Raw genomic sequence first — 461373 nt, 5'->3', positions numbered from 1 at the left:
CCTGGCTAAAATTTCTCATATTGCCAGTTCACTAATTAATGCGGTTAAAAACGGAAAAAAAGTAATTGTGCAAATTGAATTACGGGCGCGTTTTGATGAAGTAGCTAATATTCGTTATGCTGAACAAATGCAGGCCGAAGGTGTGCAACTTATCTTTGGAGTCCCCGGACTTAAAGTTCATTGTAAAGCCTGTGTGATAGAGCGCGAAGAAGAAGGGAAAACAAAGCGCTATGGTTTTATTAGCACCGGGAACTTTAACGAGTCTACGTCTCGCATTTATACCGATTATACCTTATTTACCGCTCATCCTGAAATTTTAAAGGAAGTGAATAAAGTGTTCGATTTCTTCGAGATCAATTACAAGGTTAATAAATACAAGCATTTAATAGTTTCCCCGCACTACAGCCGAAATACCTTTGTAGGCTTGATTCAAAAAGAGATTGAAAATGCCAGGGAAGGAAAGCCTTCTGGCATCGCATTAAAGCTGAATAGCCTTTCAGATTATCCTATGATAGATAAGCTATACCAGGCGAGCCAGGCAGGAGTTAAAATTAAACTTATTGTACGTGGGGTTTGTTGTCTTATTCCCGGGGTAGAAGGTTTAAGTGAAAATATTGAAGTAATAAGTATTGTAGATAAATTCCTGGAGCATCCGCGGGTTTTTATATTTAAAAATGGCGGAAATTCGAAAGTCTATATTTCTTCAGCCGATTGGATGACAAGAAATCTTGACCTTCGTGTAGAAATTTCATGTCCAATTTATGATGAAGAAATTAAACAGGAAATTATTGAAACTTTTGACATTAGCTGGAACGATAATGTAAAAGCCAGGATGATTACCTCAAAGCAGGATAACGCCTACCGAAATAGCAGTTCTAAAAAACATCGTTCTCAATTTGAATTGTACGATTATTATTTAAATAAACTCCCTGAGAACGAACCGGAAAAGCATTCTAAAAAGAAAATAGATAATTAGCCTTAACCTCAAATTTTTATAAATCTCACTTAGTGAGTTTAACCGAAAATTTTAACTCGTGATTACACAAAAAAACTACGCAGCTATAGATATAGGGTCCAACGCCGTTAGGCTTCTTGTTTCTACTATTACAGAACAAAAAGGCAGGGAAGAAACAGATTTTAGGAAAACTTCCCTTGTAAGGGTTCCAATTCGGCTTGGAGAAGATGTATTTAAACAAAGTGTTATTTCAGAAAACAATATAGAGCGTATGGTAGATACCATGCAGGCTTTTAATCTTTTAATGAAATCTCACGGGATTGTAGAATACAAGGCTTGCGCAACCTCGGCTATGCGGGAAGCTAAAAATGGCGCTCAGGTAGTTGAAAAAATTAAGGCAAAAACAGGCGTAGAGATTGAAATTATAGATGGTAACCACGAAGCAGCTATTATTGCAGCCACAGATTTGCATGAACTTATTAAAAATGATTGCAATTACCTTTATGTAGATGTTGGTGGTGGTAGTACCGAATATACGCTTTACAGCAGCGGCAAGACTGTCGCTTCACGATCTTTTAAAGTGGGAACCGTACGCCTTTTAAATAATTTAGTTGAAGATGGCGCCTGGGAAGAAATGGAAAAATGGGTTAAGGAAACCACAAAACCTTATAAGGATATAGACCTGATTGGTTCTGGTGGAAACATCAATAATATTTTTAAAACCAGCGGTAAAAAAGAAGGCAAGCCTTTAAGCCTGGCTTACATAAAAAAATATAATGAATTGCTAAATTCTTTAAGTTATGAAGAGCGTGTTATGGATCTTCAGCTTAAAAGTGACCGTGCCGATGTAATTATTCCGGCTTCAAGGATTTATCTAAATTCTATGAAATGGGCAAGAGCCGATAATATTTTTGTGCCAAAAATAGGATTGGCTGACGGGATTATAAAATCACTTTATAACGGGAAAAAGAAGTAGTTTGTAGATAACAAAACCCGGGTCTCCAGTATAGGGTATCCGGGTTTTTTTAAGGTTATTTAGTTAAAAAGTCTATCCATGAATGGTTTTGTCTTTGCTGAGACTTTTCATAATTTCAGCTTCAAAATTGAGCAATTCTTCCCATTTTTTATCTACCTCTGCTCGTTCGCCATATTTTCTGGCAAACTTGAGAAACATCGTATAATGATTCGCTTCACTAATCATTAATTTGTGATAAAACTCAGCGAGTTCTTCATCTTTTAATTCTTCTGAAAGTAGCCTGAAACGTTCACAACTTCTAGCCTCAATTAATCCTGCGATTAGAAGCCTGTGAACCAACTGTGTGGTTCTACTGCCGCCTTTTGGGAAGAAACTAAGTAGTTGAATTACATATTCGTCTTTTCTATCTCTGCCTAAAACGAAACCACGTTTTAAAAGCTGCTCGTGCACCATTTTAAAATGGCCCATTTCTTCCCTGGATAAAGCGATCATTTCATCTACTAATTCAGTGTACTCCGGGAAAGAAACAATTAATGAAATTGCTGTTGAAGCCGCCTTTTGCTCACAATAGGCGTGATCTATAAGAATTTCTTCTATATTTTTTTCGGCAATATTGGCCCAGCGTGGGTCTGTGGGAAGTTTTAATCCTAGCATATCTATACGTCTAAATCAAATGTACTTCTTAGTTTATCTATTAAAGGATTTTTCTCCTTCAATTTGTTGTATTTTTCAATAGGAGTGAAGGCATATTTTTTCGCCGACTGCTCGTTTACATTAATCACCAGCCTAATTTCTGTATTCTGAAGTTTTTGCTTCAGGTAAGCCATTAATTTATTTTGCTCCCGCTCCAGGTTGATCTTCATTGTTTCGTTAGGTAATTCTATAACAATGCGATTTTCTTCCTGCAGTTTCGGTAAATCGGTTTCAAGAATGGAAGCGAGAATTTTTGAACCCTGCTTTTTTATGCGTTTTACATAATCATTCCAGGTGGCCTGCAATTGTGTTTCGCTAAACTCACCGTTGAGCACAACCTCTTTTGACGGCAAAGCTTCTTGATGCCGGGCTTCAATTTCCCGTTTTTTCTGAATACTTTTTAATGATAATCCCGAAACCTTTTCCTTTTTTATTTCAGGATCGGTTACTGGTTTTGGTTCTGGAGCAGGAGGAAGATCAGGAGCTGGTTCTTCTTTTGCTTCAGCTGCTTCGGGAACCATTGTTTCTTCTGAATGATAATTATCTTCCTTATCATCTGCACAATGGCTATTAGGCGTTTTATTTTCTCCTGAAGGCAACTGACTTTCCTTTGGAGCTTCTGCTGAAGTTTCGCCGTGTTCATTCTCGCGAACCATAACTTTTTCTTCCGAAGAAAGCATGGTAGCTTGTTTTTCAAAAATCGAAGCGGGAATTATTGATTGTTCAAACTTTTTTTTTTCTCCATCAAAAGTGATAGAGGCAAGCTGCATTAAAGAAAGTTCTACCAACAAGCGTTGGTTTTGGCTTGTTTTATACTTTAGGTCGCACTCATTCGCCAGGTCAATCGCTTTAATTAAAAACTGATGATTGGTTTTGGAAGCTTGTTCAAAATAGCGGGTCTTGGTCTGTTCTCCAACTTCTAAAAGCTGAATCGTTTTTTGGTCTTTACAAACCAATAGATCTCTAAAATGTGAAGCTAAACCGCTAATAAAATGGTGACCGTCAAATCCGCTGGAAAGGATTTCGTTATAGCTAAGCAGCAATTGCGGAATATTATTGCTTAAAATAAGATCGGTAACCTTAATATAAGTATCATAATCCAGCACATTTAGATTTTCGGTAACCGCTTGTCTTGTAAGCTCTTTTCCGCTAAAACTTACCACCCTGTCGTAAATGGAAAGTGCATCCCGCATAGCACCATCAGCTTTTTGCGCAATAATGTTCAATGCGTCTTCCTCGGCATTTACACCTTCTTGCTTGGCGATATATCCCAAATAGTTTTTAGCATCGCTTACCGTAATTCTTTTAAAATCGAAGATTTGGCAACGAGAAAGTATGGTTGGGATTATTTTATGTTTTTCAGTCGTAGCTAAAATAAAGATGGCGTGTTGGGGCGGTTCTTCTAAAGTCTTTAAGAAAGCATTAAATGCCGACTGCGAGAGCATATGCACCTCATCTATAATATATACTTTATACTTCCCAACTTGTGGAGGAATCCTAACCTGGTCTATTAAATTCCTGATATCGTCTACCGAGTTGTTAGAAGCGGCATCGAGTTCAAAAATATTAAAAGCAAAATCCTCATCGGGGCTTTGCGTACCATCGTGGTTAATCATCTTCGCAAGGATACGTGCGCAGGTAGTTTTTCCCACGCCACGAGGTCCTGTGAACAAAAGTGCCTGTGCCAGGTGGTCATGTTCAATGGCATTTCTTAAGGTATTGGTAATTGCTTGTTGCCCCACCACATCTTTAAAAGTTTGCGGGCGGTACTTACGAGCTGATACTATAAAATGTTCCATTGAAATTTATTGAACTACAAATATAAAAATAGCCTCCGTAAGTTCTAAGGCAATCGTCTATATTTTTGAACAATTAAGCCTAAGAAATCAACATTTTTTTAATCGCGATGCTTTCTAAAAAACTACCTTTGCGGGAAGCAGGCCGCCTTATCGCCAACGAATTTAATCGGTGGAGGAAATTCCGGACACCAAAGAGCGGCATAGTGGGTAACGCCCACCGGGTGCGTTTCGGTTTTCCGGAACGCAATCAGGACTAGTGCAACAGAAAGGATGTACAGGTAATGCTGTAGTGAAATCAGGTAAACTCTATGCGGTGCAATGCCATGTAAACCGGTGTTTGCAAGCTGCTCGCTTGCTACCGGAGGGTAGGCAGCTAAAGGTTTTTGGCAACAAAAACCGGAGATAAATGATAAGGGGAATCCCGGTTTACCGGGAGGAACAGAATCCGGATTACAGGCCTGCTTTTTTTATAATAATGTCTTAGCCCACGCCCGGGCCTCGTCCATATGGGAGAAAATATCAAAAGGAACAGGCGAAAATTGCTTTTCAAAATTAGCTATTTTCAAAGCTTCATAGCGTTGGCTTACAATAGCTATTCCCAGTAAGGATTTTACATCTTTTAGTTCAAAATAAATTGTAGGATTTACATTGTAATTATTCTTCCGGTCAGAGATATAAACATACTCAGCACCTTCATATACCTCGTTGCAAATTTTTAGAAGTTGTTCTACGTGTTCAATTTCAAACACTACATCGTCTTTTACTTCAGAAATAACCATCCCCTTATAAAAATTTAAAATAATATCACTAAGCTCAATTATTTTTATCCTCTCCGTCATACCATCGAATTTTTCAGCCTTAGCGGGCTGTATTTCCTTTTAGCAGAAATTAGAAATTAACCTGCATTCTCAAAAAAACTAAAAACCGAACCTCCATAACGTCGCCCTTCTATAAAGTTGGGAAGATCTGATAGATCGGTGTGTTTAGAGTGTTCAATAATTAATTGACCATTTGGATTAAGTAGGTTTTTTTCAAAAACGAATTGGGGGATTTTAGAGAATTTTTCTTTCTCAAAATCGTAAGGTGGGTCGGCAAAAATAATATCGGCCTTTACAAAAGCCTTTTCAAGAAATTTAAAGACATCACTTTTAATGGTGGTAATGTTTAAATCTAATTCCTGAGCGGTTTTTTTTATGAATTTTACACAATCAAAATTAGCATCTACTGCTGTTATTTCCTGGCTTCCACGCGATGCAAATTCATAGGCAATGTTGCCGGTTCCCGAAAAAAGATCGAGAACGCCTAATTGTGAAAATTGAAAATTATTATTCAGGATATTGAAAAGTGCTTCCTTAGACATATCGGTAGTAGGGCGTACCGGTAGCTTTTTTGGAGCCATTAATCTTTTTCCTTTATGTGTTCCTGAAATTATTCTCATTTAAACGATTTTAATGACGTTGTCTGAAAAGTTTTTAAAATCGTCATCCTGAATTTATTTCAGAGCCTGCTCCGAAAATTATTCGGAGATCTAAGATATTGACAATCAAAACATGTTAGAAGCTGAAACAAGTTCAGCTTGACGAAACTATACTTTTCAAACAACCTCTTTTAATTTTTCGAGGTTTTTTCTCGAAGGTATATTAATAGTTTTTAATGGCTAAGTTCTAATTAGCATATTGAATAGTTGTTGTTTGTACTCGTACCATGCGCTATTTGAAGCAAAGGCAATGGCTGTAACTGTTGCCATTTTACTGGTTGAGTTCTTGATTTTTTCAAGTACCAAGAACCAATTCAAGTAATTCTGTAAGTATTTTGTAGCTACCCCATTGAAAGAATCCATGAACTTTCTCAATCTCATATCCATATTGTTTACATTCTGGACATGGTACACCTTATCTACGGTTCGCTGTCCCTTTGAGGTGTTGAACTTTTTATGGGCAATTGTGTTGGCTTTTGCAAAAGCACCATAACTTCTATGGCTGTCGCTGCAGAGTACGTCAGCTTTATCAAGTTTCCCTTTAAGTATTCTATTCAGATCCTCTTTACTGATACGACCTCTTGTGGCCACTTTAAAGTCTTTGTTTCCAGATCTATCACAAGTTGCCACTACAGCTACTTTTTCATCACTTATGCCTGCTTTGCTTGCTTTTTCTCCTCGCATTTTCGGTTTTCTACCTAAATGACGTCCTCCTTTTTCTGAGTAGGCAAAGAACAGGTCATCGCTTTCGACTATGCCCTGAAACTCTTCTACCGAAACACTGGAAAATGACGTGAGCAATTTATGTCTCCAATCAAAGGACGTTTGAATTGATATCTCCGTCTCTTCTGCACTTTTCCTGATACTGTAGCCCGACAACAAACAGTATAAATACCGATTTAACTTCTCTTTCTTTTTTATATTATACCAAAACTTACCTGTGGTCTCACTGAAATTCTTCTTACAGCCATTGCAAACATAGCGTTGAACGCCTTTGAGCTTGCCATTGGCACGAACACGCTTTTCTGAGCAATGAGGACAGGTAACTGCTTTTGCCTCGTTGCTGTCCTTTACTTCACTTTCTTGCAAAGACAATGATAGCAACGAAGCCACTATCTCTTGTTGAACAGTCGCTGGACTATTAACGAAAAAATCCCTGAAATCTGAAGGTATCATATCTATATAGTTTTACACAAATATAAGACATATTCATCTTAGAACAAAGCTTTTTTAATTTGTATCTCCTGTGTTTAGCCCCAGGTTCTTGATTAAAACATAATCTTCCAATTTATTTAAACCGGTTAGCTCTTTTTCTTGATTTAAGCTGAAATTAGCTTCTAAAAGTTCCACCTGTTTAATATAATTGAAAGCAATTTTAAATAGGGGAGAAGCCTTGCTAATAGCTCCCAGCAAAATTAATCTAAACTTTTGCGGATCTAGATTAAGTTGCTCAGCCGTGAATAGAATATAATATAAAAAATCTTCTTTTTCGGTAAAACTGAAAGAATTACAAAGTAGGAGTTCACCATTTTCTATCACAACCAGTTCAAACTGCTTGTTCCTAATGTGCGCAAATATTTGTGGCCTGTCTGTTTTTGGTAATTTCAGTAAACTTTCTACTAAAACGGTATTGAGGTGCTGGTATTCAAATTCCCCGAATTTCTCAAAGAAGAAATTAATGATATTGGTATAAGGAATATAAACATTAATAATCCCGGTGTTACCAATTTCCTCGTGGGCAATGAAATCGGTTTTCAGGATTTTGGTGTTGAATTTTAAATAATCTGAAGCATTTTCTTCTTTGAATAAAGTTGCAGGAACCAAACTGAAAAGCGCATTATCAAAAATGAGTTTTACTTGTGTGGCTTCAGCAATGCTTTTTTCTTCAGCATATATTTTTTGAATTTCTTCAAGCAGTTTCACAGGGTCTACCTGTTGCGAAAAACGAATTTTCTTGAATTGTACCACTTTATTTTCCGAAGAATTTAGCGTACAAAAAGAAAGTCCATCCAGGGAAACCTGAATGGACAGTTCTAAATTTATTTGTTGTTTGCTGTTACTCGTCGCCATATTGCGTTGGCCAGTTTCCTTTTGTGTTAACCTCTTCCAGAGAGCCAACGTTAATGTAACGACCGTTAATATCGTCTACAGATTGTACCTGGTTTTGTTGCAAAATAAGGTCTTTATCTAAACCTTGCAATACAACACTTTTAGCTACTCTTGCTCTAAAAACCGCAATTTCTGAATTTCCTTTAGTAATTGTACCTGCATCAAGCTCAAATTTAGCATCTACATCATCTACCGGTACATTAATCATATTTGTATAACGCTCTTTATTTCCTTTAAATAATGAATCTTTAACAGGAACAAAGCCAAGTGTATCAATAATTACTTTTTCAATATATTCGTCTACACCATACTGTTTTTTGTATTCCTCATCTAATACAGTAGTATCACGACGTTGGGTAATTGCAAATTCTGCAGTATCTAAAAATCCTACTAATTTATCAAAATCATCCTGGAAAGATCCCACAATCTCTTTGTGAGCTAATTCTGCATTACGAATATCCTTTAAGTTTTCAACTACTTTGGCATACCGCTTTTCTTTAATTTTATTAAACTGAATTGGTTCGTAAACAGCATTAAAGGTAAGGTAGGCTAAACCAATAATAACCACCCAAAGAAGTAATTGAATTGCAAGTCTCATGCTTTCTAAATTTTGTTTTAAAATTACTAGTGTTTCACGACAAATCTACAATTTTTTTTTATTCGTAAAAGTTTCTTCCGTAAAAATCCATTCCTATCTTTGATTTTTGATAAATCTTCTATGGAAAATCTTGATGCTTCCAAATTTTATAAACTTCTTTTAAGCGATCTGGGTTTTACGGCGAAAGCAGGGCAGGATCTTGCTTTACAGCAGCTTTCCAGGTTTGTTTTAAACAATAATAAAGATGAACTTTTTGTGTTGAAAGGTTTTGCCGGAACCGGTAAAACCACTATAATCAGCACCTTGGTGAAAAATCTCTGGCAAATTAAGAAATCTGGGGTTTTATTGGCGCCTACGGGAAGGGCAGCAAAAGTAATCTCTAATTATTCGAAAAAAGAAGCTTTTACCATTCATAAAAAGATCTATTTCCCTAAAAAAAGTGGTGGGAGCGGAGTGCAATTTGTTTTGCAACCAAATAAACATAAAAACAGTATTTTTATTGTAGATGAAGCTTCAATGATCTCTGATACGCCCACAAATTCTAAATTAATGGAAAATGGAAGCTTGTTAGACGATCTTATTCAGTTTGTTTATTCGGGGCAAAATTGCCAGTTAATTTTAATTGGAGATACTGCGCAGCTACCACCGGTAAAAATGGAAATTAGCCCTGCCCTGGAAGCCGAGAAACTTCAATTTTCCTATAATAAAGAAGTACATCATATTGAGCTCGATGAAGTGGTTCGCCAGGCCGAAGAAAGCGATATATTGCTAAATGCCACAAAAATAAGACAAAGTCTACAAGACGGATTTTATGATAGTTTTCAATTTGAGCTTACCCCAAAGGCTGATGTGATTAGGTTGCAGGATGGTTATGAAATTATGAATGCCATTGAAGAATGCTACAATGAGTTAGGGAACGAGGAAACCAGTTTTATAGTAAGATCTAATAAAAGGGCCAATTTGTATAATCAGCAGATACGTTCCCGAATTTTATTCCAGGAAGAAGAAATTTCAGCCGGAGATTACCTTATGGTGGTAAAAAATAATTATTTCTGGATAAAACCCGCTTCTGAAGCTGGATTTATAGCTAACGGAGATATTGTAAAAGTTCTGGAGATTTTCGGTATAAAAGAGCTTTACGGGTTCCGGTTTGCCGAAGTACAGGTACAAATGGTAGATTATCCTAAAATGCGGCCATTTGAAACCGTAGTGATGTTAGACACGCTAACCAGCAATACGCCGTCACTTTCTTATGAAGAATCTAACCAGCTCTACCAGGAAGTGATGAAAGATTATGAAGACGAAACTTCTAAATACAAGAAATTTATGAAGGTGAAGAACAATAAGTTTTTTAATGCCTTACAAATCAAATTTTCTTACGCGATGACCTGCCATAAATCCCAGGGCGGGCAATGGAATACCGTTTTTATTGAGCAACCCTACCTGCCGGAAGGCGTTGGTAAAGAATATTTAAGATGGCTTTATACTGCCATAACCCGGGCAACCCATAAACTTTATCTTATAGGTTTTAAAGACGATTTTTTCGTAAATAAATAAATTAACACTGGCACAAAATCAAATATTAAAACCTAAATTTAACCACTAAAACTATCATTTTTGATGAATAAACCGCTTAAAATAATCGCAATGATTCCCGCCCGTTATGAGGCGTCTCGTTTTCCGGGGAAACTTTTAGAAGATCTTAACGGCAAAACGGTAATTACCAGAACTTACGAAGCTGCCAAAAATACCGGGCTTTTTGAGGAAGTTTATGTGGTAACCGATAGCGATGAAATCTTTGCTGAAATTAATAAAAATGGCGGTAGGGCTATAAAAAGCAATAAAGAACACGAATGTGGCAGCGACCGTATTGCTGAAGCCGTGCAGGATATGGATGTAGATATCGTTGTAAATGTGCAGGGAGATGAACCATTTATAGATAAAGACAGTTTGGCAAAATTATTAGTTGTTTTTCGGGAAGATGATGCTTCGGCTATAGATCTGGCTTCTTTAAAAACCGCGCTAAGCGAAGGCGACGATATTACGAATACTAATAATGTTAAGGTAATCACGAATAAGAATAATTTCGCGATGTATTTTTCAAGATTTCCAATTCCTTACCCAAGAAATACTGATGCAAATGTCACCTATTTTAAACATATAGGTATTTATGCATTTAGAAAACAGGCGATTATAGATTTTTATAATTTACCGATGCTTTCTTTAGAATCTGCTGAAAAGATTGAAGCGATTCGTTTCCTGGAATACGGGAAAAACATCAAAATGGTAGAAACCAAAATGCAAACCATAGGAATTGACACTCCAGAAGATCTTGAAAAAGCCAGAAAAATTTGGAACAATTAACTTACCGCATCTTTATAAACTTTTAGAGCCCGTTCGCGGGCTTCTTTATGATCTACCATTTTTTCAGGATAATCATCGGTTTCAAATTCTTCCACCCATTTTTTGATGTATTTTTTATCCTTATCAAATTTATCAATTTGAGTGGTAGGATTAAAAATTCTGAAATAAGGAGCAGCATCAACGCCGCTTCCGGCTACCCATTGCCAGTTTCCAACATTAGAAGACATCTCGTAATCCAGTAGCTTTTCGGCAAAATAGGCTTCACCCCAGCGCCAATCTATGAGCAAATGCTTACAGAGAAAGCTCCCTACCAGCATTCTTACGCGATTATGCATAAATCCAGTTTTGTTTAATTGGCGCATTCCTGCATCGACCAGTGGATAACCTGTGTTTCCTGTTTTCCACTTTTCAAATTCCTCTTCGTTATTGCGCCATTCAATGCGGTCATATTTCTTTTTAAAAGATTCAGTTACAGTATCGGGGTTGTGATACAGCACTTGCATAAAGAACTCCCTCCAGATCAATTCATTGAAAAAGGTTTTATTTGTTTCGGCATTTGCTTTTTTTACCATTTTTCGAATGCTAACAGTACCAAACCTAAGATGGGTTCCTAATCTTGAAGTACCATCTTTCCCGGGAATATTTCGGGTATTTTCGTATTGCTGAATTAAAGTAGGCGTAACATCATAATCCGGCACTTTGATTTCTGAAGGTTTAAAACCAATATCACTTAAACTTAAATTTGGTAAGCGGGTATTTTGAACAAGATTGTCCAAATATTGGCTGGTATAATGAATTTTAAGATCTAGGGATTTAAAATGCTCTTTCCAAACTTTCATATATGGTGTATAAACCATATAAGGATCGCCATCTTTCTTAAGCACCTCATCTTTTTCAAAGATAACCTGGTCTTTAAAAGTGTGAAATTCAATACTATTTTCAGAAAGTAACTCGGCTATTTCCTTATCTCTTTGGATTGCGTAAGGTTCATAATCGTGGTTAGTGAATACTTCAGCGATTTGATATTCTTTAATTAACTGATAAAAAATCTCTTTTGGTTTCCCGTGATACATCCCGATAGAACTGCTAAAATCATCCTGCAGTTCTTTTCGCATTTCCTGAAGCTGCTCGTGTATAAATGTTATCCGGGCGTCGTTTTCAGGTAATTTATCCAGGATTTCAGTATCAAAAATAAAAATTGGTAAAACCGGTTTATCAGTTTTTAAAGCTTCGAGAAAACCTACATTATCGTCTAATCTTAAATCGCGTCTAAACCAGAAAATATTCACTTCGTTACTCATTTATGAAATATTTAAAGTTGAAAGTCCGCCGTCTACCCCAATAATCTGGCCGGTAATCCAGCTGTTTTCATCGCTTAATAAAAAGGTAGCTGCGTTTGCAATATCCTTCGCATTTCCAACCCTTTTAAGCGGATGTCTTTCACTCATCTTCTCTTTCTTGGAATCATTAGACAATAACTTTTCAGCTAGCGGAGTATCGGTTAAAGATGGAGCGATCACGTTTACACGAAGGCTGGGAGCATACTCTGCTGCGAGAGATTTTGCAAATCCTTCAATCGCACCTTTTGCCGCAGCAACGCTGGTATGAAAGGGCATTCCAACTTTAACGGCCACGGTGCTAAAAAATACCAAACTTGCATTTTCGGCTTCTTTTAATTTCGGCATTACTCCCTGAACTACTTTTACCAAACTTAAAAAATTAAGATTCATTTCTTCCTCAAAATCTTTATGTTTTAGGATTTTAAAAGGTTTCAGGTTGATGCTGCCGGGGCAATAAACCAGGCCGTGGATTTCTTCAGGCAACTCAAGGTCTTCAATATTATCTTTTAAAACATCGAATTCTAGATGTTTAATATCATCATTTAATTCGCCTTTGTTTCTTGAGGCCACAATTACATTACTTTCTATAACTAGTTGATTGGCAATTTCAAGTCCGATACCAGTAGAGCCGCCAATAAGTAAAATATTCTTTTTCATAATTTATTTTTTTTGGATTACGCTAAAATGTCCTGTTTGAGAGTTGAATTTTTGGTTTTACTTTCATCAAATTCGCCAAAAAGTTCTACGAGTTTTTTCTGCCTGTAATCGAATATCTCATTCAGTTTAGGAGCTACAAGAATAGGATGAACCATTTGTCCTAAAATTCCGAAGGGTAATTTATAATCTACAATATCTTCCATTTCTACACCGCCGGGTATTTTCTTTAAGAAGTGCTTGTGGTGCCAAAGTGCATAAGGTCCAAAACGTTGTTCATCTACAAAGTATTCTTTGTCTTTAACGTGGGTTATTTCGGTTACCCACTTGGTTTTTATTCCCGCTATAGGTGTCACTATATATTGAATAATTTGCCCCGGGTACATTGGGCGATCGGCTCCCGAGAGAATATTAAATCCCATATAATCTGGTGTAATTGTCTTTAAATTTCCTGGGCTTGACAGAAATTCCCAGGCTTCTTCAAGACTTATGGGAAGTTTTTGTACCGATTTCTTAGTATAGATTTTCATTCTAAATGTATTTGAATGTAAAATTAAACGTAGTTTTGTTTAAAATAAAATTATTATAGTTAAACAAAATATAAATGAAGTTGGTTCCTTTCTAAATTTGTAATCAATTTCTCGGTATATTTGATCAAACTAAAGACAAACTAAATAATGAAAAAACTACTTTTATTTTTATGCACAGCCGGGCTTATGAGTGCTACTCAAGCACAGGTACAGGCGCCACAACCTAGCCCATTTACTAAAGTTGAACAAAAAGTTGGACTTACCGATGTTACCCTCGAATATTCCCGTCCCGGAATGAGAGATCGCGAGATATTTGGGGAACTGGTGCCATTCGGCGATGTATGGCGTACCGGTGCTAACGAGAACACAAAAATTACTTTTAGCGACGATATCACTATTCAAGGTAATGAATTAAAGGCAGGAACTTATGCCATTTATACTATTCCACAGGAAGACGAATGGGAAGTGATGTTTTATTCTGATGCCTCTAACTGGGGAAATCCTGCGGAATGGAATGAAGAAAAAGTAGCCCTAAAAGCAACTGCTGAAGTGATGGAGCTTCCTTTTAAAATGGAAACTTTTACCATTATGATAGATGAGCTGAAGAATGATTCTGCCGCTCTTAATATTATTTGGGAAAATACAGTGGCAAGTTTAAGATTTGAAGTGCCTACCGAAGAAAAAGCAATGGCAAGTATAGACAAGGTAATGAACGGCCCAGGGGCAGGTGATTATTTTGCTGCTGCAAGCTATTATCACGATGCCAATAAAGATTTGGAACAGGCTTATGAATGGATAAATAAGTCTCTTGAAATGGGGGATCTAAATGCGTTCTGGATTTTAAGGAAAAAATCGCTTATCGCTGCCGATCTTGGAAAAAAAGAAGAAGCAATTGAAGCTGCCAAAAAGTCTTTAGCTGGAGCTGAAAAAGCCGGAAACCAGGATTACGTAAAAATGAACAAAGACTCTCTAAAAGAATGGGGAGCTATGTAAGTTGAATTTTAAGAATAAGAAAAGGCTGTTTGAAATATCTCAGATCGTCATCCTGAATTTATTTCAGGATCTAACATGTTAATTATTTACAACATGTTAGAAGCTGAAAACAAGTTCAGCTTGACGAAAAGATGAGTTCTCAAACAGCCTTTATCTTTATTTAAATTTTATAACCTAAGCTTCACAACTAGCACAATTCACCATATTGGCTATAAATTCTTTGGAAACACTTTGGCTTCTTTGGTAGTAAAGTGTTTTTACACCGAGTTGCCAGGCTTCTATCATCAGCTTATTAACTTCTCTGACCGGAAGATCTGAAGGAATATTCAAATTTAAACTTTGCGCCTGGTCTATATATTTTTGCCTAACCGAAGCCTGCTGAATAATCTCTAACTGACTTATTTCTTTAAAGGTTTTGAAAATCATTCGCTCTTCATCACTCAATTCTTTTAAATGCTGTACGCTTCCGTGATTCAGCATAATGCTGCGCCAGGTTTCTTCGGTATCCAGTCCTTTTTCCTGAAGTAGTTGCTTTAAATATTTATTCTTGCGCATAAAATTTCCTTTAGCTAAACCTGCCTTGTAGTAATTGCTGCTAAAAGGTTCAATTCCCGGTGATGCCTGGCCTAAAATTGCAGAAGAAGATGTGGTAGGTGCCACGGCCATTAGGGTGGTATTTCTTAATCCGTAGCCTTTTAAAACCTCGGGTTCGCCATAAATATTAGCTAATTCTTTACTCGCTTTTGTAGCTTTCTCATTAATTTCTTTAAAAATGGAATTCGTTAAGCCTTTTGCTTTTAAGCCTTCAAAAGGAATTCTGTTCTTCTGAAGATAAGAATGCCAACCCATAACACCAAGACCGAGTGCCCTATGTCTTTTTGCAAATTTATTGGCAGGAGTGAGGTAATAATTATCTTCGGTTTTTGCGATAAATTCCTGCAAAACAGCGTCTAAAAAGTAGATAGCCAGTTTTACGGCTTCAGTATCTTTCCATTCATCATAAAGCTCCAAATTCATTGAAGAAAGACAGCAAATAAAAGACTCTTCTTCGGTAGAAGGCAGTGCGATTTCTGAACACAAATTGCTGGAATTTATAACATAGTTTTTATCCTTATAAACCTGCGGTTTAAATCGGTTAATATTGTCTTTAAAGAAAATGTAGGGCAAGCCTTTTTGCTGCCTGCTTTCTAAAACTTTAGCCCAGATTTCCCGTTTATCACGATCGCCATCTATCATTTCTTGCATCCAGTAATCGGGCACACAAACGCCGTAAAATAAATTCTGAATTGGATTTCCAATATTTTTTATCTCCAGAAATTCCTTAATATCGGGATGGTCTATATCCAGGTAAGCTGCAAAAGCTCCCCGGCGCACACCACCTTGAGAAATAGTATCCATAGCGGTATCAAAAAGCTTCATAAAACTGGTTGCTCCGCTACTTTTTCCGTTATCGGTTACCGCGCTACCACGGCCCCTTAGTTCTCCAAAATATCCGGAAGTACCACCACCAATCTTGGTTTGCATAATTACCTCGCCCAGTTTGTGGGTAATACCTTCAATATTATCGGGTACATATACATTAAAACAGGAGATTGGCAATCCGCGTTCGGTGCCCATATTGGCCCAAATAGGTGAACTTAAACTCATCCATCCACGCTCTATCATTTCTATAAAAGCTTCAGCCAGTTCGGGTTTGTAGAGCCTTTTTGCAGCTGCATTTGCAACGCGCTCAATAGCAGATTTTGTGGTTTCTCCTTTTAGTAAATAGCCGCGGTTAAGTATTTGCTGGCTTTCTTCATTGAGCCACCATAGGCGTTCTTGTTGGGTTTCTTTAATTATTGTTTCGGGCATTTTGCTGGATTTTAAGTTGAATTATTTCTTCGGAAATCTTATTAAAAAAGATCATCGGCTGTGATGCTCTTATCGTGTTTGGTATAATCTACCGGGCGCTTGGCAAAAAAGTCGTCTAAACTATTGGCGAAAACTTCTTCCTCAAACCATAACATGGCTTTATAATCATATTCTGAAACGAAATATATTTTTTCCAAACCAATTTTTTGAAGGCTGTCGTCTACGCGATATTTCATGAAATTCAGCAGGTCTTCTTTTTTGCACTGTTCTAGAGCACCATCAGCAAAGATCCAATCCAGGATTTCAGACTCCACTTCCATAGAGTGGGCAATGATTTCCCTAATTTGAGTTTTGGTTTCCTCGTTGAAAAATTCAGGAAATTCATTTTTAATCTGGTTAACGATATAAATCCCGGCATTGGCGTGAATTTGTTCATCTACCGAAGTCCAGGCAATTATATTGCTCACATTTTTCATTACGCCTTTAAATCGGCTAAAAGAAAGAATAATGGCAAACTGACTAAAAAGGGATACGTTTTCAATTAAGATCGAAAATAAAATAAGGGAAAACACGTATTTTTTTTCATCTGAAGATTTTGTATTTGCTAAAGCTTCAGAAAGATATGCTACCCTTTTTTTGATAACAGGAGTTTCAATTAATTTCTCGAACTCGTTGTTATAGCCTAAAACTTCAAGCAAGCGGGAATAAGCTTCCGAATGCCTGAACTCACATTCAGCAAAGGTACTCCCGAGTCCGTTAAATTCTGGTTTTGGAAGGTGTTGATACAAATCGCCCCAAAAGGATTTAACGGCTACTTCAATCTGTGCAATGGCAAGTAGGCTCTTTTTAATCACCTGTTTTTCATTTTCACTAAGATGGGAATGAAAATCCTGTACATCGGCGGTAAAGTCTACTTCAGAATGTACCCAGAAAGATCGGTTTATTGCTTCGGTAAACTGAAGGATTTCGGGATATTCGAAAGGTTTGTAGTTTACCCGTTTTTGAAAAATACTCATATCACTTTTGTTTTAGTTTTTAAATCAAAAGCATAAAAGCAAATAGGTGTCTATGGAGAAGAGAAGAGCGGGAAGGCCGCAAAAATATTATCCTGGACATTTACTTTTTATGCGAAAGCAAAAGTCAGCCCGGTTGGGAAGGTGATCTGGCTTGTAGATAACTCTACTTTACAGTTGCGCAACAGCTCATGATTCTCACATGATTCCCCTTGTTTATTACAAAATGTAATACCCGCCGGTATGATTTTACAAGAGTAAAGTTAAAGGGAATAATCGGCGGTTTTATGAAAACAGCTCTGAGTTATAAACATAGTTTTTCACAAGTTAAAGTTTCGGTAATAAAAAGACATCTTTGTGAATACTTTGGTTGCGGGCATAGTCTTTGCAAAATGAAGATTGCAGTATTTGCTAATCAATCGAAACAATTGTAAAAATGAGACTTATAAATTTACAGCGCACCGATGATGCATATGTTGCGAAAGCCGAAATTACATTAAAGGCTTTTGGAGTCGCTTTGGGGCAGAGATCAAAAATTTATATTAGGAGAGAATCTGAAAATGCATGGAGGGAGAAGAAAACCAATAAAAAAGTCTCCCAAAAAGAAAACGCTCATTTAAATAAATGGCTAAGCGACCATCAAAAATTTGTGGAGCATTAATCTTTTACTCGATAATTGAGATTTAATGCTCCTCCCGAGATATCGGGATGCCTGGAAATTAAAAATATTATTTTCTATGAATGCCTCGTGAGCTTGCTGCGAGGTAGTTTACTTCTTTTTAAAATGGGCTTATCTTAAAAAAGACCATTTTTTATACCTGTTTATTTTGAAATTAAAATTCAAAGAAGCTCTTTACTGAGTTTGTTTCGAATTTTTATCCCAAAATTTCTATTCTATTAAACTTCTCGCAAAACTTGAAAAAGCCCAATATTAACGAGATTTGGGTATTTGGTTTCCGAAGGTTTTTATAAATTGCAGGAAAGATATTTTATATTTTTCAATATTAACCCCCTTAACCATCAACATATTTATTTAAGTTATGAGTAATTATCATATTAAGAATTTAGAGGAATATTTTCAAGTTTATAGAAAATCGGTTAGAGAGCCGGAAAATTTTTGGGAAGAGGTAGCCGAAGAACATTTTTCGTGGCGAAAAAAATGGGATAATGTATTAAGCTGGGATTTTAAGAAACCTGAAGTAAAATGGTTTGAAAATGCTAAACTTAATATAACCGAAAATTGTATAGATCGGTATCTTTTTAATCGGTCAGACAAAACCGCAATTATCTGGGAGCCTAACGATCCTGAAGAAGAAGCGCAGCATATTTCCTATGGAGAACTTCATAAGAAGGTAAACAAGTTTGCGAATGTGTTAAAGAATCAGGGAATTAAAAAAGGCGACCGGGTTTGTATTTACTTACCCATGATTCCAGAACTTGCTGTTGCGATGCTGGCCTGTGCCAGGATTGGAGCAATACACTCTGTAGTTTTTGCAGGTTTTTCTTCAAAAGCACTCGCTACGAGAACTAATGATGCCGATTGTAAGATGCTTATTACCTCTGATGGTTCTTACCGTGGAAATAAAACCATAGACCTTAAAGGAATTGTAGATAAAGCCCTGGAAGAATGCCCTGGTGTAGAAAAGGTTTTGGTAGCCAAACGCCTTGACTCTGATATTGAAATGAAAGAAGGACGTGATGAATGGTTGCAACCGCTATTAGATGAAGCTTCAGATGAATGTGAAGCTGAAACTATGGATGCAGAAGATCCTCTTTTTATTCTGTATACTTCAGGTTCCACCGGGAAACCAAAAGGAATGTTGCACACCACGGCCGGATATATGGTTTACACAGCCTATACTTTTAAAAATGTTTTTCAGTATAAAGAAGGTGATGTGTATTGGTGTACAGCTGATATTGGCTGGATAACCGGCCACTCTTATATTTTATACGGCCCACTGGCAAACGGCGCAACTACAGTAATGTTTGAAGGCGTTCCTTCTTATCCTGATGCCGGAAGATTTTGGGATGTAGTGGAAAAACATAAGGTAAATCAGTTTTATACCGCGCCAACGGCAATTAGATCTTTGGCCAAAAGGAATATAGAATTTGTAGAAAGCCACGATCTTTCTTCTTTAAAGGTTCTGGGAACTGTTGGTGAACCTATTAATGAGGAAGCCTGGCACTGGTATAATGATAATGTAGGAAAAAATAAAAGCCCGATTGTAGATACCTGGTGGCAAACGGAAACCGGCGGAATTATGATTACCCCAATTCCTTATGTAACTCCGGTAAAACCAACCTATGCAACCTTGCCGTTTCCGGGAGTTCAACCTGCTTTAATGGATGAAAACGGGAATGAATTAAAAGGAAATCAGGTAGATGGCCGTTTATGTATTAAATACCCTTGGCCCGGTATGGCCCGAACGGTTTGGAGAGACCACGAACGTTATAAGACTACCTATTTTTCTACGTTTGAAAATATGTATTTTACCGGCGATGGTGCTTTAAGGGATGAAGTTGGTTATTACCGAATTACCGGTAGGGTAGACGATGTTATTATAGTTTCAGGCCATAATTTAGGTACGGCGCCAATTGAGGATGCTATAGATGAACACCCAGCAGTAGCTGAATCTGCAGTAGTTGGATTCCCGCACGATGTAAAAGGAAATGCACTTTATGCCTTTGTTACTTTAAAAGAAGTCGGGGAGTCAAGAAATCAGGATAATCTTAGAAAGGAAATTCATCAACAAATTGCAGACAAGGTTGGGCCAATTGCTAAACCTGAGAAAATTCAATTTGTTAGCGGACTTCCAAAAACGCGAAGCGGAAAAATTATGCGTAGAATTTTACGTAAAATAGCTTCAAACCAAACCGAAGATCTTGGAGATACGTCAACTTTACTAAACCCAGAAGTTGTAGATGAAATTATGAAAGATGTTTTATAAGTTTAAATACAGTTTTTAAAAATAATATACTTTCTAAACACCAAACCTCACAGGTTTTCAAAACCTGTGAGGTTTTTTAATCGATAATTAAATGCTCTGAGGCTTGCCTCGAAATTAAGAACATTTGCATTTAATGAATGATGGGCTTGTCCCGAAGTGGTTTACTAATACCTAAACATTTTTTTTAAATTCAGTTTTCTATCGGTATTCAGCTTGCCAAGTATGGTAAGGAAAGCAATGGCGGTAATAAAAGCATCGCCTGCGGCGGTATGCCTATCTTTGATATCAATATTGTATGTTTCGGCGATTTCGTCTAGGGAATAACTTTTCTCCCTATTAATAAGATTAGAAATTATCCTGGTTCCCCGGTATAAATTCACCGTATCCAAAACTTTATTTTTTAGTTTTGGCAATCCCATTCTGGATAAAGCTTCATTGATCATGCCAATATCAAAACCAGCGTGATGCGCTACTAATACAGAATTCCCTATATATTTTAAAAATGCTTTTACCGCTTCTTCTTCCAAGAGGGTTTCAATGCGTTCATTCTGAATTATTCCGTGAATTTTTACGGTTTTAGGATTAAATGTTTTTTGGGAAATATATTCTTCAAATCCGTCGGCAATATTTATAGATTTATTTTTGATAGCTACGGCACCAATAGAAAGCATTCTGTCTTTTTTGATATCAAAGCCTGTAGTTTCTGTATCTAAAACCACAAATCTGTTGCCCGCAATCTCTTTTGGGAATTTTTCCTGAAATTTTGCTTCATAATCATTCCAGAAGTCAGGAAGATTATCAGGTTTCTTTTTGAATAAATTCAGCATTAAATATATGGGGTTACTTCAAAACGATATTTTATTAATTCCTGCACCTGTCTTATACTTTTAAAACAGCGTTTCAGTTTTATTTTTTCTTCTTTGCTCAAATTCTCCAAATCTATAAACCGCCCGCTATTTCTGTTTTCCAAACCGTGTTGGGTTCTAAATTTCAGTAAAACCTTAGAAGCATAGGCGCAAGCCAGGAAAAGTTCTTTGTTATTTGGTTCAAGTTGCGCCAGTTTTTCAAAGCGCTCGGCAGTATTACTGATATTCTTTACCTGGTGGTATAAAATAAGTAAACGGCCCGCATCGGTAAGTGGCGTAATTCCTCGTTTTTTAATGTCGAAGAAATCTTTATTCTCACCATCTTCCTCTAATAAAAACTGCCTGAAGAAACCAAGCGGTGACGGATTCCTTAAGGTTGTTGCCCCCATTACCGCATAGAATTTGCGATTGTCTTTGGTAAGGCTAAAAATATGATCGGCCAGCGCATTAGATAAATTTACATTTCCGTAAGAAATATCAAAATCGAAGAAAATAGAACAAAGTAAAATCTCGTCGTTTCCCGGGTCTATAATCCAGTTGGTAAACTGGTCTTTCCATTCACTTAAACTCAGGCAGTATTTAGGGTTTTTCGCCATCATTTCAGCGGGGCAAAATTCGTAACCAATAATATTCAGGCGTTTATTTACTTTTCTGGCTAATTCCAGGAAATACGCCCGGGTTTCTTCCAACTTTTCTTCGGGAACATCTTCAAAAATTAACGCATTGTCCTGGTCGGTTTGTAAAAGCTGCTCTTTACGGCCCTGGCTTCCAAGAGAAATCCACGTAAAATCGCAGGGTGGGGGAGTAGCCAGCTTTTTAATACAACGTTCAATTATTCTTTTGATGGTGGCATCATTTAATTCAAATATTATTTTAGAGATATGGTTTAGCGGAATATTAGCAGCAAGAAATCCACGCAACAATAAAGTGATTTTATGTCGAATTTTCTTTAATTCGTTCGTGCTACTGCTTCGCTGAATCGCTTTCATTAAAACCGAAGGATTATGCCCTTCTGAAACCATAATATCGTGTTCTGAAAGTATTCCCACTACTTTTGTATTCGGCGTGCCATCTTCGGTAATGCAAATATGATTAATATGGTGTTTCATCATTGTGAGTTGGGCCTGGGCGATAGTGAGGCCCTGCGGATAACAAATTACGGGGGAGGCCATAATTTTAGAAACTTCGGTTTCAATTCCAAAAGCACCTGTAGCCACCATATCTCTAAAGTCCTCATCGGTTACAATGCCTTTCGGAATATTTTCTTTCACCACTAATACCGAACCTACTTTCTTCTTACTCATTAATTGTGCTGCCGCTTTAATGGTGGTTTCCGGCGATGTCATAACCACCTTCCTGGTAACCGGTGCGGGCTGAAGTTCAAAAAGATTATTGTTGGGTTTATATTGATTTTCTACAGGTTCTTTTTCTGAAATTAATTTTCCTTTATGAGCTTCAGCATAAGGATTACGAGTGTTTGATGCAAAACTTTGCATTAGGAAATTCCCTACTTCTTTATTTTCTTCTGAAAGAGGTTTGAATTTTTTTATGGGAATTGCGTAAAGAATTGTTTCTTCTTCGGCAATGGCATTGATGAGGTAGTTTTCTTTTGCAAATAAAGGCCTGAGGCCAAAAATATCGCCTTCGTCACACTTATCGATAGTTTGCCGCTTCCCATCATTATCGCGTTCTAAAGAAATCGCTCCTTTATTCACTACATAGAAGCGTTTATGGCCAACATCACCTTCAGCAAAAAGTAATTTCCCTTTTTCAAGGTATTTTACCTTCACCTGAGTTGATATCATTAATAAATCTTCCTTTTTTAAAAGATTAAAAGGCGGATAGTTTTTAAGGAAATCGGCTATTCGGGAAGCAATCGTGTTCTTCATACCGCTAATTTAAAGAAAAATGAATAGCTCTTTTTCTTTGAATTTTAAATATTCACTTCGTAATCTTTGATCATATTGAGAATTACTTTTTCGGTTTCAGACAGGGAAATATAGTCTTGCTTTTCTTCAGATTTAATTTTATCAAAATAAGGCACAATGTCTCCGGTTTCATAGGAATTTATAATCTTTGGGTGCACATAATAACTTCTACAAACGGCACGGGTATTTCCCAAACCTTCTGCCGAAGCATCAAAAGCCTGAATCAGGTTCTTTTTATTCTGCTTTTCTTCTTCGGTATAACCTAGCTCGCGCAGGGTTTCAAAAAATATTTTGGTTGCACTCCAGGTTCTAAAATCTTTAGCTGAAAACAGGTCGCCGCTAATTTCGTGAATGTAGTCATTAATCATCCCGCTGTCTATAGTTTGTTTATCGCCCTTCTCATCGTAGAATTTGAAAAGTTCCCAACCCGGAATTTCCTCACACTGGTTTACAAGTTTTATTAGTTTTTTATTTTTAACCGAAACCGCGTGTTCTTTGCCCTTTTTGCCTATAAACTCAAATTTTATGCTATTTTTATAAGTTTTTACGTGCCGGGTTCTAAAAGTGGAGAGTCCGTAGGTTTTATTTTTCCTGGCGTAATAATGATTTCCGATCCTAATATGGGTTTCTTCCATAAGGCGTAAGATTAGAGCCAACACTTTTCTTCGGCTCATTTCGGGTAAATCCAGGTCTTTATCTACTTGCTTCCTTATTTTTGGCAGGTTTTCTCCAAAAGCTGCCATTTTAAAGAATTTGGTTTCATTTCTTAGTTTGCTCCAGGTAGGGTGGTAGAGATATTGCTTCCGGTTCTTTTCATCCCGTCCCACTACCTGCAAATGGCCATTTTTTAAATGTGTGATCTTAACCTCCTGCCAGGCCGGTGGTATCACCAAACTTTTTATTCTTTCTATTGCTTTTTCATCTTTTAAGCGTTCTCCTTTATATATATAGGAAAATCCCCGACCTACTTTTTTTCGGCTAATAGAAAGGTGTTCTTCAGAAACATAAATTAGGTTGGCAAAATCTATCGCCTGGTATGGGTCTGAAATAAAATTATTTATTTCTTCAGGAGAAATCGTCATTTTTCTTTTTCACTAAATATAATCGGAAAAAAGGCCGTGCTATAATAAAGAATTGTGAAAGTATATATAATTAAATGACAAAGCCCTTTCCGGGATTTCTCCAGAAAAGGGCTTTATACCATATAAATAAGAGTAATTATTTAGTCAAAATAACTAAAACTATCTCCATCTTTTATGTTTAAAATGCTTTCATAAATTAATTTAATCACATTTTCTACATCGGTTTTATGAACCATTTCTACCGTGGTATGCATATAACGAAGCGGAAGCGAAATTAAAGCCGAAGGAACACCGCCGTTACTATAAGCAAAAGCATCGGTATCGGTACCGGTAAACCTGGAATTGGCCATACGCTGAAAAGGAATTTCTTTTTCCTGGGCCGTTTCAATTAATAACTCCCTTAATTTATTTTGAACAGCAGGAGCGTGGGCAATTACAGGGCCGTGACCAATTTTAGTGTCGCCGGTTTTCTTTTTATTGATCATTGGTGTGTTGGTATCGTGGGTTACATCGGTCACAATAGCAACATTCGGTTTAATTCGGTGTGTGATCATTTCAGCTCCTCTAAGTCCAATTTCCTCCTGAACCGAGTTGGTGATGTATAATCCAAACGGTAACTTTTTGCCGTTCTCTTTTAGTAATTTTGCAACCTGCGCGATCATAAATCCGCCCATGCGGTTATCGAGGGCACGGCAAACGAATTTATTTTCATTAAGAATAAAGAATTCATCTGGATAGGTAATTACACAACCTACGTGTACGCCCAATTCTTCAACTTCATCTTTGCTAGTGCAACCAACATCTATACATATATTATCGATTTTTGGAGATTGCTCGCTGTCCTTTTCCCGAGTGTGAATGGCCGGCCATCCAAAAACACCTTTAACGATTCCTTTTTTAGTATGTATATTAACTCGTTTTGATGCAGCAATTTGGTGGTCGCTTCCGCCATTTCTTACTACGTAAATAAAACCTTCATCGGTTATATAATTTACATACCAGGAAATTTCGTCAGCATGACCTTCTATTACTACTTTGTATTCGGCTTCAGGATTTATTACGCCAACCGCTGTTCCGTAGCTATCGGTAAAAAATTCGTCTACATAAGGTTTTAGATATTCCATCCATAATTTCTGCCCTTCAGATTCATAACCTGTTGGTGCAGCATTATTAAGATATTTTTCCAGGAAATCTATAGATTCTTTATCAAGTATACTGTCTTTGCTCATAGTTTTGAATTTTCACGAATTTAGTAAGAATTAAATGTATGGCAACTCATTATTGATTAATTTTGGAATGATTTTAGTACCATAGCAAGCTAAATATTTGGTGAATGCTTAGAACGCTTTTTATAATATTATTCTTTAGTTTTTCAGGACTTTTTGCCCAGGATAGTGTTCCTGTACAAGATACTATGCAAAAACAATATATGATTATTGCCGGTGATACAGTGCCGCGAGAGAGTATAGATCTTAATGAAGTAGTGATTTTAAAGAAACTTCATTTTAATAGTCTCGCTGAAAGAAAGCAATACCTTATATTAAGGAGGAAAACCAGAAAAGTATATCCATATGCTAAATTAGCTTCGGAAAGATTAATAGCGCTTAATGCCAGGTTGGAAGAAATAGATTCCAGGTCAGCTCAAAGAAAATATACAAAGATCGTTCAGGATTATATAGAAGATGAATTTTCTACCGAATTAAAAAAGCTTACCCATACTGAAGGACAGATTTTAGTGAAGTTAGTACACCGACAAACCGGAACCACTGCTTTTAATCTTATTAAAAACTTGAAAAGTGGTTGGAGGGCCTTTTGGTATAATACAACTGCCAGTTTATTTGAAATTTCTTTAAAGGAAGAATTTGATCCTAGAAATAATCACGAAGATTTTTTGATTGAAGATATTCTCCAGCGTTCTTTTGTGAATGATATATTAGAACCACAAGCCACAGCACTGGATTTTGAATATGTAGAGCTCACCGATAAATGGAGTAAAAGGCCAGGTCGTTTAAATTAACTTTTGTCATCTTGTTATTTCTTCAATTTTTTTTATCTTACAAGTTCCTTTTATTGAGAAGTTTATGAATTAGTTTTAAGGTTTCTTTAAAAAATTGTTTCCAGGGGCTTGCGGGGGAAGAAAACAGCAGTATATTTGCACCCGTTTTGAGACACAACGAGGGTTGCGGAGTAAAGTGGAAAGTTCATTACATATTGGGATACGGTATTTTTTTAAGGTTGAAAAAAGCTTAAAGAAATAAAAGTAAAAAAAGTTTGTTTTTTACTTGCCAGAAACAAAAGAGGGTGTATATTTGCAGCCGCAAAAACAGCGAAGGATTTGTAAGGAATCCGAGCTATTTTTAAGTTCTTTTGAAGGTGTTGCTTTTTAAAAATAAAGTCAAAAATTTTTCTAAAAAATATTTGGTGTATAACTAAAAAGTAGTGTATATTTGCAGCCGCTTACAGACTGAGCGAGTTCCCAGAAATATTGAAAAGAAATCCCGGGTGGGTGCGTAAAGCGATAGGGTTCGAGTCCTTAGGTTTCGGCAAGAATATCCCGAATAAAATCGGGGAAGTTCATTGATTTATTGAATTGACAGCGCGTACATTTTTCGAGAGAAGAATGATACAAATAATTTAGAATTAAGACTAGAGAAGTCATCTTTGAGTACAGACGTTTGATTGTTGTAATTATATTAAGAAACAACGATGAAGAGTTTGATCCTGGCTCAGGATGAACGCTAGCGGCAGGCCTAACACATGCAAGTCGAGGGGTAACATTGGTGCTTGCACCAGATGACGACCGGCGCACGGGTGCGTAACGCGTATACAACCTACCTTTTAGCAGGGAATAGCCCAGGGAAACTTGGATTAATGCCCTATAGTATGGTGATCTCTCCTGAGATTATCATTAAACATTTATGGCTATTAGATGGGTATGCGTCCTATTAGTTAGTTGGTAAGGTAACGGCTTACCAAGGCAGCGATAGGTAGGGGTCCTGAGAGGGAGATCCCCCACACTGGTACTGAGACACGGACCAGACTCCTACGGGAGGCAGCAGTGAGGAATATTGGACAATGGGCGAGAGCCTGATCCAGCCATGCCGCGTGCAGGAAGACTGCCCTATGGGTTGTAAACTGCTTTTACAGAGGAAGAACCACTCCCACGTGTGGGAGTTTGACGGTACTCTGCGAATAAGGATCGGCTAACTCCGTGCCAGCAGCCGCGGTAATACGGAGGATCCAAGCGTTATCCGGAATCATTGGGTTTAAAGGGTCCGTAGGCGGGCAGTTAAGTCAGTGGTGAAAGTCTTCCGCTCAACGGGAGAACTGCCATTGATACTGATTGCCTTGAGTTATTATGAAGTGGTTAGAATGAGTAGTGTAGCGGTGAAATGCATAGATATTACTCAGAATACCGATTGCGAAGGCAGATCACTAATAATATACTGACGCTGATGGACGAAAGCGTAGGTAGCGAACAGGATTAGATACCCTGGTAGTCTACGCCGTAAACGATGGTTACTAGCTGTTCGGATCGATTAAGATCTGAGTGGTTAAGCGAAAGTGATAAGTAACCCACCTGGGGAGTACGTTCGCAAGAATGAAACTCAAAGGAATTGACGGGGGCCCGCACAAGCGGTGGAGCATGTGGTTTAATTCGATGATACGCGAGGAACCTTACCAGGGCTTAAATGTAGTCTGACAGGAGTGGAAACACTTTTTTCTTCGGACAGATTACAAGGTGCTGCATGGTTGTCGTCAGCTCGTGCCGTGAGGTGTCAGGTTAAGTCCTATAACGAGCGCAACCCCTGTGGTTAGTTGCCAGCGAGTAATGTCGGGAACTCTAGCCAGACTGCCGGTGCAAACCGTGAGGAAGGTGGGGATGACGTCAAATCATCACGGCCCTTACGTCCTGGGCCACACACGTGCTACAATGGTAGGGACAGAGAGCAGCCACTTCGCGAGAAGGAGCGAATCTACAAACCCTATCACAGTTCGGATCGCAGTCTGCAACTCGACTGCGTGAAGCTGGAATCGCTAGTAATCGCATATCAGCCATGATGCGGTGAATACGTTCCCGGGCCTTGTACACACCGCCCGTCAAGCCATGGAAGCTGGGGGTACCTGAAGTCGGTCACCGCAAGGAGCCGCCTAGGGTAAAACTGGTAACTGGGGCTAAGTCGTAACAAGGTAGCCGTACCGGAAGGTGCGGCTGGAACACCTCCTTTCTAGAGCAATGTTTAGCTGATTTATCAGTGATAACAACGCGCAAGAATCAAAGGGAAGTTCTTAAAGACCTTTTTTGGTCTTGATTCTAAGCTGTCGATTTAATATTTAAGAAATTGTATGGTGTATACTGTGGGATGTAGGTTGGATTATTCAATATACATTTTATAGTATTCATTACACAAAGGACAGTCTCATAGCTCAGCTGGTTAGAGCGCTACACTGATAATGTAGAGGTCGGCAGTTCGAGTCTGCCTGAGACTACTACCGAAGTACGAAGTACACGGTTAGAAGTTAGAAGGTGCAGAGGAGATTGAAGTTCATTACAAATTGAAAGGAAATTTTAGAAGTTGGGTAACCCAGTTTGCAGTAAGCAGTAGCAGTTAGCAGTAATAAAGACTGCGTACTAAGTACTGACCACTGCCAACTAACAATGGGGGATTAGCTCAGCTGGCTAGAGCGCCTGCCTTGCACGCAGGAGGTCATCGGTTCGACTCCGATATTCTCCACAATTCCTTTAGATTTAAGGGGGATAGGTATTACAAACATCAGGAAACGCGTAAGCATATTCGTTTGTTTGCCATTGAAATTAGGTCGTTTGAGAGGAAAAAAGTTCATTGACATATTGAGAAACAAAGAATACGAGAAAACTACAGTTATAGAAGTTTACTTTTATAACGAGGTAAATTAATTAAATTAATAGAATAATATTGTGATTAAGGTCACGAGAAATTCGAGCATAAGCAAGAAGCATACAAGCTAGATAAGGGCGTATGGGGAATGCCTAGGCTCTCAGAGGCGAAGAAGGACGTGATAAGCTGCGAAAAGCTGCGGGGATTGGCACATACAAGTTGATCCGCAGATATCCGAATGGGGCAACCCACTTAACTGAAGGTTAAGTATCCGCAAGGAGGCAAACCCGGAGAACTGAAACATCTAAGTACCCGGAGGAAGAGAAAACAATAGTGATTGCGCTAGTAGCGGCGAGCGAACGCGCATTAGCCCAAACCATAAGGTTTACGGACCTTATGGGGTTGTAGGACCACAACATTTGTTGCAAACAGAATTAGAACAAGTTGGAAAGCTTGGCCATAGACGGTGACAGCCCGGTATAGGTAAAGAATGTAACGATAGTGGTATCCTGAGTAGTGCGGGGCACGAGAAACCCTGTATGAATCCGGCGGGACCATCCGCCAAGGCTAAATACTCCTGAGAGACCGATAGTGAACCAGTACCGTGAGGGAAAGGTGAAAAGAACCCTGAACAAGGGAGTGAAATAGATCCTGAAACCATACGCTTACAAGCGGTCGGAGCCCTTTAGGGGGTGACGGCGTGCCTTTTGCATAATGAGCCTACGAGTTACCGTTTCCAGCAAGGTTAAGCAGTTCAGCTGTGGAGCCGTAGCGAAAGCGAGTCTTAATAGGGCGATTTAAGTTGGTAATGGTAGACGCGAAACCGTGTGATCTACCCTTGGGCAGGTTGAAGCTGTGGTAACACATAGTGGAGGACCGAACCCGTTGACGTTGAAAAGTCTTGGGATGACCTGAGGGTAGGGGTGAAAGGCCAATCAAACTCGGAAATAGCTCGTACTCCCCGAAATGCATTTAGGTGCAGCGGTATAATAGTTTTATAGAGGTAGAGCTACTGATTGGATGCGGGGGCTTCACCGCCTACCAATTCCTGACAAACTCCGAATGCTATAAAATGTTTTATATCAGTGAGGGCATGGGTGCTAAGGTCCGTGTCCGAGAGGGAAAGAACCCAGACCATCAGCTAAGGTCCCAAAATATATGTTAAGTTGAAGAAACGCGGTTGGACTGCCCAGACAGCTAGGATGTTGGCTTGGAAGCAGCCATTCATTTAAAGAGTGCGTAACAGCTCACTAGTCGAGCGGTCCGGCATGGATAATAATCGGGCATAAACATATTACCGAAGCTATGGATTTCATATTTAGATATGGAGTGGTAGGGGAGCATTGTAACAGAGATGAAGGTGTACTGCGAGGTATGCTGGATTGGTTACAAAAGAAAATGTAGGCATAAGTAACGATAATGCAGGCGAGAAACCTGCACACCGAAAGACTAAGGTTTCCCCAGCTATGCTAATCAGCTGGGGGTTAGTCGGGACCTAAGGCGAACCCGAAAGGGGTAGTCGATGGACAACAGATTAATATTTCTGTACTTGCCCCACGTTAAAGCGGACGGAGGCGAAAAGTTAGTGCGCACTGACGGAATAGTGCGTTGAAGGATGTGGTAACACTCCGATAGTACACAAAGGCTTCGGCTGGCGTGATAATCTAGCAAATCGACTTCCAAGAAAAGCGAGTGGCGGCAACCCGTACCGTAAACCGACACAGGTAGTTGGGATGAGAATTCTAAGGTGCTCGAGAGATTCATGGCTAAGGAACTAGGCAAAATAGGCCCGTAACTTCGGGAGAAGGGTCGCCCCGCTTCGGCGGGGCCGCAGTGAAGAGGTCCAGGCGACTGTTTATCAAAAACACAGGGCTCTGCTAAATCGAAAGATGATGTATAGGGCCTGACACCTGCCCGGTGCTGGAAGGTTAAGAGGAGATGTTAGCTTCGGCGAAGCATTGAATTGAAGCCCCAGTAAACGGCGGCCGTAACTATAACGGTCCTAAGGTAGCGAAATTCCTTGTCGGGTAAGTTCCGACCTGCACGAATGGTGCAACGATCTGGACACTGTCTCAGCCATGAGCTCGGTGAAATTGTAGTATCGGTGAAGATGCCGATTACCCGCTACGGGACGAAAAGACCCCGTGCACCTTTACTATAGCTTAGTATTGACTTTGGACAAGTGATGTGTAGGATAGGTGGGAGACTTTGAAGCGCCGTCGCCAGGCGGTGTGGAGTCATTGTTGAAATACCACCCTTTACTTGTTCGGAGCCTAACCTCATTAGATGAGGGACAGTGCTTGGTGGGTAGTTTGACTGGGGTGGTCGCCTCCAAAAGAGTAACGGAGGCTTCTAAAGGTTCCCTCAGCACGCTTGGTAACCGTGCGTAGAGTGCAATGGCAAAAGGGAGCTTGACTGAGAGACATACAGGTCGATCAGGTACGAAAGTAGAGCATAGTGATCCGGTGACACCGCATGGAAGGGTCATCGCTCAAAGGATAAAAGGTACGCCGGGGATAACAGGCTGATCTCCCCCAAGAGCTCACATCGACGGGGGGGTTTGGCACCTCGATGTCGGCTCGTCACATCCTGGGGCTGGAGAAGGTCCCAAGGGTTGGGCTGTTCGCCCATTAAAGTGGCACGCGAGCTGGGTTCAGAACGTCGTGAGACAGTTCGGTCTCTATCTGTAGTGGGCGTTAGAAATTTGAGTGGACCTGATCCTAGTACGAGAGGACCGGATTGGACCAACCTCTGGTGCACCAGTTGTTCCGCCAGGAGCATTGCTGGGTAGCTACGTTGGGAAGGGATAAGCGCTGAAAGCATATAAGCGCGAAACCCACCACAAGATGAGATTTCTTTAAAGGACCGTGGGAGACGACCACGTTGATAGGCCATAGGTGTAAAGGCAGCAATGTCATAGCCGAGTGGTACTAATAATCCGTAAAGCTTGATGCGATTCCCACGCCTTGCAAAAGGTGTGGGGACTTGAATGCTATTACCAAAGTCTTTCTTTATTCTTTGTTTCTTAAATATGTCAACTTATTAGAGTAGGCAGTTGTAAGTAAAAGAGTGGGTAGTAACAATACTGCGAACTTATAGACTGTAAACTGTTTACTAAAGACTTAAGGTGGTTATGGCAACGGGGCTCACCTCTTCCCATTCCGAACAGAGAAGTTAAGCCCGTTAGCGCAGATGGTACTGCTATTTGTGGGAGAGTATGTCACCGCCTTTTTTTTGAAGACCCTTACATTAACTTGTAAGGGTCTTTTTTTACCCTAAAATGAAATATCTTAACTCCCAATGGTGTCTTTCTATAAATTTTACAGCACTTCTTTCAATTCGTTTTAATTTCTCTTCAATTACAGTCTTTTAATTATTTCTTAAGGATTGTTAAACCTTTTGTAAATCACATTTTTTGAATAATAGTTCTATTTCAGCTCCGTTAATAGGGCATAACATAAAATCATTTTTATAACAAATAATTACTTGCGCAAGATGCGCTAATCAAATCTATAAATTATTAACTGTTGCGGAGGCAACAAAAACTAAAAAAACTTATGAATTTGAAGTATTTATTTAAAACAGGAATTTTAATGTTATCAATTAGTCTGATGGTCGCGTGTTCCGATGACGATAATGATGATGTGAATACCGGTGAACCACAACCAGACACTTATAACACGGAGGTGCATCTCACCGATGCCCCAATTGATAATGCAGAGGTTGAGGGTGTTTTTATTACGGTTACTGGTGTTAAGGTAAATGGTACTACCATTGAAGGTTTCGAGAAAACTACTGTGGACCTTAGTAGTTTGCAAAATGGTGAAACCGAATTACTGGGAGATGTGAAACTGGAAAGCGGAACTACTTCTGAGATTAGTTTAATCTTAGATAATGAGACAGATGCTTCAGGAGAGGCACCGGCTAATTATGTGTTAACTACCGGTGGTGAGAAAAATGCACTGGCTACTTCTTCAGGAGAAATTAGTATCACAGATCAGGTTGAAATTCAGGAGAATGATGATAATGAAATCATTTTAGATTTCGACCTAAGAAAATCTATTGTTACTAACTCGGCAGGAGAATATCAATTTGTAAATGATAGTGAATTAGCACACAGTATAAGAGCTGTAAATAGCCTTGAAGCCGGAACGATTACTGGTACTGTTAACGATTTTGGTTCTACAGAGTCTGAAACTATTGTGGTTTTCGCATATGAAGATGGTGCTTATAGCGAAGATGAATCTTCGGCCAATGGGGAAGGTGTTTTATTTGCCAACGCTACCGCAAGTAGTAAGATAAATGAATCTTCGGGAGAGTTTGAAATTCACTTTGTAGAAGAAGGAGATTATGAACTTCGTTTCGTTTCTTTTTCAGATGAGGATGCCGATGGTGAGCTTGAACTAGATGGTGAAGTTGAAGCAACTACCACTTCAGAAATAGATCTTTTAGGTTTTTCAGTAGGTGCAAATTCAGAAGTGAATTTTGATATTCTTATTGTAGGTTTACTGGACTTATAATAGACCAATAAGTTAATTATTAAAACCACCTTCGGGTGGTTTTTTTGTTTCATTCAAATTCTTAAAATATCAATTAAAACGTGTTGTATATTTCCTTCTAAGTTGTATGATTAATCAAAAGCTGATAGATGTCAGGTTTACTTTCTTTTAGGGATAACTTAAAAGCTGAATTCTTTTATTAACTTTATTTTTGCCGAACAATTTACATACTATGAACAAAGGAATTTATATCGCTACGCTGGAATCACACAGCGGAAAATCTATGATCTCGTTAGGATTAATGAGAACGCTTTTAGGAAAAATGGTTAAAGTGGGTTATTTCAGGCCCATTATAAACGATGTCGTGGAAGGTGAACGTGATAATCATATAGATACTGTTTTAAGTTATTTTGATTTAAAAATCCCTTATGAAGATACTTTTGCTTTTACCCGAAGTGAGGTAATTCAAAAAACAAACGATGGGAAATCGGGGGAGATTATTGATACTATAATTACCAAGTATAAAAAGCTGGAAGATGAGTTTGATTTTATACTGGTAGAAGGTAGTGATTTCTCTGGAGAAGGTAGTGTTTTTGAGTTTGATGTAAATGTGGTGATCGCTAAAAATTTAGGAATACCTGTTATAATAGTAGTTAGCGGCCAGTTTAAAAGCTGGGAAGAATTATTAGGAAACCAGCAAATGGCCTATCGCGCTTTTAGAGATAAGGAAGTTCAGGTTATTGCTATGGTTAGCAATAAAATTCAGGAAGATAACCTGGAGTCTGCTGCAACGAATATGCGAGGATTTTTACCGCAGGAGGTTGATGTTTTTGCAATTCCGTTAATTGATACGCTTAATAACCCGACTTTAAAAGAAATAGTAAAGGCCCTGGACGGAACTGTTTTATTTGGTCACGATTTTCTTGATAATCAAACCGGGAATTTTGGAGTGGGTGCCATGCAGCTTAGAAATTACTTAACTACCCTTAAAAACGAAAGTTTAGTAATTACCCCGGGGGACCGTGCCGATATTATCTTAGGAGCTTTACAAGCCAATATTTCGAGCAATTATCCAAGAATTTCAGGAATTATTCTAACCGGTGGTTTAAGGCCAGAAGAATCAATTTTAAAGTTAATTGAAGGTTTATCTGATATTGTTCCTATAATTTCAGTTCAGGAAGGAACTTTTGTTGTAACGAATAAAGTGGGCGCCATAAAATCTAATATATATGCCGATAGTATTCAGAAAATACAAACCACCATTAGTATTTTTGAGCGCTATGTATCTTTTGATCCGTTGGTAGAAAAACTAACAAATTATAAACCTCAAGGTAGAACTCCCAGAATGTTTCAGTATGATTTGGTAAAACGCGCCAGGCAAAGTAAAAAACATATTGTTTTACCGGAAGGAACCGATGAACGCATCCTTGCCGCAGCAAAACGGCTTATAGATATGGATCTGGTTGAACTTACTTTGTTAGGTGGTTTTGATACGATTCAGAAAACCGTTGCTAAAATTGCATTAGATCTTGATTTTTCTAAAGTTAATATTATAGATCCCGTAAATTCCCCAAATTTCCAGGATTATGCTGAAACTTTCTATGAATTAAGAAAGCATAAGGGTGTGAATATGGATATGGCGAAAGACCGTATGAGCGATGTTTCCTACTACGGAACAATGATGATCTATAAAGGACATGCAGACGGGATGGTATCGGGCGCAGCACATACCACGCAGCACACTATTTTACCTGCACTGCAATTTATAAAAACAAAACCAAATGTTTCGGTGGTATCTTCTGTATTCTTTATGTGTTTAGAAGATAGAGTTTCCGTATTTGGAGACTGTGCGATTAATCCCAATCCTACTGCCGAAGAATTGGCAGAAATCACCATTTCATCGGCAGAGAGTGCCTCGGCTTTTGGCATTGATCCAAAAATCGCTATGCTTTCTTATTCCTCAGGAACTTCAGGAAAAGGAGAAGATGTAGATAGAGTGAGAGAAGCTACTGCTATAGTTAAAGAACGAAGACCAGATCTTAAAATTGAAGGTCCAATTCAATATGATGCTGCAGTAGATATTAGCGTTGGAAAAAGTAAACTACCAGGATCTGAAGTAGCTGGGCAGGCCAATGTTCTAATTTTCCCCGATTTAAATACCGGAAATAACACTTATAAAGCTGTGCAACGTGAAACTGGTGCTTTGGCCATAGGACCAATGCTTCAGGGCTTAAATAAGCCGGTAAACGACCTGAGTCGTGGTTGTACCGTAGCCGATGTTTACAATACTGTAATTTTAACTGCCATCCAGGCACAAGGAATTTAGTTGAGAATAAAACCAGATACTGAACTAAAAAAGAAGCAACCCACAGGCAAAAGATTATACGCCTGTGAAAATCCCCTGCGTAGGGAAAAATAATAAATAGATGAAGAATATTTTAATTATAAATTCAGGAAGTTCGTCTTTAAAATTTCAATTAATACAAATGCCTTCAGAGGAAGTTTTAGCTTCAGGAATGGTAGAGCGTATTGGACTGCAAGGCTCGAAACTTCATTATAAAACTAAAAAGGAGTCAATTTCTGAAGAACTTTCAGCAAAAGATCACGCTATAGCATTAAAAGCAATCACCGATCTTTTAATGGATTCTGAAAAAGGAGTTATTAAAAATGCTGAAGAAATACCGGCTATTGGGCATAGGGTTGTGCACGGTGGGGATAGTTTTTCTAAAACCATAGTGATAGATAAAAAAGTAAAGGAAAAGATTAAAGAATATTTTTCGCTGGCTCCCTTGCATAATCCTCCTAATTTAAAAGGTATTGAGGTTGCTGAAAAACTTTTTCCAAAAGCCACCCAGGTAGCGGTTTTTGATACGGCTTTTCACAGAAGTATCCCTAAAAAAGCTTCGCAATATGCGATTCCTACTGAATTTTCTGACAAACACCATATTCAGTTGTACGGATTTCACGGCACCAGCCATAAGTATGTGACCGAAAGAGCAATTGAATATTTACAAAAAGAAAATTCTAAAATTATAAGTATTCACCTGGGAAATGGGTGTAGTATTACGGCGGTAAAAGACGGGAAAAGCATTGACCATTCTCTTGGTTTTGGGCCGGTAAACGGACTAATTATGGGAACCAGGAGTGGAGATATAGACCAGTCGGTTATATTTTATCTGGTTGAGCAATTGGGATATTCCGCCCAGGAAGTAAGTGATATTTTGCATAATAAAAGTGGAATGTACGGCCTTACCGGTTATAGCGATCTTAGAGATATTGAAGAACAGGCCGAAAAAGGAAATAAGCAATGCCAATTAGCACTGGATATGAATGCCTACCGAATTAAAAAATATATTGGGGCTTACACAGCTGCGATGAATGGGGTAGATGCCCTGGTTTTTACAGCGGGAATTGGTGAAAATAGCGATGTTATTCGCAGTTTGGTTTGTAAGGATATGGAATTCTTCGGAATTAAACTTAATGAAGAGAAAAACAAGCAGCGATTAAAGGAATTAAGAACTATAAATGCTGAGAATTCGAAAGTCCAGGTTTTGGTGATTCCTACGAATGAAGAATTGGAAATTGCGCAACAGACCTATAAACTGGAAATTTAACAAGTAAAACTAACCTTTTTTATATCAGGTATTTGTTTACCAGGAGTAATTTTTCCTGCAAAGCTTTAGATTTATGTCTATGAGATAATAGGGTATTTCGCAGACTTCCGTCGGTTAATAACTGAAGTGTTTGATGCAGTTGTGCAAAAAAACGCCTTTCCATTTCGGTACAAATTTGTCCCGATTTGGGGTTGGTATTAATACTTAAATTTTGCTGCATTTTAAACACTTCTTTTTTACATTTTAATAAAAGCTGGTCCAGGTATTCCTGGTCTCTCGCTTCTGAAATATGCCGGTCTAAATCGTCTTTCAATGCTTTTTTATGATTGTATAAAGATTTAAACAGTTTCTTTAAAAAGATTTTTTTAGTAGTTAAAATACAGTGTTTATAGTATATCGCAGAAGTATAATTAGCAATATAATAATTTTCCAGATAGTCTATTTCAGAAGGTTTCTTCAACATCATTATTCCTCTTTCCTTTCCTTTTTCTTTTAAATACATTCCTTAATTAGAAGTAGTAAGTATTTATATTGAATGTACAGGAAAACGGGAAAATTAGCTGTTAAATAAGATTAAACAATTATTAAAAAACGCTTAATTAAAGAGAGATCATCTTAAATGGTTAATGGTAAGTAATAGCGATTAATATTTGTCAGGTGCTTATTCAATTACCGGGTATTTCGCATTCTTTTAATAGAAATTTAAGCTCCAGCTCTTTTATTCCGGTATCATAAAGCACCCATTTTCGCCGAAAAACGAGACCAAAACTCGTCCAGAACTGTTGCCTTAATTTTTTGCTTTCGGCTTTGCTAAACATATTAAATAAAATAAGCCAGTAAAATTCCGCCCACAATCACCGCCAGTTTTGAAATATTAAATTTATGATTTTTAGAAGCTTCGAATAGAATAGTGGTAGAAACGTGAAGAAAAATACCAATTACCAGGGCGTTGATATATATTGAAATATCCTGAAGCAAACTAAATTGCGATTTAAAGAAACTTCCCAGGGGCGTCATTAAAGCAAAAACCGTTAGAAACAATCCGACTTTAATTTTACTCAAATTAGAATGAATTAGAAACACCGAAAGTATGGTCGCAACCGGAATTTTATGAATCACGACCCCGTGTAAAATATGATCCCCTTCATCCATTGGGAAACCTTCCAGGAACGCGTGAATGCTTAAACTAATTAATAGTAAAATTGGGAATTTTGTCATTCCTTCCTGGTGGTGTAAATGCCCGTGTTCAACTCCTTTTGAAACAAATTCCAGAATAATTTGCAACAGCAATCCCAGCATAATAAAAATACCAACTTCCTCGGTGCCGTTTAAATAAACCTCGGGCAGCAATTCAAATATGGTGACTGCCAGTAAATATGCACCGCTGAAACTAAGTAGCAATTTAAAACCGGTAGAGGAGGCGGGCCTTAAGAAAATGGCAATAAGGTAACCGGCAATTACAGAAATTAAAGGTAAAATATAGATCATTAATTAAGGTCAAAATAATTAGTAAAATTCCTCGAGACACACTACAGGGACTCTCCCGAAGCTAATCGGTATTAAAAAATAAAAAAGAGACACTGGCCACAACGATTTCTAATCCTCATTGTAAGGAGTTAAAAAGATAAGTCGTAAAAGCATCGGTAATATTTCAGCATCCCCAGCCGGCAATACTATTATTCAGCAAAATTACCCTATTTTTGTGGATTGTAAAAAACCGATATGGAAAATAATTTTAAAATGATCGCCAAGACCATGTATGGTTTTGAGCCAGTTTTGGCTAAGGAATTAATGGCACTTGGCGCTATGGATGTAAAAGAAGGAACCAGGAACGTAAGTTTTGTAGGCGATAAAGGCTTTATGTATAAGGCCAACCTATGCTTGCGAACCGCAATTAAGATTCTTAAACCATACCAAAGTTTTAAAATATTTTCTGAAGAAGATCTTTATAAGCAAATCTACGCGTTACCCTGGGAAAATTTTATGGATGTTGATGATACCCTCGCAATAGACGCTACGGTACATTCAGAAACTTTTACACATTCCCAGTATATTTCTCTTAAAACCAAAGATGCCATTGTAGACCGTTTTCGGGATAAATTTGATAAGCGACCCAACGTAGATCTTGATTTTCCCACTTTGAGGGTTAATATTCATATTGAAAAGAATTTTTGTAATGTTTCTTTTGATTCTTCAGGCCAGTCTTTACACAAACGTGGATATAAGACCGCTACCAATATTGCGCCAATAAACGAGGTTTTGGCCGCGGGAATGTTAATGCTTTCGGGTTGGGACGGGCAATGCGATTTCCTTGATCCTATGTGTGGTAGCGGTACCATTTTAATTGAAGCCGCGATGATTGCCTGCAATATTCCGCCAAATTTAAACCGAAAAGAATTCGCTTTTGAGCGTTGGAAAGATTGGGACGAAGATCTCTTTGAAAAAATTGAAGCTTCAGTACTTAAAAAAGTACGTGAATTTCATTTTACGATTCAGGGATACGATACCGCTCCATCGGCAGTTCACAAAGCGATAGATAATATTGAAAATGCTAACCTTACTGAATTTGTAAAAGTAAAAAGGCAGGATTTCTTTGCATCTGAAAAAGAAGGAGAAAGGCATTTACATATGCTATTTAATCCGCCTTATGGAGAGCGTTTAGAAATTGATATGCCGAAATTCTACAAAGAAATTGGAGATACGCTGAAGCAAGCCTACCCGGGAACCGATGCCTGGTTTATTACTTCTAATCTTGAAGCTATAAAACACGTTGGTTTAAGACCTTCCAGGAAATTTAAACTTTACAACGGTGCGCTGGAATCTAAATTGCTGAAATACCAAATTTACCAGGGATCTAAAAAAGCGAAATTTCAGGAGTAGTTTAATCTAATAACTATTTCTTATAAAAAGGAATCAGGTAACTAATAGTGTATCCATAGCCTACACCAATATTGCTATCGTCGTAAGTTCGGTTAAAACCGGGAATTGCGAGGTTATCAAAATTATCAGGTGTGGTTTGGAATAACCTACGTTTCAACTGTACATTAAACGAGAGAAAAAGATTATTAATTACTTCCACTTTAATCCCGGCAATCAATTCTACCCAGTTCGCCGTTAAGCCGGAATATTCAATAGTTTCAGAACGTACATCAGGTTCGAAAAAAGGATTGGTGGTATAGATTTGATATTCTTCAACATCTTGTGAGAAGGTTGAAAATCCATAACGCGCACCAACAAAAATCAGGTTTTCCATCCCTGTCCAGTTTTCGTACGCATTATAGTCGATCCCGAGTTTCACATAACTTCCGCGGGAAGTAAGACTAATATTATCTTCAGTATAACCAATACTTTCATTCCCTAATTCTGCAGCAGCATAGTAATTTTTATACACTCTGTAATCGCCTAAAATCTCAAAACCAGAATAATCATCCTGAAAAGCAGTTCTTAAAAGTTTGCTGATATCAGCACCCACCCGAAGTCCGAATTTTTCACGGTCGGCCAGGCTATCCTGTATGCTCGTTTCCTTTACTGCCGTTGCCTGGCTTAACACCGGCCCGGCAAGAAATAGGAACAGTATGCTAAAAAAATATGTTGATATGTGATTCTGTATCATCTTCAATATTGGGTTCTTCTATAATATAAGAATCTATCCATTCGCCGTCTTCCCCGCCTTCAATAGTTAACTTTAGACTATTATAAATTACTTTATAGGCACAGGCCCGGTTTACATAAACTTCTTCGGTACCATAGGTAAAGGTTAAAGTATCGGTATCTGGTGTAAATTCAGGATCTTCGTCTTCTTCTTCGGCATCATAAAGTGTAAACGTATAAGTGGTAGTATTCTGATTAGTTCTTAGTGGAATTTGGATGGTATCAGGATTTATTCTTTGGTATAAAGTTTTAACGGAATCACTTACTATAGATCTTACGCTTAAATTGGTAGGTCTTTTATAGCTTTCACGATCATCAATATCATAAAAGCTCAGTATTAGCATAGGTGTGGTTTGAGTGCTTGCAGGACAAATATCGTCGCGCTGGCAACCTAAAAGGAGTAATAATAATCCAATTAGAGGAATAGACCTTTTTAAATAGTTTTTATTCATTTATTTTCTTTCTAAACAAACAACATTTTCTACGTGATGGGTTTGTGGAAACATATCTACCGGCTGTACCCTTGTAACCTTATAATATTCATCTAACATAGAGAGATCGCGAGCCTGTGTGGCCGAATTGCAACTCACGTAAACAATGCGTTGTGGCAATATACCAATTATTTGAGCAATTACATCTTTGTGCATGCCGTCCCTTGGAGGATCGGTAATTATAACGTCTGGCTGACCATGATTATTGATAAATTCTTCAGAAAAAACTTTTTTCATATCGCCTACAAAAAACTCGGCATTTTCAACCTGGTTGCGTTCTGCGTTTTCTTTGGCGTCAATAATCGCTTCTGGTACAACTTCAACCCCAATTACTTTTTTAGCTTTTTTTGCTACAAATTGAGCGATGGTTCCGGTACCAGTATATAAATCGTAAACTATTTCGTCTCCCTTTAAATCGGCAAAATCCCGGGTTATTTTATATAATTCATAAGCCTGGGCCGAATTGGTTTGGTAAAAAGATTTTGCGTTTATTTTAAACTGAAGCCCTTCCATTTGCTCAAAAATATGGTCACGACCTTTATAGCAAACAACTTCCTGATCGTAAATGGTATCGTTTCCTTTTTCATTTATTACATACTGAAGCGAAGTGATTTCAGGAAACATTTCTATTACCGCATCTAATAACAATTCCCGCTTTGCTTTGTCTTCGTGAAAAAACTGGATTAAAACCATAATTTCACCGGTAGAGGAGGTGCGAATCATTAAAGTTCGTAATAAACCTTCCTGTTTACGGGCATTAAAAAAACTTAAATTATTAGATGTAGCAAATTCCTTTACAAAGTTTCTAATCGCATTGCTGGGATCCTCCTGTAAGTGACATTTTTTAATATCCAGGATTTTATCCCACATGCCAGGAATATGAAATCCAAGAGCATTCTTATCGTCAAAGTCTTTACCGCTGTTAATTTCTTCAGGAGTGAGCCAACGGCTATCGCTAAAAGAAAATTCCATTTTATTGCGGTAAAAGTAAATTTCTTTACTTCCTAAAATTGGGGTAACCTCGGGTAGCTCAACCTTGCCAACACGAATAAGGTTATTTAAAACCTCGTCTTGTTTGTATTCCAGTTGATATTCGTATCCCATATTTTGCCATTTGCAGCCTCCACAAGTTCCAAAATGCTGGCAAACAGGTTCTACACGTTTATCTGAAAATTGATGAAAATTAACTGCCGTACCCTGGTAGTAAGATTTTCTTTGTTTGGTAGTTTTTATATCAGCCACATCGCCGGGAACCACGTTGTCAATAAATATTACGCGACCATCTGGCGATTTTCCAATTCCTTTTCCTTTTCCGCCGGCACCGGTAACTTCTACGGCTTCAAATACCTTGTTTTTATTCCTTCTTCCCATAGCGCAAAAATAGAATAATTGTGAAGATTTATTCCCTGTGTTCTTAAAAATTCCCACAAACATTTAGTAATTTGCGAAAACTTAAATAATGGATGATTTCTCTCCCCTGTGACCTGATTTTTAAAGAAAAAAGGTACAAAAGAAGGAATTATAGAATTATTGATTTAAAAAAATTGAACATGTCATTACCAAAAATTACATCTTCAAAAGAAGCTATTGAATTAGAAGACCAGTATGGTGCTCATAATTACCATCCATTGCCTGTGGTGCTTAGCCGCGGCGAGGGTGTTCACGTTTGGGATGTAGAAGGAAATAAATATTACGATTTTCTTTCGGCCTATTCTGCAGTAAACCAGGGCCATTGTCACCCAAAAATAGTTGATGCGCTTTGTAACCAGGCTGCTACTTTAACCCTTACTTCGAGGGCTTTTCATAACGATGTTTTAGGCCCGTATGAAAAGTTTGCAACAGATTATTTTAAATTCGATAAGTTGCTGCCTATGAATACCGGGGCAGAAGCTGTTGAAACCGCGATTAAAATTGCGAGAAAGTGGGCTTACGAAAGAAAAGGGGTAAAGGAAACTGAAGCGCAAATAATTGTTTGTGAAAATAATTTCCACGGAAGAACAACTACGATTATTTCTTTTTCTAATGACGAAGGTGCCAGGAAGAACTTTGGACCTTACACGCCCGGATTTATAAAAATCCCTTACGACGATATAGATGCGCTGGAAAAAGTACTAAAAGAAAATGATAATATTGCAGGTTTTCTTGTAGAACCAATTCAGGGAGAAGCAGGGGTTTATGTACCTTCTGAAGGCTACCTGAAAAAAGCTCGAGAACTTTGTAAAGAAAATAACGCTTTATTTATTGCTGATGAAGTTCAAACCGGAATTGCTCGTACCGGGCAATTACTGGCAGTAGACCACGAAGAGGTGAAACCAGATATGGTAATTCTTGGAAAAGCGATCTCCGGAGGTGTTTATCCCGTATCTGCTGTTTTGGCGAATAATGAGGTGATGGATGTAATTCAACCCGGGCAACACGGTTCTACTTTTGGGGGAAACCCATTAGCGGGCGCTGTTGCAACTGCGGCTCTTGAAGTAATTCGTGATGAAAATTTAGCTGAAAATGCTGAAAAACTAGGAAACCTCTTCAGAAGATTACTTAACGATTTTATTCGCGACTCGAATATCGTGGAATTGGTGAGAGGTAAAGGCTTGTTAAATGCCATTGTGATTAATGATTCAGAAGACAGCTCTACGGCCTGGGATATTTGCATGGCGCTAAAAGAAAACGGACTTTTAGCAAAACCAACCCACGGTAATATTATTCGTTTTGCACCGCCATTGGTGATTAACGAAGATCAGATTAGGGATTGTGTAGATATAATTACTACTACGCTAAAGCAGTTTGAGAAGTAATTACTATCAAATAGATAAAAAGGAAAAGCCAGCTGGTAATAGCTGGCTTTTTTGTTTAAACAAATAGGCTATTTAAAAAGTCCTAATTTCTTCAAGCTGAACTTGTTTCAGCTTCTATCATGATTTAACAATTAATATCTTAGATCCTGAAACAAGTTCTGGATGACGCTCAAAGGACTTTTTAAATAACCTTTTTCTTCAGAATAAAAAGATTATTGATTTTGCTCAATTTCCCTTAGAATTTCATTCTGCATTTCGTAGATTCCTTCTACTCCGCCATACATAATAAACATTACAATTGTGCTTATTAGACTAATGGCACTCAATACAAGACCAATTATAGCAAGAATTTTTCCGGTTTTTACGTTTTGGTAGCCGGTGTATAACTCAGGTTGTGCATTGTAGATCTCGGTGGCCCTTTTGGCCATTACAAGCGCAATAATTCCGAAGATAATTCCCAGAATACCGTAACAGCAGCATCCTATAATTGAGAGAATTCCAAAAATTAAAATTAATGTTGAATTTGGTAATTGTTGTCTTTCCATAAAGATTGGTTTATTGGGTTAGTTGTAAGTAATTGTTCATTTTTATTAAATAGCTAATTAGCATTACTGCCCCGCTAAAAATAATAAGTGCGATTTTTATCTGAAAATCATATTTAAATTTCAGGAAGAGGTTTAAGATAAGAAAGGCGAGTAAAAATAAAATAGGATATATAGCCGGAAACATTAAAAATGCCTGAGTGAATTCTGCTTTAAAAACAAGTAATAAGGCGCGCTGACCTCCGCAGCCAAAACAATCTACTCCAAAGAGGCTTTTGTTAAGACAAGGCAACATAAAATCTTCCATAACTAATTTTTAATACTAATCTTGCTGGTGAATTCCATATTATTAGAAGAAATTAGTTTCAGGATATAAATCGCATCCCGTAATCCCGAAGTGGGTAACGTATAATTTGCACTTCCTATTGGTATTGTTTTATTATATATCATTTGTCCGTTAAGGTCATATAACAATATTTGTTTTACATCGGTTCTAAGCATTTGGATCTCCAATTGCGCTTTAAGATTATTTTGAACAATCAGGGCTTCAGGAATTAAAACGTCTAATTCTTCTTCTGGCAGTTCAGATTGCAAATTATCTTCTTTTTCCTCAATAAAACTAATAAAAAATCGTGTACTATAGTTTCCTTTTGGTAAATCTATTGAAAAATTGGCTTTATCTACCCGATTATATGATTCTAGTACAGCATCAAAAAGATAAATAGCATCACTTTCAAATTGCCTGAATTCGTGAAGTTTGAAGCTCAATTCAGCATCTTCAGCTAAATTAATAATCAAGGGAATCTTATCATTTTTCCTAAATGGTCTTACCTGTATATTATAAAAAGCTTCTTCAATATTCCAGCCCACATCATTTTCTAAAACTCCATAAATCTTTGCGTCCATTGCCCAATCTTCATCTTTAGAAGAATTTTCTCTAAAAGCTAACAGTAGTGGACGGGTGTAAAGTTTGTTGAATATCACACTGAGTTTTAATAGCGGAATCTCGCTTTTTTGCTGATTTTTAAATTCGGAAGTTTGTGAATTTTCTTTCTGAAATCTTCTTTGGGAATTCTTAAAATGTATAAAACCGTCGTTTCTTCCCTTTAGCATAAAACCCTGCGCAATGGGAGAATATTCGCGAGCAATTTCATTACCGGTTTCCCCGGAATTTCCGGTTTCTTCGCCGGCTCCATTATAAGTTTTAAAAACTGCAGGAGCATAAGCATTCGCGCCGGGAGAATAAGAACCATAACCACCTTCATAATGTTTTAAATCGTGAGAATCACCATTATCTCTGGAATCCCAGAAATAAGCGATTCCCGTGCTGGCAGGATTTTCCATTAAAAAACTCTGCAAATGTAAAGCTGAAGGATATGGATTTCCTACCAAAACCGCCTGGTCCTTATTTATTGAAACTTTTATTTCACCATCATTAGGTAAACCTCTAAAATCATAGCGCTGCCGATTGCCGGGATTATTTTCTACTCCGTTAATAAGTCTGCTGTCAGTGCCATTTACCCCTTTCATGGTAAAACCCTCCCCAGGTGCGACATTAAAATTAATACCTACATGTTGCCAATCATTATATTCACTGCCGGAATATTTATATATCCAGCGGCGTGAAATTCTTAAAGGATGGGAAGTGCCTTCTAAGCTGCCTGTAACCTGAACCGGAGTGCTATTGGTTTTGTTCTTGGGTTGAAATATCACGGCACCAAATTGGTTTTGACTAATATTATCTTTTACCGGCAACGCCCAGTAATTATAATCGAAAGCATTGGAGGTACCTTCCTGGAAAACCGAGAGTAATCCATTACCGGAATTAAGATTTGTACTTTTTTCTCCCTGCAGTAATTGCGATTCTTTCCGCAGGTAAATACTCGCTTCAGTTTCAGAAGCGTTGTTCTTTTCTAAGTTGATGTCGTTTTTTACGTATAAAAAGCGATCACTTAGGTAAATATAGGAATCTCCAGATGTGGAGGGGGAAATGTGTAATTGCGCATTTCCGTGGTAAAAAGAGAAAATAAAAGCTAAGAAGTATATTTGCCTCATAATTCCTGTAACTTTGCAGAAAATACAAGAACCGTTATTTTAAAGATTTTACAAATAAGGGATAACAGGTAAAAAAATGAATAATTCTCAGATAATAAATACAATTTTAATAGTAGTAGGAGGTGCACTTTTAATCTATGCGATTGCTGCTGAAAATGCTCACGCTTATTTTAAAATTGGAGGACTCATAGTTATTATGCTCGGGCTCTACCGGGCTACAAATTTTTGGGTGGCTACCAAAGATGATCATAAAGAAGAAGAAGATAAGGAATAATGGAGCTAAAAAAAGGGGATAAAGTCGCGGTTTTAGATGATGTGCTGGAAGGTTTTGTAATAAAAACCGAAGCCGGCACCGTTTATATTGAAACTACCGATGGTTTTGAAATGGAATTTTCTGCAGCGGAATTAGTGAAAATTGAAACTCCTATTGAAGCTTTGTCTGATGATGTTGATTTTGAAAAAGTTTTAGCTGAAAAAAAGTTACCCCCAAAACCCAAATCACAACGCATAAAACCTAAAGAAAGGAATCTGCCTCCAATGGAAGTAGATTTGCATATTGAAAAACTTACCACTTCTTCCCGCGGAATGAGCAATTATGATATGCTTAATCTTCAAATGGAAACAGCCAAAAGGCAAATAGAATTCGCGATGAGAAAACGAATTCAAAAAATTGTGTTTATTCACGGGGTAGGCGAGGGCGTTCTTAAAGCCGAACTGGATTTTTTATTGGGGCGCTACGACAATCTTAAATTTTACGATGCCGATTACCAAAAATATGGTCTCGGTGCTACTGAAGTCTATTTCTTTCAGAATGTTTAATCTGTATTATTTTCTTCTTCACCATTTCCGTCATCACCTTCTTCCTCTTCATTTTCCAGTTGAAGGTTAGTAAATTGCTGAAAAGGAATTCTTGTAACATCTAACCTTCCCAGGATATAAGAATCAAACCGAATATCTTCTCCGCTTCCATCCTGTCTAATTAAATTAAAATTTTTAATTTCAATGGTAGATCTGTAACTCCTTGTAATATGATGATCTAACTGAAGATCGTGTTCAAAATTGGGATCAAAAACATTTTCATTTAAATAATTTGGGAATCCATCTACTTCAGCCGTGTTTATAGGACTTAGAAAGGCATCGTTATTTTCGTCAATAGCTCTTTGTACATCATCGGGGTCAATTTCGTGGCGGGTTAAAACTCCATCATTATCGTCGTCAGGCTCCAGGTAATCTGGTATTCCATCTGTATCTGTATCTAAATAACCGTCTTCTGTAGCATCATCATCGGGGCCGGCAACTCTTTCAATGGCTGTTGGCACATTATCATTATCATCATCAATGTCTAAATAATCGGGGATACCATCCCCATCAGTATCCAGATGATCGCCATCGGGATCGTAACCCTCTTTACCATTTGGTACGCCATCCCCATCGGCGTCCGCATCCAGGCTTATATCATTAAACCTGGTTCTGATTATTGCAACTCCGCCCGCAGAAACATATTCTTCTAAAACCCGTGGAGATCCTGGAGGCACTCCCTTGCAAAAATATTCCCCTCCTGTAATTTCCCCATCATAAATTCTATAAACCAGGCGATTATCTTCTCCCGAGAGATTAATTACTATTGAATCATTTACTTCCAGTGTTAAAATTTTCTGCGTAAGCGTATCATTTAAACTATTATCCTTTAATTCCAGAGACATAGATTCATAAACATCTTCATTGTTTACGGCCCAAAGCACTTTCTTACCATCAATTTCACATAAAGTTAGATCACTATTTTCTAAATCGAAACTGGTGACAGTTATATCCCCGTCGTCACAGGAATAAAGGGCAAAAGAGAAAAATAAAGCTGCAAGGATCTTTTTCATAGGTGTGGGAATATATTCAAACTGAAACAAAAATAGCGGAATTCAGGATTTTTAGGGCAGGTTCTTTTAAATAATTTTATTTCGCTTAATTTTGCAGCGATGAAAAATGTATACCTCGATTCTGCCGCAACCACGCAAATGCGTGATGAAGTTATAACCCGAATGACCTCTGTAATGAAAGAGGTTTATGGGAACCCTTCTTCTACCCATTCTTTTGGAAGATCTGCGAAGTCGCTTGTAGAGCAGGCCCGCAAAACCGTTGCCGGTTATTTAAATGTAAAAGCTTCAGAAATAATATTTACTTCTGGCGGGACCGAAGCCGATAACCTGGCTTTAAATTCGGCTGTACGCGATCTTGGAGTTAAGCGAATTATCACTTCAAAAATAGAGCATCACGCGGTTTTATATACCGTAGAGCAGCTCCAGGATTGTTTTGATGTTGAGGTGAATTATGTAGACCTGGATTCCTGCGGAAATATAAAAGAATCGCATTTAGAGGAATTGCTGAAAGCTTCAGATAAAAAAACACTGGTAAGCCTGATGCACGTAAATAATGAAATTGGCAATAAATTGGATATTAAAGATGTCGGAAAACTTTGCAAAGAACATGGCGCTTTATTTCATTCCGACTGTGTGCAATCGGTAGGGCATTATGATTTAGATTTTAGTGAAATTCCGGTAGATTTTACTGCGGTGAGTGCCCATAAATTCCACGGTCCAAAAGGCGTTGGATTCGCTTTTATAAGAAAAAACAGCGGATTAAAACCACTTATTTTTGGAGGAGAGCAGGAGCGTGGCCATCGCGCCGGTACCGAAGGTGTTCATAATATTGTTGGCCTGGAAGAAGCTTTAAAACTGTCTTTAGATAATTTAGCCGAAGAAAAAGCCTATATAAGTGACCTAAAAGCTCATTTCATCAAAAAATTAAAAGCTGAAATTCCCGGGGTGAAATTCAACGGTGATTGTGTCGATGCTACAAAAAGTACCTATACTTTGGTAAATGTATGTTTGCCGGTACCTGCCGATAAAGCATTAATGTTATTGTTTCAATTAGATTTAAAAGGAATTGCCTGTTCTAAGGGAAGCGCCTGCCAAAGTGGAAGCGATAAAGGTTCTCACGTTTTAAATGCATTTTTAGAAGAAGAAGACCTTAAAAAACCATCGGTGCGTTTTTCATTTTCCAGGTATAATACTCAAGAAGAACTGGATTATGTAGTCAATACCCTAAAAGAATTTATTGAATCTTAAATTCTTTTCCTGAAGCTGACCTGAATCATATTTTTTAGTTTTTAATCGCTGTTTCTTTGTAAAGAAAATACCTCATTTGGGTTTAAAAGATATAAAGTTATGGCAGAAAAACACGAATACCAGGTAGATCTTACCTGGTTAGAAGACCGAAAAGGAGAAGTTAGCTCCCCTGAATTAACCGATACTATTGAAACAGCAACCCCACCGGACTTTCCTAAAGGGATGCCTAACATCTGGTCTCCGGAACATTTTCTGGTTGCCGCGGTAGAAAGCTGTTTAATGACGACTTTTCTGGCGATTGCTGAAAATTCTAAACTGGATTTTATCTCTTTTAAATCTAAAGCAATTGGAAAACTGGATAAGGTTGAAGGAAAATTTCAAATGACAGAGATCGTTTTAAAACCAGTATTAGAAATCACGGACGAAAATAATGCCGAAAGGGCAAAACGCATCATAGAAAAGAGTGAAAAAGCCTGCTTGATCTCAAATTCTATAAAAACCAAAATTATTCTTGAGCCTGAGATTGTAATTGCTTCTGTAGGCGTATAGTGATTTTTTATTCATTGTAAGCGAGGAATGCGCGGAGCAATCTTTTGTTTTTGAAGTATTTTGTTGACCACGTCACCCTGAACTGGTTTCAGAGCCTGCTCCGAATTTATTCGGAGGTCTAAGCTGTTTGAAGCTGGAAGCATATTCAGAATAAAACATTTTCATTTCTAAACCCGTAGGATTTCTTTGGAAACATCAACAAAACAATGTTTTCCTAAAACAATTATTGTTGGTATCTTTGCAGCCCTAAAAATCGTTTAACTTCTACAGAAACAGGCAGGTGTATGAATAATAAGAAGGTCGCATTTTATACCTTGGGTTGTAAGCTCAATTTTTCAGAAACTTCTACAATTGCAAGATCTTTTAAAGAGGAAGGTTTTGAACGCGTAGAATTTACTGAATCTGCCGATATTTATGTAATCAATACCTGTTCGGTTACTGAAAACGCCGATAAACGTTTTAAAACCATCGTAAAACAAGCGCAAAAAGTAAACGAAGATGCGTTTGTAATTGCGGTGGGTTGCTATGCGCAATTGAAACCGGAAGAGCTTGCCGATGTTAATGGGGTGGATCTGGTACTAGGTGCAACTGAAAAATTTAAAATCACCGATTACCTTAACGATCTTACTAAAAACGATCTTGGGGAAGTACATTCGTGTGAAATTGACGAAGCCGATTTTTATGTAGGTGCATATTCTATTGGAGATAGAACCCGCGCATTTCTGAAAGTTCAGGATGGTTGTGATTATAAATGTACTTATTGTACCATTCCGTTGGCACGTGGAATTTCCCGTAGCGATAAACTGGATAATGTTTTAAATAATGCTGCTGAAATTTCAGCAAAAGGAATTAAGGAAATTGTGCTTACCGGCGTAAATATTGGGGATTACGGAAAAGGAGAATTCGGTAATAAAAAGCATGAACATACTTTTCTTGACCTGGTAAAGGCTTTAGATGAGGTAGATGGGATTGAGCGATTAAGAATTTCATCTATTGAACCGAATTTACTCAAAAATGAAACTATTGATTTTGTGGCACAAAGCAATACGTTTGTGCCTCATTTTCATATCCCATTACAAAGCGGAAGTGACGATTTACTAAAATTGATGAAGCGTCGATATATGAGTTCGCTTTATACCAATAGGGTTGAGCAAATCAAGGACGTGATGCCAAACGCCTGTATTGGTGTGGATGTTATTGTTGGTTTTCCCGGCGAAACTGAAGAACGTTTCCTGGAAACCTATAATTACTTAAACCAATTAGATATTTCTTACCTGCACGTTTTTACGTATTCCGAAAGAGACAATACTCCCGCCGCAGAAATGGAGGGTGTGGTTCCTACTAAAGTGAGGAAAAAACGAAGCAAAATGCTGCGTGGTCTTTCAGCTAAAAAGAGAAGGGCATTTTATGAAAGTCAGTTAGGAAATACCTGTACCGTACTTTTTGAAGGTGAAAACAAAGAAGGTTATATCCACGGCTTTACAGAAAACTATGTAAAGGTGAAAGCACCCTGGAATCCGGCATTGGTGAATACTCTGCATCAAATTGAATTAACTTCAATAGATGAAGATGGCATGGTTAGGTTTGAATTCGCTTTAGAAAAAGTAGCGGTTTAAATATTAATTCCTACCGGTAACAAGTCTTTGTACTTTCTTCTGTTCTTTCGTATAAATTTAGCAACATCGGGGCTGGTAGGCATTACACGTGTATTTCGCTCTTTAATTTCTTCTAAAACAGCTTCAATAAAAACATCCATATAGCCTTGTTCTTTAAGAGCTTCAGGCATAAAAACTTTGGTTAAGAAGATTTTTCGTTCCTGTTGAGCGTATTCTATGGTGGCAAGTTGTTGATTTATAGTTGTTTCAAACTGTCTTAAAAACTCATTATCGGTAATTATAATTTCTTCGGCATTCATCATTTCTCTATTTTCTGTTATAAACCATTAAGTCAGCAAAATTAGTCGCAATTTGCGAAAATCTTCAGCTGGAATATTTTTTGGATGGTTAGTGTAAAGGTAGGTAAATAAAGCCTTTAAAGCTGAATTATTAACAGCAAACAATAAAATTACAGGCTTTAAAAAATTCTCCATTATTTTTAATCTTTCAATTGTGAAAGCCAAATAAATAGCAGTAATTTTGAAGTGAAAACTACCCAGAGACAAGCTTTGGGAGTATTTAAATGAAACATTCGAATATAATAGTTAGAATATTTCAAAATTCACTTCTTACGTAAATTTACGGCATTAAGCCAATGTTAAGTGTTATATACTTGTTAAAATGACTGAAGAAAACCAGTTGATTCATGTTTATTTTATGCCTGGTATGGCTGCTAATTCTTCCATTTTTGAGTTTATAAAACTCCCCGAAGATCGTTTTAAAATCCATTTTTTAGAATGGATGATTCCTAAAAAAGATGAAAGTCTAAAAAATTACGCCGGCCGCATGAATAAATATGTAGAGCACGATAACGCGGTATTAATTGGAGTTTCTTTTGGCGGGATTATTGTTCAGGAAATGGCAAAGAGTCTTAAGCTTAAAAGGCTTATTATAATTTCTAGTGTAAAATGCAGGGAAGAGTTGCCAAGGCGCATGCGCTATGCCGCGAGTACCGGCTTGTTTAAACTAATTCCCACCAGTTTACTGGATTATGTAGATCATTTTGAAAAAATTGCGGTAGGAGATTTTATAAAAAAAAGAGCAAAACTTTACCGGCAATATCTTTCGGTTAGGAATCAGCGTTATTTAGATTGGGCTATAGAAAATATGGTTTTATGGAATTGCGCAAAAGCTCAAAAAGGTATTGTTCATATTCACGGCGATAAAGATGAGATTTTTCCTATAAAATATATTCCGGAATGTATTACGGTAAAAGGCGGGACTCATATAATGATTTTGAATCGTTACCGTTGGTTTAATAAGTACCTTCCTGAAATAATCCTTTCAGGAAAAATTGAAGAGAAAAATAAAAAATTGAATTAATATGAAAATTTTAAAAACTGCATTAGTTATAGTGGGACTTTTCACTATTGTGTTTGTAAGTATACAAGCTGCCCAACAGTCTCCGGAAACCGGAAGCGAAAATAGCAATGAATCTGCTGAAGCTAATCAAAAAGAGCGGCCGGTAAAAGATTATAATATCTACGCCCTCCCAATGCCCGAAAATATAAACTTTGCGGGAGAAGAAGTGCCTATAAACGATCCTGATATTTATGAAAGGATGGATAGGGAATTGCTGGTAAATACCTACTGGCAATCTAACGCTTTGCTTTTAATAAAGCGTGCCAATCAATATTTCCCAATCATAGAACCTATTCTGAAGGAAGAAGGCGTGCCAGACGATTTTAAATACCTGGCTGTAATTGAAAGCGGATTAACCCAGGCAGTTTCTCCCGCAGGAGCCAAAGGTTTTTGGCAAATTATGGAAGGCACAGGTAAAGATTATGGTTTGGAAATAAACGGAAACGTAGACGAGCGTTACCATATTGAAAAATCTACCAGAGTAGCAGCCGATTATCTGAAAAAATCTAAGGAGAAATTTGGAACCTGGACGATGGCCGCTGCAGCCTATAATGCCGGTAACAGGGGTGTTGAAAGACAATTGGATCGCCAAAAAGTAGATAATTATTACGAATTATTGCTGGGAGAAGAAACCGGAAGATATATGTTTAGAATTTTAGCGCTAAAAGAAATTTTAAGCAATCCTGAAGAATACGGATTCAATTTTGAAGAAAAACATCTTTATAAGCATATTCCAACCAGAACAGTAAAGGTTGATACTGTGGTTAAAGATTTCGCCGATTTTGCACATCAGTTCGATATCAATTATAAGATTCTAAAAATTCATAATCCCTGGCTTAGGGAAGCACATTTAAATAATGCTTCCAGAAAGGAATACGAGATTAAGATTCCTGAAGAAAATACTTATACCGCCGTAAAGTAAATGAATGTTTTTCTGGATAATTTTTGGTGGGTTCTTTTATCTGTCAATTTTTTAATCGTTTTTATAACGGCCGGTTACGAATTAATGCATTTCAGGGAGCCTGTAAAAAGTATCTCTCTAATATTTGCACTTTTTGTATTGCCGGTTATAGGCCTGCTGGTCTATTACTTTTTTGCCCAGGAATTTAGAAAAAGTAAGTTATTTAATAGAAAAAAGCTTTACGACCAAAAGATTATACAACATTGGGAAGATAAACTTATCCTGAAAGATCAGGATCTTATAGATTTAGACCAGGACTGCATAGCGCAAAAGATAAAACTAGTTCATTTACTTCAGAATAATCAAAAGAAGCCGGTTACTTTTAAAAATAAAGCCAGTGTCCTTATAAATGGCGAAAATAAGTTCTCAGCCTTATTTAATGACATTAAGAAAGCCCAGCACCATATTCACATTGAATATTATATTTTTAATAGCGGTAGAATAGGCAACCGACTTATCTTATTGCTATGTGAGAAAGCTGAAGAAGGGGTGAAAATAAGGGTAAGTTATGATTATGTAGCAAGCCGACTTTCTTCTAAAGCGGTAAAGAAAATGAAATCCTGTGGGATTGAAATTTTTCCTTTTATGCCGGTTTGGTTTCCCAATCTAACCCGTAAATTAAATTACCGAAACCATAGAAAAATGGCAATTATAGACGGTAATATAGGTTTTATTGGGGGAATTAATATTTGTGATGAATATGTGAATTTTGAAGAAAATCCAAAAGAAAAACTTTTTTGGCGAGACACGCATTTAAGAATTGAAGGCCACGCGGTAAAATCTTTACAGGCGCAATTTCTGCTCAATTTTAATTTTATTAGCGGAAAGGAATTAAAAGTTGAGGACGAGTTTTTTCCGAAGATTGATATACCTCAGAGAACAGCGGTTCAAATTGCTGCCAGCGGTCCCGATACCGATTGGCAGAATATTATGGAAGCCATTCTAACCGCCATAAACACAGCCGATAAATATATTTATATTACTACACCCTATTTTATCCCAAACAATCAAATTCTTACCGCATTATGTATGGCAAGTAGAATAGGAGTGGAGGTTAAAATTATTATTCCTGAAAAAGGAGATTCGGTAATTGCTCGTTATGCTACTAATTCATATATCGAAAAATTATTAGAATCTGGAGTGCAGGTTTTTCATTATCATAAAGGGATGGTTCATGCTAAAACTATGGTGGTAGACGGGGTGTTAACGAGTATTGGCTCCTGTAATCTTGATAATCGCAGTTTTGATATCAACTTTGAGATCAATGCTTTTTTATATGATAAAGAGGTTGCTGAAGAAATGACCGAGGTCTACAAAAATGACCTTAAAGAGACTACCAAATTAACTATCGAGGAATGGATGCAACGGCCGGCATTAGAAAAAATAAGGGAAGCTTTGGCAAGGCTATGGGCACCTTTACTCTAATTAATCAGGAGCAATGGCACTCCATTTTACCGGTTCCTTATTTTTAGAATTTCCGATAAGGTTATTGGTAATCGCCGAATTAATCGCCTCGTAATTAAGCTCAAAAGATTTTTCTTTAGATAAATTATAGGGATAAAAAATACTTCTTTTAATATCCATAATTTCGCGGTCCCCGGCAATTAAATAACAAGTTGGTAAACCTAAAGAATGTTTCAGGTTTTCTACTACATAAGAATGGTTGTTCCTGGTTTCATCTACATATAATACATTAATATGCGAATTGAATTGCTTAGAAAGTTTCCTGGCGGTTTCTTTTTTATCCCAAAACAGGATTACAAAATCAATTTTATCCCGGTATTTATCGGCAAGTTCGTTTAGCGCAGGTATTTCGCCTTTTCCCGGAATGCACCATGAAGCATAGGTTAGTAAATAAACAGGCTTTTTATAATCGTATAAGGCAACTTCTTTTTCTTTTAGATTTAGAAATTTAAAATTATCTATATAAGTTCCTTTAAGTTTAGTGGTAACGAAGTTTTCAAATAACCTGTCGGCTTCCTCAAACTGCCGGTGCCTGTAGGCGGCTTTTGCTTCTTGGTTATATTTGGGCAAATGCATAACAAGTGCGTCAGAGAAATAAAGCTTATCGCTTTTCTCTGTCTGGGCCTGAATATTTAAGCCGAAAATTATAAAAAAGAGGAGTAAAAGTCTCTTCATGCACTTTGTTCTGTTAAGTTAAAACAAAGATACTTCGGAAGAAACTAGCACTGAAATATTATCGCTGAAGGGTCAATATTTTGGCTAAAAGTTGCGGAAAAATTAAAGAAAGCTGAAATTAACTAAATTTATCTAAATATTAGATTTTTTTCATTTGTTGCTTCATCATCTTAATCTGGTCTTTAAGCATGCCGTGCTTATCCAGTTTTTTAGCTTCAGCAAGTAAATTGGTAGCTTCTCTTTTTCGACGTTTAGTCATCGAGATTCCGGCAAGGTTAAGTTTGGCCATTGCCAAATCCTGATCCATTGCGAGGCCTAATTTAATGGCGCGTTTAAAGAACTTTTCAGCCTGGGTAATATTGGTTTGTGAAACCATAAGGCCGTGCAAGTACCAATAGTAACCCTGTTGTTTTTGTGTAAGGGCAGTTTCCGGATTTTTAATTCGGTCTAGCCATTTTTTTGCTCCGGGGAAATCTTGTTTTCTAAGTCTTAGAAAAGCAAGCAATATCATTTCGTTTTTAAAATACAGGAACACAAAAATTAAAGAAAGTAGAACGAACATGATACCATTACCAATGTTTCCTTCTACAAACTGCCAAATGGCAAGGCCTAATACAGCTCCTGCTAAAACTAACTTGATATTCTTATTAAACATAAATGCATTTATTTAGGAAGCGGCAAAGGTAAGAAAAACAATTAAAAATAATTTAAATTACCTCTTGTAATAGTTAAAAAGCTTTGTATATTTGCACGCAGTTTTACAGAGAGCTATAAAAACGATTATTCAGAAGATTTAAAGATATTTAAAATGAAAAGAACGTTTCAACCATCCAAGAGAAAAAGAAAGAACAAGCACGGTTTTCGAGAAAGAATGGCTAGTGCAAACGGAAGAAAAGTCCTCGCCAGAAGAAGGGCTAAAGGAAGAAAGAAAATATCTGTCTCTTCTGAAAACAGACATAAGCACTAATGAGAATTAGGTTTTAAAATATTTAAAGGTGTTACTTTTTTAGTAACGCCTTTTTTTATATCCAATCGCTTCCTTACTTTTATGTTTAATATGCTACAATCCTGATAAAATGCCCAAAAACAACAACCTTAAAAGTATCCTTATTATTGGCTCAGGACCTATTATTATAGGCCAGGCCTGCGAATTTGATTATGCCGGAACTCAATCCTTACGTTCTTTACGTGAAGATGGGATAGAAACTATCCTGCTCAATTCCAATCCGGCAACGATAATGACAGATCCGTCTATGGCAGATCACGTCTACCTGAAACCTTTAACCACAAAATCTATTGTAGAAATTCTAAAAGCGCATCCCAATATAGATGCTGTTCTACCAACAATGGGTGGTCAAACTGCTTTAAATCTCTGTATAGAAGCCGATGAAAAGGGGATTTGGGAAGATTTCGGAATCAAATTAATAGGAGTAGATATAGACGCCATTAATATTACCGAAGATCGCGAGAAGTTTAAACAACTTATGGGGAGAATAGGTATTCCCGTAGCTCCCGCAAAAACAGTGACTTCTTACCTTCAGGGAAAAGAAGTTGCCCAGGAGTTTGGTTTTCCTTTAGTAATTAGAGCTTCTTTTACTTTAGGCGGAAGTGGAGCTTCGTTTGTACACGGCCCCGAAGAATTTGACGAGAAGCTTACTTATGGTTTAGAAGCTTCGCCAATTCACGAGGTATTAATCGATAAAGCCCTTTTAGGCTGGAAAGAGTATGAGTTAGAACTTCTAAGAGATAAGAACGATAATGTGGTAATTATTTGTTCTATAGAGAATATGGATCCTATGGGAATCCATACCGGGGATTCAATTACGGTAGCGCCTGCAATGACTTTAAGCGACACTACTTACCAGCGTATGCGTGATATGGCCATAAAAATGATGCGCAATATTGGCGATTTTGCCGGTGGATGTAATGTGCAGTTTGCCGTAAGTCCAGACGAAAAAGAAGATATTATAGCGATAGAAATTAACCCAAGGGTTTCCAGATCTTCAGCTTTGGCCTCTAAAGCAACAGGATATCCAATTGCGAAAATTGCAACAAAACTGGCAATTGGTTATAATTTAGATGAACTTGAAAACCAGATTACTAAATCTACTTCAGCGTTATTCGAACCAACTTTAGATTATGTGATCGTTAAAATTCCGCGTTGGAATTTCGATAAATTTGAAGGTGCAGATCGCACTTTAGGCCTGCAAATGAAATCTGTAGGAGAAGTGATGGGAATTGGACGTTCGTTCCAGGAAGCACTTCATAAAGCCACACAATCTCTTGAAATTAAAAGAAACGGACTTGGAGCTGACGGAAAAAGCCATACCAAGTACGACGAAATTATAGAAAAACTTACCTATGCCAGCTGGGACCGTGTATTTGTGATCTATGATGCGATACAGGCGGGAATTCCGCTAAGTCGCATCCACGAGATCACTAAAATAGATATGTGGTTCTTAAGGCAATACGAAGAACTTTACGCTTTAGATGTAGAGATTTCTAAATTTGATAAAGAGTCCCTGCCTAAAGATTTGTTGCTAGAAGCAAAACAAAAAGGTTTTGCCGATAGACAAATAGCGCATATGCTGGATTGTTTAGAAAGTGAAGTTTACAACAAACGTGTAGATTTAGGAATAAATAGGGTTTACAAACTTGTGGATACCTGTGCGGCTGAATTTAAAGCTGAAACTCCTTATTATTATTCCACTTTTGAAGCCGAAATTGAAACTCCAGATGGAAAACGTTACGTAGATAACGAAAGCAAAGTGAGCGAGAAGAAAAAGATTGTAGTTCTTGGTTCAGGTCCAAATAGAATAGGCCAGGGAATTGAGTTTGATTACAGTTGTGTTCACGGTGTTCTTGCCGCTTCAGAATGTGGTTATGAAACTATAATGATTAACTGTAATCCTGAAACGGTTTCAACCGATTTTGATATTGCCGATAAACTTTATTTCGAACCGGTTTTCTGGGAACATATTTATGATATAATTCGCCACGAAAAACCGGAAGGTGTGATCGTTCAGCTTGGTGGGCAAACCGCCCTGAAATTAGCTGAAAAATTAGACCGCTACGGAATTAAAATTATGGGAACCAGTTACGAAGCTTTAGATCTTGCAGAAGATCGCGGAAGTTTTTCAAAATTGCTTCAGGCCAACGACATTCCTTATCCTGAATTTGGAACCGCTGAAACAGCAGAGGAAGCACTGGCTCTTGCCGATGAGCTTGATTTTCCGATCCTGGTAAGACCTTCTTATGTATTGGGTGGCCAGGGAATGAAGATCGTGATCAATAAAGATGAGCTTGAAGAAACCGTGGTAGATTTACTTCGAAAAATTCCGAATAATAAATTATTGCTGGATCACTACTTAGATGGCGCCATAGAAGCTGAAGCTGATGCGATTTGTGATGGTGAAGATGTTCATATTATAGGAATTATGGAGCATATTGAACCTTGTGGAATCCACTCAGGTGATTCTAACGCGGTGCTTCCACCATTTAACCTTGGAGACCTTGTGATGCAGCAAATTAAAGATCATACCCATAAAATCGCTCTAGCGCTTAACACAGTTGGATTAATCAATATTCAGTTCGCGATAAAAGATGATATGGTTTATATCATTGAAGCCAATCCAAGGGCATCCAGAACGGTGCCGTTTATCGCTAAGGCTTATAAAGAACCTTATGTAAATTACGCGACCAAAGTAATGCTGGGACATAAAAAGGTGAAAGATTTTAACTTTAATCCGCAATTGGATGGTTACGCCATAAAACAACCTGTATTTTCTTTCAATAAGTTCCATAAAGTGAACAAGCAACTTGGGCCCGAAATGAAGAGTACAGGAGAAAGTATCCTTTTTATAGATAGTCTTAAAGATGATGCCTTCTACGATCTTTATAGTAGGAGGAAGATGTATTTGAGTAAATAAGAATTGAATTTAGAAAAGTGAGGCTGGTAAAGTACGTCAAGCTGAACTTGTTTCAGCTTCTAACATGTTTTAGTCTATCAATATCTTAGATTCTGAAATAAATTCAGAATGACGCTTATATTACTTTTTTAGAAACCTAATAAACTAAAAAGCCTGCAAGGTTTTAATCCTTGTAGGTTTTTTAATTTGGCAATTAATCTTACAGAATTTATATAAAAATATATGAAGGAACTTGTCCTTATAATCGGGGGAATTTACGGCACACTTGCTGTAGTTTTTGGTGCTTTTGGAGCACACGCTTTAAAGAAACGTTTTTCTGAAGAACAGCTAAAAAGCTTTGAAACGGGAGTGAAATACCAAATGTATCACGCGATTATGCTTATTATCTCCGGAATTGTTTTTCCGTTTATTGGGATCTCGCAGCAGCTAATTGCCTGGTTTTTTATAATTGGGATTTTTTTGTTTTCCTTTAGTATTTATGGTCTTACTCTTAGCGATTCCGCAGGAAAAAAGATTAAGATTTTGGGGCCAGTAACTCCTCTTGGCGGACTTTTACTTATTCTGGGTTGGATCTTTTTTACGATCAATATTACTGAAATCGCACTTTACTTATAAAATTGGCTTCACCCTGGACTTGTTTCAGAGCTTGCTCCGAAATTTGTTCGGAGGTTTAATTTAAGTAAATCTTTGCCTCATGTTAGATTCCCGAAAACAATTCGGGATAAAGTCTGAACCAAGTTACCATTGATGTATTTTTATTCGGAAATCGAGATTTAAATAATACTGAAATTGCAACTTATTATCTATAAGGCTTTTTCTGAAGTTTCAATTTGCAAAACCCGCTTTCTATATTTTTCCGCATAAAAAGCGATCAGTATTAATTGCAGCGAGTGATAGATCATAATGGGTAGAAGTAGAAGCCCGGTGTTTGCTGAATTTCCAAAGATTACTTTTACCATTACAGAGCCGTGAACCAGGGATTTTTTAGTTCCGCAAAACTGTGCAGTGATTTTGTCTTTTAGGTTGAATCCTAAAAAATTACAAAGCAATCCAAGTCCAAAGTAAACCACGACAAATAGTAAAATAACTATACCAGTAAGCTTAAGTAAATCGACTGTTTCTACATTTCCAAATATATTGGAGGTGAATGAGTTACTAAAGCTTGAGTAAACAATTAGTATAATAGTTGTTTTATCTAATAAGCCCAATTTTTTACTGTGTTTTCTTGCTAAATCCCCAAGAAATTTCTGCAGAAATAATCCAAGAATTAACGGGATAATTATTTGCCAGCAAAGCTTTATAAGCACGTCTAAAAATTCAAAATCGGCGCTTCCACTTAAGAAGAAACTCAACCAAATTGGCGTCGCAAAAATTCCGATTAAACCTGAAAGACTTGCATTGAAAATAGCGGTTGGCAAATTTCCTTTTGCCAGTGAAACCATTACAATAGAAGAAGAAACGGTAGAGGGCAGCGTCCCCAGAAAAAACAGCGCAATCCAAAGATCTGAATTTGTACCTGTTTCAAACAGCGGTAAACAAAGAAGCGTCAATAAAGGAAAAACCACAAAGGTGGTTAGCTGAATTACGATATGAGTTTTGTAATTCAGAAATCCCAATTTGAATTCAGCTGGAGATAATTTTAACCCGTAGAAAAAGAAAATAAAACCAATCCCAATATCGGTAATGGTTTTAAGCGGAAAAAGCACTATTCCTTCAGGAAATAGATAGGCGATAATTATCGCTACAAAAATTGCCGCTATAAATCCGTTGAACTTCAATTTTTACTGCTCTATTTTAACCTTATATTTTTCCAGTAAATGCACATATTCTTTTGAAGAAAAATCGGTCTCGTGGAATTCCTGTTTACGATTCAGCTTCATTTTATTACGTTTTATGCTCTTTGCAAACCTCCGAATATCGTGCTCGTTGGTGAGAATTAAGCCGGGAACCTGCAGTGATTTTCCATCTTCGGTTTTGGCTACCATCGTAAAATAAGAAGAATTACAGTGTTTTACCTCGCCGGTCCTAATATTTTCGGCTTCCACTCGAATCCCAATCACCATAGAACTATTGCCAACGTAATTAACCGAAGCCTTCATAGTAACCAATTCGCCAATTTCTATAGGTTTCAGGAAATCTACAGTATCTACACTGGCAGTAACGCAATAGGCACCAGAATGTTTAGAGGCGCAGGCAAATGCAATGCGGTCCATAAGGGAGAGCACGTAGCCCCCGTGAATTTTTCCGTTGAAATTTGAATGGGAAGGCAACATTAATTCTGAAATGTCTACCTGTGAATCTTTTACGTGTTTAAATTTGGTCATAAATTATCTATCTCTAAAATGAGGGGATTCGGCTTGCTCTACTTCGGTTATAAAATATTTGGTATCGCCCCAAAAGAAAAAAGTTGCGTAACGCTCAACATATTTAAGCCTAACGTAATTGCCTTCGTTCTCCTGCAGCGCTTCAATTTCTTCTTGATTGCTGTCTAAAACTGAAAATTGAAAGATCTGGGCGCCACTAATTCCCTGGCTTATTTCTCCTTCCCAGGTTTTCGAAATCACACCTTTTTTACTGAATTTTATGAGTTCGCCACTTCTTGTACCCTCACTATAAGGCACAAAATAGATAAAAGCAAACCAGGCCAGAAAAAGCAAAACTATTGCTCCCAAAATGCCAAAAAGTGTTTTTTTCATAATTTTAATTATAAATTTTCTGAACGAATTCTTCTATTTTAGAAGGTTCCAGCCAGCGGGTTACAATTACCAGGTTTTCTTTACGATCTACAATAATAAAATTTCCGCCGAAACCAGCCGCATAAAATATGTTTTTATCTACGTTTTTCCATTGTCTCGGTCCATCGGCATTTAACCACCACATATATCCATAATTAGGATTAGTGGCTGAAGGCTGTACCGCCTCTTCAATAAGATTTTCCGCAATTAATTGTTCTCCGTTCCAATTTCCGTTATTCATAAAGAGCAATCCAAAACGCGCCATATCTTCGGTATTGATGAACATTCCGCCCCCGGAATGCCCGCCACCACTAACCGACTGCATTTTGAAACCGTCTATGGTAGTCCAGGAATTATCATATCCAAACCAACGCCAGCTCGATGAAGCGTTAATTGGGCTCATAATTTCTTCTTTTAAAACCGTGGGAAGCGGTTTTCTAAAAACATTGAGTAAAGAATAGGCGAGCACATTTACCCGAACATCGTTGTATTTAAAGTGTGTTCCGGGTTCGTGGAGGTCACGATTCTTCCAATCGTCTATTCCTTCTTCGTGTGAGGGCCTGTCAGCCCAATCGTAAGAACCCCATAGTTCTCCGCTCCAATCAGAGTTTTGCTCCAATAAATGTTTCCAGGTGATTTTTGAGTTATGTTCACCTTCAAAAGTATCGTCCCAAATATAATTGATTACGGGATCTTCAACATCAACGATCAGATTTTTGTCTAAAGCGAGCAGGGCAGTGGTAGAAAGAAAACTTTTAGTGACGCTAAAGGTCATATCTACACGTTTGATGTCGCCCCATTGCGCAACAAGGTAGCCATCTTTTAAGATCATTCCTGCCGGGCCGCCACGTCGTTTTGTTGGCCCTAAGATTTCGTGATAAGGTTCGTGTTGAAAGCCTTTTAAAATTGCCTGTCGTAGATCTTTAGATTCTGAATATTCATTAGCTTCCGCAAACTCAATTGCTTTTGAAAAATCTAAATTGAAAGATTTTGGATCTTTTTCTTCCCAGGTTCCGGTTTCAGGAAAATAAATATCCTGCGCTGAAATATTTAGTATAGAAAAGCTGAAAACTAAAAAGCTTACGAATGACTTTGTAGTGATTTTCATATTATTTGATGGTTTTATTTTCTTCAATGTATTAGAAATAAACCTACAAGGTTTTCAAAATCTAGCAGGATAGTGATTATTATACATTATTATCTTCAATTTCTTCCTCATCCATAACCGATAGCATTTTAGGATCTATTTGTTTACTGGCCTTAGCACCAAGTTTTTTAAGTTTTTCTACACGCCGGAGTAAATTTCCTTTTCCGGTGAGTTTTTTCATCGCGCCTTCGTAAGAATTTTGAACAGTTCCCAGCTGCCTTCCAATTTTAGTCAATTCTTCGGTTAAAGCGGAAAACGAATCGTATAAAGCGCCGGCCTGGGTCGCGATGGCAATGGCGTTTTGCTTTTGTTTTTCGTTTTGCCACATACTGTCTATGGTCTTGAGTACTGCAAGCAGGGTAGTGGGTGTAACGATAATTATATTTTTATCAAAAGCTTCAGAATACAACCCCGGATATTCGTTTGATGCCACTGCAAACGCAGCTTCAATAGGGATAAAAAGCAAGACGAAATCGGGGCTTTCCATCTGGTATAACTGGTGGTAATTCTTACTGCCAAGTTCGTTCACACGATTTCGAATAGCGCTAAGATGATTTTTTAAATGTTGTTGTCTTTCATTCTCTTCGGTTTCATTGCTGAAGCGTTCGTAGGCGTTCAAAGAAACTTTAGAATCTACAATCATTTTTTTATCACCTGGAAGATTGATTACCACATCGGGTAAAACTCTTTTTCCTTCGGCATTGGTAAAACTTTGCTGCACGCTGTATTCGCTGCCTTTTTGGAGTCCGCTGCGTTCTAAGACCCGTTCCAGGATCATTTCGCCCCAATTGCCCTGCGTTTTTGTATCGCCTTTAAGCGCTTTGGTGAGATTGGTGGCTTCCTTGCTCATTTGTTGGTTAAGCTCTTTTAAACCAATAATTTGCTGTCGCAGCATCGCGTGACGATCTATACTTTCTTTATTCCCTTCTTCAATTCGTTTTTCAAAATGCAGAATTTTTTCCTGTAAAGGATTTAATATATTCTGAATGTTTTCTTTATTCTGAAGGGTGAATTTCTCAGATTTTTGTTCTAAAATTTTATTGGCCAGGTTTTCAAATTCTTTTTCAAATTTTCGCTGAAGTTGTTCCACTTCGGTTTTTTGCTCCTTATTTCTAAGCTCTAAATTTTCAAATTCGGCATTGCGGCGGGTGAGTTCTGTATTTAAAAAATCTTTCTCTCTTCGAATTTCTTCACGTTCTTTTTCGAGTTTTTCAGTTTGTAAGTGAAGTGTATTTTTATAATCTGATAATTCAGTTTTGTAATTTTCTAAATTACTATTTATATGACTCTTAAGATCTTCAATTTGAAGTGATAATTGATTGTTTTTTTCTTCGAGAATAGCTTCTTTATTTTTACTTTTTAATCCTGAAATTAGTTTTCCAAAGTAAAGTCCGAGCAAGAGTGCAAGAAAAATGAAAGCAAAGAGTAAATAATCGTTCATTGAGAAACAGGAGTTTTCCCAAAGATACTTATTTGCCCGAATTGTTTTAAAATTTGGAGCTTAGATTAGTGTAGAATTAAAAATTATTCCTGGGCTTCAAAATACTGATAACCGTCTATAATATCAAGGTAAACTCCGTCAAAACCGGCATCGATTATTTTAGTGAGGTAAGCGCTTTCGTTTCCGTAGATCATTTTCTTCCAATTCCCTTTCCAGTATTCTACCTTAAAATTTCCTTCCCACTCGGGATTTTCTTCAACAAGCCAATTTGGGTAATTAGAACTCCATTTGTCTTCCCAGTAGAAACGGTAATCTTCGGCTTCACCAATAGACATATAGGATATGACTAAGCGGTCGCCACCATTTTTTTTCTTCTTTAATTTTTTAATGTCTTCAGCAGTAAATGCTTCGTTATTATAGAAAAGATCCATAATAATAAGGTCATAATTGGTGAAAGCAAGTTCAGCAATTAGATCTTGTTTGTTAGAATATTCAGCGTAATTCAATAGGTATAAGAAGTTTTTAGCTTCAGCAAGAGCGTTTATATCTTCATTATTTTCATTAAAAACCGGGTATGCAGGAATTTTATCCAGGTCCCGCCGTGGCGCTGCGAAAGATGTATACTTGTTTTCCTCACTAAGCCGGTAAGAATTCTTCATGAGTTTGAAACTAGAACAATAATCTGTTACCAATACTTGCTTGCCATGGTTTTTTGCCAGATCAAGGTATTTCCTTAGGTAGGTATTATCTGCCTTAGGAGTGATTTTGTTTATTTTAGGGAGACCATAGAAAAGATCTTCCTGGCCTACAGCATCTATAGCGTTTAAATAATCTAAAGCAGGAATTTTTTGAGAATTACATTCTTTGGAAACAAGCTGAACGCCGTTTTGTGGAATAACTATGAAGTTAGGATTTTCAGCTTTTGCAGTTTCACTTATTTCAATAACAAACTCCCGCATTTCCTGGCGGTAATCAATATTCTTATTTGCCTCCTGAGCCGAGTGTTCGTCGCAGGAAAACAATAAGCAGCATAGTATATGGGTCCCTATTTTCAGGAAGTTCATAGCAATGTGATGATTTCGAGCAAAGATAAGTTAAATTAGATTCAATAAATTACGCTTTATAGTAGGATTGTTATTCTATTTAAACAATTTATAATTTTGGTTTATATTTAAAATTTGGGACACCATTTTTTTAAGTAATTGATTTTTAACATATTTTTGGCCCAAAACATTATTAATGGCGAAACCATCTGTATTGCTTATTTTAGAAGGCACCTATCCTTTTAATGGAGGTGGCGTTTCTACCTGGGCACATATTCTATGTAACAGGGTTAGCAATGTAGACTTTAAACTATATTCTATAAACGCTTCTTTTGAGAAGGAATATAAGTATAAACTAAGCGATAATATTAGCGAGGTGATACAGGTACCACTTTGGACACCAGATGAGCCTTATGATTATATAAGTTACGGCGAAGAATATTATAAAACCGTGGCAAAAAAGGAGTGGACCAATGATGAAGTGGTAGCTCAAAAGTTTATTCCTATTTTTAAAAGTTTACTGGAGTTTATTTATAGCGATGATCGTGATATAGAAGATCTGGATATAATTTTTCACCAACTCTGGTTTTATTTTGAAGATTATGATTACAAAGAAACCATTAGAAATGAACAGGTTTGGCAAACTTACCGCGATACCCTCGCCAAATTTATTATTGGAGAGCGTAACCCTGATGCATCTTTAATAGATATTACCATTGGATTACGATGGATTTACAGGTTTTTAATACCTCTAGCCATTGTAAATATTCCAAAGGTAGATGTATCTCATTTAACCCTTAGCGGTTTCCCGGTAATCCCTGCACTTATTGCGAATTACAAGTATGGCACCCCAATTATCTTAACAGAACATGGGGTTTTTATAAGGGAAAGGTTGTTGGCCATTAATAATTCAGAATATCCATATTTTTTAAAGAGTTTACTTATTAGGTTTTCTGAAGCCATTGCACGCTTAGTTTACCACAAGGCAGAGGTAATTATTTCGGTAAATAAATTCAATCAAAAATGGGAAAAATGGTATGGAGCAGATCCAAAGAAATTCAGAATAATTTATAATGGTATTGATCCCAAAGTCTTTAAACCAGGACCTAAACCTGCACATTTAAAAGATATTCCTACTGTAGTTGCTTTGGCGAGAATCTTTGAATTAAAAGATATTCTCACCATGATTAGATCTTGTGCAGTAGTTAAAAAAAACATTCCAGAAGTGCAATATCTGGTCTATGGTGATGATGATGCCGTCCCCGAATATACCAAAGGATGTCTTGAACTTATTACTGAATTAGGATTACAAAACAATTTGGCTAAGTTCTAATTAGCATATTGAATAGTTGTTGTTTGTACTCGTACCATGCGCTATTTGAAGCAAAGGCAATGGCTGTAACTGTTGCCATTTTACTGGTTGAGTTCTTGATTTTTTCAAGTACCAAGAACCAATTCAAGTAATTCTGTAAGTATTTTGTAGCTACCCCATTGAAAGAATCCATGAACTTTCTCAATCTCATATCCATATTGTTTACATTCTGGACATGGTACACCTTATCTACGGTTCGCTGTCCCTTTGAGGTGTTGAACTTTTTATGGGCAATTGTGTTGGCTTTTGCAAAAGCACCATAACTTCTATGGCTGTCGCTGCAGAGTACGTCAGCTTTATCAAGTTTCCCTTTAAGTATTCTATTCAGATCCTCTTTACTGATACGACCTCTTGTGGCCACTTTAAAGTCTTTGTTTCCAGATCTATCACAAGTTGCCACTACAGCTACTTTTTCATCACTTATGCCTGCTTTGCTTGCTTTTTCTCCTCGCATTTTCGGTTTTCTACCTAAATGACGTCCTCCTTTTTCTGAGTAGGCAAAGAACAGGTCATCGCTTTCGACTATGCCCTGAAACTCTTCTACCGAAACACTGGAAAATGACGTGAGCAATTTATGTCTCCAATCAAAGGACGTTTGAATTGATATCTCCGTCTCTTCTGCACTTTTCCTGATACTGTAGCCCGACAACAAACAGTATAAATACCGATTTAACTTCTCTTTCTTTTTTATATTATACCAAAACTTACCTGTGGTCTCACTGAAATTCTTCTTACAGCCATTGCAAACATAGCGTTGAACGCCTTTGAGCTTGCCATTGGCACGAACACGCTTTTCTGAGCAATGAGGACAGGTAACTGCTTTTGCCTCGTTGCTGTCCTTTACTTCACTTTCTTGCAAAGACAATGATAGCAACGAAGCCACTATCTCTTGTTGAACAGTCGCTGGACTATTAACGAAAAAATCCCTGAAATCTGAAGGTATCATATCTATATAGTTTTACACAAATATAAGACATATTCATCTTAGAACAAAGCTAACAATTTTAAACTGATGGGCCCAAGGAGTAACCCGCAAGAAGTTTTCTTAGAAGGAGATATTTCTATTCTAACTTCTATTTCTGAAGGATTTCCATATACCGTTATTGAGTCTATGGGTTGTGGTATTCCCGTAGTTTCTACCGATGTAGGCGGAGTTAAAGAAGCGCTTGACGATAGCTGCGGATTTACCTGTAAACCAAAAGATGCCGAAGAAATTGGCCACAATGTCTTAAAATTGCTTTTAAATGAAGATTTAAGGAAGAGTATGGGAAGAAATGCCCGGGAACGAGTGCTTAATAACTTTACCTTATCTAAGTTTATTGGTGAATATGAAGCAATTTATGATGATATTGTAAAAATACCGAAGACCCAAAAGAAACTTACCAAGATTGAAGATTTTTCCTAAAAATGAATAAAGATCAAATTAAAGCTATTGCAAAACTTGTTGTTGCGGTTAAAGAACGTAACGGCAAACCTGTGAATGTTTTTGTAGTGGCCGCCACAATAGAATCTTTTGGAATTAGGGAAATAGATGCAAAAGAAGACTATGGGTTTGAAAGTATAATGCATCTTTCAAACTATATTTATAAAGCTTACGATGCTATAACCCTGGCAAACCTTAAGAATAATAATCAGCGTGTTGCTGAGGCTAAGACTTATAAAAGACTCGCCTTAACCGAATATATTACCACAAAAAATACCAAACGCTTTCTTGTAGATTACAGTTCGGGACTTTTTCATCTATTTCCGGTGTTTCTGCAGGTGGTAGCTATAATTCTTTTTGGATTTTCGCTATGGACCTATTCACATTTTAATAACCTGCAATCTACTGCAGTTGTGCTGGGCGTAATAATTGGTTTTATTACCAGTGCGGGGTTTGTGCAGGTTATAGGAAAACAGGTCTCTTATTATTGGTATAATAAAGATTACCATATGGCCCGGTATTCTACCAAACAAATTATAAGAAATGGGACGATTACCATATTAGGTTTCTTTAGAGGGTGTAATCTCAAGTCTGTCTAGACTTTGAAAATTAAATTAAAATTTTTAGACTAGATTATGACACAAGAAGAGATTAAGGAATTAAAGGAAAAAGCATTAAAACAATTTTTATCAGGAGAATCCCTAACCGGCAAAAACGGCGCTTTTGCTCCAATGCTTAGGGAGTTTATGGAAGAGGCCCTGGAAGCAGAAATGTCTTCGCACCTTTCCGATGAAGAAAAAGGCTCAAAAGCAGGTAATAAGCGTAATGGCAAAGGCAAAAAGACCCTAAAGAGCAGCCAAGGGGACGTCACCATTAACACGCCCCAGGATCGTAACAGTACCTTTGAGCCGGAGATCGTAGCGAAACGCCAGCGTATCCTGGCCGATAATTTAGAAAAGCAGATTATAGGCATGTACGGGATGGGCAATAGCCTGCGGGATATCTCAGCTCATATAGAGGAAATGTATGATTCCAAGATATCCACACACGTTCTAAGTGATATTACGGACCGGGTGATTCCCAAGGTTAAGGAATGGCAGGATCGCCCCTTGGAGCCGGTATATTGCATCCTATGGCTCGACGCGATGCACTTCAAGGTACGCGAAGAAGGCAAAGTAAAGCACAAGGCCTTGTATAATATTTTAGGAATAAATAAAGCTGGAAGAAAGGAAGTGCTGGGTATGTATATCTCGGAAAGTGAAGGGGCCAATTTTTGGCTTCAGGTGCTGACCCAATTAAACAACCGTGGCTTAAAAGATATTCTGATTGCCTGTACGGATAATCTTACGGGCTTTAGTGAAGCCATTCATTCTGTTTATCCCAAGACTGATATTCAGCTATGTATTGTCCACCAGATCCGCAATAGTATGAAGTATGTGGCCAGTAAGGATCAAAAAGATTTTATGAAAGACCTTAAACTGGTGTACAAGGCTGACACCAAAGACCAGGCTGAATCGGCTTTACTGGATCTGGAAGAAAAATGGGGCAAAAGATATCCCATAGTGATCCGTTCCTGGAATGATAACTGGGACCGATTGAGTGCTTATTTTGAATATACCGCACCCATTAGAAAACTCATATACACCACAAATGCCGTAGAGGCTTTTCACCGGCAGGTAAGAAAAGTAACCAAGACCAAAGGCGCTTTTACCAATGATATGGCACTATTGAAGCTGGTTTACCTAGCTACCAGAAGAATTGAAAAGAAATGGAACGCCCCACTGCAGAACTGGGGTTTGGTAGTTCAACAATTAGCTATTAAATTTGAAGGTCGGCTAGAGTTGGACTTAGCCACCAATGAAACGAAAAACTAAAATTTTCTTCTCCCGGGGGTACCCCCGGGAGAAGAAGCAGACAGAGTTGAGCTAACACTCCCTTTCTTTATATTCTCTTTGCTCATAAATTTTGTTATCCCGCTGTATAGTTTTCTTTTTGTGGTTATAACTTTTATTTATGCGCTTTTCATAGGTTTTCTTCTGCTGGTTTTAGCGCCTCTATATGCATTAAAACAAAGATGGATGCTTTCTTTAAGCGTTTTTGTAGGAACGGCCCTGGCGCTTTTACTTCATTTTTATACCGATTTACATCCCTATTTTATTCATTGGACGGGGATTCTTGTTGCGTCTTTAATTTCAGTTGGTTATATCTATATTTTCTTTCATTTCAAACTAAAAAATCTTACAGCGGTAAAAAAGAAACCTAAAGTGATGCTTTCGTTATACCGTAATTTCAACTACTTTTTATACGGTACATTTATTTTCCTTTTTGTTTTCCTTGATAGGATTGTTGCCTGGTCCTCTACCTTAAATAGAGATATTCCTTATATAATTTATTACGAAAAGGATTATGAAATTGGAATGGATCTCGCCATCCTCATCTTCTTCCTGCTTGGTGGGGTGATGGAATATGCAATTCATTCTTATATACGGCATATGGATTTTCATCAACTTGAAACAAAATATTCTGATTTTCAAAGTTTCAACGACAAGATGAAACGAATGTACTTTAAGCATTTACGCTTATTTGCAATTAGTGCCGCTGGTATTGCTGTACTATTATACCTTATTGTTACCCAACCCTGGGGTTATTCCAGGGGTTTTGATGAAATTCTTAGTCCGCTGAGTATAAAAGTTTGTATTCTTGGAAGTATAGGCTATTTATTTCTTAGCCTGGGGATGCTTAATGTACTATATCTTTATACGCTGGGGCGACATAGGAAACCGCTTGTAGCAATTATAAGCGCTTTTTTGGTGAATTTTATAATTGGAGTCTTATTAAGTAGATGGGTTTCTTATGAATACAGCGTTATGGGAATGTTGGTAGGATCTCTGCTATTTGCGATGCTTACTACACGGGAAACATACAATTTCTTTAAAAATCAGGACTATTACTACTATGCATCTTATTAAAATACTTATGGTTACCACAGCACTCTGTTTAAATACTGCTCAGTCAGTCGCACAAAAACTTACTCAGGAGAAACAGATACTTTTTACTTATGGCGATTTTTACCCCGCAGAAGTTTCAGGATACGAATTAGTGGTAATAGAAAGTGCTCATTTTGATAGTGAAGATATTGCTGTTTTAAAACAAAATAATAATACGGTTTTGGGTTATATAAGTCTGGGAGAAGTTAATGAAGCTGCTGCTCATTTTCCTGAAATAAAAGATTTTACCTTCGGAAAAAATGAAATATGGAATAGCTATATTTTAGATATTGAAAATGAAGAAACTCGTCAAGTCTTAATGGCCATTTTTGATTATAAGAATCCTTTGCATAACCCCTTACAAACATAGCATAAAAAATTTGTGTGCATGGTTGGTTTTCACTAATTTCATGCTTTACAAAAACCATCTCCTATGAGCCAGTTAAGTTTTTCCGATATAGAATTGGGACGCAGTAGAAAGCCCAGCAGGGTATCCTCCAAGTTAAACAAGATCAATAATTTGGTGGAATGGGACAAAGTCTTCAATCTGGTGCAGGCAGTGGACAACACCAATAAAGTTATCGGTGGAGCGCCGCACCGCGATCTTTCCATTAAGGTCAAAATGCTTTTTCTTCAGCACCTGTATAACCTGAGCGACCCGGAACTGGAGGATCAGGTCAACGACCGCTTGAGTTTTCAAAAATTTGCAGGGATCAACTACACTACCACGGTGCCAGATTTCACGACCATATGGCGGTTCAAAGAAGCCTTGGTACGGGAAGGCTTGATGGATGGGTTGTTTGCTTTGATCTTGGCCAGTCTTGAATCAAAAGGTTTGTTGCTGAAAAAAGGAACGAGTGTAGATGCCACCATCCTTCAGTCCACCACCAAGCCGTTGAGCAAGGAGCGGCGGGAAGAACTGGAAAAACACCCGAGTGCGCAAATAGATACCGATGCCCAATCCACGGCAAAGCGGGGGAAGAAATATTTTGGTTATAAAGGTCATATTGGAACCGATGTGGGCAGTGAGCTGATAAGGAAAAGGACATTCACTTCGGCACGTCCTCATGATTCCCAGCTAAAAGATGAACTCCTTAGCGGCGATGAGCAGATGATTTTTGGCGATAGCGCCTATGGCACTATTGCCGACAAGCGAAAGGCCAGGAAAGAGGGTGTTTATTACGGGATGCTGGACAAAGGGACACGAAAGCGGAAACTCTCCGCGACGCAAAAGAAAAACAACAAGAAGAAATCAAAGATAAGATGCAAGGTTGAACACCCTTTCGCCTATTTGAAGGAAAAGTTGAACTACAAAAGAACGGTTGCTAAAACAATGGCAAGGAACGAATTAAGGTTTGACTTCAACTGCATCCTGTACAATATTTTTCGGGCCAGTTATCTGCTCTCGAAAGCCTAAAACGTGGGAACGTGCGCAGTGTTGGAACAAAAAGGGAATAAAATAACGAAAATGATGAAAAAAATTGGCCAAAAGTCAAGGATTTAGGCAAAATAGTCCAAAAAAATTCTCGGAAAAGAGAAATAAAAGAAAAACCATTACTTATTCAAAGCTTCCTATAATATGAAAAAAGGCCTGGACGGAATGTTCTTAGACAACATAGATAACTATACTAAATTTGGCCCTACTCCAGAAAAGAAAGAAGCATTATTAGATTTTTTACAGGTTTTAAATATAGTATATCCTAATATTCATTTAATGCAGAATGCAGGTGTTTCTATAATAAAAGATACACATCCATTTATAAATTCAGTCGCCAAAGAAAGTATTGCCTCAGATTATAATTTTCAGAAGGGTAAATATCAATTAAGAGATGAAAATGTTTTTACGCAACTTTTAAACGAACTTAAAGAGGTGTACGATAAATATGAAGTTTCTGTTGTTTTAATTGAATATGCCGAAACCCGAAAACTTAAAAAAGATATTAAACAAAGATTAGCACAAACCCCCTGGCCTTTTTTTATTGGGAAAATAGACTTACAGTCTATTCCCGAAAAAGGCTGAATTATTTTATATGTTTTTAGAACCCTACCTATTAACCGGTCCTTTGAGGATTATCCTGTTGTTTGTATTAATTTTATTAATACATAGAATAGTTTCTACCAGGATTTCTGCGCAATCAGCCTTAAATTTTCTGGTTCCAACCATAACTCTCGTTATGGCCGCGGTATTGCTTGGGAGCTTTGTTTTAATTCTCGCCGGTATATTTGACCTCTTTGTTATTATAAGTATAATAATTGGCCTGGCCATTTTAGCCTTTATGAACCTGAATTTTAATCAGCCATTAAAAGCGCAATTACGCAAAATATATACTCGTTCCCTTTTATATATTACCATAAAGCTGGAAAAAGGGCAACAATTTCTGGATAGAGATAATATTATTAAACCAAAACATAAGCACCCCGACCAGGGGCTTTCTCAATATCATAGAAACTGGCAATTAGCTATTGGGCTTCTGTTACCCGTAATTACCTATATCTCGAGAAGTTCACTTTTTCAAGAAGATGTTTTCACACTATCCCCGAGTTGGTTTAGTAAACTTAATTTTGTAAACGTGATTTCTGCTAATACCTGGTTTTTTCAAACCGGGGAAATGATGGGGGATTATTTACTCATTAATTTATATGCAAAATTAACCCATATAACCAACGCACAAGCTTTGCAGTCTTTTGGGTTGTTAGAATCTGCTTTACTTTCTTTAATAATATATTGGTTTGTGTTTAAAATTTCCCGAAAACAAGCTCCCGGAATACTCGCGGGTTTAAGCTTTGCAGTTTTTTATGCATTTTTGCCCATCAATATAGATTTAATTGCAGAACATAAATCGGTATTTACCGCCCTAATAATTGCTTTGCCCACTATGTTTTTCTGTATTTATCCACAAAGTTTTAGCTTTAACAAAAAGGCTAAATTTTATTGGTTACTTACACTCTTTAGTGCTATTCTTTTATTAGATCTTTTTGTGGGTATTTTACTTATATTTCCTTATTTGCTCATACTTTTCTTTTTTAAGCTTAGAAATAATTTAAGGCAAATTTCTCAAATCTTTCTGGCCTATTTATTTTCGCTCGCTTTTATAGGAATTATTTACGGTATTGCTGCATTTCTTACTAAAGAAGATTTTGGCGCTTTTATTTCCTCTAACTTTTATTCTTTTGATACTTATACATACAATCCACACCTGGTTGCGCCATTAAGAGACCTGGTGTTATATTACCAAATAGCTGGTTTGGTTTTTCTGCTTATTACGATTTATAATTATATTAAAAAACCCCATAAATGGTTGGCCAGCCTTGTCTTTCTTATTTTTATTAATCTTATGTTCGGGATTTACCATTTAGACAGGGGTATTATAGATTTGGATATCTTGAGCCAGGTACTTTGCATATTTATTCCCATATTTTTCGGAATAATTCTAAATGTGATGGTTAATCTTTTTTCAGTATTTAATTTTTCACCCAAGGTAGGTACACGCCTGGAGGTAATAATTGGTACTTTAGTTATCACTGTGCTTACAATTTCGACTTTTCCGCCTGTGGCGACTTTAAATTTTCAGGATAAAAAGGTAGAGAATATGGTTTTTGAAGCCTATTCTAAAATACAATCTGGGAATTTACCATATTCCTATGCTGTGGTGAATGCCTTGCCTTATTTCAGTTTTAGCAAAAACAGTCATTATTATTATAATTACGATTATTTTAATAACACCTACATAGAGCGAGACAGAAGATTCAACAGGTATAAAGATAACTTACCTTACCTTCAAAATAATCCAGATATAATTTTACCCGAAACTATGTTTGTTTTTGTTTATAAAGATTTAAAGGAAAAGAACCTGGCTAAAAAAGCAATAGTAGACAAACAAAGAGATTTAACCCTTGAAAGGATTGAATTATTAAAATTGAAAGGAAGAAATGTTGAACTGTATTACCAGAATGCAAATTTAGAAGTCTACCAGATAGAAAACAGGGAGCGTTCCAGTAATATTAATCAACTTTTATTTTGATGGAAAAATTATTACCAATTAAAATATTAAGGCCGGTTTTTCTATTGTTTTCGTTTTTCTTAATAGGATGCGAAAAGGATATTGAAAATGAAAGACTAGAAGGGGAAAGCCCAAGGGTACAGTACGATAGCCTGAGTACAAACCCCTGGGTAGCTTATCTTGTGGAGCCGGGAAATGATTTAAGTTTCAGGAACAGTAATCATATTAGAAAAGCTCTTAATTATGCTAAAATTCCTTACAACGAAATTAATAGGTTTGATTTTAATAAAAAGCCTGAAGTAAACACTTCGGTTAAAGTAATTGTGGTTTATGATCTCGAACCATTAAATGAATCTGCAATGAATTTTTTAATTGAATTTGTTGCTAAAGGCGGTCATATATTTATTCCCTCGGTAGGTACTAATAAAAATTTTGGTTTTTTAGCGGGAGTAAGGGGAGATGCAAACTTTGAAATAGACACAATAGCACAGGGATTTAAATTTCAGTCCAGTTTTCTACCCGCCTTAAAAGGCAAAAATTACAGAAATGAGAATAAACATTTTGGGTTGCGAGCAGGAAATTTCAGGGAAGATATAGAGATCCTGGTCACTTCAATTTCTGAAGAAAATTATCCGCTAATTATAAAAAACAAAATAGGAAATGGGTCGGTAATTACTTTTAACACCGATCAATATTCACAAAAACAGGAACGCGGACTTTTCTTTGCGGCAATTTTAGAAGGTTTAGAAGGAGTTCCATATCCCGTGGCCAATGCTTCAAGTATAATGTTAGATGATTTTCCTGCGCCGCTTTATAATGTAAAGATGGAACCAATTGCATCAGAAATAAATATTAGTCAGGCGCGTTTTTATACTGAAGTCTGGTGGAAAGATATGCTTAAACTTGCCAGGGAAGAAGGGCTGGAATATTCTGCTTATGTCTGTTTTGATTATTCTAACAGTACATCGCCTCCTTTCAATTTTCCAGAGTGGGAACAGTCTATCTTAACAGGTTCTAATGGTGCCAATGCTGCAGATAGACTTATGGTAGATTTCAAAAGTTCTAAGCATGAGGTAGCTTTGCACGGTTATAATCACGTTTCTCTTAATACTGAAGAATGGCCCAATAAAAGTTATATGGGTTTAAGTCTTCAGGCAGTAAAAAAACGCTGGGCTGCCCGCGATTATGGTACCTTACCGGTTTCTTATGTGCCACCTTCAAATATTATAGACAGTACCGGTTTTCTTGCTTTGGAAGAAAATATGCCCGAAATAATTTATAATGCAAGTATTTACCTGGGGAACTTTGAAGAAGGTGGAGATAGAGAATTTGACAGGGAACCTTATAACGATCACTTTTTTAATTTTCCACGAATCACGAGTGGGTTTGCACCTACTTCTACTCGGGAATTCAATCAGCAATCTTTATATCTCTATACCGGCGTCTGGACTCATTTTATTCATCCCGATGATATTTACCAGATTCCCGGTGAAGAAACGCGAGCAAGTGCTGGTAATTATACTCTAAGAAATATAAACTCTTATGGGTGGAGGGTTTCAGAAGACGGTTCGCCCGGTTTGTTCCCACGATTTCGTAATTATATTCAAAATGTAAAGAAAACCTTTCCCTTAATTCGCTTTTTAAAGGTTTCTGAAGCTGCAAAAATCACTCAAAATTGGAGGGAAGTTCCTTATAAATTTTCCGAAACCGATAGTAAAATTGAAGCTGCTGCGAATATTGAAAATTCAGTCAATAACCAAAATTTCTGGTTTGCGTATGTTTCAGAAATAAATACCGGAGAGACTGAAGGTTACCTGAAAAGTAATCAGTTAAAATTCACAAAAACTCCTTTTTTAGACGGTTATCTTTTCAATATTCAAACCCGGGAGAAAAAATTAAGTCTACCGAAATTTGAAAGTAAGGATTCTGAAGATTTCAGCGAAATCACGCAAAACTATGAGTCTTATCTATTGGTGAAACCAAAAGAAGATCTAGGAGATATTGATAAAGAAATAAATGAATTAAAATCTCAAATTGCTCAAAGCAACAAATTTGAACGTGAAGATTGGTTAAAATTATTTCAGTATTTAGGTTGGAAAAATCGCCAAAATCAAATATGGCCTATACTGGAAAGTAAATACAGTGAAAATAAATCTTCGGTTTACGTAAATCTTTCTTTAGAATTCACCTCGCAGAGTGATTATCCAGATTTGGAAACCAGAAAGCGCTGGATGCTAAGACAAATAGATTTGCATCCCGAAAACCTAAAGCTTAGGAAGAATTTTATAGGCTATTTTGGCAGCAATACCGAAATTCAGTTAAGTAAAGAAGAATTATTGAATCTAATAGAAAATACTAAGTTGGAGGAAGAACGCTTCAGCTATTTTTTATTGCTGAATGAAAAACATCCTGAAACAGCTTTAAATTTGGTAAAAGATATAGAACCCTGCCGTGAAGATTACAGGTTTGCTGCTTCTACTATTTCCTGGATTTTCGCCGAGGCTAAAGATTTTGAAAAAGCTATTCTATGGTCTAAATGCGCTGAAGAAATTACTGAAAATAATGTAGATGATTGGCGGGTACAAACCGGGGAATATGAATTTTTAAAAGACAAAAATTTCCCGCTTTATATAGAATATCTTATTGCCAATAATGATAAAAAAGCGGCACAAAAACTTTTGGAAATCGAAGTTTGTCGTAAAGATTTAAAGCATTTGGCCGCAACAATCGCCTATACCTTTGGCGGGCAGGGAAGTTATAGAAAAGCCCTGGAATGGTCTTCTTGTGTGCCAGATTTTCCTTTGGTAGAACGAATGCAGTGGTTCTATTTACTGGAAAATTTTAGTGAAGTAGAGCGTTTATATGCTAATTATTCTAAAAAAGATAACCTAAAAGAAAAAGAAGCAATTCAGGTTTTTATGGCTGAATATTATTTGGGCCGTAGCGAAATGATTAAAGCCTGGGAGCTCGCTTCAGAATTGCCAGATTCAAACAATAGAGACCGTTTAAGAAGACAATTGAATAACAGCGTTGTTTACCTTAATACTGAACAAAAAAGGCTGCTGTTAAAAGAATACCCTTCACTTTTTTATCCTGAAGTCGCTTCTAAAATAGAGCAAAACTTAAGAATAACTACAGGTGATTTTGTACAAATTGGAAGTAATATTATTAGCGATAGGTTAGATCCTACTTCTATTGGTTTAGAAGCAGTCTATGGCACTCGAGATAAGAAGTACAATCAACATCAATTTGGGCTAAGTCGCTATAATGCGTATGCTATTCCATTTCAAACCGATTTGGAAAATAATGAAGATACGCAGTTATACGGCCTGGTTTATAGATTTAAAACCAGGGAAAGAATAGAAAAATTCAATTTTGGTTTTGGAAGCCGCCTGGAGTTTAACGAAGCAGGGAAGGCGTATTTTCATTTAGAAGCGTCGGCGTCTATTGCTAAAGACAGTTTGTACAGTTCCTTTCAATTTTTTAGAAAACCTGCCATAACCGGCCCCGCATATATTCTTGATATATACCAAACGCAACTAAACGTCTATGAAGAACTTCAGTTTAAAGAGAAATTCCAGGCTGTTTTTTATGTAGAAGGGAATCATTATAACGACGAAGATGTGATGGATGTTCAGGCGCTTACCAGTTTGGCGATGGATATTAAGCTGAATAAAAGAGCTAAATTTATGCCTTATACCGAATTTTCTGGCCTTCTGGGTAATTCCAACAGGCCCAACGGATTTCCATACTGGACTTTAGATGAAAGATTTTACGGTGGTTTAGGAGTTGCTTATCACTATGAAAATGAAAAGAACTTTTGGAAGCTTAATCTTGATGCAGGGTATTTTCTAGATACTTTTTCAGATGAATTTCAACGGTATCGAGGGAATTTTATATGGCCAATTACTAAATACCTTCATCTTAAAACCCAGGCTGAATTCTATACGCTGAAAAACTTTTATTCCAATAATTTCACTTTTGGTTTAAAATACTTTTTGAAAGATAATTAAGGATTAATTTTAAATGAAGCTGAAGCTTTATCAAAAACGATTAATCCTTCAGGAAACACAGTAGAAAAAGCCCCTGATTCCAATAATTCTTTAGGAGAACCGGTGGTAACTTTATTATTTTGCATCAAAATAATCTTATCACAAAGCTGAATTGCCAGGTTGATCTCATGGGACGCAAAAATTATGGCTTTATTGGTTTTTCTAGTGAGTTTTTTAAGCAATTTTAGAACATAAGCCTTGTGATACAAATCCAGGTGTGTGGTGGGTTCATCTAAAATAACCAGGGGCGTATTCTGCGCAATTGCGCGAGCAATCAATACTTTTTGAAGCTGGCCGTCGCTTAATTCGTAGCACTTTTTGTTTTGCAAATCTTCAATTCCAACATTTTGCAAAGATTTTTTAATTTGCCGTAAATCATTTTTACTTAATCTACCAATCCAGTTGGTGTATGGTTGTCTTCCCAGTGCTACCAGTTCAAAAACACTTAAATTTTTGGAAATAGGTTGTTCGGTTAGCACAAGACTCACTAATGAAGCCAGTTCTAAAGAATCTATCTGCTGAATTTGTTCATTCTTAACCAACACTTTTCCATTCAGCGCAGCCTGAACTCCGCTTAGGGTTCTTAAAAACGTAGATTTTCCTACTCCGTTAACGCCAATAACAGCAACCAGTTCCCCTTCATTTACTTCAATATTAATCGCTTCAGTAATAAGAATTTTTTCTGTTTTATTACGGTAACCAATATCAAGATTAATGGTTTTAAGAATGCTATGTTTTTCAGTTTGATCCAACTTCAGAATAAAAATTTACGTTTACGCACTAATAGCCAAATTACCACCGGTGCGCCAATTAACGAAGTTATGGCATTTATGGGTAAAGTATATTCCTGGCCCGGCATTTGTGCAGCGATATCACAGATAAGCATTAAAGCAGCGCCGCCTAAAATTACGGCGGGCACCAAAATACTGTGATTATTTACGGGGATTACCTGTCTTATTAAATGCGGAACAGCCAGGCCAACAAAAGCAATTGGCCCGGCGAAGGCGGTTATACTTCCTGCTAATAAGCTGGTAGCTATAATGATTATAAGTCGGTTTCTTTGAATACTTACACCCAAGCTTTTAGCATATTGTTCGCCAAGCAACAAGGTGTTGAGGTTTTTTATACAGGAAATTGCTAAAATTATTCCTACAAACCAAAACATAGCCAGAATACCAACTTCGTTCCAGGAAAGATCGCCCAAACTTCCAAAAGACCAGAACACATATTGTTGAAGCTGTGCCGCCGGACTAAAATAGGAAAGTACGCTTACTACAGCTGCGGTTAAACTGGCAAACATTAACCCAATAATGAGTATTGCCATCGTATCCCGGAGGCGAAGGGACGCAAGCATAACAGCGATAAGAACCAGTAAACTCCCCAGGCTGGAAGCGATAACCAGGCTCCATTTTGATAGTAAAATTCCGGCAAATGTACCTCCAAAAACAGAAGCCCCCATAATTACAATCGCCACACCCAAACTCGCACCACTACTTAAACCTAAAACATACGGCCCAGCGAGGGGATTACGAAATAGGGTTTGCATTAAGAGTCCGCTAATGGCAAGTCCGGAGCCGGTTATTATTGCAGTGATTGCTTTTGGCAAACGATATTCCACAATAATATAACGCCAGGTTTCTTTAGAAACTTCTAAATTAAAAATTGAGGCAAAAACATCTTTAAAAGGAATGTTTACCGAACCCAAGCTAATATTTAAAAAACCTAGAAAAATTACCCCAAAAAAAAGGAGTAGAAGTGGAAGTACATATTTTTGGGACTGCAACAAGGCCGGTGATTTATTTCTGTGTAAATATCTGAAATAAAATGAGGAGATAAAATTAAAGAAGAACGATAATGGAATTTCACTCGATAATCGAGATTTAAATGCCCTGGGACTTACCTCGAAATCAAGTAAAATTGAACCTTTAATGATTTATTCTTCCAATGCCTTAAAAAACCTGTTTTCATATTCAGGAATTAAGTTGGGATGAAAAATAGAAACAAGATCCTTAAGTACTAAATCTGGACGCTGCGGGCCTAATTCAAAATAAAGCACTCCGCCGGTTTCCCCTTTTGTTAAGCTTACACTGTAGACCTTTTTGTTTTCTACAGCCTCAAATTGCTGGTAATGTTGCGATTCTTCCAAAAGCTGCGTGTAAGAAGTATACTGTCCCGCGCTTATCCAAAATTCAGCATCCTGAGCCTTTGCAAGTACGCTTTCAAAAGATAGTGCCATACTGCCGTTTCCCTGGGTTTGGGCATATACGTAATTTGCATTGGCGTCTTTTATAAACTGTGCATGCCACGAATTTCCATAAGGCAAGTACCACTGATCTTTATACATTGCTCCGCTTAAAACTTTTGGCGATTTTTCTGCCGATTTTGCTAATTCTTTTGCTTCATTATAATCGGTTTCTATTTCATTGAAAATCTTTTCAGCTTCCTCTAGTTTATCGTAAAACACGCCAAAGAATTTAATCCATTCGGCCTTTCCCAACGGGGTTTTCTCGGTCCAATCTCCGTTGTACATCACTGGAATTCCTATTTTTTGAATAGTTTCAAATGTTTTATTATTTCCGTCTATGGCAAAACCAATCACTACCTCAGGATCAAGATCAATAAGCACTTCGGTGTTTATATTTTCATTTTTCCCTAATTCTTTAATTTCTCCGGAATTTATCAATTTCCTGGTTTTTACCGAAGAAATATAATCGAGTCCGGGAAAACCAATCAAGCTTTTTTCTTCATTTAAAGTTTCTAAAGCCGGAATATGCGTGGTAGAAGTCACCACCATTTTTTCTATCGGAATTTGCACTTTTTGATCATATTCCAAATTAGAAGGAATTTCAGCGTTTTCTCTTGTTAGCAGATATTTAAAAGCTTTTTCGGCATCAGGCCAGGGGGTTTCTACTTTTAAAATATAATAGTCGCCAAAGTCACTGATGTTGAAATTAGTAGCGTGTCTTAATTCAACCAATTCTTGAGATTGTGCTGAAACTGTATTTTGATCTTTCTGCTCGTTTTTACAGGCGGAAAATACTAAAAAAAGGAGTAGAAGATTAAGTGCTTTTACAGTCTTTATTTTCATTTTATGGTAGTATAAATGAATTGAATTTATATGATTCTATCCTCATTTTAGACCCCCGAATAATTACGGGGCAAGCTCTGAAACAAGTTCAGGGTGACGAAAACTTTTATATAGAATATTTATAATAGGAATGTTCAAAAGTAAGATTATTTAGAATTTTATAGTCGCAACTCAGATAAATGTTTAATTTCGCATTGAAATTTTTGGTTCGGATGTGATTTTTTCACGCCGATTAAAAGGGAATCAGGAAAAAGTTGGAAGTACGAGATTAGAAGTTAGATTTTTTTACTTCATATTTCAAACTTCGTACCTCAAACTTTGAGAGCCTGAGCTGTTCCCGCAACTGTAAGCTTAGTCTGTAATAGGACGCTTGTTGTTATCACTTCAAAAACCACTGTTCTTATTTGGAATGGGAAGGTAAACAACAAGACGCGAGCCAGGAGACCTGCCAGAATATAACCAATAAATTCTTAGACTTTCGGGATAAAAGTCAGGGGCAGATGAAAAAAACGCACTTTTATACTCTATTTCTTGGCCTGCTAATTAGCTTGCCTGTTTTTGGTCAAAACGATACTGTTAACGTATTGGACGAGGTATTTTTGACCGATACCAAGCTGAAAGATTTTTCTACCGGCCAGCAGGTTACTGTTTTAAACGATTCAGTTTTAAAGAAAAACGGGGCGCTGCTTACTTCAGCATTAAATTTTAATACCAATATTTATTTCAAAGAAAATGGCCTTGGAATGGTTTCTTCTCCATCTTTTCGTGGTACCACTGCTTCGCAAACCGCCGTTTTGTGGAACGGAATTAATATAAACTCACAGTTTAACGGCCAAACCGATTTTAACACATTGAACGCTGCCGGTTTCGATAATATTAGCGTTCGTGGTGGTGGCGGAAGTGTAGTTTACGGTACCGGAGCCATTGGTGGCACGGTGCATTTAAATACCAACCTTGATTTTACCGGAAAAACAAAGCAGGATATTTTTTTTCAATATGGAAGTTTTAATACCCTGGATGCCCGCTATAAAATAAAAACTTCAGGAAAAAAATGGAGTTTGAGCGTGGCGGCGGCCAGGAATTCTTCAGATAATGATTATGATTGGCCAATTGAGGGAAGAAAGAACCAAAATGGTGAATTTTATAACAACAATCTAAACCTGGGTTTTGCTTATCGTTTAAATAAAAAAAACACCATAAAATTTTATAGTGAGATTTTTGATGGAGAACGTCATTTCTCAGTGATTCGTCCTTCAGAAACCAAAACAAAATACCAGAATTTTGATACCCGAAACTTACTGGAATGGATAGGGGAGTTTGGTGATTTTATTTCGGTTGCGCGGTTGGCACTTCTGGATGAAAACTACCGGTATTACGCCAATATTACTTCTGATAATTATTCATCTGGGGAAGCTCAAACCTTTATTGGTAAATATGATTTAAATTATTCGGTATCAAAAAACCTGGAATTAAATGCTGTATTGACAAATACTTATACCGATGGCAGGGGATCTGGAATTACAGCGAATACCCGAAATATCTTTTCTTCGGCATTTTTAATGAAACACCGCCCGTTCCAGAAATTTCAATATGAATTGGGAATAAGAAAAGAGATAACCGATAACTATGAGAGTCCGTTATTATTTTCTGCAGGAACGCATTATAAATTTACCGATTTCTATAGCTTAAAAATGAATATTTCCAGGAATTTTAGAATTCCTACCTATAATGATCTTTACTGGGCAGGAGCCGGAAACCTTGATTTGGGGGCTGAAACTTCCAACCAGATTGAATTGGGAAACCATTTTAAACATAAAAACTTCAAGTTTAGCCTTACCGGGTATTATATTAAAATTGATGATATGATACGTTGGTTGCCTTCAGAAAATGGTGTTTGGCGCCCAAAAAACGAAGAAAAAGTAGAAACCTACGGAATTGAAGTGCTTACCGGCTGGGAAAAAGAGATTTTTAAAGATCATCAAATTAGCGCCTCTGGTACTTATGCGTATACGGTTTCAGAAAATATGAATACCGGTTACCAGCTTATCTATGTACCGTTTCATAAAGCCACAGGTGCACTTACTTATGCTTTTAAAGATTTTAGTGTCGATTATCAGCTTTTATATAATGGTGAAGTTTTTACCAGATCTGATAATAATTCCCGCTATAATATGGATGCTTATTTGGTTTCAAACCTGGGTTTTTCCTTCGATTTTGGCAGGAAAAATACCTATAAAATTGGTGCAAGAGTGCTTAATATTTTTAGTGAAGAATACCAAAGTATAGAAGACCGGTGGATGCCCGGTAGAAATTTTAATATATATCTAAACCTTAATTTTTAACCAGCATGATGCTGGCGGCAAATAGTTAGTTAACCTGCTTATTTTAAACTGTCTATTTGCACCACTTAATGCTAAATTTTTAAACCAATGAAAAGAATAAGTAAACTATTAACTCTGGCCATTTTAAGTGGCTTATTTTTAAATTCGTGTAGTAGCGATGATGATATTGTTGATCCAGTAGATCCACAACCTGAAGAAGGAGCTTATGCCGATGGCTTTTTTGTGCTGAATGAAGGAAGCTCTGGCGGCGGTAGTGTTAGTTTTATAAATAATGATCTTCAAAATATTGAACCGGAAATTTTTCAAACAGTTAATGAAGGAGAAGATGTGGGACTTTATACGCAATCTATTTTCTTTAATGATGAACAGGCTTTTATAATCTCTAATGGCTCTAACCTTATAAGTGTAGTAGATCGCTATACTTTTGAGCTGATAGGAAAAATAGAAAATGACCTAAATATACCAATGTATGGGGCAGTTGAAAATGGAAAAGCCTATGTAACCAATTTAGCTTCTTTTGATACAGATACTGATGATTTTGTGGCGGTAATTAATTTAGAAACTCTAGAAGTGGAAGAAACTATCGTAATGAACGCAACCGCAGAATATATTTTGGAGGAAGATGGATTGCTATATGTGAAAAATGCTTCTTACGGAACAGGAAACCAAATAAGCGTTATAAATCCTACCACAAGTTCTATTGAAAATACTTATGAAACTAACACCGGATTATCTGATTTTGATGTTCAAGATGGTTTTATTTATGCTTTAAGTACTTCTAAATTGGAGAAAATAGATATAGCTTCTGGTGAAATTGTGAACTCTATAGAATTTGCTGAAGGTAATGCCGGTAAAATGGATATTGAAGACGAAATCATCTATTATACGATTGGATCTTCAGTTTATAGAATAGGAGTGAATGATTTAGAAGCAGCAGAAGATCCTATTTTAGATTATAATGTTGATTCAAGTTATGCAGTTTATGGTTTTGAAGTAGAGGAAGGAAATATTTATACGGCTGAAGCTCACCCTTCCTTTACAGCAAATGGAACTATTAGAGTTTATACTTTGAATGGTGATTTATCAGCAGAATTTGATTCGGGAGGTATAGGCCCAAATGGTTTCTATTTTAACGACTAATTATTATTGTTTTTCTTTTAATTTGAATTTGCAAAAAAAGCCCCGTTTCAGTTGAGAAACGGGGCTTTTATCATTAATATAGATTTAATACTATTGCTTGAATTCAGCAGCTTTTTTCCTGATTTCTTCAGGGATTTCCTCGATATACATTCTTTGGTAATCTACATCGGTATCGCCACGTTCTCCAATTTTTGTAAATCGGGAATCGTAAGAAACCGCTGGGATAGCCATTCTATTACCGGTAATATCGGCTAAAGCAGCTGCCAGCAAAGTTTCTTCTGGTTCACCCAGGGGAAGAAGATTTACAATATCTTCTTCAGCTTCAATATCTGGAACTAAACCTTCTTCATAATAGGCATCTTCATTCGCATTTTTAGATTCATAAATAAGTGGTTGAATTACATATTTATGATTCGGATTGCGGTTTTGACGTAAAAAATTGGGAGAATCATATAACGGGGCAGCAGCCTGGAATTTCCCAACTGTACCTTCTCCAACGTGAACTACATCAATATAGGGAGCTAGTCCATTCATAACTAATTCACTGGCAGAAGCTGTAGAACCTGTAGCTATTATATATACTTTGCTAAGGCCAAGACTGTTTATTGCTTCTTCTGTTCTAATTTTATCATTAAACCTATCTACCAACTCTTCTTCTGTAAATTGACTTTGTAACAGAGCGTTCCAGGTTTGTTTAGAGAAAATTTTGCCTTCAAACTGGCCGGTGATCATACTGGAAAGATCTACGGCACTTTCTACAGAACCGCCACCATTATATCTAAGATCTAGAACCAATTCGTCTACACCTTCAGCTTTTAATTCTCCAAAAGCAGCATTTAGTTCATCATCAAAATCGGCGGTAAAACTGTTGTACATGATATAGCCTACACTTATTCCATCTACTTCTACCACTTTAGATAATAGCACCGGATTTTCTGTAATTTCTACTCTATTTAGAGCTATAATTTCATCGGTATTGCTAATGGTATTCTCATTAATTTCGGCAACGGTTATTTCATAGCCATCTCTTCCTAAAAGAGATTGATAATTATTAAGAGTCATTGTTTCTCCATCAATATCTGTAAAAAGTACACCGCGGGTTACACCTGCTTCATCGGCGGGGCTTCCCGGTAATACATAACGTACATAGGCTAAAACACCATTTTCCTCAAACCTTACCAAACCATAATCCATACCAGTGGTAGTTTGAATTCCAGCTTGATTATTTTCTAAGATTGTATAGTCGGCAACAATAAAACTAAAACGATCTTTTGGCGCCGGAACTTTTAATCCGTTATTAAAAAGGTCTTCGGGAGAATCAAAACTCGCCAGCCATTCTTCTTTATCAGTATCAGAATCAAAATAATTCTCACCTAACTCAGGAACATCGGCTTCATATACATAGTAGATGCTCATAGCATCATATAAATAATTCTCGATTTCTAAATTAGGAGCTTCCCCAGGTTTTTCACTACCTGGTTCAACCGGGAAACGTTCGTCATTGTCGTCTTTAGAACAGGAACTAAAAGCACCGATGCTTAGAAATAAAAGTAAAATTAGTTTATTAATCTTCATAAATTTAAGTTTGTTTTAGATTGCTAAAAATACCCACATTAAATTAAATTCAAAATCCTATTGTAACAAATATTACCGCTAATCGTTTTAAAGGTAAGAAGGTTATTAAACCAACGATAAATGAAACAACAAGCCTTCCTGGACAAAATAAACCCGGTTAAAGATAAAATGTACCGGCTTGCATTGCGACTGCTTATTTCTAAAGAAGCTGCCGAAGATGCTACCCAGGAAGTAATCTTTAAACTTTGGGCTCGCAAAGATAAACTCAAGGATTATACCAATGTTGAAGCTTTTGCAATGACAACTACAAAAAATTACTGTTTAGATGAATTAAAAGCGAAAAAGAACAATAATTTAAGAATTGTTCATCAAAATTACGAGAATAATTCAATTTCGCTTCAAAGAGGATTGGAAGTTAAAGATGAAATGCACTGGGTAGATAAAATTGTAAACGAACTGCCAGAACAGCAAAAAATTGCTTTTCAGCTAAGAGATATTGAGCAACTGGAATTTGAAGAAATTATAGAGATTACTAAAATGAAACCTACTGCTGTTAGGGTAGCATTGTCTAGGGCAAGAAAAAAAATAAGGGAAAGCTTAACAAATAAGCACAACTATGGAATTACAAAAAATTAGGGGATTACTGGAGAAATATGATGCCGGGGAAACTTCCCTGGCTGAAGAAAAAGCACTTCGGAAATATTTTCAAAATAATGAAGTGCCAGATGATTTAAAAAGTTATCGGCTAATATTTTCTTTTTCTAAAAAAACAGGTACTCAGAAAATGGAGCGGGAAGCGGAACTTCCATCTTCAGCAAAGGGAAATAAATACCTGTGGACCGCAATTGCGGCGAGTATAATTTTAGTCGTGGGACTTTTCTTTTTTCAAAATAAACCTATAGAAATGAATCATAGTGATCTTGGCACTGTTCAGGATAAAGAAGAAGCCCTGCAAAAAAGTATAAAGGCCCTAAAAATGGTTTCTGAATTAATGAACGAGGGTAAAGAGGACCTTATTTACCTAAAAGAATTTAATAACACCAAAGATAAATTTATAAAAACTGAATAACCCATGAAAAAGATAGTACTAGTTATTATTATTATTGGTCTCTTACCAATAATAACGCAGTCCCAGTCGTTTGCCAAGTATGAAAATATGAAGGATGTTGATGCGATGGTAATGACCAGCAAGATGTTTAAAATGCTTGCTAAAGTAGATTTAAGTGAGGATAATCCTGAAGCGAGGGAATACCTTAAACTTATTGAAAACCTTGAGGAGATTAAAATGTTTACCAGTACCACGGCTTCGGTGAGAAGTGAAATGAAAAAGGATGTAGAAAGTTATTTAAACTCAAATTCCTTAGAGCAGTTAATGCGGGTAAATGAAGATGGTAAGAACATTCGGTTTTATTCAAAAGGAGGAAAAAACGATAATTATGTAAGCGAGCTTTTTATGTTTATGGAAGGTGAAAAGGAAGGAGAATTAATCTCTGTAATATTGAGTATTACTGGAGAAATAGACCTTTCGCAATTATCGCGCTTAACATCAGACCTTAAAATTCCCGGTGCTGAAGAGCTTAAAAAGGTAGAAAATAAATCTTAGATTAACTTTAAATCAATAAAAATGAAATCAATAAAAATTTTAGGCCTGGCTCTGGCTGCTGCTGCATTTGTTTCCTGCGCCAACGAACCGAGTTTGCAGGAATACTATGTAGAAAATCAGCAGGACAATAAGTTCATCGCTTTAGATGTGCCTACCAGTATGTTTACTAATTCTGAAGAACTTGACGAAAATCAAAGAGCTACGCTAGAAAGTGTGAAGAAAATAAATGTTTTGGCCTTACCGGTTAAAGAAAGTAAAGAGGAGTATGAAGCTGAAAAAACTAAATTAACCAACATTCTACAGGATGAAAAGTATCAGCTTTTAATGAAATACGGATCAAACGATCGTAAAGCGGAAATTTATTTTACCGGAGATGAAGATGCGATAGACGAAATTATAATCTACGGTTATGATGATACCAAAGGAGTGGGCGTAGCCCGTGTTTTAGGTGAAGATATGAATCCGCAGAAATTAATGGAATTAATGAAATCGCTGGATAAAGGGGATATAGATGTAAACGGACTTAAAGGAATTACAGGAATGTTTAAAACTGAACTTGAAGAATAGTTTTTTAGTTGTATTTATAAAGAGGTTGTTTGGAAATTTTCAAACAACCTCTTTTTAATTTAAATCCCCGTATAATTTTGCGGGGTTATTTTTTTGAGTTCATCCTTTACTGCTTGAGAAACATCTAAAGTTTCAATAAAATCGGCTATGCTTTTCTTATTGATTTTTTCGTTTGTTCGGGTAAGCCCTTTTAATGTTTCATAAGGATTTTTAAAGCCTTCACGTCGTAAAATTGTTTGAATAGCTTCGGCAACTACCGCCCAATTGGCTTCAAGATCTTCATTGAGTTTTTCTTCATTCAGCAGTAATTTATCCAAACCTTTTAAAGTGCTTTTAAAAGCAATACTGGTATGCCCCATAGGTACACCAATATTTCTTAAAACCGTACTATCGGTAAGATCTCGTTGCAATCTACTAAGCGGTAATTTTGCTGAAAGATGTTCAAAAATAGCATTGGCAATTCCCAAATTACCTTCGCTGTTTTCAAAATCTATAGGATTCACTTTATGCGGCATAGCCGAAGAACCTATTTCTCCTTTTTTAATTTTTTGCTTAAAATAATCCATAGAAACATAGGTCCAGATATCTCTATCTAAATCTATTAAAATGGTGTTTATTCTTTTTAACCCATCAAATAAGGCAGCCATATGGTCGTAATGTTCTATTTGGGTAGTAGGGAAAGAATGGTGCAAACCGAGTTTTTCCTGTACAAAATTACTTCCAAACTCTTTCCAGTCGGTATTGGGATAAGCTACTTTATGCGCGTTAAAATTTCCTGTGGCACCACCAAATTTCGCAGCGTGTGGTACTTTATTTAAAAGATTGAGCTGAGACTCTAAACGCGTAATAAAAACTTCTATTTCTTTTCCTAAGCGAGTAGGGGAAGCCGGTTGCCCGTGGGTTCTTGCCAGTAAAGGAATATTCGCCCAATCCTGGGAAAGTTGTGTGAGTTTTGAAATAATTTGTTCAATTTCCGGAATATACTCGGCTTCAATCGCGTCTTTTAAACTTAATGGAACCGCTGTATTATTAATATCCTGTGAAGTGAGCCCGAAATGAATAAACTCTTTATGAGCTTCCAGGCCTAATTCATCAAACTTATTTTTTATAAGATATTCTACCGCTTTTACATCGTGATTGGTAGTTTTTTCAATCTCTTTAACCGCTTGCGCATCAATGGTAGTAAAGTTTTTATAAATAGCTCGCAAATCGCTAAAAACCGAATGATCTACACTTTTAAGCTGGGGTAGCGGTAATTCGCAAAGCGCAATAAAATATTCCACTTCAACCTTTACACGATATTTTATAAGTGCTTCTTCGCTAAAATATTGCGAAAGTTGTTTGGTTTTGGAATGATATCTCCCGTCTATAGGGGAAATGGCGGTTAGCGGTGTCATGTATTTGATTTATAAATTAAAAGCCGTAAATATACTGCTTCCAAATAATCTTTAAAACCGCAACAGCATTTCTTTTTTTCTCAATGGCATCAATTTTTATACTGAATTCTTTAAATCAGCTACCAGTTTTGGGACACCAACTGAAGCCTTTTCAGCAATAATATGAAGATTCCCTTTTTCTGAAATATTAGGTTTAGGGTCAATAAAATACACCGGAATTCCATGCGGAGCAAAATCTACGAGGCCGGCTGCCGGATAAACCTGCATAGAAGTTCCTATAATAATAAGAAGTTCAGCTTCTGCAACAATTTCCATAGCTTTTTCAAACATGGGCACCGCCTCGCCAAACCAAACTACGTGTGGCCTAAGCTGATAATTAAATTCACAAAAATCTCCCGGTTTTATATCCTGCTTCCAGTCCAAAACGAGTTTTTCATTAAATGTGCTCCTTGCTTTTAATAGCTCGCCGTGCAAATGGGTAACCTTGGTACTGCCCGCTCTCTCGTGAAGATCATCTATATTTTGCGTAATAATTTCAACATCATAAATTTTTTCTAATTTGGCTAAGGCTGTATGTGCGGCATTTGGTTCTACCGTTAATAATTGCCGACGTCTTTTATTGTAGAAATCTAAAACTAATTCCTGATTGCTTTCCCATCCCATAGGGGATGCCACCTCCATTACATCGTGACCTTCCCATAAACCATCTACGTCCCTAAAGGTTTGGATACCACTTTCAGCACTAATTCCCGCGCCGGTAAGAATCACTATTTTTTTCATATTAACATAGTTTGTGCGTTATTTTCATAAACCTTAACATCCGTTAAAACCTGCTCCCTCGTATCTATATATAGATTTGATAAGGTAAGAAGCATTTTTTGCTTTTTCTTATCTCTAATTTACTAATAATTAAAATTTTTTAAACTTATGAAAAAATTCTTACTTGCTATTTTAATAGCACTTCCCTTTATGTTTATGAGCTGTAGCAGCGATGATGATGCTGTAGATCCCGATGGGGATGGCGATGATTTTGAAGGGGAAACAAAGTCTTTTGAACTTTATTCCGTTGCCGATCCTTCAATTTCGGGGACAGCAACATTTATGGAAAATGAAGATAACAGTACCACCGTTGAACTTGAATTAGACGGAACTCCAGATGGAGGAATGCACCCCGCACACATTCATTACAATACTGCTGCAGAAAGTGGGGAGATCGCAGTTTCCTTTGAACCTGTAGATGGATCTACCGGAATGAGTACTACTACTTTTTCAACCTTAGATGATGGGACAGGTATTACTTATGAAGAAGCTATTAATTTTGATGGTTACATTAATGTGCATTTAAGTGCAGACGATCTTGGTACTTTGGTGGCACAGGGAGATATTGGTGAAAATGTACTTACCGGTGAATCTAAAAATTATATGCTTCAAGAAAGAGCTGTAGAAGGAATCTCTGGAAATGTAATGTTTCAGGAGAGAGTAAATGGTGAAGCTTTAGCAACTATTATGCTTGAAGGTACTCCAGAAGATGGTGAGCATCCTGCACATATCCATATGGGATCGGTAGTTGAAGCACCGGGAGATATTGCTTTTAGCTTTAATCCGGTAAACGGAGCAACGGGAATGAGTAAAACCAATGTTGCCGCATTAGACGATGGTACCGCATTTATGTATAGCGATGTACTTAGTTATGATGGTTATGTAAATGTACACCTAAGTGCAGATGAGCTTGGAACTCTTGTAGCCCAGAATGATATAGGTGGTAACGAACTTACAGGCGAAACTAAATCTTACGAGCTTGATGAAAGAGCTGTAGAAGGAATTAGCGGAACAGTAATGTTTGAAGAACGTATGAGCGGCGCTGCACTTGCAACTATTATGATAGATAATACTCCGGAAGATGGAATGCACCCGGCTCATATTCATATGGGTTCTTTTACTGAAGGTCCCGGCGATATCGCTTTTACCTTTAATCCAGTAAATGGCGCAACCGGAATGAGTAAGACTCAGGTTGAAATGTTAGGCGATGATACTGAATTTGGTTACGAAGAAGTGCTAAATTACGATGGTTACGTTAATGTTCACCTTAGTGCAGATGAACTTGGTACGGTAGTAGCTCAGGGAGATATTGGAACTAACGAATTAACCGGTGAGAGCAAAACTTATGAATTAGGTGAAAAAGATGTTGAAGGTATTAGTGGTTCTGTGATCTTTGAAGAAAGAATGAGTGGGGAAGCTATAGCAACTATTATGCTAGACGGAACTCCTGATGGAGGAATGCACCCGGCTCATATTCATATGGGAACTGCCGCTGAAGGCCCTGGAGATATTGCCTTTACCTTTAATCCAGTAAATGGAACTACAGGAATGAGTATGACTCACGTTGGAATGCTTGATGATGATACCGAATTCGGATTCGAAGATGTACTGAATTATGACGGTTATGTAAACGTTCATTTAAGCGCAGATGATTTAGGAACTCTGGTAGCTCAGGGAGATATAGGCCAGAATGAATTAACCGGAGAATCTGCTTCTTATGATCTTGGAAGTGTAGCTGTTGACGGAATAATGGGGACTGCAATGTTTGAAGAACGTGTGAACGGTGAAACCCTGGTTACTATTATGTTAGATGGAACTCCTGAAGGTGGAATGCACCCAGCACATATTCACGTTGGCTCTATTGCAGATGCTCCAGGAGATATCGCGATCTCTTTAAATTCAGTTAATGGTGATACCGGAATGAGTATGACTAACGTGTCAGCTTTTGATGGAGAAGATGCTGATATGATAGATTATAACGGACTTTTGGAATATAATGGGTATCTTAATGTGCACTTGAGCGCAGACGATTTAGAAACTCTTGTTGCCCAGGGAAATGTTGGTTCGAATTCTTAGAACTTAAAATTTTATATTAAAGTGAGAAACCCGGTCTCGATGAGGCCGGGTTTTCTTATACCTTTTTTAAATATTAATAATATAAAGATCAGTCCATTAGATTTCTAAACTTTTTTAATATAAAAATTTTAAAATATTCCTTTTGAAAACGCCCGACTTCCTGTCGGGTTTTTTAATTTTAGCCTATGCAAAAAACTACTCTTTTAGACCATCTTGAAACTTTTCTCACACCAAGGCGAATCTCTCTATTTGATAAGGTGATTGCAGAGCGAACAAATCATTTTACCGTTGCTACGCAAGATGTTTACCAATTACATAATACCAGTGCTGTAATTAGGAGTTGTGAAGTTTTCGGAATTCAAAATATCCACGTGGTAGAAGAACGTAAACCTAAAAGAATAGATCGTGAAATCGCGATGGGCGCTCAAAAGTGGGTAGATGTAAATCGATATTCCACTTCAAAAGAATGTATTAAAGAATTACGAGCTAAAGGATATCAAATTGTAGCCACTACACCATATGGAGAAAGTACAGCCCTTAAAGATTTTGATATAGAAAAACCTTCAGCTATTTTTTTCGGAACGGAAAAGGACGGCCTAAGCGACGAAATCCTGAACGAAGCCGATTGCAGATTAAACATTCCTATGTTTGGTTTTACCGAAAGTCTTAATATTTCGGTTTCCGCAGCTATCATTTTACAGAGCATTACTTCCAGGTTAAAAAGTAGCGAAATTAACTGGCAACTTTCTGAAGAAGACAAAATTAGTCTTAAATATGAATGGCTAAAAAAATGTATAAAAAATTCAGATTCAATTATAGCCCAATTCAAGATAGAAAATCATTAAATTAGTTGAATAATTTTTTCCAATGACCCTTTTTTTTTACCTACTTATAGCGTTTATCACCTTTATAGCTTTTCTGCACGCCTGGGCAAAGAAAAGGTATGACATTAGCCGAACAATGGTGATTAATGCGCCGCGCGATGTGGTTTTTAGTTACGTACGGCAATTAAAGAAACATCCGCTGTGGGTTACCTGGTTTTCAAAACATCCTGAAGCTGTTTTAAAACACAAAGGCGAAGATGGTAAATTAGGTGCGGCTATTTACTGGAAAAGTAAAAATAACGAAATAGGGGAAGGACTTCAAAAGATTATAAAAGTAAAACATCCAAGAGTTTTTGAAACACGGGTGTTGTTTGTTAAACCGGTAAAAGTAAGTTTGCTAACTTATTTTGCTGCAAAAGAACTGGAACCCGGAAAATCCAAAATAGTTTGGGGAATTCGTGGTAATTTACCTTTTCCACTTTCAGTAATAAGTCTGTTTTATAGTCCAGATAAATTAATGGGGCAGGACCTTGAAAAAGGCCTGATTAATTTAAAAACAAAAATGGAAAAGGGAGTAAAAGTTTAGTTTCTCTGCAAAACCCTGTATTCTTCGTAGCAACCACTTAAGGCATCTAAAATTTGCAAATCGTTTGCTGATCTTAAAAAATCTTTAGAATAGCTACATCGCTGCAGGATTTCATCAATTTCAACTTTATTAATTGGGAGTAGAGCGATAAGAGTTTCCCTGTCAAACTTATTTCTTAGCAGGGTTCTAATTTCATCATCCTCTTTCATCTGCCTTAGCTTTCGCATTTGTTTTGGCTTTTTACCAAAGATATTATGCATTAAATCGGCAGGATTAAAAATTGCTCCTAAAGTTCGGGAAATCGCACTTGCAGAATTATCTCCACCTTCATACCCGGCATTTAAGCCCGAAATACTATAGCGGTTATTCTCATAAATAGGGATATTTCTGGCATCAATTTCAAGATAGCCGGTAAGGGTTACCGGTTTTAGAACTACCTCTTCTAAAGCAATTCCCAACTCGGTCATTTTTACTTTTACGCTTCCATATTTAAGCCAGTCGTTGGTAACTCTGACTTTTATAGATCTAAAACCAAGGTAAGAGAAATATAGTGTATCGTTAACGGTGGCCTGTAATTTAAAAGATCCGTCTTCTTCACTAACGGCACCTTTAACCTGGTTGAGGTTTACAATGTGAACTTTCTCAATAGGTTTATCATCGGCCGCATTCATAACGGTACCAGATACAACATCCTGTGAAAATGCTTGTAGAGTTAAAAAAAGTAGTAAAAAGGTAAAAAGGAATTTCTTCATAACAATTGGCGCCTAAATTATAAAATACTTATAAAAAACAATGCCATAATTAATAATTTAGGCGCCAGATGTGAATTTAATTTTTGCTGCGTCTTCTTTTTATAGAGCTTTCAATGTTTTTGTTTCGGTTACCAGATTTTTTTCCTTTTCCCGAATCACTACCTTCTGAACGCCTACGGCCACCACTTTTAAAGTCGGGTTTCCCGCCGCCACCTTTGTTGAATTTTCCGCCTTTTCGGCCGCCACCGCCGCCGCGTTTTCCACGTCCGCCGGTATCTGTGGTTTCTTCAACATTTATAAATCTACCTTGATGTTTAAAGTCTTTAAATGTGCTTAAAACAGTTTCGGTATTTTTAGCATCGGTATTAAAGAAGGAGAAGCTGTCTTTAACATCAACTTTATAAACATCGTCACGTCCAAGATCCAGAGTTGCTTTAAGGAAATCCTTTAAGCTCATCCAGTCAAAATCATCTTTTGCACCAACATTTATAAAGTAACGTGTAGAATCTCCAGAGCCACCACCATCGGAAGGAGCGGAAGGAGAACTTAATCCTTCAGAATTTTTATAATAATTGAAGAATCGGGTGAATTCTACAGAAAAGAACTTTTTAATAAGTTCTTCTTTGGTAAAATCTTCCAAAACTTCATTAATTCCGGGTAGATAAGCGTCTATATCGTGATTAATTTTTGTTTCCTTAATATCGTTTGCCAGGTGAAACAACTGTACACGGCAAATTTCCATTCCGTCAGGAATATCTTTTTGCTCGAATTTTTGCTGAATAATGCGCTCAATACTCTTGATTTTGCGCATTTCACTTTTGGTAACAATAACCATAGAAACTCCACTCTTACCTGCACGACCAGTACGGCCACTACGGTGAGTGTAAGTTTCAATCTCATCGGGTAACTGGTAGTTGATTACGTGAGTAATATCGTCTACATCAATTCCACGTGCAGCAACATCTGTAGCTACCAACATTTGGATTTGCTTGTTTCTAAAACTTTTCATCACCAAATCACGTTGATTCTGGCTAAGGTCACCGTGCAAAGCTGCAGCGCTGTAACCGTCTTCAATAAGTTTTTCAGCTACTTTTTGAGTATCTCTTTTTGTTCGACAAAAAATTACCGAAAAGATATCTGGATTGGCATCTGCCAGTCTTTTTAAAGCTTCGTAACGTTGTCTTGAATTTACCAGGTAAAACTCGTGGGAAACATTAGATGTTCCCTGGTTTTTAGATCCTACGGTAATTTCAATAGGAGTACGCATAAATTTCTTGGCAATAGTTGCAACTTCTTTTGGCATTGTTGCAGAAAATAACCAGGTATGCTTTTCTTTTGGAGTATGCGATAAAATGGCTTTAATATCTTCAAAGAAGCCCATATTAAGCATTTCATCGGCTTCATCTAAAACACAGTATTCAATTTTAGAAATATCTACAAGATTACGATTAATCATATCTTGCATACGCCCGGGAGTAGCTACAATAATTTGCGCTCCACGTTCTATTTGACGTGCCTGGTCTGTAATGCTGGCGCCACCATAGATAGCAACCGGAGTTAGACCTTTTTCAAATTTCGCGTAATTCTTTATTTCGTTGGTAATTTGCAGGCAAAGTTCACGTGTTGGTGAAAGAATTAATGCCTGGGTATGCTTTTTACTTACGTTTATTTTCTGGATAAGCGGGAATCCAAAAGCAGCTGTCTTTCCTGTACCGGTTTGGGCTAATGCCACCATATCGGTATCTTCGTTTAGTAAAACAGGAATCGCTTTTTCCTGTATCTCACTTGGGTCTGTAAAACCCATTTCTTCGACTGCTTTAAGAATAGAAGGGTTTAAACCTAATTGTTCAAATTTGTTCATATAAAAAATTAAATAAGCGGCAAAGGTACGGCTTACATAGCAATATATACCTATCTACTTCTTTTATTTTGAAAGATAGGCGATTAGCTCTCTAAAGGCTTTTCCACGATGACTTATTTCCGATTTTTCACTAAGGTTCATTTCGGCAAAAGTCTTTTCGAAATCATTTGGTTTAAATACAGGATCATAACCAAAACCCTTTTTACCGCGCACTTCTTTTATAATTTCTCCTTTGCAAATTCCGGTAAAAAGATTTTGCCTGTCGTTTAAATTTATAGCAATGGTAGTTTTAAACTGCGCGTTTCGGTTTTCTTTATTTTCCAATTCGCTAAGTAATTTTCTCACATTTGCCCTATCATCTTTATCATCGCCTGCATAACGGGCAGAGTAAACTCCGGGTTTTCCGTTTAGGGCCTCAACTTCAAGCCCGGTATCATCGGCAAAGCAATCAAACCCATATCGATTTTTAACGTATTCTGCTTTTAAAATAGCGTTACCTTCTATAGTATCGGCAGTTTCTGGGATATCCTCATCGCAACCAATATCGTCTAGTGATAAAAGTTCGATGTAATGTGGTAAAAGTGTCTTTATTTCAGTTAGTTTATTTTTATTGTGAGTGGCGAATACAAGTTTCATAGCTTATGTTTTATCGGTGGTGGTAGGGTTCGTTTTTTAAAATGGTAAAAGCACGGTAAAGCTGTTCGGTAAAGAAAAGTCTTACCATTTGGTGAGAAAAAGTCATTTGTGAAAGTGCTACTTTAGAATCGGCTCTTTGGTAAACTGCTTCAGAAAATCCATAAGGGCCACCAATTACGAAAATAAGTTGCTTAAGCCCGCTGTTCAATCGCTTTTGAATGTATGCTGAAAATTTTTCCGAAGAAAACTCTTTTCCGTTTTCATCTAAAAGAACCAGAAAATCTGAATTCTGAACTTTAGCCAGGATCAATTCACCTTCTTTTTCTTTTTGCTGATTTTCATCCAGGCTCTTCGTCTTTTTAAGGTCTGGAATAATATCAATTTCAAATTTATTGTAAAATTGAAGTCGTTTTTTATAGACCTCAATAAGTTGTTTGAGCTCCCGGTTATCGGTCTTTCCTATACAGAGTAATTTTATAGTCATTCGGTAGATTTTACGCAGACTTTGCTACATTTACAAAAATAAGTATTGCGAATGATCTCAAAAGCACAATTTGAAAAAGAAATAAATCTTATTATAGAAAACGCCATTAGAGAAGATGTTGGGGACGGTGATCATAGCTCTTTAGCCTGCATTCCTGCTGAAGCTAAAGGCAAAGCCAAACTATTGGTGAAAGATAAAGGGATTTTGGCAGGAGTGGATTTTGCCTTAAAAGTTTTCGAAAAAGTAGACCCTCAATTAAAAGTTGAAGTTTTAATTAAAGATGGGGAAACCATAGAGCGTGGTGATGTTGCTTTTTATGTTGAGGGAAGCTCGCAATCTATATTAAAAGCTGAAAGATTAGTATTGAACGCGATGCAAAGAATGAGCGCCATTGCAACTAAAACCAACACTTTTGTTCAAAAATTAGAAGGTACTAATACTAAAATCTTAGATACCAGGAAAACCACACCCGGGATTAGAGCTATAGAAAAATGGGCGGTAAAAATTGGAGGTGGAGAAAACCATAGATTCGCTTTATATGATATGGTTATGCTTAAGGATAATCATATAGATTTTGCCGGCGGAATTACCAAAGCTATTAATAAAACTAAAGATTACCTTAAAGAAAATAAACTTGATCTTAAAATTATTGTTGAGGCGAGAAATTTAAAGGAAATTGAAGAAATTCTGGAAAGTGAAGGTGTATATCGCATTTTAATAGATAATTTTAATTATGAAGATACACGGCAGGCGGTAAAACTTATTAATGGTAAATGCTTAACGGAATCTAGTGGAGGAATTACCCTTGATACCGCCCGAAAATATGCAGAATGTGGTGTAGATTATATTTCTAGTGGAGCATTAACGCACTCAGTTTATAATTTAGACCTCAGTCTAAAAGCAATATAATGTATGGCGCCCAAAAAAGCCCTTCTATCTAAAATAGAACAATTTTCAAATTGGTGGGAAAATAAAACCAAAGGTATAATTTTGCCTGGTTTTGATGGTTTATCGCTTTACGATCTTTGGGAAATTTATTCTGGCGGAATTATAAAAGGAACCTTCTCTACCAGGGCAAGTGCTATTGCGTTTAGTTTTTTTATGGCGCTGTTTCCGTTTTTGCTGTTTATGCTTAACCTAATTCCCTACATTAATTTTATAGACGATTTTCAGCTGCAATTCCTGGTCTTTATGGATTCTTTGCTACCGCCAAATACATCAGATTTTTTTAATGATATTTTCCTGGATATTGCTAATACCCCACGGGGAGGATTGCTTTCCATAGCATTTATTGTTTCTATTTTTCTAATGACTAATGGGATAAATGCAATTTTCACAGGTTTTGAATTCTCCTATCATACCAATGCAAATAGATCTATTGTAAGGCAATACCTGGTAGCGGTTGGAGTTTCACTCGTTATGGCTTTACTGTTATTACTAACTGTAATTCTAGCTGTTTATTTAACCTATGCTGTAAGTGATTTCAATGAATTAAACATAAAATTTATGGATATCAACACGGCTTTCGTGAAGTACCTGGTATTTATTCTACTTATATATGTAGCAGTAGCAACCCTGTATTATTTTGGTACCAAAGAAGCACGTCAGGCACGTTTTTTTTCTATAGGAGCTTTCTTTACTACCTTTCTAATTTTAATATTCACTTACCTTTTTGGTTTGTACATAGAAAATTTTTCTACTTATAATGAGCTTTATGGCTCGATTGGTGCATTATTAATATTAATGGTGTATATCTGGTTAAATTCTAATATATTGCTGTTAGGTTTTGAATTAAATGCATCTTTAATAAAAATGAAGCAAAAAATTAAATAAATTAACAACCTAAAACCACATTAAAAATGAAAAAACTATTAGTCCTATTTGTGGCCGTTTTCGGCTTAAATTCAATTTCAGCACAAACCGAAATAGGTGGTGCAACATTACCCAATACTTTAGAATATGGTTCTGAAGAGCTAATCCTTAACGGGGCAGGAGTAAGAGAAAAGTTCTGGATGGATATGTATGCCGGCGGACTTTACCTTAAAACCAAATCGGGGGATGCTTCGGAAATAATGAATAAGGATGAAGCAATGGCAATAAAATTGCACATAGTTTCAAAAATGATTACCAGTCAACGAATGATGGATGCGGTAAATGAAGGTTTTGAAAATGCAACCGGTGGGAATACAGCACCAATTTCAGCCGAGATCAAGAAGTTTATCAGCTTTTTTGAGGATGAGATCAATAAAGGGGATATTTTTGACCTCGTTTACCTACCAAATAAAGGTTCGGTAATCTATAAAAATGGAAAAGAAAGTGGTACTATTCAGGGAATGGAGTTTAAAAAGGCTTTATTTGGAATATGGCTTTCTAATGAACCAGCAGATGATGACCTTAAAGAGGGAATGCTGGGGGAACAATAAAAATTAGAAATAATGACAATGATAACGAAATTCAACTTACTTAATCTATTAATTTTTGGATCTGTCCTGATGTCTTCAGGTCTCCAGGCCCAGGAAGTGTTTGGTAAATGGAAAGTAGTTAATGATGCCGGTCGTGTAAATTCTATAGTAGAGATTTATAAAAAAGACAATGCCATTCACGGTAAAGTAATAAGAATTACCAAAGAAGAGCACCGTGATCGTAAATGTACTGAATGCCAGGGAAAACTTAAAAACAAACCCATAGAAGGTCTAAACGTTATTCGTGATTTTAAAAAGGAAGGTGACGTATATGTAGACGGTACTTTAATTGATCCAAAATCTGGAAAAGAATATAAAGGGAAAATTTGGGTTGATGATAAGAATCCCGATAAGCTTAATGTTCGTGGATATGTCACTTTTTTCTACAAAACCAAAGTTTGGGAACGGACCGAATAAATTTTCTAAGAAATTAAATAGTTTAAAAACCATTCTTTTTAAGGATGGTTTTTATTTTTGACTAAACTTACTTATTAAGTAAGATTTATTACGCGAGTCTTAAATCAAAATATTTAGAAATTTTCAACTTTATGCCTTGGTGGTTATCCCAGGGTAGTTTACTTCATCAATATGCCGTATTTTATAGATGTTATTTTACCATTACCGCTGCAAAAGCGTTTCACCTATACTATTTCTGAAGCAGAAGCTAATTTTTTAGAAAAAGGGATGCGCGTAGCTGTACCATTTGGGAAGTCTAAAGTTTATACCGCAATTACAGCTGCAATTCATCAAAACCCACCACAGGTTTATGAGGCAAAACCTATAAATCAGATTTTAGATAAAACCCCTTTAGTTACCAAACATCAATTAAAGTTTTGGGCCTGGATCGCTTCTTATTATATGTGCGCTGAAGGTGATGTGCTAAAGGCGGCATTACCCGGTGCTTTTCTATTGGAAAGCGAAAGTATTGTGCAACTAACCAAAGATGCAAATATTGAAGAAGCCGAATTGGAGGATGAAGAATACCTGGTAATAGAAGCTTTGCAGCGGCAATCTTCGGTAAAGATCCAGGAGGTTATGAAAATTCTGGATAAAAAAAACGTGCTCCCTATTATTAACGCACTTGTGCAAAAAGGATTGGTAGTGCTAAACCAGGAGATCTATGAGCAGTATAAGCCGAAAAAAATACGCTATGTAAGGTTAAATCCTGATTATGATAATGAAGTCAAGATGCATCAGCTTCTGGATGAATTAGAAAAGGCGCCTAAACAAAAAGAAGCTTTGCTAAGTTTTTTCAGCATAAAAGCGCAGCATAAGAAACCATTAAAAGTAAAAGACCTAAGCGATAAATCGGGAGTTTCAGCAGCAATTATTAAAAGTCTTATCAAAAAGGGAATTCTTGAAGAATATTATGAAAAAACCGATAGAGTTGCTTTTAGTGGAGAAGCTTCTCAAATGGGGATTCAGTTAAGTGAACTTCAGCAGAAAGCGTTTTCAGAAATAGAAGCAGGTTTACAGGAGCAGGATGTTTGTTTATTTCACGGCATTACTTCCTCCGGAAAAACTGAGATTTACATAAAACTGATAGAAAAGATTATTGAAAACGGCCAGCAGGCGCTATATGTTTTACCTGAAATTGCCCTAACCACCCAGTTAATTGAACGGTTGCGAGCTTATTTTGGTGATAAAGTTTTAGTTTATCACAGTAAATATTCGGTTAACGAAAGAGTAGAGGTGTACCGTCATATTTTAGAAGATTCAGAAAAAGCCAGAATTGTAATTGGCGCACGTTCCTCTATATTTCTTCCATTTGCCAATTTAGGTTTAGTGGTGATAGATGAAGAACATGAAACTTCCTTTAAGCAATTTGATCCGGCTCCGCGCTACCATGCACGGGATGCCGCGATAGTTCTGGCTAATTTTTTTAAGGCGAAAACAGTTTTAGGATCGGCAACGCCTTCTCTGGAATCTTATTTCAACGCTAAGCATCATAAATATGCTTTTGTAGAATTAAACCGAAGATATGGTGATGTCCTGGAGCCGGAGATTGAAATTGTAGATATAAAAACCAAGTATAAGAAGAAGGAGATGAAAGGGCATTTTTCTGATAAAATGCTCGCTGAAATAAAAGAAACCCTGGATGGCGGAGAGCAGGTGATTTTATTTCAAAATCGTAGAGGATTTTCGCCAGTATTGGAATGTAACACTTGCGGGCATTCGCCACAATGTCCTAATTGTGATGTGAGTTTGACTTATCATAGCCATAACAACCAGTTGCGTTGTCATTATTGTGGTTATCATATCGCAATGCAAAAAAAATGTATGGCTTGTGACAGTTCTGAAGTTACAACCAAGGGTTTTGGAACTGAGCAAATTGAGACCGAGTTAAAAACCATTTTTCCTGATTATAAAACGGCAAGAATGGATCAGGATACTACCCGTGGCAAATATGCTTATGAAAAACTAATTAATGCTTTTGAACAACAGGAGATCGATATTCTAATAGGAACCCAGATGCTTACCAAGGGACTTGATTTTAGAAAGGTGAACCTGGTAGGGATTATGAATGCCGATAATTTATTGAATTTTCCTGATTTTAGAGCTCATGAACGCAGTTTCCAGCTAATGCTTCAGGTGGCCGGTAGAGCAGGGAGAACAAAGAAACGGGGGAAGGTATTGATTCAAAGTTACAATCCACATCACCAGATTATTCAACAGGTTTCTATGGGAGATTATGCCGGGATGTATAAAGATCAGTTAGAAGAACGTTACAATTATAAGTATCCGCCATTTTACCGCCTGATTAGAATTACTTTAAAATGCCGGGATTATTCTAAAACAAATGATGGTGCCGACTGGTTAGCTACAGGAATGAAAAATGTTTTTAAAGAAAATGTGTTGGGGCCAGAATTTCCACCCGTTGCCAGAATTAGAAATGAGTATTATAAGAATATTCTGCTTAAAATTCCGCAGCAACAATCGTTAGGAAAAACAAAAGAATTGCTTCAACGTATTATGGAAAGTTTTAAAGCTATTGGAGCGTTTAGAAGCGTAAAAGTGGTAATTAATGTAGATCCTATATAAGTAGACTGACTTCTTTGGATATAATTCTTCACTGGTTTCAGGATCTATTTTGTTGATAAGTTAGAACCTGAAAATAGTAAGGTTGAGAGATTATAATTAATTGTGAAGTAATTAGTTTATTGAATAGCGCTTAAAGCTTCAACCAAGTTAGTTTTCTTATGGCGACTAAGTGGTAACTTTTGCTTATCAGGGAGTGTTAGCTCAACTCTGTCTGCTTCTTCTCCCGGGGGTACCCCCGGGAGAAGAAAATTTTAGTTTTTCGTTTCATTGGTGGCTAAGTCCAACTCTAGCCGACCTTCAAATTTAATAGCTAATTGTTGAACTACCAAACCCCAGTTCTGCAGTGGGGCGTTCCATTTCTTTTCAATTCTTCTGGTAGCTAGGTAAACCAGCTTCAATAGTGCCATATCATTGGTAAAAGCGCCTTTGGTCTTGGTTACTTTTCTTACCTGCCGGTGAAAAGCCTCTACGGCATTTGTGGTGTATATGAGTTTTCTAATGGGTGCGGTATATTCAAAATAAGCACTCAATCGGTCCCAGTTATCATTCCAGGAACGGATCACTATGGGATATCTTTTGCCCCATTTTTCTTCCAGATCCAGTAAAGCCGATTCAGCCTGGTCTTTGGTGTCAGCCTTGTACACCAGTTTAAGGTCTTTCATAAAATCTTTTTGATCCTTACTGGCCACATACTTCATACTATTGCGGATCTGGTGGACAATACATAGCTGAATATCAGTCTTGGGATAAACAGAATGAATGGCTTCACTAAAGCCCGTAAGATTATCCGTACAGGCAATCAGAATATCTTTTAAGCCACGGTTGTTTAATTGGGTCAGCACCTGAAGCCAAAAATTGGCCCCTTCACTTTCCGAGATATACATACCCAGCACTTCCTTTCTTCCAGCTTTATTTATTCCTAAAATATTATACAAGGCCTTGTGCTTTACTTTGCCTTCTTCGCGTACCTTGAAGTGCATCGCGTCGAGCCATAGGATGCAATATACCGGCTCCAAGGGGCGATCCTGCCATTCCTTAACCTTGGGAATCACCCGGTCCGTAATATCACTTAGAACGTGTGTGGATATCTTGGAATCATACATTTCCTCTATATGAGCTGAGATATCCCGCAGGCTATTGCCCATCCCGTACATGCCTATAATCTGCTTTTCTAAATTATCGGCCAGGATACGCTGGCGTTTCGCTACGATCTCCGGCTCAAAGGTACTGTTACGATCCTGGGGCGTGTTAATGGTGACGTCCCCTTGGCTGCTCTTTAGGGTCTTTTTGCCTTTGCCATTACGCTTATTACCTGCTTTTGAGCCTTTTTCTTCATCGGAAAGGTGCGAAGACATTTCTGCTTCCAGGGCCTCTTCCATAAACTCCCTAAGCATTGGAGCAAAAGCGCCGTTTTTGCCGGTTAGGGATTCTCCTGATAAAAATTGTTTTAATGCTTTTTCCTTTAATTCCTTAATCTCTTCTTGTGTCATAATCTAGTCTAAAAATTTTAATTTAATTTTCAAAGTCTAGACAGACTTGAGATTACACCCTCGCTTATCAATCTCAATGTTCTTAGAGTTGTAGCGCTCAATCTTATCTAGATTTACAATATAAGATTTATGCGTTCTAAGAAACTTATCATTAGGTAATTGCTCTTCAAAAGACTTCATTGTAGCGAGCACCACAAAGTTTTCCTTTTCAGTTACAAATTTCACATAATCTCCTAATGCCTGTATATACTTTAGTTTGTTTAGAAAAACCTTTCGATTTTTAAGATTACTTTTTACAAAAATATAGTCTTCATCTTCAGGCGCCGCGGCGATTTGATGTTTTAATTTATATAAGTTTATTGCTTTAGCAACCGCGTTATTGAAGCGTTCTTTAGTTACCGGTTTATGAATATAATCTACCGCATCATAATCAAAAGCTTTAAAGGCATACTGTGTTTTCCCGGTTACAAAGATAATTTGCGGTTTATTTGGAAGATCGTCTAAAAGTTCAAAACCTGTTAGAACAGGCATTTCAATATCTAGAAATATCAAATCGATTTCATTATCTAAAAGGCCATTTTTTGTCTCAATAGCATTATTATACTCCGAAACTAGCTTAAGGTTTGCATGGTCTCTAATCAACTTGACGATAGCTAATCGTTGCAAGCTAGAATCGTCAACAACAATACATTTGAGTAAAATTTCTTCCACGGCAGTTAGGTTAAGTAATAACAATATTAAACATAAAATATCATAATTACAAGATAAACTTTACATTCGTCGGATTAATTTGAACTTTATCTAAAACTAATTAATTGAGTTTTATATATTTTGTTACCGATATCGGAATTTTTGCTTTTTTAAGCAAAATACTTGTTTTTTAGTATTAAAGTTCCTTCACTTTTATGCTTTGAAAATAGAAATAAATGAGCTACTTTTGCACTCAATTTAATTTAAAGTAAATTTTTATGAACACTTATGAAACTGTTTTCATCTTGAATCCCGTTTTATCTGATGAGCAGATAAAGGAGACAGTTCAGAAATACGAAGAATTTCTTGTTTCTAAAGGGGCCGAGATGGTATCGAAAGAAGATTGGGGGCTTAGAAAGTTAGCCTACCCAGTTCAACACAAAAAGAGCGGGTTTTACCACCTGTTTGAATTCAAAGCTCCAGGAGAGGCTATAGAGCCGTTGGAACTTGCTTTTAGAAGAGACGAGCGTATGATGCGTTACCTAACTGTGAAGTTAGACAAACATGCTATCGACTGGGCTGAGAAAAGAAGAAATAGAAGACAACAAGAAAAAGCGTAAGTATGGCTACATCTATTGAACAACAAGCAAAAGGAAAAAAAGACGGAGAGATTAGATATCTTACTCCTCTTAATATAGAGACTAGTAAAACGAAGAAGTATTGTCGTTTTAAAAGGTCTGGAATTAAGTATGTCGATTATAAGGATCCAGATTGGTTGATGAGTTTCGTAAACGAGCAAGGTAAATTGTTACCTCGCCGTCTAACCGGTACTTCTTTAAAATACCAAAGAAAAGTGGCTGTTGCTGTAAAAAGAGCACGTCACCTTGCGTTAATGCCATATGTTGGTGATTTACTAAAATAAAAAGAGGCAATTATGGAATTGATACTTAGACAAGACGTAGATAATTTAGGTTTTAAAGATGATGTTGTAAACGTGAAGAACGGTTATGGCAGAAATTATCTTATTCCTCAGGGATATGCACATCTTGCAACTCCTTCGGCTAAAAAAGTTTTAGCTGAAACCCTGAAGCAAAGAGCCTATAAAGAGCAAAAACATATCGATGAAGCTAAGAAGCAAGCAGAAAAACTTAATAATGTAGAGGTTAAGTTAACTGCTAAAGCTGGTGCTGGAGACAAATTATTTGGATCTATCACTAATGGTGATTTAGCTGAAGCTTTCGCTAAAGAAGGAATCCAAATCGATAAGAAATTTATTAGCATAGCAGGTGGAAACATCAAGAGATTAGGACAGTACGAAGCAACTTTACGTTTTCATCGTGAAGTAGTGACTACTTACAATTTTGATGTAGTATCTGAAGCTTAATATATTTTATTACAAAGTTAAAAGCCCGCTCCAGTAGTGGGCTTTTCTTATTTTATTGAGACCCTAATTCACAATTAACATTTCGGAGTTATTATTTTCGTCAAGCTGAACTGGTTTCAGCTTCTAACAAGTTTAGAATTACTAACAAATTAGATCCTGAAATATATTCAGGATGACGATTTTTATCGATCTATTTAATTTTTATTAAGAATGAAATATTCCAGATTAACCAAAGAACAGTTTGAAGAAATGAAGCAGGAATTCATTAATTTCCTCGCTTCACAATCTATTACTGCCGATGAATGGGAGAAAATAAAAAAAGAGCAACCAAAAGCGGCAGAGCAGGAGCTTGATGTTTTTAGTGACCTTATTTGGGAAGGTGTTCTAAATAAAGTGGAATTCCTGGAACATTTTTCTGCCAATCAAATTTACCTTTTTCATATTACTGAAGTCACGATTCATCTTATTGCAATTAAAATTGAACACGAAGGAGTAGATCTAACCACAAGAAAAGGTTACAGCTGGCTACAAACTAATTTGCTGGATGAATCTGTAAATATTTATACTTCTTCTAAAGCTTTAAGTGAGGATAGAAATAAGGATATTTTTGCACTTATAAAACAAGGTGCGAATATTACTAAAGGAGATCTTTATCGCTATTTTGATAATATGGTAGAGAGTAAATAAGGCTAAAAATCGGCCTAAGAATCCGTTGAATTTATTTTCTAAATAATTTATTTTAGTTCTGTTTTTTCAACTTCTCTTCTATCTACATTCGGCCTCATCGTTAAAAAAAGCAATACATTCACTGTGAATTACGGTATTGTAATGCTTACTCCTGGAATATCTTTCAGAATAAAAAGGAATGAAAAATAGTAGCCTTTAGCTTCCATTTATGCTTTTACCGGGATTAATAAAATCTAATGAAGAATCTCTAATTTCACTATTCACTATTCACTATTCACTACTCACTACTCATACCTAAGTGATTCTATAGGATCTTGTTTTGCTGCTTTGGCTGCGGGATAACTTCCGGCGAGAATAGCTACTAAAATCGTAATTGCTGTAGCCCAGAGGATAGCAACCCAGGGTGTGGTAAAGTCAAAATCAGCTGCGGCAGAAACGGCTATACCAATCAATATTCCAAGGATAATTCCTAAAAGGCCACCTATTTGGCCAATAATAAGGGTTTCCATAAAGAATTGGGTAGCAATAGTTTTTCGTTTTGCTCCCAGGGCTTTTCTAACACCAATTTCGCGGGTTCTTTCGGTTACGCTTACTAACATAATATTCATTAAAGCTATAGAGGAGCCAAATATGGTAATGATAGAAATAATCCAGGCCGCGTAATTTAGATAACTGGTAATGGAGAAAATTCGATTAATAAGATCGTCACTGCGTTCCAGTCCAAAATTATTTTCTTCTATAGGATTAAGTTTCCTAATATTTCTAAAGGTTAAGATTGCCTCATCCTGGGCGCCTTCCAATAATTCTTTATCATCAACCTTCACACTTACGGCATAGTTTATTTGCGGCTGCGTAAACATAGAGCGAGCTACTTGTATTGGCATTAAAACCCGTAGATCTTGATTGTTTCCAAAGGTAGAGCCTTTTGATTCCAATATTCCAATAACTCTAAATTTGCCGCCTCTTATACTAATTATTTTATCTATAGGGTCGGCACCCTTAAAAAGTCCTTCGGGTTTGGCGAAATCAGAGCCCAGTATTACTACATTATTATTATTTTGAATATCAAAAATATTGAACTCCCGGCCTTTTTCTACGTTTAAACCAGAATTCTCAAGAAAATTTTCGTTAACACCAAGAACCCTTACTTCCGGATCGGTTTTTTCGTTGATATATTTAACTTCAGCACCTGCGGTTCCAGTAAATGATACTGCAGTTTGCGCTTTCGGATACTGGTAATTTTCTTCAAATTTACGTACTTCCCGGTAAGTGATTATAGGATTTACTTTTTCAACTTCACCGCCGCCCTGGCGTTGAGAATTGAACTCATAGCGTTGAATATTAAAGGTATTTGCTCCCATAGAGGCAAAATCACTACTAATAGTATTTTCCAACGCGGTTACCGCACTCAAAATTCCAACCAGCGCAGTGATTCCAATAGCGATAATCAACACGGTAAGTATGGTTCTAAGTAACTGACTTTTAATGGAATTAAAAGCGATGCTTATGTTTTCTTTAAATAACCCGAACATAGAAAGTTTTTTCAGTGCTATTTAGTTAGACTTCATAAATGGAAGAATGTTACTTAAAATCTGAAATTTGTTTGGGTTCATTTAAAATTTAAGATATTTGCAGCACTGTTTAAGTCGCATTGTGGCGCTAATTTTAAACTAAAAATGGTAGTTATACCCTAAAAATTTTATGGCACAAAAACCTTCTATCCCAAAAGGAACTCGAGATTTTAACCCGGCCGAAGTCGCTAAAAGAAATTTTATTTTCGACCAAATTAAAACCGAATTTAAAAAATTTGGTTTTCAACCTATCGAGACTCCAAGTTTTGAGAATTCTGATACCCTTATGGGGAAATATGGGGAAGAAGGAGATCGATTAATTTTTAAAATTTTGAATTCGGGCGATTTTCTTAAGAAAGCCGATGCTGAAGCTTACAAAAATAGAGATAGCTTAAAGATCACATCTTCAATTAGTGAAAAAGCCTTGCGATACGATCTTACCGTACCCTTTGCTCGTTATGTAGTGCAGCATCAAAATGAAATAGATTTCCCATTTAAGCGCTACCAGATTCAGCCAGTTTGGAGAGCTGACAGACCACAAAAAGGACGTTTTAGAGAATTTTTTCAGTGTGATGCAGATGTAGTTGGTAGTAAAAGCCTTTGGCAGGAAGTAGAATTCGTGCAATTATACGATGCAGTTTTTTCAGCTTTAAAATTAGAAGGTGTCACTATTAAAATTAATAACCGAAAGGTGCTATCTGGTTTTGCCGAAGTTATTGGTGAAAAAGATAAACTTATTGATTTCACAGTAGCACTAGATAAACTGGATAAGATAGGGGAAGAGGGTGTAAAGAAAGAAATGCTGCAAAAAGGAATTTCTGAAAACGCCATTGAAAAAATTCAGCCAATTTTTAGTTTAAAGGGTTCTTTTACTCAAAAAATTGCCGGAATTAAAGAAATATTGGCTTCTTCCGAAACCGGAAAAGAAGGTATTGAAGAGCTGGAATTTATTGAAAAGGCTATCGCTGAAATGCCTTTAAAAACTGCCAAACTTGATCTTGATGTAACCCTGGCTCGTGGACTTAATTATTACACAGGAGCTATTTTTGAAGTTTCAGCTCCAGAAAAGGTGCAAATGGGCTCAATAGGCGGCGGCGGAAGATACGACGACTTAACCGGAATTTTCGGTTTAAAAGATGTGAGTGGTGTGGGAATTTCTTTTGGCTTAGATCGTATTTATTTGGTTTTAGAAGAACTTGATCTTTTTCCTAAAGCCGTTACCCAAAATACTAAAGCGCTTTTCATCAATTTTGGTGATGAAGAAGCACTTTACGCGCTAAAAGCCGTAAATAAATTGAGAAGTGAAAGTATTACTGCGGAACTATTTCCTGATGCAGCGAAAATGAAAAAGCAAATGAATTATGCTAACAAACGCGAAGTTCCGTTTGTAATTCTGGCTGGAGAAGAAGAAATGGAAATGCAAAAATTTACCCTGAAAAATATGAAAACAGGCGAACAGGAAAAAGTAGATTTTGATGAATTAGTAAAGGTTTTAGGTTAATAAAAATTTTACTCTGAAGTAAACTATTAATGCTGGGAATAATTCGACATTATGGGAATTATAACCAGGCAATCTTTTCTTAATTCCTGATTTTTTTCCAAGTTAATTTCCCTGGATGAGATTACTTCAACCGCCGAAAAAAGCGGCTTCGCAATGACGTATAGCTTGTTTTTTCCGTCATTGCGAAGCTTTTTAGCTGAAGCAATCTCTTCGCCATAAGGGGTTTTTATTTTTTATTATTCTTGCTTACTCCCTTTATTCAAAACCTCCATATCTTCTCTTGAAAGTGAAACTTCAACTGCTTCTTTAAAAGATTTTAAATGCGAAGATTTGGTAGCACTTGCAATTGGTGCACTTACTCCTGGTCTATTTATTAACCAGGCAAGAGCAACACCTGCTTGAGAAATATTATGATTTTCTGAAATTTCATCAAGGCTTTTCAGGATTTTTTCACCCCGATCATTCAGGAATTTATCGGCGAACATTTTTCGCTCTTTGCCTTCAAAATCTTCTTTTTTTCTATATTTCCCGGTTAAGAATCCACTGGCGAGAGAAAAATAAGGAATGACTCCTAAATTATTTTTACTACAAATTTCTTCAATTTCCCCTTCAAATTTATCCCGTACCATTAAGTTGTATTCGGGTTGAAAAACTTCGTAGGCCGGTAAGTTATTTTCAGCGGCTATATTTAAAGATTTTTGTAATCTTTCTGCAGAAAAATTTGAAGCGCCAATATGTTTTATCTCACCACTTTCTATAAACTTTTGGTAAGCCTCCAGAGCTTGGTTTACCGGTGTTTCCCCGTCATCAAAATGAGTGAAATAAAGGTCTATATAATCGGTTTGTAGCCTTGAGAGTGAATCCTGCACTGCCCCGGTAAGATAATCTCGAGAATTATTTTTTGGTCCGCCGGGTTGCAAACTAGACCCGCCTTTGGTAATTAAATTAATTTTATCCCTAACTCTTCTGTCTTTTATCCATTTGCCAATAATTCGTTCTGAAGTACCGTGTGGAACCGCATCTGCCCAACGGGAATAAACATCGGCAGTGTCTATGGTAGTGAAGCCGAGTTCATATAGCTCGTCAAGCATTTTAAAAGATTCTTTTTCATCGAGAGTCCATCCAAAAACATTACCACCAAAAATAATCGGAGCCGATTTTAATCCAGATTTTCCTAATTCAATTTTTTCCATTTTCTAGCATTTTTACTAAAATTAGTGATCAGGAGTAAGAAAGGCGAATTATAACAAGGCTTTTAGACCGATTTAACTTTCTAAAGGAAACAGAAATATGAAGTAAAGAAATTTACAGGGAGAGTGAAGAATTAAAAATCGGCATTGTTTTCTTCTTCTGAAGTATTACTTTTTCTTTGCCAAATTACAAAAATAGCAGCAAGGGTTCCCAGGCCTAAAACTAAAGCAAATATTTTTGGAGGGGCATTTAAGGTACTTTCCTGTTCATAAGTAAAAGTGCCAATCAGCACAAAACTTCCTAGTAAAACCGCGAGGGTCATTATTATTTTTCCAAATACTTTCATTCGCTCTCAAGTTTCATAATTCGAGTACAGAAAAGCTTTGTAGGCCTTTTGATATAGGCTTACCTGTTTGCTATAAGTTTTTTTAAGATAGCCTAATAGAATGAGCTGAAGGTTAATTTAAGGTAAATTAATTGTTAAGCATGTGTCCATTTTATGTAGATGAGCGGAAGGCGAAAAAAATCACAAGAACAGTTTTAATCATTTTTGGTCTGGTAAAGTTTCTTGATTTAATGGATCAATCTAATGACAGGCCCTTTAGAAGCTTTTATAGTTTTTTAATCGAACAAGACTAAAATTTTATATATCAGGAAGCTTGTATTTTACTTATATTTATTTTGCAAAAAAATAATCAATGGATGTTTTCTCAATTTTAGCTTCGGGTTTTGTTGCGACTACTGTAATGACAGTTTTTAGTTATCTGTTTTCTAATTTTAAAGCAAAACAATTTAGGGAACCAGAGTTGTTAAACACTTTAATTTCAAGATCTAAAATGATTAGTCTAAAGCCTTCAAAAAATCATTTTTTTGGCTGGATTATTCATTTTATAATCGGTTGGATCTTTGTTTTTATTTTTTGTCTTATATGGGAATTTACCAACTTTTCAGTCGGAATAATTTCCGGTGCTCTTTTGGGTTTTATAGCTGGAATTGTTGGGATTGTAGGGTGGAAGGTGATGTTTAAATTAAATAGAAACCCTCCTGAAATTGATTTTAGTCAATTCTACCATCAACTTATTATTGCCCATATTTTATTCGGAATAAGCGCAGCCGTGGTTTTCCCATTTTTTAGCTAATTTGCTCTAAAATAGAAGTGATTTCTGAAACTGAAAAATTAGGTTTTTCGGCTAAATCATAAAACTTTTTCCCGGGTCTTTCTACAAAACAGGTTTGCAAACCGGCATGTTGCGCACCTATAATATCCCAGGAGTGAGCCGCTACCATTAAAGCTTTTTGAGCTTTAACCTGGTATTTGTTTAGAATATATTGATAGCTTTCTGGATGTGGTTTGTATTTTTTAATTTCTTCAACGCTATAAATTCCTTCAAATAATGAATCTATTTCAGCAAATTTAAGCTGTGCATTTAAAACATCGGGTTTGCCATTGCTAAAAGCAATAAGCTTATAGCCTGCATTTTTTAATTGTTTCAAACCTGGTTTTACATCTGGATAGGGAGGGAGTTTAGTGATTTCAGAAAGAATATTTTTAATTTCTGAATCAGAAAAATCCTTATCAAATTTCCCCGAGATCATTTTAAAGGTAGCCGCGGCAATTTCACTAAAATTATTGTAGGTACCGGTAGTGGTTTCCACCAGGGAATAATGCAGTAATTTTGGAAACCAAACCTCAAAACCCATTTCATGTTCCAGAGCGGCATTTATCTCTTCTTTTAAAGGGATTAGGTTTAAAAGGGTTTCATTCACATCAAAAATTATGATTTTAGGCTTCATTACTAGAAAGGTTTTATGAAGGAAAGGTAAGTTTTCTTTTGATATGGATGGTGTTATAATTGACACAGAAAAGATTTGGAAGCAGGCAGAAAAAGAAATTTTTTCTTATTTCGGAGTACAAGTAACTGAAGAGCATAGCAAAATCACCCAATCAATGACCACCTCTGAAGTAACTAAATTTTGGTATGAGAAATTTCCATGGACACATAAAAGCTAAAAAGAAGTAGAGCAAATGGTTGGGTCAAGAGTTACATAATTAATTGAATCAGAATTGGATGATTATTTAAAAAAGCTAAAAGATAAGAATCATACCCTGGTAACAGATGAAAAAAATAAAGTCAAAGGTTGGTACTCAGACTTCATCAGAGATAATGAAAGATGGTTTTTAGCAATTTTAGATTCTGCAATTCAAGGAAAAAAATACGGTACACAACTTCTGGACATGGCTAAGGAAGCTAATAAAGAAGTGAATAGGTGGGTTATAAAATCTGACAGTTATATTAAAGTTAATGGTAATACTTACAAATCCCCTATCGAATTTTATAGAAAGAACGGATTTAAAATTTTAGATAACACGCAATTAAAAAATAATCAAATAAGTGCAATAAAAGTTCAGTGGGTTAAAACTGGTTACAACAGCGATTCATTTCAAATAGCGAATATTATAGAAAATCTATAATTTTAGTAACCGGAAAATAAAATAGTAAACCAACAAGTTAGCATCTACCGGTGGAACTTGTTAACCAAATAACTGTTCAAAAATTTTAACCAAAAATGAAATTGACAAAAAATAAGATCAAATACAGTTTAATATTTTCTTTCACCCTCTATCTCTTAGCTAATTTATTTATTGTGATGCAGGAAAAGTATTATGAAAATAAATTAGAAAAATATGATCTAAATGAAAATGGATTTTTTGAAGAATACGAAAGAACAGAAAAACAGCAAATTACGCTTCAAAAAGTCTCCAATGATACCCCACGAAATCTTGCGCCTTTTACAACAATTCCTTTGGTCATAATTGTTGGGCTATTGATGTGGGCTACTTTAAAAGTAATAGAAAAGAAGAGATTGATTTAGAAACAGTGGGCATCATTAGTGTGAAAATAACTAAATTTATTTGCAAATAGACTAAGCTTCAATTATGGAGTACAACACTCCTTCAAAAATAATATTATGAAAAACTGGAATTTTAAAGTAAAGCGTAATCCTAACGAGATAAGTGAAAATTTAGAAGCTTCAATAGGAGCTGTGAACGGATTTGCATTCGATATAAAAAGTGACGGTAGTAATTTAATATCATTTAAAATTCGGAAACGTCTTCTGTATGCATGGTACATCCTTTATCATAATAACGTTGTTGTAAATGGAAGATTATCTAATGCAGATGCGAAAGGGGAGACCAATGTAGATATTTCGTTTAATCAACACTTTTTATGGAAATTTGTAATATTTACACATCTGTTTTTAGGTTTGGGGTTTGTAATTGCTATATTTTTAGGAAATAGTGATATTCCTATGTATGTATTAGCAGCTATTACTTTAGCTATAGGGATATTTTTATGGTTTAGGTTACAGAAAAAATATGAAAGAAATGTCCAGGAATACAAGAAGTTAATTTCTAAAACGCTTGAGTTTTAATGCAGATTACCCTGAAGTTGTTTGTTTTTAATTGGTTGATCACAAATAGCGGTTATTTCTAAAAAGGCGATGGTAAGAATTTTATTTTAGGCCTTCAATATATTTAGTTTTATTTGCAGGATAACAAAAACAACTAATCAATTGAAAAAGTTAATTTTCTTTGCATTCATTCTAATTTCAACTCATTCCTACTCTCAAATAGAATATGGTATTTTCGGAGGAATCAATAATTCAGCTCTTTCCAATGGAACTAAGTCGTTCAATATGCATCACGAAATTGGCTTGCATTTAGGAATAGTGGCAGAAAAAGAACTAGGAAACAAATTAGCCTTTAGACCAAAACTCGAATATTCTCAACAGGGTAATAGGGAGTTTAATATATCAGCTGTGAACTACAAATTAAATTACATTAATTTACCTCTAGATTTTAAATTTTTCAACTCACCATATATATTATTTGGCCCTCAAATAGGGGTGCTTATAAATAAAGAATTTACAAATTATGAAGGTGAACCGGATTCATTCGATTATGGTTTTAACTTAGGTTTTGGAATCGATATTAGAGAGTTTTTTATTGAATTAGGTGCCTACCAAGGATTAAACAAACTATTTACTACTGAGGTGAGTAATATGACATTTGAACCTACCAATACTGTATTACAATTAAGTGTAGGCTATAACTTATGAAATTTTTACTAAAAGTTGGTTTATTCAAAAGCTTCTAATAAACTAATTCTATCTTTATCTGAGTTAAATTCAAACATTTTCATATGATAATCTTTTCTTCCAGATTTATTTGTATAAATATTTCTTATCATTTCTGAAGTGTCTAGTTCTATTGTCATGGCTCTGACATCCAAACTGTAACACTCAGAATATGATTTATGATTTGAAGAGGGGAATACATTTTTAAAATCTTTATTATATTGGGGTTCAAAATACTTTATCAAGGCTGCTTCCGTAAAATTTATTTTCTGTTTCTCGGAAATAGATAAATTTCTATTATCAGAAAAGTGTTCTAGTTTTTCATCCTCTATTTTCAAATCTTCTTCCTTTACTTTTATTAAATCGTTGCCAGCCATCATTAACATACTTTGCTGTGAAAAGTTTGTAAGCATGATCCAAATATCGGAATCTGGATGTTGGCTTAACGAATGAGTGTAAATTCTCTGAACAGTTTCGTGGGATGATAATCTGTCTAATGCTGTTCGTTTTCCATCTTTTCCATAGGCCTGACCAATATATAACACTTCATAATCTAAATCTTCTGTTTTGATATTATCGATAACTAAGTTGCTGTCTAATAAGTTAGTTGGTCTGGCAACCATTAGTGCTTTTTTATTATCCTTAAAAGCGAGAAGATTATATGGGTATTTAGTAAAATATTCAATTTCTGATTCAGCATTTTTAAACTCAAAATCTAAATTGACAACTTTTGTCTTTTCTTTAATGTGTATAAGTAATTGAATTTTTGGATATCTCGGATCGATTTGTGCCAGTGATTTCGGTCGGTTAGTGCCAGGCATTTCGGTTCAAATTGTGCCACTTTTGGTTTTAAGTTAAGCCTATATCGGTTCGTTTTGTGCCACTTTGAAAGATCAAGTAAATAATACCTTGTCGCTTAAAAACAAGCGATATGGCCAATACACTTGATCCAATGGACTTAAAACAAATTATTTCCTTACATCTCGATGGATTTAGCAACCGTAAAATAGGTGCCACCCTTGGGATCTCTCGCAATACGGTAAATACTTATATGCGGCTGTTCAAGGCCAGCGGTTCTTCTCTTAAGGAATTATTGGCCCTTGATAATGCTGGCTTAGAAAAGCTTTTTCCTACGCACACTACTATTGATAACCCTCGCTATGAGGAACTAATGTTATATTTTGAGGGGGTCAACAAGGCCCGGAATCATCCAGGATTTACTTTTTTATACCATTATCAGGAATATGTAGCGCAGGCTAAAGATCCTTATGGTTATACCCAGTTTATGGAACACTACCGGCGCAAATATGCCAAGGTTAAAGGTTCGATGAAACTTGAACACGATCCTGGGAATGAAGTCTTTATTGATTATGCCGGCAAAAAGCTCCAAATTATTGATAGAGAAACCGGGGAACTGATCCCGGTAGAAGTATTTGTAGCCATCCTTCCCAACAGCCAGTATACTTACGTGGAAGCCTGTAAAAGCCAGAAACGTGAGGACCTGATTACCTGTTGCTGTAATGCCCTGCACTTTTATGGAGGCGTTCCTAAAGCCATCGTCTCCGACAACTTAAAATCAGCGGTTACCCGTGCCAGCAGGTATGAGGCTGACATCAACAGGAGTTTTAAAGACTTCGCACGGCATTACGACTGTGTGATCAATCCTGCCCGGGGCTATGCCCCACAGGATAAAGCTTTGGTGGAGAATGCCGTAAACCTTGCCTACCAGCGGATCTATTATCCCCTTCGGGAGATGAGCTTCTTCTCTTTGGAAGATCTTAACCGGGAGATAAAACGCTTGTTGGAGCGGTACAATGACCTGTTGTTCTCTCGCAAAGAAGCCAGTCGCAGGGAACTCTTCCAATCCGTGGAACGGGAATACCTAAAGCCCCTGCCAGAGACAGTCTATGAACTGAAAGGGTACCGAAGGGCAAAGGTTCAGAAAATAGGCTATGTATACTTCTCCCCGGATAAAAGCTATTACAGCGCACCCTATCGTTACATAGGAAAAGAAACCACCATCCATTATACCAGTTCCGTGGTTGAAGTATATTATTATCATCAGCGGATCGCCCTGCACCAGCGCAACCCATCAAAAGGCAGTTATAATACCAACAAAGATCATTTAAGCAGTACACATAAATACTATAGCGATTGGAGCCCTGAATTTTTTAAAAAGAAAGCGGCCATACATGGCAAGCACGTGCTGGGCTGTATCGAGCAAATAATCACCGCAGTGGACTATCCGGAAATAGGATACAAACGAGCTATGGGGGTCATCCAGCTTCATAAATCCTATGGCTCCCAGCGATTGGATGATGCCTGTAAAAGAGCTTTGCAAGCAGACGCGGCTACTTACCTGCGCATTAAAAATATCCTGAAAAATAACCTGGACAAAAGCTCCTTGTTTTACCAGGACCTCGAAGAAGATAAACCGCACATCCCAGAACACGATAACTTGCGGGGTGCTTCTGCATATCAATAATAAACCCTTTAAATCCAATGAATATGAACAACAATCAGACTATTGAAAAACTAAAACAAATGCGCCTGGGGGCTATGGCCCAGTTGCACCTGCAGCACATAAAGGACAATCGTATAGAGAACATCACTGCTGATGAATACCTGGCACTGCTGATCGATCACCAATGGGAAGACCGGCAGAACCGGAAGATAGAGCGGCTCTTAAAACAGGCCGGCTTTAAACAAGAGGCGAACCTGGCCGATGTGAATTACACCCAGCAACGCAACCTGGACAAGAACATGTTTACCCGTCTGGGGACACTGGATTTTATCACCAGAAAGGAGAATATTATCCTTACAGGGGCGTCCGGGGTTGGTAAAAGTTACTTGGCCCAAGCTTTAGGGCATCAGGGTTGTATGATGGAATACAAAACCATTTACACCAATACTGCCCGCCTTTTTAAGAAATTAAAACTGAGTAAAGTGGATGGCACTTATCTTAAGGAACTTGGGAAACTCATCAAAGCGGATGTACTGATCCTGGATGACTTTGGCCTGCAGAGTTTTGATAACCACGCCAGGGAAACCCTTATGGATATCATCGATGACCGGTATAACAAAGCTTCCACAATTATATCTTCACAAATACCCGTATCTGCCTGGTATGATATTATTGGGGAAGGAACTATAGCAGACGCTATTTTGGACAGGATCGTTAACTCCTCACATCGGATCGACCTTAAAGGAGAATCTCTAAGAAAAGGAGCTTTAAAGAACGAGTAAGATTAATTTTTTATATAATTGCAGTATCTTTTAAAGTGGCACTGTTTGACCGAAACAGGTGGCACCATCACTCCGAAATAGCCAATTTTAGCTCTATTACCTTTTACTTGAATAGAATTTGGATCAACAGTTACTTTTGGTCGCCTTAAAACAATATATATATTACAAGGGTTATTTTTACTAAATAATTTTTGGCTTTTATCATAGCTTTCTAAATCAGAACCGAGAACTAATTGATATTGATTCATATACATCAAAAGGAAAGATTCGACCCGAGAGTGTAAAATAAACTCTGTCTGAATAGGATTATTTATTAATTTCATTCAGATAGATTATGACCACAAAAGAAGAACAAGAATTCGAGAAAAAGGTACTGGACCAGTTCATGTCTGGCAAGAGCCTTTTTGGTGCAGACGGTGCTTTTGCACCGATGCTAAAGAACGTCATTGAGAAAGCCCTTGAGGCTGAAATGGATTCTCATTTAGATAATGATGAACGCTCCAAAGGGAACAAGCGTAATGGCAAGGGAAAGAAAAAGCTTAAAAGCGGTTTTGGATCTTTTGATATTGAAACCCCTGAAGACCGTCAAAGCAGCTTCCAACCGGAACTGGTTAAAAAGCGGCAGACGATTCTGGCAGATAATCTTTCAGAAAAAATTATCGGTCTTTATGGACTTGGGATGAGCTACCGTGACATCTCGAGCCATATCAAAGAAATGTACGATACCGATATTTCCCATACGGTTCTAAGCCAGATCACCGATCAGATCATACCTGATATCAAAGCCTGGCAAAGTCGTCCTTTAGAACCCCTCTACTGCATTGTTTGGCTTGATGCGATGCATTATAAGGTTAAAGTGGATGGAAAGATTACCCATAAAGCACTTTATAACATCCTGGGTATTACAAAAGAAGGAAAAAAGGAAATTCTGGGAATGTACATTTCTGAGAGTGAAGGTGCTAATTTTTGGCTACAGGTTTTAACCGATCTTCATAACCGTGGATTAGAGGACATCCTGATTGCCTGTACAGATAATCTGAAAGGCTTTACACAGGCTATCTTAAGTGTTTATCCAAAGGCTCAGGTTCAGCTTTGTATTGTACACCAAATCCGTAACTCACTCAAATATGTAGCCTCGAAGGATCAGAAGGAGTTTATGAAAGACCTGAAGAAAGTGTATAGAGCAGTCACCAAAGATGTAGCCGAAGATGAGCTGTTGAACCTAGAAGAGAGATGGGGTAGTAAATATCCTGTGGTCATTGAAAGCTGGCAGCGTAACTGGGAGCAGCTATCCCAGTATTTTGAGTATACAGAATCTATTAGAAAGATTATTTATACCACCAATGCCGTGGAGGCTTCCATCGCCAAATCAGAAAAGTCACCAAAACAAAAGGAGCTTTCACTAATGATATGTCGCTGCTCAAGCTAGTCTACCTGGCCACAAGAAACATTGAGAAGAAATGGACAGCTCCTTTGCATAACTGGAGCCTTACAATCCAGCAATTTTATATTAAATTTGGAGACAGGATACCACTGGACATTAACGCCAATTCCTCTGGGGCTAGCCCCAGAAGAATTAAAACATCAGACAGAGTTTAATTTACAGACCCATAAAATATTGTGGGGTTCATCGTGCACCCTGTTTTTCATCAAAATCCAATTTCAATGAGAGTTAAAATTCTACTTCTATTTATATTAATATTTACTTCAACATATTCACAATCTAGCAATTCTCAAATCAAAAATTATTTAGATAGCATCGATAGATCGGTATTTTCAGGAGCCATCTTAGTAGCTCAAAATGATACAATAATTGACAAGAGAGCCTACGGACTATCAAGTATAGAATATGATGTAAAAAACAACATTGACACTAAATTTAATATAGCTTCAATTACAAAAATGTTTACTGCTGTTGCCGCTTTACAACTGTATGAGCAGGGTAAAATAGCGCTAAAGAAACCAATAGGGGAGTATTTACCAGAATACCCAAATGAAACCGTTAGGAATTCCGTTACAGTCCATCAACTCTTAACACATACTTCTGGATTAAACAACTTCTATGTGAATGATTTAGATGAAATCAAGCATTTAGAATATGAAGAAATTTCTGACTTTGTTCCATTATTTGTAAATGATACGTTACTATCTAAGCCTGGAACTAAGTATGATTATAGCGGAACTGGATTCGTGGTTCTGGGACTAATAATCGAGAAAGTTTCCGGAGAAAATTATTACGATTATATAAGAAAGCATATTCTGGAACCTTCAGAGATGATGGCAACCTCAGAAATTGCAGTAGATTCAGTCGTAAAAAATAAAGCAAGCGGATATACTTCACAGTTTGGAGAGAACAAAACACTGAAGAAAAATGAGTATTACTTAACCAAAGCATCTCCCGCCGGGTTTTATTATTCCACAGTAGAAGATTTATTTAAGTTTTCTAAAGCTTTGAGAAATCATAATTTATTAAGCAAGGAAACAACAGCTTTGATGTTAGAGCCTAAAGTAAAAGGCTACAACACCCAATTAGGGTATGGAATTGATATAGATAATAGATATAACCAAACCATAATTGGGCACAGCGGCGGTTGGTATGGTATTCACGCTGAACTTATAGATTTTACAGAAGATAATTATACGGTAGTTATTTTATCAAATATTGATGACGGTGGAAAAACCGGAGCTTCGAGAGTAGCAGATTTTTTTAAAAAATTAATCGCTGATAAAGAATTGGAAAATTAATTGGTAATTTAAACAGTGTGATTTTTTAAGCGGAAAAATGTTTATTCCTGTGAGCCTTTAAGTCACCTATTTTAAGAGGTCATTGTACTATAAATCTTATTTAATGAAAAAAATAATTCTTTTATCCATACTATTTAGTTTCATAATAACAATTTCAAAAGCTCAGGATAAAACTCTATCCAAAGAGCAAGTCCAACAAGATTTAGAATTTTTAAAGAAACATTTAAACGAAAAATCGTCTTATGTATATTTAAATGGGTATGATTTCAATACTGATTTTAAGCATTATATAAATTCAATAGGAGATTCTACCAGTTTAGAAGATTTTGGGTTGTTCCTGAATGAAACAATAGGTAAAATTGGAGATAGGCACTCTTCGCTAACAGCTATCAAAGGCTTTAGATTAAATGAAAATCTATTTTTACCCTTTATTTACGCACCCCTAAATGGGAAAATAGTTGTGTTGGATCTGAATCAAAACGAGGAATATGAATTACTCAATACGCGATTTCCCTTTCTAAAAGAAATAGACGGAATGAGTATTAATAGTTTTCTGCAAAAAATTCGACCTGAACATATAGAAGCACCACAACAAACTTATTTTACAAGGGCAGTGAGAGATATTCGTGATATACAAAAGAATTATAGGATCCTTGGCAAAACGTTACCTGAAAATATAAAATTAACCCTTACAGATTCAGCACACGAAAACGACACTACGTTAGTTGTTAATCCTGTAGATAGGTCAAATAGATTACGCCCCTGGGATGAAGAATTTGGTAGGGAATATGTGCTGGTAGATGATGAGGACTACAATAAAAAAGAAATTATCGAGAAACTTTTTTATAAAGAAAAAGATATCGCCCATATCAAAATTCCTGCAATGGTTAGTAAGAATGAAGCTCCACTTCTTTTCGAAAAGCTTAATTCTTTTATGAAGTCCATTAACAAAAATAGTAAAGCCTTAATTATTGACGTAAGAAGCAATAATGGTGGAACGCGAGACCTTGTTTATGAGTGTGCAAAATATTTAGTTCACCCTGATTCCATCCATGTGGTTAATGCCACAAGACAGCGAGGACCTAATCCATTACCACAAGAATATATTGATAGACTACATGGGCGGTATTTGTATTCAATGGGAGAACTTAATAGTGAAGAAAAAGCTGGTGTCAATAACTTTCTAGAATCATTCGACCCCATATATAACCTAGATGATAAAAAATACAGTGAATATTACTTTGGAATATTGAATGGAAAAAAATTGCATGAAGATTCATTCTATTACGATAAGCCAGTTTATATTTTAGCCAACGAAAAGACTTTTAGTGCGGCATCAGTATTTGTTTCGATTTTTAAAGATATTCCCAACATCAAAATTGTGGGAGTAACCACAGATGGTTCTAGCGGTAATAGTGAATGGTTTGATTTACCAAATTCAAAATTAGCAGGAAAAATAAGTACAATGGTCTCCTTTCAAAAGAATGGTAAAATTTTGGATGGTTTCGGAACAGAACCAGATATAAAAATTGAAAGGGATATTAGTCAAGTCTTATGGGATAGGGATTCTCAACTTGAGATAGTTAGAGATTTCATTTTAACTACCGACTAAAAATTTATTCTTATAATTTTTAACAATTGTAGATAATCCAACGCAACCTTTTATATAATAATGCATCTATTATATAATACTAAACCCGATTTTATGAAAACAAGTAATTTAATTGCGTCTCTAATTTTGTTGCTAACTTTTGGAATGTTTTCCTGCAGTAATGATGACGATCTAGATGAGTCTGACTTTATTTCAGCAACTATAAACGAAGAAAGATGGAATGGTACCCCTGAAATAAGCCTTAACCAAGAAAACGATACCTTAATATTACTAGGATCGGGTAACGTATCCAAACGGCTAAGTACATCTTTTGTAAACTTCAGATAAATTCTAGCTTGCCACAAAAAATAAATGGATAAGCAAGCCAGTATGTTTGAAATAATCAAGGAATGGGAAATTAGTGGTTTAAGTAAGAAAACTTTCTGCCGTAACCATGGGATAGCCCCCAGTAAGTTTTTTTACTGGTTAAAAAAATGGAAAAACACAAAAGAGGAAGCTTTTGACGGTTTTGTAAAATTATCTCCTGATAAAGCAGATTTTTTCCAATCTCAGTACCGCCTTAGGTATCCTAATGGCGTGCAATTAGAGGTTTCCGGTATTGGTTTGGGTCAATTATCTGCACTGATCAACCTGTAGCTTATGTTCAGTTTAAGTTCTTCCCACCGGTATTATCTCTATAAGGGAGCTTGTGATATGCGCAAAGGATTCCACGGCCTATCGGGATTGGTAACCGGTAAGATGGGAAAAGATCCTATTAGTGGAGATGTGTTTATTTTTATCAACCGCCGGGCCACCCACATCAAACTCCTGCACTGGGAATCCGGGGGTTTTGTCATTTATTATAAGCGCCTGGAAAAGGGTACGTTCTCCCTGCCCAAAGGCCTGCGATCAGGAGGTGTGAGTTGGGGCCAACTGGTGATGATGATTGAAGGGATTAAAGCAGAAAAACTGCGTCACCTTTCCAGGTACAACCCTCCCAAACCCCTTGTTTTTGCTGATAAAAATGTAAAATAATTGTTGCTTTAAAGGCTAAAAAACCGTACTTTTATAGTATGGAAAAAGCCCTTGAATCCTTCTCAAAACAACAATTGTTGGCCCTTATAAAAGAGCAGTCCCAAGAGCATTCCAAAGCGATCGCTTCCCATAAAAAAGAGCTTCAAAAATTTCAGCAAGAATTAAAGCAACAGGAGAAAGATTTAAAACAAGCAGACAAGGAACTTGCCCGGGGCGATGAGCAACTTCGTAAATATTTAAGCAAATCTGGGGTTCTTGAAGAAAAAGTAGCTTATCTGGAAAGCCAGCTGGATATGTTTCGAAGGATGCAGTTTGGTCAGAAACGCGAGCGTTTTGAGGATAAGGATCAGTTGACCCTGCCTTTTGAGCCCAATACCCAAGAACTTCAAAACCGGGAAGAAGCCTTTACTGAGAAGATTACCTACCAGCGCAAGAAGAAAAATACCAATCATAAAGGCCGCCAGCCATTACCAGACCATCTCCCGGTAGAAGAAGTGAAGATCTATCCCCAGGAGGATATCTCCGGAAGGAAATGTATCGGTCAGGAAGTTACCGATGAACTGGACTGCGAACCTGCACGGTTTTTTATCCGCAGGTATATTCGGTATAAATATGCCCACAAGTCTGGCGAAGGTGTGGTCATTGGGGAACTACCGGAGCGGGTGATCGATAAAGGTATTGCCGGGGCCGGACTTGTAACTTCCATATTGGTCGATAAATTCTGTGACCATTTACCACTTTACCGGCAGCTTCAGCGTTTTAAAAGGGAAAAGATACCCATTGCTCCTTCTACTATCAATGGCTGGTGTGCCAAAGGGCTCGACCGGATTGTTCCTCTCTTTGAAGAATTAATAGCAGATGTAAAATCCCAAGGCTACTTGCAAGTAGACGAGACGACAATAAAAGTCCAGGATGAGGGAAAAAAAGGAAAAACCCATCTGGGTTACTATTGGGTATACCATAGCCCGATCGATGGAAATGTAGTCTTTGACTACCAGCCTACCCGTGGGCAAAAGGCACCTGTCCATATGCTGAAAGACTTTAAAGGCTATCTTCAGACAGATGGTTATGTAGTGTATGATGAATATGCTAAAAAGGAAGGGGTAACCCATCTAGGATGCTGGGCTCATGCCAGACGTTATTATGAAAAATCCTTGGATAATGATCCGCAAAGGGCAAAACATGCCTTAAGGCAGATACAATGTTTATATGCCATTGAAAGAGAAATCAAAGAAGCTAAGCTGGGCCCTGAAGACACCAAGGAGCTTAGGCTGAAAAAGGCACTACCGGTGATCAATGAATTGGGGAAATGGATGACCCAGCAGCTTGCCCGCACCCTGCCCAAAAGTCTGATAGGAAAAGCCCTTGCCTATAGCGTCTCCAGGTGGGATGCGTTGTGTGCATACCTCTATGACGGCAATTTACGTATTGACAATAATTTAATAGAGAATAAAATCCGAACCATTGCAATCGGTAGAAAAAACTACCTATTTGCCGGGTCCCATCAGGCTGCGCAAAGAGCCGCAGCAATCTATTCCTTTTTTGCCATCTGCAAAAAACATGAGGTAAATCCTTACCAGTGGTTAAAATATACCTTAGAGAATATCATGATCATCAAGTATAAGGATATTAAGAATCTCTATCCCCAGAATTACAAAAAATTACAGCTGAATAAATAGGCAAAAGAACTGCTTACAAAATTATTCAAGTTTTATAAGGGGTACTTAGCCGAATGGATACCGGGTAACGAACAGGTTATTGTTTTTAAAATTAAATTTAAAGGGGAAGGGGTTTATGATTTATTAGAAAATCAAACCAGTTATTATACTACTATTGGTGGGGATGTAATGACTAGTTTATACATTTTGGACCCAAGTTCTTCTTCGGAAATTACCATAACGGAATACGATTCTGAACAAAATATTATAAGAGGAAGCTTTGACGTAACACTTCATCAGGATTGGAGCAATCCTGAAAACGATATTGACCTGCTAAATTTTACAAATGGTCAGTTTAAAGGATCTATTCGTAATTGAACAAGGAAAAATTAAAACCTTGAAAGAATACATCCAATTTTCAGATTATTTCATTAAAATTTTTACTATTAAGGCCTATTTCTGTTGGTCTGAAACTCAATATACTCTCAATACATATGAAAAAATATGAAGTTATCAGAATAATTATCGGATTGTTTCTTTCAATAGGATATATATCTTGTAGCAATGATGATGAAATAATTAACATCCAACCATCAACTAGTTTGATAGAAATGGAAGCTGAAGGTGGTGAAGCAGAAATCTATTTTCCTAACGGGGATTGGCATATCGCTAAAGTAATAAACCAGAATGGTCACAGTAATATTCACGGAAGCATCTTTTCATTGAACGGGGAAATGATAAAAGAAAATTCAGTCCTATCATTGGATGAGGAAGGGGAGATCCGGGCTATATGGGGAAATAAAGGTTTTGTAATTACCAGGGTTACACAATCCTCACTTAAGATTCTGGTAAAAGAAAATAGTACCGGGGAGGAATTCGGTTTCCTTGTAGTACTACAATCTGGAGAAGAATTCAAAGAAATTAAAGTTAATCAAAAAAAATCCCTGGGATATCAGTTTCACAATGTAGAATTCAGTTTGAAAGAGGAAGATGGCGATTCACTTTTTGTGAAAAAGGGAACAACTTATAGGTTTAATGTTCAGACCTCCCAGGAATTTTCCTTTTCCCCTTATGGAGGAATTGATGTTGAAAACCAATCTAATTTTGTTAGCTCAGAAAAAGACGCATTTGTCTGGATAGAAAATGACTCAGTAATGCTTGAAGTACCTATAGATATTTATAACAATGAAATTTATTTTAACGGGGAGGAAAGGCTATACAGCAAATACACTTCGGTAAAACCCCACGGTTTCGAAGAAAAGGATACCGTTACTATTCCGCCAGGGAAATCTGTATTTTTCATTGAACAGGAATGGAGAAAGCGACAGGTTTCCTATAAACTTAGCTTGACCAATAACAGGACAGGGGATGAAAAAAATATAGAAGGTAAATGGATTGAAGTTGCACCTACAGGTAAATATAATGTACAATGGCAAGACTAAAAAGCTAAGGTGTATTGAGTTATTTTACAGGCTTTCCGTATAAAAAACAAAATTTGAAGAATTTAATCCGCATTTCTCTAGCCTTAATTTTGAGTTCAACTCTATTTAATTGTAATCAAGTTGTTGCAGATAAGCCTTCCAAAGAAAATCAGAGTTCCGGTTTTTCTAAGGAACAACAAGATTCCCTAATTGAAATTTATCTTGAAAACGGAGCCTGGAAGCAGGATCCGTATTCCCAAGATTGGCAAGATGAAATTGATAAAGGGCTTGGAATAGATTCTACCATAGCTTATTTCTGGCAACAAAAAGCGATGCCTCTTTTTAAGCAGAGTAAATACGAGCTGGGAATGCCCTTTATTGATAATGCAGTGAAATACAATCCACGGAGGTGGCAAGACTATAGAGCATTTATAAAATGTATATTTTCAAAACAATATAAAGATGCTATACAGGATTTCCAGGACTATGAGCAAAAATATGGATATGGCTTTGTAATGGACCACTCCTACAATTTTTACATTGCTTTAAGCTACCTGCAACTAAACGAATTTGAAAAGGCTGAGAAGATTTTTGAGAAGGACTACAAAAAGATTATGGCAGAAGATGGAGAAGACTGGTTACATTACTTAGATCTTTTTTACTATGGCATCAGTAAGTATGAACAAAAGGAATATACTGAGGCTTTAGAGTTATTTGACCAAGCCTTGGCCTTTTATCCTGAATTTTCAGATGTTCAGTATTATAAAGCCAAAATACTATATAAGATTGGTGAACCAGAGGAAGCAAATTTTGTTTATAAGCAAGCAAAAGAAAATGCAGATAGGGGTTTTTCTATTAATGAGGACAATGTGATTTATGAACGTTACCCTTACCAGGTGAGGTGGCCTTAAATTTTGAACAATAATTTACCTTTAAAAATTTAAGCTTTTCTTTCAGAAATAACATTTGAACTTTTATAAAATTCAAAAACGCAGGAATAAAACTATTGTTAATGAATGAAATTATTGATTTGAGTCAGGAGATTTATGAGGGAATGCCGGTATTTAAAGACCTTCCCCAGGTTAATATGAGTATTCATAATTCTCATGAAGAATGGAGTGGAATTAAAAACCCGAAAAAGAAAACACCAGCCGTACATAAGTTGGAATTGGGCGAGCATACCGGGAAACACGTTGATTTTGAAGTACTTCTTTAAAAAACTATACCATAAAGCATTCAAAATAAGCTTCAACAATTACATATATAGAATGAAATTTCAGATCAGAACCTTCTCCCTAGTATTTAAAAATTCTATTGCGCCGGCCCTCTTAGTTCTTCTTTTTAGCTCCTGTGGCAACACCAAATATCATTACAATTTTGAAAGAGGAAGAATGATAGATTTTACGGAAGGGGAATGGATACTTAATAGACCTTACACCAACTATAATGAAGAAAGGATTGGTAATATTGCATATAGGGAATTTAAAAAGATTTTGGACGATTCACTATTTCCTATAGATGAATTAAGGAGAGAAATGCTTATTCCGGCACAACTAACTTTTGTACCTTCCAGGGAATACCTCCTGGACTTAAAAACAGCGACAGGTAAAGATTATTTGATTAACGTACAATAAAATATGATTAGAGATGAAATGAATTCTTTTCCATCTAAACCAGCAATGGGGAGTACAACCAAAACTAATGAGGCAGCTATAATGATCAAGATTTATAACCTTAACACCCAGGAACTTCTTTCGGAAAGTACCGTAAGAGGAATTGCGAACGTAACCAGAAGTGCTGATCAAAAGGGTCTGAGCTACGTAAACAATGCCGAAACTATTTCCATGCAGGGATTAATTAAATTGATTAGAAAATATAAGAAATACGGTATCATTGACTAAAAATTTATAACTCACCAACTAATATACTATCAACAACCATGAAAAAAATAGCTTTTTGCCTTTGCATTTTAAGCCTTGCTTCTTGCGGGGTGCAAAGGATCCCATTAAATGAATTAGATACCCTGGAACCGGTGACACTTTACGAAACCACCTCTGATTATTTAAATAAAAAACCAATGCGGGTTGATGCCGGTATTTTGGTCAAAGACCAAAGCACCCAACATATTACCATTAAAGGTATTTTTAATAGAAAAACAGGAGAGAAGATAGACAAAGCAATATCGGCCTGGGCTATGGAGTACAGGGATAATAATTATTTTAACTTGGGCTATTCTACCGATTTAAACCATTGGAATTCTTACGTAAAGTTTGACATTGAAGGAAAATATTCGGCGGTTATCATAGATGATAATTCGCCCTATGTCCTGAAAACAACAAGCAATTCTTATGGCGGCGGAATAGCAGGTAGTTTAATAGCCGAGTCGCTAAAGTGGAATAAGAACTGGAAAGATAAGAATGGGGATAAGAAAAAAATCCTTTTTATCGACACTCAGGATATTTCCCCTAAAAAACTAAACAGAAACGCCAGCAGTCACGGAGATTATTTGACAAGAAAACAGTTTGAAAAATTGATGGAAGAAACAAATACGAGTCTTTCGGAGGAAAAAATTAAAGATATTGAATTTGAAAAGGTGATAGAGATTATTGAAGCTGCTAATAAAACAAAAAGTGAGGCTGAGATAAACGCACAACTTTGATATTTTGAATTATTTTGGTTATCGGTAGTTAAGCTTTCAAAAAAAATAATAGAGCTATTTAAAATTTAAAAGCCTGAAAACGCGCAGTTAAATTATAAAGAATAAAGAGATGAGCTTAAAATTCGCATTTAATTTAGCCCCAATAGATCATAAAAAATTAAAATATATTATTGTAGGTGATAATCCCGGCAAAAATGAATTTGAACAAAACCGGTTTTTTATTGGTCAGTCCGGAACTCAGTTACGGAATCATTTTAAGAATAAAGGTCTGGTAGAAAACTTTGATGAAGAATGCCTTATTTTCAACAAGACATTTCTAAGCACAGAAAAAACAAATGAATTACAGTTGGTAAAAGAGAAAATAGGGGAGGATACTTTCAATAAAACGCTTCTATTTTCTGCATTTGAAATTGCCAATTATTCCAATAATCTGAATCTACCAATCCTTATATTTGGAAAAAGTAAACTTGCAAAAGGGAAAATATTTCATCCGTTCTGGAGTAAACTTTTAGAGCTTTGTGAAACAGATAAAATTTTTGTTTTCAGCCATCCTTCCAACTCAAATTTCACAAAGGAGTGGAACAAATATCGGGTAATTGAGAGAGATAAAGACGATGTGGAATTGCTTAATTATATCGGTGAACTTAATAGTCGAGCAATATAAAGTAAGGAATGGAAAAGTTAATTAATTCCTTTGAGCAACATTTCAAGGTTAAACTGCAAAATCCTTTAAAAAGCCCTCGTAAAATTCAGGTTAAGGAATTATTGACAAAGTACATCTTGTATAAAGATACATCCAGAAACACCGTTCTGGATTTTCTCATTTTTGATACAACTAATGGTTTTCCCCCGCTTCATAAGAGAATAAATAGCGAAGGTGTAATACAGAGTTTAGAAAATTTTCAGTTTAGTATCATGTTTGCAACTGAAGTGGAAGGAAGAAGAGAAAAATTTAAAATGGAAATGTTTAATAAACAGATTGCCCATATCATTATAGAAAAAGGACTGGCAAATGTTTCTGAGGATTGGATACAAAAATATCTGTAATAGCTGCCTTGGAAAAGTTGGCACGAAAGGTCCATTGAACTCACGACTCCGAAAAGCATATAAATGAGAGAAACTTGAATGTAACCTTACCTATGCTTACCAATCTTCTTTCCATACCTTTTGTTCTTCCTTTGAAAGAAACGTCCAGGCTATAATTCGACTGCTTTTATTGCCGGTTCCCATAGCAATGGTTTTAAGCTGAGTGGGTTTTACTTTTTCTAGTAATTTATAAGTACCCTTAAGGTTAGATTGCTTTGAAATCAAAGTTGAAAACCAGAAACAGCTTTTAGCAAATTCTTCACTTTCGCGAATCATGTTTTTGATGAATTGATATTCTCCACCATCATAGATAAGTTCATTTTTAGCTCCTGAGAAATTTAGTTTAGCTTCAGTTACTTTTTTTCCTGAGAGGTTCCTTATTTTTCGTCGACTGCCTCTTTGGGCTTCTTCAATGGAGGCATGAAAGGGTGGGTTGCTAATGGTGAAATCAATTTTATCTTTTTTATCGATTATGCCTTGAAAAATTGCAGTCGAATCTTTTTGTAATCGACAATCAACTTTGTCTTTTAGAGATGGATTTGAATCAATAATTTGCTGAGCTGAGGCAATTGACTTGGGATCAATGTCAGAAGCTATAAAGTTCCAATCGTATTCTGTAACGCCTATAATAGGGTAGATGCAGGTTGCTCCAACTCCCACATCGAGACCACAAATTTGACTTCCTTTTTGTATTTCACCGGCATTGCTTTCGCTCAGTAAGTCAGCAATATAATGAAGGTAATCAGCTCTACCCGGTATTGGTGGGCATAAATTCTCATATGGGAACTGCCAATTGTTTATGTCGTAATAATGCTTTAGCAGCGCTTGATTTAGAAGTTTTACGGCAATTGGGCTTGAAAAATCTACTGAATCACCTCCATATTTATTGGGCTTAATATGGTTTTTTAATTTTGGAATAGCATCGACCAATGACTTCAAGTCATAAGGTTCCCGGTTTCTATTCCGATTATGAAGCCTTGTTTTGAGGGGTTGATTTTTTAATTGCATAGAATGCTGGGGTTTCTTAGATATGCATTAGATAATGCTCCATTTGCAAAAGTTTACTCGATAATCGAGATTTAAATGCTCCGAGGCTTGTCTCGAATTAAAATGTTTTTCTTATAAAATGCCTCGTGGGCTTGCCCCGAGGTAGTTTACTTCCGTGTAAAGTGCTCAATATAAGAATTGGATATCTACCACTGCTATTTTTATGAGGTGAATTTTCTTCGTGTCATAATACAGTAAAATTAAGGTTATTTTTGAACTTAACTTACTGTCCTAATTTTTGGGGGATGATCAATAAGCAAAACCGTAGGAAGTCATTTATGAAAAAAGTAGCTCTTTATATATTTAGCGTAGTAGTTCTAATATTTATAATTTTCCGAAATCTAAATTGGATTGGTTTTTTACAAAATTTCAGGGTTTATTCAACGGAGAATGAACCTGCTCTTAAAGAACAGGACTGGAAATTTGGAACCAACCTTATTAAGCCTAAAAGGCTGGATTTTATATCATATAGGGCCAGGGAAGAGGGTGCTAAGCCGTATCTCAAAACTCACCGGTTAATTGGCCTTCCAAATGATACCCTGGAAATAAAAGATGGGGTGGTTTTTATCAATGGCCAAAATTTAGACAAAAGCTTAAATCTTAAGCAATACTATATCGTTAGTTTTGAAGAACTATACAAGCTGCAAGATCAAATTAAAAATCTAAACGGGATAGAAATAAACGAATAGGCCCGGATTCAGTAATTGTAAGCTTATCAGATAAAGAAATCAGAAGAACATTTAAACCTAAAATGCCAATTTTTGATGAGCCGGAGAAAATCATTCGGGAGATCCATAATCATCCCTGGAGTCAGGATCAATTTGGCCCATTAATAATTCCGGAAAATAAATTTTTCGCGCTTGGCGATAATAGGGATGTGAGTTATGATTCCAGGTATTTGGGATTAATTGATAAATCTGATATCACAGCGGTATTATTCGTGGAATAACTTCTACCTATTCTGTACCCATTGAAATAAAAAAAGCTCCCGATTTCTCGAAAGCTTTGATTTTACTGTAGCGAGACCGAGATTTGAACTCGGGACCTCCGGGTTATGAACCTGAATATTATAAAAGCAAAATGCACTAAGTATACCTAAAATCAATGAAATACAGGGAGAATAATTAAATTTGATTATATCTACTATCATTTAATATCAATTTATTCTGTACCTATTCTGTACCCCTTTTTCAAATAATTAGCTATCTTTATAAGCTTGAATATCAATATTATGGCATCAATAAAAGTTGTTAGACGGAAGAATAAAGAACGGAATGATGGAACGGCTCCTTTAGCTCTTCGAATAAGTAAGAATTATGCAACTAATTATTGTTTTTTAGGTCAGTATGTTTTGGAAAAAGATTGGGACAATAAAAAAGGAATAGTAAAAAAAAGTTATCCCAACTCTCAACGTTTAAATAATTATTTAAGGGTCAAACTTACAGAAGCCAATAATGTATCTTTTCAGAATAATGATTCTATTTCTTCTAAAGAAATGAAAAAGAAAATAGTAGGGTTTAAGGTAAAAAAATCCTTCTTTTTTTTGGCGAGCGAAAGGATTGAGCAAAAATATGATCAAGAGGTTTTTTCAGTTGCTAAATCCGAATTATCAACACTTTATAACATCGAAGAATTTTTGAACTTAAACAAAAGTATTAATAAAGAAAAAGCTATTGAAGCAATAATGCAAAGGAGAAAAGATCGTATAAGTAGAGGTAGAAATTCAAAAAATCCCACTTTAGATGGTGTTTTTTATTTCAAGAAGAACAAAAGGTTATCTTTTCAAGATATCAATATGTCATTTATTAATAGATATAAAACTTTTTGTACAGCTTATTTAGGGCAAAAAACTCGAACGGTTACAAATCAGCTCATTTTTATTAGGACTATGTTCAACGCAGCAATTAAAGATGGGATTGTAGATCCAAAATATTATCCTTTCGCGGGAGATAAAGAAAAAATTAAGCTGACTTCAGGGAATAAAATTGGTTTGAACATAAATGAGATTGAGTGTATAGAATTACTTGAATTGGAGGAAGATTCGACTATCTGGCATACTAAAAACATATGGTTGCTTGCTTTTTATTTTGCTGGAATACGCATTTCTGATATTCTCAAATTAAAATGGTCGGATTTTAAAGATGATAGACTTTATTATATTATGAATAAAAATGAGAAACCATTAAGCCTTAAAATTCCAATTAAGGCTAAATCTATCTTGTACAAATATGAAAAGGAAAGAAGTTTTAACGAGAATTATATATTTCCTTTTTTACGAAACGCAGATCCAAAGCAAGCAGAAGATATCTATCGAAAAACAAAAAACTCTACTAAACAGCTGAATAAATATCTTAAGGTGATAGGTATAAAATGTGGAATTACTAAGAATTTATCAAACCATATAGCTAGACATAGTTTTGGAAATATGGGAGTGTTAGCTCAACTCTGTCTGCTTCTTCTCCCGGGGGTACCCCCGGGAGAAGAAGCAGACAGAGTTGAGCTAACACTCCCATAGTATAGTTAAATACAACGTTTTTAGTGGTGACATTTTCGATGAATACAGGAATTTTTGGAATAAAGTTAAAGACAAAAATGAATTTGTTGAACTCCTCGGCATTTTATCAAGGTTCCGATATTCTTATATTGACGTAAAACTTCTTTCTAATTTCTCTTTTTCCAGAAAAGAGGCAGAAGAAGCTAAAAAAATGTCAGAGCATTATTTTTTCAAAAAAAGTAATATATGGCAATTCTTCCACAATAGTTTTAAAGAATTTCTTGTAGAGGAAACATCAAAAGATTTTTTTTCAGATGAAATTGACGAACAATTGGATATTGATTTTCATTTGAAAATATATGAAGGTATTAAAAACTTAAATAATGATGAATACAGGTGGAATATTATCTATCACTTATTTCAAGCAAAAAAGTTTGATTTAATTACAGAGTTAACTTCCCAGGATTACTTCAGGCAACAATGGTATGAATATAGAAATACGACTTATATTCAAGAAGATATTAATCTAACAGCCTTAGCTAGTAGTTATGTAAAAAAACCAAAGTCCTTACTTATTTGTTCACTATCCGAATATGAGCTAAGACAGAGAACTAACAACTTCACTCCAAGTTTGTACTATGAGACCTTTCATCAATTATCTATGATAGATGTAGCAAATTCTTTTATCTATAATAATGTAGAATTATTGGTAGAAAAAGAAGTTGCTTTGGATTATTGCATAGCATTATTTAAACAGGGGTTAAAAAAATTATCGTTTGAAATATTTCTTAAAGCTGAACCGACATTTATTTTAAAGAATATTAAACAAGTTTCTCCAAGGAAAAGAACTAACAACTCCGTATATGAAATTGACCAAATTCAGTTAGTAAAAAAATGGGCTAAGGCTTCAAGTCTTTTTAATCCTATTGATGATATTTTAGCTAAATTAAAGGGTTTTGAAGTTCTAAAAGAATTTCCTGTTGATGAAAATAGGGATGTGCTTATTGAATCAATTAGTGAAATTTTACAATTCAGAATTGATGAAAACGATTGGGATGGAATCTCTGAACTGCACGAAAAAGTTAAACATATTATTCCTAATGAATATTTATTCACTTTTTATTTTGAAGTAGTATGGTACCTTGAAAATGAAAATAACTTTTATGAACATTGTAAATCTCAATTATCCAAATGGGTTTTAAAAAATGATTCTCCGGCTAATTTAAGATTGGGATTATTTGAGGTAATAATTAACGATAATGTGAAAGGAGGGAAATTAGCTTTTGAAAAGACTGCGCATCCTTTAGAAAAAAAAGTAAATTCCTCCTCTATGAATCTTGCAGGTTCTTTTAATTACATATTCAATTATTCCAGATTATATTATCTATTATATAAAGATTTTTCAAAAGATACCGCACAATTTCTACCAGAATTTAAAAACACCAATTTAAAAGCATTTTGCAATGAATATGCAGAATTAGGAAAGTCCTACGCCTACATCTTTCTTAAGAAAGAAAATGCATCGATACAGTTTTGTTTTCGAATGAAACAAATCTTTAATTATTTCCATAACCATATAACTGACAGGGGTCACGAATATGCTATTCATGAAAATAAAGCTGATATTATAATATTGATATTAAGGCTTTCCACAGAAGTTTCTGACGAATTATTAAATCGACTACTTTCAGAAATTTCTGTTGAATGGGAAAATAATCTTAGATATTGGGGAGAAAGCAAGCAACAAGAAGTAATAGAATGGGTTATTGAAAGTGGGAGGAATGATGAGTGGTGTATAGACAACTTAAGGAGGCTTAATAAATCCATTTTTCAAGATGGGTATAATACAGATAGAATTGAAAAAGGTGTTTCTCAGATTAAACTATGGTCGATATTAGGAAGGATAGATGAAGGTAAGAAAATATTAGAAACATTAATGGAAATCTCACTCGATGTAAGAGGAGAAAAGGATGATCAAATTGACTATTTGGTTGAGTGGTTGGGAAAATTCAAAGAAATTGACTCTGATGAACTAAAATTTTATTTGGAGAAATTGGACTCTATTTACCAAAAGGTAAATTCTGCGTCACATACACCGGCGATGGAAATCCTCCGTTATTCGCTTAATAAAGGCAACGGGTTTGAAATTTTCAAATATGTTTTAATGGAAGGGCTTGTAGGTTTAAATGATGGAATAGAGATACTGTTGGAACATATTTTAAAGAAGTTACCTGAAAAAAAGAACCTTTTAGTTTCCTTATATATAAGAACAGTTATTGCCTTTGATAATATATACTATGGCAGGGGTAGCTTTTTAAACAATTTATTACATTATGATTTGTCTACCTCTGAGATTAATAAAATAGTAAAGGATTTAAAGGTATATTCAATTTTAGAACACAGGAACGATTATCTAAATAAAATCAAAAAATATTCCATTAAGAAGAACATTGATTTACAGAAAATAGGAATAGATGATGTAATTGTTAAAGAAAAACGAGATACAAGTTCTTATTTATCTCTTAAAGGTGGAACAACCTATTCTAAAGATGAGGCAATTCAAACTATAAAGAACTATCACCAATTAGTTGAATCTATAAATGGGGAAGAAGAGCACGGTTACTTTAAATGGATCAGCATAATAGAAAAGCTTTCACCGAACTTAAGTTTAGTTCAATTAGAAGAACTATTGAAAATAAAAAAGTTCGATGGTATCGATTTGCTGAAGTTTGCAGAAATTTTTCATAGTAAAGGTGATCTGGATAAGACGAAACAATTAATAGAAGAAGCGCTTGCTCAATCTACTTTAAATAGCTGGAGTGAAGTTTATGATAATGGTCTAAAAATAAAGGCATACACTCTATACCATAAAATTGAGGATAAAGAGATTGTACAAGATAAAGCAGTTAAAGATTTTTTAGAAAATTTTAAAATTGACCATGAATCTGTTATTGCTAGATATGATTCTATCTTCAGCCTTATGTTTGACGAGATACAGATTGAAGATTTGTATACTGAAATTAATAATTATAAAAATCAGCTCTTAAAGTCTCATTTTACGACCGAAGGTACCCCGCCAATAAATGGTAACTTATCTACGGAGGAATTACTTTACCAAACTATAATTTTTTTAATGGAGATCCCGTGTAGGTTTGACGATATCATTAATGAAATTTTGTTAGAGAATATTGATCAAAACAAGGGCTTAATCACTGTATTATTAAATAGATTATTTGAAGAGCAATATTACGATTCTTTCATTAAGCTAATTGCTAGCATAAGCTTAAAAGAGACTAGATTTTTACAAAGTTTCACCACTGAGATAGCACATCTTTTAAATCATGAAAGGTTTGATATTCATAATATTGCTATTAGAGTTATGGATAGAATGGATTTAAATGTTGGCGAATTTTATAAAGTAAAAACTAAAAGAGAACCCTTGGCATATACTTTAAAGTTGAATAAAAGGGGAGGATTGATCATTCCAGAAAAAGATAGAATTGAACGAGTTGACCGGAAAGGGTTTTTGCCCGAAACAGATAATCCATTAGAGTATGTTTGGCTATATGAAAGTGAACTAAAATTATTAAGTGAACAGACTGATTACGATTTAATTAATTTAGCCACAAGAGTAAAACAACTCTCACAAAATAAGGTTACTCCAGGATGGTACAAATTTTTGTCTGAAGAAGAACTAAGAGATTTATTTGATAATAAATTCAGAGTAAAAACTACATACTTAAGGCCAAGAACTCAATCTGTTATAAATGGAATGATGATTGTCTTAAAAGAATTAGTAGAGTTAAGGAAAATTGATAGAGATTTAGCAGAGTACATTTCAAATATTTTTGATGAAGCAATGTACTATATAAAACCTCAAGAAAAACCAAAATTCATTAAATCGATTTTAAATAATGATAACTATGCACCTTCGGCGAATGAAAAATGGGCTCACGAATTAACAGATGATTATGTGAATGCTACCCTGAAATCGCTGGTTTACAAAGATTTAATAGTCCTTGCCGAATCTACCAAAATCAAAGGACAGGGAGATGGATATACTAGTGAGAATCGACAATCATTTATTGATCGCTTTGATACCCCTATAAAATCCAACTTAATCTTTTCAAGAATATTCAAATGCTATTATGAAAATTATGAATTTGGAGAGGTAACAAATAATATCTGCTATTTTAACTGGCTAATGACATTTAATAAAAAAAGAAATTGGTTGGCGTTTAACGCAGAATTAGCTGAATATATGGGCTTACACTTAAGCTCGCAGGGCAATTTTAGATGGTTAAATAATAAAGGCGATATAGTGGTTGAATCTGTTTATTGGCAATCAGGAGAAGAATATAATAATAATCGAAACTTGCATTCCGACAGTGGTAGTGGTTGGATAGTTGTAATTACTAAAGAAGGATTCGAATTGCTTAAACATGCTCTTGGAAATGTTAAATTATACCAGCATAAAAGAATTGAAAGGAAATTAAAATTTTATCAATCAAAATATGGTACATACATAAACGAGAAAGATGATAATTATAAAGTAACTCAAATTGATTTTTAAATTTTCACAATGAGCTTTTATAAAAGGATTCATATCACAAAGTTTTCACTGATTTTTTCACAATTAAATTAAAACATCTTTTGATTATAAGATAATTACGCCTTAATAGAATTAAATAAATAGTATATTTAAAATATTTCGTTATAAATTTTAAAATGTCACTAACAGGTTCGGGGATATTTTACATAATGATCATTTGCCCTATAATTTATATTATGTAAAATAGATTATTTAAGAATCAATAGCATCATTCTTTACTTCTGGTCTTAATCCTCTTCTTTAAGCTCACCTATCTTTCCCTGGTAAGATATAAAAGATCGTTGGCTGCTATTTACCCGTGTACTTACATCTCCTTCAGGATAAATATTTATCGTAAAATTTAGGTTTTCTGTACCCTGGTCGGTCGAAAATTTAATGACTTGGGAATTATTCCTGCCGCTGCTTATTTCAAAATCCTGTAACGGGCCGTTATAAATAATGCCGCCTTCGCTATTATAGCCACCGCCAGAAAAACGTTCTCCAAAAAATGGCAGAAACAAATTCACAGAATCTTTTTTAAAGCGTATAAAATTAGGATTTCCTATCAGGTTAATTCTACCGCCGGCCATTGGATTTAGCCAATCGTGTTCAATTTTAAATTCCCCGCTTTCTATTAATGCCTTAGTTTCAGCTATTTTTGTAGTATCGGCACTACTACCGCAACTTTGCAATAAAAATAATGCGATAATAATAGTTAAATATTTGATATATAGCTTCATAGGTGTCCTCATAAGATTCTTAGCTTAAGATACAATCTTTAAGCATGGATTAATCTTAAAAGACTTTTAAATTGCTAAATCGTTAATTATTTTGAATTCTTTTATTGGTTATTTTCTGCTATTCTACCTTTCAACTAAAAAATGAGTTTATACACTTAAAAATATTCTTAAAGCTTTGCTAAGAATCACTTAATTGATTTGGGTACTAAGAGAATTATGGGTTTATTGGCAGTACTAAAATAAACTTATTTATGGAAGCAATATATCAGTTCGTAAAAATCGATAAAGACGAAAACCTACAAGATTTCGCTCAAAAAAAATTAGATAAACTGGAGACAAAATATGATTGGATCGTGAAAGCCCAGGTATATTTTAAGAAAGAAGAAGCCCAGGATCCCAAGGGTTATATCTGCAATATTAAATTGAGCGCTCCCGGTCCTCAAATCTTCGCTGAATCTAATGAAAACTCGTTTGAAGCTGCAGCTTCTGAAACTGTTAGAGATCTTGAACGCCAGTTATCAAAAAGAAAAGGCCAAATGAAAACACATTCTAACTAAGAATAATTTTTCAGTTTAATGCATAGAAAACCCTGATGTTTCGCATCAGGGTTTTTTTTATCCTACACTTGTTTCAGAAACCAGGTAGATAATAATATGAATCCCGAAGTGAATTCGGGATAAAAATTGATATTCCCGAAGCTTCGGGAATATCAATTTTCATTTTGTTTTAGCTTCTTCAGCATCTTTGGCCTGGTCTTCACCGAGTTCGTTGGCTTCAATGCGTTCTTTAAACTCATTGATAATTCCACCTTTCATCAGAATGTTTATTTGCCTGTCACTCATACTGTGTTTGGTCTCGAAGTCCAGTTTATCGCCATTTGCTTTTTTGACAATTACCTTAATATTCTTTCGGTTTTTAATGTCTCCCCGAAGGTTTCTAAAAATTATTTGATCTTCCTGATCTATCTTTTCATAATCGGCGATATCGATAAACTCCAGCGGAAGGATACCAAAATTCACCAGGTTTTGCCAGGCAATTCTTGCATAACTATTCGCGATTACCGCAACCTGGCCTAAATATTTCGGCGCTATTGCTGCGTGTTCCCTACTGGAGCCCTGGGCATAGTTATCTTTTGCCACCACAATATGGCCACCGTGCTCACTTTTAGCTTTCATCGCCCTGTCATAGAAGCTCTCATCAATAACCGTGTAAGAGAATTTACTAATTTCTGGCAGGTTACTTCTAAAAGGTAGTACCTCTGCTCCTGCTTTTAAGATTTCATCGGTAGAAATATTATCTCCCATTTTTAGCATAACCGGCACACTATATTTGTCCTGCATAGGTTCAATATATGGAAGCGATTTAATGTTTGGTCCTTTCTGAAGTTGAACTTTAGAGCCATCTTCTGGCGGGGCAACCAGCATATCTTCCTTAATAATATGAAATTCAGGATATTCAAACTTAGGATATTTCATATTATACAACTTCTCCATATCTCTTGGATCGGTGATTTTTCCGGTTAAGGCTGAAGCCGCAGCAGTTTCAGGACTACATAAATGTACCTGGTCGTCTTTTGTACCAGAACGATCGGGGAAGTTTCTAGGCATAGTACGCAAACTAATAGTGCCTGATGCCGGTGCCTGTCCCATACCTATACAGCCCATACAACCCGATTGGTGAAAACGTGCTCCTGCTTTAATTAAATTGGCAAAAGTTCGGTTTTCAATCATATTCTGAATAATTTGTCTTGAGGTTGGGTTAACATCAAAAGACACATCACTACTAATAGCTCTATCTTCAACCATAGCTCCTGCTATCCAGAAATCACGTAAACCTGGGTTTGCTGAAGATCCAATAACCACCTGGCTAATTGGTTTTCCTGCCACTTCACTTACCGGCACAACATTACCCGGGCTGGTTGGCAGGGCAATTAGCGGAACAAGTTCATCTAAAATAATTTCTTCGTGAAGATCGTATTCACAACCTTCATCGGCTACTAACTCTCTCCAGTCGTCTTCACGTTGCTGAGATTTCAGGAACCTTTTTGTTTCGTTATCACTTGGGAATACGGTTGTGGTAGCACCAAGTTCAGCGCCCATATTGGCAATTACATGGCGATCCATCGCACTTAAATTCTTAAGTCCGTCGCCATAATATTCTATTACTTTTCCTACTCCACCTTTTACATCGTGGCGGCGTAACATTTCCAGAATCACATCTTTAGCACTTACCCAGTCTGGTAAATTCCCGGTAAGTTTTACGCCCCAAACTTCTGGCATTTTCACAAAATAAGGCTGACCCGCAATTGCGGCCGCCACATCAAGTCCGCCGGTACCAATGGCGAGCATTCCTAAAGATCCTGCTGCCGGGGTGTGACTATCTGAACCAACCATTGTTTTGCCCGGTTTCCCAAAGCGTTCCATATGTACAGGGTGGCTTACGCCATTTCCTGGTCTACTATACCAAAGTCCGAATTTTTGCGCTGCCGAAAGTAAAAACAAATGGTCATCGGCATTTTTAAAATCGGTTTGTAGCAGGTTATGATCTACATATTGCACTGCTACTTCGGTCTGGGCTTTTTCCAGTCCCATTGCTTCCAGCTCTAACTGTACAAGCGTTCCTGTAGCATCCTGCAACAATGCCTGATCTATTTTTATTCCTATTTCCTTGCCGGGAATCATTTCTCCCTTGAGCAAATGTTCTTTAATTAATTTTTGAGTTACGTTTAATTTAGACATAGTTGGTTATTTTTAAACTTTAAAATATTACAATTTATAGGAACAAGGGGTGCGTTTAACAATATCTTATATCTTACTAAGTAAACTTAACTCCTTATTAATTATAGGAGATGCAAAATTATAGCATAAAAAAAGCCACAAATACAGAAGGTTTTTCTTCTCTATTTATGGCTTCTTATAAAAAAGCTGTTTGAAAAATAGCCTCTTTAATATTCTGAACCAAAGTTGTGAATATTCAGCCGGCTACTTTCGAAACAGCTTAATTATATTCTCTAACTTCTGCTTAGTGCATTTAAAATATCGGATTGTTGTCCTTCTTCAATATTGAAACCGGGTTTTCCTTTTCGCGGAAATAAATAGGAAAATTCTTCTTCAAAAGCGCTCCAACTTCCTGCCAAACCAAAATCGTCGTTAGATTTATCCATTTTTGGTCTTTTAAAAGTATTCAAATCTGAATCATAAGGAGAGCCTTCGGCATCTTCACCAGGGAATAACATCCCGTCATTTACTTCAGAATAAATTACTACTGAAGCACCGCCGTTTCCGGGAAGATCAAATACTTTTAAACCGAAATCTTTTAAAACTCCTTTGCGTTCGGTTATATCTTTAGTTTTAAAACTGTCTTTAAAATTGTTGCGTGGATGTGCAAAAATTGGGGCGCCTCCGGCATCTTCAGAAATGGTTTTTAAATCGGCATAAGCATCTTTTAAGATAGCATCGCAGGTAATTAAAATTCCCTTTATTTTATAGCCATCGGTTACCAGTTTCTTTACGGCATCTTTTGTAGATTTTTCAACCACATCAATTAGTAGTATATCCTGCCTGTTTATATGTCTAATCGCGTAACCCTGGTTAAAAACACCATCTTTCTCTTCACCCTTAATAATAAATGTGTCGGGGATTAACTTTAAAAATTTACCGCTTTCACCTTTTTCAACAAATTCGGCACTTTGGCTGTGTAGCACTTCCATCTTATCAACAGTCTTCATAATCAAAATCGTTTTAAATTAGTTGTTTCAAGATACAAATAAGGCTAAGCTTTCACAATGCTGAAATCGGGTTTTAGGACATATTTAACGAGACGGCGTAAGCTGAAAAATTGCCGTGGTGTGATAGGCTAAACGGAATTTGCAGATTATCACCGCGGTAGCTTACAAATGGAATTCCCTGCCCGTCCTTACTTATGTTAAGGAATTCAAATGGAATATCTCTTTGCTCAGCAATTTTTTGAAGTAACCTAAGCCTGGAATTTTTATTTTCTGAAATCAGGGAAAACTCAGTATTCCCGGTAGAAGTATGAATCATCTTTGGAAAGAGAATTGAATTTATTATAAAAACATCTTCCTTAAAACATACTACTCCCCTCGCCTTGCCGGGGTTGATTTTAACCTGTTCGCAAACAAATTGCTTAGGATTATAAAAGCGCTCCAGCATATATTTACGCTGTACTGCTTTATAAACCGCCTCTTTCATACTCCATAACAACCAGACAACCAATTCAGGATCTTCTGAATTCAGAATAAAGGCCTGTTCTTCTCCAGTAAATAATTTCTGAAGAAATCCCCGCCTTTGCCAGTTACTTTGGTTCCGAATTAGGTTTAGGTCTATAATATCGTTCCCAATCACGCTGAAGCCAGTTTACGCTCAATTATACTTTTCGCATCGCCCACGGTAAGCATACCTTCCATAGAATCGTTGTCTATTTCAATATTAAACTCGTCTTCTACGTCTAAAATCACATCTACCAAATTGGCCGAATTTACTTCCAGGTCTTTAATAAAATCGGTTTCTTCATTAAAATTCTCCAGTCCTTCCTTGCGCTGGGTATAAGGCGTTACAATTTTTTTAATAGCATCCAGTATTTCTTTTTCTTTCATATTTTTTCTAATAATAGCAATTTAAACTTTTTGTATTTGCAAATAGATTTCATCAAGCCTTCCCTGCGAGATTTTTTATACCTCGTAGGTTTGAAAACCGACAAAACCTACACGGTTACTTAAACCTTGCAGGATCTAAAAACAGGTTTTTAGATCTTTTTAAAAATAACTACTGCATTTACATCTCCAAACCCAAAACTGGATTTTGCTAAAATATTAACCGGTTTTTCTAAAGTTTTACGCGGAATTTTCTCTTCGGAAACTAAATTTGAAATTTCCGGGTTCAAATCTTCGCAGTTCACATTTCCGAAGATAAAACTTTTATCTATCTGAAGCACACTAGCCACACATTCTATACTTCCCGAAGCCGCCAGGCAATGCCCTGTCATTCCTTTTAAAGAATTTATATATGGGAAATCTGCTCTATTCAATGCTTTTTTCCAGTTTTCAATCTCCAGCGCGTCTTTCGTGGTTGCAGTAAGATGCCCATTAATCGCATCAATTTCTTCTGCTGAAATTTCAGAAAATTCAATAGCTTCTTTAATGCAACGAACAACCGCTTCGCTATTCGCGGCTGTCATGCTCCCGCCACCTCGTTGCCCACCACTATTTACAGCACCTCCTAAAACTTCGGCATAAATTTTCGCACCCCTGGCTTTAGCCGATTCATAGTCTTCCAATACCAAAGCTCCTGCTCCACTTCCAGGCACAAAACCCGCAGCCGAGGTGCTCATTGGCCGGGATGCTTCTGTGGGATTTTCGTTATATTTTGAAGGCAAAATACGCATCGCATCAAAACCACCCCAAACATAAGGCCCGTGATCACTACAGCTACCAACCAACATTCGTTTTGCTTTCCCGGCAGCTATTCTTTCAAAACCCATTAATAAAGCTTCGGTTCCCGTTGTACAGGCCGAGGAATTGGTAGTCACCTGGTTTCCACAACCTAAAATTCCACCTAAATAAGCGCTAATTCCACTGGCCATGGTTTGCATTACGCTGGTGCTTCCCAATCTTCTGGTTTTCCCCGCGTCAATAAGATGAATGGCTTCGCGGAATTTATCTACACCTAAAATTCCAGTGCCAAAAACAATCCCGCTATCCCAATCAGGTTGATCGTTATCTTCAATTTTAAGTCCCGCATCTTTCCAGGCATCGGTTCCCGCGATGACTCCGTAAATAATCCCGCTGGAATTAAGTCCGCGTAATTGCAGCGGGCTAAAATATTCAGCTATTTTTTCTTCTAAAATTTGCGGTTTTCCGGCAATTTGGCAACTGAATTTTAATTTCTCTAATTCTTCCTGAAATCTAATCCCGCTTTTGCCTTTGCGAAGGGCATCTTCAAACTCCACTAGGTCTGCCCCATTTGGCGCAACGACACCCATTCCTGTAACAACAACACGTTTTTTCATAACAGAAATTTTTAAACTGATTCATTTTTAATCATTCCTGCAATTTTGCCGCGACAGATCAGTTTGTCTGTTTTATCATACATTCTAACTTCACATTTTAGTTTATTAAAACGATAAAACAGTTTTTCAGAAACTACTTTTACCGTTTCCCCGGGAAAAACCGGGAGGTAAAAATCTATTTCAGAAGAACTTAACGCGAGTTTAATATTTTGAGAATCGTTTTTCTCATTTTCCAGAAGAAAAATTCCCAGACAAACCACACCAATTTGCGCCATACATTCGGTTAAAATCACGCCTGGCGTAACCGGGTTGTTTTTAAAATGCCCTTTATAGAAAAATGAATCTACCGGAAAAGTATAAAGACCTTCGGCAGATTTTTCGTTTACTTTAAGCAATTCATCCACAAATAAAAATGGTGAGGAATATGGCAGTTTTTCGAGGATATTTTTATAATTCACGCGGCATTTTATTTTAAATGTTCGCCGCCATTAACGGGAATAATCGTTCCTGTAATCCAACTGGCTTCGTCTTTGCTTAATAAATAAACCACATTCGCCACATCGTTAGGAACCGTAAGCCTTTTAAAGGGATTATGCTTTAAAGCGTGTACTCGCAGGGTTTCATTGCCGGGAATCATTTGGAAAGAGCGGGTAACGGTAACCCCCGCCTGAATACAATTGGCCCGAATACCGTGCGGCGCAAATTCCAGTGCGATATTCCGGGTAATAGATTCTAGTGCAACTTTTGCTGCAGAAACGGCTGCATAATTGGCCCAGGCCTTCTTGTTGCCTTCGCTGGTAAACGATATAATACGAGCATCTTTTGCGAAAAATTTAGCTTTAAAAATAGCTTTGGTCCAATCGTAAAGACTAATGGCCATGGCATCTATGGTAATTTGAAAGTCTATATTATCTAAGGTAGGTTCTTCGCCTGTCATTGGTTTTAGATTACCCTTAGAAATACTATGTACTAAAGTTCTTATTTTGCCTTCTTTCCCAAGTATTTTAGAAATTTCTTGAATAAGATTCACTCGTTTTTCGGCATTAGTGGCGTCAATATTAAAGCTTTCAAATTTTACATCTTGCTCCCTAATATCTTCAAAAGCTTCTTCAATTTCAGCGATATCTGCACGTCTGTCTCTATGAATAATTATAATATTCATCCCGTGATGGGCGAGTTTCCGGGCTGTAGCAAAACCTAATCCTGTACTTCCGCCTAAAATAATTGCCCAGTAATTACGATCTTTAAACTCTGTTACCATTCCAATAAAATTCTTTGCGCCGAAAATCCGGGTCCAAAACTTAACATTAAGCCCTGCTCCCCTAGTTTTGGCTGTTTTTTCATAAATTCTTCCAACACATACAAGACTGTAGCGCTGCTCATGTTTCCATATTGCCGAAGTACCTCGCGGGTCTCGTCTATATTCTTTCCTAAGTTACCAAAAAGATCTTCAACTGTTTGCACAATTTTTTTCCCGCCTGGATGAAATATTAGATGGTCTACCTTTTCTATATTAGAGTTGAATTTTTTCAAAAACGGATGAACAATTTCTGGGAAATGAGTGGCTATGGTTTTGGGTACGCTTTCATCTAAAATCATTTTGAGCCCGTGGTTGGTGAGATCAAAACCCATTAAATGCGTGGCTTCATAAAAATGATACATTTCTTCCCCCAGGATTTTTGGACCTTTTGAGTTTTCTTCTGAAGAAAGCAAGACACAGGCTGCACCATCGCCAAAAATTGCTGCGCTCACCATATTAGCCATCGAAAAATCGTTTAGTTGAAATGTAGCCGTAGGACTTTCTACTGCAATTACGGCGGCACGCTTCCCGGGATTTGCCTTAAGAAAATTTGCTGCATAAATTATTCCTGAAATTCCAGCTGCACAACCCATTTCTGTCACTGGGAGACGGGTGATATCCTTACGCATTTCTAGCTCATTTATTAGGTAAGCGTCTAAAGAAGGAATCATAATCCCGGTGCAACTTACGGTGATTATAAAATCTACCGAATTTGCTTCCCAGTCGTTATTCTGTAAAGCTTTTTGAAGTACATTTTTGCCGAGTTTCTTAACTTCTCGCACATAAATATTGTTTTTATCTTTAAAAGAAGTGGCTGTAAAAACTTCTTCGGGATCCATAATAGAATAGCGCTTATCTACACCTGCGCCTTCAAATATTTTAAGGACTTTTCTACGGTACCTATCATCCTGTTCTTGAAGCCAGCTGTCTACTAGCGGGAGAATATCTTTAGTTTCCCTGGCATACTTGGGTAATTCTTTTTCTACACCTGTAATTTTCACACTCATATGTTATTTTTCTCTATAATCCATTGGTAGCGAAAAGCCCACTTCCAGGTAATTTGATGACTTGTTTCCGGAATTTCCCCGGCAAAATCATGTAATTCTTTTTTTTTAAATCCGCGTAAAATAGAGATCAAACCGTCTTTTCGCGCGATCTCATTATTTATAAAAACGGCACAAAATGCCTGGAACAATCTATAAGCAATTTTAGAACGATGTAGATCGTTAATCACCACTCCTAATCGGGATTGTTCATTGAATAAATTGAGCAATGCTAAGATCTCTTTGTTTTTGAAATGGTGTAGCGTTAATGTACACAAGATAATATCACATTGAAATTTTTTAAATGTTTCACCAAAAATATCTAAAGCCATAAATTCTATCTCGGGAAAATTCTTAGACATTTTTTCTCCAATTTCAATGGCATGAGTATTCGCATCAATTCCGGTAAGTTTAAGTGTGTAGCCGCTTTTTCTACCCCATCTGGCAATTTCCCTAAGTACGGCACCATTGCCACAACCAACATCGGCAATATGTACTTCGTTCGTTTTAGGTTGCTTTAAAACTATACTTTTAACTCCCTGAAGGGTGATTTTATTCCCACCCAACCATTTGTTGATATTATCCAGGTCCCGCAGGGTTTTATCCAGTTCTTTTCCTTGTAGGTTAAAATCGTCCATAATTTCAACCGCGTTGGTTCTTTTTGAAGTATCTATACTCATACTATGGGTTGCCCGTGGGTTTTAGTGATGATTTTCTCTAACAAGTACGGAAATTTTTTAACGAGATTCTGTGAAGTTGAAGCTAAAAATGGATTGATTAAAATCTTTTGCAGTATTCTTCCGGTTTTTAATCTGTTTTTAAAATGTGTGTTCCAGTTTTCTTGGTATTGATTTTCAAGGTTTTTTCTGTCTAAACTAATCCCGTGGAAATTATTTAAAACGGCTTCTGAAGCAATTTTACCAGAATGAATAGCCATTGCCATGCCATTACCGCAAAGCGGATGAATTAAGCCTGCAGCGTCTCCCAGCATCAAAATATGATTATTGATAAGCGATTTTTCCTGAAAGGAAATTTGAGCAATACTCAGGTCTTGTTTAAAAAGCGGTTTAGCATTTTTAAAAAAACCTTTTAAATAGGCGTTTTGAAATAGAACTTTTTCTTTAAAATCTTCTGTATTTTTATACTTTTTAAAACTTTTATAGGAAACCATATAACAGGCATTTACCGCCCCGGTTTCCGTTTTGGATAAACCACAATAACCTCCTTCAAAATTATGAAGGGCCACTAAATCTTTAGGAAATTCTGGATCTTCATAATGTGATTTTACGGCAAGCCACGACGATTTTTCCTGGATAAATTCTCGCTCAAGGCTTTTATCGAGATTAGATCGTTTTCCAAAAGCGCCTAATACTATTGGGGCTTTTAGTTGTTTTCCGGAGGAAAGTTTCAGGGTAAATTCATCATTTTCAAAATTTATATTTTCAACTGATTCAATTAGAATTTCGGCTCCATTTTCTTCAGCATTTTTAAAAAGGAACTCATCTAAAGCATAGCGGCTTAATCCCATCCCGCCCAGTTTTAAAGAAGTTTCTATCGATTTTGCATTTTGGGTGCTATAAAGGAGTTTGTGAATTTTAATTGGTTTCAAATCTTTTTGAAGATCAATATCTAGGGAATTTAAATAGGGAAGCACTTCATTAGACAGGTATTCCCCGCAGACTTTATGCCTGGGATATACTTTTTTTTCTATAAGCAATACCCTCCTCCCTTCCCGGGAAAGATGAATAGCAGCAGTTAATCCCGCCAGGCCTCCACCCACAATAATTACTTCAAAAGCTGCCATTGGTTGAAGATAAATAAAAGCACAAAAAAATCCCGGAAAATTCCGGGATTTAATAATTGTTTGATAGGCTCTACTCTAATTATTTTGTTCAGCCTGTTTTTTAGCTTCTTCTTTTAATTCATCATTTGCAACAATGGCTAACTCTACCCTACGGTTTTTTGCACGGCCTTCGGCGGTTTCATTATCATATTTTGGCTGGGCTTCCCCGTACCATTTCGTATCAAACCTACCACTACTAAGGCCCTGGCTTGTTAAATAATTAGTTACGGCTTGCGCCCTGTTTTTAGAAAGGGTAAGGTTATAAGTTTCACTACCGGTATTATCGGTGTGCCCTTCTACAAGAATATTAGAATCTGGATATTCTTTAAAGATATCGGCCAGTTTATTTAAAGTAGCTTGAGATTTAGAGTTAATATTATATTTTTCGGTATCAAAATATACACCGCTACTTTCATCAAAAGTAACATTTATACCTTCCCCAACTCTTTCAACTTCAGCTCCTGGAATTTCTTCTTCAATTTGTTTAGCTTGTTTATCCATACGGTTACCAATAATAGCACCGGCTGTACCACCTACAACTCCACCAATTATAGCGCCTAGCGCGGTATTACCATCACCGGTATTATTTCCGATAACTCCGCCAATAACGGCGCCACCAGTAGAACCAATTACAGCTCCTTTTTGTTTATTATTCGCATTCTTAGTGGCTTCACAGCTAAATAGAAGTGTGGCAGCAAAAAGAATGACAAACATTCTGTTTATAGTAGTCTTCATAGTAAATTAATTTAATTAAAGTTTAGAAAAATTCATTCTTATTACAAATGGAGAACCTTCAAGCATTACAGATTGTTCCCAAACCATTTGTGTTTCTGAAAGGGATCTTAAATTCATTCGGAAACCCTGGTTCCCTGTTGTTGAGTTATAATCTTCATCGGTTGGTTTCAATAAAAAATCGAAAATTCCTTCTGGAGTATTTTCTTCATCTATAGACCAGATGAAATAACGCTGTCCTCCACTGCAATTGGTTCCCTGCACATTATATGCTCCACGGTTGTTATTAGAAACAAAATTCCAGGTGCTGTTTTCAAAACAGGATGCATTGGCGTCGTTTAATAGAGTAACATCAAACTCCCCAGAACTGTTGGGGTAAGTCACACTGGTTAGTGTCCAGTTTCCATTAAAGGTTTTTCTGGCTTCTTTTGCTGTTTTGCTGGGCCCGCAAGCTGCCAATAGTACGGCTACAAAGCCAAGAATAAATATTTTTTTCATAGTTAGTTGTTTGGGTTATACATAAAAATCCAATGCTTGCCGATTATTACCTGGCGCAATACATTGGATTTTATTCTTTTAAATTATTTATTTTATCTTCTGAATAATCTACTCACTAAAGAAATTACTAATAGTACAAGGAAAATGTAGAAGATTATTTTAGCAATGTCTGCAAAACCCTCAGCGATTCCACCAAAACCAAAAATGGCTGCTACCAAAGCAATGATTAGGAAAATAACGATTAAACGTATCATAATTTTAGATTTTTTGATTAGTTGTAAACTAAATTACGGCAGGTGTAGAACGGAGACAAAAGATTATTAATATTTTAACAGCAGAACTGTTAAGGAATCTTAAAAAATGAAATTTTAAAGCTTCATATTATTAATAGTCTATTAATTCCTGTAATTTTTCCTTTAGTTTTTTCTTCGGAAGATAACCTTCTTCGAGAGCTGCTGCAAATGGAATTGGAGTTTCCCCACTACCAAGTCGCATTACCGGAGCGTCCAGAAATTCAAAACATTCTTCTGAAATAATTGCTGAAATCTCTGAGGCTAAACTTCCAAAAAGTGAATCTTCGGTGAGCACAAGTACTTTCCCCGTTTTTTTAACCGAATTAATTATGGTCTCTTTATCTAAAGGTTGCAAGCTGCGAAGATCTATCAACTCTATGTTTTCTAATTCTGCCTCCTCTAAAGCATCTAAAGCCCAGTGAACAGCAGCCCCATAGGTTATAATGCTAAGTCTTTCTCCTTCTTTTAAAACTGAAGCTTTTCCAAATGGCAAGGTGTAATAATCTACAGGAACTTCCTGCCGAATGCTTCGGTAAAGTGCTTTATGTTCAAAAAACAACACGGGATTTGGGTCATTAAAAGCGGTATTCAGCAAACCTTTAGCATCATATGGAAACGCAGGGTAAACAACTTTTAAACCCGGAACTTTAGTAAACCAGGCTTCGTTTGTTTGGCTATGAAAAGGTCCTGCACCCACCCCGGCCCCACAAGGCATTCTTATAACCACATCGGCATTTTGGTTCCAGCGGTAATTGCTTTTTGCCATGTAATTTACAATGGGATTAAAGCCTGAACTCACAAAATCCCCAAACTGCATTTCTACCATAGCCTGCAAGCCATTTATGGATAGTCCCATTGCGGTTTCCACAATGGCCGATTCACAAATGGGTGTATTTCTAACTCTTTCTTTGCCAAATTCTTCCAAAAGTCCTTCGGTAATTTTAAATACTCCCCCGTATTCTGCAATATCCTGTCCCATTAAAACCAGGGAATTATGCCTGTGCATAGATTGTTTCACAGCCTGGGCAATAGCGTCTATAAATCTTATATATTCTGTCTCTGCTTCAGGTTTAATCTCCTGGTACAAAAAATCCTGGTAAACATCATTTAATTCATTAGGTGCATTATATGCTGAAGCGGGTTCTTCATTAGCTTCTTTTAAATGCTTGTCTATCTCAGCTTTAATTTCATTTTTAAAGTGTGCATCCTGCTCTTCAGAAAGAATATTTTCTTTTACCAGGAAACTTCTAAAATTCTCCACGGGATCTTTTTGCTGCCAGAAATTCATTAAATCCTCTGGAACGTATTTTGTGCCACTGGCTTCCTCGTGGCCGCGCATTCTAAAAGTTTTAAACTCCAGTAAAACCGGTCGGGGATTTTGTCTAATACTTTCAGCAACTTCAGCAACTTTAGAATAAACGTCAATTATATTATTTCCGTCAATAATATGAGATTCCATTCCGTAACCTTTTGCACGATCGGCTAAATCTTTACAGCGATATTGTTCATTCGTTGGGGTTGAAAGTCCGTAGCCATTGTTTTCTATACAAAACAAAACCGGTAAATCCCAAACAGAAGCAATATTAAGGGCTTCGTGAAAATCGCCTTCACTGGTACCGCCTTCCCCGGTAAAAACTGCAGTCACCTTATTTTCTTTTTTCAATTTATGGGCTAAAGCAATCCCATCGGCCACGCCAAGCTGCGGACCCAAATGCGAGATCATTCCAACAATTTTATATTCCTGGGTGCCAAAGTGAAAACTGCGATCCCGCCCCTTAGTAAATCCGTTTTGTTTTCCCTGCCATTGGGAGAAAAGTCGGTTTAAAGGTACATTTCTAGAAGTAAATACTCCTAAATTACGGTGCATTGGTAAAATATACTCATCGGCGTTTAGGGATTTTGTAACGCCTATAGAAATTGCTTCCTGTCCAATTCCGCTAAACCATTTAGAAATTTTACCCTGTCTAAGCAAAATGAGCATTTTTTCTTCAATTAAACGGGGCTTTAACAGCGCTGCATACAAATCTAATAATTGCGCTGAAGCAAGGTTTTTTGTTTCAAATTTTATAGCAGGTTGCTGGGAAGAATTTGGTTGCATAGTATGTGTTTGTTTACCAAATGTAACCAAAAATATAAATGCTAAGAAATTTAAAAAGCCTCGTTAGCTCCCGTAATTTTATTTAACTTTGTGTGTTAAATTCTCAAAAAACTAAGCATATTATGGCGATGAATAATATACCCAGCGTAGATCTTGCCGATTTTCTTTCAGAAGATCCAAACAGAAAACAAAAATTTGTTGAAGAGATTGGCAAAGCTTACGAGGATATTGGTTTTGTAGCTTTAAAGAATCATTTTCTTGATAATGAACTGGAAGAAAATCTCTATAAAGAGGTAAAAAGTTTTTTTGCACTTCCTTTAGAAGTAAAGAAAAAATATGAAATAGAAGGTCTTGCCGGCCAGCGGGGCTATATTTCCTTCGGAAAAGAACACGCAAAAGGTAAAAAAGAAGGTGATCTTAAAGAGTTCTGGCATTTTGGGCAGGAACCAGCTGAAGATGCAAATCTTACTGAAAAATACCCCGAAAATGTACAGGTTTCTGAACTTAAGGATTTTAATAAGGTAGGAATGGAAGCTTACCGAATGCTGGAAAAAACCGGAATTTATGTGCTGCGTGCATTAGCTTTATATATAGGGCTCGAGGAACATTATTTTGACCATTGGGCCAGCAACGGAAATAGTATTTTAAGGCCTATCCACTACCCTCCTATTACCGAAGAACCTAAAGGTGCTGTAAGAGCCGGAGCTCACGGAGATATAAACCTTATTACTTTACTCATGGGTGCTTCTACCGGTGGTTTGCAGGTTTTGAGAAAAGATGGCGAATGGATTGATGCTGTACCTCAGGAAGACGAGTTGGTAATTAATGTTGGCGATATGTTAGAAAGACATACCAATAATAAATTGCGCTCTACAATTCACCGTGTGATAAATCCACCCAAAGAACAATGGAGCAAACCACGATATTCCATACCTTTCTTTATGCACCCAAGAAGTGAAATGCGACTTGATTGTCTTGAGGAATGTATAGATGAAGAAAACCCAAAACAATACGAAGATATTACCGCCGGTGATTTTCTACATCAGCGTCTGGTAGAAATCGGACTCCTAAAAAAGTAAGTTATGGCAAAGAAAAAACTCGGGCTAGAAGATTTGGGCGGTTTTGTTTTTTCTACAAATGATGATTTTGAAGGTAATGAAAACATTGAAACCGAGGAAACATTATCCCCCGAAGATCAACAACTGGAAGCACATTTTAGCAGTAAGGGTCGCGGTGGTAAAACCGTAACTATTATTAAAGGTTTCCAGGGAAATAATGATGATTTAGTTATTCTTGGAAAGAAACTCAAGAAAAAATGTGGTGTGGGCGGCTCGGCTAAAGATGGTGAAATTATTATCCAGGGAGACGATCGTGAGAAGATTATGGAACTGCTTAGAAAAGATGGTTATAATGTAAAACGGGTAGGTGGGTAGTTTTGCCTACTTTTAAATTTTTTCTATGAAAAGTAAAGCCCTGCATATTGTAAACGGTGATAGTTTAACCGAACAGGTTGAACAACTGGAGGTTTCCGGGCAAATTATTGTTTGGCGGGAACTGTTGTGTGAAGGACCATGCGTTAAAGAAGTGGGTTCATTAGAATTCATTAAAAAACGAGAAAAATTCCTGGAAGAAGCTTACGATATTTCTTCTGAAGAATATAAAGAGCGATTTGTTTCCCAACTTAAAAAATTAAAAAAAGCCAAAGATTACGATCACGTAGTACTCTGGTTTGAATTCGATCTTTTTTGCCATATAAATATGCTGGCAGCCATAAGTTTTTACAGGGAACACCAGCCCAAAGTTCCTTTTTACCTTGTATGCAGTAAACGACTTAAAGGGGAAGATGAATTTTTGCCGCTTTCCAGCCTGTCAGAAAAACATCTAATTAACCATTTTAAACATAAAATTGAATTAAAGGAAGAAGACCTTGAAATCGCTACACTAGTTTGGGAACTCTACTGCAGCAATGACCCCATGAAACTGAAAAAACAGATAAAGAAAACTTCCAATTTTGAATATCTTTCCAGTTGCATAAGGGCTCATATAGAACGTTTTCCCAATAGTAAAACCGGTATCAATTCGCTGGAACGAAATATACTTAAACTTGTAGAAAATCAGCAAATCACCTCTATTAACCAATTGTTGGGTTATGCGCTGCAGTACCAGGGATATTACGGTTATAGCGATTCTCAAATGGAAAGGGTACTCAATAAATTATCTATTTTCTACACGCTGGAGGATAATCGTGTGGTATTAACCTCAAAAGGTCAGGATGCTTTAAACCAAAAGAAAAATTTTTACCAGGAACTTAAGAACGAAGAATATTTGGGAGGTGCTCGAATTTTTGATTTTCTCTATGATTCCGAATCCCATAAAGTTTTAAAATTGTAATATGCCAATAGAAGCTTCAGAATTTATACAAAATAGTGATGGTAGTGTTTACCATTTAAATTTATTGCCAAAACATCTCGCAAACACGGTAATTTTAGTAGGTGATCCCGATAGGGTTGAGAGAATTACAAGACATTTTGATAAAGTTGAATTCAAGATAAAAAAGCGGGAATTTTACACTCAAACAGGCTATTATAAAGGAAAACGCATTAGTGTAATGTCTACGGGAATTGGTCCCGATAATATTGATATTGTACTTAACGAACTTGATGCTCTTGTAAATATAGATTTTGAAACCAGGGAAGTTAAAGAAGAAATTACCAGTTTAGATATTATTAGAATTGGAACTTCAGGTTCTATTCAAAAAGAAATTCCCGTAGATTCATTCTTAATTAGTGAAAGCGCCATTGGCTTTGACGGACTTTTACATTTTTACGAGAGCGAGCATATTCAAAATGCAGAATTTGCCGAAGCTTTTAGTGAACATTTAAATTGGTTTAAAAAGAAAGCTGCACCTTATGTGGTAAATGGTAGTGAAAACCTTATTTTCCGTATGGAGTCTCCCAAAGTGTATAAAGGGCTAACCGCTACTAATATTGGTTTTTACGGTCCCCAGGGAAGGATTTTGCGCATAGCGCTTCAGGATAATAAAATGAACGATAAACTGGCTTCATTTGCATTCAACAATAAAAAGATAACCAATCTTGAAATGGAAACTTCAGCAATTTATGGCTTATCCAAATTGTTGGGACATAACGCGATTTCTATGAATGCAATAATTGCCAATCGTGCCGCGGGAACGTTTTCTAAAAATCCCAAAAACACCGTAGATGAACTTATTCAATATAGTTTAGAACAATTGGCAAAGTAAACTACTTCGGCCCAATCTCATGAGGCATTTTACGAGAAAAATTTTTTGATTCGAAGCAAGCCTCGCAGTATTGGAATCTCGATTATCGAGTAAACTTTTGGCTACTTATTTGAGAGCTTCAAATCTTTCTTAGCGCGCATTTAACAGAAAATTAAAAGCAAACCTCTGCCCTTATTTGTATTTTTGGTTAAACCACTAATCAATAATGCAGGAACCACAAGAAATTCCATTAAGGCATCGAGACCTTAACTGGCTGAGTTTTAACGCAAGAGTCTTACAGGAGGCAGAAGATAAGATCAATCCGCTTTACGAGCGGATTCGTTTTTTAGCTATTTTCTCTTCTAATTTAGATGAATACTTTAGGGTAAGGGTTGCACAGCTTCGCCAAATGAAACGTGTGGAGAAAAGCATTCGTAAAAAACTCGCCTTAAAACCTACCAAAACTACAAAAGAAATCCTTGAAGAAGTAAAACGGCAGCAACACAAATTTGGCGAGATTTACCAGAAACAAATTTTACCTGAACTTGCTAAAAATGGTATTCTTCTTATAGATGCTCAACATTTTAATAAGGCACAAAAAGAATTTGCCGCTCACTATTTTCAGGAAAAAGTAAAACCTCATATTAAGCCGGAAACAATAGATCTTGAAGAAAAAAATGAGCTTTTCCTTAAAAATGCTGAATTGTATTTCGTAGTTAGCTTCACCAATAAAGAAAAACTCGGAATTGTAAATATCCCGGTAGCTGTTTGTGGCAGATTTGTTAACCTGAGAGGCGATGGTGAAGATAATTCTATAACTTATTTGGATGAAATTGTAAGAAGCCAGGTGAGTTCTATATTTAAAGATCAAAATATTGAAGGAGTTTATGAAATTAAGCTTTCACGCGATGCTGAGCTTTATATTGAAGATATTTATGAAGGGGTTTTAGCTGAAAAAATATACGATTCGCTCGCTCAAAGAACCGATGGACAGCCTACCCGACTATTATACGACGCAGAGATGCCCAATTTTCTTCATAAGAAAATTAGAAAACTCCTGAAGCTGGGTAAGATTGATATGATGCCCGGAGGAAAATACCACAATTTTAACGATTTCTTTTCCTTCCCCGATCCTACAAATAATCCAGAACTTCAGTATAAAAAGTTTCCAGAAATAGAACATAAAGAGTTATCAAAATCCAGTAATTATTTTGATACCATTTCAGAAAAAGACCAGGCCGTGCATTTTCCTTATATGTCTTTTGCATATGTGGAAAATTTCCTGGAACAAGCGGTAAACGACAAAAATGTAACCGCTATAAAAATCTCTTTATATCGCGTTGCAGATGAATCAAGGTTAACCAGCCTCCTTTTAAAAGCTTTGGAAAACGGAAAACAGGTTACCGTGTTTGTAGAAGCCAAGGCCAGGTTTGATGAAGAAAACAATATTATTTGGGGCCGAAAATTTGAGAAAAAAGGCGCCAATGTAATTTATTCTTATCCCAAGATTAAAGTACATTCCAAAATTATGCTCGTGCAGCGTATGGAGGGCGAAGACCTGGTGAATTATTCCTATATAGGCACCGGTAACTTTAATAGCGAAACCTCAAAGATTTATTGTGATCACGCTATTTTCACTTCAAATAAACAAATCGCCAAAGAATTATCACGATTATTCAAAGTACTGGAAGGAGAATTGATTATTCCGCGGGAAAAAAACCTATTAATCTCACCGTTTTCTACAAGGCAGGAATTTATAAAACTTATCTACAACGAAATTGATTACGCCCGGGAAGGTAAAAAAGCGAAGATAACAGCCAAAATGAATAGTCTTGAAGATCCCGAAATAATCGAGTTGCTTTACAAAGCCAACAATGCCGGCGTAGAAATAAGACTGCTGGTTCGTGGTTTTACCTGCCTAATTCCCGGAGTTAAAGGTTTAAGTGAAAATATTTATATTACCAGTATTGTAGATAGGTATTTAGAACATGGTCGCATCTATATTTTTGAAAACGGTGGTGATGAAAAGATCTATTACGGTAGTGCCGACTGGATGACGCGTAATCTTTCCCGACGCATAGAAGTGCTCTCCCCTATTCTGGATAAAGATGTAGCACAGGAATTCAAAGAAATCCTTGAAATTCAGCTAAACGATAATGTAAAAGCAAGAATCCAGGATGCCGACGAAAAGAACGTATATGTAGACCGAAAGGAAACCGAAAAACCAGTGCGTTCACAATATGAAATTTATAATTATTTAAAAGAAAAACATACCAAATGAAGACTATAAAAGTAGGCGGTGTACCAGAACATTTTAACCTTCCGTGGCACTTATGTATAGAAGAAAAACTTTTTGAAGCACGTGGCATTAATGTAATATGGAAAGATTTTCCAGGGGGCACCGGTGCTATGAATAAAGCTTTGCGAGCTGGAGAGATTGATGCCGCAGTAATTTTAACCGAAGGCATTTTAAAAGATATAATTTCTGGAAATGAAAGTAAAATTATTCAAACTTACATAGGTTCTCCTTTAGTTTGGGGAATTCATGTAGCGGCCGCATCTAAATATAAATCGGTTGAAGAACTTAAAAATACTAAGGCCGCAATTAGCCGAAAAGGCAGCGGCTCACATCTTATGGCGTATGTAAATGCCCAAAATCACACCTGGAATACCGAAGAGCTCGAGTTTGAAATAGTAAAAGATCTGGATGGCGCGGTAGAAGCTTTAAAAAATGATAAAGCCCAGTACTTTATGTGGGAACATTTTACCACCAAACCTTTGGTAGATAATCATACCTTTAGAAGACTTGCCGACTGCCCTACCCCGTGGCCTTGTTTTGTGATTGCTGCCAGAAATGAAAGTTTAAAAAATGAACCGGACCGACTTAAAACAATGCTGGAAATCTTAAACAGGGAAACCCAACGATTTAAAAATCTTCCTAAAATTGCCGAAAAGTTATCGGAGAACTACGATCAGCGCCTGGAAGATATTGAAAAATGGTTGAATATTACACACTGGAGTCAGGAGCAAATAACTGAAAACGAGGTAGAAAAGGTGCAGGATAAATTATTAGAGCTTAATTTAATTTCGAAAAAACAACGATCATCCGAATTTATTCATAATTTGTAGGCCAATTAATCATCAATCATTAGTCATCAATTTCTACTTTTATGAAAAAATTATCATTGCTATTTTTATTACTAATTTCTTCAGTTACTTTCGCGCAAGACTCGCAAAAGACCCAAACTACCGAACCCGATAAAAGAGATATCACTCAAAATGAATTAAGCATTGGAGCGCTTAATCTTGTAGCATTTGGTGCTTTAGATATCACATACGAGCGTATTATAGACCCGAATTCCAGTTGGGCAGTAGAAGCTTTTATTCAGGCCTTAGATAAAGACAGTGAGGACGTGGCAGACGCTTTTTATAAAGATTTATCACTAACTGGGAAATACAAATATTTCTTTGGAGACCGTTACGCCCGCGGATTTTATGTTCACGGCTTTGGAATGCTTTCCAGCGGTGAATATGACGATAATTATGTGGTTGGCCCAGATGGTTATGGTTATTACGAAGATGAAAATTACACCGATTTTGCCCTTGGTTTTGGAGTTGGTGGTAAATTTGTCTCTACCGGTGGATTTTTCCTAGACCTGGGTGCCGGAATTGGTAGAAATTTATTGAGTGAAAATTCTCCAACAATTGTGGGCCAGTTTAACGTAAATCTTGGATTCCGATTTTAGGCTTACCAATCTATCGGCTCTTTACCGTTTTCTTTTAAATAGGCATTTGCTTTGCTAAAATGCTTATTTCCGAACCAGTAACCTCGGTTTGCGCTTAATGGTGAAGGATGCCCGCTGGTTAAAATAAGATGTTTAGAGGAGTCAATTTTGGCTCCTTTCTTTTTGGCATAACCGCCCCAAAGTAAGAAAACTACATTTTCTTTTTCAGCAGAAATAATCTCTATCACCCTATCGGTAAACCGTTCCCATCCTTTCTTCTGGTGCGATCCTGCCTGGTGTGCTCTAACCGTTAAAGTAGCATTCAGCAACAAAACTCCCTGGTTTGCCCAGCGTTCTAAATTTCCGGAATCTGGCACCGGTCTCCCCAAATCTTCTTTAATTTCTCTAAAGATATTTTGAAGCGATGGCGGAGTTTTAATTCCATCATTTACCGAAAAACAGAGTCCGTTGGCCTGCCCCGGCCCGTGATATGGATCCTGACCCAAAATAACAATTTTGGTGTTGGGAAAAGTAGCGTGCTCAAATGCCGAAAAAATATCTTTGCCTTTTGGGTAGCAAGTGTTTTCGGTATATTCGTTTTTTACAAATTCTGCCAGGTTTTTAAAGTAATCCTTTTCAAATTCTTCGGCGAGTTCTTTTTTCCAGCTGGGGTGTATATCTACCTTCATTTTAATTGAGTAAATTTGCAGAACCTCAAAAGTAGGGAAATTTATTTATGATTAAAATTGCACCAAAGAGCCTTATAGACCTCGAATTTCCTGTAGTTTGCCAGCAAATTTCAGATTTATGCATTACAGGACCGGGAAAGGAGAAAGCTTTAAAACTTCAACCTTATAAAACGGGTAAAAAAACACTGTTCGGACTTCATCAAACCAATGAGTATGTAAGTTCAAAAACGCGCGAAAGCCGAATTCCAAATCACGGCTTCGATTCAATTAAAAATGAATTACGCACGTTGGAGATTGAAGATTCTATCCTTGAAATTGGAAGTTTCAGAAAGATTTATAGCCTTTCAGAAACCGTAAATACCCACATTAAGTTTTTTAGAAAATTCCAGGAACATTACCCTAGTTTGTTTGAAACCACTGCAGAGGTAGAATACACCACCGAAATTGTAGATAGTATTGGCGCGGTGATCAACAAATTTGGCGAATTAAAAGACGATGCCACACCGCATTTACAACAAATTAGGCGGTCTATAAATCAGGTAAAAGGTCAAATTAACTCCAGTTTTGCTAAAGCACTTACCACTTATCATTCTTATGGATATTTAGATGAAATTCGAGAAAGTGTGGTAGAAAATGTTAGGGTTTTAGCGGTAACCGCAATGCACCGCCGTAAAGTTAAAGGGGGCATTTTAGGAAATTCAAAAACCGGCAGCATTGTTTATATTCAGCCAGAAGCAACTTACCAGTATACTCGCGAACTCAATAATCTTGAATACGAAGAAAAAGAAGAAATAAAGCGCATTTTAAAGGAACTCACCAATAAAATAAGACCGTTTAAGCCACTTTTAATAGATTATCAGGATTTGCTTTGTGAGATAGATGTTATTGCAGCGAAAGCCAAATATGCTGAAATGACCAATGGTTTACTGCCAAAGATCACCAAAGAGCGGGAGCTTCAATTAAAAGATGCCTATCACCCACTACTCTATTTAAGCAATAAGAAAAAAGGTGATAAAACCTATCCGCAAAGTATTGAACTCGCAAAAGACAACAGGATTATTGTGATCTCAGGTCCTAATGCCGGCGGAAAAAGTATCACTTTAAAAACCGTGGGTTTATTGCAGGTAATGCTGCAAAGCGGAATTTTAGTGCCGGTTCACGAGTATAGCCGAATGTGTTTATTCGAAAAAATATTAACCGATATTGGGGATAATCAGTCTATAGAAAATCATTTGAGTACCTATAGTTACCGACTGAAGAATATGAATTATTTTCTTCGGAAATGTGACGATAGAACACTCTTCCTAATCGATGAATTTGGAACCGGAAGTGATCCCGAACTTGGCGGCGCCTTAGCTGAAACTTTCCTAGAAGTATTTTACGAAAAAGAATCTTTTGGGATTTTGACCACCCATTACGCAAATTTAAAAAAGCTGGCCAACGAGGTGCCCAATATGAGCAATGCAAATATGCTTTTTGACTCCAGTAGCCTGGAGCCAATCTATAAATTGCAGGTTGGGGAAGCCGGAAGTTCGTTTACTTTTGAAGTTGCTCAAAAAAATGGTATTCCTTATAGTTTAATAAATCGCTCCCGAAAGAAAGTTGAAAAAGGAAAAATAAGGTTTGACCGCAGTATCGCCAAGCTTCAGCAAGAACGTTCTAAACTTCAAAAAACCACCGATTCCCTGAAGACCAAAGAACAGAAAGCGGCCATAGAAAAAGATAAACTTGAAGAAACAAATAACAGGATTCAGCAGAAACTGGAAAGCTACCAGGAATTATACGATAGCAACCAGCGACTCATTTATATGGGGCAAAAAGTGAATGAGCTAAGTGAAAAGTATTTTGAAAATAAAAAGAAGAAAGAGCTTATTGGCGAATTTCTGAAGTTTGTTGAAATAGAAAATTCCAAGCGAAAAAAGGAATCGGCGAAGGAGCGAAAAATTCAGAAAGAAAAAGAGAAAAAAGTTCAGCAGGAAGTTAAAAAAGAGTTTTCTGTAATTAGGAAAAAGAAGAAGGAAGAAAAAGCAAAAGTTTCTGAAAAAGAACGCCAGGAAGCCAATAAACCTAAAATTCCGCCTAAAATTGGAGATAGAGTGCGGTTAGAAGATAGCCGATCTGTAGGAACTTTAGATAAAATTGAAAAAGGAAAAGCAATAATCAACTACGGAATGTTCACCACGCAAGTTGACGTGGAAAAACTGGAACTGGTGCAGGCAATGAAAAAGAAATAACTATGGAAATTCCAAAAGATAAGAAAATCGTCCTTTTTGATGGCGTTTGCAATCTTTGCAACGGTGCAGTCACTTTTATCATTAAACACGATAAAAATGATGTATTTCGATTTGCCTCATTACAAAGTGAAATAGGAAAAAAACTGGTAGCAGAACGTGGTATGGATCCTGAAGAATTAGATTCTATAATCCTTATTGATCCGGGAGTTGCTTATTATAGAAAATCTACCGCTGCCCTGGAAATTTCACGAGAACTTTCCAATGGTTATTCCTTCTTAAAAAATCTCCTGTTTATTCCCGAAAGTTTACGGGATGGTATATATAATTTTGTGGCCAATAACCGCTACAAATGGTATGGCAAAAAAGAAAGTTGTATGATTCCTACCCCTGAATTAAAATCAAAATTCCTGGATTAAGCTTTCTCTTTTTTCTCTATTTCAGTTTGATTTTCTTCTGCATCACTATCTGGGTGATAATCGTCATCCCATTCCTTAACATTGGGTGGTCCCATTTTATCTACAGATTTTGCTACCATTAAAGCCACGGCAGCATCACCGGTAACATTTACCATAGTTCTACACATATCAAGAGGCCTGTCTACTGCAAATATTAGTGCTAATCCCGCTTCAGGAATACCGGCCTGTGCAAGTACAATTACCAACATCACCATTCCTGCTCCGGGTACAGCAGCTGAGCCTATAGAGGCTAAAGTAGCCGTAGCTATAATCCCAAGTTGAGCCCCAAGACTAAGATCCATACCAAAAGCCTGTGCGATAAAAACTGCGGCAACGGCCTGGTAAAGGCTTGTTCCATCCATATTAATTGTAGCTCCAATAGGCAACACAAAGCTGGATACTTCCCTGCTTACGCCCATATGCTCTTCTACCCTTTCCATTGTTACCGGTAAAGTTGCGGCACTGGAACTTGTTGAAAAAGCCAGTAATTGTGCAGGGGCAATCCCGTTTACAAAGAAAGAAGGTTTGTTTTTTGTTACAATCCATACTAATAGAATATAGAACCCTATCATTAATGCCAAACCAATTAAAACAGTTACCCCATACATTGCAAGCGCGGCAAAGAGGTCTGTACTCGGTGATTCTACCACCAGTGCAGCTAGAAGGGCAAATACACCATAAGGTGCGGCGAGCATAATAAGATCTATCATTTTAAGAATGACTTCATTAAAGCCATCAAAAAAATCTTTAACCGGTTTTGCGGCTTTTTCAGGAATAAGAATAAGTCCGATTCCAAAGAAAATAGCGAAGAAAATCACCTGCAGCATATTGGCATTATCACCCGCCGCAGCAAAAATGTTTTCAGGAACAATATCTTCTAAAGCCTGTAAAGGGCCAGATTCTCTCTGTTTATCGGCATTGGCTTTAATCCCCGATGCATCGCCCTCATAACTTGTAATAAGATCTTGTTGAGTTTCTGCGGTAATAGCGTTCCCCGGTTTGATAAGGTTAACCATTCCAAGACCTATAGTTACGGCCACAATAGTGGTGAAAATATAGATCCCAATGGTACGCGCTCCCATTTTTGAAAGCTTTGAGATATCTTTTAGATCTGAAATTCCTTTTACTAAAGACGCCAAAATAAGCGGCACTGCAATAAGTTTTAGGGCGTTGATAAAAATATTCCCAAAGGGTTTTATCCAATCTCCAATAAACTCAGATCCCCAGCTAAAATTGGTAAGAATTAGGGCAAAAATCACCCCGGCAGCCATTCCGAGTAAAATCTGCCAGTGCAGTGCAAGTTTTTTCATGCTAAGTAAATTTCAGGATTTAAATCAATTAAATTTTTGAACTTTTATTCTGAAGAAAATAATCGGCGATTACCAATGCGGCCATTGCTTCAACAATAGGCACTGCTCTTGGAACAACACAAGGATCGTGTCTTCCTTTTCCTTGCATTTCTACATTTTCGCCTTGTTTATTTATGGTTTCTTGTTTTTGCATAATTGTAGCCACAGGTTTAAAAGCTACATTAAAATAAATATCCATTCCGTTAGAAATTCCGCCCTGTATTCCACCGCTTAAATTGGTTTTTGTGGATCCATCATTATTAAAAAGGTCGTTATGTTCACTTCCTTTCATTTTAGTACCTTCAAATCCGCTGCCGTATTCAAAACCTTTTACCGCGTTTATGGAAAGCATGGCTTTACCCAAATCGGCGTGAAGTTTATCAAAAACCGGTTCTCCCAGGCCTTTCGGCATATTTTTAATCACACATTGTACGGTTCCACCAACGGTATCTCCTTCTTTTCTAATTTGCTTAATGTAATCTTCCATTTTTTCTGCGGAAGCAGGATCTGGGCAACGTACTGCATTGGTTTCAATAAGACTGAAATCAAGTTCTTTGATATTCTTATCGAGTTCTATTTTTCCAACTGAAGCCGTATAAGCATTAAACTGAATATCTTTTAAAAATTGTTTCGCCACAGCGCCGGCCACTACCCTGCAGGCAGTTTCCCGGGCAGAAGATCTTCCGCCACCACGGTAATCACGTACGCCATATTTTTCATCGTAAGTATAATCGGCGTGACTGGGACGATACGAATCTTTTATATGCGAATAATCTTTAGATTTCTGATTTGCATTTTTAATCACAAAACCAATAGGAGTTCCGGTAGTTTTTTCTTCAAAAATTCCCGAATAAAATTCTACGGTATCGGGTTCTTTTCTTTGAGTAACAATAGCCGACTGACCGGGTTTTCTGCGATTGAGTTCAGCCTGAATCTTTTCCAGATCAAGCTGAATTCCGGCGGGACAGCCGTCTATAATTCCTCCAATGGCCTGCCCGTGGGATTCTCCAAAAGTGGTGAGTTTAAATAATTTTCCGAAGGAATTTCCTGCCATTTTAGTGATTTTGAACAAATGTAATTTTTTCAGTCAATATTTGAAAATGTAAGTTGATTTAATATTACGTTAACAAATTGCCGACAATTTAATGATTTGATAAATATTCAATAAAGCAGATTAAAGGTTTTAAATTCTTTAATTCCTGTTCTTTGTAAACAAAAGAAAATCAAGCATTTGTCAAGTAAGAGAAAGCCCGAAATAGTCGTGATTTCAGATGTGCACCTTGGAACCTTTGGCGCCCACGCTACAGAACTTATGGATTACCTGGAAAGTATTCAGCCTAAAAAACTGGTGCTTAACGGAGATTTTATAGATATCTGGCAGTTTAGGAAAAGTTATTTCCCAAAATCCCACCTTGAAGTTATTAAAAAGATCATTGATTTTAGCACCAACGGAACCGAGGTTATTTATATCACCGGGAATCACGACGAGTTTCTAAGAAAATTTAGCGACACACAAATTGGCGATTTGCAAATTACCGATAAGTTAGTTTTGGAGTTAGATGGTAAAAAAGCCTGGTTTTTTCACGGTGATGTTTTTGATGTTGGAATTCACAAAGCAAAATGGATCGCCAAACTTGGCGGTTGGGGTTACGATTTATTGATCCTGATTAACCGCTTGTTGAACTTTATTCTAGTGAAAATGGGCAAAAAGAAATATTCGCTATCCAAAAAAATTAAAGACAGCGTAAAAAATGCCGGGAAATTTATTGCAGGATTCGAAAAAACCGTTTCAGATCTTGCTATCGAAAATGGCTATAAATATGTGATTTGTGGCCATATTCACCAGCCTAAAATTATAAGAAAAACCAATAAAAAAGGAACCTGCCTGTATTTGAATTCTGGCGATTGGGTTGAAAATTTAAGTGCTCTTGAATACGAAAATAAGAAATGGAATCTCACTTATTACCATCAGCTCAAAAAACAACCTGAAAAACACATTCTCGCAGCTATTACAGTGATAAAATAAAAATTAGTCGGGCAATTCTTCAGCATAGAAACCTTTTTCAGCAATTAAATTTATAATAGAATCCTTGCAAATATCATTGCTAAAAGATTCAATTCGTAGAATATTATCGCAATCTTCAAGATCAAAATTCGCTATATAATTACTAAAGTTTAAGTGAATAGAATTGATAAATTCATTGGCCAACTCGGTCTCTGTAATATTGGTTTTAAATACTCTAACCATCTTTATTTTATTTTTTGGTTAAGCGTTTCTGTTCAAACTTCTTTAATGTTTTTTATTAGTAACAGTTCTATTGATAAGTTACAGGATCTAAGGTTAAATTATAGTTAAGAAGCTAAGAGTCAGGTTTATTCAGGAAATTCTTCCGAAGCTTTTATCTCCTCAATCTGAAGCGTATGTCTTGCGGTGTGCCCGGCAATAAACAGCATAGATTGATAAGCATCTACTGCGCCAAAAGGAGAATCGCTAATATGATTTCTGAAAGTTTCTAATTGGATATGCTCTATAAAATCCAGTACCAATTGCCGTTGTTTTTTAAAATCTACCATAGCTTCTTGAGGGCTGTTATATTTTCCCTCGCCCGTTAATTCATCAGTAGCCTGGGCCTTCTTACTTCTGTCTTTTATTCCTTCAATTAAATCTTCGTCTTTAAATTTCACCTCCCCTTTTCTTTCCGGATTTTTAGGTTTTTCCAGTTCGCTTTTGGCCATTTCAAACAGCATTTTTTCCGTTAAAATAATGTGTTCGATACATTGGCTAATAGACCATTGATCTTCGGAAGGTTTAAAATGCATTTGCTTTTCTGAAAGTCCGGAAATTTTATTTTTCAAATGCTCCGTTGTTTCTTCAAAATAATTGAACAAAAATTCCTTGTTGTTCGTATTTAGCTGAGCGGTAAGCGGCATACTTGCTATTAAAAACAAAGCAATACCTAAAATTGAATTTTTCATTATTGGATTTTATTTTTTGTTTCTATTGATTCTGTATTCTAAAATTTGCCAGATCTGGCAGATTTAAAATTTATTTCTCGATTGGATAATTCAGCATCCATTTTATCCCAAATTTATCTGAAAAACTCGCGAAAAGATCACCCCAGAACATTTCTTCCAGGGGCATTTCAATTTCACCACCGGCAGAAAGTTCTTTGAATATATGGCGGGTTTCTTCTTCGCTTTTTGGAGTTACAGAAACATAATTACTGCTACCAAAAATGGCTTTTTGCCCAAATTCTTCAATACAGTCAGATCCCATTAAATCGCTGTCTCCAATGGGCAGGGAAACGTGCAAAATATAATTTTCATATTCCTTCGGCAATTTATCTGGTCCTTCTTCGCTCGGTGGCATATCTTTAAAGCGCATCAAGTGTGAAAAATCACCTCCAAAAACCGATTTGTAAAAGTTAAAAGCTTCTTCGGTTTTGCCGTTAAAATTTAAATAAGGATTTAGTGTTGCCATTGTTTCTTAATTTAATTGATTGTATGTTTTGATTATAATACTTCAAGAGGCCCTGAAACAAGTTCAGAGTGATGAAAGCTTTTTGAAATTATTTCTTCTTCAAAAGGATTACATACGAAGTCATCTTCTTAATCTTCGCTTTTTTAAATCCGTTGAATTCATAGAGGTCGCAAAACCCATAAGCTTTTTCTTCGCCGTTATGCTTCATTCTGAAATGTCCATTTGCGGCGGCTGTTTTTCCATGAGTAATCACTTTATCCATCGTCATTTCCAGCATCTCAATATCCTTCATAGCTGCCATTTCCTTCTCAATTTCTTCTTTACCATTGCTGGTTTTTCCTCCAATCATTTCCCAAACAATATCATCGGCCATACAATCTAAAACAAATGGAACATCTCCTTTTGCAAACGCCTCATTAAGCTCCTGGATAAATTTTTCCTTTTCTGTCATACTTTTCATTTTTTATAAACCTCATAGGTTTGAAATTTGAATGCTTACTTAACTTTTCTCTTCTAAAATTGATATAATATTTCCCGCCCGGTCTTTAAACCATGCAAGATTTGGTTCTTTTCCATCGCTTCTGCATATCCCCTTTTTATCGGTTTCAATTTCCCCTTCATATCTTTCAAACTTCACCCCTATTTTTGTTAGGTGATTCACAGCTTCATCTATATTTTCTACCGGAATATTCAAGACAGTAAAATCTGCCGGTTGGTGCTCTGGTTTTGGATATATAAGTATGTTATTATTACCAGGAATTTCCAATTCAATAAGTCCCATAGGATTATTTATAACTGAAAATCCCAGTACATTTTTATAAAATTCCTCTGCCTTTTCTAAATCGTTTACCGAAAAGCCGCTAAAAACTGCTGAATACTTAAACATTTTACATTAATTTATTGGTTATCATAAAATTACGGAGTTTTTAGTAAAAACATCTGGGGGAAATACGCCAAAATTTAGGGGAGTATGCGACAAACAAGTTTTAGAGTTAATAAATTAGTTCCTTGATTTTCAGAATAAATCAATAATAAATTCGTTTTAGATATAATAGAAAGACAGATGAAAAAACATATTTCCATACTAATTCCAAGGGGCCATACCAGTTTGGTAAATATTGTTGGTGCGCATCAAATTTTCAATCAGGTGAACGGCTTTTTAGCTGAACGTGGTAAGAAACCACTCTTTGAAGTAGAACTGGTGGGAATTTCGAATCCTACCGAGCAAACCAACGGACTTTTTTCAGTTAAACCGGAAAAAATGATTGCTGATATTACTAAAACCGATCTCATTATTATCCCGGCCATTCATGATCAACCAGAAATTGCGCTTAAGCGGAATAGAGATTTTATACCCTGGCTGAAAAAGCATTATAAGGATGGAACTGAAATTGCTAGTTTATGTGTTGCAGCATTTTTTTTGGCAGAAACCGGACTTTTAGATGGAAAACAATGTTCAACTCATTGGATACACGCTGAAGATTTTAAAAACCGCTACCCCAAAGCCAACCTGGTGGCCGATAAAATTTTGACTGAAGATTCTGGGATTTACACCAGTGGAGGTGCCTATTCCTATTTAAATTTACTTCTGTATTTAGTTGAAAAATATGCCGGTCGCGAAATGGCTATTCTTACTTCCAAAGCTTTTATGATAGATATGGATAAAGCCGAGCAATCTGCTTTTAGGATTTTTGAAGGCCAGAAAAATCACGAAGACCCAACTGTAAAAAAAGTTCAGGAATATATTGAAAACCATTTTTCAGAAAAATTTAATGTAGACGATTTAGCCAAGCGTTTCGCCCTAAGCCGGCGAAGTCTGGAACGCCGATTTAAAAAAGCAACCGATAACACGATAAGCCAGTACACACAACGGGTAAAAGTGGAAGCCGCCAAACGCAGCCTGGAAACTTCCCGTGAAAATGTGGGAGAAGTAATGTTTGAAGTCGGTTATTCTGATGAAAAAGCATTTCGCAACACCTTTAAGAAAATAACCGGAATTTCCCCGGTGCAATACCGAAACAAATACAATCGCGCACGGGCAACCTCTTAATTTAAACCAAAGCTTCCCGTAAAATACTCACAGGATGTTTGGCTTCCCGTTGTGTACCATCAAAAATTTGGTGGCGGCAACTCGTTCCATTGGCTGAAATCACTGTCTCTTTAGACGCTTTTCTAACTGCGGGGAACAAAGTTTGTTCACCAATATTCATACTTACTTCATAATGTTCTTTTTCATAACCAAAAGAGCCGGCCATGCCACAGCAACCCGAAGGAATAATACTCACTTTAAAGTTCTTCGGAAGGTTTAAAACATCAAAAGTCACGGCCGTATTTGAAAGTGCTTTTTGATGACAATGCCCGTGAATTTTAATAGTTTTTTCTTCTGAAGTAAATTGTTCCGGATTTATATTACCGAGTGCGATTTCCTTTTTCAAAAACTCTTCAATGATAAAAGAATTTTTCGCCAGGTTTTCAGCATCGGTTTTATTTTCGGCTAAGCGCAAATATTCATCTCGGAAAGTTAAAATAGCAGATGGTTCCAGCCCGATTAAAGACCTTTCTTCAGAAATTAAATCTTTAAAAATAGTTATGTTTTTATTCGCAAAAATCTTTGCTTCTTCCAGGAAACCTTTAGAAATATGACTTCTACCGCTTTCTTCGTGCTTTATAAATTCTATTCGGTAATTAAGTTTATGCAATAATTCTAACGCATCAATTCCTATTTCTGAATCGAGGAAATTCGTGAACTCATCATTAAAGAAATATACCGTTTTGAGAGGATTTTCAAGTTGAAAACGCTTCTTATTCTGCTTATAATAATTAGCCAGGGTTCGCTTTGCCAAAATAGGTAAATTCCTTTCTGGTGCTACACCCATCACCTTTTTAACGATGCTGGAAGTAAACGAATTTTTAAAGAAAAAATTAGCAATCCCGTGAGTTTTTGAAGCCAGGCTATTCATTTTACCGTTATTGGCGAAAGCTTTACTGCGTAAACTTTTTCCGTTTTCTCTTTGATATTGATACTGAAATTCTGCTTTTAAAGCTGCAACGTCAACACTAGAGGGACATTCACTTTTACAACCTTTACAACTAATACAAAGATCGAAAGCTTCCTTTATTTCTTCATGGTTAAACCTATTGCTTTTATCTGAATTGGTTAAAAATTCGCGAAGAGTATTGGCTCGTGCACGTGTGGTATCTTTTTCATCTTTAGTAGCGCGATAACTTGGGCACATGGTACCACCGGCTTCAGCCGATTTTCTACAATCGCCGCTACCGTTACATTTTTCAGAAAGTTTTAAAATTCCTTCAGATTCTGAAAAATCCATTAAGGTAGAAATCTCGGGTTCTTTTCTATCTACTTCATACCGAAGGGAAGTATCCATTGGTGCGGTATCGGTGATTTTGCCGGGATTAAAAATATTGTCGGGATCAAAAGTGAATTTAATATCTTTAAGGATCTGGTAATTTTTGGGACCGATCATCATTTCAATAAACTCGGCCCTTACCCTACCATCTCCGTGCTCACCGCTTAAAGAACCGTTGTATTTTTTCACCAATTTAGCAACATCGGTGGTAATACTTCTAAAGAGCTTTACATCTTCAGATTTCTTTAAATTCAAAATAGGTCGTAAATGAATTTCCCCGGCACCGGCGTGGGCGTAATAGACAGCATCCTGGCCGTAGCTTTTCATAATTTCGGCAAATTCAGCAATATAATCGGCTAAATATGGAATTGCTACCGCAGTATCTTCAATACAGGCCACAGCTTTTTTATCACCAATAATATTACCCAAAAGTCCGAGACCGGCCTTTCTCAATTCCATTGCCAGTTCAATTTGTTCGCCCATTAAAACCGGAAAAGCATAACTTAAATTGGAAGCTTTTAGGGTTTCTAACACACGCTGACTTTGTTCCTGGACTTCCTGAGCGGTATTTGCCCTAATTTCCAGCATTAAAATTGCCTTGGGATCGCCTTCAATAAAAAACCGGTTTTCTTTATATTTTAGGTTTTGTTTGGTACAATCTAAGATGGTCTTATCCATCATTTCGCAGGTATACAGCGAATGCCTCATCACTGGCACTACAGCTTGCATACAGCTTTCTATACTATCAAAATGAGCTGCGATCATTGCTGCTTCTGGTGGTTGCAAATCGTCTAGCTTCAACGTGATTTCGGTGGTGAAGGCTAAGGTGCCTTCGCTACCGCAGAGCAATTTGCATAAATTTAAAGCTTCAGTAGATCCTTCAGAAAAAACTTCAGCATAAAGTAATTCATCTATCGCGTACCCGGTATTTCTTCTATGTAAACTTTTTGGCGGATATTTTTCAATGAGCTCTTTTTTGTTTTCTTCAGAAGATAGGTGTTTGTGAATATTCCGATAAATCTCACCTTCCAGACTTTTGAGCTTTAATTTTTCCTGAAATTCTTCCGTAGAAATATCTTTAAATTCAGCTTCGCTCGCATCGCTTAGTATTGTTTTTAAAGAAACTAATTTTTCGCGTGTTGTACCATATTTAATAGAAGTGGTTCCGCTGGAATTATTTCCTACCATTCCGCCAATCATACATCGATTGGAAGTTGAAGTATTTGGACCGAAAAACAAGCCGAATTCATTTAAAACCCTATTCAGGTCATCACGAATTACCCCGGGCTGCAAGGTCACGGTTTTCGCTTCCCGATCTATTTTTATGATTTTTGTAAAATGTTTTGAAACATCTACCACGATCCCATCGCCCACACACTGCCCCGCCAACGAGGTTCCCGCCGTTCTTGGGATTAATGAAGTTTTATTTGTTTTTGCAAATTTTATAAGCTTCTTTAAATCGTTTTCGCTTTTTGGATAACAAACTGCCAAAGGCATTTCGCGGTAAACGGAAGCATCGGTTGCAAAGATTGATCGCCATAACTTATCGTCATATAACTGGCCGTCAATTTGCTGGGATAGTAGGTTAAGTTTTTCTTTCATAATTATGGGTTAAAAATAGAAAATTTCCCCTAAAGCGCTTAACAGATCTTTAAACAATATTAACAATAGATTGGCTTGCCATTAGTTTTTGGATCGATTTTAACATTTAAATTTGCCAACAAATCTAAAAATGCTAAACTATGAAGAAATTAATTTTACTTGCCGTTTTTACAATCGGCGCTACGTTTTATAACCAGGCTGAAGCACAAACAATTTCTGATAACGCCATTGGACTAAGATTTGGTGGTGGTGATGGGGTTGGAGCTGAAGTTTCCTACCAAAGAGCTGTGGGTATGAATAATAACCGTTTAGAACTGGACTTAGGATGGCGTGATAACAGCGATTATGATGCATTTAAACTTACCGGACTTTACCAATGGGTTTGGAACATTGAAGGTGGTTTTAACTGGTACGCAGGTGCAGGTGCGGGAATCTTAGGTGTTGATGGCCAAAGAGGGAATGATTATGATGATGATGGAACTTATCTTTTCCTAGCCGGGGATATAGGTATTGAATATAATTTTGATATTCCTCTATTGCTATCATTAGACTTTAGACCAGAATTTGGATTCTTTAGTGATAATGATGTTTTAAATCCTTTTTCACCAGATATCGCATTAGGAGTAAGATACCAATTCTAGATAATAATAGATAAGGTTAAAGTGAAAGAGGCTGATTTTGAATCAGCCTCTTTTTTTATAAGGTAGTTTGTAAAGCTCTTTTATAAATATCTTCGTAAAGCGGCATTATATTTTGAATGTCAAATTTTTCAGCAACACTTCTGGCGTTATTCTTAAATTTCTCAAGAGTTTCATCATTTTCAAGGATCTTTATGGCATTCGCGGCCATTTCCTGCACATCGCCCACATTGCTTAAATAACCAGAAATTCCATTTTGATTAACTTCCGGAAGTCCGCCGGTATTTGTAGAAATAATAGCTACGCCATTAACCATAGCTTCCAGGGCGGAAAGACCGAAGCTTTCTTTTTCTGAAGGCAGTAGAAATAAATCAGAAAAACAAAGAATTTTGTCTATTTCGTGGCTCTGCCCCAGGAACATTACTTTATCTCCAATATTAAGTTCATCTACCAGGTCTTCTGCCATTTCTTTTTCAGGGCCTTCCCCAACCATCATCAATTTCGCATCAATTTTCTTCTGAATTTCATAAAAAATCTTAATTACATCATCTATGCGCTTCACTTTTCTGAAGTTACTAATATGCGTAATAATTTTCTCTTTATTTTCGGCCATCATTTCACGTTGGCAATCGGTAAAGGCTTTATTATCGTATTTGCTACAATCTATAAAATTGGGCACCACCTCAATTTTATTCCTGATTTTAAAGAATTTTAAAGTGTCTTCTTTTAAACTCTTAGAAACCGAAGTCACTACATCGCTATTGTTTATGCTAAAAGTTACTGCCGGTTTGTAAAAAGGATGATTGCCAACCAAAGTAATATCGGTACCGTGTAGTGTGGTTACCATGGGCAGGCTAATCCCTTCTTCAGCAAGCATTTTTTTCGCCATATACCCGGCATATGCGTGCGGAATTGCATAGTGAACGTGCAAAAGCTCAATATCAAATTGCTTTACCACATTTACCAGTTTACTACTTAATGCGAGCTCGTAAGGCTGATAGTGAAAAAGTGGATATTCAGGTACATGCACTTCGTGAAAACGCACATTGCTGGAAAGTTGATCTAAACGTACAGGTTGACTGTAAGTTACAAAATGTATCTCGTGGCCGCGTTTTGCAAGGGCCAGGCCTAGCTCTGTGGCTACCACTCCACTACCTCCAAAGGTAGGATAACATACAATGGCTATTTTCATTAAGCTCTATTTACTCGATAATCGAGATTTAAATGCTCCGAGGCTTGCCTCGAAATTAAAATATTGTTTCCTATTTATGCCTCGTGGGCTTGCCCCGAGGTAGTTTACTCACTTTAGTGAGAATTTAAATAATACGACCACAGGCCGAATTTTCTATTTTCAAATTAACTTTCGTTGCCCTTCCTAAAGAACAAGGAAGTCGCTCTCCTGTTTATCCTAAAAATCTATAGATTCGTAGATAACTTCCTGTATTCTAGACCTTACATCTTCCCTAATTAACTTCCTGTTGGTAGAATCGGGGAAAGTTCTATTAGACAAAAATACATAAACAATTTCTTCTTCGGGGTCTGCCCACGCAAAGGTGCCCGTAAAACCGCTATGGCCAAAACTTTGCATAGAGAGGCAATTACAGGTTGGTCCTGAGCTTCCCAGTTGGGGTTTGTCGAAACCAACGCCACGTCTTACATTTTTTTCACAATAATAACAGGTATTGAATTTCGAAATAGTCTCTTCTCTAAGATATCTTTTACTACCGTACACCCCATTATTAAGGTAAACGTGCATTATTTTAGCCACATCGTTAGCAGTGCTAAAAAGCCCTGCGTGACCACCAATTCCACCTTGTAGCGCCGCACCCTGATCGTGAACCACCCCGTGAATTAGTTGCCTGCGCCAAAGTTTATCAATTTCGGTAGGAACAATTTGTTCTAAAGGAAATCTTGAAGTTGGTAAATATCCCGTATGGGTAGCGCCTAAAGGTTTATAAATTTTATCCTGGGTAAGATTATGCAGCGTCTGGCCATAATAACCTTCCAGGTAATATTTAAGAATATAAAAAGGAAGGTCGCTGTACTTATAATCTAAACGCCGTTCTAAATCGCTATCTTTAATAATATTAATAATCGTATCCTTCATATCATTTCTAAGATACATTTCGTTGGCAACCCGGGTATTAAAATCGGCTGAAGGAGTTTTACGGAAATAATCTTCAGAAGGTAATCTTGTTTTTCTGTCTATAGTATTTATATGAAAAGGAATCCAGGATTTTAACCGGGCATAATGCATAAGCATATCCTGTAATCTAATATTCGCTTTATTTGAATTTTGAAAAACAGGCATCATTTCTCCCAACTTTGAATCAAAACTTACAACTCCTTCTTCTTCCTGTTCCATAATTAGCGGTAAAGTTGCAAGGATTTTGGTTAATGAAGCCAAATCGTAAACTGAAGTATCTGAAACCGGAATTTGCCTATCGTAAGTATGATAACCAAAGTTTTTGTTATAAACTATTTTTCCTTTCCTGGCTATTAAAATTTGGGCCCCGGGAGTCATTTTTTTATCGATAGCTTCAGTAATAATACTATCTATTCTACTTAATTTATACGAATTTAAACCCACACTTTCCGGTAAACCGTAAGCCAGTCTATCTATATTCCTGGTTTGATAACCCGTGCCTTCGGGAAAATTATTTCCTATGCTTACCGGAAGTTTACCCCTGGCTTCAATAGCACCAAAAATTAACTGCGCAGCTTTTTCCTGGGCTACCGGATGATTTTGATAATTCACCAGAATTCCATCTAATTCATTGAGGCCGCGTAGTTCTCTTAACGCATACGGACTCGAAAAAAGACTTAAAACAGTGTTATTTTCTTTTGAAATTTGATTGATCCAGTGTAATTCTCCAGCTGAAAACTTATAAGAATCCCAGGGGCTGTTATTAGATTTGTGATACCCCAGGATTACGAGATCGTATTCTTCTAATTTCTTTTGTAAATCGTTTAATTGCGTTGCAGAAACCCAATCAATATGAGCGTATCTTTTCAATTCATTTAAAAATGTACTACCATCGGCATCTCCAAAATTAACATAAGCAATCCTGGTATCGGCAATATCTTTAACTGGTAAAACAGCTTTGTTATTTTTAATTAGGGTAAGCGCATTTTCAAAGAGTTCTTCTAATAAAACCTTGTCCCGAACAGAATTAAGTTCTTCAAAAATAAAATTCTCCTGAACGCTTTGCTGTTGGTGTAGGCCTGCTTTATATTTCGCCTCAAGTATCTTTTTTACTGAATGTGCCAATCTCCCGGGGCTAATAATATTGTTTTTATAAGCATTAATTAAAACTTCAGAAGCAACTTCAACTTTTTCGGGCATTAATAACACATCATTTCCTGCTAAAAATGCTCTTAACTCGGCATCACCGGGTTCTGCATTATTAGTAAGGCCTTTCATATTAAGCGCATCGGTAAAAATAAGACCTTCAAAATTCATTTTTTCTTTTAGAAGATCTGTGATAACCGCTTTAGAAAGTGAAGAGGGAGTTCCCGGGTTTTCCTGAATAGCCGGAATATTTAAATGAGCAACCATCACGCTTGTAAGTCCGTGAGTGATTAAAGGGTAATATGGATAGAGTTCTAAACTATCCAGCCTTTCTTTTGAAAATGGAATAGTTGGTAAGGTTTTATGCGAATCAGTATCTGTATCTCCATGACCCGGAAAATGTTTTGCACTGGATAAAGTTCCTTCCCGATGCATACCACGCATAAATGCAAGCGATTTTTCAGCAACATTTAATTTATTCTCTCCAAAACTTCTATTTCCAATAATGGGATTATTAGGGTTGGTATTAATATCTACAACGGGTGCAAAATTAATGTGCACGCCCAATCTTTTAGTATGCCTGGAAATTGCGGCACCGGCTTCTTCAATTAAATTATTATCCTGGATAGCACCCAACGTCATATTCCACGGGAGTGCAAAAGTAGAATCAAGTCGCATTGCAAGGCCCCATTCGGCATCCATTCCTATAAGAAGTGGAGTTCTTGAAAGTTCCTGAAACTCGTTGGTTATTTTAGCCTGTCTAAGCGGCCCGCCTTTAGAAAAAATTACGCCTCCAATATATTCTTCTGAAATTTGTTTTTTCGCCTTTTCAATATAGGCTTCTCCACTTCGTGAGGAAACGCTAATTATAAGCAACTGCCCTATTTTTTCTTTAAGGCTCATTGCATTATAGGTACTATCTACCCATTCTTTTTGTGCTACAGGATCTTCTGCCAGCAAAGGATTATTTTGTGCAGAAAGATTCGAGAATACAAGAAGGAAACAGGTTAAGACAAGGATTTTCGGAGCGAAAGTGAATTTCATTAACTAACAAAACGCTTATGCCAACTTTCAGAAGCAGGAACTTCCCAGTCTGAAAGAAATTCAGCTTTATTATTTACTAAATTATTAAATACAATGGTTTTAGAAGAAACCGCCTTTTCTTTGGCCATTTTTCTAAAATCTGAAAGGGTTTTATAGGCGATGAACTCTCCCTGTTTGTAAGAGACATTCATTTTATCTAAAAGATCTACATTAAATTCTTTCTCTAATTGCTGAATAAAATGTACTGAAGCATCTATAGAGCAACCGGTAGCTGCATTTTTATCCTGGTCTAAAGCCAGGATAATGAATCTTTTATATTTAATAAGATATCCCGCTTGTAAATCGGCGCCATGGGCAGTCCATTGTGTAACGAACTGGTCTAAACGGGATTGTATTTCTTCAAGCTCTTCAGTAGTAAAAGAACGGTTTGCCTGGTATATCCAAACCCTTGAAGAATCGGGTAGGTTTTCAAATGGTACTAACATATTATTGCTAAAATTATATTTTTACAAAACTAATTGATTTAGCTCTTGTCTCAAATATAGTTTTGGCTTTTAACGTTTGGTATTTTCTTTTTAAATACGATTTAAAATAGGTGGACAAAGAGCTTCTAAAGTGCGTAAGAATCTTAATTTTATTAATCCAGGATTACTAAAATTAATTGGGAATAGACTATAAATCGTGGGCATTGGCAATAAGTTCTGCCACATCCATTACTTCTACGCTGTCCTCTTTATTTTTTCCTTTTACCCCATCTGTCATCATCGTATTACAAAATGGGCAACCGGCAGCAATTACTTCAGGTTTAACTTCCATAGCTTGCTCGGTTCTTTCAATATTTACATCTTTATTTCCCGGCTCGGGTTCTTTAAACATTTGCCCGCCACCTGCACCGCAGCAAAGTCCGTTAGATTTGCATTTACGCATTTCTACGAGCTCTACTTCCAGTTTTCTAAGTAAGTCACGTGGCGCTTCATATTCTCCGTTAGCACGGCCTAAATAACAAGGATCGTGAAAAGTGATTCGTTTTCCTTTAAATTTACCACCTTCAACCTTTAATTTTCCTTCGTTAAGAAGCGCTTTTAAAAATTGCGTGTGGTGCATTACTTCGTAGTTTCCGCCTAAAGCAGGATATTCGTTTTTTATAGTATTAAAGCAGTGCGGGCAGGCCGTGACCACTTTTTCTATTTCATATCCATTAAGAACTTCAATATTGGTGGCAGCCTGCATTTGAAAAAGAAACTCGTTCCCGGCGCGTTTTGCCGGATCTCCCGTACAGCTTTCTTCAGTTCCTAAAACAGCAAAATCAACTCCGGCTTCGTGTAATAATTTCACAAAAGCCTTGGTGATTTTCTTTGCCCTATCATCAAAACTACCGGCACAACCAACCCAAAACAAAACTTCGGGTTTTTTGCCTTCTGCCATATACTCGGCCATTGTTGGTACTTTTAACGCTTCTGCCATATCTAATTTTTTAATTTTATTCCAAAGACTTTTTTAAGTCTAGGTTTCAAAAATATTTTGTTCGCAATTAGAAAATTAATTTTCTTTAGCCCAGTTTAATCTGTCTTGTTGGTTGTAAGGCCAGGGTGCGCCATTGTTTTCAATATTGGTCATTGCAATGGCCAGCTCGTTTGGAGCAGCACTTTCTTCCATCACTAAATAACGCCGCATATCTAAAATTATAGAAAGTGGATCTATCCCCACCGGGCAAGCTTCTACACAAGCATTACAGGTGGTGCAGGCCCAAAGTTCTTCTCGTAAAATAAAATCGTCCAGCAATTGCTTGCCGTTATCTTCGTATTTTCCCTTGATGTTGATAATATCCCCAACTTCTTCCAGCCTGTCACGGGTATCCATCATAATTTTTCTTGGAGATAATTTTTTACCGGTTTGGTTTGCAGGACATTCTGCCGTACATCTTCCGCATTCGGTACAGGTATATGAATTTAGTAATTGAACCTGGTTGAGATCAAATACATCTGAAGCTCCAAACTTATCGGGTTCGGCGCCTTCCTCTGCTTCTGCAGGCGCAGCAAAAGGATCGGCATCGGGATCCATCATTAATTTAACTTCATCGGTAACCGATTGAAGGTTGTTCATTTCTCCCTGTGGCTGAAGTTTTGACAAATATACATTTGGGAAAGCCAGTAGAATATGTAAATGCTTGGAGTAATACAGGTAATTTAAGAAGAAAATAATTCCTAAAATATGTAACCACCAGGCTGCTCTTTCTATAATGATGAGCGTTGCATTGCTCATTCCTTCAAAAATAGGAAGTAAAAACTGGCTAATAGGGAAACTTCCGGTTATACCTGCTTCACTCGCATAATGAGGCGCTCCATTAAGCTGAAGCTGATAATCTGTAGCATTCATTACCAGGAAAAGTACCATGAGTACCATTTCAAAATAAAGAATATAATTAGCATCATTTTTAGGCCAGCCTTTTAATTCCCGACTTAAAAAACGATAAATGTTTAAAACGTTTCTTCTTATCCAGAATACAATCACTCCAATAAGAACTAATAAAGCTAAAACTTCAAAAGAAGCGATAAGAATATTGTAGAAGCCACCCATAAAAGATAGCACCCGGTGAGTACCCAATAGCCCATCTATTATAATTTCAAGAACTTCAATATTTATAATGATAAAACCTACATAAACAATAACGTGAAGAAATCCTGAAACCGGTTTTTTAACCATTTTGCTCTGCCCCAGGGCAATCCTGGCCATTTTTGCAAAACGCTCTCCCTTGTTATCGCTGCGGTCTACATCTTTTCCTAATTTTATGTTTCGTAATAACCTGCGGATATTACGAATAAAAAAACCGATACCTACCACTAAGGCAATTAAAAATAAGACCTGAGAAATAATTTGCATAGTTGGTTATTTAATTGAATCCTTTTCTTTGGGTTCCTGATAAGGTTTCGGGTTTTTTCCGAAAACAGAAAAATGTACGTATCGTTTAGGATTCAGTTTTACGTCTTGTAGTAATTGTTCCAACTGCCTGGTAGCATTGTCCAGGTTATTATAAACGGCATCATCATTAATTAACTTCCCAGCGGTACCTTCTTTATTATTCAATTTATCTGAAACACTTTCAAAATCTGCCACTACTTTTTCAAGGTCGGCGGTAATTTTTCCAATATCCATTTTGGTTAAAGTATCTGAAAATGAATTGAAATTGGTTGTCATTTCATCAAGATTGGTAAATGTATTATCTATTTTTCCTGAATTTCTCCCTACAATTCCTTCCAATGTGTTGGCGGTCACTTTAAATGAAGCCACGGTAGCATTAAGATCTTTAAATGTGTTTTGAATATTATACCTGGTACTGTCGTTTAGAATTTTATTAATAGCCGTTACCAGGGAGTCTGCACTAACTATTGTATTTTCAACCTTATCCTGTAGTGGTGTTAGCTTATCGTTCACCAATTCCATGATACCTTCTTCAATATCGCTATTTAAAGTATCCCCAGATTTTGCCATTTCGTCAATTTCATAATCTGGTATAATTGCCAAAGATTTCCCTCCAATTATATTACCTCCATAAATTTGAGCTGTACTATTGTTTGAAAATTTAAAATCATTTTCTACAGTAAAGCTAACCACAAGAGTGCCCTGGGCATCAAGAAAGTTAATCTCGGTTACCTGTCCTACTTTAAGACCGTTTATTGTAACAGCCGAGGAAGGTGAAAGCCCTTCTACATCGTTATAAACTGCATGAAAAGTTCTGCTGGAATCCAACAGGTTTTTACCCTTTAAGAAACTATAACCAAATATTAATAAGAGGATAGCAATTATTGCTAATAATGCAGTTTTTACTTCACGTGTAAATTTCAAAAGCTATTTTTTTAGGAATAAGAACAAATTTAGAAATAAAAATAGAAAAGAACCGTTAATTCACCTTAGATTTTAACGCCTCATTAACTGTAATCTTGCTGCCATCCTTAAAAGCGACAATATAACTTGCCGGATATCCATTTTGCTTAGCCTTGTTATGAAGCTCGTTTATTTTTAAATAATCTGAAGTTGCTCCATAATAATATTTATACAATCGCTCTTCTCTGGCCCGTTCCACATTTTCCAGACCTTTAAAATTATAAGGTTTGGTCTCTAAACGTTTAGAACCGGCTGCAAGCTGAATTTTAAAAGTAATCCCTTCGTAAATCTGACTTTGCGTGGAAGTAATAGAAGATGAAGTTGTTTCAATACTCTCCAAATTAGAAAGGTTTATGGTATTGGCATATTTATCTATGGCTTCGACAATTGCTGCAGCCATTTTGTTTTGTCCACCGGTACTGTTTAAATACGGACCTTCGTGGTTATTGGTTAAAAATCCGGTTTCAATAAGAACACTTGGCATTACCGCCATTTTTAATACCACAAAACCGGCTTGTTTAACCCCACGATTTTTTCTTTTTAATTCGTTAGTGAAATTTTTCTGAACAAAATCGGCTAAAAGAATACTTTGGTTTAAATATTCCTCCTGCATTAAAGCCATTCCTATATAAGATTCAGGAGAATTAGGATTAAAACCACCGTAGGTTACTTCGTAATCTTCCTCTAAAAAAATAACCGAGTTTTCCTTTTTAGCTACCTCAAAGTTTTCTGCGGTTTTATGAAGACCAAGTACAAAGGTTTCTGTACCATAAGCCTGGGAATTATGAGAATTACAATGTACCGAAACAAAAAGATCGGCATCTGCCTCATTGGCAATCTGCGCTCTTTTATCTAAAGGAATAAAAACATCTGTATCCCGGGTATAAATTACTTCTATCCCTTCCTGCTTTTCTAAAGCTTTTCCAATTTTTAAAATAATATTAAGCGCAATATCCTTCTCTTTAAAGCCATTTCCCATATTTCCGGGATCTTTCCCTCCATGGCCCGCATCTAAAACAACTACAAATCGATCTCGCGGCTTTTCGTTATCTGCAAATAAGTTTTGCAGGCTTGCAATAAAAATGAAGAAAAATACGAAAAGTTTAAGTAGGTTCGTTCTCATAAAAAGGTAACGCTAAGTTTAGGCTAATTATTTTAATTACTTTTTTCAGGAAATCTCAAATCTAAGCTGAAAAAATATATGTAATTTTGAAATTGCAAAAAGCAAGCCATTCTTTACAAAAATAGCACTTAGAGCATTGCAAACAAACATACCTAATATACTTTTTCGCTGTATTTTTATACTGCTTCCTATCGTTTGTCTAAACGCACAGGAAATAGGGAATAATCAGGAAATAGATATTGAAGCCCAGGAACGAGATTCGCTGGTAACTGTGGGCGACTCCTTACCACTTGCTGAAACCATAAGGCTAACCGATAGTATTGTGGGAGATTCTTTGCAAACGCCGCAGGGAAATCAATTAATTACCGATGCAGTGAAGTATGAGGCTAAAGATTATATGCGAATTAGCCAGAAAGAAAACCGTATGTACCTCTATAATGAAGCGCAAATTATCTACGGAGATATGCAGATTAATGCCGGGCTCATTATAATGGACAATGAAAAAAATGAAGTTTATGCCTACGGAATTCCCGATTCTACCGGGGCATATTCTCAAAAACCGGTTTTTGTACAGGGAAATCAAACCGTAGAGCCAGATTCTATTCGGTTTAATTTTGATACCGAAAGGGCGCTGGTTTATAATTCCAGAACACAACAAGCCAATTTTAATGTAAGAGGTGAGGTCACCAAACGTGAAAACGATTCGGTGTATTTTATGCAGAATGTGCGCTTTACCACCGATGAAGATTTAGATAACCCCGATTATTATTTCTATGCCCGAAAAATAAAATTTGTACCAGATAAAAAGATCGTTGCGGGCTTCGTAAATATGTACCTCGCAGATGTTCCTACCCCATTGGGGCTGCCCTTTGGATATTTCCCTTTAACCGAAGAAGAAACTTCAGGATTTATCATCCCCAGTTTTGGAGATAGCCGGCGTGGTTATTTTCTTCAAAATGGAGGTTATTATTTTGCGATTAGTGACTATGTAGATTTGCTTACTTTAGGAGACTATTATACCAACGGGAGTTATGCCGTAAGATTAGAAAGTAATTATAACAAACGTTACCGCTACCGTGGAAATGTAAGAATACGTTACGAAAATCTTTTCCAGAGTGAACGTGGCTTCCCCGATTTTGCTGAACAATCTGTTTACAATATTCAGTGGTCTCACAATCAGGATGCCAAGTCAAATCCTAATTCGAGGTTTAGTGCTTCGGTCAATTTAGGGAGTAGTACTTATTACCAGAATTCTGTAAATCAAATGAATACCGGTAATTTCTTAACCAATACTTTAAGTTCTTCGGTTTCCTATAGTAAAACCTTTCCGGGAGAACCACAAGTTAATTTAAGTCTCGCAGCCCGGCATCAACAAAATACAAGGACGCAAACTATAAATATGAGCTTGCCAACTTTACAGGCAAGTATGACGCGTATTTATCCATTCGCTCCCAAAACCGGGGCAAAAAAAGGAATAATTGAGAATATAAATTTTCAGTATAATGTAAGAGCCGAGAATCAAATTAGAACTACAGATTCCCTATTTTTTAAACCCGAAATGTTCCAGGACGCCAATTATGGAGCGCAACATTCAATTCCGGTTACTACCAATTTCAAGTTATTTAATTACTTAAGTGTTAGTGCAAACGCTAATTATGAAGAAAGCTGGGTTTTTAAAACTTTTGAACAGTCTTACGATGAATTTAATAATGAGGTGGTTATTGATACCATAAACGGTTTTGATTCCTACCGAACCTATAATTTTGGTGCCAGTATAGGGACTACTTTATATGGACTGAAGAATTTTGGAAAAGATAAAAAAATTCAGGCTATCAGGCACGTTATGCGACCTTCTATTAGCTATAATGTGAACCCCGCCTTCGACCAGTATTATGATACTTATGAACGTATTGATCCCGCAAATCCTATCGAGACCAATATGGTAGATTATTCCAGGTTTAATGGAACATTATATGGGGCTCCAGGAAACAGGTTTTCCAGTTCCCTGGGACTTAGTTTAAGCAATACCCTGGAGGCAAAAGTACGCTCTAAAGACAGTACCGCAACCGAACCGGAGAAAATCACCCTGCTGAATAACTTTAGTATGAGTACCGCTTATAATCTAGCTGGGGAAGACGGCCAGCCTAAGCTTTCTCCAATCGCTTTAAGGGGTAGTATTCCTATAGTTCGGGATAAACTGGATATTAACGTGGCGGGGAATATGGATATCTATGCTTTAGATAATAATAACCGTAGAACCGATAAACTTAATATTAATAATGGTGGTAGCTTATTTAGGTTCACCAATGCCAATGTAAGTTTTGGTTATGCTTTTTCCAGTAAAGATTTTGAAGACGAGGGCGAAGACGAAAGTGAGGATGAAGTAGACAACGATACCTATCGTGGCGGCGGAAGACGGGATGACCTTTTTGGAAAAGGATCTGATTTAGAAGGAAAGTTTTACGAGGAAGAAGAAGATCCGTTTGCAGATGAAGATCGCGAAGAAAGAAACGATAACTGGTATAATTATAAAATTCCGTGGGATTTACGGGTTTCTTATACGATGACCTATAATAATACCGCCCGGCAAAATGAAATCACCTCCCACTCTATTATGTTTTCGGGAGATATTGAGCTTTCACCCAAATGGGTGGTTGGAGCTTCATCGGGTTACGATTTAAAAGAATTAGGCTTTACGTATACCCAATTAAGATTTCAGCGGGATTTAAATACCTGGCGATTAAGTTTTAACTGGGTACCTTTTAGTGAGCGTAGATCGTGGTATTTCTTTATCGGGATAAAATCGTCTATCTTAAGTGATATTAAATATGATAAACGAAACGAACCAGACCGTAGATTATAAAATTTAAAAGTTTAAAAATGATGAAAAAAATAATTAAGACCAGCAAAGCTCCGGCTCCAATTGGGCCCTATAACCAGGCAGTTTTAACCGGAAATATGCTATATATTTCAGGACAAATTGCGCTTAATCCAGAAACCAACGAATTGGAAACCGGTGAACTTCAGGAAGAAACCACCAGGGTAATGCAAAACCTAAAAGCGATTCTTGCTGAAGCAGGAATGAATTTTGAAAATGTTATAAAAACTTCAATTTTTATAAGCGATATGAATAATTTCGCTAAAATAAACGAAGTTTATGCTTCATATTTTAATGCTGAAACTGCCCCTGCAAGGGAAACGGTAGAAGTTGCGAATCTTCCTAAATTTGTAAATGTTGAGATTAGCGCAATTGCGGTAAAAGATTAATAATTGCTAAAAAGGTAAGCTTCACGCTCAAAATAATTAGAATAATAGCCTTCAAAAGATTTTTGATCTTTGCCAAAATGTTCCATTTTATATAAACCGGCAAAAACGAAAATATTAAAATCGTAATGAAAGATTTTATCCATTTTCCGGAAGAAGCCAGAGCCTTTTTTGAATTCTTCTAAGGGTTTAATTGTATAGGCGTTTAGTACATTAAAATCGTGATACTGGAACACGTGAATTAATTCGTGCGTAACGGTGTTATAATTGAATCCGCCGGCTTCAGGATTTAGTAATATTGCTGTACTTATAGCTCTGCCAAGGTAATAATCGTTATTATCTTCATAGCCAAAAGTATTATTTCCAGAAAAGACAAATTCTCCAACCCTTAAACTTAATTCAGGTTCAAATTTGTTTTGAACTGCGGTGTAAGCAGTGAGAAGAAAAGAAACCGGTTGTATCCTGTATTTAAGCTGAAAACGATCTTTGGTGTGAAATTCAATTCGGTTAAAACCAATATTAAGGTTCCATTGTTCCCAGAAATTTCTATTTGAAGCGGCATTTTCTATTATTGAGGTTCCCGCCGAATTCATAAACTTTGCCGGCCAGCCATAAGTAAGGTTTTTCTGGTTAGAGATTCTTCCGGCAATAACTTTACTTTCATAAACCAGGTAGCCGCCAAGTGCACCCTGTGCCATTCCTTTAACCAGTACTTTGCCGAACTTTTCCTGTGGTTCTTTATTAATTACGGCACCAATTCCACTAAAAATCGTTCCTATTCCTATATTAAAAATAGCCGCTTCAGTTTGGTTGCTCTGTGACCGTACCGAGGAGGTTGAGATCAATAAAACAGTAATTAAAAATAGAAGAAAGCGGGATGAAAATTTCAATTAAATAAATTAGATTTTAGAAAGCCTGCATTAATAAACGGGCACTGGCAGGATTTGTAGCCAGGGGAATATCGTGTACATCGCATAAACGCATTAGCATAAAAATATCGGGTTCATGCGGGTGTTTGTCAAGAGGGTCTCTAAAGAAAATTACCATATCTACTTTACCTTCAGCAATACGGGAAGCAATTTGTGCATCCCCGCCTAAGGGTCCCGAAAGTAATTTTTCAACCTCAAAACCAGCAGATTCTGTTTTTGCCCCGGTGGTACCCGTGGCAATTAAGGTAATATTTTTAGCCTGAAGGGCTTCCTTATGGGTATTTAAAAACTGAACCATCTCAGCCTTTTTCCCGTTGTGGGCAATGATTGCAACTGTTTTCATAATTTAGACAGATAAAATATCAGAAATGCGAAGCAATTCTTTATTAATTGTAGGTTTTGATTTTAATGCATTTACGAGTTCTATAGCTTTAATTTCATTATTCATCATTCCAACCATAATATCCTGCTGACCGTCCAGGGCAAGTTCTACTGCTTTTACACATAATCTACTGGCCAAAACACGATCAAAACAAGTTGGGCTTCCGCCCCGCTGAATATGCCCTAAAACGGTAACTTTTGCATCGTAATAAGGTAAATTGTCTTTTACGTAAGCTGCCAGCTCAAATACGTTTTTACCAATTTTATCACCTTCAGAAACAATAACAATACTTGAAGTTTTACCTGATCGGCGACTGCGCTCCAATGAATTTAACAAACGATCTAAACCAAGGTCTTCTTCGGGGATTAGAATCTCTTCTGCTCCTGCACCAATTCCGCTGTTTAGAGCAATAAACCCGGCGTCTCTACCCATTACTTCCACAAAGAACAATCTATTATGAGAGCTGGCAGTATCGCGAATTTTATCTACAGCATCAATAACCGTATTTAAAGCGGTATCGTAACCTATGGTATAATGAGTTCCAAAAATGTCGTTATCTATAGTTCCGGGGACGCCAATTACAGGAATATTATGTTCTTCGCTTAATATTTTTCCGCCTCTAAAGGTTCCGTCACCACCAATAAGAATCATTGCATCTATATTTGCCTTTTTAAGGTGTGCAGCAGCTTTTTCCCGACCTTCTTCAGTAAGAAATTCTTTTGACCTGGCAGATTTCAGGACGGTTCCTCCCAAATTGATGATATTTCTAACGCTACGAGCATTAAGTTCTATATAATCACCTTCTATCATCCCCTGGAAACCTCTCATAAATCCAAAACATTCTACACGGTAATAAGCACAGGCCCTTGCAACAGCTCTAATTGCAGCGTTCATTCCGGGGGAATCTCCGCCAGAGGTCATTACTCCAATTCGTTTAATTCTTTTTGTCATACTTTAAAATTCTTGCCTAAAATTACAAACTCAGGAGCTACCTGAAAAGAAAAAAGAATAAGTTTTACTCGATAATAGAGATTTAATGCTCCGAGGCAAGCCTCGTCAATGAATGTTTCTTGAGCTTGATCCCAGATAGCTTACTTAATTCTTCCCAATTTTTTTAGTTTTCATCGGGAAAACGAATATAATCGGGAGACTGGGGACGGGATGAAGCCTCCTCATTTTCTGTTTCGCTATTTAAAGACTTGATCTCTGTATTTGCAATTTTTCTTATCAATTCTTTAAAGGTGTCAAAATCTACAGAATAAGATAAACCAACCCCTTGCGTAAAACCGATTTCTTCACCTATAAACTGAATATTATTTTCCCGGTTAAAAACCTTGGCTCTTAAAGTTCCGTCTTCATTTAATAAGAAGTCGATTTCTAAATCGCCTACAATAACAGATTCGGTTACTCCACCAATGGGAACTCCAACCTGGCCGTTTATAATTACCCGGTCACTTATTTGCGTTGAGAGGGTTAATCCAAAGCGGTCCACAGTTTGCTGATCGGGGGTGCGATCTCCCTGAACATAATTAACCCCAACCTGAAATTTACCATCGTCTCCGGCAAAAATATCGTTCACAATACTCGAAGCCCTTTCGGCAAGCGTTCCTGTGATCGCATTTTGCCTTAAACCAAATTCACTATAAAATGCTCCCTGGGTTACCAGGAATAATGCCTGAAGTTCTTTACTGGAGCGGTCGTCCATTCTATATTCTAACTCAGATCTTACCACAGAACTGGCATTGGGAAAAGCAATATCAAAAGTAATATCGGGTTGTTCTATTTCTCCCTGAAGATTAATAACTACTTCCACGGGAATTTTTCGGTTAATTGAAGGGTTTTCCAGTAAAACTGCAGGATTGGCATTTAAAGCATAAATAGCGCTTACGTCTAGTTGGGCATCAGTAGGATCTCCATTCCAGTTGATACTTCCGCCAGATTCTACATTAAAAACCTTTTGAACTAATCCCGCATATTTAAAATTATAAACTCCTTCATATACTACGAAATCACCCCACATATTAAATTTTCCGTTAGTATTTATCTCCAAAAGTAAGTTTCCTGAACCACGACCTTTTAATGTACTTCCACTGGTTTGATCTACCACTACTTCCACTTCAGCATCATTAGTGATATCCAGGTCGAAAATAAGTTCCAGGCCAGTGACTTCGGGCAGCTCAATAGATTCACCGGCTTCACGGGCTGCTTTTTCCTCCGGACTTAAAAAATGGATGTAAGAGTTATCTCCTACCGATTCTGTATCGCTTAAAGGAATTTTAAAAACCGTTCCCCGTTCGGTTGTGGCGGTAACATCTATAACCAATTGGTCTGTGGGGCCTTCTATGCTGGCATCTCCACTTATAAAAGCTGTTCCGTAATACAATGCGTCTTCATCACCTTCAGTATCTAGAATTAAAAGCCTATCGGTATCAATATTCAGGTCTAGATCCCATTCTTTGAAATTTTTATGCCCTATGCTCCCATTAAGGGTTCCTGTGGTTTTATATTTAGTGTCTTCAATTTCAACATCATCAAATACAAATTCCTGCTGGGTTAAATTAACCACAGCTTCATCTTTAAAATCGAGATCAATATTCAGATAAGGAACCCGTAAACCTGCATTTTCCAGACTTATCTCTCCAGAGAAATCGGGGTTTTTATAATTTCCGGAAACCTTTGCATTACCTGAGGCACCTCCCCTAATATTACTAAGCACTTCACCTCCCAAAGGACTAAAAGCGGCGAGATTTAACTCGTCTAAATCTACATCCATTTCTATGGTGGGTTCGCTCCCACTCACATTTATACTGCCTATAGCATTTAAAGATTCATTCCCATTTTTACGCAAATTGGCGTTTATATTATAATTTGTAAGGTTTTCATTTCCTTCTACTTCAAGGACTAAATTCCCCAGTAGATTATCGTTAATATTCAAAGAATCTACCCTAAGGTTTGTATTGGGGTAATACGCGCCGTTTTCCTGAAGCAAATCAAATTTACCATTAAGCGTTCCAGCGAGGTCAAGACTGTCTACATGCGGTGTGATTTTACCAATGTCTACATTTTCAAATTCCATTTTAAAATCTTTATAAGTAGAATCTCGCATTACTCCACTAAGTCTTATTTCCTCATTTTTATGATTCATAACCAAAGAATCTATAGCAAAATCTTTAAAATCGAGGTCAAAAACTATTTTGTTGCTTTTATTGCTTTCCTCATTTATAAACCAGGTATTATTTTTAAAGGTAAGATCTGACCGCTGTACCCCAACAACCGATTTATTTTCTTCATTAATGGTATGAAACAGGTTAAGGTTAAAGAAATCTTCATTGTTTTTTCCACCTTGAAATTCAGATCTTATAAAAAGCGTATCGCGCTGTGTTACGTTAATAAAGCTGAATTCTGAAAAATTATAAAAATCTGTAGAAACGCTATCGGCTTCAAAATAAGTATTGTAAATAGGGTTGGTATTATCTACGTTTAGATTCACGGTTTCCATCATATTCCCGAAGATATCTATTCGCGGAGAACGGAAATTCACTTTAAACTCAGATTCATCTGAAGCTAAATGCCCACGAATAAATGTATTTGGTGCAAGATTAATTTCAGGATAAAAAACTTCTATAATCTTATTATAAATATCAAAATCGAATTCAAGGTATTGATTATTGGTAATTGTTCTGGGCTGGTAATTGGTATAAATACTTCCCAGGGAATTCTCAATTAAAGGTCTTATTTCTGAAAGATTAAAATCTCCAATAATTTCGCCACTTATTACATCGGGTGAATTTATACTTAAAGTTCTTTCCCTTCCTTCAAAACTGGAAGTTACACTGAAATCATCAAAAAAGTAAAGATCATTTTGATTTTGATAAGAAGTATTCAGCAGTAAAATTTCACCAAAAGCATCGTCAATATTGGTGCCTTTCATATTCATAATGATGTCTCCTTTAAAAATGGAAAGGCTATCGCGGGAAACAAAATTAAGTGCATTAAGATCGGCATAACCAACAGAAGCTTCAAAATCGTAGTTATTTATATCTTCAGAAAGGTCAGCCAAACCATTGAATTCCATTTTAAGGTTAGGATCGCTTGCCATTAATAAACCATTGAAAACAGGGTTTCTAAGATTCCCGATAACCCTAATACTCTGGTAGGTGTACCCATTAAATTGTAATTTAGAAATCTGTCCTTTTAATTCTGCATCTAAAGATTCGGCATCAAAACCGCTACCGTCTATATCCAGGTTAAAGCTGGTTTTTCCCAAACTTTTATTATTGGCGAGTTTACCAATATTTACATCTTCAAAAATTAGTTTTCCCTGATAGGTTACTTCTCTTGGGTTATCAAATCCGCGTAAAATCAAATCGGCTTCAGCCGAACCTAACTGCGTGTTTATAACTACATCTGCATCTAAATTTGAACCGGTAACTACGGCATCGCCACGCATTCTTAAATTGCCGAAATCCCGAAGATTTTCAGGTAGTGTCCCTTGTAGATCACCTGGCAGTAAATTTACCAGATCGTAATAATTAGTAGTAAAATCGTTAAAATTTCCTGTAAGTTTAAAATCTTCACCTCCACGGGAAAATGCCCCTTCAACATTAATATTCCCCGCTATGCTACTACGATCCATCCCGGTTAATTGTAGATTGGGAAGTACAAAATTGTTTAAGGTTCCCTCTATATCGGTAGTTAATTGCATGATCTGGTTATCTCCAAAATTGGCGTAAAATGCCTGAAGATCGGTACTGGAAATAATACTTTCAGTAAAAGTTCCCGTTACTTCTACTTTATTTACAAAATCAGAAAAATACTCGGTTTCGTAATTGAACTCCAGGTTTGCTTTCACTAAAGACTGCGGCGTTTGGATAGTAAGATCATCAAAAATCATTCGCTGCGGGCTATAGAAAAAATTAGTGCTCAAATTATCTATTCTTAATCCGCGTTTTTCATAGCCCTTAAAGCTTTCAATATTCACATTTATCTCGGGACCCTTAATTTTTAAATCTGTAGCATAGATATTTAGATCGTCCAGTACTACAAATTCAGGATTTTCACTTTCTTCGTTTACAAAGCTATAATAGCCGTTGTTTATTTCCACCCTGTCTGCCAAAAGTTCAAATTGTGTAGAATCTCCCGTGGGTTCGGTGCTTAATTGTTGAATAAAATAGGCAAGATTATCCCTGTCTTCTCCTTTATATTTTCGCATTTTTAATTTTAAACCATCTAAATAGGTTTTACCCAAATGCGGATTATTGCCAAGGAGATTGGTAATTCCCAGCAGGGATGTACGTAATTCTTTAGAAAAAATTAAGGTATCTTTATGATGGTCTTCAATGTAAACTCCGTTAATTTTAACCCTACCAAAATAAGTTAGGCTTACCCGGTCTACAGAAATATTTACTTTCTTATTTTCATTGATCGAGGTAGTAATGCGGTTTGCAATACCGGTTTGAACGGCGGGAATGGAGAAAACGATCAAAATTATGATAAAAAGTAAAACCAGCGCAACCACTGTTCTAGTTAATATTTTCCAGAATTTTTTGATACGCTTTTATATTTTAACTTTGTACACAATATTAACAATTTCTATGCCCCTTATTTCTTAATGGCTTCACAAAATATTTACATATTAGGGATCGAATCTTCCTGCGACGATACTGCTGCAGCTATACTGCATAACGGTAAAATACTATCTAACATTGTCGCAACCCAGGAAGTTCATAAACAATACGGTGGTGTGGTACCAGAACTCGCTTCCAGGGCACACCAGCAAAACATAGTTCCGGTGATTCACCAGGCATTGGCCAGCGCAAATATCGGTAAAAAAGATGTATCTGCAATCGCTTTTACTCGCGGTCCCGGCCTTATGGGATCTTTGCTTGTGGGAACCTCTTTTGCAAAATCTTTATCCCTTGGTTTAGAGATTCCGCTAATTGAAGTGAATCACATGCAAGCGCATATTTTAGCTCATTTTATTGAGGAAGATGGTTTTAAAAAACCAGAGTTTCCGTTTCTGGCCTTAACCATAAGCGGTGGGCATACCCAAATCGTAAAAGTTTCTAATTATTTTGACATGGAAGTTATTGGTGAAACTACCGATGATGCCGTGGGTGAAGCCTTTGATAAAAGTGCAAAAATTTTGGGTCTGCCCTATCCCGGCGGACCTTTAATCGATAAATATGCGCAGGAAGGAAATCCTGAAGCTTTTCCTTTTCCAAATCCTAAAGTACCTGATTTGAATTTTAGCTTTAGCGGATTTAAAACTTCGGTGCTTTATTTTGTGCAGAAGCAAACCAAAGAAAATCCAGATTTTGTTACTGAAAATTTAAAAGACATCTGTGCTTCCATTCAGTTTTCAATCGTCAAAATTTTAATGGACAAACTGAAAAAAGCAGTGAAGAGAACCGGAATTAATCAAATAGCAATCGCCGGTGGCGTTTCAGCAAACAGTGGGATTAGAAATGCGCTTATGGAAGCTGAAAAAAAATATGGCTGGAACTGTTTTATTCCAAAATTTGAATATACTACAGATAATGCTGCGATGATTGCCATTGCAGGACACTACAAATATTTGGAAAAAGATTTTTCAGACTTTTCTATTACTGCCCAGGCACGCTATAAATTTTAATCGATGCAACTTTTCTATACCCCAAATATTGAAAAAACTGATAAACAAATTGTTTTTCCAAAAGATGAAAGTCGGCATATTGCAAAGGTTTTGCGAAAAAGCGCTGGGGATACTTTAAAAGTAACCAACGGAAAAGGGTTTTTGTTTACTGCAGAAATCATCACTGCAGATCCCAAACAATGTTTAGCAAATATTATTGAAGTTGAGGCGGAAAGACCAAAAAAATATCGTTTACATCTTGTGGTGGCACCCACAAAAATGAACGATCGTTATGAGTGGTTCCTGGAAAAAGCTACTGAAATTGGGATAGACGAGATCACCCCTATAATTTGCGATCATAGCGAAAGAAAAACCATAAAATTGAATCGCTACGAAAGAGTTTTACAAAGCGCGATGAAACAATCCCTTCATTTTAGTTTACCAGTTATAAATGAAGCCATTAATTTTTCTGAATTTGCAGCATCTGGAACCGATGGACAAAAATTTATTGCTCATTGCGAAGACGGGATGGAACGTTTTTCATTAAAAAATCAAGCTAAACCACAAGAAAATATAACCATTCTAATAGGGCCCGAAGGCGATTTTTCTGCTGAAGAAGTAAAATTAGCGATTAAAAATAACTGGAAACCTGTGAGTTTAGGCGATAGTCGATTAAGAACAGAAACCGCAGCCATAGTTGCCTGCCATACCGTAGCACTTATAAACCAGGATTAAGCCTATAAAATTAACCTAAACTCTTTCGAGATATTTTGAAATTTATTTCGGGTTAGTAAACTCCTTTTTTTATTGATATTTTTACCTTGATGTTAAGTTTAAAAAAATATTTACTCTTAGTTCTTTTTCTTGGTTGCTGCCAGTTCTTAGCAGCTCAGGAAATAGCGCTTTTAAAATATAATGGCGGCGGCGATTGGTATGCAAATCCTACTTCTTTGCCCAATCTTATAAATTTTGCCAACAATAATATCGGTACACATTTAAAAGCCAAACCGGTTACGGTTACCCCTGAGAATTCAGATATTTTTCAATATCCTTTTGTACATATGACGGGGCACGGAAATGTGATCTTTAACGATAAAGAAGCCGAAAATCTTAGAAATTACTTATTGAGCGGTGGTTTTCTTCATATAGACGATAACTACGGAATGCAGCAATATTTAGAAAAAGAATTGAAAAAAATATTTCCGGAGAAGACCCTGGAAGAACTCCCGGCAACGCATCCTATTTTCAGTTCAGCTTTTAATTTTCCCAATGGTTTGCCTAAAATTCACGAACACGATAATAAACCGCCACAGGCTTTAGGCATATTTGATGCCAACAGGCTGGTACTTTTATTTACCGTAGAAAGTGATCTTGGTGATGGCTGGGAAAGTCCCGAAGTTCACAACGATCCCGAAGAAGTAAGATTAAAAGCATTACAAATGGGAGCTAATATTTTAAAATACGTTTTTGAGAATTAATGGAACAACTCTCTCATTTTGACGAAAAATTTAATAAAGAAAAATCTCCGGTTATTCTTTTATTAGATAATATTACCGGGGAAGCAAATATTGGTAGCATCTTTAGACTCGCCGATGCTTTTAATGTTGAAAAGATTATATTTTCAGGTACTGAACCAAATCTTAATAGCAGGAGGCTTCAAAAAACGGCCAGAAATACCCATAAAACCGTAGTTCATGAATTCACCGAAGACGCTCATGGGTTTATTCAGAATGTAAAAGTAACTAAGAAAGTTTATTCGCTGGAAATCACTTCAGCGAGTATCCCTGTTGAAGATTTTAAGTATTCTGAAGAAAAAATGGGTATTATCTTAATTTTAGGAAATGAAGTTTCGGGAATAAATAAAGAATTATTAGAAATTTCAGATAAACATTTGCATATCAATATGTTTGGCCGAAATAGTAGTATGAATGTTGCCCAGGCCACAGGAATTGCATTATACGAAATGTCAAAAACAATATTTGCTTTCACTAAGAAATAATATATTTACCTCGTGAATTCAAAATCAATTACTTTAGGGATACTAAGAGCAGCAGGAATAATGATTGGCATTATTCTATTGCTGTATTTTTTATGGGAAATCCAATCGGTATTGGTTTATATCGCGATTGCGGCTGTAATTTCCCTAATTGGCCGGCCTGTAGTGATCTTTTTTAGGCAAAGGCTAAAAATTCCAAATCAGCTTTCGGTAATTCTCGTGCTCATTCTTGTACTTTCCATATTTGCCGGAATTATTTTCGTGTTTGTCCCCATTGTGGTAGAACAAAGTCAGTATCTAAGCAGGATAGACATGGAAGCTTTTAGAAGCGACCTTAACGAACTAAACGACCAAATAAATAATTACCTGGGAGTTAAAGAGATTAATTTAATTGAAGGCTTAAAACAAAGTGAATTTATAAGAAACTTTGATATTAGCGCGGTTCCAACGCTTTTAAACAATGTTTTTAGTATTTTAGGAGCCACAATAATTGCCATTTTTTCCATATTGTTTATTTCCTTTTTTCTACTAAAGGATAGTAAATTAATGTTAAACAGTATCCTGGTTTTTGCTAACCGTGGCGATGAGAAGAAATTTCAACGGGTGTTTAATAAGATTAAAATTTTACTTTCCCGTTATTTTGTTGGACTTACATTACAAATAACGGTTTTATTCGTGCTTTACGCCATTTTACTGAGTGTTTTTGAAATTAATAATCCAATAGCCATTGCCTTTATTTGCGCCTTTCTAAACCTGGTTCCCTACCTGGGACCTTTGTTTGCGGGAATTTTAATGGCGCTTTTTGTGATTTCCAGCAATCTTGGAGCCGATTTTCAACTTATTATTCTTCCAAAATTAGGCTACATTATGCTAGGCTACGGTGTTTGCCAGCTTATAGATAATATGATCTCACAACCTATGATTTTTGGTGCCAGTGTAAGATCGCACCCATTAGAAATCTTTCTTATCATTCTAATTGCAGGAATTCTGTTTGGAATTACGGGAATGGTGGTCGCTGTACCTTTCTATACGGCGCTAAAAGTGATTGCAAAAGAATCTTTAAGTGAATACAAGATCGTAAAACGACTTACGCGAGACCTTTAATTTCTTAGTTTTGAACAAAGCGATATTAAATCCAGAGGTTCAGGAATTTCTTAGAAATAACCTGAAAACCACTGCTGCCGAATTAGCGCTTAGCGGAAGCGCTTTTCCCGCTATTTCTGCTTCAGAATTAGCACAGCAACTAACAGGCCTGCAAAAGGCTGAAAAAAAGTTACCGACCTGGTTTAAAAAAACTCAAATTTATTATCCGGCAAAACTAAATTTAGAGCAAACTTCTTCTGAAATTACCGCAAAATTCAAAGCTTCTCTTGTCAAAGGAGAAACATTAATCGATTTAACCGGCGGATTGGGAATAGACGATTTCTATTTCGCCCAAATCTTTAAAGAAGTAATTCATTGCGAATTAAACGCTGAATTATCTGAAATCGCAGCACATAATTTAAAACAATTAGGGCGAGAAAATATTTCCTTTAGAAATGAGGATAGCATTGCTTTTTTAAAAAATACTGATCAAAAATTTGACTGTATTTATGTAGATCCGGCGCGGCGTGATAATGCAGGAGGAAAAGTTTTTCGATTGGCCGATTGTTTACCCAATATTCCTGAAAATCTTGATTTGCTATTTAGAAAAAGTGATACGATACTTATTAAAACTTCTCCGCTACTCGATTTACAGGCTGGAATTTCAGAGTTAAAATGTGTAGTCAAAATTTATATTATCGCTGTGCATAATGAAGTGAAGGAATTGCTTTGGTTGCTGAAGAAAGGTGATAATTCAGAAACTAAAATAAAAACCCTGAATTTTACCAAAAAAGGGATTGAGGAATTTGAAGGAATTTTTAAAAAACCCGCTGCCGAAGTAGAATATTCATTACCCAAAAAGTATCTTTACGAGCCAAATGCCGCAATTATGAAAAGCGGATTTTTTACGGAAATTGCCTCTCACACACAAACTTCAAAACTTCATCCTAATTCTCATTTATATACTTCAGAAAATAAAAATAGCTTTCCTGGTAGAAAATTTAAAATACTTGATATTGAAGAATATAAGCCTGGTTTAATAAAGAAGAAGTTTAAGAACCTGAAAGCCAATATTACAACCAGAAATTTTCCGGAAAGCGTTGATGTTTTAAGAAAAAAATTCAAAATTAAAGACGGCGGAAAAATCTATTTATTCTTTACCACCAATATCAATAATCAAAAAATCGTGTTGGTATGCGAAAAGTTTTAGGCGCGATCCTGTAACCGGTCTTTTACAAATTCCACCTTGGTTTTCCCGTGAGGCGTTGGTTTGCCATCTTGGTCTAAAGTAACCATAATCACTTTATCTATGGTAATTATAGTAGAGCGCGTCATTTTATTTCTAACTTCACATTTTAGCGTCAAAGAAGTTGTTCCAAATTTTAGAACTTCTATACCTATTTCTACAATATCTCCCTGTCTGGCAGAATGCTGAAAATTTATCTCACTCATATATTTGGTTACACATTTAGAATTTTCTAGCTGAATAATACTGTATAAAGCGCATTCTTCATCTATCCAGGCCAGCAAACTACCACCAAATAAAGTTCCGTTTGGGTTTAGGTCTTCTGGTTTAATCCATTTTCTGGTATGAAATCTCATATTTTTCTTTTAAAAATAACCATAAAATATGGGCTGGTGAAAGCTTTTAAAAGTTTTACCGGCTTCTTAGAATCAGTTAGATTATTTTAGATTTTAATAATTAAGAGTATTAGAATTTTAAAATTCTATAAATAATTTTTTGCAGCTTCAATGATTTCAGCGTGATCAAAAGCTAATTCCGGTAGATCGTCTATGCTCACCCAGGAAGCTTCTCCTGCATCGTCCCCGGCCTTAAGCTCTTCTTCACAAAAAATACGACTCACAAAGGCAATAGAAATGGTTCTTCCCCTGGGATCACGCCCCGGAGCACCAAAAGCTCTCACCTGTTCCATTGTTTTTACCGCAACTCCTGTTTCTTCTTCCAGTTCGCGTTTTGCCGCGGTCTGTAAATCTTCAGATTCATTTATATAGCCACCCGGCAATGCCCACTGGCCTCCATAAGGATCATTTTTTCTTTTTATGAGCAAAACTTTGAATTCATTATTTGCATTACAAAAAACTACACTATCTACGGTTACTGCTACTTCTTGCTGTTTCATTTTCATCTTAATTTAAAGTTTTAGGTATTTTTATATCTGTTTTAAATCTTTTATTGAAATTCTTTATAAAATAAGCCGAAAGCAATGGAGAGGCCTCTTCTACATTTTGATGTATAAAAAAGTATACATTCTCCAGGCCTTCTTTATGCCATTCTTCCAACCTGTCCAGCCAGTCATCTAATCTTGTATAATCTGAACTATGATTGGCCCCATTATATCTAATAAAAGCCGTGGTATTGCTTAATCGCATATGAATTAGATCGCGTCTCCCGGCCGTATCGGTTATTATGTGTGCTACATTTCTTTTTTTAAGAAGCGCGTAAAGCTGGTTTGCTGCTTCTTCATCTGCATACCAATCTACGTTTCTTAATTCTGCTGAAAGCGGAATCTCTTTTGGCCAATGCGTCAAGAAATCGTCCAGCCTATCAGCCGATTTCGGGGCAAAATCCTCACGCATTTGAAGGAAAACCATTCCTAATTTTTCTTTTAACTGAAGCAGGTTTTTTACAAAATCATCAGTCAGTTCCTCTGTGGCGTTAAGCCTTTTTATATGACTTATAAGTCTTGGAACTTTTGGGAAAAACTTAAAATTTTCATCGGCTTTTCCATACCATTTTTCAAATTGCTCTTCGGGATACATTCTATAGAAAGAACCATTGAATTCTATACTATTAAATTGGGAAGAGTAGTAAACCAGTTCATCTTTTGTTCCTCGCGGATAAAAATTCTTTAAGTCTTTTCTATTCCATTTTGCACAGCCAATACGCACATCTTTAAATCCATCTTTATTTCCATTTTGGTTAAGAACTTTAATGGTGTCAGGATGAGTTTCAGGCAGCGTAAAATCTATATTTTCGGGGTGATCTACTTTTCCAAAATTCATTTTATAAACTAATATTTGTTAAAGTAAACGGTTTTTCTATTGGTAAATTCCTGGATTCCATGATGGGATAGTTCCCTTCCGTATCCTGAAATTTTAGTTCCGCCAAAAGGTAATCTGGGATCACTTTTAACCAGCTCGTTGACAAACACAGCTCCATCTTCAAACCTGGGTACTATTTTTAGAGCGAAATCTTCATCTTCTGTAAAAATGGAGACTCCAAGCCCAAAACTTGAAGAATTAACTAAATCTACTGCCTCTTCCTCATTTTTAAACTCTGTAACAGAAATCGCCGGGCCAAAAGTTTCTTCATCAAAAACAGGCATTCCTTCTTTTGCACCGGTAATAATTGTGGGTTCAAAGTAAGTACCGTCCCTTTTTCCTCCTAAAATAATTTTAGCTCCTTTTTTTACCGAAGCTTTTACCTGGTCTTCTAAATCTTCAGCTAAACTTTCCTTTGCCATTACGCCAATAAAAGTTTCCTCGTCCATTGGGTCGCCACTTTTTAATTCCCGAACCTGACGAGTGAATTCGTCAAGGAAATCTTCAGCTATATCTTGATGAAGCAGTAAACGCTTTCCGGCAATACAACTTTGTCCCGTATTTTGAAAACGAGCCTGGACACAGGTTTTTATACTTTCAGCAATATTAGCGTCTTTAAAAACTACAAGGGCATTGCTCCCACCAAGTTCTAAAACAGATTTCTTGATTTCTTCCCCGGCAATAGAAGCTACACTACTTCCTGCCCTGCCGCTACCGGTTAAAGTCACGGCCTTTACCTTTTTATTTCTAATTATATTTTCTACTTTCTTGCTGCCAATGACTAGGTTTTGAAAACAATCTTGAGGGAAACCGGCCTTTTCAAATACCTTTTGAATATTATTAGCTGAAAGCATTACGTTACTGGCGTGTTTTAAAATCGCAATATTTCCGGCCATGAGCGCTGGCGCTGCAAACCTAAAAACCTGCCAGAATGGATAGTTCCATGGCATAACCGCAAGGACTACTCCTAAAGGCTCGTAAGTAACATAGGAGTTTTTAGCATCGGTTTTAATTTTTTCATTCTCTAGTTGAGATTCAGCATGCTCAGCATAATATTCGCAAACCCAGGCGCATTTTTCTACTTCTGCGACAGCCTGAGTAATGGGTTTTCCCATTTCCCGGGTAATTGCTTCGGCGTATTCACGGGAATTGTCTTTAAGCTCTTTTGCGGCTTTCATCATTAGGTTGCTTCGCTCTGCAAAAGAGGTTTCCCGCCAGGATCTAAACCTGGAATGCGCTTTTTTTATCGCTTTTTCAACTTCGGTATCACTTAATTCATGATGGCTAGAGATTTCTTCTCCGGTATATGGGTTTTTTGAAATTATCATTGGTTATTCAATATTTATAAAATTTAGGCTTCTATTTAAAGATAAAAAGAAGAATAGGCTTAGACAGGGCGATTAAGACGATTTTAACGTGTGTAATGTTTATAAGTAGTTTACAAGTCTTTAAAGAGGCCCGAAATTTGAGCTTTAAAGTTTATTAAATTTAAGAAAACATAGTTCTTATGATACCACGTGATCTTCAATTAGTAGCACTTAGGCCCGAGATCCCTTCGGCCAGAGTTTCAGAAAACATGAGTTTAGACGAGCAATTTCAAAACAAAACTTTACGGCCAATCGCCAAACTTCAGGATGAATTATTGCTGGAAGTTTTTAGAAATTACACTAAAAAACACAAGAATAAATTCTATGAACTTAAAATTGAGCAGCGCTTTAACTACATAGAAAATGCTATCCAAAAAGATATAAAATTCAGAAATAGTTTAAAGGGAATAATAATAGGACAATTCACTTTAGAAGAATATGCTGCTTATATCAAGAATTCTTCGGCTTTAAATAAGCGTATGATGAATATTGTAAAAGAGCGTTTGCAAAGCAATATTCAGCTTTTAGAAGAGGAAATAGCGTACTAAAAGTCCGATTAGGATCGTAATCGCAAAACTCATTAGCGTTCCTATGAGTACATATTCGGTTTGTTTTCTTGCGCTCGCATCGGTTTTATCACTAAAACGTAAAATAGATTTTGCTGCGATAAGAAATCCTATAGCAGAAAAATTTTGTGTTAAAATAAAGGTAAGCACCAGAATTCTTTCAAAAATACCTATATACCGGCCTGCAGCTTCCAGGCTATGACTTTGGCCATTGGGTTGAAGCTCGTTATGCCAGCGTTTAGTAGCCTTGCCAATTAAAAATCCAGTTGGGAAAATAACCAGTAAATACCCAATTATTATCGCTAGAAATTGAGTTGAAGAAAAGACATCAGCAATAAAGGGAATCAATTCTGAAAAGCCATCTATAAGATAAATCCAGACTAAAATTATTATGAAAATATGCCAAAACTGGTCTATTAAAAAAAGTTTTAAAGTATCGTTTTTATGCTGAAGTTTCCATAAATCGATAAAAAAATGGCTTAAACTAATTACTATGGGTATATACCATAAATGCCATTCCTGCAGAAAAATATAAGTTAGAAATCCTGCTAAAAACGAATGGAAATATAAAAACCAGGATCCCGCTTTTTTCTCCCTTTTATGTTTTACCAGTTTGGTGGGTTGCAGCACAAAATCGGTTAAGATGTGTGCCAGCAGAAGTTGAAGTAAGATTAGCGTAGTTTCTTCCATAATTAAAAACTCTGCGCGGTTGCATTTTTAAAACGTTTCAGTAAGACCGAAATTGCTTCCCAGCCGCAGGCTTTTTTACGCTGGTTTACAGCAGATTGACTAATATTCAGTATTTCGGCAATTTCGGTTTCTTTCATACCTTTTAAAAGAAAATAAACCACTTCGGCCGAGGCCTGGCTCCATTTATCCATCACGGTATCCAATAGAAATAAACTGGCGTCAAATTCAGAATTCAAGCTTTCCAGAGGTGTTTTTAAACGAATTTTCCTGGATTCGTTTTTCATTGCGTCTAAAGTTCTTCCAGAAAATTGAAAAGCCTGCCCATTAGATTCGGCCATAGAATCTCCTTTATAATCAAAACTACCAATGCCAATAGCTATTTTTACATTAGCTAAAGGGCCGGCGGATTTTTGATCTTTTAATTTTACTTTATTTATTAAACTTTTTAATTGTAAAGCAATTTGCAATGAATCCTGATATTTTGCAATAACTCCCTGAAAGCTATCGCCCCGGTAAATTTCGAAATCAATTTCATTTTCGGCATAATCCTGCTGCAATTTTTCAAATTCTGAATTTAGACTTTTTAAAATTTCATCTAAAAACGATTCTGAATAATTAGAAGAATCAACTAAATCGGCTGTAATTACGGCTATCATATTTCAAATATAACAAAAATATTAGTCTATAAGCTTATATTGTATGTTTATAAGTTTACAGGCTTATATTTGATATTTATAAGGTTTAAGACTTATAATATATTTCAGGAGTGATATTAAATTTTTGCTAAATATTCTTTTAGCCTGCTTAGGTTATTTAATTTTAAAAAAACAACGGAAAAATAATAAAAAATAATATGGTAAGTAATAAGAAAGAACTCTATTTTAATTGTTTAGATACTGTAAATGAGCAAATAGAAAGATATCAAAAGGAAATGGATCTTATAAAAGAATCTATGGAGGCAAACGATATAAAAACCGATTATGATGAAGATAATAAGGGACAATTATTAAGCGATTTTGAGAAATATGCCGGCCGTTTAAGTGACTCACAACAAATGAAAGAAAGCTTAAGCCGAATAGATCCCGATCATTATAGTGAAGCCATTAGTTTTGGCAGCGTGGTGGAAACCAGTGGAAATTATTATTTTATTTCAGTCCCCATTGGTGAAATTGCCATGGAAGATGGGAGCAGCGTCTATGCTATATCTACTGAAGCTCCTATTTACCAGGAAATGGAAGGTAAAAAAGAAGGCGATACCTTTAATTTTAATGGTGAGGAAGTTAAAATTACGGCTGTAGGTTAAATCTATTCCGGATACTCAACTCTAAGGTGAAAAATGTTCTTAAGCTTACGTTTAAGGATCTTTTTCACCACTTGTATTTCTTTAAAAGTAATATTAGCGTTTAAGAATTGCTCTTCTTTCATTTGTTTATTGATAATCTTCTCTACAAAATTATCTATTACTCCTGCGGTTGGTTCTTTTAAACTTTTACTGGCGGCCTCTACACTATCACACATCATTAAAATCGCGGTTTCTTTACTAAAAGGAATAGGCCCAGGATACCTAAAATCATCTGCCACGGCATTTTCATTTTGCTCTTTCTCTTTCATATAAAAGAAGTAAACTGTTGTTGTTCCGTGGTGTGTTCTAATAAAATCTATAACCCTATCTGGCAGATTGTGTTTTTTTGCAATTTCAATCCCGTTAATCACATGGTCGGTGATAATTTGGGCGCTTTCTTTTGGCGCTAACTCGTCGTGAGAATTGACCGCTGAAGTTTGATTTTCAGAAAAATAGGTTGGATTTTTCATTTTACCAATATCGTGATAAAGTGCTCCTACCCTAACCAACATCGCATTTGCATTAATTTCGTTGGCGGCAGCTTCAGCCAGGTTAGCTACGTTTAAAGAGTGGTGAAAAGTTCCCGGTGCTTTTTCTGAAAGCTCTTTTAGTAATTTTGCGTTGGTGTCTGAAAGTTCCAGCAAAGACATATCTGAAACCATTCCGAAGATTTTTTCATAAATGTAAATTAATGGTTGTACAAATAATGTTGCGAGGCCTCCAAGGAGAAAAGTAAGTAGAACTTCAGCTTCCACATCGGCGATATTTCCTTCCTGGATTACCGTAAAAGCGAAATAGGAAATAATATATACCAGGGTAATTTGACCCACTGAAATAAAGAGGTTAGCTCTTTTGTAGAGTTCAGACATTGTAAGAATAGTAACAATCCCGGCTATAATTTGCAGAAACATATATTCATAACTATTAGGGACAATAAACCCTAAAAGCAGTACCGTAATTACGTGCGTGAACATTCCCAAACGAGCATCAAAAAATGCTTTTAAAGTAAGAGGAAGAATACACAACGGTACTACATATACGTAATCTATATTAAAATTAACCACTAAGGTGGTTAACATGACCATAAAGAGAATGTTGAAAAAGATAAAAGTTACCTTAACATTATTCTCAAAAATTTCCTGCCGGTATTTTCTAATAAATAAGAGGAGCATTAAAAGTGCTAAAGCAACTAAAACACTATATCCTACAATAATCCATTTGTAATTACTTTCACTCCAAACCTGGGATTCATATTCATTTTTAAGCGATCGCAGGATATTGTATTTATTGCCTTCTACGACTTCTCCCCGGGCAATAACCCTACTGCCCTGCTCAATATTGCCGCGGGTATAAGAAATATTATCCAGTTTACTTTGGAGTTCTTTCTGGGTAAATTCGCTGTCAAAACTTACGTTAGGTTCTATTAGATTAAAGAAAACTTCTAACAATTCATTTTCAAATTCTGCAAGGTTAGATTCCTCAATCTCAGAATTCAAAAAATCCCGTACCTGATCTTGTTTTAAAATATTTTTATAAGAAATCTCAAAAGCTTCATTCCCTTTTCGTAAATAAACCAGCTGATTGTCTTCTAACCTGTTATTAGCTTGCAACAATCCGTATTCATAGACATCATCCAGGGTTTCGTTTACAAAACCAATAATTTGAATTTCCCTGTTATTAAAAATGCTATCGGGAAAAACTTCTGGTACCACCTCTGGCACTTCAGATTTTACCTCAATTGGAATTTCCTGGTTAAACTGAAAATAAGGAGTATGATTATTTATAATTTGTTGACGTTCGTCCTGGATTTCTTCTTCCGATTTTAGGATCGCGAAATCAAAAGGCGCATAGAGATTTTCATACTGCCAGGGCTTTCCCTTAGGAATTTCATATTTAAAATTTCCTCCTTTAGGAAGTAGGTAAACAATTAGCACCGCGGTAAGCGCAAATAAAAATACCTTGTAAAATAACGCCTGATTCTTATACAGGTTATTTACGAATTTCTTCATATAAATCGTGCTATTGCTCAAATGTACTAAAAAATAGCGGCCAAATGAGCGCTCTTGCTAAGTTCCTTATAAAATCACTAAATTCGCAAAAGAAGAAATAACTAAAACATAAATGATGAATAACGAAGTAGTAATTGTAAGCGCCGCAAGGACTCCAATAGGAAGTTTTTTGGGTAGCTTATCTACCGTAGAAGCTACCGATCTTGGTGCTGTTGCCATCAAAGGAGCTCTAAATAAAATTAATTTGAAACCTGAACTTGTACAGGAAGTATTAATGGGAAATGTAGTGCAGGCCGGTGTTGGCCAGGCACCTGCAAGACAGGCCGCTTTAAAAGCCGGAATTCCAGATACCGTTCCTTGTACAACCATAAATAAAGTTTGTGCCAGTGGTATGAAAGCCGTTATGCAAGGTGCACAATCTATTATGCTTGGCCAAACTTCTATAGTTGTTGCCGGTGGAATGGAAAATATGAGTTTAATTCCGCATTATTTATACCATAGAAAAGGACAGAAATTTGGTCCTGCAAAAATGGAAGATGGAATGCAAAAAGATGGTCTGGTAGATGCTTACGACCATAATGCGATGGGTGTCTGTGCCGATCTTTGTGCTACCGAGCATAATTTTTCAAGAGAAGATCAGGATGCTTTTGCCATTAAATCTTACGAACGTTCTGCTCAAGCCTGGGCCGATGGGAAATTTGATAATGAAGTGGTGCCGGTTGAAGTTCCGCAGCGAAAGGGAGATCCTTTAGTAGTGAAAGAAGACGAGGAGTTTAAAAATGTGAGAATGGATAAAATAACTTCACTTCGTCCCGCGTTTAGTAAAGACGGAACTGTAACAGCAGCAAATGCTTCTACTATTAACGATGGTGCCGGTGCTGTGGTTTTAATGAGTCGTGCAAAAGCTGAAGAATTAGGCGTAGAGATCCTGGCAAGCATCAAAGGTTTTGCCGATGCCGCGCAGGAACCAAAGTGGTTTACAACTGCTCCAGCCAAAGCTTTGCCTTTAGCGCTTAAAAATGCAGGTGTTGCTCAAAACGAGATAGATTTCTTTGAATTTAATGAAGCTTTCTCTGTAGTTGGCCTGGCTAATATGAAGATTTTAGGAATTAGTGACGAGATCACCAATGTTCATGGTGGTGCCGTTTCTCTTGGTCACCCACTTGGATGTAGCGGAGTAAGAATTCTTATTACTTTACTAAATGTACTGCAGCAAAATAATGCTAAATTAGGTGCGGCCGCAATTTGTAATGGCGGTGGCGGTGCATCTGCAATGGTAATAGAGCGAAACTCTTAATTTTATATTTTTTATTGAATGCAATACGGAATTTGCCCCTTAAGCATTGTACCACTTCGCGAAACCACATCTAATAATAGCGAAATGGTCTCTCAGGTTCTTTATGGAGAACATTTTAAAATACTTGAAGAACGTGCTCAATGGAGCAGGATTCGTGTTGCATTCGATAATTTTGAGGCCTGGATCTCAAATAAACAATTACTTAAAATTCCGGAAGAAACTTACTTCCAGTTAGACCAGGCTACTCCTAAATATTCTGCAGATCTTTTTGATTTTGTAACCGATCATAACGGGCATCTTATCACTATCCCCCTTGGTGCTTCGCTTAATGCTACCGATTTATTGAACCATCACTTTGAGGGACATTCGGTTTCGGGTGAAAAACTTAAGGTTGAAATTGTAAAAACTGCCTTATTATACTTGAACAGTCCATATTCATGGGGCGGGAAATCGCCATTGGGAATTGATTGCAGCGGACTTACACAAATGGTATACAAATTAAACGGCTACCAATTAAATAGAAATTCGGCCGATCAGGCTAAACAAGGCGAGCCACTTAGTTTTATTGAAGAAAGTGAAGCCGGAGATCTTGCCTTTTTTGATGATAAAGAAGGAATAATAGATCACGTGGGTATTATGATGAACGATAATTATATTATTCACGTAGATGGCAAAGTTAGAATTGATCGCATTGATCATTCAGGAATTTTTAATGCGGAATTAAAAAGACATACTCACCAACTGCGTGTAATAAAGAAGATTATTTAAGCTTTATCGATAATCGTGAAAAAGTTTCGGTTTCCTACTTTCCTTTGGAAACTTCAGCTTTTCAATTTTTTCTACGGAAGTTTTTTCTAAGCTAACTTTTACTTTCAATCCAGCTTGCAAATGCTCCTGAAGCTCACTAACTTCAGAAAAATCCTCTGGGATTCTAACGAGAATTTCATCGGTTTGTGTTTCATTTAGTCTTGCTTCAATAACAAAGATTTTTAAAGCCTGAAAAGCAGTAAGTAAATTGATAATTTGCTGCGGATAAAGTGTAGTTCCTTTCAGTTTTATCATTTGCTTTTTTCGCCCAACAGGCGTACTAATTAGCAATGATTTTCTATCACAGTCACAATTTTCATCATAGAATTTCACCATATCTCCGGTCGCAAATCTCACTAAAGGCATTGTTTGGGTTTGTAAAGGTGTAACTACTAATTCCCCAATTTCACCGGATTTCACCGGATTTTGATTTTCATCGAGAACTTCCGCAAAGATTAAATCAGGCAAACTATGATTTCCCGTATGGAATTCACATTCGGTAAAAGCGGTTCCCATTTCGGTACTAGCGTAGGTAGAAAATAATTCTATATCCCATAAATCTTTTACTTTCTGTCCCAAAGAATTCAGACTGAAATCGGGATTTCGCAAAGGTTCGCCAATACAAACGGCAGCTTTAATCGAAGAGTTTTTATAATCAATTCTGTTTTCAATAGCAAAATCGATCATTTTCAACAAAAATGAAGGAACTGCAACGAGAAAATCAGGTTGAAATCGTTCTATAGATTCCCATTGTAAGCCGGGCAATCCACTGCCGGTTCTTACAATTCCAGCGCCTAGTTTTCGCAAACCTAAAAAATAAGCCATCCCGGCCATAAACCTGCGGTCTAAAGTGGTGGTAAGTTGCACAACACTGGATTTTTGTACTCCGATCATTTCAAAAGATTGGCGTTCGTTTTCAGCCAGCCGATCCAAATCCGCATCGTTTAACGCGAAACTAACCGGATTCCCTAAGGTTCCTGAAGTAGTTACATAATCTATAATTGCATCTTTTCCAACCGCAATAAATTCTTCGTTATATTGTTGTAAGTCTTCTTTGGTAGTAATCGGAATCTTCCTGAATTGCTCGTAAGACTGAATTGCTTCAATATCTATTTTATTTTCTGAAAAGTGCTTTTTATAAAATGGAGAGTTTGCCGCAGCGTAACTTAGCTGTTTTTTTAACAATTTTTGATTTCCGTGTATATCGTAAAAATTAGCCATTTAGAGTCTGCGGTAAGATTTTTTAATCATTTTATCCAGGTATTCCTCATCCGGCAAAGTGGTCACTTCCCTCCTTTTCGCCTGCTTATAATTGATCACCGCTTTTTTAAATTCTTCTTGCTGAAAATAGTAATCGCCGGCAATTTTATAAACTTCCCAGAAATGAGGATTTAGGTATTTTAATCGCTTAATTTTATTTTCTGAAATTTCTTTTTCTTTAGAAATAGCTTCAGTGATTTCCCGACTTAATTTTCGGTATTTCTCGTAATCTTTATAAGCTTCAGTATTTACAAAAGGATCTTCTGCAATGGTTTCTTGAGCTAGCATAACACTGCCTGACACATTTCCGTCTTCAAACTTTTTAAATGCAGCATCGAGGTCGTAAGCTACAAAAGCACCCAGCTGATATGGATTTGCAGACACCCAAACTTTTCTTTCTTCAGGTTTAAAAATTATTCCGTGGTGGGCTAGCAATTGATTTATCGCCATTTCATTTCCCATCCCCAGGTTAGCACCTTCCAAACCTTCTTTATTCCTTAATATTTCAGCAGCTTTCTCTGAGTTTAATTTCTCTTTTTTAGAAAGTAACTCCTGCATTTTATCAAATCGGTATTGGGTATGGCTTTCTGCTATGGCTTTTAAGTTGCGATTATCTTCCGCGTAAGCTTCACTTTGAAAATGGTTGCTGCACACTAACTCATTAGAATTTTCAACCTCATAAACTCCAAAATTCCCCGGGGCAACTTCAATTAAAATCGCTTTGTGCTCTGAGGCGCTGCCAACCATAATAGATTCTGAAACAAAAACTTCACGCTTTTTAGCGATTTCTATAGCTTCTTTAGTTGAAGACGCATATTGCAAGATTTCACGAGTAACTAAACTAATAGGAGTTTTCGCCTGCCGCGGAATTTTACTTTTTCCTGCATTTATCGTGACGCTAATACCTTGCTCATTCATCCCGCTCACTGAACCAATCATCCCGGCCCAGGTGTACATCATAAACTTATGCCCTTTATCAGGATTCACAAAGGCTGCAATTTTTTCTTCCGCAAACTCATCTCCCGCGTAAAAATCGAAATTCCTGCCTAAAAGCAATTGCCCATCTTCTGTTTTATCACCCCAGGCAGCAAAAGAAGTACAACCAACCAGCATTAAATCCTGCAAGGCGTGACCAATATCGTGTGCACCGTGAAAATAGAGCATGCGCACATAGGCCGGGGCAAAATCATTATACTTTTCCAACCCAAAAAGTGAAGTACCGTAAATTTCCTGTTTATACTCTTCCGGGACGTGCAGATACATTTTACGATTAAACCAGGCAACGGTTTTTTTGAGAAAATTACGGTATCCTGGGCCCGGAACGAGTTCATAAATCTTGTCCATAAAGGCAGTTTCCTGCTTGTGCATTAATTCACGGGTCAAGCTCCCGCTTATTACTCCGCGTTCTAAGGCATCTCCCTCAATATATAATTCCCAAATGCCATATTTATTTTTGTACAATGAATTTTTTCCAATCTTATAGTGGGTTTCACTGAGCTTAGTTCGGGTAGTATCTATATTTTTAATTCCGGAAATATCGGGGCGATCTTGCAGAGAGCGTTTTATTCCGCAGGAATTTAGGAGGAGAAAAACCCCGAGAAAGATCGATATTCTAACTAATAGCAATTTCACCTAATCCAATTTTTTAAAAACCAGGATATTATTTTGACGATAAACGATCTCAAAATTCAAATCGATTAACCACCTATTTTCATACTCCGGGGTTAAAATAATTACCTTTTCAGCATATTTAGTAATATTCTCCTTTAAAGCCAAAGAGATATCTTCTACAGGTTTTTGACTTATAATAAATATGAAATATGGTTTGAAATCCTGAGGCCATGCTTTGCTGAAAGTAAGATTCTCAGCATTACTTTGCGAGGTGTTATTAGAAATTTTTCTATTTTCTTTAATCGTATCTAAAACAAAGAATTTACTTTCAGTATTTTTCAGACTTAAAAATACGGGAAGGATTCCAAAATTAGAATTCAGCATAAAGATTTTTTGACCAGGATTTATAAACCCGGAAACCTTTAAAAAGCGTTCCCGGTTCTGGGTAAATTCCTTTTTTGCAGCAGCATAAACCAATTTATACCTGTAATTTCCTAAAACCGTATTTTTTAAATAAAGCTGTTCTTTACTACCAGGTTTATTAAATATCGCAGAGAAACTAAAAGGAGCTTTCTGGGCCAGTTTTCTTTGGAAAAACAATAGATCGAATATTTTTGTCTGAATTACAAATGCAACTATAACCGCGGTTAAAACGCCAATCACAGAGACCACAGAAACCGACTGGAGTGCGGGATGTTTGGCAAAAACCAGCGCGCCAATTCCAAGTAAGGTAGTCAAAACCGAAAGTAAAATTGAAGCCTGATAAGTTTTTAAAGCTGGTTTTCCGGTTTCGTATTCTTTTAGGCAGGCGTTGGTAATAAAAATGCTGTAATCCAGCCCAAGACCAAAGATAAAGGTGGAAATAATAATATTTAAAATATTAAATTCTACTCCGAAAATAGCCATAATTCCCAGTGCGATAATCCACGTGATGGCAATGGGCAGTAATGTTAGTAAGCTAAGCAGTAAATTCCTGTAAAAAAGCAATAACACCATAAAGACTGCAATTAGGGAGAATAAAATAAGCTGGTTAAATTCACTCTTTAGATCTCCAAGAAAATCCTGGCTCATTTGTTTCCGGTCTATAGCTATAATTCCCTCTTTTTCTTCAAGTTCCTGTAAAAGTGCTGAATTGGTTTTTTTAAAACTAAGCGTGCTGGTAACCGTAGAAAAACCAGGATTTCTATTGATAAAATCGTCTAAATAAAGGGTGGAAACATCACGATAATCGTCCAGGAAAATTCCGTTGAAATTTTTGTCTAATTGCTCATAAAACTGGTTAAAGCTTTCTGCCTTAAAACCAAGTTCAGCAGATTCGTTCAAGAGATTATTCTTTAAGTTTTCCTTTTTAGAATAACTCCAAAACTCCTTCCAGGCTTCAATTCTTTCGGTTTGTTTATCGGTAGAAAGCACTACTCCGCCAATGCTGCTAAAACTCTTAATTTTACCGGTCTCTTCCAGGCTTTTTAAGTCCCGATAAAGTTCATTATTCCTGGATAGAGCTTCATCTATATCATTTCCGTAGGAAACCAAATAGGTGGTGTTCACAGCCTCGCCAGCAATTTGCTTAATTTTTTCTTCGGTTTGCTTTATATTTTCAGGTTCAAAATTAAGCTGTGAAATATCTTCGTTAAATTCAACTTTAGTGAAGAAAAATAATCCCGCAAAAAAGATTAACAGTACACCGCCAACTAAATTTTTTTTCTGATAAAAACGTTGAAAAGCGAGCTTATCTATCCAGTTAGTCTTTACTTTCTCCTTATTTCTAGGCGGCTGATAAAATTGTGGAATTAGGATTAATGCAAATATTGAAGCAGATATAACACTAACAGCTGCAAAGATTCCCAAATCCTTCAGGGCTTCACTTTCCAGGAAAAGTAAACATAAAAAAGCGATAGCCGTAGTAAAACTACTCATTAAAATAGGCTTGCTGACTTCCCGGTAAAGCACTTTTACATCGGCATTATTTCTAAAATGAGTTAGGATATGAAGTGCATAATCAAGGCTAATTCCCAATAAAATAGCACCTATACCTAAAGAAATAGCTGAGACACTGCCCTTGATGAAGTATAACAAGGTAATGGCAGCCAAAGCTCCCAATAAACTGGGAAGAAAAAGTAATAACGGGACGTAAAACCTCCGGTAAAATAGAACAAGTAGGATAAGTAAAATAGAGAAAGCTATACTAAGCGTAAGCTGAATATCACTTTTTATTTGCTTTGCATTTGCGATGGCATATAAAACACCACCGAAATATTCAGCTTTAACTTCAGAATTATTATTTAATGCTGAAATTATCTTATCCAAACGCTCTATAAAAACCTCATTATTCTTGGTTTCAGAAGCAGGGTATTCAGGATTGATAAACAGCAGTAAATGTCTTTCATCTTTAGTGACCAGGTAATTATTATAGATTTTAAAATTATCGTCTACCTGCAGTTCCTGTAATTTTTGTAAACCCAGGTTTGTGATAGAGAGCGGGTCTTTAAAAAGAAATTGCTTGGTTATAAATCCGGTTGGAGAAATTAAATCTTTGTAGGAGCTTTCCAATTTTTCCTGAATGCTGTCTTCCTGCAGTCTGGAATTTATTTCCTCATAATCCCGCGAATTAAGGAATAATGGGAGATTCTGGTAAACAAAGTTATATACTTCTAAAATACCTTCATCAGGAATTTCTCCCTGGATTTTCGTGATATATTCAGGTAGTTCTTGATTTAAAGAATCTGTAAGCTTACCGGCGTATTTAGTAAGTTTTTCAGGACTTTTTTCTTCCGAAGAAATAGCGAAAATGAGTTTGTCTGAAAACTCTGTATTATCCAGTACTTTTCTTAAAACGTTCTGTTTTTCTCCAGATGGAATAAGCTTGGTAATATCTTCTTCTAGCTGAATATTTGAAGCGAAATATCCGCCAACCAGCACAAAAAGTAGCAACAACAAAAAACCAATCGTTTTTTGTCTTCGAAAAAAATAGTAAAGCTTTAGGAAGAAATTATGCATTTAAGGTTTTACCACCTGTTTTTGGTTTGTTATCGAAAATAAGAAATAAAACACAATCCACAGTAGCACGGCGGCAATTCCTGCCAGCGCAAAACTGCCAATAATATACTGCCACAAACCAAGAAAGATATCGGCAGTAGAATCAAAATCTTCTGGTCTTAATTCCCAGGCCAATCCTCGACCGGTAAGTAAGGATCCCGCTTGATAACTGGCATAAATAATAAACGGAATAAGGGGCGGAATACTAATGTTACTGAATAAAAATGCTACAACTTTATTCAATTTAAACATTGCCGCTAAGCTGAAAACCAGTAAGGTATGTAAGCCCCAAAAGGGTAAGATCCCAACAAAAACACCCAGGGCAATTGCCGCGGCTTTTTTATGCGCAGGCTCCTGACTTTTAATAATATTTTCTTTCCAGAAACGTTTAAAGCCTTTCTTTCTAAAATCCTGGTAAGTATCTCGCGGATGGATATAGAAAAAACTCACCAAAACAAACCAAATGTAGAGCAGCGTTATCCTGGTTATATCCCAAAAAGGCCGAAAATGGGTTACCCGGTTTTCTTCATAAAAAACCTTAATTGGTACGTTTCGTACTTTAACTTTTCGCCAGGCGGCTTTTACAATAATCTCAATTTCCAACTCAAATTTGCTGGTATAAAGCTTAATTTGGTTTATTACCTTTAAAGGATAAAGTCGGTAGCCGCTTTGTGTATCGGTTAACTGGGTACCGGTAACTACTAAAAACCAAAAGTTAGAAAATTTATTGCCAGTGGTACTTTTTCCGGGAATCCCATCCTGTCCCATATTGCGATCTCCAACCAGTAAAATTTCAGAACCGGGAGTTTTTTCTTCTAAATGACTGAGGAAAACATCCAAATCATCAGGATAATGTTGCCCATCAGAATCTATGGTTATTGCATATTCGTAACCCAAATCTTCAGCAATCTTAAAACCGTGTTTTAAAGCTTCGCCCTTACCCCTGTTTTCTTCAAAATGATGAATATTTATTTCAGAAAAACTTTTGAGAATTTCTTCCGTAGCATCTGTAGAACCATCATTTACCACCAGAAGATTAGAGGTATATAATAGTAAATCCTGTAAAACGCTAGCCAGGCTTTTTTCGTTGTTGTATGTAGGAATTAGAATACAACAATTTAAAGCTTCAAATCTGGCCTGGTGTATGGGTTCTTGGTTCAAATTAAAATGGCTTTAATTGCAAAAGTAAAATTAAAAAGTAAAGCACAAACTTCTAAAAGCTTAAGATTCAACTTTTTTATAAAGAGAATTGATCTTTAATGAAATCCCGGCCGAATTCTTAGCTATACCTTTAAGTTTTATTTCCTGGTTTTCTTCTGTAATTTCGGTTTCGAGGTTTAAAACAGCATCGGTATTTGGATCTACCACCGCCATAAATTTCACGTTATTCCCTTTTTTAAACTGAAGTTTACATCCACACCTACGCTCGGCTTCTTCTTTAAATAAATTCATTAAAATCACACCCGGTGTTACGGGTCTTCCGGGAAAATGCCCATCGTAAATTTCATGATCCTTGTTAATTTCTATTTGGGTAAAATGTTTTCCGTTTTCTTCGGAAGAATTTACTACGGAATAAAAATTCTTTAATAACATGTATTGGTTGGTGTTGGTGTCTTACTAAAATACACAGAAAATTCAGGAATTTAAGTTTTTAGGGACATTTTATGGTTCAAAAACTGTAGGAGGTATTTCGTGGTTTATTTTAATTTTACTAAATTCAATAGTCGTCATATCCCCGGCCTCTTCTTTTAAATCAACCTGCTCCACAATATTTTCTTTATTAAAGGATAAATGAATTTCAGCAAACATCGCTTTTAAATTTTTATCCTTCGGAATTATTAAAGCAGAAATCAAATTATTATTGCGCGTATAAGAAATATCAAAATTCTCATTATCCTGAAGCAATTTACCGTTTACGCTTCCAGTTATAAGTTTGGCAATTTTGTCAAAAAGTTTGTTAGAACTAGTATTTCTTACGCTTTTATCGCCGGCATCATCTATATGAAGTTCTTCTTCTATAAATAGAATTACATAATCTTTAGGTTCGGCATATTCCCATTTTAATTTTTCGGGATTTTGGTAATAAATTTTCCCGCGACTCACAGATTCATCTGTGATCATTGCAATTTTCTTAGTTTGAATAAAATCGGCTTCCAAAGTTAAAAGATCCTTGGTTTTAGTCAGCATCTCTTTCTGAAATTGAGAAATTTCATCTTTAGAAAGTTCTTCCTGCGCCGCTAAATTCAGACTTAAAAACAAAAATAAAATATTAAGAATACGCATTGATTTCCAGTAATTTATCAGGTCTTACAACCTCATATTGATTATTTTTCAAAAATAGCAACAACTGTTCCAGTATGTTAACGGTTTTAGCATTATTATCGTGCAAAAGAATTACCGCTCCCGGTTTAAGCCTTTTTTTAATCCTATTTAATATAATTTCTTCAGAAGAAAGCACCGCATCAAAAGATCTAATACTCCAACCTATTGAAAGCATATCGATTTTTTGAAGGGCTTTTTTGGTTTTTGGGCTTACAATTCCGAAAGGCGGTCTAAAGAGTTTCATTTTTATGCCAGCGGTTTCCTCGGCAATTTTGTTACAATCTTCAATTTCCTTTACAATTGTTGAAACACTTAAAGCTCCCATTTTTCGGGTATGGCTATACGTATGGTTGCCCACCAGATGTCCTTTAGTAAGGATTTTTCTAAAAATTTCGGGATTTTTTTTAATATTTTTCCCGATGCAGAAAAATCCTGCTTTTGCATTATACTTTTCCAAAACCTTCAAAATTTCCAGCGTGTTTTCTACTGGGCCGTCATCAAAGCTAATGGCTATTTGTTTTTCTTTAATTCCAGGATTTTCACTAATAGAATTTACAAAGAAATTAAACCGAACATTTGTAGATACGGTAAGCAAAAAAAGGAGATAAAAAACAATAAAGCTTAATACATACCAAAATGAAGTAAAACCAAATATGGCCAATACCAAACCCGCGAAAAGCAGGAGAATAATAACCGTATTTATAATTTTAAACCGCACTGAGTAAGATTAAACTGTGATCCCTGCCAAGATACTGATTGTAAATAAGAATGGTTTTTGAAACTTTTCTTTCTATGTGGTTCAACTTAAAAATTTTGGGGATTTTACCCGATTTTAAAATAGTAGCAGCCAGATAAATCGCATAACCCGAAGCAGTATCAAAATCGCCCACCAAATATTTATAAGCTAATTGCGGTGTATTTCGAAATAAATTTTGCTGAAGATTTTTATAATAATGATCGTATCGGTTATCGCCATTATTTCCTAAAATCACTGCATCTATAGCTTCGGAATTCAGGTTGTTTTTTGCCAGAAAATTTTCAATTTCATCATTGATTTCTTCTGGCTTAATCACATTTTTTAAAGAGACGCTTTGAAATTCAGCATAAGTATTTTGTTTTTTTTCTTTTGAAAGGACGAAAAAATGTGCACCTTCCGAGGTTATTGTTCCGGGAGAATCTTCTTTAAGTAAATCGAGGTTTTTAATAGGATTTGATTTCAACTGGCCATCCAGTTTTTTAAACGAAGTGATTTTTGCTGAAATCTCATCTACTCCTCCAACCAAAACCGAATCAATTTTAGGATTTTCACTGAAATGCATTTGGGCGTCAAGCAAAGCTGTCTCCAGGGAACCAGAATTTTGAGTGTAAGTGACATTATAATTCTTACATCCCAAATTTAAAGCAATTTGCCCGCCAATAGTGTTGTGCGTAGATTGAATAAACGAAGTTGGCGTTAATAATTTTTCCTCCTGATTCAGCAAATTTTCAAGAAATTTCTCGGTGTCCTGTTTACAACCTTCACCTGTTCCCGTAATTATCGCATCTGGGATTTTAATTTCAGCTTCTTCTAAAGCAATTTTTGCTGAAGTAATCCCCATTTTAATGGCTTTAGACATTCGTCTTAATGCCATAGGTTTAATAAACTCCTTATAATTTGGCGAAATTGCTGTAAAAATATTTTCGGTGTAAATCCTTGCCGTTTCCTCCGAAAATAAATAACCAGGCTGCGCCGAAATACTCCCAATCCCGTTAATATATATCTTATCCTTCATTTTTACTGAAAATTAATGAAGTACAATTTCCTCCAAATCCAAAGGAGTTTGAAAGCACATGGGTTATTGATTTTTTCTTCAATTTAGTGACCGGAACTAATCCTGAGTTTGTCATTGGCTCAGTAAAATTAAGATTAGGAAAAACCTGTTGGTTTTGTATTGAAAGCAAACTATAAACCGCTTCTAAAGCTCCCGCAGCCGCCAAAGTATGGCCGGTAAAAGCTTTTGTAGAGCTAAAATCGGGTAAATTTTTTAGAAAAATTCGCTTTAAAGCCTCAGTTTCTGCGCCGTCATTATTTCTAGTAGCAGTACCGTGAGCATTTATGTAATCTATTTTTTCAGCAGGAATTCCGGCAATTTTTAAAGCTTTCTGCATTGCCAAAAATGCTCCTTCTCCCTTTTCTGAAGACGCGGTTTGATGAAAAGCGTCATTAGCATTTCCATATCCGGAAATTCTGCCTAAAACCGGTTTTCCATTTAAATCTTCTTCGCCTTCTAAAACCAGGTATGCAGCGCCTTCCCCAAGGTTCAAGCCATTCCGGTAATTATCAAAAGGTTTACAATGATCTTCAGATAAAATCATTAACGAATTGAATCCGTTGAGCGTAAATTTGGTAAGGCAATCTGTACCGCCAACAATTACACGTTTTAGTCTCCCTGCTTTAATCATCCTGGCGCCTAGCATTATCGCATTAGCTCCAGAAGAACAGGCAGTACTTATAGTACTTACAAAACCAGTAATTCCATAATGCTCAGCGATTTTTTCTGTGGTAAAACCGGGATGTTGTGCGCGTATAAATCGACTATTTTCTGTTTTTCCTTCTGTAAAATCTTTAAAATGAGTTTCGGTGGCATCCATTCCGCCAACGCTGGTTCCCGAGATAAACCCCGTTTCAGCATCAATTTTTAGGTTTGACTGAGATATCGCTTCTTTAACTGCCAATGCGCCCAGCAAAGTAGCGCGTGTGAAACTGTGATTTTCAGGTAAGTTTAAATCGTCAGTAAGAGTTTCGTTGGAAATCTTAATTTCCCCAACCGGTAAATTCTGATGGATTGTTTTGAGAATTTCAGCAGTAGAAATTCCATGTTTTTCTGAAATTAAAGAGCGATAATTTGCCGCAGTGTTGTTGCCAATTGCAGAGATAATACCCATTCCGGTAACGGCAACACCTTTATTCATAAACTATTTGGTTCGGTTTTCTTCAATAAATTGAGCCATTTGGTTTATAGAGACAAATATTTCTTTCCCCTGGGCAGGATCGGTAAGTTTTATGCCGTAATCTTTTTCTAATAACACAATAAGCTCCAGGGCGTCTATAGAATCCAGGCCAAGACCATCGCCAAAAAGCGGTTCGTCGTTGCTTATATCGGCAGGTTCCATATCTTCCAGGTTAAGTTGCTCGATAATACTTTTTTTAAGTTCTGTGTGTAGGTTTGTCATTTTCAGCGCAATATAATTTTTTGAGGCTTTCTTTGGAAAATGGAATATTTTTCTCCTTTGAAACCAGGCACAAAAATACATCATATTCGCCATTTTGCAAGTCTAACCAGCCAGAAAGCACCTGGGGACTTTTTTCTGAAATCAATAAAGATTCGGTATAATTTGTTAGTAATTCGGCATCAAAATTTTCAGAAATAAAAAAAGCATTCTCACTTTGCAGCTTATATTTAATACTTATTTCTCCTAATACGATATTTGGCAGGGTATACACAAATAGTGAAGGTGATGCAAAAGTCTTCGTACTTTCCAGAAATTGCCTGTCGGTTTCCAAACTGGAGGCATTGTTGGAAATTACCAGGGCGGTATTTTCTGTTGGCTTATTTTGGAAAATAATTTCAGAAGCCAGAATTCCCAATTTTGAAAGTTCGTCCATTTTATGAAATTTAGGATATTGTATCTCTAAAAAATCATAACAAGCTTTTAGAAAAAGGTTGATATCCTTTTCTGAAGATTCAAAAATCAATTTTTCCGAATTAAAAATTTTTCCATTTTTAATTCTAACCCAATCCTGTATGTAAAATTCCTTAGACATTTTATTCCTTTTGCTTTTTAAAAACTAAAGCCAGGTTACAGCCGCCAAATCCCGATGCGGTTTTCAATGCATAACTCATTTCCTTCTGCTCATTTTTCTGAATAATATTTAGCGGTTTCGAAACCCCCAATTCCCCAAAATTTTTGGAAGTAAATAATTCATTATTCAGCATTGAATGTTTGGTAACAATACTCTCTATCAAACCCGAAGCACCCAGCGTATGCCCATAATAAGCCTTTAAACTATGAAGTGGTGTGTTTTCTAAACCAGAACGGTAAAAGGCGATACTTTCCATCTCATCATTAAAAATAGTTGCAGTACCATGAGCCGATAGAAAATCAATTTTTTCTGCGGAAATTGAAGCTTCTTTCAGTGCTTTTTGAATGCTTTTATACAGGCCTTCTCCGGTCCTGGATGGTCCCGAAATATGGTTAGCATCATTTGCTGAAGCATCACCAATCAAACTAATATTCTCGGAAGTTTCGGGTTTATTTAAACTAACCAAAATTGCCCCGGCCGCCTCCCCCAGGTTAATCCCATCACGATCTTTTGCAAAAGGTTTACAGGTTTTGGTGCTTAATGCCTGGAAAGAGTTAAAACCGGAAATCACAAAATCGCTAGCCAAATCGGCACCAACTACAATGGCATTTTTTATTTTCCCTGAATTTCCCAATCTTCTTGCCACCGCGAGACCCAGGCCTCCAGATATACAGGCATTGGAAACAATTATTGGAGTTTGGGTGAACCCGAAGAAATTGGCTATAACTTTTCCCACTTCGCTTAACTCTAACCGGTTTTCGGGAAAATCACCTGGTTCTTTTAAAAGGTTAATATTTCCTTTGGTGGTAGCAATAATCAGGTTGGTTTCTTTTAAATCCAGATTTTTATTTTTATCCAAAACCTGTTTTACCGCAAGGATGACCATTTTTTCCAGTTTGGTAAACTTTTCAGTATTTCCAAATTCTAAAAAAGCCTGGTTTAATTTGACATCATCAATAATACCAGCAGGAAATGGGTTTTCGGTAATTCCAGGTTTTTGTTGAAGTTGCAAACCAGATTTTCCCTCCCGTATCGCCTGGATATTTTCTTTAGTAGAAAATCCTAATGGAGAAATAATCGCATCGTCTAACAGGTAGAGGTTCTTCATTAAAGCAGCTTCATTTTCTTTTTCCAATCTAAGAAAAACGGCGGATTATTTAATACCAATTCCCTGTTTTGATTAAGAAAAACCTGCAACGTTTCCCCGGTGCAAATCAAATCTTCGCCTTTAAAAACTTTATAAATGAAATTCATTTTGGCGGCTTCAGAATTTTTAAAAGTGGTTTCTACCCGAAAGGCGTCGCTATATTTTAATGGTAATTTATGCTCACAAACTGATTTTACAATGGGTGTGGAAAAACCTTCAGTTTGAGCATCGAGGTATGAAATGCCGTGTTCCCTGCCAAAATCTTCTCGACCTTCTTCGAAGTATTTTAAATAATTGCCATGCCACACGATTTGTAGCGGGTCACATTCGTGGAAACGCACCCTAAGATTCGTGATTGTGGTTAAGGATTTCTCCAGCATATTATAATAAATTATTAATAGTGTTCATTTTTTCCATCGATGAAAAAACGAACCAAAAAAATCTAGGCTTACGAAACTTTATCTAAATTTTTCGTTCTGCATCTAAATTTTAGGAACTCGCTAGAAAATTTAAATTTAATAGAATAAACCTTTAGCTCAAATAGGCTAAAATTTTACGGTGCTTTCACTTCAAATTTTACGACAAATTTTCGATAGGCCAAAGTATCAAAGTAAAATAATTGGCCCGCCATACAAAATCTATTATCTATTTTTGTTAGAAAAATCAGTCTACAGTAACGGTTTTCATTTCGGAAGTGGCTAAAAGCTTTCCTTCTTCATCAAAAGTACGAGCGCCAACAGAAGTTACGTTCATAAACTCCTGCAGGATTTCTACATACGTGACTAGTTTGCTTCCTGCTTTTGGAAGTTCCATAATTTCTACAGCTTTAATGGCACCAATAAAACCGGTTTTTGGCTTATCGAGTCCGCTTAAAAATCCTTCATAACCACGCCAAAGCGACATACTCTGCGCCATATGCTCAATAAGTCCCGGTTCAGAAAAAATAGTGTTTTCTACCAAAATATTATCTGAAGGAATAGTAAACCCGGTGGTTCCAGTCTTTTCGGTATATTCCAGTAAACTGTCTACCATCACAAACGGAGGTTTCTGGGGAATTAACTGCAGAATTCGGTCTAAATCTAAAATTGGTTCTTTGAGTAAATTTTCTGCCATAAGTTGTTTTTAACTGAAATCGTTCCAGTAATCATAATAATTATACCATTGATGCGGATACTTTTTTAGCATAGTTTCCAGATTTTCAAGATAAGCTTTTAAAAGATTTTTCGCATCATTTTTCTTAGGATTATAGGGCCTTGCATAGAAATGATAATGAAAATTCTTCTCCCGCATAATGTGCACAAACAACACGGGAATTTCATTACGAGCAGCCAATTTAAAAGGGCCCTGCGGAAATTGTGCCGGTTTTTCCATAAAATTATGGGTGTAAGTTTTAGCCTGTTCGGTATAACGATCGGCGGCAAATACCAATAATTCGTTATTTTGAAGCGCATTGTTCATTTCAAAAATATGTGAAAGATTTTCTTTTAAAACAATAAGTTTTATAGCCGATTTCCCGGTTACCGAATCCAGGTAGTTCTTAATTTCTTCGTGCTCTAAGTCGGTAACTACAAGGTTTACAATGTGATGATTATTCTTATCATCAAAAAAATGTTTTGCCAGGTTAAAATTTCCAATGTGCGCAGTAAGCAAAATGCCGCCTTTTTTCTGTTCCAGTAAGTTTTGAATATGCTGAATTCCATCAAACTCAAAGCTATACTTGTGTTTTAGGCCCGACGTGATAGCGACACGGTCAAGTTGGATCCTACCAAAAGTGAAATAACTTTTGTAAATATTCAAAGCTGAATTTAGCCGGGAATAGCCCAACCGATTTCTAAATAAATAATAAACGCTTTTCGTAGAATTAAAAGCGAAAAATACAAAGTAGAGCGCCACAAAAAGAAGGACAAAATAAGAAGCGTAAAGCCCGAAAGTTTTGATGATGAAAACATAAATTCTCAACCCAAGAACGGTACCACGTGATTGTCCCTTCCAATTAGACATAGTTTAAGAATAGAGTCCGCCGTTAATATTTATCACTTCCCCGGTAATGTAAGAAGCTTTATTTGAGGCCAGGAAACTCACTAAATCGGCAACTTCTTCGGCTTCACCAAAACGACTTAAGGGAATTAATTTTTTAAGCTCTTTTTCATCAAAATCGGCGGTCATATCTGAAGTTATAAAACCTGGTGCCACAGCATTAACGGTGACTTTTCTTTTGCCAATTTCTTGCGCCAGGGCTTTAGTGGCAGCGACCATCGCTCCTTTTGCCGCCGAATAATTCACCTGCCCGGCATTGCCTTTTAATCCGGAAAGTGAAACGATATTAATAATTCGCCCATAACGGCGTCTAAGCATATTTTTGAGCAAAGCCTGGGTTACATTATAAAACCCGTTTAAACTGGTATTGATTACGATTGCCAGTCTTCTGGCTTCATCCACATAAAAAGTCCGTCGCGGGTAATTCCTGCATTATTTACAATGACTTCAATTTCAGCATTTAGATTATTTTTACCGAAATCTTCAAATGCTTTTGCGGTTTTTTCAGCATCAGCTACATCAAACTGAAGCAATTCGCATTTTACACCTTCGGCTTCAATAAGTTTTTTAGTTGCTTCTGCAGCATCAGTATTGGAATGATAATTCAATAAAATATTATATTGCAATTCCTTTGCTATTTTTAAAGCAATGGCTTTTCCAATTCCGCGGGAAGCACCGGTGATGAGGGCGTATTTCATTTTTTAGTTAGAAATTTGATAGAATTATTAAAGCTATTATTTTGGAAATCTTTTATTGAATTATTGTTTGATTTGGCCTGCCCTTCATTTCTTTTGCTCGTCCAAAAGAAACGAAGCAAAGAAAAAGACGCCTTTTTCAAGGAATTTTTTGGCGAAAATACCAAAAACCGTGAACAAAACCCCGCGGAGAACCGATGGAAAATCGGTCCTCCTGAATCTCGCGGTTTTGTCCACATATTCTGCGAAAAAGCTTTAAAACACTCAAAATCATGTTCTAAATTAGAATATAGCATTATCAACACCTATTTACATTAACCCCAAAAATTTTATCCTGCAAGGTTAATAAACTTCGTTATTTTTTAGATAATCCTTTACTTCCGCATTAATTTTATACATCGGGAAATCTTCCTTTATTTCGGGTATTATTTTATTCATTTCTTCCAAAACTTTCCGGGTTTTTTGTGACAGTTTTTCATCAAACTTCAAATAACGCAATGCCTGAATAATAGTAATAATTTCTACCGAAAGCACTTCAAACGCATTATCAATAACGGTTTTTGTAATATTCGCAGCGTTAGCACCCATACTCACAATATCCTGGTTATCGTTATTGTTGGGAATACTGTGAACGTACATTGGGTTGGATAGTGTTTGGTTTTCGGCAGTAGTCGAAACCGCGGTAAACTGCGCGCCTTGCATCCCGAAATTTAAACCCAATTTTCCCAAATTCACAAATGGTGGTAAAATATCGTTAAGTTTATTGTTTAGCAAATAATTAAGCTGGCGCTCGGCAAGCATCGATAGTTTTGTGACCACCAGTTTTAATTTATCCATTTCTAAAGCCACATAATCTCCATGGAAATTTCCGCCGTGATAGACGTGCTCATTTTCAACATCTATAATGGGATTATCATTAGCTGAATTTACCTCTTCGATTAGGATTTTTGCAGTATACTCTATGGTATCGTAAACGGGACCTAAAATTTGTGGTACGCAGCGCAAGCTATAATATTCCTGAACTTTTTCCTTGAAATACGTATTTTTATCGGCTTCATCATTATATAAATGCTCGTTACGGTCTCGGGTAAGTTTGCTATCTTTTAAATGATTTCGCATTTTTTCAGCAATCTTTTGCTGGCCAGGATGTTTTTTTGCTGCATTGAGCTCTTCAGATAAATGATCGTCGTAAGCCTGCACGATTTCATTAATCGCCGAAGAACAAAAAACCGACCAGTTTAACAATCGCCTGGCATAAATAATATTGACAATGCCAATACCCGTCATTGCCGAAGTGCCATTCATTAAAGCCAGGCCTTCCCTAATTTCAATCTTTATTGGCTCAATATTTTCTTTCGCAAAAGCTTCTTTGGTTTCAAGACGTTTTCCCTGATAAAAAACTTCTCCTTCCCCAATTAAAACCAGTGCTAAATGTGCTAATTGCACTAAATCTCCCGAAGCTCCTACTCCACCGTGTTCAAAAATTAAAGGCGTTATATTTTTATTAATAAGTTCCTGCATCACTTCAGCTACCGATTTATGCACGCCAGATTTTCCTAAGGAAAGTGTATTTAAACGAGCCAGCATTAAAGCTTTAACGTAGAGCGGCTCCATTGGTTTTCCTGAACCTGAGGAATGACTGCGAATTAAATTATATTGAAGTTGAATGCGATCTTTATCCTTGATCTTGTATTGCGCCATCGGGCCAAAACCTGTATTAACGCCATAAATAACCTTATTTTGCGAAAACTCTTTAAGAAACTCAAAACTGTTCTCAATTTTGGAAAGGTTTTGTGAAGACAACTGAATTTCAGTATTTTCAAACAAAACCTTGTGAAAATCTTCAAGGCTAAGGGCATCATTAATTTGGAGCATAGGCCGCATTATTGTTAAAAATCTTAACAAATGTACTATATTTAGCCCGTATTAAAAATTGCCGGTTTTTGATTTAGATTAAAAATTTATTATAAATATAAATCGGCGTATTCTGCAAAAATGAAACAGCTTGAAACCCAAATCTTAATTATTGGTGCAGGTCCATCTGGTATGGTTGCAGCCGGCTATTTAAAAAAACATGGGGTTGATTGTTTAGTAGTCGAAAAAAGTACGTTCCCGCGTTTTAGTATCGGGGAAAGTTTGCTTCCCAGGAGTATGGATAATTTTGAAGAAGCAGGATTACTGGAAGCTATTAAGGCAGCCAGTTTTCAGAAAAAATATGGCGCGAGATTTATAAAAGGCGGCAAAGTTGGCGAATTTGATTTTAGTGAGAAATTTGGCAAAGGTTGGGATTGGACCTGGCAGGTTCCAAGGGCTGATTTTGATCTTGTGTTAGCAAATGAGATGGAGCGTAAAGGCGTAAAAATTTTCTTTAATGCCGAAGTTACTAATGTTATTTTCTGCGGAAAAAAATCTACTACTGAAATTGTTATAAATTCTGAAGATAATTTTAAGATAAACGCTGATTTTATAATTGATGCCAGTGGGAATGGCCGTGTTTTAGCAAATCAGTTGAAATTGAATGCATCTCCAAAAATATCTGGGAATTCATCAATATTTACTCATATTAAAGAGACAAACAGGCCAAAAGGAAAAGAAGGTGAATTGATTACTTTTGAAGTTTTGGACACTAAAACCTGGTTTTGGTATTTCCCTTTTTCAAACGGAAATTCAAGCCTGGGTTTTGTGAGTAATAATGATTGGTTTGGAAATTTCAGTAAAGATAATTCGTTAGCGTTTAGAGAAATGCTAAAAAAACTGGAATATTATCAGGATAGATTTGATGATGAATTGTTTCTTTTTGAGCCAATTAAAATGCCAAATATCTCAAGAAATGTAAAGAAAATTTATGGAGAAGGATTTGCACTAAGTGGTAACAGTGCTGAGTTTCTTGATCCTATTTTCTCCTCGGGAGTAGCTTTTGCAACCGAATCTGGTTTACAGGCAGCTAAACTTGCCAGGCTGGAAGTTGAAGGAGAACAAGTTAATTGGGAAAAAGATTATGCCGATTATATGCAAGCAGGAATTTCTGTATTTAGCAGTTATGTAAAAGAATGGTATACAGGGAATTTGCAAAAATTGTTTTTTCACGAAATGCCGCGGAAAGAAATAAAAGAACAAATTTGTGCAGTTCTCGCCGGTTATGTTTGGGATAAGAGCAATCCATTTGTCAAGAATCATCAGCGAATTATTAAAAATGTAGCTCGCTTAATAGACCAGGAAGAAATAAATGTTTAAAAACTTTTAAACTTAAAATTCTGACGGCAAAGCGTTTAAAAATTAGTGCTTATTTTATTGCATTCTTTAGCCTAAAAAGTTTGGAAGGTAAGTAAGTAAAAGTTACATTTGCAACCGCAAAAATGTTTGCGCGTTCTTAAATATTGGAGAGGTGGCAGAGTGGTAATGCAGCAGCCTGCTAAGCTGTCATCCTTCGGGATGCCCGGGTTCGAATCCCGGTCTCTCCGCAAGATTTTTTAGTCTGCGGATTTTTATTCTCCTTTTCTTCTGGAAAAGATAGGGATAATCTTCCTCCGTCTCCCGGACTGCTTTTTGAAAGAGTATTTTGGATCGGATAAGACTAAAATTTCCGTTAATAGTTTATGCTATTAATTTTGGGGTTTATTTCTGGCATTGCCAGTATAAGTCTTCCCAATTATCGCGCCGAGCGCGATTAAAAAATTACTCGGGGTGTAGCGTAGCCCGGTTATCGCGCCTGCTTTGGGAGCAGGAGGCCGCAGGTTCGAATCCTGCCACCCCGACTTTTACAAGTTATATTTTAACACAAAAAAAGGATAATTGTATGGTTTTCATATAGTTACCCTTTTTTTTGTGCTCAAAATTTAACAAATAGTGTTAAATTTTATGTGAGTTAATCGTGAGTTCACGGTGAATTTGTGAGTTAATCGTGAGTTATTTTTTTGTATTTTTAGCTTACCGGTACTCCATAATTATGTATTGGTAGTTTGACTTTCGCCTTAATTAATTGTTTCATTTAAACAACAAAGCTATGCGTACCAGTCAAACCTTTTCCATTTCTTTTATTATCCGAAAAAAGAAAAAACAACCTGAATCAGCTATCCTCTATGCCCGAATTACCGTAAACGGCAAATCCCTTGAAATCAGTTTAAAACGTACTATTCCGATTGACAAGTGGAATCCAGTAGCCAGTAAACTTACTGGTAACAGTTCTGAAAGCCGGCTCATCAATAAAAAAATTGATGAAACCAAGGCCCAGCTCTATAAAACCCATGACAGTCTTGTAAAAGAAGGACTGCTAGTAACCACGCAGACGGTCAAAGCTAGATTTTTGGGGAGTGATCAGCAGCATTATACGCTTATCTATTTGATCCATTATCACAAGGAGAAAATGGGTAAGGTTTTAAAGTATGGGACTATGAAAAACTATACAACTACGGAAAACTATCTCAAAGATTTTTTAAAAGCCCAGTATAATACCTCAGATATTTATTTAAAACAGATTGATTATCAGTTTACCCTGGGATTTGAAAGCTTTTTGAGGGGCTTGCCAAGGCTCCAAAATAATGGAGTCATGAAGCATATGGAGCGCTTTAAAAAACTGATGCGCCTGGCCGAAGATTTAGATTGGATTGAAAAGAACCCAACCAAAAGGTTTAAACTCCGTTTTGACCAGGTGGATATGGTCTACCTATCCAAAGCCGAATTACAAAAGATCAAGGAAAAGGAGTTCAAAAGGTCTACTCACAATATCAACCGAGATATTTTTGTGTTCTGTTGTTATACGGGGTTGCCCTATGGCGATGTCAAGGAGCTAAAGAAAAAGCATATTCAGATAGGTGTTGATGGGAATAAGTGGATATACACCCGAAGGATAAAAACTAATACGATGCTGAGAATCCCACTGTTAGAAGAAGCTGAACGAATTCTTGAAAAGTACCAGGACCATCCAAAGGTATGTTCCAGTGATATTTTACTTCCGGTCTATTCCAACCAGAAAACCAACCAGTACTTACGCGAAATTACCAAAGCGGTAAAGATAAATAAAGAACTTAGTTTCCACGCCGCAAGGCATACTTTTGCCACAACGGTAACCTTAGCCAATGGTGTTCCTATTGAAACAGTATCTAAGCTTTTAGGACATACAAAATTATCTACTACTCAAATTTATGCCCGGGTAATTGATTCTAAAATTTCAAGTGATATGGACTCTTTGAGAATTAAATTAAATAATAAAAATTAAACTTTCTTTTAAAGAAATGCAGTTGGTGCAAACCAAGATGTATGAAAATTTTGTCCCGCCCACGGGACGAAATCGAATAGCAAGAGGGTAACACGCAGAGCGATGTTATTCGATTTCTTTTTTAACAAACACCTGATTTTACAGTGCTTTTAAATTTGAAACTTTAAAAAAATATCCACCCTAGTGGATATACCCCACTTTAAAGATGAGTAAAATAAGGATGGCGGTAGCCAGTAAGTATTAAAATAGTATCCATGGTTACTTTTACTTCCATTTTGCAAAAGCTCCATTTAAATAAAAGAGGTTCCTTAAAAAATGTCTTGGACACGAGCCAAAAAGCTTTGAAAATGAACAGATAAAAGAAAAATTCATGTCAGCTTTTTGACTCAAGTCCGCTGGGGAGTAACTAAATTCACCGATCAGGATTTCAGAATTTTTTAAAGATCCTTTTTACATCACCTTACCTTTCGATGCAAAAAATCAAGCTTTAAAATTAACCGGAGCGCATAAACCGCTTTGCTATTTATAGCTCCTCTATAATTTTAAAACTTGAAGATGAAGGTGCATCAAAAGGTAATGCGATGGCCCTGGAAGAAGTAAATAAAAATTGAGAATAAACCATTTCATCCTGATCTATACTATTTTTCTTTTCGCCGGCAAAAGGAAAATGCTCCAGATGAAAAAAGTAAATTGGTTTTTGTTCTCAACTTTCCGGATTGACCAGGTTCGATCCAAGAATCTTTGATTTTTTTGAAGTCGGATCTTTTAATTTCCTTCAATAAATTTGAGCGAATTACTAATCCATTTATTTGTATATTTGGTTAGGTCAGAATATCAAACTGCACCAATACGTTCTATTTAAATTGTGAGTTAATCGTGAGTTCAAAAAATCGAATCAGCGTGAAACCATACAAATACTGGGGTTTTCAACGTTTTAAAAGCTTCCTGCCACCCCGACTAATCAAAAGCCTTACATTTTAAAATGTGAGGCTTTTTTATGAGTAACATATTCCTTTTTGGTTTTAACAGATTTATATAAGGATTAAGCCTGAAATCATTCAGTCTATCGGTAGCAGAAACAAAATCATCTTTCTTGACAGGTATACCTTTGGGACAGTGGTGACTCACTCTGCCCCCTATTTCTCTAAGATCAAGAAGCGGTAAAAAGTTCATTTTATTTTTTGCAAGCCTCCTTTAAGGTTGTACATTTTTTTTTCGGGAAGCAAACTATCTAGTTTAAAAATGGCTTTTAAGCTTCTTATTCCTGATGCACAATAAACAAGCAAATTATCTTCGGAAGCTAATTCACTGTACCTGTTTTCTAGCTCCGGAAGAGGAATGTGCAATCCTTCAATATTGGATATGTCACGTTCTTCTGAACTCCTAACATCTAATAAAGTAAAGGAGTCCGGATATTTTGAGTATTCCTCATAAGAAATTGAAACGAAAGGCATGGTTTCGCATGAAAAATTTATTTCTTCCAATTCGGTGACCACTTTCTCCCAGTTTTTAGAAAAAGGCAGGATTAGAGTTTGCATTTCAAGAGCGTCAAAAACTAGTAGTTTCCCTGATAATACGTTTCCTATTCCTAAAATCATCTTTAGCACTTCATTTGCCTGTAGGTTTCCGATAATTCCCGGTAAAATCCCCAGGACACCTGTTTCGCTACAAGAGGGCATTTCCCCGGGAGAGCCGGGTTGTGGGAAGAGACATCTATAAGTAGGACCATTTTGGTAATTGAACACCGAAACCTGCCCGTCAAATTTAAAGATAGAACCAAATACCAAAGGTTTTCCGGTAAGCACTGCAGCATCGTTTGCCAGGTATTTGGTGATAAAGTTATCACTTCCATCCACTATAATATCATATCTGGAAAACAAAGGGAGTACATTTTTTTCAGTTAGTCTCTCATTATAGGTCATAATTTCTATAGAAGAATTCATCTGGTGCAGCCGTTTTTTGGCTGCGAGTGTCTTTAGCTCCCCTACATCTTTTTCTGAAAAAAGAATCTGTCGTTGCAGATTGGAGAGGTCTACGAGATCATCATCTACAATTCCAATTTTTCCTACTCCGGCGGCAGCGAGGTATTGTAAAGCGGGACAACCAAGGCCACCGGCTCCTATAACCAGTACCTTTGCATTCTTCAATTTTAGTTGTCCTGCTTCGCCAATTTCTTCCAGAAGTATGTGCCGGAGATAGCGCTTCTTTTCTTTTTCTGTCAGCATACCTTACCAGCTTTTTTCCCAGTCCTTCCAAACAGGTTCTAATCCCGATTCGGAAAGCATTTTTGCAATAACCTCTGTACTTCTCTCATCTGAAATTTCAAATTGCTCCAGAGACTGCGGCTCTACTACATAACCGCCGGGGTTTGTTTTAGATTCGGCACTCATTGAAGTGATTCCAAGGTGCACAATATTATTTCTGAAAATTTCATTTTCCCGGGTAGAAATAGATAATTCCACCTCTTCATCCAGCAGCCTGTAAGCACAAATTACCTGAAGCAGATCAGGATCTGTCATTTCAACTTTAGGTTCGAGTCCGCCGCTAAAGGGACGCAATCGCGGAAAGGAAATGGAATACCTCGTTTTCCAGTAGGTCTTTTGCAGATATTTGAGATGCAAAGCAGTGAAAAAGCTATCTGCCCTCCAGTCCTCCAGTCCAAAAAGAGCACCGATGCCTATTTTGTGAATTCCCGCTCTTCCCAACCGATCTGCGGTTTCCAGGCGATAATCAAAATTTGACTTTTTCCCTTTTGGATGATGAATTTTATAGGTCTCCCGATGATAAGTCTCCTGGTAAACGAGCGTGGCATAAAGTCCGTTTTCAATTAACTTTTCATATTCATCCTGATCCAACGGCTGAATCTCAATGGAAATATTGGAAAAATAAGGTCTCAGCACTTTTACTGTATTGCACATATAATCAACTCCCACTGTTTTGTTTGCTTCTCCCGTTACCAGCAAAATATGGTCATATCCTTTTGATTTTAAAAATTCAGCTTCCTTAATTATCTCTGCATCGCTCAACGTCTTTCTGGGGATTTTGTTCGTCATACTAAACCCACAATAGGTGCAAATATTTTGGCATTCATTGCTAAGGTACATGGGGGCATACATCTGCATCGTATTCCCAAAGCGCTTTTTGGTGATGGTTCTGCTCTGCTGCGCCATTTGTTCGAGAAAAGGTTTTGCAGCAGGAGAAATAAGCGCTTTAAAATCTTCGAGATCCCTCTTGTTGCTTTGCAGTGCAGCACGCACATCGGCTTCTGTTTTGGCAAAAATGCTTTGCAGCACATCATCCCAGGAATATTGATTTAAAGTATGTTTAAAACTACTCATATAGAAATTGTGTTAAGGGGCTACTTGCTTCGGCTTGCTGTCTTTGTGGAGCTAGTTTCGCGGTATAAGCTATCCTTCCGGCTTCTACAGCTAGTTTAAAGGCTTTGGCTATTGCTACCGGATTTTGGGAAACTGCAATTGCAGTATTCACCAAAACGGCATCGGCTCCAATTTCCATCGCGTGCGCAGCGTGAGACGGGCTTCCGATTCCCGCATCTATAATCACAGGCACGTTGCTTTGTTCGATTATGATCTCCAGGAAATCCAGCGTTTTCAGTCCTTTGTTACTCCCGATTGGAGCTCCCAAAGGCATCACGCATTGTGCTCCCACTTCTTCAAGGCGCTTACATAAAACCGGATCTGCGTGTATGTATGGCATTACCACAAAACCTAATTTCACCAGTTCTTCGCATGCTTTTAAAGTTTCAACAGGATCGGGAAGTAAATATTTGGGATCGGGATGTATTTCTACTTTTACCCAGTTTGTTTCCAGAGCTTCCCGGGCCATTTGAGCGGCAAATACGGCTTCTTTAGCATTTCGTACCCCCGAAGTATTTGGGAGAAGGTTAATGTAAGAATCTTTTAAGGCAGAGATCATTTTATCATCGTCATTTCCCGGCTCCACTCTTTTTAACGCCACCGTTACCAGTTCACTTTCTGAAGCTAAAACAGCTTGCTGCATTACTTCTGAAGAACTGAATTTTCCTGTTCCGGTAAACAGGCGGGAAGAAAAAGTTTTATCTGCTATTTGTAATTGATCTGTTTTGCTCATAATTGTTTTTCTGAAAATTGTTGTTGGATTTCTTTAAAGATTATTTCTGGATGTGGATGACTTGTGAGCCAGCCGGAAATGGCCACGCCGTTTAACCCAATTTCTGCTAAAATCCGAAGGTCTGTCGGTTCAATTCCGCCAATGGCGATTACTGGAATTGATTTTCCGTTAGCACGAAGGCTTTGTATTAAATTTCGATAACCTTCTGCTCCCAATATGGGGCTAAGCTTCTTTTTTGTCGTGGTAAACCGGAATGGCCCCAAACCAATATAATCTACCTGCTTTTCACACAGGCCTTCGCAATCCTCCAGTGTATTAGCGGTTCCTCCAATGATCTTATCTGGCCCAAGGAGTTTTCTGGCTTCCAAAGGGCAGTTATCTTCTTTTCCCAGGTGAACGCCATGGGCATCTACTTTATTTGCTACTTCCGGAAAGTCATTTATGATTAATTTCACCTGAAATTCGTCACAAATGTTCTTTGCTGCTTTTGCTGTTTCCAAAATGGTCTCAAAAGATTCATCTTTGAGACGCAATTGAATCCAGTCTGCTCCGGCGGCACACATTTTACGTATATTTTTCAGGTGTTCTTCAGGAGTTTCTCCCTGCGATATGTAATGTAAGTTCGAAATCATAGGTTGTGATATGCTAGTAAGGTGTTATTTGATGCTAATATTTTTTCGATGTATATTTTTGCTTTTCGGGCAGCTTCCGGAAGAGATTCACCCAAAGCTAAATGTGCTGCCAATGCCGATGAAAAAATACATCCGCTGCCGTGTTTTTCTGAACAATCTTTTCTAACGGGTTCTAAACTGAGACACTCCCCTTTTGTGGTAAACAGTTCGTCCAGGCCGATATTTGCCATTCTGTGGCCTCCTTTGAGGTGTAAATTGGTTTTGCTGCTTATTTTCCTGATTGTTTCTTCCGGTGTTAACCCGGCGTAAAGCAATTTACCTTCGTCAAAATTCGGAGTGACAACGAATATATTTTCCAGAATTGAGTTAATATCCTTCTGAAATTCTTTTGGATCATGAAATGAGAATCCGCTAGTGGATTTTAATACCGGATCCCAAATGATTCTGATATCCTTATTTCTTAACAGTATGGTGGAAATTACTTTGTTCAAAATCTGAAGGTTTTCCACAATCCCGATTTTCACCACTTCTATAGGAAAACATTCCAGTAAAAGTTCCAGTTGCTGAAGAATAATAGCTTCAGAAGTCCAGTGACAGGCTTCAAATTTGACATCATTCTGGATAGTGTTTGCAGTGTTTACCGCTACGCCGTAACACCCCTGACCTTCAATAGTCTTAATATCAGCCAGCAATCCGGCTCCGCCTGTGGGGTCGAATCCGGCGATGCTTAAAACGAATGGTCTGCTATGCATAGACATTTCTGTACTTTTTAAAAATTTCAGTAAAAACTTTATACTTATTTTCTGCAAACCATACGGCTCCCAATACCGCCACTCCGGCATAGCCCATTTCTTTTGCTGTAAGTATTTTATCGGCTTCAATTCCGCCTAAAGCGACCACTCTGTGCGGAAGTTTTTCCACATTGAATTCTTTTCCCTTATATCTTTCTTTTGAAACAGAAGTAAACACCGGACTCAAAAAAACGTAATCAAATCCTGAAACTTCCTTCTTTACTTCTTCAGGAACGTGGAATGAGGAACTTACCGTAAGACCTTTCCGTTGAAATTGCTCGATATACTGAGCTAAATCTTCCTGTTTGCTTCTGAAGTTTTCTTTTAAATGAATTCCTTTTACAGGAAAAAATTCAGTTAATCGATGATGTTGATGAAGCACCATTTTTTGAAGGTGTTTTTCTTCAAATTGTGATAACCAGGTCTTCATTTCTTCTTCGGTTATTACCGGTTTACGCACGTGCAAAAGGGGCAGCCCATTCTCGAAAAAATGAATGAGCTGTTCCTTTTCAGCACTGCTGTTTTCTTCCGAAGTGAAAAGAATGAACATTGAAATTTCGATTTACAAGTAGACTTCACTTCCTTTTGCCTTAAATTCTTCCGACTTTTTCTTCATTCCTTCCTCGATTGCTTCCTGCGTGTCCATTCCGTTTTCTTCAGCAAATTTTCGAACGTCCTGTGTGATTTTCATAGAGCAGAAATTAGGTCCGCACATAGAACAGAAATGGGCTACTTTAGCATTTTCAGAAGGTAGAGTCTCATCATGGTAAGATCTCGCGGTATCAGGATCAAGAGCCAGGTTAAACTGATCTTCCCACCTGAATTCGAATCGGGCTTTACTCAGCGCATCATCCCTGTGTTGTGCCCCTGGATGGCCTTTCGCCAAATCTGCAGCGTGCGCAGCGATTTTGTAAGTGATCACTCCTTCTTTTACGTCATCCCTGTTAGGCAATCCCAAATGTTCTTTTGGAGTCACATAACAAAGCATTGCACAGCCGAACCAACCTATCATAGCGGCGCCAATCCCACTGGTGATGTGGTCGTAACCGGGAGCAATATCTGTGGTCAAAGGTCCTAAGGTGTAGAAAGGCGCTTCCCCACATACTTCCAGCTGCTTATCCATATTCTCCTTGATCATGTGCATTGGGATATGGCCGGGGCCTTCAATAATACACTGAACATCGTGTTTCCAGGCGATTTTTGTGAGCTCACCCAAGGTTTCAAGTTCGGCGAACTGGGCATAATCGTTGGCATCGGCAATACTTCCAGGACGCAGACCATCTCCAAGGGAGAAAGAAACATCATAGGCTTTCATAATATCACAAATCTCCTCAAAGTGGGTATACAGAAAGCTTTCTTTATGATGTGCCAAACACCATTTTGCCATAATAGAACCCCCACGGGACACAAGTCCTGTCACTCTTTTAGCGGTATGCGGAACATAAGCTAACCGCACTCCGGCATGAATGGTGAAATAATCCACTCCCTGCTCGGCCTGCTCGATAAGTGTATCCCTGAAGATTTCCCAGGTAAGATCTTCGGCTTTTCCGTTTACTTTTTCCAGAGCCTGGTAAATAGGTACGGTTCCTATGGGCACCGGAGAATTCCTGAGGATCCATTCCCGGGTTTCATGAATATTTTTTCCGGTGGAAAGATCCATTATTGTATCTGCTCCCCAACGGCAGGCCCAGACTGCTTTTTCAACTTCTTCTTCAATAGAAGAAGACACCGCCGAATTTCCGATATTGGCGTTGATCTTCACCAGGAAGTTCCGGCCAATGATCATAGGCTCATTTTCGGGGTGATTAATGTTGGAAGGAATAATTGCTCGTCCCCGGGCGACCTCATCCCGTACAAATTCCGGAGTAATTACTTTTGGAATACTGGCTCCAAAACTATTTCCCGGATGTTGCTCTGAGATCTGATTTATCTCTTCCAGCTTTTGGTTTTCACGAATCGCAATGAATTCCATTTCGGGAGTGATAATACCTTTTCTGGCATAGTGCATCTGGGTCACATTTTGTCCAGATTTTGCTTTAAGAGGCTTTCTATTCCTTTTAAAACGAAGCTCATCAAGTTTGGAATTTTCTTCCCTTTCCCGTCCATAAGCCGAAGAGAGTCCCTGTAGTTGCTCTACATCTTCCCGGCCGGCAATCCAGCTGTTGCGAATGGGCATAAGTCCTTTCCGCACATCTATTTCCACCGATGGTTCTGTGTAGGGACCGCTGGTGTCATAGACCAAAACAGGATCGTTTTTCTCTACTTTTCCGTTGAATTTATCTACCGTGTCATCCAGGGAAATTTTCCGCATTGGAACTTTGATTTCCGGATGGATTTTTCCGCTTACATAGATCTTTTCTGAGTTGGGAAAAGGTACACGGCTAATGGTTTGCTGCTTTGGAGTCTGGTCATTTTTCATAATTACTTCTGTTTAGTGCTGGTTAGTTTTGTTTCCGGAAACTCTTCCGGGTACATTTTATCCTCCCTGAGTGGCCCTGATAATGAGTATGTTTTCACCTTCGGCTAATTCGTGCCGATCCCAATCGCTCTTAGAAATAATCTGATTGTTAACAGCTACAGCAATCCCTTTTTCAGAAATAGCAAGCTGCATCAGGAGGTCCTGAAGACTGGATGGTGAATTAAAAGTGTGGGCGGTATTATTTACGTTTACAGTTATCATTTGTTTGATATTTTATAGCTGTAAACTGCAGGGGGATTCCCTAAAGAAAAAGTAAATACAAACCAGAATTCCTCCAAAACGGAATCATGGTAGAAAATATGTAGATAACACTTTTCCCTTCGCGGGTATTAACCGGATCAGGTTCAAAGGGTTTTATCTCAGCCAATTTATTATAAATCAGCACCCCTAAAGTTTACGTTTTCAAATGTAAGAAATTTATTTGGAAAATAAATTTATGTAGAGCTCAATTCACTTTTACCCTTACAACCTTCTTCCATAGACAAACATCTTCTGCTAAACTTAAACAATAGCACCAAATTAACGAAACACAATAAAGGTCTACGAGAGCTAATTTATATAAGCCTAAAAGATTTTGAAATTCATTTGGATCATGATTGTCTAATTATTGCGAATTCCCTCTCAAAAAAAATTATCATTCATCTCAATTCTTTGTTAACCTGCGTTTTCCTTTTTCTCAAACAAATTTATTTTTAGTTGGAATAATCATTCTAATATTATTATGTTTGCAAACAGAACGATCGTTCTGGTATTTTTTTAACTAATTAAAATAAAAAATAATGAATAAATTAAATGGTAAAATTGCCGTAGTTACAGGAGGCAATAGTGGTATTGGTCACGCATCAGCCAAAGAATTAAAAGAACAAGGAGCTAAGGTTGTTATTACAGGAAGAAATTCGGAAAAGGTGAAATCAGCAGCAGAAGAACTTGGAGTAATAGGTATTGTTGCAGATGTCAAGAGTATTTCTGCAATAGAAGACTTGGTTGAACAAGTAAAAAGTGATTTTGGAAAAGTTGACGTTTTGTTTGTAAATGCTGGCGTTTTTCAACCCGAGCGAGTTGGTCAAATTAGCGCAGATATGTTTGATAATCAAATTGCAATAAATTTTAAAGGTGCAGTTTTTACAACAGAAAAATTTCTTCCTATTTTAAATGATGGTGCATCAATTATTAACCTGTCGTCTATTAATGCATATACAGGAATGCCAAATACTGCAATTTATGCAGCAACAAAAGCTGCATTAAATTCTTATACACGTACTGCAGCCACAGAATTAGCTCCAAGAAAAATCCGAATTAATTCCGTAAATCCAGGTCCGATTGCTACTTCAATATTTGAAAAAACGGGTTTAGATGAAGAACAATTGAAAGGACTTGGTCAAGCTATGCAAAACCGTATTCCATTGAAACGTTACGGACAACCAGAGGAAATTGCTAAACTAGTTTCGTTCTTAGCATCTGATGATGCTTCTTTCATTACAGGGAGTGAGTACAATATTGATGGCGGTGTCAATATTAATCCACTTTTGGGGTAGTTTTTTTGTAAACATTAGGAATAAAAATTCCAATAAGTTAATTTTGTGGAAGCCTAAATTTACGCTTCCACATTTTTTATTATGCCTAGAGTAAAATTATTTGATGAAAATGAAGTCTTAACCAAAGCAATGAATTTATTTTGGAAGCAAGGCTATTCAGCAACTTCTGTACAAGATTTGGTTGTTCATTTAGGAATAAGCAGAGCGAGTTTGTATGACACTTTTGGTGATAAGCAACAACTTTTTAAAAAATCCTTTGAACTTTACCGCAAGCAAAGTTTTGAAAAAACTTGTCAGTTTTTTCAAAACCAACCAAATGTTAAAGAAGGTTTTTCTGAACTTTTTAAAAATGCTATTCATGAAGCTGTACTTGATAAAGATAGAAAAGGTTGCTTTGCTGTAAACAACACGACAGAACTTGTCCCTAATGACGAAAGTTGTCTAGAAATCCTCTCAAGCAATAGACGTGATTTTGAAAACCTTTTTTATGAATACCTTAAAAAGGGCCAAAAAAAAGGTCAATTAAAGGAATGTAAAGATTTACAGTCATTGGCATCTTTTTTATATATAACTTATAATGGTATTCTAGTCGTTTCTAAAATAAACCCTAACAAAAAGGAACTAACAAATTCTGCCAATTTAGCTTTGTCTTTGTTGGTTTGATTAAATGTGTGCTAACGTTTTTATGTATTGTTGCCCACTTTTGCGACACGTTCGAGTAAGCACGTTTTCAACCAGTTTTTTTATCAGCGGCTCAGTAAAAGTCCGCTGCGTATTTTCTGTATTTTATTAAGTCCGAGTGAAAAAATCCGCTTTTTTATCAGTTCTGCTTGTCAGTCCGCGCCACGTTTCTACCGTTTCTTTAAAGTCCGCTTCCCGCAACTTTTCCCATCCTGTTTTTATTTTTTTCTCCTCAATCAATTCGCAGGGTTTATTTTGGAGCAATTGTGGGCAACGAAACGAATTAATAAGTGAATTGATACATTTATATCTATTTATGATCTTACTAATCTAGATGTTTTTTACTTTAAAAAAAATTGAATTCAAGGAGACTGTAATTTCAGTTTATTTACTACCTACCTTCTGCAATAAAGTACATTTTTAATAGACCTATTCCGTTACCTCTGTCCTATTCCTCATTAATAATTCTACTATATAAAAGATTTTCCTTTTCTATTTCTGAAAAAAAGTTTTAGTCCCTTTATAAAAATAGTATATTTCATTAGGTTTGGTAAATTTGATATTCAATTTCCCCTTATCTACATCATTCTGAAAAGTCACGAATTCATTTAGGAAGAAATAAAGGTAATATCATCTTATAAAATCATGAAGTACCTACTAATTATTGCATTATTTTCAATTTTAATCTTTGTCTCTTGTGACGATAAGGAAACAATGCCAGAGCTTTTAGAGAAAACAGCTGAAAACCAATTTTTTGTTCCGGAAAATATTTATGCATCGTCTGTTAGAGCGGCATATTTTGATAGTATATCACAAGTAGCTCCCAAAAATCAAAAAGAACGATATAATCTTAAAAAAGCGCGTGCACTGCTATATGCGGGTAAAACCGAAGATGCTATTACTATTCTTGAAAATTTAAGGGAAGCAAGCAGCAACGGCCTGTTGCTCTATAAGCTCGATGCTCATGAAGAAGAAAGTATAGGGCCTTTGCTGGCTCTTGCTTATATGCGATTGGGAGAACAACAAAACTGCATTCATCACCATGATGCATCAGCCTCGTGTATTATTCCTATTAAACCAAATGGTTTTCACCAGGTTCCCAAAGGCTCCAGAAGTGCTATTAAACTTTATGAAGAATTTTTAAGGCAGAATTCGCATGACTATAATAGTCGCTGGCTTTTGAATATTGCTTATATGACTTTAGGAGAATATCCTGAAGGTGTACCCGAAAAATGGTTGATTCCGGAAAGTGTGTTTGAATCTGATTACCCCCTAAAGAAATTTGAAGATATTGCCCCGGAATTAGGTTTAAATGTTAATGAATTATCTGGCGGTGGAATTGTAGATGATTTCAATAACGATCATCTTTTAGATGTTTTAGTTTCCAGTTGGTCGCCCTCAGACAATCTTAGATATTTTATAAATAATGGAGATGGTACATTTACAGAAAAAACTAAATCTGCCGGCCTGGAATTAGTTACAGGAGGGCTAAATATGGTGCAGGCCGATTATAATAATGATGGTTTCCTGGATGTTTTTGTAATGCGGGGTGCCTGGATGGGAACTTTAGGTGAGCATCCAAATTCCCTGCTAAAAAATAATGGAGATGGTACTTTTACCGATGTAACTATAGAAGCAGGTTTACTCTCCCTCCATCCTACTCAAACCGCAACCTGGGCAGATTTTGATAATGATGGTTGGATTGATTTATTTATAGGAAATGAATCTGAAAAAGATAATATTCACCCGTGCGAATTTTACAGGAATAATGGGGATGGCACTTTTTCTAACCTCACTTCCAGGATAGGACTTACCGTAAGTACAAATGAAAAACCTTACTATGTAAAAGGAGTAACAAGTGGAGATTACAACAACGACGGATGGATGGATATTTATATTTCAACCCTTCAGGCTTCAAGTAAGAATTTATTGTTTCTAAACAACGGAACTGATAATAACGGAAATATAAGTTTTACAGAAGCGGGATCTACCGCAGGATTGGGAGAGGAAATTTCGAGTTTCCCCACCTGGTCATTTGATTATAATAATGACGGATGGATGGATATTTTTGTAGCCGGATATCGAAAGAGTGATTTTTACACCATTGTTCCCGATATTATTAAAGAATATTTAGGAGAACGAAATAATGCTGAAACTATGCGCCTTTATAAGAATAATAAAGGAACTTTTACCGATGTATCATCTAAAGTTGGGTTAAAAAAAATAGGCTATGCAATGGGAGCTAATTATGGCGATTTGGATAACGATGGTTATCCAGATATTTATTTAAGTACAGGTGAGGTAAGTTATGAGTCTATTATTCCAAACAGGGTTTTTAGGAATAACTCCGGCAATGAATTCCAGGATGTGACTACGGCGGGTGGATTTGGCCATATACAAAAAGGCCATGCAGTCTCCTTTTCTGATATTGATAATGACGGTGATCAGGATATTCACGTAGTTATGGGCGGTGCCTATGAGGGTGACAAATTTTTTAATTCCTTATATCTTAATCCATATCAGTCTGAAAATAATTGGATAAGCTTGAAACTGGAAGGAATTATAGCAAACAGGGCGGCCATTGGTAGTAAAATAGAGGTAAAAGTCATGGAAGACGGAAGAATTCGATCAATATTTCATACTATTAGTTCTGGAGGCAGTTTTGGCTGTTCTACTTTAAGGGCACAAATAGGTTTAGGAAAGGCCTCAGAAATACAACAAGTTAAAATTAAATGGGCAGGCAGTGGTAATTCCCAGGTTTTTCAAGATCTTAATCTAAATACCTTTTACAAAATTATTGAAAATAAAGCTGAAGCTGAAGAACTGGATTTAAATCCTATTTCCTTATAATAAAATTGATTTTTAAGATATTTTACTACATTAAATTTAGTGGGTTCCTCGTGAAAACTAACCCCTAAAAGTAATATTAAACGTTGTGCCCCGTTTTACCTCACTTTCTACGCTAATTTCACCACCCATCGCTTCTACCTGGTATTTAGTTATAAATAAACCTATACCCTGGGCATCTGCGTTACCATGAAAAGTTTTATACATTCCAAAAAGATCTTTTCCGTACTTTTTAAGATCAATTCCAAGGCCATTATCTTTAATACTCAAAACACTTTGTTGTTTCTTAAAGTCACTACTCAATTCAATTTCTAAGGGTTTTTCAGGATTACGATATTTCAAAGAATTGCTAAGAATATTCAATAAAATACTTTCCAAATATGCCGGGTTAGCTTTAATAGTTGTTCCCTCATCTACCCTATTTTTAATTGTAGCCTTACTTTCTTTAATTTCAACCCGTAAAATATTTTTTGCTCGTTCTATAAATTGATTTAAGCTTAAATCAGTAAAACTTATCTCTTTTTGATTTTTCAGTTTTACAATTGCATTTAAATCGGCTACGGTAGAAGAAAATTCGGATGATAGACTTTTGAGATAGGTCCAAATTTCAGCTTTTTCCTTATCTGAATCTGCATTTTCGTATAATTTCAACAAGGATTCAATATTACCTGAATAAGATTTGAGGTTGTGAGAAACTATATTGGCAAAATTTAATAAGCGATTATTTTGTTTTTTAACCTTCGCATTAGACTTTTGAAGCTTTTTTTCCAGCTTTTTAATTGGTGAAATATCGGCCATGTGTACATAAAACCCTTTTACTTCCCCATTTTCAATTTCTGGATAGTAATTAGCTAAAGCATACCTTTTACTTTTTCCTTGCGGTAACGGAATTTCCTTTTCAAAGACCTGTGCTCTACCATTTAATGCACCAGTGATATATGGCAGATTTTGGTCGTATAAAGGTCCTAAAAGCTCTGGTAAGGTCATTTTATTAATCATCTCATGCTGGCTCATCCCAAACCATTCCAAGTAAGCGGCATTTGCAAAACGACAAATTAGGTCTTTATCCCAATAGGCGAGCATCGCAGAAACATTATCTGCTATTTTAAATTCTAAAGTCTCAGTTGATGGCTGGGGTAAATCCATAAAAGTACGTAGGTTTAATGATTAAGCTCACAGATTAAAGTTGCAATTACTTAAGCAATAGATTAAATTTTTGCACAGAGATTGGGATTTTGCAGTTAATGATATGTTTAAACTTCAGCTTGTAAATTACAACAAATAAAGTGGCCGGATTGTTATAAAATATTTAAAAAAACCATAACTATATTTTAATGACTTTTTAAGATAAACTAGAAGCAAACTTCCCTAAATTAAGGGGTATGAAAAATAATGGTATCACATATTTAATATTTACTTCTATACTTTTGGTAGTAATCACGACCCTGGTGTTTTTTAATACCGGTTTTCCAGTAATTTTCTATTTAACCTGTATAGGGCAAATTCTTCTAATATTTACCGTTTACAAGGTCCTTACTGATAGTTATAAAACCAAAAAGACCTTTGACGATTGGTATGAAGATTATCATGATAAAGTAGATTAATCTGAAATTATTCTACTTTAAAGATCTTCCTCATCGAGATAGGGTTTCTATCTCTCCAGATTTTTTTCAAATTCCCATCTAAATCTGAAGTAGTTTCACTTTAAAAATTAAAAACCTGAGAATTATCATAAATTAAATCTGTTAGAAAGTTTTAGCTTTGTAACTCCTAAAAAAATCGAATGCAACTCAACCAATATATAGATCATACTTTATTAAAGCCCACGGCAACACCGGCCGATATAGAAAAATTATGTAAAGAAGCTATAGAACACCAGTTTTATGCGGTTTGTGTTTCACCTTCTTATATTAAAGTGGCGAGATCAATTTTAGAAAATTCCGGTGTAAAAATAGCGGCGGTAATTGGTTTTCCTTTAGGAGCAATGACAACTAAAGCTAAAGTCTTTGAGGCTAAAGATGCGATTGCGAATGGCGCCGATGAAATTGATATGGTAATTAATATTGGTATGCTTAAAGCAGAAAAAATAGATTATATCGAAAATGAAATCGCTGAAATTAAAAAGGCTATTGGTTCTAAGGTCCTTAAAGTAATTATTGAAACTTGCTTTTTAACTGATTCTGAAAAGAAAAATGCCTGTCGCGCTTCTTTAAATGCCAAAGCCGATTTTATAAAAACTTCTACTGGATTTGGAACGAGCGGAGCTACTTTTAATGATGTAAAATTAATGAAAGAAATCGCAGGAGATAAAATGCAAATAAAAGCTTCTGGCGGAATTAAAGATCGGGAAACCGCTATTAACTATATAGAATTAGGTATTTCGCGGCTGGGAACTTCCTCGGGCGTAAAATTGGTAACTTCAGATAAAAACTAGAATGAGCGTACATATACAGGCAGAAAAAGGAGAAATAGCAGAAAATGTTTTATTACCAGGTGATCCTTTAAGAGCAAAATGGATCGCCGAAAATTTCCTGGAAGATGCAGTTTGTCATAATGAAGTCCGGGGAATGCTGGGATATACCGGTACTTATCAAGGCGAAAAAGTCTCAGTTCAGGCTACCGGAATGGGTATCCCTTCTGCATTGATTTATTGCACTGAATTAATCACTGAATACGGCGCTAAAAAACTTATTCGAGTGGGATCTGCCGGTTCTTATCAGGAAGATCTAAAAGTAAACGAAGTTGTTTTAGCAATGGCCGCTTCTTCAAATTCAGGCTTTAATAAAGCTAAGTTCCAGCACGCCGACTACGCGCCTACCGTAGATTTTAATTTATTTATGAAAGCCGTGAAATTTGCTGAAAACAATAAAATTCAATTTAGAGCCGGAAATGTATTGTCTTCAGATGTTTTTTACGAAGAAAGCGATGAGAATTATAAAAAATGGGCAGATTATGGCGTTTTGTGTGTAGAAATGGAAACCGCCGGGCTTTATAGTGTTGCCGCGAAACATAAAGTTCAGGCGCTTTCGGTATTAACAATTTCTGACTCCCTGGTTACGGGAGAACACTTACCCGCAAAAGATCGGGAACAAAGTTTTAGCCGAATGGTAGAAATTGCTTTGGGCAGTATTTAAGTCGGTTTAGGGAAATTTCATTAAATTCGGAAAGAAATTCCGAAATCAATGAAGGTTTTCCCAACCATTTTTTTCATTCTAGCTTGCTTTATCGGCAATGCACAAACTTCTACTGAAAAACTTCAGGAGAAAATTGATTCCATTTTTAAAAGTATACAAGGTGACTTCGCTATTGCTTTTAAAGATTTTTCCGAAGAAAAAGATAGTATTCTTATAAATCATCACGAAGATTTTCACGCGGCCAGCACGATGAAAACCCCGGTAATGATAGAGGTTTTTAAACAATCTTCAGCGGGAAAATTTTCGCTCCAGGATTCCCTGGTAGTCAAAAATCAATTCAAAAGTATTTTAGATGAAAGTTATTATTCCCTCGAACTTGGTCGCGACAGCGGGGAACATCTTTACGAACAAATTGACCAAAAAAGAAGTATTGAAGACCTCGTAATCGATATGATTATTTACAGCAGTAACCTGGCCACTAATATTATAATTGAATTGGTTGATGCTGAAAATGTAAATAAAACAATGCGTGAAATTGGCGCCATGAATATTAATGTGCTTCGTGGTGTAGAAGATATGAAGGCCTATGAAGCTGGCTTAAGCAACTCGACTACGGCTTATGATCTAATGCTGATTTTTGACGCACTCGCCAACGGAGATGCAGTAAATCCTGAAGCCGACGAAGAAATGCTGAATATTTTACGCCAACAAAAACACACCGATCTTATTCCGCATTTGCTTCCAAAAGATTTAAAAATCGCTAATAAAACCGGTTGGATAACCGGCGTACATCACGATTCAGCCCTGGTTGAATTACCTGATGGAAGAAAATATGTATTGGTTTTACTATCAAAAAACATTGAAGATATGGATGCCGGTACCAAAATGCTTACCGAAGTTTCAAAAATGATCTACGATCACATTAAATAATTCCCAACTAAAAATTTAAAAATGAAAATTTCTTTAAAATTAAGTTTATTGGCAGGTACTTTTGTAATTGCCTCATTACCTGCTTTTGCCCAGGAAAAAAACACCGATTTACCACCTGAAGCCACCGAATTTTATGAACCGGTTCCACCAAAAATCAAAGCAGGTGAATCTACCACTACAGCTCCTTCTGATGCGAAAATATTGTTCAATGGCTCAGATCTTTCGGCTTTTGTGAATGATAAGGACGGTTCTAATCCAACCTGGAATATAAAAGGAGATGTGCTAACGGTAAATCCCGGTACCGGCGGTATAAAAACCAAAGAGAATTTTGGCGATATGCAATTACATCTTGAGTGGCGCTCCCCTTCAGAAGTTAAAGGTGACGGACAGGGACGCGGAAACAGCGGTGTTATTATAATGGAAAAGTATGAAGTGCAAATTCTGGATTCTTATGAAAATGAAACCTATACCAACGGTCAGGCAGCCAGTATTTACAAGCAATCTCCTCCCCTGGTAAATGTTACAAAAGCCCCCGGCGAATGGAATACTTACGATATTATTTTTACCGCCCCAAGATTTAATGAAAGTGGAATGTTACTGAGTCCTGCGAAACTTACGGTTTTACATAACGGCGTTTTGGTACAAAATAACTACGAATTAAGAGGTCCCACCGAGTACATTGGAATTCCTAATTATACCGCCCACGAAGAAAAACTTCCTATTCATATTCAGGACCACGGAAATCCTGTGAGTTTCAGAAATATCTGGGTTAGAGAATTGAATTAAAGCTTTCTAAAATTTATAAAATGAAGAATTCTAGAAGAAAATTTTTACAGCAAACTACCCTGGCTACCGCAGGTTTAAGTTTATCAGGATCTTTATTAGCCAATCCGCTTTCTAGATTTAAAAGCTTTGGAGCTAATGACAAAGTTAATTTTGGAGTAATTGGCTGTAAAGGAATGGGATGGTCTAATATGCAGGCTCATCTAAAGTTACCAAATGTTGCATGTATTGCCCTGGCTGATATTGACCAGCGAATTTTAGATGAGAGAACTAAAAATGTAAAAGATATAACCGGTAAAGCCCCAAAACAATACAAAGATTACCGGGATATGTTAGAAAATAAAGATATTGATGCGGTAATAATTGGAACCCCAGACCATTGGCATTGTTTAAATTTGGTACATGCTTTACAAGCCGGGAAACACGTTTATGTTGAAAAACCGCTTGCAAATAGTATTGAAGAATGCAATACCATGTTAACCGCTGCTAAAAAGTATAATAAAATTGTACAGGTAGGCCAATGGCAACGTAGCGGAACGCATTATGACGATGCTATTAACTATGTAAAATCAGGTAAACTCGGGAATATTCGTTTGGTGAAATGCTGGGCTTATATTGGCTGGAAAGATAGGCTTCCACATACACCTAACAGTACTCCCCCACCGGGTGTAGATTATAAAATGTGGTTGGGCCCTGCCCCAGAAAGACCCTTCAACGAAAATAGGTTTCATTTTACTTTTCGTTGGTTTTGGGATTATGCCGGCGGACTTATGACTGATTGGGGTGTGCACGAAATTGATATCGCTTTATATGCAATGAATGCCAAAGCACCAAAATCGGTTTTGGCCTCTGGAGGTAAGTTGGCCTATCCTGATGATGCTGCTGAAACTCCCGATACCCTGCAAACTGTATATGAATTTGAAAATTTTAATTTGCTATGGGAACATGCGGTTGGTATTGACGGCGGAAATTACGGTAGAAACGAAGGCATTGCTTTTATAGGAAACAACGGTACCTTAGTAGTTAATCGCGATGGCTGGGAAATAATTCCTGAAGGCGATAATGTAGAGGGAGAATTTGTTCCAGAAGTTGATAGAATAGCATTACAAAAACCGGCTGGAAATGCCCTTGAAAAGCATGCAGCTAATTTTGTGAACGCCATTAATAGCAATGATGCTTCAAAACTTAATTGCGGTATTGAAACAGGTAGCATCGCGGCTATCAATGCGCATATGGGAAATATTGCTTATAAAACAGGAAAAAAATTGTACTGGGATTCAGAAAAAGAGAGTTTTGATGACGAGGAAGCCAATAAATTATTAAAAGCAAATTATCATAATGGTTGGGAACTTCCTAAAATTTAAATTTAAAATAAATTTCAATGAATAGATATACAGCTAAAGAGAATCGATACGAAAATATGCAATACCGTCGCTGCGGAAGAAGTGGTATCAAACTTCCATTACTTTCCCTGGGTTTATGGCATAATTTCGGGGATAATGATGATTTTGAAAATGCTAGAAATATTTTAAGAACTGCTTTTGACAACGGCATTACACATTTTGATCTTGCCAACAATTATGGCCCACCTTATGGTTCTGCTGAAAAGAATTTCGGGAAAATTTTTGCTGAAGATTTTAAGCAATATCGCGATGAATTAATTATTTCTACCAAAGCTGGTTGGGATATGTGGCCGGGGCCTTATGGAAATTTTGGTTCCAGGAAATACCTTATTGCCAGTTTAGATCAATCTTTGCAAAGAATGGGGCTGGATTATGTAGATATCTTCTATCACCACCGTCCCGACCCTAAAACACCTTTAGAAGAAACTATGGCCGCTTTAGACCAGGTTGTAAGACAGGGAAAAGCTCTTTACGTAGGTATTTCCCAATATTCAGCGAAAGACACTACAAGAGCAGCTGAGATTCTTAGGGAACAGAAAACGCCTTTCTTAATTCATCAACCCCGATATAATATGATGGATCGCTGGGTTGAAAATGGTTTATTAAATACTTTGGAGCACGAAGGCATTGGCAGTATCGTTTTCTCACCACTGGAACAGGGAATCCTAACCGATAAATATTTAAACGGAATTCCCAAAGACAGCCGCGCAGCAACACAGGGAAGCTATTTAGATGAATCGCAGATTACGCCCGAAGTGGTGAAAAAAGTGCAGCAACTAAACGAAATAGCACAATCCAGAAACCAAAGCTTAGCACAAATGGCCGTGGCCTGGTTGCTAAAAGATAAACGTGTAACTTCAGTATTACTTGGGGTTAGCAAAGTTTCCCAATTAGAAGACAATATTAAAACCTTAGAGAACCTTGATTTCAGTAAAACTGAATTGGATAAAATAGAAAAAATCCTGCAAAATAAATAGCAGGATTTTTTATAAAATTGGCTGTTTGAAAAACGTCTAACTTTCGTCAAGCTGAACTTGGTTCAGCTTCTAATATAAATTAAGGATGACGATTTAAAATTTTTCCAACAGCCTCTTTTTATTTTATATAAACTTCCAGTAATTCAAAGTTTTCACCTGAAAGTTTAACATCTTTATTTACTGCAGGAATAAGTAAGGTTTCACCCTGAGCGATTTTCTCAGAATTTCCGTTTACGGAAACTTCTCCTTTTCCACTAACACACATATAAATCACAAACGAATCTAAATTGCCGTAATCTTTTTTAATTTCTCCTTCTACCGGTAGATAATTTGTAGTGAAATACTGGCAACTGGCAACTTCAGAAGAAGTATTTTTCGCTTTTTCGTAATTAAGTTTAAAATCGTCCTTCTTTTCAAAATCTATCGCATCTATAGCCAGGGCAGTATGCAGTTCACGAGAATTTCCCTCATCGTCGGTTCGATCCCAATCATAAATTCGGTAAGTAACGTCTGAGGTTTGCTGGATTTCTGCTAAAAGCACCCCTGCTCCTATTGCGTGTACTTTTCCAGTATTGATAAAGAAACTATCTCCTTTTTTTACTTCTTCAAAATTGAGTAATTCTACAATTTTTCCTTCTTCTAAACGAGTTATATAATCTTCTTTAGAAACACTTTCTTTAAACCCGATATTGATTTTTGCACCCTTATCGGCTTGCATTATATACCACATTTCAGTTTTTCCGAAAGAATTATGGCGCTGCTGTGCAAGATCGTCGTTAGGATGTAATTGTACAGAAAGTTCAGTATTCGCGTCTATAAATTTTATAAGCAAAGGAAAATCGGCATCAAATTCTTTGTAAATTTTCTTACCTAAAATTTCATCTTTATATTCTTCTAAAAGATCTTTTAGAGAGAAACCTTTAAGTTCTCCATTGGAAACTACAGAAATAGCTCCTTCTACACCCGAAATTTCCCAGCTTTCGCCCAGGTCTTCCCGGTTGGTTTCTTTGTTTAGAATTGTTTTCAGTTTTTCACCACCCCATATTTTTTCTTTTAAAATGGGATAAAATTTTATTGGATAGTCGAGCATTATTTGGTTAGTTTTAAAAGCGCTTCAATATAATCAAATATTAGCATGTTAAAAAATTGGTGAGCGTCTCATTTTATTAAGATTTGACATATTTTAGACTTATCTAAAAACACCTCTCTTTTTTAATTTTTAATCCTCTAATAATTACCTGTTTTTTGTTTTTTCTACGAGGAATAAATCCCTATATAATCTTTGTTTGTGCTTGGAGCTCACAGGATTCATATCTACACTATCAATTTTCCTTGTGTTGTAGTTCTTAAAAATCGTCTGTAAGCTATCACGATTATATTCTCCATCAGATAAAATTAAAAATTGCTCTTCTGAAGGAATTTCAATTTCACCTCTTTTATTTAAAACTGGAATTGGTTTCCCGTACTCCCAGATCATCTCGGGAGCAAAATCTTTAATCTCATAGACCGGCGCATTGTATTTTTTTAAATGCTTTTCAATATTAACAATGCTGTTATAATCTTTGTTAACGTTTATTTTATTGGCCATTGGTAAGCCGAACCATACAATACTTATCAGAAAGAAAATACTTAAATAAAAAAGTGGTTTTATTTTTTTCAGAATTAAAAATCTGAACATTAAAACCCCGATGATAAATAGGAAAATGGAGCTTAGAACATACCAAATAAGAATATCCTGCAGGAAAGATTGAAAATAGAAATATGCGGCGATAGGAAATATACACCCTACAAAAGCGAAAATTCCAAAATGAAAATAAGCTACCGCAGCTTCTTTGGTTTTTAAGCTTCGAAAATGATTAAAAAGAAACTCAATATAAAAGGCGGTGTTCATTGCCATAGGAATAAGAACCGGCAACAGATAACGCGATTTTTTCTCTGGAATTACAGAAAGTAAAAAAACTGAAGCAAGCGTCCATAAAAGTGTGAAATTATAGGCTTTTTTATTGCTAACACGATCTTTTAAATAGGGATAAAGCAGTGCCACGAACGATGGAATGGTCCATAAACCACTTTGAATAAAAAAGCTCCAATAGTAATAAAATGGCCTCACATTGTAATTTAACCATCTCCCGGTCTCCTGGCTGGTAATTTCGGTTACTGCGCGAGTATCAAATAAATAAACATAGAGATTCCACCATCCGCCAAAAGTTAAACCTACAACTGTTAAAACAACCAAAGCTTTCCATCGCTCTTTGGTGCCATCAAATTTATAAATAACTCCGTAGGCAATTAGAAAAGGAAGAAATAGCGCATATAGCGAAACCGGGCCTTTACTCAAAATAGAACACCCAATGAACAATCCGCTAATTGCAGCGTATAAATACCAGTTTTTAGTTGAACTATAGAGTTTGTAAAGCCAAAAGATAGCCAGCATCATAAAACTATGGGTATATATATCCCACTGCCCGTCCCTACTGGAAAAAACTATATAAAACGATGTCGTGGCTATTAATCCTGCTACAAACGATAATTCTATATTTTTTGTGATTTTAAGCAGAAATTTATATATAAAAACCACCAAAATTAATCCCATAATCGCTGAAGGAAGTCGTAAGCCAAAAAGCCCTTCCGTTCCAAAAATTGACATTGAAATTGCCGTAAGCCAGGTTGGCAACGGTGGTTTTTCATAACGAGGTTCGGCGTTCATCGTTGTGAAAATCCAGTTATTATCGTTTAGCATCTCCCTGGCGGTAATAAAATTACGCGCCTCCATAATGTTGATGTAAATCGCATCCAGGTTTATAAAAAATACGGCTATTGCTACAAGAATGAGCAGCAGAAGATATTTATTCTCTAATTTCATTATGATGAATTATAATATTTCTAATATACATTATAGCACCAAATAAATGCCCAATGAGCAAAACCGGATCTTTTCGGAAGATCGCGTAAACCAGTATCAAAGAAGAACCCACAAGACTTAACCACCAAAAACCAAGTGGTAAGGAGGATTTCTTCTGTTTTTCAGAATATAACCACTGGTATAAAAACCGTAAGGTAAAAACTACCTGGGCAACAATACCTAATGATAGTAACCAGAGCGGGATTGCTTCATTCAGAAATAATTTTTGAAGATTATATTCATTATTAAAAAAGCTATAAACCACTACTATGGCAGGAAAAATCAATATTAAAAATCGAAAGATATATGGGAGTTTCTTCCACTGGCCCTGCCATTGTAAATTTCTTATGTATATAAAGTAAGTTAAACTCTGGCCCAGCATAATGGCGAAATCGTCTCTTGCATAGCCGTAGATAAATAGTAAAAAGGAAGCCAATAAACTCAATTCCCAAAAAAGTATTGGCGTAAGGACTTTCTTTTGCTTTTCAGAAAGAATCCATTGCATTATCATCCTGGAAGAAAAAAGGATTTGGGCGGTAAATCCTATCACATAAATTAGCAGCGAATTATCCATGTTTCGCTTTTATGCTGTAATCTATATACGATTTTTTAATCCAAACGTAAGCAAAACAGTCAACTAACGGCCCCAGGAACCTATTTTTGAAATTGTATTTTGATTCGCCTTCAATTCTTGGATAATGATTTATCACCACTTCTTTTATTTCCTTTTGCTGCAATAATATCATTGCCGGTAAAAATCGCTGTAAACCTTTAAACATTGGTATTTTCCTAGCATATTCGGTATGCATTATTTTAAGTGGGCAGCCAGTATCATGAATATTATCGTGGGTGAAAAATATTCTTACCGCGTTTCCGGTTTTGGAAGAAATACGTTTTACAAGCGTATCCTTTCTATTTCTTCTCCAACCGGTAACCAAACCAAACTCTTTAATAAATGGAAGAAGTAATTCAAAATCTTCAGGATGAGTTTGTAAATCGGCGTCAAGATAACCCAGTAAGGGCGTTTTAGTATAATCAAAAGCGGCTTTTAAGGCTGCTCCTTTTCCGTAGTTTCTATCAAATAACAAACAATTAAAACTTTCGTGTTCACGGCAGAATTTCTCTATAGCCGAAGCGCTACCGTCACCAGAGCCATCGTCTACCAATAAAACACAGGATTTTAGCGAAGCCGATTTAAGATAAGCCCGCAAATATTCAAAAAGCCTGGGTAGGCTTTCTATTTCGTTATAAACCGGAACTATAATGGTGAATTGAAACTCCATACTCAATTAACAAGCTTTATTTAGAATTGATGCTAAAGAAACAAGCTTAAAATCCTGGTTTACAGGTGTTGGATTTTGGAGTAAAAAGTAAGTCAATTTTATCAAGGGGATCTTTTAAAAAATTTACCGAAGCAAAATTAAGGATATAATTGAGAAAAAAGTTCAAATTAAAAATTAAGTTAAAAAGAGATTAAAACTGGGCAAAAATTGGGTCGAATAAAAAAAATACATTTTTAATTAAAAAAATGTTGTTTAATTTGGAAAGAGGCTTATATTTGCAACCGCAAAAACGGGCTCGTAGCTCAGTTGGATAGAGCACCTCCCTTCTAAGGAGGCGGTCATAGGTTCGAATCCTATCGGGCTCACTTTGTAAAACCGTAAAGCACTATTAACTAAAGCTTTACGGTTTTTTTATTTCCTATTCTGTAAATTTGAATTAATAAAAATCGCACTAAATTAATTTCAATGAATTTTCAAGAATATAGCATCTACTTTAAAAATCTTCTCCTTAAATCGGTGACGGTACATCAACCCCCTTTTGATAATCCGGATTACCTGAATTATACAAAGTTAAACTGGTCACGTATGAACCGGTGGTTCAAAACAGGAAAATTGTCAAATGATATTGTGGAAATTGTCAAAAAAATAGATCAGCCACAACAATGGATCATTATTACAGAACCCTGGTGTGGCGATGCAGCCCACAACATTCCCTTTATAGAAATGATAGCAAGTGAGAATTCACAGATAACCGTATCTTATGAGTTAAGGGATGCAGCACCATATAGGATTGAGCAGTATCTTACCAATGGCACTCAATCAATTCCTAAATTAATTATTAAGGATCAAAAAGGCAGGGATTTAGCAACCTGGGGACCACGTCCTGAAAATTGTCAAAAGATGTATGCTGAACTACTCAAAGAAAAGGCTTCTTTTGAGATAATAAAAACTGAGATACAAAATTGGTATAATTTAGATAAAGGAAAAGAGCTTCAAAAGGAATTAGAACACGTATTATCCAGTACCCGTGATTATAAATTTAAGTTTGATTAATGAAAAAAAGTATTCTACTACGGAAGACTTTTTTGTTTTATAGGAATTTTTTGTTTGAGTTTATTCGGAAAAAATTACTCGGGAATAATTGAAAAATCATAAATTGTACGTGCAACATAATTTCTATCTACTGGTAATGCCCCTTGATAAATAAAGCAATATTCCCCAGGTTTTAAAGGTTTCATAGATCGTATGCGATATTTCCCATTACCTTCGTCAGATACAGCAACTTCTATTATATCTTCTGAGTCTATTCCTGTTTGGCTTCCACTAAAACTTCCGTGCTCTCCTGTTTTAATTCCTCTATGATTTTTACGATCATTAGAAAAAAGTTTAACCAATACAAAATCCCTGGGTGACCTCGCGTCCATAAATAAATAATTAGGATTTGAAGTTTCGCTTCTCTGGGTTTCATCGAAGTAAAATTCAAATATTTGATCTAGTTTTTTTATTTTATTTGATGAGCTGTTATTTCGTAGGTATGCATAAGAATTATTGGCAGCAATTCCGTAAGTCATAGCAGCTGTTAAATGATTTGTTCTCCTGCCCGAAAAAGCTAAGGGTTCAATTTTCTCCACTTCACCCGTAGGAGTTTTATAGAAAATCCCGGTCTTTACAGGTTCAATAGAATTATTAATCATAGCAGCAATCACCTTCGAGGGAATGCCCCCCTCTTTTAGTTTTTTTAAGGCCGGTATTGAGGTGTTATATTTCCCTGGAGAATTATTTATTTTAGCTATAATAATTTCCTCTCCAAAATCCATAGAATAAAGTTCGATAACTGCATCGTTATCTAATTTTTCTTGAGAAAAGATTGGTAAAGAAAAGATAAAAAGAAAAATTATAAAGGAAACTTTCATAGGTCAAGAGTTAAAAATGAAACTACAACATTTAATATTTAGGTAGGGCTTTTTATCACTTGTTGTAAACCAAATATAAAAAATACCATTTTATAACTGTTTAGTCTCGTGCTAATCCTTCTTTATCGGCACCATAAACACCGGTACTTCAGTTTTTTCTAAAACATTTGAAGCTACGGTTCCCATTAAAAGTTTTTCGAAGACAGAATGGCTATGAGTACCCATCACTACCAAATCGGCATTCCAGGTTTTGGAATATTCAAGAATAGCCGTGGCCGCATCGCCTTCGGCTAAATGTGTTTCTGCGCTTTCATCATTAAGGTGTTTTGCTGCAGTTTCGAGAAAATCTTCTACTACACTGCGCATTTCCTGGGCAATATCAAGGTTTACAGCCATTTCATCATAACCGGAATACCCCATGAACGTCGGATAATCAATTCCGTAGTAACTAACATTGGCCATTACGTGAAGTAAACAAACCCTGGCATCTAATTGTTTGGCAAGTTTGTAACCGGCTTCAGCGACTTTTTCTGAGACTGGATGATAATCTATGGCAATTAATATACGCTTCATAAGATTGGATTTCTTATAAAGTTATTAAATCAATTTTAAAAATTTGAATATTTGGTAAGGAATCGTTTAAAAAGGAATTCTATTCAGAATAATTTATTCTTTTACAACAATAAGGCTGGCTTTGGCGCCGGTTAAAAGGTTCCATTCTTTAGAAGCAACCAGATTCCCGTTTTCTTCCAAAACTTTTAACTGCGCGGTATTAGGACCGGAAGAACCCTGGTTTATCGCTTCAAATTCAATATTATTAAATCCGCTTTCCAATGTTACCAAAACTGGGTGATAACCACTGCCAAGTACAACACGTTTTATGAATTTTCCGTTTAAATAAATATTTACCTGGTCACCATCTACAAATTGATGGTCACGGCAGTAAAGTTCGACAAATTTACCGGTGGTTTTAAAATCGCCTAAATACTGATCTTCTTTATATTTATTTAAGGCTTCTTTATCTTCAGTCCATTTTTCCTTAACGGCATCGCCGGCAGTTTTTAAATTATTCGGTTTTTCCCTAAAGTCGATTTCTTTTGGTTTTTCCCGAAGATATTTGCTTTTCTCGTTAGATTCTTCAGCACGAAGAATAGGAAATCCAGAAGAATTTTTTTCAGGTTCAGCTTTTAGAATTCCACCTGTATTATTCGTAGCGGGAAGATCTATTTGCCCATAACTTAATACTGTGAAGCAAAAAAACAAGAATGTATAGATAAACTTCATAAGATGAATTCTTTAAGCTAGTTATATCAAAAATACAGCCAAATTACCATACATAAAAATCTTTTAAGAATAAACCTGAAATGTAGTCCTACTGCTCAGGCCATTCGCAAAACAATTACTTATCTTTACTCACCAAGTAAGTTTAAAAATTAAATACTACCATGCAGATAAATCATCTCTTAGAAGAAAATTCTATAGCCGGAAAATTTGTAGCACAACTCCGAGATACTGAAATTCAAAAAGATAGAATGCGTTTCCGCAGAAATATTGAGCGCTTAGGTGAGATTTTAGGTTATGAACTTAGTAAAACATTAAAATTTGAAGGGAAGAATATTAACACACCACTTGGTAATACTCAAATTCAAATACCTGAAAGCGAGATTGCCCTTTGTTCTATTCTACGGGCCGGCCTTCCTTTACACAACGGATTATTAAATTATTTTGACGATGCTGAGAATTCTTTTATTTCGGCATATCGCCATCATCCAAACAACGATGAAAAGTTTGAAATTGTAGTAGAATATCTTGCCTCTCCTTCCCTCGAAGGAAAAACCCTGATTCTTGCCGATCCTATGCTGGCTACCGGCCGTTCTTTTGTAAATGTATTACAAGCACTGAAACATATGGGAAAACCCAAAGAAATTCATTTAGTAGCCGTAATTGGTGCCGAAGAAGGCATTGCTCACGTTGCCGAAGAATTTCCGGAAAATACTAAGCTCTGGATTGCCACTATTGATAAAGAATTAAACGACAGCGGATATATTGTACCGGGCCTTGGCGACGCCGGAGACCTTTGTTATGGCGGAAAACTTCAGCACTAATTAATATCGTTTCTTATAGTTTTCTTAAGCGCTGGGCGCTGGTTTTTATATTTCTTAAATTCAAATCTTAATACGTTAATTCTAAAAAATTAAATTATGAAAGCCGTTGGAATAAAAAAATCGCTTCCTATAGATCATTCAGATAGTTTTGTTGAATTTAATACTGAAGACCCTACACCGGGAGATTCAGATCTATTGGTTCGCATTAAAGCCGTTTCGGTAAATCCTGTAGACTTTAAAGTAAGGCAAAATGCTGCAAAGGATAAGGAGCTGGATAAACCTAAAATTTTGGGCTGGGATGCCTCCGGAATTGTTGAGCGCGTAGGGAATAAAGTAACAAAATTTAAACAGGGAGATGAAGTTTTTTACGCCGGGGAAATTGACCGTCCCGGATGTAACGCCGAATTGCAGTTAGTAAACGAAAATATTGCCGGCCATAAACCACAAAATATTTCTTTTGAAGAAGCCGCTGCTCTACCGCTAACTGCACTCACTGCCTGGGAATGTATTTTTGAACGTTTAAAAATCGAAGAAAATTCTGGAGAAAATCAGGATATTCTTATAATTGGAGGTGCTGGAGGAGTTGGTTCTATTGGAATTCAACTTTTAAAGAAACTTACCAAATTTAACGTGATTGCCACCGCTTCCAGGAATGAAACCGAAGAATGGTGCAGAAATATGGGTGCCGATGTTATTGTAAATCATAAGAATTTAGAGGAAGAAATGAAATCTAAAGGTTATGAGAATGTAGATTATATTCTAAATTTTTCTGATACCGATCTGCACTGGGATGCCATGGCCGAACTTATAAAACCCCAGGGAAACATTTGCTCTATTGTTGAAACCAAAGATCCTGTAGACCTAAATAAGCTCAAAAATAAAAGTGTGGCTTTTCACTGGGAATTGATGTTCACACGGGCAAAATTTCAAACTCCAGATATGCACAAACAACACGAAATACTGGAAAGAATTTCAAAACTTTTGGAGGAACAAATTATTGAAACTACGCTTAATAAAACTTATAGCGGACTTAAGGCTGAAACATTTAAAGAAGTTCATAACCTTCAGGAATCGGGAAAATCTATTGGGAAGAATGTGATTTCATTTTAATGTAAAAAAAGAGGTTGTTTGGTTATTTTTTGGCCGTCACCCTGAACTGGTTTCAGGGTCTAGCATGTTTTAATTATAAACATATTAAATTCTGAAATAAATTCAGAATGACGAATTAACTTAATTCCAAACAACCTCTTCAATAATTGCAATTAAACTGATGTTTAAGCTTCTTGCTTTCTGGCTTTAGCTTCGTAATCTATATAACCTTTTTTTCCAGGAACATAAAAAGTATCTGAATCCCAGTCTGAAAGCGGAATATTTTCAGCAAAACGTTCTACTAAATCGGGGTTGGAAATATAAGGTTTACCAAAAGCAACCAAATCGGCATTTCCTTCTTCAATCACTTTATTTCCTGATTCCTGGTCAAATCCTGCATTAATCATTAAAGTACCATTATACATTGGGCGGTATCTTTTAGCGATTTCGGTTACCGCATATGGTACTTCAGAAACATCATTAAAAGGTTCTGATAAATGCAAATATGCAAGATTATAATCATTCAGTTTCTTAATAATATAATCGAAAGTTGGAATGGTTTCCTCATCCATCGTCATTCCAAAAATGCCGTTAAGTGAAGGGTTTAACCTTAAACTAATTTTTTGCTCTGGCATAACCTCTTTAATCGCATCTATAGTTTCAAATAAGATCTTTGCACGATTTTCTATGCTTCCACCGTATTCGTCATTTCTTTTATTAGAAGTTCCATTAAAAAACTGGTGAAATAGGTAACCATTGGAAGAATGAATTTCTATCCCGTCAAAATTAGCTTCCATTGAATTTTTCGCCGCATTTTTGAAATCCTGAATAGTTCTTTTAATATCTTCAATAGTCATTTCTTTTGGCGTCACGGTATCTTTGAAGCCTCCTGGAGTAAAAGATTGGGCTTCAGGATTTATGGCAGAAGATGACAAAGGTAAATCCCCATTGTGAAAATCTGGGTGAGACATTCTCCCCACGTGCCAAAGCTGAATGAACATGCGGCCATTAGCTTCGTGCACTTTTTTATTTACCATTTTCCAGCCTTCTACCTGTTCTTTACTATAAATTCCGGGTGTATTAACATACCCCACAGCTTCTTTAGAAACCTGGGAACCTTCAGTAATAATAAGTCCCGCAGAAGCTCTTTGGGTATAATAAACATCGTGCAAACCTTCAATTGGCGTATTTTCAGGATTATCAGCTCTACTTCTTGTCATTGGTGCCATCACCACTCTATTGGGAAGCTCTAATCCGTTTAAATTATATGACTTTAATAAGTTTTGTTCTTTACTCATAATTGTTTTTGGTTGATTTTATTAATCTTTTTCATAGCAATTTTTAATACAATCCCTGGATAAGACCAGCGTATAATTAAGAATGAAAATCCTAAAAAATATCGTGAAATTTCAAGACTCAATTAATGAGCTAAATTAGATGAAATGAGAAAGAAAATACTTGATGTATGTTAGCCGTGCCTGTTAAAAAATGTTAAGCTAGAAAAGCTCCTTTCTTAGGCGACTAAGGCTTTCGGGCTTTATACCCAGGTAATTTGCAATATGGTAATTGGGCACGCGTTTTTCAATTTCGGGATAGGTTTTACAAAATTCAAGGTAACGTTCTTTGTTATTTTTTTGAAGTGAAGAAAGAATTCTACTCCTTAAGGCTACAAAAGCATTCGTAGTTTTTATTCTGAAAAAACGTTCAAATTTAGGAATTCGCTTATATAAAGTTTCGAGAGTATCACGATGAATTCCAAGAAGAACCGAATCTTCTATGGCTTCAACATATAACTGGGCGGGATAATTTCCGAAGAATGCTTCAAAATCGCTTATCCACCAATCTTCTACTGCAAACTGAATAATATGTTTATTGCCTTCTTCATCTAAATAAAAGGCTTTTAAACATCCCTTAACTACATAATATTCACAATCTACCGGCTGCCCGGCTTCAATTAAAAATTCTTTCTTTGAAATACGCTTTTCTGATAGAACACCTACAAATTCCCGTTGTTCTTCGTCGGAGAGTTCGATTTTTGAAGTAACGTGTTTTAAAATTTCTTTATGCATTTTCAACACTTTTAGAAGGGATAACCAATGGCAAAATTAAGCACGGGATTTGCGTAATCAAATTCCCAACGCTCACCTTCCTGTAAAGAAGGATCGTGTAAAGGCGCGGCCAAATCTACCCGAATCACAAAACTTTGAATATCTACCCTTAAACCAAAGCCGGTACCAATCCCAAGTTCGTTCATAAAATCTTTACTAAATTCTCCTCCCACAAGAGTACTATTTTCACCTGTGTTCCAAACATTCCCGGCATCGGCAAAAACGGCTCCGTATAAATATGGAAAAAGCGGAAAACGATATTCTAGATTTGCTTCCAGCCTTATATTCCCGGCCTGGTCAAAAAATGCACCTTCTTCGTTTGGCGGAGTATAGGTACCGGGACCTAAAGATCGCGTATTAAAAGCTCTTACGCTATAAGGGCCACCGGCAAAATATTGTTTTGTAAAGGGTAAAACCTCAGAATTTCCATAAGGCAACCCATAACCGGCAAACAGTCTGGTCGCTATTTTAGAATCTGATCCTGTTTTTAAATGATATCGCAAATCTATATCGGCCTTGGCGTACTGGGCGTATTCCAGGTTTAAAAATGTTTGCGGATCTTCGTCTCCCCGCCCGCTTATGGCATCTACTAAATTCCCGGCAATATCCACGGTTGAATTTATAAAGAATTGATGTCTGCTATTCCCGTCTATAAGACCGTTATAGAGAAAAGAATAAGTTAGACCGGCAATAAATTCCTGGTTAAAACTTCGTTCTAAAAATGGGTTATCGTCTAATATATCCTGAAATTCCTGAGTGGTATTACCCAGGTTTACATAATTTAAAGATATAGGATAGAACTCGTGGGTTACAAAACGATTCGCATTCCAGAGATAACCAAACCTCGCAGAAACAGACCCCAGGCTAAAAAGCTTACTTCGGGTAAGATAATCAAAGCCCAAACTTGTCTTGGTTTTAGGAATCGAATACGAAAACCAGTTTTTATCAAAATTTATAGGAAATAATAACCTGGGGAAAATAAGATCTCCCTGTAAACCTAATTGTATACTGTTTAATCCTGCCTGCGTGCCTCCGCCGGTTTGAACTTCATAACCAAAATCCCCGGTAATATTTAGAATTTCTCCGCCCTTAAAAAGATTCCTGTTCGTATAGCCTAAAGCTAAACTTGGGCCTGTAAATCCGTTAGATTTTGTTACTGCCTGGATTTCTGCCCGCAAGGAGCGTTTATTTAATGGAGAAAGATAGATATTGGTTTCCAGCACACCCAAGCTATCGGTAGATAAACTATCTATTTCGGTATAATTTATATTTACAAATTTGTAAGCTCCAATCTCTCCCAACCTCCTGGCTGTATTTCGGGAATTTTCAGGATTATAGAACTGACCTTCTTCCAGCAAAATGTAAGGATCTAAATGTTTTGGTTTAAAAAATAATTCTTTCTGAAAAAAGTTCTTTTCGGCATAGCGGGTTTTTGCCGTAGTGCTATCGGTGCCCACTTCATAATTGGGATAAATATTAACGCTCTCTAATTTATAAGGTATTATACTTTCGGTAGGAACATCTTTCTTTAGCCTTAAAAACAGGTCAAAATTCTTATGTTCATATTGATTGGTATCTGCTTCAAAAATTAAAAATCCTGGATTGAAATTATAATAGCCTTTTGATTTTAAATCGGCATCAATTCTCTCTCTTTCCATTTTTAAGGTAGCAAGATCGAACCGCATTCCACTTTCTATAGGCGAAGCTTCTAAATTGTTACTAATCTCCTTATAAATTTGAAGTGAATCTGAATCTAACTGATATTTTTCCAGTAAATATGGACTGGGAACTTTAGCAGTATAATCCACTTTCATTTCTTTCTTTTCTTCTTTGCGGTTTACTGTTGAAACCACAGTACTATAGAAAAAACCTCTATTTTCTAACCGGTTTTTTAGCAAATCTTCAGTTCTAAGAGGATCTACATCACTTGCGTAAACCGGCTCTTCCCCTATTTGCTTGTTTAAAAATTTATTGATGAAACCAGGCTTCTCGCGCTGAGCTTTATAATGAAAATAAAGTCCCGGTTGCATTCCTAGAAAAGAACTATTGGGTTCTGGCCTTAAAACCGATTCCAGCTCTGCTTTTAAACGGGCACGCTTTTTAATACTTGTGTCGCTCTCCATGGTAATTTTGGCTCCCTTGTAAAGCAATTCGTCTTCAGGAACAAATTTCTTCACATTACAAGCTTGCAGGAGAAAAAGCACTGCGCATAGATATGCGATATATTTTAAGTAAATTTTCATTTATAATAATTTCAATCCTAAAGGGTTCATTTGGCACCAACTTACATTATCCCGATATTTTAATAATTCCTGGGAGTCTTGTAAAATTCTGATTACACCTATTAATTTTTTTCTTCCTTATTCTCGGCCTGCTCTTCTTCGTCTTCTTTCAAAAAGAAATTATCCCATAACTCCTGAAATTCATTGAATTCCCGAGTAAAAATAAAGGCTATCCCGCTAACAATAAGCTGGCCGTCTATAACATTTTCAAACTCATTTCTTCTAAAACCTTTTAACCTAAATCTCCCGGTTTCGGTAAGTAAATACTCTATGCTTACATTTCCAATCAACGGACTCGCTTCTTCCCCGGGACGATTACTTCCCTGCACATCTACTTCGCTCCCTACACTTACAATTAAACGATCGTCCAGTAAACGTTTTTGTGCTTCAATATCTACCTGTGTACGTTCGGTAGCCGTATTTCCCTGGTAATCGGTATAACTGTCTACTCCAAAATTTAGTTCAACGCCGGTATCTCCCAGTAATTTATCTGAGAACACATTTAATTGATCTGAAAGCGCCTGATTTAAATTATCGCGAGCAATAGAAAGATTTCCGCCACCGTCTCCAGCACTTCCTGAAGTTGGGTAAAAACGGTTAAGTACCAATAAGGAAAAAACCTGTTTATTTAACTCTGCTTCCTGACTGTTCAATTGTTGTAAACGACCATAAACCCGGCCTCCACCTGAGCCCCGTTCTTCTTCTGGCATTTGCAGTCCAAAAGATAATTTAGGCTGCATTAATTCTCCATCTACATTAAGATAAACCAAAAATGGTAATTCTCTTCTAAACGACGGATCATCTGCAGCGCCTTGGGTTGTAGCCATAAGAGACGAAGGTGATGCTTCTACCCTATAAATGGCACTCACATCTAACGTAGCATCAAAAGGATCTCCTGCCCAGGTAATTCGGCTACCTTCAGCGATATCAAATCTACGTTTCACCAAATTATATAAGCTCATTTCATAATGACCGTCACTCATTGTGTAGCGGCCCGCCAGCGTCATTCTTCCGTTAGGTGAAATATTAAAATTTAATTCTCCCTCTCCTTTTACTCTAAAATTATCACCGGTTTGTTCATCTATAATTATACTGAATGCAGCATCTTCATTAATATTAATCCTGGCGTTAATATTATAACCAGTAAGCGTAGCCGATTCTTCTTCCTCGTTACCGGTAAGGATATCATCAGGATCTTCACGGTTTGTAAAAATCACTACTCCGTCTCGTTCCTGCATCGCCAATTCTTCTTCCACCATTACGTACGTGAAATCGGTATTAGAACCTACAGTAATATCCATATCTAAATTAGGAATATTAAGATCGCCGGTTAAAGTGGCGTCGGCATCAAACGTGGCGGTACCATAAAACATTTCATTATCTTCTTTTGTAGAGTTAAGCACCTGGAAATTCCTGGCTCTAAAATCTAAATCAAAGCTTGGGTTCAATAGATTTTCGGTTAATATTTCGCCGTTTATTACAAACGAGTTTGCATCCTTATCTTCAACTTTAAATTCATTAAAATAGATTCCCGCATTATCAAATTTCAAGGTTTCTGACGGAAATTTAAATAGCGCATTAAGTAAAGCTACACGAAATTGCGCTTCATCAAACTGAAGCTGCCCGTTATATTCCGGTTCTGTAGTAGTTCCTCCAAGGCTTAAATTTCCAGAAAAGCTTCCTTCACCATTATTAATGGCCCCCATTGAAAAACCTTCCACTGTTTTCATGCTAATTTTATTAATCTGCATTTCCATATCTAACGCGGTAGTAGAATCCAGCGCCTGGAAATCGCCACTCATATCAAGATCTACATTCTCACCTTTTATCGCCAGGCCAACATCATATAAAAAATCGGCTTTAGGCGTAGAATTTAAAGTTAGTTTACCAAGTTCAACCTGCATTACATTTAATTGGTTGATCTCCATTCCTGCAAGAATTCCGATTTTTTGCAAAGGGTCTTCAAAAATTAAATGACCGTTTAATTGCCCGGTGGCTAATTCTTCTTCAGGATTTAAATAATTAAGTAATGCGCTTAAATTGAAGTTATTAAACTCTAAACCAATATGATTTTTGTCTGAATAGGATAGTTCACTGCTTAACAGCATTTCCTGGTTATTTCGGCTTAATCTGAAATTATTCGCAGTAATTTCCTGATCGAACACAATCATTTCATTGTTTGCAGCAATATTCCATTCCTTTTTATTCAATATTAAATCTTCCGGATTAATATGAAATTTAAGGCTGTCTCCCGGTTTTGTGATTTCTGAAGCCATATGAATTAAACTTTCTTCACCCTGCATAGAAGTGAAATCAAGTAAAAGTTTATCTTCTGTAAGGCTTCCGTAAAAATCGGTTTTCTGAATAGCGATCGGTCCCGAATTAATGGCATTGAACCCAAGGTTAAATTCAAAATTCTCAGGATCTGAATTTAAACTGAATTCCAGGCTGTCAATCTCACTGCTATAATAATTTATATAAGGCAAACTTACCAGGGCATCCAGTTTTCGCTCTTTTTCATTAAAATCGGCTTCAATATGAATAGTATCTAATTCTTCTAAATTAGATAAGAAAACTTCGCTTAAAACAGGATCATCCATGATAGTACCACGCAGTTTTAAATTCACTGGCGTGTGCACGGTATCTAAAGGATCTACTTCGGTAAAATAAGATTCGTAATGTCGATTTAGTGCGGTAGATAAATCTACGGGATCGGCATTAGATTTTAAATCCAGTTCTAAAATTTTATTGCTAATCTGTAACGAAGTAGAATCGGTGCGTACAAAAGCGTGAGCGCTTAAGTCGCCGGGGAGATAGGTATCATTATCATACACTACAACCGCATCTTTAATATCGGCGTAGGTTTCATATTCTTCTGCATTTCCCTCATACTGCGCGGCCAGTTTAAAGGCCAATCGAATATCCCGGGATGCCAGTCCCAGTTCCTGTAACCTGGCTCCTTTTAAATCTAAATTAAGATTCGCTCTAGGTTTCACCGAATCTAGCTCTACCTGTGAATTTAGCGCTAATTCTAAGTTATCGTCTTGATAACTTGAAGTGATATTCCCGTTTCCGTCCTCAATATCACCCGAGATATTTAGATCTTTTATCTCGTAATTGTTATAAGCAAATGAAATTATGGTCGCGTCCAGGGTGGCATCAAGCGTGTTTATTGTACTTCCCTTTCCAGAAGTTTCAATTTTAATATTTAAAGCACCCAGGCTTTGATTTTGCAGAATATTTCCCAGCTCAAGTTCTTCTGAAGTCATTATTCCTTCAAAAACTATTTCTTCCTGGTTTGAGAAGTTCCCTTTTAAGCGAATATCACCTTCGGAAGTTTGTAAAAGTGCTTTGGTAGAAAGATCTTCCAGGCCGCCTTCAAAATTCCCACTAAGCTGAATATTTTTAGGAATATTGATACCCAAATCTTTATCACTTACAAAACCTTTAAGATCAGATTTCCTGGATTTTGCATTGAAACGCGGAATATTGAAACGAATATTATCGGGATCTGTGGCGTTATAAATATTTCCGTTAGCAGAAAATGAAGTGTTTTTCCAATTAAAATTAGCCCTGGCAATAGCTATTGCTGAAAGTTTTCCTGAAGCCTGAAGATTTCCTGATACTTTATTTGTACTTAATTCCTTCATATAAGGATTAGACCTTAAATTTGGCTGAAATCTAAAAGCGTCTTTTATATCTACTAAAATGGTAGGTAAATTTAACGCAAGCTCTGCCGATTCAGAATTATCAATTAATTCCTGGATAGAATTATATTTTAAAGTAGCTTCACCTTCTAATTGGTTTTCATTTAAGGCCAATGCCAGGTCTGAAAGGTTTAATTGCGTTTCTTGAAGATTTAAGTTGAAATTAAGCTTTTTTAAATTAAGGCCTGAGGCTTCATTAAAGTTTAATGCAACAACTTCTACCCCAGATTTTTGGTCTCTTAAAAATAAATTATTCGCATTAAAATTAAGAGAATCAAGCACCAGAGCTTCAGGATTAAATTTCCCCTGTTTAGGCTTAGCGCTATCTACTAAATAACTTAGTTTATTTTCAGAAAAATTAATTTCATTTACATCTACCTTCCATTCGGGCCAGGTAAACGCTGAAGTATCAGTGCTAATAGTATCCTGGGGCTTTTCTAAAGTTTTCATTTCCAATTTAATATCAGAATTATTAAGTGCCAGCCTGTTCACTTTAATCTCCTGACTTTTAAGATCCATTACCGGAACTTCAGCTAGAAATTCTGTGATATCCAGATTCGCATTAATTCCATCAGGAACAGAATTATAATTAGCCTGCACATTTTCCAGGTTAAAATTATCTACCATCAAATATGGCATAGGTGCCGGTTCTTCATTTTCGGGTTCGGGAAATGGCTTATTTTGAGTATAATTTATTTGCGCATTGGTTATGCTGGCATTTTTGGCGCGGAAATCCATTTTTTCAAGATCGGTTTTTTCCAGTTCCAGTATAAGCTCTTCGAAGTTCACCTGGGTGTCAATTCCCATTACATCATCTCTAAAAGTGATGTCAAAATCTTTAAAGTTTAAATCTCCAATATTAATTTCCTGTGTAGCAGTAGTATCTTGCTGTGTAGTGGTTTGAGTAGTTTGTTGGGTAGAATCGGCTGCGAAAGCTTCCATTAAAAATTCGTAATTAAAGCCTTCAATAGAATCTTTTCTGGTAATATTAGCTTTTAAACCTTCCCAATCTAAATTGTCTATACTTACAGCATTTCCCTGAATAATGGGCCAAATAGGAATATCGGCTTCCAGGGATTTTGAATACACCAGGGTATCTCCTTTTTTATCCTCAAGGTAAAGACCATCGAGCTGGATATTTCCGGCAAAGGTTATAAAGAGTTTATCCAGAGAAATTTCGGTATTGGTTTTACCCGAAATATTCTTTACTACCTGTTCTTTTATAATGTCCTGGCCCCAGGGACTTCTAATAAAAAGGAGCAAAAGTATTATAAAAATAAAGAGCCCCGCAAAGAATTTTGCGAGGATCTTTAATATGCGGTATCTTTTTTTCTTCTTCTTTTTTTCTTTTTCCAAATCCTGTGATCGCTAGAATTCCAAATTTATTGTATTCTTACAATAATATGAAGTTTTTAGGCTTAAGGTTTAGTTAATTAAGCATTATTCCGCGGGACTTAATTCAATATCTGGAATCGTAGCGGGTGGCGTTATATCTTCAGGTTCTGAAGAGGATTCTGGTACCGGTGCGTTGTTAAACAGGTTTAATTGCAGGGCTTCAACTGCCGCATAATCTAAAATCCTGATATTTACAGATGGCAAATCAGAATCTGAACCATCTGCTCTTTCGGTAACGTTTAATACTTCAAAAGCAACTACACCAAGGTTTTCTCCCTGTAAATTTCCTTCTAAAGGATCGTAATTGATGCTAATATCGCTATCAAAAACTACTGCAATAATGGTTTGACCAGTCAACATGGCCAATCCGGTTGCCCTAAGTGGTGTGACGTCGGGAACTTCATCTAATAAATCTTCAGTTTCGTCCTGGCCTAAACCGGGACCGGCTTCAAGGAAGTTTCTCGCGCCACTTTCATTTGGCCCGGCCTCGTCCCAGGAGGTCGGAATTTCTTTTAATACAAACCAGGCTTCATCGCCGGTCTGGCCGGTATAAAGTGTAATTTCTTCACCGGGATTTTCGCTAAAATATGCGAGCACGTCTCGTTGTCCAATTGCAGAAATATCATCGTTCACATCGGTTTCAGAGAAATCGTTTGGTTCGTTTCCATTATCAATACTTTCTTCATCTATTAAAACAAAAACAGCTGCCGCATCAGGATCAGGATCTCCATTTCCATCACCACTTCCATTATTGGCGTCGTCAGATCCATTCACATCATCTGTAAGATCATCGGTTACGTCATCTACATTATCTACATCGTCGTCATTACTACAAGCCGATAAACTAAAAGCAAGTAGGATCGATAAAATCACCCGGTAAAAAGACTTTGAATTTTTCATAATTCCCATTTACATTTATAATATTAGTAAGTAAAAATAATTTTAAAATATTGTAGTAAGTTATTTAACCCTGATGCCGAATGGGACAATTCAACTTTTCAATATTAAAAAGTGTGTAATTTTACCACACATTTTGATCGAATTCCACAGATTTTGGAATTATACTTTTTTAACCGAAAACCTTTCTACAAAGTTAATTTCTCCTTAAAGGGTCCTTCTAAGTCTCATAAAATGAGAAGTTAAAAAACCAACCGGGGTTTATCTACTTTATACTATCAACTACTTTACCAACATGGTATGATTCTCGCCCAATACCTACAAGCCTTACAAAAACCAAATCTAAATTATACAAGGCCTAACTTAAAAAATCCGAAATATGAAAAGAACAATCGCTGTAACCGTTTTAGCCGCAACAATGCTAAGCTCGTGTGTTTCTAAGAAAAAATACGTGACTTTAGAGGAAGAATTAAACGATACCCGAAGCACGTTGCAAAAAACTCAGGTAGAAAAAGAAGAAATTGAAGAAAAATTTGCACGTATTGAAGAGCGTGTAGCAGATTACAATTCAAAAATTAATTCTTTACGCGAAGAGAATGATAGTAAGATGGAGATGAACGATCTTACTGTGATGTCTAATAATAACAAGACCCAGATGCGGGCAACAATCGCAAAAATGGATCCTAAGAAAGTATCGGGTGCCGAAACTTTAGAAGATTCTATTAACCTTGCAGTTTCGCACAATCTAAAAAGCAATATTTCTGAAGGAGCTGACGATGAAGATATTGATATTACTGTAGATGAAACTGTAGTAATGATTAATGTTTCAGATAAATTATTATTTGGAAGCGGAAGCTACCGTGTATCTAACAATGCTCAACCTTTACTAAAAAAGCTTGCTGAAGTAATAAACTCTGAACCTGCAATGGAAGTAATGATTGAAGGCCATACCGACGATCGTACTATGGTAGAAGGATCTTACATCCAGGATAACTGGGATTTAAGTGTAAGAAGAGCAACTTCAATTGTTAGAATACTTCAGGACAAGTATAATGTAGCACCAGAAAAACTTATCGCAGCAGGTAGAAGTAGCTACCAACCTTTGGTAGATAATACCAATAACGATAACAGATCAAAAAACAGAAGAACCAGGATTGTAATTATACCAAACCTGGATAAATTCTTTGCGATGTTGGAATCTGAATAATCAACCTATTTCCAATTATTACGGGCCTAAAAAGATTGAATTCTTTTTAGGCCTTTTTATTTTAACCAGTTCTTAACCCAAAGGTTCTATTCTATTTCTTAATTTAAAAGAAAAATAGAGATATGAGTAAGCAAGAAGAAAACAAAAAGTATAATGCTGATGTTACTGCTGAAGATAAACAAGCCTTAAATAAAAAAGGCCGAAGCATGAATAAAGGTCAGGATAAAGAATTAGACAGGGAGAAACCGGTAGATTTTACTGCCGATAATTTAGATATCCCGGGCAGTAACCAAACCGCCAAAAACGATAAAGATAAATTGGTAGACGAAGAAAATTACCGGTTTAATAAAAAAGGAACCCAAAAGGAAAAGCAAGATTTAGATGATATTCCCGATCCTGATACGACCAAGGATAATTAGTTGCTCAGGCACCAGTTACTTTGATTTCGAGGCGAGCCTCGGAGCATTAAATCTCGAATAAACAGATACTTTAATAACCTTCCTAATAATGAATTAATTTCAGGAAGGTTTTATTTAATTTCTTTTTCCATTTCTGCAAAACGATTTTTAGCCTGCTCTATTAAGTTGTTGGTATCTATGCTGGTGAGCTGCTCATCGTACTTTAAAATTTTTCCTTTTGCCATAACCAGTTTCATATTTTCGGGCAGTGCGGCTTCAATTGCAAGGTGATAAGGTTTATTACCGGTAGAAAAATTAATATCAGATTTTTTTAGTAAAACCAGGTCGGCACTTTTTCCCGGTGTGATTGAACCGGTTTCCTTATCTATACCCAAATTTTTAGCTCCATTTATTGTTGCCATTTTTAAAACTTCCTTTGGATGCAAGTAAAATTCATTTTTAGCATTAGCATTTGCGAGGTTTTGTAGTAATTTCAAAGAATCCAGTAAGTGAGCGTTTCCGGTTAAAGCGGTAGTATCTATGCCTACACAGCAATTAATTTTAGATTCATATAATTCATTAATTTTTGGTAGGCCATAGCCAATGCGCATTTCAGAATACGGCGTCATGGTAAGACTCGCCCCGGTATTTTCTACCATTTTAACTTCATCTGGAGTAATTGCGTTGCCGTGAATAATATTGACATCTTCAGCTAAAAGATTTTTTCTGAATAGCGATGCTATTTGATCTTTTTGACTCTCATTAGAACTGGCGTGAATGGTAATTTGTAAGCCCAACTCCCGGGCTCGTTCCCAGTCTTTTTCGATATTTTGGTAATTCGCAGAACGTGAACCCAGTCCTAAACTGATGTCTTTATATTTTGAATTTAAATTAATTAGTTGTTTTAATTCATTAATTCCTTTAAAATCGGTAGGAGTGCTACCAGGCATATCACGATAAGTTCCATAACTAACGTGACCCCGAATGCCCATATTCGTCATGGCATCAAAACTGGCTTTTACAAATTCTGGGCTTCTGGCATTATGATTATAATCGCTTATACAGGTAATTCCGGAATAAATAGCTTCGGCAATAGCATAGTTTGCCGCCAGCTCCATATCTTCTGGAGTATACAGCCTGGAAAATCGGGCTGTCATTTTAAAATAGCCTTCTTCAGCAGAATCCCCGGCCATACTACGTAATAAGGAGGTCCATAAATGCCAATGACAATCAATAAGCCCCGGAATTAAAATGCCACCTTCGGCATTAATTGTTTCAGTGCCTGGAGGAATTTCAATTTGATTCCCAAGTTTTGCTATTTTACCGTCTTTAATAAGAATATCGGCGGAAGCCAAATCGCCAATTTCATCGTCCATACTTAAAATGGTGGCGTTCTTAATTAAATAGGAATTTTGCTGAAATTTATTGAATTTTCGTTGATTTTCAGAAAAAACTGAAAATGGATTGATAAAGCTGCCGATACCTACCAAGCCGGTTTTCTTTAAAAAATCCCGACGATTCTCCTTATTCATTATTTTCTCTTTAAAAGATAATAATCCAGTGAGAATTTACCTGCACCGGTAAAGAAAAGCAAGAGAAATCCTCCCATATATAATAAAGGTAATTCCTGGCGTCCAAAACCATCGGTCCAGTGAACAATAATTGCAGCTACAGCCATTGTTATAATTAATGGGATTGCTGCAAAGCGTGTAGACCATCCTAATAATATAAGTATAGCACAAACAAATTCCGCAAAAACAGCAAATGTAAAGCTCACTGTTTCGCCCAAACCTATAGGATCTGCAAATGCTATTTCTTCGCTTCCAAAAAATGTAATGAGTTTGGGAACTCCGTGTGTGAGCATTAATCCTGAAATAAATATTCTAAATAATAGCAGCCCAAAATCGGTGTTTTGAAGGTTTAAACTGGTTGTGTAAGCGTTTTTCATAGATAAAGTGTTTTCAAATAGTAGATTAAATCCTCTAAATTAAACATATTCTTTTCATAATCTACCGAATTTCTGATTTCAAAATGAAGAAATTATTTCAGGTTATTAGAAGATCCTTAATAATGTCCTCCTAAGCTCCAACAGAAACAAAAATTAAGAGCAAATTATGCTTTTGGATTTAATATTTCGTAAAATAGTGTATTTCATCGATATTTTTTGTCTTTTGTCGATTGTAATGAAAGTTTTTCTATATCTTTATATTCCGAAAATCTTTTTAATGCAATATCTTAATGACGCGATTATATTTAATAACACTAATTCTTCTCTTTACAGGAATGTCTCCTGTTTTTTCGCAGGCTTCAGCAACGGCAAACTTTACGGCTTCTGCCACCATTATCCAACCCATAGGAATTACCACAACTTCTAATATGCAATTTGCAAATATTGATGCTAAAAATGGCGGTGCTGTTATTCTTTCTCCTGAAAATACCAGAATTACAACCGGTGAATTAGAATTAGCCAATGGCGGAAATGTTTCTGCAGCTACTTTTGAAGTTACCGGGCAAAGCGGCTATGCTTTTGGTATTAGTCTCCCGAAAGGTACTCACCGCTTAAATAGCGATGGTGAAAGTATGTTGCTTCAGGATTTTACTACTAATTATGATGGAAGCAGTATAAATGGTGATGGTAAAACAATAAGAGTTGGCGCCAGCCTAATTGTTAATCCAAATCAGGAACCGGGAGATTATAAAACCACTGGCGATCTGCAAGTTACTGTAAACTACAATTAATTTTTTTAAATCACCTCTCCTACAACGATGTAGTTTTATGGTTACTTTAACCAAAGTGTATTTCAACGAGTATTTTGTTTTGTTGAACGAATAAATTTCATTTGTATAGGGGTTTACCCCCATATTTGCAGTGTTAAACTTTTGAACCCAAATCAAAAACTAAAAAATACTCAAAATGAAAAAAATTACTTTTATCCTACTTGTAAGCCTTATTTCTGGAACTGCTTTTGCACAAAGCTCAGCAGAAGGAACAGCTACTGTAAATGCAGAAATTGTTAGTCCTATTGAAATTAATGATGGAACTGACTTAGATTTTGGACGTATAATTGGATCTTCAGCCGGGGGTAGTGTAACTGTTAGTACTGACGGTGATAGAACTGCCACTACTAATGATTTATTGGCACCGAGTACAACTGTACAAGCGGCCTCATTCACAGTTAAAGCAGCTGAAGCTTATAAATATAGTATAACCATTCCTGGTATAGGTTTAACTGGTGCTGGAGATGATATGCCTGTAACCTTTGAAAGCAGTTTAGGTAATGAAAATGTAGTTGGAACTGGTGCTGATCAAACCTTAACTGTGGGTGGTGCCTTAACTGTAAATGCTCTTCAAGCAGAAGGAGAATACAGCGGTACTGTAACAGTTACCGTAGCTTACGAATAGTAAACACTTACTTTAGAATATAAAAAACGCCGCCCCTTGTGGCGGCGTTTTTTAGTTTAAACCAATATGTCCCTAACTTTTTTATAAAATACATAATGAAGAATTATCTTTTCATTTTATTTTTTAGCTTAATCGGGTTTAGTGCTTCGGCACAAAATTCGGCTTCAGCGACTGTAAATAGCAGGGCAACAGTTATAGACCCAATCCAAATTGATAAAACGGTAGATCTTGATTTTGGTAACGTAATAAGTGCTTATAATCCAGGACAGGTGATTTTATCGCCAGACGGCTCCAGGGTGGCTTACGGAGTACAAATTTCCAATTCTATTCCCGGTACGGTAAATCCCGCAGAAGCTGTAGTTACCCATGGCAACAATAATTACTCAATTACCTTACCCGAGCAATTTACCTTATATAACCAGGAAAATCCTAACCAGGTTCTTACAATAGACCAGTTTACTGTTGCTCCACAGGAAGGTAGTGTAGCCGATATTATAAAAATTGGAGGCACTTTAAACCTGGAAGCCAACCAGACTTCTGGCCTTTATACTAATTCCTCCGGTTTTAATGTAACGGTATCCTATAATTAAATTTTTAGATTTTCTTAACAGGTAAATTCTTATTTAGTATCTTTGTACCCAATGATATAACCTAAAAATCCAGCCCCAGGATATGATAAAAAAATTACTTAGCCCCCTACTCCTTTTCTTTATTTTTATTTTTTCAGGACTTGCAGCTTACGCCCAGGGAGATCTTATGATTATGCCCAAGCGTTTGGTTTTTGAGGGTTCTGAACGTTCACAGGAAATAAACCTTGCAAATACCGGCAGCGATACCGCCGTGTATGCCATTTCTTTTGTGAATTACATCATGACCGAAAAAGGAAATTTTGAACAGGTGGAAGCGCCTGAAGATGGTCAGCGATTTGCTGAGAATTTTCTACGCTATTTTCCAAGACGCGTTAGTTTGGCTCCCAATGAAGCACAAACTATTCGTGTACAAAAAACCAGGACCGGAGACCTGGAACAGGGTGAATACCGATCGCATATGTATTTTCGCGCGGTAGAAGATCAAACCGCGCTTGGTGCAGAAGAAACTGAGGAAAGTGATGGAATTTCCATAAATATAAAAACCGTTTTTGGAATTAGTATCCCAATTATTTTAAGGGAAGGAACATCTACAACAAATATTACACTTACCGATCTTACATTAGAAACCGAATCCGAAAATCCAAGATTATCACTGGTAATTAATCGTTCCGGTAATATGTCGGTTTACGGAAATTTAACAGCAACTCATATCGCCCCTAATGGTACTCAAACCGAAGTGGGAATGGTAAAAGGAGTTTCGGTGTATACGCCTAATGAAAAAAGGATTTTTAGCTTTGAGCTTAGAAATGCTACGGAGGTAAATCTAAATTCCGGTACTTTAAAAATATCTTACTCAGAAGAAAAAGGGGATACTTTGGCTACTTCAGAATTGAAGTTATAAGCATAAAGGCCTATGAAAAAAAACTACCCGGGACTTTTTTCTTGCTTTAAACCAGGCTTGTTTCTGGTAGTTTTTTTATTTTTTAATTTTGATGGGTTTGGACAGACAATAGGAGACGCCACAGTAACGGGAACCCCAGTATGCGCAGGATCTAATGTCAATATTTCATTTGAAGTTACCAACGGTGTATATACCAATGAAGCTTTTACCACCGGTACAAATTATGACGTTTACCTATCTACTAGAATAAATGGTGAGTATTCCAGTATAAATACTGTGATATATTCTTTCACTTCTTCAACAGCACCTTCCTATAATCAATATGCAAGTGCCATTATTAATGAAACTGTTCCAATTCCATCCAATTATGCTACAAATTCTAATTATGTAATTTGGGTAGGTTCCTCTTCACCAAATACTGTTTCTCCATATGATTCTGCTCTTTTCAGAATAAATGCCACTCCCTCCAATCCAACTGTGTCTAATAATGGCCCTATTTGCGTTGGAGGAACTTTGCAACTAAGTGCTTCTTCAATTACAGGAGCTACCTACCAATGGACGGGACCCAACGGTTACACTTCTACTGCACAAAATCCTGCACGTACAAATGCTACGACTGCAATGGCTGGTGTTTATACCGTGGTTGCCACTGTGAATGGATGTTCCAGTAATCCGATGAGTACCACAGTAGGTGGAAGTGTTGCAAATAGCAGCCAGACAACTGCCGGGAACGACTCCTGGATTGGGCATGTGTATAATGGTACAAACCAGGGCGTAGCCTATAATGGCAATTTTACAAATTACGTAGGAAACTATACTGAACCCGTCCTATTTGATCAGGCTTTTGGCGGAAATACCAATTGTTTTTCTATTCGGGCTAACTCAAGTCCCATTTCTATTTATACTGAAACCTTCTCGGTACGTTACAGGATGAATAGTACACAAAAGGGATTGTATACTGTCTCCATAGGATCTGATGACGGAAGTAGATTAAGTATAGACAATAACCTGGTTTACAATTACTGGGGTGATCGCGGTTATGCAGTAGATGCGAATATTTTGGTTAATCTTACTGGGAATAGTAAGCTGGTACTGGATTATTATGAAAATGGTGGTGGGAACCGGATAGGTATTAGCGGTGGTACCACACCAATTATTGAAAATACTTTAACTCAAAATACTGGCCAAAGTATTCCAATAGGGAATACAGGCCAGTCAATAAGCGGGGATACTTATGAAACATATGCATCCACGCTCCCTACAGGAATTTCTAGAACAGGAACAGGTTATCAATGGGCTTACATTACCACGCAAGGTGGAGCACTAACTAATATTACCGGAGCAACAGGAGCAACCTACACACCTTCCACCACTTCAGGTCCTTTTACTACTGCCGGCACCTATTATATATATCGTATTGCTACCCTCTCCAGCACCAACAACAGGCTCTCCAGTACTTATCTGGCCAGGAATAAATCCAATGCAGCAACTCTTACAGTTGGTAGCGGATTTACCATAACACAACAGCCAACTGACCAAACTGTTTGCGCCGGTTCGCCTTCTACTTTTTCTGTAGATGTTGATGGGCAAAATTTAACCTACAAATGGCAGCGCAATGATGGAGGAACAAGTACTAATTTCTATGATATTGACGGCACTGATTTTACAGGTACAAATTCACCTGTTCTCACCGTAAATGGAGCTTCATGGTTACATGATAAAAGATTCAGGCTAAAAATTACCGATGGATCAGGTATGACGGCCTATTCCGATTCGGCACTACTTCAATATATCGATTCCCCCGGATATGTAAACCAGGCTCCTAATGCCAATGTATGCAGTGGACAAAATACCTATTTTGAAACCCAATCTTCAGAAACCAATTTCCAATGGGAGCTTAGTGAGGATGGAGGTAATACCTGGAGCACCTTAGTTAATGATGACAATCACCAAAATGTAAACCAGGCCAGACTTGATATTATAAATGCAACCTCTGCAATGAATACTAATTTCTATCGGGTCAAAGTAAGCAGAAATGGTTGTGCTCTTTATGCTGCTTCTTCTACGCTTACAGTTAATGATGTTCCGGTGATTACTAGTCAACCTTCTAATCAGGCGGTTAATTCAGGTTCTAATGTTTCATTTCAATCTTCTGCAACAGGTATGGGTTTGAGTTATCGCTGGCAGGCTAATAATGGTGGCGGCTGGTATGATATTTATGATGACGGAACTTACAGCGGAACAGGAACTACACAATTGACACTAAATAATGTGCAGCAGTGGCAGTCAAATTATAAATTCAGATTGAGAGTAACTAATAATTCCGGATGTAGTTCATTATCAGATGAAGCTGTTTTAACTGTGGGCGGGACTTGTGGTTTCCGTGAGCCTATTGACATAGATTATCAAAATAACTATGGAAACGATACCTGGATAGGGCATGTTTATGAGGGTACTAATTTCGATACCTATATTGGTCATTATAATGAGCCTGAAACCTTTGATCGTAATTTTGGAGGGGACGCAGTATGTTTTGAGATGGTAGCAGGTGGATCTGTTCAAACAGAAACCTTTTCTGTTCGGTACAAAATGAATTCCACCAGAAATGGTATATATGTCGTAGACATGGGGTCTGATGACGGTACACGATTACAGGTTGATGGTAACTTAGTGTTTAATAACTGGGTCGATCAAGCCCATAGCATACGTCCCCGGGTTTTATTCAGCTTGAACGGAAACAGTGATCTCGAATATGAATTTTATGAAAGCTATGGAGGCAATAGGGTTAGCTTTAATAACCTGCTTCAAATCATGGAAAATGAATTAGAAGGAAATATTACTCAAAACTATTGCACAGGAGATAATACAGCATCTATTACAGGAGATTCCTTTGGCACACTCCCCTCAGGAATAAACCCAGTTGGTACTGGCTACCAGTGGACCTATAGTACAAGTATGGATGGAACCCGCACAAATATAAGCGGTGCTACTTCTGCATCATTCACTCCTAACATTTCCTCGGCTCCTTTTAATACACCCGGCACCTATTATATATTTAGAAATGTTAATTTTTCAAGCAGTAATAATACAGGAGTAAGTCCTTATGAAGTTACCCACGAATCCAATCCGGCCACCCTGGAAGTAAATTCCCAGATTTCGAATAATGAAATTATTTTTAGAGAAACAGGAACTGTGTGTGCTACGGTAAATGAAAATGGTAATTTAAACATATCGGCTCCTGAAGGTACTGTTTTTACTTCGGTAGATTTTGCAAGTTATGGAACGCCCGACGGTACCTGTGAAAACTTCACTCTGGGTACCTGCCATGCCACAAATAGCCAAACAGTGGTAGAAGGATACCTTCTAGGCAATAATTCTGCAACAATTCCGGCTACCAATACGGTTTTTGGAGATCCCTGTAGCGGGGTCGGAAAAAGACTGTATGTACAGGCAACTTACGCAGAACCTATGGGTACCTTATGTAGCGGTGATGATCCCGGTACTATTTCAGGGAGCACTCCGGAAAGTATGGGTGGAGATTTTATTTATTCCTGGCAAATAAGTAACACAGGACCTGAATCAGGTTTTTCTGAAGCTCCAGGGAGAAATGAACTTCAAGATTATAATCCTGGCCCATTAGAACAAACAACCTGGTTTAGAAGAAATATTCTTACAGACAATTGTGAACCTTATAGTTCCAATACTATTGAAATTCCTGTTAATCCTTTACCTACTGGAACTTTGAGTGGGCCAACAACGGTTTGCCAGGGGGAGGCCGCTGTACTATCTGCAACTCTCACAGGAGCAGGACCCTGGACAGTAACTGGAAGCTATGGATCAGGTCCCACTTCTTTTCAGGTGCAGCAAAGTCCTTTTTCAGTAACTGATTATCCAACTGAAACTACTACTTATAGCATAACGAGTGTCACCGATTCAAACGGATGTACCAATAATGAGGTTAGCTCAGTAACAGTAAGTGTTCCTTCAGATGTTACAAATAATACAGTAACTGGAGATCAGAGCCTATGTGGGGCCGGTACCCCTGAAATATTATCAGGTTCAGAAGCTACCGGCAGTGCGGTTGAATATTTATGGGAATCCAGCACTCAGGGATCTACAGGTGGTTTTACACCTGCACAGGGAACAAATAATTCTAAAGACTACGCTCCGGCATCGGTATCCCAGACTACCTGGTTTAGAAGAACTGCAAGTAATAATTGTAGCGATGCGGTTTCGAATGTTATAGAGGTAACCGTTCTTTCTCCTCTTTCTGAAAATAACATTAGTCTTGCAAATGGTTCTAACACATTGCAGTCAATTTGTACCGACACTAATCCCGGAATAATTACCGGTACCGTCCCCTCGGGAGGAGATGGAAATTTTTCTTATCTATGGGAAAGTAGTACAACAGGTGCGGATAACGGTTTTAATCCTGCCGAAGGAACAAATAATACTCAGAATTATGACCCGGGAATTCTTTCGCAGTCTACATGGTTTAGAAGAACAGTAAGTTCTACCACTTGCACGGAGATTTCATCAAATGTTGTGGAAATATCAGTAAACCCACTTCCTACAATCACCGCTATTAATGGTGATAGTAGCATTTGTATAGGAGAAACAGCCTATTTAACAGGCAATCTTACAGGAACAGGTCCGTGGACGGTGCGTGGAACAATGGACGGTGCGGCTTTTTCAATATCATCTACATCACCCTCTCTTTCCTATGCCTTAAGTCCTACTGCAAACACAACTATAAATATTACTGGTGTGGAAGATGCGAATGGATGTGTTAATAATGAAACTTATACGTTTACGATTAATGTGATACAGGAAAATACCTGGACCGGCACTGAAAATACCAACTGGAATAATGCCAATAACTGGAGCTGTAACACTTTACCTACCCTGGAAACCGATGCTTTGATTCCTGAAAATTTAGCATCAAATAATTATCCATTAATTAATACTGGAGCAAATGCCCTCACTAAAAATCTAAGCATTGAAAACGGAGCAAGTGTAACAGTTAGCGATAATTGGTTACAGATTGCCGGTAATTTGTTAAACAACGGGATTTTAAATACCGAAGCCGGAAGTATTTCTTTCCAGGCTGCTTCAGCTCAAATAATTCCTGATGCGGCTTTTCAGAATAATCGCATTCGGAATTTAAGAATTGATAATACTTCAGGAGTAATTTCAGAAGCAATAATTGAAGTTACCGGTACGCTAAAGATTGAAAATGGAAATTTCGATACCGGAAATGAATTAACCTTAATTTCTGATGAAAATCAAACTGCGCTAATAAGTGGCGCAGGAAATGGAGAAGTTATTGGCCTGGTGAGCATGCAACGTTATCTGGATAAAGCTTTTGGCTATAAATATTTTAGTTCTCCATTTCAAAATTCAGTAGTAGGTGATTTTGCTCCATATATGGATTTTGAAAATCCGGAAACAGGATTTCCAAACTTTTATCGCTATAATGAAGATCGCAATATTAATATAAATGAGATTGTTCGCGATGCTACCGGCTGGGAAGTATATACCAATACTACTAATAGTTTAAATACAGCTGAAGGTTATGCCCTTAATTTTGGCAACACCACCGCTTCCCAAACTATAGAATTAACAGGTGAAGTAAACAACGGAGTAATTCCTGCTCGTCAGTTAGAAAATAATCATCGCGAATATACCAAAGGTTTTCACTTAGTAGGTAACCCATACCCCTCTCCTATAGATTGGAATGCAAACTCGGGTTGGACTAAAACTAATATTGACGATGGAATTTATTTTTTTACCGCAGGAGATGATAGTCAGTATACCGGTACCTATTCCGCTTATGTAAATCAAGTATCTACAAGTGATGGAAGATCTTCTAATATTATTCCTTCTATGCAGGGCTTTTTTATTAAGGTAAGTGATTCTGACACCCAGGATTTAGTAACTGGTAGCTTTGGAATGGACAACAATGTACGTATAAACGATTTTGACCAGGAGTTTTTAAGAACACAGGAGGTTCTGAAACCTTTAATTAGATTGGAGGCCGGGTTTAATACATCTCAGCGTCAGGATCCCATGGTGATCTATTTTTCATCTTATGCCACTCCAAATTTTGAAAAGGAAATGGATGCGCATAAATTGATGAATACCGATCCCGCCGTACCTAGCTTTTATAACCTAACCGAAACTAAAAAGGAACTGGCCATTAACGCAATTCCTTTCCCAGAATCACGAAGCTATAAAAAAATTCCACTTGGTATTAAAGCCGATCAAAATGGGGAAATGAAGATCAACCTTGCATCGGTAGAAAATTTGAATTCAAATTTCAATATTTATTTAATAGACCACGAAAAAGGTAAAGGTCAAAACCTAAGAAATAATCCTAAATATACATTCAATATTCAAGCGGGAACCCATAATTCCAGGTTTGAATTAATGTTTTCTGAAGAAAAAGTGACGAGTCCTGCTATCGCATTTAACGAACCTTTTGATGTTGAAGTTGAAGATGGAAATGTGGTTGTAAAAATGAATTTAGAAGAAAACCAGGAAGGAATTTTAAGGGCCAGTACCATGACAGGGCAAATCCTGCAAATAAAGGAAGCAGGCAGCAAAGACCAGGTTATTTTTGAAGGCATCACCAGTGAAGGGGTTTATATTATTAATCTCCAGGTAGGTAAAGCCCAATACGGTAAAAAAGTATTAATAAAAAAATAAACGAGAACTATGCAAAATAGACGCTTATACAAGAACACATTTTTGTTGTTATTGCTTATGTTTTCTGTATTTGAAATTAAGGCCCAGGAAGATCCGCCTATCCCAATAGAGGTTGAAGTAAGAACTTCCAGAAACCTTAATTTTGGTTCGTTTACCGCCGGGAGTGCTGGTGGGAATGTGACTGTAAGTTACGACGACCTACGCACTGTAAATGGCGATATTGTGGAACTAAATTTTGGGGAACCGGTGTCTGCTGCTTTATTTGATGTATATGCCAATCCGGGAACAATTATTCAAATAGAAACTTTAGGAGATTATATTTTGCTAAATCAGGATACCGGGGCTGAAATAACACTTACAATTAATAGTTTTAGTACAGGACAACGAACTTTTGTTACTCAGGCAGCAAGTGCCCAAACGCCAAACGAGGTATTTATAGGAGGTACTTTAACCATACCTCCAGATAATTCGGGTACTCTTCCAGGCACTTATTTTGGTAATTTCACCCTTAATTTTATCCATCAATAGTAAGAACGTTAAGCGAAATGCAAACCCTAACCTGCGCTTTTTCTGTGGAGTTTTATAAAAAGTTTTTTTCGGCAATTTGCCTGTTTCTATTAGCATTTACAGGTTTTGCCCAGGAAGATCTCCCAGAATACGACGAATTAAGCGTAGAAATGAATGTTCCCGATCTTGGAACTATAGAAATCCCTATCGCCATAAAGGGTCAGGATGCTTATATCCCGGTAAAAGAACTTTTTGATTATTTAAAGATTAAAAATGAAGAAACCTCTAAGGGTGTAGAAGGTTTTATTATAAACCCCGATTCTACATATCAAATAAATCCTTCAGAAAATAAGATTCTTTATAAAAATGAAGAGTTTTCACTTAGCGATGAAGAATATATCCAGACACCTTTAAACCTTTATTTAAAATCGAATTTATTCGGAGATATTTTCGGCTTAAATACCAATTTTTCTTTTAGAAGTCTTTCGGTAACTATGAAAACCGAAAAAGATCTCCCGGTAATCAAAGAAATGCGACTAAGAAAAGTACGGGAGAACCTGAATCGCGTAAGAGGTGTTGTAAACGCCGATACGACGATGGAAAGACGATATCCGCTTTTTAAAGGTGGCGCTTTAGACTGGGGAGTGGTTACCACACAGCAAAGTGAATTCGAAAATGATAACCGATTATCTTTAGGCCTGGGAACAATGTTTCTTGGCGGCGAGACCAACTTAATGCTTAATTATTCTACACGAGTTCCTTTCGATTCCAGGAACCAGTTTTACCAATGGCGCTACGTGAATAATGAAAACAAGATTTTTAAGCAGGTAACCGCAGGTAGAATCTTTACCCGTGCCACCTCTTCCCTATTCGCCCCGGTAAGTGGAGTGCAAATTAGTAATAGTCCATTTCAAAATCGCAGGTCTTTTGGAACTTACGTGCTTAACGATTATACCGAACCGCGATGGACGGTAGAACTTTATGTAAATAATATTTTAGTAGAATTTACCCAGGCAGATGCTTCAGGTTTTTACACGTTTGATGTCCCGTTAATGTATGGAAATACCGCCGTAAGCCTCAGGTTCTACGGGCCTTATGGAGAAGAGCGTGTTCAGGAAAGGGTGATCAATATTCCTTATAATTTTGTTCCCAAAAATGAGTTGGAATATACCATTAGCGCCGGGATTGTTGAAAATGAAGACCTTAACCGCTTTTCGAGGGCTAATTTTAATTACGGACTTAGTAATTCTATTACTATTGGTGGTGGAGCCGAGTATCTTACCGGCGTGACCAGTGGCGAAGTGATGCCCTTTGTAAATTCCTCAATTCGTTTTGCTTCAAATTTCCTTTTTACGGGAGAATATATGCATGGCGTTAAAGGAGAAGGAATTTTAAGTTACCGTACCCCAGGCAACATCCAGGTAGATCTTAATTATATTAAATACGACGAAAATCAAACCGCGATTAATTTTAATTATTTGGAAGAAAGAAAGATTAGTTTTTCGGCGCCAATTCGGTCTGAAAATTTTTCGATGTTTAGTAGGTTTAGCGTGAACCAGATTATTATGCCTACCACCGAGTTTACTACGGCACAATTATTACTTTCCGGGGCAATTATGGGCATTAGCACTAACCTTACCACCTACGGGATTTATAACGATCGTGTGAAAGAGCCCACTATTTATACTTCCCTATCCCAAAATTACAGGCTTCCGAATAAATTCTTGTTTTCTCCACAGGTACAATACGATTTTAGCCGAAATCAGTTCAATAATATTATCCTGGAAGTAGAACGCCCTGTTTTTGAAAACGGATTTCTAAATGTTGCCTACGAAAATAATATGCTTAGAAACGCCCATATTTTTGAAATTGGCTTAAGATATGCTTTCAATTTTGCCCAAACTTCAATGACCTCCAGGCTGGGTAACAGGAACAATTCTTTTGTACAATCGGCTCGGGGTAGTTTAATGTTAGACGATAATACCGGTTATGTAATGGCAAATAACCGTACTGCAATGTCCAGAGCTGCATTAAGTATTATCCCGTTTCTGGATTATAATACTAACGGAAAAAGAGATCCAATGGAACCTGCGGTGAGTAGAATGGAAATTAAAAATACATCTGGCCGACTTTCGTATAATGAAGATGAAACTGTTTTGAGAATCACCGAGCTTCAGCCTTATGTAGATATTATCCTGGAAGTAGATCCAAACAGCCTGGATAACATTGCCTGGAAAGTTAAAAATGAAAAGATTAAAGTTCACACCGTTCCTAACCAGTTCCAGGAAATTGAAGTACCGGTAGAAGTTTTAGGGGAAGTTGCCGGAATGGTTTATGTTAAAAAAGGAAATAGTCTTAGCGGCCAGGGAAGGATTACAGTAAACATTTTAGATGAAAACGGAAATCTTGTAAAAGAAATTTTAACCGAAGGAGATGGTTATTTCACCTACCTGGGATTAAAACCCGGAAATTACACTGCTGAAATTGATCCTGTACAAATGCAGAAATTAGGTTACACTTCCAGTGAAGCAATAGATTTTGAAATTAAGGTAGATGAATATGGGGATATTGTAGATACTTTAGAGTTTACTATTGAAGCAAATTAATTAAATTAAATACCACAAAATTAAAGAAACCAGCAAACCAACAATTGCGATAATAGTTGTCATCATTGACCAGGATTTAAAGGTTTCTTTTTCGGTTAATCCTAAATATTGTCCTACCAGCCAAAACCCGCTATCGTTAACGTGAGATAAAATTGAAGCTCCCGAAGCGATTGCAATTACAATAAGCGAAGTTTGAGCCATAGAATAGCCTCCTCCGGTTAAAATTGGAGCGGTAATCCCGGCCGCTGTGATCATCGCAACGGTAGAAGATCCCTGTAAAATTCTAACCAAAGCCGCTACAATAAACCCGAAAAGTAAAGGATTAAACCAGGCATTATTTAAAGCATCGGCAATCATCTCCCCCGCTCCTGTTTCAATAAGGATTTGTTTAAAAGCTCCACCTGCACCGGTTAGTAAAATAATTATCCCTGCCGCCTGGAAAGATTTGGTAGCAACTTTCAGTAAAAATTCTTTTTGCATTCCACGTCTCACTCCCAAAAAATACCAGGCGACAAGATTTGCAATTATTAAAGCCGAAAAAGGATGGCCTACTAATTCTATCGTGTATAAAAGCCCTTCCGGAATTGAAACCCCATTAAATAAAGGGCTTTGCACTAAGGTATTTGCTACAATTAGAAAAATAGGAATTAGAATTATAGAAATAATAAGTCCCGGTGAGGGCGCTTTTTCTTCATCATATTCAATTTCTTCAGTAAAGGTTTTAGGTTCTATCTGAATTCTTTTGGAAATATACCGTGCGAAAATTGGCCCGCTGATTATTGCAGCAGGAATTCCGGCTAAAAATCCAAAAACAATAACCCAACCTAAATCGGCACCCAAAATATCGGCCACTGCAATTGGTCCCGGCGTTGGCGGAATAAACGCGTGTGTTATCGCTAAACCTGCCAGTAGCGGCAAAGCATAAAGCAACAGTGATTTTCCCGTACGTTTGCTCAACGCATAAGTTACCGGTACTAAAATGATAAAAGCAACATCAAAAAATACAGGAATGGCTACGGCAAAACCGGTAACCATCATTGCCCACGGAGCTTTTTTATCGCCAGTTTTCTTCAATAGAAAAGAAGCCAGGCGTTGCGCCCCACCAGATTGTTCTAAAACTCCGCCGAATAAAGCTCCCAAACCAACTACTGTTGCTACAAAACCCAGGGTGCTGCCCATCCCGTCTTTCATCGTGTCCAGAATTTCAGTCGCAGGCATTCCCGCGAGAATTCCTACGGCGATACAAACTATTAATAAAGCTAAAAAAGCCTGGATTTTGAGTTTTAAAATAAGGAAAAGCAAGAGCGCAATTCCTGCGAAAACGGCAAAAAGTAACTGTATATCCATTAATTATTGTTTTTCCATTGGGTATGAAAAAAATCCCCTCGAGGCTTATCGGTACGTTCATAGGTATGCGCTCCAAAATAATCTCGTTGCGACTGGATCATATTCGCGGCATTTTGTGCCGAAGTAAAATTTAAAAAGTAATTGGTCGCAGCAGATAAAACCGGGACTGCATAGCCCGCTTGCAAAGAGATTCCTACTGTTTTACTTAATGCAGCCTGACTTCCCTTTATTTCTGAAATAATATCACTATTCATTAATAAGTGATTATTGGAATTCTCAAAAATATCCACCAATTCTTCCATTAAACCAGATCTAATGATACAGCCGTTGGTCCAAACCCGGGAAATTTCAGATAAATTAAGCTTCCAGTTATATTCTACCGAAGCAACCCGCAAAAGATCATAGCCTATCGCGTGGTTAATTATACTGGCCGTTTTATAAGCCAGGAACATTTCATCTTTAATCTCTTCTATATTTCCATCCTGATTATTTGTAATATTATATAAATTTGAAGCTTCTACCCGAAAATTTTTCATTCCTGAAATATTCCTCGCCAAAACCGCTGCGGTAATGGTATCTAAAGGTACTCCTAGCTCCAGGGCAGCATTAGTAGACCAACCACCAGTTCCCTTCTGTTTCGCTGCATCTAAAATTTTGTCAATGAGAAAACCGCTGTTTTCTTTTTTTCGAAGAATATCTATGGAAATTTCCAGTAAGTAACTTTTCATTTCTTTGTTCCAGGATTCAAAAAGATCTGCAATCGCTTCCGGACTCGATTTCGTATAAAACCTGAGAAAATGATAGATTTCAGCAATTAGCTGCATTTCACCATATTCAATACCGTTGTGAACCATCTTTACAAAATGACCCGCACCATCTTCTCCTATATGCGTACAGCAAGGATTTCCGTTTTTATCTTTGGCCGCAATTGTTTTCAAAAATGGCCCCATTTGTTTATAAGCTTCTGCAGAGCCACCCGGCATAATTGATGGGCCTTTTAAGGCGCCTTCTTCCCCACCCGATATTCCGCAGCCAATAAAATCAATTCCATTTTCTCTTAAAGCCAGTTCACGTTTAAAAGTATCTTTATAATGTGAATTTCCGCCATCGGTAATGATATCGCCTTTTTCCAAAAGAGGAAGTAAACTTTCAATCACGGCATCAACCGCGGCGCCGGCATTTACCATCAATAATATTTTCCTGGGACGTTTTAGGGAGGAAACGAATTCCTTTAAATCATCAAAACCCTGAAAGGTATATTTTTCGGCATTTTGCTGAACAAAATCTTTTGCCACATCTTCCTCTTTTCCCGTAATATGCCTATTAAAAACCGAAACTTCAATATTTTTTGAAAGCAGGTTTAGCGCAAGACTTTTTCCCATAACTCCAAGTCCTATAAGCCCAACTTCTGCTTCAGGAGCGTTTAATTTTGCCATAATTTCCTTTAAAATATTTTCTTCAGAAGTATTTACATTTATTCGTATGCCGCAATTTGGTTCTTCCAGGGTTTCAAATTGAGAAGTGAGCATTTCAGGCTTAAAATAATGCGATTTTCGGTTTTTTAATCGTTTTAAAATAACATCGAATTCTGCCCAAAGGAAAATCCATTTTAAATCTTTTTCAGGAATGGAAGTCAATTGTTTTCGGTACTTCTCTTTTAAAGCCGAACAAGCTAAAACAGCACCATCTTGTTTATTCCATTTTTGAATATTTTCAGCTAACACCGCTAACCAGCCTTTTCGGTCTTCATCCTGTAGCGGAATTCCGTTTTTCATCTTCTCCACATTTTCTGGAGGATGAAAATCATCGGCATCATAAAAAGATAAATTCAAGTCTTTAGCGAGAAGTTTTCCAATAGTGGTTTTACCGGAACCCGAAACCCCCATCACAATATATACGGCCATTAATAAGTTATTTTAAGAATTTCTAGTTTTCGCGTTTCTTCACCTAATTTAAAATCAATTTTGTCACTAACTTTCTTGCCCGTAACCGCTTTGGCAATAGGTGCTACAAAAGCGATTTTTTGCTTTTTCACATCGGCTTCATCAACCCCTACAATTTGGAATTTCTGGGTATTTCCGTTTTGTTTCAATTCTACCAAAGCACCAAAACGCACTTCATCTTCAGGCTGGTCTTTAGGATCTAAAATCCTGGCAGTACTAATTCGTTCTCTTAACAGCTTAAGATTTCCGTCTATAACCGCTTGAGCTCTTCTACGTTCAGTATCATTTTCTTTATCGAGATTGGCACGTTCTTCTATAAGTTCTTCTTCTTCATCTTTTAATTCCTGTAATCCATTTGGAGTTACATAATTAGTTTCCCCTGCAGGTAAAGCCGCTCTTGGCGGTATTATTGGAGCTTCTTCCTGGTCGTCTTCTTTTACAAATCCTCTGCTCATAATTTTGTTTTAATGTTCAAAATAGGAATTAATATGGTTCGGTAAAAAATTATAATGATTTATTAATTCATAAATATTTCAGAAGAAGCTAATAAGCAGTGCATATTCACTTATTTTTATTTCATAAATTTAAATAATGAGCATCGAGATAGCCATATTGTTTTTTATTATAATTGTGGTGATAGTTTTGTTTGCCCTGGAAGTCTTCCCTGTAGATAAAATTGCTTTCTTTATCCTTGCAGCTCTATTATTAACTAATATTGTTAGTCCCGAAGAAGCTATTTCTGGCTTTTCAAGTCCTGCTACCATTACAGTGCTGGCTCTAATGATTATTGCTATAGGCCTGGAAACAAATGGGGTTATAGATTGGCTTGCCAGCGGGCTTAAGAATTTACGCTTTCTTCCAATATTTATTATGGTACCTGTTTTTATGTTTATAGCAGGGAGTATTTCAGCATTTATCAATACCACGGCGGTAGTGATTGTTTTTATTAAAATTATCACAGAATTATCGGCTAAATACGATATTCCAAATTCAAAATTGCTTTTACCAATTTCTTTCGCTGGAATTATAGGCGGAAGTTGCACGCTTATGGGTACTTCTACCAACCTTATTGTTAATGCGGTAGCAATAGATCGTGGAATAGAACGTTTCGGGTTTTTTGAATTTACCTGGTATGGCGTGATTTTTTTGATCATCACCATAGTAATTGTGAGTGCGCTGGTAAAATTGCTTCCCAAAACCAAAAAGACGAAAATCACCGAGGATTATAACCTGGACGAATATATCACCAAAGTAATTATCACAAAAAATTCTGGAGTAATTGGTAAGAGTATTAGTGAGACCTTTTTGTATGATAATGACGATATTGAAGTACTAAGGCTTAAGCGAAATGGGATTATTAACGACCGTCCCGGGAAGTTTACCAGCCTTAAAGAAAACGATCAGCTTTTATTACGCTGTAATCTTGAAAACCTTATAAAACTAAAAGATGCTGACGGTTTTACAGTTATAAAAGACGAAGACAATAGAAAACTAGCCGATCCTATTACTGACTCTGAAGAACTGGAAGAAAATGTACAGGTGGTAGAAATTTTGATGCTCCCCAACTCCCCACTTATAGGAAAAAGTATAAAAACAGTGGGTTGGTATGACCTTCACGGCGCTGTTCCGCTGGCGATTAGAAAACGAAGAAATTTTAGAAACCCGAGAAGACGAATTTTTAATCGAGGAAAAGATGAAATTGAATTAAGGGTTGGAGACCGTTTGTTGGTTGAAGTTAGCGAAAGCGCCCTGGACGAACTTCAAAAGATTGAAAATGTAACTATTTTACAACAGCACAAGAATATTGAAATTACTACCAAAACCAAAAAATATCTTTCGCTGGCAATTTTATTAGTAGTGATCGGGCTTTCGGCATTTTCAATTTTTCCAATTCTAAAAAGCGCCCTTATAGGCTGTTTTTTAATGATCTTCACCAAGTGTATAGATCTCGGTAAAATTTATTCCCAGGTAAACTGGCAAATTATTTTCCTCCTGGCAGGTATGATTCCCCTTGGCGTGGCGATGAATAACACCGGCGCCGACCAATGGATATCAGACCAGTTACTACTGTTGTTTGAAAATAGAACCGATACTATTGTTATTGGAATCTTGTTCCTGGTTACGATGGTTTTAAGCGGATTTATCTCCAATAATGCCACGGCTATTATTATCACGCCTATCGCTATAAGTATCGCCGCGAGTATGCAAATGGACCCAAAACCCTTTATTTTGTCGGTGCTATTTGCTTCTAATTTTAGTTTTTTTACTCCCGTTGGTTACCAAACCAATACCATAATTTATGGAATGGGAATTTATCGCTTCAGGCACTTTTTTATCATTGGCGGTATCGTTTCCCTGGTACTTTGGGTTACTGCCTCCCTCCTGCTTTCCGCTAGTTTATAATTAGGAATCTGGTTTAAATTCCGGTATTTTTGAAAAAATTTATGCCGCGTTTACTCGATAATCGAGACTTAAATGTTCGCACTTTTGAATACAAATTAGAATATTAATTTTTCTGTGAATTTCTCATGAGCTTACCCAAAAGTCGCCTACTTGTAATTGGCTGTGTGTGGCCCGAACCTAATTCTTCTGCCGCCGGTAGCCGAATGCTGCAATTACTCCAATTTTTTCTCGCTGAAAATTATAAAATCACCTTTGTAACTACCTCAGCTCGTAGCGAATTTGCTGTAGATTTAGAAAAGATGAATATCACTTCGGAAGTGATAAAAATGAACCATCCTTCTTTTGATGAAATGCTGAAAAGAATCTCCCCAGATTTAGTGCTTTTTGATCGGTTTATGACTGAAGAGCAATTTGGCTGGAGAGTAGATGAAATTTGCCCTGAAGCGGTGAAAATATTAGATACTGAAGATCTTCATTTTCTACGAAAAACACGCATAGAAGCTTTTAAAAAAAATATTCCCGCAGAAGAAATTTATTTTGATGCCGATATCACCAAAAGGGAAATCGCGAGTATTTATCGCTGCGACCTGAGCTTAATAATTTCTGAAGTTGAAATGAAATTACTTCAGAAGGAATTTAATATACCTCAAAACCTTTTGCATTATCTGCCTTTTCTGCTCGAACCAATTTCCGAAGAAGAAAAGTTAAGTCTGCCAGCATTTAAAAACCGAAAAGACTTTATAAGCATTGGTAATTTCTTACACGAACCCAACTGGAATGCGGTTTTATATTTAAAAGAAAAAATCTGGCCTTTAATTAGACAGGAACTTCCAGATGCTAAGCTCAACATTTACGGGTCTTATCCTTCGCAAAAAATCTGGAACCTTCACAACGAAAAAGAAGGTTTTATCGTACAGGGCCGTGCCGAAAATGCTGAAATAGTAATGAAAAACGCTAAAGTCTGTCTCGCACCCATACAATTTGGCGCCGGTTTAAAAGGAAAGCTCATACAGGCAATGCAATGTGGAACGCCTTCGATAACTACAGCTATTGGAGCCGAAGGAATTGCCGGAGCGCTTGATTGGAATGGCTTTATAACAAACCAGCCGAAAGATTTTGCCCAAAAAGCCGTACAGTTATATTCTGAAGAAAATCTTTGGGAAAATTCGGCAGAAAATGGTTTTAGAATAATTAATTCAAGATTTAATAAAGAGGCATTTCAGCATAAACTTTCAGAAAGATTATTAAACCTCATTCAAAATATAGCTACCTACAGGCAAAAGAATTTTATAGGGAAAATGCTTCAGCATCATCAACATAGAAGTACTTATTTTATGGCTAAATTTATTGAAGAAAAGGAAAAAAGATAAAATTTTATAAAAGGCACAAGTCCCGGAAGATTTAATTCTCTATTATCGAGTAAACATAATTAGCTAAGTCTAAAACAAAAAAACCGCCGGTTAGCCTACCGGCGGTTCCACTACACAAAAGGAACAGTTTCCTGTTCACAAACAGAAATCAAACAAATTGAGGTACTTGTTGCTCCTCAAACAATTTATGGTTTAAACCCTGCAGGGTTTGTATCTTATTTTTGGTATCTACGAGTAAAGAAATATTGTTATCGCTTCCGCCATAAGAAATCATTCTCACAGGAATATCATTTAATAATTCGAATAAGCGGCTCGTGCTTTTATCTTCAATAAGTCCCTCGCCAACAATACAAATAATACTGTGATCTTTCTCTACTGTTATCTCGCCGTAAGCGTTTAATTCTTCCAGAATTACATCTAAATTCCTATCGTCGTCAATGGTTAGGGAAATGGCAATTTCTGAAGTGGTAATCATATCTATTGCGGTCTCGTATTTATCAAAAACTTCAAAAATCTTTTTAAGGAAACCGTGCGCCATTAACATTCGGTTCGATTTAATTTTAATGGCAGTTATTCCATCTTTTGCTGAAATTGCTTTAAGTCCGCGGGAATGAATTTCAGCTGAAATTTTAGTTCCGGGGAGATCGGGAGTAAACGTATTTTTTAGAAATAATGGAATCTGTCTTTTTATAACCGGAGAGATCGTTTGCGGGTGCAAAATTTTTGCGCCAAAATAAGCGAGCTCGGCAGCTTCCTCAAAACTCAATTCGGCAATTGCGTGGGTATTTTCAACGTAACGAGGATCGTTATTATGAAATCCATCAATATCAGTCCAAATTTGAACTTCATCAGCCTGAACTGCTGCGGCAAGTATTGTTGCGCTGTAATCGCTTCCACCTCGTTTTAAGGTGCTAATATTATTTTGCGCATTAATTCTTACAAAACCCTGGGTAATGTAAATATCAGTGGGTTCCAGGTTTTCTATATTCTGCTGAAATAATTTACCAACTAAATCTGTATCAGGGTTTTCCAGGTTTGAAACCTGCATAAAATCTTTGGCATCCAGGAAGTTATTTTGAATTCCTGAATTGGTAAGAAAAGTAGAGAAAATATAGGTAAGCATAGTCTCACCGGTGGTCACAACTTCAGCGTAAACCTTTTCAGAATATTTATTGCGGCTAATTTCCTGTAAACCTTCAAGCACATTGTTCACAAAAGCTTTGGCATAAGAATTCAACCCAGGTTTGTCTATAAGTTCATCTATAGTAGATTCGTGCTTTTGTTTTAATTCAGCAATAATAGAATTAATAGCTGAATGATCTCCAAGCTTAATATTTTCGGTAATTTCTACCAGTTTATTAGTCACCCCGGCCATTGCCGAAAGTACAAGAACTTTCTTTCCTTCTCTTGAAGCTAATATGTTCTTAACATTCCTAATGCTTTCTACAGATCCTACTGAAGTACCACCAAACTTTAATACTTTCATTGCTAAATATTTACTCACTATGTGAGATTTTTAATTTGAAATATTCTTTTTGTTATTCCGGTTTTACTAACTGAAATAATTTGATGCATAATTAGAATTAAAGCTTCCTGCAACAAAAAATATCTATCAATTTATATACATTTGCACAAAATGTACAATATTTAACAATGAAGACGATTACTACCTGTGTTCACGATATAATTAGACACCAACCTTTTTTGGATGATGCAATTGCCCGGGATATTGTAAATTTTAGCGGACTGGCAGAAGACATACAGCCACAGGTAGAAAAGGAAATGCGGAAACCGGTGAAACAAGGCTCAATAATTATGGCCTTAAGGCGTTATGCACCCCGTAGAACCAAAATTAATATGCAACATTTACGCGAGCTTGGTGATATTGTTGTGCGATCTGGAATTACAGAATATACCTTTTTAAATTCCAATACTATTATTGCGAATAAAGCGAGATTGCTGGATGCGGTAAAAGACCAAACCGGGGTTTACCTTAATTATTCGAGTAATTACCAGGAGAGTAATATTTTGGTTTCTTCCAGCCTTACTAATCTGGTTGAAGATTGCTTTAGAAACGAGAGAAGGGTTTCTATTAAAGAAGAACTTTCTTCAATAACCATTGCCCTGCCTAAAAATAGTTCGCAGTTTGTAGGTTTGTATTTTTATCTTTTTAAACTCCTTGCCTACGAAGGAATTCCAATTTTTGAAATGATTTCTACCTCAAACTATTTTGCGCTTTTCTTAGAAAAAGAGTACGTGAATCAGGCGTTTTTGTTGATTAATGAGATAAAAAAGTAGATAAAAGCTCCCCTCCTTTCAAAGGAGGGGAATGAATTCAGCTTTGCTGAAGAAACCGGTGGTTTACCCCGTTCCAAATTTTATAGATAAAAATCTTTAGTTATACGGTTGGTTATATCCCATTACCAAAATTCAAAATAGAATCCAGAAATTACTACCGCTGCAATGAGAATAAATAAAATGGCAATAATAAAACCGATTCCGAAATTAGTTTTCTTATTATCCTTTAAAATATAATCTTTTTCTTCGTCGTCTTTCTTAAGTTCCATTGGTTAGTTTTTCTTCAAAATTAGTATTTCTTGAATTTAACAATGATAAGGTATTCTTAAATTATTGAAGTTGGTACCACCAAACCGAGTTTTGAAAATTCATAGGTAAAACCAATTGATTTTTTTCAGCATCAAATAAAATATCCCCAGAGCTTTTTTCTGAAGTTAATACTTCTTTAAGTTCCCCGTCTTTCTCAATAAGATAAATTGTACCAGTAGCCCAATCTGAAATATAAAAGGCATCATCACCAACTGGTTGAACGCCGTCTAAATTGCCAATTCCTTTTTTAGATACTTTTTCGATCTCGCGGGTATCCATATCAATTTTTAGGAAATTTCCGTTCGTATTTTCTCCCCAGGCAGCAGCGTAAAGATAATCTTTGTGAGCATAAAGACCGTTTACATATTCCAACCTTGTAGTGTTCAAATATTCAATAATATCGCCATCTTCATTTTCAGGAACCATCAACATATTTGGAGTATCGTTGGGTATTAAATAAATAGCACTTTTGCCTGAATCTGAAATAAAAATATTTCCTGCAGCGTCTGCGGTAATATCATTTAAGGATTTGGCACCTTCAACTTCTATACGCTTTGTTATTTCTGAATTTTCAATACTAATTTCAATCACTTCAGTATTATTGGTAACATAAACTTTACCATCTTTTACCAGCAAACCTTTTGGATCTTTTAAACCATCTATCCATTTTAGCTCAATAATTTCTCCTTCAGCAGAAACCCGGGAAATAAATCCGTCTCCGGCTATTTCATCGGCCATATTCGAGATATAATATTCATTTTTATCGTCATTAAAAACCACTGATTCGGGATGGCTAAATCCATCTACTTTTTTTATTAAAGTAGCAGAAGTACTTTGGGCATAAACGCCACTGCAAATAAATAGGCATAAAAAAACGAGTTTTATTCTATGTAGCTTCATAATATTCTTTGTTAGTTTTTATAAAGATACAAAATAGAAAATTTCAATTTTTAAGGCTTTGTACTGATATGCTCCTAAATATTTGCTAATTCTAAACTTTGAAATTTGTTTTCAGCTAAATTAGTCCTGACTTAACCTATAAACTGTTAATTATGAAAAATATCATTAGGGCTATTCTCGCTGGTTGGGGCGCCAAAAAACTTGGTGGCGGTTGCGGATGTATAGGAATTATCGTGGTATTTATAATCCTTTGGATAATCCTTGGTTACCTTGGCCTCGGATAATTATTCATATTCGGCCATAATAGTGTTCCATTCCATTGTTTTCATAACTCCAATGAGAATAGGATCTATCTTATTTAATAATACCGAATTCTTTGGAAAGCTATACCCGTAATAATCTTTTTTTAGGGTTTTTGGGAGGACTTCAATATCATCTTCCAATCCGCTTCTTTTTAATTCATAGCGTAAAATGGGCTCATCGTAAACAAAAAGCTTCGTTTCTTTATTTTTTAAAAGCTCCATTCCCTCTTTTTCGCTCATAACTTCGGTATGCTGAATATTGTAGAGATTTAATAATTCCTGGGCACTGCTGCTTCTTACAGTTGTAACTTCAAAATTAGAGAGATCCTGTACACCTGTAATTTCATCGTTCATAGTTTGAACGGTTAGAGATGAAGCAATTCCGGCTGTTAAACTGGAAATAATAATTATAGCCATAAACATCCAGATTAAGCCAATTATACGCCCGCCGGTAGTTCTGGGCGATTTATCTCCATAACCCACCGTTGTCATAGTAACGGCGCTCCACCAAAAACCTTCGAGAATTCCGCGGGAACCGCCACCAAACTCTTCGGCATTCTTTTTACGCTCAAAGATCCAAACCAGAAAGCCAAAAATGAAAATTACCGCTAATAAAATAAGTATTGCTGAAATAAAATTCCAGCTAAATAAGTTGGCTAAATAACTAAAAACCTGAGATTCACTTCTTTTGGCTACACCGGTATGCGATATAAAATAAGGCTGGGAAAAATCCATTCGCTCCATTCGGTTATCGGTAACCGTAACCGGATTAATACTAAAATCTACTTCGTTGTTTTCTATAGCGTTTAATAAATCGCCCAGGGAAGCATATTCTTTAAACTTATAATTAAATTCTAGCTCTTCATTTACCAATTCCCAGGCCTCAATGCTAAGTCCGGCGTATTCCCCATTTTCCTTCATCACAAAAGGAGGTGTTGGGGTAACACCAATTACGAGTGTTTTTGAGAAATCCAGGCTATCTGGAGCCTGTTGCGCATTAAAACTGAAACTTGAAATTAATAGGCTAAATAGAAAAAAGTATTTTTTAATCATTAAGAATTATTCTTTTGTGTTTTTATTCTTTGAAATTGAATCTATTGGAACCTCATAATAGATCTTTAATTTTTTACGACCAAATTCCCTGGCTTTTTGTACATCCTCGTCCATGTAGATGTCAATTTTGTTTTTCCAGCGGTAATGCATTTTATCTTTTACAAGAAAAACGCTGTCAAAACCTTCAATTTTAACCTGCGTATTATGCTCTAACCCTTTTTTGATTAAATCCCTGGAAACTGCGATTGCTCTTAAACCGGGTTTTAAAGTATCTCCCCAGGCAGTTATATTTGCACCACCGGCACCGGTTTGCCAGCTAAGGGAATTATAGGCTGAAGCGGTAACTTCCAGTGTATCCCAAACGGTTGTCGGCTCCGACTCTTTATTATTAAAATTACAAGCTAAAAAGCCGAAATAAATAACTATTAAAAAAACTATTATCCCGGCTTTCATACTTATTATTTTAAATTCTTAGATTAACTCAACTTCCAGCCATCGCGATAGTCTCTACGCACAAATTGATTGGCTTCATCAAAATTAGTAACGCGCATTTCTTCTGAGTTCCAAAGCATTTTTATATCACGCCCGGGATATTCAAAATAGGTATCTCCATTATCACGTTTCTTTTCATTTCTAACATCATACCCTCTAATGGCTAAATTGGCAATTAATAAAGTTTCAGTTAGTGGCCCTGCAATTTCAAAAGGAGAACTCAGTTCTTTTTTTCCGTAGCCGGCAATTGCGCCTTCTACCCATTGTGCATAATGGCCTTCTTCCCCACCGGGAACGCGATCATATTTCTCAGCAACATTTACTTCATCGGTTTTTGAAGTTGGCAATAAACGTGGATTTCTACCGTAAGTACCACACATCATTTTTCCTTTATCGCCAATAAATAATACGCCGTTGCCACCATCACCAAAAGTTTCATTTGGGCCAAGTTCTTCCGGTCTCTTTGGTTTAATCCCACCGTCCATCCAATGCAAGGTTACATCTTTATTGGTTTTGTCGGTTTTAGGGAACGTCATTACCGCATGACTTGAAGGTGGGCAACTTTCGGGGAAATAACCTCTTTTAAATTCATCTACATACACACTTCCAACGCTACACTGCACATCTTTTGGATGGCCCAGGCCTAAAACACGGTATGGCGCTTCAATTAAATGGCAACCCATATCGCCAAGTGCACCGGTACCATAATCCCACCAGCCACGCCAGTTAAACGGAACCAAACCTTCTATATATTCTCTCTTAGGAGCGGTATTTAACCATAAATCCCAGTCTAAACCTTCAGGCACTGCGGTTGTTTTTCCTTTTGGCCACGGAATTCCCTGCGGCCAAACCGGTCTATCTGTCCACACATAAACGGTATGTACTTTTCCTATAAGATCGGCATCATACCACTCGCGCATTTTTCTTACGCCATCACCAGAAGCTCCCTGGTTTCCCATTTGGGTAACCACTTTATATTTTTCTGCAGCTTCAGTTAATTGCCTGGCTTCGTAAATATCGTGGGTAAGCGGTTTTTGAACATATACCGGTTTCCCGAGTTCCATAGCGGCTAAGGCCTGCACAGCGTGACCATGGTCTGGTGTTGAAATAGAAACCGCATCTATATTTTTGGCTTCCTTTTCTAACATTTCCCGGTAATCGGTATAGAATTTAGCTTTTGGGAAACGTGCTACAGAATTTGCAGCTCTTTTCTTATCAACATCGCATAAAAAACCAATATCGGCTTTACCTGATTGATAAAAGCTATTAATATCACTTTCACCTTTTCCTCCTACTCCAATTCCCGCAATCACTAATTTATCACTCGGGGCTAAAAAACCGGCGCCTCCCATTACGTGCCTGGGAATAATGCTAATTCCTGCGGTGGCTAACGCAGTTGTCTTTAAAAAACTTCTTCTGGAATTAGATTTAGAGGTTTCATCTTTTTTCATTTGTTTCAGGATTTAAGTTAAGTGGTTAAGCTTATTAAAATTTTTCTAAATTTTGAGTTAATAAATGTATTTACTTATTCCGGGAATTCCAATTTAAATATTAAGCACCTGTCTTTCAGAGTGTAGGATTTCAGATGAAACCTTAATTTTAAATGTTAAGATTTTTAAAAGATTACAGGATTAAAGGTGTCATAATTTGGAAGCGGATTTTATAACTGTACCTTTGCACTCTTTAAAGGGCATATTTTTAATAAAGCCCATTATAATTTTGAAAAACAACATTATGAGTCAAGTAAAAGCAAATGACACGGTAAAGGTACATTACACAGGTAAACTAGCTGACGGGCAGGTTTTTGACAGCTCTGTAGAAAGAGGTGAGCCTATAGAATTTACTATGGGACAAGGACAGCTTATCCCTGGTTTTGAGAAAGGCCTTATCGATATGAAAGTGAACGAGAAGAAAACCATAAATATTCCTAAAGAAGAAGCTTACGGGGAGCCAAGAGAAGAGCTTGTGCAAGAAGTTGAAAAAAGCCAACTTCCTGAAGAAATTAAGCCGGAAGTAGGAATGGGGCTTGTTTCTAAAAGTCCTGATGGGCAGGAAATGAACCTTGTGGTTAAAGATGTAAAAGACGAAACGATTGTGGTAGATGGAAATCACCCACTTGCAGGAAAAGATCTGGTATTTGATCTTGAAGTAGTAGAGATCAAATAAGTTCTTTTTAACTTATATTTAAAAGCCCGAAGCCTAATGGTTTCGGGCTTTTCTTTTTTATACTAATAAATTGGGGTTAATGTTTTGATAATAATTTTAGGTTGGTCATAATGATTTTTATCTTAGAGAAAATCAACAAAAAATATTATTATGATAAGAAATGGAAGCGCAGTTTGGAAAGGCAACCTTAAGGAAGGAAAAGGAACGGTAAGCACGCAAAGTGGCGTTTTAAAAGAATCGCAATATTCTTTTAAAACAAGGTTTGAAGACGGAATTGGCACCAACCCCGAAGAACTTATAGGTGCCGCACATGCCGGTTGTTTTACCATGCAACTCTCGGCTAATCTTACTGAAGAAGGTTTTGCACCCGATGAGTTAGAAACTAAATCTGAAATTACTTTTGAAGATGGCGCTGTGAAAAAATCGCATTTAATTTTAAAGGCAAAAGTAAAAGGAATTGATAAAGCACAATTCGAAAAAGTTGCCAAAGACGCTAAAGAAAATTGCCCAATTTCAAAATTACTAAATACCCAAATCACTTTAGAGTCTGAATTGATTCAATAGATTAAATTGAAAAATTAGGATTATAGCTACAAGAGGCTGCTTAAAAAGTTTTTAAATCGTCATTCTGAATTTATTTCAGAATCTAAGAAAGTATAAAATTAAAACTTGTTAGAAGCTGAAATAAATTCAGCTTGACGAAACCGGATCTTTTTAAACAGCCTTTTTTTAATAAGAAGCTTTTAAAGCTGTAAATAGCTGTTTCTTAAAAACTGAATCCATTTTATTATTATGCACAAATTTTTGGTTTACTTCCAGCTCAATGCCAATATAATTGTCCGGGAATTTCTTACGTAGGTAAGTAGTAAAACCATCTGCTCTACCCAAATATGGATAATTAAACCTGATTTTCAATTCAGGATTTTGATTCTTTAAATTCTGCTTAAATTTTTTACTGAATTCTTTTTCCCTCGGTCTTGCAGGGTCGTACAGCAATCCAATTTCTGTATTTCTTATTATACCATTTAATTCTGGTGTAAAAGTATGTACCGAAAAATGCAACACTTTCTCCCCTTCTCTAATAAATGCTGAAATAGCTTTTTCAATAGAGTTTCGGTAAGGAAAATAATAGTTTTCTAAAATTTCTGTTTTCTCCTGAAGGGATATTTTTCCGGTAAACTCAGAGAATAAGTTGGGATGCCCTTTAGATCTATTTACTTCAACCAAAAGCCTCCCAGTTTGTTGAAATTCTTTAAAATCGGCTAACACTTTTAATTCTTTAAACAAATCCAAAGCACCAGGGTCATAACCTCGATGTGAGTTCAGCGTATCTTCAGCATTTAAAAATAAGTCATTGTATTCCTTCGGAATTCTATTAAAAGCGTGTTCGCAGGTTAAAACCAGTTTCAAGGTTTAAAAAATTTATTTTCTTCAAGACAATCGGCTAACCTAAAATAGGTTTTTTTAATATTTTGTTCAGAAAAATCATCATTTAGCGCCTTTAAAATTCGGGTAGAAAGACTTCCGTTATTCAATAAGAACTTAATACTTTCCTGATGTTTTGGTGCAATATTCCTTTTTACTTTTGAAAATAAAATTCGCCAGATCTCTTTAATTTCTATTGTTTGTGAAAGTCCGAAGATTTTCAGGTATTTTTTGTTGGTGATTCTGGTATTTTCAGCATCTTTAATCACGGCATCAAAAATCTCAAAAAGTTCATTCTCGTGCCATTTTTTCTGGTCATCAATAGAAATTAAATCTTCACTAACCAGCAATTTTAAACATTCAATGATAAAAATAGCGATTGCCATATCGGCTTTTGGACATTCCTGAACGTCTATCACGCGAATTTCAATAGCATTTCGGTCAAATCTTGCAATAGCTCCCCTGGAATTTAAAAAATGATGGTCCAGGATATTTTCGGTATCGTGAGGTTTTATTTCCTTGTTAATCGGTTCGAAAATGGTTTTGTAATAATCGTCTTTAGAAAAAACCTGTTCTGGAATAACTTTTCCCGTCATCTCCGGAATTTCCTTTTGGTTGGTTTTATAAACATGCATTCTGGCATCTTTAAAACCGGTGTCTTTTCCTTCAAAAATAGGAGAACTCGCACTTAAAGCAGGAATAATAGGCAAAAGCAAGCGTATTGCTGCGTGTAATTTTTCAAACTCAACATCATCAAAAAACGGAAGGTTAATGTGCATACTTTGCACATTGCTCCAGCCGTGTCCGCTGCAATCAAAAATGCGGCTATAAAGCGCGTAAATCTTACTGGAACTGTGTTTCCATAGCTCAGTTTCAGTTTCAGGCTTCATTAAGGGATGTGCAGCCGAAGGTAAAAGACGGCTATTTTTTTCTTTCAATAATTTATTTACTTCCTTAATATTTTCAGCAAAAAGAAGGTCTAGATGTTCTACATCTCCAGTTGGTCCATTGGTTTTTAGTTCTACGACGTGCGCAACCAGCTCATTGCTCCATTCAATTTCTCCATTTTCTATATCTGAGGTTATTTCTCCATTTTTGCTAATAAAAAGTTGGTCTACAATTGGATTCACCTTAAAACTGGAAGACTCAACAAGCATATATTCCAATTCAATTCCAAAAACTTCAAAAAGATGATATTTCATAAACTATTTCTTTACCAGTCGGTTTTTTAAAGCCGCTAAAATTTCTACGTACACCTGCTCGCCATAATAGGCATCTTCCACTCCAAAATCGATGTTCGGGTTATCATTAATTTCAATTACCAGGGCCTTTCCTCCTACTTCTTTAACATCAATACCGTAAAGTCCCTTCCCCATTAATTTAGCCGATTTTAAAGCAACTTCCAGTATTTTTTTTGGCACCTTTTCAATAGGTAAACAATCGGCATTTCCATCCTGGTCGTCTTTCTCTTTGGCATCCCAGTTATAGATTTGCCAGTGACCTTTCGCCATATAATAGCGGCAAGCATAAAAGGGTTTATTATCCAGTATTCCTATTCGCCAATCATATTCTGAAGGTAAAAATTCCTGGGCGATCACCAATTCAGATTTTTTAAGCATCATTGTTACCAATTCCTGGTATTCAGCCGGTGTGGTAGCTTTCTTTACTCCGAAGGAAAAAGTAGAATCTGGAGATTTTAAAACTACCGGCAGCCCGGTGATTTCTAAAACCTTATCAATATTTTCTTTATGGATAATCACCGTTTTAGGAGTAGGAATATTAGCATTTTCCAAAGCCTCGGCCATATACACCTTATTGCAACATTTTAAAATTGCATCGGGATAATCTATAATTGCGATACCTTCCTGCTGGGCTTTTCTGGCAAATGCATAAGCTTCATTATTCACCTCGGTACTCTGCCGAATAAACAAAGCATCAAAAGCAGATAGACGCGATAGGTCTTTTGGCGAAACTATTTCTACATAGAAATCCATTTTTTCAGCAACTTCTACAAATTTCTTTAATGCTTTGGCATTACTTGGCGGTGCGGGATCATCGGGCTGAACTAAAATTGCTAGGTCAAATTCTGCAGTATTGGTACGCGGCGTGTCGTAACGTTTTTTGGCAAAATATTGCGCTGCAAACTCATACATACTTTCTATATGATCTTCCGGTATTTCGGCTTCAGAAATAGCTTTAATACTTTTTATATTCCATTTAGTGGTATAATTGAATTTTATACGCAAAAAAGGAATCTGAAAATGCCGGTGAAACATCGCGCTCAAATCTTTATATTTCTGGGCTACGTTTTGCCCAAAATAGATGCTAAGGGTAAATTCCTGAGATTTTATACTTTTCAGGCTGGTTTGCATTAAATCGTCAAATTCTTCCGAAACTATTTTCACCAGTTTCGGCTCCCTTAAATCAACAATATTTTTTACGGTTGGAATTGCCAAATGGCCACGAGCTTCAGCTAAAAGCGACACGTAGTAACCTTTGGATTGATAAGAATAATCTTTGCAAAGGTTAAAAATTCTCGCGTTTTTAATCTTAGCAAACCCAGGATTGGTGAGATAAGATTGCGCTGAAATTATCTCTACATTAGCCAGTTTTAACTTCCACTTTTCAGGGTGGTTTACTATTATATATTTATTCATTGAGCAGTTGAAAATTCTACCAAATGTAGGAGAAAATTGAATATGTTTTTAATGAAATTTATCAAAATAAGTGAATCAATTTATTTCTTTAATTTTTATTAGTAATTTCAGGGCTTCAATAAAAAGAAATACAATATATATGAAATTAAATCTTCTTAGCCTTGCGCTAATTTTTACGGGAAATCTTGTACTGGCCCAACAAAACAGCGATGAAGCTTTACTTGAAAAAGCAAAAGAAATTCACGAAAACGTAATTACCATAGATACTCACGCTGATATTAATATCAATAATTTCACTGAAGAAAGAAATTATACAATGGACCTGGAAAATCAGGTAACACTACCAAAAATGGAAGCCGGCGGACTTGATGTTGCATGGTTTATTGTGTATACCGGCCAGGATGAACTTACCGATGAAGGATTTAAAAATGCATATGGAAATGCGATGAGCAAATTTGATGCGATCCATAAACTGGTAGAAGATTTTGCTCCAAATAAAATAGGATTAGCTACAAATTCTGAAGAAGTAAGAAAATTAATTTCTGAAGATAAAAAAGTAGCAATGATTGGGGTTGAAAACGGATATTCTATCGGAAAGGATATTAAGAATGTTGAAAAATTTTATAATCTAGGCGCCAGGTATATGTCACTTGCGCATCAGGGCCATAGCCAGTTGAGCGATTCTAACACCGGTGAAGAAAATGACGAATGGCTGCATAACGGACTTAGTGATATAGGAAAAGAAGTGATTACTGAAATGAACCGCCTGGGAATGATGATAGATGTTTCACACCCTTCTAAAGAAGCCATTAAACAAATGTTTGAGCTTTCTAAAGCGCCGCTTATCGCCTCCCACTCCTCTGCTCGCGAACTTTGCAACCATAGTCGAAATTTAGATGATGAGCTTTTACTGCTTTTTAAAGAACACGGCGGGGTTGTTCAAACCGTTGCGTTTAGTGCTTATGTAAATACTCAAAAAACCCAGGCTTTTAATGAGGCTAGCTCTAAAGTTTATGAGAAAAAAGCTGAAGAAATGAGTTTAGAGGTTTTACCTCGTGATTCTGTAAGGGCTTTAAGCAACGAAGATAGAAATGCTTATTATGCCGATTTTCAAAAAGTACGTTCAGCGGCTGCTCCTGAAGTTGAATTACTAAAAGAAGAAATTGAACCCGTAGGAGTTTCAGATTTTGTAGACCATATAGATTATATGATAGATCTTATAGGAATTGAACACGTGGGCATAAGTTCAGATTTTGATGGCGGCGGCGGTATTGACGGCTGGCAGGATGCTTCAGAAACTTTAAATATTACTATAGAATTGGTAAAACGCGGTTATACCGAAGCCGAAATTGCGAAACTTTGGGGAGAAAATTTACTAAGAGTAATGGATGAAGTTGATGCGGTAGCCGCAGAACTTCAAAAAGCCTAAAAGACTGTCAAATTATAATATTAAAGAGGTTGCCTGAAAAGTTTTAAAATCGTCATCCTGAATTTATTTCAGGATCTAAAATGTTGATAATCAAAACATGTTAGAAACTGAAACGAGTTCAGCTTGACGAAACTAATATTTTCAGACAACCTCTTTTAATTTCTAATATCTTTAGTTCAAAAGACAATTATGCATGTTGTAAATCGTGTTTACCTTCTTTAATTTCCTCGATCATTTTAGCATTAAATGCCGGTAGATCGTCAGGATTTCTTGAAGTAACGAAAGCTTCATCTACAACTACTTCTTTATCTACCCAAAGTGCTCCTGCGTTTTCCAGGTCTTTTTTGATAGAGTTAAAAGAAGTCATTGTTCTACCTTCTACAACTTCAGCATTAATTAAAGTCCAGGCTGCGTGGCATATAGCGCCTACAGGCTTACTTTGCTTAAAGAAGTCACGTACAAATACAAGAACATCTTCGTTTCTTCTCAATTGATCTGGGTTAATCACTCCACCGGGAAGTACTAAAGCGTTATATTCTTTAGCGCTTACCTCTTTTACGGTGCGATCAACTTCTATTTCTCCAGACCAGTCAGTTCCTTCCCAGCCCTTAATTTTGCCTTTTTCCAGGCTAATAATATCTACTTTAAAGCCTTCATTTTCCAGGGCCTCTTTTGGTGAAAACAATTCACTCTTTTCGAATCCGTTTGTAGCTAAAATTGCTATTCTCTTTTCCATAATTTCATCTTCTTTTTTGGTTCATTCAAAGATAAAATATGTTTAAGGGAGAGTGTGCTAAGGTCTTTATAAAAGAAAAGCTGTTTAAAGTTAAACTTTATTAATTCTCTTAAAACTATTTAAAATGAGACTATTTCTTATTCTTCGTCTTTTGATCTTTCTCCCGGTTTTTCTCCCAATTCATATTATTTTTAAGCGTATCTATAATTTCCTTTTCTTCTTCTAATTGGGTACGCTTTTGTTGCAATTTCTCCAGTTCCTGGTAAATTGCCGGTTCTCCATATTTATTGGGCACTACTCGTTCATTCTTAAGCAGGGCGTATTGCACGGTAAATTCGGCACCAAAAAATAAAATTAGACAGGTATAATAAACCCAAAGTAGAATTAGTACTACCGAAGAAGCCCCGCCGTATACCGATGCCGGTTCACTTTTACCGAAGTAAAAACTAATTAAGGCTTCCCCAACCAGAAATAAAACGGTGGTAAGCCCGGCTCCCACATAAGTGATTCTCCAGCGTAATTTAATATCAGGAAGTAACTTAAATATAGCGGCAAACAAAGTAGTTATAACAAGAAATGAGATACCGAAATTTGCGACATCAACCATAAATTCTGTTACATTGGGAGCATATTGCTCAATTTCATCCTTTAAAATACGAATCAATGCCGAAATAACCAGAGAGAGCAAAAGTAAAAGACCTATTACCATTACCATTCCGAAAGAAATAAGTCGATCTAATAAAATTCTTAGGAAATTTGTTTGTTTAGCTGCTACATTCCAAATATTATTCATTGCCATTTTAAGCTGAAAAAACACTCCGGTAGCACCAAAAAGCAACATTCCTATCCCAAATATAATGGCCCAGGTAGACTCTGTAGCCAGGGCGGCACTGGCAATCATATTTTCTATAGCATCTGCAGGCTCCTGCCCTACAAAACCACTAATTTCAGAAGTCAGCCTTCCCTGCACGGCTTTCTGTTCAAAAAAATAACCTGCAATGGTCACAACAATTATTAATAAAGAAGGTAAAGAAAACAAAGCATAGTAAGCTATAGTAGCACTACGCGCATAGGGTTCGTTCCTATTCCAGCTTATATAAGCTTGCTTAAAGAGTGACCAGGTGGTTTTAAAGAAATTCATATAATATGATACTTCTCTTTAAAAATTTCAATATGATGTTTGGTATGCCCGGCGGTTATAAAGCCTAAAGCCCTGCAACTCGTAGAACTTCCACTCACAAATCCCTGGCTTTCTAACATTTCTTTAGAAAAACTCTGATAAAGGGTAATCCCTGCATTCCTTACTGCCTTGAACTCCTTTTTAAGACTTTTTAAACTTCGGTTTTTAGCAGTACTGGCAGGAACATAGGCCTCGTGATCAAAGCCGGGTAATTTAATTCCTGGTTCTCTTGCGAGGGTAAGTGATCTATATTGAAAAATACGTTCTACATCTATAATATGCTGAATTACTTCAGCTATAGTCCATTTACCTTCAGCATAACTGTAACTAAGGTCCTCTGGTTTCATTTTATCTAATAAGCCAAGGAACTCTTCCCTGTTTTCCAGAAGTAAAATCCCCAGCTCTAAATTGCCGGGGATTTTCTGTAAATATCTATCGTAGTACGCATTGTACTCGTTAGAATTTAGGTTTTTTGCTATCATTTTAAGCAGAATTTCTACTTGCGTTAATATTCCCATAAAGGGAACGCGTTACCATTTTTTCGTAAACTTCAAGCATTTTCTCGGCACTATGACCCTGTTCCTGAAGTTCCTGAACTTTTCTAAGCGCGTGCTGCTGAATGGTTAACAATGGTAAAACAATTCGCTCACGTGCCTGAATTGATGCTCTTCCTGCCGGCTGATTTTCCATAAGTTGATCATATCCGGTTACTTTTAAAAGCATGGCGTGGCTACGTTTATATTCTGCATAAATTATCTTCCAGAATTCACCAAATTCCTTATCCTGCTCCATATAAGCGGTTAGCGCGAAGAAAGATTTGGTAAGGCTCATCATAGAATTCTCTAATAAAGTTTTAAAGAAAACAGAATTGTTATAAAGCTGTTGAACTTTATCAAATTCACCAGCTTGCTCAAACTTCTCTAAAGCGGTACCCACTCCAAAAAATCCTGGCACATTTTGCTTTAGCTGGCTCCAACTTCCAACAAATGGAATTGCCCTAAGATCGTTTAAATTGAGCTTAGCATCTTTATTTCTTTTAGATGGTCTACTACCAATATTGGTTTTTGAGTAATATTTTAAAGTACTCATTTTTTCCAAATACGGGATAAACTTTTCGTGCTGCTTAAAGTTAGTATAAGTTTCATAGCTAATTTCAGCCAGTCGCGTCATTGTTTCTCGATCCTCATCGGTTAACTGATTTTTTCCTTTGCTAAATATCTCGTTAGAAACCCCAGAACTAAGCAATTGCTCCAGGTTATACCTACAAGAATCACGAGTTCCAAAATTAGAACTAATGGTTTGCCCCTGTACAGTTAACTGGATTTCTTCATTTTCAATTCCGGAACCTAAAGATGCATAGAATTGGTGGGTTTTTCCTCCTCCACGAGCCGGTGGTCCTCCTCTACCATCAAAGAATACAACTTTTATGTTATACCTCCTGGAAACTTCGGTAAGCATTTCCTTGGCTTTATAAATACTCCAGTTAGCCATTAAATAACCACCATCTTTAGTACCGTCACTAAAACCAAGCATTATTGTTTGCTTGTCACCTCTTCTTTTTAAATGTTCACGGTAAACAGGATTATTATATAAAGTCTCCATTACATCTGGAGAAGCTTTTAAATCGGGCACCGTTTCAAAAAGAGGTATAATATCTACCGTTGGTTTGTTCCATCCACACATTTTTAAAAATGCAAATGGTTCCAAAATACTTTGCGGTACTTCACTATGACTAATTATATACCTATTAGCACCATTTTCGCCATTTTTCTCCTGTATTTTCTGCATTGCATATATAGAGGAAAGCGTAGATTTGGTGATACCGTCTTCATAAGTTTCAGGATCTATATTCCCCTCAACTTTTGTGAGCGCTTCTATTTGTTCTTCGTTAGAAAGTGAAGCATAGTCTTTAGGTAATAAATCGGGCTGGGTTTTTATAATTTCTTTCAACACCTCGTCGTGTTTTCCGGAATCCTGGCGAATATCTAAGGTTGCAAAATGATATCCAAAAATATTTACTTTATTGATAAGATCATCAATCTCTTCAACAAATAAGCCCTGGTGCTTTTCTTCTACTATATCCTTAATCTGGTGTAGTTTAGACTTAAAGTCTTCAAGTGACATTTTAATCTTTCCTGTTTTAGAAATCGCACTTTGATAAAGCGGAGTTTCCATTTCAGCGATAATTGCATCTACCTCGCTAAAAGTTACTCTTCTTTTAAGTTTTCTAATGTCGCGATAGTAATTCATCAAAATAGTGCTTCTTAACCTTTGCGCTACTTTCAACGTAATTTCAGTAGTTACAAACGGGTTTCCATCACGGTCTCCCCCTGGCCAGAATCCTAAGTTGATTACCTGGTTGCCAATATCTTCGCCATCAAAAATATTTTGTTGAATATAATTATAAATCTTACTTACGCTTTGGTAAAAAACATTTTCAAAATACCAGATTAAACTTACGGCTTCATCGTAAGGGGTTGGTTTCTCTTTTTTGAAAAACGGGGTTTTCCCAAGTTGAGCCAGCAATTTTTTAATAAGCGTAATGTCATTCTTTTGAATAGCCTTATCCAAATCGGTGATAATTCCTAAAACGGCTCCCGGATAAAACTGCGTTGGGTGGGCGGTTAAAGTTGGCCTTACGTTAAAACGCTTTAGATACTCGCGTAACTCTGGTGTTTTCTCTTTAGCTTCGGCTTCCTCTTTTACATTTCTAAGGGTTCCCCGGCCATCCATATTATTTACTATAGGAAAAGATGCATCTTCTATAGCATCAAAAAGCACTACCTGTCTTTCTATATACTGAATAAACCTGAAAAGTAAACTGATTTGATTTTCTTCTGAAGGATCATCCTGGTATTTACTGAAGAAGCTCTCAATAATCTCTGAAGGATTTTTGTTATCCTTAAAGCCCGCTTCACAAATTTCCTGAAAAAGAGGCAGCAGGGATCCTGTTTTACTAATATCGTCAAAAGGCAGCGTTAAAAATATACTGTTATAAACCTGATATTTTGAAAGTACGCTTTCGTTAAAACGCTCTAGCTTTGGTTCTCTGTGCATAATTAATTTTAGTTGATTAAGATTAAATTTAAAGTTATAAAAAAACCCTTTAAACACAGAAGCCTAAAGGGTTTTTATAATAAGTTTAGGCTTATTTACATATCCTGAAAAATAGAGTGCATTAAACGTTTTTTGTCATTTAAGCTCTCTTCTAAAGAAATCATAGTTTCTGTTCTGTAAACTCCTTCAATATCATCTAATTGAAAGATTACTTCCTTAGCGTGTTGTGTATTACGCGCTCTAATTTTACAAAACACATTAAATTTACCTGTAGTAACGTGAGCAACAGTAACAAAAGGGATTTCGTTAATGCGTTCCAGCACGAATTTGGTTTGTGAAGTATTTTTTAGAAATACACCTACGTAAGCAATAAACGCATAACCTAGTTTCTTATAATCAAGAGTTAAAGAAGAACCTTTAATAATTCCTGCTTCTTCCATTTTTTTAACCCTTACATGTACGGTTCCCGCCGATATTAAGAGTTTCTTCGCGATATCGGTAAATGGAGTCCTGGTATTCTCAATTAACATATCGAGAATCTGGTGATCTGTTTCGTCTAATTTAAACTTGGCCATTTTTAAATTTCTTTATTTATATGAAATTCAAAATTAATACAAAATCCTTGAATAATTGCTAAGGTTTTTGAGAATTATTCACATTTAAGAGGCAATTCTACCCCATTTAGGGCGATTTTATTAACTATAACGTTTTCGGTGAGCTTAGATTCACCATTAATTTCAATTTTTTTATTCTCACAATAGATTTCTTTATGTGCGAACTTGTTAATTTTAGGTGCAATTTCTTCTATTTCCGGAAAAAATTGCAATTTTCCATCTTTCACCCCTTCTTTATATTGTATAGCAATATCTACAACTTCATTTTTGGTTTGAGCCTCCCTTAAAATAACGTCATTAAATAATTTTTCATTTTCTGGGATTTTTTGATAATCCCGATAATCTATTTCTTCAAAACTATTATCACTGATTGCTTTTAAAACTGAAATTAAAGCTAAAAACACATATTTCCTGGTTTCTTCTCGCTGGTAATCTCCAGGAAAATGCCCGGCTTCAAAAAGGACAGTAGGCGTTTGTGTACTTTGAAAAGTATCTCCCGTACAATTAATATTAAAACCATCATCATACCTCCCTATTCTACCTGGCAATAACTCAGAAAGATCCTGGGTTATTTTAGCGATAAGTTGCATACTCTGAATTCGGGAAGGGAAGATATTCCTTTCTTTATCCATGGAAGGCGTTAAAAACGATAAAACAGCAGAATTCGGTTTATTACCGGCACTAAAAATAGTACGTTGGTCGTGAAGGTTTAGACAAAAATCGGGATGAAAAATCTCAAATTCCTTACGCAAAATCCTGCTTTCTGGCTGACTTAACGCTTGCGCATCACGGTTAAGATCTACCTTATTAGCATTTACGCGGGTATAAGCCTCGGCTCCATCGGGATTTAGCATAGGAATAATACAGAAACTGCAATTCTCTAAAAAGGATTTAACCAACGTTTTATCTTTATATTTTGTGATATAATTAAGCAGATCAAAAACCGCTTTGGTGGTGGTAGATTCATTTCCGTGCATTTGAGACCAGGCAAGAATTTTAATCGGCCCATTACCAAACTGAATAGTATGAATAGGTTTTCCCAAAACCGATTCTCCAATTTTTTTTACAATGAATTCTTCTTCCAGATCCTCCAGCAAATTTTGAATATCAGTTTGCCGAATATGCCTCCCGGAAATCCCTGAGTTTTTAAATGAATTGTAGTCTTTAAAAAGTTTTGTAAATAATGCTGTTTCTTCCATGTTTACAAAAGTAAACAATACAAATTTCACAATTGTAAACAGCTGAATTTACTTTTGGTATTTACAAGTGTAAACTCTTTTTAATCCCAGGTTGCCTGTCGCATGGAATATATCCTATTGAATTAATTTTAAAAGTTAATATATTTACTTTTAGTATTTTAAATAAGTTTATATAAAGTGTTTATTCGGGGTATTTATCTTAATTACATTTGTGATTTGCAGGATATTCCCGGTTTGATTACATTTGTAAATAGCAATTATGCGCTAACTAATTCACAATGGTAAACACTGAAGACTTCTCTAAACGCTTGCATAAAATCCTTGAATTTTATGAGTTATCGGCTGCAGGTTTTGCCGATAAAATTGAAGTGGGACGCTCTTCAATTTCCCATATTTTGTCCGGTAGAAATAAGCCGAGTTTAGATTTTGTGATGAAAGTTGTAAAGTCTTTTCCTGAAGTAGAATTGTATTGGCTATTAAATGGAAAAGGAAGTTTTCCTCCATCAGAAAAACCTACACCTCCACCCGTAGCAAAACAGGAAATTTCTAGCCCTCCACCGTTACCAACAGAAAGCAGCCCGGAGAAAAAGGAAATGCCATTTGCTTTCTCCCAGCAGGGAAAAAGCAAACCGATTAGGAAAATTGTTATTTTTTATGAAGATGGCACTTTTGAGGCCTTTGAAAATTGACAGTCCGGGGAAAATAGGTTTATTTTGCAATTCAAAATAAATTGCCATTATGAAGAAGCTTTTAGCAGTATTTAGCCTCCTTTTTATTTTTACAAGCTGTTTCGAGCCGGAAAGAAATTGTACCGACTATAAAACCGGTACTTTTGAATATAAAACCTATTTAAACGGCGAATTAGCCACTTCTACCTTTATAAGGAAAGATTCTATAGAAATTGATAAATTCCAGGGGAAATCTGATACATCTAGCGTTAGATGGATCAATGACTGCGAGTATATCCTTAAAAATATAAATCCAAAGAGTATGGCCGAAGAAAAACCCATTCATATGAAGATTTTAACCACGAATAAGAATGGTTATACCTTTGAATATGGGATTGTTGGCCAGGATAAAAAACAACGCGGATCGGTAGAACGCGTTAAATAAGACTATTTTTTGTTTGAAAGATTATTTTTAAGCAGTTGGTTTTGCTCTTCCATAAGATGATTCATTTTAGATAAAAGTTCGATGTCCTTTGGGGTTACTTCCCGCTTGTCATCTGGGTTTTCAGCCTTATTTCTAAAACGATTCATAAGTCTTATCACCAGGAAAATGGTCATACCAATTATAAGGAAATCAAGTAGCGATTCAATTAAAGCTCCATAACCTACAGCAACTTCTTCCACGAGGGTTACGCCATCAGCTTCTGCAACACCTTCCCTGAGCACCCATTTTCTGTTAGCGAATTCAATACCGTCAGTCATTAAACTCAAAGGCGGCATTACCACCTCTTTAACTAAAGTATTTACCACTGAATTAAAGGCCGTACCAATTATGATCCCCACGGCCATATCTACCATATTTCCTTTTATGGCAAATTCTTTAAATTCTTTTATAATCCCCATTTACTCATCAAATAAAGTTCCCTGACTTTCGGAAGAGTCACCTTTGTCTTCCTTTTTACCAACAATATTCAGTTTATTATTTTCTTCTGAAACTGATTCTTCTTCTACCACTTCAATATCTTCCGCAGGAACTTCTTCTTCCTCTTCGTACGGTAAAGGTGCTAACGGGTTTATCTGTTTCACCTTATCGGTAGTCAACTGGTTTCCAAGAGCCTTAATCCCTTTTACCGAAATGAATTCTTCAATATTAACTTCTTCGTTATCACGCTGTTCTTTACCCCGTTGTTTAGTGAAAACTATTTCCGCTTGCGGATAATAATCGGTTGAAACCAGTTCTAAATAGGAGTTCTCACTCTCGCTAATAAACTTTTCTTCTTTATCGGGATTTTCAATTAAAAAACGCTTTACATAGAAACGCTCTTTTTCAGCTTCCCAGTAAATAGCAGAGATTGGTTTTTTCGGCATCCATTTTTCCAGGACTACCATTTCTTCGTCAAAACGCGTGGTAAGTTCAGGAATAATTGTTTTTGCAATCCCATCCTGGGTTACGATCAAAATTCTATCTTCTCCCCTAAATTCTCCAAGAAGTTCCCCACGTTCATCAACATTTAATCTTTTTACCGTTTCATCAAACCAGATCCTTCTGGGTTTTAATGTAGAAACTCCTTCTTCTTTAAGTTCTACTCGCTTTACAGCATATTTGGTGACAATATTTCCTTTTACATTTCTGCCTTTAATAAGCATATCGGCAAAGTCTACATCAAACTTCAATTTTTTAATGCTGCCTACCTGTCTTAGGAAAATGGTTATAACCTCAGCCTCCCCATTAGGGTTCGCTGAAAAATAATGCACTTTTGAATCTTTTTTCCCTTGTGATAAATCGTATTCCCGATCCCGGGTCACCGAAGTCACCGAAAAACGCTTAATATAAGCCGCACCGCCCTTTCCATCACGGTAGATCATATTATAAATGGTACGCTTGTCTTTTTTCTTAAAAATAGCGACGTGAATAATATCTTTTCCTACAAAAGTTTTGGTATCAACTTTTGTAACCATCATTTTCCCATCGGCAGTGAAACAAATAATATCGTCTATATCACTACAATCGGTAACATATTCGTCTTTTTTAAGCGCAGTACCAATAAATCCTTCCTTACGATTTACATAAAGTTTTGAATTACGTATAACTACTTTGGTAGCTTCTATATCATCAAAAATTCGAAGCTCGGTTTTACGATCTTTTTCCTTTCCGTAATCTTTTTTAAGTTTTGTGAAGTAAGCTATCGCATACTCTACCAAATGATCTAAATGGTGTTTCACCCTGGCGATCTCATCTTCCAGAGCTTCAATTTTCTGCTGCGCTTTATCTAAATCGAATTTCGAAATTCTTTTAATCCTAATTTCGGTAAGCCTTGTAATATCCTCCCGGGTTACGGCTCGTTTTAGGTGTTTAATATGTGGTTTTAAACCTTCATCTATGGCATTGATAACACCATCCCAGGTTTCTTCATCTTCAATCTCACGATAAATTCGTTTTTCAATAAAAATTCGCTCTAAAGATGAAAAATGCCATTGCTCTTCCAATTCTTCGAGAGTAATCTCCAATTCCCTTTTCAGCAAATGAAGTGTATGATCTGTAGAGCTTCGTAAAATTTCTGAAACTCCCAGGAAGATTGGTTTATTATCTATAATCACACAACCCAGCGGTGCAATAGAATTTTCACAGGTAGTAAATGCATAAAGCGCATCTATAGTCCTATCTGGGGAAATATTATTAGGTAAATGAATAAGGATCTCTACTTCAGCAGCAGTATTATCCTCAATCTTCTTGATCTTGATCTTTCCTTTATCGTTCGCCTTTAAAACCGAATCTATAAGCGTGGTGGTTGTGGTGCCGTAAGGAATTTCGGTAATTGCCAGGGTATTTTTATCATACTGACTAATTTTAGCCCGCACTCTAACCCTGCCGCCACGTTTTCCGTCGTTATAATTCGAAATATCAGCAATTCCGCCGGTTGGAAAATCGGGGAATATTGTGAATTTTTTTCCTTTTAAATGTTTTATAGAGGCATCTATAAGTTCATTAAAATTATGCGGAAGTACGCGTGTGCTCAGGCCCACCGCGATACCTTCAGCACCCTGAGCGAGCAACATTGGGAATTTTACCGGAAGATTTACGGGTTCTTTCTTTCTACCATCGTAGGAAAGTTGCCATTCGGTTAATTTTGGATTAAATAAAACTTCTAGCGCAAATTTAGATAAACGGGCTTCAATATATCTTGGCGCTGCCGAACGGTCTCCCGTTAAAATATTTCCCCAGTTCCCCTGGGTATCTATTAAAATATCTTTCTGGCCAATTTGCACCATGGCATCCCCAATACTGGCATCACCGTGCGGGTGATACTGCATGGTATGCCCAACGATATTCGCTACTTTGTTGTAACGCCCATCGTCTAAATCTTTCATGGAATGCATAATACGGCGTTGCACCGGTTTAAAACCATCTTCCATAGCCGGCACCGCACGTTCAAGAATCACATAAGAAGCATAGTCAAGAAACCAGTCTTTATACATCCCGGTTACTTTTATAAGCTCTTCTTTTGGTTGTTCTAAATGATCATCTTTTGCTTCTTCCTGGTTTTCTTCCATTAAGCGGTAGTTTTTTGATTGTCTACTATTTTCTGCATAGAAGCTATCATGCCACGCTTCTTTTTACGGCTGAGAAAAGTAGTATTAAAAGTATATTTTTTGTAACCGCGTCTTCTGCGCGAACTTATATAAATTGTTACTGCGGAATAAAAAAAGTAATCGCTTACCCTGAATTTACCCAGTTTCCTTTTTGGAAACTCGGCTTTTTGTACCCGGTATTCCATAAATTTTGAAAAGAAAACGCCGTTGTTCTTAAGATTCAGGGTTTCGCCATCGCTGTCAAAGTCAAAACTCTGGCCTATTCTATGCACATAAAAACCAAGCAAAAGTACCACGATATTTGGAAGGTAATGACTAAACCTTACGGGTTCATCACTACTCATAAGTTCTATATTCACAAAAATATTGGTGACGAAAATCGCCACCAATACAATGTAAATAGAAGGTACTATTTTTACTTCATTCTTATTGGTGAATCTCATAAGCCTAACTCTTCAATTAGATCAAGTTCAACTTTAAGATTATCAATAATGAATTCCTGCCTGTCTGGTGTATTTTTTCCCATATAGAAATTAAGCATTTCGTCTATCGATTTCTCTTTATCCAACATTACGGGATCTAACCGAATATTATCGCCAATAAAATGCTGAAATTCATCTGGAGATATTTCACCCAAACCTTTAAATCGGGTAATTTCAGCTTTTCCGGTAAGTTTTTCTACTGCATTTCTTCTTTCGGTTTCGCTATAACAATAAATAGTTTCCTTTTTATTTCGAACCCTAAATAATGGCGTTTGGAGAATATATAAGTGGTTTTCTTTAATTAATTCAGGGAAAAACTGAAGGAAAAATGTAATTAACAATAACCTAATATGCATTCCATCTACATCGGCATCAGTTGCAATTACTATATTGTTATATCTTAGATCTGCTAAAGATTCTTCAATATTAAGCGCGGCTTGCAGTAAATTGAATTCTTCATTTTCATAAACAATTTTTTTACTTAAACCGTAGCTGTTTAAAGGTTTTCCTTTTAAACTGAAAACCGCCTGTGTATTTACATCACGGGATTTGGTAATAGAACCACTCGCTGAATCTCCCTCGGTAATAAACAAGGTAGTTTCCAGGTAGCGCTCTTTTTTACTGTCGCCAAGATGAATACGGCAATCCCGTAATTTTTTATTGTGTAAACTGGCTTTTTTCGCCCGGTCTTTCGCAAGTTTTCTAATTCCAGAAAGGTCTTTACGCTCCCTTTCGGCCTGTAATATTTTACGCTGAATGCTATCTGCAGTCTCCTGGTTTTTATGCAGGTAATTATCTAATTGCGTTTTTAAAAAATCGTTAATGTATGTTCGTACGGTAGGCATATCCCCGCCCATATCTGTAGAACCCAGTTTTGTTTTCGTCTGGCTTTCAAAAACCGGTTCCATCACTTTAATACTAATTGCAGAAACTATAGATTTTCTAATATCGCTGGCATCGTAATTTTTTCCGTAGAATTCACGTATGGTTCTAACAATCGCTTCCCTAAAAGCGGCAAGGTGCGTTCCACCCTGTGAAGTATTTTGTCCATTTACAAACGAATGGTATTCTTCGCTATACTGGGTTTTACTATGCGTGATAGCAACTTCAATATCGTTACCGCGCATATGGATGATTTCATATAAACGCTCATCTTCGAGGATACTATCTTTTAAAAGATCTTTAAGTCCGTTTTCTGAATAGAATTTTTCGCCGTTAAAAATTATGGTTAAGCCTGGATTCAGGTACACATAATTTTTGAGCATTTTTTCTATATACTCATTTCTGAATTTAAAGTTTTTAAAAATAACCTCATCAGGAACAAAGGTTACTTTAGTTCCGCGACGACGGGAAGTTTCATCTAAATGTTCTTCTTCCTGTAATTCTCCCTGGGCAAATTCGGCAGCGTGAGATTTACCGTCTCGTGAAGATTCTACCCTAAAATAAGAAGAAAGCGCATTTACGGCCTTTGTACCAACCCCATTAAGCCCAACTGATTTCTTAAAAGCCCGGGAATCGTATTTTCCACCGGTATTCATTTTAGAAACTACGTCTACTACTTTTCCTAACGGAATACCACGCCCATAATCGCGAACTATAACTCTTTGGTTTTGTACAGAGATATCAATGGTTTTCCCAGAGCCCATCACAAACTCATCAATACTGTTATCCAGCACTTCTTTAAGCAGAATATAAATCCCATCATCGGCACTGGAGCCGTCTCCCAGCTTACCAATATACATCCCGGGACGCATTCTAATATGTTCTTTCCAGTCTAAAGACCGTATATTATCTTCGGTATACTTCGTTTCCTGGCTCATAAGTGGTTCATGGAGTTGTGGCGCTAATATAAGGTATAGGGCAAAAAGTTAAAACAAAGCAAGGAGATTTTAATTAACAAAAAATTAAAATATCTGTTAATTAGATTTTTGAGAAAAAAAACTATTTAGAAGGAAGTTTTACCAGATTAACCCAGAATTCTTCAATTTGGTTCACGGCATTCATAAAATCATCTACTTCTATAGGTTTTGTGATGTAACAATTTGCATAATTCTGGTAAGAAATATCAATATCTTCTTTTGAGGAAGAAGTAGTAAGCATAATTACCGGAATTTGCCTTAGGTCTTTATGTTGTTTTACGAATTTGAGAACTTCGTGCCCATTCATTTTTGGAAGGTTTACATCTAATAAAATTAGATCTGGAGTAATTGCTTTTACATACTTTCCTTTTTTATCCAGAAAATCCATAGCTTCCTTTCCATCTCTAACCACACTTAATTTATTCAGAATTTTGCCCTCTTCAAGTGCTTCTGAAGTCAAAAGTATATCGCCTTCATTATCTTCAACCAAAAGTATGTGGATAGATTCCATAGCTACAAAATTTATTTGAAAGTTTAAATAGTAAATTACCCAGAAGCAAGCTCACGAGGCATTCCTGGAAAATAATATTTTTAATTTCGAGGCATTCCGATTCTTCGGAACGTGTTTTAAATCTCAACTACCGAGTAAAATATAAGAATTTAAATAATAATTAACTAAAAATTCAGTTTATTTCTAAGGCGAGTCTAAAATTTATTTCATCATAAGAATTTTATTACAATTAAGCTATAGCTTTTGCAATGGTAAAATGAAAAATACTTCCCTTTTCTTCCTGAGATTCTACCCAAATTTTTCCACCCAGGTTTTCGATAATTTTTTTAGTAACCGCAAGGCCCATTCCAGTCCCAGAATATTCGTCCCGATGATGCAAACGCTGAAATATAACGAAAATACGATCAAAATACTCTTTATCTATACCAATTCCATTATCCTTAATACTAAATTCCCAGAAATTTTCGGTTTCCTTAAAATCAATGCTAATTTCAGGACTAATATCTTCTTTACTGTATTTTAGAGCATTGCTAATAATATTCTGAAACACCTGCCGTATAGGACTTTTTGGAGCTTTTATAACCGGTAAATTTTCACTTATAATTTTTGCTTTTCGTTCTTCTATTCTTTTTCGGTAAAGCTGCGTTATTTCTTCTAAAATCTCGGCTATTGATACGTCTTCAAGTTTATCTTCGGTTCTTCCCACCCTTGAAAATTCTAAAAGATCTAAAATAATCTGTCGCATTCTTTTTGCTCCATCTACCGCAAAATCTATATACAATAAACCTTTTTCGTCCAGAACGTCGGCATATTTCTTTTCCAATTGGGTTAAAAAACTTGTTACCATACGCAGTGGCTCCTGAAGATCGTGAGAAGCTACGTAAGCAAATTGCTCCAACTCTGCATTTGAGGTTGCCAGCTCTTTGGCTCTTTCCTTTAATTCTGCATTAAGTTTTTTAAGCGATATTTCGTATTGTTTTTTACGGGAAATATCCTGTATTGCTCCTACCACTCTAATGGCTTTTTTATTTTTATCACGAACCACAAAACCTCTGTCAAATACATCCAGATAATCACCCTGTGCATTTCTATACCTATATTCTTCTTCCCAAATGCTATCCTCGCCTTCAAGAAACCGCTGAAAGCTATTAACAATTTTTCCCTGGTCGTCGGGATGAATCTTATTGTACCAGGTAGAGAGATTCGGTTTAAACTCCTTTAAATTATAGTTAAATATTGTCTCAAAACCTGCACCCCAAAACAATTTACCTTCAACAACATCATAATCCCAAATAGCATCAGATGTGGCTTTAGTTACATAACGATATCTTTCGTTGGCACTTTCAAGTTCCTTTTCATAGGCTTTTATATCAGAAACATCGCGAAGCACACCAATCATTCTTAAGGCTTTACCCTCATCATTTCTAATGATATATCCATTTTCAATAATATCTAAATAAGAGCCGTCAGCTTTTCTGAAAAGGTATTCAGCATGCCATTTACTTTTATTTTTATTCTTTAAACTCTGCTCCAAACTTTTATTAACTTCAATAATATCATTGGGGTGAATGCCCTCGCTCCATTTTTGAAGTGGAAATGTACCTTGCTCCCTATCGGTGCCCAACATTTTATAGAATCCGTCTCCCCAGGTCAACTCATCATTTACAACATCCCAATCATAAATTGCATCCTCGGTGGCTTTATTTACAAATTCATAGCGTTGATTGCTGCGTTTTAGAGCTATTTCATTTAACTGAAATTCAACAATTAACTGCAACAATCCAACCGACCTTTTAATACTTCTCTGCTCCTTTTCTTTTTCGTGGAAAGGATTATTTTTATAAAAAACTGTAAAAATCCCCAGTCTTTGCCCTTTTGAATCTATAATTGGATAAGTCCAGCAAGACTCGATTTCATTTTTTAATGCTATTGTTTTTAATCTGGAAGCAGGAGCCTTATTAATTTTTAAAACAACGGGTTTCCCGTCTTCAAATACAGAGTATATTTTATCTTTTTGTTCAATTCCCAGGTCATTTAAAGCATCTACAAGATTAGGATTAATTTCACCCGAAGCCCAATGAGATAATTTCTCGTTTTCAAGCTTTTGAATAACGAAAGAAGCATTAGGGTTTATCTTCTCCAGGTTTTTTACATAAAAATTAAGGATTCCCTTTAATCTGGAAGTCTTTTTAAAATTCATTTCCAGCACTTTACGCTCCAAATTTTCTAATTCCTGAAAGTGTCTTTTTTCGGTAATATCGCGTGAATTGGTGACTATACCTTTAACGGCCGGATCATCTATAAGATTCGTTGCAGTAGTTTCTAACCAACGCCAGCTTCCGTTTTTATGTTTAAACCTAATACCATTAATTTGGACCCTTTTTTGCCGGCGTATCTCTTCAAATTTCTTTTGAACTTCCTCTAAATCATCAGGGTGAATAAACTCAAATACATTATGGTTTTCAAAATCTTTAGGAGAATATCCTGAAACAGAAATAAAATTAGGGCTCGTGTATCTATAATCACCATTTTCATCTAACAAGGCAATTAGATCACCACCTTCCTGCACTAAACTCTTAAAGCGCTGCTCACTAAGTTTAAGTTGCTCTTCTGCTCGTTTTCTTTCCCTGGAATCCCTCGCTATAGCATACATGAGATTTTCTTTACTGTCCCAATATGCTGACCAGGTTAGCGGAATAACGTTCCCATTTTTCGCGACGTAACGATTTTCAAAATTAGTCATGGCGGTACCATTCCTAATATCCAAGGCCGCCTGTTCTGTTTTTTCCTTATCCTCTTTAAGAACAAAATTCATAAAAGCTTTCCCTCGTAGCTCTTCAATTGAATAACCTAAAATACTTTCTGCCGCCCTATTAATTTCTGTAAAATAGCCTTCAGCATCAATTATAGATATAATATCCAGGGACTCATTCATAATTTTATCTAGGCGAGACCGCTTTTGCTCCAGGTCTTTTTCGGTTTTTTTCCTTTTAGAAACATCGGTCATAATACCACGTAACCAGCGTGGTTTCCCGTTTTCTTTAACCACTGAAACCACATCGCTTACCCAAACATAACTACCATCGGCTTTTAGCATTCTATATTCAAAACTGTGGTTTTTTCCTTGTTCCACCTGACTTAGGCAGAAATTAACTGCGTATTTTCTGTCGTCTGGATGAATATGATTTTCCCAAAATTTGGGCTTGTGGTACCAATCTGAAGGTTTAATTCCTATTAAATCTAAAGCCTGGTCGCTCACAAAAGTAAATTCAAAGGTATCGACATCTAATTCCCAAAAAACACCTTCTATACTTTTTATTAAGCCTTTATATTGTTCTTTGGTTTTATTTAGCTCCAGCTCGGCTTCATGTTTTTCCGAAATATCTATTCCAGTACATTGAATTTCATTAGGATTCCCTTGTGCATCACTTAACGCGATACAATCCCAAACGGTAGTGCGTACACTCCCATCTCCCCTTAGCTTCCCAAATTCGATCTGAAAAGATTTATCGGGATTTCCCAAACACTTTGTAAGGATTCCTTCTACCTTCTGCCTGTCCTTTTCAACCACGGCAATCATACTACTTTCTCCAATTAACCGAGATTCTCCATTTATCCAGCTAAAATCCTCTTGATATTTATTATTGCAATAAGTGTAATTTCCTTCAATATCAATTCTAATAACGTAATTGGTTTGAGATTCCAGTAAACTTCGCTGGCGTGATTCATTTATCTCTAATAATTCATAGGCCAATTTTTCCTCGGTCACATCTAAAACAATAGAATCCCAAACTATACTACCGTCTGCCAGTTTTTGGGGAGATCCAAATCCTCGGTTCCATCGTATCCCTTTTCCGGGATGTTTTACCCGCCACTCATGCGACCATAAACTTAAATTACTGGCCGATTCATTAATCTTTTTTTTAAGTTGGGGTATGTCATCTTCATGATACAAATTCCATACAACGCTATTGTCTCGCGTTGCTTCCTGTGGGGTGATCCCCCAAACATTCCGAACCCCTTCGCTTATGTACATTAATTGGTCATCACCATTTGGTTTAAGTTTATATCTAAAAACAACTCCGGGGATATTATCGTTAATATTTTCAAGTCTAATTTGAGCAAGTTTACGAGAAGTAATATCCTGGGTAGCTCCAAAAATTCTTATACACCTTCCGTTTTTGAACTCAGGTTTTCCGGTGGTTCTTATCCACTTATCATTATTTTTAGCAGTAATTATTTCAAATTCAAGATCAAAACCTTTCCCGGAATTTAAGGCCATAGAAATAGCATTTCTTATGGTAGTTTTATCTTTTTCAGATTTATAGAAATTTATAGCAGTATCAAGAATCGGAGTAAAATCTTGCGGGACCTCGTGAATTTCCTTAAGCATTTTAGACCAGTAAAGGCTATTCTGCTCAACATCTAATTCCCAGCTACCAATTTTAGCAACTTCCTGAGTTTCCTTTAAAAATTTTTCATTTTTCTGTAAACTTTTTAGCGAAACCTGCCCCTTTTCCCGGGTGTTAATCACCTGGGTAATATCGCGAACCCTATGTAAAATAAATTCAATTTCTCCCTTTTCATTTTTAATAGGAATATTATCTGCTTCCCAAATTTTTCGTTGTAAAGTGCCGGTTTCCTTATCGGGGAGATCGTACCGAACCTGGGGAATATGATTTGGTTCGCCAGATTCTATAGCTTCCTGGAAGAATTGAGAAAGTATCTCAATAAAATTATGATCTGTATTTACTTTCCCAAAAACATCCAACATACCATTGCCAACCAACTGCTCTCGAGGCATACCGGAACTTTTTTGAAATGCACGGTTAACTTCAATAATCGTGAATTTTGGATAATCTGGTAGTAATAAGAAACAATTGTCAGGAAAAGACAGGAATACTTCCTTTTGTTGCGTGAGGTTAATCATTGAAGAATGGGATTACGGACCTGGTTTTTATTACTCAAACAAGCCACTAATTCTTCAGGAAAATACTTAAAATATGTGAAACAATTTAGAGGGGAATATAAAAAAACCGAAACTGGAGAAACCAGCTTCGGTCATTAAATAATAAAAGCAGGGATTTTAGGTGCAAATCCCTGCTTTAAGTTGAATTAATAAACTAACTTAAATTGAAAGTTTTTCTGTAATTACCTTATCGGCAACACTTAATCTAAAAGTGTACTCACCTTTTTGCATTTTAGAAAAATCCAGGGTTTTATTCATTGTATACCCTTTGTCTTTAACTTCTCCTACCAGTTTTCCTGTAGCGTCATATACTTTTAGACTCGCATAAGTTTCTGCAGGATTGGTTAGAAAAAATTTAACTTTTTTAGCCTCTACTTTATAGATCGGTTTAAATACTACAGCAGCAGTTTTATCTTCGATACTTATTCCATTAGAGGATTTCTTAATTTCAGTAGTGTAAATTCCACTAACATCTTCAGTATTTAAAAAGTAAGTTCCTGCAGGAATACGGCTAAAATCTATTTGCTTTTTATAATTCCCATCAAGCGCCGGACTATCCTTAAATAGAATAAATCCTGAAGCATCTTCTAAGCTCACTGTACTCACATTATCTAATTCTACAATTAGAGTTTGCCCCTTATCTACACTAACTTCCACACGGTCAGCAGCGTAGAAATTTATTCCGGTTACTAAAGCTACTAGCAATAACGAATTTTTCAATAGTTTTTTCATAATTTTGATTTTTAATTGTTAATACCCCTTGTTTACATTTACAAAGATAGGGCACTTTTACCCTGCTGAATAGTAGTGAATAAACAAGTAAATGTGCTATATTGATATTTACAATTATTTAATATTGATTTTTTGTATATATAGCATATTTTTGAGTTAATTTTGCACTATTAGGAGTAATATTACGCCCATATTACCAAAAAGTTAATTTATTGAGGATATGCTAAAAACCAACAAGCCTTCTTTTGAAAAAGTAGACCCAAGCTTTGGAAGTTCATTTTCTTTTAAAAGTTTTAACCAACTACACCAAAACAAAAACCACACATTTTGGCATTACCACCCAGAAATAGAACTGGTTTATGTAAACGGGGGTTCGGGGAAAAGACAAATTGGAAGCCACGTCTCCTATTATCAAAACGGTGATCTTATTTTAATTGGCGCCAATCTTCCGCACTGTGGGTTTACCGATAGTTTAACCGATAACGACAGGGAAACCGTAATTCAATTTAGTCCTGATTTCCTCGGAAAGAATTTCTGGGAGATCCCCGAAATGAGAAATGTTCGGGTTTTACTTGAGCGGGCCAAAAACGGAATTGTTTTTCACGGAGAAGATAAAAACCTAATTGGTGGCAAAATAGAAGCACTAAACTCCTTAACTAACTATAAAAGGTTGCTGGGATTGCTTGATGTTCTTAATATGCTTGAAAACGCCAAAGATTTTACCCTTTTAAATGCTGAAGGATTTGTACTGGATACCGAACTGGAAGATCACAACCGGATTAATGTGGTCTTTAATTTTGTGAAAAACGAATTTAAAAGAAATATTGCCCTGGAAGAAATTGCCGGAGTGGTGAGTATGACGGTGCCGGCGTTCTGTAGATATTTCAAAAAAACAACCGGAAAAACCTTTGTGCAATTCGTTAACGAATATCGCCTGGTACACGCTGCTAAATTATTGCACGAAAAGCAGATAAGCATCACAGATGTATGCTTTGAAAGCGGCTTTAATAATTTTAGTCATTTTAATAAGCAGTTCAAGAAATTTACCGGAAAGGCTCCTTCGGTTTACCGTAATGAGATCAAGTTTGCGGTTTCATAATTTATTCTATGATTTTAATATATCTAAAATTGTGATAAAACAAAAAGATCCCGTTTCAGCTGAAACGGGATCTTTTATATTCTAAATTCTGAAAAGAATTTTACTCGTTTTCGTGCATAAATTTCTGCTTACCAAGTAATTCTTCCTCACTTTCTACGTGCTCATCATCGGGCACGCAGCAGTCTACGGGACAAACCGCAGCACATTGTGGTTCGTCGTGAAATCCTTTACACTCGGTACATTTGTCGGGTACAATATAATAAATCTCATCACTTACAGGTTCCTGTGCTTCATTCGCATCAGCTTCCTTTCCATTTGGCAGTACCACATTCCCTTCCAGGTCTGTTCCATCGGCATAACGCCAGTCGTCTGCACCTTCATAAATCGCTGTATTAGGGCACTCGGGCTCGCAGGCGCCGCAGTTTATGCATTCATCTGTTATAACAATTGCCATAGCTTTTATCTTTGTAATTTAATTATCATAAAACTTAGGTGGTATTTCCTGTCCTTTTTTAGGAGTTTGCCGCCTTAAGTTTTAATTTCGCACTACAAATTTAAAGCCATTGGCTATCATAACCAAATAAGGAAATGACAATCGAAGAAAGAAAATCATATTTTATTCAAGTAGGAAAATTCCTGAGTCTTTTTGGGGATGGGACTAATAATTCAATAAAAATAACGCCTGAAAACGAAAGATTTTTTAATGAATTAAATGATAAAATTGATCAATCGGTTCATTATAACGGTTGGTTTACCCGGGAAAACGTGATTTTTTCACTTCAGCAGTGGAGCAAAGCGCTAACACAAAGCAATTTGGATACCTGGTTGACACCTTATAATTTGGGTGAAAATCAACAAAAAACGGTAGCCATAATTATGGCCGGGAACATTCCACTGGTTGGTTTTCACGATTTTCTTTCGGTTTTAATTTCAGGGCATAACGTTTTGGTAAAACAATCTTCTAACGACAAACAATTATTGCCGGTAATCGCCGGATTTTTAATGAATATAGCTCCAGAATTTGAAGACCGAATAAAATTCACCGAGGACAGACTCACCAATTTTGATGCGGTTATCGCTACCGGAAGTAACAACACCGCCAGGTATTTCGAATATTATTTCTCTGGAAAACCCAACATCATCAGGAAAAACCGAAATTCTGTAGCTATTCTTACCGGGAAGGAAACTAAGGAACAACTGGAGGCTTTAGGCGAAGATATTTTTAGGTATTTCGGCTTGGGTTGCCGCAATGTTTCAAAACTGTATGTTCCTAAAGAATATGATTTTGACGATTTTTTCAAGGCGATGTTTCCGTGGAATACTTTGATGAATTCGGCTAAATACGCCAATAATTACGATTATAACAAAGCGGTGTATTTAATGAGCGAATTTAAATTACTGGAAAACGGATTTCTTATTCTGAAAAAAGACGAAATTTTCGGCTCCCCTATTGCAACCTTGTTTTATGAAGAATACGAAGATGAAAAAGAATTACAGGAAAAACTGGAGCAAAATAAAGAAAACCTGCAATGCGTAGTAGGGTCTGAAGCCGAAATTGATTTCGGTAAAACCCAGCAACCCGAATTATGGGATTATGCCGATGGCGTAGATACCTTAAAATTCTTAGAAAAACTTTAAAACATAAGACTAACCACTTTTATAAACCAACTATGAAAAAACATAATTATAGCGCCGGTCCCTGTATTTTACCTCAGGAAGTTTTTAAAGAAGCCGCGCAAGGCATTTTAGATTACCAGGATTCAGGATTGTCTATTATGGAAATTTCCCATCGCAGCACAGCTTTTGTAGACGTGATGGAAGAAGCCCGTAGCCTTTCCCTGGAACTTTTAGGACTTCAAAATAAAGGCTATAAAGCCTTGTTTTTGCAAGGAGGTGCCAGTATGCAATTTCTAATGACGGCTTATAATTTATTAAATAAAAAAGCAGCCTATCTCAATACCGGAACCTGGTCTTCTAAAGCGATTAAAGAAGCTAAACTTTTTGGTGAAGTTGTTGAAGTTGCTTCCTCAAAAGACAAAAACTTCAATTATATCCCGAAAGATTATCAAATCCCGGCTGATGTAGATTATTTCCATTGTACTAGCAATAACACAATTTTTGGCACTCAAATTAAAGATTTCCCTGAAGTTAAGGCGCCGCTGGTTTGCGATATGAGCAGCGATATATTTTCTCGCGAACTTGATTTTTCTAAATTTGATCTTATTTATGCGGGGGCCCAGAAAAATATGGGTCCGGCAGGAACTACTCTGGTGGTGATCAAAGAAGATATTTTAGGAAAAGTTGAGCGTGAAATTCCATCAATGCTGAGCTACAAAGTACATTTGGAAAAAGACAGTATGTTTAATACGCCGGCAGTTTATGCGGTCTATGTTTCGCTATTAACCCTAAGATGGATTAAAAACAAAGGCGGAATTGCAGCAATGGAAAAACGAAACACCGAAAAATCCGATTTACTTTATAAAGAAGTAGATAGAAACCCATTATTTAAAGGTTTTGCTGAAATTGAGGATCGTTCGCCAATGAACGCCACTTTTAACCTTACCGATGAAAGCAAAAAAGAAGCTTTTGATATACTTTGGAAAGATGCCGGTATTAATGGACTTAACGGACACCGAAGTGTTGGTGGCTACCGTGCTTCTATGTACAACGCTTTAGATATAGAAAGTGTAAAAGTGCTCGTAAAAACCATGCAGCAATTGGAACAAGAATCATAAATCAGCATCGAAAAACCAGATTAAAGCTGGATACTTAAATTGATAACCTGCAGGAAAATAAATATAATCCTGCACCAAATTCCCATACCAGGGATTAAATTATAATAAATGAAACCTGAAGATTTTTTTAATAAACCCACGACACCAAACCAACCTGAAAAGATAAAAATTCTAGCCAACGATGGTCTTGCAAAAGCCGGTATAGAACAGCTTGAGAAAGCCGGTTTTGAAGTTATTAGTACCAAAGTAGCCCAGGAACAACTGGCCGAATATATAAATTCAAAAGGTATTCAGGTTTTACTTGTTAGAAGTGCTACAAACGTAGATAAGGCGATCATTGATGCCTGTAAAGGTTTAAAACTTATAGGACGCGGTGGTGTTGGCCTGGATAATATTGCCGTAGATTATGCTGAAAGTAAAGGCATAAAAGTAATTAATACCCCACAGGCAGCTTCAGGCTCGGTTGCAGAACTTGTTTTTGCACACCTTTTCAGCGGAGTAAGAAAATTATTTGACTCTAACAGGAATATGCCCTTAGAAGGAGAATCGAGGTTTAAAGAATTAAAGAAATCCTATTCCGCGGGAATTGAACTTAGGGGAAAAACTCTTGGAATTATCGGTTTTGGTAAAATTGGTCGTGAAGTTGCTAAAATAGCTTTAGGGCTGGGAATGAAGGTTATTGCCAGCGATAATGAAGTTGGCGAAGCAAAAATCACTTTGGAATTTTATAATCACCAAAGTATAGAAATTCCAATAAAGACCGAACCTGTGGAAGAGCTTATAAAGCATTCAGATTTTATAACGCTTCACGTGCCCGCCCAAACCAAACCACTAATTGGTAAAAAAGAACTGGAAGCAATGAAACCGGGAGTGGGAATAATTAACACCGCACGCGGCGGGGTTATAGATGAAGTGGCACTTTTGGAAGCCATAGAAGATGGCAAAGTTGCTTTCGCCGGTTTAGATACTTTTGAAGCCGAACCAAGACCGGCCATTAAATTGTTGATGAACGAGAAGTTATCTTTAAGTCCGCATATTGGTGCATCTACCTTAGAAGCCCAGGAACGTATAGGTTTAGAACTTTCAAAACAAATTATTTCGCATTTTTAAAAAATAAACTACCTGGGAGCAAGCTTAGTAGACATTAATAGCGAACAATTGTTTAATTTTAGAGGAAGGCCTCGGAGCATCTACTCTCGATTATCGAGTAGATTATAATAAAGCTTTAACGTGAGTTACTATTTAAAAGCCGTAAATTTATTTTCATAAAAATATAAAGCATGGCTTCCATATTAGATTTACTTAATACCCAAACAGGAGAACAGCTGGTTAACAAAGCCAGTGCAAAAACTTCTGAAGATAAAAGCAAAATAACATCGGTACTGGGAATGGCTATGCCGCTAATTCTTGGCGCAATGAAAAAAAACGCTAAGGATCCTAAAGGCGCCGAAAGTTTAGATAAAGCTTTACAGAATGAAAAACATAATGGAGAGGTTTTAGATAATTTAGAAGACAAAGACCCTGAAGAACTCACCAACGAAGGCAGCAAAATTTTGAACCACGTTTTGGGTGCAAAACAAAGCGGAGTGAGCAAAACCATTGCTGGAACTTTAAATATAGACGAAACCACGGTTAACAATATTCTTGAAATGGCTGCCCCTGTTATTATGGGATTATTAGGACAACAAAAGAGGAAAGATAATGTTGGTTCTTCCGGTTTATCAAGCTTATTAGGTTCGGTTATGGGATCTAATGATTCACACGACCAGTCCTTTCTGGAAACTTTATTAGATGCCGATGGTGATGGTAGTGTTATAGACGATGTAGCAGGAATGGCTTTTGGCGGTAAGAAAGATAAAAAAGGTGGCAGCCTGCTTGGCGGTATGTTAGGCGGAAAGTGAAATTGAAGATTCATGCTGTAACTTCCTAATATAAACCAACTCGAGCAAGTCCGTAAAGCCTTATTAATTAAATATAGTTTTCGTGGCAAGCCATCCTTAATGATTTGGCAGGCTTTGAGGCATTTAAAGCTCAATTTTTCGAATAAAAAACAAAGATGAAAAACTTCATTTATATTTTATTACTAGGTCTGTTTATATATAGCTGCGGAAGCACGCGAGATAGAAACCTGGGAGATTCTCAAATAAATGAGGATACGGTTCGCATCGCAAACGATAGCCTGGAATATGAAATTATAATTATTGAACCTGGGTTTAACCTTTTTATAAATTCTATAGCAAAACCAGAAGGTTATTACTCGCAACAATACCTGGAAAACAAAAATCGCATGTTGGTTTCTGAATATAATCAACGTGTTAGACAACCCCAGGTTTACAACCCCGATCTTTATTTGCAGGAAATTAATTATGAGCCCAATACAGATTATGGTTATGAAGTAAATTATTTACTATATAACTATTTTGTATACTTCAGCAGGCATTATAACCAGCGATTCGCTGTTCCTACGCGTATTTAACACTCATTATTTTAATTCTCCGAAGCTTTTAGTACTTTTGCTGCATGAATAAATTAAAGGCACGTTGGGGTATAGATTCTAATTGGCAAATAGTTATAATATTTATAGTATTCGCTATCACAGGATCTACTTCAGCTAAATTAGCTGAGCCCTTATGTAATCTCCTGGGTATCTACGAGGCTTCCTCTCATTGGGCGGTTTACTGGAGTGCAAGAATTTTTCTGATTTTTCCCATTTACCAGGTTTTATTGGTTAGTTTTGGCTGGATTTTTGGCCAGTTTCAATTCTTTTGGGCTTTCGAAAAGAAAATGCTAAGAAGAATAGGCTTTGCTAAATTATTACAATAATTATTCTTGAAACTATTTAAACACATATTTGCTATACTGTTGGGTGCTTTGCTTTTGCTTCCGGTGGTTATTAGTTTCTCTCATATTTTTAGTGGGCACGGTCACGAATTATGTATTAATTATGCCGATGAGCATTTTCATGAAAGCAGCCTTGACTGTGAGTTGCATTCCTTTAATCAAAGTCCTGTACTTGCTGCCGACTTTATAAATTTTGAACCGCTTGTAGAAAAGCAAATCCAAAAACAATTCTTCGATTTTTATCAATTTTTAAGTGATTATCAAAAGCTCCCTTTTGAGCTTCGCGGTCCGCCACTGACTGCCTAACATTCAATTTATTTGTTAGAATTATAATTATTTAAAAAATTAATATGAAAAGTATACTTTTCTCATTGCTCTTTATAGCAGTGAGTCCCATTATATATGCTCAGAACAGTGTTTCGGGCCAGGTTACCAATGCTGAAACCGGAGAACCGGTATTTAGCGCCAATGTCTATTTTCCAGAACTTAGCAAAGGCGATATGACTGATCTTGACGGAAAATTTAAGGTTGAAAATATTCCCAACGGAAAATTTAAAGTCGTAATCTCATCGGTAGGGTTTGCTACTTACTCCAACGAATTAGATTTCCCCGAAACTTCAAATTTAAATATCACTTTAGAAAAATCGGCCATAGAGATGGAAGAAGTGATTGTTTCTACTCCTTTTCACCAGTTACAAAGTGAAAATGTGATGCGTGTAGAACGAGAAAATGTTGCAGAATTAAACCGAAAAGGTGCAATAACCTTAAGCGACGGACTAACCCAGATTGCAGGAGTAGAAAGTTTAACCACAGGAGTTGGAATTGGGAAACCGGTAATTAGAGGTTTAAGTTCTAATCGTGTTTTGGTTTACACCCAGGGTGTTCGCTTAGAAAATCAGCAATATGGAGATGAACATGGGCTTGGGATAAGCTCTAAAGGAATTGAAAGTGTTGAGGTTATAAAAGGCCCTGCTTCGCTTCTCTATGGAAGCGACGCTATTGGTGGTGTGCTTTACATGAATCCTGAACGCTACGCAGCCTCAAATGAAATCAATGCTGAAGTAGATGTAAATTATTTCAGCAATACCCAGGGTTACCAGGGAAGTGCAATGGCAAAAACTTCAGGAGAAAAATTAAAATTTCTTGCCCGTGGAAGTTATGCTGCACATAGCGATTATGAAACAGGAAATGGGGAAAGAGTGACTAACACTCGTTTTAATGAAACCGATTTTAAAGCAGGAATCGGCTACCAGGATGCTAAATTCAAAACCGATTTAAGGTATAATTTCAATAAATCTAATATTGGAATTCCGGAGGAAATAGGAGAACAATCTACCGATAAAGAGCTGCTTCTTCCCTACCAGGAAATAGATAATCACATTCTAAGTTTAGAAAGTAAACTTTATTTCAACAATTCCAGTCTTGATTTTAAAGTTGGTTATCAATATAATAACAGAAAAGAGTTTGAAGAACATCTCCACGAAGAGGAACACGGTGAAGAAGAGCACGCCGAGGAAGAAGAACACCTGGAAGAGGAAGAAGGCACCGACCATCCTGCTTTAGAAATGCACCTGGAAACTTTAAATTATAACCTTCAATATAATTTACCACGCACCGGAAGGTTTGAAACCATTTTAGGAGTTCAGGGAATGCATCAAACGAATACTAATTATGGGGAAGAAATTCTAATTCCAGATGCTACTACTACAGATTTTGGTGTTTTTGCCACTACTCACGTACATTTTGATAGGTGGGACTTCCAGGGAGGTTTAAGATTTGATACCCGAAGTATAGACAGCGAAGCTGTAGAAGCTCACGAAGAAGAACATGCTGAAGAGGAACACGAAGGTGAGGAACATGAGGAAGAGCCAGGCCACGAGCACGAAAGCGGTGAAATTGCCGCAGTAAATAATTCATATAAAAGTATAAACGGTGCGCTTGGAGCAAAATATATCCTTACTGAAAACTTAAGTGCAAGATTAAACTTAGCTACGGGTTTTAGAGCGCCTAATTTATCTGAATTAACGTCTAACGGTTCCCACCACGGTACTAATAGATATGAAGTTGGAGATCAAGATCTTGACAACGAACAGAATTTCCAGGTAGACCTCTCTTTAGAATGGAGAAATAAACATTTTGAAGCTTTCGTAAACGGATTTCATAATACAATAAACGATTATATTTATTTACAGCCTACGGGAGAATTGATAGATGAAAACCCTGTTTTTGAATATACACAAAATAACGCTGAATTGTATGGTGGAGAAATAGGCTTACATATTCACCCGCATCCTTTAGACTGGCTGCACCTGGAAAGTAGTTTTGAAACCGTTACCGGAAAAAGAAACAATGGCGAGTATTTACCATTAATTCCCGCGAATTCCCTCACCAATACGCTGAGATTGGAATTTGATAATCCAGATTATAAAATCTTTGGTAAATATATTTTTGTTAGATTAAAGAACGTGTTCGATCAAAATAATGTTGATGCTTTTGAAACACGTACCGCCGGTTACGGGTTATTAGGTACAGGATTTGGAGGGCAATTCGCCATAAATTCTAGTGAAATGAGAATTGGAGTAAGTGCAAATAATATTTTGAATAAAGATTATATCTCCCACCTTTCCCGCCTAAAACCAGATGGTATTTCTAATATTGGCAGAAATATTTCGGTTTCAGTAAGGTGGTTCCTATAGGGCATTAATAACAAACAGGTTTTTAGGAATGTTTGTTTACTCGATAATCGAGATTTAATGTTCCGAGATAGTTTACTAAAACTAAAAAGACCTCACAGTTCCGTATAGCGAGCGGAATTGTGAGGTCTTACTTTTTAATTGCTTACAGTTTTTAAACTATAATTTTCTTTTTCCCTTTAACTTCGGGATTATTGTCTTCAATATTATCAATATGGGTTAGGTCCTTTTTCTTGCGGTTTTTAAGAAAACTATAGGCTGCAATTCCTGCCCCGGCTGCTACTGCTCCTACTCCAAGAGCGCTTGCCGGTTTTCTCATGATCATTTTTCCTGCTTTAAAGATAACGGCGCGTTTAAGCCATTTCATTCCCTTTTGTATTGCTGCTTGATTGTTCATAATATTTTTTTATTGGTTAATTCTGATTTTTTTCGATTTATATAAATATCGCAGTAATTCTAAATATCTTACGTTAAAGAGATTTCAAATAACACAGTTTTAACGCTCTTAACCCAACTAACAATTCAGTTGAAATTTTATTTAAAAGCAGTAATTTTCTTTGCATATCTTTCTGAAGCAGAATTTAATTGAGCTCCCAAAAGCACGGTAAAACAACTTATAAAGAGCCATAACATCATAATAACCACGGCTGCAATAGAACCATAAACTTCGCCATAACTTCCAAAATTACTTACATAAAAAGAAAAACCCCAGGAAGCGACTAACCATAAAAGGGTAGCAATAAGGGCACCGGGAATCACCCATCTTAGTTTAGGATTGGTTCGTTCTGGTGCATATTTATAAACAATGCATAGAAAAAAACCGACAATTATCGCCAAAATTGGCCAGCGTAACCAACTAATAAGGCTTTCTATATTTTGAGGTAAACCTAATTCTCCTACCACAGCGGGAAAGGCAACGATTAACCCCATACTTAAAATCATTAGGATTATAGCGCCAAAGGTGAATAATAAAGTAAGTGTATTTTGTTTTATAAATCCGCGTGTGTTGCGGGTTGCATAGGCAATATCAATACCGGTAAATAAAGATTTCATTCCTTTATTTGCACTCCAGATACTAAATAATATACCTATTGCCATTCCCCATCCCAATGCTTTACCCGAAGTAGCAATAAATGCTTCCAGCCTTGCTTCTACAATTCCAAAAGCTTCTTCTGGTATCATGGACCCAAGCTGATTTAATTGATTTTCAATTTGAGCAGGATTTACCGCCAAACCATAAATAGAAACTAGCGCCATGACAGCAGGGAAAATTGCTAAAAATGCGTAGAAAGCAACGCCAGCAGATACAATAGTTAAGTTATTCTCGTCTATTTTATCTTTTATAATAATTGCTATTTTCTTCCAACCGGAGAATGAAATTTTTGATGGATTGGAAATTGTTTGTCGGTCCTCTTCAAATTCTGCCATTTTGTAAATTTTACATTCAGAGTAAATTACATAAAACAATTAAAAGCAAAGAGTTACGGCTGTTAAAGAGTTTTTAAATAATTTACAACAAATGCAAAAAAAACGGAATCCGATATGGAATTCCGCTTCAAAAATGCTTTATAAAATAAAGAAGCTTATTCTATTATCTCAACTTCAATTACCTGATCTTTAGGTTGTTTCTTTTTACTCCAAACAAAGGTATAAAAATACATTAGTGTAAATGTTGGAATAATATCGGTTCCCGGTAAGATCTCTTCAAGAAATACAATTACTGAAGCTACTTTACCTTTTTTTCCGGGGTACATTTCCCCCATTTTTCTAGCCGCATAAGGCGCCCACAATAAATCAAGAAACGGCCCCACTAAAGGAATAGCCATAGTAGCCATACCAAGAGCATCGTACATTAGGCCTTTTATAAATAATCTATCTTTTAAAAGTTTCATTTTGATTGCTTTTAGTCAAATAAAGCAAATAAAGTGCCAGATTATTATTTGAGGTTTGAGCTAATTAGCTTTAAAAACTCATTCCTGGTTTCTATTTTCTCAAATTGCCCTCTAAATCCGGAGGTTGTAGTTGCACTATTCTGTTTTTGTACACCACGCATCATCATACACATATGCACGGCTTCTATCACCACGGCAACTCCTTTTGGTTTAAGAGTGCTGTTTATACATTCCAGGATATCATGAGTTAAACGCTCCTGTACCTGAAGCCTGCGAGCAAAAACATCTACCACCCTGGGTAATTTACTTAAACCAACTATATGGCCATTTGGAATGTACGCGATATGTGCTTTCCCAAAAAAAGGCAACATATGGTGTTCACACAAAGAATATAATTCTATGTCTTTTACCACCACCATTTCGTCATAACTCTCCTTGAACATGGCTTTTTTTAAGATGGTTTCGGCGTCCATTTTATAACCCTGGGTTAAGAACTGCATAGCCTTTGCTGCGCGTTCGGGAGTATTCGCTATGCCCTCACGGCTAATATCCTCTCCAATTCCTTCAAGGATATTTTTATAATTTTTCTGAAGCCCATCAGTAACCTCAATATTATATTCTTCTTTAAATTTATAAGCCATCTTTTTATTATTTCAGTTTATCTGAAAAGACTTCAGTTAGTTTTTTTATTTTAGGATCTATTATAAACTGGCAATAGGGCTGTTGCCTGTGCTGGTTATAAAAATCCTGGTGCTCTTTTTCTGCAATATAAAAATCTTTCGCCGCAGTTATTTCGGTTACGATTTTATTTTCAAAAATCTTTTTTTCTTCCAGTTCTTCAATTACTTTTTCTGTAGTTTCTTTCTGATTTTCAGAATGATAAAAAACAGCGCTGCGGTACTGGGTCCCAACATCATTTTGTTGGCGGTTTAAGGTAGTTGGATCGTGTGTGGCAAAAAAGACATATAATAGATCCTGAAAGTTTATTACTTCTGGATTAAACTTTATCTGGATGGCTTCAGCGTGGCCAGTTCTCCCCGTTATAATTTCACGATACGCAGGATTTTTTATATTTCCACCGGTAAAACCGGAAAGCACCTCTTCTACTCCATTTAAACGTTGAAAAACAGCTTCGGTACACCAGAAACAACCTCCTGCCAAAGTTGCAAGTTCTAAATTTTCTGAATTCATAGATTATTTTTGTTTAGCAAATTTAAGGTAATAATAAACAAATTAAATATAGTTTAACTTGAATTTAAATCAAAGCTTTGTCTGCATTGAGAACTATGATATATTTGAACTAATTATTATTCAAATCCTCAATTAATGCCTGCGAAAATCCGGTTTATTTTAATATTTTTCAGTTTTGGTCATCAAATTTCGGCGCAAATAGATAGCCTACCGCGTAAAAACTATTCGGCAACAAAAACACAGGAATCCCCGGTAATTGACGGAATCTTAGACGATAAAGCCTGGAAAAACCTTACGAAAGCCAATAACTTTGTTATGTATTATCCCGGCGATGGAGATCCAATTCCCCCAAGTCACAATACCGAGGTGAAAATAGTTTACGATAATGAAGCCTTGTATATTGCGGCATATTTATATGAAGATAAACCGGGCAAGATTGTAAAACAGTTTACCCAACGGGATAATTTGGAGCAAAGTGATTACTTTCAAATAGATATTAATACCTATGACGATGGTGAAAATCAAATAAGGTTTGCAGTTACTGCCGCGGGTACTCGAGCAGATGCTAAAATAACCGGAAATAATGAAGATTATGGCTTCAATATTGTTTGGGAGGCTGCGGTTTCTCAAGACGAAAATGGTTGGTATGCTGAAATTCGCATTCCTTATTCTGCGTTGCGTTTTCCTGAAAACCAGGAACAGGAATGGGGAATTCAGTTTTTAAGACAGATCTCGCATAGAAATGAAAGTTATACCTGGAATTATGTAGATAAAGCCGTTGGTTTAATGAGTCAGCAAACCGGTTTACTTACGGGAATTGAAAATATTGAACCTCCTACCCGACTCAGTTTTTATCCATATACCTCGGCAGAAATTGATAGGTTTGATGGACAAACCGAAACTAATTTTAACGCCGGGCTGGATGTAAAATATGGAATTAATAAAGCCTTCACCTTAGATATGACATTAGTTCCAGATTTTGGCCAGGTTGCTTATGATGATGTAGAACTTAACTTAGGCCCTTTTGAGCAAATATTTGGAGAAAATCGTGCATTTTTTACCGAAGGAACCGAGCTCTTTACAAAAGGTGATCTTTTTTATTCCCGCCGGGTGGGAAATACTCCTATTGGTTTTAATAACGCCCAGCGTGAAAAACTCGATAATGAAGAGATTCTTGAAAATCCTGAAAGAACCGATCTTATAAATGCTTTAAAAATTTCAGGTAGAACCGAACGTGGCCTTGGCGTAGGATTTTTTAATGCCGTTACCGCTGAAACCAAAGCGATTCTTAGGGATACCCTTACCGGCAACAGCAGGAAGAAAATTACTGAACCACTGGCCAATTATAACATCCTGGTGCTCGACCAACGTTTTAATAAGAATTCTTCTATAAGCTTAATAAATACCAACGTTACCCGGGAAGGAAATTTTAGAGACGCCAATGTAACAGGCTTTCTATTTGATGTTTTCAATAAGGCGAACTCATTTAACTTTGTTGGAGAAGCAAAAATGAGTAATGTGAATTTACCAGGGCAAAATGAAACCGGCTTCGCTTCTTTGTTTTCAATAAATAGAACCAAAGGAAATTTCAGGTACGGAGCGTCGCACGAATTTGCAAATGAAACGTATGATATTAATGATCTTGGAATAAGTTTCACGAACAACTATAATAATTTTTACCTGAATACTTCTTACCAAACTTTCAAGCCAACCGGGATTTTTAATCAGTATAACATAGAATTATATGCAAATCACCAGCGTCGCTACCGTCCCGATGTGAATGTTGCAACCGGTGGAGGTGCAAGCATCTTTGCAATGACCCGCGAACGATTTGCTTTTGGAGGTTTTGCTGAAGTAAATTCTGCTTTTAAAGACTTTTTTGAGCCACGCAGGGAGAACACTTTTATCACATACCAACCCAATATTGCGGGGAACGCCTGGATTTCTTCAGATTATAGAAAGAAACTGGCTTTAGATGTGCGCACAACGTACCAGGTTTTCAATAAAAATTCCCAGGAAAGTTTTAATTTCAGCTTTAAACCCAGAATTAGATTTAACGATAGGTTTTTAGTGATCTATGGTTTTGAATACGATAATGAAATTAATCGTCCCAGCTTCGTTACACTTCAGCCTCAAAATGTGATTTTTGGAATCAGGGATATGAAAAGTTTTGAAAACTCGCTTCAGGCAAATTACAATTTCACCACGAAGCAAGGGTTAAATTTAAGTTTCAGGAATTTTTGGTCGGTCGCACAGTTTGAAGAAGGAAGCTTTTCAAAATTAAATAAAGATGGAAGTTTAACTTCAATAAATTACGATAGAAAGGAAAATTACAATCCCGATGCTAATTTTAATATCTGGAACCTGGATTTAAGCTACCGCTGGCAATTCGCACCCGGTAGTGAAGCAATTTTACTCTATAGAAATTCAATTTTTAATCAGGATGAATTAAGCTATTTAGATTTTCAGCAAAGTTTAGATAATTTATTCCATAGGCCGGCGCGACATAATTTTAGCTTGCGTATAGTGTATTATATAGACTACAACCGGGTGAAAAACATATTCAATTCTTAGCTTGGGGGTTTTACTGAATTTGGCTAATTTTCACGAGCCTTAGTAAACTACCTCGGGGCAAGCCTCGGGGCATTTAAATCTCGATTATCGAGTAAATATTTCGAACCGGGTTACAAGGCATTTTAAGGAAGTATTAATTTAATTTCGAGGAAAGTCCTGGAGCTTTTAAAATCTCGATTATCGAGCGAACAAATGATTATAGCCAAAAATATTCATAAATACTACGGAGACCTGCATGTATTAAAAGGTCTCGATCTTCATATTAAAAAGAGCGAAATTGTATCTATTGTGGGAGCTTCGGGAGCGGGTAAAACCACTTTACTTCAAATTCTGGGAACTTTAGACAAACCTGAAAAAGACAAAGATTCTACCCTAGAGATCAATAATACCGATATTTACAATCTCTCTTCCCGGGAATTATCTAAATTCAGGAATAAGAATATTGGGTTTATCTTTCAATTTCACCAGTTATTACCAGAGTTTACGGCCTTAGAGAATATTTGCATCCCGGCATTTATTCATAATACACCAAAAGAAAAGGCAGAAGAACGAGCAAAGGAGCTTTTAGGATTTTTAGGACTTAAAAACCGGGCACACCATAAACCAGCTGAACTTAGTGGTGGCGAGCAACAACGAATTGCTGTTGCCAGGTCTCTTATCAATAATCCGGCAGTGATTTTTGCCGATGAACCATCAGGAAATTTAGATACCGAATCTGCCGAAAATCTTCATAAGTTATTTTTTAAGCTACGAGACGAATTTCAGCAAACTTTTGTAATTGTTACTCATAACGAAGAACTCGCAGATATGGCCGACCGCAAAATCACCATGCAGGACGGGAAAATTATTGATAAAAAGGAAATTTAAGCAGTTTGAAAAAAAGTGAACTCAAATCTTTTCTCGATTTTAAAGTAGAGCAATACAATACGCCAGAATTTATAGAATCAGATCCTGTTCAAATTCCGCATCAATTCAGTAAAAAAGAAAATATTGAAATTTCAGGGTTTCTCACAGCAACAATTGCCTGGGGAAATCGAAAAAGCATTCTAAAAAATGCAAATCGTTTAATGGAAATGCTGGATCGCAGTCCGCACGATTTCATTTTAAATCATTCTGAAAGTGATTTAGAAAGTCTAACGGGATTTGTTCACCGTACTTTTAACGAAACCGATCTTATTTATTTTATTTCAGCTTTAAAAAACATCTACAAGCATCACGGTGGTATTGAAAGTATTTTTACTCAAAATGCTGAAAAAGCCTCCCTTCAACCGGCGATTCACGAATTCAAGAAAGTTTTTTTTGAACTTCCTCATCCATCCAGAACGCAAAAACACGTTAGTGATCCGCTTAAAAATTCTGCGGCAAAACGAATAAATATGTACCTGCGATGGATGGTTAGAAAAGACCAGGCCGGTGTAGATTTTGGTCTTTGGGAAAAACTCGATGCTTCGCAATTAAGCTGCCCTTTAGACGTACATTCTGGAAATGTGGCGAGAAAATTAAAACTCTTAAAGCGAAAAGCCAATGATGCCAAAGCTTTAAATGAGTTGGATATCTCGCTAAGGAAGCTGGATCCAGTAGATCCCGTTAAATATGATTTTGCATTATTTGGCTTGGGTGTGTTCGAAAAGTATTAGTAAAAATCTAACAAGTCTCACTTAAATTTGTTAAATTTGTTTTAATACAATTTGCCATATATGTTGAAACCTGCCATCCCCGATAACGAAAGCCAACGATTAAATGCGCTTGAGGAGGCAAACATATTATATAGTCCTACCGAGGAGGAATTTGATAATATCACCCAATTAGCTTCTTTTATTTGCAAAACTCCAATTTCTTTAATTTCCCTGGTGGGGGAACACGAACAATGGTTTAAATCTAAGTATGGTACCGATATGTGTACATCAGAACGAGATATTTCGTTTTGCAGTCACGCCATATTAGAGCCTGAACAATTAATGGAAATTGAAGATACCCGATTAGATGTTCGGTTTGTAGATAATCCCTTCGTACTTGCCAAAACCGAGCCCATTATCTATTACGCCGGAATGCCCCTAAAAAACCATAATAATATGGTTTTGGGAACGCTTTGCGTAATTGATACAAAACCGAATAAATTAAGTCAGGAACAAAAAAATGCCTTAAAATCACTTGCCAAGCAGGTAGAAATACTTCTGGAATTAAAACGCAAAAACGATTACCTGGAGAATATTAAAAAGCAACTTAACGAGCATAATGCAATGCTAAAAGATTTTGCCGGTGTGGTTTCTCACGATATGAAAATGCCCCTGGCGAATATGATTATTACTGCAGATATCTTGAAAGCTAAGTTTGGAAGCAAACTTGGAGAAGAAGGTTTAGATTATCTCCAAAATCTAAAACAGGCCGGATTAAGACTTAGCGGGTATATCAATGGAATATTAGATCATTATGAGAGCGATAATATTGCCGCCTCTAAGAATGAAGAATTTGACGTAAACCAATTATTGGAAGAGATCATAGATCTTTTAAATATTACTGAAGATTGTGTAATTAACCTGCCAGAAGATAACACCATTATAAGTTCTAACCGTGCCGCCCTGGAACAAATATTTTTAAATTTATTAGGAAACAGCCTAAAATACAACGACAAGCCTAAAATAATTATTGATATTGAGTTCTCCCAAAACCCCGATTTTTATTACTTCAGCATACAGGACAATGGTATAGGTATTCCTAAGGAGAAGGAAGACGATATTTTTAAACTTTTTACTACGGTTGCCAAAAGTGACCGTGCCGGCAATAAAGGCAATGGTATTGGGCTTTCTACCGTAAAAAGACTGGTTGGAAATTTAGGCGGAAACCTAAAGGTAAATTCGGAAGTAGGAGAAGGTACACGTTTTACTTTTTCCATTAAGCGAAAAGCTTAAATAGTAAGGGTTTTTCATCGAAATTCGAAGAATTTTTTTTATCTTCTTGTACTAACAGCCAAAAAGTATGCAGCAAAAAAAAGTTTCTTCAAATGAGAGATTACGCAGGGCAGCACTTGCTGAATATGCAATTTTTAAATCGGGAGAAGACAAAGATTACGATCAACTAACTTTTTTGGCGGCAAAGATATGCCAGGTTCCTGTAGCAAAAATTAGCATTATTGGTAAAACTAATATTTGGTATAAATCGGCTTATGGTACTCAACTGGCCGAAATCCCCAGAGAAAATGCCTTATGTGAACATGCGATAAACGCAGGGGAAGAAATCTTTATTATAAACAGCCAGGAACATCCTGAATTTTTTGAAAACGCAAAAAATATCTACCATCAGGAATTTCATTTTTATGCAGGGGTGCCACTTTTAAATGCTAACGGCCACGCCATCGCAGTTTTCTGCATTTTTGATACAAAAATCAGGAAGTTAGACCAGGATCAGAAAAAATCTTTGATGGCCTTAGCCAACCAAAGTATGAATTTGTTTGAATCGCGAAAGCACAAAACAAAACTTCAACACGTACAGCGAAAATTAAAACAGAAATACAAAGAACTGGAAAAATTTGCCAGCCTGGTTTCACACGATATTAAATCTCCTCTCGCTAATATTATTTCTTTAACCGAATTGCTAAAAGACGAAAACAAAGAAAAACTTGATGAACAAAGTAGACAATATCTCGACTTTTTAGTAGAATCTTCTTATTCCCTTAGAAATTATGTAGATGGAATTCTAAGTTTTTATCGCAGTGATCACGTTTTAGAAAAAGACTATGAAGATGTGCACCTCCCTACCCTCTTAAAAAGAATTACCGATCTTTATAAATTAGAAGAAAATGTAGAAATTACTTACCCTAGTGAAGGTCATCTTAAAAATATAAATAAAGCTGCGCTAAGCCAGGTGTTTATGAATTTAATAAGTAATGCTTTAAAATATAATACCCGGGAAGTTAGAAAAGTAGCTATTAGTTTTAAAACCACTGCAACTTATTATGGTTTTGAAATAAGCGATAATGGTATAGGAATATCTAAAAACGATAAAGAAAAAATCTTTCAACTTTTTGCCACGCTGGATGCAAAAGATAGGTATGGCAATCCCGGCAGCGGCATAGGCCTTGCTACGGTAAAGAAACATATAGAACAAATGAATGGTAGTATTGAAGTGTTTTCTGAAAAAGGTAAAGGCAGTACTTTTAAATTCAAAATTAAACGGCCTTAGCTTAAATTCCATTTCATATATTTGAAAAACTTTTTAAAGCTTTATGGAATTTAAACAGCCGGAACTACTTTATGCCCTGTTTTTACTACTCATACCGCTGGCTGTTCATTTATTTCAACTACGCCGTTTTCAGAAAGAAGATTTCACCAATGTAAAATTTCTAAAAAAAGTTATTCGGCAAACCCGAAAAAGTTCGCGGTTAAAGAAATGGCTGGTTTTAGTGACTAGAATGCTAATGTTAGCCTCTTTAATTTTGGCATTTGCCCAACCATATTTCCCTGCCAAAAATCCTGAATCCGCCCAAAGCGATAAGCTTATTTTTCTAGATAATTCTTACAGTATGCAGGCCACGGGGCAAAATGGCGAATTGCTCTCCGCCGCTGTTCAGGATTTGATTAAAAACCTTCCTGAAAACGAAGAAATAAGCTTTTTTACTCATAATACTGAATTTCGAAATCTTTCTGCGGAAGAATTAATCACCGAACTCCAAAACCTCGATTTTGCAGAAAATTCTTCAGAGTTTAATACGCTGAATTTAAGAGCAAAGCAACTTCTAAAAAATTCTACCGGAAATAAAAATCTTATTTTTATTTCTGATTTTCAGCAGAATCTAAATACAGCGGAATTATCAAATGCTTCCAATTTAAATTATCATATTATTCCAGCGATTCCCGAAAATACTCAGAATATCAGTTTAGATTCAGTGTTTATAAGCAATCGTGAAACTTCTGAAATTAGTTTGCAAGTTCTATTGAGTAGTACAGCAGAAGTTTCAGAATCTGTGAGTATTTCGGTTTATAATGGCGAAGCACTTTTAGCAAAAACAGCCGTGAATTTTGAAGAAAATCAAAATTCAGAAACCAGTTTTAAGATTAATGCTGAAGAAATTTCTAACGGAATTATAAAAATTGAAGACGCCTCTTTGGCATACGATAATTCGCTTTTTTTTAGTCTGAATAAGCTTAAACCGGCCGAGGTGGTAGGGATAAGCCAGGGTAAAGATGCCACTTTTCTTAGCCGCATCCTCACCCCACCTGAATTTAATACTACTATTTTTGAAATAGATCAGCTTGATTTCAATAGACTAAACGATGCCGATTTGGTGATTCTTAATGAGCTGAAAGTAGTGTCTGGCGCTTTAGAATCGAACCTTCTAAACCTTCAAAAGAATGCGGTACCACTGGTAATTATTCCTTCAGAAAGTATAGATAAAAGTTCTTATAATAATTTACTTAACCGTATAAATGCCCCTACATTCTCTGAGTTAAAAACCCAGGAAACTTTAATAACCGACCTCGCTTTTGATCATCCTTTGCTCACCGGTGTTTTTGAGGAAAGAATTGATAATTTCGATTATCCGAAGGTGCAGACTTATTATAATATGCAACATGGGAATAAGGTGATTTCATTTCAAAATAACTCCGGTTTTTTACTGGAACTGGATAATGTATTTCTATTCTCGGCAGCCTTAAATCCCGAAAATTCTAATTTTAGAAATTCTCCCTTAATCGTTCCGGTTTTTTATAATATGGGTCTTACCGCTTTAAAAACGCCAGATCTTTATTACGAAACGGGGAAGGAAAATGAGATTAAAATTCAGCTTCAAACGCAACAGGACGAGGTGGTTCACATTGTTTCAGAAACTGAAGATTTTATTCCTCAGCAACGTGTACTGGGCGACAATCTGGAAATCTTAACTTCCGGATTGGAAATAGCTTCAGGAAATTATTCGCTGGAATATAAAAACGAAAACCAGGGCTACATAAGTTTTAACTCGCCCAGGGTAGAAAGCGAACTGGAATATACTATTCCGCAGGAAACAGAAAACGTAGAAATACATTCTAGTATAGGTTCTTATTTTAATGAAATAAAAGCAGCCGGGCAAAGCAACGAGCTTTGGAAATGCTTTGTTATTTTTGCACTGATATTTTTAAGCGCAGAAATGCTCCTCTTAAAATATCTTAAATGACCAGTATTTTACCAGAATTGTAATTAGCAACAGATTGGGATCAAAATTATAAATAGATGAAACTACTTTTAAAATCGGCTACAATCATAGATAAACACTCAGCTTACAACAATAAAAAGCTGGATATTTTAATTGAAGACGGGATTATTAAAAAAATAGGAAAAGACATCACGACCAAAGCCGATAAAGTGATTGCTGAAGAAAATCTTCACGTTTCCCGGGGTTGGTTTGATAGTAGTGTGAGTTTTGGAGAACCCGGTTTTGAAGAGCGGGAAACTATTGCTAACGGCCTGGATACCGCAGCAAAAAGCGGATTTACCAGTATTGTTTTAAATCCCAATACTTATCCGATTCTTGACAATAACGGGGCGATTACTTCGGTAAAATCAAAGGCAGCGCATCACCCGGTTAAAATGTTTCCTACAGGAGCTTTAACTATTAAAAGTGAAGGCGTAGATCTTGCCGAACTTTATGATATGAAACAGGGAGGCGCCATTGCTTTTGGAGATTATAAACGTGCTGTGAAAAATCCAAATTTGCTAAAAATAGCGCTTCAATATGCTCAGAATTTTGATGGATTAGTGCAATCTTTTCCGCAGGAAGATCGTATTGCCGGCAAGGGAATGGTAAACGAGGAACAAAACAGTACTTCGCTGGGATTAAAAGGAATTCCCAACCTGGCCGAAGAATTGCAAATTACGCGAGATCTATATCTTCTGGAATATACCGGTGGAAAACTGCATATTCCTACAATTTCCACTAAAAAATCGGTTTCTTTAATTCGGGAAGCTAAAAAGAAAGGATTAGATGTTAGCTGTAGTGTAGCTATTCATAACTTGAGCTTTACCGACGAACTCTTACAAGATTTTGATACCAATGCTAAAGTTTTACCGCCATTAAGAACCAAAGAAGATATAAAAGCACTTATAAAAGGTTTAAAAGACGGAACCATAGATATGCTTACTAGCGATCACAGCCCAATGGATACTGAGCATAAGAAAGTTGAATTTGATAATGCACTTTATGGTACTATTGGATTGGAGTCTGCTTTTGGAGCTTTAAACAACATTTTTTCTACCGAAGAAGTTGTTGAAATGCTTTCAAATGGAAAACAAAGATTTAGCGTGGAAGACATCGAAATTAAAGAAGGAAATCCTGCTGATTTAAGTTTATTTATTCCGAATGAAAAATATGACTTTACCGACGCCCATATTTTTTCGACTTCAAAAAACAGTATTTTTAAAGGGCATCAACTAAAAGGAAAAGCTTTGGGAATAATTACCAAAGCGGGGAATTTTGGTTTATAATTCCGTTCTTATTTTAATACCTTTGTATAATAATTAACTACTATGAAAACTGTTGCTGAAGAAGGAAAAACCCCCGCTATTGTGGCTTACCTTACAATTATTGGTACTATTATCGCCTATTTTATGAACAACGAGCATAAAAATCCGTTTGCTTCATTTCACATTAGGCAGGCCTTTGGCATTCACGTGACTTTCTATGTTTTAGGGGTTTTAGTAGGATTATTTGACAGCTGGTTAATTTCATCGGCCTTTTATATTTTTATTGCGGTTTTGGGTATTTATGGCCTGGTGACTGCGATACAAGGCGAACAAAAAGAAGTGCCGATTTTAGGTACATATTTTCAAAAATGGTTTAGTACAATAAATTAAATGAATACCAAAGAACTTTCTCTCCACCACCTTATTAGAAAACCGAAAACCCAAACTGAAAAGCCAGCATTGCTCATTATGCTTCACGGCTATGGCAGCGATGAGAACGATCTTTTCTCTTTTGCTGAAGAATTACCCGATGAATTATTCGTTATTTCGGTAAAAGCGCCTTACGCAATGCAACCTTATGGAAACGCCTGGTATGCTATTCATTGGGATAACCAGGACGGTAAATTCAGCGACGATGAGCAGGCCAAAGAATCACGGGATTTAATTGCCAAATTTATAGAGGAAGCGATTGAAGCCTACCATTTAGATGCTGAAAACGTAACGCTTTTAGGCTTTAGCCAGGGCAGTATTTTAAGTTATGCAGTAGCCCTCTCCTACCCTGAAAAGATTAAAAATATAATCGCGCTAAGTGGTTATATTAATAAAGGAATTTTGAAACCAGGATATGATAAAAACGATTTTTCTAAACTATCCTTTTACTGCTCTCACGGATCTGTAGACCAGGTGATTCCTATAGAATGGGCTCGCAAAAGCAAACCAATTTTAGATCAGCTAAACATTGAAAATAGCTATTCAGAATTTCCGGTAGGTCACGGGGTAGCTCCACAGAATTTTTTTGAATTACGAGAATGGCTTAAAGAGCGAATTTAATTTGCTGCGGGATAAATAAAAGACTTTTCGGCAATTAGTTCGGGATTTCCATCTTCATCAATAAAATAGGTGAAAAACACTTCGCCCCAGTAGGTACCATCGGTAAAATCAGCAATTACCCATTTATGGTTTAAAACCTTGATTTTATTGATATGCATATCGCCTTCCATACCCTCAAAAGGCACATAAGAATTATCAATATCAACCTTATTCTGGTTCATTAATTCATTTTCTATAGCTTCAAGAACCTCGGCAGCTTCAATTCCTTTATTTTCAAAATAAGTCATTGCATCTTCGTTATCCATCAAAGAAAAATAACCGCTATTTTCGTCTAAAGCCGCAACAGAATCTGTTTCTGATTCAAGTCTTTCAACTTCTGCTTTTAAACTCTGAATTTTCGCATCCCGGGCATCGAGAATTTTTTTGTCGTTTACATAAATAAAAATGGTAAACAAAAGAGAAAAAATAAAGAGGTAAAGCAATATATTTTTACGCATCTTAAATAGTGATTTTTAGGTTATCGTAAGCCACAAACACATTATCGGGAAGTTGCTTCTGCACTTCATCGTGAAAACCCAGTAAATGGCTAATATGGGTTAAATAAGCTCTTTCGGGCTTCACCCGTGCAATAAATTCTAATGCTTCTTCGAGGTTTAAATGAGAATGATGCGGCTCAATTCTTAGAGCGGTTACTACCATAACCTTTACGCCATCCAGTTTTTGAACTTCTTCTTCCTTAATAGATTTAAGATCGGTAAGATAAGCGAAATCTTTAAGTCTAAACCCGAAGACTTGAAGGCGGTTGTGCATATAATCTATGGGAGTGATTTTTAAATCTTTAAAATAAAAAGCTTCATTTACAATTTCATTTTCCTGTACACCTGGCGCGCCGGGATATTTATTTGTTGAAGTAAATATATAGTTAAATCGCTTTGTAAGAGATTCCAGCACTCTTTTATGAGCAAAAACCGGAATATCTCCCTGGCGGAAGAAAAAAGGCCTTATATCGTCTAAACCTGCAGTATGGTCGTTATGCTCGTGGGTATATAGAATGGCATCAAGGTTTTCTACAGGGTTTGCAAGCATTTGCATCCTAAAATCGGGACCACAATCAATAAGGATATTATATCCTTCCCACTTTACCAATACCGACACCCGCAAGCGTTTATCTTTGGGGTTATCACTAAGGCATACCGGGTGTTTACTGCCTATAATAGGGATTCCCTGTGAGGTGCCTGTACCTAAAAATATTACTTCCAAGAATTCTGTGTTTTAGGCAAAAGTAAAGATATTTTTTTTCAATACCTTACCGATTTTAGTACCTTTGGTATACGCAAAAAAGAAATCACACATAAAAGAAAAATTATGCCAATTACAATAATGGGCGATAAGGAATTTGAAAATGTTCCTTCTATAAAAAGCAAAGCACTTCGCATTAATTTAAACGAAAATATCTACGGAACTTTCTCTGAAATTGGTGCCGGCCAGGAAACTGTAAGAAATTTTTTTAGAGCCGGTGGCGCTTCAGGTACTATCGCAAAAGCAATGAGTGCCTACGATAAAGACTTTAGTGATGCTATTTACGGAGTTGAAAATGACAGGAGATATGTAACTGAGGCACGATTAAAAAAGATGCTTTCCCACGAAATTGGCCTAATAGAACAACGAATTTCCCGCGAAAAACATCCAAATAAACTTTTCTTTAGTTATGCCAATACCGTTGCTACTATAGATTTTGCAAAAAAATATAAAGGTCACGGATGGGTAGGAATTAGATACCAGGTGAGTCCTGAAGAAGATTATAACGAGATTAGCCTGCACGTTAGATTTCATGAAAACGATGCACGCCATCAGCAAAATACGCTTGGAATACTTGGCGTAAACCTTATTTATGGCGCTTATTACAAATATGATAATCCTAAGAAACTTTTACGTTACCTCTACGATCATATAGACAAAGATCAAATAGAAATAGATACCATAAACTTTAGCGGACCGCGATTTGAAGGTGTAGATAACCGTTTAATGAGTTTACAACTTGTTAAAAACGGAATGACAGATGCCGTAATGTTTGCTCCTGATGGTAATAACGTACTTCCTGCTAAAATTCTTTATAAAAAGAATATTCTTGCGCTACGCGGAAGTTTTAGACCCGTTACCAAGGTAAATATGGATATGTATGAGCGTTCGCTTGAACTATTCCTGAAAGAAAGCAAGGTAGAAAAAGAAAATACAGAAGTGATTTTTGAAATTACCCTTTCTAATCTTAGGGCCGAAGGTGAAATTGATGAACGCGATTTTATGGACCGGGCAAAACTTTTATGCTCCCTGGGCCAAACCGTAATGATCTCTAATTTCCAGGAGTATTATCGTGTAGTTGAATATTTCTCAAGATATTCTAAGCAACGTATGGGCTTAACTATGGGCGTAAATAACCTGGTTGATGTATTTGATGAGAAATATTACAGACACTTAAGCGGTGGTATTTTGGAAGCTTTTGGTAAATTATTCTTTAAAGATCTTAAGGTTTACCTCTACCCGCTTAAAGATTCTGAAACCGGGGAAATTACTACCAGCGATAATCTAAAAGTTCATCCTAGAATGAAAGAATTGTATAAATTCTTTAAATATAACGGAAGAGTTGAAGATATTGAAAATTATAATCCTGAAATTCTGGACGTCTACTCTAGAGAAGTGCTACAAATGATTAGCGAAGGAAAAGAAGGTTGGGAAGATATGCTTCCTGAAAAAACCACGAAAATGATTAAAGAACATAATCTTTTCCATTATAAAGAGAATAAGAAAAAAGCTAAAACAGAAGTTTAGTTTCTGAAGTTTTTCAGCATAAAAAAATCCGGATGATTCATATTAATCCGGATTTTTTTATGCTTATTTTTAGCGTCATCCTGAATTTATTTCAGGATCTAAGTTATTTGTGATTCCAAACATGTTAGAAGCTGATACAAGTTCTTGCTTGACGAAAGCCTGTCTTTTAGAAAGACTCTTTTATATGTTTTTAATTGATTGCTTAAGCCACCCGCTCTATTTTAGCACCCAGTGCTTTAAGGCGTTCGTCTATATTTTCGTAACCCCGGTCTATTTGTTCAATATTATGAATAGTAGAAGTTCCTTTAGCTGAAAGTGCTGCGATAAGTAAGGAAATTCCGGCTCTAATATCAGGCGAAGTCATCGTGGTAGCTTTTAACTGCGACTGGAAATCGTGCCCAATTACCGTAGCCCTGTGTGGATCACATAAAATGATTTTCGCACCCATATCTATCAATTTATCAACAAAGAACAATCGGCTTTCAAACATTTTTTGGTGTATAAGTACGCTTCCGCGAGCCTGAGTAGCAACCACCAAGACAATACTCAATAAATCTGGCGTAAAACCAGGCCAGGGAGCATCGCTAATATTCATTATAGAACCATCTATAAAACTTTGCACTTCATAACCATTAGTGTGTGCAGGTATAAAAATATCGTCTCCCTTACGTTCAATAGTAATTCCTAATTTTCTAAAGGTTGTTGGAATAATGCCCAACATATCCCAGCGAACATTTTTAATGGTAATTTCGCTTTTGGTCATCGCTGCCATCCCAATCCAGGAGCCAATTTCAACCATATCAGGCAAAATTCTATGCTCACAACCTTTTAAAGAATCTACTCCTTCAATAGTTAAGAGATTAGAACCTACGCCCCTAATTTTTGCACCCATTGAATTCAGCATATTACAAAGTTGCTGTAAATAAGGTTCGCAGGCGGCGTTATAAATGGTAGTAGTTCCTTCAGCAAGAACAGCTGCCATTACAATATTGGCGGTACCGGTAACAGAAGCTTCTTCCAGGAGCATATAGTCACCTTTTAGCCCATTTGGAGCTTCAACGCCGTAAAAACGTTCTTCTTTATTATATCTAAATTTAGCACCCAGTTTAATAAAACCTTCAAAATGCGTATCAAGTCTTCTTCTACCAATTTTATCTCCACCTGGTTTTGGTACAAATCCTTTCCCAAATCGTGCGAGTAATGGTCCTACGATCATAATTGATCCTCGTAAACCACTACCGTCTTTTTTAAACTGGTCACTACTTAAATAATCTAAATCCAGATCATCACTTTTAAAAGAATAACTTCCTTTTCCAAGTTTTTTGATCTTAACTCCAAGATTTTCAAGAAGCTGAATTAATTTATTCACATCCAGGATATCTGGAATATTATTAATCACAACTTCATCTGAAGTTAATAATACGGCACAAAGAATTTGCAAGGCTTCATTTTTGGCTCCCTGTGGTTGAATTTCGCCACTAAGTTTCTGCCCGCCCTCAATTTGGAAAGTTCCCATGAAAGTAAAATATTATTTAGTAGCGCTTACGGCCACCCCCACCTTTGCGGTTGGATTTTTTAGGATTATTGTTTTTACCGGTGTGCTTCTTTTTGTTTCTAATAAGGCTGGAAGCGTCACTAAGATCTTCATCGGCGTTTTTTAAATTAATTTTCCCGCCGCTAAGTTCCCGAAGATGTTCAAAAATTATCTCGTCTTCTACAGTATCACGATTCCAATTAAGGTAAGATTTTTTCATATGGTTGGCTATCGTTAAAACCAAACCTTCTTTTAAAGGGCCTTCTTCCCAGTCTTTAACCTCATTAATCATTCGGTTAATATTATTTCCGTAGAAACGATATTTTGGAAAATTTTGAGGATAACCCAACATTTCAGGACGCTCTGCCAGCATTTCCCGGGTTGGTTTAGGAAAAGGTGATTCTACATCAAGCTTAAAATCACTAATTATAAATAATTGATCCCATAATTTATGCTGAAAATCGGGTACGTCACGAAGATGCGGTTGCATATTACCCATTACGGCAATAATAGATTTTGCAACCTGGTTACGTTCTTTATCATCTTCAATTTCAATGGCTTCTTCCACCATTTTTTGAAGATGTCTTCCATATTCGGGAATAATTAAGTGTCTCCTTTCGGAGTTATATTCTAATGCGTGTGTCAAAATTGAAATTTATAAGATGATACTTTACTCGATAATCGAGACTTAAATACTTTGAGGCCAGGCTCAAAATCAAAAAAATCTTCCATTTAATGCCTCATAGGCTTGCCCCAGAGGTTATTTATTGTAGAAGTTAATCGCTGCAAAATACTAAATATTATCGGGATAGATAAAAATTTTGAGAAATTAAAAATTCAGAACTTCCAGGCAGGCCCTTTAGGTATGGTTCGTAAAATTACTCCTTCAATTGGGGCAAGCCTATGATGGTGAATTAAACATCCTGGTGGATTATAAAGAGATTACACCTTCTACTTTTTTGGCCACTTCTTTATATTTTTCAATTACAGCATCGGGATTCTTCATTCGTACATTAACCGATGTACTTATATAAGTTCCCTTTTTAGATTTTCGAGTAGTAATAACCGCTCCCATATTATTAAAAATCTCATCAATAATTTTCACCTGATTCGATTTTGCAGGAACTATAAATTTATAGAGATACTCAGATGGCCAAAGGGATGTATCCTGTAATTGAGCTCTTAATTTGTTATAAAACTCTTCCTGATCTTTCGTTCCACTCATAATTTTCTAACTTAATTTTAGGCTGCAAAGATACATGGATTGCATACATTTTTATAATCAATTTCAAATGTCGAAATTTGCAGCGTGAAAAAACAGAAAATAGTAATTACCGGCGGTCCCGGTACCGGAAAATCTTCTATAATCCGCCAATTGGAAAAACATGGTCATGAATGTCTTCATGAAATTTCCAGACAGGTAACTTTAGAAGCCCAAAAACAGGGAATAGATCAATTATTCCTTGAAAAACCTTTGCTCTTTAGCGAAAAACTGCTGGAAGGCCGAAAAATTCAGCATCGTGAAGCCGATATGATTCCTACTCCCACTATCTTTATAGATCGCGGTCTCCCCGATGTGCTTGCTTATATGGATTATTTTAAAACCGAATATTCCTCTTATTTTACCGATGCTTGCAAAGAATATTCTTATGATAAAATATTCTTTTTACCACCCTGGGAAGAAATTTACCAAAGCGATAACGAACGCTACGAATCTTTTAAGGAGGCAAGTCTAATCTCTAAATATCTTTTTGAAACCTATAAAACTTACGGGTACACCCCTATTGTAGTTCCAAAAACCTCGATAACGGACAGAACCACATTTATTTTAAATCAAATTTGATCCAGGCTATTTGCACAACGCGCACTACATATTAAAAAAATACTGGGGACATTCGTCCTTCAGGCCGCTACAGGAACCTGTAATAGAAAAACTCCTGAAGCAAAAAAATGTGCTGGCCTTAATGCCCACCGGCGGCGGGAAATCACTATGTTTTCAAATTCCGGCCTTAATGCAGGAGGGAATTTGTATCGTAATCTCCCCATTGGTAGCTTTAATGGAAGACCAGGTAAATGCGCTTCAACAAAAAGGTATCAAAGCAATGGCTCTTACCGGCGGGATGGCTTTTCGCGATCTTGATGCCGCTCTCGATAATTGCATCTACGGAAATTATAAATTCCTCTATTTATCTCCTGAAAGGCTACAACAAGATCTGGTACAGGAACGTATTAAATTGATGAATGTAAACCTAATCGCGGTAGATGAAGCACACTGTATTTCCCAGTGGGGCCACGATTTTAGACCTGCTTACCGAAATATTTCGCTCTTAAAAGATTTAAAACCCGGGACACCATTTATTGCACTTACAGCCACGGCAACACCGGCAGTGGTAAAAGACATTGCTAAAGAGCTGGAATTAGAAAATATTGAAATTCTAAAAGATTCGTTTTATCGGCCTAATATTGCCTACAATGTTTTAATAGCTGAAGACAAATATTATCGGCTATATCAATTATTGAATAATAAAAATGAAGCCGCGATCATTTATGTGCGAAGCCGAAAAGCAAGTTTGGAAATCGCTGATTTATTAAATAAAAAAGGTCATAAAGCCGATGCGTTTCACGGTGGATTACAACCTAAAGAAAAAACCAAAAGGCTTAATAATTGGTTAGAAAACAAGCATCACATCATGGTGGCTACCACGGCGTTTGGAATGGGAATAGACAAGCCAGATGTTAGGCAGGTAATTCATTTAAACCTTCCCGAATCTTTAGAAAGTTATTTCCAGGAAGCCGGTCGTGCCGGGAGAGATGGTGAAAAAGCTGTCACTACGATGCTTACCAATAAAGGAGATATTCCGGTTTTAAAAAATCAATTTCTGGCGAATTTACCGCAACTGGAAGATGTAAAACTGGTCTATAAAAAGCTGAATACCTATTTCAGGATCGCTTATGGCGAAGGTGAAGAAACCGAACACAATTTTAGTTTTTCTGAATTTTGTGCTCAATACGAACTTCCCTTTTCAAAAACCTACGAGGTGCTTCAGCTTTTAGATAGGTGCAGCGTACTGAAACTTTCAAAGGAATTTCATAAAAAAACCAGTATTCATTTTACAATTTCGGGGAAGCAACTTCAGTATTATTTAGAACAAAATCAGAAATACGAAAGTTTTGTAAAAGCACTTTTACGAACCTACGGCGGAATCCTGGAAAATAAAACAGCCATAGATTTGGCTTCGGTTTGCAAGAAATCTAACCTGGATCAAAAAAAAGCACTTAAGTTTCTCGAAGAGCTAGAAAAAGACCAGGTACTGGAATATGTTTTTGCTGAACATGATGCTACCGTATTATTTTTGGTTCCACGAGAAGATGATTTGGTTATTTTTCCGCTGGCACCTTATATAAAGCAACATAATAAATCTAAAAAGGAAAAAATTGATTCGGTTTTAGCCTATCTCGAAAACGATAAGATTTGCAGAAGCAAGCAATTACTCGCATATTTTGGGGAAGAAAAAGTTGAAAACTGCGGAATTTGTTCTGTTTGCCAAAAACAAGCTGCGCCTTTAACCAGGGAATTAAAAAACGAGATTTACAGAGAGATAATAAAAACTTTAAAAACCTCTGATGCTTCTTCCCGCCAACTTACCGAAGCCATAAATTACCCCGAAGAACAGGTTTTAGAAGTGTTACGCTTATTAATAGACAAAGAATTAATTTCCCGAAAAACCGGGAATATTTACAAAATAAATAAATGATGAGTTCATTGAGAATAGTATTTATGGGCACGCCAGATTTTGCCGTGGCCAGCCTGAAAAGTATTTTAGGCGCCAATTATAATGTAGTTGGTGTAATTACCGCACCCGATAAACCCGCTGGGCGCGGAAGAAAATTACAGGAAAGTCCGGTGAAAAAATTCGCGGTAAGCAAAGGTTTAAATGTTTTGCAACCAACCAATTTAAAAGATAAAACTTTTATTGAAGAACTAAAAGCCCTTGATCCTAACGTGCAGGTAGTGGTGGCTTTTAGAATGTTACCAAAAGTGGTTTGGAATTTACCAAAATTCGGCACTTTTAACCTTCACGCTTCCCTGCTTCCGCAATATCGCGGTGCTGCGCCAATAAACTGGGCAATTATTAATAATGAAACAAAAACAGGCGTTTCAACCTTTTTCTTAGATGAAAAAATTGATACCGGGGCGATGATCCTTCAGAAGGAAATTGATATAGCTCCTGAAGAAAGCGTAGGCGACCTGCACGATAAGCTAATGGAACTAGGGTCTGGAGTGGTAGTAGAAACCCTGGAGCTTATAGAAGAAGGCAATCTCACCCCTACCCCACAGCCATTTGATCAATTATTAAAAGATGCACCAAAGTTAAATCGGGAAAACACAAAGATTAACTGGAACGATTCTTTAGATGAAATTCACAACCTAATTCGCGGGCTAAACCCTTACCCAGCGGCCTGGTGCATTTTGTTTAACGAGGAAAAAGAAGAAAAAGTAAAAATCTATGACTGTAAAAAAGAAAATGCCAGTCATTCTTTAGAAAATGGAAGTATAATTGTTGAAGATAAAATGCTAAAGGTAGCCGCACAGGGCGGTTATTTAATTGTTGAAGAATTACAACTTCCCGGAAAGCGTAAAATGGATGTAAAATCACTTTTAAACGGATATAATTTTTCTGAAGGGGCAAAATTCCGCTAAGGCCTTATGGTTGCTGAAACGGATAAAAATCAACTAAAATTTGACTTGTTTATTAACAAAATGGCCGACTTATTAACAAAATCCTGCATTTCCCTTGATATTACTTGCACGGCCGAGAATTCCATATAAATTTGTAAAGCAATTTAACAGAATGTTTAACCAACAATTTATTTAAAATTCAAATTATGAACAAAACAGATTTAATTGATGCAATGGCTGAAAACGCTGGAATCTCAAAAGCAGCTGCAAAAAAAGCCTTAGAATCTTTCTTGGAAAACGTAGAAAAGTCTCTTAAAAAAGGTGATCGTGTTTCTCTAGTAGGATTTGGATCTTGGTCAGTTTCTAAAAGAGCTGCCCGTGAAGGAAGAAACCCACAAACCGGAAAAACCATTAAAATTGCTGCTAAAAATGTAGTTAAATTTAAGGCCGGTGCAGATTTACAAAAAGCTGTAAACTAATAATTTATATTAGTAAAAGATTGAAAGCCTCCCATTTGGGGGGCTTTTTTAATGAAAATAATATAAGTATTAATTTGATTTTTTTTCAAATTAATGGTAGCTTAGATAAAAACATGCTAAAATGATTGCTTTAAAACCAACCAAAGGCCATCTATTGGTAGCAGAACCTTCTATAATTGGAGATGTAGCATTTAACCGCTCTGTTGTTTTGCTTGCCGATCATACTGAAGCGGGTTCTGTGGGTTTTATACTTAATAAAGCATTAGACTTTACCTTAAAAGATCTTGTTCCCGAACTTTCTTCAAATTTTAAAATCTACAACGGCGGCCCGGTAGAACAGGATAATCTTTACTTTATACACAAAATTCCCGATCTTATTCCGCAAAGCGTAGAAATTGCCAATGGCATTTACTGGGGTGGTAATTTTGATGTGGTTACAGAACTCATTAATCAGGATTTAATTAGTGAGAAAGAGATACGGTTCTTTTTAGGATATTCGGGCTGGGATGCCAACCAACTGGATGAAGAATTAAACTCCCATGCCTGGATTGTTACTACAAATGAAAACGCGAAAGACATTATAGAGCGCCCTTATCGCTCTTTCTGGAAAGATAAAATGATGCAACTTGGCGGAGAATACATTTTATGGTCTAATGCGCCAGAAAATCCCAGCTACAACTAACCCAGTCTAGCTTTCACGTTTAATTTTGAAAGCAGGTCTTTTGCTACTTTATTATCAAACTTCTTTTTACGATATTTTGTTACCGGTTGAATTCCTGTAATTACATTGGTAATAAACAATTCATCAGCTTTTTGAAGTTCAAATGGAGAAATTGAAGTTTCTTCCAGGATAAGATTTGGTAAATCTTTAACTATTTCCAACAATTTCTTGCGGGTTATCCCATTTAAAGCACCATCGGTTAGCGGAGGTGTTTTTATTTTATCGCCTTTTACAAGGAATAAATTACCATTTAAGGCTTCAACCACATTCTTCTTTTCATTAATCAGGAAGCAATTTTCATATCCGTTTTCAGAAGCAAAAATACTTCCAAGCACATTAATTGCGCGATTATTCGATTTTATTGTAGAAAATAAACCGCTGGTAACATAATGATCTTTAAAGAGCTCTACCTCATAATCATTTTCATTCAACAAATAGAACGCATCAGCAAGTTCTTCTGTAGTGATTATAAATCCTATTTCACGGGTTGCAGGTCTATAATAGCCGCCTTCTTCTCGATATGCAGAAAATTTTACACGGGCTGCAGTGGTATCCAGGCCGTTTTCTTTTACCAAATCTAAAATCTCTTCTTCGAGGAATTCCGGAGAAAAATTTGCCGGAATTTCCATACGCATAATACGCATCGAAGCCATTAGTCTAAAATAATGATCTTCCCAGAACATTATTTTACCACTAATTACGCGAATGGTTTCAAATACTGAATCTCCATAGGCAAATCCCCGATTGGTTACCGAAAGTGATGCCTGGTTATCTTCTACTAAATTTCCGTTTAAATTTATCATAAAAAAGCCCCGTTTTAGAACGGGGCAAAGGTAATATTTATCTTAGGATTATTAAGCCGATCCAAGCACCTGTTTAAGGTTTGAGATCATATTTTCCCAAAGCATTCTGCCTTCTTCAATTTCATCATCATCTTCGGCAAAATCGGTAATCATTATAGAAACATCTTTGGTAATTTCGTCTACCTGAATTCTTATCTCGAAAAAATATGGAGTATCTTCATCATCAAGCCATTTAAATTTTACGCGCTCATCACTTTTTTTGCTTACCAATTTGGCTTTCTCTTCACTTCCTTCCCAAATAAAAGTAAACAATTCGCCCCGTGAATTTACATTATCTGCATACCATTCACTTAGTCCAGAAGGGGTTGAAATATATTGGTATAACAATGAAGGAGAAGCCTGAATGGGAAATTCCATTTCGTACTTTATCTTATCTTCCATTTTTAGATTTAATTAGTTTCGGGCAATATAGATATTAATTAGAAAGATAAAAAGAAAACAAATTAAATATTTTAGAAAATAATGTTTGTGTCAATACAAAATGTTTATATATTTGCACCCGCATTCACAATTAGTAAGAATGCTTGTAAAGTCAGGCCAATAGGCAGTTTACAAGAGTTATGGCGAGGTAGCTCAGTTGGTTAGAGCGTCGGATTCATAACCCGGAGGTCAGGGGATCGTGCCCCCTTCTCGCTACAAATAGAATAAGGCTTTCAAGAAATTGAAGGCCTTTTTTTTATGCGATGGGTACAGAATAGGTACAGAAAAAGAATCTTTTAATCCGTAAATTTTATTTATTCTCATTTGTGCTCTTTTAATTTCAAATTTTCGGAAAATTCAATTTAAATGTAAATTTTAAAAGTTATTCAGCAATTTTCCATAGAGCTTTATTAAAAAATAAACCTAATTTAACTTTTAATAAGTCTTGTGATTTATTTTTTACCCAGTCAGCACATTCCCCTACATTCCGCGAAAAGCTTCATTCATGGCAAAGAGCTTCTCTAAAAAGTCTTGGACACAATCCAAAAATTACACATTTCCATTTCGCTAACCCGATATAAAATCGAGAAACTTCATTACAACTTATAATTTTTGGATTAAGCCCGCTTGTTTGGAATTCCATTTATTATTCTTTTTTCCTTTTCAAATTACTTTAATACTTCCCATATTAAGTTAAACCCACTCCCCTGCCTCCACTGTCTTTACCTTTTTTGTAATGCAAAATACCATGATTTAGAAGTTAGTCCAGACTGCATAAAGCCGGTCCCTACGCTCCCTTTTTATAAGTCCTCCCTAATTCTAAATCCTGAAACTGTATAAGCATCAAAAAAGGTAACAGTGAAGGCTCTACGGGAAGTAAATTTTAAATCAGAAACAATGAAATCGTATCAAATCCATAAAACTGAAGCGGAAAAAGAGTTAAAAAATCAAAAAAGGAAAACGCTCAGGATACAATAAGTAAATTTTTTCAACCTACCTGTGGGTGATAGCAGGAAACAAATTAATTCATTTAAATTTTTCAATTATGAGTACACTCAGAAACAAAGTTCAGTTAATCGGAAATGTGGGGAACGCCCCTGAAATTAAAAACCTGGAAAGCGGTAAAAAAGTAGCAAACTTTTCTATTGCAACCAATGAATTTTATAAAGATTCAAAAGGTGAAAAAGTACAGGACACCCAATGGCACAATATTGTGGCGTGGGGGAAAACTGCGGAGATTGTAGAGAAATATGCCGGGAAAGGCAAAGAAATCGCCATTGAAGGAAAACTATCTTCCCGCTCCTATGAAACCAGCGATGGTGAGAAAAGGTATGTTACGGAAGTTATAGCTAGTGAAATCCTGTTACTAGGTGGCAGGAATGGAAATGACACTAACGAATAATCAAAAAAAATAAGAGGGCGTTCCTCTCGAAAGTTGCGCCCTCTTTCATTATTCACTTAAAAAATCAGATCACAATGAAAACTAAAGTTAACGAAATATCGATAAAATATCAGGGAAATTTCAAAGTTTCTCAGGCTCCAAAAATTACTTCTTCTGCAAGTGCTGCCGAATTATTATTTGATGCTTGGGATAAAGACCGCATTGGCTTACAGGAATGCTTTAAGGTCATGCTTTTAAACAATTCCAATAAAGTGAAAGGAATTTTTGAAGTTTCCACCGGGGGAATCACAGGTACGCTGGTGGATGTACGAATTCTTTTTGCTGTGATTTTAAAGTCACTTTCAACATCAATAATTTTAGCCCATTATGCAAAGTAAATTATTATGTAAAGCTATTGTTTTAGAATATTCAAATCCAGCAGATTATAAGTGTTTTCCTTTACATAATATTATTCTTTTCTCGTTCAGAATTCAATAGACAAGCTTTTATTTAGAGGAATTATTCACATCTAGATAATGGTATTATGAATGAACAAATTAGAGCTTTCAATGAATTGATGTCCGAAGTCGGGAATTACCTTGAATCCACACACGCCTATTCTGGAAATACCGTTGGTGTTTATCGAAGAGGTTGGCAACGACTGAAGGAATTTATGGTCTCCCACGGAATCCATAATTATGACCAGAAAGTTGAAGAGCAATTCCTTTACTATGAGTTTGAAGGTCGTAAAGGGCGTAAGCTTTCCAAACAGGAACAATTTCTAGCAAATGGTACGAGAAAACTCACCGAATTCCAAGCTACCGGCCAGATCAAAGTACCGAACCTGCCACCGAAAAAAGCTCCTCTTGTTTTTGACGGGGTTTTAGGTGGGGCAATAGTTGGGTTCTTGGATTATAAACACAGAGAAGAAAGGTTATCCGCTATCCGCCTGCATTGCTATAAACGCTGTCTTTTTCTTTTTCTAGAATATTGTAATAAAAACAAAATCTATGCAATAAAAGATATTGATTTAGCTGTCCTTCTACAGTATATTAATACCATTGATTGCGGAAAAACTTTGATAGTTCCTATTCTTTCAACGCTTCGGGGTTTTCTAAAGTACTTATTTGAACAGAAGCTTTTAGGAGTCGACTATTCCAAAAAGATACCCAAGTACAGGATTATTGGTCAACCTAAATTACCTTCCACATATTCCAAAGAAGAAATAGAAAAACTGATCGTATCAGTAGACCGGTCCAGTGCAATAGGAAAACGGAATTATGCCATTATTCTTTTGGCTGCTAGACTAGGACTCCGAGCTTCGGATATTTCCAGGTTGAAGTTTGTAAACCTGCATTGGGACACCAGCACTATTGAAATAGAACAAGTCAAGACAGGTAAAGAGTTAATACTTCCCTTATTGCCCGATGTTGGGAATGCGATCATTGATTATTTGAAATACGGAAGGGCAAAATCCGAAGAACCCTGTATTTTTTTATCAGAAAGGCCACCATATGGTTATTTTAGTTCAAGCAATGTGGTGACCCATATCGTCCAAAGGGCATATATAAAGGCTGGCATCAATACTAAAGGTAAACGGTTTGGCCCACATTCCTTGCGACATAGTCTTGGATTTAGGATGTTGGAAGAAAGTACAGTGCTCCCAATTATCTCAGAGGTACTAGGACATAAAAATACAGAATCCACACGATATTATTTAAGGATTGACCTCAAATCCATGCAACAGTGCATGTTGGAAGTTCCCCCGGTCTCACTTGATTTTTATTCACAGAAAGGAGGGGTTTTTTATGACTAATTATGATAGCATATACGGCCCGACCATAGCGCAATTCATCGCTATGAAAACAAAGCTGGGTTTTAAATTTACTACTGGGAAAATTATCTTATTCCAAATTGATCAGCTAGCCCATCAGCGTAATGAAAAAACTAAGGGAATCACTAAGGAGTTTACCCAGAAATGGGGAGAAGAACGAAGCAATAAATCTGAGATTTACCGGTACGATAGAATAAGGCATCTTGCACTATTTTCTTCTTATCTATGCGATATTGGTATTCCCTCATATATACCTAAACTTCCCCGGCACCCTAAAAGCACCTTTGTCCCCTACATTTATTCATCAAAAGAAATTAATGCCATATTTAAAGCCGCTGATGAATTAAGGCTAGTACAAAGGAATATGCATTCCTCTTTAATGTGTATGCCGGCATTGCTTAGGGTATTATACGCAACAGGGGTGCGTATTGGAGAAGCCCTTGTCATGACAGTTGAAGACGTAAACCTGGAAGAAAATTATTTACGAATAAAAGATTCCAAGAATGGGAAGGAGCGAATTATTCCTATTTCAACTTCACTGGTTGCTGTTTGTAAAGAATATAGGCATTACAGGGAACAACTTCCCTACAAGGATCGCTTGGAATACTTCTTTGTTGGCAGCAATGGAACTAAATGTGGCCAAGGGGTAAGAAGCTGGTTTAAAAAGTGTTTGAACAATGCAGCTATTTACCATACGGGAGAAAACCAGGCCCCGCGTCTCCATGATCTACGTCATACTTTTGCGGTTACTTCTCTGGCTTGTATGGCTGAAGCTGGTGTAGACCTTTATGCTTCCCTGCCTATTCTTTCCAATTATCTAGGGCATGGATCATTAGGTGCTACCAATCATTATGTAAGGCTTACTGCCAATATGTACCCAGATTTGATCAAGGAAATAGATATGACCTGTTTGGATGTATTCCCTAAATATAAGAACTATGAAGCCAACTGATTTTTCCAAGTATATCTCTGATTTTGTATCCAGATACCTGCCCCACGAAAAAGGAGTCAGTAATAATACGATTATAGCATATCGAGATACCTTTGTTTTATTAATTGAATTCCTTCAGAAGGAAAAAAAAATAAAAATAGAGAAACTAACATTAGATAAGGTAACCAAAAAAGTGATCCTGGAATACCTTGACTGGTTACAAAATATAAGGAATTGTGGAAACGCTACCCGTAATGCCCGTTTGGCGGCTATCCACTCCTTCTACAGGTTCCTACAACAAGAAAGCCTGGAACATCTATATCAATGCCAGAATATTTTGTCCATTAGGTTTAAAAGATCTCAGAATAAATCTATTACCTACCTAACTATTGAGGCAATGAAACTGTTACTGCAACAACCCGACCACACTACACTGAAAGGCCGAAGGGACTTGGCGCTATTGTCTTTAATGTACGATACTGGAGCCAGGGTACAGGAAATCATTGACCTGACCCCATCTATGTTAAGACTTGACACTCCGCCTGTCATCAAAATTATTGGTAAGGGAAAGAAAGCCCGTGTGGTACCCATGCTGGATGCCCAAACCGGCCACCTTAAAAACTATTTAAAGGAGAACCGGTTGGATACAGCTTCTGCCAATATGTATCCATTATTCTTTAATAGTAGAAAAGAAAAACTCACACGTGCTGGGATTCATTACATTGTCCAGAAATATTTTAAAAAGGCAAGGGCAGCAAATAAAATGATGCTTCCTGATAAAATAAGCTGTCATTCCCTTCGACACTCTAAAGCAATGCACTTACTACAAGCTGGAGTGAACCTGGTGTATATTCGGGATATACTGGGTCATGTTTCCGTTCAAACTACAGAAATCTATGCCAGGGCAGATTCCAAACAAAAACGGAAAGCCTTGGAAAAAGCATACGTGAATATCAATCCGGATGAAACAGCCAACTGGACAAAAAATGAAAATTTGATGATGTGGCTGAAGAAATTTTAAAAGGTTATGTAAAGTATTCTGGGGAATAGACCACTGAATTAAGCAGGTAGAGCTGTTTACTTTACATATCCATTTAGTTTGCATAATGCAATTTATGTAAAGCTTTACATAATGGCCATAACCATCCATCGGGAAATTTAAAACCCAGTGAAGCAGATAAGCAACTGACGAATAAAATCAAAAATGCGGGTAATTTTTTGGATGTAAAACTATTGGATCATCTCATCATTATTCCAGATGGGGATTACTTCTCTTTTGCAGATGAAGGGATTCTGTAATCTTAGCTTCTTAAATTAAAAACTTTAAAAAGATCTGGCGAGTCCGGATCTTTTTTTATGGGATAAATTTTCAATTTATGTATTAAAAGATGTATATTTAAAATGCTGAAATTCAGCATACATAATTTTATATAGCTATCCTATTTTTGACTTTCGCTGGTAGCTATATCCATCTATATTTTACATACAGGAATTTTTCAATTCCGAAAATGGCAATTGGCGTTTAGTCAAATTGTATGAAATTTTTGTCCCGCTTGGCGGGACGAAAAGGAATAGCAAGAGGGTAACGGGCAAAGCCACGTTATATATTCCTTTTCTGATTTAATCCATTGATTTTCAATCCTTTGAAAATTAATGGATTATATAGGTTTCTTCAATTTGCGTCAAATGCCCTGAAACAGCCTGTAAATAGGGATGGATTTACGTCAAATGCACAAAAAAGCGAAAGAAATGGACTCATTCATCACAATCAGGTTTAAGCGGGCAACAGCCAAACGTTTTCAGGAATTTTCCAAAACTCATTTCAAATCGCACACCGAAGCGATGGCCACGATGCTCGATTTTTTCTTCTGCAACGAAATCTCGCCACGTGAAAAATTGGGCCCTACCGGGAGGACGATCGAGGCCAAACTTCTCAAAAGAATCAATGCAGTAATTGCCATAATGAGGGACATGGAAAAGACCCAAACCAAACCGACCGTGGCGATGATGGAGTCACTTTTCCAGGCTGAAGAACCCAAAAAGAAACCTCTCATTCTGGAAAAGAAATTTACGGAGGAAAGGAAGGAAGTTCGGTTTCAAGAAAAGCGAAATACCAGTAAAGAACTTTAAAAATTTGAAGCTATGTACATCACGATCACACCACAAAAAATGGGAGGAAATTATTCCAAAAGTTCAGCGGATTTTGTGGGCTATCTGGAAAAGGAAAACCAGGGATTGGAACAAGAGGAACTGGAGCATTTTTTCAACCAATACGGCGATGAGATTTCGGCCGAGGAAGTGGTCAGGGAAATCGATAGCAACACCGCAAAATTGGAAAAGACCGAACCGAGGTTTTATTCCGTAACCGTCAGCCCTTCAAAATATGAACTGAACCGTTTGCAGAACCACAGCGAAGATCTGAAAAGATATACCCGCGAGCTGATGAAGGATTATGTGGTTTCCTTTAACCGGGAAATCAAAGGGCGACCGATCAATATTGATGACATAAAGTATTATGCAAAAATTGAGCATCAACGGACATTTAAGGGAACGGATAAACATGTTAAACAGAACCAACCCTTTGCCACAAAAATACTTCAGCTAAAAAATGATATCCGAAAAGTGGAGCGTGGCGAACTCCCCGGTAATATCAAAAAAATGGAACGGGAAATCGCAAATTTGGAAAAGGGAGCTCCCAATCAACAAAACGGAAAACGGATCGTGCAGGGAATGCAAAAGGAAGGCAGCCAAAGCCACATCCATATTATTATGAGTCGGAAAGATTCGTCTAATAAATTCAGCTTGTCCCCAGGAAGCAAATACAAAGCTTCCGATGTTGAATTGAATGGTAAGACGGTAAAGCGGGGTTTTGACCGTGATAAGTTTTTTACGAGTGCCGAAAAAACCTTTGATAAAACTTTTGGCTACCAAAGAAACTTAGCCGAGACCTACAAGGCAAGAAAGGATTTCATAAAAAATCCGAAAATTTACTTTGCATCATTGATGAAATTACCCACCAATGAAAAAGCATTGGCGTTTAAAATAATGGGTAAAGCGGGCATTCCGATGATGCCGACTATTCCTGTCACACAAGCACAACTGGCAATGAAAATATTTAACAGGCTGCGACGTGGTGCGGAAGTGGCCATCAAATCAAGTTCTATAGGAATCTAAATTAACATTATGGAAATGGACAATTTTTTAATGGTGCTTTTTCTTATTGGTTTTGCCAGTACTGTTTTCTATGGATTGTATCGGGTAAGCAGATATGCCTTCCTTGTCAATTTTATAATGCTTGGTGCTCTTGTGTTTTATTTAAATGAAGAAACATCATTGGTATTAATAGCACTTTATTTGGTCAGCCCTCTGACATTAATTAATGTAGGGATGTATGTGTTTTTGCATAAAACTGATAGGCCCAAAAACGAGGACATAAAATATCGGGTTAACTTTCCCACAACCAAAGGAAATTTTAAACTAGAAAACATCAAACGTGGTGCATCCGTTATTGGTTCCGCCGGAAGTGGTAAAACGGAAAGCGTAATTTATGGTTTTCTAAAGCATTTTCAAAAGTATAAGTTCTGCGGGATCATTCACGACTACAAAGATTTTGAACTTACCGAAATGGCCTACCCCCTATTCAAGGATGGTGAAATCCCATTTAAGGTCGTTTCCTTTGATAAAATCATTCACAGAGTAAATCCTATAGCTCCACGTTATTTAGAGAATGAGGAAAGCGTAAATGAGGTGTCAAGGGTGTTAATTGAAAACCTATTGGAACAGCGAGAATCCGGAACAAGTGGAACGACCAAATTTTTCAATGATGCTGCGGAAGGATTAATTGGTGGATTGATTTGGAAACTAAAAACTACGTATCCCCAATTCTGTACACTTCCCCATTTGATTGCTATATATCAGTTTCTGGACACGGATAGCCTTATCCAGTTTTTGGAAACCAATACCACATCCAGGGCAATGGCAGACGCTTTTATTAGTGGCAAAGATTCAGAAAGGCAGACCGCAGGAGTAAAAAGCACCTTGGCAAATGCGCTGAAACGAATAAGTACTCAAAGGATATTTATGGCACTATCCTCAGACGAAGTGCCATTGAATATAAATAGTGAAGATAATCCAGCAATCATTTCCATAGTGAACAATCCAAAATTTGACACTTCTTATTCGCCTGTAATCGCTACGATCATCCATACGATTACCAAGCAAATGAGTGTTCGAAATTCCAAACCGTCTTTCTTACTGATGGAAGAGGCTCCCACAATTCGCTTATTGAATATGCATCGTATTCCCGCAACATTACGGAGTTATGACATCGCAACGATTTATGTGATGCAGGACAAGATTCAGAACGATATAATGTATGGCGACAAAGCAAGCAAGGCAATTTTAAGTAACCTTTCTTATCAGTTTTTCGGAAAGGTCAACGATCCGGACACCGCGAAATATTACGAACGTTTCTTCGAGATAGTTAAAGATCCAACAAAAAGCGTAAGCCGGGGTTATAACCTTGACTTTGATACGCGCGTCACAATAGGAGAGAAGGAAATTCCAAAAATAAGAGCGGATGTTTTCTTTCGATTGAAGCAGGGAGAGTTTATTACGTATGCCGATGGGAAGGATAAAAAAGTTCAGTTTAAGTTGCAGAAGATTGAGAGGGAATTTCCACAGTGTGCAAAAGAATTTTCTAATGCAGATTTAGAGGCGAATTTTGAAAGGATTTATGAGGAGGCGAGGTCTATTTTTAATAAATAATACTTGCTACCAATTTCACAAATAGTTAATTAAAATCAAAGTAGAATAAATTGTTAATTGGTCTTAGTTATCGGTAGTTTTGCATTATGTTTTATAGGAGAAAAATAGTCTTTGCGTTAATGGAAAAATTTGAAGATGGGTTAGAAAGTACTCGCCTTCAAAAGTTAGTTTTTTTGCTTACCCAAATGCAGAAGAAACCTAATTATGACTTTGTTCCCTACCGTTATGGCTGTTATTCCTACTCCTTAAAAGCCGATCTTCAGGCTATGGTAAAACACGATTGGTTAACAACCAAGGATAAAAGCTATGGTCTCAATACGAAGAAAAAGTATTTTAATGAATTAACTGCAAGTGACCAAAAACTTGTGGACGAGACTTTTGAGCGGTATGGTGGAATGAAAACGGATGTCATTACAAAACATACCTATATCAATTTTCCTTATTATGCAACCAATAGCTCTATAGCAGAAAAAATCCTTCCTGAAAGGCTTTATAAAAGAGTAATTGAGGCTCGGCCTAATGAAGAAGCAACCGTCTTGTTTACTATTGGATATGAGGGTATTTCTCTAGAGGAATACTTGAATAGACTAATAAAAAATAATGTTAAGCTGCTTGTTGATGTGAGGCGCAATCCATTGAGCCAAAAATATGGTTTTAGTAAAAAATTGTTGAGTGGCTTTTGCAATAGATTGGGCATCGAGTATATTCATATACCCGAGGTAGGTATCGATTCGAGTAAAAGACGAGAACTAAATAACCAAGCAGATTATGATGTTCTTTTCGATGAATATAAAGCAACTGTTTTAAAGGAAACTACTGAAAATCAAACTCAAATCCTTGCGCTATTGAAAAAACACAAAAGAATAGCTCTTACGTGTTTTGAGGCCGATACTTGTCAATGCCATAGAACACACCTTGCTGAAAAACTTAAAACATCCCCTGTTTTCAAATACGAATTAAAGCATATTTAAAAAATGGCCCTAACTAAAGTATTGGTTACAGTTAAGACTTATCCATCCCTTTCAGGAACATATGGCGAACTGGTCTGCACAGCTGGATTTCTTGAAGATGGAACTTGGATTCGCTTATACCCAATACCTTTTCGTAAACTCAAACACGACGAGAAGTATAAGAAATATCAATGGATAGAACTTGACATAATAAAAAATGATAAGGACTTCAGACCAGAAAGCTATCGTCCTGCGACCATTGAAACGCCCATAGCGTTATTGGATAGTATTGATACAAAGGGGAATTGGTACAAACGTAAACGGATTGTTCTCAAGAATGTCCACACTGATATAAAGGCACTCATTAGTGAAGCTCACGATAAGAAAATCTGCACATCATTGGCTGTCTTTAAACCTACTAAGATTACCGATTTCAAAGTTGAAAAGGTATCGGCAGAATGGGATAAGAAAAAACTCGACCAGTTAAAAGCATTGAACGACCAAGGAAATCTATTTGATATGGAAGAACTTTCTTTCGAGGTAGTTGAAAAACTTCCATACAAGTTTTCATACGTTATTGAAGATGAGAATGGGATATCCAGTACTATGATGATTGAAGATTGGGAAATTGGACAATTGTATCGTAACACGCTTGCAGCCGCAGAAGGAAATGAAGCTATAGCAGTCGAAAAAGTAAAAGAAAAATACTTTAATTATTTTGCACTGAAAAAGGATATTCATCTCTATTTAGGCACTACAAAAGCCTTTCACTACCGTTCCAAAAATCCATTTATGATAATTGGCACTTTTACACCAGATATTGAAATCCAAACTTCTCTTTTTTAAGTTGGCGCTGTATATTCCGTAAGGAACAATTTCAATACCCACAAAACGGTTCCATATCTCATTTTAAAACACAAATATGGATTTAACTAGCTGATTTACAGGCGAGTTTTTGAGCAGATTTATGTAAAGGTGCGATCGATACTTGTTCAAAGAAAAAGTGGACCTTTTACCACTAATTTAACGCTTTCCCAATTCGGGACTCACTGCGTCCCGAATTGAATCTATCCTCAGAGATAAATATGAGGCTACCACACTTTGTCGTCTAATAAAACGTGGTGGTGCAATAGGTGGTGTAAATGGTGGTGCAATCATCAGCTGACCAATACGATTAAAACAAAAGGCAATTTTACAGTTGTTAATAACTCCTTAACATCAATTTGAATTCGTTCTTGGAATTTTCGTTATAATTGACAAATATTGTCAAATCAAATACATCAACTGATAGTTGTCAAATGAAGAAAAATAATTCCGTTGGGGAAATACTCAGGAAGCATCGAGAAGAAAAAGGGCTATTGCTTAGACAAGTAGCTGCTCTTTTGGATATCGATACCGCTATCCTTAGTAAGATTGAGCGTGGGGAGCGCAATGCAAAGAAGGAACAGATTATTCAACTGGCTGAAATTCTGGACTTGAATCAGGAAGATTTAATTGTTCAGTATTTGAGCGAAAAGATACTCTATGAAATTCAAGATGAAGAATTAGCAGAAAAAGCCTTGAAGGTGGCTGAGCAGAAAATTAAATACAACAACACTAAGAACGACAAAAGTTAATGGGAATCAAGTTAGAAGAATTAGCATATCAACAAATAGCCATTAAAGCAGTGGTTGACGTTTTTGATGGTACGGTTAAAAACACCTTTGACAATTCCAGTAATGAAGGCATTCGTTGCAATAGAATTTCGCTTTCAGCGGAAGAGATACAGGAGAATATTAAAACGGTCATTCAAGAAAATGGAATTACCGAAGAGATCGCCAAACTTACACCCGAACACGAATTGACCATCGAAATGGAAACTGGAACCGGTAAAACCTTAGTGTATCTAAAAACCATTTATGAACTTTATAAACATTACGGTTTTACCAAGTTCATTATTCTTGTGCCTTCTGTCGCAATCCGGCAAGGAATATTAAATACAGTAGAGACCTTTGATAATCAACTGGAGGATATATATGGATTTACCCCCAAAGCTTTCGAGTATGACAGCAAGCGTTTGAGCAAGGTGACCAATTTTATTGAAGAACAACATCCTCAAATAATGATTATGACCTTGGCTTCCTTCAATTCAGAAGACAAGATATTGAACCAAGCCCAACGCGAAGATTTGTTTGCCAATATCCCCTTTATTGAAGCGATAGGACGGACCAAACCAATCATTATAATGGATGAGCCACAGGAAGGGATGGATACTCCCAATTCCATCAAGCAGATTAAAAAGCTCAATCCACTTTTTAAATTACGGTATTCTGCCACTCATAAGGTTTCTAAAAACAAACTGTATCGTCTAACTCCTTACGATAGTTACAAAGATGGTTTGGTCAAAAAAATAGAGGTGCTTACCGTTACCGAAAAAAATGATGAAGCCACGCTAAAGCTTGAGTTTTCAGATGTTCAAAACAAGAGCGGAAGTATAAAAGTAAAAATAAAAGCCTGGCACCAGATGGCCAGCGGAAAAATTCAATTCAAGAATACAGCTTGGTTAAAAGATGGCGACAATCTAGGGGAAAAGACGAATAATCCAAGTTACCTAAATTATAAAATAGAACGTATTCAAAAGAGCCTTCGTACCCAAAAATGGTCGATAGTCTTTACTAACGGAACAGAAATATTTGAAAAACAGGGTTCCGGAAACGTGCAGAGCATTTGGAATTTACAATTAGAATGGCTTATCATCCGACATTTTACCAAAAAACAAAAACTAAGGGAACAAGGAATCAAATGTTTATCCCTTATTTTTATCGATAAGGTGGCCAACTATGTGAGCGATGATCCCATCATCAAAAGAATATTTATAGAAAAATACAAAGCGCTTTATCCTGAATTCCACGACAATCAAGTACCAACAGCCGAGCATATCGAGTATATTCAGGGCTCGTATTTTGCCAAAACTGGAAAAGGCGAGTTTACAGATAGCGAAAACGCAATGCGGAAAAACAGCGATGTTTTTGATGCTATCTTAAAAGATAAAGAAGGCTTGCTCAATTATGGTGACACTGTGGCCAATAAAATCGAGTTTGTCTTTTCACATTCCGCTTTGGGTGTTGGTTGGGATAATCCCAATATTTTTAATATTGCTACACTGAGCAATTCCTATTCCGAAATCAAAAAACGCCAAGAGATTGGTCGGGGTTTACGAATATGTGTTAATGATAAGGGGAACCGCGTTTATGACAAACCTGATGTTTCTGATGCTGACCGCATCAATCAGCTTACCGTAATTCCTAATGAAACCTATGAAACCTTTGTAACCCAATATCAGGAAGAAATTAAAGAGGTTTATGGTACACAAACCGCCGGTGCGGGAATGACGCATTCTCACAAGGGAAGACCTCAAAATGAGGTTCGTTTTAAGCGGAATGATAATGATAGCGTGAATAAAGCTTTTAAACGGTTCTGGTCTGCACTCGCTAAAAAAACCAATTATACCGTAGCCTTTGACGAAGAAGCACTTATCGAAAGAAGCCGGGAAGCGCTCAATCAAATCGATATTGCCGATTATGTGGCAGAAGTTACCAGTCGTTCCATTAGCTCCATTACCGAAACGCAACTTAAGGATGAATTTGGCGGAAGCGAAAGTTATAAACTTAAAGCCAGTTATACGGCACTGGATTTGGTGGAAGAACTCAGCGAAAATACGAGCCTGAGTTATACCACCACTTTTTCCATTATTCGAGATATTGATCACTCCCAGTTTGCCAAAAATCCACCACAGTTCATTCACCGTGCTTCTGCTCTTATTAAGAATATTGAGTTGGAAGAAATGCTGCGTGGTTTGGATTACCATTTAACGAGTGAAATCTTTCCTTTTGATTTTGAAGATTTCGTAAAGCAATTGGATGATAAACGCTACACCCCAACTCCTAAGCGTGGAATTTTTGACAAAACCTTAGTAGATAGCGAGGTAGAGCATAAATTCGCTTTGACGGCTGATAGCGATGATGAAGTGGTCTGTTTCCTTAAGCTACCTTCTTATTATAAAATCAAAACGCCCATAGGTGAATATGAGCCTGATTTTGGTATTGTGATGAAACGCAAAAGCCTAAAAGATGGGGCTGAAAGTGAGTTTTATTTCGTCATTGAAACAAAGGGAACGAACGATATCAATGATAAAAAGTCGCTAAAGGAAAGTGAGGTCTATAAAATTAAATGTGCGCTAAAACACTTTGCTACACTGGGTGTGGATGTAAAATACAAAGCTCCGGTCAAAGATTATTCATATTTTAAAAGTGAGGCGCACAAGGATGTCAAGAAAATACAAGAAATAAAATAGATTAGGATTGATGAAACCCAATAAACAGCATAACGCCCTTCTACAGGAAATAAGGGATATTTTAGAACAGGCTCGTCAAAAAGTCGCTACCGCAGTTAATTCGGCGATGGTGTTTGCGTATTGGGAAATAGGTAAACGCATTGTAGAGGAAGAACAGAAGGGTAGTGAAAGAGCAGAATATGGAACCTATTTATTAAAAGAACTTGCCAAAAACCTAAGCAATGATTTTGGTAAAAGTTTCGACGCCCGCGAACTTCGCAGAATTCGACAGTTTTATTTAAGCTTTCCAATTCGGGACACAGTGCGTCCCGAATTGAGTTGGTCACATTATCGTTTATTAATACGTGTGGAAGATAAAACTGTGAAGCAATTTTATCTAAAGGAGTCCATCAGTCAACATTGGAGCACCCGAAAGCTGGATCGCAATATCAGCAGTCAATATTACCAACGCATTTTATCCAACCAATCCAATAAGGAAATTGCTTCGGAAACTAACGAATTATCCAAACTCGATTTCATCAAAAACCCTTATGTACTTGAGTTTCTTGACCTTCCTGCTAATTTAACACACAAAGAAAAGGATATTGAAAAAGGAATTATTGCCCATTTACAGACCTTTCTACTGGAACTGGGTAAAGGCTTTGCGTTTGTGGCACAACAAAAATTGGTCCGTACCGAAACCTCTGATTTCTTTATTGATTTGGTATTTTACAATTACCATCTTAAGTGTTTTGTGGTCATTGACATCAAGAGCGGAAAACTGAGCCATCAGGATATTGGGCAGCTGGATATGTATGTGCGTATGTTTGATGAACGCGAAAAATCTAAAAATGACAATCCCACGATTGGGATATTATTATGTGCCGACACCGATAATGTGGTTGCAAAATACTCGGTGCTCAATGATAAGAAAAACCTTTTTGCCTCAAAATACCAAATGTACCTACCAAGCGAGGAAGAACTGCAACAATTTATTGAAAAAGACCTTGAATAATAGTTTATGAGCAATACGAAAGAAACCATAGAAAACCCTTTGGAAAAAGTACAGTCGCACGACTGGAACAAGGAACGCCTGGAACAGTTAAAACAATTGATGCCAGACTTGTTTACCGATGAGGGAAAGCTTAACCTGAACGAACTTAAAAAAGTTATTGACCCCGAAAGCGTGAACGACACCGAGCGCTATGAGTTTCGTTGGTTCGGGAAAAGCAAGGCTAAGCGGGAAGCTTTTACCCCTACAAATGCCACACTTGTTTATGATGAAGGAAGAAGCGTAAATCCCAATAACAGTGAAAACCTAATCATTGAAGGCGAAAACTTGCAAGTGCTTAAGTTGCTGAGCAACGGTTACCGGGAACAGGTGAAGTGCATTTATATTGACCCGCCCTATAATACCGGAAAAGATTTTGTCTATTCTGATAATTTTGACCAAAATAGAAAAGAGTACTGGGAAGATGCTGAAATGACAGAAGAGGGATTTAAAGTGGATACCAACACTGAAACGGATGGTCGTTTTCACAGTAATTGGTTAAATATGATGTACAGTCGTCTATTGATTGCACGGCAGTTATTAAAAGAAGACGGTGTTATTTTTATATCGATTGATGATAATGAAATGCATCATCTACGGAAATTATGCGATGAAGTTTTTGGGGAAGAAAATTTTATGGCTCAATTCTCTTGGAGAACTGATGGCAATTTTGACAATCAGGCGAAATTCAAAAATGTACACGAATACATATTGACATATGCAAAAATTGCGGAAAAATTTCCAGCACCACCAATTATAGATCCAAGTACTCCTGAAGGAAGTAAGTTGTTTCTTTCGGAAATTAGGAATACAATAGTGAAAAATGGACCTAAAAACCCAATAAGTGGAGTGAAAATTCCTATTGGTTTTCCTTCTTTGATTAAAGATGGAGTTATCGAAAAACGAACAGATTCTTGGCCACATTATAAAGAAAATGCGGTTATTAAGAATGGACATTTAACGAATGAGGTCATAGTAGAAAGCGGTTGGAGCTCTAAAGAATTGTTAGAAAGATATATTGAAAATAATTGTGAGCCGATATTAGATTCAAAAGGGCAAGAAACCAAATTTGAAATTTCTAATACGGGCGCAATAGAGGCCGTAAAGGGCAGAAAATCTGAGCAAAGTCACGTCATAACGGTCCTTAACGGATTAGGTGGTCCTCAGAAAGCTTCAAGTATATTAGATAAGATGGGACTTATTTTTGACGGTTATCCTAAGCCTGTTGATCTAATAAAATACTTATTTCAAATGAACACTTTGGAGGGTAACGATATCTTTCTTGATTTTTTCTCAGGTTCTGGGACAGCCGGACAGGCTATAGCTGAACTTAATCAGGAAGACGGCGGTAATAGAAAATACATTATGGTTCAGCTTCCAGAAGCAACAGATGAAAAAAGCGAAGCATTTAAAGCAGGTTATAAAAAAATAAGTGATATTACCATTGAGCGAAACAAACGCGTGATTGATAACATCGTTGCTGGAAAGAAGAAAGAAACCCCAGATTTATTCACCAAAGAAGAAACGAAAAAAGAACAATTGAAAGGCTTGGGCTTTAAAGTGTTTAAATTGGTCAAGTCCAATTTCCCAAGGGTAGAATACGCTCCCGACCCCGAGAAATCTGACGAAGAAAATGTGGCGTTACTCAAAAAATACATTACCGAAAAAGAAGCCCAACTCGTTTCTGCCTTTAACCGCGAAGAACTCATTACTGAAATTTTAATCAAAAACGGTTTTAAACTCAACTACACCTTAGAAAAACAGGAACAGTTCAAGCAGAATGAAATCTTCTTGGCATCAGACGGCGACAAGCAGACCTTGATATGCCTAGACGTAAGTTTGGCAGATGAAACGGTTAGTTATTTACAGGACCATACAGATCTGAAGTTAATTGTTTTGGAAAGAGCTTTGGACACTACGAAGAAATGGAATTTGAAGCATTATATGGGAGATAAATTTAATGCGTTTTAATGGTATGACAAATGAAGTAACTATATATTTTGACAGCCCTAAGCCATTTATACCATCTAATATTAGACCTTTAAATGGTATCGCAGGACTCTACTTTATTTTCAGCCAATCTATCGATATTCGATATCCATTCGAGACTTCAAAATTGTTATATATCGGCATGAGCGAAAAAAGAACTAACAGCATAGGAAGTAGATTGATTGGACATTTCGATGGAAAGTCTAAGAATGTTGGATTATCGAGTTATAGAAAAGTTGAACCACTTTTGTTTACCTATATTAATTTCGAAATGTTGCGAAATATATGGCATTTTAGAATTGAAGATTTAGAGAGTTATTTTATTTTGAATTTTGTTGAGTATTATGGGGTTTATCCCATTTGTAATAATAAAACAGGATTTGAAATTTTGAATAATACGCTTACTACAAGTTTTAAAATTGATTGGAAATATTTTAAGTAAAAACTATGGATGAAAAAGTAAAATCAGGAAAAGAAATATTAGACGATTTTTTCGAAAATATTGATAAAATCGAGAACGTTGATCCTGAAATCGCCAAGATGTTGAACAAGTTATATAAAGATGACAAGTTATCAGATACCAACGTCAAAAATGAATTACAAACATTAAGAGAAACGGATGTCGATAAAGATTAGAAATATTAGTATTAAAGGAATTAGGGGAGCAAAAGATAGCTTAGAACTACCTTTAAATGGAAGATCTATTTTGCTTTATGGTGACAATGGAACTGGGAAGAGTAGTATTTCTGACGCGTTGGAATGGTTTTACACAAACAGGGTTTCCCATCTTTCAAGTGGTGAGATTGATTTAAAGGATGCTTTAAGGAATGCAACACTTACTGACGAAGATGTATCTGAAGTAAGTGTTTCTTATATTAAAGGAGAAGCTTTTAACGCTACTAAATCCTTATTCGTTAAGCGTGGTAAACTTGGCGCCGAGTTTTCTAATACAACCGAAGAATTTGGAAAATACCTTGACGATTCCACAAAGGAAAACTTACTTCTACGATATCAATATCTCAGAGATTTTATTGATAATACCAAAGGCGACAAGCTCAAATACTTATCTGATATCATCGGTTATTCAGAGGTTACAAAAAAAAAGGATGTTTTAAGAAAAAGTTACAGTTCACTAAAAACTGAAATAAAAAATCAAAATTTTGAAGCTCAAATAAACACTCAAAAAGAGGTGCTTATTGAAAAAATTGGAGCTGCAGTTAGCCGGAAAGAAGATTTGATTGAAGTTATAAATAAAAAAATAGCTCCTTTGAAAACTGGTATTGAGGTGAAAGAAATTGAGGATATCGATTCTCTTCTGGAGCTTCTTAAGAAAGGGACTAATAATAAGCTTAATGAAGAACTGACTTTTTTGGAAAAGGTCAAAGCTGCTACAGATACTTTGAAAGTAGAAATTGAATTCATAAATACAGAGTATGAAAAATATTATGAAGAATTTGAAAAAATAGCGGGAGATGTTGAAAGTATAATGCAAACTTTTCTCGCAGAACTACTAAAAACTGGTGATACTGTTTTAGCGAAAAAATACCATAAGGAAGAAAGTTGTCCACTTTGTCTTCAACCCAAAAGTATTGAAGACTTGCGCAATGAAATCGCTGCTAGGATTAAGGAAATTGAAGAATCTTCAAAGAAAAAAGCGTTTTTTGATAAGGCAAAACAATCTATAGGAGTCATAACAGTAGAGCGGATAAAAAGACTGGACAATTTACTGTTGGAAAAGTTGATTAAGCAGGAAGATCATAAAGCAATTCATGCGGGAACGACTGCTTTAAAAGATAAAATTGAAAAATTCCAAAGAGCTAGTGTTGAAAAAGTAACCTCAGGAAATAAAATTCCTAATAAAGATATGGTCGGATTTCAAGCATCAGATTTTGATTTTCAATCTGTGATTATAGATAGAATAAAAGAAATTAAAAAAATTCAGGAAAAAGATAATTCAGCTGTCGTTTATTCTAATGTCTCCGCCTCCAAAGATGCTTTTATAAAAATAAAACACTTTGAAAAACAACGCATAAAGTTGGAAAAGCAAAGAAAAACCATAGAGATTATTTATAACGAATTCATTAAAAAACAAAAGGAGGGTCTTGATAACTTCATTAGTGCTTTTTCCGAAAAAATCAATGGGTTTTATCAATATATGAACCCTGACGAACCATTTCAGGAAATAAAAATTGTTACCATTGGAGAGGATGATGAACTTAATGGTATCACAATAGAATATGAATACAATGGAGAATGAGGGTGTAATCTCAAGTCTGTCTAGACTTTGAAAATTAAATTAAAATTTTTAGACTAGATTATGACACAAGAAGAGATTAAGGAATTAAAGGAAAAAGCATTAAAACAATTTTTATCAGGAGAATCCCTAACCGGCAAAAACGGCGCTTTTGCTCCAATGCTTAGGGAGTTTATGGAAGAGGCCCTGGAAGCAGAAATGTCTTCGCACCTTTCCGATGAAGAAAAAGGCTCAAAAGCAGGTAATAAGCGTAATGGCAAAGGCAAAAAGACCCTAAAGAGCAGCCAAGGGGACGTCACCATTAACACGCCCCAGGATCGTAACAGTACCTTTGAGCCGGAGATCGTAGCGAAACGCCAGCGTATCCTGGCCGATAATTTAGAAAAGCAGATTATAGGCATGTACGGGATGGGCAATAGCCTGCGGGATATCTCAGCTCATATAGAGGAAATGTATGATTCCAAGATATCCACACACGTTCTAAGTGATATTACGGACCGGGTGATTCCCAAGGTTAAGGAATGGCAGGATCGCCCCTTGGAGCCGGTATATTGCATCCTATGGCTCGACGCGATGCACTTCAAGGTACGCGAAGAAGGCAAAGTAAAGCACAAGGCCTTGTATAATATTTTAGGAATAAATAAAGCTGGAAGAAAGGAAGTGCTGGGTATGTATATCTCGGAAAGTGAAGGGGCCAATTTTTGGCTTCAGGTGCTGACCCAATTAAACAACCGTGGCTTAAAAGATATTCTGATTGCCTGTACGGATAATCTTACGGGCTTTAGTGAAGCCATTCATTCTGTTTATCCCAAGACTGATATTCAGCTATGTATTGTCCACCAGATCCGCAATAGTATGAAGTATGTGGCCAGTAAGGATCAAAAAGATTTTATGAAAGACCTTAAACTGGTGTACAAGGCTGACACCAAAGACCAGGCTGAATCGGCTTTACTGGATCTGGAAGAAAAATGGGGCAAAAGATATCCCATAGTGATCCGTTCCTGGAATGATAACTGGGACCGATTGAGTGCTTATTTTGAATATACCGCACCCATTAGAAAACTCATATACACCACAAATGCCGTAGAGGCTTTTCACCGGCAGGTAAGAAAAGTAACCAAGACCAAAGGCGCTTTTACCAATGATATGGCACTATTGAAGCTGGTTTACCTAGCTACCAGAAGAATTGAAAAGAAATGGAACGCCCCACTGCAGAACTGGGGTTTGGTAGTTCAACAATTAGCTATTAAATTTGAAGGTCGGCTAGAGTTGGACTTAGCCACCAATGAAACGAAAAACTAAAATTTTCTTCTCCCGGGGGTACCCCCGGGAGAAGAAGCAGACAGAGTTGAGCTAACACTCCCAACGGTAATCCAAGATTAGCAATTATGGGTGCTCGTATTGCCCTTGAAAAAGAGTCTAAATTCTTGTTTGGCGACGTATCAGATTTATTCGAGACTTATTTCACAAGTTTCTCAATGGATTTTAACCTATTTGATAAGCCCGACCTTCTTAAAGCTTTAGGTTTAGTTTCGTTTTTCTTTACCATAGATAGAGAAAATAAAGAAGTTGTAGAAAGACTCCTCTCAATTTTCGAAATGGATTATTATGTTTTTAATGAAGCTATTGAAGAGTTACATAAAAGAGAGTTAGTAGAAATTCAATACAATCATATTCGCATTTCTGAACAAGTAATGGCAACTTACTTTTTCTATGTCGTATTTATTAGGGATAATTGGCTGCCTTTTGAAAAGCTATTGTTTAACTATTTTGAAACTCACAAATATTCCTTTAGAGAAGCTATATACCCTGCTAATAATTCCTTCGGCTATGAAAATGTAATTTCTAAAATTAACCCTGCATTAGATAAATATATTGATTCGGTGCAAAAAGAAGAAAACAAGTTAATAGACTTTCTAGATTTGTTTTGGTTTTATAAGCCAGACGAAACATTAGCATTTTTTTTAAGTAGAATTAGTTCGATTATTGAGCCAGAAGAGCCAAATTATGACACACACTATGAAACAAACGATTTTGTATATAAAAAAGAAGAAACCATAGACTATGTATCTAGATTTTTTAGACATCAAACGGAAGCATTCATTCCAGCTATTCAATTAGGTTTTGAATACGTAAGAAAGAAACCAGAACATCTTCCTGAGTTCATTCGTAGAATAAGAGAAAATCTACTTTTTGATGAACCTGATGAAAGGTATGGTTACCAAAGACAGGCACTTTTTATTCAACATATAAGAGATAATATTGAAGGTAAAAAGGTGCATTATTCCATCGCATTCTTTGCAATAGCTGATAGCTTTTTAAAACACTCCCATCATATGACTCACGGGGGAAGGAAAAACACAATTTCTTTCTACGATTACCCTCTACCTGCAACCGATGAAATAAAGAAAATACGAACTGTTATATGGGAAACATTATTTTCATTGGTAGATAATTATAGAAATGAAGTCATTAGAACAATTAATAAATATAAACCTGATTTTAGAGAAAGAAATTGTGAGATTCTAGATTTCGACTTAACATTATTAGTGCCATTCATAAAAGAGAAATTTTCTCCAAATTCTTTCAAAGAAACTTATGTGACAAATAGGCTAATTGCATCCCTCAAAAGAGAGAAAAAAATAACCAATATGACCTATTTGGAATTGATACCAATATATGACACCCAAGAATATCGCGATTATAAAAAGCTGGACTGGAATAGATTTAGAGATAAGGAAGAATATGAATTTGATAATTGGCAAGAATATGAAAAAATAAAAAGCGATGATTTGAAGGAAAATTTCAAGTGTAATTCTAAAAAAGAGTTTGATGTTTTTTTAAAAACTATTGATAATTTTCAGAGTGTAAAGGATAATACACACTCTCAAATCGAAAATTCAATTGAAGTGGTGCTTTCTGAAAATTTTGTTCAGCACCCTGAACTTGGGCTAAACTTTTTAGAGTCCTATTTGAATAAAAATTATGACATTCGGTACTTGCATAAAACTATTTCTACGATTGTTAACCACTCTGAAGAATATGCATTAAAATTATGGGAAATATTATATAATTGGGATAACGAAAAATCTATCAATTGGAAACTTGAATTTTTTAACCGATTACCTAATGAATTTGTGAATGACGCATATTTTGAAAGGCTTATTAATACTATTCATTCACTAAGTGGTTTCGTTTATCTTTATATTGACCAGTATGTTAAGTTTTCGAAAAAGAATAGAAATGCGGTTAAGGAAATTATGAGTATAGTTCATAATAAAATTAAGACGGATTCACAAGAAATCAGATTATCCGAATATCCTTTTAAAGATGCACTAGTGTTATTTGAGAATGATTATAATTTAATTAAAGAATCCTATTTACAACAATTTGAACTATCAAAATCATCAGTTTCTTTTGATTATCAAATGAAAGGATTCGCCAATATCTACGCAACCCATAAGGAGTTCTTATTCGACTTTTTCTCATATTTTTATTCAGAGTATGATGTACATAGAGATAACAAAGACCTTAATCTTTCATTTATATGGGATTATCCGGAAAGAATGGACGAAATAGAAAGAGTAATTGACTTTCTAACGAATAAGGATGTTTACTTTGGACTAGGTGGTCACTCTGTCTCCATAATCTTTAATGATTTAGATGGAAAACAGTTAAAGAGTATCCAAACGGCTAAGTACATCTTTTGTAAACTTCAGATAAATTCTAGCTTGCCACAAAAAATAAATGGATAAGCAAGCCAGTATGTTTGAAATAATCAAGGAATGGGAAATTAGTGGTTTAAGTAAGAAAACTTTCTGCCGTAACCATGGGATAGCCCCCAGTAAGTTTTTTTACTGGTTAAAAAAATGGAAAAACACAAAAGAGGAAGCTTTTGACGGTTTTGTAAAATTATCTCCTGATAAAGCAGATTTTTTCCAATCTCAGTACCGCCTTAGGTATCCTAATGGCGTGCAATTAGAGGTTTCCGGTATTGGTTTGGGTCAATTATCTGCACTGATCAACCTGTAGCTTATGTTCAGTTTAAGTTCTTCCCACCGGTATTATCTCTATAAGGGAGCTTGTGATATGCGCAAAGGATTCCACGGCCTATCGGGATTGGTAACCGGTAAGATGGGAAAAGATCCTATTAGTGGAGATGTGTTTATTTTTATCAACCGCCGGGCCACCCACATCAAACTCCTGCACTGGGAATCCGGGGGTTTTGTCATTTATTATAAGCGCCTGGAAAAGGGTACGTTCTCCCTGCCCAAAGGCCTGCGATCAGGAGGTGTGAGTTGGGGCCAACTGGTGATGATGATTGAAGGGATTAAAGCAGAAAAACTGCGTCACCTTTCCAGGTACAACCCTCCCAAACCCCTTGTTTTTGCTGATAAAAATGTAAAATAATTGTTGCTTTAAAGGCTAAAAAACCGTACTTTTATAGTATGGAAAAAGCCCTTGAATCCTTCTCAAAACAACAATTGTTGGCCCTTATAAAAGAGCAGTCCCAAGAGCATTCCAAAGCGATCGCTTCCCATAAAAAAGAGCTTCAAAAATTTCAGCAAGAATTAAAGCAACAGGAGAAAGATTTAAAACAAGCAGACAAGGAACTTGCCCGGGGCGATGAGCAACTTCGTAAATATTTAAGCAAATCTGGGGTTCTTGAAGAAAAAGTAGCTTATCTGGAAAGCCAGCTGGATATGTTTCGAAGGATGCAGTTTGGTCAGAAACGCGAGCGTTTTGAGGATAAGGATCAGTTGACCCTGCCTTTTGAGCCCAATACCCAAGAACTTCAAAACCGGGAAGAAGCCTTTACTGAGAAGATTACCTACCAGCGCAAGAAGAAAAATACCAATCATAAAGGCCGCCAGCCATTACCAGACCATCTCCCGGTAGAAGAAGTGAAGATCTATCCCCAGGAGGATATCTCCGGAAGGAAATGTATCGGTCAGGAAGTTACCGATGAACTGGACTGCGAACCTGCACGGTTTTTTATCCGCAGGTATATTCGGTATAAATATGCCCACAAGTCTGGCGAAGGTGTGGTCATTGGGGAACTACCGGAGCGGGTGATCGATAAAGGTATTGCCGGGGCCGGACTTGTAACTTCCATATTGGTCGATAAATTCTGTGACCATTTACCACTTTACCGGCAGCTTCAGCGTTTTAAAAGGGAAAAGATACCCATTGCTCCTTCTACTATCAATGGCTGGTGTGCCAAAGGGCTCGACCGGATTGTTCCTCTCTTTGAAGAATTAATAGCAGATGTAAAATCCCAAGGCTACTTGCAAGTAGACGAGACGACAATAAAAGTCCAGGATGAGGGAAAAAAAGGAAAAACCCATCTGGGTTACTATTGGGTATACCATAGCCCGATCGATGGAAATGTAGTCTTTGACTACCAGCCTACCCGTGGGCAAAAGGCACCTGTCCATATGCTGAAAGACTTTAAAGGCTATCTTCAGACAGATGGTTATGTAGTGTATGATGAATATGCTAAAAAGGAAGGGGTAACCCATCTAGGATGCTGGGCTCATGCCAGACGTTATTATGAAAAATCCTTGGATAATGATCCGCAAAGGGCAAAACATGCCTTAAGGCAGATACAATGTTTATATGCCATTGAAAGAGAAATCAAAGAAGCTAAGCTGGGCCCTGAAGACACCAAGGAGCTTAGGCTGAAAAAGGCACTACCGGTGATCAATGAATTGGGGAAATGGATGACCCAGCAGCTTGCCCGCACCCTGCCCAAAAGTCTGATAGGAAAAGCCCTTGCCTATAGCGTCTCCAGGTGGGATGCGTTGTGTGCATACCTCTATGACGGCAATTTACGTATTGACAATAATTTAATAGAGAATAAAATCCGAACCATTGCAATCGGTAGAAAAAACTACCTATTTGCCGGGTCCCATCAGGCTGCGCAAAGAGCCGCAGCAATCTATTCCTTTTTTGCCATCTGCAAAAAACATGAGGTAAATCCTTACCAGTGGTTAAAATATACCTTAGAGAATATCATGATCATCAAGTATAAGGATATTAAGAATCTCTATCCCCAGAATTACAAAAAATTACAGCTGAATAAATAGGCAAAAGAACTGCTTACAAAATTATTCAAGTTTTATAAGGGGTACTTAGCCGAATGGATACGTTAAAGACTGCCTTTATCTTCTTGAAAGATATAATTAAAAAAAATCATACAAATCGAACCTATATTGAAGTGATTTTCGATACTATTAGAACGAATGTACAAATAAAACACGATGAGCTATTTTTATATTTTTTAAGTATAAATAATGACGTTGAATTTTTCAAGACAATAGATTGGGTTGGTAATCCTGGAGTGCAGATGGGAGATGTGATTTGGGGCGAATTACACGCTAAACGATGGGAGAAGGTACTTAATATTTTGAATGCCTCCCCTGATCAATTAAGTTTTATACCCATTAAAAATTTTTTAAAGAAAAGAATACAATCTGAGTATAATAGTGCTGAATCAGAAAGAATGATGAATTTTACTAGGCCAGATAGAAGATAATATTTATTTATTTTTTGTCTTCTTAAACCATAAAACTATCATAGTACATAAAATACCAAGCAGCTCTTTCAAACTCCTGACTAATTCATCAAAAAAATTTTTCATAATTAAATATTGAAATAGTTATACAATCCCATTAAAATGGCTAATGCAGTAGCTTTGATATTATCAGTTTTTAAAAAATAGCAAGATTCATCCCAATTACTCAAAAAACCCAATTCCAAAAGCACAGCTGGAAAATAATCTTGAGTTTCTCGTAACACCTGAAAATTCGCAAACTTCACGCCCCTACTCTCAAAACCTAATCTATCTTTAAACTCAGCTTGCAATTGATAAGCGAGCCAAGTACTTTCTTCAAAATATTTAGATTTCCCGTTGGCCACATACACTTCAATCCCTCTAGCATTTGGATTGTCGGAATGATTGCAATGCAACGAAATAAATACATCTGCATTTAGAACTTTGACAAGCTTAGTTCTATCCGATAGCGAAATGAGCGTATCAGTATATTGAATATTCCGGCGAAACTGGACACCCTATTCCTGCCTAAACTGTACAGTCATTTTTTGATGGTTTCTTGGTAATAAAATTAGACAAAAATTTTTAGTTGTTTTTCATTTTCTTTCTCATAGATTCTCCTTTGAGTTCGAACCTAATTGCTGAGTGTATAATTCGATCTAAAATGGCATCAGCAATTGTTTTTTCCTCTATCAGGTCATACCAATTTTTTACCGGTAGCTGTGAACAGAAGATAGTGGATTTTCTTTGGTTGCGGTCTTCGATCAGATCCATCAGTATAAGCTGTTTTTCATTGTTGATGGCCTGTAGGCCAAAATCATCTATAATTAAAAGGTCGTGATTTTCTATTTTAGTGAGTTCTTTCATATAAGTTCCATCAGCTTTGGCCATTGTCAATTTGTTAAAGAGCTTTCCCAGATTATAGTAGAGCACCTTATATCCTTTGATACAGCCCTGGTAGCCAAGTGCCGTTGCCAAAAAGGATTTTCCTGTTCCGGTACAACCGGTGATGATCATATTTTCATGACGGTCGATGAAAGAACAGTCTGAAAGCCGGGTGAGCAGGTTACGGTCAAGATCCCTGTCGGGGGTGTAATTGATCTCCTCAATGGACGCCTGGTAATGGAAGCGGGCGTTTTTCAGTAGGCGGTCCGTCCTGTTGTTGTTGCGCTGGGTATCTTCCGATTCGATAAGCCAGGCAATGAATTCATCGTTGGTGAAGGTGTCCTGGTTCCTGGTCTCAAAAGAAGATTCATAGGCTCGTTTCATTCCGTTTAGACGCATTTTCTGCATCTTTTCAATAGTAGCATTTGTGTTCATTGTTTTGTATTTATAGGTTTAAGCATAGTATTTTGATCCTCTGATGTTCTCGTGCTTTATGGGTGTGACCTCTATGTAATCCAGCAGTGTTATCTGCTTGTCAAGCCCTTTCTCCAGGATATTTTTAATCTGGTTGTAGCCTACGGCGTCATATACCAAAGCTCTGGTACAGGCATTGTTGAGACGCTCCTTGCTGGTTTTGGTGGCCAGGGTTAAGATGCCCACACAGCTCTTGTAGTTTTGTTCGGGATATTGTTTTCTTTGAAGTATTTTTTCAATACACTCCTTCGCCGAGGGGCCGATGCCGTGGGCCCAGTTGATAAAATATTCAGGGCTCCAATTTGTATTATAGGTGTGGCTTACTGGCATGTGCCCTTTTAGAGTGGTATAAGCATAAGGTTTTCTACTGCGCAGGTGCAGGGCAACACGAGCACGCGCATGATATATTTCGACCGTGTTCTGGGTTAGGATCACCTTTACTTTTTTCCCAATTAGAGCATGGGGCGCGCTGTAATAATTTTTGTCGCCAGAATAATAAATATGGCAGTTCTTCTGTACCGTCGCTGTCTTATATTCCCTGAGCTCATACCGCTCAATTGGCAGCGGTTTAAGCTCTTGTTTTTCTATTTCCAGAAACAGCTCTGAACGGCTGAGCTTCTTCTTTTGAAAAGGAGCATTGTTATAGGAGACCAGAAGTTTTTTGATTGCGGCGTTCAGGGCATTAAGACTATAAAATTCCTCGTTTCGAAGGGCTGCATAAATGCGGGTGTAGGTTATATTTACAGCGCCCTCTACCAAAGATTTATCTTTTGGTTTTACAGGACGGGCGGGCATAATAGCGGTGTCATAATGGGAGGCAAAGCCTGCAAACTGCTCATTTATAAAAGGCTCATATTTGTTTGATTTTGTCACGGCTGATTTCAGATTGTCCGGAACAATACAGGCTGGAACACCTCCAAAAAAATGAAGGCAATTCTGGGTACTGTTTATAAAATCTGGAATTTTCTGAGAGAAAGAAGCCTCTACATAGGTATATTGACTGGCTCCCAAGGTTCCCACAAATACTTCTACCGGTATTATTTCACCTGTTTCCCTGTCAATGATATGAAGCTTTTTGCCCGCATAATCGATGAACAGCTTATCCCCTGCTTTATAAACAGTGGGCATATATCCATCGGACTTCTGATTCCATTTACTGTAGTGGTAACAGAACCGACTGTACATAATTCCTTCCGGATGTTTTTGCTTATACTCTTCCCAAAGAATATATCGTGTGACTCCAGTGCGTTTCAACTCTTTCTCCACGTAGGGAAAGAAAGCGTATAGATTGGTATGTGCGGTATCATTGGGGGTAAGGGTGTCATTAGGCTCAAACAGTTCAAAAAGATCATTGTCGCAGAGGCTTAAAAGTTCCTTGAGGTCAAAACCAGATTCCTCAAAAGCGCTAAGATATTTTACTACGGTAGTCCTTGATTTGCCAAGGCTTTTGGATATCCTGATATTGGAAAATCCATTGTTTTTCATTCTGATGATTTCTCGTATCATAACTGATCCTATTGTTTTATTGGCCATACTATGTTGATTTGTATCACATAATATAACCTAAAACCATCATTAAAAACTGTCCAGTTTGCCCCGGAATCAGGTGTTCACTTTGAGCAGGAATGAACTGTTCACTTTACCCAGGAATAAGGTGTACAGTTTGCTCAGGAATCAGGTGTTCACTTTGGACAGGAATGACCTGTACAGTTTACCCCGGAATACCCAAGTATATCTCGTTAAATAGATTTCCAATGGTATTTCCGACTGTTCGTTTACCTTCAAAATTTCCAAAGCAATATCGAGTACGAAATCCTTCTCCTTAATTCCATTTATTCCAATCGCACCAGAATCTTTTCCACCGTGTCCGGGATCAATGATTATTATTTTCTGACTGCCTATTTCCTGCCCAAAAACGAAACACATTTTTAGAAGCAAAAAGACAAAACTGACGTTTTTGAGCACTTTTTTCATTTTCACTTTTCGGGTTATCAACAACCTACCTTCCAAAATCCATAGAATTTGATGTCAAATAATGGCAACGGAATTCAAACTAAATCAAATAATATTTTATACACAAATATTTGATTATCAGTTATTTATAATCAAATATATGTAAATTTAAAAGAACGAAAATGAATCAAAAATCTAAACTTTTCCGTTATGAAAAAATCACTCTATTTGGCAATTTTTCTTTCATTGCTCTCGACTTCTCTTTTTGCACAAATTGGTGGGATCGAGAATAGTGTCAATGAAATCTCTGATACCATCAGGAGAATATTTCCTTTTCTTCTGGGCGCAATTTTTTTGGTTGGCTTCCTATTTAACGCAGGACACTTCTTCGGGGAAAATGCAGACCTCAAAAAAGGGATTACCCGGGTGCTCGTCTTCGTCCTTATCGCAGGGGCTGTCGTAGGAATATTTACATATCTAATCGGAATTGTAGTATAGCGATGAAAACGTTCGAGGTCTATAAAAATATCAGAAAACAAGCGGTCATCTTTGGACTGTCTATTTCACTGTTTGCATTAATGATGGTCACCATACTCGCTTCGCTTTTGGTTATCATCTTTTCATTCAGCTTTGGGATAATTATAGGACTCTTCATAATCAATGCTGCATTATACATTGTTTTGACCAGAATAAATAACACACCACAAGTCTTTCAAATGAAGAAGGCTTTTCCAACCATAATTAGTAATAAAAGAAATTCAAGCTTTGATTATGAACAAGATTAACCTTTCAGCATATCAACCCATTGCGGATATTCAGGACAATATCGTATTTGCCAATAATGGCAACGTGGTTTTATGCTATGAAGGGAATCTGCCAGAAATCTATTCCCTCTCTGAAAAGGACTTTGAGGACATTCACGGTGCTTGGTGCCAGGCTTTGAAGTCCTTGCCTGTTGGGACTGTGGTTCACAAACAGGATATCTACCTTAAAAAGTCCTATTCTTCAGAAAAGCTTCCGAATAAGACTTTTTTGGAAAAAGCCACACACGAGCATTTTAAAGGTCGTGGGCATATCGAACATAAGTGTTATTTGTTCTTCATTTTGACCAAGAACAAAGCACTCAACAATTCAAAATATGTCAATCCTTTCAGAAAGGTTTCTAAGGGAATTGTACAAGAACTGGATGAGAACATAAAGAGCTTCGCCAACTCGGTAAGCGATGCAGTTTCTTTTATCAACAATAGCCGGAGAGTGTCTCTCAAACCATTAAATGAAAAAGAAATTGTCGGTCTCACGGAGACCTATTTCAATGGCTTCAATGAGGGTTTCGATACTGATATTTTACTAGATAAGAAAAGCGTCAATATTGGCGAAAACCATTTTGATGCCCTTGCCATCAATAGCGAACTGTGCTTTGGCGAAAGTGTACAGAGTAGCAAGACCAATGAGAAATTCACTTCTGACGATTTTGTATTTCATCAAGGGTTTATTGATGGTCTAGGGCTTACCCTTAATGAGAACCACATTGTAAATCAGATCCTGTACTTGGATGATAAACATAAGTGGCGCAAGTTGCTCGATAAGAAAATAGAGGAACTTAACAAAAGTTCCAATTTCGGTTCACAGAACAAAGTGGTACTTGGAAAAATTCAACATATTCTAGACCAAATCAATGCCGATGATAATGCACGGATCATCCGTGGTCATCTCAATATTATTTATTGGTCAAAGGATGCTAAAGAGTTGGATAAAATTACCTCAAAGATTAAAACTGAATTCAAGGAACTGGATATCATCCCATATTATCCGAGAGGGGAGGAGCGGAAGAATTATATACTTAACAGTTATTGCTGTTTTTCGTCCAACTTCTCCAATAATGATTTATACGTTACCGATTTAAAGCACGCATTGTGCTTGTTCATCAACAACACCAATTACAAATCAGATGCTACCGGAATCATCTTCAATGATCGTGAACATAATATTCCAGTTCTCAAAGATGTCTGGGATGAGCGTAAAAAACGAATTAAAGCACGCAATTTTGCCATCTTCGCCCCTACAGGCGAGGGCAAATCCTTTCTAGCCAATAATATTCTACGTCAATACTTTGAAAGTGGTGTTCGCCTGGTTATTATAGATCTTGGAGGATCCTACACAAAATTTGCTAAACTATATCCTGAACAATACACAGTATTGCGTTACGAGAGTGGAAAGAATTTGGGTATCAATCCATTTTACATCAGCAATCAAAATGATTTGACACCAGAACGCCTTGAAGATTTATCTGTTTTCCTGTTTGAATTATTCGCTTCAGATTTAAAAATAACCAAGGCACAATCTGTTTCCGTCAAGAAAATACTGCGTCATTATTACGATAGCACTTCCGAAAATCATTCTTTAGAAGGTTTCTACGTCTTTATAGAAAGGAATCAGGAAGTCCTTCTAGACACCCTTAAAATCCATCCCGACTATTTCAATGTCACAAGCTTCTTGCATGTAATGTCCGAGTACGTCGGCGATGGTCTATATAGTTTCCTATTTGAGTTAGGTGAAGACCAGACCTATAAAATTGAGGACAAACGATTGATAGTTTTTGAATTGGATGAAGTAAAGGATAATAAGGAAATCCTATCCGTAATGTTGAAGCTGATTAAGTCGGCAATCCAACGAACCATTTGGAAGAATCGTGCGGAAAAAGGCATCATTCTATTTGATGAGTTTGCCAAGCAACTGAAGTTTGAAAACGTACTGGAAAGTGTGGAATTCTATTATCAAGCCATCCGTAAACAGAATGGTGCGATTGGCATTATACTACAGTCCATTAATCAGCTTCCGAATAATTCGACTTCAGCAAGTATTCTGGAAAACACGCAAGTTATCTACAGCCTCAATAATGAAAAAGGCTATGATGAACTAGTTAAAAGACTCAACCTTTCGAGCCACGATCTGAACCAATTAAAGTCCATCAAGAACAACTTTTCCGGTCCACGGAAGTACACCGAAATGTTCATCAAGATTGGAAAGGAAAGCAACATTTTTAGGCTCGAAGTGCCGAAAGAAGTATATGCAGCTTACCTGACCGATGGACAGGAAAACGAAGCCATAATGGCGATTTATGAAAAGACTGGCTCAATGGAAGAAGCTATCAAAATCTATATAAACTCTTAAATATAAACATTATGAAATTTTCGAAGAAAATTCACGAACACTCAAGCAACAGGCAAGCTTTGAGTAAAGCAAAAATCAAAACATTAATGATAGCAATGGCCATCGCTTTGTTATTGCCTGCACGCGCTGCGTGCCAAGGAATGCCCACTTATGACAACACCAATTTTATCAGTTTGGTAAAACAACTTATAGAATCAGGTAAGCAGACCGCAAACATAATCAAGACAGTAATGTTCTTAAAGACACAAAAAGAAAACATTGAAAAGGTCAACGATGTGGTTAGACAATTAAAAGCTGTTCGTGAAATTGGACGGAACAACCAACGCCTCATCCAAGTGATGCAAAGTGATTTGAGAGATATTCTTGACAGTCCTTACATCAAACCTGATGAAGTGGCAAGGGTATCGGAATCGTTTAGTGCCATTATAGAAAATTCCCTGGACACAATGGATTTCATCGATGAAATTCTATCGAATGATTACCTAAAAATGAGTGATGCGGAACGTGCAGAAATTTTAAAAGAAAAAGAACTGGAATCTAGAGAAATGGTCTCGAACATCAAGACAAAAACCAAACGTTACGAGGATATTATTTCCTTCAGAAAAATGCAAGACAAAGTAAATAACCGCGAAACCGAATATTAGAAATGGCCGCAACTATCATTTTAGGGATAGGGCTGGAATATATTGATACTATTTTCCAGACTATACAGAATAGTAGTTTCTCGCAATACACCATTGCAGGAATGAAAACGCTTGCTGTCCTGTTTTTCCTGATCAATATCCTAAAGAAATACAATGAAGGTATTGCGGATAAGGACGGTTACACTTGGGGACTGAGCCCGGGGGAATTGGCCAAAAATTTTGCAGTAGTGATATTGGTTATTTTTTCAACACAAGTATTAGGATTCTTTGATAGCATCCTTGTTTCCATAGAAGGGCAATATCGCGGAACTGCACCTGCCTTATTGCCTTTACAGATGCAGGATATTCCCATTGAGGAAGATGTTAATCTTATGGACGCTGCGAAAAATGCAATGACCCTACTTTATGAAGCTCTGGTAACGCCACTATATGGCTTCAAAATTTTCGCTTTTATTATTAGTCTCTTCCTTTGGATTCTGGATTTGTTTATTTATCCGCTATTTCTTGCAGAACGTTACTTTCTATTGGGCATAATGCAGGCCTTTTTCCCATTGGTCATTAGCTTAGCGGTATTTGAAAAATTCCGCTCCCTGGCCTACTCATTTTTCAAGTTATACGCTGCGGTTTATATGCTCGTGCCTGCCTTCTTTTTGGTCAATATATTTATCAATGCAATCTATACCGAGCTTAATACTAATTTTTGGACAAATCTTTTCGGAACAGATGTAGGCCAAGGCTTTTTTGCTCCTGTGGTACAGCTTGGATCTGTTGGTTTTATAGTTTTTCTGAAATTCAAATTATACAGGCGTGCCACGTCCTTCACGCTTAGACTGTTTACTAGCTAATCTAAAACAACATGAATACACCATACAAGAATATATATAGCGTCCTGAATTTAAACCGATTTATCGTTTTGGCCGTTGTCGTTTGTGCATTGCTAACCAGTACCTTTTCGGTTTGGATAGCTTTTACCACTCATAAAAATGCGCTCAATAGTGCCTTCGCCATCAATACCGACGGCAGTATCATTCCGCTCAAACTTGTTACCCAAAAAGAGAATTTCAAAGTCGAGGCTTTGGCACATTTAGAACTTTTTCATAATTACTTCTATAATATCGATGCCAGTAACTATGAACGTAATTTAAAAAAAGCACTATGGCTAGGTAATAGTTCCGTGGACAACCTGTACCGTCAGAAAAAAGCTGATGGTGTATATAATCGATTGTTACAGTATTCATTACTTCAAAAAGTACTGAGTATCGATTCTCGGATTACAGATAATAATGGCTCATACAGTTTTACTACAACAACCATTTTTGAAATCAATAGAGGGTCGATAATCGACACTTACGAATTGATTTCAACCGGGAATCTGATTATGGTTGACCGAAACTTCCCCAACAATCCACACGGATTATTGATTGCAGACTACTTCGAAAACACCTTAAAAAAATTAAACAATGAAAACTGAGCCGATAATCGGCATTTAAAAAACCACTCTTATGAAATGAGCCTTAACAATTTGGGGCATTAGCCGGAATGTTGATTGGCGAATTACATCTGACAAACGAAAAATAAATAAACAGCAACAGATGAAAATAGAAAAGAATAAAATTGTATTCGCAGCAGTACTAGCTGTAATTTTTATATTTCTTATTTCCTATTCCCTGATGGTAATGGGCGATGATGAAAGTGAAAATAAAAACCTTGAGCAGACCTTGGTACCCGATTTAGAAGAAAACCAGAAAGAATACGATTCTAAACTGGATGCCATCAATGATTTGAAAGAGGTTCGCGAAACCAACGCTCCTAGTATTTATGATGAGAAACTGATCGATTCTATGGGCTTTTATGATCCGGATCTACCCGAACGAGAAAAAGAACGCATCGTGGACAGTATTTATGATGCAGGTAGGATCCAATATTCCGAAAAGTCTTATCAGAATATCGGAGTAAAGAGAGATACCCGAAACGATGCACAGCAAATTGATTCAGCTGAAATAAATAGAGAGCTAAAAATTCAAGCCAAAGAACTTGGTCTGGAACATCAATTGTTCTTTGCAGCTGCACCCAGACACAATGAGATTTCAAGTATCAGTAATACAGACGAAACTATTTATGTGGTGGTCGATGGCGATCAGATTGTAAAAGCGAATACCAGACTAAGAATGCGACTTACCAAAGCTGCAACAATCAATAACAGAAAGATGCCTAAGAATACATTCGTATTTGGATTTATCAGCTTTCAGCCTAACCGTGCTTTGATTGAAATTGAGAATATCGATCATCATCCCACGAAACTCAAAGCATTTGATCTGCAAGATGGTAGTGAAGGTATTTATGTTGAAAACAATTTTCGTGCTGAGGCAACCAATGAAGTTTTGGATGATATAATTGGCGATATCAACATCCCGAGTGTTCCGCAAATAAGCGGCATTACTAAGATACTTAAACGTAACAATCGAAACGTAAAAGTAACCGTATTGAACAACTATAAACTAATTCTAAAACCAAAGCTATGAGACCATTTATTTTAATATCAGCTATACTAATTTGCGCTTTTACACCTCTACCTTGCTCGGCACAAGCTACACCTCAAATAACTAAAGTTCTGGACACTATTTATGCCAATGACACTAAAAATGTTGCACTCTTTTTTCCTGAACCCATTCGACAAGGAATAACCGGTTCAGAGAATTTTGTGTTTACTTACAACCGTGAAAAAGAACAATATTTTGGACTGCTACAGGGAAAGCCTGGAGAAGAAAGTAATCTTCTGGTAGTCAATAGAAATGGTTCCATTTTTTCGTACATTGTAAGGTATAAAGAGAAGCTTTTAAAGCTCAATTATTTCATTCCAATGTCCAACAGTATTGGAAATGAAAAGCCAAAAGTGAAGGATTCGATTCAGGCTGAGACTTCTGAAAAAAGTGTTGATTACAGGAAGTATTATTATGAAAAATTCTGCTCCTATCTTCTTGACAGAAAACAGCGCATCGGAAAGATTAAGAAACGAAACGAAGACATAATTTTAAGTGTTGAAAATATTGTTTTCGATAAAGAAGAGCTCTACTTCGTTATCCAGATTGAGAATAATTCTACTTTGGATTACGATTTGAATTTCTTGAAACTCTCTATTGAAACAAGACAAAAAGGAAAAAGGAAATCGTTGCAACGGCTGTATCAGGAACCGATTTACATACAGAATCTGCCTTCTAAAATCGCAGAAAATGAAACGGTACGATTCGTTTATGTGTTGCCTAAGTTTTCATTATCAAATGATCGAAGGGCAATTTTGGAACTGAATGAGAAAGATGGCGAACGTAATATTGAACTGAGAATATCACATAAATACATTAATAATCCAAATTGATAAGGCTATGAAACATTTAGTTATTTGCTCGCTAGTACTTTTATTTATTTCCTGTTCTCAGAATAAAACCCTTACCCCAACTGAAACTGCCAAAGTTGTTGCCGAAAGTTTTTATCACGGTGATGAAGCAACCTTAAAAAAACATACCACAGCGGAAGGCTATGCAAACCTTTCAAGTATTCAAGAAATGTTTGCTCAAGAAAAAAGCTCAGACTCCAATTTTAAGATAATAGGTGAAGCTATGGACGATGATGTGGCTTGGGTAAAATATTCCACAGCTTACGATACGAAGCCCGGGGTTTTTAAGCTGGTTCAAGAAGATGGCAAATGGAAGGTTACTCATAATGGGCCGAGGAATAAAGGGCCTTTTTGAATTCGTTATTTCCAATCATAATTAGAGTGCCCACAGCCACATCTAATAGTCTTCGCCACAGTATCGTAATTTTTTAACGAAACTCTCGGTCTTCTACAATCTTCTTTATCGCAAACGAATATATTTTCTAACGCTAAGATATCGGACCAGAATGCTTTCAAATCCCCAATTTTCGGATTGGAAGGGTTATCGTGGGAAAGTAGATTTCCAAATAAGGCTGAATTAGCTACACGCTCAATGGTAGGAAACTCTTCCTTAAGTTCCTCGCTTTTATCCTTTATTCGGGATTTTAACGCGTTTATTAATTCATCGGGCATTCGTTTTTCATTAAAGTCATTATACCTAAAACTTACCTTTACATCCAAGTTTGAACATATTTCTTTAAGTGAATGTTCTAAATAAATCCTTATAGGATTACCCAAACCTTCAATATTGCTTTCGACGATAGACTTTTCTATACGCTCTTTCAAGTCGTTAGGTTTTTCATCTAAAAATGTACCTTTACTCTCTGTCCATTTAATTTCGTTTATAATCCAGTTTTTCTGCTTGGCCAGAGGACTAACGAAATTTTTGAACCAATCATATTCGTGTGTGAGCAGAATAATCTGATATTTTGAAAACTTCTCAAAAATCAACTCAGCAAATCTTTTTCTATGATTAGTATCGAAACTGGATATCACGTCGTCAAGAAGCACGAAATCATTATTGTCATTAAAAGCTTCTACAGATGCTAAAAAGAATGAAAGTCCAAAACAGTTTAAATGTGATTCACTAAAGTATTTTTGAGGTGGTGAAACCCATTCTCCAGGGAGTGTTAGCTCAACTCTGTCTGCTTCTTCTCCCGGGGGTACCCCCGGGAGAAGAAAATTTTAGTTTTTCGTTTCATTGGTGGCTAAGTCCAACTCTAGCCGACCTTCAAATTTAATAGCTAATTGTTGAACTACCAAACCCCAGTTCTGCAGTGGGGCGTTCCATTTCTTTTCAATTCTTCTGGTAGCTAGGTAAACCAGCTTCAATAGTGCCATATCATTGGTAAAAGCGCCTTTGGTCTTGGTTACTTTTCTTACCTGCCGGTGAAAAGCCTCTACGGCATTTGTGGTGTATATGAGTTTTCTAATGGGTGCGGTATATTCAAAATAAGCACTCAATCGGTCCCAGTTATCATTCCAGGAACGGATCACTATGGGATATCTTTTGCCCCATTTTTCTTCCAGATCCAGTAAAGCCGATTCAGCCTGGTCTTTGGTGTCAGCCTTGTACACCAGTTTAAGGTCTTTCATAAAATCTTTTTGATCCTTACTGGCCACATACTTCATACTATTGCGGATCTGGTGGACAATACATAGCTGAATATCAGTCTTGGGATAAACAGAATGAATGGCTTCACTAAAGCCCGTAAGATTATCCGTACAGGCAATCAGAATATCTTTTAAGCCACGGTTGTTTAATTGGGTCAGCACCTGAAGCCAAAAATTGGCCCCTTCACTTTCCGAGATATACATACCCAGCACTTCCTTTCTTCCAGCTTTATTTATTCCTAAAATATTATACAAGGCCTTGTGCTTTACTTTGCCTTCTTCGCGTACCTTGAAGTGCATCGCGTCGAGCCATAGGATGCAATATACCGGCTCCAAGGGGCGATCCTGCCATTCCTTAACCTTGGGAATCACCCGGTCCGTAATATCACTTAGAACGTGTGTGGATATCTTGGAATCATACATTTCCTCTATATGAGCTGAGATATCCCGCAGGCTATTGCCCATCCCGTACATGCCTATAATCTGCTTTTCTAAATTATCGGCCAGGATACGCTGGCGTTTCGCTACGATCTCCGGCTCAAAGGTACTGTTACGATCCTGGGGCGTGTTAATGGTGACGTCCCCTTGGCTGCTCTTTAGGGTCTTTTTGCCTTTGCCATTACGCTTATTACCTGCTTTTGAGCCTTTTTCTTCATCGGAAAGGTGCGAAGACATTTCTGCTTCCAGGGCCTCTTCCATAAACTCCCTAAGCATTGGAGCAAAAGCGCCGTTTTTGCCGGTTAGGGATTCTCCTGATAAAAATTGTTTTAATGCTTTTTCCTTTAATTCCTTAATCTCTTCTTGTGTCATAATCTAGTCTAAAAATTTTAATTTAATTTTCAAAGTCTAGACAGACTTGAGATTACACCCTCTTCTGTTCTAAGAAATCACGCTTAAAAAGACACCCCCAAACCGTCCCTCTTTTATAAGATTTTTCAGTAATCAATCTATAACCGTCAAAAGTCACTTCTAAAAAAGAATCATCAAATTTATATTTTTCTTTTTTTATTTTGCCTTTTTCATAAGTAAAAGCCCTGGCGATGATCACTTGGGAAAGCCGTTTTTTAGCTTCTTCAAAAACTATAGTTAACGAGTTTGGATATAATTCATCATCTCCATCTACAAAGCAAATCCATTCGCCCCTGGCTTTTTCTAAACCTAAGTTTCTTGCTGCACTTACCCCTGCATTTTTTTGATGATAAACATTTATTCTGTTATCTTTTAAAGCATAATCTTCACAAATATCGCCTGAATTATCAGTGCTTCCATCATTAATTATTAATAATTCATAATCTTTAAAATCTTGTGTAAGTATTGAATTTAAACAAAAAGAGAGGTCCTCTTCTATATTATATACAGGAACAATTATAGACAATTTAAGCTTAGTCATTTAAAGCTTCTTTTAAAAAGTTTTTTGATTTTTCTCTTTCTTGATTCAGAATTCTATTCACCTTAGCAAAATCAATTTCTTCGCTAATTAATTTAAAATCTATTGAGTCTTCTTCGGTAATTGCCCTATTTTCTAATCCGAAAGTTTTTAGTAATGAGTAAAATCTTGATGCACCTCTTCTTTTATTAACAATAGCTATAAAAGGCTTGTTAAAAAGTATAGCAAAAGCAGTTCCATGAAAAGAATCGGTAATCACAAATTTAGCATCTATAAAAGCTCTTAACCATTCTTCAATTTCAGGGAAGACACATTGATGAATGTCGAAACCATGCTCTAATTCTATCTTAAAGTTTTGTTCCGGCATCACTTCAAAGTATTTCATTCCTAATTCCTCACTTATATTATCAATTATTTTCTTCTTAGTTTCATTTCTATCTAATACATAAGAAAATAAATTTCCGTCGCTCTTTTTGATATTTTTAGCCTCAACCACAGAAATAAACTTATCTTTTGTCAATAACATTGTGGGATCTACTAGATGTTGTGCCTCAACATTTAAATAATCCTGGCAAAGTTGAACAGCAGCATCTTCTCGCACAGAAATAGGATCAAATAATTGGGCCAATCTTTTAAATTTCTTTGTTTCTTCTTCATTAAATTCCCATTCGGATACTCCAAAAGAAGCCGAATAAGCTATTTTTTTTACCTCATTGTTATCTTCAAGAAAGTCAAGAAATTCAAGATTATTCCCTCTTGCTTCATTGCGTCTCCATACCTGGTCGCTCCCCACCACATAAGCATCAAACTTATACTTTCTATGAATTTTATTTATTTCAGAATTATTTGTAATTCCTTCTGTAAGAATGATATTGTTTTCAACAAACCCTCTTGTATTTTTATTTATAATTTTAAATTCTTCATTGGACTGCCACCCCCTTAATTTGATATTTTTTCCGCTTAATTTCAGCAAGATTCTTTTCCCTAAAGACAAAAATTTAGTTTTGATAGGTGTTTTAGGCAGCCTATCGATGGTATAAACTTCATGCCCCATTTCTTTTAAGATATCCTGGAGGGCATAGTTTTGTAATATCCCTCCATAATTATAGATTAGTGGATGAGTGATAATTCCTATTTTCATGATTTGATTCTTTCTAAAATTGAACGAGTTAGATTTATTTCTCGTTCTTTCTCAACATGTTATTAAAGTTAACGAGTTTGTAAATGAATAATATAAGATTCTATTGTAGCTTCTTTAAAGTTTCTTCTACATTCCTACGTTTAGATAAAGTAACTCTAAAATTGGCTGTTGCAATACCAATTGGAATAAGGCAAATAATTTTCTCCGATTTAGGAATTGAAATAATTTTATCTAATTCCTTTTCATCCTTGACCATTTTCCCCCAATTAGCGGGACAGCTTGCTATATTATAGAAGTGAAGAGAGTACAAAAGATTTAAAAGAAAAACGCCACCATCAATATAAAATTGATTTCTTTCCCCTACAGTATAATAATAATTTCTATTATTAGTGAGAATTAATAATTGGCTTACTTTCTCTTCATACCCAGTAAAACCACCCTGGATTTTCAAAACTTTATCTATTTTTTCCTTATCCTCCAATAAATAGACCGTGTTAGCTTGCCTATTACAGACGGAAGGCGCTGTTAATGACAAAGAAATAGCTTTCTCAATTAATTCAGGCTTTACTTTTTCTCCTGTGTAGGTTCGAATACTTTTTCTAGAGATGGCAAATTTATCAAAAGATGCGGATGCATTTTGGTAAAAATCTTCATAAGATGAATCAATAGCACCGGAAAATTCTTTTACATAATTATTTTTAAGCAGTAACTTATATTTTTCATAAAGTTCCTGAGAAAAATAATCCTCAATATTAATATTTTTCTCTTGATGTATTTCATAATATTTACACATCACTTTTAGAGTAACTTCAATCTGCGTTCTGTTTAAATTTTCTAATAGATTCTCTGATTTCAAATATTTGTGAATTCTTTCCACCCTATTTTGAGCAAATCTGGGTTTCATGTTTAGGTATAACATTCCCTTTTCAATAGAATGATAGTCAAGAATTAACAATGCCTCTTCTTTCTTTAAATTATCAAGTTTAAAGAGGGTAGAGTATTGGTAATAAAGTCGAAAATCGCTATATGTATTTGTTAATAAGTAAAATAAACTTCTGTTTTTCTTAGCTTTTTGAAGGAAGGCTTCAGTAAAATTATCACCTAAAATACCCCTTATGATATTTTTAAATTTTTCTCTCATTTTTTTATAAAAGACTTTAACAAAACATAATCCGATTTACTTAAACCTATAGACAAAACACAGAATGCACTGATGAGGAGTGTAATTATTAGACTCCACCATCCATTGGATAAATTATATTCTTTCAATAGAGTAAAAAGCACATAAACAATAGCCGATACCAAAACAATTCTTAAAAAGGTACCCTTTAAGAATTTACTAATTTTTAAATTTAATAAGGCTTTCAAGAAGAATAAACGAGATATTAATGATAAAAAATTAATTAATATTATCGAATAAAAAACTACCGCAGGTTTACCTCCATAATACAGCCAAATAGCTGCAAGTGGTAGAGTTAAAATAATGAGACTTCCTATTAAAATTTGATAATTTTTAATTTTCCCAGTAGCCTGCACCGCAACCATTAATGGTCCAGATATACAGTCTACTAAAACGCCTATTAAACTTAATTGTACAAAAATAGTGGTGTATTGTGGTGGGTTTTTAAGCCAAAGGTTTAAAATGAAATCGGTATTAAACAAAATTGGAGCAATTATGAGCAACATCAACAAAAAAGAAAATTTTGAGCTTTGAATGACAAGTTTATGCATTCGTTCTAAATTTCCTTCTGAATAAGTTTTTATAATTTGAGGATTAACAGCTCTTTGAAAATTTGTTACAAACTGATTAACGGCACTTTGCACTTGTAAGGTTAAGCCATAAGCTGCGTTTACAACTGTTCCGAAAAATAAGTTAAGTACAATATTAATTCCCTGCCCTCTACTTACAGAAGCAAGACCTCCAAAAAGATTCCACCCTGAATAGCTAATCAATTCTTTAAAATAAGTTTTGTCATATTCAAAACTATATTTACTTGCTTTATAATTTCTCCTACAATAGATTTGATAGGCAATTCTAATAATCAGGGAAACTAAAAACATCATTGCCGCATAAGCAATCAACTTATCACCTCCATAAACAACTAAAAGAAACACCAAGCCTAATTTTAAACATACTTCAACAATACTTATATACGCATAAACATTCATCTTTTCATAAGCAATGATAAGTGAATCATAAGGCACTTGGATGATGCCTATTAAAGCCGTTAAAACAGAAAATTGATAAACAATATTAGCTGCAAAAAGCCTATCGGGAGGTAATACAACTTTATTATTCACATACCAGAGTCCTATGGTCTCTGCAAAAAATAAAATGATTACTGCAATTGCTATATGGATAGTTAGTGTTACACTAAAGGTTTTTTGTAACCTACTTTCATCCTTTTTTCCAAGATCGAACGCCAAATATCGTTGAGTAGCTGAGGACATAGAAGAATTTAAAAAACCAAATAAAGCTACAATTCCCCCTACTAAAGAATAAATACCGAAATCTGACACACCAAGTTGCTCCAGTACGATTCGGGACATATAAAGCGTAACCCCCATTACCAGGAACATCCTAAAATATAGGAATAAAGTGTTTTTAGCTATGGTTTTTGAAGAGGACATTTAATTCTTTGATCCTAAATAAATTGATTCATATCTTTATTGTTTTGATTTTAAATCAGTCGTGCCTAAATTAGTTTATACGATATATTTTCTTTCATATCATCCAGGTCCTCTAGAGAAATCGTCGGAATTGAATGGTTCTAACCCAATTACGAGAATACGCAACTACGTCATAACTTCCCTTCTACTATTTTTAATACACCCTTCACATCATATACCACCGCAGGTTTAGCTTTAAACTGCTCCAGGTCCATCTCCAAGAACTCTTTATGAGCAACAGTTAAAACCACTGCATCAAACTTCTGTTTAGGTAGTTGTCTGGTGGTTTGCAGGCCATATTCGTGTTTAACCTCTGCAGGATTCGCCAGGGGATCGTAAATAGTGAGGTTGGTGCCATAAGATTGCAGTTCGTTGACTACATCTACCACCCTGGTATTCCGCACATCTGGGCAGTTCTCTTTAAAAGTGAAACCCAATACCAGGATGTTGGCACCTTTTACTTTAAGTTCGTTTTGCAACATCAGCTTAATCACTTCAGTCGCTACATATTTTCCCATAGAGTCATTCATACGCCTTCCCGCCAGGATGATTTCGGGATGATAGCCTATTTCCTGAGCTTTTTGCGCCAGGTAATAAGGATCTACGCCTATACAATGCCCACCTACAAGACCGGGTTTAAAGGGCAAAAAGTTCCATTTTGTTCCTGCGGCTTCCAAAACATCCTGGGTGTCAATATTCATCTTATTAAAAATCTTTGCCAATTCGTTTACAAAAGCAATATTAATATCTCGTTGGGAATTCTCTATCACCTTAGCGGCTTCAGCTACTTTAATAGTTGGTGCCAGGTGGGTACCGGCGGTAATCACTTCTTTATAAAGCGCATCTACTTTTTTCCCAACTTCAGGTGTAGAACCCGCGGTTACTTTTAAGATTTTCTCTACCGTATGCTCCTTATCTCCCGGGTTAATCCTTTCCGGCGAATAACCTACAAAGAAATCTTCGTTGAATTTGAGTCCGCTATGCTTCTCCAGTACCGGCACACATTCGTCTTCCGTAACTCCTGGATACACGGTAGATTCATAGATCACGATATCTCCTTGCTTTAACACCTTAGCCACGCTTTCGCTGCTTTTGTATAGCGGAGTAAGATCGGGGCGGTTATTTTTATCTATTGGGGTGGGGACGGTGATGATGTAGTGGTTGCAGTCCGCAATGTTTTCTAATTGATCAGTAACATACAAGCCATTTTGAGTTTCATTCGTGTTAGATCCTGAAACAAGTTCAGGATGACGATTCCCAGTCGACCCTGACCTCTCGACTGCGCTCGAGGTGACAAGTTCAGGATGACGCGTCGCTAAAGATTTTATATCACTAACCAGAACCTGTTGAAGTATTTCATCTTCTACTTCGAGTGTACTGTCGTGTCTTTTTTGAAGCTCTGCTACCCTGTCTTTGTTGATATCAAATCCTACTACCGGGAACTTAGTAGCGAAAAGCCTGGCTAAAGGAAGCCCTACATATCCAAGGCCTATTACTGCAATTTTAATGTTTTCGTTCATTTCTATTATTCTTTGATCAGTCAGTGATTTTAAGACAAGAGCATAGCTTTAGACACTTTTACAAGCGCTTCAGTTACTGTTGCTAAAAATTTAGATTTTTTCCGTCGGAGTACGGAGGTGGGTTACACCATAAAAAGGTTTAGGTATTTTGCAATTGTAGGGAGCTGCAAAATGATTAGTTGTCAGTTGTTAGTCCGTAGACGATAGATTTGGTTTTTATTCGGTTGTCAGTTATCGATTGTGAGTTGTCGGTTAAAAAACTGGAAACTTCCTACCCACAACTGCCAACTGAATACGGCTTCGCCACAGTGAGTCACATTTTTGACCCTCGCTGTATCTTCAATTATCAACTGTTTTTATATAGTTGCTGCCCATAATAACGGCAACAATTAAAAAAAATTATGGAAAAGCGTAAATAGAATTTGTTTTCCGTTAAAGCCGCGAAGATAGAACACATCTAAGAGCCCTGCCAAGTCCAATATGTTAAAATTCCTAACTAAAATTAACTTTCATTAATTTTTAAATTTAATCCCTTTCTGCATAACAAAAATGAATTGAATGTGACCATTCCTTAAATTTAATGTAAGGTTTACAGATATTTATTCCATATTCATAGCCTGAAAAACTTGTTGAATTTCGCCTGGCATTTATTAAAGAAAAAATTAAATATTTTCATCAGAAGAAAGAAGAATAAGTAACCTGGAAGCCTCAGGGAAAGTTGCCTGGAATAAAATTAAATTTAGAAGATCATAAAAAATTTTAACTAAATAACCTCTTTGGTTTTTACTTCTACCGTAAACCCAAGATGTGGCAGCACGAGACGCATTTTTCTTTTTCCTATATCCCGAATAATGGCTTCTTGCTGTTTAAAGGCTCCGTTTTTAATGGTTATTTTATCACCCGCGTTAAGGTGTTCTACCTTAGCATCGTCTACCCTATCTTCTTCCAGCCACTCCCGGATTATTTCTATTTCCCTGTCTTTTACTATTGCAGGTTTGCCTAACCAGAATAAATACCGCACCACGCCCGGTACATCAAAAACCTGGTTTCGGCTTTTTTCTTCGAGTTTAATAAATACATAGGATTTAAAAAGAGGGGTTCTAAGCTTTTTCTTCCGGTCGTTCCATTGTTTTATTTCAGTGATCAAAGGACAATAGACCTCCACCCCCATTTGTTCCAAACCTTCGGCCACTTTTTTTTCCATTCTGGGTTTGGTATATAAAACGTACCACGACATATCTAAGATTTATTTTTTATCTCTTCGCAGTAGGGTGATTTTGAAGAAATTTAGATTGAATTGTTAGTTAGTAGAATCAAAATTACAAAGATTTTGAGTAAGAATAAGGGTGTCTATACGCTGAAATAAAAATCAATTTATGAAGTACTCAAACATAATGAGTTATTAAGGAAGGTCGGATATATTGTTTTTAATAAAATTTGTACTCGTGCGGAATTGTAGGTAACAATAGGAACTCCGTCGCAACAACCTCAGTTGTTCCAGTCTTACTATTAGTAAAGGCACTACTTAGTTCGCAGAATGTTTTCCATCTTTTTGCCTTTCGCCAATTCATCTACCAATTTGTCTAAATATCTTACTTTTTGGGTCAAAGGATTATCGATTTCCTCTACCCGATAGCCACAAATTACTCCGGTAATGAGGTGCGCATTTGCATTTAGATTTGTTTTATTGAAAAAATTCTCAAAGCTTACTTTCTCTTCAATAAGTTCCTTTTGCTTTTTTCATCATAACCTGTTAACCATTCAATAACCTTCTACAATTCTTCTTCTGTCCGGCCTTTCTTCTCCGCCTTTGCTAGATAATGCGGATATACCGAAGCAAAAGTCATTTTTGCCATTCGCTGGTTGTGTTTGGGTGTTGTTTTCATAACCTAATTTTTAGTAGCTTCTAAATACTGTCTAACATTTTAGATGTAGTGGGAATTAGAAAAAGTAGGTTTAAGTTATAAAATTATTGAGCGTTCTAAAATAAATAACTGCAAAATCACACGAATATGATGAGAAATAATATAAAGACCTCAGGTAAATAAATTTCTACTTCCCCTGGCTAAACCTGCTCACCATCGAGGTGAGCAGGTTATGTCTCTTGCTTTTGAATGTCAACATCCCGGATTCTGAAATAATCAGAATAACGATTTAAAAATCTTTATTTAATTCTGCTTAGTATTTCTTTGACTCATTTCTTTATCACTTAGTTCCTGGCCAAAAAAGGGCATTCCGTCTTTCCACCTCAGCACTCTTGCGCGGGTGTGACGATTGGGATCGTATAGTGCCTCTCCCTCAATTTCCTTATAATCACGGGCGTGATAGATCATTATATCTGTCTTGCCGTCTTTAGCTTTTGTAAAACTGTTGTGGCCGGGACCAAAGCGATCCAGATCGGGATTGCTATAAAATACCGGTTTTGATAATTTATGCCAAGAATCGGGATCAAGCAAATTAGCATCGGCATAAGCCCACATTAAGCCTATAGAATAATTGGCATCTGTAGCACTGGCAGAAAATGTTACAAATACTTTCCCATGGCGCAAGAGTACCGCGGGAGCTTCATTCACCCTGTGACCCCGTATTTCCCAGTCGTGGGTTGGTTGTGAAATCACCACTTGTTTATCTGCCAAAGTAGTTGGACTGTTCATTTCAGCTATATATAATCCGGTATTGATTATCGTATCTGAAGCTCTGTCTGTCCAGATCATATACCGTTGGCCGTCTAATTTAAAGGTGGTGGCATCCAGGGAAAAATCATCCCTATTACTTACAACCTGGCCTTCTTCTTTCCATTCACCTTTGGTAGGATCGGGGGAAGGATTTGACAAAGCATACATTCTTATTTTCCATTTTTCTTCTGCTGAACCGGCTGCGAAATACACATACCATTTCCCGTTTATGCGATGTAGTTCCGGAGCCCAGATATGGTTTCCCATTACTCCTTTATCGTGTTTACGCCATATAATTACTGGCTCAGCCTCCTTTATCCCATTAATAGTTTTTGATTTACGAATTTCAATACGATCGTATTCTGGAACAGTTGCTATAAAATAATAGTTGCCGTCTTCAGCTTTAGTAACAAAAGGATCTGCTCTTTGTTCAGCTAAGGGATTATCAAATTGAAGATTTTTTATTTGCTCTTTTTCAGTTTTTGAAGAACCACAGGAACACATTATAAAAATAAGGTTTAAAACTCCAAAAACTTTTAATAATGGTATAACGGAATTTCGCATTTTACTTAGATTTAAATTTTGTTCAATTTAAAAATAATATTTTAAGTGTGAAATACACAATTAAAATATTTAAAATCAATTATACTTAAAAAAACTGTTATAAATCTAGTAGAAAATTTCTCCAGGAACTGGTTTTGCGAAACCGGAAGATTACCCTAAAGTATCATTTTGTAAAAGGTCTTCAGCAGTTTTTAAACCACTATGGTAGTCGGATTATACCCGATCTCAAAATTGCAGGAATTGGCAATAAAACACATCCTGCCTGCTTCCTTGTGCAATTCATTCGCTTTTGAAATCATACTTTCCTCTGTTACTTTTACCATAGGGTTCAGGCTGACTTCAGTAAACTTACCGCTTCCGTTGGAAGTTTCTTCCATTACTCCGGTTGCATTGTCCAAATAGGCTACTACTATAATTTTGTGCGTAGAACATAAATGCAAATACCAAAGCATATGACAGGCAGCTATGGAAGATAAGAATAAATCTTCGGGATTATATTTGCTTTTATCACCCAGAAAGGCCGGGTCGGCTGAACCATTTATTTCACTGTTTTTTCCTTCAGCTGAAATTTTATAATTTCGATTATAGGATTTGTAATTTAGAGTTCCTTTTCCCTCATCTCCCGTCCACTTCAGGTTTAATTTGTATTGATGTTTTTTCATTTTTAAATAATATTCAGCCTTCAATCATTTAATCTTTCAACCATCATAGACGAAAAATAATTTACCCCTGTTCTAATACATTCTTCGTCTACAGCAAAGTTTGGGGTGTGTGGCATTGAAATAATTCCGTTCTCATAATTCGAGCCTCCTAAAAAGAAATAAACTCCAGGCAGCTTTTCCTGAAAATAAGCAAAATCGTCACCAAAATAACCTGGAGTTACCCCGTGCAAAAGTACTGCAGTCTCTGCACCGTAAATGTTTGCAATATGGTTAAGGGCTTCTGGTGCTAATTTTTCATCATTAAAAAGAATGTCTTTTTCATAAGAATACGCTACACTTAACAAATCTTCAGCATAACGTGATGTTCTAATCTCTGCTTCAACATCTTTTATTAATGCATTAAGCTGCTGTTGATCACTAGAATTAATTAGGCTGCTTATAGTAACTTCACCTTCAGATTCCTGTATGCTAAAATCCTGTAACAAGGTTAAATAATTTTTAAATATAGTATTGGGATTTGCGAGACCTACTTTAGGGTCTAAAGTGTTTTTAACATCCCAAAACTTACTATCCTTTTCTACATTTTGATAACTTGAAAGTAAATTTTTAGTATAGTTAATTAAAGTGTCTTTGTCTTTATCTGAAATTTTATATTTTATATCTATTCTATTAAGATAGGCATATAAGGGGCCCGGTTTGGTAGCAATCAAACCTGTTGGTAAAGGAGATATATGTAAGGCGTATATTTCTTCAGGCTGAATAAGGTCAAATAACCCATCATTAATCATTGCCCTGGCACCTTTATAATTTTCTTCTGCCGGTTGAAAAACAAAGTAAATTGTTCCTTGTAAATTCTCCTTTTGGCTAGCGAGAACATTTGCAATTCCCATTCCAATAGTTGTGTGTACATCGTGCCCACAAATATGCCGTACCCCTTTATTTTCCGATTTAAAATCAACAACATCTGGAACATCTGAAGGCATCGCATCAATATCTGCTCTCCAGGCAATTCGTTTTCCTTCTTTTGCACCTTTTAAAATACCTACTACGCCATACCCTCCAATATTGGTTTTAACCTCCAGGCCCAGGGAAAGTAAATACTCCTGTATTTTTTTTGATGTTTTTTCTTCTTGTTCAGATACTTCGGGATGCTTGTGTAAGTCCCTCCGAATTTTCACAAGACTGTCAAAAATATCATCTGTTTGGGATTGAATTAATTGATGAATTGAAGGTACAGTTGATGCTTCCTGACCAAATACAAAAAGACCTTGGAAAAGAAATTGTAAGAAAAATAAGGCACTCAATCTTTTAAGAGCTAAACTAATATTCTTGATATTTACACGATAATTGATTTAAAACCGCCCAGGTAATTTACTAAATTATATAGTAGATTTAGCAGTTAAAAGAATACCTCACATAAATATATGCTAAACCAGCCATCCTTCAGGGCAGGTTTATTTCAGATCCTAAAATAATAAACAAGTTAAATGCTATACGAAATTAGACTTTTCAAACACCTCTTTAGAATTCTATAGATTTAGAGTACACTCTATTTCTTCTGTGGTAATTCTCGGGTTAACCAACCTCTTTTACTGGCAGTGGCCATAGCGTAAGGTGTAATCCAGAACAAGCCAAAAGTATAGAAAATACTATAGGAGTAGATCCAAAAAGATTCAGCGATATTGTACTTTTTAGCATAGAAAAATGCAGGAAGAGTCGAAAATACCAAGATACTTAATAGGGTTGAAGTAATAAACAGCACGGGATGTGCTACCAGTAAAACGATCATAATAAGTATTAATGGATAGGTGGTTAGCATTTTCATCCATTGGTTTAATAATAAAATACGAGGACCGGACTTTGACCCCATCCTAAAAGTTTTAAATGCAAATTTAGACATCATAAGATTTTCACGCACATTACTTCTTTCCCAACGGGTAAACATTTTATGTAAACTGCTAAATTTTTCAGGAATATTGGTAAGCACATAAGCATTACGCTGAAATAAAACGTGGAAGCCCTGTTTTAAGATCATATTAGTCATTGCACGATCTTCACCAATATCTGTTGGCTTGCCCATAAATGTTTGATTTATCCATTCAGGCAAACAATTTTTGACGGCCGTTGCGCGATAAGCGGCTAAAGCACCAGGGGTACATAATACAGATCCCAATACACTTTGTGCTGAGCGTATAAACTCAAAACTAAATACAAAACTCACATTAAGCATTCGGGGAATAATCGCTTTTTCATTGTTTAAAACGCGAACATTTCCTGGCACGGCACCACAGTTCTCATTAGTTACAAAAGGAGAAACCAGGTTGCGCAAAGTATCCTTTTCTACAATAGAATCACTATCTACCGTAACGAAAACTTCACCTGTACCAAGGTTAAACCCACGATATAACGCGTGTCTCTTACCCTGATTATTTGGTTGCTGAAATATAGAAATACGGTCTCCCCATTCTTCTTTGGCTTTTTTCATCCAATCCCAGGTATCATCTTTACTTCCGTCGTCAATGGCAAGAAGCTGTAATTTTTCAGCCGGATATTTACTGTTAATCAAACTTTTTAAAGTTGAATAAACCAGTTTACCTTCATTATAAGCTGGTACAATCACAGTACAGCTAGGTAATTCGGTATCTGTTACAGAATTCACCGGTTTATATTTAAAGAATAACCTGGCAATATAGGTTAAGAAACCCAGTCTGAATATTAATAAAAACCCACTGAGAACAAGCAGAATAATCCCACCCAGGGTATCCATTCTATTCATATTAACCGCTTTAAATTCAGCTTGTAAAAAGTAGAATGAAAAAGCGCCTCCAATAAGGAGTAAAAATGTTGAAGTTAAGATGAACAGGTGTCTTTTGGTAAAGATTGCTTTTCTATAATTAACTGAATCTTCTTCTGAATCAGTTGAATTTTCAGTTTGTAAAGTAGTATTATTAATTTTAAAATCTTTTGCCGAAGCCGAAGAGAAGTATTTAAAGTTCGAAGTCATCATTTTTATAATTTTTCTTTTAAAACCTTAGACACAATTCTTTGTAAAATGAGAACCTAAATAGTCCAGGAGTAATTCCGCTAGGGAATAGCAATATCTATACCCGGGGGTGGCACTATTGAAAATGAGACTATTAACAATCCCTCCTGTAGATTAAAATGGGGACATTCTGGGAAAGTTGGGGAGAAAGTCTACATTAAATTGGCGACTTTTTGTCCATTAAAAAAGTCCGCAGTTTTCACTGCGGACTTTCCATTCATCCGTGACCCCGGCAGGAGGAAGTTTATACAGTTTAACGCAAGGACAAAAAGCACTGTTTTCTTTGAAAACTACTTATAAAATCAATGTTTACAGCACATTACACTTTAACTAACAATGGGATGCAATTGAGTTAAATTTGATGTTATGGTGTAATTGTGGACTAGATGTGGACTAGAAATTGTATATTAGTAATTACTTTATTTAAGTCCACGGATTATGACCATTTCTTTTTATATCCAATCCAGTAAAGATCCTGCTCCAATCTACGTACGCGTTCGGGAAGGTCGGGATATCGATGCTAAAAGTAAAACCCAAAAGACCATAGATCCAAAACTTTTCAGTAAAGGGAAAATAAAACTTCGAAAGATTCCCGCCGGGGTCGATGCAAAAGATAAGGACTGGATCCAAAGAGCGAACAACGAACTCATCCTCATCCAAAAAAAACTGGATCAGCTAAAGGTGCAACTTACCGACCGGCTCAATAACCGCAAGGATGGACAGATAATCAACAGTCAATGGCTTAATGAAGTCATTGCCCCACGAAAGACAACTGAACTTCCCAAAGCCCTTCTCTCCTATTTTGATTATTTTCTAGAATCCAAAAAGACAAGTTTAAACGTCAACACCATTAAAAAAATTAAAGTATTCAAACATCGGTTGGAGCGTTATGAGAAAACACATGGAACCGTCTATATCAACGAAGTAGACAAACGTTTTGCTCTCTCCCTGCAACGCTGGTGTGATCGGGAGAAATATGCACACAATACTAAAGTAAAAACCTTAAAGGTATTATTGACCGTTTGTAACCACGCCAAAGAAAACGGACTCCCCACCAGCGCACAATTACCCTATATTACCCGAGGTCTGAAATACCAAAAAACCAGTCACGTCTATTTAGATTTTGAAGAACTAAAAGGGATAGCAGCAACTCCAATGCCAAACCAGCGGACGGAAATTGCCAGGGATTGGCTGATTATTAGTTGTTTTACAGCCCAACGGGTTTCCGATTTTCTGCGCTTTTCCAAAAATAAACTGGTGGAAATGGAAGGAATGCAATTTTTGGACATTAGCCAAAAAAAGACCGGAAAACCTCTCTATATCCCGCTAACCAAAGAAGTGACTGACATCCTGGACAAACGCAGTGGGGAATTCCCACCTGCTTTTTCCAACCACCCAGAGGGCAACAAAACGATTTACAATGCTCTTATTAAAAAGGTGTGTCGTATTGCTAAAATCAACAACAAGGTTACTGCCCATAGGAAAAATCCTAAGACCAACAGGTATGAATTTATGGAAGTACCTAAATATAAAGCGGTCAGCACCCACATCGGGAGAAGGTCTTTTGCGACCAACTATTACGGCAAAATAAATACGGCCTTATTAATAAACGCCACTGGTCATTCCTCTGAGGCTCAGTTTTTAAAATATGTAGGAAAAGATGGCAACCAACAAGCCCTAACCTTGGCCAAGGCCATGAAATCTTTTGCAGAGCAAAGTAAGTAATCCTTTTTTGAAAAATTATGAAGCTTAAGAATCGCGAATACAACCAATTGCAGCAACCCGCTTTAAGGGAATGCCCATTGAAGGCATTTTTGGGTATTGATATCAATAGTTCCTTTTACGATTTCTATTTTGAAAAAGCACGTGGCAGGGATTTTAAGATAGATGTGGAAGTCTTCTTGCGAGATTTATATTACGATATCCTAATTTTTATAAATAATTACGAAGTACTCCCCTATCAGGTTAATGCCTATTTCGATGCTACCTACAAAAGAGCGCTGCACTACAAAGGGGTGCCATTGAAAACAAAAGAAAAATACCATTTCTTATTATTTGAAACTATTGTCCAACAACTAACCGGGGTGCTAGCTGTAGATAAGCAATTACCCAGGTTGCCCATTGAAAATTCTCCCAATCTACTTCCAGGTTTTCAATTTATTGGAGCTTTTCACCAGAAATTAAGGGAGACCCATATTCCTGAAAAAAATAAGATAATTACCGAATTTTTCACCTCCTACAATCCGCTACCAGAATATTCACCGCAAGATACATTGGATTTTAAAGAAGCTATTCTAGCCCTGGACAAGAATAAAAGTAGGGATAATGTGACAAGCACAATTCCTGGAAATATATTCTTGCAAGACCATCAGGAGTTGGGAAAAATTCGGCAAGAAAACAATATTCAATGGCTGGGCACTCCCCTGGAACTGGCCGAATTGGTTAAAGCGCTGATCGAGGCCAAAAAGATAAATGGAGTCTCAGAAAAACAGGTGTTTCTTTTTTTTCAACAGGTATTAGATTTACCTTTTGATAAGCGTGAAAAACTCCAATCCTTAAGAAAACGATCCACAGATTTAACTCCGCTGCTCGAGGAAATGGAATTCCACTTAAAACAATGGATAAACAAACCTTAATCTTAAATTATTGTTAAATTCATAGCATACTTACAGCGTAGTATGCCACTAGTATGTTACATCTTTATGTTGATTTGCATTGTAACTCATAAATCCAATGCAATGAAAAAAGTAATCCAGCTTCACCAAACCACTCCAGAACAATTAGTACAGGAGATCTTACTAGGCGTTAAAGGAGAAATTGAAATCCTTAAGCAAGATTTCCGTCCAAAGGAACCGGAAGAATACCTCACCCGTTCAGAAGTGTCCCAAATGCTAAAAGTTGATCTCTCTACAGTGCACCACTGGACCAAAAGCGGAAGACTTAAACGATATGGACTGGGCAGGCGTGTGTATTACAAAAGAAGTGAAATTGAACAGTCACTCATAGAAATTACACCCCTGATCCATTAAACCAATTTCTAAAATTACGTTGTTATGAATGGATATGAACTTTCCAGGGCCTGGTTTGATTTCAGCTTTGCCAATACTTCTAAGGTAAAGCCGGTACACAGTGCTATTTTCTTTTTTGCCATAGAACGTTGTAATCGGTTGGGGTGGAAAAAAGAATTTGGTTTCCCTACCGATCTGGCCATGGAAGCTTTGGGCATCAAAAATTATAAAACCTATTACCGCGCTCTGCAGGATTTAGAGGCGTGGGGATTTATACAATGGATCCAGAAAAGCAAAAATCAGTACACTGCCAATATCATTGCTTTGGTAAAAATTACCAAAGCACCTTCCCAGGCATTGAACAAGGCACTGTCTGGGCATCATACAAAGCACGTTCCCCGGCAGATCCAAAGCACCTATCGAGGCATTGCTAGTATAGATAAACAAGTAAACCTTAAACCAATAAACCATAAAACTTTAAACAAAAAGCCATTATTCGAAGTTGAAAAAATTAAGATTAAAAAAGACCAAGAAGTTTATTTCGAATGGGCCCTTAAATTTCAAAAGCTGTTTTTAAAAAATTTAAAGCGAAAAGACGCGCCATCGAAAAAAACAAAAGAAGTCCGGTTTAAAGATTGCGTGGAACCCATCCAGAAAATGTTGACAACAGACGGGGTAAACGAAGTGCAATTACAACTTGCCTACGACATTTTAGACGGCGAAGATGAATTCTGGAAAGGTGTTATTCTGGATACTAAAAAACTGCGGGAAAAAATAGATCAACTTATCGCCCAGGGAAAGAAGATTAAAGAAACAAAACAAATGGATCTCCGGGTCCACGATAAAATAAGAAACTATGATTAATACGGTAAAGGAAAAAAAGGCAATAAAAATCCCTCCACCTGTCATCAGGCTTAGTAAACCCGCGCCCCTGATTAATAAGCAACTATTTTGGCACTTGTTTTTGAAACAGGTAGCACTGCAAAAAATAGATTTTAAAATTGAAAAACATAATGAAAAAATCGTTTACTGTGTTTTTCGTTATTTCCTGCAAATGGAAAATTTTAATGAGTACGGAATCATTAAAAATAAGGCAAGTCTAAGTAAGGGATTACTGGTTTATGGCGATTACGGAGTTGGAAAATCTACACTTTTTGACCTGATTCATGAAGTTGGAAAGGAAATCATTAAAACATTTCATATTGCACAGCTTTGGTTTCCCCGTATATCGGCTATTTCTATGGTGACTCAATATCATCAGTCACATAAAGATCCCAGCAGTACCTTTGTTTTACAAGATAATTATAAGGCGAAATTATTCATCGATGATCTGGGGAAAGAAGAAAAAGCATTTAATCGGGAAGAATTAATCGAGAAGGTACTTTTCGAAAGACACCGGCGAAAACGTAAAACATTTGTCACTACCAATGATACCCCATCGGCAATTGCAAAACGCTATGGCGCACATATTGGTGACCGACTGCCAGAAATGTTCAATATTATTAAATGGGAAGGGGGAAGCTGGAGGGAATGAAGAATATGTTGGCTATGAACAAAAGTCCTCACCCCATTTTCCACGATTTCACAAAAGCTACATCTTAAGAAAAAGAGGTTCGTCGAAAATTCTTGAACCCAAGCCAAAAAACTCGGTGTGATTACAGGCATTTGAAAATAAATTTAGAGATGGGGTTTTACAAGAATACAATGGAAATTTCTTTTTGGTTTACGTCCGCTGGCAGGTTAACCTAATTCGTATGGAGAAATTAATTTTGATCGGGCTGCATTTCAATATTATGCATTTAACATCCTACGCGCCCTTAACTCTTGATGAAAAAGATAAGGCTTTGGAACTGAACGGCTGCATAAACCGGTTGCTGCGCTGCCCTTTTTTATAAGCCTAACATTTCCAAACTCCTTTATAAAAAATTCATCAAAAGGTAACGGCGAAGGCGCTATAGGAAGTAAAGGAAAATAAAAAGGAAACGCATTATTCAAAGCATACTCGTTTAGCGCTGTTCCACAAAAACAAAAGGAAAACGCTCCAGATATAATAAGTAAATGGTTTTAGAAAGGGCTATTAAAGTAGGGAACTATTTTAAATAAGGACTGCTAAAAATGCGATTTTTAGTCTGTAAGAATGAAGAGTATTCCCGTAAAATAATAATGATAAAATGTAATGGAATTCAATGCAACTTTTTGTTCCTAAACACAAATTTAAAATGAAGGAGGGAATAGCAAGAGGGTAACCGGCAGAGCCAGGTTACATATTTTAATTCCCTCTCAATATGTTGATAATCAGTATTTTAAAAATATTTAATTTTAACATTCAGGAGAATAAAAGCTCCTTTTTTACTAAAAACCTTTCACAACCCCTGAAAACAGGCAAATTTATTACTAAAAAATGGTCAAGAATTATAAAAAAGAGAAGTTTGAGACTTTGAAGATCAAGTCGTCGGTGGCTAAAAAATTTAGGCGTCATTGCAAAAAAATGAGCCAGTCCCAGTCCATGTATTTAATGATTATGTTGGATTTTTTTGAACAAAACGATATTTCACCTTATGAAGATTTGGGTCCCCATAAAATGATGTTAGCCAATCTTATCAAGAAAAGATTCAATGGACTTATTGCGATTATAAAAAATATCGAAAAATTTCAGACCAAACCTACCGCGGCAATGATGTCCTCGCTATTCGAAGTCAAAGCAAAAGAAGAAAAACCTTTGATATTAGAAAGAAAGCAATTGGAAAAAGGAGGTGCAGGAGAAAAGAATCATTTGAAATGGTAGAATATTTAAGATCTTTCGATTAGATCCATACCCAGAGTAAGAGAACTAAAAGCTTCTTACCCCAAGAATTAGTATTCTATAAAGATGCTTATTTGATACATATTTTTTAAACTTCATAATTGTCCCAATTCATCACTTCATTTCTGTTAGTCGGATCCATAGCTATTTTTAAAAAATCTTGATCGTATTCCATTCCGTGTTTTTCTAGGATATGAGCTGGCACCCCATCCCAAACATTTGGGGTATTCCCCCGATAATCGAGATATTTAAATCCCGGTTCACTTGTAAAATATCCGGTAACGACTAGTTCTTTAACATTTGTAAAAAAAATTGGCCCGGGAGAATCTTTCTCAAAATCTTTAGGATAGGCAATATGATCTATAATTTCCAGCTGATTTTCTTCTGAAATTTCAGTAAAAGATTTATCAAAACGCTTATTACTTTCTCGTTTTAGCCACATTAAGCCTCCACGTATTGGGATTTGGTGCTCTGGCATATCTTTTACGATAAATTCAATAAATTCCGGTACTCCCGTTTCAGTAGCGGTAACCGAATCATCATCTTCAGGAATAATAATATCAGAAAGTATAGCTATGGTAGCCATTTCTCCTTCCGAAAAAAAGGTTTTTGAATGCAATTCCTCGTCGCGTTCTTCTTCTGCTGGTGTTCTTCCGTAGCTTTCATTCTCCTCTATTACATCACCTTCTTCAACCGGCGATTCCTTGTCTGTTACGCAACTACTCAAGAAAAGGCTGGAAGCCATACCGCCCATTACAAGAGTTTTTAACGATTCCCTTCTATCCATAACTTATAGTTTTATATATTTCCTTTCTTTAGTTCCTCTATCAAATAATCGGTCGCGCGCCAAGCCAGCGCCAAAATGGTCCAGGTTGGATTTTTATCGGCCTGAGATACAAAAGGACCACCATCCATTACAAATAAATTTGGAACATCGTGGGCCTGATTAAACTCATTGATCACGGAATATCGAGAATCTTCTCCCATTCTTGTCGTACCGACTTCATGAATAATCCTTCCTGGATTTTCGAGTCCGTAATTTGTTTCTTTTCCGGGTTTGTCGCCTAACGGAACTGCTCCCATATTATGTATTACCTCCTCAAAAGTATCCTGCATATGCTTTGCCTGCTTAACTTCTTCATCAGACCAGCTGTAATTAAATTTCAACACCGGGATCCCGAATTTGTCAATCGTATTAGGATCTATTTCACAATAATTTTCTTTACGTGGAATACTTTCCCCACGACCCGCCATACCAAAGGTAGCACCATAGAATTTTTTCACATCTTTTTTGAGACCTGTACCATAGGCATTCCGGGATGTATCACCCGTAATTTCCTTTAAAGCCTGAGTATTAAAACCAAAGCCATAGGCGGGCATACTCATCCCTCCCCAATATTCAATATGATACCCCCGGGTAAAGCCGAGATTTTTATTATCGTTAAGCCACTAACTAAGTATTCGGCTCGCCGATAGGCAAGAGCTGAATATTTTGTTGACGAATCCGGTTGATTTGCCGTCTATGGGTAAAACGATGAATTGAGGGAAGGATAATTGGAGGTTGAACGGTCTTTACGTGGCTAAAATATATAGAATCTACTTATTTTATAACGTCATCTGGACTTTTTTAGTGGTTTCAATTTACAATAGTTGGTTTTTATCGTTTAATTTTAAAGTTAAGGCATAGCAGAGGCTGCCCGCCTTTGCAGATTAATTTTTAATTGCTCATATTCAATTTCTTATCTTTCAGTAAGACTTTCCAATTTTCGGGTGGCCCGCGGTCATTGAACAGCAGAATCGTATGCAATCTTCCTTTTTTACAAACAGGACATCTGCGGTGCAAAAGTGGCTGCTCTGTTTTGACAGGTTCTATCTTTTCTGTGGCCAGTTCAGCTTGCAGTTTTGGCAACTTCTCCTTCTTCCAACTGCTGCTTAAAATACCATAATGCCGTATTCGAGTAAATCCCTTAGGTAAAATATGTAAAGCAAACCGCCTGATAAACTCTTGGCCCAATAAGGTTAAGTTGACTTTCTTTCCTGCACGACGATAATCTTTTGCAGTAAAAGTCACCTTTCTGTTTTTGCGATCTACATCCGTAATCCGATGATTGCTAATGGCTATTTTATGGGTATATCTGCCCAGGTATTCAATGACAAATTTTGGACTTCTAAAAGGTTGTTTGGCATATACCACCCACTTTTTACTGAATACCTTATCGTAAACTTTTTGAGGAATTTTTAACTCACTTTTTCTAAGCTCAGCTATATATTTTGCCCTAAACACTTGGCTCATGGATTTTACATTGAATAGGTATTTGCTATCGTTCTTTGCCTTTTTCCATTTGCCCGATTTGCTCAATCCACCTCCCGGCACAATGCAGTGCAAGTGCGGGTGCAAACTCATATTCTGGCCCCAGGTATGGAGCACCGCAATCATCCCCATCCTACCGCCCAGGTGTTCGGGGTTGGCCCCAAATTGCTGCAGGGTATGCCAGGCAGCCCTAAACAAACTGCCGTACACTATTTTGCCGTGGCTCAGGGCATAGCTGTTAAACTCGCTTGGGAGGGTAAAGACCAAATGAAAATAAGGAACGTTCAAGAGTTCATCCTCTCTTGCCCTAATCCATTCTTCGCGTTTGTGCCCCTGACATGTGGGGCAATGTCTGTTCCTGCAACTGTTATAACTGATGTGCAGCCCGTGGCAACAATCGCATTTATCAATATGGCCGCCCATAGCTTCTGTTCGGCACCTTCTTATGGCCTGCAATGCACGGTAATGCCATGAGGTTAGGCTCAAGCTTTTGAGCTGTAGCTGTTCCATCTCTAAAATGTCAGCTACCTTATGTTGGGGCCGCATTAATCGTAGAGCTTGTCTAGAGGGGAAAACTTCGAACAACTAGGTAAATTGGCAACATGCAAATAAGTCAAAGTCATTTCGATGTGGGCATGGCCCAAAAGTTCTTTTAGGCTGACAATGTCAACGCCATATTCCAACAAATGCGTAGCAAAGCTGTGCCGCAACGTGTGGGCGGTTATTTTTTTAGAACTGCCTATCTTACTTCGGTTCTCTTTGATTACCCAACGCACTCCGTTGGTAGTCAGTCCCCGCGCTTCTCCATCTTTGGATACCTGGCTGTTAAAAAGATATACTTGGGGGTTTTCCGTTTTAATATACTTTTTTAGTCCTCTGGTCAAATGTTTGCTCAAGGGGACGTAGCGGTCGATCTTACCTTTTTTCTTGGGAATAAAAACTGTTTTGCGATCAAAATCGATGTCAGCCAATTTTAGATTGCACAGCTCGTAGCTGCGAAGTCCACAGCCATATAGCATTCCTATGATCAAGCGGTGTTTAAGGTACTTTGGCGCTTTTAAAAGACGTTTAACTTCCCCTTGGCTCAAGACGGTTGGCAGTTTAAGATCCCGTTTGATCTGGGGCAGCGCCACTCGTTTGGCCTCCATGCCCATTACTTTATAAGCAGCCCTGAGGCCAAAAATGGTGTGCTTAAAAAAACTTTCAGAAGGGGTTTTGTGAAGTTTTTGGCAATAATAAAGGTAGTCCTCAATGTTTTCCACCGAGAGTTTTTCTGGGCTTCGTTTATAATGCAGGGCAATGTGAGCCAGACATCTAAGGTAATTGTTTAAGGTGCTTTTTGCCTTGCCGTTAATGGAAAAGCTTTGCTCCAATTTGTTTTGAAGTGTACTGAAGCCCTGTACTTCTGCGAAGGCGAGTTCAGCAATGGTTTTACTTTTTTTTAAACATGATAATAGATTTAAAATTTAGCTACAAATTAATAAATCTATTACTTTCACAAAATGAACATCCTATCTGGGCTGGTCAGGCGGGCTTCCGACCGATAGGGAGGATTCGTTCAACATGGTGTATAAAGATGCATTCCTCCTACTCCATCTTCGTTATAGCGCTCCCTATCTACCAGATCTGGAATAAAGCCGCCGCGGGAAGACCCCGTAGAATCGTGTAGGTATTTACCTACTACTCCGCTTGAATTTGCCAGCCCATTAGGATGCTGAGCAGATTTGGAATTGAGTAGAAGTCTTGCCGAACTACAAGCGCTGGCTGCAAGGATGACCACCTTTGCTTTTAATTCGTAATCTTTTAAATCTTCTTTATTGATATAAGAAACACCAGTAACTTCTCCTTCACCATTAGTTAATACCTCTCTAACCATCGCATTAACGTAGAGGTCTACGTTACCGGTTTCCATTGCCGGTTTCACCAATACTGATGATGATGAAAAGTCAGCGTAGGCCATACAGGATCGGGAACATTGGCTGCAAAAAAAACAAGCGCCTCTTTTCTTGTTTACAGGTTTTGTAAGAATGGATAATCGTGAAGGAATCATGGGAACACCTGCTTTGTTAGCTCCTTTTTTAATATATAATTCGTGAAGTCTTGGTTTTGGCGGAGGTAGAAAATAGCCATCAGGTTCATTCGGTATATTTTCCTTTGAACCAAAAACCCCAATTAACTTATCAATCTTATCATAATAAGGTTTCACATCTTCGTAACCTATTGGCCAATTATCGCCTTTCCCATCAAAATCTTTTCTTTTGAAATCTAAGGGGCCGAAACGAAGAGAAATACGCCCCCAATGGTTAGTTCTTCCACCTAACATTCTTGATCTAAACCAATCAAATTCAGTATTCCGGTTTTGGGTATAAGGCTCTCCTTCTAATTCCCAGCCACCATAAGCCATATCGAAATCGCCAAATGGTCTGGTTGTAGAAGCTCCTCTTCTTGGAGATTCCCAAGGCCATCGAAGCTGTGTACGCTGTTCACTATTGGCAGGATCAAAATCCGGTCCTGCTTCCAAAAGGGCAATTTTAAAACCTGCATCAGCCAATAATTTGGCAGCCATGCCCCCGCCGGCACCAGAGCCTACTATGCATACGTCATACTTCTTAGGTTGTTTTCTTATTTGCACTGCCATTCAACTAAATTTATAAGATTATACTTTTTCTTTTTTGCGCACACCTTTCTCTGCTTTTGCTAAGGCTACAGCATAAGCTCCCAACATTGTGGCATTATTCGTTCCTAAACGAGAAATACCCACAGGTATTCTCTTATCCTCTAAAAATTCTATTTTCCGGGAAGAAAATGGAATTTCAATTTTTTTAGTAGCCCTGTTATAAAACTCTTGTTTAGATTTTTCTTCTTCAAAGGAAAAGGCTTTGGAAACTATTCGACTAAATTTCTTCCTTTTTCTATTTTCAATATTACTATTTAAGTGCTTTAGAATTTGTGGAAGCAATAAACTTGAAGAACCTGCTATACCACCCCCAATTACCACTGCACCATCGATCATGGTAATTGCATTAGCCAATGCTTCCGCAGCCACCTGTGCTACTTCATTATAGGCCTTCACGGCTGCATCACGGTTTCCCTCTTTTTCCCCAATAGCGATTTCAAAAATATCTCTTGGACTTAATGCTGCACTTTCTGTAGATATCTCCTTATAATAATATTGAATTCCCCTAACACTGACACTTTCTTCAACTATAATTTCTGGCTCCAATAAATTTCGCATTAACCAAATTTCACCTCCTGCCGAATTATCTCCACCGCAAATTTGATTGTTTATAACAATTCCAGCACCAAAACCAGTCCCTATTGTGACACCGATGAGATTTTTAAACTCTTTACCTATTTCGAAATCTTTGAAACCTTTATTGACCTCAGGAAGAAAACCTCCAATAGCCTCACCATAAGTAAAAAGATCCCCATCGTTGTTAATGTAAGTAGGCAAATTAAAATAATCCTCCAACATTGGTCCCAAAGCAACACCCCCATTAAAAGAAGGAAAATTAGGAGGATTTATGATGATTCCCCTTTTGTATTCTGCAGGGCCGGGAAAAGCAAAACTAATAGCAATTGCCTTCTCTGGAAGTAATAACTCTTCTACTTCTTTAAAACCATTAATAATCGTTTCCAAACATTTCTTTAAATCAGTAGAATTGGAAGGGGATGTTATTAAAGGAGTTATAGGTTCTCCCCCTTTTAAAGCTGAAAAAACAAAATTTGTTCCTCCAGCATCTAATGTTAAAACTATTCTTTCGTCTTGAAATATATTCATTTGTAATATTAAGCAGTAAGATTATTTATTATTCTATTATTGCAATAATTACGGTTTTCCTTGATAGGTCTTCCATAGAGACTCGCCGAATAAGGTACTTGCCCTAGAAAAAAAGCACTAATAAACCTATTTCTTTCATTTTATTTTTCTTTATTTCTAATCTTTAAAACAGTTAAAACTGGATAATGATCTGAAGTTAGACGCGCTTGATTTTCATAAAGTAAAATCTCTTTGGGGTGAGCTCCTGAATTTTTCTCTTTTTTAAGTTTTTTCATATCGGTATGATAGGTATCAGTTAAAATACCGTGCTTTAAAACCTTAAAGTCATCAGTCACAAAAACATGGTCTATCCGACTTTCACTACGTGTGTTTATCTTAAAACCGTTAAAACTACCTTCCGGACCATATTTCAGATCGGCGAGATCATAAGCATCAGTTAGTAATTCAGAGCCATTTAAAACCTTAAAGCTGGCACTATTTTGATCTACATTAAAATCCCCGGTTAATAAAGTTGGTTTATTTTTAGCTATATCTTTTATTTTTCTTAAGATAAGCTTAGAGCTTTCTTTCCTGGCAATAATACCGACATGATCGAAGTGAACATTAAAAAAGAAGAATACAAGACCTGTCTCTTTCTCTTTAAATTTTCCCCAAGAAACAATTCTCGGTAAAACGGCATCCCAACCCACATTGGGTTTCGAAGGATCTTCCGAAAGCCAAAAATCACCTTTGTCCAAAAGCTGAAACATTTTAGTTTTATAAAATATAGCTGAATGCTCCCCTTTTTGTTTTCCGTCATCCCGCCCGACTCCGATATAAGAATAATCAGGAAGTCTATTCGATAATTGATCCAACATATGGCGCAAACCTTCCTGACTACCAAAAATATCAAAATCATGAAACTGAATTAATTTAGCAACCGTATTTCTCCGGTACTTCCAGTTATTCAATGAATCGTCAGGATTGTCATACCTCAAGTTGTAACTCGCTGCTCTTAAGATTTGGGCATCAACTGAACTAAAGCATAAAATAATTATTAGAAGAGTAAAAAGGTTTTTTTTATTCTATTATTCATCATTGAGATTCATTTGAAAGTGAGTATGGAACATCGCTTATATTAGTTTCTCTTTTAAGGGAAGCTTACACTTGAAGTCCAGCCCCCGGTTATCCCGGTGCCGATTACTATGGCTTCAAATTTTTGTTTGTTCTTTATTTTGTTCATTACAAAACCTTTTTATTATCAACAAAAGCAGCCTTACTTATAAGTATCCTACTTTCACTACAGTTATCAGCTTATAGTCCTGAATAAAATGCAAGATGCTATTTCTATTGAAAAAAGTTTGATAGAGCTTAATAAGGTGAAAAAATAGGGAGCCTAGAGAAAAAGATTGATTTTTATAATTCTGTCATACCTTTTTAAATGCTCTGACTATGGCATATTCCACGCCTCGTAACTCGGCAAGACCTCTTAAACGACCGATAGCAGAATAACCTGGATTACTCTTTTTCTTTAAATCATCAAGCATTTTATGGCCGTGGTCAGGTCTCATTGGCAATCTAATATCTTTTCTGCCTTCTTCCATCCTTCGTTTTTGTTCTTCCAACAGAGCTTTCATAACTCCATACATATCGACATCACCATCTAAATGATCTGCTTCATGAAAATTACCTTCAGCATCTCTTAACGTACTACGTAAATGAATAAAATGAATACGCTCTGCAAATTGTTTAACCATTTCGGGCAAATTATTATCCTCCCGAACGCCAAAAGATCCGGTACAAAATGTTAAGCCGTTATTTCGTACAGGTACCGCCTCGAATAAATACTGAACATCTTTCGCCGTACTTACCACTCGTGGCAAGCCCAACAGCGAAAACGGTGGATCATCCGGATGAATGCACATGTTAATCTCCACCTTTTCTGCGACCGGAATAATTTGCTTTAAAAAATAGATTAAGTGTTTCCTTAGCTTCTTTTCATCAATTTCGTTATAACGATCCAAAATTGAATTGAAATCCTGAAGCGAATAATTTTCTTCGGCCCCGGGCAAACCGGCGATAATGTTATTTACAAGTTCTTCTTTTTTTTCTTCTGAAATATTTTCAAAATATTCCTTAGCTTCATGAATTTCCTGCTGAGAATAGCGATTCCCTGCTGCTTTTCTTTTTAATAGAAATAATTCAAATGCCACAAAAGCTTTCTTTTCAAAGCGCAAACCGGTAGAAGTATCCTTCATCTCAAAGTCAAGATCTGTCCTGGTCCAGTCTAAAACCGGCATAAAATTGTAGCAAACAATATCAATACCACATGCCCCCAGGTTTCGAATTGTTTCTCTATAGTTTTGAATATATTTTTCAAAATCCCCCGTTTGTGTTTTTATATCCTCGTGGATAGGAACACTCTCTACTACAGACCATGTTAGTCCATTATCTTCGATTTCCTGTTTTCTTTTTAAAATATCTTCTTCGGGCCAGATCTCTCCATTCGGAATATGATGCAAGGCTGTTACAACGCCAGTTGCTCCAGCTTGTTTCACATCAGCTAGACTTACGTAATCTTTAGGCCCGTACCAACGCCATGTTTGTTCTAATCCTAATTTCATAATTTATTTATTTTAAATTCCGCTATACGCGCTAAATCCGCCATCTATTGGCACTACGATCCCAGTAATAAACTTAGAACCTTCATCACATAACCAAAATGTAGTAGAAATTAAATCCTCAGGTTCACCGAATTTGCTAAGGGGTGTTCTTTTAATAATAGTTTCCCCTCTTTCGGTAAGACTACCATCTTCGTTAGTAAGCAGAGTCCTGTTTTGTTCTGTTAAGAAAAAACCTGGTGCAAGGGCATTTACTCGAATACCAACTTTTGAAAAATAAACAGAAAGCCACTGGGTAAAATTTGAAATTGCAGCTTTTGCTCCGCTATAAGCCGGAATTTTGGTTAGGGGTTGAAAAGAATTCATAGAAGAAATATTGATGATATTTCCACCTTCAATGGTAAGCATATCTTCAGCAAAAACCTGAGTTGGTAACAAAGTTCCCAAGAAATTCAGTTCAAAAACAAATTTTATACCTTCAGTATCTAAATCGAAAAATGTCTTTACACTATCATTCTGTTCTTTCGAAGGGTCAAAAAACTGATGCCCCGTTGTTGCTTTGGGATGATTTCCTCCTGCACCATTAATAAGAACCTCACAAGGACCAAAGATATCCTTTACTCTTTTACGAGCTGTTAATAAGGTCTCTTTTTCAAGTACATTTACCTTTATAGCTAAAGCTTCGCCCCCATTCTTTATTATAGTTTCGGCAATTTCTTCTGCCTTTTCCAAATTCAAATCCAATAATGCTATTTTGTTTCCCTTCTTTGCTAGGGCGATAGCTAAGGTGCTACATAATACTCCACCCGCACCTGTAATAACTATAGTTTTCATTTTATTAATATTTTAGTTAATTATTCAAACAATTTTGGTAGCCATAGGCTAATTCCTGGTATAAAAGTGATCATTAGTAATACAATAAACATAACTACATAAAGAGGTAATAGAGGCTTAATTACTTTCTGAATAGAAGTCTTGGCTACTCCCACTCCAATAAACAATACTGATCCTACAGGTGGTGTACATAATCCCACACAAAGATTCATTACCATGATCATCCCGAAGTGCACAGGATCAACACCCAAATTTTCGACTACAGGTAGGAATATTGGTGTGAAAATTAACACTGCTGGAGTTATGTCCATGAAAGTTCCTACAAAGAGTAAAAGCAAATTGATTATTAGCAGAATCACATATTTATTTTCACTTAATCCCAATAATAGTTCACTTACCGTCTGCGGAATATTTTCGAAAGACATCACCCAGCTCATACTCATGGAAGTTGCAATAAGTAATAATACAATCGCTGTTGTACCAATTGAATTTAAAAAGATATTATATAACTTTTTTAGATTAATTTCTTTATAGATTGAAGCCAGAATAAGAGTATACAGCACTGCAATTCCTGAAGCTTCTGTAGCCGTAAAAACTCCTAAAACTATTCCCCCTATTACAATAATCAACAATAATAAACTTGGCAGAGCTACTAGGAATGTAGTGGATATTAATTTAAGAGTACTGCGCTCTCCTGCTGGATATTTCTTTTTTCTTATCCAGACTGTACCCATAAGCATTAAAGCTAATCCCATTAGAATTCCCGGAATATATCCAGCTAAGAATAAACTAGCAATAGATACGCCACCACTGGCCATAGAATATACAATAAGCACATTAGATGGTGGAATGATTAACCCTGTTGTAGAGCTAGTCACGTTGATGGCTGCTCCAAACTCTTTGGAATAATTCTCACGTTCCATATGTGGTCCTAAAATTCCACCAATTGCAGAAGCCGCAGCCACAGCAGAGCCTGAAATAGCTCCAAAAAGCATAGACGCAATTACATTTACATATATAAGACCTCCAGGAAGCGAGCCTATTAAAGCTTTAGCAAAGCTGATGAGTCGTTTGGCAATCCCCCCCTGATTCATAATTTGACCCGCCAGAATAAAAAATGGAATGGCAAGCAACGAAAAACTATCAAGACCAGTAGCCATACGCTGAGCCACAGTGGTAAATGTTGCCAGAGAATCGACAGAAACGAGAAGAGCAGCAAGACAGGAAATACCAATCGACCAGGCAACAGGAACCCCAATACTCAATAAAATTATAAAGGATATGACCAGAATGAGTATCTCTATAATCATAATAAATATTTTTTTGCGTTGAAAATTTCATTTAGTTTATAGATGATAATTAAAATTCCACTTAGTGGAATTACCATATAAACAACCGATATTGGCAAATGTAAAGCTGCCGAATTTTGACCTAATTCGATATTCATTAAAACCAGATTGCCACCCCCGATAACTAGAACAGTCACACAAAAAGCAACAATCAATATATTGATGAATATCATCAGTTTAATACGGTTTTCGGGTTCAAGTTTTGGAGGTAAAATATTTATCGACAAATGTTCTTGTTGCCCGGAAGCATAAGCTGCGCCAAGTAATCCGATCCAAATAAGTAGAAATCTTGCAATTTCTTCAGTCCCCGAGCTGGGATTTTGCAATATATATCTCGAGAATACCTGCCATAACACAGCCATCACATTTATCGCCATCAAAATGACTAATACACCGCCTAAAATTTTATCTAATATTTTCTTCATATTGTTATTGTACAGCTTGTATTGCTTCTATGGTTTTCTTCATTACAGGATCCTTTTTAAATTCATCATACATAGGTTTCACTAATTCTCTGAATTTTTCCTTATCAGGATGGATTATGGTCACACCCGCCTCCTTCATTCCGTCCAATGCTTCCTGTTCAGAATCCTGCCATAATTTCTTTTGATAGACAGAAGATTCTTCCGCAGCTTCCTTTAACCATTTTTGTTGTTCAAGATTTAATTTATTCCAAACAATAGTACTAATTATCAGTTCGTCTGGAACAGCAGTATGTTCGTCCATAGTGTAGTAAGGACATACATCATAATGATTATTTAGGTAATAGCTTGGCAGGTTATTCTCTGCACCATCAACAATTCCCTGTTGAAGAGCCGTATATAATTCTCCCCAGCTTATTGGTGTAGGGGAACCACCTAAATGTTCTACAGTATTGATCGCTGTTTGGCTGGGCATCACCCTTAATTTTAAACCTTTTAAATCTGCTGGTGATTTTATGGGCCTATTTGCATAAAAATTCCTTGTTCCTGAGTCATAAAATGTTAAACCTAACAATCGCTTACTCTGACTACTTTTCAATAAATTCTCTCCAATATTTCCTTCTAAAACCTTAAAACGATGTTCATCATTCCTGAAGAGATACGGAAGATTTAAAACTTTAAATTCGTCCGAAAAATTTTCCATAGTTGCTGCTGAAACCTTCGTCATTCCCAAACTTCCAATCTGTAATAGTTCCAGGCTTTCACGCTCCGATCCTAACTGCTGATTAGGATATATATCGATAGTCATTGTTCCTTTAGATTTCTCTTCTAAACGCTGAGACATATAAAGCATAGCTTTATGAACAGAATGTGATGTATCCAGTCCATGCCCCAAACGGATCACTTTTTTTTCATCTTCAGATTCGCAGGCTAAAAACAATATGCAAAGCAACGAACAACTGAAAAACAGATATTTTTTTTTAAAGTTTATCATTTTCGTAATGATTCTATAATTTTAATTGATTCTTTTACCTGCTCTTCTACTTTTTCGTAATCAAAACTTCCATCTTCTTTTTTATAAAACAATTTTGAACCGACCCCAACACAGTGGACCCCGGCAGTAAACCATTCCTTTAGGTTTTCTTTTGTTGGAGAAACCCCTCCCGTAGGCATGATACTCGACCATGGTAGTGGTCCCCTAACCGCTTTTATAAACGAAGGCCCTCCCACCTGAGATCCAGGAAAAATCTTAACAACTTCAGCTCCCAGTTCCTCCGCATAATTAATTTCGGTTACCGATCCGCAGCCTGGCAGCCACGATACTTTCCGACGGTTGCAAATTTTGGCCATTTCAGCATTGATTAGTGGGGAAACCACAAAGTTGGCTCCTAGCTGAAGATAAAGTGCTGTTGTTCCCGAATCAATTACTGAACCAACCCCCAGCATCATCCCTGGTAGTTTTTCTCTAGTGAATTTCTCCAGTTCCACAAAAACTTCATGAGCAAAATCTCCGCGGTTGGTAAATTCAAATACACGGGCACCACCCTCAAAGCAGGCTTTTAAAATTGCTTTGCAAGTAGGTATATCCTGATGATAAAATACAGGAACAATTCCTGTTTTCTTCATTTGTTGTACAACTTCTATTCTTGTATATGTTGCCATCTGTTATAAATGCTTATGTTGTTTTTATCTTTTTATACGTCCTCCGGTGTTTCCCGCCATCACTTCTTCTATTTCTTGAGGACTTACAAGATTAACGTCTCCTAAAATAGTATGCTTTAATGCGCAGGCCGCATTGGCAAAACGCAAGGCCTTTTCATTATCAAAATGAATCAGCCCATAAATTAGTCCCGCAGCATAAGCATCACCAGTTCCAATGCGGTCGACCACATCAGTAACTTCTAACTCATCGGTTTCAATATATTCCAAACCTGTCCAAGCGCGACCATAGACTTTGGCTAAGTTCTAATTAGCATATTGAATAGTTGTTGTTTGTACTCGTACCATGCGCTATTTGAAGCAAAGGCAATGGCTGTAACTGTTGCCATTTTACTGGTTGAGTTCTTGATTTTTTCAAGTACCAAGAACCAATTCAAGTAATTCTGTAAGTATTTTGTAGCTACCCCATTGAAAGAATCCATGAACTTTCTCAATCTCATATCCATATTGTTTACATTCTGGACATGGTACACCTTATCTACGGTTCGCTGTCCCTTTGAGGTGTTGAACTTTTTATGGGCAATTGTGTTGGCTTTTGCAAAAGCACCATAACTTCTATGGCTGTCGCTGCAGAGTACGTCAGCTTTATCAAGTTTCCCTTTAAGTATTCTATTCAGATCCTCTTTACTGATACGACCTCTTGTGGCCACTTTAAAGTCTTTGTTTCCAGATCTATCACAAGTTGCCACTACAGCTACTTTTTCATCACTTATGCCTGCTTTGCTTGCTTTTTCTCCTCGCATTTTCGGTTTTCTACCTAAATGACGTCCTCCTTTTTCTGAGTAGGCAAAGAACAGGTCATCGCTTTCGACTATGCCCTGAAACTCTTCTACCGAAACACTGGAAAATGACGTGAGCAATTTATGTCTCCAATCAAAGGACGTTTGAATTGATATCTCCGTCTCTTCTGCACTTTTCCTGATACTGTAGCCCGACAACAAACAGTATAAATACCGATTTAACTTCTCTTTCTTTTTTATATTATACCAAAACTTACCTGTGGTCTCACTGAAATTCTTCTTACAGCCATTGCAAACATAGCGTTGAACGCCTTTGAGCTTGCCATTGGCACGAACACGCTTTTCTGAGCAATGAGGACAGGTAACTGCTTTTGCCTCGTTGCTGTCCTTTACTTCACTTTCTTGCAAAGACAATGATAGCAACGAAGCCACTATCTCTTGTTGAACAGTCGCTGGACTATTAACGAAAAAATCCCTGAAATCTGAAGGTATCATATCTATATAGTTTTACACAAATATAAGACATATTCATCTTAGAACAAAGCTTAGACTTTTTGCCAGCCGGCGCTTAATCCTGTACGAACTTTATCAAATACTTTTTCGATGGAAGGACAAGTTTCAATTAAAGCTTTACTTGCTTCAATAAATCCATTTTCAGAAAAATCAAAATCCGTTTTCAAGATTTCGTTGATTTCCTTGACCCCACCAATAAAAATTGTGGATAGACTTACCAGTTCTTTCAGTACTTCGCAACCTTCTTTACCGTATTTCCAAAGATTACTACGATACGCCGGATCGGCAGTGATGGTAATTCCCTTTGCTTTGGCTTTTAACAAACCGATTTTCAGGGTTTCATATGCATTTTCCGAAATTGCAGGGGAAATCCCCGTCCAATGCAAATTGCTAGCTTCATCCAAAATGGCTTCCCAATTTACACTTTCGGGCGTGATTTTGGAGAAACTACCGTGGAAACGATTATAAGCAATTTTACTGGCCCGCATCCCCGCACCTACTTCCAGAAAATATAAGCCAAGTGGATGGTTCACTTTGTTCACTGCAGAAACATCGATCCCAAACTGTCGCATCTGTGTAATAGCCGCATCACCAACCAAATCATCAGAAACATTGGTGATTTGTTGGGTTTGTTCCCCGAAATATGAAAGCGAAGCAGCAACGTTCATCTCAGTACCACCAAAATAGAAATCAATCCTATTAGTTTGGGTAAGTTTACGTTTTTCAGCAGGACTTAGCCGCATTAGTACTTCACCAAAGGTGACAATCTTTCTATGTTTTGTCGAAATGCTCATTAAAAATCAAAGTATTCATTAGCGTTTCCATAGCAGATATTGGCAATGGTATTACCAATCAACTCCATATCTTTAGGCAATTCTCCTGAAGCAATATCTTTCCCGAAGAGATTACATAAAATTCTTCGGAAATATTCATGTCTTGGGAATGACAGGTAACTTCTGGAATCAGTTAGCATTCCTATAAAGCAACTAATAAGTCCCATATTGGAAAGGGTGTTCATTTGCCTTTCCATTCCGTCTTTCTGATCTAAAAACCACCAGCCGGACCCCCATTGTATCTTTCCTCTTACGTTGCCGTCATTAAAGTTCCCAATCATAGTCGCAAAAACCTCATTATCCGCAGGGTTGATATTATACAAAATAGTTTTTGTGAGTTTGTCTTTTCCATCCAAGCTATTCAGAAAATGTGAAAGTTTTTCGGCCTGCCTGTAATCTCCGATCGAATCCCAACCAGTATCGGGACCAAGTTTTGCTAGCATTCGTTCGTTGTTATTTCTTAGCGCGCCTAAATGGAATTGTTGTACCCAACCAAATCGATGATAAGTTTCCCCTAAGAACAACAATAACGATATTTTGAATTTTTCGATGTCTTCCGAAGAAATTGGTTTTCCCGCTAATTTATGTTGAAAAACAGTATTGACTTCAGATTCAGTAAAATTGGTAAACGGCATGGAACTGAAGCTGTGGTCACAAAGCCTGCAACCATTTTCATGAAAATATTCGATGCGTTTTGACAGTGCATTCTTTAAATCCTGAAAACTTCTAATCTCCATCCCTGATACCTCTCCTAATTTTTTTAAATATTCAGTATATCCATTTGCCTCAATTAAAATTGATTTATCAGGACGAAAGGCAGTACTTACTTTTATTCCAAAATTGCTCTGGCGCAATTCTTGGTGGTATTTCAAATCGTCCGTTGGATCCTCTGTAGTGCAAAGTGCTTTAACATTCATTTGTGTAAGCAAGCCTCGGCAAGAATTTTCTTTTTGTTGAAGTTGCTCATTCACATCTTTGTAAATATGAGCTGCGGTACTTTCGTTTAGCAACTCATCAATCCCAAAATAACGTTCAAGCTCTAAATGTGTCCAATGATACAAAGGGTTACGAAGTGTATGTGGTACGGTTTTCCCCCAAGCTTCAAATTTTTCCTGGTTATTAGCGCTACCAGTAATATACTTTTCCTCAATCCCATTGGAACGCATTGCCCTCCATTTATAATGATCATTATTTAACCAGAGCTGGGTAATATTATCAAATTGACGATCGGTTGCGATATCTGCCGGAGACAAATGGTTATGATAATCAATAATAGGTTGATCTTTAGCGTAAGAATGGTATAACTCTTCCGCATATTTGTTTTCTAACATAAAGTTGTCATGTAGGTACTTATTTTTACTCATAAATAGCAATTTTCACATTCCGATCTTAGCTATAAAAATCAGAAAATTCATTTTTCCATTTCACAATTTCATTATTGTACATCGCGTCCAATCCCATTTGAACACAAGTAGCCGTTTTACCCCCAGACATTATATCGGATTCCGGATTTTTGTTGTTCACAATGCTGTCCCTAAAATCCATTAATGCTTGTTTACTAGGGTCGGCATGGTTTACTTCAATAGGAATCCCTTTACCCTTGTCCCATTGCACGGTTGCACCTGAAACTCCATCCACCTCCCCAAGCTCTTTTTTATAATTATTCCCCTCTGGATAGAACCAGGCTTGATCATAATCCAATACAATGGTACCCTTATCCCCCATCACTTTTATTTGGTAATCATCCTTGGCATTACTGGTAAGACAGGTGAATTTTGCTTTTATGCCATCGGGGTATTCATATATTAAATGGATATTATCGTATGTCTCCCGGCCATCTTTCCAATAATCAATACCGCCCATACCCATTACTTTTTGCGGAGTAGCGTCCAAGACCCAATTAACAAAATCTATTTGATGGGAAGAGAGTTCTGCAACCAGACCACCGGAATATTTCCTATACATCCTCCAGTTTATAATCTTTTCCAACTCCGGTCTTGGCACCGGCCTTCGCCAATCCCCATGCCGGTTCCATTGACAGTCAAACGCAGTAATATTGCCAATTTTACCACTCTTTATTAAATCCACCACATGGGTATAAAGCCTTGAGCTGTGATATTGATGGCCCACTTGAAATATTTTCTTGGAATAATTAACTTTATTTACCAACTCTTGGATTCCTTTATAGCCTTTGGCCATTGTCTTCTCACAATACACATGTTTCCCAGCATCAAGGGCATTTACAGCAATCTTTGCGTGCATGCTAAAAGGCACAGCCACCAGTAATGCATCGATATCCTTATTATCAAGCATTTTACGATAATCTTCATACCCTTTTGCTTTACCATTGGTTTTCTCAAGACCTTCTTCTAACCGAAATGGTAAAATATCGCAACATCCGGCAACATTTAAATTCTTAATCTGGTTAATAAAAGGGATAAGTCCGCTACCCCTGGCACCGGTTCCAACTATCCCAATATTTACCGTCTCATTACTATTTCCAAAATTCAAAATATTTGGCATCATTGCCGAAGAAGTGACCATTGCTGCCGAAGCCAAGCCACTTTTAATAACAAAATCTCTTCTTTTCATTCTTTCTTTATTTCATTACTCATATCGATATATAAAATTATCATCAAATAAGAATTTTATAATTTTGGTTCCCAACCTTTTGCATACTCGCGGCTCCATAATTTCATTGCTTCACGGTCATACATCGCACCGGTATTTTCATCTATTTCTAAGCCCTTGCCGGTTCTATAGGCGATATTAGCATAGTGCACCATCGCCATACTGATACTTGCATCATCAATGGGTGCATTCAATTTGGCATTTCCCCTAACGCTATCGAAGAAATTTTGGACGTGGGTAGTTGACATATCTCCACCGCCTCCAAGTGCTGTCCCAGACTCACTAGATTCTGATTTACTGTTTTTAATTACTTTTCCGCTGCGATCGGTCAAAATATATTTTCCCCTATTTAAAAACACGGTGCCTTCACTACCATAAATTATGGTACCTCTGCCCCCTAAACCATAGGTGTCATATCCATTTCTGCTTTTTCCATCCCATTGAATGATTTTATCTTCAGGGAATTTAAAGGTTGCTTCCATAGTATCATACATCTCCCAGCCATCTTGAACAAAATGGCGTTTGTGTGCCTCTACCTGCGCATGCGTGGGAAAACCAACATTTAAAGCCCATCTTGCTATATCCAATTCATGGGTTCCATTATTCCCGGCTTCTGCTGTACCATAGTTCCAACCATACCAGTGCCAATTATAGTTCCAGGTTTCACTGGTATATTCCCTTCGGGTGGCCGGACCCTGCCAAAGCTCCCAATCTAAACCTTCAGGGACAGCAGCTTTTTCTTGCGTGGGAACCGGTCCGCGGGCATTATTATAGAATGCCACGGCCTTGTATGGGGTGCCGATAACTCCATTGTGAATTTCGTTGATAATTTCTATAGAAGGGCCAGCAGAACGCTGCTGATTCCCCATCTGTACCACACGATTATATTTTTTTGCAGCTTTAACAATCAGCTCATTTTCATTCATATCATGGCTACATGGTTTTTCTACATATACATGTTTCCCCCCTTGCATGGCGATAATGGATCCCGGGGTATGCCAATGATCGGGCGTGGCGTTAATCAAAACATCTACCTTGGGGTCATCAATTATTTTTCGAATATCATTTTCTAACTTAGGCTTGTAATCTATATGCTCTTGGAATTTTTCCAATGCCTTTTCACGTTGGCTTTTCATCACATCGCACAAGTACATCAACTGCACATTGCTCTCTTTTAATGCAATGGGCTCATAGAACGCGCCCAGCCTTCTGCCAAGACCGGCAATAGCGACATTTAATCGATCGTTGGCCCCTATAATGCGACGATAGCTACTGGCAGGCATCCCCATGGCTGAACCGGCCATCGCTATCCCGGCACTTCCCAAGGCTGTTTTTTTTATAAAATTTCTTCTCGTGTTCATATTTTTAGTTTATAAAGATTTGATTTTAATATTTTTAAAGCTTACCCTATTTCCATGATCTTGTAATAGAATTTGACCCTTCTCTAATTGGCCGAAATCAGGCCATTTCTCATATTTACTTTCAGAAACAAGTTTTAAGAAATCTTCACTATTCCTGTCAAACTCCAACACCTTCATCCCATTAAGCCAATGTTCCACATGGCCATCTTTAGAAATAATATGCGCAGTGTTCCACTCCCCTATTGGATTAACCGGTTTATTGGGGTCTGCCTTAATAAGGTCGTATAATGAAGCAAGGCTACGGCTGCCTTCGTGATTGCCTTTTTTGGCATCAGGATGCCTTTTATCGTCCAAGATTTGATACTCCAAACCAATGGAAGAACCCGGCCCCTTATTAAGGTCGGTATCTACATAGTACTTGATTCCGCTATTGGCACCTTCAGTAATTTTAAAATCTACTTTTAGTTCGAAATCGCCGTATAATTTTTTGGTCACGATATCCCCACCAGCAGTAGATTCTTCACCTCCCGTAGCAATTACCGTTAAAACGCCATCCTCAACAACCCATCCTTTCTCTGGGAATTCTTCCAATTTTGCACCACGCCAGGCTTCTGTAGATTTGCCATCCCAAAGCAATTTCCATCCATCCTCTTTCTCTGCAGAAGTTATTTGGTTTTTAGTATTAAAAACGGGTGCATCACTTTTCGTGTTATAATGCTCCAAGCTGTCAGTCATAATTCTTACATTTTTCCACCTGATTTGTTTGCCGGGCGCTTCATCATTGCCAATTGAATGTACCTGCAGAGCGATAAAACCTTCATGCGTCTTATCATCAACCAGGTTTGCAGCTGCTACTCCGTTCACCCACGTTTGAATGGTATCACCTATGGCTTCAATTCTGTAATGGTTCCAATCATCCTTTTTGTATGAATTTTTCGCGGAAGTATTCAGACTCATAGGATAGAGCCATCCCCTTCTGGCTTCATCATATATCCCCCCACTCCACGCACGATCTGAAGGATCAATTTCTACCTGATAGCCATGTACACGATTATTTTGATATTGAGGTTTGCTCTTGCTTCTTATCTGGATCCCAGAATTCATACTGGGATCTGCCTTAAAGTCAAGCTCCAGGATAAAGTCACCATATTTTTTATCAGTTGCGAGAAATGAATTAGGTGTTCCCGGAACCGTAGTTCCCACGATCACCCCATCCTCCAATCCATATTTTGCATTTCCATTCTTCTGGCTCCAGCCGGAGAAGTTTTCTCCACTAAACATTGGTTTACCAAAAGCTTCTTTATCTGACTTATCGGTGCAGTTTATTAATAGTGGTACGCTAATCGCAATAACAAGCATCCTTAAAATTAAAATTTTCATATAATCCTCTTTAATATATTTTTGTATTGATATTCAAATATTTGATTGTTTTTAAATCGCGATGCTTGGTCTTTCTAAGAACTATTTCTATGATTAATTCATTCGACACTACGCTTTTCTTTTCTCAGATATTTTTTTGTATCATTAGAAATTTGAACCATAGTTCCGTTTTTAATATAGCTGTAAGACTTTTTTGACAATGAACATTTTTTAATATTTCTATAAAATTCTATTCAACCTCTTTCATAGAATGCCACATAATATAAGAAACTGGAAGACAACTCATTTACAAATCTCACAAACTTATTGAAGAGAACTCAAATTACTTTGCTAATACAGCTTATATTTTTTTACATTTTTGCATTATTTACTTCTATCCAATAACCATCCGGATCCCTAATATAAAATTGTTTTACTCCATCAGCTCTAACTCTGACAGTTTTCGCTTTCCCAGCCCAATTTTCAAAATAGATATCTTTAGATTTTAAAAAATCGACAAACGCATCTATCTTTTGTGTGGTAATAGCCATATGTATTGATTTACTTTTAGGTACCTCCTCCTTGCTTTCGCTTAAATGAAGTTGCACGCCATTACCTAGCTCGAACCAACGTTTGCCAGATGGGATTGCCTTGCTAGAAACCTCTTTCAGGCCTAAAACATCTTGATAAAAATTCGCTGAAATCTCTAAATCGTGCACCAATAAAGCATCATGATCTTTTTTGAAATCATAGTTCGTCTGAGCTGAACAAAAGCAGGTGAATAACAAGGTGCATATTAATGAATACGAGTACTGCATTTCTTTATTTTTAATGACTATTTAATATTTAGGCTCTCTCTCTGTCCAGGATATCTGTATTATTAGTAAACTATATTCCCCTATAACCTTGGATTTACATCAATCATAAACAAGTACATTAACTGCACATTGCTCTCTTTTAATGCAATGGGCTCATAGAACGCGCCCAGCCTTCTGCCAAGACCGGCAATAGCGACATTTAATCGGTCGTTGGCCCCTATAATGCGACGGTAGCTACTGGCAGGCATCGCCATGGCTGAACCGGCCATCGCTATCCCGGCACTTCCCAAGGCCGTTTTTTTTATAAAATTTCTTCTCGTATTCATATTTTTAGTTTATAAAGATTTGAGTTTAATATTTTTAAAGCTTACCCTATTTCCATGATCTTGTAATAGAATTTGACCCTTCTCTAATTGGCCGAAATCAGGCCATTTCTCATATTTACTTTCAGAAACAAGTTTTAAGAAATCTTCACTATTCCTGTCAAACTCCAACACCTTCATCCCATTAAGCCAATGTTCCACATGGCCATCTTTAGAAATAATATGCGCAGTGTTCCACTCCCCTATGGGGTTTACCGGTTTTTTTTGGTCTGCCTTAACAAGGTCGTATAGTGAAGCAAGAGTACGGCTGCCTTCGTGATTGCCCTTTTTGGCATCAGGGTGCCTTTTATCGTCCAAGATTTGATACTCCAAACCAATGGAAGAACCCGGCCCCTTATTAAGATCGGTATCTACATAATACTTGATTCCGCTATTGGCACCTTCAGTAATTTTAAAATCTACTTTTAATTCGAAATCGCCGTATAATTTTTTGGTCACGATATCCCCACCAGCAGTAGATTCTTCACCTCCCGTAGCAAGTACCGTTAAAACGCCATCCTCAACAACCCATCCTTTCTCTGGGAATTCTTCCAATTTTGCACCACGCCAGGCTTCTGTAGATTCTCCGTCCCAAAGCATTTTCCATCCAGTTTCTTTCTCTGCAGAAGTCAAGTTGTTCATGGTTTTCACGGGATCCACAGGGGTCTCTCTACTATATTGATCAAGATCTTCAGTAAGAATTCTTATATTCCTCCACATAATTTCTTTACCTTCCGAATCATCCTCCCCAATACTGTGGACCTGAAGGGCAATAAAACCACTATCTGTTTTATCGTCTATCAAATGAGCAGCTGGCACTCCATTGACCCAAGTTTGTATGGTATCACCTATGGCCTCAATTCTATATTTATTCCATTCATTTTGTTTAAACGCCTGTTGCGCGTCTTTACTCCCCGTCAATGAAAACAACCAACCTCTTCTGCCTTCATCATAAATACCACCACTCCAAGCTCTTTCTGAAGGGTCTATCTCAATCTGATATCCATGAACGTGGCCGTTCCTATAATGATCAAGGCTATTGCTCCTTATCTGAATACCAGAATTCATGGTGCTGTCCACCTTGTACTCCACTTCCATAATAAAGTCACTATATTGTTTATCGGTGGTCAGGAAAGAGTTGGGCGTGTTGGGCACCGTTGTCCCCACGATCAGGCTATCCTTGACCTCGTATTTGGCAACGCCGCCCTTCTGCGTCCAGCCGTCGAGATTTTTTCCGTTAAAAATATCGGTCCAAGGGGCGCTGTCCTTTGGTTTAGTGTCGCAACTGCTCAGTGAAAGAAAGAACGCCGTCATTAATAATAAGGTGAATGTTACACCAGAAATCGTTTTTGTTTTCATCAATGTGTATTTAAAATTTTACAAGTTAGGTTATAGTTATTTGTGTTTAATTTTGACTTCTTCCGCTTTTCCATATAAAATTTGGGATTTCATTTTTCATAAAGCCCGGTATTGCCCATCTCCAAAATCTTGTCCAGTTTTTTGACAATTTGTGGATGCTCTTCGGCAACATTGTCATTTTCGTAAGGATCGTTTTTATGATCGTATAATTCAATACGCGGTTTATCCGTTCTGAAATATTTCGTGTAGCGATACCTGGGAACCCTTACTGAAATCCCATCCTTATAATAACTGTATGCGTTTTGCTGCCAATCCTTGTTCCTATTTTTATCCAAAAGCCTCACCATACTTCGTCCTGCGGTCTTGTACGGCATTTCTAAGTCACACAGCTCCATCAGCGTGGGGTAGATATCTATTGAGCTTACGATCTTATCCACTCTTGGAGTTTGATCAGGCAGGTTTGGGGCTTTAATAATCAGCGGACTTCTAACGGCTTTTTCAAAAATGGTATGTTTCCCCCATTCCCGGTGGTCGCCCAGTTGCCAGCCATGATCGCCCCACAGGATGACAATGGTATTCTCCGCCAACCCCTGTTTCTTCAGTTCGTTCAAAATCTTACCCACTTGCGCATCTGTATAGCTCACCGCTGCATAATAGGCACGTCTGAGTTTTTGCGCATATTCCTCTGACGCAGGATTATCTAATGTCGGTTTTTCCTCCCCTAAAAGATACTGATTGAGCTCGCCATTATTATGCAAGCTTGCCACGTTGATATTTTCGGGTATATTGGGGGATTTGGTCGTTTCGATATCTGATTCATCGTATAGGTCCCAATACTTTTTTGGGGAAGTGAAGGGTAAGTGCGGTTTAAAAAAACCCACGCCTAAAAAAAATGGCTGTTCCTTTTTGGCCAGTTCTCCTAATTTTTCGACAGCTAAATTTGCCGTAAGGCCATCGGGATAACCCTCGTCGCCCACATCCCCCTTTTCATAAGGTTTTACCTGTTTGTTCCTGCTTTGTCTATTTGAGCCATCAGCATACCCAAAAAAAGCATTCCACCCATTCCCCCATTTTCCCGCATTGAACACCTTCTCATCCCAACTATAGGGAAGTTCCCGTTTTGCTCCTTCAGAACTTTCGTTATAACCGTAAAGCCCATCTATATAATGCCCTATTTTCCCCATGCCCACGGTATAATACCCTTTCCTCCTCAATTGATGGATGAACGTTTCCGGCTTGGCCTGTTCCGGTTGCCCCGAAATCAGTTCGCGAATCGCTTGATTGCTCAACTCGCCTTTGGCGCTTGGCAGTTGACCTGTTAAAATACTATATCTGGAAGCTCCGCACGTAGGAACTTGTACGTAATGCTTTAGAAAAACACTTCCTTCTGAGGCCAACTGATCGATATTTGGCGATTTAATAATCTCATTTCCATAACAGCCCAAATCTGGCCGCAAATCGTCCACAAAAAGGAATAGGACATTTGGTGGCTTTTTTGTCTGGCCAATGACCGAAAAAGTTTGGAGCAAAAAAAGGTATAAAATAAGTTTGAAGAAATTCATAGTTTGTAGTTAGATTTAGTTATGACTTTAATACAGATTTCTTAATTAGACCATCAAATGTTAATTTTTAGTACGTCAGGACAGAGCCTCATTATGCTCTATATTATACAAACAATCAACATACAATGAAACGATAACAATATTTATCGAGATCACACTGCACTTTCCAGATAAAATAGAATATATCTTTAGGCTATCCCCCGAGATTTTTGCCCGCTCATTTTCGAATCATGTCCTAGCAATCCTAGCTTAGTGCGCCATATCTGTTCTCTAGTCTTACATAGTACACTTTGGTTTATTAATACTCAATATCCTGGATTCTGGGTAAGTTCACTATTAATATTGGCGTCAATCTCGCTCTGAGGTATAGGCCATAAATTATGAAATTCTTGAATGGAGGGAGCGGATACTTTATTATAACGTTTTACCCGTTCAACCAATTCGTGCATTCTCGCCAAAGTAAGTCTTCGAGGCTCTTCTGCAACCAATTCTCTGGCTCGCTCGTCTAGTAAATAATCTACATCTGCGGGATTTACGGAAGTTGCATTAGCTCTTTCCCTTAACACATTTATATCTTTAGCTGCATTGATTTTCGTCTTAGTCAATTCCCATCAAAAGTTAATTTTTACTTTGACTGAAAGAAGGAGGTGGTACTTTTACACCCCATTCTTTATTTGGTTGTTCTCCTAATTTCAATTCTAAAATGCCTCCTTTTGCAAAATCATCATGATAAAACCAGCTATTATCCAAATTGCTGTTATTTAATTTTGCTGATTGGATATAGATATTTTCTGGTTTATTATTAGAGGTCTTTATAACAAATTTTTCACCTGGGTAATAATCATTATTAAGATGAATGGTTACCTCATCAAAAATCGGACTTGTAATTTCGTAATACGGTTTTACTGAAGCTCCTCCATCAAGCTCAAAAAGCCCCATAGCCATCAAAGTTCCCAAAGCACCCATTTGTCCTTGGTCTTCATCACCTTTATAACCTCCATATGGTGTAATATCTCCATAAACCTCTTTCACTTTCCGTACCCATTTTTGTGTTAACCAAGGCGCACCAGAGTAATTAAACAAATGTGCCATTCCGGTTCCTGGTTGGTTTCCATAATCGACCCAACTAGCAGCATGATTTTTATTAGCGCCTACAAAATCCAGTTTCTCTCCTTTTATAAAAGATTCATTTAAGAAGTCATTATAAACGTCTTTTCCTCCAAACAATTCAATTAAGCCTTCTAAATCTTGAGGTACAAAATGAGTATATATAGCTGAATTACTTTCACAAAAACCACGGGCGTTAAAACTTTCAACCACAGGTTTAAAATCTTTTATCCAACTACCATCTATCTCACGAGGATGAATCATTTTTGTTTCAGGATTCCATAGATTCTTATAGTTTAACGAGCGTTTCATAAAGAGTTTATGATCTTCTTCTTTATTTAATGCTTTTGATAATTGAGCTAAACACCAATCTTGGTAGGCATACTCCAAAGTCATAGAGGCACCATCTTTATGCCCACCTTTAGCTTCTATACCTTCAGGCACCCATCCATTTTCTATATAATATTGCATACCACCACCGTAAGCTGGTGTGTTATGTTCATAACCTGCATGGTCTCTAGAACCTCCTACAAAAGCATTTTTACGTAAGCCTTCATAGGCTTTTTCAATGTCGTAATTTCTAATGCCTTTATTATATGCTGCAGCAAAGAATGGCACAGAGGGATCTCCAATCATGACGAAGGTATAATTACCACCTGATGGCCCACGAGGAATGAGTCCGCCATTTTTATACATATCTATCATCGTGTTAGAGAACCCATCCATAAGTTCAGGATATGCCATAGACCATAGTATATTCAACGACCAATGGCTTCCCCACCAAGCATCAAAATTATAATGCGGAAATAAAGGCTTACCATTTTCATCTAATCTTACGGTTCTAGTAACGGGACTTTCACCCGTCATATCCGTGTATTTTCCATCTACATCACTTATAATTCTTCTTCCCTGTAAGGCATGCCACAAATCGGTATAAAATTTAACTTGTTGTTTATGGGTTCCGCCTTTAATTTCAATTTTACTAAGCCAATCATTCCAAGTTTGTAAAGATTCATTATGCACTTTATCAAAATCCCAATGGTCAATTTCAGTATTAAGATTTTTTCGAGCCTGTTCTACACTCACGTAGGAAATCCCGACTTTCATTAACACTTCACTAGCTTCTTCATCATTAAAAAACAAACCAACTCCAGCATTTACGCCTTGAATGGTATCCATTTGTTTTTCAACCATTTCATTGTTTACCCATCCTTTAAAAGTATCGAATGGTTTGTTTAGCTTTGCCGCAAAATATACAGGCGTGTCTTTTGGGCGACGTCCTGTTTTTTTAAGAACCTGAACGCCTGCGATTTCTGTATCACTTACTTTCCATACTTTAGAAAACGTAGTTGGTCCATGTGCTAATCTAGCTCCAGTATCAAAAATGATGGAATTGTCTTTGCTTTTTGGAAAGTTATATCGATGAAAACCAACACGTGTGGTAGACGTTAATTCGACTCCAATTTCATAATCTTTTAAAAATACTTTATGATAACCAGGCTTTGCAATTTCGCCATCATGACTAAAAGCCGATTGATAAGCATCCATTCCTAAATGCCCTTTAAACTCTCCTGTTGTTGGCATAACAGCCACTCCTGCCAATTGCCATGCATGCACATGGCTAAAACAACGGATATATTTACTATCATACAGATAACCAGAACTCCACGAGCCATCAGTATCTGTATCAGGGCTTAGATTTACCATCCCAAATGGTCGACTTGCCGAGCTAAAATAAAACCATCTGGAATTCACCGTATCTACAAATGGGTTAACTAAATCTACTGGTTTTTGTTGAGCCGTTATAGTACCATTAAAAAATGCTAGGATAACCAACAACACAATTATTTGCAAATTCACTTTGGATGATAGTAAATGGACCGAGTTTTTCATGAAATTTGCAATAGGCTCGTAAAACGCACCCAATCTTCTGCCCAGGCCTGCAATTGCCACATTCAGCCGATCATTGGAGCCTATGATTCGTCGGTAGCTACTGGCCGGCATTCCCATCGCTGAACTGGCTACTGCTATCCCAGCACTTCCCAAAGCTGTTTTTTTAATAAAATTTCTTCTTGTGCTCATATTTTCAATTTAAGGATTTGATTTTAATATTCTTAAAGCTTACCCTGTCCCCATGATCCTGTAATAGGATATGTCCATTTTCAGATTGTCCGAAATTGGGCCATTTATCATATTTGCTTTCGGAGACTAATTTTCTGAAATTTTCACTTCCGCGTTCATATTCTAAAACTTTAGTCCCATTTAGCCAATGTTCTACATGATTATCCTTTGAAACGATATGTGCAGTATTCCACTCTCCCACGGGATTGATTGGTTTGTTTGGATCAGCTTTAATAAGGTCGTAGAGTGAAGCAACGGTTCTACTGCCTTTATGGTTACCTAATTTTGCATCCGGATGATTCTCATCATCTAAAATTTGGTATTCCAAACCAATGGAGGATCCCGGCCCTTTATTTATATCTGTATCAACATAGTATTTAACCCCACTATTAGCTCCTTTTGTTAATTTGAAATCTACTTTTAATTCAAAATCACCATAAAGATCTTCCGTTACAATATCACCGCCTGCAGCAGACTCGGCCCCACCACTTGCTAAAACGGTTAGAATTCCATCCTCAATTTCCCAGCCCTGTTCTGGAAACTTATCCATTCTGGCTCCACGCCATCCATTAGTAGATTTACCATCCCAAAGCAATTTCCATTCCTTTTCTATCTCCGAGGAAGTTAATTGATTATTAGTATTAAAAACGGGTGCATCACTTTTCGTGTTATATTGCTCCAAGCTGTCAGTCATAATCCTTACATTTTTCCACCTGATTTGTTTGCCGGGAGCTTCATCATCGCCAATTGCATGTACCTGCAGTGCGATAAAACCCTCTTGCGTCTTATCATCAACCAGGTTTGCAGCTGCTATTCCGTTCACCCACGTTTGAATAGTATCACCTATGGCTTCGATTCTGTAATGGTTCCAGTCATCCTTTTTGTATGCATTTTGCGCGGATGTATTCAGACTCATAGGATAGAGCCACCCTCTTCTGGCTTCATCATATATGCCTCCGCTCCATGCACGATCTGAAGGATCTATTTCTACCTGATAACCATGTACACGATTATCTTGATATTGAGGTTTGCTCTCGCTTCTTATCTGGATCCCAGAATTCATACTGGGATCTGCTTTAAAGTCAAGCTCCAGGATAAAGTCACCATATTTTTTATCAGTCGTGAGAAATGAATTAGGTGTTCCCGAAACCGTAGTTCCCACGATCACTCCATCCTCCAATTCATATTTTGCATTTCCATTCTTTTGGCTCCAGCCATCCAAAGACTCTCCGTCAAATAAAGAAAACCAAGGAGCATCTGGAGCTGTTGCTGAGCAGCCAACAAGAAAAATAAGTATAGCTGATACTGCCATTTTCGACACGATATTTTGTTTTTGTTTCATTGTGAATTATTATTATTTTATCATTAAAAAATTTCCCTTCATATACCATAAATTCACTAACCAGGGCACTGAGACATAAGTTGATGTAATTCATCTATTGTATCTAATTTATACAAAGTTTACTAGTTATGTCAGTGGAATCTGTTTATCACCGCCGGTTCATTTTTTTATTTGATATTTGCATAACATAAAAGAATTTATTTTTGACAGAAAGACATCGGCTTCTCCACTTTCACTCATTTCAATATCGTACTCTTGAGCATTGCTATATATAATATCAAATTCTACTTTTGAACCATCTGGAATAAACATTTCAAGCTCCTCCCTTTCTTTATTTGAATTTTCCCGAAACACCAACAGATAACCGGTTTCATCTTGGATGGCCTGGAAACCAGTCCATGATCTACCATCGGGCATTTTCCCCAAAGGCATTATCAATCCTTGGTGTATATCCACCATTAAAGACTTATATTTCTTTATGAAAGGAGCACTTTCAAAAGCTTCCTCCGGAAGATTTGAGGCTTCCATCCATGCCAAGGGTTGTCCCATAATCGTTGTCGCAAATAAATAATCGAAGTCATAATTACCCGGCGCAAAAGGATCATTGGGATCATACCTTTTCATGTTACGCCACTTGTTCAAAAATTCGACCTGCAATAATTGAGGAGGAAAATATTTCGATAGCATCCAAAGATTTCGTAACGTCTGGAATGGAAAATAGTTTCCAAAATCAGTATAGCGATTCTCTAGAAAAAGATTCCCTGCATCTCTGAACATGAAATACCCACCGCGGGTATCTGCTGTAAGGTCGAGATTAAAAAAAACCTTTCCATTGGTAGCTTTCTTTACTTCTTTAAAAAAGTTGGTCAAATTAATCTCAGCTTTTTTATTTGGAATTTTTATTCCATCAATTTTAAAATAATTTATTCCCGTTGATTCATAAATCTTGACGAGAATATTAGCATCTGTCTTCCAGGTTTTATAATCATTAACGTTAGAAGGGTGAAACCACAGACCTAAGCGAATATCTTTTTCTTCTGCTGAAATGAGAATTTTTTTAAAGCCATTAGGAAAACGCTCTTTGTTTGGTTTCCAATGTTCCGGAGACCATTCACCCCATAATCCATCCGATTGAATGGAGGAATTCTTCGACAGGCCCTCCTGCCAACCATCATCAATTTGAAAATGTGTTATTCCCAAACGCTTAGCATGTTCAAGTTCCTTCAAAATAAATGATTCATTAATCTTACTATCCTGACCCCGGTCACCCCAAGTATTCATCATAATCATTTCATATGTATCAGGCTCATAGATTATGGAATTATTCAAGTACTTCCGTAAAGCAAATAAATTGTCCTCCTCATTACCTCCCACTCCGATAGTGATCGTATATCCCTTAACCCACTCATGATCAGCATTTACAGACATGAAACCTGAAAAAGGTATTGATATTTTTGAATTGCTAACTGTGAAATCATATCCAGGATAATTGACTTGGCTTATGTAGTTGGGAGCCTCTTTGAGAATAAAAAAATTGAAGTCGTTGACCAGATTATGCGCCAAAAGAAGATTTCCTTTATAGTTTTTTTCCTCAAAATAAGGAATAATTTCATTTTCGTCAACAAGATTATTGTTTTCGTCGGTCCTATCGCGAAATTCTACAAATTTCATGCTCCAGTGTTTTTGATCGAGTGCATAATAATCCAAAAAAGATCCTTCGATTTTTCTATCATTTCTTTCTTCTATACCTGTTGCACCTTTTTTGTCCGCCTTAACAGCGTTAGGAAGTACAGAATATTTCAGATAATGATCAATCGATATCGCCGGAGTATCTGGAAAAATTGTAAATACTTTCTTCACATCTACTCCGGCGCGATATCGATTAATGATTATTACCTGCAGATGACCCGGCAGACCACCAATAATATCATCTTCTATTTTTATGATTTGAAAATCCTCGTTTTTCAAGAAAGCCATTCCTCCATGGTGAACAGCAGGCGGAGAATCTTTAAATAGTAATGTCTTATCTTTTTTTATATTAGTCAATGAAAAAGGAATGATATCTCCTTTGTTCCACATCCATTTTCTTTCAATATGATTATTGCTTAACACAAGCATGTTACCTTCCAAAAATGCTTCACATGTCTCTATCCCGTTCTGGCTAAAAATAGGATTGTCAAAAAAAAGGAAATACATCAAAATACTGAACCATAGAGTCTTCATAATGGATATGAGTTTACGGGATTAACTTTCTCTCAATATGGCAGGCCATTCCTTCCCATATAATGACACCAGTAATTTACTACGATATCACTTTATTAAATTTTATGAATAGAAAAGCTAATAAAACCAAAGTCAATAGATAACTAAAAAAGAATATTAACTCATCCAAATCGACTTTTAGTTTTATTAACACAATCTTCTAATAAAAACGTTGGGATAAAACAAACAAGGAAAATATTACTTCTACCTCTTTTATTCGCAATATTTTAATATCCCGGATTTTGCTGAATTTGATCTGGATTAACATCAATCACACTTTGGGGAATAGGAAACACTTTTTCATTTTCCGTTAGAGTTTTCACTAGCTCCATTTCATCTTTTTTAGCATTCATTACTGGAATGGCCCTATCAGTACGTACCAGGTCAAACCAGCGATGTCCTTCAAAAGCTAATTCAACACGACGTTCCTTTTCAATTGCCAACCTAAATTCCTCCTGACTACTCACCTCTGCTGATGACAAACTCATCAAGCCGGCCCTTTCCCGAACCTCATTCAGGTAAATAAAAGCTTCTCCTGGAGATTCATAACCCAATTCATTAAGTGCTTCAGCATACATTAAAAGAATATCAGCGTATCTGATGATGGGTATATCATTATCATTATCACCGGAGGTAGCAGGTTCATCCTGATATTTTGTCACAAAATTGGTAGGGATTATTTCTCCACTTTCAGATTCATAAGAAGTTGCTATAGAAAAATCTTTTCGTTGATCACCTGGTTCATAGCTGTTGATCATATCTGTTGTAGGTTGATTATTTCCCCCACCTCCAAATGGAATAACTGCATTACCCGAATTTATAGGAGCAAAAGAGTTAGGCCAAGGATTTCCCTCGCCAATTCCTCCCGCCAAGAACTGAATAGAGAAAATGATTTCATCATTATTATCATTGTCGGGATCGAAAACTGCAGCATAATTAGGTAATAGATTATAGACACCTGAATCTATAACTTCTTTCAACTTTTCAGCAGCTGCGCTATACATTTTTTGAGTTAGATAAACTTTTCCAAGCAAAGCTTTGGCAGCTCCTTGTGTCGCACGGAGGGTGTAATCTCAAGTCTGTCTAGACTTTGAAAATTAAATTAAAATTTTTAGACTAGATTATGACACAAGAAGAGATTAAGGAATTAAAGGAAAAAGCATTAAAACAATTTTTATCAGGAGAATCCCTAACCGGCAAAAACGGCGCTTTTGCTCCAATGCTTAGGGAGTTTATGGAAGAGGCCCTGGAAGCAGAAATGTCTTCGCACCTTTCCGATGAAGAAAAAGGCTCAAAAGCAGGTAATAAGCGTAATGGCAAAGGCAAAAAGACCCTAAAGAGCAGCCAAGGGGACGTCACCATTAACACGCCCCAGGATCGTAACAGTACCTTTGAGCCGGAGATCGTAGCGAAACGCCAGCGTATCCTGGCCGATAATTTAGAAAAGCAGATTATAGGCATGTACGGGATGGGCAATAGCCTGCGGGATATCTCAGCTCATATAGAGGAAATGTATGATTCCAAGATATCCACACACGTTCTAAGTGATATTACGGACCGGGTGATTCCCAAGGTTAAGGAATGGCAGGATCGCCCCTTGGAGCCGGTATATTGCATCCTATGGCTCGACGCGATGCACTTCAAGGTACGCGAAGAAGGCAAAGTAAAGCACAAGGCCTTGTATAATATTTTAGGAATAAATAAAGCTGGAAGAAAGGAAGTGCTGGGTATGTATATCTCGGAAAGTGAAGGGGCCAATTTTTGGCTTCAGGTGCTGACCCAATTAAACAACCGTGGCTTAAAAGATATTCTGATTGCCTGTACGGATAATCTTACGGGCTTTAGTGAAGCCATTCATTCTGTTTATCCCAAGACTGATATTCAGCTATGTATTGTCCACCAGATCCGCAATAGTATGAAGTATGTGGCCAGTAAGGATCAAAAAGATTTTATGAAAGACCTTAAACTGGTGTACAAGGCTGACACCAAAGACCAGGCTGAATCGGCTTTACTGGATCTGGAAGAAAAATGGGGCAAAAGATATCCCATAGTGATCCGTTCCTGGAATGATAACTGGGACCGATTGAGTGCTTATTTTGAATATACCGCACCCATTAGAAAACTCATATACACCACAAATGCCGTAGAGGCTTTTCACCGGCAGGTAAGAAAAGTAACCAAGACCAAAGGCGCTTTTACCAATGATATGGCACTATTGAAGCTGGTTTACCTAGCTACCAGAAGAATTGAAAAGAAATGGAACGCCCCACTGCAGAACTGGGGTTTGGTAGTTCAACAATTAGCTATTAAATTTGAAGGTCGGCTAGAGTTGGACTTAGCCACCAATGAAACGAAAAACTAAAATTTTCTTCTCCCGGGGGTACCCCCGGGAGAAGAAGCAGACAGAGTTGAGCTAACACTCCCGTCGCACGTCCTAAATCTTCATTATATGGTGACAAAGCTGCTTCTGCCTCCTGAAGATCACTTTCAATTTGAGAATAAACTTCTGCTGTTAAATTTCGGCCATACTCATATGCTTCATTTGGATTTTGGATTTCCTTCAAAACCAACGGGACATCTCCATACGTGCGGACTAACTCAAAATAAACATATGCTCGAATAAATTTCACTTCTCCTATATACATATTTCTCATATCTTCCTCCATCTCTATGTTTTCAATCCTCTCCAAGATGATATTGCATCGAGAGATTGCACGGTAACTATCATTCCAACGTTCCTCTATATAAGGATTTGTTGATTGTATATAGAACCTATCAAATTCATCCTGGCTCGTAACTGAGCCTGATGGAACCGGCATGGCGTTATCAGAACGAATTTCTCCAAAAACATAACTATCTATTGATATCCCGTCCGCCTGCAGTGCTGCATAGGCCCCGTTCACAGCATTCCTAATATCATCAGCGGTTTGATAAAAATTAACCGTTGTAGTTTCAGAAATCGGTTGTAGATCCACAAAGTTTTCACTACAAGAATTCAAGAGAATACTACATATTAGACCCACGCAGAGACCTTTTATATTCTTTAATCTCATTACTTTCGTTTTCATTACTTACTATTTTAGTTTAATTGAACATCTCCTTTAAAAAATCTAGAACCCTATATTAACTCCAAGAGTAACTGTCCTCGGTAACGGATAGGCTCCATAATCCACTCCTCCGGTTAACGCTCCTTCATAGCCACTTACTTCAGGATTATAACCCAGATATTCTGTCCATGTATATAAGTTTTGGCCAGACAAATAGATCCTGGCTTGTTGTAAGCGTATTCTTTCTATAAAATTTTGTGGCAGTTGGTAACCAAGAGTAATGTTCTGAACACGTAAGAAAGAAGCATCCTCTACCCATCGACTGGATACTGCATTGTTATTACCAGTTGTCCTTGAATTCGCACGTGGAGTAACGCCATCTCCTAAATCTTCTGGTGAACGCCATCTGTTCAAAACAGTGGTAAGCTGATTCTGATTTCCCTCCAGTTGCTCAATGAAACGTCTGCTTAAATTAAGAACTTCACCTCCTTGCTGCCCATACAAAGAAACACTTAAATCAAATCCACTATATGCGAAGGTATTTGTTACACCATAAACAAAATCGGGTTGATTATTACCGATGATAGTTCGATCATCGGCTGTAATTTCCCCATCTCCATTTACATCTTCGTATTTCACATCACCTGGTCTAGCTGTGGCGTAATGAGGATAGCTTTGCAGATCTGCTTCATCCTGAAAAACACCTAGTTGTTTAAAACCATAAAAGTTACCGATGGGAGAACCAATCTGTGTGATATTTGTTTGACCGATACCACTACCACTTCTTATAGGGTCACCGTTAGGTCCTAATTCCAAAACTTCGTTTCGGTTGAAAGATAAATTCAAATTTGTTTCCCACAACAATTGGCCAGTAAGATTGTCAGTATTTAAAGCAAATTCCCATCCTTTGTTCTCCATTTCTCCAATGTTCGTAAATGCGGTACTAAAACCCGTAATTGTCGGAACGTTTACAGCTAACAAAAGATCTGTAGTAGTACGATTATAATAATCGACACTGAAATATATACGCTGATCAAACAATCCCAAATCAATTCCTACATCTAATTGGCGACTTTTCTCCCAACCTAATTCGGCATTCCCCAAAGAACTCGGACCAAGCCCAGTCACTAAATTACCATTAAAACTATAATTATCTTCACCAATAGAAGCAATATAGGGATAGTAGGTATCAAAAGCATTGTTACCAGATAGACCATAACTTGCCCGTAATTTCGTTTCCGATAAAAAGGTAAAGCTTTCCATAAAAGGTTCTTCTGACAATCTCCATCCTACTGAACCTGCAGGGAATGTTCCCCACCGATTTTCCGGACCAAAAACTGACGAACCATCCAAACGTATAGAAGCATTCAATAAATACCTGTCATCATAATCATAACTCACCCTTCCAAAATAAGAAAGAGTAGAAGTCTCTGCTTCTGAAGAAGAAACAGAAGTAGGTTGACCTGCAGCATTCAAGGTCGGGACAATATCACTCGCAAAGGTAGTACCGGAAGCTAAACTATTCTTATACTGAAGTTTGTATGTTTCCATACCGATTAAGACATCCAAATCATGCATTTCATTGATGTTCTTGTTGTAATTTAACGTTTGATTAAATACCCAGTTTATTCCTTGCTCTGATGATGTTGAAGCTGTGGCTTGATTAGGAGGCAAAAGCTGGTTAAGTGGTAACTTTGAAGTCTGATAGATGTCTCGTCTGGTGTTGTTCAAATTAACATTACCAGAAACTCTGTATTCTAGATCATCAAAAATTTGATATTCTGCATAAGCGTTAGTCAATAAATTAGTATATGAATACTGGTTGTCAACTTCAGTAATATTGGCTATAGGATTAGGCACACCAGGCCATCCATAAGGAGCTGATATGGCGGCCTGAGAAGAATAGGCTGCCCCATCCTCAGAATAAATAGGTGCCATTGGTACAGCAGCTAAAGCAGAATTGATAATGCCGTTACTAGCCCAATGGCCGCTGGCATTTACATCCTGCCTTATACTATGTGAAGGGTTTATGTTTATTCCCATCCTTAGTCTAGGTGTAATATTTATATCAACGTTGGCACGCAAAGTATACCTATCAAGATTTGATCTTTTGATGATACCATTTTGACCTAAATATCCACCACTTACTGCATACTGAACTTTATCAGTTCCACCGGAAGCCGATAATTGGTAATTATTCATTGAAGCTCTTTGAAATATCAAATCTTGATAATCATGATAAGGCAGGTTAGAAGGATCATCAAAATTAAGCCATTCAAAATTTTCACCCCTAGGATATCGATAACGCAGGTAATCACCAGGACGAACATCATTTGGATCAGAAGGGGTAGCCCCTGGAACATTATCTAAGTAAGCATTGTTAGCAGCTTCTCTTGAAAATTCGGCGAACTGCTCTGAGTTTAACATATCCACCTGATTAGAGATCTCCTGAAACCCCGTATACATATCAAGAGTTACAACATGACGCCCTGCCTTACCACGTGAAGTTGTGACCATTACAACACCATTTGACCCACGAGATCCGTAAATAGCCGTAGATGAAGCATCTTTTAGAATATCAATGCTTTCTATTTCATTCGGGTTTATTAAATTAAAAACCTGAGCACTTACCATATTACCATCAACCACAATTAAAGGATCGCTCCCTGCACTTATAGAACCGAATCCCCGTACTTTTATTGAGGGTGTACTGCCAGGAGCACCACTAGTTTGTTGAATTTGCACACCAGGAACTTTTCCCTGGATACCGATAGCCACATTAGACACTGGCATATCTTTAATTTCGTCCATTGGAACCGAAGCTATTGCAGCTGTGACATCGCGGCGGCTTTGCGTACCGTAACCTACTACCACAACTTCATCCAAAGCAGCAGCACTATCTTCCAAAGTTATACTCAAAGTCTCCCGCCCTTCGACTGGCACATCCGTTGTAACGAAGCCCATAAAAGATATTGAAAGAATAGCATTTTCACCTGAAACTATTAACGAAAATTTTCCATCAAAATCAGTTTGTGTACCGTTTGAAGTGCCTTTTTCCGAAACATTGGCACCTGGTAAAGGCACACCATCTTTATCAACCACCACGCCACTCACCGTTACTTCTTGGAAGTTTTTCGAAATAATAAATTCATTTAAATTTGCCATAGACCCAGAAGCATATAAGGAATTGAGAGGAAAACAAAAGACCAAAATAACAGCAAACATCAAAAACCCCTTAACAATAAAGACTTTTAAATTAAAAACATTTTTTAGCTCTAATTTCATATTTTAAATTTTAGGATTATTAATAGGATATTAAATTTTAGATTTAAGAATAAAACCTTTTGTAACCAATAGAAAACAAAAAGTGTACGTTAACATTATTGGGTGAAATAAGCTATAATATAAGGATAACCACACATATTTTTAACACTTAAATAACTATAATATCTTTATTTGGGACTAAGTTAAGAAATTTTTTAGATTTTCAAAATAAAATAAAAATAAAATCAGGTACGTACCTTATTAAAGGTGGATTTAATAACATTGGTGTCCGGTTAAAGAGTAAAGATCGCTTCGCTGCAAGAATAAAGAAAAAAGACTAAAACCAACCTACTGAATATCAGCGTTTTTTAAGTGACAATTTTAAATTATGAAACTATTCGTTCATTTTCCCAAAGCAAGGTGTGTATAATGTAAAACATCCGAATTGTCTTTACTCACTCATATTCCAGCAAGTCAAAAAAACTTTACCGGACAATAGTGATTTAATAAATAGATTATAACCCTAAAAACATATTCAGGAGTTAGACACTTTTGGACTTATCAAAAGAATATCAAAAAAAACGTAGAAATCAACTCTGTGAGTGTTAGGGTTTCTGAACTATTTCGGCAGCTTAATACCCCGTTCGGTGTTGCAAAGTCCTTTTTTGTCACGCCATAGGGGATCCACATAGCTTGCCGAAAAACTCTTGATGGTCGTTCTCAGAGCAGATGAAAAAGGCATTCCTAAATCCAAATTTTATTTTGTGAAATAGTGTATTGGCAGTAGCAGACTTTTTATGCCCACAGAGATTGCACTGCCGGGCTAAACTCCTTTTTTGACCTGACAGGCACTATGGTTGCACTTTAAGTATTTGTAATCGGTTTAGTTCTTCAAACCTGCTAGATATTTTTTTGCAATCCAAGTCGGTATTGAACCGACTATAGAACTCTCGAAGATTTTGACCGTTGAATATATTCCGTAATTCATTATTTACTGGCAATCGCGATAGGCGTTTAAACTTTTGACCTCTATAATTTATTTTAAATTGTGTACGTATACTATTTAATTTTCTGTTATTTTCGCATTCTTTATCTTTAATTCATTAAAATGACTATCAAAGAAATAGCAAAATTAGCTAATGTTTCGCTGGGTACTGTAGATAGGGTAATTCATAATCGCGGAAAAGTTTCAAAGAAAACCAAAGAAAAAGTACTAGAAATCTTGGAACGGGTAAATTACCAACCCAATATGTTTGCCAGGGGCTTGGTGTTGAACAAGACGTATTCCATATGTGCCTTAATTCCTTCTTATAATGAAGGTGAATATTGGGAGATGCCAGCAAGGGGTCTGAAAAAAGCAGAGGAAAATTTGAAGCAATTCGGCATTAACTTGGAAATTTTCTATTTTGATCAAAATTCGGTTCAATCATTTATAAAACATTCTAATAAGATTATTAGTCTAAAGCCTGATGGAGTTATACTTGCACCGGTAATTAATTTTGAAGCTGTAAAATGGAGCTTGCAATTAAAAAGGCTGCAAATTCCTTTTTCCGTAATCGATTCCAAAATCTCCAATAGCGGGGCTTTAGGTTTTATAGGTCAAGATGCTTTTCAAAGTGGTAAATTAGC

419 protein-coding genes, 6 tRNA genes, 3 rRNA genes, 1 other RNA gene, 9 pseudogenes and 3 riboswitches (2 of these 441 only partly in view) are annotated in these 461373 nt (G+C 36.7%); of the genes and pseudogenes, 214 read left to right on the top strand and 224 right to left on the bottom strand.

The annotated features are described in order from the left end of the window. On the top strand, positions 1-976 hold the end of the coding sequence (gene ppk1 / locus B5488_RS04940; protein ID WP_079734247.1) for a polyphosphate kinase 1. It extends 1157 nt beyond the left edge of the window; the window shows 976 of its 2133 coding nt (coding positions 1158-2133); its start codon lies beyond the left edge, outside the window; it ends in the stop codon at positions 974-976. Between the two features lie 58 nt (positions 977-1034). Next, a complete protein-coding gene (locus tag B5488_RS04935) occupies positions 1035-1931 on the top strand; it encodes a Ppx/GppA phosphatase family protein (protein ID WP_079734246.1) in 897 nt (298 codons plus the stop codon). 72 nt (positions 1932-2003) lie between these two features. Here B5488_RS04935 and miaE read toward each other — a convergent pair whose 3' ends face one another. Beyond that, a complete protein-coding gene (gene miaE / locus B5488_RS04930; protein ID WP_079734245.1) occupies positions 2004-2585 on the bottom strand; it encodes a tRNA-(ms[2]io[6]A)-hydroxylase in 582 nt (193 codons plus the stop codon). 2 nt (positions 2586-2587) lie between these two features. Continuing rightward, the gene (locus B5488_RS04925) at positions 2588-4423 is read right to left on the bottom strand and encodes a DNA polymerase III subunit gamma/tau (RefSeq protein ID WP_079734244.1); all 1836 of its coding nucleotides are present in this window, start codon (positions 4421-4423) and stop codon (positions 2588-2590) included. A gap of 134 nt (positions 4424-4557) precedes the next feature. Here B5488_RS04925 and rnpB point away from each other — a divergent pair. Next, an RNA gene (rnpB, locus tag B5488_RS04920) (RNase P RNA component class A) lies at positions 4558-4892 on the top strand. On the opposite strand, the gene B5488_RS04915 is transcribed toward rnpB, so the two are convergent. The 5 genes from B5488_RS04915 to B5488_RS04895 all read right to left on the bottom strand — a co-directional run bounded on the left by B5488_RS04915 (position 4891) and on the right by B5488_RS04895 (position 8607). Next, entirely contained in the window at positions 4891-5262 is a 372-nt protein-coding gene (locus tag B5488_RS04915; RefSeq protein ID WP_079734243.1) for a hypothetical protein, read from the bottom strand. The genes rnpB and B5488_RS04915 overlap by 2 nt on opposite strands. Before the next feature lie 56 nt (positions 5263-5318). Then, complete coding sequence (locus B5488_RS04910; protein ID WP_079734242.1) at positions 5319-5861, bottom strand: RsmD family RNA methyltransferase; 543 nt, start codon at positions 5859-5861, stop codon at positions 5319-5321. 219 nt (positions 5862-6080) lie between these two features. After that, positions 6081-7076, bottom strand: coding sequence for an IS1595 family transposase (locus B5488_RS04905; protein WP_079733415.1), 996 nt, complete (start codon positions 7074-7076; stop codon positions 6081-6083). 54 nt (positions 7077-7130) lie between these two features. Continuing rightward, positions 7131-7970: a DUF3822 family protein gene (locus tag B5488_RS04900; RefSeq protein WP_079734241.1), complete on the bottom strand. Its 840-nt coding sequence runs from the start codon at positions 7968-7970 to the stop codon at positions 7131-7133. Next, positions 7957-8607 (bottom strand): hypothetical protein, encoded by a 651-nt coding sequence (locus B5488_RS04895; RefSeq protein WP_079734240.1) that lies wholly within the window; start codon positions 8605-8607, stop codon positions 7957-7959. The genes B5488_RS04900 and B5488_RS04895 overlap by 14 nt, the downstream gene beginning before the upstream one ends. 120 nt (positions 8608-8727) lie before the next feature. On the opposite strand from B5488_RS04895, the gene B5488_RS04890 reads away from it, so the two are divergent. Together B5488_RS04890 and kdsB are read left to right on the top strand one after the other, a co-directional pair. Then, positions 8728-10164 carry an ATP-dependent DNA helicase gene (locus B5488_RS04890; protein ID WP_079736529.1) on the top strand — a complete coding sequence of 479 codons (1437 nt, stop codon included), beginning with the start codon at positions 8728-8730 and terminating at the stop codon, positions 10162-10164. Between the two features lie 63 nt (positions 10165-10227). Further along, on the top strand, positions 10228-10971 hold the full coding sequence (gene kdsB / locus B5488_RS04885) for a 3-deoxy-manno-octulosonate cytidylyltransferase (RefSeq protein ID WP_079734239.1): 744 nt from the start codon (positions 10228-10230) through the stop codon (positions 10969-10971). Here the strand turns inward: kdsB and B5488_RS04880 are convergent. Genes B5488_RS04880 through B5488_RS04870 form a run of 3 tightly spaced genes read right to left on the bottom strand, consistent with a single transcriptional unit; the run spans position 10968 to position 13495 of the window. Further along, the gene (locus tag B5488_RS04880; protein ID WP_079734238.1) at positions 10968-12272 is read right to left on the bottom strand and encodes a cryptochrome/photolyase family protein; all 1305 of its coding nucleotides are present in this window, start codon (positions 12270-12272) and stop codon (positions 10968-10970) included. The two genes, kdsB and B5488_RS04880, sit on opposite strands and share 4 nt — an antisense overlap. Continuing rightward, the gene (locus B5488_RS04875) at positions 12273-12968 is read right to left on the bottom strand and encodes an SDR family NAD(P)-dependent oxidoreductase (protein WP_079734237.1); all 696 of its coding nucleotides are present in this window, start codon (positions 12966-12968) and stop codon (positions 12273-12275) included. Positions 12969-12985: 17 nt separating this feature from the next. Further along, positions 12986-13495, bottom strand: coding sequence for an SRPBCC family protein (locus tag B5488_RS04870; protein ID WP_079734236.1), 510 nt, complete (start codon positions 13493-13495; stop codon positions 12986-12988). Positions 13496-13642: 147 nt separating this feature from the next. On the opposite strand from B5488_RS04870, the gene B5488_RS04865 reads away from it, so the two are divergent. Continuing rightward, entirely contained in the window at positions 13643-14488 is an 846-nt protein-coding gene (locus tag B5488_RS04865) for a DUF2911 domain-containing protein (RefSeq protein WP_079734235.1), read from the top strand. A gap of 174 nt (positions 14489-14662) precedes the next feature. Here B5488_RS04865 and B5488_RS04860 read toward each other — a convergent pair whose 3' ends face one another. Together B5488_RS04860 and B5488_RS04855 are read right to left on the bottom strand one after the other, a co-directional pair. Further along, positions 14663-16339: a ribonucleoside-diphosphate reductase subunit alpha gene (locus B5488_RS04860; RefSeq protein WP_079734234.1), complete on the bottom strand. Its 1677-nt coding sequence runs from the start codon at positions 16337-16339 to the stop codon at positions 14663-14665. A 41-nt stretch (positions 16340-16380) separates the two neighbouring features. After that, entirely contained in the window at positions 16381-17355 is a 975-nt protein-coding gene (locus B5488_RS04855; RefSeq protein ID WP_079734233.1) for a ribonucleotide-diphosphate reductase subunit beta, read from the bottom strand. A 117-nt stretch (positions 17356-17472) separates the two neighbouring features. Beyond that, a riboswitch (cobalamin riboswitch) is annotated at positions 17473-17607 on the bottom strand. A 181-nt stretch (positions 17608-17788) separates the two neighbouring features. On the opposite strand from B5488_RS04855, the gene B5488_RS04850 reads away from it, so the two are divergent. Together B5488_RS04850 and acs are read left to right on the top strand one after the other, a co-directional pair. Continuing rightward, a complete protein-coding gene (locus B5488_RS04850; protein ID WP_079734232.1) occupies positions 17789-18013 on the top strand; it encodes a hypothetical protein in 225 nt (74 codons plus the stop codon). A gap of 379 nt (positions 18014-18392) precedes the next feature. Continuing rightward, positions 18393-20300 carry an acetate--CoA ligase gene (gene acs, locus B5488_RS04845; protein WP_079734231.1) on the top strand — a complete coding sequence of 636 codons (1908 nt, stop codon included), beginning with the start codon at positions 18393-18395 and terminating at the stop codon, positions 20298-20300. Positions 20301-20464: 164 nt separating this feature from the next. Here the strand turns inward: acs and B5488_RS04840 are convergent, their stop codons facing one another. The 4 genes from B5488_RS04840 to B5488_RS04825 form a co-directional block, all read right to left on the bottom strand. Next, entirely contained in the window at positions 20465-21127 is a 663-nt protein-coding gene (locus tag B5488_RS04840) for a 3'-5' exonuclease (RefSeq protein ID WP_079734230.1), read from the bottom strand. Then, on the bottom strand, positions 21127-23055 hold the full coding sequence (locus B5488_RS04835; RefSeq protein WP_079734229.1) for a DUF294 nucleotidyltransferase-like domain-containing protein: 1929 nt from the start codon (positions 23053-23055) through the stop codon (positions 21127-21129). Before B5488_RS04835 ends, B5488_RS04840 begins: the two co-directional genes overlap by 1 nt. Positions 23056-23099: 44 nt before the next feature. Continuing rightward, positions 23100-24176 (bottom strand): DNA topoisomerase IB, encoded by a 1077-nt coding sequence (locus tag B5488_RS04830; protein ID WP_079734228.1) that lies wholly within the window; start codon positions 24174-24176, stop codon positions 23100-23102. A gap of 140 nt (positions 24177-24316) precedes the next feature. Further along, complete coding sequence (locus B5488_RS04825) at positions 24317-25405, bottom strand: M42 family metallopeptidase (protein WP_079734227.1); 1089 nt, start codon at positions 25403-25405, stop codon at positions 24317-24319. Positions 25406-25509: 104 nt separating this feature from the next. Between B5488_RS04825 and B5488_RS04820 the strand changes: the two genes are divergently transcribed. The 9 genes from B5488_RS04820 to B5488_RS04780 all read left to right on the top strand — a co-directional run bounded on the left by B5488_RS04820 (position 25510) and on the right by B5488_RS04780 (position 37148). Continuing rightward, on the top strand, positions 25510-26193 hold the full coding sequence (locus B5488_RS04820; protein WP_079734226.1) for a DUF4294 domain-containing protein: 684 nt from the start codon (positions 25510-25512) through the stop codon (positions 26191-26193). Between the two features lie 686 nt (positions 26194-26879). Further along, a 16S ribosomal RNA gene (locus tag B5488_RS04815) occupies positions 26880-28405 on the top strand. Positions 28406-28593: 188 nt separating this feature from the next. Further along, positions 28594-28667, top strand: a tRNA-Ile gene (locus tag B5488_RS04810). Positions 28668-28838: 171 nt separating this feature from the next. Further along, positions 28839-28912, top strand: a tRNA-Ala gene (locus B5488_RS04805). Between the two features lie 242 nt (positions 28913-29154). Then, a 23S ribosomal RNA gene (locus tag B5488_RS04800) occupies positions 29155-31990 on the top strand. Positions 31991-32158: 168 nt separating this feature from the next. Further along, positions 32159-32267 (top strand): 5S ribosomal RNA (gene rrf, locus B5488_RS04795). The 16S, 23S and 5S rRNA genes sit together here with 2 tRNA genes alongside, the layout of an rRNA operon. A 331-nt stretch (positions 32268-32598) precedes the next feature. Beyond that, on the top strand, positions 32599-33555 hold the full coding sequence (locus tag B5488_RS04790) for a DUF4382 domain-containing protein (protein WP_172839996.1): 957 nt from the start codon (positions 32599-32601) through the stop codon (positions 33553-33555). 211 nt (positions 33556-33766) lie between these two features. Further along, a complete protein-coding gene (gene pta / locus B5488_RS04785) occupies positions 33767-35860 on the top strand; it encodes a phosphate acetyltransferase (protein ID WP_079734224.1) in 2094 nt (697 codons plus the stop codon). A 100-nt stretch (positions 35861-35960) separates the two neighbouring features. Continuing rightward, positions 35961-37148: an acetate/propionate family kinase gene (locus tag B5488_RS04780; RefSeq protein ID WP_079734223.1), complete on the top strand. Its 1188-nt coding sequence runs from the start codon at positions 35961-35963 to the stop codon at positions 37146-37148. 19 nt (positions 37149-37167) lie between these two features. Here the strand turns inward: B5488_RS04780 and B5488_RS04775 are convergent, their stop codons facing one another. From B5488_RS04775 to B5488_RS04765, 3 genes and pseudogenes are all read right to left on the bottom strand, one after another. After that, positions 37168-37650 (bottom strand): hypothetical protein, encoded by a 483-nt coding sequence (locus B5488_RS04775; RefSeq protein ID WP_079734222.1) that lies wholly within the window; start codon positions 37648-37650, stop codon positions 37168-37170. Between the two features lie 196 nt (positions 37651-37846). Continuing rightward, positions 37847-37966, bottom strand: a pseudogene (locus tag B5488_RS18135) (DUF4268 domain-containing protein); the annotation flags it as partial. A gap of 1 nt (position 37967) precedes the next feature. After that, on the bottom strand, positions 37968-38636 hold the full coding sequence (locus B5488_RS04765; protein WP_079734220.1) for a ZIP family metal transporter: 669 nt from the start codon (positions 38634-38636) through the stop codon (positions 37968-37970). 234 nt (positions 38637-38870) lie between these two features. Here B5488_RS04765 and B5488_RS04760 point away from each other — a divergent pair, with 234 nt between their 5' ends. Continuing rightward, positions 38871-40028, top strand: coding sequence for a THUMP domain-containing class I SAM-dependent RNA methyltransferase (locus B5488_RS04760; protein ID WP_079734219.1), 1158 nt, complete (start codon positions 38871-38873; stop codon positions 40026-40028). 13 nt (positions 40029-40041) lie between these two features. Here the strand turns inward: B5488_RS04760 and B5488_RS04755 are convergent, their stop codons facing one another. The 3 genes from B5488_RS04755 to rlmD are packed head-to-tail and all read right to left on the bottom strand — an operon-like array spanning position 40042 to position 42661. Next, a complete protein-coding gene (locus B5488_RS04755; protein WP_079734218.1) occupies positions 40042-40761 on the bottom strand; it encodes a DUF6048 family protein in 720 nt (239 codons plus the stop codon). After that, positions 40727-41251, bottom strand: a complete 525-nt coding sequence (locus tag B5488_RS04750; protein ID WP_079734217.1) for a DUF6452 family protein — start codon at positions 41249-41251, stop codon at positions 40727-40729. The genes B5488_RS04755 and B5488_RS04750 overlap by 35 nt, the downstream gene beginning before the upstream one ends. Further along, positions 41252-42661 carry a 23S rRNA (uracil(1939)-C(5))-methyltransferase RlmD gene (gene rlmD / locus B5488_RS04745; protein WP_079736528.1) on the bottom strand — a complete coding sequence of 470 codons (1410 nt, stop codon included), beginning with the start codon at positions 42659-42661 and terminating at the stop codon, positions 41252-41254. 179 nt (positions 42662-42840) lie between these two features. On the opposite strand from rlmD, the gene rocD reads away from it, so the two are divergent. After that, a complete protein-coding gene (rocD, locus tag B5488_RS04740; protein WP_079736527.1) occupies positions 42841-44085 on the top strand; it encodes an ornithine--oxo-acid transaminase in 1245 nt (414 codons plus the stop codon). A 212-nt stretch (positions 44086-44297) separates the two neighbouring features. Here rocD and B5488_RS04735 read toward each other — a convergent pair whose 3' ends face one another. Genes B5488_RS04735 through B5488_RS04725 form a run of 3 tightly spaced genes read right to left on the bottom strand, consistent with a single transcriptional unit; the run spans position 44298 to position 46682 of the window. Beyond that, positions 44298-44630 carry a CCC motif membrane protein gene (locus B5488_RS04735; RefSeq protein ID WP_079734216.1) on the bottom strand — a complete coding sequence of 111 codons (333 nt, stop codon included), beginning with the start codon at positions 44628-44630 and terminating at the stop codon, positions 44298-44300. A 10-nt stretch (positions 44631-44640) separates the two neighbouring features. Further along, a complete protein-coding gene (locus B5488_RS04730) occupies positions 44641-44934 on the bottom strand; it encodes a DUF2752 domain-containing protein (RefSeq protein ID WP_079734215.1) in 294 nt (97 codons plus the stop codon). A 2-nt stretch (positions 44935-44936) separates the two neighbouring features. Further along, positions 44937-46682 carry a T9SS type A sorting domain-containing protein gene (locus tag B5488_RS04725; RefSeq protein WP_079734214.1) on the bottom strand — a complete coding sequence of 582 codons (1746 nt, stop codon included), beginning with the start codon at positions 46680-46682 and terminating at the stop codon, positions 44937-44939. Positions 46683-46758: 76 nt separating this feature from the next. Here B5488_RS04725 and B5488_RS04720 point away from each other — a divergent pair, with 76 nt between their 5' ends. Both B5488_RS04720 and B5488_RS04715 read left to right on the top strand, forming a co-directional pair. After that, positions 46759-46956, top strand: coding sequence for a hypothetical protein (locus tag B5488_RS04720; protein WP_079734213.1), 198 nt, complete (start codon positions 46759-46761; stop codon positions 46954-46956). Then, positions 46956-47501: a Smr/MutS family protein gene (locus tag B5488_RS04715; protein ID WP_079734212.1), complete on the top strand. Its 546-nt coding sequence runs from the start codon at positions 46956-46958 to the stop codon at positions 47499-47501. The genes B5488_RS04720 and B5488_RS04715 overlap by 1 nt, the downstream gene beginning before the upstream one ends. Here the strand turns inward: B5488_RS04715 and B5488_RS04710 are convergent. After that, positions 47498-48553, bottom strand: coding sequence for a hypothetical protein (locus B5488_RS04710; protein WP_106197138.1), 1056 nt, complete (start codon positions 48551-48553; stop codon positions 47498-47500). The genes B5488_RS04715 and B5488_RS04710 overlap by 4 nt on opposite strands. Before the next feature lie 99 nt (positions 48554-48652). On the opposite strand from B5488_RS04710, the gene B5488_RS04705 reads away from it, so the two are divergent. The 3 genes from B5488_RS04705 to mtaB all read left to right on the top strand — a co-directional run bounded on the left by B5488_RS04705 (position 48653) and on the right by mtaB (position 51966). Next, a complete protein-coding gene (locus B5488_RS04705; RefSeq protein WP_079734210.1) occupies positions 48653-49801 on the top strand; it encodes a cysteine desulfurase family protein in 1149 nt (382 codons plus the stop codon). 99 nt (positions 49802-49900) lie between these two features. Continuing rightward, the gene (locus B5488_RS04700; RefSeq protein ID WP_079734209.1) at positions 49901-50350 is read left to right on the top strand and encodes an OsmC family protein; all 450 of its coding nucleotides are present in this window, start codon (positions 49901-49903) and stop codon (positions 50348-50350) included. 284 nt (positions 50351-50634) lie between these two features. Continuing rightward, positions 50635-51966, top strand: coding sequence for a tRNA (N(6)-L-threonylcarbamoyladenosine(37)-C(2))-methylthiotransferase MtaB (gene mtaB, locus B5488_RS04695; protein ID WP_079734208.1), 1332 nt, complete (start codon positions 50635-50637; stop codon positions 51964-51966). Here mtaB and B5488_RS04690 read toward each other — a convergent pair. Further along, entirely contained in the window at positions 51963-52265 is a 303-nt protein-coding gene (locus B5488_RS04690; RefSeq protein WP_079734207.1) for a GNAT family N-acetyltransferase, read from the bottom strand. The genes mtaB and B5488_RS04690 overlap by 4 nt on opposite strands. Positions 52266-52626: 361 nt before the next feature. On the opposite strand from B5488_RS04690, the gene B5488_RS04680 reads away from it, so the two are divergent. Genes B5488_RS04680 through cls form a run of 3 tightly spaced genes read left to right on the top strand, consistent with a single transcriptional unit; the run spans position 52627 to position 55753 of the window. After that, positions 52627-53328, top strand: a complete 702-nt coding sequence (locus tag B5488_RS04680; protein WP_079734205.1) for an alpha/beta fold hydrolase — start codon at positions 52627-52629, stop codon at positions 53326-53328. Position 53329: 1 nt separating this feature from the next. Then, positions 53330-54289 (top strand): lytic transglycosylase domain-containing protein, encoded by a 960-nt coding sequence (locus B5488_RS04675; protein ID WP_079734204.1) that lies wholly within the window; start codon positions 53330-53332, stop codon positions 54287-54289. Beyond that, positions 54290-55753, top strand: a complete 1464-nt coding sequence (gene cls, locus B5488_RS04670; RefSeq protein ID WP_079734203.1) for a cardiolipin synthase — start codon at positions 54290-54292, stop codon at positions 55751-55753. Here the strand turns inward: cls and B5488_RS04665 are convergent, their stop codons facing one another. Both B5488_RS04665 and B5488_RS04660 read right to left on the bottom strand, forming a co-directional pair. Beyond that, complete coding sequence (locus tag B5488_RS04665) at positions 55754-56467, bottom strand: TlpA family protein disulfide reductase (protein ID WP_079734202.1); 714 nt, start codon at positions 56465-56467, stop codon at positions 55754-55756. It lies immediately after the preceding gene. A gap of 139 nt (positions 56468-56606) precedes the next feature. Further along, positions 56607-57122 carry a hypothetical protein gene (locus tag B5488_RS04660; RefSeq protein WP_079734201.1) on the bottom strand — a complete coding sequence of 172 codons (516 nt, stop codon included), beginning with the start codon at positions 57120-57122 and terminating at the stop codon, positions 56607-56609. Between the two features lie 153 nt (positions 57123-57275). On the opposite strand from B5488_RS04660, the gene rpmH reads away from it, so the two are divergent. The 3 genes from rpmH to B5488_RS04645 all read left to right on the top strand — a co-directional run bounded on the left by rpmH (position 57276) and on the right by B5488_RS04645 (position 61011). Beyond that, the gene (gene rpmH, locus B5488_RS04655) at positions 57276-57434 is read left to right on the top strand and encodes a 50S ribosomal protein L34 (protein ID WP_075327124.1); all 159 of its coding nucleotides are present in this window, start codon (positions 57276-57278) and stop codon (positions 57432-57434) included. 109 nt (positions 57435-57543) lie between these two features. Beyond that, complete coding sequence (carB, locus tag B5488_RS04650; RefSeq protein ID WP_079734200.1) at positions 57544-60396, top strand: carbamoyl-phosphate synthase large subunit; 2853 nt, start codon at positions 57544-57546, stop codon at positions 60394-60396. A 222-nt stretch (positions 60397-60618) separates the two neighbouring features. Beyond that, entirely contained in the window at positions 60619-61011 is a 393-nt protein-coding gene (locus tag B5488_RS04645) for a DUF423 domain-containing protein (RefSeq protein ID WP_079734199.1), read from the top strand. Between the two features lie 188 nt (positions 61012-61199). Here B5488_RS04645 and B5488_RS04640 read toward each other — a convergent pair whose 3' ends face one another. From B5488_RS04640 to B5488_RS04615, 6 genes are all read right to left on the bottom strand, one after another. Continuing rightward, positions 61200-62174: a bile acid:sodium symporter family protein gene (locus tag B5488_RS04640; protein WP_079734198.1), complete on the bottom strand. Its 975-nt coding sequence runs from the start codon at positions 62172-62174 to the stop codon at positions 61200-61202. 3 nt (positions 62175-62177) lie between these two features. Beyond that, positions 62178-62720, bottom strand: a complete 543-nt coding sequence (locus tag B5488_RS04635; RefSeq protein ID WP_079734197.1) for an acyl-CoA thioesterase — start codon at positions 62718-62720, stop codon at positions 62178-62180. A gap of 3 nt (positions 62721-62723) precedes the next feature. Next, positions 62724-63092 carry a 6-phosphogluconate dehydrogenase gene (locus B5488_RS04630; protein WP_079734196.1) on the bottom strand — a complete coding sequence of 123 codons (369 nt, stop codon included), beginning with the start codon at positions 63090-63092 and terminating at the stop codon, positions 62724-62726. 4 nt (positions 63093-63096) lie between these two features. Next, on the bottom strand, positions 63097-64239 hold the full coding sequence (locus tag B5488_RS04625) for a serine hydrolase domain-containing protein (RefSeq protein ID WP_079734195.1): 1143 nt from the start codon (positions 64237-64239) through the stop codon (positions 63097-63099). 79 nt (positions 64240-64318) lie between these two features. Next, the gene (gene rmuC, locus B5488_RS04620; protein ID WP_079734194.1) at positions 64319-65719 is read right to left on the bottom strand and encodes a DNA recombination protein RmuC; all 1401 of its coding nucleotides are present in this window, start codon (positions 65717-65719) and stop codon (positions 64319-64321) included. Positions 65720-65802: 83 nt separating this feature from the next. Continuing rightward, positions 65803-66783 (bottom strand): endo alpha-1,4 polygalactosaminidase, encoded by a 981-nt coding sequence (locus B5488_RS04615; protein WP_079734193.1) that lies wholly within the window; start codon positions 66781-66783, stop codon positions 65803-65805. 175 nt (positions 66784-66958) lie between these two features. Here B5488_RS04615 and pelF point away from each other — a divergent pair, with 175 nt between their 5' ends. Beyond that, positions 66959-68095, top strand: a complete 1137-nt coding sequence (pelF, locus tag B5488_RS04610; RefSeq protein WP_231919807.1) for a GT4 family glycosyltransferase PelF — start codon at positions 66959-66961, stop codon at positions 68093-68095. Here pelF and B5488_RS04605 read toward each other — a convergent pair. Further along, positions 68085-69080 carry an IS1595 family transposase gene (locus B5488_RS04605; protein WP_079733415.1) on the bottom strand — a complete coding sequence of 332 codons (996 nt, stop codon included), beginning with the start codon at positions 69078-69080 and terminating at the stop codon, positions 68085-68087. The genes pelF and B5488_RS04605 overlap by 11 nt on opposite strands. A gap of 63 nt (positions 69081-69143) precedes the next feature. Here B5488_RS04605 and B5488_RS04600 point away from each other — a divergent pair, with 63 nt between their 5' ends. From B5488_RS04600 to B5488_RS04560, 9 genes are all read left to right on the top strand, one after another. After that, positions 69144-69539, top strand: coding sequence for a glycosyltransferase (locus B5488_RS04600; RefSeq protein WP_262507354.1), 396 nt, complete (start codon positions 69144-69146; stop codon positions 69537-69539). Between the two features lie 2 nt (positions 69540-69541). Further along, positions 69542-70156 (top strand): hypothetical protein, encoded by a 615-nt coding sequence (locus tag B5488_RS04595; RefSeq protein ID WP_079734191.1) that lies wholly within the window; start codon positions 69542-69544, stop codon positions 70154-70156. A gap of 36 nt (positions 70157-70192) precedes the next feature. After that, on the top strand, positions 70193-71431 hold the full coding sequence (locus B5488_RS04590) for an IS256 family transposase (protein WP_079733433.1): 1239 nt from the start codon (positions 70193-70195) through the stop codon (positions 71429-71431). A 204-nt stretch (positions 71432-71635) separates the two neighbouring features. Beyond that, a complete protein-coding gene (locus tag B5488_RS04585; RefSeq protein ID WP_079734190.1) occupies positions 71636-72526 on the top strand; it encodes a hypothetical protein in 891 nt (296 codons plus the stop codon). A 7-nt stretch (positions 72527-72533) separates the two neighbouring features. Continuing rightward, complete coding sequence (locus B5488_RS04580; protein WP_146128806.1) at positions 72534-72914, top strand: endo alpha-1,4 polygalactosaminidase; 381 nt, start codon at positions 72534-72536, stop codon at positions 72912-72914. A gap of 63 nt (positions 72915-72977) precedes the next feature. Beyond that, positions 72978-73961 carry an IS5 family transposase gene (locus B5488_RS04575; protein ID WP_079733655.1) on the top strand — a complete coding sequence of 328 codons (984 nt, stop codon included), beginning with the start codon at positions 72978-72980 and terminating at the stop codon, positions 73959-73961. Between the two features lie 162 nt (positions 73962-74123). Continuing rightward, a complete protein-coding gene (locus B5488_RS04570; protein WP_079734188.1) occupies positions 74124-74564 on the top strand; it encodes an endo alpha-1,4 polygalactosaminidase in 441 nt (146 codons plus the stop codon). Between the two features lie 10 nt (positions 74565-74574). Further along, positions 74575-76566 (top strand): hypothetical protein, encoded by a 1992-nt coding sequence (locus B5488_RS04565; RefSeq protein WP_079734187.1) that lies wholly within the window; start codon positions 74575-74577, stop codon positions 76564-76566. Further along, on the top strand, positions 76566-80558 hold the full coding sequence (locus B5488_RS04560) for a DUF2194 domain-containing protein (RefSeq protein WP_079734186.1): 3993 nt from the start codon (positions 76566-76568) through the stop codon (positions 80556-80558). Before B5488_RS04565 ends, B5488_RS04560 begins: the two co-directional genes overlap by 1 nt. On the opposite strand, the gene B5488_RS04555 is transcribed toward B5488_RS04560, so the two are convergent. From B5488_RS04555 to B5488_RS04545, 3 genes are all read right to left on the bottom strand, one after another. Next, positions 80555-81349, bottom strand: a complete 795-nt coding sequence (locus B5488_RS04555) for an ABC transporter ATP-binding protein (protein WP_170065314.1) — start codon at positions 81347-81349, stop codon at positions 80555-80557. The genes B5488_RS04560 and B5488_RS04555 overlap by 4 nt on opposite strands. 2 nt (positions 81350-81351) lie before the next feature. Then, the gene (locus tag B5488_RS04550) at positions 81352-82383 is read right to left on the bottom strand and encodes a FecCD family ABC transporter permease (RefSeq protein WP_079734185.1); all 1032 of its coding nucleotides are present in this window, start codon (positions 82381-82383) and stop codon (positions 81352-81354) included. Positions 82384-82530: 147 nt separating this feature from the next. Next, the gene (locus B5488_RS04545) at positions 82531-83685 is read right to left on the bottom strand and encodes an ABC transporter substrate-binding protein (RefSeq protein ID WP_079734184.1); all 1155 of its coding nucleotides are present in this window, start codon (positions 83683-83685) and stop codon (positions 82531-82533) included. 187 nt (positions 83686-83872) lie between these two features. Next, positions 83873-84152: riboswitch (cobalamin riboswitch) on the top strand. A gap of 33 nt (positions 84153-84185) precedes the next feature. Here B5488_RS04545 and B5488_RS04540 point away from each other — a divergent pair. Together B5488_RS04540 and B5488_RS04535 are read left to right on the top strand one after the other, a co-directional pair. Then, on the top strand, positions 84186-86027 hold the full coding sequence (locus B5488_RS04540) for a TonB-dependent receptor plug domain-containing protein (RefSeq protein ID WP_079734183.1): 1842 nt from the start codon (positions 84186-84188) through the stop codon (positions 86025-86027). Positions 86028-86114: 87 nt separating this feature from the next. Continuing rightward, positions 86115-87167, top strand: a complete 1053-nt coding sequence (locus B5488_RS04535; RefSeq protein WP_079734182.1) for a YncE family protein — start codon at positions 86115-86117, stop codon at positions 87165-87167. A 90-nt stretch (positions 87168-87257) separates the two neighbouring features. Here B5488_RS04535 and B5488_RS04530 read toward each other — a convergent pair whose 3' ends face one another. Next, positions 87258-88742, bottom strand: coding sequence for a S41 family peptidase (locus B5488_RS04530; RefSeq protein ID WP_079734181.1), 1485 nt, complete (start codon positions 88740-88742; stop codon positions 87258-87260). A 120-nt stretch (positions 88743-88862) separates the two neighbouring features. Here B5488_RS04530 and B5488_RS04525 point away from each other — a divergent pair, with 120 nt between their 5' ends. Genes B5488_RS04525 through B5488_RS04510 form a run of 4 tightly spaced genes read left to right on the top strand, consistent with a single transcriptional unit; the run spans position 88863 to position 90912 of the window. Continuing rightward, positions 88863-89378 (top strand): RNA polymerase sigma factor, encoded by a 516-nt coding sequence (locus B5488_RS04525; RefSeq protein WP_079734180.1) that lies wholly within the window; start codon positions 88863-88865, stop codon positions 89376-89378. Next, positions 89359-89811 carry a hypothetical protein gene (locus tag B5488_RS04520; RefSeq protein WP_079734179.1) on the top strand — a complete coding sequence of 151 codons (453 nt, stop codon included), beginning with the start codon at positions 89359-89361 and terminating at the stop codon, positions 89809-89811. The genes B5488_RS04525 and B5488_RS04520 overlap by 20 nt, the downstream gene beginning before the upstream one ends. Positions 89812-89814: 3 nt before the next feature. Then, a complete protein-coding gene (locus tag B5488_RS04515; protein ID WP_079734178.1) occupies positions 89815-90345 on the top strand; it encodes a DUF4252 domain-containing protein in 531 nt (176 codons plus the stop codon). Positions 90346-90366: 21 nt separating this feature from the next. Continuing rightward, entirely contained in the window at positions 90367-90912 is a 546-nt protein-coding gene (locus tag B5488_RS04510; protein WP_079734177.1) for a DUF4252 domain-containing protein, read from the top strand. Between the two features lie 59 nt (positions 90913-90971). Here the strand turns inward: B5488_RS04510 and purB are convergent, their stop codons facing one another. Both purB and B5488_RS04500 read right to left on the bottom strand, forming a co-directional pair. Then, entirely contained in the window at positions 90972-92309 is a 1338-nt protein-coding gene (gene purB / locus B5488_RS04505; RefSeq protein ID WP_079734176.1) for an adenylosuccinate lyase, read from the bottom strand. A 96-nt stretch (positions 92310-92405) separates the two neighbouring features. Then, positions 92406-93089, bottom strand: a complete 684-nt coding sequence (locus B5488_RS04500; protein WP_079734175.1) for an SIR2 family NAD-dependent protein deacylase — start codon at positions 93087-93089, stop codon at positions 92406-92408. A gap of 147 nt (positions 93090-93236) precedes the next feature. Between B5488_RS04500 and B5488_RS04495 the strand changes: the two genes are divergently transcribed. From B5488_RS04495 to B5488_RS04485, 3 genes are all read left to right on the top strand, one after another. Further along, the gene (locus tag B5488_RS04495; RefSeq protein ID WP_197686297.1) at positions 93237-95204 is read left to right on the top strand and encodes a CHRD domain-containing protein; all 1968 of its coding nucleotides are present in this window, start codon (positions 93237-93239) and stop codon (positions 95202-95204) included. 185 nt (positions 95205-95389) lie between these two features. Beyond that, entirely contained in the window at positions 95390-96049 is a 660-nt protein-coding gene (locus B5488_RS04490; protein WP_079734174.1) for a TrmH family RNA methyltransferase, read from the top strand. A gap of 22 nt (positions 96050-96071) precedes the next feature. Next, complete coding sequence (locus B5488_RS04485) at positions 96072-96614, top strand: SRPBCC family protein (protein WP_079734173.1); 543 nt, start codon at positions 96072-96074, stop codon at positions 96612-96614. On the opposite strand, the gene B5488_RS04480 is transcribed toward B5488_RS04485, so the two are convergent. The 4 genes from B5488_RS04480 to rlmH form a co-directional block, all read right to left on the bottom strand. Next, on the bottom strand, positions 96611-97366 hold the full coding sequence (locus B5488_RS04480; protein ID WP_079734172.1) for a carboxypeptidase-like regulatory domain-containing protein: 756 nt from the start codon (positions 97364-97366) through the stop codon (positions 96611-96613). The genes B5488_RS04485 and B5488_RS04480 overlap by 4 nt on opposite strands. Before the next feature lie 76 nt (positions 97367-97442). Continuing rightward, positions 97443-99227: a DEAD/DEAH box helicase gene (locus B5488_RS04475; RefSeq protein WP_079734171.1), complete on the bottom strand. Its 1785-nt coding sequence runs from the start codon at positions 99225-99227 to the stop codon at positions 97443-97445. A gap of 63 nt (positions 99228-99290) precedes the next feature. After that, positions 99291-99863, bottom strand: coding sequence for a non-canonical purine NTP diphosphatase (locus B5488_RS04470; protein WP_079734170.1), 573 nt, complete (start codon positions 99861-99863; stop codon positions 99291-99293). A gap of 10 nt (positions 99864-99873) precedes the next feature. Continuing rightward, on the bottom strand, positions 99874-100347 hold the full coding sequence (rlmH, locus tag B5488_RS04465) for a 23S rRNA (pseudouridine(1915)-N(3))-methyltransferase RlmH (RefSeq protein ID WP_057481138.1): 474 nt from the start codon (positions 100345-100347) through the stop codon (positions 99874-99876). 51 nt (positions 100348-100398) lie between these two features. On the opposite strand from rlmH, the gene nadC reads away from it, so the two are divergent. From nadC to priA, 5 genes are all read left to right on the top strand, one after another. After that, complete coding sequence (gene nadC / locus B5488_RS04460) at positions 100399-101256, top strand: carboxylating nicotinate-nucleotide diphosphorylase (protein WP_079734169.1); 858 nt, start codon at positions 100399-100401, stop codon at positions 101254-101256. A gap of 3 nt (positions 101257-101259) precedes the next feature. Beyond that, positions 101260-102180 (top strand): YihY/virulence factor BrkB family protein, encoded by a 921-nt coding sequence (locus B5488_RS04455; RefSeq protein WP_079734168.1) that lies wholly within the window; start codon positions 101260-101262, stop codon positions 102178-102180. A gap of 26 nt (positions 102181-102206) precedes the next feature. Continuing rightward, positions 102207-102770, top strand: coding sequence for a chalcone isomerase family protein (locus B5488_RS04450; protein WP_079734167.1), 564 nt, complete (start codon positions 102207-102209; stop codon positions 102768-102770). A gap of 12 nt (positions 102771-102782) precedes the next feature. After that, positions 102783-103226 carry a DUF2147 domain-containing protein gene (locus B5488_RS04445; protein ID WP_231919806.1) on the top strand — a complete coding sequence of 148 codons (444 nt, stop codon included), beginning with the start codon at positions 102783-102785 and terminating at the stop codon, positions 103224-103226. Positions 103227-103397: 171 nt separating this feature from the next. After that, entirely contained in the window at positions 103398-105851 is a 2454-nt protein-coding gene (gene priA / locus B5488_RS04440; RefSeq protein ID WP_079734165.1) for a replication restart helicase PriA, read from the top strand. Positions 105852-106102: 251 nt separating this feature from the next. On the opposite strand, the gene B5488_RS04435 is transcribed toward priA, so the two are convergent. Together B5488_RS04435 and B5488_RS04430 are read right to left on the bottom strand one after the other, a co-directional pair. Next, positions 106103-107341: an IS256 family transposase gene (locus tag B5488_RS04435; RefSeq protein WP_079733433.1), complete on the bottom strand. Its 1239-nt coding sequence runs from the start codon at positions 107339-107341 to the stop codon at positions 106103-106105. Between the two features lie 36 nt (positions 107342-107377). Next, entirely contained in the window at positions 107378-108043 is a 666-nt protein-coding gene (locus tag B5488_RS04430) for a LytR/AlgR family response regulator transcription factor (RefSeq protein ID WP_079736525.1), read from the bottom strand. A 266-nt stretch (positions 108044-108309) separates the two neighbouring features. Here B5488_RS04430 and rpsF point away from each other — a divergent pair, with 266 nt between their 5' ends. The 4 genes from rpsF to B5488_RS04410 all read left to right on the top strand — a co-directional run bounded on the left by rpsF (position 108310) and on the right by B5488_RS04410 (position 110102). Beyond that, complete coding sequence (gene rpsF / locus B5488_RS04425) at positions 108310-108651, top strand: 30S ribosomal protein S6 (RefSeq protein WP_070053068.1); 342 nt, start codon at positions 108310-108312, stop codon at positions 108649-108651. A 2-nt stretch (positions 108652-108653) separates the two neighbouring features. Beyond that, on the top strand, positions 108654-108953 hold the full coding sequence (gene rpsR, locus B5488_RS04420) for a 30S ribosomal protein S18 (protein ID WP_037314517.1): 300 nt from the start codon (positions 108654-108656) through the stop codon (positions 108951-108953). A 12-nt stretch (positions 108954-108965) separates the two neighbouring features. Then, complete coding sequence (gene rplI, locus B5488_RS04415) at positions 108966-109415, top strand: 50S ribosomal protein L9 (protein ID WP_079734164.1); 450 nt, start codon at positions 108966-108968, stop codon at positions 109413-109415. Between the two features lie 210 nt (positions 109416-109625). Next, a complete protein-coding gene (locus B5488_RS04410) occupies positions 109626-110102 on the top strand; it encodes a DUF6495 family protein (protein ID WP_079734163.1) in 477 nt (158 codons plus the stop codon). A gap of 284 nt (positions 110103-110386) precedes the next feature. Here the strand turns inward: B5488_RS04410 and B5488_RS04405 are convergent, their stop codons facing one another. Further along, positions 110387-111634, bottom strand: coding sequence for an ABC transporter permease (locus B5488_RS04405; protein WP_079734162.1), 1248 nt, complete (start codon positions 111632-111634; stop codon positions 110387-110389). Between the two features lie 169 nt (positions 111635-111803). Between B5488_RS04405 and hisS the strand changes: the two genes are divergently transcribed. After that, positions 111804-113174, top strand: coding sequence for a histidine--tRNA ligase (gene hisS, locus B5488_RS04400; protein ID WP_079734161.1), 1371 nt, complete (start codon positions 111804-111806; stop codon positions 113172-113174). Between the two features lie 236 nt (positions 113175-113410). On the opposite strand, the gene B5488_RS04395 is transcribed toward hisS, so the two are convergent. Further along, the gene (locus B5488_RS04395; protein ID WP_079734160.1) at positions 113411-114367 is read right to left on the bottom strand and encodes an aldo/keto reductase; all 957 of its coding nucleotides are present in this window, start codon (positions 114365-114367) and stop codon (positions 113411-113413) included. 131 nt (positions 114368-114498) lie between these two features. Further along, positions 114499-114711: a hypothetical protein gene (locus B5488_RS04390; RefSeq protein ID WP_079734159.1), complete on the bottom strand. Its 213-nt coding sequence runs from the start codon at positions 114709-114711 to the stop codon at positions 114499-114501. A 352-nt stretch (positions 114712-115063) separates the two neighbouring features. On the opposite strand from B5488_RS04390, the gene B5488_RS04385 reads away from it, so the two are divergent. After that, positions 115064-115504 carry a hypothetical protein gene (locus tag B5488_RS04385; RefSeq protein WP_079734158.1) on the top strand — a complete coding sequence of 147 codons (441 nt, stop codon included), beginning with the start codon at positions 115064-115066 and terminating at the stop codon, positions 115502-115504. Here the strand turns inward: B5488_RS04385 and B5488_RS04380 are convergent. Further along, a complete protein-coding gene (locus B5488_RS04380; RefSeq protein ID WP_079734157.1) occupies positions 115497-116159 on the bottom strand; it encodes a haloacid dehalogenase type II in 663 nt (220 codons plus the stop codon). The two genes, B5488_RS04385 and B5488_RS04380, sit on opposite strands and share 8 nt — an antisense overlap. A gap of 43 nt (positions 116160-116202) precedes the next feature. Here B5488_RS04380 and B5488_RS18380 point away from each other — a divergent pair, with 43 nt between their 5' ends. From B5488_RS18380 to B5488_RS04360, 5 genes are all read left to right on the top strand, one after another. Continuing rightward, on the top strand, positions 116203-116376 hold the full coding sequence (locus tag B5488_RS18380) for an HAD family hydrolase (protein WP_146128794.1): 174 nt from the start codon (positions 116203-116205) through the stop codon (positions 116374-116376). Between the two features lie 54 nt (positions 116377-116430). After that, positions 116431-116838 carry a GNAT family N-acetyltransferase gene (locus tag B5488_RS04375; protein ID WP_170065326.1) on the top strand — a complete coding sequence of 136 codons (408 nt, stop codon included), beginning with the start codon at positions 116431-116433 and terminating at the stop codon, positions 116836-116838. Positions 116839-116933: 95 nt separating this feature from the next. After that, on the top strand, positions 116934-117239 hold the full coding sequence (locus B5488_RS04370) for a hypothetical protein (protein WP_079734155.1): 306 nt from the start codon (positions 116934-116936) through the stop codon (positions 117237-117239). Positions 117240-117335: 96 nt separating this feature from the next. Beyond that, positions 117336-117800 (top strand): hypothetical protein, encoded by a 465-nt coding sequence (locus B5488_RS04365; protein WP_079734154.1) that lies wholly within the window; start codon positions 117336-117338, stop codon positions 117798-117800. Positions 117801-117941: 141 nt separating this feature from the next. After that, positions 117942-118487 carry a porin family protein gene (locus B5488_RS04360; protein WP_170065327.1) on the top strand — a complete coding sequence of 182 codons (546 nt, stop codon included), beginning with the start codon at positions 117942-117944 and terminating at the stop codon, positions 118485-118487. Between the two features lie 20 nt (positions 118488-118507). Here the strand turns inward: B5488_RS04360 and B5488_RS04355 are convergent, their stop codons facing one another. After that, positions 118508-119326, bottom strand: a complete 819-nt coding sequence (locus tag B5488_RS04355) for a hypothetical protein (RefSeq protein ID WP_079734152.1) — start codon at positions 119324-119326, stop codon at positions 118508-118510. A 110-nt stretch (positions 119327-119436) separates the two neighbouring features. Here B5488_RS04355 and istA (B5488_RS04350) point away from each other — a divergent pair, with 110 nt between their 5' ends. Then, the gene (gene istA, locus B5488_RS04350) at positions 119437-120990 is read left to right on the top strand and encodes an IS21 family transposase (protein ID WP_079734151.1); all 1554 of its coding nucleotides are present in this window, start codon (positions 119437-119439) and stop codon (positions 120988-120990) included. Between the two features lie 23 nt (positions 120991-121013). Then, the gene (istB, locus tag B5488_RS04345) at positions 121014-121751 is read left to right on the top strand and encodes an IS21-like element helper ATPase IstB (RefSeq protein ID WP_079734150.1); all 738 of its coding nucleotides are present in this window, start codon (positions 121014-121016) and stop codon (positions 121749-121751) included. 2 nt (positions 121752-121753) lie between these two features. Here istB (B5488_RS04345) and B5488_RS04340 read toward each other — a convergent pair whose 3' ends face one another. Next, the gene (locus B5488_RS04340; RefSeq protein ID WP_106197181.1) at positions 121754-122074 is read right to left on the bottom strand and encodes a hypothetical protein; all 321 of its coding nucleotides are present in this window, start codon (positions 122072-122074) and stop codon (positions 121754-121756) included. A gap of 11 nt (positions 122075-122085) precedes the next feature. Here B5488_RS04340 and B5488_RS04335 point away from each other — a divergent pair. The 16 genes and pseudogenes from B5488_RS04335 (at position 122086) to B5488_RS04260 (ending at position 133907) form a co-directional block, all read left to right on the top strand. Next, positions 122086-123350: pseudogene (locus tag B5488_RS04335) on the top strand (IS256 family transposase). 66 nt (positions 123351-123416) lie between these two features. Next, positions 123417-124496, top strand: coding sequence for a serine hydrolase domain-containing protein (locus B5488_RS04330; protein ID WP_079734148.1), 1080 nt, complete (start codon positions 123417-123419; stop codon positions 124494-124496). Positions 124497-124599: 103 nt separating this feature from the next. Beyond that, complete coding sequence (locus B5488_RS04325; protein WP_079734147.1) at positions 124600-126108, top strand: S41 family peptidase; 1509 nt, start codon at positions 124600-124602, stop codon at positions 126106-126108. A gap of 60 nt (positions 126109-126168) precedes the next feature. Beyond that, positions 126169-126435, top strand: coding sequence for a hypothetical protein (locus B5488_RS04320; protein ID WP_106197180.1), 267 nt, complete (start codon positions 126169-126171; stop codon positions 126433-126435). 24 nt (positions 126436-126459) lie between these two features. Beyond that, positions 126460-126744 carry an IS66 family insertion sequence element accessory protein TnpA gene (tnpA, locus tag B5488_RS04315; protein WP_079733452.1) on the top strand — a complete coding sequence of 95 codons (285 nt, stop codon included), beginning with the start codon at positions 126460-126462 and terminating at the stop codon, positions 126742-126744. 3 nt (positions 126745-126747) lie between these two features. Continuing rightward, positions 126748-127122, top strand: coding sequence for an IS66 family insertion sequence element accessory protein TnpB (gene tnpB, locus B5488_RS04310; RefSeq protein WP_079733451.1), 375 nt, complete (start codon positions 126748-126750; stop codon positions 127120-127122). Positions 127123-127160: 38 nt separating this feature from the next. Then, positions 127161-128801: an IS66 family transposase gene (gene tnpC, locus B5488_RS04305; RefSeq protein WP_079733450.1), complete on the top strand. Its 1641-nt coding sequence runs from the start codon at positions 127161-127163 to the stop codon at positions 128799-128801. A 9-nt stretch (positions 128802-128810) separates the two neighbouring features. Beyond that, positions 128811-129158: a DUF6252 family protein gene (locus tag B5488_RS04300; protein WP_317041981.1), complete on the top strand. Its 348-nt coding sequence runs from the start codon at positions 128811-128813 to the stop codon at positions 129156-129158. Between the two features lie 224 nt (positions 129159-129382). Next, on the top strand, positions 129383-130222 hold the full coding sequence (locus tag B5488_RS04295) for a cupin domain-containing protein (RefSeq protein ID WP_146128749.1): 840 nt from the start codon (positions 129383-129385) through the stop codon (positions 130220-130222). A gap of 53 nt (positions 130223-130275) precedes the next feature. Further along, positions 130276-131112, top strand: coding sequence for a tetratricopeptide repeat protein (locus B5488_RS04290; protein WP_079736524.1), 837 nt, complete (start codon positions 130276-130278; stop codon positions 131110-131112). Between the two features lie 101 nt (positions 131113-131213). After that, positions 131214-131417, top strand: coding sequence for a cyclase family protein (locus B5488_RS04285; RefSeq protein WP_197686294.1), 204 nt, complete (start codon positions 131214-131216; stop codon positions 131415-131417). 175 nt (positions 131418-131592) lie between these two features. Beyond that, complete coding sequence (locus B5488_RS04280) at positions 131593-131835, top strand: hypothetical protein (RefSeq protein WP_146128750.1); 243 nt, start codon at positions 131593-131595, stop codon at positions 131833-131835. A 3-nt stretch (positions 131836-131838) separates the two neighbouring features. Continuing rightward, complete coding sequence (locus B5488_RS04275; protein ID WP_079734142.1) at positions 131839-132102, top strand: hypothetical protein; 264 nt, start codon at positions 131839-131841, stop codon at positions 132100-132102. A gap of 38 nt (positions 132103-132140) precedes the next feature. Then, the gene (locus tag B5488_RS04270; protein ID WP_079734141.1) at positions 132141-132860 is read left to right on the top strand and encodes a hypothetical protein; all 720 of its coding nucleotides are present in this window, start codon (positions 132141-132143) and stop codon (positions 132858-132860) included. Between the two features lie 109 nt (positions 132861-132969). Beyond that, the gene (locus B5488_RS04265) at positions 132970-133524 is read left to right on the top strand and encodes a uracil-DNA glycosylase family protein (RefSeq protein ID WP_079734140.1); all 555 of its coding nucleotides are present in this window, start codon (positions 132970-132972) and stop codon (positions 133522-133524) included. Between the two features lie 8 nt (positions 133525-133532). Further along, positions 133533-133907: a hypothetical protein gene (locus tag B5488_RS04260; RefSeq protein ID WP_079734139.1), complete on the top strand. Its 375-nt coding sequence runs from the start codon at positions 133533-133535 to the stop codon at positions 133905-133907. Between the two features lie 96 nt (positions 133908-134003). Here the strand turns inward: B5488_RS04260 and rlmF are convergent, their stop codons facing one another. Continuing rightward, a complete protein-coding gene (gene rlmF / locus B5488_RS04255; protein ID WP_079734138.1) occupies positions 134004-134954 on the bottom strand; it encodes a 23S rRNA (adenine(1618)-N(6))-methyltransferase RlmF in 951 nt (316 codons plus the stop codon). A 317-nt stretch (positions 134955-135271) separates the two neighbouring features. Between rlmF and B5488_RS04250 the strand changes: the two genes are divergently transcribed. The 4 genes from B5488_RS04250 to B5488_RS04235 all read left to right on the top strand — a co-directional run bounded on the left by B5488_RS04250 (position 135272) and on the right by B5488_RS04235 (position 142060). Beyond that, complete coding sequence (locus B5488_RS04250) at positions 135272-135682, top strand: S26 family signal peptidase (RefSeq protein WP_079734137.1); 411 nt, start codon at positions 135272-135274, stop codon at positions 135680-135682. A gap of 62 nt (positions 135683-135744) precedes the next feature. Continuing rightward, a complete protein-coding gene (locus B5488_RS04245; RefSeq protein WP_079734136.1) occupies positions 135745-135942 on the top strand; it encodes a S26 family signal peptidase in 198 nt (65 codons plus the stop codon). Between the two features lie 282 nt (positions 135943-136224). Continuing rightward, complete coding sequence (locus B5488_RS04240; RefSeq protein WP_079734135.1) at positions 136225-137508, top strand: tyrosine-type recombinase/integrase; 1284 nt, start codon at positions 136225-136227, stop codon at positions 137506-137508. A gap of 190 nt (positions 137509-137698) precedes the next feature. Next, positions 137699-142060 (top strand): hypothetical protein, encoded by a 4362-nt coding sequence (locus B5488_RS04235; RefSeq protein ID WP_079734134.1) that lies wholly within the window; start codon positions 137699-137701, stop codon positions 142058-142060. Positions 142061-142326: 266 nt separating this feature from the next. Here B5488_RS04235 and B5488_RS04230 read toward each other — a convergent pair whose 3' ends face one another. Continuing rightward, positions 142327-142818 (bottom strand): DUF4251 domain-containing protein, encoded by a 492-nt coding sequence (locus tag B5488_RS04230; protein ID WP_170065284.1) that lies wholly within the window; start codon positions 142816-142818, stop codon positions 142327-142329. Positions 142819-143069: 251 nt separating this feature from the next. On the opposite strand from B5488_RS04230, the gene hpf reads away from it, so the two are divergent. Continuing rightward, on the top strand, positions 143070-143375 hold the full coding sequence (hpf, locus tag B5488_RS04225) for a ribosome hibernation-promoting factor, HPF/YfiA family (protein WP_079734132.1): 306 nt from the start codon (positions 143070-143072) through the stop codon (positions 143373-143375). Positions 143376-143534: 159 nt separating this feature from the next. Here hpf and B5488_RS04220 read toward each other — a convergent pair whose 3' ends face one another. From B5488_RS04220 to B5488_RS04155, 14 genes are all read right to left on the bottom strand, one after another. Then, positions 143535-145556, bottom strand: coding sequence for an aconitate hydratase (locus B5488_RS04220; protein WP_079734131.1), 2022 nt, complete (start codon positions 145554-145556; stop codon positions 143535-143537). Positions 145557-145828: 272 nt separating this feature from the next. Further along, the gene (locus tag B5488_RS04215) at positions 145829-146545 is read right to left on the bottom strand and encodes a hypothetical protein (RefSeq protein ID WP_079734130.1); all 717 of its coding nucleotides are present in this window, start codon (positions 146543-146545) and stop codon (positions 145829-145831) included. Positions 146546-146618: 73 nt separating this feature from the next. Further along, positions 146619-147182, bottom strand: a complete 564-nt coding sequence (locus B5488_RS04210) for a 4'-phosphopantetheinyl transferase family protein (RefSeq protein ID WP_079734129.1) — start codon at positions 147180-147182, stop codon at positions 146619-146621. Then, positions 147179-147433, bottom strand: coding sequence for an acyl carrier protein (locus B5488_RS04205; protein WP_079734128.1), 255 nt, complete (start codon positions 147431-147433; stop codon positions 147179-147181). Before B5488_RS04205 ends, B5488_RS04210 begins: the two co-directional genes overlap by 4 nt. A gap of 149 nt (positions 147434-147582) precedes the next feature. Continuing rightward, positions 147583-148845, bottom strand: coding sequence for a beta-ketoacyl-[acyl-carrier-protein] synthase family protein (locus B5488_RS04200; protein ID WP_079734127.1), 1263 nt, complete (start codon positions 148843-148845; stop codon positions 147583-147585). Between the two features lie 11 nt (positions 148846-148856). After that, positions 148857-149303: a 3-hydroxyacyl-ACP dehydratase FabZ family protein gene (locus B5488_RS04195; RefSeq protein ID WP_079734126.1), complete on the bottom strand. Its 447-nt coding sequence runs from the start codon at positions 149301-149303 to the stop codon at positions 148857-148859. A gap of 8 nt (positions 149304-149311) precedes the next feature. Continuing rightward, positions 149312-150106: an enoyl-ACP reductase FabI gene (locus B5488_RS04190; RefSeq protein WP_079734125.1), complete on the bottom strand. Its 795-nt coding sequence runs from the start codon at positions 150104-150106 to the stop codon at positions 149312-149314. Next, positions 150100-151152, bottom strand: coding sequence for a type III polyketide synthase (locus tag B5488_RS04185; protein ID WP_079734124.1), 1053 nt, complete (start codon positions 151150-151152; stop codon positions 150100-150102). The genes B5488_RS04190 and B5488_RS04185 overlap by 7 nt, the downstream gene beginning before the upstream one ends. Then, positions 151149-151868: a methyltransferase domain-containing protein gene (locus tag B5488_RS04180; RefSeq protein ID WP_079734123.1), complete on the bottom strand. Its 720-nt coding sequence runs from the start codon at positions 151866-151868 to the stop codon at positions 151149-151151. Before B5488_RS04180 ends, B5488_RS04185 begins: the two co-directional genes overlap by 4 nt. Beyond that, positions 151865-152992 carry an NAD(P)/FAD-dependent oxidoreductase gene (locus B5488_RS04175; RefSeq protein WP_079734122.1) on the bottom strand — a complete coding sequence of 376 codons (1128 nt, stop codon included), beginning with the start codon at positions 152990-152992 and terminating at the stop codon, positions 151865-151867. Before B5488_RS04175 ends, B5488_RS04180 begins: the two co-directional genes overlap by 4 nt. Before the next feature lie 75 nt (positions 152993-153067). Continuing rightward, positions 153068-153766: an OmpA family protein gene (locus B5488_RS04170; protein WP_079734121.1), complete on the bottom strand. Its 699-nt coding sequence runs from the start codon at positions 153764-153766 to the stop codon at positions 153068-153070. A gap of 15 nt (positions 153767-153781) precedes the next feature. Then, positions 153782-154261 carry a lipocalin family protein gene (locus B5488_RS04165; RefSeq protein ID WP_079734120.1) on the bottom strand — a complete coding sequence of 160 codons (480 nt, stop codon included), beginning with the start codon at positions 154259-154261 and terminating at the stop codon, positions 153782-153784. A gap of 92 nt (positions 154262-154353) precedes the next feature. Then, positions 154354-154515, bottom strand: a complete 162-nt coding sequence (locus tag B5488_RS04160; RefSeq protein ID WP_070055250.1) for a DUF1328 domain-containing protein — start codon at positions 154513-154515, stop codon at positions 154354-154356. Positions 154516-154645: 130 nt separating this feature from the next. Continuing rightward, entirely contained in the window at positions 154646-156652 is a 2007-nt protein-coding gene (locus tag B5488_RS04155; RefSeq protein WP_079734119.1) for an alpha-ketoacid dehydrogenase subunit alpha/beta, read from the bottom strand. Between the two features lie 128 nt (positions 156653-156780). Here B5488_RS04155 and B5488_RS04150 point away from each other — a divergent pair, with 128 nt between their 5' ends. The 7 genes from B5488_RS04150 to B5488_RS04120 all read left to right on the top strand — a co-directional run bounded on the left by B5488_RS04150 (position 156781) and on the right by B5488_RS04120 (position 163639). Then, a complete protein-coding gene (locus B5488_RS04150) occupies positions 156781-157731 on the top strand; it encodes an isopenicillin N synthase family dioxygenase (RefSeq protein ID WP_079736523.1) in 951 nt (316 codons plus the stop codon). A gap of 3 nt (positions 157732-157734) precedes the next feature. Next, positions 157735-158085 (top strand): translation initiation factor, encoded by a 351-nt coding sequence (locus B5488_RS04145; protein ID WP_079734118.1) that lies wholly within the window; start codon positions 157735-157737, stop codon positions 158083-158085. Positions 158086-158110: 25 nt separating this feature from the next. After that, positions 158111-159043 (top strand): DUF1835 domain-containing protein, encoded by a 933-nt coding sequence (locus B5488_RS04140; RefSeq protein WP_079734117.1) that lies wholly within the window; start codon positions 158111-158113, stop codon positions 159041-159043. A 1-nt stretch (position 159044) separates the two neighbouring features. Further along, positions 159045-159914, top strand: a complete 870-nt coding sequence (locus B5488_RS04135) for a nucleoside phosphorylase (protein ID WP_079734116.1) — start codon at positions 159045-159047, stop codon at positions 159912-159914. A 205-nt stretch (positions 159915-160119) separates the two neighbouring features. Then, positions 160120-162174 (top strand): polyphosphate kinase 1, encoded by a 2055-nt coding sequence (ppk1, locus tag B5488_RS04130; protein WP_079734115.1) that lies wholly within the window; start codon positions 160120-160122, stop codon positions 162172-162174. Further along, the gene (locus tag B5488_RS04125; protein ID WP_079734114.1) at positions 162171-163022 is read left to right on the top strand and encodes a substrate-binding domain-containing protein; all 852 of its coding nucleotides are present in this window, start codon (positions 162171-162173) and stop codon (positions 163020-163022) included. The genes ppk1 (B5488_RS04130) and B5488_RS04125 overlap by 4 nt, the downstream gene beginning before the upstream one ends. Positions 163023-163063: 41 nt before the next feature. After that, entirely contained in the window at positions 163064-163639 is a 576-nt protein-coding gene (locus tag B5488_RS04120; RefSeq protein ID WP_079734113.1) for a hypothetical protein, read from the top strand. Between the two features lie 2 nt (positions 163640-163641). On the opposite strand, the gene B5488_RS04115 is transcribed toward B5488_RS04120, so the two are convergent. Next, a complete protein-coding gene (locus tag B5488_RS04115) occupies positions 163642-164307 on the bottom strand; it encodes a uracil-DNA glycosylase (protein ID WP_079734112.1) in 666 nt (221 codons plus the stop codon). Between the two features lie 47 nt (positions 164308-164354). Between B5488_RS04115 and B5488_RS04110 the strand changes: the two genes are divergently transcribed. Together B5488_RS04110 and B5488_RS04105 are read left to right on the top strand one after the other, a co-directional pair. Beyond that, complete coding sequence (locus B5488_RS04110; RefSeq protein WP_079734111.1) at positions 164355-166541, top strand: endonuclease MutS2; 2187 nt, start codon at positions 164355-164357, stop codon at positions 166539-166541. Between the two features lie 2 nt (positions 166542-166543). Then, a complete protein-coding gene (locus B5488_RS04105; protein ID WP_079734110.1) occupies positions 166544-166957 on the top strand; it encodes a thiol-disulfide oxidoreductase DCC family protein in 414 nt (137 codons plus the stop codon). Here the strand turns inward: B5488_RS04105 and B5488_RS04100 are convergent. Then, the gene (locus B5488_RS04100) at positions 166954-168306 is read right to left on the bottom strand and encodes a dicarboxylate/amino acid:cation symporter (RefSeq protein ID WP_079734109.1); all 1353 of its coding nucleotides are present in this window, start codon (positions 168304-168306) and stop codon (positions 166954-166956) included. The genes B5488_RS04105 and B5488_RS04100 overlap by 4 nt on opposite strands. A 28-nt stretch (positions 168307-168334) precedes the next feature. Next, positions 168335-169399 carry a chorismate synthase gene (gene aroC / locus B5488_RS04095; RefSeq protein ID WP_079734108.1) on the bottom strand — a complete coding sequence of 355 codons (1065 nt, stop codon included), beginning with the start codon at positions 169397-169399 and terminating at the stop codon, positions 168335-168337. A 177-nt stretch (positions 169400-169576) separates the two neighbouring features. Between aroC and B5488_RS04090 the strand changes: the two genes are divergently transcribed. Continuing rightward, positions 169577-170371: a UDP-2,3-diacylglucosamine diphosphatase gene (locus tag B5488_RS04090; protein WP_079734107.1), complete on the top strand. Its 795-nt coding sequence runs from the start codon at positions 169577-169579 to the stop codon at positions 170369-170371. Between the two features lie 3 nt (positions 170372-170374). Here the strand turns inward: B5488_RS04090 and B5488_RS04085 are convergent, their stop codons facing one another. From B5488_RS04085 to B5488_RS04065, 5 genes are all read right to left on the bottom strand, one after another. Then, a complete protein-coding gene (locus B5488_RS04085; protein WP_231919805.1) occupies positions 170375-170593 on the bottom strand; it encodes a hypothetical protein in 219 nt (72 codons plus the stop codon). A 125-nt stretch (positions 170594-170718) separates the two neighbouring features. Further along, on the bottom strand, positions 170719-171321 hold the full coding sequence (locus B5488_RS04080) for a DinB family protein (protein WP_079734105.1): 603 nt from the start codon (positions 171319-171321) through the stop codon (positions 170719-170721). A gap of 70 nt (positions 171322-171391) precedes the next feature. Continuing rightward, positions 171392-171826: a VOC family protein gene (locus B5488_RS04075; RefSeq protein WP_079734104.1), complete on the bottom strand. Its 435-nt coding sequence runs from the start codon at positions 171824-171826 to the stop codon at positions 171392-171394. 88 nt (positions 171827-171914) lie between these two features. After that, positions 171915-172277 carry a nuclear transport factor 2 family protein gene (locus B5488_RS04070; protein WP_170065285.1) on the bottom strand — a complete coding sequence of 121 codons (363 nt, stop codon included), beginning with the start codon at positions 172275-172277 and terminating at the stop codon, positions 171915-171917. A 48-nt stretch (positions 172278-172325) separates the two neighbouring features. Continuing rightward, positions 172326-172712 (bottom strand): VOC family protein, encoded by a 387-nt coding sequence (locus tag B5488_RS04065; RefSeq protein WP_079734102.1) that lies wholly within the window; start codon positions 172710-172712, stop codon positions 172326-172328. A 177-nt stretch (positions 172713-172889) separates the two neighbouring features. Between B5488_RS04065 and B5488_RS04060 the strand changes: the two genes are divergently transcribed. Next, positions 172890-173876, top strand: coding sequence for a GlxA family transcriptional regulator (locus B5488_RS04060; protein WP_079734101.1), 987 nt, complete (start codon positions 172890-172892; stop codon positions 173874-173876). Between the two features lies 1 nt (position 173877). Here B5488_RS04060 and B5488_RS04055 read toward each other — a convergent pair whose 3' ends face one another. Beyond that, complete coding sequence (locus tag B5488_RS04055; protein ID WP_079734100.1) at positions 173878-176796, bottom strand: FAD-binding and (Fe-S)-binding domain-containing protein; 2919 nt, start codon at positions 176794-176796, stop codon at positions 173878-173880. A gap of 140 nt (positions 176797-176936) precedes the next feature. On the opposite strand from B5488_RS04055, the gene B5488_RS04050 reads away from it, so the two are divergent. Further along, a complete protein-coding gene (locus B5488_RS04050) occupies positions 176937-177437 on the top strand; it encodes a hypothetical protein (RefSeq protein WP_079734099.1) in 501 nt (166 codons plus the stop codon). Between the two features lie 55 nt (positions 177438-177492). Here B5488_RS04050 and bshA read toward each other — a convergent pair whose 3' ends face one another. The 7 genes from bshA to B5488_RS04015 form a co-directional block, all read right to left on the bottom strand. Beyond that, the gene (gene bshA / locus B5488_RS04045; RefSeq protein WP_079734098.1) at positions 177493-178626 is read right to left on the bottom strand and encodes an N-acetyl-alpha-D-glucosaminyl L-malate synthase BshA; all 1134 of its coding nucleotides are present in this window, start codon (positions 178624-178626) and stop codon (positions 177493-177495) included. Between the two features lie 216 nt (positions 178627-178842). Then, positions 178843-181686 carry a glycoside hydrolase family 3 N-terminal domain-containing protein gene (locus B5488_RS04040; RefSeq protein WP_317041963.1) on the bottom strand — a complete coding sequence of 948 codons (2844 nt, stop codon included), beginning with the start codon at positions 181684-181686 and terminating at the stop codon, positions 178843-178845. 83 nt (positions 181687-181769) lie between these two features. After that, positions 181770-182255 carry an ABC transporter ATPase gene (locus B5488_RS04035; protein ID WP_079734096.1) on the bottom strand — a complete coding sequence of 162 codons (486 nt, stop codon included), beginning with the start codon at positions 182253-182255 and terminating at the stop codon, positions 181770-181772. A 187-nt stretch (positions 182256-182442) separates the two neighbouring features. Then, positions 182443-183234 (bottom strand): (Fe-S)-binding protein, encoded by a 792-nt coding sequence (locus B5488_RS04030; RefSeq protein WP_079712552.1) that lies wholly within the window; start codon positions 183232-183234, stop codon positions 182443-182445. A 75-nt stretch (positions 183235-183309) separates the two neighbouring features. Next, the gene (locus B5488_RS04025) at positions 183310-184650 is read right to left on the bottom strand and encodes a (Fe-S)-binding protein (protein ID WP_079734095.1); all 1341 of its coding nucleotides are present in this window, start codon (positions 184648-184650) and stop codon (positions 183310-183312) included. 6 nt (positions 184651-184656) lie between these two features. Further along, positions 184657-185613 carry an MlaD family protein gene (locus B5488_RS04020; protein WP_079734094.1) on the bottom strand — a complete coding sequence of 319 codons (957 nt, stop codon included), beginning with the start codon at positions 185611-185613 and terminating at the stop codon, positions 184657-184659. Positions 185614-185668: 55 nt separating this feature from the next. Further along, positions 185669-186775, bottom strand: coding sequence for an N-acetylmuramoyl-L-alanine amidase family protein (locus tag B5488_RS04015; protein ID WP_079734093.1), 1107 nt, complete (start codon positions 186773-186775; stop codon positions 185669-185671). A gap of 136 nt (positions 186776-186911) precedes the next feature. Here B5488_RS04015 and B5488_RS04010 point away from each other — a divergent pair, with 136 nt between their 5' ends. Both B5488_RS04010 and B5488_RS04005 read left to right on the top strand, forming a co-directional pair. Then, positions 186912-189638 (top strand): putative LPS assembly protein LptD, encoded by a 2727-nt coding sequence (locus B5488_RS04010; protein WP_079734092.1) that lies wholly within the window; start codon positions 186912-186914, stop codon positions 189636-189638. A 20-nt stretch (positions 189639-189658) separates the two neighbouring features. Then, positions 189659-190042 carry a RidA family protein gene (locus B5488_RS04005; RefSeq protein ID WP_079736522.1) on the top strand — a complete coding sequence of 128 codons (384 nt, stop codon included), beginning with the start codon at positions 189659-189661 and terminating at the stop codon, positions 190040-190042. Here B5488_RS04005 and B5488_RS04000 read toward each other — a convergent pair. The 4 genes from B5488_RS04000 to B5488_RS03985 form a co-directional block, all read right to left on the bottom strand. Next, positions 190039-190929 (bottom strand): hypothetical protein, encoded by an 891-nt coding sequence (locus tag B5488_RS04000; RefSeq protein WP_146128751.1) that lies wholly within the window; start codon positions 190927-190929, stop codon positions 190039-190041. The genes B5488_RS04005 and B5488_RS04000 overlap by 4 nt on opposite strands. Before the next feature lie 16 nt (positions 190930-190945). Beyond that, positions 190946-191311, bottom strand: coding sequence for a methylglyoxal synthase (locus B5488_RS03995; RefSeq protein ID WP_079734090.1), 366 nt, complete (start codon positions 191309-191311; stop codon positions 190946-190948). Between the two features lie 3 nt (positions 191312-191314). Continuing rightward, entirely contained in the window at positions 191315-192301 is a 987-nt protein-coding gene (pfkA, locus tag B5488_RS03990; protein ID WP_079734089.1) for a 6-phosphofructokinase, read from the bottom strand. Positions 192302-192464: 163 nt separating this feature from the next. Beyond that, positions 192465-196835, bottom strand: coding sequence for a translocation/assembly module TamB domain-containing protein (locus tag B5488_RS03985; RefSeq protein WP_231919804.1), 4371 nt, complete (start codon positions 196833-196835; stop codon positions 192465-192467). 126 nt (positions 196836-196961) lie between these two features. Between B5488_RS03985 and tsaD the strand changes: the two genes are divergently transcribed. From tsaD to B5488_RS03955, 6 genes are all read left to right on the top strand, one after another. Beyond that, on the top strand, positions 196962-197984 hold the full coding sequence (tsaD, locus tag B5488_RS03980) for a tRNA (adenosine(37)-N6)-threonylcarbamoyltransferase complex transferase subunit TsaD (protein ID WP_079734087.1): 1023 nt from the start codon (positions 196962-196964) through the stop codon (positions 197982-197984). A gap of 3 nt (positions 197985-197987) precedes the next feature. Further along, positions 197988-198698 carry a 16S rRNA (uracil(1498)-N(3))-methyltransferase gene (locus B5488_RS03975; protein WP_079734086.1) on the top strand — a complete coding sequence of 237 codons (711 nt, stop codon included), beginning with the start codon at positions 197988-197990 and terminating at the stop codon, positions 198696-198698. Between the two features lie 89 nt (positions 198699-198787). Next, entirely contained in the window at positions 198788-199441 is a 654-nt protein-coding gene (locus B5488_RS03970; protein ID WP_079734085.1) for a DUF4159 domain-containing protein, read from the top strand. Beyond that, positions 199441-199962 carry a TrmH family RNA methyltransferase gene (locus B5488_RS03965; RefSeq protein WP_079734084.1) on the top strand — a complete coding sequence of 174 codons (522 nt, stop codon included), beginning with the start codon at positions 199441-199443 and terminating at the stop codon, positions 199960-199962. The genes B5488_RS03970 and B5488_RS03965 overlap by 1 nt, the downstream gene beginning before the upstream one ends. A 60-nt stretch (positions 199963-200022) precedes the next feature. Continuing rightward, positions 200023-201063, top strand: a complete 1041-nt coding sequence (locus B5488_RS03960) for an AI-2E family transporter (protein ID WP_407690217.1) — start codon at positions 200023-200025, stop codon at positions 201061-201063. Positions 201064-201073: 10 nt separating this feature from the next. Further along, complete coding sequence (locus tag B5488_RS03955; RefSeq protein ID WP_079734082.1) at positions 201074-202252, top strand: THUMP-like domain-containing protein; 1179 nt, start codon at positions 201074-201076, stop codon at positions 202250-202252. On the opposite strand, the gene B5488_RS03950 is transcribed toward B5488_RS03955, so the two are convergent. From B5488_RS03950 to B5488_RS03935, 4 genes are all read right to left on the bottom strand, one after another. Then, positions 202249-202644: an acyl-CoA thioesterase gene (locus B5488_RS03950; protein ID WP_079734081.1), complete on the bottom strand. Its 396-nt coding sequence runs from the start codon at positions 202642-202644 to the stop codon at positions 202249-202251. The two genes, B5488_RS03955 and B5488_RS03950, sit on opposite strands and share 4 nt — an antisense overlap. Before the next feature lie 125 nt (positions 202645-202769). Further along, positions 202770-203183 (bottom strand): NUDIX domain-containing protein, encoded by a 414-nt coding sequence (locus B5488_RS03945; RefSeq protein ID WP_079736521.1) that lies wholly within the window; start codon positions 203181-203183, stop codon positions 202770-202772. A gap of 7 nt (positions 203184-203190) precedes the next feature. Beyond that, on the bottom strand, positions 203191-204066 hold the full coding sequence (locus B5488_RS03940; RefSeq protein WP_079734080.1) for a DUF72 domain-containing protein: 876 nt from the start codon (positions 204064-204066) through the stop codon (positions 203191-203193). Between the two features lie 8 nt (positions 204067-204074). Further along, positions 204075-205433 (bottom strand): NAD-dependent succinate-semialdehyde dehydrogenase, encoded by a 1359-nt coding sequence (locus tag B5488_RS03935; RefSeq protein WP_079734079.1) that lies wholly within the window; start codon positions 205431-205433, stop codon positions 204075-204077. 179 nt (positions 205434-205612) lie between these two features. On the opposite strand from B5488_RS03935, the gene B5488_RS03930 reads away from it, so the two are divergent. After that, entirely contained in the window at positions 205613-206020 is a 408-nt protein-coding gene (locus tag B5488_RS03930; protein WP_079734078.1) for a glyoxalase, read from the top strand. Here the strand turns inward: B5488_RS03930 and B5488_RS03925 are convergent. Together B5488_RS03925 and B5488_RS03920 are read right to left on the bottom strand one after the other, a co-directional pair. Then, complete coding sequence (locus B5488_RS03925; protein ID WP_079734077.1) at positions 205997-206728, bottom strand: DUF3307 domain-containing protein; 732 nt, start codon at positions 206726-206728, stop codon at positions 205997-205999. The two genes, B5488_RS03930 and B5488_RS03925, sit on opposite strands and share 24 nt — an antisense overlap. A gap of 2 nt (positions 206729-206730) precedes the next feature. Beyond that, entirely contained in the window at positions 206731-207384 is a 654-nt protein-coding gene (locus B5488_RS03920; RefSeq protein WP_079734076.1) for a hypothetical protein, read from the bottom strand. A gap of 197 nt (positions 207385-207581) precedes the next feature. On the opposite strand from B5488_RS03920, the gene B5488_RS03915 reads away from it, so the two are divergent. Beyond that, positions 207582-208031, top strand: coding sequence for a transcription elongation factor (locus tag B5488_RS03915; protein WP_079734075.1), 450 nt, complete (start codon positions 207582-207584; stop codon positions 208029-208031). Positions 208032-208033: 2 nt separating this feature from the next. Here the strand turns inward: B5488_RS03915 and B5488_RS03910 are convergent, their stop codons facing one another. After that, entirely contained in the window at positions 208034-210079 is a 2046-nt protein-coding gene (locus B5488_RS03910; RefSeq protein ID WP_079734074.1) for an HD family phosphohydrolase, read from the bottom strand. A gap of 115 nt (positions 210080-210194) precedes the next feature. On the opposite strand from B5488_RS03910, the gene B5488_RS03905 reads away from it, so the two are divergent. Further along, entirely contained in the window at positions 210195-211376 is a 1182-nt protein-coding gene (locus B5488_RS03905; RefSeq protein WP_079734073.1) for an acetyl-CoA C-acyltransferase, read from the top strand. A gap of 18 nt (positions 211377-211394) precedes the next feature. Continuing rightward, entirely contained in the window at positions 211395-212144 is a 750-nt protein-coding gene (locus tag B5488_RS03900; protein WP_079734072.1) for a C40 family peptidase, read from the top strand. A gap of 3 nt (positions 212145-212147) precedes the next feature. Here the strand turns inward: B5488_RS03900 and B5488_RS03895 are convergent, their stop codons facing one another. The 17 genes and pseudogenes from B5488_RS03895 to B5488_RS03810 all read right to left on the bottom strand — a co-directional run bounded on the left by B5488_RS03895 (position 212148) and on the right by B5488_RS03810 (position 230010). Beyond that, entirely contained in the window at positions 212148-213404 is a 1257-nt protein-coding gene (locus tag B5488_RS03895) for a phenylacetate--CoA ligase family protein (protein WP_079734071.1), read from the bottom strand. Further along, entirely contained in the window at positions 213405-215075 is a 1671-nt protein-coding gene (locus tag B5488_RS03890; RefSeq protein WP_079734070.1) for a C45 family autoproteolytic acyltransferase/hydolase, read from the bottom strand. Further along, the gene (locus B5488_RS03885; RefSeq protein WP_231919803.1) at positions 215076-217988 is read right to left on the bottom strand and encodes an MMPL family transporter; all 2913 of its coding nucleotides are present in this window, start codon (positions 217986-217988) and stop codon (positions 215076-215078) included. Positions 217989-218051: 63 nt separating this feature from the next. Continuing rightward, complete coding sequence (locus B5488_RS03880) at positions 218052-219251, bottom strand: DUF2062 domain-containing protein (protein ID WP_079734068.1); 1200 nt, start codon at positions 219249-219251, stop codon at positions 218052-218054. A gap of 60 nt (positions 219252-219311) precedes the next feature. Beyond that, entirely contained in the window at positions 219312-219683 is a 372-nt protein-coding gene (locus B5488_RS03875; protein WP_079734067.1) for a hydroxymyristoyl-ACP dehydratase, read from the bottom strand. A gap of 69 nt (positions 219684-219752) precedes the next feature. Further along, positions 219753-220373, bottom strand: coding sequence for a LolA family protein (locus B5488_RS03870; RefSeq protein WP_079734066.1), 621 nt, complete (start codon positions 220371-220373; stop codon positions 219753-219755). After that, complete coding sequence (locus B5488_RS03865) at positions 220360-221130, bottom strand: polysaccharide deacetylase family protein (RefSeq protein ID WP_079734065.1); 771 nt, start codon at positions 221128-221130, stop codon at positions 220360-220362. The genes B5488_RS03870 and B5488_RS03865 overlap by 14 nt, the downstream gene beginning before the upstream one ends. Continuing rightward, positions 221120-222184, bottom strand: a complete 1065-nt coding sequence (locus tag B5488_RS03860) for a beta-ketoacyl synthase chain length factor (RefSeq protein ID WP_079734064.1) — start codon at positions 222182-222184, stop codon at positions 221120-221122. The genes B5488_RS03865 and B5488_RS03860 overlap by 11 nt, the downstream gene beginning before the upstream one ends. Further along, positions 222174-223364 (bottom strand): beta-ketoacyl-[acyl-carrier-protein] synthase family protein, encoded by a 1191-nt coding sequence (locus B5488_RS03855; protein ID WP_079734063.1) that lies wholly within the window; start codon positions 223362-223364, stop codon positions 222174-222176. The genes B5488_RS03860 and B5488_RS03855 overlap by 11 nt, the downstream gene beginning before the upstream one ends. A 3-nt stretch (positions 223365-223367) precedes the next feature. Beyond that, complete coding sequence (locus B5488_RS03850; protein WP_231919802.1) at positions 223368-223625, bottom strand: phosphopantetheine-binding protein; 258 nt, start codon at positions 223623-223625, stop codon at positions 223368-223370. After that, positions 223600-224217: a hypothetical protein gene (locus B5488_RS03845; RefSeq protein WP_079734061.1), complete on the bottom strand. Its 618-nt coding sequence runs from the start codon at positions 224215-224217 to the stop codon at positions 223600-223602. The genes B5488_RS03850 and B5488_RS03845 overlap by 26 nt, the downstream gene beginning before the upstream one ends. Before the next feature lies 1 nt (position 224218). Continuing rightward, a complete protein-coding gene (locus tag B5488_RS03840) occupies positions 224219-225364 on the bottom strand; it encodes a beta-ketoacyl synthase N-terminal-like domain-containing protein (protein WP_079736520.1) in 1146 nt (381 codons plus the stop codon). Then, positions 225364-225783, bottom strand: a complete 420-nt coding sequence (locus tag B5488_RS03835) for an acyl-CoA thioesterase (RefSeq protein WP_079734060.1) — start codon at positions 225781-225783, stop codon at positions 225364-225366. The genes B5488_RS03840 and B5488_RS03835 overlap by 1 nt, the downstream gene beginning before the upstream one ends. Positions 225784-226066: 283 nt before the next feature. Next, on the bottom strand, positions 226067-226516 hold the full coding sequence (locus tag B5488_RS03830) for a hypothetical protein (RefSeq protein WP_079734059.1): 450 nt from the start codon (positions 226514-226516) through the stop codon (positions 226067-226069). A gap of 9 nt (positions 226517-226525) precedes the next feature. Further along, positions 226526-227404 (bottom strand): LpxL/LpxP family acyltransferase, encoded by an 879-nt coding sequence (locus tag B5488_RS03825; protein ID WP_079734058.1) that lies wholly within the window; start codon positions 227402-227404, stop codon positions 226526-226528. Between the two features lie 3 nt (positions 227405-227407). Next, positions 227408-228138: pseudogene (gene fabG, locus B5488_RS03820) on the bottom strand (3-oxoacyl-ACP reductase FabG). A gap of 339 nt (positions 228139-228477) precedes the next feature. Continuing rightward, on the bottom strand, positions 228478-230010 hold the full coding sequence (locus B5488_RS03810) for an HAL/PAL/TAL family ammonia-lyase (RefSeq protein ID WP_079736519.1): 1533 nt from the start codon (positions 230008-230010) through the stop codon (positions 228478-228480). Between the two features lie 120 nt (positions 230011-230130). Between B5488_RS03810 and B5488_RS03805 the strand changes: the two genes are divergently transcribed. The 4 genes from B5488_RS03805 to B5488_RS03790 all read left to right on the top strand — a co-directional run bounded on the left by B5488_RS03805 (position 230131) and on the right by B5488_RS03790 (position 233350). Continuing rightward, the gene (locus B5488_RS03805; RefSeq protein WP_079734056.1) at positions 230131-231369 is read left to right on the top strand and encodes an NAD(P)/FAD-dependent oxidoreductase; all 1239 of its coding nucleotides are present in this window, start codon (positions 230131-230133) and stop codon (positions 231367-231369) included. A 145-nt stretch (positions 231370-231514) separates the two neighbouring features. After that, positions 231515-231596: transfer RNA gene (locus tag B5488_RS03800), tRNA-Ser, on the top strand. 219 nt (positions 231597-231815) lie between these two features. Next, positions 231816-231890, top strand: a tRNA-Pro gene (locus B5488_RS03795). Between the two features lie 248 nt (positions 231891-232138). Next, on the top strand, positions 232139-233350 hold the full coding sequence (locus B5488_RS03790) for a site-specific integrase (RefSeq protein ID WP_079734055.1): 1212 nt from the start codon (positions 232139-232141) through the stop codon (positions 233348-233350). Positions 233351-234519: 1169 nt separating this feature from the next. Here B5488_RS03790 and moeB read toward each other — a convergent pair. The 8 genes from moeB to thiS are packed head-to-tail and all read right to left on the bottom strand — an operon-like array spanning position 234520 to position 241563. Then, positions 234520-235575 carry a HesA/MoeB/ThiF family protein gene (gene moeB, locus B5488_RS03780; RefSeq protein ID WP_079734053.1) on the bottom strand — a complete coding sequence of 352 codons (1056 nt, stop codon included), beginning with the start codon at positions 235573-235575 and terminating at the stop codon, positions 234520-234522. A 3-nt stretch (positions 235576-235578) separates the two neighbouring features. After that, positions 235579-236688 carry a 2-iminoacetate synthase ThiH gene (gene thiH / locus B5488_RS03775; RefSeq protein ID WP_079734052.1) on the bottom strand — a complete coding sequence of 370 codons (1110 nt, stop codon included), beginning with the start codon at positions 236686-236688 and terminating at the stop codon, positions 235579-235581. Beyond that, entirely contained in the window at positions 236681-237460 is a 780-nt protein-coding gene (locus B5488_RS03770) for a thiazole synthase (RefSeq protein WP_079734051.1), read from the bottom strand. The genes thiH and B5488_RS03770 overlap by 8 nt, the downstream gene beginning before the upstream one ends. Further along, positions 237457-238092: a thiamine phosphate synthase gene (thiE, locus tag B5488_RS03765; RefSeq protein ID WP_079734050.1), complete on the bottom strand. Its 636-nt coding sequence runs from the start codon at positions 238090-238092 to the stop codon at positions 237457-237459. The genes B5488_RS03770 and thiE overlap by 4 nt, the downstream gene beginning before the upstream one ends. Further along, positions 238089-238850, bottom strand: coding sequence for a hydroxymethylpyrimidine/phosphomethylpyrimidine kinase (locus B5488_RS03760; protein WP_170065279.1), 762 nt, complete (start codon positions 238848-238850; stop codon positions 238089-238091). The genes thiE and B5488_RS03760 overlap by 4 nt, the downstream gene beginning before the upstream one ends. After that, the gene (locus B5488_RS03755; RefSeq protein WP_079734048.1) at positions 238837-239433 is read right to left on the bottom strand and encodes a thiamine phosphate synthase; all 597 of its coding nucleotides are present in this window, start codon (positions 239431-239433) and stop codon (positions 238837-238839) included. Before B5488_RS03755 ends, B5488_RS03760 begins: the two co-directional genes overlap by 14 nt. 12 nt (positions 239434-239445) lie before the next feature. Beyond that, positions 239446-241302, bottom strand: coding sequence for a phosphomethylpyrimidine synthase ThiC (thiC, locus tag B5488_RS03750; RefSeq protein WP_079734047.1), 1857 nt, complete (start codon positions 241300-241302; stop codon positions 239446-239448). Between the two features lie 57 nt (positions 241303-241359). Continuing rightward, on the bottom strand, positions 241360-241563 hold the full coding sequence (gene thiS / locus B5488_RS03745) for a sulfur carrier protein ThiS (RefSeq protein WP_079734046.1): 204 nt from the start codon (positions 241561-241563) through the stop codon (positions 241360-241362). A gap of 97 nt (positions 241564-241660) precedes the next feature. Continuing rightward, a riboswitch (TPP riboswitch) is annotated at positions 241661-241761 on the bottom strand. 380 nt (positions 241762-242141) lie between these two features. Here thiS and B5488_RS03740 point away from each other — a divergent pair. From B5488_RS03740 to B5488_RS03730, 3 genes are all read left to right on the top strand, one after another. Next, entirely contained in the window at positions 242142-242897 is a 756-nt protein-coding gene (locus B5488_RS03740) for an SDR family NAD(P)-dependent oxidoreductase (protein WP_079734045.1), read from the top strand. Positions 242898-242978: 81 nt separating this feature from the next. Then, entirely contained in the window at positions 242979-243560 is a 582-nt protein-coding gene (locus tag B5488_RS03735; protein ID WP_079734044.1) for a TetR/AcrR family transcriptional regulator, read from the top strand. Positions 243561-244223: 663 nt separating this feature from the next. Beyond that, entirely contained in the window at positions 244224-246428 is a 2205-nt protein-coding gene (locus B5488_RS03730; protein ID WP_079734043.1) for a CRTAC1 family protein, read from the top strand. A 57-nt stretch (positions 246429-246485) separates the two neighbouring features. On the opposite strand, the gene B5488_RS03725 is transcribed toward B5488_RS03730, so the two are convergent. Continuing rightward, on the bottom strand, positions 246486-247571 hold the full coding sequence (locus tag B5488_RS03725) for a PAS domain-containing sensor histidine kinase (RefSeq protein WP_079734042.1): 1086 nt from the start codon (positions 247569-247571) through the stop codon (positions 246486-246488). Between the two features lie 236 nt (positions 247572-247807). Between B5488_RS03725 and B5488_RS03720 the strand changes: the two genes are divergently transcribed. From B5488_RS03720 to mgrA, 7 genes are all read left to right on the top strand, one after another. Next, positions 247808-248029, top strand: coding sequence for a hypothetical protein (locus B5488_RS03720; RefSeq protein WP_079734041.1), 222 nt, complete (start codon positions 247808-247810; stop codon positions 248027-248029). 179 nt (positions 248030-248208) lie between these two features. Beyond that, on the top strand, positions 248209-248859 hold the full coding sequence (gene deoC / locus B5488_RS03715) for a deoxyribose-phosphate aldolase (RefSeq protein WP_079734040.1): 651 nt from the start codon (positions 248209-248211) through the stop codon (positions 248857-248859). Position 248860: 1 nt separating this feature from the next. Further along, the gene (gene deoD, locus B5488_RS03710; RefSeq protein ID WP_079734039.1) at positions 248861-249559 is read left to right on the top strand and encodes a purine-nucleoside phosphorylase; all 699 of its coding nucleotides are present in this window, start codon (positions 248861-248863) and stop codon (positions 249557-249559) included. Positions 249560-249607: 48 nt separating this feature from the next. Continuing rightward, entirely contained in the window at positions 249608-250489 is an 882-nt protein-coding gene (locus B5488_RS03705; RefSeq protein WP_079734038.1) for a serine hydrolase, read from the top strand. Positions 250490-250510: 21 nt separating this feature from the next. Beyond that, positions 250511-251275, top strand: a complete 765-nt coding sequence (locus B5488_RS03700) for a 3-keto-disaccharide hydrolase (protein WP_079734037.1) — start codon at positions 250511-250513, stop codon at positions 251273-251275. A gap of 20 nt (positions 251276-251295) precedes the next feature. Continuing rightward, the gene (locus B5488_RS03695; RefSeq protein WP_079734036.1) at positions 251296-252636 is read left to right on the top strand and encodes a Gfo/Idh/MocA family protein; all 1341 of its coding nucleotides are present in this window, start codon (positions 251296-251298) and stop codon (positions 252634-252636) included. A gap of 17 nt (positions 252637-252653) precedes the next feature. Further along, entirely contained in the window at positions 252654-253652 is a 999-nt protein-coding gene (gene mgrA / locus B5488_RS03690) for an L-glyceraldehyde 3-phosphate reductase (RefSeq protein WP_079734035.1), read from the top strand. A gap of 118 nt (positions 253653-253770) precedes the next feature. Here the strand turns inward: mgrA and B5488_RS03685 are convergent, their stop codons facing one another. The 4 genes from B5488_RS03685 to B5488_RS03670 all read right to left on the bottom strand — a co-directional run bounded on the left by B5488_RS03685 (position 253771) and on the right by B5488_RS03670 (position 257837). Then, positions 253771-254742: a type I phosphomannose isomerase catalytic subunit gene (locus tag B5488_RS03685; protein WP_079734034.1), complete on the bottom strand. Its 972-nt coding sequence runs from the start codon at positions 254740-254742 to the stop codon at positions 253771-253773. Between the two features lie 144 nt (positions 254743-254886). After that, positions 254887-256515 carry an ArnT family glycosyltransferase gene (locus B5488_RS03680; protein ID WP_079734033.1) on the bottom strand — a complete coding sequence of 543 codons (1629 nt, stop codon included), beginning with the start codon at positions 256513-256515 and terminating at the stop codon, positions 254887-254889. Next, positions 256499-257128, bottom strand: coding sequence for a lipid-A-disaccharide synthase N-terminal domain-containing protein (locus B5488_RS03675; protein WP_079734032.1), 630 nt, complete (start codon positions 257126-257128; stop codon positions 256499-256501). Before B5488_RS03675 ends, B5488_RS03680 begins: the two co-directional genes overlap by 17 nt. Beyond that, positions 257121-257837 (bottom strand): glycosyltransferase family 2 protein, encoded by a 717-nt coding sequence (locus B5488_RS03670; protein WP_079734031.1) that lies wholly within the window; start codon positions 257835-257837, stop codon positions 257121-257123. The genes B5488_RS03675 and B5488_RS03670 overlap by 8 nt, the downstream gene beginning before the upstream one ends. A 291-nt stretch (positions 257838-258128) precedes the next feature. On the opposite strand from B5488_RS03670, the gene B5488_RS03665 reads away from it, so the two are divergent. Together B5488_RS03665 and B5488_RS03660 are read left to right on the top strand one after the other, a co-directional pair. Further along, positions 258129-258202, top strand: a tRNA-Arg gene (locus tag B5488_RS03665). Between the two features lie 100 nt (positions 258203-258302). Further along, the gene (locus B5488_RS03660; RefSeq protein ID WP_079734030.1) at positions 258303-258890 is read left to right on the top strand and encodes a thioredoxin family protein; all 588 of its coding nucleotides are present in this window, start codon (positions 258303-258305) and stop codon (positions 258888-258890) included. 74 nt (positions 258891-258964) lie between these two features. Here the strand turns inward: B5488_RS03660 and B5488_RS03655 are convergent, their stop codons facing one another. The 3 genes from B5488_RS03655 to B5488_RS03645 form a co-directional block, all read right to left on the bottom strand. Continuing rightward, positions 258965-259750 carry a hypothetical protein gene (locus tag B5488_RS03655; RefSeq protein ID WP_079734029.1) on the bottom strand — a complete coding sequence of 262 codons (786 nt, stop codon included), beginning with the start codon at positions 259748-259750 and terminating at the stop codon, positions 258965-258967. 111 nt (positions 259751-259861) lie between these two features. Next, positions 259862-260323: a universal stress protein gene (locus B5488_RS03650; protein ID WP_079734028.1), complete on the bottom strand. Its 462-nt coding sequence runs from the start codon at positions 260321-260323 to the stop codon at positions 259862-259864. A 93-nt stretch (positions 260324-260416) separates the two neighbouring features. Next, positions 260417-261034 carry a hypothetical protein gene (locus B5488_RS03645; protein WP_079734027.1) on the bottom strand — a complete coding sequence of 206 codons (618 nt, stop codon included), beginning with the start codon at positions 261032-261034 and terminating at the stop codon, positions 260417-260419. 161 nt (positions 261035-261195) lie between these two features. Between B5488_RS03645 and upp the strand changes: the two genes are divergently transcribed. Both upp and B5488_RS03635 read left to right on the top strand, forming a co-directional pair. Continuing rightward, positions 261196-261855, top strand: a complete 660-nt coding sequence (gene upp / locus B5488_RS03640) for a uracil phosphoribosyltransferase (RefSeq protein ID WP_079734026.1) — start codon at positions 261196-261198, stop codon at positions 261853-261855. Between the two features lie 96 nt (positions 261856-261951). Further along, positions 261952-262965: a zinc-binding alcohol dehydrogenase family protein gene (locus tag B5488_RS03635; RefSeq protein WP_079734025.1), complete on the top strand. Its 1014-nt coding sequence runs from the start codon at positions 261952-261954 to the stop codon at positions 262963-262965. A 164-nt stretch (positions 262966-263129) separates the two neighbouring features. Here the strand turns inward: B5488_RS03635 and B5488_RS03630 are convergent, their stop codons facing one another. From B5488_RS03630 to B5488_RS03610, 5 genes are all read right to left on the bottom strand, one after another. Beyond that, entirely contained in the window at positions 263130-264242 is a 1113-nt protein-coding gene (locus B5488_RS03630; RefSeq protein WP_079734024.1) for an alkene reductase, read from the bottom strand. A 198-nt stretch (positions 264243-264440) separates the two neighbouring features. Further along, entirely contained in the window at positions 264441-265013 is a 573-nt protein-coding gene (locus tag B5488_RS03625) for a Crp/Fnr family transcriptional regulator (protein WP_079734023.1), read from the bottom strand. Between the two features lie 11 nt (positions 265014-265024). After that, complete coding sequence (gene tamL / locus B5488_RS03620) at positions 265025-267295, bottom strand: translocation and assembly module lipoprotein TamL (protein WP_079734022.1); 2271 nt, start codon at positions 267293-267295, stop codon at positions 265025-265027. A 101-nt stretch (positions 267296-267396) separates the two neighbouring features. Further along, positions 267397-272397, bottom strand: a complete 5001-nt coding sequence (locus B5488_RS03615) for a translocation/assembly module TamB domain-containing protein (protein ID WP_079734021.1) — start codon at positions 272395-272397, stop codon at positions 267397-267399. Positions 272398-272481: 84 nt separating this feature from the next. Continuing rightward, entirely contained in the window at positions 272482-273336 is an 855-nt protein-coding gene (locus B5488_RS03610; RefSeq protein ID WP_079736518.1) for a hypothetical protein, read from the bottom strand. Positions 273337-273712: 376 nt separating this feature from the next. Between B5488_RS03610 and B5488_RS03605 the strand changes: the two genes are divergently transcribed. Together B5488_RS03605 and B5488_RS03600 are read left to right on the top strand one after the other, a co-directional pair. Next, positions 273713-274540, top strand: coding sequence for an OmpA/MotB family protein (locus B5488_RS03605; RefSeq protein ID WP_079734020.1), 828 nt, complete (start codon positions 273713-273715; stop codon positions 274538-274540). Positions 274541-274662: 122 nt separating this feature from the next. Beyond that, positions 274663-274959, top strand: a complete 297-nt coding sequence (locus B5488_RS03600) for a hypothetical protein (RefSeq protein WP_079734019.1) — start codon at positions 274663-274665, stop codon at positions 274957-274959. 110 nt (positions 274960-275069) lie between these two features. Here the strand turns inward: B5488_RS03600 and B5488_RS03595 are convergent, their stop codons facing one another. Next, complete coding sequence (locus tag B5488_RS03595) at positions 275070-276470, bottom strand: amidohydrolase family protein (protein ID WP_079734018.1); 1401 nt, start codon at positions 276468-276470, stop codon at positions 275070-275072. Continuing rightward, entirely contained in the window at positions 276470-276886 is a 417-nt protein-coding gene (locus B5488_RS03590) for a DoxX family protein (RefSeq protein WP_079734017.1), read from the bottom strand. Before B5488_RS03590 ends, B5488_RS03595 begins: the two co-directional genes overlap by 1 nt. 290 nt (positions 276887-277176) lie before the next feature. Between B5488_RS03590 and B5488_RS03585 the strand changes: the two genes are divergently transcribed. From B5488_RS03585 to B5488_RS03555, 7 genes are all read left to right on the top strand, one after another. Next, positions 277177-277677, top strand: coding sequence for a DUF4402 domain-containing protein (locus B5488_RS03585; RefSeq protein WP_079734016.1), 501 nt, complete (start codon positions 277177-277179; stop codon positions 277675-277677). 175 nt (positions 277678-277852) lie between these two features. Beyond that, on the top strand, positions 277853-278341 hold the full coding sequence (locus B5488_RS03580; RefSeq protein ID WP_079734015.1) for a DUF4402 domain-containing protein: 489 nt from the start codon (positions 277853-277855) through the stop codon (positions 278339-278341). A 95-nt stretch (positions 278342-278436) separates the two neighbouring features. After that, on the top strand, positions 278437-278931 hold the full coding sequence (locus tag B5488_RS03575) for a DUF4402 domain-containing protein (protein WP_079734014.1): 495 nt from the start codon (positions 278437-278439) through the stop codon (positions 278929-278931). Between the two features lie 82 nt (positions 278932-279013). Continuing rightward, positions 279014-279832 (top strand): fimbrial biogenesis chaperone, encoded by an 819-nt coding sequence (locus tag B5488_RS03570; RefSeq protein WP_079734013.1) that lies wholly within the window; start codon positions 279014-279016, stop codon positions 279830-279832. 12 nt (positions 279833-279844) lie between these two features. Then, a complete protein-coding gene (locus tag B5488_RS03565) occupies positions 279845-286540 on the top strand; it encodes a hypothetical protein (RefSeq protein WP_079734012.1) in 6696 nt (2231 codons plus the stop codon). Positions 286541-286549: 9 nt separating this feature from the next. Then, positions 286550-287068, top strand: coding sequence for a DUF4402 domain-containing protein (locus B5488_RS03560; protein ID WP_079734011.1), 519 nt, complete (start codon positions 286550-286552; stop codon positions 287066-287068). 17 nt (positions 287069-287085) lie between these two features. Then, complete coding sequence (locus B5488_RS03555) at positions 287086-289653, top strand: carboxypeptidase-like regulatory domain-containing protein (protein ID WP_079734010.1); 2568 nt, start codon at positions 287086-287088, stop codon at positions 289651-289653. On the opposite strand, the gene B5488_RS03550 is transcribed toward B5488_RS03555, so the two are convergent. Genes B5488_RS03550 through B5488_RS03540 form a run of 3 tightly spaced genes read right to left on the bottom strand, consistent with a single transcriptional unit; the run spans position 289654 to position 293398 of the window. Further along, positions 289654-291000: a GntP family permease gene (locus B5488_RS03550; protein WP_079734009.1), complete on the bottom strand. Its 1347-nt coding sequence runs from the start codon at positions 290998-291000 to the stop codon at positions 289654-289656. It abuts the gene before it with no gap. Further along, positions 291000-292904, bottom strand: a complete 1905-nt coding sequence (gene gndA / locus B5488_RS03545; protein WP_079734008.1) for an NADP-dependent phosphogluconate dehydrogenase — start codon at positions 292902-292904, stop codon at positions 291000-291002. The genes B5488_RS03550 and gndA overlap by 1 nt, the downstream gene beginning before the upstream one ends. Continuing rightward, a complete protein-coding gene (locus B5488_RS03540; RefSeq protein ID WP_079734007.1) occupies positions 292904-293398 on the bottom strand; it encodes a GreA/GreB family elongation factor in 495 nt (164 codons plus the stop codon). The genes gndA and B5488_RS03540 overlap by 1 nt, the downstream gene beginning before the upstream one ends. Positions 293399-293534: 136 nt before the next feature. On the opposite strand from B5488_RS03540, the gene B5488_RS03535 reads away from it, so the two are divergent. Both B5488_RS03535 and B5488_RS03530 read left to right on the top strand, forming a co-directional pair. Further along, the gene (locus B5488_RS03535; protein ID WP_079734006.1) at positions 293535-295346 is read left to right on the top strand and encodes an SLC13 family permease; all 1812 of its coding nucleotides are present in this window, start codon (positions 293535-293537) and stop codon (positions 295344-295346) included. A gap of 125 nt (positions 295347-295471) precedes the next feature. Beyond that, the gene (locus B5488_RS03530) at positions 295472-296716 is read left to right on the top strand and encodes a glycosyltransferase family 4 protein (protein ID WP_079734005.1); all 1245 of its coding nucleotides are present in this window, start codon (positions 295472-295474) and stop codon (positions 296714-296716) included. Positions 296717-296864: 148 nt separating this feature from the next. On the opposite strand, the gene B5488_RS03525 is transcribed toward B5488_RS03530, so the two are convergent. Beyond that, positions 296865-298202 (bottom strand): aspartate kinase, encoded by a 1338-nt coding sequence (locus tag B5488_RS03525; RefSeq protein ID WP_079734004.1) that lies wholly within the window; start codon positions 298200-298202, stop codon positions 296865-296867. Positions 298203-298369: 167 nt separating this feature from the next. Here B5488_RS03525 and B5488_RS03520 point away from each other — a divergent pair, with 167 nt between their 5' ends. Then, positions 298370-299014, top strand: a complete 645-nt coding sequence (locus tag B5488_RS03520; protein ID WP_079734003.1) for a hypothetical protein — start codon at positions 298370-298372, stop codon at positions 299012-299014. Between the two features lie 122 nt (positions 299015-299136). On the opposite strand, the gene B5488_RS17970 is transcribed toward B5488_RS03520, so the two are convergent. Further along, positions 299137-299283 (bottom strand): hypothetical protein, encoded by a 147-nt coding sequence (locus tag B5488_RS17970; RefSeq protein WP_170065278.1) that lies wholly within the window; start codon positions 299281-299283, stop codon positions 299137-299139. A 61-nt stretch (positions 299284-299344) separates the two neighbouring features. Beyond that, positions 299345-300223 carry an NHL repeat-containing protein gene (locus B5488_RS03515; RefSeq protein ID WP_079734002.1) on the bottom strand — a complete coding sequence of 293 codons (879 nt, stop codon included), beginning with the start codon at positions 300221-300223 and terminating at the stop codon, positions 299345-299347. A 152-nt stretch (positions 300224-300375) separates the two neighbouring features. Between B5488_RS03515 and B5488_RS18260 the strand changes: the two genes are divergently transcribed. Further along, positions 300376-300507: a hypothetical protein gene (locus tag B5488_RS18260; protein ID WP_257787182.1), complete on the top strand. Its 132-nt coding sequence runs from the start codon at positions 300376-300378 to the stop codon at positions 300505-300507. On the opposite strand, the gene B5488_RS03510 is transcribed toward B5488_RS18260, so the two are convergent. The 3 genes from B5488_RS03510 to B5488_RS03500 are packed head-to-tail and all read right to left on the bottom strand — an operon-like array spanning position 300508 to position 303521. Next, complete coding sequence (locus B5488_RS03510; RefSeq protein ID WP_079734001.1) at positions 300508-301578, bottom strand: transporter substrate-binding domain-containing protein; 1071 nt, start codon at positions 301576-301578, stop codon at positions 300508-300510. A gap of 6 nt (positions 301579-301584) precedes the next feature. Beyond that, a complete protein-coding gene (locus B5488_RS03505) occupies positions 301585-302031 on the bottom strand; it encodes a 3D domain-containing protein (RefSeq protein WP_079734000.1) in 447 nt (148 codons plus the stop codon). A 23-nt stretch (positions 302032-302054) separates the two neighbouring features. Then, entirely contained in the window at positions 302055-303521 is a 1467-nt protein-coding gene (locus B5488_RS03500) for a Gfo/Idh/MocA family protein (protein ID WP_079733999.1), read from the bottom strand. A 283-nt stretch (positions 303522-303804) separates the two neighbouring features. Here B5488_RS03500 and B5488_RS03495 point away from each other — a divergent pair, with 283 nt between their 5' ends. Both B5488_RS03495 and B5488_RS03490 read left to right on the top strand, forming a co-directional pair. Beyond that, on the top strand, positions 303805-304236 hold the full coding sequence (locus B5488_RS03495; RefSeq protein WP_079712447.1) for an FKBP-type peptidyl-prolyl cis-trans isomerase: 432 nt from the start codon (positions 303805-303807) through the stop codon (positions 304234-304236). 150 nt (positions 304237-304386) lie between these two features. Beyond that, positions 304387-304800 carry an OsmC family protein gene (locus B5488_RS03490; protein WP_079733998.1) on the top strand — a complete coding sequence of 138 codons (414 nt, stop codon included), beginning with the start codon at positions 304387-304389 and terminating at the stop codon, positions 304798-304800. 165 nt (positions 304801-304965) lie between these two features. Here B5488_RS03490 and B5488_RS03485 read toward each other — a convergent pair whose 3' ends face one another. From B5488_RS03485 to B5488_RS03475, 3 genes are read right to left on the bottom strand one after another with little or no spacing between them, the layout of a single operon-like run. After that, positions 304966-305646, bottom strand: a complete 681-nt coding sequence (locus B5488_RS03485; RefSeq protein ID WP_079733997.1) for an N-formylglutamate amidohydrolase — start codon at positions 305644-305646, stop codon at positions 304966-304968. Further along, entirely contained in the window at positions 305643-306863 is a 1221-nt protein-coding gene (locus tag B5488_RS03480; RefSeq protein ID WP_079733996.1) for a carboxylate-amine ligase, read from the bottom strand. Before B5488_RS03480 ends, B5488_RS03485 begins: the two co-directional genes overlap by 4 nt. A gap of 3 nt (positions 306864-306866) precedes the next feature. Then, positions 306867-308318: a RimK family protein gene (locus tag B5488_RS03475; protein WP_079733995.1), complete on the bottom strand. Its 1452-nt coding sequence runs from the start codon at positions 308316-308318 to the stop codon at positions 306867-306869. 139 nt (positions 308319-308457) lie between these two features. On the opposite strand from B5488_RS03475, the gene B5488_RS03470 reads away from it, so the two are divergent. Next, on the top strand, positions 308458-309747 hold the full coding sequence (locus B5488_RS03470) for a dipeptidase (RefSeq protein ID WP_079736517.1): 1290 nt from the start codon (positions 308458-308460) through the stop codon (positions 309745-309747). A 187-nt stretch (positions 309748-309934) separates the two neighbouring features. Here B5488_RS03470 and B5488_RS03465 read toward each other — a convergent pair whose 3' ends face one another. The 6 genes from B5488_RS03465 to B5488_RS03440 form a co-directional block, all read right to left on the bottom strand. Further along, positions 309935-310483 (bottom strand): type 1 glutamine amidotransferase domain-containing protein, encoded by a 549-nt coding sequence (locus B5488_RS03465; protein WP_079733994.1) that lies wholly within the window; start codon positions 310481-310483, stop codon positions 309935-309937. A gap of 130 nt (positions 310484-310613) precedes the next feature. After that, positions 310614-311624: a YihY/virulence factor BrkB family protein gene (locus B5488_RS03460; RefSeq protein WP_079733993.1), complete on the bottom strand. Its 1011-nt coding sequence runs from the start codon at positions 311622-311624 to the stop codon at positions 310614-310616. Further along, the gene (locus tag B5488_RS03455; protein ID WP_079736516.1) at positions 311621-312145 is read right to left on the bottom strand and encodes a DinB family protein; all 525 of its coding nucleotides are present in this window, start codon (positions 312143-312145) and stop codon (positions 311621-311623) included. Before B5488_RS03455 ends, B5488_RS03460 begins: the two co-directional genes overlap by 4 nt. Before the next feature lies 1 nt (position 312146). Further along, positions 312147-314720 carry a phosphoenolpyruvate carboxylase gene (locus B5488_RS03450; protein WP_079736515.1) on the bottom strand — a complete coding sequence of 858 codons (2574 nt, stop codon included), beginning with the start codon at positions 314718-314720 and terminating at the stop codon, positions 312147-312149. 95 nt (positions 314721-314815) lie between these two features. Next, positions 314816-315295, bottom strand: a complete 480-nt coding sequence (locus B5488_RS03445) for an Lrp/AsnC family transcriptional regulator (protein ID WP_037314044.1) — start codon at positions 315293-315295, stop codon at positions 314816-314818. 74 nt (positions 315296-315369) lie between these two features. Next, positions 315370-316533 (bottom strand): M14 family zinc carboxypeptidase, encoded by a 1164-nt coding sequence (locus tag B5488_RS03440; RefSeq protein ID WP_079733992.1) that lies wholly within the window; start codon positions 316531-316533, stop codon positions 315370-315372. Positions 316534-316811: 278 nt separating this feature from the next. On the opposite strand from B5488_RS03440, the gene B5488_RS03435 reads away from it, so the two are divergent. Together B5488_RS03435 and B5488_RS03430 are read left to right on the top strand one after the other, a co-directional pair. Continuing rightward, positions 316812-317222, top strand: coding sequence for a helix-turn-helix domain-containing protein (locus B5488_RS03435; RefSeq protein ID WP_079733991.1), 411 nt, complete (start codon positions 316812-316814; stop codon positions 317220-317222). Between the two features lie 49 nt (positions 317223-317271). Next, the gene (locus B5488_RS03430) at positions 317272-317646 is read left to right on the top strand and encodes a DNA topoisomerase IV (protein ID WP_079733990.1); all 375 of its coding nucleotides are present in this window, start codon (positions 317272-317274) and stop codon (positions 317644-317646) included. Between the two features lie 2 nt (positions 317647-317648). Here the strand turns inward: B5488_RS03430 and mscL are convergent, their stop codons facing one another. The 6 genes from mscL to B5488_RS03400 all read right to left on the bottom strand — a co-directional run bounded on the left by mscL (position 317649) and on the right by B5488_RS03400 (position 328574). Next, positions 317649-318104, bottom strand: a complete 456-nt coding sequence (gene mscL, locus B5488_RS03425) for a large conductance mechanosensitive channel protein MscL (RefSeq protein WP_079733989.1) — start codon at positions 318102-318104, stop codon at positions 317649-317651. After that, positions 318105-320753: a DNA gyrase/topoisomerase IV subunit A gene (locus B5488_RS03420; protein ID WP_079733988.1), complete on the bottom strand. Its 2649-nt coding sequence runs from the start codon at positions 320751-320753 to the stop codon at positions 318105-318107. Next, positions 320753-321235, bottom strand: a complete 483-nt coding sequence (locus B5488_RS03415) for a hypothetical protein (protein WP_079733987.1) — start codon at positions 321233-321235, stop codon at positions 320753-320755. Before B5488_RS03415 ends, B5488_RS03420 begins: the two co-directional genes overlap by 1 nt. Next, the gene (locus B5488_RS03410; protein ID WP_079733986.1) at positions 321232-323094 is read right to left on the bottom strand and encodes a DNA topoisomerase IV subunit B; all 1863 of its coding nucleotides are present in this window, start codon (positions 323092-323094) and stop codon (positions 321232-321234) included. Before B5488_RS03410 ends, B5488_RS03415 begins: the two co-directional genes overlap by 4 nt. A gap of 121 nt (positions 323095-323215) precedes the next feature. Continuing rightward, positions 323216-323644: a response regulator gene (locus B5488_RS03405; RefSeq protein WP_079733985.1), complete on the bottom strand. Its 429-nt coding sequence runs from the start codon at positions 323642-323644 to the stop codon at positions 323216-323218. A 229-nt stretch (positions 323645-323873) separates the two neighbouring features. Further along, complete coding sequence (locus B5488_RS03400) at positions 323874-328574, bottom strand: PAS domain-containing protein (RefSeq protein WP_079733984.1); 4701 nt, start codon at positions 328572-328574, stop codon at positions 323874-323876. A 6-nt stretch (positions 328575-328580) separates the two neighbouring features. Here B5488_RS03400 and B5488_RS18255 point away from each other — a divergent pair, with 6 nt between their 5' ends. Beyond that, positions 328581-328712: a hypothetical protein gene (locus tag B5488_RS18255; RefSeq protein WP_262507341.1), complete on the top strand. Its 132-nt coding sequence runs from the start codon at positions 328581-328583 to the stop codon at positions 328710-328712. A gap of 60 nt (positions 328713-328772) precedes the next feature. On the opposite strand, the gene B5488_RS03395 is transcribed toward B5488_RS18255, so the two are convergent. Next, complete coding sequence (locus tag B5488_RS03395) at positions 328773-329345, bottom strand: T9SS type A sorting domain-containing protein (protein ID WP_079733983.1); 573 nt, start codon at positions 329343-329345, stop codon at positions 328773-328775. Between the two features lie 220 nt (positions 329346-329565). Here B5488_RS03395 and B5488_RS03390 point away from each other — a divergent pair, with 220 nt between their 5' ends. Next, on the top strand, positions 329566-330444 hold the full coding sequence (locus B5488_RS03390) for an AraC family transcriptional regulator (RefSeq protein ID WP_079733982.1): 879 nt from the start codon (positions 329566-329568) through the stop codon (positions 330442-330444). 100 nt (positions 330445-330544) lie between these two features. Here the strand turns inward: B5488_RS03390 and B5488_RS03385 are convergent, their stop codons facing one another. After that, positions 330545-330898, bottom strand: a complete 354-nt coding sequence (locus B5488_RS03385; RefSeq protein WP_079733981.1) for a 4Fe-4S dicluster domain-containing protein — start codon at positions 330896-330898, stop codon at positions 330545-330547. Between the two features lie 134 nt (positions 330899-331032). Between B5488_RS03385 and B5488_RS03380 the strand changes: the two genes are divergently transcribed. From B5488_RS03380 to B5488_RS03345, 8 genes are all read left to right on the top strand, one after another. Then, entirely contained in the window at positions 331033-332082 is a 1050-nt protein-coding gene (locus B5488_RS03380; RefSeq protein WP_079733980.1) for an acyl-CoA reductase, read from the top strand. Positions 332083-332114: 32 nt separating this feature from the next. Continuing rightward, positions 332115-333179 (top strand): 3-phosphoserine/phosphohydroxythreonine transaminase, encoded by a 1065-nt coding sequence (gene serC, locus B5488_RS03375; protein WP_079733979.1) that lies wholly within the window; start codon positions 332115-332117, stop codon positions 333177-333179. A 162-nt stretch (positions 333180-333341) separates the two neighbouring features. Beyond that, on the top strand, positions 333342-334289 hold the full coding sequence (locus tag B5488_RS03370; RefSeq protein ID WP_079736514.1) for a D-2-hydroxyacid dehydrogenase: 948 nt from the start codon (positions 333342-333344) through the stop codon (positions 334287-334289). Positions 334290-334459: 170 nt separating this feature from the next. Continuing rightward, complete coding sequence (locus tag B5488_RS03365; RefSeq protein ID WP_079733978.1) at positions 334460-335080, top strand: DUF937 domain-containing protein; 621 nt, start codon at positions 334460-334462, stop codon at positions 335078-335080. Positions 335081-335235: 155 nt separating this feature from the next. Continuing rightward, positions 335236-335655 carry a DUF6146 family protein gene (locus B5488_RS03360; RefSeq protein ID WP_079733977.1) on the top strand — a complete coding sequence of 140 codons (420 nt, stop codon included), beginning with the start codon at positions 335236-335238 and terminating at the stop codon, positions 335653-335655. Between the two features lie 44 nt (positions 335656-335699). After that, entirely contained in the window at positions 335700-336002 is a 303-nt protein-coding gene (locus B5488_RS03355; protein WP_079733976.1) for a DUF6787 family protein, read from the top strand. Positions 336003-336008: 6 nt separating this feature from the next. Continuing rightward, positions 336009-336326 carry a hypothetical protein gene (locus B5488_RS03350; RefSeq protein WP_146128740.1) on the top strand — a complete coding sequence of 106 codons (318 nt, stop codon included), beginning with the start codon at positions 336009-336011 and terminating at the stop codon, positions 336324-336326. 44 nt (positions 336327-336370) lie between these two features. Next, positions 336371-338716, top strand: a complete 2346-nt coding sequence (locus tag B5488_RS03345) for a TonB-dependent receptor (protein WP_079733974.1) — start codon at positions 336371-336373, stop codon at positions 338714-338716. Between the two features lie 151 nt (positions 338717-338867). On the opposite strand, the gene B5488_RS03340 is transcribed toward B5488_RS03345, so the two are convergent. The 5 genes from B5488_RS03340 to msrA form a co-directional block, all read right to left on the bottom strand. Continuing rightward, positions 338868-339110 (bottom strand): hypothetical protein, encoded by a 243-nt coding sequence (locus B5488_RS03340; protein WP_079733973.1) that lies wholly within the window; start codon positions 339108-339110, stop codon positions 338868-338870. A 137-nt stretch (positions 339111-339247) separates the two neighbouring features. Beyond that, positions 339248-340141: a YihY/virulence factor BrkB family protein gene (locus B5488_RS03335; RefSeq protein ID WP_079733972.1), complete on the bottom strand. Its 894-nt coding sequence runs from the start codon at positions 340139-340141 to the stop codon at positions 339248-339250. 155 nt (positions 340142-340296) lie between these two features. Beyond that, positions 340297-340605 (bottom strand): hypothetical protein, encoded by a 309-nt coding sequence (locus tag B5488_RS03330; protein ID WP_079733971.1) that lies wholly within the window; start codon positions 340603-340605, stop codon positions 340297-340299. Positions 340606-340649: 44 nt separating this feature from the next. Next, the gene (gene folE, locus B5488_RS03325; protein ID WP_079733970.1) at positions 340650-341246 is read right to left on the bottom strand and encodes a GTP cyclohydrolase I FolE; all 597 of its coding nucleotides are present in this window, start codon (positions 341244-341246) and stop codon (positions 340650-340652) included. 7 nt (positions 341247-341253) lie between these two features. Further along, complete coding sequence (gene msrA, locus B5488_RS03320; protein ID WP_079733969.1) at positions 341254-341796, bottom strand: peptide-methionine (S)-S-oxide reductase MsrA; 543 nt, start codon at positions 341794-341796, stop codon at positions 341254-341256. Positions 341797-341931: 135 nt separating this feature from the next. Between msrA and B5488_RS03315 the strand changes: the two genes are divergently transcribed. The 9 genes from B5488_RS03315 to B5488_RS03275 all read left to right on the top strand — a co-directional run bounded on the left by B5488_RS03315 (position 341932) and on the right by B5488_RS03275 (position 352854). Continuing rightward, the gene (locus B5488_RS03315) at positions 341932-344370 is read left to right on the top strand and encodes a DUF5916 domain-containing protein (RefSeq protein ID WP_079733968.1); all 2439 of its coding nucleotides are present in this window, start codon (positions 341932-341934) and stop codon (positions 344368-344370) included. Positions 344371-344562: 192 nt separating this feature from the next. Continuing rightward, positions 344563-345237 (top strand): ABC transporter ATP-binding protein, encoded by a 675-nt coding sequence (locus B5488_RS03310; protein WP_079733967.1) that lies wholly within the window; start codon positions 344563-344565, stop codon positions 345235-345237. Positions 345238-345242: 5 nt separating this feature from the next. Then, positions 345243-346007, top strand: a complete 765-nt coding sequence (locus B5488_RS03305) for a TIGR02757 family protein (RefSeq protein ID WP_079733966.1) — start codon at positions 345243-345245, stop codon at positions 346005-346007. Between the two features lie 60 nt (positions 346008-346067). Continuing rightward, positions 346068-347279: a sensor histidine kinase gene (locus B5488_RS03300; RefSeq protein ID WP_079733965.1), complete on the top strand. Its 1212-nt coding sequence runs from the start codon at positions 346068-346070 to the stop codon at positions 347277-347279. A gap of 67 nt (positions 347280-347346) precedes the next feature. After that, complete coding sequence (locus tag B5488_RS03295) at positions 347347-348549, top strand: GAF domain-containing sensor histidine kinase (RefSeq protein WP_079733964.1); 1203 nt, start codon at positions 347347-347349, stop codon at positions 348547-348549. Between the two features lie 43 nt (positions 348550-348592). Then, positions 348593-350518: a BatA domain-containing protein gene (locus tag B5488_RS03290; RefSeq protein ID WP_079733963.1), complete on the top strand. Its 1926-nt coding sequence runs from the start codon at positions 348593-348595 to the stop codon at positions 350516-350518. Positions 350519-350574: 56 nt separating this feature from the next. Beyond that, entirely contained in the window at positions 350575-351825 is a 1251-nt protein-coding gene (locus B5488_RS03285; RefSeq protein WP_079733962.1) for a dihydroorotase, read from the top strand. Between the two features lie 42 nt (positions 351826-351867). Beyond that, complete coding sequence (locus tag B5488_RS03280; RefSeq protein WP_079733961.1) at positions 351868-352194, top strand: DUF4870 domain-containing protein; 327 nt, start codon at positions 351868-351870, stop codon at positions 352192-352194. Further along, on the top strand, positions 352195-352854 hold the full coding sequence (locus B5488_RS03275; RefSeq protein WP_079733960.1) for an alpha/beta hydrolase: 660 nt from the start codon (positions 352195-352197) through the stop codon (positions 352852-352854). On the opposite strand, the gene B5488_RS03270 is transcribed toward B5488_RS03275, so the two are convergent. Both B5488_RS03270 and B5488_RS03265 read right to left on the bottom strand, forming a co-directional pair. After that, entirely contained in the window at positions 352851-353351 is a 501-nt protein-coding gene (locus B5488_RS03270; RefSeq protein WP_079733959.1) for a hypothetical protein, read from the bottom strand. The two genes, B5488_RS03275 and B5488_RS03270, sit on opposite strands and share 4 nt — an antisense overlap. Position 353352: 1 nt before the next feature. Continuing rightward, positions 353353-354114, bottom strand: coding sequence for an MBL fold metallo-hydrolase (locus B5488_RS03265; RefSeq protein ID WP_079733958.1), 762 nt, complete (start codon positions 354112-354114; stop codon positions 353353-353355). A gap of 105 nt (positions 354115-354219) precedes the next feature. On the opposite strand from B5488_RS03265, the gene B5488_RS03260 reads away from it, so the two are divergent. Continuing rightward, entirely contained in the window at positions 354220-355680 is a 1461-nt protein-coding gene (locus tag B5488_RS03260; protein WP_079712403.1) for a nicotinate-nucleotide adenylyltransferase, read from the top strand. A gap of 202 nt (positions 355681-355882) precedes the next feature. On the opposite strand, the gene murA is transcribed toward B5488_RS03260, so the two are convergent. The 3 genes from murA to B5488_RS03245 all read right to left on the bottom strand — a co-directional run bounded on the left by murA (position 355883) and on the right by B5488_RS03245 (position 358439). Further along, the gene (murA, locus tag B5488_RS03255; RefSeq protein ID WP_079733957.1) at positions 355883-357196 is read right to left on the bottom strand and encodes a UDP-N-acetylglucosamine 1-carboxyvinyltransferase; all 1314 of its coding nucleotides are present in this window, start codon (positions 357194-357196) and stop codon (positions 355883-355885) included. 16 nt (positions 357197-357212) lie between these two features. Then, positions 357213-357860, bottom strand: coding sequence for a DUF4290 domain-containing protein (locus B5488_RS03250; protein ID WP_079733956.1), 648 nt, complete (start codon positions 357858-357860; stop codon positions 357213-357215). A gap of 285 nt (positions 357861-358145) precedes the next feature. After that, positions 358146-358439 carry a DUF493 family protein gene (locus B5488_RS03245; protein ID WP_079733955.1) on the bottom strand — a complete coding sequence of 98 codons (294 nt, stop codon included), beginning with the start codon at positions 358437-358439 and terminating at the stop codon, positions 358146-358148. A gap of 84 nt (positions 358440-358523) precedes the next feature. On the opposite strand from B5488_RS03245, the gene B5488_RS03240 reads away from it, so the two are divergent. From B5488_RS03240 to B5488_RS03220, 5 genes are all read left to right on the top strand, one after another. Next, complete coding sequence (locus B5488_RS03240; protein WP_079733954.1) at positions 358524-359057, top strand: AAA family ATPase; 534 nt, start codon at positions 358524-358526, stop codon at positions 359055-359057. 10 nt (positions 359058-359067) lie between these two features. After that, entirely contained in the window at positions 359068-360969 is a 1902-nt protein-coding gene (locus B5488_RS03235; RefSeq protein WP_079733953.1) for a RecQ family ATP-dependent DNA helicase, read from the top strand. Continuing rightward, positions 360969-361916, top strand: a complete 948-nt coding sequence (gene fmt, locus B5488_RS03230; RefSeq protein WP_079733952.1) for a methionyl-tRNA formyltransferase — start codon at positions 360969-360971, stop codon at positions 361914-361916. The genes B5488_RS03235 and fmt overlap by 1 nt, the downstream gene beginning before the upstream one ends. Positions 361917-362101: 185 nt before the next feature. After that, positions 362102-362374: an HU family DNA-binding protein gene (locus B5488_RS03225; protein WP_006990442.1), complete on the top strand. Its 273-nt coding sequence runs from the start codon at positions 362102-362104 to the stop codon at positions 362372-362374. A gap of 121 nt (positions 362375-362495) precedes the next feature. Then, the gene (locus B5488_RS03220) at positions 362496-363056 is read left to right on the top strand and encodes a YqgE/AlgH family protein (RefSeq protein ID WP_079733951.1); all 561 of its coding nucleotides are present in this window, start codon (positions 362496-362498) and stop codon (positions 363054-363056) included. On the opposite strand, the gene B5488_RS03215 is transcribed toward B5488_RS03220, so the two are convergent. Both B5488_RS03215 and B5488_RS03210 read right to left on the bottom strand, forming a co-directional pair. After that, a complete protein-coding gene (locus B5488_RS03215; RefSeq protein ID WP_079733950.1) occupies positions 363053-363898 on the bottom strand; it encodes an aminotransferase class IV in 846 nt (281 codons plus the stop codon). The genes B5488_RS03220 and B5488_RS03215 overlap by 4 nt on opposite strands. 51 nt (positions 363899-363949) lie before the next feature. Next, positions 363950-364339, bottom strand: a complete 390-nt coding sequence (locus B5488_RS03210; protein WP_079733949.1) for an START-like domain-containing protein — start codon at positions 364337-364339, stop codon at positions 363950-363952. Positions 364340-364520: 181 nt separating this feature from the next. Here B5488_RS03210 and B5488_RS03205 point away from each other — a divergent pair. From B5488_RS03205 to B5488_RS03085, 25 genes and pseudogenes are all read left to right on the top strand, one after another. Continuing rightward, positions 364521-364594, top strand: a tRNA-Met gene (locus B5488_RS03205). 829 nt (positions 364595-365423) lie between these two features. Next, positions 365424-365780, top strand: a complete 357-nt coding sequence (locus tag B5488_RS03200) for a single-stranded DNA-binding protein (RefSeq protein ID WP_079733948.1) — start codon at positions 365424-365426, stop codon at positions 365778-365780. Between the two features lie 74 nt (positions 365781-365854). After that, the gene (locus B5488_RS03195; protein WP_079733947.1) at positions 365855-366157 is read left to right on the top strand and encodes a JAB domain-containing protein; all 303 of its coding nucleotides are present in this window, start codon (positions 365855-365857) and stop codon (positions 366155-366157) included. A 146-nt stretch (positions 366158-366303) separates the two neighbouring features. Further along, on the top strand, positions 366304-367575 hold the full coding sequence (locus B5488_RS03190; protein ID WP_079733946.1) for a tyrosine-type recombinase/integrase: 1272 nt from the start codon (positions 366304-366306) through the stop codon (positions 367573-367575). 43 nt (positions 367576-367618) lie between these two features. After that, on the top strand, positions 367619-368545 hold the full coding sequence (locus B5488_RS03185) for a tyrosine-type recombinase/integrase (RefSeq protein WP_231919782.1): 927 nt from the start codon (positions 367619-367621) through the stop codon (positions 368543-368545). Continuing rightward, positions 368532-369545: a site-specific integrase gene (locus tag B5488_RS03180; protein ID WP_079733579.1), complete on the top strand. Its 1014-nt coding sequence runs from the start codon at positions 368532-368534 to the stop codon at positions 369543-369545. Before B5488_RS03185 ends, B5488_RS03180 begins: the two co-directional genes overlap by 14 nt. 116 nt (positions 369546-369661) lie before the next feature. Then, a pseudogene (locus B5488_RS03175) lies at positions 369662-369823 on the top strand (JAB domain-containing protein); the annotation flags it as partial. Positions 369824-370273: 450 nt separating this feature from the next. Beyond that, on the top strand, positions 370274-370654 hold the full coding sequence (locus tag B5488_RS03170) for a BfmA/BtgA family mobilization protein (protein WP_079736513.1): 381 nt from the start codon (positions 370274-370276) through the stop codon (positions 370652-370654). A gap of 12 nt (positions 370655-370666) precedes the next feature. Continuing rightward, positions 370667-371698, top strand: coding sequence for a MobB family relaxase (gene mobB / locus B5488_RS03165; RefSeq protein ID WP_079733945.1), 1032 nt, complete (start codon positions 370667-370669; stop codon positions 371696-371698). Between the two features lie 15 nt (positions 371699-371713). Then, positions 371714-373291, top strand: coding sequence for a type IV secretory system conjugative DNA transfer family protein (locus tag B5488_RS03160; protein WP_407690216.1), 1578 nt, complete (start codon positions 371714-371716; stop codon positions 373289-373291). Positions 373292-373410: 119 nt separating this feature from the next. After that, positions 373411-374262 carry a DUF488 domain-containing protein gene (locus B5488_RS03155; protein WP_231919801.1) on the top strand — a complete coding sequence of 284 codons (852 nt, stop codon included), beginning with the start codon at positions 373411-373413 and terminating at the stop codon, positions 374260-374262. A 3-nt stretch (positions 374263-374265) separates the two neighbouring features. Continuing rightward, the gene (locus tag B5488_RS03150) at positions 374266-375087 is read left to right on the top strand and encodes an uL1 family ribosomal protein (RefSeq protein WP_079733942.1); all 822 of its coding nucleotides are present in this window, start codon (positions 374266-374268) and stop codon (positions 375085-375087) included. Between the two features lie 452 nt (positions 375088-375539). Continuing rightward, on the top strand, positions 375540-375857 hold the full coding sequence (locus B5488_RS03145) for a helix-turn-helix domain-containing protein (protein ID WP_079733941.1): 318 nt from the start codon (positions 375540-375542) through the stop codon (positions 375855-375857). Beyond that, on the top strand, positions 375857-378574 hold the full coding sequence (locus tag B5488_RS03140) for a restriction endonuclease (RefSeq protein WP_079733940.1): 2718 nt from the start codon (positions 375857-375859) through the stop codon (positions 378572-378574). The genes B5488_RS03145 and B5488_RS03140 overlap by 1 nt, the downstream gene beginning before the upstream one ends. A gap of 10 nt (positions 378575-378584) precedes the next feature. Further along, complete coding sequence (locus B5488_RS03135; protein WP_079733939.1) at positions 378585-379568, top strand: PDDEXK nuclease domain-containing protein; 984 nt, start codon at positions 378585-378587, stop codon at positions 379566-379568. 6 nt (positions 379569-379574) lie between these two features. Further along, the gene (locus tag B5488_RS03130; RefSeq protein ID WP_146128791.1) at positions 379575-381575 is read left to right on the top strand and encodes a site-specific DNA-methyltransferase; all 2001 of its coding nucleotides are present in this window, start codon (positions 379575-379577) and stop codon (positions 381573-381575) included. A gap of 4 nt (positions 381576-381579) precedes the next feature. After that, on the top strand, positions 381580-382035 hold the full coding sequence (locus tag B5488_RS03125; RefSeq protein ID WP_079736511.1) for a hypothetical protein: 456 nt from the start codon (positions 381580-381582) through the stop codon (positions 382033-382035). A 5-nt stretch (positions 382036-382040) separates the two neighbouring features. After that, positions 382041-382229: a hypothetical protein gene (locus B5488_RS03120; protein WP_079733938.1), complete on the top strand. Its 189-nt coding sequence runs from the start codon at positions 382041-382043 to the stop codon at positions 382227-382229. Further along, positions 382213-383850: a hypothetical protein gene (locus B5488_RS03115; protein ID WP_079733937.1), complete on the top strand. Its 1638-nt coding sequence runs from the start codon at positions 382213-382215 to the stop codon at positions 383848-383850. The genes B5488_RS03120 and B5488_RS03115 overlap by 17 nt, the downstream gene beginning before the upstream one ends. 60 nt (positions 383851-383910) lie before the next feature. Continuing rightward, positions 383911-385149: an IS256 family transposase gene (locus tag B5488_RS03110; protein WP_079733433.1), complete on the top strand. Its 1239-nt coding sequence runs from the start codon at positions 383911-383913 to the stop codon at positions 385147-385149. Between the two features lie 86 nt (positions 385150-385235). Beyond that, positions 385236-387602, top strand: coding sequence for a hypothetical protein (locus B5488_RS03105; RefSeq protein WP_079733936.1), 2367 nt, complete (start codon positions 385236-385238; stop codon positions 387600-387602). Beyond that, complete coding sequence (tnpA, locus tag B5488_RS03100; protein WP_079733452.1) at positions 387595-387879, top strand: IS66 family insertion sequence element accessory protein TnpA; 285 nt, start codon at positions 387595-387597, stop codon at positions 387877-387879. Before B5488_RS03105 ends, tnpA (B5488_RS03100) begins: the two co-directional genes overlap by 8 nt. 3 nt (positions 387880-387882) lie before the next feature. Then, on the top strand, positions 387883-388257 hold the full coding sequence (gene tnpB, locus B5488_RS03095) for an IS66 family insertion sequence element accessory protein TnpB (protein WP_079733451.1): 375 nt from the start codon (positions 387883-387885) through the stop codon (positions 388255-388257). A 38-nt stretch (positions 388258-388295) separates the two neighbouring features. Continuing rightward, positions 388296-389936, top strand: a complete 1641-nt coding sequence (gene tnpC / locus B5488_RS03090; RefSeq protein ID WP_079733450.1) for an IS66 family transposase — start codon at positions 388296-388298, stop codon at positions 389934-389936. Positions 389937-390019: 83 nt separating this feature from the next. Beyond that, positions 390020-390385: a hypothetical protein gene (locus tag B5488_RS03085; protein ID WP_172839995.1), complete on the top strand. Its 366-nt coding sequence runs from the start codon at positions 390020-390022 to the stop codon at positions 390383-390385. 107 nt (positions 390386-390492) lie between these two features. Here the strand turns inward: B5488_RS03085 and B5488_RS03080 are convergent. The 4 genes and pseudogenes from B5488_RS03080 to B5488_RS18130 all read right to left on the bottom strand — a co-directional run. Then, positions 390493-390897: pseudogene (locus B5488_RS03080) on the bottom strand (N-acetylmuramoyl-L-alanine amidase family protein); the annotation flags it as partial. 91 nt (positions 390898-390988) lie between these two features. Beyond that, complete coding sequence (istB, locus tag B5488_RS03075; protein ID WP_079733934.1) at positions 390989-391723, bottom strand: IS21-like element helper ATPase IstB; 735 nt, start codon at positions 391721-391723, stop codon at positions 390989-390991. An 18-nt stretch (positions 391724-391741) separates the two neighbouring features. Continuing rightward, complete coding sequence (gene istA / locus B5488_RS03070; protein ID WP_079733933.1) at positions 391742-393295, bottom strand: IS21 family transposase; 1554 nt, start codon at positions 393293-393295, stop codon at positions 391742-391744. A 141-nt stretch (positions 393296-393436) separates the two neighbouring features. Next, positions 393437-393736: an N-acetylmuramoyl-L-alanine amidase family protein gene (locus B5488_RS18130; protein WP_317041962.1), complete on the bottom strand. Its 300-nt coding sequence runs from the start codon at positions 393734-393736 to the stop codon at positions 393437-393439. 189 nt (positions 393737-393925) lie between these two features. On the opposite strand from B5488_RS18130, the gene B5488_RS03060 reads away from it, so the two are divergent. From B5488_RS03060 to B5488_RS03020, 8 genes are all read left to right on the top strand, one after another. Beyond that, positions 393926-394213, top strand: a complete 288-nt coding sequence (locus tag B5488_RS03060; protein ID WP_040506484.1) for a hypothetical protein — start codon at positions 393926-393928, stop codon at positions 394211-394213. 273 nt (positions 394214-394486) lie between these two features. Then, complete coding sequence (locus B5488_RS03050; RefSeq protein WP_079733931.1) at positions 394487-396886, top strand: TraG family conjugative transposon ATPase; 2400 nt, start codon at positions 394487-394489, stop codon at positions 396884-396886. Positions 396887-396972: 86 nt separating this feature from the next. After that, positions 396973-397530 carry a conjugal transfer protein gene (locus tag B5488_RS03045; protein ID WP_456114825.1) on the top strand — a complete coding sequence of 186 codons (558 nt, stop codon included), beginning with the start codon at positions 396973-396975 and terminating at the stop codon, positions 397528-397530. 2 nt (positions 397531-397532) lie between these two features. Continuing rightward, the gene (locus B5488_RS03040) at positions 397533-398375 is read left to right on the top strand and encodes a hypothetical protein (RefSeq protein WP_079733929.1); all 843 of its coding nucleotides are present in this window, start codon (positions 397533-397535) and stop codon (positions 398373-398375) included. Between the two features lie 11 nt (positions 398376-398386). Then, positions 398387-399001, top strand: a complete 615-nt coding sequence (locus tag B5488_RS03035) for a conjugal transfer protein TraK (protein ID WP_079733928.1) — start codon at positions 398387-398389, stop codon at positions 398999-399001. A gap of 121 nt (positions 399002-399122) precedes the next feature. After that, positions 399123-400052, top strand: coding sequence for a conjugative transposon protein TraM (gene traM / locus B5488_RS03030; protein WP_079733927.1), 930 nt, complete (start codon positions 399123-399125; stop codon positions 400050-400052). After that, positions 400049-400903: a DUF4138 domain-containing protein gene (locus B5488_RS03025; RefSeq protein ID WP_079733926.1), complete on the top strand. Its 855-nt coding sequence runs from the start codon at positions 400049-400051 to the stop codon at positions 400901-400903. The genes traM and B5488_RS03025 overlap by 4 nt, the downstream gene beginning before the upstream one ends. Positions 400904-400910: 7 nt before the next feature. Beyond that, positions 400911-401276, top strand: coding sequence for a hypothetical protein (locus tag B5488_RS03020; RefSeq protein WP_079733925.1), 366 nt, complete (start codon positions 400911-400913; stop codon positions 401274-401276). Positions 401277-401281: 5 nt separating this feature from the next. On the opposite strand, the gene B5488_RS03015 is transcribed toward B5488_RS03020, so the two are convergent. The 13 genes and pseudogenes from B5488_RS03015 to B5488_RS02955 form a co-directional block, all read right to left on the bottom strand. After that, a complete protein-coding gene (locus B5488_RS03015) occupies positions 401282-401971 on the bottom strand; it encodes a hypothetical protein (protein ID WP_079733924.1) in 690 nt (229 codons plus the stop codon). A 174-nt stretch (positions 401972-402145) separates the two neighbouring features. Beyond that, complete coding sequence (locus B5488_RS03010; RefSeq protein WP_079733433.1) at positions 402146-403384, bottom strand: IS256 family transposase; 1239 nt, start codon at positions 403382-403384, stop codon at positions 402146-402148. Between the two features lie 52 nt (positions 403385-403436). Beyond that, a complete protein-coding gene (locus B5488_RS03005; protein ID WP_079733923.1) occupies positions 403437-403964 on the bottom strand; it encodes a glycosyltransferase in 528 nt (175 codons plus the stop codon). Continuing rightward, positions 403957-405102: a polysaccharide pyruvyl transferase family protein gene (locus B5488_RS03000; protein ID WP_079733922.1), complete on the bottom strand. Its 1146-nt coding sequence runs from the start codon at positions 405100-405102 to the stop codon at positions 403957-403959. The genes B5488_RS03005 and B5488_RS03000 overlap by 8 nt, the downstream gene beginning before the upstream one ends. A gap of 100 nt (positions 405103-405202) precedes the next feature. Beyond that, positions 405203-406243 carry a nitroreductase family protein gene (locus B5488_RS02995; protein WP_079733921.1) on the bottom strand — a complete coding sequence of 347 codons (1041 nt, stop codon included), beginning with the start codon at positions 406241-406243 and terminating at the stop codon, positions 405203-405205. Beyond that, positions 406240-407733, bottom strand: a complete 1494-nt coding sequence (locus B5488_RS02990; protein ID WP_079733920.1) for an MATE family efflux transporter — start codon at positions 407731-407733, stop codon at positions 406240-406242. Before B5488_RS02990 ends, B5488_RS02995 begins: the two co-directional genes overlap by 4 nt. A gap of 170 nt (positions 407734-407903) precedes the next feature. Then, positions 407904-409292, bottom strand: a complete 1389-nt coding sequence (locus tag B5488_RS02985) for a nucleotide sugar dehydrogenase (RefSeq protein ID WP_079733919.1) — start codon at positions 409290-409292, stop codon at positions 407904-407906. Between the two features lie 763 nt (positions 409293-410055). Beyond that, positions 410056-410529, bottom strand: coding sequence for a UpxY family transcription antiterminator (locus tag B5488_RS02980; protein WP_079733918.1), 474 nt, complete (start codon positions 410527-410529; stop codon positions 410056-410058). A gap of 284 nt (positions 410530-410813) precedes the next feature. Next, positions 410814-411178: pseudogene (locus B5488_RS02975) on the bottom strand (DUF2200 domain-containing protein). A 282-nt stretch (positions 411179-411460) separates the two neighbouring features. Continuing rightward, positions 411461-412531 carry a glycoside hydrolase family 43 protein gene (locus tag B5488_RS02970; RefSeq protein ID WP_079733917.1) on the bottom strand — a complete coding sequence of 357 codons (1071 nt, stop codon included), beginning with the start codon at positions 412529-412531 and terminating at the stop codon, positions 411461-411463. Between the two features lie 191 nt (positions 412532-412722). Continuing rightward, positions 412723-413193, bottom strand: a complete 471-nt coding sequence (locus tag B5488_RS02965) for an OsmC family protein (protein WP_079736510.1) — start codon at positions 413191-413193, stop codon at positions 412723-412725. Positions 413194-413213: 20 nt separating this feature from the next. Further along, positions 413214-414497: a M20 metallopeptidase family protein gene (locus B5488_RS02960; RefSeq protein WP_231919800.1), complete on the bottom strand. Its 1284-nt coding sequence runs from the start codon at positions 414495-414497 to the stop codon at positions 413214-413216. A 245-nt stretch (positions 414498-414742) separates the two neighbouring features. Then, positions 414743-416200, bottom strand: a complete 1458-nt coding sequence (locus tag B5488_RS02955; RefSeq protein WP_079733915.1) for a glycosyltransferase — start codon at positions 416198-416200, stop codon at positions 414743-414745. Between the two features lie 474 nt (positions 416201-416674). Between B5488_RS02955 and B5488_RS02950 the strand changes: the two genes are divergently transcribed. The 6 genes from B5488_RS02950 (at position 416675) to B5488_RS02920 (ending at position 422029) form a co-directional block, all read left to right on the top strand. Continuing rightward, positions 416675-417961, top strand: a complete 1287-nt coding sequence (locus B5488_RS02950) for a phage integrase SAM-like domain-containing protein (protein WP_079733914.1) — start codon at positions 416675-416677, stop codon at positions 417959-417961. A 17-nt stretch (positions 417962-417978) separates the two neighbouring features. Then, complete coding sequence (locus B5488_RS02945; RefSeq protein WP_079733913.1) at positions 417979-418872, top strand: RteC domain-containing protein; 894 nt, start codon at positions 417979-417981, stop codon at positions 418870-418872. A gap of 102 nt (positions 418873-418974) precedes the next feature. Beyond that, positions 418975-419265, top strand: a complete 291-nt coding sequence (locus B5488_RS02940) for a helix-turn-helix domain-containing protein (RefSeq protein ID WP_079733912.1) — start codon at positions 418975-418977, stop codon at positions 419263-419265. Positions 419266-419289: 24 nt separating this feature from the next. Continuing rightward, on the top strand, positions 419290-420108 hold the full coding sequence (locus tag B5488_RS02935; protein WP_079733911.1) for a hypothetical protein: 819 nt from the start codon (positions 419290-419292) through the stop codon (positions 420106-420108). Continuing rightward, on the top strand, positions 420101-420778 hold the full coding sequence (locus B5488_RS02930) for a P-loop NTPase family protein (protein ID WP_079733910.1): 678 nt from the start codon (positions 420101-420103) through the stop codon (positions 420776-420778). The genes B5488_RS02935 and B5488_RS02930 overlap by 8 nt, the downstream gene beginning before the upstream one ends. Positions 420779-421645: 867 nt before the next feature. Further along, positions 421646-422029 (top strand): BfmA/BtgA family mobilization protein, encoded by a 384-nt coding sequence (locus B5488_RS02920; protein WP_079733908.1) that lies wholly within the window; start codon positions 421646-421648, stop codon positions 422027-422029. A gap of 106 nt (positions 422030-422135) precedes the next feature. On the opposite strand, the gene B5488_RS02915 is transcribed toward B5488_RS02920, so the two are convergent. From B5488_RS02915 to B5488_RS02775, 29 genes and pseudogenes are all read right to left on the bottom strand, one after another. Further along, a complete protein-coding gene (locus B5488_RS02915) occupies positions 422136-422834 on the bottom strand; it encodes a gluconate 2-dehydrogenase subunit 3 family protein (RefSeq protein ID WP_079733907.1) in 699 nt (232 codons plus the stop codon). Between the two features lie 11 nt (positions 422835-422845). After that, a pseudogene (locus B5488_RS02910) lies at positions 422846-423496 on the bottom strand (GMC oxidoreductase); the annotation flags it as partial. A 268-nt stretch (positions 423497-423764) separates the two neighbouring features. Next, positions 423765-424904: an IS91 family transposase gene (locus B5488_RS02905; protein WP_079733906.1), complete on the bottom strand. Its 1140-nt coding sequence runs from the start codon at positions 424902-424904 to the stop codon at positions 423765-423767. Further along, a complete protein-coding gene (locus B5488_RS02900) occupies positions 424904-425731 on the bottom strand; it encodes a tyrosine-type recombinase/integrase (protein ID WP_231919798.1) in 828 nt (275 codons plus the stop codon). Before B5488_RS02900 ends, B5488_RS02905 begins: the two co-directional genes overlap by 1 nt. Before the next feature lie 191 nt (positions 425732-425922). Beyond that, a pseudogene (locus B5488_RS02895) lies at positions 425923-426996 on the bottom strand (GMC family oxidoreductase N-terminal domain-containing protein); the annotation flags it as partial. Between the two features lie 18 nt (positions 426997-427014). Beyond that, a complete protein-coding gene (locus tag B5488_RS02890) occupies positions 427015-428139 on the bottom strand; it encodes an ROK family protein (protein WP_079733905.1) in 1125 nt (374 codons plus the stop codon). Between the two features lie 140 nt (positions 428140-428279). Next, entirely contained in the window at positions 428280-429116 is an 837-nt protein-coding gene (locus tag B5488_RS02885) for an endonuclease/exonuclease/phosphatase family protein (RefSeq protein ID WP_262507339.1), read from the bottom strand. A 429-nt stretch (positions 429117-429545) separates the two neighbouring features. Beyond that, positions 429546-430742, bottom strand: a complete 1197-nt coding sequence (uxuA, locus tag B5488_RS02880) for a mannonate dehydratase (RefSeq protein WP_079733903.1) — start codon at positions 430740-430742, stop codon at positions 429546-429548. 12 nt (positions 430743-430754) lie between these two features. Beyond that, positions 430755-431573: an SDR family oxidoreductase gene (locus B5488_RS02875; protein ID WP_079733902.1), complete on the bottom strand. Its 819-nt coding sequence runs from the start codon at positions 431571-431573 to the stop codon at positions 430755-430757. Between the two features lie 20 nt (positions 431574-431593). Further along, on the bottom strand, positions 431594-432883 hold the full coding sequence (locus B5488_RS02870) for a TRAP transporter large permease (protein WP_079733901.1): 1290 nt from the start codon (positions 432881-432883) through the stop codon (positions 431594-431596). Then, positions 432880-433347, bottom strand: coding sequence for a TRAP transporter small permease (locus tag B5488_RS02865; protein ID WP_079733900.1), 468 nt, complete (start codon positions 433345-433347; stop codon positions 432880-432882). Before B5488_RS02865 ends, B5488_RS02870 begins: the two co-directional genes overlap by 4 nt. 4 nt (positions 433348-433351) lie before the next feature. Next, positions 433352-434338 carry a TRAP transporter substrate-binding protein gene (locus B5488_RS02860; RefSeq protein ID WP_079733899.1) on the bottom strand — a complete coding sequence of 329 codons (987 nt, stop codon included), beginning with the start codon at positions 434336-434338 and terminating at the stop codon, positions 433352-433354. Continuing rightward, complete coding sequence (locus tag B5488_RS02855; RefSeq protein WP_079733898.1) at positions 434335-435006, bottom strand: bifunctional 4-hydroxy-2-oxoglutarate aldolase/2-dehydro-3-deoxy-phosphogluconate aldolase; 672 nt, start codon at positions 435004-435006, stop codon at positions 434335-434337. The genes B5488_RS02860 and B5488_RS02855 overlap by 4 nt, the downstream gene beginning before the upstream one ends. A 24-nt stretch (positions 435007-435030) precedes the next feature. Continuing rightward, the gene (locus B5488_RS02850; protein WP_231919797.1) at positions 435031-435234 is read right to left on the bottom strand and encodes a PfkB family carbohydrate kinase; all 204 of its coding nucleotides are present in this window, start codon (positions 435232-435234) and stop codon (positions 435031-435033) included. Between the two features lie 68 nt (positions 435235-435302). Next, complete coding sequence (locus B5488_RS02845) at positions 435303-436298, bottom strand: IS1595 family transposase (RefSeq protein WP_079733415.1); 996 nt, start codon at positions 436296-436298, stop codon at positions 435303-435305. Between the two features lie 50 nt (positions 436299-436348). Next, positions 436349-437110: a sugar kinase gene (locus B5488_RS02840; RefSeq protein WP_079733896.1), complete on the bottom strand. Its 762-nt coding sequence runs from the start codon at positions 437108-437110 to the stop codon at positions 436349-436351. Next, positions 437110-438513 (bottom strand): glucuronate isomerase, encoded by a 1404-nt coding sequence (gene uxaC, locus B5488_RS02835; protein WP_079733895.1) that lies wholly within the window; start codon positions 438511-438513, stop codon positions 437110-437112. The genes B5488_RS02840 and uxaC overlap by 1 nt, the downstream gene beginning before the upstream one ends. A 25-nt stretch (positions 438514-438538) precedes the next feature. Further along, positions 438539-439741, bottom strand: coding sequence for a Gfo/Idh/MocA family protein (locus B5488_RS02830; RefSeq protein ID WP_079733894.1), 1203 nt, complete (start codon positions 439739-439741; stop codon positions 438539-438541). Positions 439742-439797: 56 nt separating this feature from the next. Beyond that, positions 439798-441141, bottom strand: coding sequence for a Gfo/Idh/MocA family protein (locus B5488_RS02825; RefSeq protein ID WP_079733893.1), 1344 nt, complete (start codon positions 441139-441141; stop codon positions 439798-439800). A 9-nt stretch (positions 441142-441150) separates the two neighbouring features. After that, positions 441151-442521: a 3-keto-disaccharide hydrolase gene (locus tag B5488_RS02820; protein ID WP_079733892.1), complete on the bottom strand. Its 1371-nt coding sequence runs from the start codon at positions 442519-442521 to the stop codon at positions 441151-441153. A 350-nt stretch (positions 442522-442871) separates the two neighbouring features. Continuing rightward, the gene (locus B5488_RS02815) at positions 442872-443318 is read right to left on the bottom strand and encodes a VOC family protein (RefSeq protein WP_079733891.1); all 447 of its coding nucleotides are present in this window, start codon (positions 443316-443318) and stop codon (positions 442872-442874) included. 80 nt (positions 443319-443398) lie between these two features. After that, positions 443399-443644, bottom strand: coding sequence for a twin-arginine translocation signal domain-containing protein (locus B5488_RS02810; protein ID WP_079733890.1), 246 nt, complete (start codon positions 443642-443644; stop codon positions 443399-443401). Positions 443645-443653: 9 nt separating this feature from the next. Beyond that, a complete protein-coding gene (locus tag B5488_RS02805; RefSeq protein ID WP_079733889.1) occupies positions 443654-445039 on the bottom strand; it encodes a 3-keto-disaccharide hydrolase in 1386 nt (461 codons plus the stop codon). A gap of 89 nt (positions 445040-445128) precedes the next feature. Further along, the gene (locus B5488_RS02800) at positions 445129-446601 is read right to left on the bottom strand and encodes a sulfatase (protein WP_079733888.1); all 1473 of its coding nucleotides are present in this window, start codon (positions 446599-446601) and stop codon (positions 445129-445131) included. Between the two features lie 305 nt (positions 446602-446906). Continuing rightward, positions 446907-447206, bottom strand: a complete 300-nt coding sequence (locus B5488_RS02795; RefSeq protein WP_079733887.1) for a RagB/SusD family nutrient uptake outer membrane protein — start codon at positions 447204-447206, stop codon at positions 446907-446909. A 13-nt stretch (positions 447207-447219) separates the two neighbouring features. Further along, entirely contained in the window at positions 447220-449790 is a 2571-nt protein-coding gene (locus tag B5488_RS02790; protein WP_197686289.1) for a GH92 family glycosyl hydrolase, read from the bottom strand. Positions 449791-449794: 4 nt separating this feature from the next. After that, positions 449795-451141 carry a 3-keto-disaccharide hydrolase gene (locus B5488_RS02785; RefSeq protein ID WP_106197167.1) on the bottom strand — a complete coding sequence of 449 codons (1347 nt, stop codon included), beginning with the start codon at positions 451139-451141 and terminating at the stop codon, positions 449795-449797. A 189-nt stretch (positions 451142-451330) separates the two neighbouring features. After that, a complete protein-coding gene (locus B5488_RS02780; RefSeq protein WP_079733885.1) occupies positions 451331-453394 on the bottom strand; it encodes an alpha-galactosidase in 2064 nt (687 codons plus the stop codon). 266 nt (positions 453395-453660) lie between these two features. Next, positions 453661-454437 carry a RagB/SusD family nutrient uptake outer membrane protein gene (locus B5488_RS02775; RefSeq protein WP_079733884.1) on the bottom strand — a complete coding sequence of 259 codons (777 nt, stop codon included), beginning with the start codon at positions 454435-454437 and terminating at the stop codon, positions 453661-453663. Positions 454438-454556: 119 nt separating this feature from the next. Here B5488_RS02775 and B5488_RS02770 point away from each other — a divergent pair, with 119 nt between their 5' ends. After that, a complete protein-coding gene (locus tag B5488_RS02770; protein ID WP_079733433.1) occupies positions 454557-455795 on the top strand; it encodes an IS256 family transposase in 1239 nt (412 codons plus the stop codon). Here B5488_RS02770 and B5488_RS02765 read toward each other — a convergent pair. From B5488_RS02765 to B5488_RS18120, 3 genes and pseudogenes are all read right to left on the bottom strand, one after another. Beyond that, positions 455740-456501: a RagB/SusD family nutrient uptake outer membrane protein gene (locus B5488_RS02765; RefSeq protein WP_197686287.1), complete on the bottom strand. Its 762-nt coding sequence runs from the start codon at positions 456499-456501 to the stop codon at positions 455740-455742. The two genes, B5488_RS02770 and B5488_RS02765, sit on opposite strands and share 56 nt — an antisense overlap. Positions 456502-456543: 42 nt before the next feature. After that, positions 456544-459765, bottom strand: coding sequence for a SusC/RagA family TonB-linked outer membrane protein (locus B5488_RS02760; protein ID WP_079733883.1), 3222 nt, complete (start codon positions 459763-459765; stop codon positions 456544-456546). Between the two features lie 664 nt (positions 459766-460429). After that, a pseudogene (locus tag B5488_RS18120) lies at positions 460430-460745 on the bottom strand (IS1595 family transposase); the annotation flags it as partial. Between the two features lie 107 nt (positions 460746-460852). Between B5488_RS18120 and B5488_RS02755 the strand changes: the two are divergent. After that, positions 460853-461373, top strand: partial view of a LacI family DNA-binding transcriptional regulator gene (locus tag B5488_RS02755; RefSeq protein ID WP_079733882.1) — the start only. 544 nt of this gene lie beyond the right edge of the window; 521 of the gene's 1065 nt are visible here — the first part of the coding sequence; the start codon lies at positions 460853-460855; its stop codon lies off the right edge, out of view.

It is taken from the genome of Salegentibacter salegens, assembly GCF_900142975.1.
Classification (GTDB): Bacteria; Bacteroidota; Bacteroidia; order Flavobacteriales; family Flavobacteriaceae; genus Salegentibacter; species Salegentibacter salegens.
This window is presented reverse-complemented; position numbering and strand designations above follow the sequence as displayed.

What these genes read in the sequence shown, in the direction of transcription:
- miaE (WP_079734245.1), bottom strand. Translation starts at nt 2,585, where the DNA reads ATGCTAGGATTAAAACTTCCCACAGACCCACGCTGGGCCAATATTGCC.
- B5488_RS04925 (WP_079734244.1), bottom strand. Translation starts at nt 4,423, where the DNA reads ATGGAACATTTTATAGTATCAGCTCGTAAGTACCGCCCGCAAACTTTT.
- B5488_RS04915 (WP_079734243.1), bottom strand. Translation starts at nt 5,262, where the DNA reads ATGACGGAGAGGATAAAAATAATTGAGCTTAGTGATATTATTTTAAAT.
- B5488_RS04910 (WP_079734242.1), bottom strand. Translation starts at nt 5,861, where the DNA reads ATGAGAATAATTTCAGGAACACATAAAGGAAAAAGATTAATGGCTCCA.
- B5488_RS04905 (WP_079733415.1), bottom strand. Translation starts at nt 7,076, where the DNA reads ATGATACCTTCAGATTTCAGGGATTTTTTCGTTAATAGTCCAGCGACT.
- B5488_RS04900 (WP_079734241.1), bottom strand. Translation starts at nt 7,970, where the DNA reads ATGGCGACGAGTAACAGCAAACAACAAATAAATTTAGAACTGTCCATT.
- B5488_RS04895 (WP_079734240.1), bottom strand. Translation starts at nt 8,607, where the DNA reads ATGAGACTTGCAATTCAATTACTTCTTTGGGTGGTTATTATTGGTTTA.
- B5488_RS04890 (WP_079736529.1), top strand. Translation starts at nt 8,728, where the DNA reads ATGGAAAATCTTGATGCTTCCAAATTTTATAAACTTCTTTTAAGCGAT.
- kdsB (WP_079734239.1), top strand. Translation starts at nt 10,228, where the DNA reads ATGAATAAACCGCTTAAAATAATCGCAATGATTCCCGCCCGTTATGAG.
- B5488_RS04880 (WP_079734238.1), bottom strand. Translation starts at nt 12,272, where the DNA reads ATGAGTAACGAAGTGAATATTTTCTGGTTTAGACGCGATTTAAGATTA.
- B5488_RS04875 (WP_079734237.1), bottom strand. Translation starts at nt 12,968, where the DNA reads ATGAAAAAGAATATTTTACTTATTGGCGGCTCTACTGGTATCGGACTT.
- B5488_RS04870 (WP_079734236.1), bottom strand. Translation starts at nt 13,495, where the DNA reads ATGAAAATCTATACTAAGAAATCGGTACAAAAACTTCCCATAAGTCTT.
- B5488_RS04865 (WP_079734235.1), top strand. Translation starts at nt 13,643, where the DNA reads ATGAAAAAACTACTTTTATTTTTATGCACAGCCGGGCTTATGAGTGCT.
- B5488_RS04860 (WP_079734234.1), bottom strand. Translation starts at nt 16,339, where the DNA reads ATGCCCGAAACAATAATTAAAGAAACCCAACAAGAACGCCTATGGTGG.
- B5488_RS04855 (WP_079734233.1), bottom strand. Translation starts at nt 17,355, where the DNA reads ATGAGTATTTTTCAAAAACGGGTAAACTACAAACCTTTCGAATATCCC.
- B5488_RS04850 (WP_079734232.1), top strand. Translation starts at nt 17,789, where the DNA reads ATGAGACTTATAAATTTACAGCGCACCGATGATGCATATGTTGCGAAA.
- acs (WP_079734231.1), top strand. Translation starts at nt 18,393, where the DNA reads ATGAGTAATTATCATATTAAGAATTTAGAGGAATATTTTCAAGTTTAT.
- B5488_RS04840 (WP_079734230.1), bottom strand. Translation starts at nt 21,127, where the DNA reads ATGCTGAATTTATTCAAAAAGAAACCTGATAATCTTCCTGACTTCTGG.
- B5488_RS04835 (WP_079734229.1), bottom strand. Translation starts at nt 23,055, where the DNA reads ATGAAGAACACGATTGCTTCCCGAATAGCCGATTTCCTTAAAAACTAT.
- B5488_RS04830 (WP_079734228.1), bottom strand. Translation starts at nt 24,176, where the DNA reads ATGACGATTTCTCCTGAAGAAATAAATAATTTTATTTCAGACCCATAC.
- B5488_RS04825 (WP_079734227.1), bottom strand. Translation starts at nt 25,405, where the DNA reads ATGAGCAAAGACAGTATACTTGATAAAGAATCTATAGATTTCCTGGAA.
- B5488_RS04820 (WP_079734226.1), top strand. Translation starts at nt 25,510, where the DNA reads ATGCTTAGAACGCTTTTTATAATATTATTCTTTAGTTTTTCAGGACTT.
- pta (WP_079734224.1), top strand. Translation starts at nt 33,767, where the DNA reads ATGAACAAAGGAATTTATATCGCTACGCTGGAATCACACAGCGGAAAA.
- B5488_RS04780 (WP_079734223.1), top strand. Translation starts at nt 35,961, where the DNA reads ATGAAGAATATTTTAATTATAAATTCAGGAAGTTCGTCTTTAAAATTT.
- B5488_RS04775 (WP_079734222.1), bottom strand. Translation starts at nt 37,650, where the DNA reads ATGTATTTAAAAGAAAAAGGAAAGGAAAGAGGAATAATGATGTTGAAG.
- B5488_RS04765 (WP_079734220.1), bottom strand. Translation starts at nt 38,636, where the DNA reads ATGATCTATATTTTACCTTTAATTTCTGTAATTGCCGGTTACCTTATT.
- B5488_RS04760 (WP_079734219.1), top strand. Translation starts at nt 38,871, where the DNA reads ATGGAAAATAATTTTAAAATGATCGCCAAGACCATGTATGGTTTTGAG.
- B5488_RS04755 (WP_079734218.1), bottom strand. Translation starts at nt 40,761, where the DNA reads ATGATACAGAATCACATATCAACATATTTTTTTAGCATACTGTTCCTA.
- B5488_RS04750 (WP_079734217.1), bottom strand. Translation starts at nt 41,251, where the DNA reads ATGAATAAAAACTATTTAAAAAGGTCTATTCCTCTAATTGGATTATTA.
- rlmD (WP_079736528.1), bottom strand. Translation starts at nt 42,661, where the DNA reads ATGGGAAGAAGGAATAAAAACAAGGTATTTGAAGCCGTAGAAGTTACC.
- rocD (WP_079736527.1), top strand. Translation starts at nt 42,841, where the DNA reads ATGTCATTACCAAAAATTACATCTTCAAAAGAAGCTATTGAATTAGAA.
- B5488_RS04735 (WP_079734216.1), bottom strand. Translation starts at nt 44,630, where the DNA reads ATGGAAAGACAACAATTACCAAATTCAACATTAATTTTAATTTTTGGA.
- B5488_RS04730 (WP_079734215.1), bottom strand. Translation starts at nt 44,934, where the DNA reads ATGGAAGATTTTATGTTGCCTTGTCTTAACAAAAGCCTCTTTGGAGTA.
- B5488_RS04725 (WP_079734214.1), bottom strand. Translation starts at nt 46,682, where the DNA reads ATGAGGCAAATATACTTCTTAGCTTTTATTTTCTCTTTTTACCACGGA.
- B5488_RS04720 (WP_079734213.1), top strand. Translation starts at nt 46,759, where the DNA reads ATGAATAATTCTCAGATAATAAATACAATTTTAATAGTAGTAGGAGGT.
- B5488_RS04715 (WP_079734212.1), top strand. Translation starts at nt 46,956, where the DNA reads ATGGAGCTAAAAAAAGGGGATAAAGTCGCGGTTTTAGATGATGTGCTG.
- B5488_RS04710 (WP_106197138.1), bottom strand. Translation starts at nt 48,553, where the DNA reads ATGAAAAAGATCCTTGCAGCTTTATTTTTCTCTTTTGCCCTTTATTCC.
- B5488_RS04705 (WP_079734210.1), top strand. Translation starts at nt 48,653, where the DNA reads ATGAAAAATGTATACCTCGATTCTGCCGCAACCACGCAAATGCGTGAT.
- B5488_RS04700 (WP_079734209.1), top strand. Translation starts at nt 49,901, where the DNA reads ATGGCAGAAAAACACGAATACCAGGTAGATCTTACCTGGTTAGAAGAC.
- mtaB (WP_079734208.1), top strand. Translation starts at nt 50,635, where the DNA reads ATGAATAATAAGAAGGTCGCATTTTATACCTTGGGTTGTAAGCTCAAT.
- B5488_RS04690 (WP_079734207.1), bottom strand. Translation starts at nt 52,265, where the DNA reads ATGAATGCCGAAGAAATTATAATTACCGATAATGAGTTTTTAAGACAG.
- B5488_RS04680 (WP_079734205.1), top strand. Translation starts at nt 52,627, where the DNA reads ATGACTGAAGAAAACCAGTTGATTCATGTTTATTTTATGCCTGGTATG.
- B5488_RS04675 (WP_079734204.1), top strand. Translation starts at nt 53,330, where the DNA reads ATGAAAATTTTAAAAACTGCATTAGTTATAGTGGGACTTTTCACTATT.
- cls (WP_079734203.1), top strand. Translation starts at nt 54,290, where the DNA reads ATGAATGTTTTTCTGGATAATTTTTGGTGGGTTCTTTTATCTGTCAAT.
- B5488_RS04665 (WP_079734202.1), bottom strand. Translation starts at nt 56,467, where the DNA reads ATGAAGAGACTTTTACTCCTCTTTTTTATAATTTTCGGCTTAAATATT.
- B5488_RS04660 (WP_079734201.1), bottom strand. Translation starts at nt 57,122, where the DNA reads ATGTTTAATAAGAATATCAAGTTAGTTTTAGCAGGAGCTGTATTAGGC.
- rpmH (WP_075327124.1), top strand. Translation starts at nt 57,276, where the DNA reads ATGAAAAGAACGTTTCAACCATCCAAGAGAAAAAGAAAGAACAAGCAC.
- carB (WP_079734200.1), top strand. Translation starts at nt 57,544, where the DNA reads ATGCCCAAAAACAACAACCTTAAAAGTATCCTTATTATTGGCTCAGGA.
- B5488_RS04645 (WP_079734199.1), top strand. Translation starts at nt 60,619, where the DNA reads ATGAAGGAACTTGTCCTTATAATCGGGGGAATTTACGGCACACTTGCT.
- B5488_RS04635 (WP_079734197.1), bottom strand. Translation starts at nt 62,720, where the DNA reads ATGACCAAATTTAAACACGTAAAAGATTCACAGGTAGACATTTCAGAA.
- B5488_RS04630 (WP_079734196.1), bottom strand. Translation starts at nt 63,092, where the DNA reads ATGAAAAAAACACTTTTTGGCATTTTGGGAGCAATAGTTTTGCTTTTT.
- B5488_RS04625 (WP_079734195.1), bottom strand. Translation starts at nt 64,239, where the DNA reads ATGAAAATCACTACAAAGTCATTCGTAAGCTTTTTAGTTTTCAGCTTT.
- rmuC (WP_079734194.1), bottom strand. Translation starts at nt 65,719, where the DNA reads ATGAACGATTATTTACTCTTTGCTTTCATTTTTCTTGCACTCTTGCTC.
- B5488_RS04615 (WP_079734193.1), bottom strand. Translation starts at nt 66,783, where the DNA reads ATGAACTTCCTGAAAATAGGGACCCATATACTATGCTGCTTATTGTTT.
- pelF (WP_231919807.1), top strand. Translation starts at nt 66,959, where the DNA reads ATGGCGAAACCATCTGTATTGCTTATTTTAGAAGGCACCTATCCTTTT.
- B5488_RS04605 (WP_079733415.1), bottom strand. Translation starts at nt 69,080, where the DNA reads ATGATACCTTCAGATTTCAGGGATTTTTTCGTTAATAGTCCAGCGACT.
- B5488_RS04595 (WP_079734191.1), top strand. Translation starts at nt 69,542, where the DNA reads ATGAATAAAGATCAAATTAAAGCTATTGCAAAACTTGTTGTTGCGGTT.
- B5488_RS04590 (WP_079733433.1), top strand. Translation starts at nt 70,193, where the DNA reads ATGACACAAGAAGAGATTAAGGAATTAAAGGAAAAAGCATTAAAACAA.
- B5488_RS04585 (WP_079734190.1), top strand. Translation starts at nt 71,636, where the DNA reads ATGCTTTCTTTAAGCGTTTTTGTAGGAACGGCCCTGGCGCTTTTACTT.
- B5488_RS04580 (WP_146128806.1), top strand. Translation starts at nt 72,534, where the DNA reads ATGGTTACCACAGCACTCTGTTTAAATACTGCTCAGTCAGTCGCACAA.
- B5488_RS04575 (WP_079733655.1), top strand. Translation starts at nt 72,978, where the DNA reads ATGAGCCAGTTAAGTTTTTCCGATATAGAATTGGGACGCAGTAGAAAG.
- B5488_RS04570 (WP_079734188.1), top strand. Translation starts at nt 74,124, where the DNA reads ATGAAAAAAGGCCTGGACGGAATGTTCTTAGACAACATAGATAACTAT.
- B5488_RS04565 (WP_079734187.1), top strand. Translation starts at nt 74,575, where the DNA reads ATGTTTTTAGAACCCTACCTATTAACCGGTCCTTTGAGGATTATCCTG.
- B5488_RS04560 (WP_079734186.1), top strand. Translation starts at nt 76,566, where the DNA reads ATGGAAAAATTATTACCAATTAAAATATTAAGGCCGGTTTTTCTATTG.
- B5488_RS04545 (WP_079734184.1), bottom strand. Translation starts at nt 83,685, where the DNA reads ATGAAAATAAAGACTGTAAAAGCACTTAATCTTCTACTCCTTTTTTTA.
- B5488_RS04540 (WP_079734183.1), top strand. Translation starts at nt 84,186, where the DNA reads ATGAAAAAAACGCACTTTTATACTCTATTTCTTGGCCTGCTAATTAGC.
- B5488_RS04535 (WP_079734182.1), top strand. Translation starts at nt 86,115, where the DNA reads ATGAAAAGAATAAGTAAACTATTAACTCTGGCCATTTTAAGTGGCTTA.
- B5488_RS04530 (WP_079734181.1), bottom strand. Translation starts at nt 88,742, where the DNA reads ATGAAGATTAATAAACTAATTTTACTTTTATTTCTAAGCATCGGTGCT.
- B5488_RS04525 (WP_079734180.1), top strand. Translation starts at nt 88,863, where the DNA reads ATGAAACAACAAGCCTTCCTGGACAAAATAAACCCGGTTAAAGATAAA.
- B5488_RS04520 (WP_079734179.1), top strand. Translation starts at nt 89,359, where the DNA reads ATGGAATTACAAAAAATTAGGGGATTACTGGAGAAATATGATGCCGGG.
- B5488_RS04515 (WP_079734178.1), top strand. Translation starts at nt 89,815, where the DNA reads ATGAAAAAGATAGTACTAGTTATTATTATTATTGGTCTCTTACCAATA.
- B5488_RS04510 (WP_079734177.1), top strand. Translation starts at nt 90,367, where the DNA reads ATGAAATCAATAAAAATTTTAGGCCTGGCTCTGGCTGCTGCTGCATTT.
- purB (WP_079734176.1), bottom strand. Translation starts at nt 92,309, where the DNA reads ATGACACCGCTAACCGCCATTTCCCCTATAGACGGGAGATATCATTCC.
- B5488_RS04500 (WP_079734175.1), bottom strand. Translation starts at nt 93,089, where the DNA reads ATGAAAAAAATAGTGATTCTTACCGGCGCGGGAATTAGTGCTGAAAGT.
- B5488_RS04495 (WP_197686297.1), top strand. Translation starts at nt 93,237, where the DNA reads ATGAAAAAATTCTTACTTGCTATTTTAATAGCACTTCCCTTTATGTTT.
- B5488_RS04490 (WP_079734174.1), top strand. Translation starts at nt 95,390, where the DNA reads ATGCAAAAAACTACTCTTTTAGACCATCTTGAAACTTTTCTCACACCA.
- B5488_RS04485 (WP_079734173.1), top strand. Translation starts at nt 96,072, where the DNA reads ATGACCCTTTTTTTTTACCTACTTATAGCGTTTATCACCTTTATAGCT.
- B5488_RS04480 (WP_079734172.1), bottom strand. Translation starts at nt 97,366, where the DNA reads ATGAAGAAATTCCTTTTTACCTTTTTACTACTTTTTTTAACTCTACAA.
- B5488_RS04475 (WP_079734171.1), bottom strand. Translation starts at nt 99,227, where the DNA reads ATGAACAAATTTGAACAATTAGGTTTAAACCCTTCTATTCTTAAAGCA.
- B5488_RS04470 (WP_079734170.1), bottom strand. Translation starts at nt 99,863, where the DNA reads ATGAAACTTGTATTCGCCACTCACAATAAAAATAAACTAACTGAAATA.
- rlmH (WP_057481138.1), bottom strand. Translation starts at nt 100,347, where the DNA reads ATGACTATAAAATTACTCTGTATAGGAAAGACCGATAACCGGGAGCTC.
- nadC (WP_079734169.1), top strand. Translation starts at nt 100,399, where the DNA reads ATGATCTCAAAAGCACAATTTGAAAAAGAAATAAATCTTATTATAGAA.
- B5488_RS04455 (WP_079734168.1), top strand. Translation starts at nt 101,260, where the DNA reads ATGGCGCCCAAAAAAGCCCTTCTATCTAAAATAGAACAATTTTCAAAT.
- B5488_RS04450 (WP_079734167.1), top strand. Translation starts at nt 102,207, where the DNA reads ATGAAAAAACTATTAGTCCTATTTGTGGCCGTTTTCGGCTTAAATTCA.
- B5488_RS04445 (WP_231919806.1), top strand. Translation starts at nt 102,783, where the DNA reads ATGACAATGATAACGAAATTCAACTTACTTAATCTATTAATTTTTGGA.
- priA (WP_079734165.1), top strand. Translation starts at nt 103,398, where the DNA reads ATGCCGTATTTTATAGATGTTATTTTACCATTACCGCTGCAAAAGCGT.
- B5488_RS04435 (WP_079733433.1), bottom strand. Translation starts at nt 107,341, where the DNA reads ATGACACAAGAAGAGATTAAGGAATTAAAGGAAAAAGCATTAAAACAA.
- rpsF (WP_070053068.1), top strand. Translation starts at nt 108,310, where the DNA reads ATGAACACTTATGAAACTGTTTTCATCTTGAATCCCGTTTTATCTGAT.
- rpsR (WP_037314517.1), top strand. Translation starts at nt 108,654, where the DNA reads ATGGCTACATCTATTGAACAACAAGCAAAAGGAAAAAAAGACGGAGAG.
- rplI (WP_079734164.1), top strand. Translation starts at nt 108,966, where the DNA reads ATGGAATTGATACTTAGACAAGACGTAGATAATTTAGGTTTTAAAGAT.
- B5488_RS04410 (WP_079734163.1), top strand. Translation starts at nt 109,626, where the DNA reads ATGAAATATTCCAGATTAACCAAAGAACAGTTTGAAGAAATGAAGCAG.
- B5488_RS04405 (WP_079734162.1), bottom strand. Translation starts at nt 111,634, where the DNA reads ATGTTCGGGTTATTTAAAGAAAACATAAGCATCGCTTTTAATTCCATT.
- hisS (WP_079734161.1), top strand. Translation starts at nt 111,804, where the DNA reads ATGGCACAAAAACCTTCTATCCCAAAAGGAACTCGAGATTTTAACCCG.
- B5488_RS04395 (WP_079734160.1), bottom strand. Translation starts at nt 114,367, where the DNA reads ATGGAAAAAATTGAATTAGGAAAATCTGGATTAAAATCGGCTCCGATT.
- B5488_RS04390 (WP_079734159.1), bottom strand. Translation starts at nt 114,711, where the DNA reads ATGAAAGTATTTGGAAAAATAATAATGACCCTCGCGGTTTTACTAGGA.
- B5488_RS04385 (WP_079734158.1), top strand. Translation starts at nt 115,064, where the DNA reads ATGGATGTTTTCTCAATTTTAGCTTCGGGTTTTGTTGCGACTACTGTA.
- B5488_RS04380 (WP_079734157.1), bottom strand. Translation starts at nt 116,159, where the DNA reads ATGAAGCCTAAAATCATAATTTTTGATGTGAATGAAACCCTTTTAAAC.
- B5488_RS18380 (WP_146128794.1), top strand. Translation starts at nt 116,203, where the DNA reads ATGGATGGTGTTATAATTGACACAGAAAAGATTTGGAAGCAGGCAGAA.
- B5488_RS04370 (WP_079734155.1), top strand. Translation starts at nt 116,934, where the DNA reads ATGAAATTGACAAAAAATAAGATCAAATACAGTTTAATATTTTCTTTC.
- B5488_RS04365 (WP_079734154.1), top strand. Translation starts at nt 117,336, where the DNA reads ATGAAAAACTGGAATTTTAAAGTAAAGCGTAATCCTAACGAGATAAGT.
- B5488_RS04355 (WP_079734152.1), bottom strand. Translation starts at nt 119,326, where the DNA reads ATGCCTGGCACTAACCGACCGAAATCACTGGCACAAATCGATCCGAGA.
- istA (WP_079734151.1), top strand. Translation starts at nt 119,437, where the DNA reads ATGGCCAATACACTTGATCCAATGGACTTAAAACAAATTATTTCCTTA.
- istB (WP_079734150.1), top strand. Translation starts at nt 121,014, where the DNA reads ATGAACAACAATCAGACTATTGAAAAACTAAAACAAATGCGCCTGGGG.
- B5488_RS04340 (WP_106197181.1), bottom strand. Translation starts at nt 122,074, where the DNA reads ATGAAATTAATAAATAATCCTATTCAGACAGAGTTTATTTTACACTCT.
- B5488_RS04330 (WP_079734148.1), top strand. Translation starts at nt 123,417, where the DNA reads ATGAGAGTTAAAATTCTACTTCTATTTATATTAATATTTACTTCAACA.
- B5488_RS04325 (WP_079734147.1), top strand. Translation starts at nt 124,600, where the DNA reads ATGAAAAAAATAATTCTTTTATCCATACTATTTAGTTTCATAATAACA.
- B5488_RS04320 (WP_106197180.1), top strand. Translation starts at nt 126,169, where the DNA reads ATGCATCTATTATATAATACTAAACCCGATTTTATGAAAACAAGTAAT.
- tnpA (WP_079733452.1), top strand. Translation starts at nt 126,460, where the DNA reads ATGGATAAGCAAGCCAGTATGTTTGAAATAATCAAGGAATGGGAAATT.
- tnpB (WP_079733451.1), top strand. Translation starts at nt 126,748, where the DNA reads ATGTTCAGTTTAAGTTCTTCCCACCGGTATTATCTCTATAAGGGAGCT.
- tnpC (WP_079733450.1), top strand. Translation starts at nt 127,161, where the DNA reads ATGGAAAAAGCCCTTGAATCCTTCTCAAAACAACAATTGTTGGCCCTT.
- B5488_RS04285 (WP_197686294.1), top strand. Translation starts at nt 131,214, where the DNA reads ATGAATGAAATTATTGATTTGAGTCAGGAGATTTATGAGGGAATGCCG.
- B5488_RS04280 (WP_146128750.1), top strand. Translation starts at nt 131,593, where the DNA reads ATGATAGATTTTACGGAAGGGGAATGGATACTTAATAGACCTTACACC.
- B5488_RS04275 (WP_079734142.1), top strand. Translation starts at nt 131,839, where the DNA reads ATGATTAGAGATGAAATGAATTCTTTTCCATCTAAACCAGCAATGGGG.
- B5488_RS04270 (WP_079734141.1), top strand. Translation starts at nt 132,141, where the DNA reads ATGAAAAAAATAGCTTTTTGCCTTTGCATTTTAAGCCTTGCTTCTTGC.
- B5488_RS04265 (WP_079734140.1), top strand. Translation starts at nt 132,970, where the DNA reads ATGAGCTTAAAATTCGCATTTAATTTAGCCCCAATAGATCATAAAAAA.
- B5488_RS04260 (WP_079734139.1), top strand. Translation starts at nt 133,533, where the DNA reads ATGGAAAAGTTAATTAATTCCTTTGAGCAACATTTCAAGGTTAAACTG.
- rlmF (WP_079734138.1), bottom strand. Translation starts at nt 134,954, where the DNA reads ATGCAATTAAAAAATCAACCCCTCAAAACAAGGCTTCATAATCGGAAT.
- B5488_RS04250 (WP_079734137.1), top strand. Translation starts at nt 135,272, where the DNA reads ATGAAAAAAGTAGCTCTTTATATATTTAGCGTAGTAGTTCTAATATTT.
- B5488_RS04245 (WP_079734136.1), top strand. Translation starts at nt 135,745, where the DNA reads ATGCCAATTTTTGATGAGCCGGAGAAAATCATTCGGGAGATCCATAAT.
- B5488_RS04240 (WP_079734135.1), top strand. Translation starts at nt 136,225, where the DNA reads ATGGCATCAATAAAAGTTGTTAGACGGAAGAATAAAGAACGGAATGAT.
- B5488_RS04235 (WP_079734134.1), top strand. Translation starts at nt 137,699, where the DNA reads ATGTCAGAGCATTATTTTTTCAAAAAAAGTAATATATGGCAATTCTTC.
- B5488_RS04230 (WP_170065284.1), bottom strand. Translation starts at nt 142,818, where the DNA reads ATGAAGCTATATATCAAATATTTAACTATTATTATCGCATTATTTTTA.
- hpf (WP_079734132.1), top strand. Translation starts at nt 143,070, where the DNA reads ATGGAAGCAATATATCAGTTCGTAAAAATCGATAAAGACGAAAACCTA.
- B5488_RS04220 (WP_079734131.1), bottom strand. Translation starts at nt 145,556, where the DNA reads ATGTCTAAATTAAACGTAACTCAAAAATTAATTAAAGAACATTTGCTC.
- B5488_RS04215 (WP_079734130.1), bottom strand. Translation starts at nt 146,545, where the DNA reads ATGAAGACTGTTGATAAGATGGAAGTGCTACACAGCCAAAGTGCCGAA.
- B5488_RS04205 (WP_079734128.1), bottom strand. Translation starts at nt 147,433, where the DNA reads ATGAAAGAAAAAGAAATACTGGATGCTATTAAAAAAATTGTAACGCCT.
- B5488_RS04200 (WP_079734127.1), bottom strand. Translation starts at nt 148,845, where the DNA reads ATGAAAAAACGTGTTGTTGTTACAGGAATGGGTGTCGTTGCGCCAAAT.
- B5488_RS04190 (WP_079734125.1), bottom strand. Translation starts at nt 150,106, where the DNA reads ATGGTAACAGAGTTTAAAGATCGTAATTACTGGGCAATTATTTTAGGC.
- B5488_RS04185 (WP_079734124.1), bottom strand. Translation starts at nt 151,152, where the DNA reads ATGAGTGTGAAAATTACAGGTGTAGAAAAAGAATTACCCAAGTATGCC.
- B5488_RS04180 (WP_079734123.1), bottom strand. Translation starts at nt 151,868, where the DNA reads ATGAGTATAGATACTTCAAAAAGAACCAACGCGGTTGAAATTATGGAC.
- B5488_RS04175 (WP_079734122.1), bottom strand. Translation starts at nt 152,992, where the DNA reads ATGGCAGCTTTTGAAGTAATTATTGTGGGTGGAGGCCTGGCGGGATTA.
- B5488_RS04170 (WP_079734121.1), bottom strand. Translation starts at nt 153,766, where the DNA reads ATGAAGACTACTATAAACAGAATGTTTGTCATTCTTTTTGCTGCCACA.
- B5488_RS04165 (WP_079734120.1), bottom strand. Translation starts at nt 154,261, where the DNA reads ATGAAAAAAATATTTATTCTTGGCTTTGTAGCCGTACTATTGGCAGCT.
- B5488_RS04160 (WP_070055250.1), bottom strand. Translation starts at nt 154,515, where the DNA reads ATGATACGTTTAATCGTTATTTTCCTAATCATTGCTTTGGTAGCAGCC.
- B5488_RS04155 (WP_079734119.1), bottom strand. Translation starts at nt 156,652, where the DNA reads ATGCAACCAAATTCTTCCCAGCAACCTGCTATAAAATTTGAAACAAAA.
- B5488_RS04150 (WP_079736523.1), top strand. Translation starts at nt 156,781, where the DNA reads ATGAATAATATACCCAGCGTAGATCTTGCCGATTTTCTTTCAGAAGAT.
- B5488_RS04145 (WP_079734118.1), top strand. Translation starts at nt 157,735, where the DNA reads ATGGCAAAGAAAAAACTCGGGCTAGAAGATTTGGGCGGTTTTGTTTTT.
- B5488_RS04140 (WP_079734117.1), top strand. Translation starts at nt 158,111, where the DNA reads ATGAAAAGTAAAGCCCTGCATATTGTAAACGGTGATAGTTTAACCGAA.
- B5488_RS04135 (WP_079734116.1), top strand. Translation starts at nt 159,045, where the DNA reads ATGCCAATAGAAGCTTCAGAATTTATACAAAATAGTGATGGTAGTGTT.
- ppk1 (WP_079734115.1), top strand. Translation starts at nt 160,120, where the DNA reads ATGCAGGAACCACAAGAAATTCCATTAAGGCATCGAGACCTTAACTGG.
- B5488_RS04125 (WP_079734114.1), top strand. Translation starts at nt 162,171, where the DNA reads ATGAAGACTATAAAAGTAGGCGGTGTACCAGAACATTTTAACCTTCCG.
- B5488_RS04120 (WP_079734113.1), top strand. Translation starts at nt 163,064, where the DNA reads ATGAAAAAATTATCATTGCTATTTTTATTACTAATTTCTTCAGTTACT.
- B5488_RS04115 (WP_079734112.1), bottom strand. Translation starts at nt 164,307, where the DNA reads ATGAAGGTAGATATACACCCCAGCTGGAAAAAAGAACTCGCCGAAGAA.
- B5488_RS04110 (WP_079734111.1), top strand. Translation starts at nt 164,355, where the DNA reads ATGATTAAAATTGCACCAAAGAGCCTTATAGACCTCGAATTTCCTGTA.
- B5488_RS04105 (WP_079734110.1), top strand. Translation starts at nt 166,544, where the DNA reads ATGGAAATTCCAAAAGATAAGAAAATCGTCCTTTTTGATGGCGTTTGC.
- B5488_RS04100 (WP_079734109.1), bottom strand. Translation starts at nt 168,306, where the DNA reads ATGAAAAAACTTGCACTGCACTGGCAGATTTTACTCGGAATGGCTGCC.
- aroC (WP_079734108.1), bottom strand. Translation starts at nt 169,399, where the DNA reads ATGGCAGGAAATTCCTTCGGAAAATTATTTAAACTCACCACTTTTGGA.
- B5488_RS04085 (WP_231919805.1), bottom strand. Translation starts at nt 170,593, where the DNA reads ATGGTTAGAGTATTTAAAACCAATATTACAGAGACCGAGTTGGCCAAT.
- B5488_RS04080 (WP_079734105.1), bottom strand. Translation starts at nt 171,321, where the DNA reads ATGAAAAATTCAATTTTAGGTATTGCTTTGTTTTTAATAGCAAGTATG.
- B5488_RS04075 (WP_079734104.1), bottom strand. Translation starts at nt 171,826, where the DNA reads ATGGCAACACTAAATCCTTATTTAAATTTTAACGGCAAAACCGAAGAA.
- B5488_RS04070 (WP_170065285.1), bottom strand. Translation starts at nt 172,277, where the DNA reads ATGACAGAAAAGGAAAAATTTATCCAGGAGCTTAATGAGGCGTTTGCA.
- B5488_RS04065 (WP_079734102.1), bottom strand. Translation starts at nt 172,712, where the DNA reads ATGTTTAAGTATTCAGCAGTTTTTAGCGGCTTTTCGGTAAACGATTTA.
- B5488_RS04060 (WP_079734101.1), top strand. Translation starts at nt 172,890, where the DNA reads ATGAAAAAACATATTTCCATACTAATTCCAAGGGGCCATACCAGTTTG.
- B5488_RS04055 (WP_079734100.1), bottom strand. Translation starts at nt 176,796, where the DNA reads ATGAAAGAAAAACTTAACCTACTATCCCAGCAAATTGACGGCCAGTTA.
- B5488_RS04050 (WP_079734099.1), top strand. Translation starts at nt 176,937, where the DNA reads ATGAAGAAATTAATTTTACTTGCCGTTTTTACAATCGGCGCTACGTTT.
- bshA (WP_079734098.1), bottom strand. Translation starts at nt 178,626, where the DNA reads ATGAAAATAGCCATTGTATGTTATCCTACCTTTGGAGGTAGTGGAGTG.
- B5488_RS04035 (WP_079734096.1), bottom strand. Translation starts at nt 182,255, where the DNA reads ATGTTAGTACCATTTGAAAACCTACCCGATTCTTCAAGGGTTTGGATA.
- B5488_RS04030 (WP_079712552.1), bottom strand. Translation starts at nt 183,234, where the DNA reads ATGGCAGAAGCGTTAAAAGTACCAACAATGGCCGAGTATATGGCAGAA.
- B5488_RS04025 (WP_079734095.1), bottom strand. Translation starts at nt 184,650, where the DNA reads ATGCAAATTATTTCTCAGGTCTTATTTTTAATTGCCTTAGTGGTAGGT.
- B5488_RS04015 (WP_079734093.1), bottom strand. Translation starts at nt 186,775, where the DNA reads ATGAGAACGAACCTACTTAAACTTTTCGTATTTTTCTTCATTTTTATT.
- B5488_RS04005 (WP_079736522.1), top strand. Translation starts at nt 189,659, where the DNA reads ATGAAAAAAATAATTAAGACCAGCAAAGCTCCGGCTCCAATTGGGCCC.
- B5488_RS03995 (WP_079734090.1), bottom strand. Translation starts at nt 191,311, where the DNA reads ATGAAAACAGTTGCAATCATTGCCCACAACGGGAAAAAGGCTGAGATG.
- pfkA (WP_079734089.1), bottom strand. Translation starts at nt 192,301, where the DNA reads ATGACAAAAAGAATTAAACGAATTGGAGTAATGACCTCTGGCGGAGAT.
- tsaD (WP_079734087.1), top strand. Translation starts at nt 196,962, where the DNA reads ATGGCTTCACAAAATATTTACATATTAGGGATCGAATCTTCCTGCGAC.
- B5488_RS03975 (WP_079734086.1), top strand. Translation starts at nt 197,988, where the DNA reads ATGCAACTTTTCTATACCCCAAATATTGAAAAAACTGATAAACAAATT.
- B5488_RS03970 (WP_079734085.1), top strand. Translation starts at nt 198,788, where the DNA reads ATGTTAAGTTTAAAAAAATATTTACTCTTAGTTCTTTTTCTTGGTTGC.
- B5488_RS03965 (WP_079734084.1), top strand. Translation starts at nt 199,441, where the DNA reads ATGGAACAACTCTCTCATTTTGACGAAAAATTTAATAAAGAAAAATCT.
- B5488_RS03960 (WP_407690217.1), top strand. Translation starts at nt 200,023, where the DNA reads ATGATTGGCATTATTCTATTGCTGTATTTTTTATGGGAAATCCAATCG.
- B5488_RS03950 (WP_079734081.1), bottom strand. Translation starts at nt 202,644, where the DNA reads ATGAGATTTCATACCAGAAAATGGATTAAACCAGAAGACCTAAACCCA.
- B5488_RS03945 (WP_079736521.1), bottom strand. Translation starts at nt 203,183, where the DNA reads ATGAAACAGCAAGAAGTAGCAGTAACCGTAGATAGTGTAGTTTTTTGT.
- B5488_RS03940 (WP_079734080.1), bottom strand. Translation starts at nt 204,066, where the DNA reads ATGAATTTTGGAAAAGTAGATCACCCCGAAAATATAGATTTTACGCTG.
- B5488_RS03935 (WP_079734079.1), bottom strand. Translation starts at nt 205,433, where the DNA reads ATGATAATTTCAAAAAACCCATATACCGGAGAAGAAATCTCTAGCCAT.
- B5488_RS03930 (WP_079734078.1), top strand. Translation starts at nt 205,613, where the DNA reads ATGATACCACGTGATCTTCAATTAGTAGCACTTAGGCCCGAGATCCCT.
- B5488_RS03925 (WP_079734077.1), bottom strand. Translation starts at nt 206,728, where the DNA reads ATGGAAGAAACTACGCTAATCTTACTTCAACTTCTGCTGGCACACATC.
- B5488_RS03920 (WP_079734076.1), bottom strand. Translation starts at nt 207,384, where the DNA reads ATGATAGCCGTAATTACAGCCGATTTAGTTGATTCTTCTAATTATTCA.
- B5488_RS03915 (WP_079734075.1), top strand. Translation starts at nt 207,582, where the DNA reads ATGGTAAGTAATAAGAAAGAACTCTATTTTAATTGTTTAGATACTGTA.
- B5488_RS03910 (WP_079734074.1), bottom strand. Translation starts at nt 210,079, where the DNA reads ATGAAGAAATTCGTAAATAACCTGTATAAGAATCAGGCGTTATTTTAC.
- B5488_RS03905 (WP_079734073.1), top strand. Translation starts at nt 210,195, where the DNA reads ATGAATAACGAAGTAGTAATTGTAAGCGCCGCAAGGACTCCAATAGGA.
- B5488_RS03900 (WP_079734072.1), top strand. Translation starts at nt 211,395, where the DNA reads ATGCAATACGGAATTTGCCCCTTAAGCATTGTACCACTTCGCGAAACC.
- B5488_RS03895 (WP_079734071.1), bottom strand. Translation starts at nt 213,404, where the DNA reads ATGGCTAATTTTTACGATATACACGGAAATCAAAAATTGTTAAAAAAA.
- B5488_RS03875 (WP_079734067.1), bottom strand. Translation starts at nt 219,683, where the DNA reads ATGTTATTAAAGAATTTTTATTCCGTAGTAAATTCTTCCGAAGAAAAC.
- B5488_RS03870 (WP_079734066.1), bottom strand. Translation starts at nt 220,373, where the DNA reads ATGCGTATTCTTAATATTTTATTTTTGTTTTTAAGTCTGAATTTAGCG.
- B5488_RS03860 (WP_079734064.1), bottom strand. Translation starts at nt 222,184, where the DNA reads ATGAAGGATAAGATATATATTAACGGGATTGGGAGTATTTCGGCGCAG.
- B5488_RS03855 (WP_079734063.1), bottom strand. Translation starts at nt 223,364, where the DNA reads ATGAATAAAGGTGTTGCCGTTACCGGAATGGGTATTATCTCTGCAATT.
- B5488_RS03850 (WP_231919802.1), bottom strand. Translation starts at nt 223,625, where the DNA reads ATGACAAACCTACACACAGAACTTAAAAAAAGTATTATCGAGCAACTT.
- B5488_RS03845 (WP_079734061.1), bottom strand. Translation starts at nt 224,217, where the DNA reads ATGTCTAAGGAATTTTACATACAGGATTGGGTTAGAATTAAAAATGGA.
- B5488_RS03840 (WP_079736520.1), bottom strand. Translation starts at nt 225,364, where the DNA reads ATGAAGAACCTCTACCTGTTAGACGATGCGATTATTTCTCCATTAGGA.
- B5488_RS03835 (WP_079734060.1), bottom strand. Translation starts at nt 225,783, where the DNA reads ATGCTGGAGAAATCCTTAACCACAATCACGAATCTTAGGGTGCGTTTC.
- B5488_RS03830 (WP_079734059.1), bottom strand. Translation starts at nt 226,516, where the DNA reads ATGGCAGAAAATTTACTCAAAGAACCAATTTTAGATTTAGACCGAATT.
- B5488_RS03825 (WP_079734058.1), bottom strand. Translation starts at nt 227,404, where the DNA reads ATGTCTAATTGGAAGGGACAATCACGTGGTACCGTTCTTGGGTTGAGA.
- B5488_RS03810 (WP_079736519.1), bottom strand. Translation starts at nt 230,010, where the DNA reads ATGCTCCAAATTAATGATGCCCTTAGCCTTGAAGATTTTCACAAGGTT.
- B5488_RS03805 (WP_079734056.1), top strand. Translation starts at nt 230,131, where the DNA reads ATGAAACAGCTTGAAACCCAAATCTTAATTATTGGTGCAGGTCCATCT.
- B5488_RS03790 (WP_079734055.1), top strand. Translation starts at nt 232,139, where the DNA reads ATGCGTACCAGTCAAACCTTTTCCATTTCTTTTATTATCCGAAAAAAG.
- moeB (WP_079734053.1), bottom strand. Translation starts at nt 235,575, where the DNA reads ATGCTGACAGAAAAAGAAAAGAAGCGCTATCTCCGGCACATACTTCTG.
- thiH (WP_079734052.1), bottom strand. Translation starts at nt 236,688, where the DNA reads ATGAGTAGTTTTAAACATACTTTAAATCAATATTCCTGGGATGATGTG.
- B5488_RS03770 (WP_079734051.1), bottom strand. Translation starts at nt 237,460, where the DNA reads ATGAGCAAAACAGATCAATTACAAATAGCAGATAAAACTTTTTCTTCC.
- thiE (WP_079734050.1), bottom strand. Translation starts at nt 238,092, where the DNA reads ATGATTTCGAACTTACATTACATATCGCAGGGAGAAACTCCTGAAGAA.
- B5488_RS03760 (WP_170065279.1), bottom strand. Translation starts at nt 238,850, where the DNA reads ATGTCTATGCATAGCAGACCATTCGTTTTAAGCATCGCCGGATTCGAC.
- B5488_RS03755 (WP_079734048.1), bottom strand. Translation starts at nt 239,433, where the DNA reads ATGTTCATTCTTTTCACTTCGGAAGAAAACAGCAGTGCTGAAAAGGAA.
- thiC (WP_079734047.1), bottom strand. Translation starts at nt 241,302, where the DNA reads ATGAAAAATGACCAGACTCCAAAGCAGCAAACCATTAGCCGTGTACCT.
- thiS (WP_079734046.1), bottom strand. Translation starts at nt 241,563, where the DNA reads ATGATAACTGTAAACGTAAATAATACCGCCCACACTTTTAATTCACCA.
- B5488_RS03740 (WP_079734045.1), top strand. Translation starts at nt 242,142, where the DNA reads ATGAATAAATTAAATGGTAAAATTGCCGTAGTTACAGGAGGCAATAGT.
- B5488_RS03735 (WP_079734044.1), top strand. Translation starts at nt 242,979, where the DNA reads ATGCCTAGAGTAAAATTATTTGATGAAAATGAAGTCTTAACCAAAGCA.
- B5488_RS03730 (WP_079734043.1), top strand. Translation starts at nt 244,224, where the DNA reads ATGAAGTACCTACTAATTATTGCATTATTTTCAATTTTAATCTTTGTC.
- B5488_RS03725 (WP_079734042.1), bottom strand. Translation starts at nt 247,571, where the DNA reads ATGGATTTACCCCAGCCATCAACTGAGACTTTAGAATTTAAAATAGCA.
- B5488_RS03720 (WP_079734041.1), top strand. Translation starts at nt 247,808, where the DNA reads ATGAAAAATAATGGTATCACATATTTAATATTTACTTCTATACTTTTG.
- deoC (WP_079734040.1), top strand. Translation starts at nt 248,209, where the DNA reads ATGCAACTCAACCAATATATAGATCATACTTTATTAAAGCCCACGGCA.
- deoD (WP_079734039.1), top strand. Translation starts at nt 248,861, where the DNA reads ATGAGCGTACATATACAGGCAGAAAAAGGAGAAATAGCAGAAAATGTT.
- B5488_RS03705 (WP_079734038.1), top strand. Translation starts at nt 249,608, where the DNA reads ATGAAGGTTTTCCCAACCATTTTTTTCATTCTAGCTTGCTTTATCGGC.
- B5488_RS03700 (WP_079734037.1), top strand. Translation starts at nt 250,511, where the DNA reads ATGAAAATTTCTTTAAAATTAAGTTTATTGGCAGGTACTTTTGTAATT.
- B5488_RS03695 (WP_079734036.1), top strand. Translation starts at nt 251,296, where the DNA reads ATGAAGAATTCTAGAAGAAAATTTTTACAGCAAACTACCCTGGCTACC.
- mgrA (WP_079734035.1), top strand. Translation starts at nt 252,654, where the DNA reads ATGAATAGATATACAGCTAAAGAGAATCGATACGAAAATATGCAATAC.
- B5488_RS03685 (WP_079734034.1), bottom strand. Translation starts at nt 254,742, where the DNA reads ATGCTCGACTATCCAATAAAATTTTATCCCATTTTAAAAGAAAAAATA.
- B5488_RS03680 (WP_079734033.1), bottom strand. Translation starts at nt 256,515, where the DNA reads ATGAAATTAGAGAATAAATATCTTCTGCTGCTCATTCTTGTAGCAATA.
- B5488_RS03675 (WP_079734032.1), bottom strand. Translation starts at nt 257,128, where the DNA reads ATGGATAATTCGCTGCTAATTTATGTGATAGGATTTACCGCCCAAATC.
- B5488_RS03670 (WP_079734031.1), bottom strand. Translation starts at nt 257,837, where the DNA reads ATGGAGTTTCAATTCACCATTATAGTTCCGGTTTATAACGAAATAGAA.
- B5488_RS03660 (WP_079734030.1), top strand. Translation starts at nt 258,303, where the DNA reads ATGAATTTTCAAGAATATAGCATCTACTTTAAAAATCTTCTCCTTAAA.
- B5488_RS03655 (WP_079734029.1), bottom strand. Translation starts at nt 259,750, where the DNA reads ATGAAAGTTTCCTTTATAATTTTTCTTTTTATCTTTTCTTTACCAATC.
- B5488_RS03650 (WP_079734028.1), bottom strand. Translation starts at nt 260,323, where the DNA reads ATGAAGCGTATATTAATTGCCATAGATTATCATCCAGTCTCAGAAAAA.
- B5488_RS03645 (WP_079734027.1), bottom strand. Translation starts at nt 261,034, where the DNA reads ATGAAGTTTATCTATACATTCTTGTTTTTTTGCTTCACAGTATTAAGT.
- upp (WP_079734026.1), top strand. Translation starts at nt 261,196, where the DNA reads ATGCAGATAAATCATCTCTTAGAAGAAAATTCTATAGCCGGAAAATTT.
- B5488_RS03635 (WP_079734025.1), top strand. Translation starts at nt 261,952, where the DNA reads ATGAAAGCCGTTGGAATAAAAAAATCGCTTCCTATAGATCATTCAGAT.
- B5488_RS03630 (WP_079734024.1), bottom strand. Translation starts at nt 264,242, where the DNA reads ATGAGTAAAGAACAAAACTTATTAAAGTCATATAATTTAAACGGATTA.
- B5488_RS03625 (WP_079734023.1), bottom strand. Translation starts at nt 265,013, where the DNA reads ATGCATAAAGAAATTTTAAAACACGTTACTTCAAAAATCGAACTCTCC.
- tamL (WP_079734022.1), bottom strand. Translation starts at nt 267,295, where the DNA reads ATGAAAATTTACTTAAAATATATCGCATATCTATGCGCAGTGCTTTTT.
- B5488_RS03610 (WP_079736518.1), bottom strand. Translation starts at nt 273,336, where the DNA reads ATGAAAAATTCAAAGTCTTTTTACCGGGTGATTTTATCGATCCTACTT.
- B5488_RS03605 (WP_079734020.1), top strand. Translation starts at nt 273,713, where the DNA reads ATGAAAAGAACAATCGCTGTAACCGTTTTAGCCGCAACAATGCTAAGC.
- B5488_RS03600 (WP_079734019.1), top strand. Translation starts at nt 274,663, where the DNA reads ATGAGTAAGCAAGAAGAAAACAAAAAGTATAATGCTGATGTTACTGCT.
- B5488_RS03595 (WP_079734018.1), bottom strand. Translation starts at nt 276,470, where the DNA reads ATGAATAAGGAGAATCGTCGGGATTTTTTAAAGAAAACCGGCTTGGTA.
- B5488_RS03590 (WP_079734017.1), bottom strand. Translation starts at nt 276,886, where the DNA reads ATGAAAAACGCTTACACAACCAGTTTAAACCTTCAAAACACCGATTTT.
- B5488_RS03585 (WP_079734016.1), top strand. Translation starts at nt 277,177, where the DNA reads ATGACGCGATTATATTTAATAACACTAATTCTTCTCTTTACAGGAATG.
- B5488_RS03580 (WP_079734015.1), top strand. Translation starts at nt 277,853, where the DNA reads ATGAAAAAAATTACTTTTATCCTACTTGTAAGCCTTATTTCTGGAACT.
- B5488_RS03575 (WP_079734014.1), top strand. Translation starts at nt 278,437, where the DNA reads ATGAAGAATTATCTTTTCATTTTATTTTTTAGCTTAATCGGGTTTAGT.
- B5488_RS03570 (WP_079734013.1), top strand. Translation starts at nt 279,014, where the DNA reads ATGATAAAAAAATTACTTAGCCCCCTACTCCTTTTCTTTATTTTTATT.
- B5488_RS03565 (WP_079734012.1), top strand. Translation starts at nt 279,845, where the DNA reads ATGAAAAAAAACTACCCGGGACTTTTTTCTTGCTTTAAACCAGGCTTG.
- B5488_RS03560 (WP_079734011.1), top strand. Translation starts at nt 286,550, where the DNA reads ATGCAAAATAGACGCTTATACAAGAACACATTTTTGTTGTTATTGCTT.
- B5488_RS03555 (WP_079734010.1), top strand. Translation starts at nt 287,086, where the DNA reads ATGCAAACCCTAACCTGCGCTTTTTCTGTGGAGTTTTATAAAAAGTTT.
- B5488_RS03550 (WP_079734009.1), bottom strand. Translation starts at nt 291,000, where the DNA reads ATGGATATACAGTTACTTTTTGCCGTTTTCGCAGGAATTGCGCTCTTG.
- gndA (WP_079734008.1), bottom strand. Translation starts at nt 292,904, where the DNA reads ATGGCCGTATATATTGTGATGGGGGTTTCGGGTTCCGGTAAAACCACT.
- B5488_RS03540 (WP_079734007.1), bottom strand. Translation starts at nt 293,398, where the DNA reads ATGAGCAGAGGATTTGTAAAAGAAGACGACCAGGAAGAAGCTCCAATA.
- B5488_RS03535 (WP_079734006.1), top strand. Translation starts at nt 293,535, where the DNA reads ATGAGCATCGAGATAGCCATATTGTTTTTTATTATAATTGTGGTGATA.
- B5488_RS03530 (WP_079734005.1), top strand. Translation starts at nt 295,472, where the DNA reads ATGAGCTTACCCAAAAGTCGCCTACTTGTAATTGGCTGTGTGTGGCCC.
- B5488_RS03525 (WP_079734004.1), bottom strand. Translation starts at nt 298,202, where the DNA reads ATGAAAGTATTAAAGTTTGGTGGTACTTCAGTAGGATCTGTAGAAAGC.
- B5488_RS03520 (WP_079734003.1), top strand. Translation starts at nt 298,370, where the DNA reads ATGAAGACGATTACTACCTGTGTTCACGATATAATTAGACACCAACCT.
- B5488_RS17970 (WP_170065278.1), bottom strand. Translation starts at nt 299,283, where the DNA reads ATGGAACTTAAGAAAGACGACGAAGAAAAAGATTATATTTTAAAGGAT.
- B5488_RS03515 (WP_079734002.1), bottom strand. Translation starts at nt 300,223, where the DNA reads ATGAAGCTACATAGAATAAAACTCGTTTTTTTATGCCTATTTATTTGC.
- B5488_RS18260 (WP_257787182.1), top strand. Translation starts at nt 300,376, where the DNA reads ATGAAAAATATCATTAGGGCTATTCTCGCTGGTTGGGGCGCCAAAAAA.
- B5488_RS03510 (WP_079734001.1), bottom strand. Translation starts at nt 301,578, where the DNA reads ATGATTAAAAAATACTTTTTTCTATTTAGCCTATTAATTTCAAGTTTC.
- B5488_RS03505 (WP_079734000.1), bottom strand. Translation starts at nt 302,031, where the DNA reads ATGAAAGCCGGGATAATAGTTTTTTTAATAGTTATTTATTTCGGCTTT.
- B5488_RS03500 (WP_079733999.1), bottom strand. Translation starts at nt 303,521, where the DNA reads ATGAAAAAAGATGAAACCTCTAAATCTAATTCCAGAAGAAGTTTTTTA.
- B5488_RS03495 (WP_079712447.1), top strand. Translation starts at nt 303,805, where the DNA reads ATGAGTCAAGTAAAAGCAAATGACACGGTAAAGGTACATTACACAGGT.
- B5488_RS03490 (WP_079733998.1), top strand. Translation starts at nt 304,387, where the DNA reads ATGATAAGAAATGGAAGCGCAGTTTGGAAAGGCAACCTTAAGGAAGGA.
- B5488_RS03480 (WP_079733996.1), bottom strand. Translation starts at nt 306,863, where the DNA reads ATGAAATATCATCTTTTTGAAGTTTTTGGAATTGAATTGGAATATATG.
- B5488_RS03475 (WP_079733995.1), bottom strand. Translation starts at nt 308,318, where the DNA reads ATGAATAAATATATAATAGTAAACCACCCTGAAAAGTGGAAGTTAAAA.
- B5488_RS03470 (WP_079736517.1), top strand. Translation starts at nt 308,458, where the DNA reads ATGAAATTAAATCTTCTTAGCCTTGCGCTAATTTTTACGGGAAATCTT.
- B5488_RS03465 (WP_079733994.1), bottom strand. Translation starts at nt 310,483, where the DNA reads ATGGAAAAGAGAATAGCAATTTTAGCTACAAACGGATTCGAAAAGAGT.
- B5488_RS03460 (WP_079733993.1), bottom strand. Translation starts at nt 311,624, where the DNA reads ATGAATTTCTTTAAAACCACCTGGTCACTCTTTAAGCAAGCTTATATA.
- B5488_RS03455 (WP_079736516.1), bottom strand. Translation starts at nt 312,145, where the DNA reads ATGATAGCAAAAAACCTAAATTCTAACGAGTACAATGCGTACTACGAT.
- B5488_RS03450 (WP_079736515.1), bottom strand. Translation starts at nt 314,720, where the DNA reads ATGCACAGAGAACCAAAGCTAGAGCGTTTTAACGAAAGCGTACTTTCA.
- B5488_RS03445 (WP_037314044.1), bottom strand. Translation starts at nt 315,295, where the DNA reads ATGGCCAAGTTTAAATTAGACGAAACAGATCACCAGATTCTCGATATG.
- B5488_RS03440 (WP_079733992.1), bottom strand. Translation starts at nt 316,533, where the DNA reads ATGGAAGAAACAGCATTATTTACAAAACTTTTTAAAGACTACAATTCA.
- B5488_RS03435 (WP_079733991.1), top strand. Translation starts at nt 316,812, where the DNA reads ATGGTAAACACTGAAGACTTCTCTAAACGCTTGCATAAAATCCTTGAA.
- B5488_RS03430 (WP_079733990.1), top strand. Translation starts at nt 317,272, where the DNA reads ATGAAGAAGCTTTTAGCAGTATTTAGCCTCCTTTTTATTTTTACAAGC.
- mscL (WP_079733989.1), bottom strand. Translation starts at nt 318,104, where the DNA reads ATGGGGATTATAAAAGAATTTAAAGAATTTGCCATAAAAGGAAATATG.
- B5488_RS03420 (WP_079733988.1), bottom strand. Translation starts at nt 320,753, where the DNA reads ATGGAAGAAAACCAGGAAGAAGCAAAAGATGATCATTTAGAACAACCA.
- B5488_RS03415 (WP_079733987.1), bottom strand. Translation starts at nt 321,235, where the DNA reads ATGAGATTCACCAATAAGAATGAAGTAAAAATAGTACCTTCTATTTAC.
- B5488_RS03410 (WP_079733986.1), bottom strand. Translation starts at nt 323,094, where the DNA reads ATGAGCCAGGAAACGAAGTATACCGAAGATAATATACGGTCTTTAGAC.
- B5488_RS03405 (WP_079733985.1), bottom strand. Translation starts at nt 323,644, where the DNA reads ATGGAATCTATCCACATACTTTTGGTTGAAGATAATGAAGGCGATATA.
- B5488_RS03400 (WP_079733984.1), bottom strand. Translation starts at nt 328,574, where the DNA reads ATGATTAACCTCACGCAACAAAAGGAAGTATTCCTGTCTTTTCCTGAC.
- B5488_RS18255 (WP_262507341.1), top strand. Translation starts at nt 328,581, where the DNA reads ATGGGATTACGGACCTGGTTTTTATTACTCAAACAAGCCACTAATTCT.
- B5488_RS03395 (WP_079733983.1), bottom strand. Translation starts at nt 329,345, where the DNA reads ATGAAAAAACTATTGAAAAATTCGTTATTGCTAGTAGCTTTAGTAACC.
- B5488_RS03390 (WP_079733982.1), top strand. Translation starts at nt 329,566, where the DNA reads ATGCTAAAAACCAACAAGCCTTCTTTTGAAAAAGTAGACCCAAGCTTT.
- B5488_RS03385 (WP_079733981.1), bottom strand. Translation starts at nt 330,898, where the DNA reads ATGGCAATTGTTATAACAGATGAATGCATAAACTGCGGCGCCTGCGAG.
- B5488_RS03380 (WP_079733980.1), top strand. Translation starts at nt 331,033, where the DNA reads ATGACAATCGAAGAAAGAAAATCATATTTTATTCAAGTAGGAAAATTC.
- serC (WP_079733979.1), top strand. Translation starts at nt 332,115, where the DNA reads ATGAAAAAACATAATTATAGCGCCGGTCCCTGTATTTTACCTCAGGAA.
- B5488_RS03365 (WP_079733978.1), top strand. Translation starts at nt 334,460, where the DNA reads ATGGCTTCCATATTAGATTTACTTAATACCCAAACAGGAGAACAGCTG.
- B5488_RS03360 (WP_079733977.1), top strand. Translation starts at nt 335,236, where the DNA reads ATGAAAAACTTCATTTATATTTTATTACTAGGTCTGTTTATATATAGC.
- B5488_RS03355 (WP_079733976.1), top strand. Translation starts at nt 335,700, where the DNA reads ATGAATAAATTAAAGGCACGTTGGGGTATAGATTCTAATTGGCAAATA.
- B5488_RS03345 (WP_079733974.1), top strand. Translation starts at nt 336,371, where the DNA reads ATGAAAAGTATACTTTTCTCATTGCTCTTTATAGCAGTGAGTCCCATT.
- B5488_RS03340 (WP_079733973.1), bottom strand. Translation starts at nt 339,110, where the DNA reads ATGAACAATCAAGCAGCAATACAAAAGGGAATGAAATGGCTTAAACGC.
- B5488_RS03335 (WP_079733972.1), bottom strand. Translation starts at nt 340,141, where the DNA reads ATGGCAGAATTTGAAGAGGACCGACAAACAATTTCCAATCCATCAAAA.
- B5488_RS03330 (WP_079733971.1), bottom strand. Translation starts at nt 340,605, where the DNA reads ATGAAACTTTTAAAAGATAGATTATTTATAAAAGGCCTAATGTACGAT.
- folE (WP_079733970.1), bottom strand. Translation starts at nt 341,246, where the DNA reads ATGGCTTATAAATTTAAAGAAGAATATAATATTGAGGTTACTGATGGG.
- msrA (WP_079733969.1), bottom strand. Translation starts at nt 341,796, where the DNA reads ATGAATTCAGAAAATTTAGAACTTGCAACTTTGGCAGGAGGTTGTTTC.
- B5488_RS03315 (WP_079733968.1), top strand. Translation starts at nt 341,932, where the DNA reads ATGCCTGCGAAAATCCGGTTTATTTTAATATTTTTCAGTTTTGGTCAT.
- B5488_RS03310 (WP_079733967.1), top strand. Translation starts at nt 344,563, where the DNA reads ATGATTATAGCCAAAAATATTCATAAATACTACGGAGACCTGCATGTA.
- B5488_RS03300 (WP_079733965.1), top strand. Translation starts at nt 346,068, where the DNA reads ATGTTGAAACCTGCCATCCCCGATAACGAAAGCCAACGATTAAATGCG.
- B5488_RS03295 (WP_079733964.1), top strand. Translation starts at nt 347,347, where the DNA reads ATGCAGCAAAAAAAAGTTTCTTCAAATGAGAGATTACGCAGGGCAGCA.
- B5488_RS03290 (WP_079733963.1), top strand. Translation starts at nt 348,593, where the DNA reads ATGGAATTTAAACAGCCGGAACTACTTTATGCCCTGTTTTTACTACTC.
- B5488_RS03285 (WP_079733962.1), top strand. Translation starts at nt 350,575, where the DNA reads ATGAAACTACTTTTAAAATCGGCTACAATCATAGATAAACACTCAGCT.
- B5488_RS03280 (WP_079733961.1), top strand. Translation starts at nt 351,868, where the DNA reads ATGAAAACTGTTGCTGAAGAAGGAAAAACCCCCGCTATTGTGGCTTAC.
- B5488_RS03275 (WP_079733960.1), top strand. Translation starts at nt 352,195, where the DNA reads ATGAATACCAAAGAACTTTCTCTCCACCACCTTATTAGAAAACCGAAA.
- B5488_RS03270 (WP_079733959.1), bottom strand. Translation starts at nt 353,351, where the DNA reads ATGCGTAAAAATATATTGCTTTACCTCTTTATTTTTTCTCTTTTGTTT.
- B5488_RS03260 (WP_079712403.1), top strand. Translation starts at nt 354,220, where the DNA reads ATGCCAATTACAATAATGGGCGATAAGGAATTTGAAAATGTTCCTTCT.
- murA (WP_079733957.1), bottom strand. Translation starts at nt 357,196, where the DNA reads ATGGGAACTTTCCAAATTGAGGGCGGGCAGAAACTTAGTGGCGAAATT.
- B5488_RS03245 (WP_079733955.1), bottom strand. Translation starts at nt 358,439, where the DNA reads ATGAGTGGAACGAAAGATCAGGAAGAGTTTTATAACAAATTAAGAGCT.
- fmt (WP_079733952.1), top strand. Translation starts at nt 360,969, where the DNA reads ATGAGTTCATTGAGAATAGTATTTATGGGCACGCCAGATTTTGCCGTG.
- B5488_RS03225 (WP_006990442.1), top strand. Translation starts at nt 362,102, where the DNA reads ATGAACAAAACAGATTTAATTGATGCAATGGCTGAAAACGCTGGAATC.
- B5488_RS03220 (WP_079733951.1), top strand. Translation starts at nt 362,496, where the DNA reads ATGATTGCTTTAAAACCAACCAAAGGCCATCTATTGGTAGCAGAACCT.
- B5488_RS03215 (WP_079733950.1), bottom strand. Translation starts at nt 363,898, where the DNA reads ATGATAAATTTAAACGGAAATTTAGTAGAAGATAACCAGGCATCACTT.
- B5488_RS03210 (WP_079733949.1), bottom strand. Translation starts at nt 364,339, where the DNA reads ATGGAAGATAAGATAAAGTACGAAATGGAATTTCCCATTCAGGCTTCT.
- B5488_RS03200 (WP_079733948.1), top strand. Translation starts at nt 365,424, where the DNA reads ATGAGTACACTCAGAAACAAAGTTCAGTTAATCGGAAATGTGGGGAAC.
- B5488_RS03195 (WP_079733947.1), top strand. Translation starts at nt 365,855, where the DNA reads ATGAAAACTAAAGTTAACGAAATATCGATAAAATATCAGGGAAATTTC.
- B5488_RS03190 (WP_079733946.1), top strand. Translation starts at nt 366,304, where the DNA reads ATGAATGAACAAATTAGAGCTTTCAATGAATTGATGTCCGAAGTCGGG.
- B5488_RS03185 (WP_231919782.1), top strand. Translation starts at nt 367,619, where the DNA reads ATGAAAACAAAGCTGGGTTTTAAATTTACTACTGGGAAAATTATCTTA.
- B5488_RS03180 (WP_079733579.1), top strand. Translation starts at nt 368,532, where the DNA reads ATGAAGCCAACTGATTTTTCCAAGTATATCTCTGATTTTGTATCCAGA.
- B5488_RS03170 (WP_079736513.1), top strand. Translation starts at nt 370,274, where the DNA reads ATGGACTCATTCATCACAATCAGGTTTAAGCGGGCAACAGCCAAACGT.
- mobB (WP_079733945.1), top strand. Translation starts at nt 370,667, where the DNA reads ATGTACATCACGATCACACCACAAAAAATGGGAGGAAATTATTCCAAA.
- B5488_RS03160 (WP_407690216.1), top strand. Translation starts at nt 371,714, where the DNA reads ATGGACAATTTTTTAATGGTGCTTTTTCTTATTGGTTTTGCCAGTACT.
- B5488_RS03155 (WP_231919801.1), top strand. Translation starts at nt 373,411, where the DNA reads ATGGAAAAATTTGAAGATGGGTTAGAAAGTACTCGCCTTCAAAAGTTA.
- B5488_RS03150 (WP_079733942.1), top strand. Translation starts at nt 374,266, where the DNA reads ATGGCCCTAACTAAAGTATTGGTTACAGTTAAGACTTATCCATCCCTT.
- B5488_RS03145 (WP_079733941.1), top strand. Translation starts at nt 375,540, where the DNA reads ATGAAGAAAAATAATTCCGTTGGGGAAATACTCAGGAAGCATCGAGAA.
- B5488_RS03140 (WP_079733940.1), top strand. Translation starts at nt 375,857, where the DNA reads ATGGGAATCAAGTTAGAAGAATTAGCATATCAACAAATAGCCATTAAA.
- B5488_RS03135 (WP_079733939.1), top strand. Translation starts at nt 378,585, where the DNA reads ATGAAACCCAATAAACAGCATAACGCCCTTCTACAGGAAATAAGGGAT.
- B5488_RS03130 (WP_146128791.1), top strand. Translation starts at nt 379,575, where the DNA reads ATGAGCAATACGAAAGAAACCATAGAAAACCCTTTGGAAAAAGTACAG.
- B5488_RS03125 (WP_079736511.1), top strand. Translation starts at nt 381,580, where the DNA reads ATGACAAATGAAGTAACTATATATTTTGACAGCCCTAAGCCATTTATA.
- B5488_RS03120 (WP_079733938.1), top strand. Translation starts at nt 382,041, where the DNA reads ATGGATGAAAAAGTAAAATCAGGAAAAGAAATATTAGACGATTTTTTC.
- B5488_RS03115 (WP_079733937.1), top strand. Translation starts at nt 382,213, where the DNA reads ATGTCGATAAAGATTAGAAATATTAGTATTAAAGGAATTAGGGGAGCA.
- B5488_RS03110 (WP_079733433.1), top strand. Translation starts at nt 383,911, where the DNA reads ATGACACAAGAAGAGATTAAGGAATTAAAGGAAAAAGCATTAAAACAA.
- B5488_RS03105 (WP_079733936.1), top strand. Translation starts at nt 385,236, where the DNA reads ATGGGTGCTCGTATTGCCCTTGAAAAAGAGTCTAAATTCTTGTTTGGC.
- tnpA (WP_079733452.1), top strand. Translation starts at nt 387,595, where the DNA reads ATGGATAAGCAAGCCAGTATGTTTGAAATAATCAAGGAATGGGAAATT.
- tnpB (WP_079733451.1), top strand. Translation starts at nt 387,883, where the DNA reads ATGTTCAGTTTAAGTTCTTCCCACCGGTATTATCTCTATAAGGGAGCT.
- tnpC (WP_079733450.1), top strand. Translation starts at nt 388,296, where the DNA reads ATGGAAAAAGCCCTTGAATCCTTCTCAAAACAACAATTGTTGGCCCTT.
- istB (WP_079733934.1), bottom strand. Translation starts at nt 391,723, where the DNA reads ATGAACACAAATGCTACTATTGAAAAGATGCAGAAAATGCGTCTAAAC.
- istA (WP_079733933.1), bottom strand. Translation starts at nt 393,295, where the DNA reads ATGGCCAATAAAACAATAGGATCAGTTATGATACGAGAAATCATCAGA.
- B5488_RS18130 (WP_317041962.1), bottom strand. Translation starts at nt 393,736, where the DNA reads ATGAAAAAAGTGCTCAAAAACGTCAGTTTTGTCTTTTTGCTTCTAAAA.
- B5488_RS03060 (WP_040506484.1), top strand. Translation starts at nt 393,926, where the DNA reads ATGAAAAAATCACTCTATTTGGCAATTTTTCTTTCATTGCTCTCGACT.
- B5488_RS03050 (WP_079733931.1), top strand. Translation starts at nt 394,487, where the DNA reads ATGAACAAGATTAACCTTTCAGCATATCAACCCATTGCGGATATTCAG.
- B5488_RS03045 (WP_456114825.1), top strand. Translation starts at nt 396,973, where the DNA reads ATGATAGCAATGGCCATCGCTTTGTTATTGCCTGCACGCGCTGCGTGC.
- B5488_RS03040 (WP_079733929.1), top strand. Translation starts at nt 397,533, where the DNA reads ATGGCCGCAACTATCATTTTAGGGATAGGGCTGGAATATATTGATACT.
- B5488_RS03035 (WP_079733928.1), top strand. Translation starts at nt 398,387, where the DNA reads ATGAATACACCATACAAGAATATATATAGCGTCCTGAATTTAAACCGA.
- traM (WP_079733927.1), top strand. Translation starts at nt 399,123, where the DNA reads ATGAAAATAGAAAAGAATAAAATTGTATTCGCAGCAGTACTAGCTGTA.
- B5488_RS03025 (WP_079733926.1), top strand. Translation starts at nt 400,049, where the DNA reads ATGAGACCATTTATTTTAATATCAGCTATACTAATTTGCGCTTTTACA.
- B5488_RS03020 (WP_079733925.1), top strand. Translation starts at nt 400,911, where the DNA reads ATGAAACATTTAGTTATTTGCTCGCTAGTACTTTTATTTATTTCCTGT.
- B5488_RS03010 (WP_079733433.1), bottom strand. Translation starts at nt 403,384, where the DNA reads ATGACACAAGAAGAGATTAAGGAATTAAAGGAAAAAGCATTAAAACAA.
- B5488_RS03005 (WP_079733923.1), bottom strand. Translation starts at nt 403,964, where the DNA reads ATGACTAAGCTTAAATTGTCTATAATTGTTCCTGTATATAATATAGAA.
- B5488_RS03000 (WP_079733922.1), bottom strand. Translation starts at nt 405,102, where the DNA reads ATGAAAATAGGAATTATCACTCATCCACTAATCTATAATTATGGAGGG.
- B5488_RS02995 (WP_079733921.1), bottom strand. Translation starts at nt 406,243, where the DNA reads ATGAGAGAAAAATTTAAAAATATCATAAGGGGTATTTTAGGTGATAAT.
- B5488_RS02990 (WP_079733920.1), bottom strand. Translation starts at nt 407,733, where the DNA reads ATGTCCTCTTCAAAAACCATAGCTAAAAACACTTTATTCCTATATTTT.
- B5488_RS02985 (WP_079733919.1), bottom strand. Translation starts at nt 409,292, where the DNA reads ATGAACGAAAACATTAAAATTGCAGTAATAGGCCTTGGATATGTAGGG.
- B5488_RS02980 (WP_079733918.1), bottom strand. Translation starts at nt 410,529, where the DNA reads ATGTCGTGGTACGTTTTATATACCAAACCCAGAATGGAAAAAAAAGTG.
- B5488_RS02970 (WP_079733917.1), bottom strand. Translation starts at nt 412,531, where the DNA reads ATGCGAAATTCCGTTATACCATTATTAAAAGTTTTTGGAGTTTTAAAC.
- B5488_RS02965 (WP_079736510.1), bottom strand. Translation starts at nt 413,193, where the DNA reads ATGAAAAAACATCAATACAAATTAAACCTGAAGTGGACGGGAGATGAG.
- B5488_RS02955 (WP_079733915.1), bottom strand. Translation starts at nt 416,200, where the DNA reads ATGATGACTTCGAACTTTAAATACTTCTCTTCGGCTTCGGCAAAAGAT.
- B5488_RS02950 (WP_079733914.1), top strand. Translation starts at nt 416,675, where the DNA reads ATGACCATTTCTTTTTATATCCAATCCAGTAAAGATCCTGCTCCAATC.
- B5488_RS02945 (WP_079733913.1), top strand. Translation starts at nt 417,979, where the DNA reads ATGAAGCTTAAGAATCGCGAATACAACCAATTGCAGCAACCCGCTTTA.
- B5488_RS02940 (WP_079733912.1), top strand. Translation starts at nt 418,975, where the DNA reads ATGAAAAAAGTAATCCAGCTTCACCAAACCACTCCAGAACAATTAGTA.
- B5488_RS02935 (WP_079733911.1), top strand. Translation starts at nt 419,290, where the DNA reads ATGAATGGATATGAACTTTCCAGGGCCTGGTTTGATTTCAGCTTTGCC.
- B5488_RS02930 (WP_079733910.1), top strand. Translation starts at nt 420,101, where the DNA reads ATGATTAATACGGTAAAGGAAAAAAAGGCAATAAAAATCCCTCCACCT.
- B5488_RS02920 (WP_079733908.1), top strand. Translation starts at nt 421,646, where the DNA reads ATGGTCAAGAATTATAAAAAAGAGAAGTTTGAGACTTTGAAGATCAAG.
- B5488_RS02915 (WP_079733907.1), bottom strand. Translation starts at nt 422,834, where the DNA reads ATGGATAGAAGGGAATCGTTAAAAACTCTTGTAATGGGCGGTATGGCT.
- B5488_RS02905 (WP_079733906.1), bottom strand. Translation starts at nt 424,904, where the DNA reads ATGCGGCCCCAACATAAGGTAGCTGACATTTTAGAGATGGAACAGCTA.
- B5488_RS02890 (WP_079733905.1), bottom strand. Translation starts at nt 428,139, where the DNA reads ATGAATATATTTCAAGACGAAAGAATAGTTTTAACATTAGATGCTGGA.
- uxuA (WP_079733903.1), bottom strand. Translation starts at nt 430,742, where the DNA reads ATGAAATTAGGATTAGAACAAACATGGCGTTGGTACGGGCCTAAAGAT.
- B5488_RS02875 (WP_079733902.1), bottom strand. Translation starts at nt 431,573, where the DNA reads ATGAAAACTATAGTTATTACAGGTGCGGGTGGAGTATTATGTAGCACC.
- B5488_RS02870 (WP_079733901.1), bottom strand. Translation starts at nt 432,883, where the DNA reads ATGATTATAGAGATACTCATTCTGGTCATATCCTTTATAATTTTATTG.
- B5488_RS02865 (WP_079733900.1), bottom strand. Translation starts at nt 433,347, where the DNA reads ATGAAGAAAATATTAGATAAAATTTTAGGCGGTGTATTAGTCATTTTG.
- B5488_RS02860 (WP_079733899.1), bottom strand. Translation starts at nt 434,338, where the DNA reads ATGATAAACTTTAAAAAAAAATATCTGTTTTTCAGTTGTTCGTTGCTT.
- B5488_RS02855 (WP_079733898.1), bottom strand. Translation starts at nt 435,006, where the DNA reads ATGGCAACATATACAAGAATAGAAGTTGTACAACAAATGAAGAAAACA.
- B5488_RS02845 (WP_079733415.1), bottom strand. Translation starts at nt 436,298, where the DNA reads ATGATACCTTCAGATTTCAGGGATTTTTTCGTTAATAGTCCAGCGACT.
- B5488_RS02840 (WP_079733896.1), bottom strand. Translation starts at nt 437,110, where the DNA reads ATGAGCATTTCGACAAAACATAGAAAGATTGTCACCTTTGGTGAAGTA.
- uxaC (WP_079733895.1), bottom strand. Translation starts at nt 438,513, where the DNA reads ATGAGTAAAAATAAGTACCTACATGACAACTTTATGTTAGAAAACAAA.
- B5488_RS02830 (WP_079733894.1), bottom strand. Translation starts at nt 439,741, where the DNA reads ATGAAAAGAAGAGATTTTGTTATTAAAAGTGGCTTGGCTTCGGCAGCA.
- B5488_RS02825 (WP_079733893.1), bottom strand. Translation starts at nt 441,141, where the DNA reads ATGAACACGAGAAGAAATTTTATAAAAAAAACAGCCTTGGGAAGTGCC.
- B5488_RS02820 (WP_079733892.1), bottom strand. Translation starts at nt 442,521, where the DNA reads ATGAAAATTTTAATTTTAAGGATGCTTGTTATTGCGATTAGCGTACCA.
- B5488_RS02815 (WP_079733891.1), bottom strand. Translation starts at nt 443,318, where the DNA reads ATGCAGTACTCGTATTCATTAATATGCACCTTGTTATTCACCTGCTTT.
- B5488_RS02810 (WP_079733890.1), bottom strand. Translation starts at nt 443,644, where the DNA reads ATGAATACGAGAAGAAATTTTATAAAAAAAACGGCCTTGGGAAGTGCC.
- B5488_RS02805 (WP_079733889.1), bottom strand. Translation starts at nt 445,039, where the DNA reads ATGAAAACAAAAACGATTTCTGGTGTAACATTCACCTTATTATTAATG.
- B5488_RS02800 (WP_079733888.1), bottom strand. Translation starts at nt 446,601, where the DNA reads ATGAATTTCTTCAAACTTATTTTATACCTTTTTTTGCTCCAAACTTTT.
- B5488_RS02790 (WP_197686289.1), bottom strand. Translation starts at nt 449,790, where the DNA reads ATGAGCACAAGAAGAAATTTTATTAAAAAAACAGCTTTGGGAAGTGCT.
- B5488_RS02785 (WP_106197167.1), bottom strand. Translation starts at nt 451,141, where the DNA reads ATGGCAGTATCAGCTATACTTATTTTTCTTGTTGGCTGCTCAGCAACA.
- B5488_RS02780 (WP_079733885.1), bottom strand. Translation starts at nt 453,394, where the DNA reads ATGAAGACTCTATGGTTCAGTATTTTGATGTATTTCCTTTTTTTTGAC.
- B5488_RS02775 (WP_079733884.1), bottom strand. Translation starts at nt 454,437, where the DNA reads ATGTATAGCGCAGCTGCTGAAAAGTTGAAAGAAGTTATAGATTCAGGT.
- B5488_RS02770 (WP_079733433.1), top strand. Translation starts at nt 454,557, where the DNA reads ATGACACAAGAAGAGATTAAGGAATTAAAGGAAAAAGCATTAAAACAA.
- B5488_RS02765 (WP_197686287.1), bottom strand. Translation starts at nt 456,501, where the DNA reads ATGAAAACGAAAGTAATGAGATTAAAGAATATAAAAGGTCTCTGCGTG.
- B5488_RS02760 (WP_079733883.1), bottom strand. Translation starts at nt 459,765, where the DNA reads ATGAAATTAGAGCTAAAAAATGTTTTTAATTTAAAAGTCTTTATTGTT.